The 461373-nt window shown below is 62.9% G+C and carries 375 protein-coding genes, 10 tRNA genes, 3 rRNA genes and 3 pseudogenes (2 of these 391 running past the window's edge); 231 read left to right on the top strand and 160 right to left on the bottom strand.

Annotation, left to right across the window (positions count from 1 at the left end):
- On the top strand, positions 1–1275 hold the 3' end of the coding sequence (locus D1Y84_RS06410; RefSeq protein ID WP_124847775.1) for a hypothetical protein. 1389 nt of this gene lie to the left of the window's left edge; 1275 of the gene's 2664 nt are visible here — the last part of the coding sequence; its start codon lies off the left edge, out of view; it ends in the stop codon at positions 1273–1275.
- A gap of 84 nt (positions 1276–1359) precedes the next feature.
- Here the strand turns inward: D1Y84_RS06410 and tyrS are convergent, their stop codons facing one another.
- Positions 1360–2649: a tyrosine--tRNA ligase gene (tyrS, locus tag D1Y84_RS06405; protein ID WP_124847774.1), complete on the bottom strand. Its 1290-nt coding sequence runs from the start codon at positions 2647–2649 to the stop codon at positions 1360–1362.
- Between the two features lie 62 nt (positions 2650–2711).
- The gene (locus tag D1Y84_RS06400) at positions 2712–3746 is read right to left on the bottom strand and encodes an isoaspartyl peptidase/L-asparaginase family protein (protein ID WP_124847773.1); all 1035 of its coding nucleotides are present in this window, start codon (positions 3744–3746) and stop codon (positions 2712–2714) included.
- A gap of 120 nt (positions 3747–3866) precedes the next feature.
- Between D1Y84_RS06400 and D1Y84_RS06395 the strand changes: the two genes are divergently transcribed.
- Genes D1Y84_RS06395 through D1Y84_RS06385 form a run of 3 tightly spaced genes read left to right on the top strand, consistent with a single transcriptional unit; the run spans position 3867 to position 5961 of the window.
- Positions 3867–4256 (top strand): DUF2256 and DUF3253 domain-containing protein, encoded by a 390-nt coding sequence (locus D1Y84_RS06395; protein WP_124847772.1) that lies wholly within the window; start codon positions 3867–3869, stop codon positions 4254–4256.
- A gap of 43 nt (positions 4257–4299) precedes the next feature.
- The gene (locus tag D1Y84_RS06390) at positions 4300–5088 is read left to right on the top strand and encodes an SDR family NAD(P)-dependent oxidoreductase (RefSeq protein ID WP_124847771.1); all 789 of its coding nucleotides are present in this window, start codon (positions 4300–4302) and stop codon (positions 5086–5088) included.
- Positions 5089–5961, top strand: a complete 873-nt coding sequence (locus D1Y84_RS06385; RefSeq protein ID WP_124847770.1) for a hypothetical protein — start codon at positions 5089–5091, stop codon at positions 5959–5961.
- Positions 5962–6008: 47 nt separating this feature from the next.
- Here the strand turns inward: D1Y84_RS06385 and dacB are convergent, their stop codons facing one another.
- Positions 6009–7679, bottom strand: coding sequence for a D-alanyl-D-alanine carboxypeptidase/D-alanyl-D-alanine-endopeptidase (gene dacB / locus D1Y84_RS06380; protein WP_158615349.1), 1671 nt, complete (start codon positions 7677–7679; stop codon positions 6009–6011).
- 50 nt (positions 7680–7729) lie between these two features.
- Here dacB and folP point away from each other — a divergent pair, with 50 nt between their 5' ends.
- Complete coding sequence (gene folP / locus D1Y84_RS06375; RefSeq protein WP_233581190.1) at positions 7730–8767, top strand: dihydropteroate synthase; 1038 nt, start codon at positions 7730–7732, stop codon at positions 8765–8767.
- A gap of 60 nt (positions 8768–8827) precedes the next feature.
- Here the strand turns inward: folP and D1Y84_RS17880 are convergent, their stop codons facing one another.
- The 4 genes from D1Y84_RS17880 to D1Y84_RS06355 form a co-directional block, all read right to left on the bottom strand.
- Positions 8828–9358, bottom strand: coding sequence for a nuclear transport factor 2 family protein (locus tag D1Y84_RS17880; RefSeq protein ID WP_158615348.1), 531 nt, complete (start codon positions 9356–9358; stop codon positions 8828–8830).
- Between the two features lie 199 nt (positions 9359–9557).
- On the bottom strand, positions 9558–9854 hold the full coding sequence (locus D1Y84_RS06365) for a putative quinol monooxygenase (protein WP_124847767.1): 297 nt from the start codon (positions 9852–9854) through the stop codon (positions 9558–9560).
- A gap of 26 nt (positions 9855–9880) precedes the next feature.
- Entirely contained in the window at positions 9881–11197 is a 1317-nt protein-coding gene (locus tag D1Y84_RS06360) for an adenylosuccinate synthase (protein ID WP_124847766.1), read from the bottom strand.
- Positions 11198–11509: 312 nt separating this feature from the next.
- The gene (locus tag D1Y84_RS06355; RefSeq protein WP_124847765.1) at positions 11510–11959 is read right to left on the bottom strand and encodes an ester cyclase; all 450 of its coding nucleotides are present in this window, start codon (positions 11957–11959) and stop codon (positions 11510–11512) included.
- A 119-nt stretch (positions 11960–12078) separates the two neighbouring features.
- Here D1Y84_RS06355 and fbp point away from each other — a divergent pair, with 119 nt between their 5' ends.
- From fbp to D1Y84_RS06335, 4 genes are all read left to right on the top strand, one after another.
- Positions 12079–13065: a class 1 fructose-bisphosphatase gene (gene fbp, locus D1Y84_RS06350; protein WP_233581189.1), complete on the top strand. Its 987-nt coding sequence runs from the start codon at positions 12079–12081 to the stop codon at positions 13063–13065.
- Positions 13066–13117: 52 nt separating this feature from the next.
- Positions 13118–13762, top strand: coding sequence for a cupin domain-containing protein (locus D1Y84_RS06345; protein WP_124849969.1), 645 nt, complete (start codon positions 13118–13120; stop codon positions 13760–13762).
- A gap of 133 nt (positions 13763–13895) precedes the next feature.
- On the top strand, positions 13896–14732 hold the full coding sequence (gene mutM / locus D1Y84_RS06340) for a bifunctional DNA-formamidopyrimidine glycosylase/DNA-(apurinic or apyrimidinic site) lyase (RefSeq protein ID WP_124847764.1): 837 nt from the start codon (positions 13896–13898) through the stop codon (positions 14730–14732).
- Between the two features lie 922 nt (positions 14733–15654).
- Positions 15655–16761 carry a response regulator gene (locus D1Y84_RS06335; RefSeq protein ID WP_124847763.1) on the top strand — a complete coding sequence of 369 codons (1107 nt, stop codon included), beginning with the start codon at positions 15655–15657 and terminating at the stop codon, positions 16759–16761.
- Between the two features lie 228 nt (positions 16762–16989).
- On the opposite strand, the gene D1Y84_RS06330 is transcribed toward D1Y84_RS06335, so the two are convergent.
- Complete coding sequence (locus tag D1Y84_RS06330; protein ID WP_124847762.1) at positions 16990–17328, bottom strand: histidine triad nucleotide-binding protein; 339 nt, start codon at positions 17326–17328, stop codon at positions 16990–16992.
- Positions 17329–17451: 123 nt separating this feature from the next.
- Here D1Y84_RS06330 and lipA point away from each other — a divergent pair, with 123 nt between their 5' ends.
- Positions 17452–18372: a lipoyl synthase gene (lipA, locus tag D1Y84_RS06325; RefSeq protein WP_124847761.1), complete on the top strand. Its 921-nt coding sequence runs from the start codon at positions 17452–17454 to the stop codon at positions 18370–18372.
- A gap of 174 nt (positions 18373–18546) precedes the next feature.
- The gene (locus tag D1Y84_RS06320) at positions 18547–19539 is read left to right on the top strand and encodes a zinc-dependent alcohol dehydrogenase family protein (protein ID WP_124847760.1); all 993 of its coding nucleotides are present in this window, start codon (positions 18547–18549) and stop codon (positions 19537–19539) included.
- A gap of 59 nt (positions 19540–19598) precedes the next feature.
- Here D1Y84_RS06320 and D1Y84_RS06315 read toward each other — a convergent pair whose 3' ends face one another.
- Entirely contained in the window at positions 19599–21185 is a 1587-nt protein-coding gene (locus D1Y84_RS06315) for a radical SAM protein (RefSeq protein WP_124847759.1), read from the bottom strand.
- A gap of 356 nt (positions 21186–21541) precedes the next feature.
- Here D1Y84_RS06315 and frr point away from each other — a divergent pair, with 356 nt between their 5' ends.
- Positions 21542–22129: a ribosome recycling factor gene (frr, locus tag D1Y84_RS06310; protein ID WP_124847758.1), complete on the top strand. Its 588-nt coding sequence runs from the start codon at positions 21542–21544 to the stop codon at positions 22127–22129.
- A 135-nt stretch (positions 22130–22264) separates the two neighbouring features.
- Here the strand turns inward: frr and D1Y84_RS06305 are convergent, their stop codons facing one another.
- From D1Y84_RS06305 to purS, 5 genes are all read right to left on the bottom strand, one after another.
- Complete coding sequence (locus D1Y84_RS06305; RefSeq protein WP_124847757.1) at positions 22265–23434, bottom strand: acyltransferase; 1170 nt, start codon at positions 23432–23434, stop codon at positions 22265–22267.
- A 348-nt stretch (positions 23435–23782) separates the two neighbouring features.
- Entirely contained in the window at positions 23783–24973 is a 1191-nt protein-coding gene (locus D1Y84_RS06300) for an acyltransferase (RefSeq protein ID WP_158615347.1), read from the bottom strand.
- A gap of 123 nt (positions 24974–25096) precedes the next feature.
- Positions 25097–26458 (bottom strand): sorbosone dehydrogenase family protein, encoded by a 1362-nt coding sequence (locus D1Y84_RS06295; protein ID WP_124847755.1) that lies wholly within the window; start codon positions 26456–26458, stop codon positions 25097–25099.
- A 238-nt stretch (positions 26459–26696) separates the two neighbouring features.
- Positions 26697–28604, bottom strand: coding sequence for a glutamine--fructose-6-phosphate transaminase (isomerizing) (gene glmS / locus D1Y84_RS06290; protein WP_124847754.1), 1908 nt, complete (start codon positions 28602–28604; stop codon positions 26697–26699).
- A 94-nt stretch (positions 28605–28698) separates the two neighbouring features.
- A complete protein-coding gene (purS, locus tag D1Y84_RS06285; protein WP_124847753.1) occupies positions 28699–28941 on the bottom strand; it encodes a phosphoribosylformylglycinamidine synthase subunit PurS in 243 nt (80 codons plus the stop codon).
- An 86-nt stretch (positions 28942–29027) separates the two neighbouring features.
- On the opposite strand from purS, the gene D1Y84_RS06280 reads away from it, so the two are divergent.
- A complete protein-coding gene (locus D1Y84_RS06280; RefSeq protein WP_124847752.1) occupies positions 29028–29558 on the top strand; it encodes an inorganic diphosphatase in 531 nt (176 codons plus the stop codon).
- A gap of 18 nt (positions 29559–29576) precedes the next feature.
- On the opposite strand, the gene D1Y84_RS06275 is transcribed toward D1Y84_RS06280, so the two are convergent.
- Complete coding sequence (locus D1Y84_RS06275; RefSeq protein ID WP_233581187.1) at positions 29577–30977, bottom strand: APC family permease; 1401 nt, start codon at positions 30975–30977, stop codon at positions 29577–29579.
- An 18-nt stretch (positions 30978–30995) separates the two neighbouring features.
- Positions 30996–31931, bottom strand: coding sequence for a hypothetical protein (locus tag D1Y84_RS06270; protein ID WP_124847751.1), 936 nt, complete (start codon positions 31929–31931; stop codon positions 30996–30998).
- Positions 31932–32100: 169 nt separating this feature from the next.
- On the opposite strand from D1Y84_RS06270, the gene D1Y84_RS06265 reads away from it, so the two are divergent.
- From D1Y84_RS06265 to D1Y84_RS06245, 5 genes are all read left to right on the top strand, one after another.
- Positions 32101–32193, top strand: a tRNA-Ser gene (locus D1Y84_RS06265).
- A gap of 541 nt (positions 32194–32734) precedes the next feature.
- Positions 32735–33439, top strand: coding sequence for a Crp/Fnr family transcriptional regulator (locus D1Y84_RS06260; protein ID WP_158615346.1), 705 nt, complete (start codon positions 32735–32737; stop codon positions 33437–33439).
- 60 nt (positions 33440–33499) lie between these two features.
- Positions 33500–33871, top strand: a complete 372-nt coding sequence (locus tag D1Y84_RS06255; RefSeq protein ID WP_124847749.1) for a hypothetical protein — start codon at positions 33500–33502, stop codon at positions 33869–33871.
- A gap of 222 nt (positions 33872–34093) precedes the next feature.
- Positions 34094–34939: a glycosyltransferase family 2 protein gene (locus D1Y84_RS06250; RefSeq protein WP_124847748.1), complete on the top strand. Its 846-nt coding sequence runs from the start codon at positions 34094–34096 to the stop codon at positions 34937–34939.
- 166 nt (positions 34940–35105) lie between these two features.
- A tRNA-Ser gene (locus D1Y84_RS06245) sits at positions 35106–35195 on the top strand.
- Positions 35196–35402: 207 nt separating this feature from the next.
- Here D1Y84_RS06245 and D1Y84_RS06240 read toward each other — a convergent pair.
- Positions 35403–36617 (bottom strand): pyridoxal phosphate-dependent aminotransferase, encoded by a 1215-nt coding sequence (locus D1Y84_RS06240; protein WP_233581185.1) that lies wholly within the window; start codon positions 36615–36617, stop codon positions 35403–35405.
- Positions 36618–36868: 251 nt separating this feature from the next.
- Between D1Y84_RS06240 and D1Y84_RS06235 the strand changes: the two genes are divergently transcribed.
- The 8 genes from D1Y84_RS06235 (at position 36869) to D1Y84_RS06200 (ending at position 50513) form a co-directional block, all read left to right on the top strand.
- Positions 36869–37246, top strand: a complete 378-nt coding sequence (locus tag D1Y84_RS06235) for a BlaI/MecI/CopY family transcriptional regulator (RefSeq protein ID WP_124847747.1) — start codon at positions 36869–36871, stop codon at positions 37244–37246.
- On the top strand, positions 37243–38811 hold the full coding sequence (locus D1Y84_RS06230; protein WP_124847746.1) for a M56 family metallopeptidase: 1569 nt from the start codon (positions 37243–37245) through the stop codon (positions 38809–38811). Before D1Y84_RS06235 ends, D1Y84_RS06230 begins: the two co-directional genes overlap by 4 nt.
- Before the next feature lie 33 nt (positions 38812–38844).
- Positions 38845–40488, top strand: coding sequence for a trypsin-like peptidase domain-containing protein (locus D1Y84_RS06225; protein ID WP_124847745.1), 1644 nt, complete (start codon positions 38845–38847; stop codon positions 40486–40488).
- A gap of 546 nt (positions 40489–41034) precedes the next feature.
- Complete coding sequence (locus tag D1Y84_RS06220; RefSeq protein ID WP_233581183.1) at positions 41035–44331, top strand: carboxypeptidase-like regulatory domain-containing protein; 3297 nt, start codon at positions 41035–41037, stop codon at positions 44329–44331.
- Between the two features lie 90 nt (positions 44332–44421).
- Entirely contained in the window at positions 44422–46827 is a 2406-nt protein-coding gene (locus tag D1Y84_RS06215) for a glycoside hydrolase family 2 protein (RefSeq protein ID WP_124847743.1), read from the top strand.
- A 100-nt stretch (positions 46828–46927) separates the two neighbouring features.
- Complete coding sequence (locus D1Y84_RS06210; RefSeq protein ID WP_124847742.1) at positions 46928–49075, top strand: beta-galactosidase; 2148 nt, start codon at positions 46928–46930, stop codon at positions 49073–49075.
- 281 nt (positions 49076–49356) lie between these two features.
- Positions 49357–49773, top strand: a complete 417-nt coding sequence (locus D1Y84_RS06205) for a hypothetical protein (protein WP_124847741.1) — start codon at positions 49357–49359, stop codon at positions 49771–49773.
- 239 nt (positions 49774–50012) lie between these two features.
- The gene (locus D1Y84_RS06200) at positions 50013–50513 is read left to right on the top strand and encodes a hypothetical protein (RefSeq protein ID WP_124847740.1); all 501 of its coding nucleotides are present in this window, start codon (positions 50013–50015) and stop codon (positions 50511–50513) included.
- 136 nt (positions 50514–50649) lie between these two features.
- Here D1Y84_RS06200 and D1Y84_RS06195 read toward each other — a convergent pair whose 3' ends face one another.
- From D1Y84_RS06195 to D1Y84_RS06175, 5 genes are all read right to left on the bottom strand, one after another.
- Positions 50650–50889: a hypothetical protein gene (locus tag D1Y84_RS06195; RefSeq protein WP_124847739.1), complete on the bottom strand. Its 240-nt coding sequence runs from the start codon at positions 50887–50889 to the stop codon at positions 50650–50652.
- 406 nt (positions 50890–51295) lie between these two features.
- Entirely contained in the window at positions 51296–52486 is a 1191-nt protein-coding gene (locus D1Y84_RS06190) for a Gfo/Idh/MocA family protein (RefSeq protein WP_233581178.1), read from the bottom strand.
- A 173-nt stretch (positions 52487–52659) separates the two neighbouring features.
- Positions 52660–53352: an alpha/beta hydrolase gene (locus D1Y84_RS06185; RefSeq protein ID WP_233581176.1), complete on the bottom strand. Its 693-nt coding sequence runs from the start codon at positions 53350–53352 to the stop codon at positions 52660–52662.
- On the bottom strand, positions 53345–54322 hold the full coding sequence (locus D1Y84_RS06180; protein ID WP_124847738.1) for a ring-cleaving dioxygenase: 978 nt from the start codon (positions 54320–54322) through the stop codon (positions 53345–53347). The genes D1Y84_RS06185 and D1Y84_RS06180 overlap by 8 nt, the downstream gene beginning before the upstream one ends.
- 50 nt (positions 54323–54372) lie before the next feature.
- Positions 54373–55947, bottom strand: coding sequence for a sialate O-acetylesterase (locus D1Y84_RS06175; RefSeq protein ID WP_233581174.1), 1575 nt, complete (start codon positions 55945–55947; stop codon positions 54373–54375).
- A 210-nt stretch (positions 55948–56157) separates the two neighbouring features.
- On the opposite strand from D1Y84_RS06175, the gene D1Y84_RS06170 reads away from it, so the two are divergent.
- From D1Y84_RS06170 to D1Y84_RS06135, 8 genes are all read left to right on the top strand, one after another.
- Positions 56158–57147, top strand: a complete 990-nt coding sequence (locus D1Y84_RS06170) for an ion channel (protein WP_158615345.1) — start codon at positions 56158–56160, stop codon at positions 57145–57147.
- Between the two features lie 9 nt (positions 57148–57156).
- Complete coding sequence (locus D1Y84_RS06165; protein ID WP_124847735.1) at positions 57157–58446, top strand: ABC transporter permease; 1290 nt, start codon at positions 57157–57159, stop codon at positions 58444–58446.
- A gap of 182 nt (positions 58447–58628) precedes the next feature.
- Positions 58629–60446, top strand: coding sequence for a translational GTPase TypA (typA, locus tag D1Y84_RS06160; RefSeq protein WP_124847734.1), 1818 nt, complete (start codon positions 58629–58631; stop codon positions 60444–60446).
- Positions 60447–60628: 182 nt separating this feature from the next.
- Complete coding sequence (locus D1Y84_RS06155) at positions 60629–60886, top strand: hypothetical protein (protein WP_124847733.1); 258 nt, start codon at positions 60629–60631, stop codon at positions 60884–60886.
- A gap of 239 nt (positions 60887–61125) precedes the next feature.
- Complete coding sequence (locus D1Y84_RS06150; protein WP_124847732.1) at positions 61126–61443, top strand: hypothetical protein; 318 nt, start codon at positions 61126–61128, stop codon at positions 61441–61443.
- Positions 61444–61958: 515 nt separating this feature from the next.
- Positions 61959–62531 carry a TIGR00730 family Rossman fold protein gene (locus D1Y84_RS06145; protein WP_370245726.1) on the top strand — a complete coding sequence of 191 codons (573 nt, stop codon included), beginning with the start codon at positions 61959–61961 and terminating at the stop codon, positions 62529–62531.
- Positions 62532–62672: 141 nt separating this feature from the next.
- Positions 62673–63842 (top strand): hypothetical protein, encoded by a 1170-nt coding sequence (locus D1Y84_RS06140; protein WP_124847731.1) that lies wholly within the window; start codon positions 62673–62675, stop codon positions 63840–63842.
- Between the two features lie 87 nt (positions 63843–63929).
- Complete coding sequence (locus tag D1Y84_RS06135; protein WP_124847730.1) at positions 63930–65174, top strand: glycosyltransferase; 1245 nt, start codon at positions 63930–63932, stop codon at positions 65172–65174.
- Between the two features lie 110 nt (positions 65175–65284).
- Here the strand turns inward: D1Y84_RS06135 and D1Y84_RS06130 are convergent.
- Positions 65285–65371, bottom strand: a tRNA-Leu gene (locus D1Y84_RS06130).
- Positions 65372–65563: 192 nt separating this feature from the next.
- On the opposite strand from D1Y84_RS06130, the gene D1Y84_RS06125 reads away from it, so the two are divergent.
- Positions 65564–65803: a hypothetical protein gene (locus tag D1Y84_RS06125; protein WP_124847729.1), complete on the top strand. Its 240-nt coding sequence runs from the start codon at positions 65564–65566 to the stop codon at positions 65801–65803.
- Between the two features lie 75 nt (positions 65804–65878).
- Here the strand turns inward: D1Y84_RS06125 and D1Y84_RS06120 are convergent, their stop codons facing one another.
- From D1Y84_RS06120 to D1Y84_RS06110, 3 genes are all read right to left on the bottom strand, one after another.
- Complete coding sequence (locus tag D1Y84_RS06120; RefSeq protein WP_124847728.1) at positions 65879–66310, bottom strand: OsmC family protein; 432 nt, start codon at positions 66308–66310, stop codon at positions 65879–65881.
- Between the two features lie 66 nt (positions 66311–66376).
- Positions 66377–66961 (bottom strand): hypothetical protein, encoded by a 585-nt coding sequence (locus tag D1Y84_RS06115; protein WP_124847727.1) that lies wholly within the window; start codon positions 66959–66961, stop codon positions 66377–66379.
- Positions 66927–68621: a M28 family peptidase gene (locus D1Y84_RS06110; RefSeq protein ID WP_233581172.1), complete on the bottom strand. Its 1695-nt coding sequence runs from the start codon at positions 68619–68621 to the stop codon at positions 66927–66929. Before D1Y84_RS06110 ends, D1Y84_RS06115 begins: the two co-directional genes overlap by 35 nt.
- A gap of 252 nt (positions 68622–68873) precedes the next feature.
- On the opposite strand from D1Y84_RS06110, the gene D1Y84_RS06105 reads away from it, so the two are divergent.
- The 3 genes from D1Y84_RS06105 to D1Y84_RS06095 all read left to right on the top strand — a co-directional run bounded on the left by D1Y84_RS06105 (position 68874) and on the right by D1Y84_RS06095 (position 73617).
- Positions 68874–70883, top strand: a complete 2010-nt coding sequence (locus D1Y84_RS06105) for a M1 family metallopeptidase (RefSeq protein WP_158615344.1) — start codon at positions 68874–68876, stop codon at positions 70881–70883.
- 351 nt (positions 70884–71234) lie between these two features.
- A complete protein-coding gene (locus tag D1Y84_RS06100) occupies positions 71235–72884 on the top strand; it encodes a Na+/H+ antiporter (RefSeq protein ID WP_124847726.1) in 1650 nt (549 codons plus the stop codon).
- Positions 72885–73119: 235 nt separating this feature from the next.
- Entirely contained in the window at positions 73120–73617 is a 498-nt protein-coding gene (locus tag D1Y84_RS06095; RefSeq protein WP_124847725.1) for a hypothetical protein, read from the top strand.
- Positions 73618–74016: 399 nt separating this feature from the next.
- On the opposite strand, the gene D1Y84_RS18375 is transcribed toward D1Y84_RS06095, so the two are convergent.
- The gene (locus D1Y84_RS18375) at positions 74017–75144 is read right to left on the bottom strand and encodes an A/G-specific adenine glycosylase (protein WP_124847724.1); all 1128 of its coding nucleotides are present in this window, start codon (positions 75142–75144) and stop codon (positions 74017–74019) included.
- Between the two features lie 126 nt (positions 75145–75270).
- Here D1Y84_RS18375 and D1Y84_RS06085 point away from each other — a divergent pair, with 126 nt between their 5' ends.
- Together D1Y84_RS06085 and D1Y84_RS06080 are read left to right on the top strand one after the other, a co-directional pair.
- The gene (locus D1Y84_RS06085; protein WP_124847723.1) at positions 75271–76113 is read left to right on the top strand and encodes a dimethylarginine dimethylaminohydrolase family protein; all 843 of its coding nucleotides are present in this window, start codon (positions 75271–75273) and stop codon (positions 76111–76113) included.
- Positions 76114–76484: 371 nt separating this feature from the next.
- Positions 76485–77660 carry an acyltransferase gene (locus D1Y84_RS06080; RefSeq protein WP_158615343.1) on the top strand — a complete coding sequence of 392 codons (1176 nt, stop codon included), beginning with the start codon at positions 76485–76487 and terminating at the stop codon, positions 77658–77660.
- Positions 77661–77738: 78 nt separating this feature from the next.
- Here the strand turns inward: D1Y84_RS06080 and D1Y84_RS06075 are convergent, their stop codons facing one another.
- From D1Y84_RS06075 to D1Y84_RS06065, 3 genes are all read right to left on the bottom strand, one after another.
- A complete protein-coding gene (locus D1Y84_RS06075) occupies positions 77739–78305 on the bottom strand; it encodes an SRPBCC family protein (RefSeq protein WP_124847721.1) in 567 nt (188 codons plus the stop codon).
- A gap of 74 nt (positions 78306–78379) precedes the next feature.
- Positions 78380–80497, bottom strand: coding sequence for a radical SAM protein (locus D1Y84_RS06070; protein ID WP_124847720.1), 2118 nt, complete (start codon positions 80495–80497; stop codon positions 78380–78382).
- A 609-nt stretch (positions 80498–81106) separates the two neighbouring features.
- A complete protein-coding gene (locus D1Y84_RS06065) occupies positions 81107–81874 on the bottom strand; it encodes a hypothetical protein (protein WP_124847719.1) in 768 nt (255 codons plus the stop codon).
- 184 nt (positions 81875–82058) lie between these two features.
- On the opposite strand from D1Y84_RS06065, the gene D1Y84_RS06060 reads away from it, so the two are divergent.
- From D1Y84_RS06060 to D1Y84_RS06025, 8 genes and pseudogenes are all read left to right on the top strand, one after another.
- Positions 82059–82973, top strand: coding sequence for a septal ring lytic transglycosylase RlpA family protein (locus D1Y84_RS06060; protein ID WP_233581171.1), 915 nt, complete (start codon positions 82059–82061; stop codon positions 82971–82973).
- Between the two features lie 285 nt (positions 82974–83258).
- The gene (locus D1Y84_RS06055) at positions 83259–84146 is read left to right on the top strand and encodes a GAF domain-containing protein (protein ID WP_124847718.1); all 888 of its coding nucleotides are present in this window, start codon (positions 83259–83261) and stop codon (positions 84144–84146) included.
- Positions 84147–84449: 303 nt separating this feature from the next.
- Positions 84450–85709 carry a M48 family metallopeptidase gene (locus D1Y84_RS06050; RefSeq protein WP_124847717.1) on the top strand — a complete coding sequence of 420 codons (1260 nt, stop codon included), beginning with the start codon at positions 84450–84452 and terminating at the stop codon, positions 85707–85709.
- A 178-nt stretch (positions 85710–85887) separates the two neighbouring features.
- Positions 85888–86400 (top strand): annotated as a pseudogene (gene fabZ / locus D1Y84_RS06045) (3-hydroxyacyl-ACP dehydratase FabZ); the annotation flags it as partial.
- Between the two features lie 89 nt (positions 86401–86489).
- Positions 86490–87266 (top strand): acyl-ACP--UDP-N-acetylglucosamine O-acyltransferase, encoded by a 777-nt coding sequence (gene lpxA, locus D1Y84_RS06040; RefSeq protein WP_124847715.1) that lies wholly within the window; start codon positions 86490–86492, stop codon positions 87264–87266.
- 87 nt (positions 87267–87353) lie between these two features.
- The gene (locus D1Y84_RS06035) at positions 87354–88217 is read left to right on the top strand and encodes an LpxI family protein (protein ID WP_124847714.1); all 864 of its coding nucleotides are present in this window, start codon (positions 87354–87356) and stop codon (positions 88215–88217) included.
- 159 nt (positions 88218–88376) lie between these two features.
- Positions 88377–88946, top strand: a complete 570-nt coding sequence (locus D1Y84_RS06030) for a peroxiredoxin (protein ID WP_124847713.1) — start codon at positions 88377–88379, stop codon at positions 88944–88946.
- Between the two features lie 270 nt (positions 88947–89216).
- On the top strand, positions 89217–89981 hold the full coding sequence (locus D1Y84_RS06025; RefSeq protein ID WP_124847712.1) for a bifunctional 2-polyprenyl-6-hydroxyphenol methylase/3-demethylubiquinol 3-O-methyltransferase UbiG: 765 nt from the start codon (positions 89217–89219) through the stop codon (positions 89979–89981).
- Between the two features lie 200 nt (positions 89982–90181).
- On the opposite strand, the gene D1Y84_RS06020 is transcribed toward D1Y84_RS06025, so the two are convergent.
- The gene (locus tag D1Y84_RS06020) at positions 90182–91102 is read right to left on the bottom strand and encodes a hypothetical protein (protein WP_199726366.1); all 921 of its coding nucleotides are present in this window, start codon (positions 91100–91102) and stop codon (positions 90182–90184) included.
- Positions 91103–91548: 446 nt separating this feature from the next.
- Entirely contained in the window at positions 91549–93342 is a 1794-nt protein-coding gene (locus tag D1Y84_RS06010; RefSeq protein WP_158615342.1) for a lytic transglycosylase domain-containing protein, read from the bottom strand.
- 163 nt (positions 93343–93505) lie between these two features.
- On the opposite strand from D1Y84_RS06010, the gene lepA reads away from it, so the two are divergent.
- Positions 93506–95317 (top strand): translation elongation factor 4, encoded by a 1812-nt coding sequence (lepA, locus tag D1Y84_RS06005; RefSeq protein WP_124847710.1) that lies wholly within the window; start codon positions 93506–93508, stop codon positions 95315–95317.
- 333 nt (positions 95318–95650) lie between these two features.
- Here lepA and D1Y84_RS06000 read toward each other — a convergent pair whose 3' ends face one another.
- The 4 genes from D1Y84_RS06000 to D1Y84_RS05980 all read right to left on the bottom strand — a co-directional run bounded on the left by D1Y84_RS06000 (position 95651) and on the right by D1Y84_RS05980 (position 101331).
- Positions 95651–96310, bottom strand: coding sequence for an OmpH family outer membrane protein (locus tag D1Y84_RS06000; protein WP_124847709.1), 660 nt, complete (start codon positions 96308–96310; stop codon positions 95651–95653).
- Between the two features lie 385 nt (positions 96311–96695).
- Positions 96696–98933, bottom strand: coding sequence for a molybdopterin-dependent oxidoreductase (locus D1Y84_RS05995; protein WP_124847708.1), 2238 nt, complete (start codon positions 98931–98933; stop codon positions 96696–96698).
- A 1029-nt stretch (positions 98934–99962) separates the two neighbouring features.
- A complete protein-coding gene (locus D1Y84_RS05985) occupies positions 99963–100346 on the bottom strand; it encodes a (2Fe-2S) ferredoxin domain-containing protein (protein WP_124847707.1) in 384 nt (127 codons plus the stop codon).
- A 121-nt stretch (positions 100347–100467) separates the two neighbouring features.
- The gene (locus D1Y84_RS05980) at positions 100468–101331 is read right to left on the bottom strand and encodes an NmrA family NAD(P)-binding protein (protein ID WP_124847706.1); all 864 of its coding nucleotides are present in this window, start codon (positions 101329–101331) and stop codon (positions 100468–100470) included.
- Positions 101332–101550: 219 nt separating this feature from the next.
- On the opposite strand from D1Y84_RS05980, the gene D1Y84_RS05975 reads away from it, so the two are divergent.
- From D1Y84_RS05975 to D1Y84_RS05970, 3 genes are all read left to right on the top strand, one after another.
- Positions 101551–102420 carry a hypothetical protein gene (locus tag D1Y84_RS05975; RefSeq protein WP_124847705.1) on the top strand — a complete coding sequence of 290 codons (870 nt, stop codon included), beginning with the start codon at positions 101551–101553 and terminating at the stop codon, positions 102418–102420.
- An 86-nt stretch (positions 102421–102506) separates the two neighbouring features.
- Positions 102507–102629: a hypothetical protein gene (locus tag D1Y84_RS18640; RefSeq protein ID WP_255424339.1), complete on the top strand. Its 123-nt coding sequence runs from the start codon at positions 102507–102509 to the stop codon at positions 102627–102629.
- On the top strand, positions 102629–103657 hold the full coding sequence (locus D1Y84_RS05970; protein ID WP_233581169.1) for a Gfo/Idh/MocA family protein: 1029 nt from the start codon (positions 102629–102631) through the stop codon (positions 103655–103657). Before D1Y84_RS18640 ends, D1Y84_RS05970 begins: the two co-directional genes overlap by 1 nt.
- A gap of 215 nt (positions 103658–103872) precedes the next feature.
- Here D1Y84_RS05970 and D1Y84_RS05965 read toward each other — a convergent pair whose 3' ends face one another.
- Together D1Y84_RS05965 and D1Y84_RS05960 are read right to left on the bottom strand one after the other, a co-directional pair.
- Positions 103873–105060, bottom strand: coding sequence for a M20 family metallopeptidase (locus tag D1Y84_RS05965; protein ID WP_233581167.1), 1188 nt, complete (start codon positions 105058–105060; stop codon positions 103873–103875).
- An 87-nt stretch (positions 105061–105147) separates the two neighbouring features.
- Positions 105148–108447 carry a TonB-dependent receptor gene (locus tag D1Y84_RS05960; RefSeq protein ID WP_233581166.1) on the bottom strand — a complete coding sequence of 1100 codons (3300 nt, stop codon included), beginning with the start codon at positions 108445–108447 and terminating at the stop codon, positions 105148–105150.
- Between the two features lie 452 nt (positions 108448–108899).
- On the opposite strand from D1Y84_RS05960, the gene D1Y84_RS18110 reads away from it, so the two are divergent.
- The 3 genes from D1Y84_RS18110 (at position 108900) to arsB (ending at position 113289) form a co-directional block, all read left to right on the top strand.
- Positions 108900–110228, top strand: a complete 1329-nt coding sequence (locus D1Y84_RS18110) for an acyltransferase family protein (protein ID WP_199726365.1) — start codon at positions 108900–108902, stop codon at positions 110226–110228.
- Positions 110229–110376: 148 nt separating this feature from the next.
- The gene (locus D1Y84_RS05950; protein WP_124847703.1) at positions 110377–112050 is read left to right on the top strand and encodes a hypothetical protein; all 1674 of its coding nucleotides are present in this window, start codon (positions 110377–110379) and stop codon (positions 112048–112050) included.
- Positions 112051–112164: 114 nt separating this feature from the next.
- Positions 112165–113289, top strand: coding sequence for an ACR3 family arsenite efflux transporter (gene arsB, locus D1Y84_RS05945; protein WP_305000440.1), 1125 nt, complete (start codon positions 112165–112167; stop codon positions 113287–113289).
- A 57-nt stretch (positions 113290–113346) separates the two neighbouring features.
- Here the strand turns inward: arsB and D1Y84_RS05940 are convergent, their stop codons facing one another.
- The gene (locus tag D1Y84_RS05940; RefSeq protein WP_124847702.1) at positions 113347–113586 is read right to left on the bottom strand and encodes a hypothetical protein; all 240 of its coding nucleotides are present in this window, start codon (positions 113584–113586) and stop codon (positions 113347–113349) included.
- Between the two features lie 353 nt (positions 113587–113939).
- Here D1Y84_RS05940 and D1Y84_RS05935 point away from each other — a divergent pair, with 353 nt between their 5' ends.
- Positions 113940–115208, top strand: a complete 1269-nt coding sequence (locus D1Y84_RS05935) for a nitrous oxide reductase family maturation protein NosD (protein WP_158615341.1) — start codon at positions 113940–113942, stop codon at positions 115206–115208.
- 241 nt (positions 115209–115449) lie between these two features.
- Here D1Y84_RS05935 and D1Y84_RS05930 read toward each other — a convergent pair whose 3' ends face one another.
- Complete coding sequence (locus tag D1Y84_RS05930; RefSeq protein ID WP_158615340.1) at positions 115450–116010, bottom strand: TetR/AcrR family transcriptional regulator; 561 nt, start codon at positions 116008–116010, stop codon at positions 115450–115452.
- Between the two features lie 136 nt (positions 116011–116146).
- On the opposite strand from D1Y84_RS05930, the gene D1Y84_RS05925 reads away from it, so the two are divergent.
- The 10 genes from D1Y84_RS05925 (at position 116147) to D1Y84_RS05880 (ending at position 130050) form a co-directional block, all read left to right on the top strand.
- Positions 116147–117031 (top strand): oxidoreductase, encoded by an 885-nt coding sequence (locus D1Y84_RS05925; protein ID WP_199726364.1) that lies wholly within the window; start codon positions 116147–116149, stop codon positions 117029–117031.
- A gap of 253 nt (positions 117032–117284) precedes the next feature.
- Positions 117285–117743 (top strand): cupin domain-containing protein, encoded by a 459-nt coding sequence (locus D1Y84_RS05920; protein ID WP_158615339.1) that lies wholly within the window; start codon positions 117285–117287, stop codon positions 117741–117743.
- A 279-nt stretch (positions 117744–118022) separates the two neighbouring features.
- The gene (gene hemE / locus D1Y84_RS05915; RefSeq protein ID WP_124847697.1) at positions 118023–119237 is read left to right on the top strand and encodes a uroporphyrinogen decarboxylase; all 1215 of its coding nucleotides are present in this window, start codon (positions 118023–118025) and stop codon (positions 119235–119237) included.
- Positions 119238–119429: 192 nt separating this feature from the next.
- Entirely contained in the window at positions 119430–120782 is a 1353-nt protein-coding gene (locus D1Y84_RS18370; protein ID WP_370245721.1) for a ferrochelatase, read from the top strand.
- Positions 120779–122341, top strand: coding sequence for a protoporphyrinogen oxidase (gene hemG, locus D1Y84_RS05905; RefSeq protein ID WP_124847696.1), 1563 nt, complete (start codon positions 120779–120781; stop codon positions 122339–122341). Before D1Y84_RS18370 ends, hemG begins: the two co-directional genes overlap by 4 nt.
- 254 nt (positions 122342–122595) lie before the next feature.
- Entirely contained in the window at positions 122596–124146 is a 1551-nt protein-coding gene (crtI, locus tag D1Y84_RS05900; RefSeq protein WP_124847695.1) for a phytoene desaturase family protein, read from the top strand.
- Positions 124147–124150: 4 nt separating this feature from the next.
- Positions 124151–125704 (top strand): aldehyde dehydrogenase, encoded by a 1554-nt coding sequence (locus D1Y84_RS05895; protein ID WP_124847694.1) that lies wholly within the window; start codon positions 124151–124153, stop codon positions 125702–125704.
- 81 nt (positions 125705–125785) lie between these two features.
- Entirely contained in the window at positions 125786–127369 is a 1584-nt protein-coding gene (locus D1Y84_RS05890) for an NAD(P)/FAD-dependent oxidoreductase (protein ID WP_124847693.1), read from the top strand.
- Entirely contained in the window at positions 127366–128832 is a 1467-nt protein-coding gene (locus D1Y84_RS05885; protein WP_124847692.1) for a lysophospholipid acyltransferase family protein, read from the top strand. Before D1Y84_RS05890 ends, D1Y84_RS05885 begins: the two co-directional genes overlap by 4 nt.
- A gap of 51 nt (positions 128833–128883) precedes the next feature.
- A complete protein-coding gene (locus D1Y84_RS05880; RefSeq protein WP_233581165.1) occupies positions 128884–130050 on the top strand; it encodes a glycosyltransferase family 2 protein in 1167 nt (388 codons plus the stop codon).
- 75 nt (positions 130051–130125) lie between these two features.
- Here D1Y84_RS05880 and D1Y84_RS05875 read toward each other — a convergent pair whose 3' ends face one another.
- From D1Y84_RS05875 to D1Y84_RS05860, 4 genes are all read right to left on the bottom strand, one after another.
- Positions 130126–131109, bottom strand: coding sequence for a glycosyltransferase family 2 protein (locus tag D1Y84_RS05875; RefSeq protein WP_124847690.1), 984 nt, complete (start codon positions 131107–131109; stop codon positions 130126–130128).
- A 109-nt stretch (positions 131110–131218) separates the two neighbouring features.
- Complete coding sequence (locus tag D1Y84_RS05870) at positions 131219–132901, bottom strand: hypothetical protein (protein ID WP_124847689.1); 1683 nt, start codon at positions 132899–132901, stop codon at positions 131219–131221.
- Between the two features lie 26 nt (positions 132902–132927).
- A complete protein-coding gene (locus tag D1Y84_RS05865) occupies positions 132928–135183 on the bottom strand; it encodes an OPT family oligopeptide transporter (protein ID WP_124847688.1) in 2256 nt (751 codons plus the stop codon).
- A gap of 167 nt (positions 135184–135350) precedes the next feature.
- Positions 135351–135980, bottom strand: a complete 630-nt coding sequence (locus D1Y84_RS05860) for a hypothetical protein (protein WP_124847687.1) — start codon at positions 135978–135980, stop codon at positions 135351–135353.
- 232 nt (positions 135981–136212) lie between these two features.
- On the opposite strand from D1Y84_RS05860, the gene D1Y84_RS05855 reads away from it, so the two are divergent.
- The 3 genes from D1Y84_RS05855 (at position 136213) to D1Y84_RS05845 (ending at position 138677) form a co-directional block, all read left to right on the top strand.
- Positions 136213–137220 (top strand): ComF family protein, encoded by a 1008-nt coding sequence (locus D1Y84_RS05855; protein WP_124847686.1) that lies wholly within the window; start codon positions 136213–136215, stop codon positions 137218–137220.
- Positions 137221–137398: 178 nt separating this feature from the next.
- Positions 137399–138034 (top strand): HNH endonuclease, encoded by a 636-nt coding sequence (locus D1Y84_RS05850; protein ID WP_233581164.1) that lies wholly within the window; start codon positions 137399–137401, stop codon positions 138032–138034.
- A gap of 295 nt (positions 138035–138329) precedes the next feature.
- Complete coding sequence (locus tag D1Y84_RS05845) at positions 138330–138677, top strand: hypothetical protein (protein WP_124847685.1); 348 nt, start codon at positions 138330–138332, stop codon at positions 138675–138677.
- A gap of 622 nt (positions 138678–139299) precedes the next feature.
- Here the strand turns inward: D1Y84_RS05845 and D1Y84_RS05840 are convergent.
- The 4 genes from D1Y84_RS05840 to D1Y84_RS05825 all read right to left on the bottom strand — a co-directional run bounded on the left by D1Y84_RS05840 (position 139300) and on the right by D1Y84_RS05825 (position 146692).
- On the bottom strand, positions 139300–141432 hold the full coding sequence (locus D1Y84_RS05840; protein ID WP_124847684.1) for a VWA domain-containing protein: 2133 nt from the start codon (positions 141430–141432) through the stop codon (positions 139300–139302).
- 4 nt (positions 141433–141436) lie between these two features.
- The gene (locus D1Y84_RS05835; protein WP_233581163.1) at positions 141437–144394 is read right to left on the bottom strand and encodes a carboxypeptidase-like regulatory domain-containing protein; all 2958 of its coding nucleotides are present in this window, start codon (positions 144392–144394) and stop codon (positions 141437–141439) included.
- A 202-nt stretch (positions 144395–144596) separates the two neighbouring features.
- Positions 144597–146309 (bottom strand): M56 family metallopeptidase, encoded by a 1713-nt coding sequence (locus D1Y84_RS05830; protein WP_124847683.1) that lies wholly within the window; start codon positions 146307–146309, stop codon positions 144597–144599.
- Positions 146306–146692 (bottom strand): BlaI/MecI/CopY family transcriptional regulator, encoded by a 387-nt coding sequence (locus D1Y84_RS05825; RefSeq protein ID WP_124847682.1) that lies wholly within the window; start codon positions 146690–146692, stop codon positions 146306–146308. Before D1Y84_RS05825 ends, D1Y84_RS05830 begins: the two co-directional genes overlap by 4 nt.
- A 265-nt stretch (positions 146693–146957) precedes the next feature.
- On the opposite strand from D1Y84_RS05825, the pseudogene D1Y84_RS05820 reads away from it, so the two are divergent.
- Both D1Y84_RS05820 and D1Y84_RS05810 read left to right on the top strand, forming a co-directional pair.
- A pseudogene (locus D1Y84_RS05820) lies at positions 146958–147751 on the top strand (TIGR03435 family protein).
- A 36-nt stretch (positions 147752–147787) separates the two neighbouring features.
- Positions 147788–148624, top strand: a complete 837-nt coding sequence (locus D1Y84_RS05810) for a hypothetical protein (RefSeq protein ID WP_124847680.1) — start codon at positions 147788–147790, stop codon at positions 148622–148624.
- 160 nt (positions 148625–148784) lie between these two features.
- Here D1Y84_RS05810 and D1Y84_RS05805 read toward each other — a convergent pair whose 3' ends face one another.
- From D1Y84_RS05805 to D1Y84_RS05800, 3 genes are all read right to left on the bottom strand, one after another.
- Entirely contained in the window at positions 148785–151259 is a 2475-nt protein-coding gene (locus D1Y84_RS05805) for a TonB-dependent receptor (RefSeq protein ID WP_233581162.1), read from the bottom strand.
- Between the two features lie 798 nt (positions 151260–152057).
- Positions 152058–152213, bottom strand: a complete 156-nt coding sequence (locus tag D1Y84_RS17875; protein WP_158615338.1) for a hypothetical protein — start codon at positions 152211–152213, stop codon at positions 152058–152060.
- Positions 152214–152484: 271 nt separating this feature from the next.
- Complete coding sequence (locus tag D1Y84_RS05800; RefSeq protein ID WP_199726363.1) at positions 152485–153444, bottom strand: hypothetical protein; 960 nt, start codon at positions 153442–153444, stop codon at positions 152485–152487.
- 243 nt (positions 153445–153687) lie between these two features.
- On the opposite strand from D1Y84_RS05800, the gene D1Y84_RS05795 reads away from it, so the two are divergent.
- The 10 genes from D1Y84_RS05795 to D1Y84_RS05750 all read left to right on the top strand — a co-directional run bounded on the left by D1Y84_RS05795 (position 153688) and on the right by D1Y84_RS05750 (position 166174).
- Complete coding sequence (locus D1Y84_RS05795; RefSeq protein WP_124847679.1) at positions 153688–154251, top strand: regulatory protein RecX; 564 nt, start codon at positions 153688–153690, stop codon at positions 154249–154251.
- A 163-nt stretch (positions 154252–154414) separates the two neighbouring features.
- Entirely contained in the window at positions 154415–155266 is an 852-nt protein-coding gene (locus tag D1Y84_RS05790) for a hypothetical protein (protein WP_124847678.1), read from the top strand.
- Positions 155267–155297: 31 nt separating this feature from the next.
- Positions 155298–157991 carry an alanine--tRNA ligase gene (gene alaS / locus D1Y84_RS05785; RefSeq protein WP_124847677.1) on the top strand — a complete coding sequence of 898 codons (2694 nt, stop codon included), beginning with the start codon at positions 155298–155300 and terminating at the stop codon, positions 157989–157991.
- A 321-nt stretch (positions 157992–158312) separates the two neighbouring features.
- A complete protein-coding gene (locus tag D1Y84_RS05780; RefSeq protein WP_124847676.1) occupies positions 158313–160952 on the top strand; it encodes an N-acetylmuramoyl-L-alanine amidase in 2640 nt (879 codons plus the stop codon).
- A gap of 57 nt (positions 160953–161009) precedes the next feature.
- The gene (locus D1Y84_RS05775; RefSeq protein ID WP_124847675.1) at positions 161010–162197 is read left to right on the top strand and encodes a DUF6599 family protein; all 1188 of its coding nucleotides are present in this window, start codon (positions 161010–161012) and stop codon (positions 162195–162197) included.
- Between the two features lie 483 nt (positions 162198–162680).
- Positions 162681–162756: transfer RNA gene (locus D1Y84_RS05770), tRNA-Thr, on the top strand.
- Positions 162757–162971: 215 nt separating this feature from the next.
- Positions 162972–163928, top strand: a complete 957-nt coding sequence (locus D1Y84_RS05765; protein WP_124847674.1) for a tetratricopeptide repeat protein — start codon at positions 162972–162974, stop codon at positions 163926–163928.
- A 98-nt stretch (positions 163929–164026) separates the two neighbouring features.
- A complete protein-coding gene (locus D1Y84_RS05760) occupies positions 164027–165244 on the top strand; it encodes an MFS transporter (RefSeq protein WP_124847673.1) in 1218 nt (405 codons plus the stop codon).
- Between the two features lie 109 nt (positions 165245–165353).
- The gene (locus D1Y84_RS05755) at positions 165354–165845 is read left to right on the top strand and encodes a hypothetical protein (protein WP_124847672.1); all 492 of its coding nucleotides are present in this window, start codon (positions 165354–165356) and stop codon (positions 165843–165845) included.
- 252 nt (positions 165846–166097) lie between these two features.
- Positions 166098–166174: transfer RNA gene (locus D1Y84_RS05750), tRNA-Arg, on the top strand.
- Positions 166175–166306: 132 nt separating this feature from the next.
- Here the strand turns inward: D1Y84_RS05750 and D1Y84_RS05745 are convergent.
- The 4 genes from D1Y84_RS05745 to D1Y84_RS05730 form a co-directional block, all read right to left on the bottom strand.
- Positions 166307–166873 (bottom strand): hypothetical protein, encoded by a 567-nt coding sequence (locus D1Y84_RS05745; RefSeq protein ID WP_124847671.1) that lies wholly within the window; start codon positions 166871–166873, stop codon positions 166307–166309.
- The gene (locus tag D1Y84_RS05740) at positions 166870–168039 is read right to left on the bottom strand and encodes a YheT family hydrolase (RefSeq protein WP_124847670.1); all 1170 of its coding nucleotides are present in this window, start codon (positions 168037–168039) and stop codon (positions 166870–166872) included. The genes D1Y84_RS05745 and D1Y84_RS05740 overlap by 4 nt, the downstream gene beginning before the upstream one ends.
- Positions 168040–168077: 38 nt before the next feature.
- Positions 168078–168812: a DUF72 domain-containing protein gene (locus D1Y84_RS05735; protein ID WP_124847669.1), complete on the bottom strand. Its 735-nt coding sequence runs from the start codon at positions 168810–168812 to the stop codon at positions 168078–168080.
- 25 nt (positions 168813–168837) lie between these two features.
- Positions 168838–168912: transfer RNA gene (locus D1Y84_RS05730), tRNA-His, on the bottom strand.
- A 239-nt stretch (positions 168913–169151) separates the two neighbouring features.
- Here D1Y84_RS05730 and D1Y84_RS05725 point away from each other — a divergent pair.
- From D1Y84_RS05725 to D1Y84_RS05715, 3 genes are all read left to right on the top strand, one after another.
- Positions 169152–169718 carry a DUF4112 domain-containing protein gene (locus D1Y84_RS05725; protein ID WP_233581161.1) on the top strand — a complete coding sequence of 189 codons (567 nt, stop codon included), beginning with the start codon at positions 169152–169154 and terminating at the stop codon, positions 169716–169718.
- 76 nt (positions 169719–169794) lie between these two features.
- Positions 169795–169871, top strand: a tRNA-Pro gene (locus D1Y84_RS05720).
- A gap of 563 nt (positions 169872–170434) precedes the next feature.
- On the top strand, positions 170435–170701 hold the full coding sequence (locus D1Y84_RS05715) for a hypothetical protein (protein WP_124847668.1): 267 nt from the start codon (positions 170435–170437) through the stop codon (positions 170699–170701).
- A 411-nt stretch (positions 170702–171112) separates the two neighbouring features.
- Here D1Y84_RS05715 and D1Y84_RS05710 read toward each other — a convergent pair whose 3' ends face one another.
- Positions 171113–173818, bottom strand: a complete 2706-nt coding sequence (locus tag D1Y84_RS05710) for a tetratricopeptide repeat protein (RefSeq protein ID WP_124847667.1) — start codon at positions 173816–173818, stop codon at positions 171113–171115.
- Positions 173819–174052: 234 nt separating this feature from the next.
- On the opposite strand from D1Y84_RS05710, the gene D1Y84_RS05705 reads away from it, so the two are divergent.
- The 7 genes from D1Y84_RS05705 to D1Y84_RS05675 all read left to right on the top strand — a co-directional run bounded on the left by D1Y84_RS05705 (position 174053) and on the right by D1Y84_RS05675 (position 185844).
- Complete coding sequence (locus tag D1Y84_RS05705) at positions 174053–174682, top strand: hypothetical protein (protein ID WP_124847666.1); 630 nt, start codon at positions 174053–174055, stop codon at positions 174680–174682.
- Between the two features lie 119 nt (positions 174683–174801).
- A complete protein-coding gene (locus D1Y84_RS05700; protein ID WP_124847665.1) occupies positions 174802–175641 on the top strand; it encodes a hypothetical protein in 840 nt (279 codons plus the stop codon).
- A 104-nt stretch (positions 175642–175745) separates the two neighbouring features.
- Entirely contained in the window at positions 175746–176393 is a 648-nt protein-coding gene (locus D1Y84_RS05695; protein WP_124847664.1) for a VWA domain-containing protein, read from the top strand.
- Positions 176393–177190, top strand: a complete 798-nt coding sequence (locus D1Y84_RS05690) for a PP2C family serine/threonine-protein phosphatase (protein ID WP_124847663.1) — start codon at positions 176393–176395, stop codon at positions 177188–177190. Before D1Y84_RS05695 ends, D1Y84_RS05690 begins: the two co-directional genes overlap by 1 nt.
- The gene (locus tag D1Y84_RS05685) at positions 177187–179235 is read left to right on the top strand and encodes a helix-hairpin-helix domain-containing protein (protein WP_124847662.1); all 2049 of its coding nucleotides are present in this window, start codon (positions 177187–177189) and stop codon (positions 179233–179235) included. The genes D1Y84_RS05690 and D1Y84_RS05685 overlap by 4 nt, the downstream gene beginning before the upstream one ends.
- Positions 179236–179918: 683 nt before the next feature.
- The gene (locus tag D1Y84_RS05680) at positions 179919–183584 is read left to right on the top strand and encodes a carboxypeptidase-like regulatory domain-containing protein (protein ID WP_124847661.1); all 3666 of its coding nucleotides are present in this window, start codon (positions 179919–179921) and stop codon (positions 183582–183584) included.
- A 181-nt stretch (positions 183585–183765) separates the two neighbouring features.
- The gene (locus D1Y84_RS05675; protein WP_124847660.1) at positions 183766–185844 is read left to right on the top strand and encodes a glycosyl hydrolase family 18 protein; all 2079 of its coding nucleotides are present in this window, start codon (positions 183766–183768) and stop codon (positions 185842–185844) included.
- 32 nt (positions 185845–185876) lie between these two features.
- Here the strand turns inward: D1Y84_RS05675 and D1Y84_RS05670 are convergent, their stop codons facing one another.
- From D1Y84_RS05670 to D1Y84_RS05650, 5 genes are all read right to left on the bottom strand, one after another.
- On the bottom strand, positions 185877–186071 hold the full coding sequence (locus D1Y84_RS05670) for a hypothetical protein (protein WP_124847659.1): 195 nt from the start codon (positions 186069–186071) through the stop codon (positions 185877–185879).
- 56 nt (positions 186072–186127) lie between these two features.
- Positions 186128–186529 (bottom strand): hypothetical protein, encoded by a 402-nt coding sequence (locus D1Y84_RS05665; protein WP_124847658.1) that lies wholly within the window; start codon positions 186527–186529, stop codon positions 186128–186130.
- A 176-nt stretch (positions 186530–186705) separates the two neighbouring features.
- Positions 186706–188523 carry a glycoside hydrolase family 9 protein gene (locus D1Y84_RS05660; RefSeq protein WP_124847657.1) on the bottom strand — a complete coding sequence of 606 codons (1818 nt, stop codon included), beginning with the start codon at positions 188521–188523 and terminating at the stop codon, positions 186706–186708.
- Between the two features lie 74 nt (positions 188524–188597).
- The gene (gene aceE, locus D1Y84_RS05655) at positions 188598–191318 is read right to left on the bottom strand and encodes a pyruvate dehydrogenase (acetyl-transferring), homodimeric type (protein ID WP_124847656.1); all 2721 of its coding nucleotides are present in this window, start codon (positions 191316–191318) and stop codon (positions 188598–188600) included.
- A 160-nt stretch (positions 191319–191478) separates the two neighbouring features.
- Positions 191479–192354, bottom strand: a complete 876-nt coding sequence (locus D1Y84_RS05650; RefSeq protein ID WP_233581160.1) for a thioredoxin domain-containing protein — start codon at positions 192352–192354, stop codon at positions 191479–191481.
- Here D1Y84_RS05650 and D1Y84_RS17870 point away from each other — a divergent pair.
- The gene (locus D1Y84_RS17870; protein ID WP_158615336.1) at positions 192347–192793 is read left to right on the top strand and encodes a vitamin K epoxide reductase family protein; all 447 of its coding nucleotides are present in this window, start codon (positions 192347–192349) and stop codon (positions 192791–192793) included. The genes D1Y84_RS05650 and D1Y84_RS17870 overlap by 8 nt on opposite strands.
- Positions 192794–192814: 21 nt before the next feature.
- Here the strand turns inward: D1Y84_RS17870 and D1Y84_RS05640 are convergent, their stop codons facing one another.
- The 5 genes from D1Y84_RS05640 to D1Y84_RS05620 form a co-directional block, all read right to left on the bottom strand.
- A complete protein-coding gene (locus D1Y84_RS05640) occupies positions 192815–193807 on the bottom strand; it encodes a glycosyltransferase family 2 protein (protein WP_124847653.1) in 993 nt (330 codons plus the stop codon).
- A gap of 12 nt (positions 193808–193819) precedes the next feature.
- Positions 193820–195442: a glycosyltransferase family 39 protein gene (locus D1Y84_RS05635; protein WP_124847652.1), complete on the bottom strand. Its 1623-nt coding sequence runs from the start codon at positions 195440–195442 to the stop codon at positions 193820–193822.
- Between the two features lie 284 nt (positions 195443–195726).
- On the bottom strand, positions 195727–196368 hold the full coding sequence (locus D1Y84_RS05630) for a Spy/CpxP family protein refolding chaperone (protein ID WP_233581553.1): 642 nt from the start codon (positions 196366–196368) through the stop codon (positions 195727–195729).
- A 57-nt stretch (positions 196369–196425) separates the two neighbouring features.
- On the bottom strand, positions 196426–196893 hold the full coding sequence (locus tag D1Y84_RS05625) for a hypothetical protein (RefSeq protein WP_124847650.1): 468 nt from the start codon (positions 196891–196893) through the stop codon (positions 196426–196428).
- Positions 196890–197456 (bottom strand): RNA polymerase sigma factor, encoded by a 567-nt coding sequence (locus tag D1Y84_RS05620; protein WP_233581159.1) that lies wholly within the window; start codon positions 197454–197456, stop codon positions 196890–196892. The genes D1Y84_RS05625 and D1Y84_RS05620 overlap by 4 nt, the downstream gene beginning before the upstream one ends.
- Positions 197457–197912: 456 nt before the next feature.
- On the opposite strand from D1Y84_RS05620, the gene D1Y84_RS05615 reads away from it, so the two are divergent.
- The 4 genes from D1Y84_RS05615 to D1Y84_RS05600 all read left to right on the top strand — a co-directional run bounded on the left by D1Y84_RS05615 (position 197913) and on the right by D1Y84_RS05600 (position 200637).
- On the top strand, positions 197913–198122 hold the full coding sequence (locus D1Y84_RS05615) for a hypothetical protein (RefSeq protein ID WP_124847648.1): 210 nt from the start codon (positions 197913–197915) through the stop codon (positions 198120–198122).
- A gap of 11 nt (positions 198123–198133) precedes the next feature.
- Positions 198134–199459 carry a serine--tRNA ligase gene (gene serS / locus D1Y84_RS05610; protein ID WP_124847647.1) on the top strand — a complete coding sequence of 442 codons (1326 nt, stop codon included), beginning with the start codon at positions 198134–198136 and terminating at the stop codon, positions 199457–199459.
- A gap of 27 nt (positions 199460–199486) precedes the next feature.
- Complete coding sequence (locus D1Y84_RS05605; RefSeq protein WP_124847646.1) at positions 199487–199852, top strand: hypothetical protein; 366 nt, start codon at positions 199487–199489, stop codon at positions 199850–199852.
- A 65-nt stretch (positions 199853–199917) separates the two neighbouring features.
- Positions 199918–200637, top strand: coding sequence for an outer membrane lipoprotein-sorting protein (locus D1Y84_RS05600; protein WP_124847645.1), 720 nt, complete (start codon positions 199918–199920; stop codon positions 200635–200637).
- A 32-nt stretch (positions 200638–200669) separates the two neighbouring features.
- Here the strand turns inward: D1Y84_RS05600 and D1Y84_RS05595 are convergent, their stop codons facing one another.
- The gene (locus D1Y84_RS05595; protein ID WP_124847644.1) at positions 200670–202157 is read right to left on the bottom strand and encodes a hypothetical protein; all 1488 of its coding nucleotides are present in this window, start codon (positions 202155–202157) and stop codon (positions 200670–200672) included.
- Positions 202158–202359: 202 nt separating this feature from the next.
- Between D1Y84_RS05595 and D1Y84_RS05590 the strand changes: the two genes are divergently transcribed.
- The 4 genes from D1Y84_RS05590 (at position 202360) to pruA (ending at position 210183) form a co-directional block, all read left to right on the top strand.
- A complete protein-coding gene (locus D1Y84_RS05590) occupies positions 202360–205854 on the top strand; it encodes a glycosyltransferase (RefSeq protein WP_124847643.1) in 3495 nt (1164 codons plus the stop codon).
- Between the two features lie 61 nt (positions 205855–205915).
- Positions 205916–206806 carry a hypothetical protein gene (locus D1Y84_RS05585; RefSeq protein ID WP_124847642.1) on the top strand — a complete coding sequence of 297 codons (891 nt, stop codon included), beginning with the start codon at positions 205916–205918 and terminating at the stop codon, positions 206804–206806.
- Positions 206807–206847: 41 nt separating this feature from the next.
- Positions 206848–208518 (top strand): M1 family metallopeptidase, encoded by a 1671-nt coding sequence (locus D1Y84_RS05580; RefSeq protein ID WP_124847641.1) that lies wholly within the window; start codon positions 206848–206850, stop codon positions 208516–208518.
- A gap of 69 nt (positions 208519–208587) precedes the next feature.
- Positions 208588–210183: an L-glutamate gamma-semialdehyde dehydrogenase gene (gene pruA, locus D1Y84_RS05575; protein ID WP_124847640.1), complete on the top strand. Its 1596-nt coding sequence runs from the start codon at positions 208588–208590 to the stop codon at positions 210181–210183.
- 158 nt (positions 210184–210341) lie between these two features.
- Here the strand turns inward: pruA and D1Y84_RS05570 are convergent, their stop codons facing one another.
- On the bottom strand, positions 210342–210995 hold the full coding sequence (locus tag D1Y84_RS05570) for a response regulator transcription factor (protein ID WP_124847639.1): 654 nt from the start codon (positions 210993–210995) through the stop codon (positions 210342–210344).
- 409 nt (positions 210996–211404) lie between these two features.
- Here D1Y84_RS05570 and D1Y84_RS05565 point away from each other — a divergent pair, with 409 nt between their 5' ends.
- Together D1Y84_RS05565 and D1Y84_RS05560 are read left to right on the top strand one after the other, a co-directional pair.
- Positions 211405–213060: an FAD-dependent oxidoreductase gene (locus D1Y84_RS05565; protein WP_124847638.1), complete on the top strand. Its 1656-nt coding sequence runs from the start codon at positions 211405–211407 to the stop codon at positions 213058–213060.
- A gap of 52 nt (positions 213061–213112) precedes the next feature.
- Positions 213113–214609: a sensor histidine kinase gene (locus tag D1Y84_RS05560; protein WP_124847637.1), complete on the top strand. Its 1497-nt coding sequence runs from the start codon at positions 213113–213115 to the stop codon at positions 214607–214609.
- An 11-nt stretch (positions 214610–214620) separates the two neighbouring features.
- Here the strand turns inward: D1Y84_RS05560 and D1Y84_RS05555 are convergent, their stop codons facing one another.
- The 4 genes from D1Y84_RS05555 to D1Y84_RS05540 all read right to left on the bottom strand — a co-directional run bounded on the left by D1Y84_RS05555 (position 214621) and on the right by D1Y84_RS05540 (position 218762).
- Positions 214621–215658: a LacI family DNA-binding transcriptional regulator gene (locus tag D1Y84_RS05555; protein ID WP_124847636.1), complete on the bottom strand. Its 1038-nt coding sequence runs from the start codon at positions 215656–215658 to the stop codon at positions 214621–214623.
- An 81-nt stretch (positions 215659–215739) separates the two neighbouring features.
- On the bottom strand, positions 215740–216735 hold the full coding sequence (locus D1Y84_RS05550; RefSeq protein WP_124847635.1) for an ROK family protein: 996 nt from the start codon (positions 216733–216735) through the stop codon (positions 215740–215742).
- A 293-nt stretch (positions 216736–217028) separates the two neighbouring features.
- Positions 217029–218024 carry a 2-hydroxyacid dehydrogenase gene (locus tag D1Y84_RS05545; RefSeq protein ID WP_124847634.1) on the bottom strand — a complete coding sequence of 332 codons (996 nt, stop codon included), beginning with the start codon at positions 218022–218024 and terminating at the stop codon, positions 217029–217031.
- Between the two features lie 15 nt (positions 218025–218039).
- Positions 218040–218762 (bottom strand): hypothetical protein, encoded by a 723-nt coding sequence (locus D1Y84_RS05540; RefSeq protein WP_124847633.1) that lies wholly within the window; start codon positions 218760–218762, stop codon positions 218040–218042.
- A gap of 346 nt (positions 218763–219108) precedes the next feature.
- On the opposite strand from D1Y84_RS05540, the gene D1Y84_RS17865 reads away from it, so the two are divergent.
- Complete coding sequence (locus tag D1Y84_RS17865) at positions 219109–219273, top strand: hypothetical protein (RefSeq protein ID WP_158615335.1); 165 nt, start codon at positions 219109–219111, stop codon at positions 219271–219273.
- Between the two features lie 51 nt (positions 219274–219324).
- Here the strand turns inward: D1Y84_RS17865 and D1Y84_RS05535 are convergent, their stop codons facing one another.
- The 8 genes from D1Y84_RS05535 to hisI form a co-directional block, all read right to left on the bottom strand.
- Positions 219325–219999, bottom strand: coding sequence for a HisA/HisF-related TIM barrel protein (locus D1Y84_RS05535; RefSeq protein ID WP_124847632.1), 675 nt, complete (start codon positions 219997–219999; stop codon positions 219325–219327).
- Positions 219993–220763, bottom strand: a complete 771-nt coding sequence (gene hisF / locus D1Y84_RS05530) for an imidazole glycerol phosphate synthase subunit HisF (RefSeq protein ID WP_124847631.1) — start codon at positions 220761–220763, stop codon at positions 219993–219995. The genes D1Y84_RS05535 and hisF overlap by 7 nt, the downstream gene beginning before the upstream one ends.
- A gap of 4 nt (positions 220764–220767) precedes the next feature.
- Positions 220768–221376, bottom strand: a complete 609-nt coding sequence (hisH, locus tag D1Y84_RS05525) for an imidazole glycerol phosphate synthase subunit HisH (protein WP_124847630.1) — start codon at positions 221374–221376, stop codon at positions 220768–220770.
- On the bottom strand, positions 221373–221918 hold the full coding sequence (hisB, locus tag D1Y84_RS05520; protein ID WP_233581552.1) for an imidazoleglycerol-phosphate dehydratase HisB: 546 nt from the start codon (positions 221916–221918) through the stop codon (positions 221373–221375). The genes hisH and hisB overlap by 4 nt, the downstream gene beginning before the upstream one ends.
- Before the next feature lie 254 nt (positions 221919–222172).
- Entirely contained in the window at positions 222173–223297 is a 1125-nt protein-coding gene (gene hisC / locus D1Y84_RS05515) for a histidinol-phosphate transaminase (RefSeq protein WP_124847629.1), read from the bottom strand.
- Complete coding sequence (gene hisD / locus D1Y84_RS05510) at positions 223294–224559, bottom strand: histidinol dehydrogenase (RefSeq protein WP_124847628.1); 1266 nt, start codon at positions 224557–224559, stop codon at positions 223294–223296. The genes hisC and hisD overlap by 4 nt, the downstream gene beginning before the upstream one ends.
- A 39-nt stretch (positions 224560–224598) precedes the next feature.
- Positions 224599–225483: an ATP phosphoribosyltransferase gene (gene hisG, locus D1Y84_RS05505; RefSeq protein WP_124847627.1), complete on the bottom strand. Its 885-nt coding sequence runs from the start codon at positions 225481–225483 to the stop codon at positions 224599–224601.
- 2 nt (positions 225484–225485) lie between these two features.
- Entirely contained in the window at positions 225486–225887 is a 402-nt protein-coding gene (gene hisI, locus D1Y84_RS05500) for a phosphoribosyl-AMP cyclohydrolase (RefSeq protein ID WP_124847626.1), read from the bottom strand.
- Between the two features lie 406 nt (positions 225888–226293).
- Between hisI and D1Y84_RS05495 the strand changes: the two genes are divergently transcribed.
- On the top strand, positions 226294–226869 hold the full coding sequence (locus D1Y84_RS05495; RefSeq protein ID WP_124847625.1) for a CDP-alcohol phosphatidyltransferase family protein: 576 nt from the start codon (positions 226294–226296) through the stop codon (positions 226867–226869).
- 165 nt (positions 226870–227034) lie between these two features.
- Here the strand turns inward: D1Y84_RS05495 and D1Y84_RS05490 are convergent, their stop codons facing one another.
- A complete protein-coding gene (locus D1Y84_RS05490; RefSeq protein WP_233581157.1) occupies positions 227035–227196 on the bottom strand; it encodes a hypothetical protein in 162 nt (53 codons plus the stop codon).
- A 237-nt stretch (positions 227197–227433) separates the two neighbouring features.
- Here D1Y84_RS05490 and D1Y84_RS05485 point away from each other — a divergent pair, with 237 nt between their 5' ends.
- The 9 genes from D1Y84_RS05485 (at position 227434) to iscX (ending at position 234022) form a co-directional block, all read left to right on the top strand.
- Positions 227434–228099 carry an Rrf2 family transcriptional regulator gene (locus tag D1Y84_RS05485; RefSeq protein WP_370245716.1) on the top strand — a complete coding sequence of 222 codons (666 nt, stop codon included), beginning with the start codon at positions 227434–227436 and terminating at the stop codon, positions 228097–228099.
- Between the two features lie 104 nt (positions 228100–228203).
- On the top strand, positions 228204–229523 hold the full coding sequence (locus tag D1Y84_RS05480; protein WP_255424338.1) for an IscS subfamily cysteine desulfurase: 1320 nt from the start codon (positions 228204–228206) through the stop codon (positions 229521–229523).
- Positions 229524–229592: 69 nt separating this feature from the next.
- Complete coding sequence (gene iscU / locus D1Y84_RS05475) at positions 229593–230009, top strand: Fe-S cluster assembly scaffold IscU (protein WP_124847623.1); 417 nt, start codon at positions 229593–229595, stop codon at positions 230007–230009.
- A gap of 37 nt (positions 230010–230046) precedes the next feature.
- On the top strand, positions 230047–230280 hold the full coding sequence (locus D1Y84_RS05470; protein ID WP_124847622.1) for a hypothetical protein: 234 nt from the start codon (positions 230047–230049) through the stop codon (positions 230278–230280).
- A gap of 21 nt (positions 230281–230301) precedes the next feature.
- Positions 230302–230685, top strand: coding sequence for an iron-sulfur cluster assembly accessory protein (locus D1Y84_RS05465; protein WP_124847621.1), 384 nt, complete (start codon positions 230302–230304; stop codon positions 230683–230685).
- Between the two features lie 34 nt (positions 230686–230719).
- Complete coding sequence (gene hscB, locus D1Y84_RS05460) at positions 230720–231343, top strand: Fe-S protein assembly co-chaperone HscB (RefSeq protein WP_233581156.1); 624 nt, start codon at positions 230720–230722, stop codon at positions 231341–231343.
- Between the two features lie 15 nt (positions 231344–231358).
- Positions 231359–233338: a Fe-S protein assembly chaperone HscA gene (hscA, locus tag D1Y84_RS05455; protein ID WP_124847620.1), complete on the top strand. Its 1980-nt coding sequence runs from the start codon at positions 231359–231361 to the stop codon at positions 233336–233338.
- 18 nt (positions 233339–233356) lie between these two features.
- Entirely contained in the window at positions 233357–233794 is a 438-nt protein-coding gene (locus D1Y84_RS05450; RefSeq protein WP_124847619.1) for a 2Fe-2S iron-sulfur cluster-binding protein, read from the top strand.
- A 9-nt stretch (positions 233795–233803) separates the two neighbouring features.
- Positions 233804–234022 (top strand): Fe-S cluster assembly protein IscX, encoded by a 219-nt coding sequence (iscX, locus tag D1Y84_RS05445; RefSeq protein WP_124847618.1) that lies wholly within the window; start codon positions 233804–233806, stop codon positions 234020–234022.
- Between the two features lie 49 nt (positions 234023–234071).
- Here iscX and D1Y84_RS05440 read toward each other — a convergent pair whose 3' ends face one another.
- The 5 genes from D1Y84_RS05440 to D1Y84_RS05420 all read right to left on the bottom strand — a co-directional run bounded on the left by D1Y84_RS05440 (position 234072) and on the right by D1Y84_RS05420 (position 239921).
- Positions 234072–234557 (bottom strand): YraN family protein, encoded by a 486-nt coding sequence (locus tag D1Y84_RS05440; RefSeq protein WP_124847617.1) that lies wholly within the window; start codon positions 234555–234557, stop codon positions 234072–234074.
- Positions 234558–234664: 107 nt separating this feature from the next.
- Positions 234665–235051, bottom strand: coding sequence for a hypothetical protein (locus D1Y84_RS05435; protein ID WP_124847616.1), 387 nt, complete (start codon positions 235049–235051; stop codon positions 234665–234667).
- A 129-nt stretch (positions 235052–235180) separates the two neighbouring features.
- Entirely contained in the window at positions 235181–236776 is a 1596-nt protein-coding gene (locus D1Y84_RS05430; RefSeq protein ID WP_124847615.1) for a hypothetical protein, read from the bottom strand.
- Positions 236757–237641: a hypothetical protein gene (locus D1Y84_RS05425; protein WP_124847614.1), complete on the bottom strand. Its 885-nt coding sequence runs from the start codon at positions 237639–237641 to the stop codon at positions 236757–236759. Before D1Y84_RS05425 ends, D1Y84_RS05430 begins: the two co-directional genes overlap by 20 nt.
- A gap of 195 nt (positions 237642–237836) precedes the next feature.
- Positions 237837–239921 (bottom strand): S9 family peptidase, encoded by a 2085-nt coding sequence (locus tag D1Y84_RS05420; RefSeq protein WP_124847613.1) that lies wholly within the window; start codon positions 239919–239921, stop codon positions 237837–237839.
- Between the two features lie 766 nt (positions 239922–240687).
- On the opposite strand from D1Y84_RS05420, the gene rpsL reads away from it, so the two are divergent.
- From rpsL to rplQ, 35 genes are all read left to right on the top strand, one after another.
- Complete coding sequence (rpsL, locus tag D1Y84_RS05415) at positions 240688–241092, top strand: 30S ribosomal protein S12 (protein ID WP_124847612.1); 405 nt, start codon at positions 240688–240690, stop codon at positions 241090–241092.
- A gap of 121 nt (positions 241093–241213) precedes the next feature.
- Positions 241214–241687 carry a 30S ribosomal protein S7 gene (gene rpsG / locus D1Y84_RS05410; protein ID WP_124847611.1) on the top strand — a complete coding sequence of 158 codons (474 nt, stop codon included), beginning with the start codon at positions 241214–241216 and terminating at the stop codon, positions 241685–241687.
- A 115-nt stretch (positions 241688–241802) separates the two neighbouring features.
- The gene (gene fusA, locus D1Y84_RS05405) at positions 241803–243890 is read left to right on the top strand and encodes an elongation factor G (protein WP_124847610.1); all 2088 of its coding nucleotides are present in this window, start codon (positions 241803–241805) and stop codon (positions 243888–243890) included.
- 58 nt (positions 243891–243948) lie between these two features.
- Positions 243949–245136 (top strand): elongation factor Tu, encoded by a 1188-nt coding sequence (tuf, locus tag D1Y84_RS05400; RefSeq protein ID WP_124847609.1) that lies wholly within the window; start codon positions 243949–243951, stop codon positions 245134–245136.
- Positions 245137–245244: 108 nt separating this feature from the next.
- On the top strand, positions 245245–245562 hold the full coding sequence (gene rpsJ / locus D1Y84_RS05395) for a 30S ribosomal protein S10 (RefSeq protein WP_050059838.1): 318 nt from the start codon (positions 245245–245247) through the stop codon (positions 245560–245562).
- A gap of 87 nt (positions 245563–245649) precedes the next feature.
- Complete coding sequence (rplC, locus tag D1Y84_RS05390; RefSeq protein WP_124847608.1) at positions 245650–246393, top strand: 50S ribosomal protein L3; 744 nt, start codon at positions 245650–245652, stop codon at positions 246391–246393.
- Between the two features lie 96 nt (positions 246394–246489).
- Entirely contained in the window at positions 246490–247173 is a 684-nt protein-coding gene (rplD, locus tag D1Y84_RS05385; RefSeq protein WP_124847607.1) for a 50S ribosomal protein L4, read from the top strand.
- A 2-nt stretch (positions 247174–247175) separates the two neighbouring features.
- A complete protein-coding gene (locus tag D1Y84_RS05380) occupies positions 247176–247469 on the top strand; it encodes a 50S ribosomal protein L23 (protein ID WP_124847606.1) in 294 nt (97 codons plus the stop codon).
- 90 nt (positions 247470–247559) lie between these two features.
- Positions 247560–248384 carry a 50S ribosomal protein L2 gene (gene rplB / locus D1Y84_RS05375; RefSeq protein WP_124847605.1) on the top strand — a complete coding sequence of 275 codons (825 nt, stop codon included), beginning with the start codon at positions 247560–247562 and terminating at the stop codon, positions 248382–248384.
- 79 nt (positions 248385–248463) lie between these two features.
- The gene (rpsS, locus tag D1Y84_RS05370; RefSeq protein WP_124847604.1) at positions 248464–248751 is read left to right on the top strand and encodes a 30S ribosomal protein S19; all 288 of its coding nucleotides are present in this window, start codon (positions 248464–248466) and stop codon (positions 248749–248751) included.
- A 51-nt stretch (positions 248752–248802) separates the two neighbouring features.
- Positions 248803–249315 (top strand): 50S ribosomal protein L22, encoded by a 513-nt coding sequence (gene rplV, locus D1Y84_RS05365; RefSeq protein ID WP_124847603.1) that lies wholly within the window; start codon positions 248803–248805, stop codon positions 249313–249315.
- 93 nt (positions 249316–249408) lie between these two features.
- Positions 249409–250083, top strand: coding sequence for a 30S ribosomal protein S3 (rpsC, locus tag D1Y84_RS05360; RefSeq protein WP_124847602.1), 675 nt, complete (start codon positions 249409–249411; stop codon positions 250081–250083).
- A gap of 96 nt (positions 250084–250179) precedes the next feature.
- Positions 250180–250614, top strand: a complete 435-nt coding sequence (rplP, locus tag D1Y84_RS05355; RefSeq protein ID WP_124847601.1) for a 50S ribosomal protein L16 — start codon at positions 250180–250182, stop codon at positions 250612–250614.
- A 227-nt stretch (positions 250615–250841) separates the two neighbouring features.
- Positions 250842–251099, top strand: coding sequence for a 50S ribosomal protein L29 (gene rpmC, locus D1Y84_RS05350; RefSeq protein WP_124847600.1), 258 nt, complete (start codon positions 250842–250844; stop codon positions 251097–251099).
- Positions 251100–251102: 3 nt separating this feature from the next.
- Positions 251103–251438, top strand: a complete 336-nt coding sequence (gene rpsQ, locus D1Y84_RS05345; RefSeq protein ID WP_124847599.1) for a 30S ribosomal protein S17 — start codon at positions 251103–251105, stop codon at positions 251436–251438.
- Between the two features lie 106 nt (positions 251439–251544).
- Positions 251545–251916, top strand: a complete 372-nt coding sequence (gene rplN, locus D1Y84_RS05340; protein WP_124847598.1) for a 50S ribosomal protein L14 — start codon at positions 251545–251547, stop codon at positions 251914–251916.
- A gap of 81 nt (positions 251917–251997) precedes the next feature.
- Entirely contained in the window at positions 251998–252342 is a 345-nt protein-coding gene (gene rplX / locus D1Y84_RS05335) for a 50S ribosomal protein L24 (RefSeq protein ID WP_124847597.1), read from the top strand.
- A gap of 130 nt (positions 252343–252472) precedes the next feature.
- Positions 252473–253024 (top strand): 50S ribosomal protein L5, encoded by a 552-nt coding sequence (gene rplE / locus D1Y84_RS05330; RefSeq protein WP_124847596.1) that lies wholly within the window; start codon positions 252473–252475, stop codon positions 253022–253024.
- A 61-nt stretch (positions 253025–253085) separates the two neighbouring features.
- The gene (locus D1Y84_RS05325) at positions 253086–253271 is read left to right on the top strand and encodes a type Z 30S ribosomal protein S14 (RefSeq protein ID WP_124847595.1); all 186 of its coding nucleotides are present in this window, start codon (positions 253086–253088) and stop codon (positions 253269–253271) included.
- 116 nt (positions 253272–253387) lie between these two features.
- Positions 253388–253786, top strand: a complete 399-nt coding sequence (gene rpsH, locus D1Y84_RS05320) for a 30S ribosomal protein S8 (protein ID WP_124847594.1) — start codon at positions 253388–253390, stop codon at positions 253784–253786.
- Between the two features lie 192 nt (positions 253787–253978).
- Positions 253979–254518 (top strand): 50S ribosomal protein L6, encoded by a 540-nt coding sequence (rplF, locus tag D1Y84_RS05315; protein WP_124847593.1) that lies wholly within the window; start codon positions 253979–253981, stop codon positions 254516–254518.
- 89 nt (positions 254519–254607) lie between these two features.
- Positions 254608–254964: a 50S ribosomal protein L18 gene (gene rplR, locus D1Y84_RS05310; RefSeq protein ID WP_124847592.1), complete on the top strand. Its 357-nt coding sequence runs from the start codon at positions 254608–254610 to the stop codon at positions 254962–254964.
- Positions 254965–255033: 69 nt separating this feature from the next.
- Positions 255034–255543, top strand: a complete 510-nt coding sequence (gene rpsE, locus D1Y84_RS05305; RefSeq protein WP_124847591.1) for a 30S ribosomal protein S5 — start codon at positions 255034–255036, stop codon at positions 255541–255543.
- A gap of 2 nt (positions 255544–255545) precedes the next feature.
- Positions 255546–255743: a 50S ribosomal protein L30 gene (gene rpmD / locus D1Y84_RS05300; protein ID WP_124847590.1), complete on the top strand. Its 198-nt coding sequence runs from the start codon at positions 255546–255548 to the stop codon at positions 255741–255743.
- A gap of 109 nt (positions 255744–255852) precedes the next feature.
- Complete coding sequence (gene rplO / locus D1Y84_RS05295; RefSeq protein ID WP_124849949.1) at positions 255853–256293, top strand: 50S ribosomal protein L15; 441 nt, start codon at positions 255853–255855, stop codon at positions 256291–256293.
- A 146-nt stretch (positions 256294–256439) separates the two neighbouring features.
- Positions 256440–257834 carry a preprotein translocase subunit SecY gene (gene secY / locus D1Y84_RS05290; protein ID WP_124847589.1) on the top strand — a complete coding sequence of 465 codons (1395 nt, stop codon included), beginning with the start codon at positions 256440–256442 and terminating at the stop codon, positions 257832–257834.
- Positions 257835–258539, top strand: a complete 705-nt coding sequence (locus D1Y84_RS05285) for an adenylate kinase (RefSeq protein WP_233581155.1) — start codon at positions 257835–257837, stop codon at positions 258537–258539.
- Between the two features lie 5 nt (positions 258540–258544).
- Positions 258545–259297, top strand: coding sequence for a type I methionyl aminopeptidase (gene map / locus D1Y84_RS05280; RefSeq protein ID WP_124847588.1), 753 nt, complete (start codon positions 258545–258547; stop codon positions 259295–259297).
- Between the two features lie 90 nt (positions 259298–259387).
- Positions 259388–259606 carry a translation initiation factor IF-1 gene (gene infA / locus D1Y84_RS05275; protein WP_124847587.1) on the top strand — a complete coding sequence of 73 codons (219 nt, stop codon included), beginning with the start codon at positions 259388–259390 and terminating at the stop codon, positions 259604–259606.
- A gap of 58 nt (positions 259607–259664) precedes the next feature.
- The gene (gene rpmJ, locus D1Y84_RS05270) at positions 259665–259778 is read left to right on the top strand and encodes a 50S ribosomal protein L36 (protein WP_124847586.1); all 114 of its coding nucleotides are present in this window, start codon (positions 259665–259667) and stop codon (positions 259776–259778) included.
- 187 nt (positions 259779–259965) lie between these two features.
- Positions 259966–260346 (top strand): 30S ribosomal protein S13, encoded by a 381-nt coding sequence (gene rpsM / locus D1Y84_RS05265; RefSeq protein WP_124847585.1) that lies wholly within the window; start codon positions 259966–259968, stop codon positions 260344–260346.
- Entirely contained in the window at positions 260346–260774 is a 429-nt protein-coding gene (gene rpsK, locus D1Y84_RS05260) for a 30S ribosomal protein S11 (protein WP_124847584.1), read from the top strand. Before rpsM ends, rpsK begins: the two co-directional genes overlap by 1 nt.
- Positions 260775–261014: 240 nt before the next feature.
- Positions 261015–261644: a 30S ribosomal protein S4 gene (rpsD, locus tag D1Y84_RS05255; protein WP_124847583.1), complete on the top strand. Its 630-nt coding sequence runs from the start codon at positions 261015–261017 to the stop codon at positions 261642–261644.
- Between the two features lie 195 nt (positions 261645–261839).
- Entirely contained in the window at positions 261840–262943 is a 1104-nt protein-coding gene (locus D1Y84_RS05250) for a DNA-directed RNA polymerase subunit alpha (RefSeq protein WP_124847582.1), read from the top strand.
- 119 nt (positions 262944–263062) lie between these two features.
- On the top strand, positions 263063–263545 hold the full coding sequence (gene rplQ, locus D1Y84_RS05245) for a 50S ribosomal protein L17 (protein WP_124847581.1): 483 nt from the start codon (positions 263063–263065) through the stop codon (positions 263543–263545).
- Between the two features lie 255 nt (positions 263546–263800).
- Here the strand turns inward: rplQ and D1Y84_RS05240 are convergent, their stop codons facing one another.
- From D1Y84_RS05240 to guaB, 3 genes are all read right to left on the bottom strand, one after another.
- The gene (locus tag D1Y84_RS05240; RefSeq protein WP_158615334.1) at positions 263801–265549 is read right to left on the bottom strand and encodes a carboxypeptidase-like regulatory domain-containing protein; all 1749 of its coding nucleotides are present in this window, start codon (positions 265547–265549) and stop codon (positions 263801–263803) included.
- Positions 265550–265599: 50 nt separating this feature from the next.
- The gene (locus D1Y84_RS05235) at positions 265600–267303 is read right to left on the bottom strand and encodes a hypothetical protein (protein WP_124847579.1); all 1704 of its coding nucleotides are present in this window, start codon (positions 267301–267303) and stop codon (positions 265600–265602) included.
- 97 nt (positions 267304–267400) lie between these two features.
- Positions 267401–268924 (bottom strand): IMP dehydrogenase, encoded by a 1524-nt coding sequence (gene guaB, locus D1Y84_RS05230; protein ID WP_124847578.1) that lies wholly within the window; start codon positions 268922–268924, stop codon positions 267401–267403.
- Between the two features lie 619 nt (positions 268925–269543).
- Here guaB and D1Y84_RS05225 point away from each other — a divergent pair.
- Positions 269544–270761, top strand: a complete 1218-nt coding sequence (locus tag D1Y84_RS05225) for an acyltransferase (RefSeq protein WP_158615333.1) — start codon at positions 269544–269546, stop codon at positions 270759–270761.
- 114 nt (positions 270762–270875) lie between these two features.
- On the opposite strand, the gene D1Y84_RS05220 is transcribed toward D1Y84_RS05225, so the two are convergent.
- Positions 270876–271520, bottom strand: a complete 645-nt coding sequence (locus D1Y84_RS05220; protein WP_233581154.1) for a flavin reductase family protein — start codon at positions 271518–271520, stop codon at positions 270876–270878.
- Between the two features lie 153 nt (positions 271521–271673).
- On the opposite strand from D1Y84_RS05220, the gene D1Y84_RS05215 reads away from it, so the two are divergent.
- Positions 271674–275774 carry an alpha-amylase family glycosyl hydrolase gene (locus D1Y84_RS05215; RefSeq protein WP_124847575.1) on the top strand — a complete coding sequence of 1367 codons (4101 nt, stop codon included), beginning with the start codon at positions 271674–271676 and terminating at the stop codon, positions 275772–275774.
- A 163-nt stretch (positions 275775–275937) separates the two neighbouring features.
- Here the strand turns inward: D1Y84_RS05215 and D1Y84_RS05210 are convergent, their stop codons facing one another.
- Together D1Y84_RS05210 and D1Y84_RS05205 are read right to left on the bottom strand one after the other, a co-directional pair.
- The gene (locus tag D1Y84_RS05210; protein ID WP_124847574.1) at positions 275938–276963 is read right to left on the bottom strand and encodes a ribonucleotide-diphosphate reductase subunit beta; all 1026 of its coding nucleotides are present in this window, start codon (positions 276961–276963) and stop codon (positions 275938–275940) included.
- Between the two features lie 268 nt (positions 276964–277231).
- A complete protein-coding gene (locus tag D1Y84_RS05205; protein ID WP_233581153.1) occupies positions 277232–279646 on the bottom strand; it encodes a ribonucleoside-diphosphate reductase subunit alpha in 2415 nt (804 codons plus the stop codon).
- A 644-nt stretch (positions 279647–280290) separates the two neighbouring features.
- Here D1Y84_RS05205 and D1Y84_RS05200 point away from each other — a divergent pair.
- From D1Y84_RS05200 to D1Y84_RS05190, 3 genes are read left to right on the top strand one after another with little or no spacing between them, the layout of a single operon-like run.
- On the top strand, positions 280291–282771 hold the full coding sequence (locus D1Y84_RS05200) for an ATP-binding protein (protein ID WP_158615332.1): 2481 nt from the start codon (positions 280291–280293) through the stop codon (positions 282769–282771).
- Entirely contained in the window at positions 282768–283229 is a 462-nt protein-coding gene (locus D1Y84_RS05195) for a response regulator (RefSeq protein WP_199726362.1), read from the top strand. Before D1Y84_RS05200 ends, D1Y84_RS05195 begins: the two co-directional genes overlap by 4 nt.
- Before the next feature lie 7 nt (positions 283230–283236).
- Positions 283237–284778 (top strand): ATP-binding protein, encoded by a 1542-nt coding sequence (locus tag D1Y84_RS05190; protein WP_158615331.1) that lies wholly within the window; start codon positions 283237–283239, stop codon positions 284776–284778.
- Between the two features lie 132 nt (positions 284779–284910).
- Here D1Y84_RS05190 and D1Y84_RS05185 read toward each other — a convergent pair whose 3' ends face one another.
- Together D1Y84_RS05185 and D1Y84_RS17860 are read right to left on the bottom strand one after the other, a co-directional pair.
- Positions 284911–285726, bottom strand: coding sequence for a formate/nitrite transporter family protein (locus tag D1Y84_RS05185; protein ID WP_124847571.1), 816 nt, complete (start codon positions 285724–285726; stop codon positions 284911–284913).
- A 506-nt stretch (positions 285727–286232) separates the two neighbouring features.
- The gene (locus D1Y84_RS17860) at positions 286233–286739 is read right to left on the bottom strand and encodes a pyridoxamine 5'-phosphate oxidase family protein (protein ID WP_158615330.1); all 507 of its coding nucleotides are present in this window, start codon (positions 286737–286739) and stop codon (positions 286233–286235) included.
- 245 nt (positions 286740–286984) lie between these two features.
- Here D1Y84_RS17860 and D1Y84_RS05175 point away from each other — a divergent pair, with 245 nt between their 5' ends.
- A complete protein-coding gene (locus D1Y84_RS05175; protein ID WP_124847569.1) occupies positions 286985–290005 on the top strand; it encodes an AMP-binding protein in 3021 nt (1006 codons plus the stop codon).
- Positions 290006–290158: 153 nt separating this feature from the next.
- Here D1Y84_RS05175 and D1Y84_RS05170 read toward each other — a convergent pair whose 3' ends face one another.
- Entirely contained in the window at positions 290159–291148 is a 990-nt protein-coding gene (locus tag D1Y84_RS05170) for a tagatose 1,6-diphosphate aldolase (protein ID WP_370245805.1), read from the bottom strand.
- Positions 291149–291381: 233 nt separating this feature from the next.
- Positions 291382–292176, bottom strand: coding sequence for a ribonuclease PH (gene rph, locus D1Y84_RS05165; RefSeq protein WP_124847567.1), 795 nt, complete (start codon positions 292174–292176; stop codon positions 291382–291384).
- A gap of 316 nt (positions 292177–292492) precedes the next feature.
- Here rph and D1Y84_RS05160 point away from each other — a divergent pair, with 316 nt between their 5' ends.
- From D1Y84_RS05160 to D1Y84_RS05150, 3 genes are all read left to right on the top strand, one after another.
- On the top strand, positions 292493–293452 hold the full coding sequence (locus tag D1Y84_RS05160) for an ATP-binding protein (protein WP_124847566.1): 960 nt from the start codon (positions 292493–292495) through the stop codon (positions 293450–293452).
- Between the two features lie 118 nt (positions 293453–293570).
- Positions 293571–294971 (top strand): sigma-54 dependent transcriptional regulator, encoded by a 1401-nt coding sequence (locus tag D1Y84_RS05155; RefSeq protein ID WP_233581152.1) that lies wholly within the window; start codon positions 293571–293573, stop codon positions 294969–294971.
- A gap of 63 nt (positions 294972–295034) precedes the next feature.
- The gene (locus tag D1Y84_RS05150) at positions 295035–295556 is read left to right on the top strand and encodes a hypothetical protein (protein ID WP_124847564.1); all 522 of its coding nucleotides are present in this window, start codon (positions 295035–295037) and stop codon (positions 295554–295556) included.
- 169 nt (positions 295557–295725) lie between these two features.
- On the opposite strand, the gene D1Y84_RS05145 is transcribed toward D1Y84_RS05150, so the two are convergent.
- On the bottom strand, positions 295726–296952 hold the full coding sequence (locus D1Y84_RS05145) for a VWA domain-containing protein (RefSeq protein ID WP_124847563.1): 1227 nt from the start codon (positions 296950–296952) through the stop codon (positions 295726–295728).
- Between the two features lie 422 nt (positions 296953–297374).
- Here D1Y84_RS05145 and D1Y84_RS05140 point away from each other — a divergent pair, with 422 nt between their 5' ends.
- Together D1Y84_RS05140 and D1Y84_RS05135 are read left to right on the top strand one after the other, a co-directional pair.
- Positions 297375–299096, top strand: a complete 1722-nt coding sequence (locus D1Y84_RS05140) for a DUF1800 family protein (protein ID WP_158615329.1) — start codon at positions 297375–297377, stop codon at positions 299094–299096.
- A 38-nt stretch (positions 299097–299134) separates the two neighbouring features.
- On the top strand, positions 299135–300475 hold the full coding sequence (locus D1Y84_RS05135) for a DUF1501 domain-containing protein (RefSeq protein WP_124847561.1): 1341 nt from the start codon (positions 299135–299137) through the stop codon (positions 300473–300475).
- 84 nt (positions 300476–300559) lie between these two features.
- Here the strand turns inward: D1Y84_RS05135 and D1Y84_RS05130 are convergent, their stop codons facing one another.
- The 3 genes from D1Y84_RS05130 to D1Y84_RS05120 all read right to left on the bottom strand — a co-directional run bounded on the left by D1Y84_RS05130 (position 300560) and on the right by D1Y84_RS05120 (position 303556).
- Positions 300560–302140, bottom strand: a complete 1581-nt coding sequence (locus D1Y84_RS05130) for a sigma 54-interacting transcriptional regulator (RefSeq protein WP_124847560.1) — start codon at positions 302138–302140, stop codon at positions 300560–300562.
- 299 nt (positions 302141–302439) lie between these two features.
- Entirely contained in the window at positions 302440–303060 is a 621-nt protein-coding gene (locus tag D1Y84_RS05125) for an LON peptidase substrate-binding domain-containing protein (RefSeq protein ID WP_124847559.1), read from the bottom strand.
- 130 nt (positions 303061–303190) lie between these two features.
- Entirely contained in the window at positions 303191–303556 is a 366-nt protein-coding gene (locus tag D1Y84_RS05120; RefSeq protein ID WP_370245711.1) for a hypothetical protein, read from the bottom strand.
- A gap of 94 nt (positions 303557–303650) precedes the next feature.
- Here D1Y84_RS05120 and D1Y84_RS05115 point away from each other — a divergent pair, with 94 nt between their 5' ends.
- Positions 303651–304163, top strand: coding sequence for an acyl-CoA thioesterase (locus D1Y84_RS05115; protein WP_124847558.1), 513 nt, complete (start codon positions 303651–303653; stop codon positions 304161–304163).
- A 53-nt stretch (positions 304164–304216) separates the two neighbouring features.
- Positions 304217–305053 carry an Mrp/NBP35 family ATP-binding protein gene (locus tag D1Y84_RS05110; protein WP_124847557.1) on the top strand — a complete coding sequence of 279 codons (837 nt, stop codon included), beginning with the start codon at positions 304217–304219 and terminating at the stop codon, positions 305051–305053.
- Positions 305054–305271: 218 nt separating this feature from the next.
- On the opposite strand, the gene rpsT is transcribed toward D1Y84_RS05110, so the two are convergent.
- Together rpsT and D1Y84_RS05100 are read right to left on the bottom strand one after the other, a co-directional pair.
- Positions 305272–305550 carry a 30S ribosomal protein S20 gene (rpsT, locus tag D1Y84_RS05105; RefSeq protein ID WP_124847556.1) on the bottom strand — a complete coding sequence of 93 codons (279 nt, stop codon included), beginning with the start codon at positions 305548–305550 and terminating at the stop codon, positions 305272–305274.
- Positions 305551–305741: 191 nt separating this feature from the next.
- The gene (locus tag D1Y84_RS05100; RefSeq protein WP_124847555.1) at positions 305742–306533 is read right to left on the bottom strand and encodes a HugZ family protein; all 792 of its coding nucleotides are present in this window, start codon (positions 306531–306533) and stop codon (positions 305742–305744) included.
- A gap of 345 nt (positions 306534–306878) precedes the next feature.
- Here D1Y84_RS05100 and D1Y84_RS05095 point away from each other — a divergent pair, with 345 nt between their 5' ends.
- The 4 genes from D1Y84_RS05095 (at position 306879) to era (ending at position 311281) form a co-directional block, all read left to right on the top strand.
- Positions 306879–307904, top strand: coding sequence for a PhoH family protein (locus D1Y84_RS05095; RefSeq protein ID WP_124849944.1), 1026 nt, complete (start codon positions 306879–306881; stop codon positions 307902–307904).
- A gap of 183 nt (positions 307905–308087) precedes the next feature.
- Positions 308088–308804 carry an rRNA maturation RNase YbeY gene (gene ybeY / locus D1Y84_RS05090; RefSeq protein WP_124847554.1) on the top strand — a complete coding sequence of 239 codons (717 nt, stop codon included), beginning with the start codon at positions 308088–308090 and terminating at the stop codon, positions 308802–308804.
- The gene (locus D1Y84_RS05085) at positions 308801–310084 is read left to right on the top strand and encodes a hemolysin family protein (RefSeq protein WP_124847553.1); all 1284 of its coding nucleotides are present in this window, start codon (positions 308801–308803) and stop codon (positions 310082–310084) included. The genes ybeY and D1Y84_RS05085 overlap by 4 nt, the downstream gene beginning before the upstream one ends.
- An 84-nt stretch (positions 310085–310168) precedes the next feature.
- Positions 310169–311281, top strand: coding sequence for a GTPase Era (gene era, locus D1Y84_RS05080; RefSeq protein WP_124847552.1), 1113 nt, complete (start codon positions 310169–310171; stop codon positions 311279–311281).
- A gap of 210 nt (positions 311282–311491) precedes the next feature.
- Here era and D1Y84_RS05075 read toward each other — a convergent pair whose 3' ends face one another.
- Positions 311492–314623, bottom strand: a complete 3132-nt coding sequence (locus D1Y84_RS05075; RefSeq protein WP_124847551.1) for a TonB-dependent receptor — start codon at positions 314621–314623, stop codon at positions 311492–311494.
- A gap of 360 nt (positions 314624–314983) precedes the next feature.
- Between D1Y84_RS05075 and pgeF the strand changes: the two genes are divergently transcribed.
- A complete protein-coding gene (gene pgeF, locus D1Y84_RS05070) occupies positions 314984–315907 on the top strand; it encodes a peptidoglycan editing factor PgeF (RefSeq protein ID WP_124847550.1) in 924 nt (307 codons plus the stop codon).
- A 141-nt stretch (positions 315908–316048) separates the two neighbouring features.
- Here pgeF and D1Y84_RS05065 read toward each other — a convergent pair whose 3' ends face one another.
- Together D1Y84_RS05065 and D1Y84_RS05060 are read right to left on the bottom strand one after the other, a co-directional pair.
- Positions 316049–316357, bottom strand: coding sequence for an HU family DNA-binding protein (locus D1Y84_RS05065; protein ID WP_124849943.1), 309 nt, complete (start codon positions 316355–316357; stop codon positions 316049–316051).
- 237 nt (positions 316358–316594) lie between these two features.
- Positions 316595–316849 (bottom strand): hypothetical protein, encoded by a 255-nt coding sequence (locus tag D1Y84_RS05060; protein ID WP_124847549.1) that lies wholly within the window; start codon positions 316847–316849, stop codon positions 316595–316597.
- Positions 316850–317331: 482 nt separating this feature from the next.
- Between D1Y84_RS05060 and D1Y84_RS05055 the strand changes: the two genes are divergently transcribed.
- The 4 genes from D1Y84_RS05055 (at position 317332) to D1Y84_RS05040 (ending at position 321285) form a co-directional block, all read left to right on the top strand.
- A tRNA-Glu gene (locus D1Y84_RS05055) sits at positions 317332–317407 on the top strand.
- 296 nt (positions 317408–317703) lie between these two features.
- The gene (locus D1Y84_RS05050) at positions 317704–318444 is read left to right on the top strand and encodes a siderophore-interacting protein (RefSeq protein ID WP_199726361.1); all 741 of its coding nucleotides are present in this window, start codon (positions 317704–317706) and stop codon (positions 318442–318444) included.
- Positions 318445–318912: 468 nt separating this feature from the next.
- Positions 318913–320217 (top strand): aminotransferase class I/II-fold pyridoxal phosphate-dependent enzyme, encoded by a 1305-nt coding sequence (locus tag D1Y84_RS05045; protein WP_124847548.1) that lies wholly within the window; start codon positions 318913–318915, stop codon positions 320215–320217.
- Positions 320218–320241: 24 nt separating this feature from the next.
- Positions 320242–321285 carry an NAD(P)-dependent oxidoreductase gene (locus D1Y84_RS05040; protein ID WP_158615328.1) on the top strand — a complete coding sequence of 348 codons (1044 nt, stop codon included), beginning with the start codon at positions 320242–320244 and terminating at the stop codon, positions 321283–321285.
- On the opposite strand, the gene D1Y84_RS05035 is transcribed toward D1Y84_RS05040, so the two are convergent.
- The 6 genes from D1Y84_RS05035 to D1Y84_RS05010 form a co-directional block, all read right to left on the bottom strand.
- Complete coding sequence (locus D1Y84_RS05035; RefSeq protein WP_124847546.1) at positions 321286–322944, bottom strand: hypothetical protein; 1659 nt, start codon at positions 322942–322944, stop codon at positions 321286–321288.
- A 405-nt stretch (positions 322945–323349) separates the two neighbouring features.
- Positions 323350–323625 (bottom strand): hypothetical protein, encoded by a 276-nt coding sequence (locus D1Y84_RS05030; RefSeq protein WP_124847545.1) that lies wholly within the window; start codon positions 323623–323625, stop codon positions 323350–323352.
- Positions 323626–323695: 70 nt separating this feature from the next.
- Positions 323696–324955, bottom strand: a complete 1260-nt coding sequence (locus D1Y84_RS05025) for a beta-ketoacyl synthase (protein ID WP_124847544.1) — start codon at positions 324953–324955, stop codon at positions 323696–323698.
- A 1-nt stretch (position 324956) separates the two neighbouring features.
- The gene (locus tag D1Y84_RS05020) at positions 324957–325301 is read right to left on the bottom strand and encodes a phosphopantetheine-binding protein (protein ID WP_124847543.1); all 345 of its coding nucleotides are present in this window, start codon (positions 325299–325301) and stop codon (positions 324957–324959) included.
- 250 nt (positions 325302–325551) lie between these two features.
- Positions 325552–326292: a response regulator transcription factor gene (locus D1Y84_RS05015; RefSeq protein ID WP_233581549.1), complete on the bottom strand. Its 741-nt coding sequence runs from the start codon at positions 326290–326292 to the stop codon at positions 325552–325554.
- Between the two features lie 2 nt (positions 326293–326294).
- The gene (locus tag D1Y84_RS05010; RefSeq protein WP_124847541.1) at positions 326295–327947 is read right to left on the bottom strand and encodes an ATP-binding protein; all 1653 of its coding nucleotides are present in this window, start codon (positions 327945–327947) and stop codon (positions 326295–326297) included.
- A 436-nt stretch (positions 327948–328383) separates the two neighbouring features.
- Here D1Y84_RS05010 and D1Y84_RS05005 point away from each other — a divergent pair, with 436 nt between their 5' ends.
- The 7 genes from D1Y84_RS05005 (at position 328384) to infB (ending at position 343017) form a co-directional block, all read left to right on the top strand.
- A complete protein-coding gene (locus tag D1Y84_RS05005) occupies positions 328384–329634 on the top strand; it encodes an efflux RND transporter periplasmic adaptor subunit (RefSeq protein ID WP_233581150.1) in 1251 nt (416 codons plus the stop codon).
- A gap of 46 nt (positions 329635–329680) precedes the next feature.
- Positions 329681–332821, top strand: coding sequence for an efflux RND transporter permease subunit (locus D1Y84_RS05000; RefSeq protein WP_124847540.1), 3141 nt, complete (start codon positions 329681–329683; stop codon positions 332819–332821).
- Positions 332821–334329 carry a TolC family protein gene (locus tag D1Y84_RS04995; protein WP_233581149.1) on the top strand — a complete coding sequence of 503 codons (1509 nt, stop codon included), beginning with the start codon at positions 332821–332823 and terminating at the stop codon, positions 334327–334329. The genes D1Y84_RS05000 and D1Y84_RS04995 overlap by 1 nt, the downstream gene beginning before the upstream one ends.
- Positions 334330–334939: 610 nt before the next feature.
- Entirely contained in the window at positions 334940–336040 is a 1101-nt protein-coding gene (locus D1Y84_RS04990; RefSeq protein ID WP_124847539.1) for a glycosyltransferase, read from the top strand.
- 276 nt (positions 336041–336316) lie between these two features.
- Positions 336317–337300, top strand: coding sequence for a ribosome maturation factor RimP (gene rimP / locus D1Y84_RS18365; RefSeq protein WP_233581148.1), 984 nt, complete (start codon positions 336317–336319; stop codon positions 337298–337300).
- 134 nt (positions 337301–337434) lie between these two features.
- Positions 337435–339342 carry a transcription termination factor NusA gene (gene nusA, locus D1Y84_RS04975; RefSeq protein WP_233581147.1) on the top strand — a complete coding sequence of 636 codons (1908 nt, stop codon included), beginning with the start codon at positions 337435–337437 and terminating at the stop codon, positions 339340–339342.
- 159 nt (positions 339343–339501) lie between these two features.
- The gene (gene infB / locus D1Y84_RS04970) at positions 339502–343017 is read left to right on the top strand and encodes a translation initiation factor IF-2 (RefSeq protein ID WP_124847538.1); all 3516 of its coding nucleotides are present in this window, start codon (positions 339502–339504) and stop codon (positions 343015–343017) included.
- A gap of 359 nt (positions 343018–343376) precedes the next feature.
- On the opposite strand, the gene D1Y84_RS04965 is transcribed toward infB, so the two are convergent.
- On the bottom strand, positions 343377–344105 hold the full coding sequence (locus D1Y84_RS04965) for a GNAT family N-acetyltransferase (protein WP_124847537.1): 729 nt from the start codon (positions 344103–344105) through the stop codon (positions 343377–343379).
- Between the two features lie 36 nt (positions 344106–344141).
- Positions 344142–345038 carry a magnesium transporter CorA family protein gene (locus D1Y84_RS04960; RefSeq protein WP_233581146.1) on the bottom strand — a complete coding sequence of 299 codons (897 nt, stop codon included), beginning with the start codon at positions 345036–345038 and terminating at the stop codon, positions 344142–344144.
- A gap of 302 nt (positions 345039–345340) precedes the next feature.
- Between D1Y84_RS04960 and D1Y84_RS04955 the strand changes: the two genes are divergently transcribed.
- Genes D1Y84_RS04955 through D1Y84_RS04940 form a run of 4 tightly spaced genes read left to right on the top strand, consistent with a single transcriptional unit; the run spans position 345341 to position 347857 of the window.
- The gene (locus D1Y84_RS04955; RefSeq protein WP_124847536.1) at positions 345341–346531 is read left to right on the top strand and encodes a Xaa-Pro peptidase family protein; all 1191 of its coding nucleotides are present in this window, start codon (positions 345341–345343) and stop codon (positions 346529–346531) included.
- Entirely contained in the window at positions 346531–347265 is a 735-nt protein-coding gene (locus D1Y84_RS04950; protein ID WP_124847535.1) for a DUF998 domain-containing protein, read from the top strand. The genes D1Y84_RS04955 and D1Y84_RS04950 overlap by 1 nt, the downstream gene beginning before the upstream one ends.
- 8 nt (positions 347266–347273) lie before the next feature.
- On the top strand, positions 347274–347678 hold the full coding sequence (locus D1Y84_RS04945) for a DUF6677 family protein (RefSeq protein WP_124847534.1): 405 nt from the start codon (positions 347274–347276) through the stop codon (positions 347676–347678).
- Positions 347675–347857: a hypothetical protein gene (locus D1Y84_RS04940; protein ID WP_124847533.1), complete on the top strand. Its 183-nt coding sequence runs from the start codon at positions 347675–347677 to the stop codon at positions 347855–347857. Before D1Y84_RS04945 ends, D1Y84_RS04940 begins: the two co-directional genes overlap by 4 nt.
- 109 nt (positions 347858–347966) lie before the next feature.
- Here D1Y84_RS04940 and D1Y84_RS04935 read toward each other — a convergent pair whose 3' ends face one another.
- From D1Y84_RS04935 to trxB, 11 genes are all read right to left on the bottom strand, one after another.
- Positions 347967–349088, bottom strand: coding sequence for a GNAT family N-acetyltransferase (locus D1Y84_RS04935; RefSeq protein ID WP_233581145.1), 1122 nt, complete (start codon positions 349086–349088; stop codon positions 347967–347969).
- A gap of 99 nt (positions 349089–349187) precedes the next feature.
- Positions 349188–351011, bottom strand: coding sequence for a glycosyltransferase family 39 protein (locus D1Y84_RS04930; RefSeq protein ID WP_233581144.1), 1824 nt, complete (start codon positions 351009–351011; stop codon positions 349188–349190).
- 92 nt (positions 351012–351103) lie between these two features.
- Entirely contained in the window at positions 351104–351538 is a 435-nt protein-coding gene (gene rbfA / locus D1Y84_RS04925) for a 30S ribosome-binding factor RbfA (protein ID WP_124847532.1), read from the bottom strand.
- Between the two features lie 19 nt (positions 351539–351557).
- Positions 351558–351851 carry a DUF503 domain-containing protein gene (locus D1Y84_RS04920; protein ID WP_124847531.1) on the bottom strand — a complete coding sequence of 98 codons (294 nt, stop codon included), beginning with the start codon at positions 351849–351851 and terminating at the stop codon, positions 351558–351560.
- A 195-nt stretch (positions 351852–352046) separates the two neighbouring features.
- Entirely contained in the window at positions 352047–352934 is an 888-nt protein-coding gene (locus tag D1Y84_RS04915) for an aldo/keto reductase (RefSeq protein WP_124847530.1), read from the bottom strand.
- Positions 352935–353041: 107 nt separating this feature from the next.
- Positions 353042–354121 (bottom strand): acyltransferase, encoded by a 1080-nt coding sequence (locus D1Y84_RS04910; RefSeq protein ID WP_124847529.1) that lies wholly within the window; start codon positions 354119–354121, stop codon positions 353042–353044.
- Positions 354122–354459: 338 nt separating this feature from the next.
- A complete protein-coding gene (locus D1Y84_RS04905) occupies positions 354460–355053 on the bottom strand; it encodes a DinB family protein (RefSeq protein WP_124847528.1) in 594 nt (197 codons plus the stop codon).
- Positions 355054–355208: 155 nt separating this feature from the next.
- On the bottom strand, positions 355209–356669 hold the full coding sequence (locus D1Y84_RS04900; protein WP_124847527.1) for a sodium:solute symporter: 1461 nt from the start codon (positions 356667–356669) through the stop codon (positions 355209–355211).
- Between the two features lie 397 nt (positions 356670–357066).
- Entirely contained in the window at positions 357067–357246 is a 180-nt protein-coding gene (locus D1Y84_RS04895; RefSeq protein WP_233581143.1) for a hypothetical protein, read from the bottom strand.
- Between the two features lie 202 nt (positions 357247–357448).
- Positions 357449–358210 carry a YggS family pyridoxal phosphate-dependent enzyme gene (locus tag D1Y84_RS04890; RefSeq protein WP_124847525.1) on the bottom strand — a complete coding sequence of 254 codons (762 nt, stop codon included), beginning with the start codon at positions 358208–358210 and terminating at the stop codon, positions 357449–357451.
- Between the two features lie 15 nt (positions 358211–358225).
- Complete coding sequence (trxB, locus tag D1Y84_RS04885) at positions 358226–359164, bottom strand: thioredoxin-disulfide reductase (protein WP_124847524.1); 939 nt, start codon at positions 359162–359164, stop codon at positions 358226–358228.
- Positions 359165–359308: 144 nt separating this feature from the next.
- Between trxB and D1Y84_RS04880 the strand changes: the two genes are divergently transcribed.
- From D1Y84_RS04880 to D1Y84_RS04865, 4 genes are all read left to right on the top strand, one after another.
- Entirely contained in the window at positions 359309–359509 is a 201-nt protein-coding gene (locus D1Y84_RS04880) for an allantoinase (protein ID WP_124847523.1), read from the top strand.
- A 417-nt stretch (positions 359510–359926) separates the two neighbouring features.
- Positions 359927–362866 (top strand): IPT/TIG domain-containing protein, encoded by a 2940-nt coding sequence (locus tag D1Y84_RS04875; protein ID WP_158615327.1) that lies wholly within the window; start codon positions 359927–359929, stop codon positions 362864–362866.
- 197 nt (positions 362867–363063) lie between these two features.
- Complete coding sequence (locus D1Y84_RS04870; RefSeq protein WP_124847521.1) at positions 363064–364398, top strand: alpha-amylase domain-containing protein; 1335 nt, start codon at positions 363064–363066, stop codon at positions 364396–364398.
- 202 nt (positions 364399–364600) lie between these two features.
- Positions 364601–366010, top strand: a complete 1410-nt coding sequence (locus tag D1Y84_RS04865) for an NAD(P)/FAD-dependent oxidoreductase (RefSeq protein ID WP_124847520.1) — start codon at positions 364601–364603, stop codon at positions 366008–366010.
- 76 nt (positions 366011–366086) lie between these two features.
- Here the strand turns inward: D1Y84_RS04865 and D1Y84_RS04860 are convergent, their stop codons facing one another.
- On the bottom strand, positions 366087–367031 hold the full coding sequence (locus tag D1Y84_RS04860) for a branched-chain amino acid transaminase (protein WP_124847519.1): 945 nt from the start codon (positions 367029–367031) through the stop codon (positions 366087–366089).
- A gap of 171 nt (positions 367032–367202) precedes the next feature.
- Between D1Y84_RS04860 and D1Y84_RS04855 the strand changes: the two genes are divergently transcribed.
- The 7 genes from D1Y84_RS04855 (at position 367203) to D1Y84_RS04825 (ending at position 375665) form a co-directional block, all read left to right on the top strand.
- Entirely contained in the window at positions 367203–367859 is a 657-nt protein-coding gene (locus D1Y84_RS04855) for a MarC family protein (protein ID WP_233581142.1), read from the top strand.
- A 1020-nt stretch (positions 367860–368879) separates the two neighbouring features.
- Positions 368880–370381: ribosomal RNA gene (locus D1Y84_RS04850) — 16S ribosomal RNA — on the top strand.
- A 277-nt stretch (positions 370382–370658) separates the two neighbouring features.
- Positions 370659–370735, top strand: a tRNA-Ile gene (locus tag D1Y84_RS04845).
- Between the two features lie 17 nt (positions 370736–370752).
- Positions 370753–370828, top strand: a tRNA-Ala gene (locus tag D1Y84_RS04840).
- Between the two features lie 358 nt (positions 370829–371186).
- Positions 371187–374121 (top strand): 23S ribosomal RNA (locus D1Y84_RS04835).
- A 184-nt stretch (positions 374122–374305) separates the two neighbouring features.
- Positions 374306–374422: ribosomal RNA gene (rrf, locus tag D1Y84_RS04830) — 5S ribosomal RNA — on the top strand.
- The 16S, 23S and 5S rRNA genes sit together here with 2 tRNA genes alongside, the layout of an rRNA operon.
- 787 nt (positions 374423–375209) lie before the next feature.
- Positions 375210–375665, top strand: coding sequence for a hypothetical protein (locus D1Y84_RS04825; RefSeq protein ID WP_124847517.1), 456 nt, complete (start codon positions 375210–375212; stop codon positions 375663–375665).
- Positions 375666–375744: 79 nt separating this feature from the next.
- Here D1Y84_RS04825 and D1Y84_RS04820 read toward each other — a convergent pair whose 3' ends face one another.
- Entirely contained in the window at positions 375745–376596 is an 852-nt protein-coding gene (locus D1Y84_RS04820) for a hypothetical protein (protein ID WP_124847516.1), read from the bottom strand.
- 103 nt (positions 376597–376699) lie between these two features.
- Between D1Y84_RS04820 and D1Y84_RS04815 the strand changes: the two genes are divergently transcribed.
- On the top strand, positions 376700–377077 hold the full coding sequence (locus D1Y84_RS04815; RefSeq protein WP_124847515.1) for a phage holin family protein: 378 nt from the start codon (positions 376700–376702) through the stop codon (positions 377075–377077).
- A gap of 90 nt (positions 377078–377167) precedes the next feature.
- Here D1Y84_RS04815 and D1Y84_RS04810 read toward each other — a convergent pair whose 3' ends face one another.
- Together D1Y84_RS04810 and D1Y84_RS04805 are read right to left on the bottom strand one after the other, a co-directional pair.
- A complete protein-coding gene (locus D1Y84_RS04810) occupies positions 377168–377875 on the bottom strand; it encodes a coatomer subunit epsilon (RefSeq protein ID WP_124847514.1) in 708 nt (235 codons plus the stop codon).
- 181 nt (positions 377876–378056) lie between these two features.
- Positions 378057–378440 carry a TraR/DksA family transcriptional regulator gene (locus D1Y84_RS04805; protein WP_233581141.1) on the bottom strand — a complete coding sequence of 128 codons (384 nt, stop codon included), beginning with the start codon at positions 378438–378440 and terminating at the stop codon, positions 378057–378059.
- Between the two features lie 147 nt (positions 378441–378587).
- Here D1Y84_RS04805 and D1Y84_RS04800 point away from each other — a divergent pair, with 147 nt between their 5' ends.
- Positions 378588–379013: a hypothetical protein gene (locus D1Y84_RS04800; protein ID WP_124847512.1), complete on the top strand. Its 426-nt coding sequence runs from the start codon at positions 378588–378590 to the stop codon at positions 379011–379013.
- A 74-nt stretch (positions 379014–379087) separates the two neighbouring features.
- Here the strand turns inward: D1Y84_RS04800 and D1Y84_RS04795 are convergent, their stop codons facing one another.
- On the bottom strand, positions 379088–380044 hold the full coding sequence (locus D1Y84_RS04795; protein ID WP_124847511.1) for an NAD-dependent epimerase/dehydratase family protein: 957 nt from the start codon (positions 380042–380044) through the stop codon (positions 379088–379090).
- 155 nt (positions 380045–380199) lie between these two features.
- Here D1Y84_RS04795 and D1Y84_RS04790 point away from each other — a divergent pair, with 155 nt between their 5' ends.
- From D1Y84_RS04790 to D1Y84_RS04780, 3 genes are all read left to right on the top strand, one after another.
- Positions 380200–380559 carry a hypothetical protein gene (locus D1Y84_RS04790; RefSeq protein ID WP_233581140.1) on the top strand — a complete coding sequence of 120 codons (360 nt, stop codon included), beginning with the start codon at positions 380200–380202 and terminating at the stop codon, positions 380557–380559.
- Between the two features lie 137 nt (positions 380560–380696).
- A complete protein-coding gene (locus D1Y84_RS04785) occupies positions 380697–381194 on the top strand; it encodes a ferritin-like domain-containing protein (RefSeq protein WP_158615326.1) in 498 nt (165 codons plus the stop codon).
- Between the two features lie 125 nt (positions 381195–381319).
- Entirely contained in the window at positions 381320–381466 is a 147-nt protein-coding gene (locus tag D1Y84_RS04780; protein ID WP_124847509.1) for a lmo0937 family membrane protein, read from the top strand.
- Positions 381467–381542: 76 nt separating this feature from the next.
- On the opposite strand, the gene D1Y84_RS04775 is transcribed toward D1Y84_RS04780, so the two are convergent.
- The 10 genes from D1Y84_RS04775 to trpE form a co-directional block, all read right to left on the bottom strand.
- Positions 381543–382112, bottom strand: a complete 570-nt coding sequence (locus tag D1Y84_RS04775) for an adenine phosphoribosyltransferase (protein ID WP_124847508.1) — start codon at positions 382110–382112, stop codon at positions 381543–381545.
- A 3-nt stretch (positions 382113–382115) separates the two neighbouring features.
- The gene (locus D1Y84_RS04770; RefSeq protein WP_233581139.1) at positions 382116–382436 is read right to left on the bottom strand and encodes an acylphosphatase; all 321 of its coding nucleotides are present in this window, start codon (positions 382434–382436) and stop codon (positions 382116–382118) included.
- Between the two features lie 131 nt (positions 382437–382567).
- Complete coding sequence (locus tag D1Y84_RS04765; protein WP_124847507.1) at positions 382568–383500, bottom strand: hypothetical protein; 933 nt, start codon at positions 383498–383500, stop codon at positions 382568–382570.
- A 53-nt stretch (positions 383501–383553) separates the two neighbouring features.
- The gene (locus D1Y84_RS04760; protein ID WP_124847506.1) at positions 383554–383856 is read right to left on the bottom strand and encodes a hypothetical protein; all 303 of its coding nucleotides are present in this window, start codon (positions 383854–383856) and stop codon (positions 383554–383556) included.
- A 122-nt stretch (positions 383857–383978) separates the two neighbouring features.
- On the bottom strand, positions 383979–384539 hold the full coding sequence (efp, locus tag D1Y84_RS04755) for an elongation factor P (RefSeq protein WP_124847505.1): 561 nt from the start codon (positions 384537–384539) through the stop codon (positions 383979–383981).
- A 220-nt stretch (positions 384540–384759) separates the two neighbouring features.
- On the bottom strand, positions 384760–385758 hold the full coding sequence (locus D1Y84_RS04750; RefSeq protein WP_124847504.1) for a hypothetical protein: 999 nt from the start codon (positions 385756–385758) through the stop codon (positions 384760–384762).
- Positions 385759–385787: 29 nt separating this feature from the next.
- The gene (locus tag D1Y84_RS04745) at positions 385788–386351 is read right to left on the bottom strand and encodes an aminodeoxychorismate/anthranilate synthase component II (protein WP_124847503.1); all 564 of its coding nucleotides are present in this window, start codon (positions 386349–386351) and stop codon (positions 385788–385790) included.
- Positions 386352–386442: 91 nt separating this feature from the next.
- On the bottom strand, positions 386443–388131 hold the full coding sequence (locus tag D1Y84_RS04740; protein ID WP_370245708.1) for an alpha-glucosidase: 1689 nt from the start codon (positions 388129–388131) through the stop codon (positions 386443–386445).
- Between the two features lie 177 nt (positions 388132–388308).
- Positions 388309–389328 carry a YsnF/AvaK domain-containing protein gene (locus D1Y84_RS04735; RefSeq protein WP_158615325.1) on the bottom strand — a complete coding sequence of 340 codons (1020 nt, stop codon included), beginning with the start codon at positions 389326–389328 and terminating at the stop codon, positions 388309–388311.
- A 233-nt stretch (positions 389329–389561) separates the two neighbouring features.
- Positions 389562–391100: an anthranilate synthase component I gene (gene trpE, locus D1Y84_RS04730; protein ID WP_124849933.1), complete on the bottom strand. Its 1539-nt coding sequence runs from the start codon at positions 391098–391100 to the stop codon at positions 389562–389564.
- A 236-nt stretch (positions 391101–391336) separates the two neighbouring features.
- On the opposite strand from trpE, the gene D1Y84_RS04725 reads away from it, so the two are divergent.
- From D1Y84_RS04725 to pgsA, 3 genes are all read left to right on the top strand, one after another.
- Entirely contained in the window at positions 391337–392605 is a 1269-nt protein-coding gene (locus tag D1Y84_RS04725; RefSeq protein ID WP_124847500.1) for a Glu/Leu/Phe/Val dehydrogenase, read from the top strand.
- Positions 392606–392933: 328 nt separating this feature from the next.
- Positions 392934–394127, top strand: a complete 1194-nt coding sequence (locus D1Y84_RS04720) for a GGDEF domain-containing protein (protein WP_158615324.1) — start codon at positions 392934–392936, stop codon at positions 394125–394127.
- Between the two features lie 166 nt (positions 394128–394293).
- Positions 394294–394938 (top strand): CDP-diacylglycerol--glycerol-3-phosphate 3-phosphatidyltransferase, encoded by a 645-nt coding sequence (pgsA, locus tag D1Y84_RS04715; RefSeq protein ID WP_124847498.1) that lies wholly within the window; start codon positions 394294–394296, stop codon positions 394936–394938.
- Positions 394939–395100: 162 nt separating this feature from the next.
- On the opposite strand, the gene D1Y84_RS04710 is transcribed toward pgsA, so the two are convergent.
- From D1Y84_RS04710 to aroE, 3 genes are all read right to left on the bottom strand, one after another.
- A complete protein-coding gene (locus tag D1Y84_RS04710) occupies positions 395101–395874 on the bottom strand; it encodes a GvpL/GvpF family gas vesicle protein (RefSeq protein WP_124847497.1) in 774 nt (257 codons plus the stop codon).
- 246 nt (positions 395875–396120) lie between these two features.
- Positions 396121–396831, bottom strand: coding sequence for a hypothetical protein (locus D1Y84_RS04705; protein WP_124847496.1), 711 nt, complete (start codon positions 396829–396831; stop codon positions 396121–396123).
- A 20-nt stretch (positions 396832–396851) separates the two neighbouring features.
- Positions 396852–398606: a shikimate dehydrogenase gene (aroE, locus tag D1Y84_RS04700; protein WP_158615323.1), complete on the bottom strand. Its 1755-nt coding sequence runs from the start codon at positions 398604–398606 to the stop codon at positions 396852–396854.
- Positions 398607–398795: 189 nt separating this feature from the next.
- Here aroE and D1Y84_RS04695 point away from each other — a divergent pair, with 189 nt between their 5' ends.
- Positions 398796–400871 (top strand): M3 family metallopeptidase, encoded by a 2076-nt coding sequence (locus D1Y84_RS04695; protein ID WP_124847494.1) that lies wholly within the window; start codon positions 398796–398798, stop codon positions 400869–400871.
- Here D1Y84_RS04695 and tilS read toward each other — a convergent pair.
- Positions 400868–402304 carry a tRNA lysidine(34) synthetase TilS gene (tilS, locus tag D1Y84_RS04690; RefSeq protein ID WP_255424377.1) on the bottom strand — a complete coding sequence of 479 codons (1437 nt, stop codon included), beginning with the start codon at positions 402302–402304 and terminating at the stop codon, positions 400868–400870. The two genes, D1Y84_RS04695 and tilS, sit on opposite strands and share 4 nt — an antisense overlap.
- 405 nt (positions 402305–402709) lie before the next feature.
- Between tilS and ftsH the strand changes: the two genes are divergently transcribed.
- Positions 402710–404626: an ATP-dependent zinc metalloprotease FtsH gene (gene ftsH, locus D1Y84_RS04685; protein WP_124847492.1), complete on the top strand. Its 1917-nt coding sequence runs from the start codon at positions 402710–402712 to the stop codon at positions 404624–404626.
- Between the two features lie 279 nt (positions 404627–404905).
- Entirely contained in the window at positions 404906–406279 is a 1374-nt protein-coding gene (locus D1Y84_RS04680) for an amidohydrolase family protein (protein ID WP_233581138.1), read from the top strand.
- A 19-nt stretch (positions 406280–406298) separates the two neighbouring features.
- On the opposite strand, the gene cysS is transcribed toward D1Y84_RS04680, so the two are convergent.
- Both cysS and tsaD read right to left on the bottom strand, forming a co-directional pair.
- Positions 406299–407813 (bottom strand): cysteine--tRNA ligase, encoded by a 1515-nt coding sequence (cysS, locus tag D1Y84_RS04675; protein WP_124847491.1) that lies wholly within the window; start codon positions 407811–407813, stop codon positions 406299–406301.
- Positions 407814–407875: 62 nt separating this feature from the next.
- Complete coding sequence (gene tsaD, locus D1Y84_RS04670; RefSeq protein ID WP_233581136.1) at positions 407876–409033, bottom strand: tRNA (adenosine(37)-N6)-threonylcarbamoyltransferase complex transferase subunit TsaD; 1158 nt, start codon at positions 409031–409033, stop codon at positions 407876–407878.
- Between the two features lie 37 nt (positions 409034–409070).
- Between tsaD and D1Y84_RS04665 the strand changes: the two genes are divergently transcribed.
- Positions 409071–410435: a CCA tRNA nucleotidyltransferase gene (locus D1Y84_RS04665; protein WP_124847489.1), complete on the top strand. Its 1365-nt coding sequence runs from the start codon at positions 409071–409073 to the stop codon at positions 410433–410435.
- An 87-nt stretch (positions 410436–410522) separates the two neighbouring features.
- On the opposite strand, the gene D1Y84_RS04660 is transcribed toward D1Y84_RS04665, so the two are convergent.
- A complete protein-coding gene (locus tag D1Y84_RS04660; RefSeq protein ID WP_124847488.1) occupies positions 410523–411404 on the bottom strand; it encodes a hypothetical protein in 882 nt (293 codons plus the stop codon).
- 99 nt (positions 411405–411503) lie between these two features.
- Positions 411504–412118, bottom strand: coding sequence for a superoxide dismutase (locus tag D1Y84_RS04655; RefSeq protein ID WP_124847487.1), 615 nt, complete (start codon positions 412116–412118; stop codon positions 411504–411506).
- Between the two features lie 214 nt (positions 412119–412332).
- Between D1Y84_RS04655 and D1Y84_RS04650 the strand changes: the two genes are divergently transcribed.
- From D1Y84_RS04650 to D1Y84_RS04605, 10 genes are all read left to right on the top strand, one after another.
- On the top strand, positions 412333–413802 hold the full coding sequence (locus tag D1Y84_RS04650) for a glucoamylase family protein (RefSeq protein WP_233581129.1): 1470 nt from the start codon (positions 412333–412335) through the stop codon (positions 413800–413802).
- A gap of 148 nt (positions 413803–413950) precedes the next feature.
- Positions 413951–416455, top strand: coding sequence for a glycoside hydrolase family 15 protein (locus tag D1Y84_RS04645; RefSeq protein ID WP_124847486.1), 2505 nt, complete (start codon positions 413951–413953; stop codon positions 416453–416455).
- Positions 416456–416536: 81 nt separating this feature from the next.
- Positions 416537–418579 (top strand): transketolase, encoded by a 2043-nt coding sequence (tkt, locus tag D1Y84_RS04640; RefSeq protein WP_124847485.1) that lies wholly within the window; start codon positions 416537–416539, stop codon positions 418577–418579.
- 154 nt (positions 418580–418733) lie between these two features.
- Positions 418734–419348 carry an HAD-IA family hydrolase gene (locus tag D1Y84_RS04635; RefSeq protein ID WP_124847484.1) on the top strand — a complete coding sequence of 205 codons (615 nt, stop codon included), beginning with the start codon at positions 418734–418736 and terminating at the stop codon, positions 419346–419348.
- Positions 419349–419381: 33 nt separating this feature from the next.
- On the top strand, positions 419382–420905 hold the full coding sequence (gene zwf / locus D1Y84_RS04630) for a glucose-6-phosphate dehydrogenase (RefSeq protein WP_124847483.1): 1524 nt from the start codon (positions 419382–419384) through the stop codon (positions 420903–420905).
- A gap of 25 nt (positions 420906–420930) precedes the next feature.
- The gene (pgl, locus tag D1Y84_RS04625) at positions 420931–421728 is read left to right on the top strand and encodes a 6-phosphogluconolactonase (RefSeq protein ID WP_124847482.1); all 798 of its coding nucleotides are present in this window, start codon (positions 420931–420933) and stop codon (positions 421726–421728) included.
- Positions 421725–422756, top strand: a complete 1032-nt coding sequence (gene glk, locus D1Y84_RS04620; RefSeq protein WP_124847481.1) for a glucokinase — start codon at positions 421725–421727, stop codon at positions 422754–422756. The genes pgl and glk overlap by 4 nt, the downstream gene beginning before the upstream one ends.
- 49 nt (positions 422757–422805) lie before the next feature.
- The gene (locus D1Y84_RS04615) at positions 422806–423162 is read left to right on the top strand and encodes a copper resistance CopC family protein (protein ID WP_158615322.1); all 357 of its coding nucleotides are present in this window, start codon (positions 422806–422808) and stop codon (positions 423160–423162) included.
- A 39-nt stretch (positions 423163–423201) separates the two neighbouring features.
- Positions 423202–424866 carry a copper resistance D family protein gene (locus tag D1Y84_RS04610; RefSeq protein WP_124847479.1) on the top strand — a complete coding sequence of 555 codons (1665 nt, stop codon included), beginning with the start codon at positions 423202–423204 and terminating at the stop codon, positions 424864–424866.
- A gap of 146 nt (positions 424867–425012) precedes the next feature.
- On the top strand, positions 425013–427607 hold the full coding sequence (locus tag D1Y84_RS04605) for a M1 family metallopeptidase (protein WP_124847478.1): 2595 nt from the start codon (positions 425013–425015) through the stop codon (positions 427605–427607).
- 1247 nt (positions 427608–428854) lie between these two features.
- Here D1Y84_RS04605 and D1Y84_RS04600 read toward each other — a convergent pair.
- The gene (locus tag D1Y84_RS04600) at positions 428855–429841 is read right to left on the bottom strand and encodes an AraC family transcriptional regulator (RefSeq protein WP_124847477.1); all 987 of its coding nucleotides are present in this window, start codon (positions 429839–429841) and stop codon (positions 428855–428857) included.
- Positions 429842–429967: 126 nt separating this feature from the next.
- On the opposite strand from D1Y84_RS04600, the gene D1Y84_RS18360 reads away from it, so the two are divergent.
- From D1Y84_RS18360 to D1Y84_RS18880, 4 genes are all read left to right on the top strand, one after another.
- Positions 429968–430357 (top strand): NAD-dependent epimerase/dehydratase family protein, encoded by a 390-nt coding sequence (locus tag D1Y84_RS18360; protein WP_370245804.1) that lies wholly within the window; start codon positions 429968–429970, stop codon positions 430355–430357.
- Complete coding sequence (locus D1Y84_RS18355) at positions 430347–430613, top strand: hypothetical protein (protein WP_233581127.1); 267 nt, start codon at positions 430347–430349, stop codon at positions 430611–430613. The genes D1Y84_RS18360 and D1Y84_RS18355 overlap by 11 nt, the downstream gene beginning before the upstream one ends.
- Before the next feature lie 64 nt (positions 430614–430677).
- The gene (locus tag D1Y84_RS04590) at positions 430678–431583 is read left to right on the top strand and encodes an oxidoreductase (protein WP_124847476.1); all 906 of its coding nucleotides are present in this window, start codon (positions 430678–430680) and stop codon (positions 431581–431583) included.
- Positions 431583–432128 carry an AraC family ligand binding domain-containing protein gene (locus D1Y84_RS18880; RefSeq protein ID WP_124847475.1) on the top strand — a complete coding sequence of 182 codons (546 nt, stop codon included), beginning with the start codon at positions 431583–431585 and terminating at the stop codon, positions 432126–432128. Before D1Y84_RS04590 ends, D1Y84_RS18880 begins: the two co-directional genes overlap by 1 nt.
- 18 nt (positions 432129–432146) lie before the next feature.
- On the opposite strand, the gene D1Y84_RS18875 is transcribed toward D1Y84_RS18880, so the two are convergent.
- Complete coding sequence (locus D1Y84_RS18875; protein ID WP_124849930.1) at positions 432147–432929, bottom strand: helix-turn-helix domain-containing protein; 783 nt, start codon at positions 432927–432929, stop codon at positions 432147–432149.
- A 473-nt stretch (positions 432930–433402) separates the two neighbouring features.
- Between D1Y84_RS18875 and D1Y84_RS18870 the strand changes: the two are divergent.
- From D1Y84_RS18870 to D1Y84_RS04565, 3 genes and pseudogenes are all read left to right on the top strand, one after another.
- Positions 433403–433747, top strand: a pseudogene (locus D1Y84_RS18870) (siderophore-interacting protein); the annotation flags it as partial.
- A 27-nt stretch (positions 433748–433774) separates the two neighbouring features.
- The gene (locus D1Y84_RS18350; protein WP_233581126.1) at positions 433775–434146 is read left to right on the top strand and encodes a hypothetical protein; all 372 of its coding nucleotides are present in this window, start codon (positions 433775–433777) and stop codon (positions 434144–434146) included.
- Between the two features lie 1361 nt (positions 434147–435507).
- On the top strand, positions 435508–436314 hold the full coding sequence (locus tag D1Y84_RS04565) for an alpha/beta fold hydrolase (protein ID WP_124847472.1): 807 nt from the start codon (positions 435508–435510) through the stop codon (positions 436312–436314).
- 91 nt (positions 436315–436405) lie between these two features.
- On the opposite strand, the gene D1Y84_RS04560 is transcribed toward D1Y84_RS04565, so the two are convergent.
- A complete protein-coding gene (locus D1Y84_RS04560) occupies positions 436406–436999 on the bottom strand; it encodes a TetR/AcrR family transcriptional regulator (RefSeq protein WP_124847471.1) in 594 nt (197 codons plus the stop codon).
- A gap of 230 nt (positions 437000–437229) precedes the next feature.
- Between D1Y84_RS04560 and D1Y84_RS18345 the strand changes: the two genes are divergently transcribed.
- Positions 437230–437613: an NAD(P)H-dependent oxidoreductase gene (locus D1Y84_RS18345; protein WP_233581124.1), complete on the top strand. Its 384-nt coding sequence runs from the start codon at positions 437230–437232 to the stop codon at positions 437611–437613.
- Positions 437614–437794: 181 nt separating this feature from the next.
- Entirely contained in the window at positions 437795–438676 is an 882-nt protein-coding gene (locus D1Y84_RS04550) for a VOC family protein (RefSeq protein ID WP_124847470.1), read from the top strand.
- A gap of 2396 nt (positions 438677–441072) precedes the next feature.
- On the opposite strand, the gene D1Y84_RS04545 is transcribed toward D1Y84_RS04550, so the two are convergent.
- Positions 441073–441588 (bottom strand): DUF2306 domain-containing protein, encoded by a 516-nt coding sequence (locus tag D1Y84_RS04545; protein ID WP_158615321.1) that lies wholly within the window; start codon positions 441586–441588, stop codon positions 441073–441075.
- A 625-nt stretch (positions 441589–442213) separates the two neighbouring features.
- Here D1Y84_RS04545 and D1Y84_RS04540 point away from each other — a divergent pair.
- From D1Y84_RS04540 to D1Y84_RS04530, 3 genes are all read left to right on the top strand, one after another.
- Positions 442214–442885, top strand: coding sequence for a TetR/AcrR family transcriptional regulator (locus D1Y84_RS04540; RefSeq protein ID WP_124847468.1), 672 nt, complete (start codon positions 442214–442216; stop codon positions 442883–442885).
- 238 nt (positions 442886–443123) lie between these two features.
- Positions 443124–444452, top strand: coding sequence for a glycosyltransferase (locus tag D1Y84_RS04535; protein ID WP_124847467.1), 1329 nt, complete (start codon positions 443124–443126; stop codon positions 444450–444452).
- A gap of 94 nt (positions 444453–444546) precedes the next feature.
- Positions 444547–446112 carry an FAD-dependent monooxygenase gene (locus D1Y84_RS04530; RefSeq protein WP_158615320.1) on the top strand — a complete coding sequence of 522 codons (1566 nt, stop codon included), beginning with the start codon at positions 444547–444549 and terminating at the stop codon, positions 446110–446112.
- On the opposite strand, the gene D1Y84_RS04525 is transcribed toward D1Y84_RS04530, so the two are convergent.
- Positions 446045–446755, bottom strand: coding sequence for a TetR/AcrR family transcriptional regulator (locus tag D1Y84_RS04525; RefSeq protein WP_124847465.1), 711 nt, complete (start codon positions 446753–446755; stop codon positions 446045–446047). The genes D1Y84_RS04530 and D1Y84_RS04525 overlap by 68 nt on opposite strands.
- Positions 446756–447454: 699 nt before the next feature.
- On the bottom strand, positions 447455–448075 hold the full coding sequence (locus D1Y84_RS04520) for a TetR/AcrR family transcriptional regulator (RefSeq protein WP_199726359.1): 621 nt from the start codon (positions 448073–448075) through the stop codon (positions 447455–447457).
- A gap of 62 nt (positions 448076–448137) precedes the next feature.
- Between D1Y84_RS04520 and D1Y84_RS04515 the strand changes: the two genes are divergently transcribed.
- The gene (locus tag D1Y84_RS04515; protein ID WP_124847464.1) at positions 448138–449358 is read left to right on the top strand and encodes an FAD-dependent monooxygenase; all 1221 of its coding nucleotides are present in this window, start codon (positions 448138–448140) and stop codon (positions 449356–449358) included.
- A gap of 447 nt (positions 449359–449805) precedes the next feature.
- On the opposite strand, the gene D1Y84_RS04510 is transcribed toward D1Y84_RS04515, so the two are convergent.
- From D1Y84_RS04510 to D1Y84_RS04495, 4 genes are all read right to left on the bottom strand, one after another.
- Positions 449806–450696, bottom strand: coding sequence for a hypothetical protein (locus tag D1Y84_RS04510; protein WP_124847463.1), 891 nt, complete (start codon positions 450694–450696; stop codon positions 449806–449808).
- Positions 450697–451123: 427 nt separating this feature from the next.
- A complete protein-coding gene (locus D1Y84_RS04505) occupies positions 451124–451891 on the bottom strand; it encodes an alpha/beta fold hydrolase (protein WP_233581547.1) in 768 nt (255 codons plus the stop codon).
- A 149-nt stretch (positions 451892–452040) separates the two neighbouring features.
- Entirely contained in the window at positions 452041–452505 is a 465-nt protein-coding gene (locus D1Y84_RS04500; protein ID WP_158615319.1) for a nuclear transport factor 2 family protein, read from the bottom strand.
- An 83-nt stretch (positions 452506–452588) separates the two neighbouring features.
- Entirely contained in the window at positions 452589–453794 is a 1206-nt protein-coding gene (locus D1Y84_RS04495) for a S9 family peptidase (RefSeq protein ID WP_124847460.1), read from the bottom strand.
- 172 nt (positions 453795–453966) lie between these two features.
- On the opposite strand from D1Y84_RS04495, the gene D1Y84_RS04490 reads away from it, so the two are divergent.
- Together D1Y84_RS04490 and D1Y84_RS04485 are read left to right on the top strand one after the other, a co-directional pair.
- Entirely contained in the window at positions 453967–454647 is a 681-nt protein-coding gene (locus tag D1Y84_RS04490) for a TetR/AcrR family transcriptional regulator (RefSeq protein ID WP_124847459.1), read from the top strand.
- 195 nt (positions 454648–454842) lie between these two features.
- A complete protein-coding gene (locus tag D1Y84_RS04485; RefSeq protein WP_124847458.1) occupies positions 454843–455205 on the top strand; it encodes a RidA family protein in 363 nt (120 codons plus the stop codon).
- A 902-nt stretch (positions 455206–456107) separates the two neighbouring features.
- On the opposite strand, the gene D1Y84_RS04480 is transcribed toward D1Y84_RS04485, so the two are convergent.
- Positions 456108–456581 (bottom strand): nuclear transport factor 2 family protein, encoded by a 474-nt coding sequence (locus D1Y84_RS04480; protein WP_124847457.1) that lies wholly within the window; start codon positions 456579–456581, stop codon positions 456108–456110.
- Positions 456582–456605: 24 nt separating this feature from the next.
- Positions 456606–457076, bottom strand: a complete 471-nt coding sequence (gene cynS, locus D1Y84_RS04475) for a cyanase (protein WP_124847456.1) — start codon at positions 457074–457076, stop codon at positions 456606–456608.
- Positions 457077–457441: 365 nt separating this feature from the next.
- Here cynS and D1Y84_RS18865 point away from each other — a divergent pair, with 365 nt between their 5' ends.
- Entirely contained in the window at positions 457442–458245 is an 804-nt protein-coding gene (locus D1Y84_RS18865; protein ID WP_370245803.1) for a helix-turn-helix domain-containing protein, read from the top strand.
- A gap of 980 nt (positions 458246–459225) precedes the next feature.
- Complete coding sequence (locus D1Y84_RS04465) at positions 459226–460236, top strand: family 43 glycosylhydrolase (RefSeq protein WP_124847454.1); 1011 nt, start codon at positions 459226–459228, stop codon at positions 460234–460236.
- A 320-nt stretch (positions 460237–460556) separates the two neighbouring features.
- Here the strand turns inward: D1Y84_RS04465 and D1Y84_RS18860 are convergent, their stop codons facing one another.
- Positions 460557–461373, bottom strand: partial view of a DUF1643 domain-containing protein gene (locus D1Y84_RS18860; RefSeq protein ID WP_370245802.1) — the 3' portion only. 38 nt of this gene lie beyond the right edge of the window; the window shows 817 of its 855 coding nt (coding positions 39–855); its start codon lies off the right edge, out of view — the gene reads right to left on this strand; its stop codon occupies positions 460557–460559.

Genomic DNA, 461373 nt, shown 5'->3' with positions numbered 1-461373 from the left:
ACCGACGCCAGCGGCAAGCCGCAAAAGGCGACGTTCAAGCCGGATGGAGCGGACGGAATTGTGGCCACGCTGCCGCTGAAGGATGCGCAGCCCGGTCCCATTACCGTGTCGATCAAGCAGGCTGGCCTCAAGGATCCGAAAACCGTGAGCACCGCGAGCTTTGCCGAGGCAGGCAAGTACGAGGCGTTCACCATGCACTCCGGGGATCGCGGAGGCGTACTCACCGGCACCCGCCTCGATGGAGTCGCCTCGCTCGAGCTGCATGGCATCCGCTTCATGCCGGGCAAGCTGACCCGAACCGGCACAGTGGACGAGCTGGAGTTGATGGCGCCTGCCACAAAGCCCACGCCTCCCGCTGCTGCGGGCGCCGGCGCGCCTGCAGCAGCGACAGCGGCCCCGGCTGCGGCTGCGATCGACCCGGTTGCGGCACTGACGGCAGGATCGCACTCCATTGCCAATGCCACCCTCAAGGACGGACGCGTGGTGCCGGTTGCCGTCACCATCGATGCAGCTCGCCCCTCGGTCGCGCTGATCAACAAGAATGTGCAGCTCGCCGCTGCTGCCCAACCTGCGCCCACGTTGGCCCTCAAGCTGGGCAGCGCCGACCAGCTTCCCCTGGACGGCAAGCTGACCTTCGCCATCAAGTCGCAGCAGCCGGCGGTGTTTGCCAAGGGCGAATCGATCGAGGTGGCGACGGAGGACGGGCTCGCCTCGGCAACCTTCAGCCTGCAGACCGGCCAGCTGGTCCTGCAGGACGCGAAAACCGCGATCGCCACGCTCGATCCCGCAAAGAGCTTCGGGAACTCTGCCTTTGGCCGCCTGCGCCTGCGCCCGGTGATGGCGGACGGAACCATGGGCGACTGGCTGCCGCTGGCGACCCTGGTGCGCCTGCCCAGCCTGCAGAGCTACACCTGCCCGCCCGATGCCGCGCAGAACTGCACCCTCACCGGGACGAGCCTGTTCCTGCTGGAATCGGTGGCGACCGATGCCCAGTTCACCCACATGGTGACGGTGCCGGACGGCTTTGCTGCCAACACCCTCGAGGTGCCGCACGTCGCCAATGGCCAGGTATTTGTGAAGCTGCGCGACGATCCATCCGTGGTGAATACCGTATCGGTGGAAGGGGGCAGGAACAGTGCCGGCAACCACCACGCCCGGCGCGGACCGGTGCCCGCGGCAGGCTCGGGACCCGCCGCTCCGCCCCCAGGGGCGTCGCTCACCAAGGCCGGGGTGGCGGACACCTCCATGGCTGCGGCGCCCAGACCTGCTCCTTAGCCTAAGCCAGGGCTCAAAGCAGGGCGCCCGCCTGCGCGGCTGGCGATCGCTTCGTGGCGGGTCATGAACGAGCCCGGGCGTCCGCTACGGCTGTATCAACGAGGCACGGATGCGCTTGCCCACGCGGATCACCAGGGTCTCCGGCAGGGGACCGACCGGGATATGCGGCGTGCTGTGCACCTCGCCGCCGATGCGCACGGCTCCCTGTTTGATCTTGCGGTTGGCGTCTGTTCCTGAGTCGGCCATGCCAAGCTGCACCAGCAGCTTATCGACGCGGATCTGTCCCGACTCACGACGGCCGTCCGCTGCGATCGTGCCGGTCCAGCCGACGTCTTCGGCCATGACGCCAATCTCTTCCACGTACTCAGGCTGCTCGTCCCGCTGGAACTGCCGCGCCCAGCCCTCGTCCGCCTCGCGCACCGCCTCGGCCGAGTGGTAGCCGGCCACGATGGTCCGGGCGAGGCGCTTCTTGGCTTCCATGGGGTGCAGCGTGCCGGTCGCGACCTCTGCCTGCATCGCCTCGATTTCGCTCTGGCGCAGGTCCGTCAGCAGCGTCCAGAAACGCCACATCAGCGTGTCTGAAATTGACATGATCTTGCCGTACATCTCGGCGGCCGGCTCGTGGATGCCGATCGCATTGTTGAGCGATTTCGACATCTTCTGCACGCCGTCGAGCCCCTCGATGATCGGGGTCATCAGCACGATCTGCGAAGGCTGGTCGTAGTGGCGCTGCAGTTCGCGCCCGATCAGCAGGTTGAACTTCTGATCGGTGCCACCCAGTTCCACATCCGCCTTGAGCGCGACCGAGTCGTACCCCTGCGCCAGCGGGTACAGAAACTCATGCAGCGAGATCGGTTTCTCTTCCTGGAAGCGTTTGTGAAACTCGTCGCGTTCCAGCATCTGCGAAACGGTGAACTTGGCGGCAAGCCGGATGATGCCTTCAAATCCGAGCTGGTCGAGCCACTCAGAGTTGAAGCGAACCTCGGTCTTGTCGCGATCCAGGATGCGGAACACCTGGTCGGTGTAGCTGGCGGCGTTTTCATTGATCTGTTCGCGGGTCAACGGCTTACGGGTGACCGAGCGGCCGGTGGGGTCGCCGATCAACGTGGTGAAGTCCCCGACCAGGAAGATCACCTGGTGGCCCAGCAGCTGGAACTGGCGCAGCTTGCGCATCAACACGGTGTGGCCCAGGTGCAGGTCGGGCGCGGTCGGATCGAAACCGGCCTTGACCCGCAGCGGCGTGCCGCTGGCGCGGGACCGGGTGAGCCGTTCCCGCAGATCCGAGACGCGGATGATCTCGGCAGCGCCCTTTTGCAGAAGGTCGAGCTGCTCATCCACAGGAAGAAAATCTTGCTTCAACGATGCGTCGGACATACCAGTCCAGTATGCGTGTTTTGGGGCGAGGTGTCCCGCCGCAGGCTCTGGAAAGCGGGGCGCTACCTGACCCAGACCTCGGGCGCCGCGCCTTGTACCTGTTGCGCATGAAAGATGCCCAGCGTGTTGTTGCTCCACACGGGCAGCCCGGATTTCGCCAGCACGATCACCCCGCCCTCACCGCCTTTGAGCGCGGGCAGTTCGTGGTGAATCATCTGGTCGGCCGCCTGCTGTGGTGTATTGCCCTGCTCCACCAGCGTGCAAACCTGGCGTGCCAGCGTGAGCCGGATGAAGTACTCGCCCACGCCTGTGCCGGATACGGCGCAGGCGTGATCGCTCGCGTAGGTACCCGCGCCAATGATTGGCGAGTCACCCACCCGGCCCGGGAGTTTGCCCTGCATGCCGCCGGTTGAGGTAGCAGCCGCGAGGTGTCCATCGGCATCCCGCGCCACCGCACCGACGGTGCCATAGCGGTGCGCAAAGATGCGCGGCCCGGCCAGCATCGCCATGCCGCCGTGCGCGGGGGCAGGTGGCACACCCGCCGGTCGCGGCGGCACGGGACGTCCGCTCCCCCGCATCACCCCGGCAAACTCCTGCCAGCGCATTTCAGTAAAGAAGAACGAGGGAGGCTGCTGCTCGAGTCGCTGCGTGCGCGAGAAGGCGTCCGCGCCGTCGCCCACCATCATCACGTATGGCGTGTGCTCCATCACGGCGCGGGCCAACGCGATGGGGTGCCGGGTAAAGTGCACGCTTGCCACCGAGCCCGCCTCGAGCGTCGCTCCATTCATCAGCGAGGCGTCCATCTCGTTGGTGCCGTCTGCGGCAAACGCAGAGCCGCGCCCGGCGTTGAACAGTGGATCGTCCTCCAGCACCTCGATGGAAGCCTCCACCGCATCGAGCGAGGAGCCATGCCGCGCCAGCACCGCCGAGCCGGCAGCCAGTGCCCGGGCGAGCGACGCGTGGTACGCCGAGGCAGTTGCTGCATCCATGTGCTCCCACTCCGCCTCGCCCGCGCCGCCGTGAATGGCAATTGCCCATTGCTGGGCGTGGGCTGTGATGGAACAGAAAAGCAGCGGAAGCAGGAACAGGATGCGCATGGCAACATCCTAAGTGCCTCTGCGCGGGAGGAGGCCCATTCCTGGCATGTTTTTGATTTTCGGAATACCGGCCACGAAGTGGCCGCCAGCCGCGCAGGCGGTTTTCGCTTCTTACTTCTCATGCAAGTTCCATCCAAGCCGTGTGTGGTCTGCGGGCGCGAGATCACCTGGCGCAAAAAGTGGGAGCGCTCCTGGGACGAGGTGCGCTACTGCAGCGACGGCTGCCGTAAGCGGGCGAAGTCCGGCGCGGCCACGACCGAGGACGCAGCGCTGGAAACGGCGATTCTGACGCTGCTGGCCGAGCGCGGAGCGGGCAAGACGATCTGTCCGTCGGAAGCAGCCCGGCGGGTCGCAGGCAGCGAAGAGCGCGCCGCATGGGAGCACCTGATGGAGCCGGCACGCGCGGCGGCCCGGCGCCTGCATGCCGCGGGCAGGCTCGTGGTGACGCAGGGCGGCCATCCGGTCGATCCCTCGCATGCCCGGGGTCCGATCCGTTTGAAGCGCGTGTAAAGCCTTGGTCGGTCGAGGCGCGTTGCGCTTTATGCTGGAAGGCATGAGTGTGGAGCTTCGCTTTGATGGCAAGGTCGCGCTGGTGACCGGTGGCTCACGTGGCATCGGTGCGGAAACTGTGCGGCTGTTTGTGCAGGCAGGTGCGCGCGTGGTGTTCAACTACCGCGCCGCGAACGATGCGGCCGAGGCGCTGGTCGCCGAGTGCGGTGGCACGGATCGGTGTCGCGCGATCCGGCAGGAGCTGGGCGCGGCCGAAGAAGGCCGTGCGCTGGTGGAGACAGCCACAGCCGCATGGGGAAGACTGGATGCGCTGGTGGTGAACCACGGGGTATGGCCCTCGCACGATGCGCCCATCGAGACGATGGCGGATGCGCAGTGGCGCAGCACCATGGGCATTAACCTCGACAGCGTGTTCGGGCTGTTGCAGGCGGCGGTTGCCCGCTTCAAGCAGCAGGATGCGGATGCTGATGGCCGGCGCGGCCACGTGGTGCTGGTGGCCTCCACGGCAGCGCAACGAGGCGAGGCGTTCCACGCGGATTACGCCGCGTCCAAGGGAGCCCTGATCTCGCTCACCAAGAGCCTGTCGAGCGAGCTTGCCGGCTCTGGCATCTCGGCCAACTGCGTAGCGCCGGGCTGGGTCGCGACCGACATGTCCGCGCCCGCTCTAGCATCCGAGGCCGGCAGGGCGAAGATCTTCGGGACGATCCCGATGGGCCGCGTCGGAACGCCCGCCGAGATCGCAGGGCCAATTCTTTTTCTGTGCACGCCGTGGGCCGGGTTCATCTCAGGCGAAATCCTGAATGTGAACGGCGGCGCGGTGCTGGTGGGCTAGATGCGGACACAACGATTGCTCGAAGCCGCCAGCGCGGTTCTTCTTTTTACAGCGATGTCAGTAGCTCATTCAGTTGCCGCACAGGCTGTGAACCCCGCGCCTCCAGCCTCGAGCGCAACCACTTCTTCCGCTTCTTCCGCGCAGGATGCCAGCGGCAGCGATCCCAAGGCCATCGCGCTGATGCAGCAGATGGTGGACGCGCTCGGCGGGGCCAAGTGGCTTGCGATCCACAACGTCGTGCAGGAGGGCCGTACCTCGGGCTTCTTCCAGGGCAAGCCGACCGGCTCGATCGGCGATTTCCGCTCGCTGCGGACTGTGCCCGTCTCGCGCACAGATCCGGGCCTGCAGCGTACCGAGTTCACCAAGAAGCATGACGTGGTCACGATCCTGACCCCCGACATCGACTGGGAGATCACCTATCGCGGCAAGCGCCAGCTGCCGCCAGAGGAGTACCTGAGCGTGTTCCGGCGGCGCGATCACTCGCTCGACGAAGCGGTGCGCGTGTGGTGGCATGAGCCGGGCACGGTGTTTTTCTCGGGCGGGCAGAAGATGTCCGGGCGGCACCTGGTGGATGAGTTGACGCTGCTCGATAGCAACAATGACAACATCACTCTGCAGCTCGACACTGAAACGCACCTGCCGTTCCGCATCGCGTTCACGTGGCGTGACCCGCTCTACAAGGACAACAACGAGGATGCGGTGGAGTTCGCCGACTATCACCCGGTGGACGGCCTGCCCACGCCACTGAGCGAGACCTACTCGCACAATGGCGACATGACCTCGCAGCGCTACCTCACGCACGTTTTCTACAACGTTCCCGTCGCGCCCGACGACTTCGACGTGGATGCCACGGCAGCCAGGCTGAAGAAGTGACTGCGTAGAGCACCCCCACGAAGTGGCCGCCAGCCGCGCAGGCGGTTTTAGAAGCTGCTCGCGGCCGCCTGCAGCAGCGTATCAATTACCTGGCGTGACCCGGTGCCCGGGTAGTCGTTGCACAGGATGGAAAAGATCACCAGCCGTCCGCTGTCAGTGGTGAGGAACCCGCTTAAGGCATCCACCTCCCCCAGCGTCCCGGTCTTGGCCTGCACGCGGCCGCGTAGCGCAGGGAAGCGGCCGGACAGTGTGCCATCCACTCCGCTCGAAGGCAGCGAGTTGCGAAGCACCGGGCCCCAGGGCTGCGTCGTGCTGTAGCGCAGCAGCGTGGTCAATGCGCGTGGCGTCACCAGGTCCTTGGTAGAAAGCCCCGAACCGTCGTAAAGCAGGAAGTCTTCCGGCGCGAGGTTGACCTGCGTGGTCATGAAGCCGCGCACCACGCGGGCCCCGCCGGCGGCCGCGCCATCCGCGCCTTCTGCACGGCCCAGCAGGCGCAACAGCAGCTCCGCATGCAGGTTCTGCGAGACCTTGTTCGTCACCGTCACAATGTCACTCAACGGCACCGACCTGCGGGCGGCGACAATGCGGGTCGCGGCGCCTGCGGTGCTTGCGGGTGTCCAGCCGTCGAGCGAGGTGGCGGCGGGCGGCAGCGCAAGGAGCGGCACCGGCGTGTGTGTCTCCGCTGTAAAGGATTGCGTATCGACCGGGGCACGATGCACCGCGAGCGACTGCCCCCGCACCGCGACTCCCGCCGTGGCCAGCGCCCCAGCGAATGCCCGGGCGCCGAACTGCGCGGGGTCCTCAAGCGTGATGGCGAGATGCACGGGTGCGCCGCCCGCGGCCAGGGAGCCATACACGCGCAACGCCCCGCCGGTAGGCGGCCGGGCGACGCCCAGCGCGGGCGCAGTGCCGGCCGGGGTGGTCACAGCGGTGATATCCAGGTTGTCGGCGAAAACTCCGCTGCCGCTCGCGGTGACAGCAGCACCAGCCGTGCCGCTCGCCTGGGAAATCTCCGGCAGCCAGCTCGCGGTGACGGGCATGCCGGCCGACGCTCCCGGCGCGATCGTGAGATAGCGCACATTGTCGTTGATCACCAGCGCTGATACCGGGGCGCCGTACTCCCATTGCAGGTCATCCCAGCCCCATCCGGAGCCGTACCGCTCATCGGGGAACAGCGTGTCATCGGCCAGCACATTGCCGTCCACCGCGCGGATGCCGCTCGCCAGCACCTGCGCTGCCAGCGCATCGAGCGCAGCCAGTGGAGGGTTGGAGCGATCCGTGTGGCCGGCGTATGGGTAGACGCGTCCCGACATCGTGGGATCGGCGCCGCCTACCAGGCGCAGGGTGCCGTGCAGGGTGCCCGCGGCGTCCACCTCGCCCTCTGCCACCACGCGCGTGGCCATCGTGAAGGACGGTCCCAGCAGGGCCAGTGCCGTGGAGGTGGTGAACAGTTTGGCATTGGACGCGGGTTCGAGCAGTTGCGCATCGTTCCGGGCGTACAGCGTCGCCCCGGTGGCGGCATCCACCATCGACACGCCCCAGTGGGCGCGCGCGGCAGCCGGGGTGCTCAACAGCAATGGGTCCAGTCGTGCGGCGGCAGGTCCCGCACTGGCTGTGGCGCCCGATGCTGCGCTCTGTGCGTGCGCAACGGAGTGTGCGCAGACGATGCCAAGGCAAAGCAGGAGGGCGACGCTGGGGGCCAGCGGATGGATGCGCATACTGCCACACACCATAGCAAACCGCTCCCGGTATAGCATCGAAGCCGTCAATGACAGAGAGCGAGCGACTTTCCGGGACGGACCGCGGTTCAGCCGTCAGCGCAGGTGCTGCCATCGCGACCCCTCACGTCCGCGCGGTGCAGCCGTGGCCGTTGCGCTCCCGCTCCCTTGTGCTCGGAGAGCGCACGCTGGTGATGGGCATCGTCAACGTGACGCCCGACTCGTTTTCGGGAGACGGTCTCCATGCCACACCAACCGGCAGCCACGATGCCGGACAGTCGGAGGCGCAGGGCGGCATGGTGGCCCGGGGCGTGGAACATGCGCTGCGCCTGCTGGATGAGGGTGCCGCGCTCCTCGATCTCGGGGCGGAGTCGACCCGGCCCGGCTCCGGTGCGGGCGGTGTGGCCGCGATCTCCACGGCCGAGGAGCAGGATCGCCTGCTTCCCGTGCTGGAAGCATTGCTGCGGGAGCGGCCCGAGGCCATCGTTTCTGTCGATACCTACCGTGCCGCCACCGCACGCGCGGCGCTGGCAGCAGGCGCAGAGATCGTCAACGATGTCAGTGGTTTTCTGTGGGACCCGGAGATGGCTGCTACCTGTGCGCAGCAGCGGTGCGGCATTGTGCTGATGCACACCCGGGGGCGCCCTGACGAGTGGCGAACCCTGCCTGCGCTGGTACCGGAGCAGGTAGTGCCACTTGTTCTCGCAGGCCTACAGGAACGCCTGCAGGCTGCCGATGCCGCGGGCATAGCCGCCGAACGCATCGTGCTCGATCCTGGCTACGGGTTTGGCAAGGCCTTCCAGGCGAACTACCACCTGCTGCACGCACAGCCGGCGCTGCTCGCGCTCGGCAGGCCGCTGCTGGTCGGGGTCTCACGCAAGTCATTTCTGGGCCGCACCCTGGCGCCGCTGCACGGGGGCGCGGACGCGCCGACCCACTCGCGCGACAACGCCACGATCGCAGCCTCGGTAGCAGCGGTTCTGTATGGGGCCAGCATCGTGCGGGTGCATGCCGTGCGCTCCATGGTCGAGGCGGCCGTCATTGCCGATGCAGTGCTTGCCGGTCAGATCTTCCAGAACAAGGGTTGACTCAGGTGGTCTGCAAGCCTGCTCCTCGCGGCACGGGTGTAGGGGACGGCAGAAGAGCGACTACCGGCGCTCGCTCGCATCATGCGCCCGGTTGGCCTCAAAGCTCACAATATGCCACTGCCCGTGCGACAGGTTCCACACGCGCGTGTAGCGATACTCGCCGGATACCGCTTGGCCCGCGTAGATACCCTCGGCATGGACCTTGGACGTGACCACGGCAGTGGTGCCGTAGATCCGAATCTTTTCTTCCTCAATCTTCAGCGTCTTGAAGTGCTCCAGGCCGGAGGTTCGTGCCTGCAGATCCTCGGTCTTGCTGGCGATTGTTCCGTCGGGGCCGATGCCCACGTAGCTTTCGGCCAGCATGGTGGACAGCGTGGCGGTATCCCCGGCCAGCGCAGCCTCGCGCCACTGGCTTTCGAGCTGCTCAATCTGCTTATGCTCGGCGCCTTTGTTCTTGCCAATCGGCAGGTGCACCACCTGCGCAGGGCAGGCGGAGCACAGCATGGCAACGATGACCGCCGTCATGGCCAGGGATGCGCCCCTCGTTCCGATGGGCAGTGGTTCACCGCCGCCACAGCCTGGTATCGCCATGTCTTTTTCGGGGCGCAGGGCACGACAGAAACGACGCGGGAGCACCACGCTAACCGCTCGGGCACAAGAGCCGCTGGATGGATACGGGAGCGCCATGCGATGAATGTACGCCCCCGGGTCAAAGCTGGAACAGGTGACCGCAGTGTACCCGAACCGTGGCCGGCCCGAACCAGGCCGCGACGAACCAGGCCACCACGAACTAGGCCACGACGTGAAGATCTTCCACCGCGCGCTCGCGCATACGCTGGTACAAGCCACCCACGGCGTACTTCTCAAAGTGCTTGGTCGCGCGGTGGGCATCGTGGGCAGCACGGTCCCGGTACTGCTCGTAGATCAGGACCGTGTCGGAGGCTGCCTCGCTCCAGTGCGGAATGTAGGTGAGGCAGCCAGGCTCCTTGCGGGACTCCACGGCCAGCTGACGAAGAAACTCCGTGACATCCTGACGATCTTCAGGAGCAAAGCGGAGCCGTACCAAAAAGCTGACTGTTTCTGCCATGGGGATGTCCTTAGCCTTTGCCTTGTTTAGGCATGCAGAGTGCGGAGAGCCGTTCGGAAAGCAGGGAGCTCGATCGTCTGATCGCGGTCCGGCCCGGTGGAGATCATGCCGATCCTGGCGTTCGACTCCTGCTCCAGAAAGTACAGGTAATCCTTGGCGAGCTGGGGCAGGTCGTCATACGAGCGGGCCTGCTCCGTGCTTTGCTGCCAGCCCTGCAGCATGGTGTAGATCGGCTTGATCGACTCGAGACCGCGCACATCGGCGGGCATCGTATCGGTGCGCTTGCCGTCGATTTCGTAGCCCACGCAGACCGGGATCGTCGCCAGCTCGTCCAGCACATCGAGCTTGGTCACCACCAGCCACTCCGTGCCATTGATCATGTTGGAGTAGCGCAGCAGCGGCAGGTCCAGCCAGCCGCAGCGGCGGGGCCGCCCGGTAACCGCGCCAAACTCCGCACCGCGGCGCTGCAGCACCGCGCCCGCATCGTCGTGGATCTCGGTCGGGAACGGACCTTCGCCCACCCGCGTGACATAGGCCTTGGTGACTGCAATCACGGTGCCCATGCGCGTCGGGCCGACGCCGGTGCCGGTGGTTGCGCCGCCGGCCGTTGCGGACGACGAGGTCACAAACGGATAGGTGCCGTGGTCGATGTCGAGCATCGTGCCCTGCGCGCCTTCAAACATCACGCTCTTGCCTTCGTCGATGGCGCGGTTCAGCAGCGATGCGGTATCGGTCACGAAGGGGCGCAGCTGCTCGGCGGCCGCGGCATAGTCGTCGTACATCTTGGCCGGGTCCAGCGGGTGCGTGCCGAACAGGGCCTGGGCGATGGTGTTCTTCTCGCGGCAGGCATTCTCGATGTGCGTCTTGAGCAGGTCCTTGTTCAGCAGGTCTACAACGCGCAGGCCATTGCGGGCACTTTTGTCTTCGTAGGCCGGGCCGATACCCCGGGATGTGGTGCCGATCTTCTGGCGGCCCGGCGCGCTTTCCGCGGCGAGTTCGATCATGCGGTGGTATTCGAGGATGACCTGTGCGCGATTGGACACCTTAAGCTGCGTATCGACGTCGACGCCGAGGTCCCGCAGTTTGTTGATCTCCTTCAGGAAGGCCATGGGGTCGAGCACGACGCCGTTGCCGATCACTGCCTGGCAGTCCGGGCGCAGCACGCCGCAGGGTACCAGCTGGAGGATGAACTTCTTGCCACCGATGATGACGGTGTGTCCGGCGTTATGGCCTCCGGCGTACCGGGCTACCACGTCGAAGCTGCCGCTCAGCACATCGACGATCTTGCCTTTGCCTTCATCGCCCCACTGGGCGCCGAGAATAATTGCTGTTTTTGCTCGCATCTGGTTTGGCGCATGCTCGTTTTCTTCAGAATGGGTCGGAGCTTTGCACAACACGCGGTTCAGGCATGGTGGCTGGCGCGCCATGGGGGCACGCACTCCAGACACGATGATATAACGCGCCACCGGCCGGCGCCGGGCAGCGCACCGACGGCGCGCCACCCGTTTTAGGAATGATCCGGGACAGAAGCGGGCTTCTGCCCGGCTCCTCCTGGATAGTGCCTGTGGCAAGCGCTCGCGCTACCCACGCCTGCGGGACTCTCGCGAGTGAGGCGCGTCCACGCGCGTTCCGCCCGCCGGTAAAGAAGACCTCTGCTAGCTGACGCCCAGCTTTTCCAAGATGCTTTCGTGCTTCTTGGGTTCCACTCCGAGCTGCTTGAGGATGCCGAGTTCGTCGGATGACCCCCAGCGTTCCACCATCTTGCCGTTCTCAAAGCGGGCAATCTGGACGCCGCGGGCCTTGATCTTCTTGCCGGTGGGGGCGATGCCCTGGAAGTCGCCCTCATGGGTCCCGGTGATCGTGTACGCCATGGCGACCGTATCTTCATCCGCCGTGATGTGCTCGGGACTGGCCTTCAGATCGGGGAACGCCGTGCGCATCTCGGTGAACAAATCGATGTACCCCTGCGCGCCTGGGCCCTGGGTTGGTCCCGGGTCGTGCTCCACAACGGTGGGGGACACGAGCTCACGCATCGCCTCCAGGTTGCCGCTGTTGATCGCTTCGCCGAACTTCGTCTGCGTCTGGATGTTCAGTTCTTTGCTCATACAGTGTGGGATGCGGCGATCCGGGTGCCCTGTTTCCGTGCCGGCACAAGTTTTCACCAAAGCGGATCTTCTGTTGCGAACGGGGCTGCCGGCGTTGCCCGCACTGATAGTCTTGGAACGTGCCAAGCCCAATCATCACGACGATTCAAAGCCATATCCTTGAGCAGCAGCAGCAGTCCGGCGAAGCTTCAGGAACCTTTTCGTGGATGCTGTCCGGCATCACGCTCGCCACCAAGATGATCGCCGCCGAGATCCGCAAGGCCGGCCTTAACGATGTCTACGGCGCGGCCGGCGCAACCAACGTGCAGGGCGAGGCCCAGCAGAAGCTGGACGTGTTTGCCAACGAGGCCATGCTGCACTGCCTCGGGATGCGCGACTCCGTTGCCGCCCTGATCTCGGAAGAAAATGACGAGCCGGTCATCTTCAATCGCTCGGGCGACAAGGCCAAGTACATCATCGTGTTCGACCCGCTCGACGGCTCCTCCAATATTGATGTCAATGTCAACGTGGGTACCATCTTTTCGATCTTCCGCCGCCCTGACGGCGTCAGCGTCGAAGATGCCCTGCTGCAGCCCGGCACCAAGCAGGTAGCTGCCGGCTACGTGGTGTATGGGCCGTCGACCGTGTTTGTGTACACGACCGGCAACGGCGTGCACGGCTTCACGCTCGATCCCGCCATCGGTGCCTACGTGCTCTCCTTCGCCAACATGAAGATGCCGGAGCAGGGTGCGTACTACTCCGTGAACGAGGCCAACTACGACACCTTCCCGGAGACGTACAAGCAATACCTGACGGAACTGCGTACCGGCGGCCTCGGCCAAACCTACTCCTCGCGCTACATCGGCTCGCTGGTGGCCGACTTCCATCGCACGCTGTTGAAGGGCGGAGTGTTCCTGTATCCGCCGACCGTGAAGCAGCCCAAGGGCAAGCTGCGGCTGCTGTACGAGGCCAACCCGCTTGCCTGGATCGCGGAGCAGGCCGGGGGGCGTGCACTCTCCGGCAATGGGCGTGTACTGGAGATCAACCCCGAAAGCATCCACGAGCGCACGTCGCTGATCGTGGGCAGCCGGGTCGAGGTGGACCGGCTCGAAAAGCTCCTGCAGTAGAAACTCCCCAGCGGCTGGCCGCTGTTTGCCCGGTGCCCTCATCTCACGGGGTATGCCTGCCGAGCTGAGCCGTCGCCGCTTCCATCGTCTGCTTGCCGCCGGGCTGGTCGCCGCCCCGTTCCATGGTGCTTCGACTGCTGCAGAGACCGCCCGCGGCACTGACGAGCATGCCTCGCCGGACACGCCTGAGTTGCTTGTCGAAGCGATCCCGCTCGGGCCTATCGGCTGGTGCCCCAACAATGCCGCGCTCCCGGTGCTGTTCTATCACTCGGCCGTGCCGGTTGCTGGCAGCGACCCGGCGCAGGCTTTTGAAGTGCTTTTTCGTCGCAATGGCTGGCCGCCCCAATGGCGTAACGGCGTCTACACCTTTCACCACTACCACTCCACTGCGCACGAGGTTCTGGGCTTCACCGCGGGCTCGGCGCGCTTGGTGCTCGGCGGTCCCGGCGGCAGAGAAGTGGAGGTGCGCGCCGGCGATGTCCTGCTGCTGCCCACCGGCACAGGCCACTGCGAGCTGTCCAAGAGCGATGATTTTGCCGTAGTCGGCGCCTATCCGCCGGAGCAGACCTGGGATATCTGCCGCACTGCACCGGATGCCGAAGCGCGAGCCAGGATGAGCAGTCTGCCCTTCCCGCGGACGGACCCGGTGCAGGGCGTGGGCGGGGCCGTGTCGCGGTACTGGGTTCGCTCTACCTGAGCACCTGTCCATCGCATCAACGCGCACCCGACAATCCGCAAGGCTCATGGCTTTTACGATCCGGAAAGGATCGATCAAACCTCACCACGCTGCAACTTCTGTGCCCAGGCGCCGCCCGGAGAATCCAACAAGCATGCCCGAACTTCCTGAAGTCGAGACCGTCGCCAACGGCGTACATGCGCGCATCGCCGGAGACCAGATTGTCTCCGCCTGGTTCAGTGCCAAGCCTGAACCCTTCAAAACGCCGCCGCTGGAGATGGCAGAGGCGCTCACCGGGCGCACTATTCAGCGGGTCCACCGCGTGGGCAAGCACATCGTGGTGGATCTTGCCGCGCCTGCGGGAGACGCTCCCGCGGTCACGGAGGCGGAATGGATTGTGCACCTTGGCATGACCGGCAGGCTTCTGGTCTCGCAGCCCGATGTGCCCCTGCCAGCGCACACGCACGCCCAGCTGGTGCTGCACTCAGGCCGCGAGCTGCGGTTCGTGGATGCGCGGCGGTTCGGGCGGCTGGATCTGCGCCGCCTCGATACCGTGGGCGGGTTTGCCGGCCCCGGCGCCGAACCGCTGTCGATCCCGGCGGACGCGTTCATTGCACTGTTCCGCGGGCGCAAGCTGGCCATCAAGGCCGCCCTGCTGAACCAGTCGCTGCTGCACGGCGTGGGCAACATCTATGCAGACGAAAGCCTCCATCGCGCGGGCATTCGCCCCTCGCTCGCGGCGGGCAAGGTTTCAGGCCCGCGGCTGCGAAGGCTCCACGCCGAGCTGCAGTCGGTGCTGCTGAACGCCATTGCATTGGGCGGCTCCTCTGTTTCCGACTACGTGGATGCTGATGGGGTACGCGGCTTCTTCCAGCTGGAGCATCGCGTCTACGCCCGCAAAGGGCAGCCCTGCCTCACCTGCGGCACACCCATCCGGCGCACCATTATCGGCGGGCGCAGCACGCACAGCTGCCCGAAATGCCAGCGTTGACCCTCGCGAATCTACAAAAGCCTCTATATTTTGCAGGCGACTGCTACGGAAAACGGGAGAATGTGTTTTTCCAGGGCGGCTAAGTCACTGACTCTAAACAGATCCATCTTCGGCATAAAAATTGCTTATAGGTAGAGTGCCAGAGACGTTTGGAGAGAGCCGGCACAGACCGGTTCCCCAGCTAAGCAGTACCAGCACCCGGAACGAAGGCGCCCACAAGAGGCAGCCTCGCCCCGGGTGCAGCAAGCCCTCGGAGTGATCGTGTCCGAAGGCATCTTCAGGAGGCCAGTGACTGGCCATTTGCACCAGCGGTATGGAAGGGAGCGGCTTGCAGCTGCTCCCTTTCGCGCATACGGCGTACCGAATCCCACATGGACAGGACGCCCGGGGGATCACCCGGGACAGGCCGGTGATCTGTGCTTGCGTGGGGACGCGGCTCGGGGTAGTATCTGGCTTAGCCTTATTTCGCTCCTCGCCGGTTGATGCGCATGCGCTCGCCGAGAGTCAAGCGCAACCCGAGGGTACAAGCGCAATCAATGAGGCCTGCAAGCTACAGCCACCGAACCAGGCGGCACGTAGAATACGTCGTAGGGAAGTGGTACGAGCGCAGTCGGCTGACCTTGGCCTGTCAGCCACACACATCCTGTCCTGAGTAGTAGCTCCTTCTCCCCGACAATCCGCTAGCCGGAGTTTCTTGACGAGGATGGGCGCGGCGAAAGCCGGCAGGGATCCGGTAGTCAGCTTTCCAAACCTTGCCTGCAACGGGCAGGCGTGGACGCGAACGGCCAATCATCGAAGAGTCATGGATTCGCTGCCGTCCGATCCAGGGCAGCAGGATACGCACGAGGGACGTGCACGAATGAGCACAGAACAAACAGAGTCCTCCTCCCATTACGGAGATGATGGACATGGCGCTGGCAGCATGGCTGTTCCAGCACAGGCTGCAGGCGAAGCAAACCCTGCAGGCCCAGGCAGCACAAACGGACGCAGACGCAGACGCAGGCGCAAAGGAAAAGGTCCTGGCGCGAACGGTGCCGCTGCACCTGGCACCGCCCAATCCCGTCCGGACACACAGGCAGACAACAGCGGCAGCGGAGACACGATTGCCGCCGCTGCTCCCGCCGCTCCCGTGCAGGCTCCGCCTGCCCCCAGCAACAACAATCACGGACAAAATCACACGCAGAGCAAGCGCAAGAGCGGCCGCAAGCGCACCGGTTCCGGCGAAGGTGGCAGCAACAGTGCTGCACCGCAGCCCGGCAACCAGGGGCAGGGTCGCAACAACCGGCAGGCACGCCAGAACAACGGCGGCAGCGGTGGCGGTGGGTGGAAAAGCCGCACCAACGAGGGTCCGGACGGCAACCGTGAAGGCGCGCGCGGTGGGTTCGGGACGGAACCTTTCCAGGACAACAATGGCAATGGTCGGCGCAAGGGTGGCAAATTCGGGCGCCGTGGCCCCACCACTTTTGTCGGACCGATGGATCACTCGTACCGCGTGGTGAATGGCAACATCGCCGACGGACCGCCCTCCACCATGGACTATCGCAATGTAAACGGCAATGCGAATGGCAATGTGAACGGGCGCAACGACTACACGGAGACCGAGCCGGTCGCCACCCTGCTGGAAAATGCGCCGACCCGTATCCTTTGCTTCATTGAAGATCTCTTCGTTGTCGCCAAGATGCAGGAAACCGCGCGCAAGCTCGGGGTCAAGGTTCGTTTCTGCAAGGCCGAGAAAGAAACGCTTGCCGGCATCACTGACAGCCCCGAGGCTGAGCGCCCCTCGCTGATCGTGTTCGATCTGAACAACCTGAATGCGAAGCCGCTTACTGTGATTCCTAAGCTCAAGAGCAAGCTCAAGCGCGGGACTTCCATCATCGGCTTCCTGCAACATATCCAGGGCGATTTGAAGTTGAAGGCGATTGAGGCAGGCTGTGACTCGGTGATGCCCAAGGCTGCTTTCTCGCAGAACCTGCCCAACCTGTTGCGGCGGCACGGTTTTGCCGAAGAGGAAGAAATGGTCGAGGCGTAGAACTCGACCGTCGAATTCAGCAGCAGCAACAGAACGGCCCATGCGGACAAGCTTCCGCATGGGCCGTTTGCGTTGCTGCACTCCGAACAGTACGGCTGGTAACGGCAGGCCTTCTGCGCGGGAGGCGCCCACTTCGTGGGGTGTTTACTTTTCTCAAGCAAGTACCCGTCCCGAAGGGACCGCCAGCCGCGCAGGCGGTTTGTTCTCCGTCGGGCCGCGCGAGGCAGGCTAGCCCGGGGGCCAGCCCATGGGGCGGCCGCCGAGTACGTGCAGGTGCAGGTGGTCGATGGTCTGGCCGCCGTCCTCGCCGCTGTTGATCACGGTGCGAAAGCCATCGAGCAGGCCTTCGCGCGCGGCCAGCTCCGCAGCCACTGCCAGCATGTGGCCCAGTAGCGCCGTGTGCTCGCGCGCCGTATGCGCCAGCGACTGCACGTGGAGCTTAGGGATGACTAAAAAATGCACGGGCGCCTGGGGCGCAATGTCGAGAAAGGCATAGACCTGTTCATCCTGGTACAGGGCGGGCACCGGCACGGCGCCGGCAGCGATGCGGCAAAAAAGGCAATCCATATCGCACAGCATAGCGCGGAGACGACGGAGCACGCTGGCTCAGCACGCATGGCACCCCGCCCGGTCGGCGCCACGGAAGAAGTCTGCCATGGTGCAGGCGCCGGAGCATTACACTAGAACGTGATGGCGACCGTAGCCCAGAGTGCTGGCCTGATCCAGATCGATCTTTCCCCGCGCAAGCCCGCGCCCAAGCCCGAGTGGCTCAAAGCGCGTGCGCCTTCCGGCGAAAATTATCACGATCTGAAAAAGCTGGCGCGCTCGCTCAACCTGCACACCGTGTGCGAGTCGGCACACTGCCCCAATATTGGCGAATGCTGGTCGCATCGCACCGCCACCTTCATGATGCTCGGCAACCTGTGCACCCGCCGTTGCGGATTCTGCGCGGTGCCCAAGGGCCGTCCCGAGCCCATCGATCTCGATGAGCCGCGGCGCGTGGCTGAAGCGGTTGCGCAGCTCGATCTCAAGTTCGCCGTGATCACCAGCGTCAATCGCGATGACGATGTGCTGGGTGGCGCGCGTATGTTTGCTGAGGTGATTGAGCAAATCCGTGTCCAGGCCCCGGGCTGCCAGGTGGAAGTGTTGATCCCCGACTTCCAGGGCAATCCCGAGGCGATCAGGATCGTGGTCGATGCGCGCCCTGAGATCCTGAACCACAATACCGAGTCCGTGCCGAGGCTGTACCGGGCGGTGCGTTCCGGCGCGCGCTACGAGCGCACGCTGCGGCTGCTGGAGTACGCAAAGGAACTCGCGCCGGAGATTGTCACGAAATCCGGTGTCATGGTCGGCCTTGGCGAGGAGATGCACGAGCTGCTCGAGGTGTATCGCGATCTGGCCGCGGTCGGGACCAACGTGCTGACGATCGGGCAGTACCTGCGGCCTTCGCGCGACCACTTGCCCATGGCGCGCTACTACACGCCGGATGAGTTCGCCTTTATGAAGACCGAGGCGCTCGCGATGGGCTTCCGTCACGTGGAGAGTGGACCCCTGGTGCGCTCGAGCTACCACGCGCACGAGCAGGCGGGCTCCGCCGCTCAGCACGCCTAGCGCCGCCCTAACCAGCGCCACCTTATAGGTTGCAAACTAACCCTCCAGCTTTGCTGCTGCCCTGCGTCTTCGCTCGGTCCTCGCTGCGGTTCTGGTCGGGCTCCATGTCTTGATGCGCAAGGGTGCACCCTCCGCGTCCCCGACTCCATCTAACGCTGCAGGAGACATAGACACATGTCCAAGGCAGTTTTGTTCCACAACAACGGCGGTCCGGAAGAGCTCAAGCTGGAAGAGATTGCCGTGCGTGCGCCCGCGCAGGGTGAGGTCAAACTGCGCGTGGAGGCGATGGGCCTGAATCGCGCAGAGCTCATGTATCTTGGCGGGTATTACCTTGAGACTGCAAAGCTGCCGTCACGCATCGGCTACGAGATAGCCGGCGTCGTCACCGCTGTCGGACCGGACGTGGATGCGTCGATCATCGGCCAGCGTTTTGCGACGGTGCCGGGCTTCTCGATGAACCAGTATGGCTGTCTGGGTGAGGAGGCCGTGGTGCCTGCGAGCCGGCTTGCCCGCTATCCCGAAAAGCTATCCGCTGCGGAAGGCGCATCGGTCTGGATGCAGTACCTGACGGCTTATGGTGCGCTCGTGCGGCATGGCAAGGTCACCACGGGCGACTTCGTGCTGATCACCGCCGCTTCAAGCAGCGTAGGCATCGCGGCCATCCAGATCGTCAAGGCCGAGGGCGGCATCGCTATCGCGACAACGCGCAAGAGCGACAAGCGGGACGCGCTGCTGGCGCAGGGTGCGGACCACGTGATTGTGACCGAGGAAGAAGATTTGAAGGCCCGCGTGGACGAGATCACCGGTGGCCAGGGCGCCCGCCTTGTGTTTGACCCGGTCGGCGGTCCGTACGTGGAGAAGCTTGCCGAAGCGTGCGCGCACAGTGGCACGATCTTCGAGTACGGCGCGCTCGCCACCGAGCCCACACCGTTTCCATTAATGCTGGCGCTGGGCAAATCCCTGCGGGTGCAGGGGTACACGTTGCACGAGATCACCGTTTCACCCGAGCTGCTCGGGCCCGCGTGTGACTACGTACGCGAGCGCCTGGAAGATGGCCGCTTCAAGGTGATCCTGGCGAAAACCTTTCCATTCGAGCAGTTCCAGCAGGCGTACACGTACCTTGCGTCAAACCAGCAGATTGGCAAAGTCGCGATCACCCTGTCATAACCAATGTGCCGTCTCATCGCTCGAGCCGAGCAGCGATCGCCGCCCGGCTCGATTCCCCTTCAGCGTCCGGGCATCACGACGAATGGGCTTCCCTGGTCCTGGTTGTGGTTTTCCGGGGCGAGCAGGCCTGCGGGCAGCTCCCAATGCGGCGACTGCAGTTCAGGCATGGGCTTGGCCTGAAAAAGGCGTTTGGTCTGCTTCGCCATCCATCGTGCGGTGTTCTTGGACTTCTTACGGCGCGCACTGTCGGTCGAGATGCCGGTACCGGCATACATCTGCCGGTACAGCTTGGACAGGAACATGAAGGCGACCCTGGACTTCAGGGTCGGTGTGCACGCGGACCGTTCCCACACGGCTGACCAGCTGTAGAAGCGATCCCACACGAGCTGGGTGCGTGTCTTGATCTCTTCCGCGCTCATGGAGGGGTGCGGGGTAAACATCTTGGGCCGCACTTCCGTAGGGATCAGCCAGTACCGCGTGACCGGGATATCGCCGACCAGCGTCGGGTGCTTGGCCTGCTCCTTCTCCCATCGGGCGAAGTCGACCGTGCCGGGAAACGGCGTCATCATCACGAACTGCGCAAAGGTCACGCCCGACTTGAGCGCCATCTCTACCGTGGCATCGAAGGTCGCGGGCTTGTCCGTGGGCAGCCCGAAGATAAACGAACCCAGAACATGCACGCCGTGCTTCTTGAAGGTCTGCAACTGCTTCGCCAGTGCCTCGCCGGAGTAGTTGAAGTCCTTGAAAACGGCCTTGAGGCCTTCCGGCGTCACCGCCTCGACCCCGACCAGCGCACCCTTGATATTGGCGTTGCGCATGGCGTCGAGGTACTCGCCGTCCTCGGCAGCCTCCATCGTGATCTGCGTAAAGAACACCATGTCCCGGGGCAGCTTGGCGAGCTCTTCCATCAACTGGAAGCGCTCAGCGCGAATGGCCGTGAGCTCATCGATGCGCGCCTGGTTGTTCTGTTCGCGGGCAAGGCGCAGGTCGGTCAGCGTGACCGGGTAGAAGTTGTCATCGGCCAGCGCGATAAAGCGGAAGCCGATCCGGCGGAGCGACACGATCTCATCGATAACGCTCTGGAACCGGCGTTGCCGCGGCTGCTGCCCATCGGTGCGCCACACCGAGCAGAACGAGCAATGCTTGGGGCAGCCCCGAATCGTCTGCACCGAAGCCCACATATATTTGTCCGGCTGCATCAGGTCCCAGCGTCCAGCCAGGAACTGCTGCCCTTCGATCCGTCCACCTTCGTAAATCCGGCCCGGGTTGCCGGCCATGCAGTCGCGAACGACCTTGCCCCAGGCGATGTCGCCGTCGCCCTTGACCACGGCATGGGCTGCGCCCAGCGCCAGCACCTCGTCCGGGTAGAGCGTGGCGTGGATGCCGCCATACACAACCCACGCACCCCGAGCATGGGCCTGTCGGCCCACCTCGTACCCGCGCAGGGCATTGCCGGTGTGCACGCTGATACCCACAATGTCGCCGGGCGCAATCGTCGCAAAGTCCACCTGCTCAATGGACTCGTCTACCAGGACTGGATCACCTGCTTCTGATGGAGTTGCAGCTGCGAGAACAAACAGCCAGCGAGGAGTGATCACGGCGGTACCGAAGGAGTTGTCGCTGGGGTTAATCAGATGAACGGTCACAGACCTGTAAGGAAACAGGCGCAGGCAAGAACCGTCTGTGCAATTGGCGACTTAGGGAGGAAGCCCGTGAAGGCCTGCCGCTACAGGGCGCATAGCAAATGCCCCACTCGGTAGCGCCGGCCATAGACCAGGCCTGCGGAATAGCGTAAAGCCCGTCCAGAAAAAAGGCGCCTGAGGCTATCGATGCCGGACCGGAGCGGTGCTTCAAACTGAGTGCGCGGCACCCGCTGCAGGGCAGCCCGTGGACGCCTGTGAGCGGGTATCCGGGCCGCCGGAGAAGCTGCCATCGGCAGGCTCGGCGGGTACAATCAGAGAGGTTGTTTCAAGAATTTCTGCACCACAGGACACTGACACGCATGCCCCCATCTGCCATGGCTGCCATCCCCGCGCTCAAGGACGTGTACCAACAGATCAAGACGCGGCTTGAAAAATCTGTCTCCGACTTTCAGCACAACCTGCAGGGCATCCGCACCGGCCGCGCCAGCACCCAGATGCTCGACAACGTGCGCGTGGACTATTACGGCACGCCCTCCGCGTTGAGCGCGATCGCCCAGCTGACCACACCCGACGCCAACTCGATCGTGATCCAGCCCTGGGACACCAGCATGATCAACGAGATTGAAAAGGCGCTGCGTACCTCGGAGTACGGGTTCAACCCGCAGAACGACGGCAAGATGGTGCGCGTGCCCGTTCCGCCAATGACCGAAGAACGTCGCCGCGACGTGGTGAAGCAACTGGCCCGGGTGCTGGAAGAGCACAAGACCGGCGCGCGCAACATCCGCCGGGATGGCAACGAGCAGATCAAGGCCGCGGCCAAAGAGAAGAAGATCTCGGCAGACGAGGAAAAGCGCTCTCTTGACGAAGTGCAGAAGATGACCGACGAAGAGATCAAGCGGCTTGAGGATCTGAGCAAGAAAAAAGAAGCCGAAATCATGCAGATCTGACCACGGCTCGCCCGTTCTTCCGAAGCCTAGGCTTCCTGCGAACTCCGGGCCTTCAGTGGCCGAACACGCCGAGCAATACGCACAGCGAAGGCTATCCGCAAGGGTAGCCTTCGCTGTTTGCGCCAGACCAGGGCGTCAGGCGGTGCGGGAGTGCACCAGTTCGAACTTGTGCTTGATCCGCAGGAACGGCTTCTCGTAGAACTCGTAGGAAAGCACGGCGATGGCGATCGTGAGCAACAGCTCCAGCAGCAGGCCGAGGCCCGGCACGCGGATGTGCGGCGCCAGGTACTTCTGCACTCCATAGATAACCAGGGCATGAAACACATACAGCCCGTACGCGACGCGCCCAAGGTACACAAGCCAGCGGGGCACCCACGACAACGGCACCTTGAGAACGCCGCGCAGGATGCAGGCGCAGCCCAGCGCAGCCAGGGCGTAGGCCATGGTTGCGGTGAACGGATGCATGGGACGCGTCAGGCTGGTGACATTGCCGGCCTGTGCCACCGCCCACAAAGCCACGCCTGCGGCGATGCCGAGCAGCGCGCCCTTTGCCGATTTCGCATGCTCCCGCAGGGAGTCATGAAAGCCGTAGAGCGCCCCGCCGGCAAAGAAAATGCTCTGCACAAGGCTGTCAAGCCACACCCTGTTCAGGCCCGCCCCCTTGTGCACGAGCAGCCATGTGGTCGCCAGGGATACGGCGCATACGAGCCCGCAGAGCTGCTGCATACGCGCATTGGAGAACCTGCGCGTAAGCGAAGGAAACAGCAGGTAGAACTGTTCTTCGACCGAGATGCTCCAAAGGTGATTGACCACCGGGGAAGGAAAGCCCAGGTGAAAAATGGCATACCAGTTCCCGACGAAGAGCAGCATGGCCACCACCGCGCCACGACTCATGGCAAGGTCCCGGTTTCCGAGGCCAAGCAGGGCGATCAGCAGGATGAAGCCAATGTAGAGCGGCCACAAGCGAAGCAGGCGGCGGCTGTAGAACTTGGCCAGGTGCACAGTGCCGGTGCGATGTTTCTCTATCTGTAACAGACATGTGATCAGATAGGCGCTCAGGAAGAAGAAGAAACTGAGCGAAAAGCCGCACAGGTCGTGAAAGCTGCGGACACACAGCTCCAGCCAGGGGATTTTTGCAAAGAGCGCGCTTTGTGTGTGGTTCATGCCGTGGTTGATGAAAACACCCAGAAAGAGAACGAAGCGCACCGCATCGAGCTCTGGACGGTAGAACTTGCTCTTCGTTGACGCTCCCTGCGTGGTTGCTCCCGGCGCAACCTGCGGGGTTCCTGGAACGGCGTATGCCATATATTCGACACTCCTGCTCTTGTATCTCCCGAATACCCAACCAAGGTATGTAAGCGATCTGACTTAGTAAGTTCGATAGAGCACTTACGTGCAGCCTTACTTTGTTGCAGTCAGGATCGACTCACACGCACGCAGTAGGGACAGCATCGCCGCAGCGCAGCCTCCGGATGCAGACCGTGCTATCGGGGTGGACGATGAGGGTGCAGACCAGGGAAAGGGGAAGCAGGGAAGACTGCAGGAGAGAACGGGGCACCAGGCAGGTTGCCGGATGCTCTTGCCGGCGAAGCCAGGCGGCGTCTCTGTTGCAGAGCCGCCGCCTGCGATGCACGCATACCGCAGGTGGAAGTGTCAGGCCGCCCGTGAGTGCACAACCTCAAAGCGGTGTTTCAGGCGAAGGAACGGTTTTTCGAAGTATTCATACGACAAGGTCGCCAGCAGAACGGAGAGAAGGAAAGACACGATCAGCCACAGGTGCGCCCGCAGATGCGGGCCAACAAAGATCTCCCCGATCAGCAGCGCAAAGCCATGGAAGACGTATAGTCCGTACGAGATCCGTCCAAGGTAAACCAGCTCCCTGCGGATCAGGAACTTGGGCATGTGCAGAAAAGCCCAGAGCAGCGCGGCTGAGCCGGCCGCCACGAGCGGGTACACCACTGCCGCGTACCTGCCCGACTCCGGCGAATCCTCAAGCGTGAAGCCAATCAAGCGATTCGCAAGCACCCAGCAGCCGAGGCCGACAACGAGGCCGCCGAGCGCCATCGCCATCGATTCCTTCTGCTTGCGCAGGCCGTAGCGAAGCGCCATCAGTCCGCCGGCCGCGAAGAACAGCATCTCCACTGCGCTGTTGAACCACATGTGGATAAAGCTGTTATGGTGCGCGCCGAGGTAGGCCGCCGTGGCGACCGCGAGCACGATCAGCGCAATGCAGAAGTTGCGCATGCCCGTGATCGTCATCTTGCGCATCACTGTGGGCCACACCAGGTAGAACTGCTCTTCCACCGAGATGCTCCACAGGAACGAAACCATCGGCGTCAGCAGCCCGACAGTGAGCACATACCAGTTGGCGGAGAGCAGGTAGAAGGAAAGCAGGGCGCGCACGTTGAAGGCGGCATCCGCCCAGTAGTGCCCCACCACAAATGCCACCGCGATGTAGCAGAAGTAAAGCGGCCAGATGCGCAGGATGCGGCGCACGTAAAAGCTCTTAAGATCGACATCGCCCGTGCGGTCTTTTTCAATCACCAGCAACGTGGTGATCAGAAACGCGCTCAGGAAGAAAAACAGCGAGAGTCCGAAGCCACCCACCCGGTGCAGAAAAATAATGCCCTGGGCGAGCGCTGCGTGGTGGCGCAGGATGCCATGCGTCACATCAATCCGCAAGCCGTGGGTCAGGAACACAGCAAAGAATGCGAAGAAGCGCAGGGCATCGAGCTCCGGCCGATAGAAGCGGCTGGAAGCCTTGGCTCCGATCGCGGTGCCTGCATGTGCCGGCGTGGCGCTTTGAACGGATTCGGGTGCTGAGGGCGCAACAGGGGTTGTCAACCGGGACTCCACAGAGGGATGAGTAAACTCGTCCCTCCATGTTATTTCCCGTAGATAGATCGGGTTACGACCAAACTAGGCCAAAGTTACCATCGTGATGGAGCGGCGCACGATGCACCAGGACTAGTTGCTTCCGCTCATCCCAGCGGCTCCCGAGCTCGACGCGCCTACATAGCGAATTTGCCAGATAGAGCCTGATCCATCGTCTGTTACAAACAGCGATCCATCGTTGGCGACGGTGACGCCCACGGGGCGGCCCCAGACTTTGCCTTCCGGTGTGACAAAGCCGGTCAGGAAATCTTCGAAATCGCCCGTAGCCTTGCCGTTCCGCACCGGTGCAAGTACCACCTCGTACCCGGCGCGGTGCGACTTGTTCCACGAACCATGCTCCGCAGCGAAGATGTCCCCCTTGTAGGCGGCGGGGAACTCGGCGCCCGTGTAGAAAGTCATCTCGAGCGACGCAAAGTGCGGCTGCAGCAGCACATCGGGTGTGATGACCTTGGACTGCAGTTCGGGATGCTTGCCCTCAAGTCGCGGGTCCTGCTTGCCGCCTGCCGGTCCACCCATGTAGAACCAGGGCCAGCCGTAGAAGCCGCCTTCCTGCACGTGCGTGATGTAGTCGGGCACGAGGTTGTCGCCCAGCATGTCGCGCTCGTTGGTGGAGCACCATAAGTCGCCGGTGCCGGGCTGAATTGCTTCGCCCACGCAGTTGCGAATGCCGGAAGCGTAGACCTTCACGAACTTGCCTTCAGGGGTGTACTCGAGCACATCGGCGCGGTGAAACTCGGCGGGGTGCGTGTCGGCATCATCCACGTTGGAGTGCGAGCCGACCGACACGAACATGCGCTTGCCGTCGGCTGAGAAGGCGATATCGCGCGTCCAGTGGCCGCCGCCGCGCAGCTTGCCGCCACCGGGCAGGTCCGCCAGCTTTTCGGGTGCACCGCTCGCGGTCATGTCACCCTCTTTGTAGGGGAAACGCACCACGGAGTCGGTGTTGCCGACATAGATCCACTTCGGGTTCTTCGCAGGGTAAAAGGCAATGCCGAACGGCTGCGACAGGTGCTCGGCATAGGTCGCGATCTGCTTCGGTTTGCCGTCGGGACCGACTCCGCGAAAGACCATGATCTTGTCGCTGTAAGACACGGCCACAAACAGGTCGCCGTTGGGTGCGGTCCGGATCAGGCGTGGCTGGTCCAGGCCCGTTGTGTACTGGGTGACCTTGAAGCCAGCCGGAGCCTTGGGCCAAGCATCCTGGGGACGCGGCACGATCTCGGACCCGGCATCGACGCCCGGGGTCGCATAGGGCTCAGGCAGGTCGGCGACGGTGATGTGGTGCACCAGGCCGGGCTGGGATTTCTGATAGTCGGTGAATGCGGCTGGCCCGGTAAGTGCAGGCTGCGTGGTCTGCGCCCGCAGGGCGCACGGCGCGAGGGCAAGAAGGGACAGGGCAGGGAACAGCGTAGTTGCGGACTTGGTGAAGCGCATGCGTTTCTCCGGATTGCTTTGGTTACTAGGAAGCCAAAACTGGTTCGGCCGCTGCGTTGCCTTGGTTTTTATTGCCATCGGATTGTAAGTGAGCCCTGCAGCGCGCGCTACGCCGCTGGGGATGCCGCAGGGATGCCACAGGAGCAGCCTGCCTGCGGTGGCCAGAGACCGCATTGAGGGCGGCCTCGACAGGTCAGGACTTTCGCATCCAGCCATCCCCAGGAAAGCAGGACTCCGGCTACTCCACCGTTACCGACTTCGCCAGGTTTCTCGGCTGGTCTACATCGCAGCCGCGGCGCACGGCAATGTGGTACGCCAGCAGTTGCAGCGGCACCACCTCCAGGACCGGTAATAGCAGTTCCGGCGCGGGCGGGATGGTGATGACGTGATCCACGAGCTGCACCAGCTCCGACACTGCCTCATCGGTTTCCTGGTCGTCGGCTTCCGTGGTGATCGCGATGACCTTGCCGGAGCGCGCGGTTACTTCCTGGATGTTGGAGAGCGTCTTCTCGTAGCGCACCATCGAGCCCGGATCATTGGTGTCACGCGTCGCCAGCGCAACTACCGGGAGCGTCTCGTCGATCAGCGCATTCGGGCCGTGCTTCATCTCGCCGGCCGGGTAGCCCTCGGCGTGGATATAGGAAATCTCCTTGAGCTTGAGCGCCCCTTCGAGCGCGATGGGATAGTGCACGCCGCGCCCCAGGAACAGGAAGTCCCGCGCGTTGCTGTAGTTCTTTGCCAGGATCTGGCACAGTGGGCTTGCCGTGCGCAGGATGGCTTCAATTTTGCCCGGCAGCAGTGCCAGTTCGCCGACCAGCCGCCGGCTCTCCTCGTCGGTGATGGTGCCGCGCACCTGTGCCAGGTGGAGCGCCAGCACAAACAACGCGGTGAGCTGCGCGGTAAAGGCCTTTGTGGAGGCGACGCCAATCTCGGGGCCGGCATGCGTGTAGATCACACCCTGCGCCTCGCGGGCCACGGCTGCTCCCACCACGTTGCAGATGGCGATCGTCTTGGAGCCCTTGCTGAGCATTTCGCGCTGTGCCGCAAGCGTGTCGGCGGTTTCGCCCGACTGCGTGATCAGCAGGCCGATCGCCGTGTCATTCACGATCGGGTCGCGGTAGCGGTACTCGCTGGCATAGTCGACCTCGACCGGCAGACGGGCCAGCCGCTCAATCATGAACTTGCCTACCGTCGCCGCGTGCCACGAGGTGCCGCAGGCCGCGATGTTCATGCGCGTTGCGGCGCGAAACTCCTCCGGCGAGATCTGCATCTGGTCTAGAAAGACCTGGCCGGTTTCGAGGGAAACGCGCCCCAGCGTGGTGTCGCGCACGGCACGGGGCTGCTCAAAGATCTCCTTGAGCATGAAGTGCTTGTAGCCGCCCTTTTCCGCCTGGATCGGGTCCCACACGACGCGGGTGATCTGCCGTTTGACCGGATTGCCCTCAAAGTCGGAAAGCTCGACGCCCGCGCGCGTCAGCACCGCGATATCGCCATCCGCCAGGAAGTAAAAGTCGCGGGTATGGTGCAGGATGCCCGGCACGTCGGAAGCGACGAAGTACTCGCCGCCGTCCCCATTCTGATTGCCGATGCCGATCACCGCGGGCGGGCCCATGCGCGCCACCACGATGGTGTCCGGCAGGTCCGCCGAGATCACCGAGATTGCGAAAGCGCCGGTAAGCCGCTTGGCGGCGCGGCGCACGGCGTCGACCAGTCCAGAGGCGCCGTTCTTCAACTCCTGCTCAATCTGGTGGGCGATGACCTCGGTGTCTGTCTCGGTCAGGAACTTGTGGCCCAGGCCCTGCAGTTCGCTCTTGAGGCGGAGGTAGTTCTCAACGATGCCGTTGTGCACCACCACGATCTTGCCGGAACAGTCACGGTGCGGGTGGGCGTTCTCTTCCGTAGGGCGACCGTGGGTAGCCCAGCGGGTGTGGCCGATGCCATACGTGCCGGTGATTGGCTGCTCGCGGATGTGCTCTTCAAGCTGGCGCAGCTTGCCGGACGCGCGGCGCAGCGAAAGGGCCGGGGTACCGGGGCTGCCCACGGCGATCCCCGCGGAATCGTACCCGCGATACTCCAGGCGGCGAAGCCCTTCCAGGATGACCGAGACCACAGGTTGCGAGCCGACGTACCCTACGATTCCGCACATGGCGATATTGTAGGGGCGAAGTCAAGTACATCGGCTACGCCGGCGGGAAAAGCCTACTCGTGTGTAACGAGAGAGCGATCCGGCACCTGCATCGTTAGTCGATCTGGAAGCTGAACTCTTCCATGACCGGGTTGCACAGGACTTCGGATGCAATCCGCTCCACTTCGCTGTGGGCAGCAGCCCCGTCCAGCGAGTCATCCAGTGTCAGGATGAAATACTTGCCCTGACGCACATCGGTAACATCCGCATGACCGAGCTTCCGCAGTGCGTTCTGAATGGCCTGTCCCTGTGGGTCGAGAACCGTTCGCTTGGATACAACATAGACATGAGCCTTCATCGTCGCTGATTATAAAGGCAGTGCGCGCAGAGGTCTGTCCGCCAGCTTCCCGGTGACCCGTAACAAATCCGACAGAATGGAATGCAATGGTCAACTATCTAGAACTACCCGTTGGTGAAAACAGCCCCGAAGTCGTGAATGCCATCATCGAGATCCCCGCCGATGGCGTGAACAAGTACGAGTACGACAAAGAACTCCATGTTTTCAAGCTCGATCGTAACCTCTACTCGCCCGTGCACTATCCCGGCGATTACGGATTTATCCCCTCCACCCTTAGCGAAGACGGCGATCCGCTCGATGTGCTGGTGATGGTTGATGAGCCGACCTTCTGCGGCTGCCTGTCCCAGGTGCGCCCCATCGGCGTGCTCGAGATGCTCGACCAGGGCGTCCTCGACGAAAAGATCCTCGCCGTCGGCAAGAACAACCCGCGCTATGCCGAAGTCTCCGACTACACGCAGATCTACCCGCACATCCTGCGCGAGATCACCCACTTCTTCTCGATCTACAAGGACCTGGAAGGCAAGCGGGTTGAAGTGCACGGCTGGCGTGATGCCGAGTTCGCCAAGAAGCAGGTCACCAAGGCTGCCCAGGCATTCCTCGACAACAAAAAGAAGTAAACGCGCACCTGCGCGTCACTAGGCGCTTGGCTGCTGCCAGCGCCTGCGAGCGAGCGGGTAGGCACCAGCACCCGCCAGCGCGACCAGACCCCCAAAAAGCAGTGCCGGCATGTGCAGCAGGCGCTCGTCCCGGGCAGCCCACAGTGCGTAGCCGACCAGCGCGACCGGCAGCGCGGAGAGTGCTGCCGCGACCGGTAGCGGCCCCATGCGGAACGGCCGTTCCAACCCCGGCTCCCGTACCCGCAGTACCAGCAAGGCCACAAACTCCAGCACCAGGCTTGAGCCGTACAGCATCAGGTCCACCGAGATCAGGCGCTCATAGCTGAAGCTGAGTGCCAGCGCCCAGCCCACCCCGCACACAACGGTCGCAGTGACGGGCACACCCTTGCTGTTGCGGCGCGCCAGCGCCCGGGGCAGCAGACCCTGCTCGGCCAGCACCATGGGCAGGCGCGTGTATGACAAAGTCAGCGCGTTGAACATGCCCAGCGCACTGAGCATCCCGCCCGCCACAACGGCCAGCGCCAGCACCGGACCACCGCGCGGCCCAGCCAGGCTGCGCGCGGCCACAACCCACGCCCCGGTGGTGAACTGTTCCAGCGGCATGCCGGCGAACGCGACTGCAGCCATCGGCAGAACGTACGTTACCGCAACCAGTGCGCCGGCCAGCAGCATGGCGCGTGGGTAGGTGCGCGGGGGATCCTCGACCTCCTGCGCAAAGGTCGAGGCATTATCCCAGCCCATGTAGTTCCAAAGCCCTACCAGCACAGCAACGCTGAAGCCTCCGCTCTCTCTTGGCGCTGCCGTCCACACGGTGGACGGCGCGGGATGCTGCAACCCGTGCGCGACAGCGCAGCCAATCAAGACGGCAAATGGCGCCAGCAGAAGCACAAACAGCCACTGCGAGCCTCGGCCGACGCTGGGCGCGCCCAGCAGGTTCCACACACAGCAGCCCGTGATCAGCAGCAGCTCCCACGCAAGGCCGCGCCACCCGGCACACAATGCAGGGCTAAGCCGTGCCAGATAGAGAGTGAACAGGGTTGGATAGATCGCCATGTCGAAGATGCTGGCGGTCAGTGAGAGCCACGCTTCCTGGTAGCCCCAGAAAGGCCCCAGGGCGCGGCGGACCCAGACGTAAAACCCGCCTTCTTCTGGCAGCGCGCTTGAAAGTTCGCCGATCATCAGGGTGGTGGGCAGCGTCCAGACCAGCGGCAAGATGAGCAGGATCAGCAGTGCGCCACGATATCCGGCGCCTCCAAGGATGTCTTCGATGCCGTAGGGACCGCCGGCAACCATGAAATAGGTGGCCGCAATCAGCGGGAGGAGGCGAAGACCAGGCAGCCGGGCGGAGCGAATCTTGACGACGAGCCTCCCTTGCGGATCACCCCGTAAGGGGTCCGCAAGGGAAGATATAGCAGACACAAAGTGAAACGATGGAAGCTACTTGATATAGCCGGGGTAATCACGGTGGACTGTGCCAAAAACTTCGACCAGGCCGTCGCCTGCAGAGTCATAGCTGGCTTCCGTCGAGGGACGAAGCTCGGCACCATAGTTCTCCAGGATGCGCTCGGCTTCCACGGTGCGGGCTGCTGCCTGAACCGTGACGATCGCGCCGCCATGGCCGAGCCGGTGCGAGAAGTCACGCGCATGGCCCGGCGCGACGCCTGCGCCTGAAAATGACTGCTCGAACGCTGGCTGTGAGTAGCGCAGGCCAACCGGGGAAGGCGCATTCAGGTGGAGATCACCCTCGCCCGTCCCGAAGTCCTTGCTGTCCTTCGCCACCTCGCCAGTGAGCGAGTCCTTGAACTTGGGCGCGGTGTGTTCGGAGTGATGCCCGAACGTGTGCTTGAGCTTGTCGAGCCAGCTGCCACCCTCATGCGTGTGGCCAGTGGTTGCCTCCGTGCCGGTGTCGTAAATGCGGTGGGTCTCGGTCGTATGACTTGCACCTGCTGCTACATCGCCATCATGGGGAAGTGTGCTCTTGAGCTCCGAGGGAAGGCCTGTGTTGGCAAGGCTGCTGCCCGAGATCGGGCCGGGACGACCCGCTCCACCAAACGGTGTGCCTGAACCGCCACCCAGCGCGCCGGGTTGCACGGCCGTCGTATCCGAAGCAGGCGCGCCAAAGGTCGTGCTGGGGCGTGAGGATCCGGGCAGAGTGGTTCCAAGCTCCTCGCGCAGCGATCCGCCCACGGAGGGCTGCCGGCGGGTAGCTGTGTTGGCGCGGTGCGCACCAGTTTCCGTCACGTGGAAAGCGGCACCAATCTCGCTGGGCACGAATCCTTCGTCGATCAACGCGTTGATGGCCTGGTGTGCTGACTGGCCATCGGCAAAATAGCCCACGATGACTGTGCCTGTCTGGTGGAGAGAAGTCGCCATAATCAAAGTTCTCCTTGGCTCGACGTAGTCGAGCGGGCCATATCCAGGCCCTCTATAACCGGTTGGATGCCTGGAGGACCACAAGCGCAGCCAGTCCATGCCCTCCATGATCACGAAATCTCTCCGTTCGGGCTATAATCCGTGTACGCGCGCGTCCTGCGCCGAGCGCGGAGAGTTGGCCGAGTGGCTGAAGGCGGCGGTTTGCTAAACCGTTATAGGGTCAAAAGCTCTATCGGGGGTTCGAATCCCCCACTCTCCGCCATCAATCGCGGCAAGGCCGCTAAATCCTAGCCAGTACATCGAAACTTCACAATTTGTAGAGTCTCTGCAGTTGCTGCGATCGCTCTTGCGCCGGCTCAGGAACTTGCGACCTTCACCTCTATCTAACGAAGGCCCGAACGCCCTCAGAAGGCCATCCAGAAGCCTGAGACCTGGGCCGCATGCGTGAAGGCAGGTCGGCGAATGCTGCGGGCGCTTCCGCCGATATCTCTCGCAGTGAACGATGAGGAGACTTCGACGCGGCCAGTGCGAAAAGCCGTCACCGCAATGGGCTCTTTCCCTCGACATGCGCCTCGGTTGAGCCGAACACCTGTTATTTGGAGGTGCCGCTTTCCAGGCTATCTGCGCCTAAATGCAATGTCTCGAACAGACCGGAAGTGACACAATTCGCTATCCGTAAGGTGGAACATCTCTCGGGTGGGTAGTACCGTGCTCCCCTTCGGTGGCTCACCACCACGGCACGCCTTAGAGTGCAGCATGACCCTGTAACTGCAGGCATGTCGCGCCCGCCCCAAAGATGGGAATTGCTGGCACCCCCGCATTCGAACGCGATCCTTGATTCTTTTTCTCCCAGTGTGCGTGCACTTTTCGGCGAGCGACTTGTGGCCGTTCCTTTGCCAGTACACGCCTCGCTTTACGAGAACAATTCGGAACCTCAGTTCGGTTACTTCATGACTTCCGGTGTAGCTTCGGTTGTCGGAAACACCCCTGAAGGCCACCTGGCTGAGGTGAGCATCGTAGGCCGTGAGGGCGTTACGGGCAGCCTGCACCTGCTCGGCTCACTGCCTGCCGCCACACAATGTTTTGTCCAGGTCGCAGGGACAGCCTTGCGTTACCCGTTCGCTGACCTGCGCCGCTTGTTTCGGGACTCTGCCCCGGTTCGGGATGCCGTTCTCTCATTCGTTCAAAAGCAGTCCGTTGTGCTTGAGCAGATCAGCACCTGCCAGTTGTTTCATGAGGCTCATTCCCGGCTCGCTCGCTGGTTGCTCATGATCCAGGACCGTACCGGCTCGGATGAGTTCTCTCTCACTCAGGAGTTTCTGAGTGAAATGCTTGGTTCAGGACGACCCACAGTCACTCTCGCCTGCGGAGCGCTCCAGCGCACCGGTGCCATTCTCATCCGTCGCGGCCACATCACCATCGTCAATCGCGAGGAGTTGAAGCAACAGGCGTGCTCTTGCTACCTCGTCGCCGAGAGGTGTTTCCACGCGAAGCCATCCGGAAGGTGAGCTGCAGAACGGGCATGCTTTCAGATGGACGTGAGGCGGAAGAAACCTTCCGAGAGCCGGGTGTCGGTGACAGCCGGTGCGGCGGAACTGTTCCGGCAGATCGTTGCGGCTGCCTCCAGTCTTGCCGTACTGCCGGGTGCATTGTGGATGGCACCGTTGGTGCTGGCGATGGTGCGAACACCCGAGATTTGCTTCCCTGCTCGCGCTCGCGTGTGGCTGTTTCCCCCGGACGGAGTGATGTTTACTGTGCCGCTGCTCGCAGGGTTGCTGTGGCAGGCGCGGGGTCGCCATGCAGGGTGGGTAGTGGCCTTGTCCCTGGTACCGGGGATCGCCTGCTTTGAGTGGCACTGGCACTGCTTCGGCGAACTGCTGCCTCTGCCTTTTCTGGTCAAGTCAGACTTTCATCGCGATCTAGGCGTTTGGGCCGGGTAGGCGGGTTCTGCCTCGTTGGCGCCCTCAGACCGGCCCGGCTCAGGCGGGTATGCAGCGGGCAAGCGTGATCGACTTGCAGGCAGGCTATCGGTAAGATTCCAACAGGCTTTGTGAATTGATTCATGTCGGCCATGCCCTGCAATCGCGCGCGATGCAGAGTGCAAACCTCGCAACCTTACACAGCGCGTGCCGCGCCTCAGCCGGAGAGCAGCCTTCCCACTTATGCCCGCAGCCCCTGCGCATGTTCCGACCGTAGGTGTCATCACCGTGACACACAACAGCGGTCGCTTCCTCGATACGTATCTCAGGGCTCTCGAGGCTCAGACTACCCAGCCCGATCGCGTCGTCATCGTGGACTCCGGTTCGCCGGATTCTTCCTTTCTTGATCAGGCGGACAGCTCGTCGCTGCCGCTCGATATTCTTCGCCTCCAGAACGTGGGCTTCAGCAAGGGGAACAATCTCGGCTGGGAGCGCATCCGCGCGTTCGACTACGTGCTGTTCCTCAATCCGGACGCCTTTCTCGCGCCCGACTTCATCGCACGGGCCGTCGCGTACATGCAGGCGAATCCCAAGGTTGGGCTGGTCACGCCTTCTCTGATCCGGTATGACATCGCGACCAAGACCCCTCTCGACATGGTCGACTCCACCGGCGTGGTGCGCGGCCGGTACGGCCTGATCGTGGAGCGCGACCAGGGTCTTCCCGTGGCAGCGCTCAGCAAGTACACGGAACCCAACGTTGTTCCCTGGGTATGCGCCGCGGCCGCACTGGGTCGACGCGAAGCGCTGGAGTCCGTTCTCGAGAACGGCGAGCTGTTTGACGAGAGCTTCTTTATGTACAAGGAAGACACGGATCTGGCATGGCGCATCCGGCGGGCTGGCTGGCTCAACATCCACCATCCGGCACTGACCGGGTTGCACTGTCGCGGCTGGCAAAGTCGCAAGCAGATGTCGCGTACGGTCAGACTGCGCGCCGCCCGCAACGAGGCCAGCATGTACGCCAAGAACCACTCGCCCTACGTGCTCATCGGCACGCTCAAGTACCTGTCGGTTCTGCTCTTTGATCTTTAGGGCTGTGAACAGAGACTAGCGCTCCAGTGGTGCCGCGATCTGCAGCCACGCGCTGCGCCGTTCTGCGCTCGGCAAAAACAGCGGCCGGCGTTGTTCACAAGTCACCCGGGATCAACTACTCACCAGGCAAGCTTGCTGGTACCCTGAAACTGCGCACGAACCCGCCGGAGGGATGTGTGAGTGGTTGAAACAGGCGGTCTTGAAAACCGCTTTACCTTAACAGGTAACGGGGGTTCGAATCCCTCTCCCTCCGCCATCTGCTTTTTCTCTCCTCCGCAGTGTTTGTTCTCCGTCGAACTTCGCATATCAAGCGTGCACTGTGTCTGCTGATGGCGATGCTTGTCGCGGCTTGCTTTGCCGCCCCGGTTTGCTTCGCGGCGTCCGCAGCTCCCTGGCGTGGAACATGGACCGGCACCGCTGACTACGGGTTCCTTCCTTACGCGGTTGAGGGGATGGCCGCCTCTCAGGCCAGTTGTTCCAGCGCCTCGCACGCGCGGTGCAGATCCGGATCTTTCTTGCCGAAGCAGAAGCGGAGAAGGTTGGAGCCGCCGCCAGCCCGGTAGAACGCGCTGCCCGGTACTGTGGCGATACCGCACTGTCGCAGCAAGGTGCGTGCCTTCTCCGATGCGGTTGCACCCTGCAGCCGGGTGGCGTCAGCAAGGATGTAATAAGCGCCCTGCGGAACAAAAGGCACGAGTTCGGCGCACGTCAACGCCGCGCACAGCAGGTCTCGCTTGCGCTCGTACTCGCCGCGCAGGTCGGTGTAAAACGATGTCGATTCCAAAGCCCGGAGCGCGGCGGCCGCGCCATACTGCAACGGCGCCGGGCTGCATACGTATGTCAGATCGTGGAAGTAGCCGATGGCCGGGAGCCACCTGGCAGCCGCCGCCAGGTAGCCGATGCGCCAGCCCGTGATGCTGAAGGTTTTGGAGAGGCCGGAGATCGTGATGCATCGCTCGGCCATGCCTGGCAGCGTCGCCGGTGACACATGCTCCCGCCCGTCGAACAGGAAGTGCTCATAGATCTCGTCGGAGAACACGAACAGATCGTGCTCTGTCGCCAGCTCCGCGATGCGCGCCAGCTCGCCCCGGGTAAACACCTTGCCCGAAGGGTTCGCCGGGCTGTTCAGCAGGATGGCCCGCGTGCGACTCGTCATCGCGTCGCGCAGCCGGTCGAAGTCAATCGTCCAGTCTGCATCGTCAAGCGGGACGATCACAGGCACCAGCCGCTGCGACAGCAGTGTACTCACGTGATAGCCATAGAACGGTTCGAACAACAACACCTCGTCCCCAGGGTTGAGCAGGGCGAGGCACGCCGCATGCAGCGCGCCCGTCGCTCCGTTGGTGACGAGCAGTTCACTGTGTGGATCCACGGCAAGGTAATTATGCTGCGCCATCTTCACGGCGATCGCTTCACGCAGCGGCGCGATGCCGTCCAGTCGCGTGTAGATATTGTGCCCATCTTCGATGGCGGCAATGGCACCTGCTGCAGCGGCATCCGGCAGCCTGGTGTCGCAGATCCCCTGCGCGAGGTTGATGCCGCCGACGCGGTCGCACTCCACCGACATGGCGCGGATCTCGGATTGAATAATGGCCGGCGACAACTCGCTCAACTGCAGTGCGGGTTTGACGTCCGGCATGGCATTCCCGGTGGCTTCGAGTGCGATCTCTGGATGCATGAACAGCCCTGCCTGTAAGTGACTGCTTCCAGCATAGTGGCTTGGTTCGACCGGGTGGGTTGCCTTCGGGTCCATACGGGTGAAAACCCGGCGCTGGCAAGCGTCATCTCCAGTCCTGGGCCTCGTCAGCCTCGAAATTGCCAGCTTCTGAAGAGCGCGGAGAAGCGCTCTAAACCCGTCTTCCCAGCTGAAACTAATTTATTCGTTTGACCGGCTTACCTCCGAAGCGTAGAAAGAGTCGAATCACCAGGATGCCGCCGAAACCCTCATCCACGCTGACCGATGCCGAGCTTCGCCTGATGAAGCTGCTGTGGCGTCGTGGCGAATCGTCGGTCAGCGATCTGCAGAGCGCCCTGCCAGACGAGGACAAGCTCGCCTATACCTCTGTGTTGACCACGGTGCGCATCCTTGAGGCCAAGGGCTATGTCCGGCATCGCAAAGAGGGCCGCGCCTTTCTGTACACGCCCGTGGTGCAGGAGACCAACGCAGGCATCACCGCGCTGCGCCAGACACTGGCGCGCTTCTTCAATAACTCGCGCGAACAGTTGCTGCTTTCGATGCTTGGGGATGAAGAGATCACCCCGGATGAGCTGGCCGAGCTGAAACGGCGAATCGCGGAGGCAGAGTGAGCGCTGCGTGGCTGGAGGTCGCGCTGCATAGCCCGGCGATTCCGGGCGCAGCGGCGTTCGCCGTACGCAGTGCACTCGAAAGCGCGCTGATGGCACTACTGGTCCTCGGGCTGATCCGCTTGCTGCCGGGGCTCGATGCGCAGACCCGCTCGCGCCTGTGGCTGTGGGGCTTCGCCGCGGCCGTGATCCTGCCATTTGTACATGTGCCCGGCAACGCCGCGCCGTTGGACCAGCTTCCCGGGCTCTCCGCGGCAGCAGGGCAGGCGGGAGCGGCACCTCTCTCAACGCATGTGGAGACGCATGTGCAGTTATGGATGGCGCGCCTGCAGCCGAGAGTGTTGCCGTCCGTGTCATTTCACTGGGCGCTGGTGGTGTGCGGCTTGTGGGCAGCCGGCTCTCTGTTCGCGTTGTCGCGCCTGGTACTGGGCGCGGTGGCTTTGCGGCGCGTGCTGCGGCATGCGCGACCAGCGCCGCCCGCGCTGCAGGCGCTCTATGACAACCTCCTGCAGCGCACGGAGTGGCACGGGCGCCGCGCCGGCCGGGCCCGCCTGCTGGTCACCAGCGAACTCGCCACGCCGAGCGCATGCGGTCTGTTCGGCCGGGCGATCCTGCTGCCCGAGGTGGTCGTGCTGTCGCTTTCGCCGGAAGAGCTGCAATGGGTCTTGCGCCACGAGGCAGCGCACCTCGCTCGCTGGGACGATGTGTGTGCATCGTGGGCGCTGCTTGCCCGCGCCGCGTTGCCGCTTTCGTTTGCGCTTGCCTTGATCGCCGCCCGCGCCGCCGAAGCGCGCGAGATGGCCTGCGACGATGCGGCCCTGCAAGGTGCGGCCTCACCGAAAAGCTATGCCGCCTGCCTGGCGCGGGTTGCGGAGTGCGCCGCGCAGGCGTCGTGGCAACCTCTCAGTCTCGGGCTCGCCGGTGAGCAGTCGCAGCTTGCGGCGCGCGTTCAACACATCCTGCATCGTGCTCCACATACACGGCGAGCTAGCGCCGCGCGCATGGCCGCGCTTGCGTTTGCGGCCCTTGGGCTCGGCACCGCCCTGGTGGTTGCGCCGACTCCGCTCCAGTTCGCCCCGGCTTCTCAACGCATGCCCGGCCCCGTGGAACAGGCCGCGCTGCCCGCTGCGCACGTGCGCAGCGCTGTGTTCCACCCCGGGCCTGCGGCGGCTGCACAAACTATATCTGTGTCGGTTACAAATACGGCGGTCACGCACCCGCGGCGTCGTGCAAGCCAGCCTGCCGCCTTCGCGCGGCACACGGCCCGGGCGCAAACGCCGGCGATCGCGCCCGACAGTGCAGGCGCGACCAACCCACCCGGCCTCCTCGGGGAGATGGCTGCCGAACAGGTCCCCGCCGAGCCGGTCTTCCCAGGCTCCGCACCCGCCGAGCCCGACGTACGTCCTGGCAGTGCGCAGCTTCTGCGTGACGGCGTGCCTCCGGGGGCAATCCTGGTGATCTGGCGATTTGGCAAGAACGACTTCGAAGGCGCTCAGTGGCTGCTTCAGCCGGTGCCACCGGGCTCTTTTGCGCAGGCGTGGCCGTCTGTGCTTTTGCTTTCGATCTAACTCACTCCATAACCTCGAGGGAAGTACATCCTAATGTCTCCAACAACTAAACAATTAGTCGCAACCGGGTTTCGCGCTCAGCCCTCCACCCTTTCACCTAGGCCAGAGTATCGGGCGCACGACAAAGCCGGCGTGCTCGCCGGGCTCACAGCTGCGGCATGCCTGCTCGTGCTGCCCGCAGCCATCGCCCGGGCGCAGGGCGCAACCAGCACAACGCTGGACACCCACGATGCCACGCCGCTCACAGTTCCGAAGGCTCTCAATCTGCCAAACGACTTCAGCAAGATTGTTCAGCAGGTCGGTCCCGCCGTGGTCAACATCAACACCCAGATCCTTCCGCACGCGGAGCAACCGGGCACCCGCAAGGGGCGCCAGCAACCAATGCAGCCCGACGGCGGTGCAGATGCGCCCGACTCTGAAAACAACATGCAACAGTTCTTCCAGCGTTTCTTCAACGGTCAGGGCCATGAAGCGCAGCCGCAGGAAGAGCGCGGGCTGGGCTCCGGCTTCATCGTCGATCCACGCGGCTACATCGTTACCAACAACCACGTGATCGACAAGGCAGACCGCATCTACGTCAAGCTCACCACCGATCCGGCGACTGACCAGGGACACCGCGCCACGGTGGTCGGCGTGGACAAGGAAACGGATCTCGCCGTGATCCACATCGACGTTGGCCACCCGCTGCCGACAGTGAAGCTCGGCAACTCCGACGGCGCGCAGGTCGGCGACTGGGTCGAGGCCATCGGTTCTCCGTTTGACCTGAGCCAGACCGTAACCGCAGGCATTATCTCCGCGCGCAATCGCGACGTCGAGGGTGGCGTGGGCGGCCAGTTCAAGCACTACATCCAGACCGATGCCGCGATCAATCCTGGTAACTCCGGCGGCCCGCTGCTCAACATGGAAGGGCAGGTGGTCGGCGTCAATACGGCCTTCTTCACGCAGTCCAACGGTTACATGGGCATCGGCTTCGCCATGCCATCCAACGTGGTGATCGATGTGTACAACCAACTCATCAGCCCGGAGCACAAGGTGGTGCGCGGCTCGCTGGGCATCTCGTTCCAGCCCCAACTCAACAGCACGGTCGCGCGGATGTACCACGCGAGCGCGGGCGTGTTGATCAGCGAGGTTACGCCCGGGCAGGCCGCTGCGCGAGCCGGCCTCAAGCCCGACGACGTGGTGGTTTCGATCGATGGTGTGCCGGTGCGCGATGGCGCAGACCTGGTCAACAACATCTCCGCGCGCCATCCCGGCTCGGTGGTAACGCTCGGCTATCTGCGTAACGGCCAAACCCTGTCTGCCCGGTGCACCCTCGGCGACCGCGCCGCAATATCCAACGTCGCGGAAGCCGAGCCACACCCACAGCCGGAGGAAGCGCGGCCCGGCGCGGCCAAAACCCGCCTCGGGATCGCTGTGTCCGACCTGCCGGAGAATGCGCCAGCCGGCGCGCATGGCGTGGTTGTGCAGGCCGTAACGCCGGGCTCGTTTGCGGATGAGTTGGATCCGCAGATTGGTGCCGGTGTACTGATTGAAAGCATCAATCGCACTCCGGTGAAAGACAGCGCGCAGTTCCAGTCGCTGGTGGCTGCACTCAAGCCAGGGGATGATGTGGCGCTGGAGATCGCCTCGCCCAACAGGCCTTCCCAGTCCGTGCTGACCGGAGGCATCCTGCCGTAAGCCCGCACTCCTGTCGCAACGCAGCGCAAAGGGCGCGATCCATGCACTTTCTGGATCGCGCCCTTTGCTGGTGCGCATAAGTTGTTCGGCCTGTAAGTCAGCACGGCAAGTTACAGCCGCGTCGAAGGAAAACACGTGGAATCTTCCTGGTAAACATCGCGCTGAAACAAGGTCGCGCTCTTCGCGCAGCTGGCGTTTTGCCCGTAATTCAAGCACTTCCGAGCAGTCGTCTCTCAAATCTGCATACCTGTTGCGGAGCGAGCCACACGTGTGCCATCAAGGCGATAGTCAAGCGTGTGCGGACGGTGTTAGGTATGTACGCGTTGAACGGAAGCGTGGTTTGTGGCGCCCGTCGCAGCAACCAGGGCGCCCGGCGTTGACAGCTGTTTGCGAGACTGGAACGTGGTCCCCACGCAGCCCGATGAGCGATGCGCGCACACGCGTGCGCACGAACGAGTGCTATGCCTTCAGGAGGATTGCATGCGGTTGTTTCGGAGATCAATGCTTGGGTTCAGGCCGGAGATAACTCTTTGCAGCGTAGCGCTCGTGTGTTCGTTCAGCGGCACGACGCTGCATGCGCAAACCACCAATGCTTCGCTGAGCGGCACTGTCACCGACGCGAGCGGCGCATCCATTGGCGGCGCACAGATCAGTGTGGTGAGCAACGAAACGGCCCAGACACTGACCGCCACCACGAGCGATGAGGGCACCTACACCATCACCTCGCTTCCTCCTGGCACGTACACGGTTACAGTTACCAAGCAGGGATTTACTACCAGCGTGCAAAATGGTTTGCAGCTTACGGTCGGCCAGGCCGCGACCCTCAAAGCAACGCTCGCCATCGGGGCCACCAGCGAAACAGTCCAGGTCAACGCAGCCGGGCAGGTGATCAACCAGAGTACCGCCGAGATCAGCGAGCTGGTCAACGAGCGTTCGGTCAAGGAGCTGCCCCTGAACGGACGCGACCCGTCCAGTCTCGTGCTGCTTGCGCCAGGCACCACCAACATCCTCGCCAGTGGCGGACCCGGCGTTCTGCAGACCACCAACGCCTTCCCCAACGAGACCGGTGCCTCGGCGAACGGTGGCCGGCAGGGAAGCACATACTACCTGCTGGACGGCGTGCAGAACATGGATACCTACCTGCTGCTCGCCGCGCCATTTCCCAATGCGGACGCGACGCAGGAGTTCCGGGTCATCACCAACAACTTCGATTCGCGCTACGGCTTTGCCCCGGGCGCGGTGGTCACGATTCAAACCAAGTCCGGCTCGAACCAGTTTCACGGCGGCCTGTTTGAGTTCCTGCGCAACGACGCGCTCAATGCCGGCAACTACTTCACGCATGCCGTCGACCCGCTCAAGCGCAACCAGTTCGGTGGTTACGTGGGCGGCCCCATCAAGAAGGACAGGATTTTCTTCTTTGCGAATTACCAGCAGACCCGTGCCAGCACGCAGACCGGCACCAACATCACGTTTGACCCTACGCCGGCGATGCTGGCAGGCGACTTCAGCGCCGTTCCACAAGCGTTGGGAACAGGCCTCGCTGTCAATCCGTTTACGACTGTGAACGGCAAGCCCAACCAGATCAACCCTGCGCTGTTTAACCCGGCCGCGGTCGCAATCTCCGCACTGTTCCCCGTGGGCCAGGTCGCCTCGACCGGGCAGGTCAACTACGCCGGCGCGCCGGAGACCTATAACTTCCAGGAGGCGACGGGCCGCGTGGACTACGACATTTCCACCACCCAGCGCCTTTCTGTGCGCAACTTTCTCGAGTGGATTGACCAGCCGGAACAGACGCTTACCGGCAACATCCTGAACAACACGCTGGGTGAAACCGGCCGCCTCTACAACGAGCTCATCAGCCACACCTGGACGATCTCGCCCACCTCGATCAACGTCATCTCGGGCGCGTTTCTGGAGAACGATTTTTACTCCGCCGCGCACGTGGCCAATGCACAGGGCCAGCCCTGGTGCTTCTCGCAGTACATCGCGATCACGGACCCGGCGGGCACCTGTTACAGCGAGGGCGGCGTGCAGGTCACCAATGGTCCTGCCATGCCGTACACCGCGCCCAACCGCGAAAACCGTCGCACCTGGACGATCACCGACGACTACTCCAAGGTGCTCGGGCAGCACACGCTCACGGTCGGCGGCGATGCGCTGCACCAGTTCGCCAACGAGGTCGCGGCCTATCCGCAAAACGCGACCATCGACTTCAACGGCCAGTACACCGGCTTCGGTCTCGCGGACTTCCTGCTCGGCGACGCGAACTTCTTCCGCCAGGGCGCCGGCGAGTCGCAGAGTGAGACCGGCATCGTGCTCGGCATTTACGCGCAGGATGCATGGCGCATCAAGCCCAACCTGACCTTTACCTACGGCGTGCGCTGGGAGCCCAACCTGCCGCCCAGCGTTCCCAATGGGCGCGGTGCTGCCTTCATCCCCGGTGAGCAGAGCACACGGTATCCCGGCGCGCCACTCGGCCTGGTCTTCCCCGGTGACCCCGGAGTCGACGCGGAGCTGCTCCCGCATGACTACCGCCAGTTCGGCCCACGCATTGGCGTGGCCTGGCAACCGGCATCGCTCCCCAACACCGCAATCCGGGGGGCGTTTGGCATCTTCTTCTCGCCGCTGCAGTACTCCATCTACAACCACACCGCCGACCTCAGCCCGTTCAGCCCGACCTACACCTTCAACGGCACGGCAACCGAGCCGATCCCATTCTCCAATCCTTATTCCTTCTCTGCTTCCGGCACCGGCGGAGCGAACCCGTTTCCGCCCTTTGCCTCCTCCAGTGAGAATCCCCCGGCCGACTCGCCTTTCCCCGCGAGCGCGGTCAGCGTCGGCTCGGTGTTCTCGCGAGACTTTCGCGTAGGCACCACGCAAAGCTGGAACCTGTCGGTGGAGCAGCAGATCGGGCGCGACTTCGCCATGCACCTCGCCTATGTGGGCAGCCAGAGCTACCACCAGGTGGTACCGCTCGATCTCAACCCCGGTATCTACAACCCGGCACCCTACATCCGAAATGGCGCGCTGATCGTGCCGGTCACCGGCGACCGCACCACGTACCCCGACTACGCATTCATCCTGCAGAACACCAGCGCCGGCACGGCGAACTACCACTCGCTGCAGGCCGGCATCGAGAAGCGGCTCTCGCACAACCTGCAATTCCAGTCCAACTTCACCTGGGCCCGCACCAACGACACCTTCAGCACCGGCAGCGTTTCGTTCGGCAACCCGCTTCCTGATCCGTTCAACATCCGCTTCAACCTTGGCCGGTCCGACCTCAACATTCCGCTCATCTCGGTCACCAACTTCGTTTACACCACGCCCGCGCTCACCGGGCATAACCAGCTGCTACGGCAAACCCTCGGAGGGTGGGAGGTCTCGGGCATTTACACCATGCAGTCCGGCCTGCCGTTTTCGATCGCCGGCGGCGGCAATGCTTCCGGTTCCAATGAGTACGGCGACCGCGACGACTACGCGCCGGGCTACATGAAGCTCAGCGACTTTGGCGTGCATCGCGGCCCCAAGGCGCAGTGGCTTGGCCAGTACTTCAACCCGGCAGGCTTCTCGCTTACCGGCAATGCGCCCGGAACCTTTGGCAACACGCCCCGCAACCTCTTCCAGGGCCCGGGGATCAACACGGGCGATGGCGGCGTGTACAAGAACTGGCTCTACAAGGAGCGCTACAACGTGCAGTTCCGCTGGGAGATGTTCAACGCTTTCAACCACGCCAGCTTTGCCAACCCCAACAACAACCCTCTGAGCAGTGGCTTTGGACAGATCACCGCGATCGGCCCCATCGCGCCGCGCGTGCAGCAGGCAGCGCTCAAACTCACTTTCTGAACAGGAAGTCCACCGGGAGCAGCCACACGGAGTTGCATGTGTCGCTGCCTCCTGTTCTGATGTTTCGCGTGAGGGTTCCCCGAAAAGCGTATGCGTAGACGAGATTTCATCAAGACAACCGGTGCGGTCGTCGCGGCCACATCCCTGCGGCCGTATGCTTCGCTGGCCGCCCAGCCACCCACCGCCGGCCGGACGATCCTGCCCATGAACCGTGGCTGGCGCTTCAAGCCCGAAAAGGTAAGCGGCGCCGAGTCGCCCACCTTTGACGACGCCGCCTTCGAACGCATCACCATCCCGCATACCAACATCAAGCTCCCATGGCACAACTTCGACGATCATCTTTACGAGTTCGTTTCGACCTACCGTCGTCGCTTTCGCCTGCCGCAGGGCACTGCGGGCAAGCGTGTGTTTGTGGACTTCGAAGGCGCGATGTGCGCCTCCACCGTGTGGATCAATGGCGCGCCGCTCGGCGAATATCGCGGCGGCTTTACGCCGTTCTCCTTTGAGCTGACCCCGCACCTGCGCCCCGATGGCGAGAACGTGCTGGTCGTGCAGCTTGACTCCACCGAGCGCGAAGACATCCCGCCGTTCGGCTACGAGATTGACTACCTGACCTTTGGCGGCATCTATCGCGAGGTCTCGCTCCGCGTGGTGCCGGAGCATTTTCTCGACAACATCTTTGCGCACCCGAAAGACGTCCTGAGCGCACATCCCGGGCTTGATGTGGACTGCTTCCTCGCCGGCCCAGCAGCTGGCCGCATGGCGCTGGAGGTCGAACTGCGCGACGGGGAGCGCATCATCGCCCACGGCACGCAGCCCATCCCGTCCGGCCCCGCGCCCGACCCCGACGCAGCGCTTGACCCCGTCACCAGCGCCGCTATCACCCACAGCTCCAATACCATGCGCGACGGCGCAAAGCACACCGTCACGCTTGCCAACCTCGAGGGCATCGAGCTCTGGCAGTTACACGAGCCAAAGCTCTACACCGTCCATGTGCGGCTCATGCAGGACGGCGTGGCCATTGACGAGGACACGCGCCGCATCGGCTTCCGCGAGGCAGTATTCACGCCGCAGGGCTTCATGCTCAACGGCAAGGCTGTCAAGCTGCGTGGGCTCGACCGGCACCAGACCTTTCCGTTTGTGGGGCAGGCGATGCCCGCGCGCGCGCAGCGCCAGGATGCCAAGATCCTGCGGCACAATCTTCACTGCAATCTGGTGCGCACTTCGCACTATCCGCAATCGCGCCACTTCCTCGACTGCTGCGACGAGATCGGGCTGCTGGTGCTCGAAGAGATCCCGGGCTGGCAGCACATTGGGCCCGAGCCGTGGAAGCTGGTCGCTATCGACAACGTGGGCCGCATGATCCGGCGCGACTGGAACCACCCCTCGATCATTCTCTGGGGCGTGCGCATCAACGAGTCGCCTGATGACCACGGCTTCTACGCGCGCACCAACGCGCTCGCCCATGCGCTCGACCCGTCGCGGCAGACAGGCGGTATCCGCAACTTCAAGGAGTCGGAGCTGCTCGAAGACGTGTTCACCATCAACGACTTCGGCTTTCCCCTGCGCGAACCGAATCACCCGCTGTACCTCAACACCGAGTTCGTGGGCCACACCTACCCGGTCAAGACCACGGATGACGACGAGCGGCAGCGCGAACACACGCTGCGCCACGCGCGCATCCACGATCAGCTTGCCTCCAATCCGCAGTACGCAGGCGGCATCGGCTGGTGCGCCTTCGACTACAACACCCACTCCAATTTCGGCGCCGGCGACCGCATCTGCTACCACGGCGTTACCGATATCTTCCGTGAGCCCAAGGCCGCAGCCGGCTTCTACAAGTCGCAGGTCGACCCCGCGGAGGAAGTGGTGCTCGAGCCCGCGTTCCACTGGGCCAAGAGCGATGAGGCCACCGAGTTCCGCCGCGCCGTGGTCTGCTCCAACTGCGATCACCTCAAGTTCTACCTGCGCGAGCACAGCCTCGAGTCCAACGAGTGGACGCTGATCGCCGAGCTGGACCCGGACCGCGCCGAGTTTGCCCACCTGCGCTATCCGCCGTTCCAGCTCAACCTGGCTGCGCTCGACAGCAAGAAGCTGCGCTTTGCGTGGGGCGACCTGCGCATTGATGGCTACATCGACGGGAAGCAGCGCATCTCACGCTCGCTTTCCGGCAAGGGCATCGATAGCAAGTTCCTCCTGCTGCCCGATGACACGGCGCTCGTGGCGGACGGCGCCGACGTCACCCGCGTCGTGCTGCGCGTGACCGACGAGTGGGGCAACGTGCACCCGCTGGCCAACGACCCTATCGAGTTCACGCTGGAAGGACCAGGAGAGCTGATCGGCGACAACCCCATCGCGCTCACCGGGGGCACCGCCGCCGTCTGGGTGCGTGCGCAGGAGCAGGCCGGCACCGTGCGACTCTCCGCGAAGCACCTGCGCCTCGGCACGCAGACAGCGGAGTTCACCCTGAGCGCGGCGGAGCCGGAGCGCGTGTAGCTTCGCCGGTGGCTGCAGAAAAAACAGGGCAGGGAGCTATGGCACGTGCGTTGCCCCTGCCCGGGAACCGTATCCCGGGAACCGTCTAAGGAGCCACGCCATGCCCCGCCTCCTCGCCCGACTCCGGCCAGTGCTTGCCGGATCATTACTTGCAGCCGTGCTTGTTCCTTCTGCAGCCAACGCGCAGGCGCCTGCCGAGCCCACCATCCTCTACGGCGTCGCCTACTACAACGAGTACATGCCCGCGCCGCTGCAGCCTGGCCGACTCGAGAAAGACGTCGCCATGATGCAGGCCGCGGGCATCACCGTGGTGCGCATGGGCGAGTCTACCTGGAGCCTTTGGGAGCCATCCGACGGACACTTCGACTATGCCTGGATGGATCGCGTCGTCGATGCCATGGGCAAAGCCGGCATCAAGGTCATCCTGGGTACGCCGACCTACTCCATCCCCACGTGGATGGCGCACGCTCACCCCGAGATCCTGGCGCGCCCCATGGGCGGCGCTGCGGTCGGCTACGGCATGCGGCAGAACATGGATTACGACAATCCCCAGTTCCGCTTCTATGCCGAGCGCATCGTGCGCAACCTTGCCGAGCACTACAAGAACAACCCCACCGTGATTGGCTGGCAGGTTGACAATGAGACCGGTTCGAACGGCGCCACCAATGCCGATGTGTTCACAGGTTTTGTCGAATACCTGAAGCAGAAGTACAAGACCACCGACGCGCTCAACAAGGCCTGGTTTCTGAACTATTGGGGCGAAGATGTGAACGACTGGGCCGACATGCCTACGCGCGATAACGCGACCAGCACCAGCTACAAACTGGAGTGGACGCGCTGGCAGCAGCTTCGCGTGACCCGGTACCTCGCTTTCCAGGCAGCCCTGCTGCGCAAGTACGCCGCGCCCTCGCAGTTCCTCACGCACAACTACGGCGGCATCATGCAGAGCGACGTCGACGAGCCAGCCGTGGCAAAGCTGCTCGACATCGTCGGCAACGATCCGTATCACCGCACGCAGGACCACGAAGATGGCGCGTGGCAGGCGCTGCAGGGCGACTACGCCCGCTCACTGAAACACAGGAACTTCTTCGTGCTCGAGACCGATGCGCAAACCCTCGGCTGGAACTCCGCCGGGCAGTTTCCGCCGTACGATGGACAACTGCGCCAGGACGTCTACACCCATGTGTCGAGCGGCGCCAACATGGTGGAGTACTGGCACTGGCACTCCATCCACGCCGGGCAGGAGACCTACTGGAAAGGCGTGCTCAGCCACGACCTCGAGCCCAACCGCGCCTATGCCGAGGTGACGCGCGTTGCGCACGAACTCAAGAGCATCGGCCCGCAGCTCGCTGACATGAAGATCAACAACCAGGTGGCGATCCTGTACAGCGTGGACTCGCAGAACGGCATCAGCTTTATGCCGTACGAAGCGCACGAAAGCCACGGCTGGGAGCCCGGCAAGCCCACCGGCAGTTACAACGCGCTCGTGACGCAACTGCACGATGCCGTGTATTTTGCCAACGTCGGCAGCGACTTTGTGTTTCCGGATGTCTCGCAGGAAGAACTGTCCCGCTACAAGCTGTTAGTCGTCCCGGCGCTCTATGTTGCCGACGATGCTTTGCTCAGCAAGATCGCGACCTACGTGCATAACGGCGGCCACGTGCTGATGACGTTCAAGAGCGGTTTCACCAACGAGAACTCTGCGGTGCGCTGGGAGCGTGCACCGGGACCCCTGCGCGAAGCTGCCGGGTTCACATACCAGGAGTTCTCAAACCTGGAGCGGCCGCTCAGCCTGAAGGGCGATCCGCTGCACGCCGGTGAGCAGAACAAGGTGAGTACCTGGGCCGAGTTCCTGCAGCTCAACACCGCCAAGCCTCTGGCCTTTTACGATCATCCCTTCTTCGGCCAGTGGCCGGCCATCACCACCAACCGGTACGGGCAGGGCACGCTCACCTACGAAGGCACCCTGCTCTCCGACACCCTGCAGCGTTCGCTCGTGGTCGATGAGCTGACCAGGGCCGGGATCAGCGGGGCGGATCAGCACCTGCCGGAGCATGTGCAGGTCAAGCATGGCACCGGCCGGGATGGCCAGCGGTTGCATTACTACTTCAATTACTCGAGCGCCCCCGCTACCTTTCACTACACCTATGCGCCGGCAAAGGACCTGCTCACAGGTCACTCGCTTGCAGCCGACCAGGCGGTCACCATCGCACCCTGGGATGTGGTGATCGCGCACGAGACAAAGTAGCGGCGCCGAGGACTGAACAGCGCCTGGCGCGGGCCGGCGGCTTTGTTGAGGCGTCGAGTCCCGCCCCGGCGCGCTTGTCTGCCTTCCTGGGGGCGGGGGCAGCCGCCTCTGCTACCGCGCGATGCGGCGATACCTTCGCCGGCACCGCGACGCATAAAACCGTAAGAAGGTTTCCTCGACTTATCCACTTGTCCTAACCTGTGGATACTTGCACAATGTCTCGCCGGTCCCCTATAAGTAACTTTTTACTGGCCCGTTTGTAATAACTGCCAAGGGGACCTATGAGCCGAGATATAAATTTCCTGATTATTGCCGCAGCGGCATGCTGGTGCGCTCCCGCGCTCCTGCTTGCAACCGCTGCCGCCAAGCGTCATCTTTCGTGGCTTACGTTCTTCGGGATTGGCGTGGCGCTCGGCCCGGTGCTTTCCTTTGCCCTGGTTCACAGCGGACACGCGGTGCCCGCGGCCGCTGCTGACCGCGCGCAGCAGCGGCGTGATCTGCCGGTAGCAGTGCTGCCCGCCGCTTCCGATCGGGTATCATTGGCTCCCCTGGCGCCCAACGCCGCACCGACTGAGAATGCCCCATCCCTGTTCGCCCTGAGTGCCGCACGCAGGGCAGCGACAGCGTTGGAGCAGCTCGCCATGCAAGGCGAAAGCCCTGAGCCAAGCCACGACCCTCGACCCTCTCGCAGAGCCTAGCCAGACCCGGCTATGCGGGAGCCGGTGCTCTCGTGCCGCAAGAATAAGGGGTGGCCGCCTGCAGCGTGGGGTGGGCCCTCTGGCATCGTGGAGCGCGTGCCGGAACAGCGCCCGTGACTTGGAAGGATCGCACATCCCGCTCATTTATGGATCGTAGATTCAAAAGATATCGGGTATGCGAGTGAACACAACATGGAACAGGGACAAACCGAGGGTGACGCGATAATCTATAACTCCGCATGTCCTATCCCTCGATCATTGCTATTATCGACGCCAGACTCGAGCGACTTGAAACAGCTCGAGCCCTGCTCCTGGCCTCGCCCGTGCTGCGACCCGTGCCCATGACCAAGCCCGCACGTTCCGCGCGTCTAGCCAAATCCGATGCTTCTTCGCAGTCGCTGGTCGACCTCGAAGAGGTGCAAGAGGTGTTGTCCCAGGTTGCCGGGACGGCAGAACCGCTGCTCTCTCCTCCCGGGGCCGAACAGCAGGAGTTGTTACCTGAAGTGATCCAGACTACGCTCCACCCGATGCGCAAGCGCCGCGAAGTGCGCGCTGTCAGCAAGCCCCAGCCGCTTGCGCCATCCGCTCTCAGCGGCCCCGCACCTTCCACCCCGGTGTATGTGCCGGCCGAGAAGGTCCGTGACGCGCAGGTTCGCATCGCCAGCAGGCTTGCCGCTGCGGCTGCTCCAAATGAGGCCATAACGGCAGAGATGCTCAGCAGGCGCTGGCTGAACGGGTAGGTCTGCAGCGAAACGCCGATGAATGCAGGTTCCTACCGGGAGCACGCAGCGCGCGCGTGCAGCGCCGACTGGCCTGCAGCAGGGCACAGCCACGCGGGAGCGGAGTGACTCGTCCGCCGGGGGATGGCCGTCGGGTCTACTTGTCGTCTCTGAGTGCAGCCCAGCGCTTCTTCTGCGCCTCGGCAATCCGCTTGCGGGCTTCCACGCTCATTTCGCGGCGCTTGCCAGTGGTGCGCACTGCCCGCTTTTTCTCGGGAGCTTTGGCGGCGACACGTCTGCGGGCAGCCGGCTCGCTCTCACCCATAAGCAGGGCGCGTGCCCGCTTCAACTGTGCTATTTCCCGGTCAATCGCCGCGATTACTTCTTTTGTCACCATAGTAGCTAGCTTACCTCAACATCTTTGGTAAGGGTTACTTGATCTTGGCGGGCAGCGCATAAGTCGCTCGTAATGTCGCTAGGTGCGATTGTCTTGAAGCTTCACATGCCGCATCGCGCGCGGTTGCCATGGTTACGGCTTCCTTGTAGTCGCTTTAGCCGGAATCCGGGAACGTCCAGGCCAGACTGCAGCACCCTGCAATCAACACTGTGGCTGAAACAGTCTCATACAGCAGGAGGAACTATCTGCGGGCCATACCCGGGAGGCGACGCGCGTTGAATCGGAACCCACTGCATGCTCGCCAGCCAGGGCGGCCTGGCTCCATCGCGTATGGCCTCGACGAACGTCCAACATGTCCACGGAGGCCGGGGCTGCCGAAGCCAGCCCCGGATCATGGTCCGCGTAGCTACCGCGCAGCCCCACCAGCCAGCGATACGGTTTTACCCGTCTTCGCCGAGGTGCGTGCCGCATCCAGGATGCGCATGACTGTCACGTTGGTGTCGAGTGACGACAGATCGCCCTGTGGCTGCACCTGCCCGCCCAGCACCGCGGCCAGGTAGTGCAGGGAGTTGTCCTGCGGATCGACCAGCGCGGGCGCTGCTTCCGCATGCTCGGCCTTTTCGCCCGGCAACCGAACGCGCAGCCCATCGAGCGCAACCGTATCCACGTACCCATTGGCGCCGTACAGTTCCATGTCCTTGCGATCAAACGGCCAGTTCCACGAGCCCTGGATGATCGCCTGCATATGCGGGTAGGTCAGGATGATCGTGCCTTCGTCTTCCACCTTGGGATACACATCCGGCTTGATCTGCTGGGTCACCGCGGTCACGGTCAGCGGTGCTTCTCCGTGCATCAGCCACGTCGCCAGGTCTACCCCGTAGCAGCCAAAGTCAAACAGCGCGCCCGCGCCATTCTCCTTGGGATCGGTCAGCCAGTTCAGGAACTCCGGCCCTACGCCGATCTCCTTGGGTCCGCGGTGGCCGTCGTGCACGACCAGCTTGCGGAGGTCGCCGATCTGCCCGCCCCACAGCATGTGCGCCGCGGCGGTGTTGGACGCGTACCAGGTCGTTTCGTAATTCACGAGCACGGGCACGTGGAACTCGCGCGATGCCTCCTGGATTGCCAGCGCATCCGGCAGAGTGGTGCTCAATGGCTTCTCCACCATCGATGCAATGTGCAACCGGGCCGCCTGCACAATGGCGTCGCGATGCCCTGCGATCGAGGTGTACACCAGCACCGCTTGCGGATGCACGTGCGCCAGCATCTCGCTCTCGGACGTGAAGAACATGGAGGCGGGCAGGTGATAGCGGGTCGCGTAGCGTTCACGCAGCGAGGCGTCCGGGTCGGCCACCCCTACCAGTTGCACCTCGGGGTGCGCGGCCAGCTGGTAAAACCAGCCCTGCACATGGCCATGCACGAGGCCCACAATGGCGACACGAATCGGCGCCTTGCCCGATGCCGGAGCGGCGGTTTGCGCGGGGGCCTGGTTCGCTGCGTACGCGCTTGCGGTGGCAGGTCCGGCAAGCATCGAAAGGGAACCGAACGCCCACAACACGGCAGCGCTTCTGAGGACGGAATGCAGAGCGGCAATTTTCATACGAGCCATCCTAGTGCGTCGAGCATACGGCTGACGAGCGGGCCGCCATGGTTTCGCAACCATGTTTCGCAACCACATTGCGCAACCATGGCGATGGCAATCCCCCGTGCCCTCGCCGGCGCGCCGGGTCTCGACCGATGCAATATGCGCAGCCGGGTTCTTTTGCCTATCGATCAGGCCCCCAGCAGCCGCCGCGCTTCGGCGACTTCCTGGGGCAGGACCGTGTGTGGTCGTCCGGGGTACCGCGTCATCGAGACCGCCGCGCCCATCTTTGTCAGTTGCTCCCCGGTTTCGACCACGCGTGACCAGGGCACATGCGGGTCCGGGTCTCCGCTGCTCAGCAGCACCGGTGTGCCCGCAAGCTCGCCCGCATGGTGCAGGTCTGTGCCGTCCGGACCGACCAGGCCACCGGTAAAGGCAAACACCCCCGCATACCGCGCCGGGTGGCGCGCCACAAATTCTGACGACAGGCACGCCCCCTGTGAGAAGCCCGCAATCACGATCCGGTCTCGCGCAATGCCGGCCGCCTCAATCTCGGCCACCAGCGCCGCGATGCGCCCGATCGCCGAGGAAAGATAAGGCTCGTTCTGCGCGATCGGCGCCATGAACGACTGCGGATACCAGGTGTTGCCCACCGCCTCGGGCGCCGCAAACATCACCTTGCGCGCCTCGCCGGCACCGCGGGCCTCGAAGCCCGCGGCGAGCGCCGGCCCCAGTCCCAGGATGTCCTCGGCCGACGCGCCCCGCCCGTGCAGCAGCACCATGGCATAGCTTGCCTCCACAACGGGCGCGCCGGCGTAGGTAACCCGGCTGGTGGCATGCGGACCGGTAAGTTTTTGCAAAGCTCGCGTGGTTTGCTCAGACACCTGCGGCCTCCGTCTTCACAACCGCGTCTCCGGCAGGGTGCACCGTCAGCCTGGGCAGGCTCGTTTCGAGTGCCGCCCGGCGCGTCTCAAGCCACGGCGGCAGCTTCAGGCTTTCGCCCATGGTTTCCAGCGACTCATCCCAGGCAAAGCCCGGCGGGTCGGTCGCCATCTCGAACAGAACTCCGCCCGGCTCGCGAAAGTAGATCGAGTGAAAGTATGTGCGGTCCAGCACCGGTGTGACTTCCAGCGGATGCGCCGACAACCGCTCACGCCATGCGGCCTGTGCTGCGTCGTCTGCCGCGCGAAACGCGATGTGATGCACCGTGCCCGCGCCAAGCCGGCCGCGCGCGGCCTTGGGATCGACCAGCAGATCCACGTGGCTGCCCAGTGCTCCGCTCCTGGTCGAGTAGCGCTTGCGCTCGCCTTCTTCCGCCGTCTTCTCGAGGCCCATCGTGTCGAGCACCCCGGCCGTGGGAGCCTCGAGGTGCACCAGCAGTGTCACGCCGTAAAAGCCGCGAATGGAATGTTCCGCCGGTACGTCGCTTCCGCGCGGTGCGACCGGTTCTTTTGCCTGCGCATCGCCCACGATTTCCAGCACCATGCCGTCCGGGTCCTGGAAGCGCAGCACATCCTCGGCGAAGTGGTGGGTCTCCGTCAGCGGCACCGCGAAGCGCTGCAACCGCTCTCGCCAGTAGCCGAGTGAAGCCGTCGGCACGCTGAACGCGGTCGCCGCTGTTTCGCCCGCGCCCAAGGTGCCACGCACCGCGTTAGGCCAGGGAAAGAACGTCAGGATCGTGCCAGGTGAACCGTGGTCGTCGCCGAAGTACAGGTGGTACGTGCCCGGGTCGTCGAAGTTGATCGTCTTCTTGACCAGGCGCAGCCCCAGCACTCGCGTGTAGAAATCAAGATTGCGCTGCGGGTCGGAAGCGATTGTGGTCACGTGGTGCAGGCCGGCTATCGGCGTAGGCATCAGCTTTCTCCTTTGTGCCGCATGGGCGCCCGGCCTGCTCGGTACACGCGCTACCTGCAGTCCTGCATGCAAGGCGCCGGGATGTGCCGCTGCGACGTGAACGTCGACGCCGGCAGTCCTGCCGCGTTGAACAGGTTCGCGTTCAACGAAGAGTTGGGCCACGCGTAACGCACAAACAATGGATGCTCCACTGCCTCGCCACGCACCAACACGGCGCCGTCCTCGACCGAGGCGCTGGCCGGGTGAAAATGCTGGTCCTCGCCTGCTACTTCAAAACCCTGCAACGCTCCGCCCTTTGCCCACAGCCCGTCGCCATGCGCAAAGTACACGCGCAGGCTCGTGCCTTCCGCTGTTGCCTCGCGAAAGATCGGCCCGCTGTATTCGAGCTTCTCGCCGTACGCGATGGCTCGCCCGGCCAGCGCCATGCGTGCGCCTACGGTCTGCTTGTCCGGCGGGTGCACGTTGTCGGCCTGCCCTATGTCGGTCGAAACCACCATCCCTGTGTTCGCGAGCTTGAGGGTGCGCCGCTGCGCCTCGCGCACGATGCCCCAGCTTTCATACGGGGTCGAAGTGAAGCTCGAGATCTGCACGAACAGGAACGGCAGGTCACCCTCGCGCCACCGGCTGCGCCAGTCCGTGATCATGTCTCCGAACGCCCGCTCATAGGACGGTGCCCGCTGCGGTGAACTGTCGGTCTCGCCCTGGTACCAGAGAAAGCCCTTGATCGTGTAGTCCAGAAAAGGCGCGACCATGCCGTTGAAGTTGCCGGCCGGCGCATACGAACCCGGCTGCGGGTGCCATGGATGCTTCGGCGCAGGCTTGCCCGCTGCCTTGGCCGCGGCATCCTCACGCGTCTCCGCGGCTGTCATCGCCGGCACGTCCGCCTGTGTCTCCACCATGGGCACGCGTGCGGCCAGCTCCGGCGCCAGACCCGGGTCGGTGCTCAGCGCATCATAGGAGAGCCACGCCGCTACCGGTGTCCCGCCCCAGCTCGCGTCGATCAGCCCTACCGGCGTCTGTTCCTTCTCGGCGATTGCGCGCCCAAAGAAGTAAGCCACCGCGGAGAAGTTCACCGCCGTCTCCGGCGAGCACACCGTCCAGGTCGCATCCTGGTCGCGCTGCTCGTACTCGGACGCCACGTTCTTTACCAACAACAGGTGGATCATCGGGTGCGTGGCCGCCGCGATTTCCTTTTCGCTGTCCTTCATCGGCGTGTCCGCGCCAAAGCCCTTGAGCGGAAACTCCATGTTGGACTGCCCCGAAGCAAACCACACGTCGCCCACCAGCACGTCACTGAGCGTGATCGTGTTGCTGGCCTGTACGGACACCGTGTATGGGCCGCCCGCGTGCTCAGGCCGCAGAAACACGCTCCACTTGCCCAGCGCATCGGCCGTGGCCGCGCCCTGCTGCCCATGCAGCGCTACCCTGACCTGCTCCCCAGGGTCCGCCGTGCCCCAGATGTGGATCGGCATATCCCGCTGCAGCACGGCGTGGTCACTCAGGACGTGGGGCAGCTTTACCTCGGCATGCGCGGGCAGGGCAATGGCGGCAGCGCTCAGCAATACGGTGCAGAACCCGCGCAACCATCGGGACCGAGGCACAAACAATTCAGGCAGTTTCAACAAGAGCAGGGCTCCTTCTTGGCGCGCGCGCCCCGCTCAACCATCCGCCGGGGTCGCCATGACGATCGCCAACATCATACCTGCGCCTCCAACCCCGCCGCCTGCGGGCACTCTCCCGGCGCGTGCGCCAGCGGTCTTCCCTGGGAACCTTGCGCAGCGGCCGGCACGCAGCCGTATATTCGGTATTCGCTGTTGGAGCAGCAACGGAGGCACATGCGCAAGGCCAAGACACAATCCGGCCAGGATCTCGGCTTCGGCGATACATTCGGCAACCAGGCCCGGCTGATCAACCAGGACGGCTCCTTCAACGTGCGCCGCAGTCGCCGCCGCGTCACCGAGCTGTTTGGGTACGCCACGCTGCTGCGTGTTTCCTGGTCCACTTTTCTGCTCTGTGTCATCGCCCTGTTCCTCGCGCTCAACCTCGTGTTCGGAGCGCTGTACCTGGCGTGTGGTCCCGGGGCGCTCGCCAACAGCGGCCCCGCTCCCAGGGTCAGCCTGCCGATGCGGGCTTTCTTTTTCAGCGTCCATACCCTGGCGACCATCGGTTACGGCAACGTGGTCCCGGTGGGCGAAGCGGCCAACGTGCTGGTGACGCTCGAGTCGTTCATCGGCCTGTCCGCCGTCTCGCTGGTCACCGGGCTGCTGTTCTCCCGGTTCTCGCGGTCCCAGGTGCGCCTGCGCTTTTCCAGGGTCGTAGTGCTGCGGCATTCCCCCAGCCCGGGGCTGCTGATCCGCCTCACCAACCTGCACCGCAGTGAGCTCATCCACATTGAAGCCTCGGCGTTGCTCACCTCGTTTGACCCCGAGCGCGAGCAGGTGCGCCGCTACGTACCGCTCGCGCTCGAGCGCAGCCGGATCGAGTTCCTTCCCTTAGCCTGGACGATCCTGCACCCAATCACGCCCGACAGCCCCTTTTTTGAAGTCACCCCTGAGCGCCTCAAGCACCTGCGGGGAGAGCTGATCCTGCAGGTCACCGGCATCGACGAGGCGTCGGGCCAGGCCATCCATGCGCGTGCTTCGTACACGGCCGACAACCTGGTATGGGGCGCGACCTTCCAGAACATCTACGTGCGCGATCCTGCTACCGGGCTGCTCGACCTCGACATGGAACGCTTTGACAGCGTAGACATGCAGCCGCCACCGGCCGAGCTGACGCCGCCGCTTCCTGATCCCGCCCCCGGCTCCCGCGCTCGCGTACCATGAATACTGCCGATGCCGCCGCTCCGCTCCAGCTCCCGGTCTTCCCGGGCCGCGTCCCTCGCCTCCTTCGACGCCACCCTCGCCAGCGCCAAGCGAACCATGCTGCTGTCGGAGATCGTGCGCCTGGCCATCGACAGCTTCCTGCTCTCCAAGCTGCGCTTCGCCCTCACCGCCCTCGGCATGGTGATCGGCTCCGCCTCGATCATCTTTGTGGTCACTATCGGGCTCACCGGCAAACAGTACATTTTGGGCCTGCTCGAGAGCATCGGCACCAACATGGTCTACGTCGAGTACTCCGGGGGCGCCACCGGTTCGGTCAACAACTTCCAGAGCGACTACCTGAACCGCGACGACGAACGTGCGGTGCGCGAGCAGGTCCCGGCTGTCCAGTACTCCTCGCCCATGCTCGAGATGCATGACCGCATCGCGATCCGCGGCACCGAGAAGGAGCTGCTGGTGCTCGGCGTCAGCCCCCAGTACCAGTTGGTGCGCAACCTCAAGGTGCCCAACGGCCGCTTCTTCGACGACGAGGACGAAAGCTCGCACACCAAGGTCGCCGTTGTTACCGAGATCTTTGCGCAGCAGCTTTACGGCTCCGACGATGCCGCGATCAACCAGACCTTCTCACTCTCCGGCATCCCGTTCACCATCGTGGGCGTTTTCAAGGAGAGCGTCGACACCTTCGGGCAGTCCGAGATCGCCGACCAGACCATCTTGATCCCGTACTCGGTCGGCCGCTATTTCTCCGGCACCGACAACGTCAAGCAGATCTTCTTCACTATCCGCGACCGCTCCGACGTCGACCAAGCTGCGCACAAGATTGAAGAAGTGGTGCACAGCCGCCACCAGAAGAACTCCGCCTACCGCACCACCACCATGACGGAAATGCTCTCGGTCGCCGCCACCATCGCCGACGCGCTCACCGTGATCCTGTTGCTGGTGGCCCTGGTGACGCTTGCGGTCGGCGGCGTCGGCATCATGAACATCATGCTGGCCACGGTGCGTTCGCGCATTCGCGAGATCGGTATCCGCAAGGCGCTCGGCGCCACCGCGCGCGAGATCAAGCTGCAGTTCCTGATCGAGGCGGTGTTTATCTCGCTCTCCGGCGGCCTCATCGGCTGCATCGTCGGGCTCGCCCTGCCCGTGTCGCTGCGCCTGTTTACCTCCTATGCCGTCCCGGTTGATCCCTGGTCGGTCGTCGCCGCACTCGGCACTTCCACAGCGGTGGGCGTGCTGTTTGGCACGCTCCCGGCCAACCGTGCGGCGCAGCTCGACCCTGTTGAGAGCCTCAAGTACGAGTAGCTTTTCATCCCTGCAGCGCTTGGGCGGCCCGGCACTGGGGTAAACTGCAGAGGAGACGAGTCTTTTCTGGGCCACAGCGCTGCGTTCGGACCTGCCTTTCCGCGGTCCCGAGTTCACCCGCGAGCCTGCTTCGCTTCCCGTCCATCCATTTGTCTGCTTGAAAGAATAGGAAACCCGCGCCTGTGACCACCGCTATCCGCAACATCGCCATCATCGCGCACGTCGACCATGGCAAGACCACGCTCGTCGACGCCATGCTGCGCCAGTCTGGCACCTTCCGCTCCAACGAAGCGCTCACCGACCGCGTCATGGACTCGAATGATCTCGAGCGCGAACGCGGCATCACGATCCTTGCGAAGTCCACCGCGATCTACTACAAGGACTCCAAGATCAACATTGTCGACACCCCGGGTCACGCTGACTTCGGTGGCGAAGTGGAGCGCGCGCTCAAGATGGTCGACGCCGTTGTGCTGCTGGTCGATGCGTCCGAAGGTCCCCTGCCGCAGACCCGCTACGTGTTGTCCAAGGCGCTCGAAGCCAAGCTGCCGCCGATCCTCGTGATCAACAAGATCGATCGCCCGGACGCGCGCCCGCAGGAAGTGCTGAACGAGGTCTATGACCTGTTCATCGATCTCGACGCCGCCGAAGACCAGCTCAACTTCCCGGTGCTCTACACCAACGGCAAGCTCGGCCTCGCAAGTACCGAAGCGGACAAGCTCGGCGCTGACCTGCAGCCGCTGTTCGAGACCATCATCGCGACTGCGCCACCCGCGCCGGGCGATGCCGAAGGCAACCTGCAGATTCTGGTCACCAACCTCGACTACTCTGACTACCTCGGCCGCCTCGCCATTGCGCGTGTGTTCAATGGCACGCTCAAGACCGGCGACGAAGTTACCGTGTCCAAGCGCGACCTCTCGCTCGAGAAGGTCAAGATCACCAAACTGTTCTCGTACTCCGGCCTCAAGCGCGTGGATATTGAGCAGACCACCATCGGCGACATCATCGCCATCGCCGGCATCCCGGGCATCACCATCGGTGAGTCGCTGACCTCGACCGAGAACCCCGAACCGCTGCCGCTGATCATCATCGATGAGCCCACCATCGCCATGCAGATGTCGGTGAACAACTCGCCCATGGCCGGCCGCGAAGGCCAGTTCGTCACCTCGCGCAACATCAAGGAGCGCCTGGATCGCGAGCTGCTCACCAACGTCTCCATCCGCGTTGAAGATACGGGTTCACCCGACAGCTTCAAGGTGCTGGGCCGCGGCGAGTTGCAGCTCTCCATCCTGATTGAAATGATGCGTCGCGAAGGCTTCGAGATGATGGTCGGTCGCCCCGAGATCGTCACCAAGCGCGTCGACGGCAAGCTCATGGAGCCGGTTGAGCACCTCACCATCGACATCCCCGACAACTTCGTCGGCACCGTGATCGAACGCCTTGGACCACGCAAGGGCGAGATGGTCAAGATGAACTCGCACGGCTACGGCCGTACCCGCATGGAGTTCAAGGTACCGTCGCGCGGCCTCATTGGCCTGCGCTCCGAGCTGCTCACCGAGACCCGCGGCACCATCATCATGAACGCCCTGTTCGAGGGCTACATGCCCTACCAGGGCGATATCCCGCAGCGTCCTTCGGGCGCGCTGATCGCGGACCGCACCGGCCCCACGACCACCTACGCGCTCAACGGCCTGCAGGATCGCGGCATCCTGTTCGTTCCGTCGGGCGTCGAGGTGTATGAGGGCATGATCGTCGGCGAGCACTCTCGTGATAACGATCTGGACGTCAACGTCGTCCGCGAAAAGAAGCTCACCAACATGCGTGCTTCATCCGCCGATGACGCGGTCCGCCTCGTGCCCTTCAAGGCCATGAACCTTGAACAGGCGATCGAGTTCATCGCGGAAGATGAGCTCGTCGAGGTCACGCCGAAGTCGCTGCGTCTTCGCAAGAAGGTGCTGCAGGCCAACCGTCGTCCGCGCCGCAACTCCACTCCTTCCATCTAGTGTTCGCATGCGCGGCGTGACAGGTCCTCTGTCCCGCCGCGTTTCACTCTCCTACCGTTTCCCAGAACATCTCTATGGCGCAGCAGCCCAACCTCTTCCCAGCCAATCCGGACGACACAGAAGAGGGAGCTGCAAGGCGCTCTTCCCGCACCATGCCTGTTTCGGCATCGGGATCTGCCCCCATGTCACCATCGCGACCGGTTCCCTGGATGACACTGGTGGAGCGGGTCATCCGCATCCTGGTGCGTCTCTACCTGGGGCTGCTGGTGGGTGCGCTCCCATGGCTGACCTTCTGGACGCAGAACAATCTCTTCACGTATGACCCCCTGCTGCTTACCCTGGCGGGCAGCGGCTTCGTGCGCGGCGCGGTATCCGGGCTCGGCCTGCTCAACATTGTGTGTGCCGCGATCGAAGCGAAACACTTTTTCGCTCGGCGCTGAAGCCTCACCCTTTTCGCGCCCACCCCGCTCACGTAGCGAACTATCTCCCGCCCGCAGTCGAAATACCCTCGCAAGGTTGCCCAGAGCCGTGCTTCTGCTCTGTTGCTGGGATGGAACAGGCTCCGCGCGTCGCCGGCAAACGCATGCACTCCCCCGCATCCCACGTGACTAGCAAGGCCAGCCGCTGGCCTTCAACCAAGTACGCGCAGCACACCACCAGCACAAAGGGAGATTGCACGATGCCGACGACACGATTCAAGAGCACCATCGAAGCATTGAAAGACGGTCCAGAGTCCCTGCCGGTCGAGAAGGCCGTTACCAACATCGAAGGCTGGGAAGAGTACCTCTCCAAGCACGAGCATGATGGCGTCAAGAAGGTCTCGCAGGACCTGACCAAGCTCAAGAAACTGCTGCACGCCAAGGAAGTGGATCACGAAGCGATCCACACACTGCTGCAGAAGCTTGGCAAGGACACCGTAGCTGTCGCGGAGTCCACCAAGGGCGCGACGTCCGAACACATCAAGGAACTGGGCGAAGCCCTCTCCGCAGGCAAGTAACCCTAAGTTTCACCGGCTGTCCGCACCATCAGGAGCAGCACGCGCTACCCGTGAGCACCCGCAGGTGTGTCAAGGGTCGCGCATGTTGCTCCTGGGATCATTTTGTAAAGTCCACCCCCACGTCTCTCGCTCGTGAACAAGTGGTAAAGAACGACCTTGGCGCAGCGCAGCCCTTGACGCGGGAGCTTCTGCCCAACGATGCTGGGCGCAATGCCTGAGCCTGATCTGCTCCCCCGCGCCATCCTCGCGTACGAGAACGCCGACTTCCTCGACAGTCCCGACGGACGCATCATCCGCATCCTCTCCGAGTACTCCGAGCCGCTCGCGAGATTCCGCCGCGAGCGCATCCGTGACACCGTGGTTTTCTTCGGCTCGGCGCGCTTTCACGGTGCCGCGGACGCCGCTCCCGCGCAGGCTGCGCAGGCACAGGTTGATCCCGCTCCCGTCAGCACGAGTGCGCAGGCTGCGGCGCAGTACTACGAAGATGCGCGACGTCTCGCCTTCCTCCACACCGAATGGGCGCAGAGCCTGCATGCCCGCTTCATTCTGGGGACAAGCACGGCTACCACCGCTTCGTGGTCTGCTCCGGCGGCGGCCCCGGCATCATGGAGGCGGCCAATCGCGGCGCGTGGGAAGCAGGCGGCAAAAGCATCGGGCTCAACATCCGCCTGCCGTTCGAGCAGCGGCCCAACCGCTACATCACGCCCGAGCTCTCGTTCGACTTCCACTACTTCTTCATGCGCAAGTACTGGTTCGCCTATCTCGCCAAGGCGCTGGTGGTTTTTCCCGGCGGCTTCGGCACCATGGACGAGCTGTTTGAAATCCTCACCCTCGCGCAGACCGGCAAGCTCGCCAAGAACATCACCGTGCTGCTGTATGGCCGCGCGTACTGGGAGCGCGTGCTCAACCTCGATGCGTTGATCGAGGCCGGTGCCGTGTCCGAGCGCGACCGCAATCTGTTCTCGTTCGCGGACACACCGGAGGACGCCCTGCGGCTGCTCCAGCAAAGCCTCACCAGCATCCACCAGCAGCCCGAGGCCGAGGACGGTGAGCCACCTGTGCCCGAGATCGCCCACACGCGTTCTTAGTCCGCTTGCTTACACAACCTTCAGCACATCACCAAAGTACCGTGTCGATGTGTTTCTGCCACATATTGAGAACTTTTTCGCCGTCCCGTCATGCCCTGTTCACAGTGCAGGTCGAACATCACCTGCATAAGGGGGCACCCCATGGGCAAGCTCAGGCAGATCTCGTACCTTTGGCAGGACGATGAGGCGGCGGAAAGCTACATCACCGGGGTCTCACTCCACAGCCACACCAACCAGTCAAAGGAAACGCTCGACTTTCTTGCCACGCTTGGCAAGCGCATCGGGCTGATCGACTCGATGTGCGCCCGTGTGGAGCGGCGAGCGGAGACGAACCACAGCATCTCTGTCAACTACGCCGCGAGCTACTGGACCCCGCCACTGACGCCGAAGCTTGCATTTGATCTCGAAGGTGCACAAATAGAGAAGCTGGGCCTGCGTCCCCTGGTCTCGCTCTCAGACCACGACAACATCCAGGCGCCCATGTTGCTGCGCACCGTTGCCTCCGCGCGCCATATCCCGGTTTCTGTCGAGTGGAGCGTGCCGTACGGCGGCGATCAGAGCTTCCACCTGGGCATCCACAACCTGCCCAGCGACACGGGCCAGGGCTGGATGCAGTGCTTCGCAGAGTTCACCGCGAACCCCGCGCCCGACGCAGCCTCCGACGCGCGCCTTACCGAGATCCTCGCTGCCCTGCACGCGCTGCCCAATGTGCTGATCGTGTTCAATCACCCCATGTGGGACCTGTACCTGGTTGGCGCGGCGCGCCATGCCGAGCTGCTGCGGCGCTTTATGGCTGAGAACGGGGAGTACATCCACGCGCTTGAGCTCAACGGCCTGCGCACCTGGAGCGAGAACCGCTCGGTGCGCACCATGGCCCGCGACTACAACAAGCTGCTTATCTCCGGCGGCGACCGCCACGGCATGGAGCCCAACGCCAACATCAACCTCACCAATGCGGGCTCCTTCACCGAGTTCGTGCACGAGATCCGCTACCAGGGCCGCTCGCACGTGCTGTTCATGCCCCAGTATGCCGAGCCCTTCAAGCATCGCGTGCTGCGCTCCACACTCGACGTCATCCGCGATTATCCGGAGTTTCCGCTGGGCTCGCGACGCTGGGATGAGCGCGTCTTCCACCCCGACCAGGAGGGCAACCCGCAGCCCGTCGCCCAGCTCTGGCCCGATGGCAATGCGCCGAACTACATCACCTTTGCGCTGCAGGCCGTGCGCCTGCTGGGCTCGCGGCCGCTTTCGCGTGGATTGCGTCGCGCCTGGTCGGAACGCAGCGAACTGCAGCTCGCGCTCGGTGAATAAACCGGTTGAGCCACCGAAGCGCCCCTAAGTCGGTCGATGCGGCGGCATCGCAACATGCGGCTAACACCCCGCGCCTAGACTAGCTCCATGCCGCCGCGCATCCCACGGGTCGCCTTCTTTCCAGATTCCTTCCACGAGGTCAACGGAGTCGCGCACACGGCGCGCCAGTTCACCGCGTGGGCCGGACGCACCGATCGTCCGTTCCTGTGTGTCCGCGCCGGCGACTGCTCCACGCCGCAACTCGACACCAGCTCCCACGGTCAGCTCGAGGTGCTGGAGCTGCCGCGCGGCCCCGCGTCCTTCGCCCTCGACAAGGACCTGCGCTACGACCCGCTGTTTCCCCGGCACGGCGCCACGATCCTGCGCGCACTGAAGCGCTTCCAACCGGACGTGATCCACATCACCGGCCCGTCCGAGCTCGGTATGCTCGGCGCCGCGCTCGCGCACCACCTCGGCGTGCCGCTCGCTGCCTCCTGGCACACCAATGTGCATGAGTACGCCGCGCGTCGCTCCACCTGGGCGACGCGCGTGCTGCCAATGCGCCGGCAGGCTGGTGCGGCCCGCGCCATCGAACGCACCGCGCTGGGCGCCGCCGCGCTTTTCTACCGCAGTGCCCGTTTGCTGTTTGCGCCCAACCCCGCCCTGTGCGCACTGCTCGAGGCAAGAACCGGCCGTCCCTGCCGCCTCATGACCCGCGGCATCGACGCCCGGCTCTTCTCGCCGGACCGCCGCACCGCGCCACCTGCCACGCCGGGCCAGGGCTTCACCCTCGGCTACGTCGGCCGACTGTCGGTGGAAAAGAACGTGGCACTGCTCGGCACGGTGGCGCGCGAGCTTGCCGGGCGCGCTCAGCAAAACAGGCAGGTGCCGGTGCGCTTCCTCATCGTGGGGCAAGGGTCTGAGGAAGCTTCCCTGCGCGCAACCCTGCCCGGAGCCCACTTTGCCGGCGTTCTGCGCGGCGAGGCCCTAGCCGCGGCCTTTGCCGACATGGACTGCTTCCTGTTTCCGTCGCACACCGACACCTTCGGCAACGTCGTGCTGGAAGCCTTGGCCTCCGGCGTTCCGGCCGTTGTCACCCCGGACGGTGGCCCGGCGCATATCGTGACTGCCTCCGACGGCGCAGGCCTCATCGCCACGGACGCCGCATTTGCGTCCAGCGTGGCCGACCTGCTCAACCGCTGGAGTCTTGACCCGGCAATGCATGCCTCCATGCGCGCACGGGCACGTGCCTATGCCGCCACCGCAAGCTGGGACGCGGTGTTCTCCGGGGTGTACCAGGCGTATGACGAGGTGCTGTTTCACGCGACGAACGCTTCCGGTGGGCCACGCTAAGAGACGTCCGCCTGTCCGGTCTACCTGGTTGCGGGCCGGTCGCGCGCGCACGAAAAAAGCGGCCTCGGGGGCCGCTTACCTCTTGATCTCAGGGTTTCTCAAAAGCTTTTTGGTGCCGAAGAGAGGACTCGAACCTCCACACCCTTGCGAGTACGTGGACCTGAACCACGCGCGTCTGCCAATTCCGCCACTACGGCACATCCTGCCCGGTCTGCTCGTTTGCACAAGCAATCGTTGCAGTTCCAAGTTTCCCAAACCTGCACCGCTCTGTCAAATGCGCGTCTGTTTGAAACCCGGCTTGCTCCGGGCCGTGGGGCTGCATCCAAGACTGAGCCGGCAAGATTGGTACAGGCGCGGCAAGCCAAGAGCGGTGGAGGCATCGAACATCCATGAACGAAACTGAAGTCGGAGCGATCCCGGGCAAACATGCGGCAGAGATCCGCCGGCTCGTCCATGACCTGAGCAATGCACTGGAAATCATTGTGCAAACCAACTACCTGCTCAAGATCGGCAAGCTGGACGAAGCCAGCCAGCAGTGGCTTTCCATGATGGACGGTGGCGTGCGGCAGGCAAGCGAGATCAGCATCAACCTGCGCACCTACGTGATTGAAAACGCCGCAGGGCGCTAAAGAACCCACCTGTGTTGGCAGCCGCCTGCAGCATATTCCTTGCTCCAGGCGGCCATTCTCCCCAATATTCTGGCTTTACGACACCAGCTTCGCGTTCAGCGTAATCTCGGCATTGCCTGCAAACAGCTTCGAGATCGGGCAGCCCTTCTTGGCACCCTCCGCCGCTTCGTGAAAGCTCTCCTCTGTCGCACCGGGCACCTTGGCCGTGGTTTCGAGGTGGATCTTCGTGATGCCGAAGCCCCCCTCGACCTTGCTCAGCGTCACCTTCGCTTCGGTTCGAATGTACTCCGGCGTCAGCTTGGCCTCGCCCAGCTGCGCACCCAGCGCCATCGAGAAGCACCCGGCATGCGCCGCCGCGATCAACTCTTCCGGGTTGGTTCCAACGCCGTCCGCGAAACGCGTAGCGAACGAGTACTGCGTATCGTGCAACACGCCACTCGCGGAGGAAATTGTTCCCTTGCCGCCCTGCAAACTACCCTGCCACTCTGCCGATGCTGTGCGATCCATGCTTCACTCTCCTGTGGTGTGATCCGGGCCGCTGACGGCCCGCGCTCACAGAGTAGATGCCGCACATTAATCTCCTGGCTCACGTTTCAGGCTCACCGTGCGGTCGATCGCGGCTCCCTCGCCGTCGTGCGTCGTCAGCGTTCCGGTCAGCAGGTAGTAGCCCGGCAGCGTTGGGCTTTCCACCAGCCCTCGCTCCAGGTGCCCACTGAACGAGTACCAGGTGCCATGCACCACCCGCGTTGTCCATGCCACGGCGTGGACGTCCGCATGGCTTGTGGCAAAGTCATACACCGCGGGCGCCACCTGCGGGTCGGGGTCCAGGTGGTCCGTCATGTAGCCATGCAACTTGCCGTCCTCAAAGAACAGGTCGATCACCGAACCCTGCTTGTCCCACGGGTAATCGCCCTGCGCCTCGGGCGGCAGGGCAATGTGCCCCGTCGCCTTGAGCGGCGCAGGCTGCGGCTCGGGCGTGCCCGCAGAGCGCTTCAGCAACGTGGGACTCGGCTCCTGCCCCTGGCTCTGCCCCCAAGCCTGGGTCGCCCCGCTCAACGTCAGCGCAGCGAGCAGCCCCGCCACCACGCAGTGGCCGCAAGCCGCACAGGCGGTTTTGCCGCCCTTACCGTCCAGCTTTCCGCGCCTTCTCAAACTCATCCCCAGCCTTCCATTCCGTGGGCGCGCCCGCGCTCGCCTGCCAGCCCAGCATCAGGCCAAACTGCGCCATGCGCGCATCCCCGCGAAAGTCCATGTCCGGCGAGTACTCGTCCGCCGGCTGGTGGTATCGGTGCGCGGTAAAATCCTTCACCTGCGCGTCGCCCCACGCCGCATCGTGGCCTGCAAACAGCGTGCCCTCGCCGATCGAGAACGCCGGCACGCCTACGCGGGCCATCGAGAAGTGATCCGAGCGATAGTAGCTTCCCGCCATCGGGAACTGGTCCGGCTGAATGGTCAAACCAAATGCCTGCGCCGTCTTCTCCACCACCGGGTAAAACTGCGTGCGGTCCGAGCCGCTCACCTCGGCGCTGGTCGGGATTCCCACCGGCAGCAGCTCGTCATAGTTCAGGTCCAGCGCCATGTCTTTTGCCGGCACGGGCGTGTGCATGCCCAGGTACGCTGAGCCCAGCAGCCCCTGCTCTTCCGCAGTGACCGAGGAGAAGTACACCGTGTGGGGCGGCGGGGTAGGCGACTGCGCAAACGCACGCCCCAGTTCCAGCAGGATCGCGCAGCCTGTCGCATTGTCGGCAGCGCCGTTGTAGATGCCGTCGCCCTTGGCATTGGGATCGATGCCGAGGTGATCATAATGCCCGGTGTAGATCACCGCCTGTTTCGGCGTCGTGTCCGCGCCTTCGACCTTGGCCACCACGTTGGCCGACGTATACGGCCGCACCACGCTCGCGATATGCGCCTGGAGCTTCACCGGCAACTCCACCGGCTTGAACCCGCGCTTGCCCGCCGCGTCGATCTCCTTGTCGAGGTCGAGCCCCGAGGCCGCCATCAGCTTGCGCGCCGTCTCCAGCTGGATCCAGCTCGCGGCTTTCAGCGTTGCGGCCGGGTCGCCCTTGAGGTAGCTCTTCTCGATCGCCTGCGAGTTCTGCACCACCGCCCACGGATAACTCGCCAGGTCGGTCCGATGGATGATCAGCACACCCGCCGCGCCCAGCCGAGCCGCCTCCTCGTACTTGTAGGTCCAGCGCCCGTAGTACGTCATAGTCTTGCCTTTGAAAAAAGCCGGGTCATCTGATGCAGGCTCGTTCACGATCACGAGCAGTATCTTGCCCTTCACATCCACGCCCTTGTAATCGTTCCAGCCATACTCGGGCGCATCGATGCCGTAGCCCACAAAAACAATCGGCGCATCGATGTCGGCGCTCGCCTCGCCGCGTTCATCCTTGGTGACAAAGTCGGTGTTGTAGGCCAGCGGCATCGCCTCACCGGTCTTTGGCACAAACGCGAACTTCGTCGCCGCCTCGTCCGTGTGCACCGCGTAGAGGTCGACCTTCTGGAAGTACGTGCCGTTGTCCCCGGCGGGCTTCAACCCGTTCAGGGCAAACTCGGTGGCAATATACTCGGCCGCCAGCTCGCCGCCGCGCTTGCCCGGGCCGCGACCTTCCAGCAGGTCGCTCGCAAGAAACCGCACGTGCGCGCGCAGGTTCTCCGGGTTGATCAGCGAGGCCGCCTGCTGTGCAGCCGCGGGTACGCCGGCGACCTCTGGCACGGCTGGCATGGCAGTCGGCACGCCGGCCGCGGGTTCCTGCGCAACAGCGCAACACGTTGCCAGCAGCAGGGAAGGGAATAACAGGGTCGTACGGTGCATCAGGGCTCCTTGCAGGGGAAAAGGGTTGTGACGGTTTCGGTGAACCAGGCGCGCTATGCGGATCGCTGGTTAGGAGACTACCAAGCTTTCACTCCCGCAGGCTCTCCATGCCGGGCCTTCGCTTATGGCGCAGATTCGCAACCCTTATGCCATGCCACCGTGTCCGAACCCGCCCGGTATGCTGGGTGCACGTCAGGCACATGGGCTTCTCCTCGCGGAAGCCTGCAGCCGCCTCTTCAGGAGTTTCCCTCGATGCGTTTGGACCACCGCTTCCTCGCCGGTCTCGTCGCGGCTGCTGCCGCGATCTTTCCAGCCACCGCGCAAACACCCGCGCCCGCAGCCGCTCCCGTCGCGACCTCTAACTACGATCCGCGCCTCACCTTTGCGCCGCTCACGCTGCCTGATCCGGTCAACTCGTACCGCTCCGCAAACGGCGCACCCGGCCGCGCCTACTGGCAGAACCGCGCTGACTACGAGATGCACGCGACCCTCGATACCGCGGCCAAAACGCTGCACAACGACGAAACCATCACCTACACCAACAACAGCCCCGACACGCTGCCCTCGCTCTGGATCCACATGGAGCAGAACATCTACCGCAAGGACGCGCGCGCCCGCGTCGCCAATGGCGGCCAGACGCGCCGCCGCAAGGTCGCCGACGACGAGGAAAACTCCAACGGCCGCACCACCGAAGGCTTCGTCCTCGAGGCGGTCGAGATCGAGCAGGGCAAACAGCGCGTGAAAGCCGACTACCTGCTCTCCGACACGCGCATGCAGCTCCGCCTGCGGGAGCCGCTCGCGTCGAAAGCCTCGATCAAAATCCACATTCTCTACCACTACGCCATTCCCGGCGTTTGGGGCGGCCGCAACTCGTGGGGGACCTCGAAGCAGGGCGACATCTACGACACCGCCCAGTGGTACCCGCGCATGTGCGTCTACGACGACCTGCGTGGCTGGGACACCCTGCCGTACATCGGCTCCGAGTTTTACCTCGAGTATGGCGACTTCGATTACTTCGTTACCGTGCCCTCCAACATGCTCGTTGCCGGCTCGGGCGAGCTCATGAACCCGAAAGACGTGCTCACCAAAACCGAGCTCGACCGGCTCAACGCCGCGAAGCAGAGCGACAGAACCATCACGATCCGCTCGGCAGCAGAGGTCAACGATCCCGCAAGCCGCCCGAAGCAGGGCGGTACCCTCACCTGGCACTTCCACATGAACAGCACCCGCGACGTCGCCTGGTCTGCCAGCCCCGTCTTCGTATGGGACGCCGCCCGCATCAACCTGCCCGACGGCAAATCAAGCCTCGCGGAAAGCGTGTACCCGCCCGAGAGCACGGGTGAGGAAGCCTGGGGCCGCTCCACCGAGTACGTCAAAGACACCGTGGAGCGCTTCTCGAAACAGTGGTTCGCCTACCCCTGGCCCGCCGCCATCAACGTGGCCGGCTTCTCCACCGGCATGGAGTACCCGGGCATTGTCTTCGACGGCATCGACGACAAGGGCAAGACGCTGTTCTGGATCACCGCTCACGAAATCGGCCACGACTGGTTCCCCATGATCGTCGGCTCCAACGAGCGCCGCAACGCCTTCATGGACGAAGGCTTCAACACCTTTATCGACATCCAGGAGTCCGCCGAGTTCCAGAATGGCGTGTACGGCCCCAAGCGCGACTCCGAGTACTCCGCCGCGAATGAGCATGGCAGTGAGCCAGCCGACACAATTCTGAAGGTCCTCGACGACCCCGCGGCGCCCACCGTGCTGATGCCCGCCGATGCCTACACCTGGCAGCTCGGCCACCCTGTCTCCTACTTCAAGGGCGCCTACGGCATGGTGCTGCTGCGCGAGCAGATCTTGGGCAAGGAGCGCTTCGACTGGGCCTTCCGCAAGTACATCCGCGACTGGGCTTTCAAACACCCTTCGCCTTCTGACTTTTTCCGTGCCATGTCCAGCGAAGGCGGCGAAGAGCTCGACTGGTTCTGGCGCGGGTGGTACCTCAACAACTGGCGCTTCGACCTGGCCGTTGCCGCAATCGATGGCGAACACGTCACGCTTGTCAACAAGGGCCAGCTCGTTCTGCCCGCTACGGTCGAGGTCCACTACTCCGACAACACCACCATTCGCTTCAACCTGCCCGTGGAAACCTGGGAGTCCAAGGCCTCCGTTACCTGGACCGGCGACAAACCCGTCGCCTCCGTGACGATCGATCCCGACCACCAGCTCCCCGACGACAACCGCGCCGACAACTCCCTGTCAAAGCACTAGCACTAACCAGGGCACGATGACTGGTTAAAACACCGGGACCGGCTCAGAGCACGGACTTCCTTTCGAGCAACAACACGCCACAAGCAGCAACACGCCTCACCCGACAACACTCCTGTCATTCTGAGCGCACGAAGGATCCGCGTTCAGCGGGGCACCCCAGACCCACCGGGTGCCCCGTGAGTCCGCGCGCCGTCCGCGGAACATATGCGCACCACACAACCCGGCCCATCCACCAGTTCCCACCCAATCCACAAGCCCAGTCCTGGCAAACCCGGGCGTCCCGCCCATTGCCCCCGGCTACCATGACAATAGTTGCCCAGTCCACCCGCAGGGGAATACAAGGAGCACACCATGCACGAAGGCGTCCGCCAGGTCGAGCTCGTCTTCCTTTTCCTGCTCCTGTTCGTCATCATCTTTGGCGCGCTGGCCAAGCAGCTGCGCATGGCCTACCCCATCGTTCTTGTCATCGCGGGACTCATGGTCTCGTTCATCCCCGGCCTGCCGCGTATCTCGCTCAATCCCGACATCGTTTTTCTCGCCATCCTGCCGCCGCTGCTCTACCACGCGGCCTGGCAAACCTCGTGGCGCGAGTTCCGCTACAACATCGTCTCCATCCTGCTGCTTGCCTTCGGCCTCGTGGCCTTCACCGTCTTCGGCATCGCCTTTGCGAGTGAGAAGGGGTTCTCGCTGCTGTACTGGAACACCGGGTTCGTGCTCGGCGCCATCGTTGCACCCACCGACGCCATCGCTGCCACCTCCATCGCGCGCCGCGTCGGCCTGCCCCAGCGCATCGTCGACATCCTCGAAGGCGAGAGCCTGGTCAACGACGCCACCGGCCTGCTCGCGCTCGAGTTCGGCATTGCCCTCGTGGTCGAAGGTCACACGCCTTCCTTCGCCGCGGGCGCTACCAGGCTGGTCTGGTTGATTGCTGCCGGCATCGGCATCGGCGTGCTGGTGGGCTGGCTGGTACGCCGGCTTGAGCTGCTCATCGACGACGGACCCATTGAGATGACGATCGGGCTCGTTACTCCCTATGCCGCCTACATCGCCGCCGAAGAAGCACACGCCTCGGGCGTCATCGCCGTGGTCGCCACAGGCCTTTACATCGGCCGTCACAGCTCGGTGTTCTTTTCCCCCAGCGTTCGCCTGCAGGCCTATGCCCTGTGGAACGCCATTGACTTCGTACTCAACGGCCTGGTGTTCGTGCTGATCGGACTGCAGTTGCCCTTCGTACTCGCCGGTCTCCACCAGTACAGCCGGCCGCTGCTGCTCGGCTATGCCGTCTCGTTCTCCGTGCTGGTGATCGCGCTGCGCCTGCTCTGGATCTATCCCGGCGCCTGGACTGCCCACCTCATCCGCTGCCGGGTGCAGAAGCAGAACGACCCGTTCCCGGCGCCCCGGGCGCTGTTCGTAGTGGGCTGGACCGGCATGCGCGGCGTGGTCTCGCTCGCCGCCGCGCTGTCTGTTCCCGAGACCCTCGCGAATGGCCAGCCCTTCCCGGGCCGTAACCTCATCATCTTTCTCACCTTCAGCGTCATCCTGGTCACGCTGGTGCTGCAGGGTCTTACCCTGCCGCCGCTGGTGCGGGCGCTCTCACTTGCCAGCCGACAGGGCCCTGACTGCGAAGAAGACGAGGCACGCCGCCTCATGATCGAAGCGGCCGTCGCGCATATCGAGCAAGCCCGCAACGCAGGTCCTGCCGCCACCGAGCCCGCGCTCACGCACATGTACGAAGACCTGCTGGGCCACCATCACCAGCGCCTCACCGCGCTTGAGTGCCGCAGCCAGGCGCAGGAGCAGGCTGCCGGCGAGGCGGAAGACCATGAGGTCTCCGCCGAACCCTCCCACTACCTGCGCTACCGGGAACTCTCGCAGGACCTGCTCCGCATCGAGCGGCAGACCGCGCTGCGCCTCCGCGACGACGGCCGCATCAGCGACACCGTGCTGCGCCGGCTTGAGCGCGAACTCGACCTGAGCGAAACCCGCATCAGTACCAGCTAGCTTGCGCTCTGGAAGCCCCGCTCTGCTACTGGTTGCGCTGTGCACAAGGCAGGTCCACAGCAGCTCTTCATGGGTGTGCGCTGCGTCTGATTCGAGCATGACACCATGCAGACCACGCGCCGAGCGGGCAAGACAAAGCGAACGAAGTTCTGGACAGAACATTCGTCCAAAGTGCATTCTCGCAGCAAAACAAGGAACGGCAGAACTTGGATAGCGACGTTCCGTCGGAGGCATCATGCGTAAAGGCTTGCTGTGCTCAGTGCTCGTGCCGTTCAGTTTCACTGCATTCGCCCAACAGCAACCAGCCATCGTGCTGACCATTCCACCTGCCAGCATGAGCTGCCCGGTAGGCTTCGCCATCGCTGCGGACTCCCAGGCTGCGGTGCATACTGTGGCGGGCGCGGACCGCGACCAGCGGCACACCCTGCTTAAACTCAGCCTCCAGCAATTCGAGCCCCTGAAAGTTATTGGGGCGACCGTGGCGGTCCACGGAGGCTCGGGCGAAAATCACGTCCTGCGCACAGCGGAGGGTGGGGACAAAGTGCAGATCCTGCATCTCCACGAGGCTGGAAACGCGGGATGGAAAGACCAAGAGATCCAGTTGCAGGCCATCCGGTTTCCTCACTGGGCCGAGATCACCGAGATTAACTACGCGGACGGAACCAACTGGCGCCCCACTGGCCAGGCCACCTGCAGAGCCGACATCAATGGCTTCCACCTGATCGGCCAGTAGCCCACCGCGGGAACCAAGTGCAGCCGGAAGTTGCTCCCGAGGCTGCCGCCTCTCGCGCCCCTGCACCAAGCACCGGACAAGCCCACAGCCTGGATGAGCTGAGAAAGTCCGCACCCCGGCGGGCTGGCAAAAGGCCACCCGCAACGGGCGGAAAGGTCTGCACCCTAACCAACTGGAAAAGTTTTAACCCCCAGAAAGCTGGAAGAGCCCGCACCCTCAGCGAACTGGGTGCCCCACATCTCGCCTTTGAGATGTGGGACTCCCCACAGCAAGGAGCGCAGCATTTCCGGGAAGCATGCGGTCGCACTCGCCGGTACCGTGCCTGCCGCCCGACCCCACACCGCTCAACGCCGACGCAATCTTCAGCCCTGAAAGCCACCCGGCTAAGCTGCGCCCAGCTCACTCTCCCGGCCAGAGCCCGAGCCTCTTCAGCACCTTGCGCGCTAGCCCGGTCAGCGGCAACCCTGCAACCTCCCTGCCCAGCACCCAGCGCTCCTCCGCCAGGGCCAGACGTTGTCCCAGCCGCACCACGCGCACCGCATAGTTCGTCACCGTGATCGCGTGCTTTACCTGCAGCACCACCTCGCCCTCCAGCGGCACCTCGTTCAGCTCCGGCAGCTCCCACATGCCGGCCATGAGCGAAGCTCCTGCCGGTCTTTGCCGCAGCAGAACCTCGCGCACCGGATCGGTCCCGCGCACCACCAGCGCATACGCCACCGACCTTGCGACCAGCTTCTTGCGCGGCTCCGCCATGTGCTCTCCCCGCGTCCGGCACCACGGTTGCACAGGGCAGTGCAGGCACAGCGGCGCCCTGGGCAGGCACACCGTTGCGCCCAGCTCCATCATGGCCTGGTTGCTGTCGCCCGCGCGCCCTTGCACCAGCAGTGCCGTGGCACCTGCGCGTATTGCCCGGGCCAGCCCTGCCGCCGTTCCCTCGGTCTTGCGCCCCGCCGCTGCACCCGCGGCAGCTTCGCCCCTCGACGCACGCGCAGCGCCCTTCGGCAAGGGTGCTGCGTCGCGCGTCCGCACGCCATTTCCCTGGTGCTCTGCTACTAATACTGTTGCAAAAACAGCCTCCACCAGCCCCGCGAGCCGCGTCACTACCCGCTCCACGTTGCCATCCACCACCGCGACTGCTTCTTCAAACGCAATGCTGGCAATGGCCGCCGAGGTGTACTCCCCGATCCCGGGCAGCGCCCGCAGACCGGCGGCTGTGCCCGGCACCACGCCGCCATGCTCTGCCGCGACCACCTGTGCCGCGCGGTGCAGCATGCGCGCGCGCCGGTAGTACCCGAGTCCGCTCCAAAGCGTCAGGACCTCTGCTTCCTCTGCCGCTGCCAGCGCAGCCACCGAAGGGAAGCGCTCCATCCAGCGCGCATAGTGATCCAGCACCGCGGCCACCCGGGTCTGCTGCAACATGATCTCTGACACCCAGATCGCGTACGGATCCCGCGTTCGCCGCCACGGCAGATCGCGCTTGTGCTCCTCAAACCACCTCAGCAGTGCGCGCGCCGTTTCTTCCGTCATCTCCCTATCTTATGAACCAGCGAGGCGCTACCCGCCAGGAACTGGCCTCAAGCCGCGCAGCCGGTTTGTGCCCGGCACAGTTGACGCACCGCCGCCCACAGGCGACACTCGCCACAAGGAGCCATCATGTACCCGGGCGAAACCACTGGCACCCCGTTGTTCCCGCGCCCCACGTTTCTGATGTGCCCGCCGCGCTTCTTTGACGTGCAGTACGTCATCAACCCGTGGATGGAGGGCAACCTCCATGCGCCTTCCTACGCCCTCGCGCTCACCCAGTGGAAGCACCTGCACACCACCATCGAGTCGCTGGCCGAGGTGCTGCTCATCGAACCCAAGCCGGCGCTGCCCGACATGGTCTTCACCGCCAACGCCGGCCTTGTGCACCACAATCTCGCCATCGTCAGCCGCTTTCGCTGCCGTGAGCGCCAGGGCGAAGAGCCGCACTTTCGCTCCTGGTTTACGGTGGAAGGCTTCACGCTGGCGGAGCTTCCACCCTCCATCCCGTTTGAAGGGGAGGGTGACGCGCTGTTCACACCCGACGGCGCCCGCCTGTGGATCGGCCACGGCTGGCGGACCGACCTTGCCAGCCACGAGGTGCTGCGCGCACTGCTACCCTGCGAAGTCGCGCCGCTGCGGCTCATCGACCCTCGCTTCTACCACCTCGATACCTGCTTCGCCCCGCTCCCGGGCGGCGAGCTGCTCTATTACCCGGCCGCCTTCGATGCGCCGTCTCTCGCCAGCATCGAGGCCTTCTACCCGGCCCACAAACGCGTTGCCGTGGAAGAAGCCGACGCTCTCCGGTTCGCCTGCAATGCGGTTGTGCTGGGCACCACCATCGTGCTCAATGCGGCCAGCTCCCAACTGCTCGAAACCCTGGAGGCGCACCGCTACACCGTGCACCAGGTGCCGCTTTCCGAGTTCCTGAAAGCCGGCGGGGCTGCCAAGTGCCTGGCTCTACGGCTGAGCTAACTCCCACGGACGAGCGCCTATGTACCACGTAAGTTAGTTACTTTCGAGCGCTCTGAACGCTCACGGGTGATTGTCATGATCAACCTGGCTTTGTTAACTACTACCTAGAGGTAGATGGTGACTATCAGCAGACCCGGCTGGGCAGACGCGCAGCCATAAGGGCCTGCACCGCTGTCCCTGCACCGCGCCGCTTGTCGGTATGTCGCGGCGACTTAGAGAAGCCTGAACCCGCACTGCCGCGGGTCCGGGATACCTCGCGCGCCCTGCATTCAGAGACAACGCAGGCGCACATGCTCGTTCCAGAACAGCGTTCTACCGTACCGAAAGCTGAACCCGCAAATGGGCATGGGCTGACAAAGCAGGGGACACGCATGACGCAGGCCACGCTGGTTAAGTTCGAGTACGAAACAGTTGAACCGGTCGCTGCTCCCGCTCCTGCCCATCGCCCTCCGCCCGGTGCGTTCTACGTCCCTCAACTCGACGCCCTGCGCTTCTTCGCTTTCTTTGCCGTGTTCCTGCACCATTCCCTCCGCATCATGCCTGGTCCCGGTGCGCACGCCGGCCGCATGCATCCCTTGCTGCTCATGGTGCAGGAGTCTGGTGCATTCGGACTGAGCCTGTTCTTCGTGCTCAGCAGCTACCTCATCACCACGCTGCTGCAGGCCGAAAAGCGAAAGACCGGGACCATTGCTCTTGGGAGCTTCTTTGCCCGGCGCATGCTCCGCATCTGGCCGCTGTACTTCCTCTACCTTGGTGGCGTCGCGCTCACAGGCCTTTTTGTGCCGCTCTTTCACCTGGAAACGTTTCGCCTGCTTGCCATGACGCTGCTTGCGGCCAACTGGTACTCCATCCTCCACGGCATGGGCACGCCCATCGCCTCGCACCTGTGGAGTATCTCGATCGAAGAGCAGTTTTACGCACTGTGGCCCCTGCTGTTCCGGGTGCTGGCGCGGCCCGCGTTCCTGCTGCTGTCCGCTGCAATCGCCGTGTTCTCCCTGGCTGTGACCGGCGTTGCCGCGGCGCACCACGTGTCGTCGCTTGCGCTATGGCTTAACAGCGGGTCAGAGTTCGTGTTCTTCGCCGTTGGCGCGCTCTTTGCGCTGTGGCACAAGCCGATACGCAACCACAGCGTGCGGGCGGCCTTTGCCCTGTTCGCCGGCGGTGTGGCGTTGTGGTTCATGGCAGAGATCGTCGGGCAGGTCTCGCGTCGCCCGGCGCACATGGACCCCTTCCGCGCTACGTGCGGGTATGCCCTGGTGGCGATTGCCTGCGCGGTGCTGCTCTCCGCCGCCCTGCGCTTTCCGCCTGCGCGGGTGCCCGGGTGGCTCGCATACCTGGGCAAGATCTCGTATGGTCTTTACGTCTTCCACGCGGTGGCGCTGAACCTTGTGCCCCTCGCACTCGGCACCGAGCTCAAACACCTGCCCGGCAGCTCCATGCTGGCCATCTTTCTCAGCTCCCTCGCCATGGCCGCCTTTTCCTACCGCTTCATCGAGAAGCCGTTTCTCCGACTCAAGAGCAGGTTTGAGGTCGTGCGAACTCGCTAGCAACTCGCCGTTTGCAGGCTCCGCCTGGCCGGACGCGCCCTGTCGGGGCAAAGTTCGGGTACATCCTTTGCAATGCGCTCACTGCTCCGCAGCCCGCTTAAGATCAGACAGCCACTCCGTATCCGCGTCCAGCAGTTGCTGTCGCGAGACCATCCGCGCCATCAGCAAGCCATCCATCGATTCCCGCACGATCACCACGGTCTGCCCGCTGGGCGTCGGCAGCAGCTCCCACACGTGGATCGCCTTCGCCGTGTACGCGCGCCCTGTCCACGCCAGCCGCTTGCCCGGCACACACAACTGCACCTGCGACTGCACGGTGGTTCCCCGGGTCTTCCACTGGAACCGCGTGCCCTGCGCCAGCACTCCATCCACCTGTACCGCGGTGACAGCCCCGTGCCAGCCGGGCCACTTGGCAGCATTGACCAGCAGAGTCCATACCTTGGCGGGCGGCGCCGCCATGCTTGTTTCCAGCTGTACCGATACCGGTGCATTTCGATCGAGCCGTCCCCGCTGCGCCAGCGCATCCAGCGTGCTCATCGAGGGGCCACACCCGCACAGCCCCGCTACCCATGCCGCCGCCACTACCGCCCGCATCCAGCGCATGCTGATCTCCCGCTGCCTCGTGCCATCCACTCTAAACAACATGCAAAAAGGGCCACCCTGGCGGGTGACCCTTTTTGCATGTGCGGCAAAGCCGCGTTTCGATGGACAAGCGATGCTTAGTCGCCCATGACGGTCTCTTCCGTCTTTTCCGTCGCGACCACGGGTGCGGCAGCAGGCTTGGGTGCCGGTGCGATCGATCCGATCGACACGATGCCACCCTCAAGCGGCTTCTCCCCGAGAATGTTCTCGCGGTAAAGCTTGGCCATGCGGGCGTTCTCCGCATCCTGCTTCAGCTTGGCATCGCGTGCGCGAATCTTTTCCTCGCGCGAGTTCTTCGCAATACCCGACTTCTCGAACGTATCGTTGGCCTCAGCATCCACGTCAGCCTGGTTCAGCACCAGGTGGTTGTCACCCGTGCTCAGCCCGACCTTCTTGCCTCCCGCGAAGATCTCGTGACGGCCGTGCTCTTCATACCACTTGGTGAGCGACGAGGTCATGTGCATCTTCTCGATGATGTTGCGCCAGCCCACACCCGTGTTGTACGCGCAGAACGAGATCTCGCCCTCCTGCGTCGCATACGGGATGATGCACTGCTCGGTGCGGCGGAAGTCGTAGTTGAACAGATCCTGGAACCACATGCCGGCGATGAACAGGAAGTTCCAACGATCCTGACGGCGCTTGTTGATGTCGTCCATGGTGCGGTCGCCCGTTACCTTGCCATACTTGCGGCCGGTCGCGCCAAAGCACTTGTCGAACTTCGCCAGGAGGTCGAGGATGCGGAAGTGTGTCGGCGACTTGGTCGGGTCGTAGTTGCGAAGCAGGGCAAGCGTCACGCCCACGATCGACAGGAACTTGCCGCGTGCCGCGTCGTTGACCTTGGCTACGTCCTTGGCCAGGCGATCGGCATTCAGGAACGCAGTTACCGGAACGGCTTCCTTGGTTTCCTTGTCGATCATCAGCGCCATGCCGATACCGCAGTTCGGGTGGCAGCCGCAGGAGAGCTGGCCCCAGTCCTTGTCCGGTCCGTGCACGAGATCCGCCCAGTCCGAGAAGGTCGACATGAACGAGATCGGGAACCAGTCGCGCGTCGGTTCGCCAAGACCTGTCTGATTCTTCACGTCGTGCGCCATGTGGCTCAGCGTGTAGCGCTGCGCTTCGCGGCGCTCGTCGGTGATTGCTTCGTCGCGGCCCGTGAAGCTCACCGGCTGGAACGAAATGAACGAGATCGTCTTGGGATTGTCGAGCGCAAAGTTGATGATGCGGCCAACCTGCTCGTTGTTGATGCCGTTGATGATGCAGGTCACAGGGACAATGTCCACGCCGGCTTCATGCAGGTTGTTGATTGCCTGGACGCGTACGTCAAACAGGTTGCCGACCTTGCGGTGTGAGTTGGCAGCGTTGCCGATGCCGTCGAATTGCAGGTAGGCGTAACGCAGACCGGCTTCGGCAGCAGCGCGGCACAGTTCCTTGGACTTCGCGAACTCGATACCGTTCGTGGCAGCCTGCACGGAGTTGTAACCGACCTTGCGCGCATAGGCGACAGCGTCGAGGAAGTACGGCGACAGCGTGGGCTCGCCGCCCGAAAACTGGACCGACATCTGGCGACGCGGCTTGATGGTGATCGCGTTGTCCAGCATCTGCTTGATCTCTTCCCACGTCAGCTCGTGCACAAAACCGACCTGGTTCGCATCCATGAAGCACGGATCGCACATCATGTTGCAGCGGTTGGTCAAATCGATCGTCAGCACCGATCCGCGACCGTGCGTCACGGTGGAGGTGCCGTGGTTGTGCAGGCCCTCGTCGTTATGCGCCTTGATGTCACGACCCGGGAATACTTCCTCAAGATGCTTGAAGAAGGCGGTGTCAATCGACATGACGTCTTCGAAGTGGCCGTGCTTGGGGCAATCCTTGATCATCAGGATCTTGCCGTCGCGCTCGATGATCTGCGCCTTGATTTCGCCGACCTTTTCGTTCAGCAGGATCTCGTGCGGCAGTTTCCCATCCAGGATCTGCTGGCGAATCTCAGGTACGCACTTCGGGCAAAGCGAGTCGGTCGTACGCGGCCAGCCAAGCGGAGGCTTTTCCTTCTGGTAGCTCTTCAGCAGCGGCTTGTCTGACCATTTGGGGGTGAACGAGGCGTTCGGCTTGATGCTGTTGAGCTTCTCGAACACGGTCCACGCGCCCTGGGCGGTGATCGTCAATGCGCGCTCGGCGTACTTTATGGCTTTCGGCATAGGCTTGAAACTCTCCTGAGGTAGTGCGAACTGGTGGAAATTCTGATCTGCTCGACAGCGCTATGTCGCTGCGCGGTCTTGAAGCGTTCCGACCAAAGCAGCCGGCGAACCAACACTGCAGCAGAAAGACCCTGGGAGCTGGCGGCGCTCCGGCACGCTCTGTCTAGGATGCGCTTGGGGTCCCTACGCACTATTTTCCTGGTCCTAGAATACCGGGGAGTCCGAGATCGGGGTAAGTTTACCCGCTGAACGGCGTCGGAAGCAGCCTGAACGGGGACAACGACCGGGTGAGTGGGACAGCCCCGCCAGCACGAGATTGCCGGGGGCGCCTGTTCAAGCATTCAAGAGCGTCCGCCCCCGGCTCCCTGCGCAAACCACCCGTTCGATACCCACTGCGTAGCCGCCGCTGACCGAATTGATCCGCACCGAAAAGCAAGGCAGGAGCAGGAGACCGGCTCGGTTCGTGCCTGCTGCTGCGCGTGCGTGCCAAATGCCTGGATCCTCAACATCGAGCCTCAACACGGATCCTGACATCGATCCTGCTTGCGCCTGTTTGCTGATCCAGATCGAAGCCTGAGCCGCTATTGATAGGTGCTCCTAATGGAGCGATTACTGGTCCTTGTGCAGCATCTTGCGCTTCACATCCGGCCAGAACTCTTCAAACAGGTTGCCGCCCCCCAGGGCTGCAAGCGACACGCCCCATGTCCGGAATACCACGCTCGGCCGCACGCTCGGGTCCGGATAGTAGGCCTGCGTCAGCGCCGCCGCGATCCCTCGGCCCAGCAGGTCGGAAAGATTTACCGTGCGCTGCCCCGAGTCCGACTGCGTAAAGAACACGCGGCGGATTGCATGCTCCGTGCGCGAGGGATACGTGCCATACGCCTGGCGATAATAGCGTGGGTCCTCGTGGAACAGGATCGGCAGGAAGCTGTCCGAGACCTCGCGCGAAATGATCTGGTGCAGTGCCGACGCACCCACCCGCTCGCCAAACCCTTCGGAGTTGGTCCCGTACTTGGGGTCCGAGTCGCGCAGCACGCCATACCCGCCCGAGAACAGGATCGGCACCACCGTCGTCACCGGGCGCACTTCCTCATGGAGGGGAAACATGAGCTTGGCGCGAACTGTCATGGGCGGAATCTTCTCGCCTGGCTCAACCACACCTGACCACTGGCGCCGGTTCAACGCCTCTACCGTGGGCGGTCGTACGGCGGGTACCGGGACGTGATCCTGGGGGGTCGCCGGTACTGCTCCGATGGGTGGAGGGGGCGGCGCATCCGGCTGGTTCTGTGCCTGCGCGGCGATGGTGGCGAGGGCCAGGCTTCCGCCGGCCACCACGCACCGAAAGCTACATTTCCACTGTGTAAATACAAACCTCATACGCTCTTTTACATGAGTCGGGGCAGCGGCGACGACCCATCGCGTCCATCCAAACTCCTGGACTGCTCCATTTAGAGGAGGGCCGACCGCCTCTAGCCGTGGTTTACCAATGTGGCACGCCCTGTGCCTTGTGCAGTTGTCGCCATTGCGAAGCCCTGGTCGCCGCACCAATACTCATAGACACATGGCAGACGCGCACCGAGGCACATCCGGCATCATGATCACCGACCAGTCGCTGCCTCAGACGGGGATGCCATCGGGCCTGCCGCGGCGCGCTGCCAGCCCAGTCTTGCCTGCTCTCCCGGCTGTCCAGGCCTTTCTGGCTGCAATGACACTGGCGACTGTTGTGGGCTGTGGCCACAGGCAGCCCGTTGCCGCCGCCCCGCCGCCGCTGCCTCCGGCGATCCGCTCAAGCGAGCCACCCCCATACAAAACCTTTCCACCCTCGGCTCCCGGCACCCCGGCCGTTTCTGCCCGCTCCGCGAGTCCCATCACGCCCGGTGTTGTTTCGTCGGACTCCCCGGAAGACCTTGCTTTTGTACAGAGTCACCAGCCCATCTGGTCGCAAACCGGTGTTGCCAGCTGGTATGGGCCGCCCTACGACCGGCACCCTGGCGCCAACGGCCAGGTCTTCGACCAGAACATGCTCTCCGCTGCGCATCGTGAACTGCCGATGGGCTCGCTGCTTCGGGTCACCAACCTGCGTAACGGACAGGCTTCCGTGATGCGCGTGACCGATCGCGGCCCCTTCGTGCCAGGTCGTGTGCTCGATCTTTCAGTCGCCTCCGCCAAGGCCATCGGTGTCTGGGCTCCCGGCACAGCCACTGTGCAGATCGAGGTTTTCGCCGCGCCCAAGTCCATCGCTGACGGCGGTCGCTGGTGCGTGCAGATCGGCGCCTTTCATGACGAGTCCAAGGCCTTCGCCCTGCAGCACAGCCTGCAACGTCGCTACAGCACCGCCAACGTCATCGAGTTCACCGGGCCCACTGGCCACTGGGTGCGCATCCGTCCTCTCGGGGACGACAAGGCCCGCGCCCAGGAGATAGAAAGCTCCGTGCAGCCCGAACAGGGCGCAGCCTACCTCACGCGACTCGACTAAGACGATACTCATCGCGTGTTCGCAGCGAAAACATGTTGCGTTCTGCATCGAACACTTCTTTTGTTTTGCTCATGGAACAATACCGGCTGCAATGCTGCCGCCGAGCAATGTCCGGCATTGCACGCCTTCTGCTGGATCTCTGTGCGCAAGCTCCGTCGCGCTGGTCTCCCTTCTGGCGGGAGTGCCCTGGGCGTACTGGATGCCTAAGTCGCCATAACATCGGTAATGTGAGTACTTGTTACACCATGCGTATGATTAGCTTTCTTCAGGGGAGTGGCGCAACACATGTCCACCAGTGAAACAAGCCGCACCCTTCCACACGAAATCCGGGATGCCGAAGAGCTCATTTCGCTCTTCGGCACGGAGCCGCAGCAGGAATTTAACGAGATAGCCGAGCTGGCCGCAGCTATCTGCGGCACCCCGATCAGCAGCATCAGCCTGCTAAGTGAACAGTGGCAGTACCCCAAAGCCGCTGTGGGCGTCGAGCCATCGCGCATTCCCCGCGCCGAGTCGGTCTGCCAGTACACCGTGCAGCAGGACGGTGTGTTTGTGATCAAATATCTTGATCGCGATGCGCGCTTCGCCAGCCTCAAAGCCGTGCAGGACGCTGGCATCCGCTTCTATGCCGGCGCGCCGCTTTACTCTTCTTCCGGCGCAAGAGTGGGAGCCCTGTGCGTGATGGATACGGTGCCGCGCGAGCTCAAAAAAAGCCAGATCCATGCGCTCACCATCCTCGCCAGGCAGGTCAATGTGCATTTCAGGCTGCGGCAGCAAAGCGAAGCCCTGCTTGAGTCTTCGCCTGCCGCGGAGCCGGCTATCTGGGGCCTGGTCAAGAGCTTGCCTTTTCTGTGTGCGATCCGCGACCGCGACGGGCGCCTGCTGTGCTACAACGCGGCAGTATGCAAGTACTTCGGCATCACCGCCACCGAGTGGATCGGCAAGAGCAACTTCGACCTGGGCTTCGGGCACTATGCCGACCTGGTCCACGCAGGCGACGAGATCTGCTTCCAGAACTGGAAGGCCGAGGAGACCAGGATCAGCACCGTGGACGCCAATGGCTTGGCTCGCGACTGGGTGGTGCGGCGCAACCCTTTGGTCGCTGCTGACGGCGCGCAGATGCTGCTCACCTTCGTTCTCGAACTTCCGTCGGCCGACCCCACGTCAAAAGCCTAAGCGCCCGTTCCACGGCCTCGTCTGTGGCGCTGCGTCGCGGCTCCTTCGGAACGCTGCGTGCCTGGGCTCGCGTTCTGTAACGAAGGAAGTAGCAAATAAATCCTGTCCATGTCGCGATATGGGCTGCGTGCAGGTAGCGTTCGGGTTGCATGCAGGATCAGCCACGCTGCGACCTGCTTCTCCCGGCGTGACTTCCGCGAGCAACGCCGCAAAGCCTCCGCTGATGGGATCCAGACCTTGCAGCCATGCAGCCGGCAGCCGTAACGGAGGATTGCACAGCGGTGACGCGGCCCTGCACCGCTTATGCTGAACGCTATGCTGCTGCTCGCCGTTCCCGCGCAAGCTCCCGCCTATGTGTTGCCGCCCGCCTTGCTGGCCAAGGCGCATGCGCTTGAGCTGCTCCACACCGCGCTCTACTTCGGCGGCACCCTCTGGGAGCTCCTGGCGCTCGCGCTGCTGCTTCGCTGGGGCGCAGGCTCACGCCTTGCGCGCTGGGCTCGCTCACTCACCCGGCATCGCGGCGGCGGCCCGTTTACGGCGCGCCCCTGGCTCGAGGGACTCGTTCTTGCTCCCCTCTGGCTCGCCATCCTCGCGCTCATCGCCCTGCCCGGCTCGCTGGTTTCGCACTCCGTGCGCGTACGCTTCGGCCTCTCGGTCGAGCACTGGTGGCCCTGGTGGGGAGACTGGGCCGCCGAAGAAGGTATGACCCTCCTGCTCGGCACCCTGCTGCTCTCCGCTGTGTTCGCGCTGATCCGCTGGAGCCCGCGCCGATGGTGGCTCTGGTTCTGGCTGTTGATCCAACCCATCGTCGTGCTCGGCGTCTTCCTCGCGCCCATCGCGATCGACCCGCTTTTCAACCGCTTCACCCCGCTCGCCACGCAGGATGCACCCCTGGTCGCGCGTCTCGAGCAGGTGGCCCGTCTCGGCGGCCTCGCCATTCCGCCCGAGCGCATGTTCATGGAAGACGCCTCCAAGCGCGACACCGGCATGAACGCCTACGTCACCGGCATCGGCGCGTCCAAGCGCATCGTTGTCTGGGACACCACGCTGCAGCGCGTCCCGCCTGACGAGATCCTCGCCATCTACGCGCACGAGCAGGGCCACTATGTGCTCGGGCACATCTGGAAAGGCATCCTCTTCGAAGCGCTGCTCACCCTGGGGCTCTTCGCCTTGCTGGCTCGCCTTTTCCGCTGGGCAGTGGAGCGCTTTGAAGCCCGCTGGCATGTCACCGGTGTTACCGACTACGCCGCGCTCCCCGTGCTGCTCTTTCTCGCCTCGTGCCTGAGCTTCCTGTCGGCGCCCGTGTCGAACGCCATCAGCCGCTTCCAGGAGCACGCCGCCGACGTATACGGCCAGCAACTGCTCACACGCCTACTGCCCAACGCCGCCGAGATCGAGGTCGACGACTTCAACCGCCTTGGCCGCGCCTGGCTTGAAGACCCCGCGCCCCCCCGCTTCGTGGTCTGGTGGACCTACACCCACCCGCCCGTCGCCGACCGCGCTGAAGAAGCGCGCCGGATGCCGCCCCAGGCCACCCCGAAGACCCAGGCCGCTCCGCACTAGCCGCAACCCCCACCTCAGCGCTTCCCCTCCTGGCACGCTCAACAACACCGGTGCCCCATGTCTCGCTTCTGAGACATGGGCGCGCGCACCCCACGCTTCAGCCCTGCCCCGCAACCCACGCCCGCCTCTGGGCACGCGCCGCCCACCCGGCCGCCCCTTTATAATCAGCCGAACCCTTATGGAAACGCCTCAAACGCCCGACGCGCCACAGCCCTCTCGCGACTTAACAGCCAGGCACGATATCGCAGCCATCATGGCGCTGCTGCCGCATCGCTACCCGTTCCTGCTGGTCGATCGCGTGCTCGAAGTAGAGCCGAAGAAGCGCATCGTGGTGCGCAAATGCGTCACCATCAACGAGCCGTTCTTCCAGGGCCATTTTCCCGGCTACCCGATCATGCCCGGCGTGCTGCAAGTCGAGGCTATCGCCCAGGCCGGCGGCCTGCTGATCCTGCTTGAGTACGATCGCCCCGGCGACACCCTGATGCTGTTCACTGGCGTCGAGCGTGCCAAGTTCCGCCGCCCCGTCGTGCCCGGCGATGTGCTCGAGATCGAAGCCACCATCCTCAACCTGCGCTCGCGTGCCGTGCGGCTTGAAGGCACCATCCGCGTAGACGGCAAGGTCGTCTGCGAAGCCACCGTCACCTGCCAGCTGGTCAAGCGCGAAGGCGGCAGCGGTGCCCCATCCCTGTCGTCCAAACCGCCCGCAGCTTCGACTCCCGGTAGCGCCGTCCCGCTGGAAGACGCGCCCGTCCCATCCGAATCCCAGGCGGTCACCACCGAGTGAGCATCCATCCCACCGCCGTCATCGCCGAGGGCGCCATTGTTCCCGCCTCCTGCACGGTTGGCCCCTTCTGCACCATCGGTCCCGACGTCCATCTCGGCGAAGACTGTGTGCTGGTCTCGCACGTCGTACTCGACGGCCATCTCAGCGCGGGTGACCGCAATCGCTTCGCGCCCTTCGCCGCCATCGGCGTGCCCCCGCAGGACCTCAAGTACCGCGGCGAGCCAACGCGCCTCGTGATCGGCTCCGACAACGACATCCGCGAGTACGTCACCATCTCCCGCGGAACCCCCGGCGGCGGCGGCACCACCCGCATTGGTTCGCACTGCCTCATCATGTGCTACGCGCACATCGGCCACGACTCCTCCATCGGCGACCACTGCATCCTCGCCAATGCCGCTACGCTCGCCGGCCACGTCACCGTGGAGGACTACGCCACCGTCGGCGCGCTCTGCCCGGTACACCAGTTCTGCCGCATCGGTCGTTACAGTTACGTGGGCGGCGGCACCACCATCACGCAGGACGTCCTGCCCTACTCGCTCACCTCGGCTAAGCGCGAAACGCACGCCTACGGCCTCAACAAGGTCGGCCTCACCCGCCGCGGCTTCACCCCCGAGCGCCTGCGCGCGCTGCAGCACGCCTTCCGCCTCCTGCTCGCCGCCAAGCTCAACACCGCCCAGGCCATCGAGCGTCTCCGCACCGAAGGTGCTCACAGCGAAGACCTCGACTACCTCCTTACCTTCATCGAAAGCTCGCATCGCGGCGTCCTCAAGTGAGCAGTGTGCATCTGCCCTGTAAAGCCCACTCCCCACGAAGCCTGCGCCTCCCGCGCTGGGGTCTTGCTTTGTCCGAGCCTCTAACCTATGCCTGAACCCGAAAAACTAGGCCTCATCGCCGGCAATGGCCGCTTCCCGTTCCTGCTGCTCGACGCAGCCCGCGCCCACGGCCTCCATGTCGTTGTCGCCGCGATCCGCGAAGAAACAGATCCGGAAGTCGATACCCGCGCCGCCATCGACCCGCTCATCACCGTCCACTGGCTCTCACTGGGTGAACTCTCGCGCCTCATCACCACGTTCCAGGCCGAAGGCGTTCAGCGCGCCGTCATGGCCGGCCAGGTCCGTCATAAGCAGATCTTCTCCTCCATTCGCCCTGACTGGCGGCTCGCCAAGCTGCTGCTCTCACTCCGCACCAGGAACACCGACATGCTGCTCGGCGCGATCGCAAAAGTCCTGGGCGACGAGGGCATCGAACTCGTTGCGTCCACCCAGTACCTCGAGCCCATGCTCGCGCCTGCCGGCGTGCTCACCGGCCGCGGGCCGACGCCGGAAGAGCAGCACGATATCGCCTACGGCCGTGCCGTCGCGCTCGGCATCGCGAGCTTTGATATCGGCCAGACCGTGGTGGTCGCCGGCGGTGCCTGTGTGGCCGTCGAAGCCATGGAGGGCACCGACGCCGCCATCGCGCGCGCCGGGGCGCTGATGGGCACGCTCGAGGGCGAAGCATCCACGCTCGAGCGCTCGCTCACCGTTGTCAAGGTCGCCAAGCCAAAGCAGGATCTTCGCTTCGACGTGCCCGTGATCGGCGTCGCCACCATTCACTCCATGGCAGCAGCAGGCGCCCACTGCCTTGCGATCGAGGCAGGCCGTACGCTGCTGTTCGATCGCGCAGCAATCGTCGCCGCTGCTGACGCGTACCACATTGCGATCGTGGCCATGGAGCGCCCATAATCGCATCGAATCCGCAGGCCACCCGCCCCCGCGCTGTACCATGAACGCGTAGGCTCACGCGCCGTGAGAGCGGCGCGATTCACCTGTCGCTGCGCATGCAGCGCTATCATCGCCGCGCCGCTGCAGCAAGCGCGCGCCGTTCCCCGGAGGAACCATCGTATGCAGAAACTACCGCTCGCCGTCGCTTCACTCGCACTCCTGCTTGGCCTGGGCTGGGCCGGCGATCGCGCCCTTGCCGCGCGCGCCGCTGCCGCCGACACCGACACCCTGCCCATGGTCGGGCAGAAAGCTCCCACCTTCACCCTGCCTTCGCAGACCGGCACGCCCACCAGTCTTGCGTCGTTCCACGGCAAGTGGGTCGTCCTGTACTTCTATCCCAAGGACGGCACCAGCGGCTGCACGCTCGAGGCGCATAACTTTCAGCAGGACGCACCCAAGTACGAGAAGATGAACGCCGTGATCGTGGGTGTCTCCGTCGATACCGTCGACAGCCACAAGGAGTTTTGCGCCAAGGAAGGTCTGAACTTCCACCTGCTCGCCGATCCTGACAAAAAGGTCGTGACCGAGTATGGTTCGCTCGGCAACATGATGGGGTTCAAGATCGCCAAGCGCAACACGTTCCTGATCAGCCCGGACGGCAAGATCGTCAAGGTCTGGACCGGCGTCAACCCGTCCAGCCACTCTTCGGAAGTGCTGGCCGAACTGCAGACGGACGCGCACAAGGGCTAGTTCCGCCCGCATCGCAAACGATTTACCACAAAGCCGGCTCCCACGAGCCGGCTTTGTGCATGCCGCTCCGGGAACGGCTGCGAGGGGGCCTGAACGAGTGACCACCGGATGCGAGACTTCCATGCGAAACAAGGGCGGCCATTGCGGCTCGCTGCGACAGCTTGCTGAGTCACTCGCTCCTGCGCGGCACGGGCAAGGCATCGTGGCTCTCCTCTGCGAATTTACGTGGCGGCACAATGGAGTGCCGATTCGAAAGCGAGCGCCGAGCCCATGACTGATCGCGTGTTGCCCTTCTACGACGCACTGGCCGAGCACTACCACCTGATCTTCGACGACTGGGATCGTTCCGTGGAGCGGCAGGCGGGCATCCTCGATGCGCTGCTTGCGCAAGCCCTGTCGCGCACACGGCTCCGTATCCTTGATTGCGCCTGTGGCATCGGCACGCAGGCCCTGGGCCTTGCTGCACGCGGCCACCACGTCGTTGCCTCTGACCTTAGCCCGGCGCAGGTGTCCAGGGCAGCGAGAGAAGCCGCCGCTCGCCAACTGGACATGCGCTGCTACGTCTCTGACATGTGCGACCTGTCGCAGGTTCCCGACACCGGGTTCGATGTGGTCGCGGCCTTTGACAACGCGCTGCCTCACCTTTCCACTGCGCAGCTCGTGCAGGCAGTCGGCGCCATGGCAGCCAAGCTGCGCGCCGGCGGACTCTTGGCCGCAAGCATCCGCGACTACGACGCACTGCTCGAGCTCAAGCCAGCCGTGCAGGAGCCATCATTCTTCGGCAGTGAAGGCAACCGCCGCATCGTGCACCAGGTCTGGGACTGGACCGCGCGCGATCGATATACGCTTCATCTCTACCTCACCCTCCAGGCAGCCCAGGCCTGGAGCACGCATCACTTTGTCTCGGAGTATCGATGCCTGCAGCGGCAGGAGCTGTCCGCTGCTCTGCGCCTCGCCGGTTTTCAGCAGGTGCGCTGGCTGATGCCCCTGGAGAGCGGCTACTATCAGCCGCTCGTGCTGGCACGGTGGCCATAGTGCAGTCCCTGCTGTTTACCGTCGCAGAGACGGACTTGCTCCCGATCGCGCAGGTCGTCCATTCCGGCGGAGAGCAACAGCTCGCCCGCGCATCGGCAGAGTGATGCCGAACTCGCCACGAAAAATAGGCGCAAAAAAGCCCGGCCATAGCCGGGCTCTTTTGCTTGCCTTGTGGTGCGGGTGCTCTCGGTCCTGCCTGTTTACTTTGCGGACTTCTTGGTTGCCGTCTTGGTTGCTGTCTTTGCTGCCGTCTTCTTTGCCGGGGCCTTCTTTGCTGCCGTTTTCTTGACTGCTGTCTTTTTCACAGCGGTCTTCTTTGCTGCAGCCTTGGTTGCCGTTGTCTTCTTCGCCGGGGTCTTCTTCGCCGCAGTCTTTGTCGCAGACTTCCGGGCTGTGGTCTTGACCGCCGTCTTCTTGGCTGCCGCTTTTGTCGCCGTGGGTTTCTTGGCAGTGGCCTTCTTGGCTGTTGCCTTCACGGGACTCTTCTTCGTTGCTGCTTTGGTTGCTGTCTTTTTGATTGCCAAGGATTTCCCTCGCTGTGTGGATTGAGTGCGGTTTGCGTCCGTCTTGCCGGCCTTGGCTGTTGCCTTGGCCCTTCCGCCGTTACGGGCGCCACTGGTGGCGGCGGTTTTCTTCGTGCCTGCTGTTGCAGGAGCTTTTTTGGCGGGCTGCTTGGCAGCCTTCGCAGAAGTTTTGGTGGCCGCCTTGGCAGGCGCCTTCTTGGTGGTGTTGCTCCCGGCTGCCTTCGTGGGTGCTTTGGTAGCCGCTTTCTTGGTCGCCTTTGCGCTCGACTTCGTGGCTGTTTTCTTGGCAGCCGTCTTGCGCGTTGCTGGTACCGAGGTCGCGGGTGTCAGTTCTTCCTCGTCCTCGTCGTCGTCTTCCTCGGCGATCAGGCTGCTGCCTTTTTCGTCGTCTTCGTCTTCGTCTTCCTCCTCGTCCTCGTCGTCGTCATCCTCGTCGTCGGCGACATCCTCGTCATCGTCAGAAGTGGTTTCCACTGAACTTTCCTCTTCATCGTCTTCATCGTCGAAGAGGTCATCCTTGTCCAGCTTTGGCTCGCGTTCTTCTTCCAACGCGGCTTCGTGGTCGGCGATAGCGTTTAGCTTTTCCTTGTCCGGCATGCGGTGACTCCTTCGGCTCAACTCGTTTGGTTCTGAAGCGCTTGAATCATGCGCTACGCGCAACTTTAAATTCTACGCGGCGCAATTCTAGCAACAGCATGCATTGTGATGCGAGTCATAGCAAGTGTCGAGTGTGGCACAACACACGAAAGTGAGTGTGCGGGAAAAAATGTGACGCTTGGCTGCACACTCACTGCGCAATCGTTGCATGGCAGCTGTACAACAACAGCTTCCGCGATCCTCCAACCGCAACGGGACGTCGCATGGTCCGCATGGCACCAGCAACATGCATCGCATGGCCTGCACGCATCGCGTGGAGGGATCGCACGAGACTGCACCCGTTCGGGCCGGCCACGGCAGCCGCGCCGGCCGAACCAGTCGAAACTATCAAACCAATCGAACCAGGCCGCTACGCGGCATTGCGCTGCAGGAGTTGTTCCCGTCTGCTAACGTCGTCTGCGCGGTTTCGTCGCGGCATGCGCATGGCTCGCGCTCTTGCCGGCGCCGCGTGCTGCCGCCCCGCGCTGCCCGCCCCGCGCAACCACAATCGATCCGCTTCGCCCGCGCCGGCCCGCTGCACGACTTACACGCTCCGAGTGCGAGATGCGCGCCGGCTCCGCCACGTACAGCGTGCGGCCCAACTGCACCGAGCGTCCGCGCAGGTGGTTCCATCGCACCAGCGAGTCCACCGAGACGCCGAACTGGTCGGAGATATTTACCAGCGTATCGCCCCGTCGCACCCGGTACGTCGCCGCATGCGCCGTGCTGCTTGCTCCACCGCCACTCGCGCTCAACGACAACGAAGTCGCCGCGCTTGCGTAGCTGGACGAGACGACCGGGATCACCAGAGCATTCACGCCCGCAAGGCTGCTGCTTGCATCCAGCTGGTTCGTAAACGCAATCTCCGCCGCCGTTGTGTGAAACGAAAGCGCCACACTCTCCAGCGTCTCGCCCGTCGCCAGCACGTGGAACCGCCAGCTCGTGCGCTTGTCCTCCGGGATCTCCGCGATGCGCTGGTTGTACAGCGCCGTTGTGCCCGCCGGGATGTTGAGCTCGTACGGCTCGTCCGGCGGCGTGCGTCCGCGCAGCAGGCTTGGGTTCAGCTCGTTGATCGTCGACAGGGAAGCGCCGGTGATGTCTGCAACCAGTTGCAGCGACACGGAGTAATTCGTGTGGATCGACTCGGGCTCCAGCGCAGCATCCGGCACCACCTTGTCCAGTCCATATTGCTGCGGATTTTTCGCCATGATCGCGACCGCCAGGATGATCGGCACGTAGTTCTTGGTTTCCTGCGGCAGATTGTTGCGGCGATACAGCTCCCAGAAGTCGGAGTAGCCCGTGCGCTGCACAGCACGCTGAATATTGCCCGTTCCCCAGTCATACGCGGCCATGGCCAGGTACCAGTCGCCGAGCTGGCTGTACGTCTTCTTGATGTCGCGTGCATACGCGCGTGTCGCTTTTTCAGGGTCGAACCGCTCGTCGTACCAGCCCGTCTTCTCAAGCCCATACGTGCCGAACGGCATAAACTGCCACATGCCCGCCGCGCCCGACTTCGGATTCAACGCCTGCGTGCGAAAGCCCGACTCCGCCACCGCCTGGTAAAGCAGATCCTGCGGCACACCTTCTTCCTTGAGCACGCGCTGGATCATCGTCTTGTACTTGCCTGCGCGCTGCAGCGATGCCACGATCGTGCCGCGCCCGCGTCCGCTGGTCGAAAAGAAGTTGATATAGCTCGCCACGTAGTCGTTGATCACGAGCGGCAAGTCCGACTGCGTCGTCCGCAACTCCGCAATCGCCTGCGCCTTCACATTGGGGTCTACCGGGAACGTCACATCGTTCGCTACATCCACCGGCGAGTCGTCCTTGGGCGTCAGCGGCGTGCCCTGCTTCAGCGCGTCCAGCTGCAGCGTGTTGATCGAGTCCACCACACGATCCAGCTCCGCCGACAGCGCCGTGTTGTTCTTGATGTCGGCACCGCTCTGCAGCAAGGTGTCCACGGCCCGGTCAAAATCACGCCGCGCCTCGTCTCCCTTGCCGGCCTGGTAGGCCGCCAGCCCCGCCGCGTACGCCTGCTCCACCGAGGTAATCAGCAGGGCATCCTTTGCGTTGTTGGCCTGCGGCACAGGCGTCGCAGTGCCCTGGGCTGTTGCCGCAATCGATGGCGCCGCAAGACTTGCTGCCAGCAGCAGCGCCACACTCCGTCGAAACACCAACAGGCTCGTCATTCGAATCACAGGCACAATTGTAGAGGCTCCAAAACCGCCTGCGCGGCTCGCGGCCACTTCGTGGCGGGTGTGCCGAAAGCGAGTACATGTCCTGAAGGGACCGCGAGCCGCGCGGGCGGTTTGGCCTTTAACCCCGGGTGGTAGACTTGGCATTGCGCCTCAACACGCCGCACCCATCATGGACAACTCCCTCATCCGTAATTTCGCGATCATCGCGCACATCGACCATGGCAAATCCACGCTCTCCGATCGCCTCCTCGAGCTCACCGGCTCGCTGACCGCGCGCGAGATGCAGGCGCAGGTGCTCGATGCCATGGACCTCGAGCGCGAGCGCGGCATCACGATCAAGGCGCACTCCGTTCGCATGATGTACCCGGCGCAGGACGGCAAGATCTACCAGCTCAACCTCATCGACACGCCCGGCCACGTGGATTTCTCCTACGAAGTCTCACGCTCGCTCGCCTCGTGCGAAGGCGCCCTGCTCGTCGTCGATGCCTCGCAGGGTGTGGAAGCGCAGACCCTCGCCAACGCCTACCTCGCCATCTCCAACGGCCTCGAAATCATCCCCGTCATCAACAAGATCGACCTGCCCTCCGCCGACATTGTGCGCACGCAGGAGATGATCGAGAAGACTGTGGGTCTGGACGCGACTGACGCCATCCCCTGCAGCGCCAAGACCGGCCTCGGCGTGCCCGAAATCCTTGAAGCCGTGGTCAAGCGCCTGCCGCCGCCGCAGGGCGACCCCGACGCGCCTTTGCAGGCATTGATCTTTGATTCCTGGTTCGACCCGTACCGCGGCGTCATCGTGCTGGCCCGCGTCATCCACGGCCGCCTGCGCAAAAACATGCGCATCCGCCTCATGTCCAACGGCAAGGTCTTCGACGTCGAATCGCTCGGCGTCCTCACCCCCAAGCCCGTCGAGATCATGGAGCTTTCCGCTGGCGAAGTCGGCTTCTTCGTCGCCACCATCAAGAACGTTGCCGACACCAAGGTCGGCGACACCATCACCGAAGACGCACGCCCCGCCGACGAGCAGCTTCCCGGCTTTGAAGACATCAAGTCCATGGTCTTCGCCGGTATCTACACCGTCGACTCCCATGAGCACACGCTGCTTCGCGACGCGCTCGAGAAGCTCCGGCTCAATGACGCCTCCTTCTCCATCGAGCCCGAGTCTTCCGCAGCGCTCGGTTTCGGCTTCCGTTGTGGCTTCCTTGGCCTGCTCCACATGGAGATCATCCAGGAACGGCTCGAGCGTGAGTTCGACCTCGACCTCATCACCACCGCGCCCTCCGTGCGCTACCGGATCACGCTCACCGACCGCAGCGTCATCGAGGTCGACAACCCCTCGCGCTGGCCTGATCCCTCCGAGATCGACCAGATCGAAGAGCCCGTTATCACCGCCACCATCCTCACCAACGAGGAGTACGTCGGCGGCATTCTCAAGCTCGTCGAAGAAAAGCGCGGCCGCCAACAGAACTTCGAGTACGTTTCGTCCACGCGCGTCAAGCTCACCTACGAACTGCCGCTCAACGAGATCGTGCTCGACTTCTACGATCGCCTCAAGTCCGTCTCGCGCGGCTATGCCTCGCTTGACTACACGCTTTCCGGCACCTGGGTCTCGCCCATGTCCAAGCTTGATATCCTGGTCTCCGGCGAGCCTGTCGATGCGCTTTCCATCATCGTGCACCGCGACCTGGCCTACGAACGTGGCCGCGCGCTCGTTTCCAAGATGCGCGAGCTGATCCCGCGGCAAATGTTCGAAGTCGCCATCCAGGCCGCCATTGGCGCCAAGATCGTCGCGCGCGAAACCGTCTCCGGCATCAAAAAGAATGTGCTCGCGAAGTGCTACGGCGGTGATATCTCCCGCAAGCGCAAACTGCTCGACAAGCAGAAGGAAGGCAAGAAGCGCATGAAGCGGATCGGCAAAGTCGATATCCCGCAGGAAGCCTTTCTGGCCGTGCTCAAGATCGGCGAAGATAGTTCGCGATAGGTTGGAGTGTTACCCCGAAACCGGCCTAAGTGGTTACCCGTCGATGCCCTCGATCTGTGGGAAACGGTGAAATCCATAGATCACACCTCATGCTGTGTTAACAGTCATTCGATTCCATCATTGCGTTTGACAACGCACTCTGAATGAAGAGGTTAGTCGCATAGCCGCTACGCGAAGTGCCGGCTCGTGCGCGCATCTGCACCGTTCATCGTGCGTTCACATCCGCGATTCCCACACTTTTATCCACAGCCCTGGTAACCAGTTGATGGCGCAGCAAAAGCCCCGCATGCACTCGGCATGCGGGGCTTTTAAGCGGTGCGAACTGCTGCGTTTCTAGTGTGCGGCAGGTGCTCGGCGCGCTGGCGTTGTGCCCGTGGGCGTCGGTGCCGATGGCGGCGGCGCTGCAATGCCTGACTTCTGGTTGTAGGCGGCGATCACCGCTTCGGTGATGTCGTTGCCCTGGTTGGTGTACAGCACAGGGCTCTGCTGCTGGCCGGCATCCAGAACCAGCGTGTAGCCATTCTGCTGCGCATAGGCCTGCAGGGTTCCGTAGAACTTCTGCGCTACGCCGGCAAAGGTCTGCTGGGCTTCCTGCTGGAAGTCGTTCTGCGCATCTTCGCCTGCACGCTGCAACGACTTTTCTTTATCGTCAATCAGCTTCAGCTTCTGCGCGCGGTCCACGTCGGTCAACGTGGCGCTCTGCGTCTGCAGCTGCTTCTTCAGCGCGTCGATCTCATCGGACTGTGCCTTGAGCTGGGCCTGCTTCGGCTGGTACTTCTTCTCGACCTCTTCCAGGTCGCGCTTGCCTTCGTTGGTCTGGCTCACGGCGGCCTGGAACATGATGATCGCCACCTTGGCGGGACCGGCAGGAGCAGCCGCGGTGCTGGCAGTGGAGGCGGCAGGTGCGGCAGCAGTGGCCGTACCCTGGGCAAGAGCGGCAGAACTGATGAGCCCGGTTGCAAGCAGGCTTGCGAGAGACAGCGAAAGCTTCATGGAAAAGTGGAACTCCTTGGATTCTGTGTCGTGAACCGTGCTTCATGCGGGACTTCCGGGATTGCGCCGGCGGATCGGCCCGCGAGTGAAGAGACGCGCCCGCTCGGGTAAGGGCGCTGCCGCGATTCTATGGGGCGAAGTTGTCGAAGGTCAAACCCAGCGCCACGCTGCAGGGGCAAGTCAACCACTCAAACAACATTTCTCTGCTAAGTACCCCGAGCAGTAACTCCCCACCCGTACGGACGCGCCGCCACAAAGTGGCCGCTATCTGCGCAGCCCGGTTTCCCCATCCACAAACAAACAGGTGCCCCATGTCTCGCTCTTGAGACGTGGGAACCAAATTACCCCAAACACCTGCATCCATCGCCTGCACCCATAGTCTGCATCACTCTAGGCTCACACCAGCTTCCAGTGCACCCACGTGGCACAGCACACATCCAGTCTCTGCCTCGCAGGCACACTGCACCCGTCGCACCTGCACCAGCGTTGAGTAGAACGTAGGCCCATCGCCCAGGTCCGTCAGCCGCTGCGAGGTCAACTGGTTCACTCCTTTGCCGCCTTCCGGGTTGAGCTTGCTCCACGCCATCCCCGCCGATGCCACGCCCGGCTGCACCCGCCGGCTGATGCGCACTCGCAAACGCAGCGCCCCACGCTCATTGCGGATCTCCGCCAGGTCGCCCTCCGCAAGCCCGCGCACCTGTGCATCTTCTGCGTGCAGCTCCAGCAGGTCCAGCGTCTCGCGCTGCATCTTCTGGTGCGCGGCGTGGTTGGCGAACGTCGAGTTCATGAAGTTCCCAGACTTCCTCGGCAGGAACTGCAGCATCCCCTCCGCATCAGCCGGCGTCTGCCGCGTGCGCAGCTCCACCGGCGGATGGTACGTCGGCATCGCATCCTGCCCCTGCGCTGCCAGCTGCTCCGAGAAGAACTCGGCCTTGCCTGAAGGCGTGGGAAACACGCCATCACTGAACGGACGAAAAGGCTCCGGGGCCACGGCGTGTTCGGAAGGGAAGTGCAGCCGCTCGCTGCCGCCATGCGCTCGCAGCGTCGCTCGCGTGATCCCGCGCATCAGCACACTTCCTGGGGTCGTATCCTCAGGGGCGGCATCCTCCCGCAGCGCCTGCGCGATTAAGGTTTCCGCATCGTCGCTGAAGCAGCTCTCGGTGTAGCCCATGTGCTGCGCCAGTGCGCTGAACAGCTCCACGTTGGCTCGCGCCTCACCCACCGGCGCAATCGCCTGCTCTGACAACTGCACATAGTAGTGCCCGTACGCGCCCTGCATGTCCACGTGCTCTAGGAAAGTCGTCGCCGGCAGCACATAGTCCGCGTAGTCGCAGGTGTCGGTAAAGCTCTGCTCATGCACCACGGTGAACAGGTCATCCCGCTGCAGCCCGCGCAGCACCTTGCGCTGCTCCGGCGCAATCACCGCGGGATTCGAGTTATACACAAACAGCGCATGCACCGCGGGCTTCTCCAAGTCGCACAATGCATCTCCCAGTTGTGCCATGTTCACCGTGCGCGCCGCCCGCCCTAGTGGGCTCGCATACATCAGGTCCGGCCGCTCCACCGCCTGGCTGTCAAAGGAGAAGGCGCCGCTGGTCGACAACTGCAGGCCGCCGCCCAGGTGCTGCCACGCGCCCGTAAGTGCGGGCAGCATGCACACCGCGCGCGCGGCGGCGCCGCCATTTTCCGAGCGCTGCACGCCATAGTTCAAGCGGATCACCGCGGGCTTCGTGGTGGCATACGCCCGCGCCAGTTCCTCCACGAGGTTCGCTGCAATCCCCGTGGCATCTTCCACCATCGCCGGTGTGTAACTCCGCACGTGCGCTCGCAGCTCTGCCAGCCCGTGCGTGTGCTGCTCGCACCATGCCGCGTCTTCCAGCCCGTCACGCAGGATCACGTGCATCAACCCGAGGGCGAGCGCCGTATCTGTTCCCGGGTGAATCGCAAGATGCTGGTCTGCCAACTGCGCGGTGCGGGTCGCATACGGATCGATCACTACCAGCCATGCCCCGTTGCGCCGCGCTTCTTCCACCTGTGGCCACAGGTGAATGTTGTTGTTATGAATGTTCGCGCCCCACGCGATCACAAGCCGCGCATGATGAAAGTGCTCCGTGTCAGTGCCCAGCTTGCGCCCATATACCGACAGAAAAGCTTCACCCCCGGCGGTCGCGCAGATCGTGCGCTTCAGCTGCGAAGCACCAAATCGATGAAAGAACCGCCGGTCCATCGACCCGTACCCCAGGGTCCCGATGGTGCCCGCATACGAGTACGGCAGTACCGCTTCCGGCCCACGCTCGCGTGCAATCGCGCCGAGTCGCGTGGCGATCGCATGCAGTGCCTCGTCCCAGCCGATGCGCTCAAACGCCGCGTTCTGAGCGCCCGGTGCCAGCGGCCCCTTGGGCACGCCCGCGCGCCTGCGCATCGGGTACAGCACGCGATCCGGCGCATACACGTGGTCCAGGTATTTCGCTACCTTGCCACACAAAAAGCCGCGCGTGACCGGGTGCTCCGGGTCGCCGGCCACGCGCAAAGCCTCGCCCGTCTCCGTGTCAATCGTCACCAGCACGCCACAGGAGTCCGGGCAGTCCAGTGAGCAGACAGAGCGTCGTGTGTGCGTAGCCATATCTGGATTGTAGGGCTATCCGCCCGCGGCGCATCCCACCGCACACGCAACGAAACATTGGAAGGGAAGCAAGCATGGCAACGAGCACAGGCAGCAAGACCACAGGCAAAAGCGCACCGAAGCAGACCGAAAAGCAGCCTGCAAAACGAGCCGCAACACCTGGCAAGAAACAACCCGCGAAACCAGTAGGGACATCGGTTGACACGCGGACAGCCAAACAAGCAGCTGCGCAACAGGACACAGGGCCGAAGCAATCAACCCGGAAGCCGGCAAAGAAAGAGCCCGCGAAATCAGCCGCGAAGCCGGCGAAACAACAAACCAGCGGCGACGAACGGTACACCGATCCAGAACTGCGCGAAAAGCTCAAGGCCGAGATTATCGCGGGCGACAAGGGCGGTAAGCCTGCACAATGGAGCGCCCGCAAAGCCCAGTTACTCACCCATGCCTACGAGGCCCAGGGTGGCGGCTACACCCACCCCCCCGATGCCGCCCAGCAAAGCCTCAAGCACTGGGGCGACGAGCACTGGACTACCTCAGACGGCAAGCCCGCCGAGCGCCCCGGCGGCACCACGCGGTACCTGCCCGAGAAGGCCTGGGAAGAGCTTTCCCCGAAGAGAAAACCGCCACCAACCGCCGCAAACGTTCCGGCTCGCGTGAAGGCAAACAGTTTGTCCCCAACACCAGCAAGGCTGCCGAAGCGCGCAGGCACGCCACAGCCGACCAGACACCGGGCAAATCAAAGCCTGCCACGAAAAAAGCCGGAACTAAAAAAGCCGCCCCAACAGACGACGACGCTAAGAAGAGCGCCCCCAGCCAACCAGCCACAAAGAAAGCAGGCAAAGCAGCAGCCGACAAAAAGGGCTGAGACAGCTCATCAACCCCGCTCCGCACGCCGGGCTCATCACCAGCAACCAGCCAGGTGTCCATGTCTCGCTTTGAGACGTGGGCACCCGCCAAGCGGTCGTCCCGTTCCTGAAACCAGCCGCCCTTACTATCGGGCTCCCGCCCGACCCAGGCTGCAACTGCAACCTAACCATGCTCCCCAAGCAAAGCGTCCCGCAGTACCAATCGCGCCTCGTCCGGCTCCACCTGCGTATACACGCCCAGTCGCTTTTTCCCCTTCTTCACTTTGGGCGGCTTCCTGTTCAGAGCGGCAGCCCCCGCAGCCGCAACCAGGACCGGCCCCTGCTTGCACAGTCCCAGGCACCCGCATGGGCGAACCAGCAACTCACTCGGCGCAATCCCTTCTCCAGCCAGGATCGCCTGCATGTCCTTGAGCAGGGCCCGCGCCCCACTTCCGGCGCAACTCGCGCCCTTGCCATTGCGATCCCGCACACACACAAACAGCGTGCGACTACCCGGCGCTGCCGCTGTATCCCCTGCCGACCCCTGTTTCTTCTTTCCAGCCTTCACCGTGCTCCTTCAACCGCAGACAAAAAGCGTGCCCATCCCAAATCGAAATTCCCACAACGCACCCAAACAGAAAAAGAGACGCTCCAGTGAGCGTCTCTTGCCCGTGCGTCCGCGCCACCTTTTACAGCTTGCTGAACACTTGTTCCAGCGTGGTCGCTCCCTGCTGATGCTCTATACCCGCACCGCCCGCAAACGCGATCAGCCCCTGGCTCATGCCGTCCGACATCTCCACCATGTCCTCTGCGGCCTTGGGCGATGCACCAAACTGCTCAAACATCGCCGCGCGCTGCTCACGCGGTACAAGCACCGGAACGATCTCCCGGGCCGCCTGCCTGCTCAGCACCGCTGCCGCATCCTGCATCGAGTACTGCCGGGGTCCTTCCAGTTCCAGGATCCGTTGTCCGGTCCACTCTGCGGTCAACAATTCTGCGGCGAGCTCCCCAATATCCCGGGTAGCTACCATCGCCAGCGATTTGTCCAGTGGCTCGATCAACACAGGCAGATGGCCGCTTTCCTTGGCGTGCCCGTACGCGGGTACCAGGTTTTCCATGAAGTAGGCCGCGCGGATCGCAGCCTTTTCCAGCGGCAGCGCAAACAGCGCCTGCTCCATGTCGTGCGTTTTCAAAATCGGCCCCGTGCCTTCGTCCAGCTCTGCGCCGATCGACGAAAGAAACACTACCCGTGGCACATGCGCAGCCTGCAGGGCGTGCGTGATGGTCGCAAGCATCATCTCGTGTTCCCCGCGCGGGTCCGGCGCGCTCAGCAGCGGCGGCGTCATCACAAACACGCCTTCTACGCCGGTAAACGCCTGCTCCACATGGCTCGGATCTTCCATGTCGACGACAAATGTTTCCGCGCCTGCCTGCTGCAGAGCTGCAGCCTTTGCCGGGTCTCGCAGCAAGGCCCGCACCTGCCTGCCCTGTGCCAAAAGGGCCCGCACTACCGCCCCGCCTACCTGTCCTGTGCTGCCTGTGACTGCGTACATTCTGTTTCCTCAGACGCTTGGATGGCACTTTGCGGCGCTTGGATTCCTTCGCCACCAGTTGCGCCGTCTGCTGCTCGGTTCTACAGTCCTGAGCCTTGCGCGGAGCTTTACGCGTTAGTCACTCATCTCTTTGGCAAATCTTTCCGCCATGCTTCACATATGCAGTAAAACCTACATAGAGATTCGGGTAACCTCGTTACGAGCAGTCCAGTCACAAACATGGCCACATTCCACACAGCCGACGCCCCGCACGGCGAGGTCATCCTCCTCCGCATCACCCGGCTCGACGAGCACACCCGGGCCTTTGCGGAACGGCTTACCCGTGAGAGCGGCCGCGAGGTGATGTGCATCGTCGACGAGCGCAATGGCTCCGTCGATGTCAGCCCCTACCGCAAACTCTCGCTTACGGCCCGCACCTGCCGCGCCCTGGGTATCCACTGCCCGTCCGATTTCGCCTGGCGCTGCGGCGACTACGGCCTGTATCTCGCCCGCACCCAGTACCCATCCATCACCCGCTTCTGGCTCATCGAGGGCGATGTCCGCATCACCGGTCCGGGCCTTGATCATTTCTTCCATGTTTTTGATAACAGCGAAGATATCGATTGCATTATGGGCAATCTTCAGGCCTCTGCCGGCTGGTACTGGGACCACTCCATCGCTTCCGCCGGCACCACCGTCTATACCTGCCTCTTCAACATCCTGCGCATCAACGCTGCCGCCATTGATCTCCTGCTGGAGCGCCGCCGCGAGCTCTCGCTCGACCGCGTCCGTCGCCTCTCCTGGGCCAATGACGAAGCCTTTGTCGCTACCACGCTCTCCAACAGCCCCTTCACCTGTCGCGACCTCAACGACTTCGGCCCCACGCTCTACACCACGGAAACCCTGACCTTCCACGCCGCCTTCAATGGCAGCACGTTCCAGGAACACCAGGAGCCGATGACCATTTACCACCCCGTGCTCTTCGGCGAAGCCTACGAGCGCAAGCGGCGCAAGCTCCACGCCATCGCCGCCGGCGAAACGCTGTCCCAGCGCGCGCGCCGCCGAGCTATTCATCTGCTCAACGCTCTCACCCGCTCCACAAACTTCTAAACCGGTCTCGCCTGCGCAAAGCGGCACTTCTGCGCGCCCGCACATCTCACCTCGCATCGCACATATGCGAAACAGGGAAGTGCTCGATGAGTTTGAAGGAAGTTCTGGGATTGGGTGAAGACCGCAAAGTCAGGTACGCCATCGTTGGCCTCGGCTCCATCTCGCAGGAAGCCATGATGCCCGGGTCGAGCACACCGGCAACTCCGTAATGACCGCGCTCGTCACCGGAGACCCCACCAAGGCCGCCGCTCTCGCCGACAAGTACAAGATCGAGCACACCTATAACTACGAGCAGTATGGCCAGCTACTGCGCTCCGGTGAGATCGATGCCGTCTACATCGGCCTCCCAAACTGGCAACACGCCGAATACACCGTGCCTGCCCTTGAAGCTGGCATTCACGTGCTGCTCGAGAAGCCCATGGAAGTCTCCTCCGAGCAGGCCGAGAAGATACTCGCAGCCGAGAAGGCCTCCGAGGCCAAGCTCATGGTCGCTTACCGCCTCCACTTCGAGCCTGCCACCATTGCCGCCATCGAGAAGGTCCGCTCCGGCGACCTTGGCCAGGTACATCTCTTCACCTCCACCTTCTCGCAGATGCTTGACCCCAAGAACCACCGCGCTACCAGCGGTTTGCTCGCCGGCCCGATCCTCGACATGGGCCCGTACCCGATCAACGCCGTCCGCAACCTTTTCGAAGACGAGCCTACCGAGGCTTTTGCCACCGGCGTCCGCCACCCCGAAGCCGGCTTCGGCGACTTCGACGATACTGTTTCCGTCATCCTGCGCTTCCCCGAGGGCCGACTCGCTCAGTTCACGGTCACCTACTACGGCAACACCATCGACACCTATACCGTGGTCGGCACCAAGGGGTCGCTCGAGCTCAACCCTTGCTACATGTACGGCAAACCGCTCGAGTCGTTTACCATCATCGACAAGAAGCAGGACCACACCAGCTACAAAAACACCGATCATTTCGGTGGTCAGATGCGCTACTTCTCCAACTGCATCCTTAATGGCACCCACCCCGAACCCGATGCCACCGAGGGGCTTGCCGACGTGCGTGTCATTGAAGCTATCCACCGCTCGCTTGGCAGCGGCCAGTGGGAAAAAGTCGACCGCGTTGAAGTGACCCACCGTATTTCCCCAAGCCAGGTGGAGGAACTCCGCGCCCAAAGTGCGCCGGAGATGATCAACACCAGCTCCCCCGCCCGCGGCCAGGAGAAAACCCCGAAGAACTAAACCATGGCCGGTGCAACAACAAAGAAGCGAAGCCCAACAGCTTCGCTTCTTTATTCCAGAACACCCTCCCTGCGCGCGAGAGGCGGCCACTTCGTGGCACGTCTTCTTTCACAACCAGAACGGGTGCCCCATGTCTAGCTTCTGAGACGCGGGCACCCTTTCCAGCCATCGATCACCCGCCGCGAAGTGGCCGCCAGCCGCGCAGGCGGTTTGCCTCACCGCAACATCCCAGCCAGCAACGCAACCCGCGGCGCTAGCTCCCCACGCACCACGTGTTCCGAGGCCGCATGCGCCCCGCCGCCAACAGCACCCATCCCGTCCAGCGTCGGCACACCCATGGCTGCGGTAAAGTTCCCATCCGACCCACCGCCGGTGGAAGCCTCGTGCAGCTCGATGCCCATCTCCGCAGCCACTGCGCGCGCTTTTGCAAACAGCGTACCGATCGCCCGCGTCCGCTCCATCGGCGGCCGGTTGATGCCGCCGCTCACCTCGAGCTGGCATGCTTTGTCCTTGACCCGGAGCGAGCGCAGTTTTCGTTCGATCCGCCCCGCATCGGCCGCCTTGGCAATCCGCACGTCGATCTCGGCCCACGCCGAGGCGGCCACCACATTCGACAGGGTTCCACCGCCGATGACGCCGGGGTTTACTGTCAGCCCGCTCGCCGGCTCCGTAAAGCTCGCAATCGTTAGCAGCTGGTGCGCCAGCTCCAGCACCGCCGAATGCCCCGCCTCGAAGTCCACGCCGCTATGCGAACCCACCCCGCTGACCTCCAGCCGGTAGTGTCCTACGCCCTTGCGCGCCGTCTTCAATGCGCCCTCTGGCCCTTGCCCCGGTTCAAGCACGTACACTGCCTCGCACGCCGGCGCGACCCGCTCGGTCACCGCCCGCGAAGCCGGGCTGCCGATCTCCTCGTCGCCATGCAGCAGCAGCGTGACCGGTCGCCCGGCCGCCCCTCCTGCGAGCAGCAGGCGCATGGCAGCGAGCGCCATGGCCACCCCGGCTTTCATGTCCAGCACGCCGGGTCCTTGAATCCGCTCCCGTCCCACCCGAAACGGCATCCTGGCCAGCGTGCCCACCGGCCACACCGTATCCAGGTGCCCAAGCAGCAGCACCGGCCGCTGCCGTGCCCCACCGGCGGTGCCGCGCAGGCGAGGACCAGCCCACCGCACCTCCAGCGAGTCCGCATGGGTCCGGCTGCGATACCACCGCACGACCCCACCCATCTCCCGCGCCCACCCGGCTACCAGCTCCAGCGCCTGCTCACACCGCGCCTTGTCGTCGGAAGGCGACTCCAACCGCACCAGCTGCTCCATCTGTCGCAGCAGCAGTGGCAGGTCCTTCTGTGCGTCCGCCAGCAAGGCACCACCCGCCCCGCGCTCCACAGCACCCATCGCGCTCGTCATGCCATTCAGTCTAAGCCGCCCATCAGTCCTAAACGCAGCATGGGCCACCCCGAAGGATGGCCCATGCTGCTGTATAGCCTGTAGCGGTTAGAAGTTGTAGTGCGCCGAGAACTGGACCTGACGTGCCGGCGAGCGGGTGTCGATAATCTGGCCGAAGTTCTTGTCCCCGATGTTGGTATCCGGGTAACCGTAGCTGGCCAGGTTGAACGCGTTGAAGAAGTCAGCACGGAACTCGAAGTTCTGCGACTCGGTGATGTGGAACGCCTTGCCGGCCGTCAGATCGATCTGACGGTAACCCGGAGAGCGCTGGCTGCCATTGCTTGCCGTACCGAACTGCTCGGTTGCGGGCGTGCCGTACGCGCAGGTTCCGTTATCCACGCCCGAGGTAAGGCAAGGGGCTGCGGAAGGATCGGTGCCGAACCAGTTGTTGGTGCTGCGGCCCCGCACATTCAGCTTGCGATACTGGTCGGGACGGGACGCGCGGTTCTGCACCGAGGTCTCGTCCGGTGCGCCGAGGGTGACAGGGAATCCGGCATACAGAATCGCCGTTCCGGTGAGCTTCCATCCGCCCGCTGCCTCATCCACGATGCGGTTCATGTTTGCACCGTACCTGCGGCCACGTCCGAAAGGCAGTTCGTATACGCCCGTCGCACTGATGTTGTGCGGCGTGTCGTTACCCGCCGGGCCGTACTCAGAATGCAGGTCATAGCCATTCTGCGCGTAGGCTCCGTATCCGTTGCCCTGACCCGTCACTGCCGTGCCGTAGAAGCCGACGTTGTTGGTCATAGCCTTCGAGTAGGTGTAGTTCAACTGGTACTCAAGACCGTTGCTCTGGCGATGCCGAACCGTAGCCTGCAGTGCGTTGTAGTTCATCATCGCGTCGGTTTCGGTCACCACGATGGCGCCCGTCTGTCCAACGAGATTCGCGTAAGGAGCGACAGTACCCGGCGCGGTGAGCTGGTTACCCGCACGCGGATCCACCAGGTGAGCACCGGTCTGGCCTACGTAGGCCACCGAGACCGAGGTCTTGTTGTCCAGCTCATACTCGGTACCGAGTGTGAACTCCTGGATCAGCGCAGGGCGCAGATGGCTGTCCCAGGCGCGCAGCGTGTTGCTGCTCGAAGAAGACGCGAAGCTTTCCGGCAAGGCGGTCTGTGCGGGCAGCGGGTCGCCAGGGCTGGTGCTCGTTGCAGCGTTTGCCGTGTACTCGTAGGCCGGCTGGAACGGTGGGTTGAAGTTCAGGCGCAGGTTGGCGCCGGTGCCTTCCAGGTAGTTCGTGATGCCATATCCACCGCGCACAACAAAGCGGGGCGATGCCTGGTATGCGAAGCCGAAGCGAGGCATGAAGTTGGTGTAGGTCGGGTGGTACAGCGCGTGTCCGTCACCAAATACCGCCGCTGCTGCTGCCGTACCCGCGTAGTAGTACTGAGCGGTCGCCAAGTCAACGTTGGCTTCCTTGTCGTTCACTTCGTAGATCGGCTGGTCGTACTCGTAGCGGAGCCCGAGGTTGACGGTCAGCTTGTCCGACACTTTCCAGTCGTCCTGCACAAAGCCGGCGTCGCGATACTGGCGCTGTCCGCTACGGCCCGAGTTCGCCGAGATGCCGGCGTAGAAAACCTGATCCGACAGGAAGTCGGCAACGTTGTTGCCGGTAAAGGCGCCAGCATACTGCTCGCGGCCCATGATGCCGTCATTACCCGGGTAGAAGTTGTTCTGCTGGTAGCGCAGGATCTCCACACCGACCCGCAGTGTGTGCTTCGAGAGCTGGAAGGTGAGGTTGTCGCCATAGGTGAAGATGTTGTTGATCAGGCTGCTGCCACCACCGGTGGTACCTACGCCGGTCAGGTAGCTCAGGTTGCCGACCGATCCCTTGGCATTGCTGAAGTCCTGCAGGGCAAAACCCGGGTAAGGCTGATCGGGGTAGTTGATGCCCACCAGGGAGTTACCGGTCAGACCGAAGGCTCCGGTCGTATCCACGGGGACACCGCCAACCCAGCGCACACGCGACCAGCCCGCACGGAACTCGTTGATGATCGACGACGAGAAGGTGTGCACCTGGTTAAACGCGAGACCCTTGAACGGGAAGCTGTTCTCGGTGGGGAACGTGATGGCGAGTCCGTTCTCAGGATTCTGATCGGATGCTTCGCCCTGCGAGTAGCGCACGTTGAACGAATCGTTCTGGCCCAGTTTCCAGTCGACCTTGACGTCGCCCTGGTCGTTGCGCCGCGTGAGCTTATATGCGCCGATGTAGTTGTCCTGCGCTACGCCGTCGATAGCAGCCTTGTTCGGCAGCGGGTAAAGCTCAGGATGCGCAAACAGGAACTGTGCCACCGGGTTAGTGATTGGCACCTGGTTATTCAGGTACGGAACCAGTCCTTGCCCTGCGACGTAGTGCGTGATCTGCCCGCTTGTGACGCCATTGGTCGTGGTAAGCAGTGAAGAAAAATCGCCGTTCCGATAAGCCTGCGGAATGACACTGTCAACCGATGTGCCGCCTGTCTGATTGCGCGCGCCTTCGTAATCAGCAAAGAAGAACAGCTTGTCCTTGATGATCGGTCCGCCTACCGTACCGCCGAAGATCGACTGGGTAAACGGCTGCTTTGGATTGCCTGAGAAGTTGTTCGCCCAGCTGTTGGCGTCGAGGTTGTAGTTCTCCAGGAAGCCGAACACCGATCCGTGGAGGTGGTTCGTGCCGCTCTTCAGGATCGCGAGTACGTCGCCACCGTTGACGTTGCCGTACTCGGCGGGCGCGTTGGAGGTGATCACGGTCAGGTTCTCAATCGCGTCCGGACTCGGGTTGTAACCAATAACGTTGTTGATCGTCTCGTTGATTTCCACGCCGTCCAGCAGGTAGTTATTGGACTGGTTGCGGTTACCGTTTACCGAGGTGGTGCCGTTCTGACCTGTGTCGCGCTCGATGCCGGAGCTTCCGCTCATGTCGGCAGGCGAAGTTGAAACCGCACCCGGCAGAAACATCGTGATCGACGAGAAGTTGCGGCCATTCAGCGGCAGGTTCTGGATCGTGTTCGCTGTGAAGGTGGTCTGGAGCGTCGTGTCTTCGGTATCCAGGATCGGCTGCACGTTGCCCGACACATTGACGTTTTCAGTCGCCGCGCCGGTTTCCATCTTGGCGTCGACCTTTGCAATCTGGTTCACTTCCAGAGTGAATGGCTGCGAGGTATAGGTCTTGAAGCCCGCGCCAGTAACTGTCACCGTATACTGGCCGATCTGCAGGAAGCGGACCGAGTACTCGCCGGCGTTGTTCGTCTTGGCCGTGGTCTCTACGTTGGTCGCGGTGTTTTTAACCACGATGGTCGTGTCTGGCATAACGGCGCCCGAAGCGTCCGTTACGATTCCGTTAACCGTGCCCGTAATGGTCTGTGCCATTCCGGATGTGGACATCATGAGGGCGGCCGTAGCTACCGTGAGCCAACACTTGGGTTGAAGATTGCGCATGTAGAAAGCCTCCGAAGTTGCCCCGGGGTACCGCTTGCCAGGGTCTTTGCACAACTGGGCGGGGTTGTTCGTTCACCCGACTGATCGTTTCACCCAGAGATGAACATAAAGCGTGAATGAACCTGACATTAAAATCGATCACGCCGGAAAGCAATGGAATTCTTCGACGTGCCGCCCGCGCAGGGCTGAGCCGCCGACGCCCCATGATTCTGCTGCACCTGCCCAGGGCTCGAAAGTCAGGTTCTAACACTGCGTAAAAAATGAGCCCTTACGGCAGTGACCGGCCACGCGCCACACACCCGCCGCGAAACCCTGTACCATGCTCGGCAGTCCGCGCCGCCCGCACCACTACGCCCAATCGCGACACCGCAAAGGATCCGCCGATGCCCACTCTGACCAGTCCGCCCGCAGCGGCCGTCCGCTCCGGGCGCCTTCTCTCCGTCGACCTGCTCCGCGGTCTCGACATCGCCTTCATGATCCTGGTCAACGATCCCGGGGACAGCCGCGTCGGCTTCGCCCCGCTCGAGCATGCCGACTGGAACGGTTTCACCCCCACCGATCTGGTCTTTCCCACCTTTCTGTACCTGGTCGGCGTTTCGCTGGTGCTCGCCTACGCCCGCCGCGAAGCCGAAGCCGCCCCGCAATCCACCCTCGCTTCCGGGCAGGTCAGCCCTGACCCTGCGCTTCCTCCTGCTGCTCGCGAGGCTGCACTCACTGCGGCGCAGGACGCTGCCCGGGAATCCGCGAGTGCCCCCACCAAGCCAGCCGCTGCTGCCGAAACAGCGGCTCTCCATGCCGCCCGCACCGCCGCTCGCCGCGATTTCCTCGCCCACGCCCTGCGTCGCACCCTGCTGCTGTTCGCCATTGGCGTCTTCCTCAACGGCTTCCCGCTGTTCCCCTGGGCGCACCTCCGCATCTATGGCGTGCTCCAGCGCATCGCCGTCTGCTACGGAGTGGGCTCGCTGCTGCTCGCGTTCACCCGCAACAACACGCGTCGCGTCGCGGTCTTCGCGGGTGTGCTGGCGTTCTCGCTTGTCGGCTACTGGCTCATGCTGCGCTACGTGCCGGTTCCCGGCCACGGCCTGCCCGGGCGCGATATCCCCCTGCTCGACAAGGACCAGAACCTCGTCGCGTGGCTCGACCGCCTGCTTCTGCCCGGCCGCCTCTACGAGCACACCCGCGACCCCGAAGGCCTGCTCAGCACGCTGCCTGCCATCGGCACCCTGTGTCTGGGGCTGCTCACCGGGCTGTGGCTGCGCTCGCGCCACTCCGCCGAGCGCAAACTTGCCGGCCTCGTCACCGCCGGGCTCACCTCTTTGCTGCTTGGCGGCCTCTGGAACCTCGCCCTGCCCATTAACAAAAAGATGTGGACGAGTTCCTACGTCCTCTGGGCTGGCGGCTGGTCGCTGCTGCTGCTTGCCCTGTTCTTCTGGCTCGCCGACGTGAAGCGCTGGCGCGGGCCCGCCTGGGCGCCGCTGCTGGTTTTCGGCCGCAACGCCATCACCTCGTATGTGTTTGCTGAGCTGCTCGCCGGCTGGTGCTTCTTCGCTCACATCCATGGTGTCGGCGCCTCGCTTTTTGTTTACCAGCACTTCTTCCAGAACCGCATCACCCCGGCCATCGGCTCGCTGCTGTTCTCGCTCGCGTTTGTCGCCGTCTGCTGGGTCCCCATGGCCGTGCTGTACCGCCGTCACATTTTTCTCAAGATCTGAAGACCACCTGCGCAGCTCGCGGCCACTTCGTGACGTGTAGCCCTGGAGGTTTTCAGGGCGAACCCGTCACGAAGGGACCGCTTCGCGCAGGGGGCTGCCCCTCCCAACAAGAGCGACCCCGTCCCGCTTCCCGCATCGAATCTACTCAATGCCTTTTCGCTGCCGCTTCTCCCTCGGCCTCCTTGCCCTCTGCGCCCTGGCCGCCGTTCCCGCCCGTGCCGACATCGGCGTCGCACTGGCCGACCCCACCACGATCGGTGTCTCGGAGTGGACCCATGCCGGCCACTCGCTTGTTTACCTTTCCGGCGTCTGCGCCGACACACCTGTCCACGCGCGCCTCTGCGCCCCCGGCGAGCAGGGCTCCATCGTCACCATGTATCCCGACTTTCACGAAGACCAGCCTTACTCCTGGAACATCGTGCCGCTCTCGCTCTATCTCGAGGGCTCGCTTGTGCCGGGGGAGCGCCTGCTCTACGCATCGCACAACGTCAAGCGCGCTCTCGAGCAGCACGGCCGCGCCACCTTTCTGCGCCCCGTCTGCAACCACGCCTGCACCGACCAGCCGCACAGCTACTGGCACGATCTCGTCGGCTCCACCATCGACCGCGACCTCTTCTTCTTTGTTGTGCATTCAGCCAGCTCGTCGGACGAGCTGGCCCAGGATCAGGCCATCGTCGACCGCCTCAACGACGCGCCCAATCGCAACCAGTACCGCACCCTCACCAACAACTGTTCCGACTTCACGCGCGGCCTGGTCAACAGTGTCTTTCCTCACTCCGTGCATCGCGACGTGCTCAACGACCTCGCCATGATGAGTCCCAAGGCCGCCGTGCACTCCTTTACGACCTGGGCCGTGCGGCACCCCGGGCTCGACTTCTACACCCTGCACTTTGCCCAGCAGCCCGGCGACATGCCGCGCACCGGCGTCGCCCGCTCCGGTACCGAAGACGGCTTCCACATGAAGAAGTACCTCATCCCCGCCGCGCTGATCGGCGATCACGAGGTCGCGGGCTCGTTCTTTGTTGCCTACTACTGCACTGGCCGCTTCTCGCTTTACAAGCAGTACGCCCGCCACGCTGTTGCCTCGACCGAGGCCTTCGCGCCTGAACCCACCCAGGCCAGCTTCAAGCCTCAACCCGGGCCGCTCACCTCCAACCTCATCCTGGCCAGCCACCCAGCCGCCCGCGACCTTGCACCGGCCCACCCCACGCTGCCCGACACGCAAACCGAGACTGCCAATGTCCTCGGCAACAGCGCCCAGTGGGCCCGGTACCGGCAGCAGTTCCTCGCCATGGCGAGCTCCCCCGAAGCCCAGGCCATCCTGTCCGCGTTCGAACCAGGGAGCGCCGGCACCAGTTCGGTTGTAACTAACACTGGCGAACCCGGCGAACCCGCACTGGCCGGCTCGCTCCGGCCCGGACGAGAAGCACACCCACACCGCGCAGCCATTCGTAAGGTCCTGTTTCCGACCGCTTTTGCCCAGGCGGCCGTCTCGATCGACAGCCAGGGACTTCCATGGCTCGCCCCTGGCGACGCCGGCCCGGCCACCTCTGTTCCGTTCCGCAAGGTGGGCCTTTCCTCCGCCAACATCCTCGCCCCCGGCTCCGACCCGGAACTCGCCTTCACCCTGATGCTCGGCCGCGTCTCCTACGCACTGCTCGCCCGCGACCACTTTCGCGAAACCATGCCTGAGTTCCAGCAGGACTGGGTTTTGCTCCAGCAATGCTTTGCCGCTTTGCCCACACACCCGGGGCTCAACGTTGCCGCCGCGACGCCTGCAACGCGTGCCACGCAGTCAAGCCCGGCCGGGCAGGCGCCGTAGCCGGCGTCCCCTCCAGCCGCCTCCACGGAATGGCCCTGGCAAAACAGGCCGCCGCACCTGAAGCCACACGCCTGTTCCAATCAGTCCGTAACGTCATTCCGTACGAGGCCTGCTATGTCCAACCCCCCACCAGCAATGCATGGCCAAACCTGTGCCCCGGCTGCGCGCAAAAAGCTTTCCTTCCTTGACCGTTTTCTGACCCTCTGGATCTTCCTCGCCATGGCCGTCGGCGTGGCTCTCGGACACTTCGTCCCCGCCGTGGCCGGCTTTGTGCAGCACTTCCAGAGCGGCACCACCAATCTCCCCATCGCTGTCGGGCTCATCCTCATGATGTTTCCGCCGCTGGCCAAGGTCCGCTACGAGAAGCTGGGCGAGGTCTTCCGCAATCCGCGCGTGCTCGTCCTCTCGCTTGTGCAGAACTGGCTTATCGGGCCGGTCCTGATGTTCCTGCTGGCCGTGCTCTGCCTGCGCGGCGACCCGGCCTACATGCGCGGCCTGATCCTGATCGGCATTGCCCGCTGCATTGCCATGGTGCTGGTCTGGAACGAACTGGCCGAGGGTGACAGCGATTATGTAGCGGGGCTCGTCGCCATCAACAGTGTGTTCCAGGTGCTTTTCTACAGCGTGTATGCCTGGCTCTTCCTCACTGTTCTGCCGGGTTTGTTCGGCCTGCAGGGTAGCGTGGTCCCCATCGGCATTGCGCCGATTGCGAAAAGTGTCGGCCTCTATCTTGGGGTTCCATTCGTCGCCGGCTTTGCGACCCGCTCGCTGCTGATCCGTGCTCGCGGAGAAGCCTGGTACCGCACCCGGTTTGTGCCACGCATCAGCCCGCTCACGCTGGTGGCCCTGCTCTTCACCATCCTGGTTATGTTCTCGCTCAAGGGCGACCTGATCGTGCGGCTGCCGCTCGACGTTTTTCGGATCGCCGTCCCACTCGTTCTCTACTTTCTGATCATGTTCCTGGTCAGCTTTTACATGGGCAGGAAGCTCGGCGCTGACTATGCGCAATCGGCGACGCTCTCCTTCACCGCCGCCGGCAATAATTTCGAACTCGCCATCGCGGTGGCAGTCGCCATCTTCGGCCTCAACTCCGGCGAAGCCTTTGTAGGCGTGGTCGGGCCACTCATCGAGGTGCCGGCGCTGATCGGGCTGGTCAATGTCGCCTTCTGGATCCGCCGCCGCTTCTTCCCCGCAGGCAGTACCGGATTCACCGTGCATCCCGTCGAGGACGCTCCCTGACGTGCTCCCTGACGTGCTCTCTGACGCGCGCCCGCGTGCGATCCTGCATCCCCGCACTTACTTGCGAATCGTCCCGCCGATCAGCGCAAACTCGATGTGTGAGTCCACCGCCAGAAAGTGAAGCTGGTCGGCGTCAACGCGATGGTAGACCTGGTTATAGGGCAGGTCTGAACCCCGCGGTGGGCTGCACGCCAGGGTTGGCGCATGCGAGACCATCAGCGGCGGTCGTCCATTTGCATCTTCGCTGGAGTGATGGACACCGGGCACGAATAACGTCCGGCTTGCAGAACCGGCCACGGCAAACACCTTAAAGCGCTCGTCAGCAGGTAACCACTCACCCGGCCATCGACTTACCCCTTCTCTCGCCCCGCGCAGTCTCTTCAGTAAGTTCCATGACTCTCACGCGTACCTTCACGATTTGCGCTTAGAATGGCTCGCGCAAGCGCCGTTCTTTTCGTTCCGCTCTCTACTGGACCCACTTCGCCGGGCGGGCACGCGCGCAGCAGGCAACCACGGACTGTACACCAGCCAGAACACACGCGGCGCCGGCGCTCCCCTCGCCTCTGCCATCCGGCATGGTCTTGTCACCTGAGCGAACCATTCCTCAAGTGAACCATTCTTCAAGCGAGCTACTCAAGGAGAAGAACCCAATGCGTTCCATCTGCCTTTCTCTGCTGCTTGCAGCAGTGCCATTGTCCTCCGCACTTACCGCCAGTGCAGCAACGCTCTGCGTCAACCAGGCCGGCAGCCAGGGCTGTTACGCCCACATCGTCGATGCCATCAAGGCTGCCCAGCCGATGGACACGATCTATGTCCAGGGCGGCACCTATGCCGAAAGCGTCACCATTCCCAAGTCCCTCACGCTCGTCGGCTTCGGAGCAACCATCGAGGCCAAGGGGCTCCCACGCGGCATCTTCGTCGATGGCATCGACTATCCGGGCCTGCAAAGCGTGCATGTGCACGGCTTCACCGTGCAGGACGCCAACTTCGAAGGCATCCTAGTCGCCAACGCCTCCGCCAGTTCCATCTCCAACAACACCGTGCTCAACAACAACCGTCTTGCCAACGGCGTTTCCTGCGTCGGCATCGACGCATGGGAGCCCGGTGAAGCACAGGACTGCGGCGAAGGCATCCACCTGCTCGGCGCCGATCACATCATCGTCACCGCCAACACCGTGACCGGTAACGCCGGCGGCATGCTCATCTCCGATGACACCGGCCCCGTGCACCACAACCTCGTCTCCTTCAACACCGTCAAAAACAACCCCTACGCCTGCGGCATCACCATGGCCTCGCATCCCCCCGCCACGCTCACCAACTCCTCCAAGCCACTTGGCGTCTACAACAACACCATCTACGGCAACCTCAGCGAGGCTAACGGCTTCGGCATCGGCGGCGGCGCCGGCATCGGTATCTTCGACGCGGTCGATAACTCCAGCAACCAGGGCAACGTCGTCGCCGCCAACATCGTCACCGGCAACGGCCACCCCGGCATTGCTCTCCACGCCCACGCGCCTGACCAGGTGCTCAACGACAACACCATCGTCGGCAACCTCTCCTACGCCAATGGCGCTGAGACCGGGCAGGTCGCCACGCCCGGCCCCGCCGGCATCAACGTCTTCTCCCTTAGCCCCGCCACCGGCAACATGATCTCCGGCAACATCATCGCCGGCGAGCAGGACGACGTCGTCGCCAATCTCCCCTCGCTCCTGCAGGTGCAGTTCAACGACCTGCTCGGGCCCAACCTCGGCGTCTTCTCCGGCGGCAAAAACACCATCGACGCCACCGGCAACTGGTGGGGCGACTGCAGCCTCGCCGCCATCGGCGGCTGCTCCACGTCCAGCGGAACCGGCATCTGGTCGCAACCGTCCATGCCCACCCCCGTGGTGCCTCTGGCCAACCTGTTGAGCCTGTTCTAGCCGAACGCTGGTACGCACAACCGCTGCACAAAGCTCGCCCCGGGTTCTGCTGCTCGTCCATAACAGGAGCGCAGCAGAACCCGCTTCTCTAGTTCTCCTATCGTTTAGCCATAGCCTCGCGGCCGCTGCGCGAAATCTGGCCGGCAGGGAACTGCGAGCGACCGCTCATTGCAACAGAATGCACTCCGCGTGCCGGGAGACAGGTGCAACGAGGAGCGCGCGCAACGCTCCAGCCGTCCCGTCATTTTCGCGTCTTCGGCTTCGCTCCATGCCCCGACACAAACTGCTGCAACGTTGCCTCAACAAAACGCTCGTCCATTACTCCCGATCCAAGCAGCAGCCGGTAGTAAAGCGATCCGTACAACTGGTCGATCGCCGTGTCGAGATCGAAGTCATTTCGCAGCGAGCCCTCGGCGATCGCGCACTCCAGGGTGCGGCGCACGCCTTGCCGCCGCGGCTCGAGCCAGCGCTCGCGAAACGCTTTTGCCAGTGCACGGTCCGTTTGCGCTTCCGCCACCAGCGAGCGGACAAGGTTGCCGCGCGCGCTGCGGAAAAAACGAACCTGCCGATGCAGTTGCTGCTGCAGGCTTTCAAGCGCGCTTGCTGCTTCAGGGAAAGCCGTCTCCTCCCCGATCAGCGCCAGCAGCGCGTCCATGACCACCGCCGCCTTGTTGGGCCAGTGCCGATACAGCGTCATCTTGCCCACGCCCGCCTCGGCGGCAATGTCGTTCACACTCACCGCGCGAAAGCCGCTCTTTGTCACCAGCCGCAGCGCGGCCTTGAGGATGGCAGCATGAGCCACCTGGCTTCTTGGTCGGCCGATTGTGCCCATCTTTGTTCCCGGCCTCCTGTGTTCCTTACGATACCGCAAGTATCGTACAATCTCACAAACGATACTATCGGTATCGGAAAGCAATATCAGGGGGTAGCAGATGCACATGGAAAGGGTTGTCATCATCACCGGTACCAGCAGCGGACTTGGCAAGGCATTCGCTAAGGCGCTGCTCGCTGCTGGCTTCAAGGTCGTTGGCACCGTACGCAGGCCCGAAGCCGCGGCGGAGTTCGAACAGGTGAAACCGGGCGCCGCCTTTGCACGCGTCCTCGATGTCACTGACACGCCCGGGCAGCTTGCTTCCGTGGTGAGCGAGATCGAGCAGAGCATCGGCCCTGTCTACGCGCTCATCAACAACGCCGGCTACGGCCACGAGGGCACGCTCGAAGAAAGCTCCATGGACGACCTGCGCCGGCAGTTTGAGGTCAACGTCTTCGGTGCAGTCGCCATGATCAAGGCAGTCCTTCCGCACATGCGCGCTCGGCGCGCTGGCCGCATCCTCAACGTCACCTCGATGGGTGGGCTCATGACCATGCCGGGTCTGTCTTTTTATCACGGCAGCAAGTTTGCACTTGAAGGCATCTCGTCTTCGCTGGCCAAGGAGGTGCGCCCACTCGGCATCCACGTCACAGCCGTTGAACCCGGCATGTTTCGCACCAACTGGGCCGGTGGTTCCATGGTGCGCGCCGAGCGTTCCATCGCCGACTACGACGCCATCTTCGATCCCATCCGGGCCTCGCGCCAGGCGAGAAGCGGCCAGCAGGCAGGCGATCCCGCCAGGGCCGGCAATGCCATTGCCGACTTTCTGCTGGTGCCGGAGCCACCCCTCCACCTGCTGCTCGGCCCCGATGCCCTGGAGTATGTGCGAAAGGAACTGGACTCCCTGCAAACCGAATTCACCGCGTGGGAGACCGTCACCCGCTCGACCAACTTCGACACAGGCTCCAAGGTAAGCACCAACGAAAACCCTGCCGCGAAACACTCACTCTGATTCTCCGCAACGCGCAGCTGTCAGCGGGCTGGGACGTGTAAAGTCGCGTGCTCTTAGTCGAGGAGCCACGTGCCGGCATGCCTGCACTCGCAGCTTCAACGTGTGATCCCGTTTGAAGGGAATGGAGCCACCGTCTGCGACCGGCAGCCGGCACGCCGAGCAGTTGAAGTATCGACGGAATATGCCTAGGCACGTCCCGCATCCGTATGCGAAGCTCCCGGGAGCACGCACAACGCTTGCACAAGGAGTCCTTATGCAGACGCACTTCGATATCTTCGGGCAGCCCGTAGAGCTGCTTGTTCTGAGTGAGCAAACCGGCGGAATGTTCTCAGTCGGGCGCCAGACCTGCGACCCCGACACCGGGACGCCCCCACATACGCATCGGCATGAGGACGAGATCTTCTCGGTCGTTTCGGGCCGGTTCGAGTTATTCAACGGCGAAGCCTGGACCGAGATTCCGCCCGGCGCCATGGTGCTCGCCCCGCGTGGCGGCGTGCACTGCTTCCGCAACTCCGGCGACACGCCCGGCACCATTCAGTTCATCTGCGGCGGCGATCGCTTCGACCACTTTCTCGAAGGGCTTTCCCGCTACATCCTTCCGCATGACCTGCAATCGATGATCGACTACTCGGCAACCTTCGGCATTTTCTATCCGACGCTGCCCGCACCGACTCTCCAGCCTGTGTCGGAAGTTGTCACGCTCATTCCGTAGCAGCCGAAAAGGCGTGTAACCGGTCCCGGTGACCATGCAGGAAGCACGTCCCGGTCCGAAGCCGCAGGCTGGTTCGTTGCCAGGGCGACAGAGCCCCATCCTCGATATCCCGGCGCCCGAAACAATCCAGCAGCGCACGCTCCTGGTCTCAGCCCAGCCGCCGGCTGCGCGCATAAACATCACCTTGCCAGTGCTCACGGACAGAAGCCGGGGACCGCGCCTCTTCATGCAGTGAAAGCACGCCACAGGCCCGGTGCTACCCTCAAAGACGGTCCATTTATGAGCGATTTCACCAAGGCAGCCCCCGCACTCAGCCCTGATCTGCAGGCCCGTTCCGGCATCGGATCCATCGGCGGTGCACCGTCCACCAGCGCACCGGCGACGACATTCTCGGCCGAGCCGAACCAGGCTTCCGCGCCCGAAGCCTCCACGGAGCGCGCTTCCCGCTTCGTCCGTGCCTGCCTCCGCCAGCCGGTCGATCGCACCCCCGTCTGGTTCCTCCGGCAGGCGGGCCGCTACATGGCCGAGTACCAGGCAGTGCGCAAGCACCACTCGCTGCTTGAGATCTGCAAGCAGCCAGCGCTCGCCGCCGAGGTCACCATCACCGCCGCGGAAAAGCTGGGCGTCGACGCCGCCATCATCTTTGCCGACCTCCTGCTGCCCTTCGAGTGCATGGGCCTGCCCTTTGAGTTCCTCGCCGGCGAAGGCCCCGTCGTGCACGCACCCGTCCGCTCCCGCGAGGCCGTCGACGCCCTCCGCACTGACCGTGCTGCGGAACTCGGCTACGTCGCCGAAGCCATCGAAAAAGTTGCCGCCCACTTCCAGCACCGCACCCACGACGACACCACCGACGCTCTTGGCATCATCGGCTTCATCGGCGCGCCCTTTACCCTTGCCTCCTACATGATCGAAGGCCACGGCTCGCGCCAGTACATCCACACCAAGACCATGATGTACCGCGACCCGGCGGCCTGGCAGCTCCTGTTGGAGAAGCTCGTCGTCGTCCTCGTCCAGTACGCGCGGCAGCAGGTCGACGCTGGCGCCGACGTGCTCCAGATCTTCGATTCCTGGGCTGGCGCCCTTTCGCCCGCCGATTACCGCGAATTTGTTCTCCCCATCACCACCACTCTCGTCCGCGAGGTGCAGCGCATGGGCGTTCCCGTCATCTACTTCGGCGTCGACACAGCGACCATCCTGCCCGCAATGCGTGAGACCGGCGCCGACGTCCTGGGCCTGGACTGGCGCATCTCGCTCGCCAAGGCGTGGCACGAGCTCGACTACCGCTGCGCCGTGCAGGGCAATCTCGACCCCATCACCCTCTTCGCCGATCCCGCGCTCATCGACCGCCGCGTCGCCGCCATCCTGGCCGAGGCCGACAACCGCCCCGGTCACATCTTCAATCTCGGCCACGGCATCGTGCCCGGCACCCCCGTCGAACACGTTCAGCACGTCGTCCACACCGTCCGAAGGCTTTCCCAACGTCCGCAGGCTTAGTCCGCAGAGAGGATCGGGCGATCCTTCCCCAGATCTGCTCCCCAGAACTGACCCGCAGAACTAACCGGCAGAACGAATATGGCGAGCCTCGACTCGAGCCGTTCAAGCCCGTCGGACGCCAGCCTCTCACCCGCCGGCAGCGCGACCCACCCCGCGCCGGCAGCACACGATCCACACGAAAGGGAAGCATCCATGGCCGACGCGACAACGACCCCCGACGGCTCCGCCCCTGGCTCAGGTCTTACTTCCGCGCCTGCCCCGGAGCCCAGTCCCGACCACACCCCCAGCCATCCCCAGGCCTCCGCCCGCCGCGCCGTCCTCCTGCTCGCCCACGGCACCCCCGACGAGCTCGCCGACATCCCCGCATACCTCAGCAACGTCGTCAGCGGCCGCCCTATGCCCCAAACCGTCATCGACGAAATCACTCACCGCTATGGCCTCATCGGCAAAAGTCCGCTCACCGCGCTCACCCTCGAACAGGGTCGCCTGCTCAGCGAAGCGCTCGGTCTCCCGGTCTACGTAGGCATGCGCAACTGGAAGCCCTACATCGCCGACGTCGTGAAGCAGATGCGCTCCGACGGCATCACCGAGGCGGCCGTGCTCTGCCTCGCCCCGCAAAACTCCCGCACCTCCGTCGGCCTGTATCGCCGCGCCGCCTTCGCCGAAGCGGGCGATGTCATCCGCATGGACTTCACCGAGGGGTGGGCCGACCACCCCCTGCTCGCGGACGCCTTCGCCGAGCGGCTCGCCCCGGTGCTCGCAGAGGCCGACCAGCTCGCCCACACACTCGGCAGCGAGACTCCAGCGACCGTGCTCTTCACCGCCCACTCCGTGCCTTGCCGCACCATCCAGATTCCAGCGGAGGGCGTCGCGCCCCTGCGCCCCGGACAGCCCGATCCGAACGCGCCGCCGGCGCCCGGCCACCTGCCGCAGGCCCTCCCACACACTACCCCGTCTGCCGCCCTCTCCACCCCAGGCGACAGCTCCTCGCCCGCCGCTGGTTCGGCGCTCCCAACCTCGCCGTCCGCGCCGCCCACCCCGCCCGGCCAGTGGCGTCGCTCCTCCATCGACGCGGCGCTTGACCAGTCGAAGCCCATCCCCACGCCCGACCCCTACCCGGTGGAAGCCAAGCACACGGCCGCCAACATCGTGGCCCGTACCCCCGGCCTGTCCGACGACCGCTGGTGCTTCGCGTTCCAGAGCCAGGGCATGGCCGGCGGTCCCTGGATCGGCCCCACTGTCGAAGACACCCTCACCGCCCTCCACGCCGCAGGCGCAAAAGCCGTGGTGCTGCAAACCATCGGCTTCCTCTGCGATCACGTCGAGATCCTCTACGACATCGACATCGCCTTCCGCGAGTTCGCCGAAAACCTCGGCATGCGTTTGCTCCGTCCACCCTCCCTTAACGACTCACCTATCCTCACCGAGGCCCTGGTCGATCTCGCCAGGCGTGCCTTTGCCCGCCTTGACCAGCCGGCCGCCGCACCCTCCAACTCCATTCCCTCCGCCCGGCCTCAATCCTCCACGCAGCTCGCCCCTCAATGAGCAAGCACCCGGCCCAACCCTCCGCCCCCACAAAAGCCCCGGCCGTGGACCAGGCGTACCCGCGCCGCATCGCCGTTATCGGCGCCGGCATGGCTGGCCTTGTCGCCGCCTACGAACTCTCCAAAGACCCCACCGTCCAACTCATCCTGTTCGAAGCCACCGATCGCCTCGGCGGCACCGTTGAGACTGTCCATCACCAAGGCTTCACCATCGAGTGCGGCCCGGACTCCTGGGTCTCCGACAAGTCCGCCGCCTACGACCTCGCGGTCGAGCTCGGCCTCGGGCCCGAGATCATCCCCTCCAACGACTCTGTCCGCCGTAATTACCTCGTGCAGGGCCGCACCCTGCAACCCATGCCTGACGGCATGCGCATGATGGTGCCCACCCGCTGGCTCCCCATCCTCGAGTCGCCGCTCTTCTCCTGGCAGGCCCGTCTCGCCTACCTCCGCGAGCCCAAACGCGCCGAAGAGCTCAAGCGCGAAGCGCAATCCCGCCCCGACGACTTCGATGAATCCGTCCGCTCCTTTGTGCACCGGCACTTCGGCGACGAGGCTACTGAAAAAGTCGCAGGCCCCCTGCTCGCCGGCGTATTCGGCGGCGACATCGACACGCTCTCTGCCGGCGCCGTGCTTGCCCCCTTTGTTCGTCTGGAGCGAGAGCACGGCTCACTGATCGCACCGACCATGGCCGCGATCGAGAAGCAAAAAGCGGAAGGCAAGCCACCCCCGCCCGTCTTCACCACCCTGCGTTCCGGTCTCTCCACCCTTATCGACCGGCTGGCCGCGGCCCTTCCACCCGAAAGCATCCGCCGCAACACCCCGGTGATCGCGCTTGCCCAAGTGGGAGATCCCGCACGCTGGATCGTCACCACGAGCTCAACCACGGCCAACGATTCGGTCTCACACTTCGCGTCCTCCGCGGCGCCTGATCAGCCAGCGCCCGCCAGCGATTTTTTTGACGCCGTCATCCTCGCCACACCCGCGCACGTTTCCCGCGCGCTGCTCGCTCCACTTGACACCGAAGCGGCCACGCTGCTCCACATGGAAGCCACCTCGGCCATCGTGGTCGCGTTCTGCTTCTCCCCCGAGTCCTCCGCGAAACTCCGTATCCCGCGTGGTTTCGGCTTCCTCGTCCCACCCGCGCGCACCCTCCACGACGATCCTGAGCTGCTCGCCGGCACCTTCATGCACCAGAAGTTCCATCACCGCGCACCCTCCGGCGCAGTGTTCCTGCGCGGCTTCTTCGGCGGCCACGCCGCCCCGCGCATGCTCCACTGGGACGATCAACGCATTGCCGCTGCTGCGCACCGCCAGTTCTCACTCCTGCTCGGCCCACTGCCCCCGCCCCTGCACACGGTGGTGCGCCGGTGGCCTTTGTCTCTGCCGCAGTATCGCGTCGGCCACCCCGGGCGTATGCGCAAGCTCCAGGCGCACATCGCGCGCCTGCCCGGACTTGTGCTCACCGGCAATGCCTACCAGGGCGTTGGCCTGCCCGCGCTCGTACACCATGGTCAGCAGGCAGCCCGGGCTGCCGTGCAGGCTGCCTCGGCGCGATCGTAATCATTCCGCTACCCGCGGCCGGCGCCGGAAACGGATCGCGACCCTTGCGCCTCACGCGTAAACCTCACGCGTAAATAGGTTGCATACCGCCCCACACATCCGCGCATCTCGGCTTTCCTGTATCGCGAAAGTGCATACCATTTCGGCTGCCCCTCTTTCTCCCCAAGCTTTGTTGCATCTGTTTAGATTGGGAAACGCTAGCCACGGATCGTGGCACCAGGCATTGCAAGGGTTGCAGTTTCAAGGATGGTCGAATGAAGAAGGTCGCAATTGTAGGTGCCGGGCCCGGCGGCCTGGCCGCAGCTATTTTGCTTGCGCGCTCGGGTGTCGATGTCACCGTTGTAGAGAAACGCTCGCACGTCGGCGGACGCACCTCCACCATTCACCGCGATGGTTTTAAATTCGACACGGGTCCAACCTTCTTTCTCTACCCCCGCGTACTGCGCGAGATCTTTGCGTCTGCAGGCTTCGATCTTGAAGCCGAAATTCCCATGGAGCGTCTCGATCCGCAATACCGCCTGGTCTACGGTGCCGGCGGCGAGCTCCTCGCCACCCCCGACGTCGAACGCATGGCTGCCGAAATCCGCAAGCTTTCACCCCACGACGCCGAGGGTTTCTACCGGTTCATGAACGAGAACCGCGTTAAGCTCGAGAAGTTTGTCCCGTTTCTGGAAGCGCCTTTTGAATCCTGGCGCGACCTCGTGCACCCGGACATGTTGCGCCTGCTCCCACTTCTGCGCCCATGGCGATCCCTGGACAGCGAGCTCTCGTCCTACTTCCACGATGAGCGCATCCGCCTCGGCTTCTCCTTTCAGTCCAAGTACCTCGGCATGAGCCCGTTCTCCTGCCCGTCGCTGTTCTCGATCCTGTCCTTCCTTGAGTACGAGCACGGCGTCTTCCATCCCATCGGCGGCTGCGGCTCTGTCTCCGAGGCCATGGCCCGAGTCGCCCGCTCGCTTGGTGTGCGCATCCTGCTCAATGAGCCCGTGGAAGGCCTGATCTTTGAAGGCCGCAAGGCTGTGGGCGTCCGTACTTCGGAGCGCACGCTCGCTGCGGATTCGGTCGTCATCAACGCCGACTTCGCCGACGCCATGCGCACCATGGTCCCCGATAAGCTGCGCCGTAAGTGGACCGACAAGAAAATTCAGAAGAAGCGCTTCTCCTGCTCGACATTCATGATGTACCTCGGTATCGAAGGCATGTACGAAGACCTTTCCCACCACACCATCTATCTCGCGAAAAACTACCGTGAAGGCCTGCGCGACATCGAGGAGAACCACCGCCTCTCCGCCGATCCCTCCTTCTATGTGCAGAATGCCTGCGTGACCGACCCCACGTTGGCGCCCAATGGCATGAGCACCCTATACGTTCTGCTGCCCGTCACCCACGACACCGGCTCGGTGGACTGGGCGGCCGAGCAGCCACGCTTCCGTGCTCTCGCTATCGAGCAGATGAAGAAGATCGGGATTCACGACGTGGAGCGCCGCATCCGCACCGAGAAGATCCTCACGCCCACTGACTGGACCGACGACTACGGCCTCTATCGCGGCGCAACCTTCTCCATGTCCCACTCCCTGCGGCAGATGCTGCACCTCCGACCGCATAATCGTTTCGAAGATCTCGACAGCGTTTATCTTGTCGGCGGCGGGACCCACCCCGGCAGCGGTCTTCCCGTAATCTTCGAATCCGCCCGCATTACCGCGCGCCTGTTGCTAGAGGACCTCGATATTGAACCCCAGTTCAACACCGAGCCCGTTGCCATCGGCACCCCGCCTCCCGACTCTGTGTACGAGACTGTAAGCTGATTGCATGCCTACCCTGCCGCACGTTCCGGCTGGTCGCACGGCGCCTCTCTTCGCGTCCGCCGCTGACGTGCGCGAGGCTTCCACCCCGAGAACAATCGCAGAGAAGTTAGTCGACATGCGTGCTGCTCAGCGCCTGTGGGCAGCCACCCCCATCCGCAGCCGCCTCCATATACTGCGTTGTTTTCGGGCAGAGCTGGCCACCGGCTCACGCGAGCTCGCCGCCACGGTCGCCTGCGCTTACCCCGGCAGCCTGCGCCGCACCGAGTCCGACACCCTGGTCGCGGAAATCCTGCCACTTGCCGAGTGCTGCCGCTTTCTTGAGCGCGAAGCCGCGTTCATCCTGCGCACCCGCCGCGAAGATGCGAGCTCTCGTCCCTTCTGGCTGCGCTCCGTGGATGTGGAGGTCGAGCGCGTCCCGCTCGGCGTTGTGCTCATCATCGGCCCCGGCAACTATCCGCTGTTTCTTCCCGGAGCCCAGGCCCTGCAGGCGCTGGCCGCAGGCAACGCCGTGCTCTGGAAGCCCGCACCCTCCGGCGTAGCCTGCGCCCACGCGCTGCGCGTCATGCTCATCGCCTCCGGCCTTCCGCCTGAGCTGCTCACCATCCTCGACCCCGACCCTGCCGCTGCCACAGCGGCCATCGAAGCCGGCGTCGACAAGGTTTTTCTTACCGGCTCTGCTGCCACCGGCGAAGCGGTGCTCCACACCCTCGCTCACCGCGCCATTCCGTCTGTCATGGAGCTTTCCGGCTGCGACGCGGTGTTCGTGCTGCAGGGCGCAGACCCGGCCCGTGTCGTGGACGCACTGCTCTTCGGCCTGCGCCTCAACGGCTCTGCCACCTGCATGGCGCCTCGCCGCGTCCTGGTTGACTCCGCGATTGCAGACGAACTGGCCGTAGCCCTGCACACCGCGCTCGCCGCGCTGCCTCGCGTTCCTGTGACACCCTCCACCGCGCTGCTGCTGCTTGAGTGTCTGACCGACGCACGCGTGCACGGCGCCCAGGTGCTGGTCGATGGCAGCGCCACCCCTTCGCACGGCCACGCCCCCGTTCCCCTTGGCCCTACCCTGCTCGCCGGTGTTGCGCCCTCCATGCGCATCGCGCAGACAGATCTTTTCGCGCCGGTGCTCTCGCTGCTGCCGTTTACGACCCTGCGCGAAGCCGCCTCCATGCACGAGCACTGTCCCTACGCGCTCACCGCAGCGATCTTTGGCCCCGAGTCCGAGGCCCGCACCCTGGCGCAATCCCTCACCGCGGGTACCATCCTGCTTAACGACCTCATCGTCGCCACCGCCGACCCGCGCGTGCCGTTCTCCGGTCGCAAACGCTCCGGTTTCGGCGCCACCCGCGGCCGCGAAGGTCTGCTTGAAATGTCTGCGCCCCGCGCCATTGTTCGCCAGCGCTCCAAGAGCCGCATTCCATACCAGCCCACCACTGCGGCGCACGGCGCACTCTTTGCAGGCTACCTGCAGGCAGTGCACGCGCAGGGCTGGCGCAATCGCCTGGCCGGTTTTCGTGCCATGGGCAAAGCCCTTCCCGGGCTTAAACCCCCGCGTGCCTGATACAAACTTCAGGCCGTCGGCGTCCGTCCTGGACTGTAAATATTCAGTTATCCCCCGCACCATTCTGAGGAGAAACACCAGATGCGCATTGCAGTAATCGGTTCCGGCCTCGGCGGTCTTTCCGCCGCCTGCACCTTGGCCGCGCGTGGCTACCAGGTCTCGGTCTTCGAGAAGAACCCCTGGCTAGGCGGCAAGGCCGCCGTCCTGCAGGAACAAGGCTTCCGCTTCGACATGGGCCCCACCATCCTGATTCAGCCCTCCGTCCTCCGTCGCGTCTTCTGCGAAGCCGGCCGCAATCTCGATGACTATGTGCAGATGGTGCGCCTCGACCCGCAATGGCGCTGCTTCTTCGACAATGGTTCAGTGCTCGACCTGAAGCACGACATCGGTGAAATGGCCACCAGCCTCAATGCGCGCAAGCCCGGTATGGGCGACAAGTACGTGCAGTTCATGAACTACTCGCAGGACCTCCATGAGATCTCCGACCGCTTCTTCTTCTGGAAGTCCGTCGGCTCCATCAGAGACACCTTCGACATGAATGGTGCCTTCGACAAGCGAGTGCTCCGCGACCTGCTCCAGATGCGTATCGGCCACACCGTCGCCGGCACCATCCGCAAGTACATCGACGATCCCGACGTCGCGCAGATGCTCGACCACTACGTCCAGTACGTCGGCTCCTCGCCCGATGCCTCGCCCGCCATCCTTTGCTCCATCGGCAACATGCAGGCTGAAGAGGGGATTTGGTACCCCATGGGCGGCACCCGCGCCGTGCCCGAGGCGCTGGTGAAACTCGGCCGTGAACTCGGCGTCGAGTACCACACCTCCACCGAGATCGAGCGCCTGCTCACCGAGTCCGCCGACAAGTCAGACAGCAACGGCAAGCGCAGCAGGATCACCGGCCTCGTCACCACCGCCGGTCATCGCTATGACTTTGACGCCGTGGTCTCCAACGAAGACGCGGTGCGCACCTACCGCGAGCTCATCGGCGGCGCACCCGCCGACAAGTTCAACAAGGAACGCGAGTACGAACCCGCCTGCTCCGGTGTCGTGCTCTACCTCGGTCTCAACAAGCGCTACGAGCACATGGCGCACCACGACTTCGTCTTCTCCCGCGACCCGCACGAGGAGTTCCACCATATCTACGACCTCGGCGAACCCGCACCCGACCCGACCTGCTACATCGCATCCACCTCGGGCACTGAACCCGCTACCGCGCCTCCTGGTGGCGATGCTTTCTACGTACTCGTGCACACGCCGTTCCTGCGCCCGCACCACGACTGGTCAAAAATGTTCCCGCGCTACCGCCAGGTCATTCTTGACAAGCTCAAGCGCACCGCCGGGCTTACCGACATTGAAGATCGCATCGTCTATGAGCACGCCCTCACGCCTGTCGACATTCATAACCGCTACAAGGTGCTGAACGGCGCGATCTACGGGCTCTCGAGCCATGGCCGCTTCAACGGCGCCTTCAAACCCTCCAATACTTCCACCGAGATTGATGGGCTCTTCCTCGCAGGCGGCGCGGCGCATCCCGGCCCTGGCATGCCGATGGTGATGATGTCGGGCTGGATCGCGGGAGACGCAGTGGACCAGCGCTACCGTGGCGTCGAGCCTGCACTCGCCGCACGCAGGGAGGCCGAATCCCTGCTGGCCGCCGCACGATGAGCGACCGGACGCGGCTCGAGCCATTCGCAACCGAAGCGGTTGCGAATGGCGTCGCTGCGTCCTCAACGCCTGCCGCATTTGCGCCGATCGAACCGACCGACTCCCCCACTGTCGCAACATCTTGCTCGGCGTTTGTTCCCTCGGATGCAGGCGCGTTCGACACGCCTACCCACAGCGCCCAGCTTTGTACCCCCGCGCCTGTTTCCGGAACCAGCACAGTGACTGACACTGCGATTTCATCGTTTCTGCCGAGACCCAGCCCCGCCACTATGCGCAGCGGAAGCACGGGGGCAAGCTCACTGCGTGCACCTTTCAGCGCGCCACCCGCGATCATCGCGTCGGCGCCTTCTATCCTGGTCGCACCCGATCCCTCCGCGCACACCGCCGCTCCGCTCTTCACCGGCATCGCGCAAAGCACCGGGCAGTCCAAGGTGCAAAGCCGAGCGCCGCGCTCCAGTGCTGCCACACTCGAGCGCCCGTCGCGCGCGCTGCTCCGCTGCTTCGACACATATCTCCACTTCTTCATCGGGCGTCACTTCCACGCCCTCCGCCTCGCCGGCGCCGAACACTGGCCTGCGCTCAATCGCCGTCAGGACGCGTCACATGATGCGCCTCGCGGCCCCCTGCTCATCTGTCTCAACCATCCCTCCTGGTGGGACCCGCTTACTTCCATCGTGCTCAGCCGTTTTCTCGAGCGGCAATCTGACCACTACGCGCCCATGGACGCGCGCGCCTTTTCCCGCTACGGCATTTTCCGAAAGCTCGGCCTCTTCCCGGTCGAGCAGGACACACCTCGGGGCGCTGCGCAGTTTCTTCGCGGCGCCGCGCGCATCTTCGCGGACCCCGGCGCCGTGCTGTGGCTCACACCGCAGGGCCACTTCACCGACACCCGTGCGCGCCCCATCCAGTTCCGCGCGGGGCTCGACGCCCTGCTGCGCCGCACACCCGACGTCACCGTGCTGCCACTCGCTCTCGAGTACACCTTCTGGGACGAGCGCCTCCCCGAGGCCCTCGCGCTGCTCGGCAAGCCGCTGCATTTCCACCACGGCCAACTCGCCGTCGCCGATCGCGACCAGGCGCAATCGCCACGTGACAGCGAGCCTTCAGCGACCCAGCCTACACGGCTCACAACCGAGACCGCAGCCTGCCAAAATGCAACCAACGCAGGCACAGTAACCGCTGCCGGCGAACACGTAGCGCTTGCCCTTGCTCATACCCTCGACACGCTGGCCGCCATTGCTGCCCGTCGCAACCCCGCGGAGTTCCACACAGTGCTCAGCGGCTCGAGCGGCACCAGCGGCATCTATGGCGCGTGGCAACGTTTTCGCGCCTTCACTCGCGGTGAGCACTTCGAACCGGGTCACGGCGCACTCCAGCACAACCAGTCGCGCGACCCATTTCGACGCGGTGCAAACATGCAGGTCAGCCAATGCAACAGAAGTGTGGGCGATCCCCATGCTTGACCCTCGCTATTACCGCATCCGATGCGGCGCCACCAGGGCAAAGGTCAGCGCTTGACGCCTCTGCCCCGTTCCCCCTGGTTGCTGCTCGCGCTCGGTTGCTCACTCGGCCCGCTGCTGACGTTCGCCGTCAACCTCGCCTACTACCGCGCGCCGCGCCGCCCGCCGCAGGGCTCCGCTACACCCGTTGAAGCCGAGCAACCAACGCAGACGGCCATCTCTGTTCTGATCCCCGCACGCAACGAGGAAGCGGGCATCGCCGCCGCCTGCCGCAGCGTACTCGCATCTACCGGTACCACTCTCGAACTCCTCGTGCTCGACGACGCCTCCTCCGACCGCACCGCCGAAGAAGTCCTCGCGATCGCCGCCCGCGACCCGCGCCTCACCCTGCACTCCGCCCCGCCGCTTGCCGCCGGGTGGAACGGCAAGCAACACGCCTGCTCCGTGCTCTCCAGCCTCGCGCATGCCGATGTTTTGTGCTTTCTCGACGCAGATGTGCGCCTCCAGCCCGACGCACTCGCAACGCTGCTGCATGAGCTCGCATCAGGGCAGTCCGACCTCATCAGCGGCTTCCCGTACGAAGAAACCCGCACCTGGCTCGAGCAGATCCTGATCCCACTCATTCACTTCGTGTTGCTCTGCTATCTGCCCATGCCCGGCCTGCGCCATTTCCCGCGCATTCCTTCGCTCGCCGCCGGCTGCGGGCAGATCATGCTGGTGCGGCGCGAGGCATACCGCGCCAGCGGCGGCCACGCGGCTATCCGCGCAACCATGCACGACGGCATATTGCTACCAGCACTGTTACGAAAAGCCGGCTATGCAACCGATCTCTTCGACTTCACCGCGCTCGCCACCTGCCGCATGTACCGCAACGCTCGTGAAGTCTGGTGTGGCCTCGGCAAGAACGCGACCGAAGGAATGGCCACACCCGCCCGCATTCTGCCGTTCACCATCATGCTCCTGTTCGGACAGGTGGTCCCCGCTGCCTGGTTCGCCACCAGCTTTGTCACGGGCGGCCCGCTGCTCTGGGCCTCCATCGCGTTGGCCGCCGGCTACATCCCACGCGCCGTCGCCATGGTGCGCTTTCGCCAAAGCCTGTTTGGCGCCGCGCTTCATCCCGTGGGCGTCGCCGCCCTGCTGGTGCTGCAGTGGTACGCCCTTGCTGCCAAGCTGCGCGGCCGCCAGACCACCTGGAAAGAACGCGTCTACCGCCTCGGGTAGCCGGCGCTCCGCGCACACGTCGCGCAAAGCTCACGGAGCGCGTCACTCTGCAGCACCCACATAAAACGCAGGAGACTACGCCCGATCTCTGCCTTCGGCTCGTCCCACAAACGAGTGCTCCAGCATTGCCGAAGGCGACCCGGCACGCAGCACATGCGCGATGACAAACAGCGGCCGCTGCTTCACTTCCGTGTATACCCGGCCCAGGTATTCGCCGATTACACCCAGCGAAATCATCTGCACTCCACTTAGAAACAACATTCCGATAAACAGCGTCGACCAGCCCGCTACCCAGTGACTCGTCAACAGCCGAACGCAAAAGGCATACACGATGCCGAGCAGCGCGAACATCGCAGTTCCAAAGCCCACCAGCACCACCAGGCGCAGCGGCACCGTGGAAAAAGAAACAATCCCGTCCATCCCCAGGTTCAACATCTTGCTCAGCGGATACTTGGTCTCTCCCGCAAACCGCGCCGCCCGTTTGTAAGCCAGGGGCACCTGCCGAAAACCAACCCAGGAGCACATTGCCCGCAACAGGCGATGCCGCTCCGGCATCTGCAGCATTACGTCCACTACCTTGCGGTCGATCAACCGGAAGTCGCCCGTATCGAGCGGTATCTGTACATCCGACAGCCGGTTGATCACGCGGTAAAACACCCGCGCCGACCATAGCTTGAAGCTGCTCTCACCCTCGCGGTCCGTGCGCATGCCGTACACCACGTGCGCACCCTCCTGCCACAGCCGGTACATCTGCGGAATGAGCTGCGGAGGGTCCTGCAGGTCCGCATCGATGATTACCGTTGCATCCCCGATTACAGTCTCAAGGCCCGCCGAAACCGCCAGCTGGTGCCCGAAGTTTCTCGAGAGTTGTACTACAACGGCATGCGAATCCTGCGCATGCAATTCCTTCAGCAGCGCATACGTGCGGTCTTGCGATCCGTCATTCACATACACAATCTCGTACGGTGTCTCCATGGCCACAAGCACGCCGCTTAGCTGCCGGTGACACTCCACCAGCCCTGCCTCTTCGTTGAAACACGGAACGATGACACTCAGCATCCTGAGATCCTTTCCAGCGAGGAAACACCACCCTCAATGCAATGCTCCGGCCACTTGCCGCTCCACACCCCGTGCTCGCAACGCACGAACAGAATGAGAGTAATCGTCCTCACGGATGGGGTGCAGGGTGCGTGCACACAGCATAAGTGCCTGCCTGCACACAGTGCCACTCTGCATATCCCGCTCCCAGGGCCGTCTGGGCAATTGCGAGCGGCTGCGGCGTGGGCGTATTCGGGTCTGACAGCAACAGGAAGTCTGTGCGCTTGAGTATCTCCGCGGCGGCTTCCGCATGCGTTGCAAGGAACTTCCTCGAGTAAGTTCCTTGCTCCGAAGCGAGCCCCGGGCTGAAGTCGCGCATCAGCCCCGCCGCGCCATTCTCTCGAATCGGCAGGATAGTCAATTGCAGCCATGGCGTGTTCATCAGCACATCGTCATGGGCGGCAAAGGCCCGGCCGCCTTCCCAGGCAAACACCGGGTACATCATCTGGCTTGCGCCGCCCGGGGTCCATCCACGATCACTCTGCAGAAACAAACCACGTGCATGCTCCGGCAAGGGCGCGTGTTCAAGCGCCCACTGTTCGTGTGCCGCCGGCCCCAGGTAAAGCCCCGCGAACACGAGCGCAAGCCCGGCTGCCAGCATGCCTCCGCCAGACACCACGTCGCTGCGCACCCGTCCGTTCATCACGCCCGCTGCGGTTGCTGGTAAGAGCAGCCACACCATGAACCACTGCCTTCGCGCAAACAATGCCGAGCCGTTCATCTGGTCAGGGAAGAACAGCGTCGCCAGCAGGTACAACAGCACGCCGAGCATGAGCCGATCTGCCGGTAGAAGCAGGCCAGTACGCAGTCGACGAAGAACGCCTGACATGGCAAACAACACCAGCGCTGCCGGCAGGATCAGCGAAATCAGTCCGTCATACAGCCAACCCAGTACCGAGTGCACCAGGAACATGCGCACATAGGTTGCCCCTGCAATCGAGCGCAGGTACTCAAAGTGCAGCTGCAGGCCGCCGTTGACTGATTGCGCCACCTGCGCCTTGTCTGCAATCAGGATCGGAAACACAAACGCCAGGCACGACAACGCGAAACACGCGAACTGCCACTTATTCAACGAGGGTGTGGATCCAGGGTTCTTCTTGCTGTTACGCCACCTTCCCAGGAGTTGCAAGGCAAGGTCCACACCAAGGAGAAAAATCATCAGCATCAAGGGCAGCGGATGCGACAGGATCAGCAGCACCAGCACCACAAAAAAGGCGCCCATGGCCCGCATCCACTGCTCGGGCTTGAGCGCCAGCTCGTAGTAAAAACAAAGCGCAAACAGGAACAGTCCCGAGGCCAGCGTAAAGTTCAGAAACCCCGCGCTGAGCGGCCAGTTAAACACAAGCGCCAGCCCCCACAACGAGGTGTACGCAAAGCCGCTGCCCAGCGCGCGTCCCAGTTGCCGCCCCCCAAACGCCAGCGTCCCTACAATCACGCTGACAAACAACTTTTCGGCCATGTCTGCCGAAACCCAGTGCTCCAGCCCGATTAGAAAGAAGTAGTGCAGGGAATACGGCTGCACCAGGTGCCGCACGGCATAGAAGTGTTCAAACAACGGCGAGGTATGCGTCGCCGCTTTCCAGAACGCCGCAGCCAGGTAAATATGCAGCGGCCCATCCCCGGTCGGAAACACGGGGTGCAAAAAAATGCAGGCTTGCAGGAGCAAAAACAATGTCCAGAAGATGACGCTGCATGTCGCTTGGGTAAACACGTTGCCTGTCGATGCAACGGCATTGGGAAACGGCGATTTCACAGCGATCCTCCGGGGCGCAGGACGCCCTATGTCTGATCACGATCTGGCACTGTTGCTGACTGGAGAGGCTTACGGGCAAAATACCACAACGAGAACGCCAGCAGCGCAAACATCCCTACCGACACCCCGTCGTGATACAGAAATGTGTGCGGCACTGTCGGCAGCGCTGTCTTACCCGTCGCCGCCTCGTACAGCTTCAGCACCACGCCCACCAGTCCGATGATCCCGCCCGCCGCGATAAGCCCGCTCGCATACAGCGACCCCGAGCTGATCTCCTCATTGCCCTCACCGCCGCCATGCTTCGCCGCCGCCCGATCCACCATCCACCGCACCACGCCGCCTGTGAAAATCGCCAGCGTCGTAGCAATCGATAAGTACGCGCCCACCGCAAACGACAGCGAACGGATCCCCAGCAGTTCCACCGCGATCACCAGGAACACGCCCAGCAGCACCAGTCCCCACGGTAGCTGCCGCGTCAGGATCCCGTTGATCACCGTCGCCATCAGCCGCGCCTGCGGAGCCGCAGCTTTCTCGCTCCCGATCCCCTGGATCCACTGCACCGCGATCTTGCCCGTAGCCGGGTCATACAGGTACTTGCCGTCCGCTAACTCGTGCGAGCCCAGCGCATTCAGCAGTACATACTGCGTGCCTGCACGCTCATCGCTCGCGCCCCCTTCATGCAGCACCTTGATGTGCGCCCGCGTAAACCGTCCCTGCTCCTGCACCCCCTGGTGTGGCACGCTCAGACTCCACGTCTTGTCCGCCGTGCGAAACTCCTCCAGCCCTCGGTTCATCGCGTTCAACGTCGCACCAATCGCTACCGTTGACACGCACACACCCACCATCAGCGCCAGCTGCTGCTTCCACGGCGTCGCGCCAATCAGGTAGCCCGTCTTCAAATCCTGCGACGTATCCCCCGCGTTGGCCGCCGCAATGCACACAGTGCTGCCGATCGTCAGTGCCAGCGCCGCAAACGCCGGCGTCGTCCACCCCTTCACCAGAAAGATCGCCGCTGTCGCCATCAGCGTCGCAATCGTCATGCCCGACAGCGGGTTTGCCGACGACCCGATCAGCCCCACGATCCGCGATGAAACGGTCACAAACAGGAACCCGAACACCACGATCAGCAGCGACGCCGCAAGGTTCGCAAACGCACTTACCTGCGCCCCCGGCACCGGCTTCAGCCATAGAAACAGAAACACGCACACCACCAGCAGCAGCGAACCGCCCGCTACCACCCAGCTCGGCAGATCGCGATCTGTCCGCGCCGCGCTCGCCTCCACCCTGGCGACGCCCGCGCGTCTGCGTAGGTTCCGGAACCCGGCGCCCAGCGCACCCGCAATCGTCGGCAGCGTGCGCAGCAGCGTCAGCAGTCCCGCCGCCGCCACGCCACCCGCGCCCATCGGCCTCACATACGCCGACCACAACTCCGAAGGACTCATCTCCTTGATCAGCTTCACCGACGGATACAGCGGCGCCGATAAGTGCGAGCCGAAAAAGTAGATCGCCGGCATCAGCACGAGCCAGCTAAACACGCTGCCCGCAAAGATCGTCCCCGCCACTTTCGGTCCGATAATGTACCCGACGCCCAGGTACTCCGGCGTCGCATCGCAGCGCACCGCGGCCCCGCGCAACACGTGCTGCGCGCCCAGGTCCGGCTCGTAGTTCGGCGTGCCCGGCCACAGCCCCAGCAGGTTTTCGTTCTGAAACAGCGTGTACACCGCGCCCAGCCCCAGACCTAAAAACACCCGGCTCGCGAACGACCCGCCGCGCTCCCCGGCCAGCAACACATCCGCGCACGCAGTGCCCTCCGGGTACGTCAGCGTCCCGTGCTCTTCCACAATCAACTGCCGTCGCAGCGGGATCATGAACAGCACGCCCAGCCACCCACCCAGCAGCGCCAGAAAGAAGATCCGTGCATACTCGAGGTCGAAGCCGAGGAAGATCAGCGCCGGAAGCGTGAAAATCACGCCCGCTGCAATCGACTGCCCAGCATTGCCGGTCGTCTGCACAATATTGTTTTCCAGGATCGAAGCTCGCCCCAGCGCCCGCAGCACCGAGATCGACAGCACCGAGATCGGGATCGATGCCGCTACCGTCAGCCCCGCGCGCAGCCCCACATACACCGTCACCGCACCAAACAGCAGCCCGAAAAACGAGCCCAGCAGCAGCGCCCGGGCCGTCAACTCCGGCCGGTTTTCAGCAGCATCCACAAACGGGCGAAATCCCGCACGCGGAGAGGGAAGCGACGACGACGAACCAGGCGGCACCACAGTAGCCATGGGCAGAACACTCCAGCAGCAAAGCCCCTCCCGCCACGCACAACGCGGCAGGAGCGTAACGAGGAGTGTACCCGTTCCACCCGCAACGCGAGCAGCCGCATCCGCCGCTCCCCCTGTCCTCACGCACCAACCGGTAGGCCTCAGCCCGCAGCACCAGGCCCGTCGTCCTACTCCGTCACGGCATCGGCGTCGTTCTGCGCGGAGGCATCCACTCTGAAGTCAAACACCATCGTCGAGAACGCATTTTCCTGTTTCATCACCGGCTCCAGCGCATACTCACCCTCGGGTAGCTGCCCCTTCGGCGTGATCTTCACCCAGCCGTCCGGCAGCGTCTCCGTTGCTACCTCGACCTCGGTATCGTTCCGCTTCGCATTCCCGGTCCACTGGGTAAACTTCACCGTCGACAGCAGCCTCCGGTCGCGATCCACCAGCGCGTGCACCACCGCCCACCCCGCCATCAGGCTCTGCCCCGTCTCGGGCCCTTCAATCTTCACGTAAAACACGGGCGCGCCCGTATGCACTACCGTTTTCGCCGCCACTCCGTCGATCTCAGTCGAAAAGCGCGCCTTGTAAAACGGCCCCGCCAGTAATCCCCCCGCAACATTGCCACCCTTGTGGTTGTTGATCGCCACCGCGGTGGAATGCACCGGTACCAGCTGCTTGCCACCCTTGAACTCGTCCAGCACCCACGGCGTGCCCCCATTCGGGATCCGCAGCCCGGGCACCGGCTCCGGCGCACTCTGCGCACCGCAGGCAGCACCATACGCAAGCACGACAAACAAAGCACTTTTTCGCATAGCGGCAAGCCTAGCCGCGCCCATGCCACAGCACAACCGCTGAACCCCGCTTTCCCAGCCGCCGGTAACTTCGTCCCATGCCACCCCAAGCCGACACCCGCCACGGAGCGGCCGCTTCTGCGCCTCGCCCGGCATCTGGCGCAATCCCCCGGCTGCCCGTATACTCCAAGGCAAGTGGGCAGGCTTCATCGCTTTCCCCGGTGCGAGGTGCGTCTTCACGAGCCAACAGCTCTTGCGTGACGATTTCCGAAGCGATCTGCCGAGTCCGCCCGGCCGCGCCCCGTCCAGCGTCCAAACGATGGCCCCGCCGCCCGCGCACACCGCACCCACCCGTCTCACCCTCAGCTCCTGGCGTGCCGTGGCACGCTTCCCGCGAAGTCCCCACACATTCCCGCGCACGTTCTTCAGCATCGCCCACAGCCTCGCCGCTGCGCTCCTGCCCGCCGCCTGCGTTCTCTGCGAAACCCCGCTTGCCACTCTCGGCCGCGTTCCCGTCTGCGCCTCCTGCTGGCACTCTCTTCCCGCGCAGTCCGGCACTCTCTGCCTCCAGTGCGGCGAAGCCCTCGGCGCCCACGCCTTCAGCACCTCCGACCGCGCCCCTGGCGACTGGCTCTGCCGTCCCTGCCGCGTGTCGCCCCCGGCCTTTGACCGCGCCGTGGCTCACGGCCTCTATGGCGGCACGCTGCGTTCGCTCCTGCACCTGCTTAAGTACGAGCACATGGAGCCTGTCGCCCAGCCACTCGGCAGGCTCATGGCCGCGCAGCTCGCCGTGCTCCCTGGCCTGCCCAAGCGCCTCACCGTCGTGCCTGTCCCGCTGTTCCGAGCTAAGCGCCGGGAGCGCGGTTTCAACCAGGCCGAGTTGCTTGCCCGCGCGGTCGCCCGCTTCGGCCACGCCCATGGCCTCGCACTCTCAGTCGATACCGCGATCCTCCGCCGCGTGCGCGCCACCGTCTCGCAGTCCGGGCTTACCCCGCGCCGGCGCCGTAAAAACGTACAGGCTGCCTTTGCTGTCGCCGGCGCCGCCACGGGCGTAAAGCCGCTCCACGGCAAGTGCATCCTGCTGGTCGACGACATCTACACCACCGGCGCCACCGCCCGCGCCGCCGCCCTCGCTTTGCGGCGCGCCGGCGCTGCCGAGATCTGGGTCACCACCGCCGCCCGCGCTCAGCGGCACGAACTCGCCGAGCCCGTCGCCGCCACCCCGACCCCCATGGAGGACGATGTCGCTTTCTGGACTTGAGCCGTTCGCACACGCGTCCGAATGAAGCTCCTCGAACAACACTCTTCAACCAACGCGCAGCCAGCGGACACATCTGCACAGCAACGCACGACGCACAGAAGCAGCTAGCCAGGAATCAACCCAGATCGATGCTTCACAGCACCAATGCTTCACAGCAGGCCCGGGGAGAAACACCTATATGTCGCTCGGCAAAAGCACAGTGCACACACGCAAACACAAACTTCTGAAAACCCACACCGCTGCCGCTGCCGCCGCAGCGCCACTCGGGCCTGAAGACCGCACCCTGCCATTTCAGCAGCCCATGCAGACTCCCGTGCTCGTGCTCAACGCCTCCTACGAGCCCATCAACATCTGCGGCGCCCGCCGCGCGCTGGTGCTCGTGCTGAAGGGCGTCGCCAAGACCGAAGAAGAGCAGGGTGCCACCCTCCACGCCGCCCGCGTGCGCATGCCCATGCCCTCCGTCATCCGCCTCCTCGAGTACCGCCGCATCCCCCACCAGACCCGAGCCCTGTCCCGCAAAAACATCCTGCTGCGCGACCGCAACACCTGCCAGTACTGCGCCGTGGTGCTCACCGCCGGCGAGCTTACCCTCGACCACGTCCACCCACGCTCCCGCGGTGGCCAAAGCACGTGGGAAAACCTCGTCGCCTGCTGCCACACCTGCAACCGCAAAAAAGGCAACCAGCTCCTTCACGAGCAGGACACCATGCACCTGCTCCGCGAACCCCGCCCCTTCTCCCTCCACACCTCCCGCCACATCATGCGCATGATCGGCAACTCCGACATGAAATGGCGCAAATACCTGTACTACTAACGCCACTCGAGCAGTTACATATAGCCGCAAAGCCAGCCTCCCCAACGCGGTAGGCGGCCACTCCGTGGCATATCTTGTGGGGCATGGCCCACAGGTGTAGCGCAATCAGGGTGCACTCATTACACGAAAGCAGAAGAGGTTTATGGGATTAGACGCGTGTGTGTTTTGTGACTGTGTGGAGACAAACCGTTTACGAGTTCCGCATCCATATCCAAAGCAGCTCTATATACGACGCAATGGATCCCCTGAAATCAGATCGGTAACTTCCGCGAAGATTGAGGAACATGATGCCTGGATGCAGCCATCTCCCTGCAAGCATGAGGACATGCATGCAGACAGCTCGCACCTTGGCAATGCGGGCCTTATCACCACACTGCGAGAAGCTCTCGAGAAAATCGCAACCAGGATACCCGGAATCCCCGTGTTGCTCGAAGAGGTAATCTACAGCGGCACGCACACGGGAGATTTCCTCTCCCCCTCTCAGGTTATGCGGCTAAGCAAAGAAATTGAACTAATCAAGGCTGTGGAACTAAAACGTGCAGGCTTCCCGAAGCGACACCTTGACGCATTCCACCTGCTGATTGCAGGACTCGAGCGCTTATGCGCCACCGCTTTGCATTTGCGTAAGCCGATCGCATTTTAATAATCTGCTGTCAACGCCTTAATTTCTCTTAGCGATTCATCCTTCTCGGCTTGCCAGACCCGCACTTCATCGGCCATATCGCAACACCCTCGTTTCGTCACACGAAGTGAAACCGAGTGTAGCTGGTCCATTGTTCAGGATGTTATCGGTTGCCCATGTCTCGCTTCTGAGACGTGGGTACCACAAAACCGAAGCGCACCGCCCACCACTCACAACGATGACCGCTCCGCCAGATCAATCCCCGGCGGCATTAGATACAGTACTGCAACATCCTTCACCACCGCCCGCACCTTCCCTGTAGTCCGCTCGAACAATAAATAGATCCCAAACGCGTACAGATACGTTGCCGCCATTCCCTGGCCCTAGCGGCAAGTGCCACGCATCCTTGTGCCACGGTAGCTACGATCGCATCAGCAGCCCCAGCGCAAACGTTAAAACGGCAGGTGCACCAGGTACAACGTGCACGGAAACCGCGAAAGCCGCGTTTCTGTCCGCTGGTATACCATGCTTCCAAACAGCTGCCGGCGATGTCGAATGCCCGTGTCTGGACTTCGAGACGCGGGCACCATTTATCCCTCCCCGGCTAAAGAACTCCTACCATCACCTGGCAAATACAAACCAATCACGGATCAATCCGAATCGCCGCCCGCCAAAAAGCAGTTTTCCCACTCGCAGGATCCACCACCGAGATCTGACACACATACTCTCCAGGAGTCAGCTCGCCCAATGGCACGGTAAAGTGCATCGGCACCGGCTTCAACCGATCCGAAGCCGGCGGAGTCACGGCTACCGGACCACTTTCAAACTTCCTGCTGTCGCCTTGGTATAGGTCCACATACCCCAGCAACGGCGTCGCGGGTGCAGCGGCCGGCTCATAGCCCTGCAGGTACACATACAGCTCACCGTCGCGATGAAACACGCGCGTCACACTGGGGATAAGCCGCACCCCGTCCGACACCAGCGGGTTCACCGCGGCCTGCTTCGCTTCGTCCTTGCCCTTGGCCGCGTTGTACAACGCATCCTGCATCGTCTGCCGCTCGCTGCTCAGCACCACGGTGCTCATTGGCACGCGCTGCTCCTCGCGATTTAGGTTCGGAATCGTAAACGTCGTCTCGTACGTGCCGATGCGGCCGGTTTCATCGTCCCGCGCCAGCAGCTTGATCGAGTACTTCCCGGGCAGCAGCGTAAATCCCGTTTCGTACTCCACCGGCAGCTTGGCCAGCTGCGCCTCCGTCTGGTCCGTCAGCTTCAGATTGACGTTATCGCGCACGTTTGAGACCGTGCTGCCGCCGTACACATCCTTGACTTCGCCGATAAAGTCGATCAACGTATGCTCCGCGCCGCCACGCTTCGCCAGTGCCAGCTCCCGTCCCGGAATCTTCACCACCAGCGGCACGAAATACTCCGCACGATTCAGCTGGAAATAGTTCAGCTCCATCGCGATCGTCAGCTCCGTCATCGGATCCTCCAGCATCAGGGCATCCTCTAACTGCCGCTCCTTGTCCGCCTGCGTAAACCTTGAGAACTCCTTGGCCGCGTAGTACCCCTGGCGATACTCGAGCTTCGCCGCCGCGGCCACATCGACCGTGACCTTCACATGCCGGAACTTGCCATCCTGTGCCGCGTTGCTCGTGTAGTAGCCAAGGATGTAGTAGTCCGCAATCGACCGCTGCGCGTTCTGGATCCCCTGCGCCAGGTCGTTGGTGTCCAGCAGCGCCTTACCGCCGGTGTCGCCCGCAATCGAGTACAACGTGTCCTGCGACTGTTGAAAGTTCGCGTTCTCCTGCTGCGTCGCCGCACCCGTGTACATCGCCTGCCCACCCGGCGAACCCTGCGTCGCATCGCCCATCGGCGGCTCCGCCACCAACCCGCGCGCATCGACAGGCCAGAACGACACCCCGGCCCGGATCGCCGCATCCACCGTGGCGTGCAGCTGCGCCTGGTTGTCGACGCCCTGCAGTGTCAGCCCGCTTGCGAAGTACAAAAGCACCTTGCGTTCATTCAGATGACCAAGCATCTCCGCCGCGGTTTGCAGCGCGGCAAGCTGGCGATCTGTCTTGAAGATGTTGAACTCGCTGTCGTCCTGCCCAAACGGGCTGCCCTGGTCTGCGGCGCTGGCATCGCTCACCACCGTCGCCCACTCCTGGCCTTCACCCACCACCATCGTCTCCAGGATGCTCAGCAGCCGGTCGCGGTCGGCGGTAAAGTCCTGCAGCACGTCTACGGCGCCGCTGCTGAATCGCAGGACCGACACGAGGTCCGCCGGAGTCATCTGCGTCCGCACAAAGGTCTCAGCAGCATGCAGCGCGCGAAACTGCGATGCCTGGTCCATCGCGCTCATGTCGAAGTACAACGCCAGCAGCCGTTTGTTCTCGTAGCGCAGGCTCTCCGGCTTTTCGGGGGCAATCTGCTCCCGGCTCAGCTTCTTGTAAATCGTGAGCTTCTCCTGCTCGCGCGTGCGCGGCGCAAGCGGCGTGCCCGTGGTCGGCAAAGCCTGGTGCTCAACAAAGCGGATCCGCTGCGGCACGCCATCTTCGGTGAGCGCGAAATCCTTCGCGGTAAGGTCGGGCACCGGCTTGCCGTTCTTGTCCGCAACCGTCACCGCCTCAACCACCAGCTGGGTACGCACCGAGATTGTCGTGATCGGCCCGGAGCTGTCCGGAGCCTTGTTCTGCCCGACCGTTTGCGGGAAGCCCGTATCGGCAACCGTCACGGACAACAACACGGCCAGCAGGCAGAGAAGCAGTGTGCGCATACGGCTAAAACCTCAACGTCGCGTTTAGTTGCAGAGAGCGCATCGGGTTGGTTCCGCCCGGAAGCCCGAACGTGGGGCTCACAGACGATGGATTCAGCGTGGTGAGATAGGTCGAATAGTTCACGTGGTTCAGAACGTTGGTCGCGTCCACGCGGAAGTCGAAGTTCAGGTGCGATGGCAGCCGGAAGGTGCGCGCAAACGAACTGTTGAAGCTGAACGTGGAAGGCCCGGTGATGGAGTTGCGTCCGGCATCGCCCCACTGCCCCGGCGCAGGCGCAGCATACGCCGCCGGGTTCAAAAAGTACCCGCCCGATATTGCATGCACCGCCGCCGCGGTCCGGTCCGGCCGAATGCTGCCGGAGAAACCAGTGCCCGGCACCACGGCTTCGTACACCGGCGTCAGCGGCAGCCCTGATCCAGCCGCGATCGTGCCCGTCACCGTCCACTCCTTGTACAGCCGCCCCCGCCAGCCGTTCAGCAGCGTCCCACCGCCGATGCCCATACCCGTCGTATACGCAAACGTTGCGTTCAAAAGGTGCCGCTGGTCGAACGACGACCGCGAGCGTTCCGCACGCAGATTGCGCCAGTCCTGCGCTGTCGTTGCGGTCGATGCCGCGGCCGCACTGATTGCGCCGGCAGAACTGCTGGGCGTCAATGGGCCGCCGCCGCCCAGCACTGAATCGTCATCGATCGATTTCGAAAATGTGTACGTGGCCGTTGCGCTCAGGCCGCTGCGCAGCCGCCGCCGCAACTGCACCCGCCCTTCTTCGCGGTCGGAACTTCCGGTGGATGTGCGATACACGAAACCCGTGACGCACGTCGGACAAGGATTGTTAGCGCCGACCGGGTACGTGTTCGGCAGAAATTGCTGCATGCCGTTCAACCCCTGCGTCCCCGCATACCAGGCATCGAACTGCAGCGCCGCCGGCAGATCTTTCTGTGCGCTCACCTGCCACTGCTGCACCGCGCCCCTGCGGTAGTTCGGATCGATCCCAAAGGTGTTCGCGGCGTTGGTCGTACACGCCGTCGGCCCCGACGCCAGCCGCTGCGGGCAACTCGCATTGTCCGCGGCGATCGTGGTCGCAAACGGCGCCTGCTCCGCCAGCGCCAGTGCGATCGGGCCATAGATCGAGGTATCCGCGCGCAGCCCGTACCCCGCGCGGATCAACAGCGATGAGCCAGCCAGCGGCCGCCACGCCACGCCCACGATCGGTTCCACGATGCGCCGGTCCGGGCGCACAAGCGACTGCGGATAGCGCGCGCCTGTCAGCGGGCCCTCCGGCGTCTGCGCCGTGACAGTTGCAATCACTGCGAAATCATCCGCTGCATCAATGTTTGCCAGCCGGTGTTTCAACTCCGTGGCAGGCGCTTCATACTCCCAGCGCACACCCAGGTTCAACGTAAGGTCCGGCTCCAGGCGCCAGTCATCATTGGCATACACATCGGCCACCGTCTGGCGCAGGTACTTATCCGGATTGCCATAGCTGATCTGCGCCGAGTCCGGAACCCCCGCCAGGAAGTCGGCAAAGTCGGAGCCAAGCGCCGCGCCTGTAAATGTGAACGAGCCGCGTGGATTGCTCTGCGTAAAGTAGTTGAACTCCTGTCGTCGCAGGTCCCCGCCGAGCTTGATGTTGTGCCGGCCCCGGTATAACTCGTAGCTCGCTCCCAGGGCATTCGTCTCCGTGCGGTTTCGCGCGCTCTGTGCATCGGTCAGTGACGCGATGCCGCTTGAAAAGTTCAGCGTCGGCGGCCCCCAGTTCGCAGGGTCCTGGTTCACACCCGCAAGGCCGGCGTCACCGGCTACGTTGACGCGGTTCTCGAAAAACGGCATCACCTCGGTCCGTGCGCGACTGAACGCGTAGGTCACGTTGCTGAAGCGATTGTTCGCCCATCGCCGATGCCAGCCGAGGTCCGTAGCAAGATCGAGCGTTGCCGTCGCATCGCGAAAACCGAAGAGGTTGGTGGTGTCGGCGCGCGTGCTGTCGAACTCCATGCGCCCTGCAAACGAGTCCGGCCCCTTGTTGCCGTTCACGTGGAGCAGCAATGAATCGAGGTGCGTTCCGTTCAACACCGCGCGTTGATAGTTGTAAGCCGTGTTGCCCACCACGTTCGGCGCGGGGTACAGCGCAAGCAGCGCCGCCGCGGCGGGTACAGCGCTCGTGGCAGCGTCCTGCAACTGGCTCAGGCTCGGCACCAGCCCCGTGTCGATCGCCGACTGGCTGTCCCGTCGCCATCGGTACTCCACGTTGAACTCCGGCCCGCGACGCAGCAGGCGCGGAATCTGCAACGGCCCACCCACACTGATGATGCCCGTGACCTGGCTGTACCCGGGCTTGGGGGCTTCCTGGCCGGTCAGCGAGTAAGGCCGCGCATCCAGCGCCGAGTTGCCAAGGTCGAAGTGCAGCAACCCCGTATACAGGTTGCGGGAACTGTTGCGCGTATTGCCGAACGCGCGCGCCAGCGAGTACTGCGAGGTAGCCGCATTGTTGACGCTGCCGTTCAGCAGCAGTCCCTGCTTCGCCGCCGGGGATGGTGCAACCGCCGGTGTCCCCTGTGCCGTGACTGCTCCGCCCGCGGTGCGCGGTGTGGCAGCATGCGCCGCCGCCGCCGCTCGCGCCGTAGCGTCGGCCAGCGCAAGAGGCTTGAGCTCCCACTTCAAAGGGGTGGCATTGCTTCCGACACTTACCTGCTGTGTGCTCGAGGCGAACAGCAGCATCTGCACCGTAATGGCCCAGATGCCTTCTTTGACATTGTCCAGCACATAGAAGCCGCCCGCGTCGGTGACCGTACTTGCAGTGGCCGTACCCTGGGTTGCCGTCACCGTAGCCCCGGGGACCGGAAAGCCGTTCGACATGACCTGCCCGCGTTGCTGCAAGGCTTGCAACGCGGTGGAGCTGAGCAACAGCACCCACACGCCCAGCCGCCCGACCTCTTTCAGACCACGCACCTCAGCAGCGACCAACGTCCTCTCCGTCGACCCAGGGATACGTTTAGACCAGCTCACGCCACGCGTTTCGAATACAGTAGCAGGTACGGTTGCAGTAACAGCCGGCCCTTGGGCACGGGCCCTGCTTCGTTCGCCTGCGAATGGCCACGCCGACCACAGGTTGCACCCCGCTGCCGGACCTTACGCCTGCATGGCCCTTGGACGCGTGGCGCCGGGTTCAGTTAGGTGTCGGGCGCTCCACCTGGTCGATCACCAGCATGCGCACCGGCCGCTTCTCCGCGACGAGCTGCAATCCGAGCTGTTCCTGCAATGCAGCAAGGCATCGGGCCTGCGCTGCAGGATTGGAAAGATCGTCCTCGTCAGTCGGTCCTCCCTTGGAATCAGGATCGACGAAGTGGATGGAGAAGTCGTAATTGCCCTTGAGACCCGTCCTGTCCTGCACGATGTAGTCGAGGTTGCCGCCCAGGTTATCGGCCAACATCTGGATGGGCATGCCGTGCCCCTCGAAGTAGCCAGGCCCGATTTGCAACTCGCCCTTGTCATCGGGCTTGCTCTTAGTCAGCTTGGGTCCGCTTTTGCTGACGACGAGGGAGTATACCGGCCGCACCTGCTCGACCCAGTGATAGCGCAGGTGGAATCGCTCCTCAAGCAAACTCTGCATCATCGGGGGATACTGTTCAGATCGCTCCTTCTCGGGTAGTTGTAAGTTGGTGTCCGGTATCCTGGCCCGAATCGTGAACTGTTCCGATGTTGCCCAGCCAGGAGCATTTACGATCTGGAAGTGCTTTAGATCGAACGCGCCCATGAGCAGATTCACGATCGTCGTTCCCTTGGCTGACCATGTCGTGCCTGCCCAGCCCATCGACATCCCGTTTACATCCGGGTCAGGACGAATCGAGGCGACCTCGAACGCAAGCTTCTGATCCTGCGCCTGCACGTGTCCAGCATTCACAAGCCCAGCCGCCACCGGCAGACTCACGATCAACGCGGCCAAAGCCGCCATCAGCAGCTTTTGCCGCCGCCGCAGTGGCGCGTATCGCAGATCGGCCACAATCCGGAGCAGGCGCTGCTTCAACCTGCCGCCCGCCACCCCGGCGATCGGCCCGGTCTGCGCGCCTACCGAGAACCGGCACACATCCAGGATGCTGCGCGCGTACACCTCGGCATCACTGCCCGAAGCCAGCACCGCCTCGTCGCAGGCATGTTCGCGCTCTTCCATCAGCCGAGCGCGGATCAGCCACACCGCCGGGTGAAACCAGAACGCCGCGTGCACCACGGCGTGCAGCGTCGCCGTGAGATTATCGCGTCGTTGCACGTGCGCAAGCTCGTGCGCGTAGATGGCTTCCAGTTCCAACGCGGAAAGCCGATCCAGCAGATCGGCCGGCATCAGCAACACCGGCCGGAAGATGCCAAACACGCCCGGCTCCGCGACGCGCAGGCTCCTCAGGATCGGCACGCCATCTATCATCCCGCAGGCCTGCGCCTGTCGGGCAATCGCCTGCAGGCTCCTGAGCCCGCGCAACCACGAAGCCAGCAGCACTCCGGCGCCCAGCGCCCACAACCCGAGACACCCGGCCACCAGCAACCTCTCCGCGCCCCACCCTCCCGCAGCGGTCGAACCGCTGCCCACCACGCCAGCCAGCGTCTGCGGATACGGCTGCACCGAGCGAAGCACCAGGCCACCGAAATGCGCCACGGGCGCCACGCTCGGCACCCGTGGCTGCAATGCCCGCCCCGCCGCGACCAGCAACGAGAAAGGAATGACAAACTTGAGTGAAGCGGCCATCCACAGCCGGTACCGCAGGCTGGCACGATGCCTGCGCAGCCCCACCGACATGGCCCAGAGCAGCAGCACCACGGCCGTCGACTGCCACAGGTGATTCACCAGCATGCCCCGCCACCCTGCGAAGACGCCTACTCCGAAGCTCATGCCTTTCCGCCTTTCTTCCGCTGCTGCAACGCCTGCTCTGCCTCTTTCACATCCGCGAGCGAAAGCTTGCCCGAGTCCACCAGGTAGGCCATCACTGGCTGCGATACGCCCCCAAACATTGCCAGAAGATCTTCAATCAGTGCGCGCTGGGCCTTCTCACGGGTAATGCGCGGCGCAAACAGGTATGCCGCGCCCGCCTGGCCCGCGCGCTCCACGATGCCCTTGCTTTCCATGCGGAAAATGGTGGTTTGCACGGTGGTATACGCCGGGCGTCGCTTCTCCGGCAGCGCCTGCTGGATTGCCCGCACCGAGCTCGCGCCCTGGCTCCACAGAACCTGCATGAGTCGGTATTCGAGCTTGGAAAGCTTTACAGTTTCAGCCATCGACCCAGACTCCTACACGCGTAGGCGCAACGTACTACACGCGTAGGCGCATTTGCAACAGTGTTCTGGCTGGTTGGGAAGAAATGTCCACGCCTCCACGCTCTGCATCATCATTGGGAATACCCGGAACACCCCAAGCGACAAACAAAACGCTTTGCTTTGTTGGGGTCCGGCAAACGTTTCGCACTACGATCCGTCTTACCGGCCTGAGTCATGCAGCGCCACGAGCCGCCCGCTTCCCGGTAGCCGAGCGAGAGATCCAGACATGCGACCCACTTACCCGCATCGCCGCGCTGTCGCGAGCCTGTTCGTCGCTCTTGTCGCTGCTGCCTGGTCCGGCAAGCCTTTGGCCCAGACCACCTCCGATACGCCCACGCCCGGTACCTTTTATGACGTTGCAACCATCAAGCCGAATAAGTCCGACTCGGGCAACGTGGATGTCAACCAGAACAGGTACCGCTACGATGGCAGAAACGTGACTCTTGGCGTGCTGCTGGAAAATGCCTACGGCATCCGGCGAGACCTGATCTACGGCATTCCCAAGGACCTCGAAGGGCAGCATTATGATGTGTTCGCCAAGATCAGCGAGCCGGACGCTGCTGCCATTAGCCACCAGACTTCAGCAGAGATCCGCGGACGCATGCAGCCGCTGCTGGTCGAGCGCTTCCATCTGAAGGCGCACCTCGAAACGCGCACCCTGCCCGTATTTGACCTCGAGATAGCCAGGGGAGGTCCGAAGCTCACAGCGGATCCGCCCTCGAAAGGTACCAGCGAGGGGTCTCGCAGCACAACGAGTCCATGGACGTACACGGGATCACGCTGGCACACTTTGGCGAAGCGATCATGCCCTACGCGGGCCGACCCGTGCTCGATAAAACCGCCCTGCCGGGCCGCTTCAGCTTCTCCCTGCACTGGGCCAGCGACCATGATCCCACGCAGCCCAATGGCCCTACCCTCTTTACCGCGGTGCAGGAGCAGCTGGGGCTCAAACTCATGCCCTCCAAGGGCGCGGTCACCGTGCTGGTCGTCGATCATGCCGACGCCCCCACCCCGGACTGATCCTGCAACCATCAGCCCCTCTCCCTCGTCTCACATGTGTCAAAAGCGTCGCCGGCGAGCGGCAAGCTGAAAACAAACAACACCATCGCACCCTCCCACGAGGTCGCCATGCAACCCACCCTCCTGCTCTGGCTTCTCCTGCCCGCCACGCTCACGCTTGCCCAATCGCAGGCGCAATCCGGGCCCCAGCCACCCACGCGCGCCCCCGACCTCTCCATCACCACCCACGTCCCCGGCGTTGACGTGCTCCCCATCCCCAACCACCCCTTCATCGCCAACACGGCCACCGTCTGGACCCGCATCCTCCCCGACGGCACCACCGTCACTCTCCGCCTCAACGCCCGCATCGCCCGCGATAGCCAGGGTCGCGTCTACCGCGAGCGCCGGAGCCTCGTCCCTGCTGCCGACACCAGCACCGACGCGCCCCTCAAAGCCACCGACGTCTACGACCCCGTCGCCCACACCCAGACCCTCTGCTACCTCGCCACCCACCAGTGCGTCGTCTACCCTTACCTGCACGCCCCGACCGAGCCCCACACGCCGCCCGCCGGCTGGGACGCAGCCCATACCCGCCTGCTCGTGCGCGAGTCCATCGGCACCAACACCCTCGATGGCCTCGACGTCCTCGGCACCCGCGAAACCCTTACCCTCAATCCCGGCGTCGTCGGCAACGAGCGCCCTCTCACCACCACCAAAGAGTTCTGGTACGCCCCCGAACTCGCCACCAACCTCGCCGTCACCCGCAACGATCCCCGCGAGGGCACCCAGCAGATCCTGCTCAGCAACGTCACGCGCGCCGAACCCCAACCCACCTGGTTCCAGCCCCCGTCCGGCTTTACCCTGCAGGCCCAGCGCCCCGCCACCAGCCCCTAGGTTGCTAACTCGCTAAGTTCTAAGTTGCTAAGTCGCCGAGCCGTTAAGCCGTGCCCGTCCGCCTCCCACGCACACATGTGAGAAAACCGCACCAACAGAGAAAGGGCCCCCGCTTTACGCGAGAGCCTTTGCCAAAGCAGTCTATTAACAGGGACGCTTGTTAGAAGCGCACACTGAACGTCCCGGTAATTGTGCGCGGCGCCCCCACCTGAAGCGTGTTCAGGCTTACCGACGTAGGATCACTCGCGATAAATCCGTTCGTGCCCACCGTGGAGTAATATTGCGCCCCGGCCAGGTTGTACACGTTCAACTGCAGCTTCAACTGGTCAAATGCGCCCACTTCATCCTTGTGGTAGTCCAGCCCGAAGTTGGCCAGAAACCGTCCGCTCACCGAGTTATCGTCCGTGTAGGTGAAGTACCGCTTGCCCATGTAGTCCGAATCGATGTGCGCATCGAACTGGCCCTTGGCATAACTCAGCTCGTTCTTATACAAGAACTCCGGCGAGTCCACCACGATCTTTCCGCCGGTCGCCACGGTCGCAGGCACGCCTGTTGCACCGGTCGTGGTGTAGTCGTCGTTGTAGGTCGAACGGCTAAAGGTAAGCGCGTTGTACAGCGTCCATCCCTCGTGCAGCTTCGCCGACACCGCGCCATCCACGCCGTTCGTAGTCACGCCGCCTACGTTCGTCAGCAGCGATGCCGCTCCCGCGATCGCCGGTCCCTGCTGAATCGCCAGCAACCGGTTGCTGAAGTTCACGTGGAAGTAACTTGCCTGCCCCTGGAACCGGTTGTCGGTGTGCCGCACACCCGCTTCCTCGCTCCATGAGCTCTCCGGCTTCAGCGTGCTGGTCAGCGCGTTGAAACCAGCCTGCGATGTGCCCCAGGGTGAGTTGCCGAACCCCGGGCCGCCCGCCTGGTAGGCGCGCACATTGTCCGCCACATCGGCAAACATCTCGTTGTTCTTGTTGATCTTCCAGTTCACGCCGAACTGCGGCAGAAACGCCTTGCCTGATTCGAGGCTGCCCTGCGCATACGTCGCCGCGGTCACGCCGCTCGCCTGGATCACGCCCGTGTTGAACGCGCCCAGGTTGCCGGTCATGTTGGTCTCCACACTCTTGAAACCCGCCGAGACCGTCAGCGTCGGACGGATCCTGTACTGGTCCTGCAGGTGCAACTGGTACACCGTGCTCGGGAAGTTATAGGACCACTGCGTGTAGAACGCGTTCGACGGGCGGTCGTAAATCGACTGCACCGGGCTTGCGAGGCTGGTCGCATAAAACTTGCGCGCCAGGTCGAAGCTCTCCTTCTCGAACCATGCGCCGCCTTCCACCGTGTTGCGCGCCGTTTCGTACGAAAGCGATGTGACGAAGCCGCCACGCGCAATCCCGTACTCCGAGGTGCGCTCGGAGATCGGCGAAACCGGGGTGCCCGTCGCGTCATATGTTGCTTCGTACGGCGTAAACCAAAGCCCCGCGCCCGAGTTCTCATGCCCGTACACGGTGGACTTCCACGTCAGGTGACTGGTCAGCGCCATCTTGTAGCTCAGGTAGCTCAAAATATCGCGCCGCAGTCCACCCGCCGCGTAATAGCCGGCATCTTCCGGGTCGTTCGATAAGTCACCCGGCGCGCTCTGCAGGCTGCTCACCGGCGTAGGAAAGGTCGTCGGCAGCGAGGCAAACACAAACCCGCCCCCACCCTGCGCGTTGTACGCATTGGCTGCCTGCAGCGCCACGCCCCAGTTGCCGAAGTTGTCCCACTTGTACCCCAGCTTGTTGACCCAGACCTTGTTGTCATCCTGGTAGTCCACTTCCTGCCGGTGCGAGTAGTCCACGAAGAACGTCAGCACGCCCTTGTTCCCGACGAAGTGCTCCAGCTTCAAATTGCCCTGGTAATAGCTCTGGTTGATCGGCCCCGCGCCCCGCCACTTATCCGACAACTGGTACACGCCGTCGATGTAGAAGCGTGTATGCCCCGGCAGCACGCCGCTGTCGAAGCGACCAAATGTGCGAGTCGCCGAAAAGCTTCCAAACGACTGCGCTACTTCCAGCTTCCGCTTGTCCAGGGGGTCATTCGACATGAACTGAATCGCGCCGCCCAGGTTGCTCGTCGAGGCCGTTTCCAGCGCCCCGGTGCCCTGCGACAACGTCGCCTGTCCAAGATTCTCATCGATCAGTGCACGGCTGATATGCAGCCCGTTCAGATTGCCGTACGACATATCGCCCAGGGGCACGTCGTCGAGCGTAAAGCCAAGCTGGTTCTGGTTGAAGCCGCGCACCGAGATGCGCACCGCCCACTCGTACGCGCCGTAGGGATCGGCCGACGTAATCTCCACGCTGGGCAATCGCCCCAGCACCGCGATCGGGCTGGTGCCCGGCGTTGACTGCAGCATCTCCTTCGCGCCGATGGACTGCACGTCGCGCGTCGAACCAGGCGCCGTCACTGTCACGTCTTCGCGCGCCGTCACCTTGGTCGCATCCTGCGGATCGGTCTGCGTCGCCGCCGGACCACTCACCTGCGAGGCGCCCTGCTGCTCCGCCGGTTGTGCCGCACTGATTTCCTGCGCCAGTACTGCGCTTCCACTTGCGCACAGCACCCCTGTTGCCGCCAGCACGACTTTCCCCAGCTTCCTGTTCACGCGCCTGTCTCCTTGAAGTCACTGCTTTGTGCTGCTCAAGACGTTCATGCATGCGCCACCACCGCTGCGGGCCATCGCAACCAGTCCGCTGGCCTGCAGGGGAGAACAGGCCAGCCGGTCTTCGATGCGGGGAGACACAGCCGGCACGCTCAGGAACTGGAGCGGTACGCGGAGGAAGAGGCGCTTTGCACTTCGCTTTTTCTGCAGTTAGCCGCGACTTTACAGGCGGCTTCCAGTGAGCGAAGTTGCTCTCAGGTCAAAATCTGGTCAAAACTCTGGGCGATCTCCGGCCATCTCTCTACCCGATGCCTGCGTAAGTGCCGGAACAGCGCAAGCGCTCCTGGGCGAGGCGCCGGGCTCTTCGCTGCACGCAGCCGGGTCTAACGAAAGAAAAAGGGAAGTGGTGCAAGGCTGGGAAGTGCTCGCCGAACGCGTAGTGCAGAGTGCGTTGGTTCGTCGTGAACATGGCCCGAAGAGCCCTGAAAGATGCACGGGCAGGTCGCGCCCGCTGGTAATTGCGAGAAGCGCAACTTCGCCCAGGCTGGCGGCCCAGCGTGAATACGCATCCAGCGAGTGCGAATGAACGAGCGATAGATGAGGTGGCAGACCGGGTCACAGCGGCTGGGGATTCACGCTGTCCGGTAACGAGGCGTGCGATGAGTCAGATCAAAGCGCTCCAAACCGGCGCTGCGCAGCAATGTGCTGCATCACTGCTGGTGGAAAGCGAATGCTTCTATCCGGAAATGCCAGGATCCCACGAAGCACCGCGACGAGCGGGGGTCTCACCCCCGCAACGTCTTAGCGGTGCCAGTGGCGATGATGGTGGTGATGCCGGTGATGGTGGCCGTGATCGACAACCACGATCTGTGCCTTGGCAGCGGGCGGAATTGCCAGCCCGACGAAGGATGCGAGCAAAAGAAAACAGAAGAAAAGGCGCTTCCAGCAGGTAGTCATAGTTCTCCTTGCAGATAGGAACCGTGTTGTATGTGGCTCGCGCCACACGCGGCTAAGCCGATTCTATTGGGATGCAGCCTCCGCCCCCGGCTCTGCCCCGAATCTTCACACCGCAAGGTAACTATCCCCTCCCTCGCTCCCCCACCACTGCCCGCTCTCATCAAAGCCGGGTGTCCATTGTCTCCTTTGAGACCTGGACTCACCAAAGCCGGCACCCACCCAACGCTCCTGCCGCCCAGATTCAAAGCTGCTCTCACAAATTCCACAACGCTCAGTGAGGCTTCTCAGGGGCCGTTGGCTTCGTATTCCCCGAGTCAGGCGTGTCCTTGCCCACTTCCTGCCCGTCAAACGTGATCTTCACACTCGTGCCGAACCGCTTGTACTTCGAGTACTTGACTACCTCGCGCATGTGCACCTCCTGGCTCCCGTACCCATGCCCCGCCGGAAAATGCAGTACGCCTTCGCCCTTGGTGTACACAGGGAACCAGTACTTGCCATCCACCTGCTGCCGGAAGGTAATAAACGGCGGCGACAGGTCCTCGTGCCCCTTGCGCACGTCATCCGGCACGTTCTTGCCGTTTGTCACCACGATCTGGAAATCCTTCGCATCCACCCAGATCCGTCCCTGGAAGTAGCGCTGGTTCTTCTCGATCACCTTGGGCTTCACATCAAACGCATAGCAGTCCACGTCGTCAATCGACTGCTTGCCGACATACGTGAGGTCGTACTGCCCCACGTCCTCTTTGGTCAGCACAAACGGAAGCCGGTGCTCAATATCCTGGAAGTCCGCCGGGCTCATCATCACGCGCTCCAGCGAGCTTTGCGGCGCCTCGACCACGTGCTCGTAGAGCTTCCCATCCGGGTCCGCCGAGATATCCGTGACCTGGTAATACTCCCCGTCGACCTTCTTGGTATCGTCGTCGACCGTGTCTACCCGCACGCTTCGCTCATACGTGTAGTTCGCCATCGCCACGCGAAACGCCGACTCTTTCTCCGTGAACTTGTCGATGATCTGTTGCGGCGGCATCGCGGGCGGCGTCAGGTCCAGCTTGCCGAATCCCGAGTCCAGAGGCATCGGCGTATACGACACCTGCGCCAGCCCGCCGAGCGGCACCAGCAGCAGTCCGCAGGCAATCGCCGCCGGCAACAGCCCCGCACCCCTCCGCGCCGCGGCCACGCCGCGAGCCGCCATCCCACCCGCGGGCAAAAAACAGGAAACAAGACCAGACATGTGCGCGCACTCCCTGCTGTATTAAACGCTTTTTCCGCGTCCCAGGACGCATCACAACGCCGCCCACCCTGAGTCATCCCGCAACCACGCCGGTGCCCCATGTCTCGCTTCTGAGGCGTGGGCTCACCCCGGCCAGCACCGTCCTCCCGACACCAACTTCGACCAGTCATTCCGCGCCCCGCGCCTGGCAGCCGTCGGCCAGCTAGGCGCAACCCTGCCGCGAGGCGTACAAAAGAAAGCACCATGGCCTGGAAAACTCCGCGCATCCGCGAGCCTCTCGATGAGCCCGCGCTTTACGAGTACGCCATCGGCGCCTTGGGCCGCCGCATGCGCACCGTGGCCGAGCTGCGTCGCCTCATGCGCACCCGCGTCGAGAAAAGTGAAGCGGGCGAGGCCCGCATCGACGCCGTGATCCTCCGCCTCCAGGCCCAGCGCTATCTCGACGACCAGGCCTTCGCCACCGACTACACCCGGCTCCGCCAGGAGGGCGCCAAGTTCGGCCGCCGCCGCGTCCAGCAGGACCTCCAGCGCAAGGGCGTCCACGAGGAGCTGGTCACCACCACCCTCAACACTGCCTATGAAAACGTCAACGAAGAAGCCCTGGCCCGCCAGTTCCTTGAACGCAAGCGCATGAAGCCCCCCACCAACGACAAGGAGTCGGCCCGCGTGATGCGCCGCCTCGTCGCCGCCGGCTTCTCCCTCAATGCTGTCTACAAGGTCCTCCGCGCCTGGAACGCTCCAGAAGACGTCCTCGCCGCCGTCGAAGCCGCCGACCTCGACGCCGCGGAGCAAACCTACGAAGACTAGCCCGCTCAAGCCTGGCCTGCCATGTCCATCCGCTGTTTCGCCACCCCAGGCAAACGCTCCCGACCCGGTCTTTGGCACCGCCCCGTCCCAGACCCATGCCTCAACAACACCTGGTACTTCATGTCTCGCTTCTGAGACGCGGGCTCAGCAGCACCCGCACCCCATGCCCACCGGGCTGCCGTTACCTGCCAGCCACTCCGTCCCAACCCTGGTCATCGCCATCGACTGGTCGGGGGCACTCGCGCCCGCGGCCCAGCGCCGCGCCATCTGTGCCGCCGTCTGCGAAGTCGCAACCGGCCAGGTCGAAGTGCTCTCCGGCCGCCTGCGCAGCGAGGTCGAACAGTGGCTGCTCGCGCTGGGGTGCAGCGAGCCCAGCGTGGTTGTCGGGCTCGACTTTTCCTTCTCCTACCCGGCATGGTTCCTGCAGTCGCTGGGCTGCGCCACCGCGCCGGCGCTGTGGACCACGGTTGCCGAGCAGGGCGAAGCCTGGCTCCGCGCGCCGCACCCGCACTTCTGGGGCAGGCGCAAAGGCTCCGGTACGCCGCCCGCGCATGGCGCTCCGCAGTGGCTCGGCTACCGGGTGTGCGAGCGTACGATCCTCCGCGCCCTTGCCGGCAATCGGCGCGTTCCGTCCTCGTCGTTCCAGATCGGCGGCGCTGGCGCGGTCGGCACCGGCACCCTGCGCGGCATGCCCATGCTGGCGCGCCTGCGCACCGCCGGCTGGTCGGTGTGGCCGTTTGACCCGCCCGCCTCGCCCCTGCTTCTCGAGATCTACCCCCGCGTGCTCACCGGGGCGGTCCACAAAAGCAACCGCGCCGCACGCACCGACTACCTGCGGCAGCCCCGCTTCGAAACGCTTTGCCCGCTCGCCCGCGCAGCTGCCGAGCAAGGGGAAGACGCCTTCGATGCAGTGATTTCCGTCATGGTCATGGCACAGCATGCGGCGGCTTTCGCTACCCTCCAGCAGGCCACAGGCGACCCCGACCGCCTCGAGGGCGCGATCTGGCAGCCATAGCCCGCAAGGCACCAAGTACACTGGGGGACGTATGCAACCCCGTTCTGGCGCAGAAATCCGTGAGCTTTTCCTGCAGTTCTTTGAGGCCGAAGGACACCGTCGTGTCCATTCTTCATCGCTGGTTCCAGCAAACGACCCCACGCTGCTGTTCACCAACGCCGGCATGAACCAGTTCAAGGACGTGTTCCTCGGCGCGGAGCAGCGCGCGTACAACCGCGCTACCACCTCGCAGAAATGCGTGCGCGCCGGCGGCAAGCACAACGATCTTGAAAACGTCGGCTTCACCCGCCGTCATCACACGTTCTTCGAGATGCTCGGCAACTTCTCCTTCGGCGACTACTTCAAGGCGGACGCCATCCGCTACGCCTGGGAACTCGTGACCTCGCCCGAGTGGTTCGCCCTGCCCAAGGACCGGCTCTACGTCACCATCTTCAAGGGCGAAAATGGCGTGCCGCGTGACACCGAGGCCTACGATCTGTGGCGCGCCGAGGGCGTGCCCGCCGACCGCATCTTTGAGATGTCCGCCAAGGACAACTTCTGGCAGATGGGCGAAACCGGACCGTGCGGCCCCTGCTCCGAGATCTTCTACGACCTCGGCCTCGAAGCGGCCGAGACCCCCGGCGTCGACAAACCCTTTCCCGGAGACGACCAGCGCTACGTCGAAATCTGGAACCTGGTTTTCATGCAGTTCGACCACACTCTCGACCCGAAAACAGGCGCAGCGAAGCTCGACCTGCTGCCCAAGCCCTCGATCGACACCGGTGCCGGCCTCGAGCGCCTCGCCGCCGTGCTGCAGGGCAAGCTCTCGAATTACGAAACTGATCTCTTCACCCCCTTGATCGCAAGGGCCTCCGAGCTGACGACCGTCCAGTATGGGGATGGTTCGTCCCCGTCCGACGCCTCGCTGCGCATCATCGCCGACCACGCCCGCGCCGCTACCTTCCTGATCAACGACGGTGTCAATCCCGCCAATGAGGGTCGCGGCTATGTGCTGCGCAAGATCCTGCGCCGCGGCATCCGCCACGGCCGACTGCTCGGGCAAACGCAACCATTCATGGCACAGATGGTGTTCGCCGTTCGCGATGAAATGGCCAGTGCCTACCCCGAACTCAACGACAACGCTGGGCGCATCGCGAAAGTCGTCGAAGCCGAAGAGCGCCAGTTCGCACGAGTACTCGAGATCGGCGCGCGCGAGCTGGATACCGCCCTGCGAGCCGCCAGCTTTTCCGGCACCGACGCCTTCCATCTCTACGAAACCTACGGCCTCCCGCTCGACTTCATGGTCGATGCCGCCCACGACGCTGGCGTCGCGTTCGACCTCACGGGCTTCGAACAGGCTCGCGCCGAAGAGCAGGCTCGCGCCCGCGCTTCCTGGAAAGGCGGTGCCCAGAAGTCCGCCTCGCCCGTCTTCCGCGACCTCGCCAAAACCACCTTCGAGGGCTACACCCAACTCACCTCCACCGGCGCGGAAGTGCTCGCCCTGGTGAAGGAGGGCATCGGCGTCCCCGCAGCCGCCCCCGGCGACGAGGTCGAGATCGTGCTCGACCACACGACCTTCTACGCTGACTCCGGCGGACAGCAGGGCGATCACGGCGTCCTGCTCTCGGACGACCACAACGCCGTCGTGGCCGAGGTCCACGGCTGCGTGCAGCCCGTCCAGGGCGTGCGCGCTCACCGCGCCACTCTGCGCCTGCCCCTCGCTGTCGGCGACCGCGTCGACACAGTGGTCGATCGCGCCCGCCGCTTTGCCACCGAGCGCAACCACACCGGCACCCACCTGCTCCACGCGGCGCTGCGCGAGGTGCTCGGCCCGCACGTCAAGCAGGCCGGGTCGCTCAACGACCCCACGCGCCTCCGCTTCGACTTCGCCCACTTCGCCCCCATCGCCGACGAGGAGCTCCAGGACATCGAAGACCTCATCAACCGCGAGACCCTCGGCAACTCCACCGTCGAGACCCTGGTAGACGTGCCCATCGACGTTGCCGTGAACCAGTACAAGGCGATGGCGCTGTTTGGAGAAAAGTACGGAGACAAGGTCCGCGTCGTCCGCATCGGCGACTTCTCCACCGAACTCTGCGGTGGCACCCACACCCGCGCCACCGGCGAGATCGGCGTGCTCAAGCTGCTCGGCGAAACCAGCGTCTCCTCCGGCGTCCGCCGCATCGAGGCCGTCTCCGGAACTGGCGCGCTCTCTGAGTTCCGCCGCGGCTTCGAGGCTGCCCAGCTCGCCACGCAGTTCGGCGGCAGCTCTGAAACCGACCCTGCCGAAACTCTCCGCGCGCGGTTTGCCACCCAGGAAGACGAGCTCAGGAAGCTCCGCCGCGAACTGGACCAGGTCCGCATGCAGGCCGCCGCTTCTGCGGTCGCGGACGCAGCCGCCACTGCCGTCGAGGTCAAGGGCGTCCGCGTTGCGGCGCAGCGCATCGACAACCTCGACCGCGGGCAGATGCGCACGCTCGTCGACAACATGCGCACCAGTCTCGGCTCGGGCGTCGTCGTGCTCGGCTCCGCGCAGGAGGACGGCAAGCTCGCGCTCGTCGCTGGCGTCACCAAAGACCTCATCACTCGCATCTCCGCCGGCAAGGTCGTTGGCGCGGTGGCCAAGCTCGTCGGCGGCTCCGGCGGCGGCAAACCCGACATGGCTGAGGCCGGTGGCAAGGACATCACCCAGCTCGCCGCCGCCCTGCAGGCTGCCCCAGGTATTGTTGGCGACCTGCTCGTATGAGCAGGTCGCACCGCACAAGTTCTGCTCGTATGGGCAGGTCGCACAGGCAAGTCCTGCTCGCTTGTTCGGTCCTCAACGTGAGCACTCACCTCCGATCCAGTTGAGTGGTGGCACAAGCAAGCCCTGCTCGTCCGGCTAAGCAGGGCCAGCTTTCCGGCGGGAGGGAGCGACCCGCCCGCCCGCTGAGAGAAACCACCACTCCAACCGGGAACCCTTTCGGTAATGCGCAAAAAACTTCACCATCCCGCCACTTCCACCCGATCAGTGGTTCTCTAAAGAAAGCAGGGACGAGCCGCCCCACGGGCCAACCCGCACGCCACTATGCCACCAGGGTTCCGCCAGGCCGTTCGTTCTGCCACACTGCTCTTCGCCGCCGTGCTCCCATGGCAGGGCGAGCCGCAGGCGCAGCAGGCGCCTCCAAGCGCCCACGCAACCTACCCCTCGGACTACAGCAACGCGCTGCACCTTCGCCAGCAACTCGACGCCACTCCGCGCGCCAGCCGCACCTCACGCCAGTACACCCGTGCCCTCGACGCTTTTCGCGCCGTCTACCATGCGGACCGCGCGGACCCAGATGCAGACGCCAGCGCCGAAGCCGTGGCCGAGCTGCTTGCCGAGCAGGGAAGACTCTTCAACGACCCCGGCCTGCTCCACGCCGCGGTCGACCAGCTCGACTTCCTGCGCCGCGACTTCGCCGCCAGCCGCTTCTCCGTTCCTGCGCTTCTCACCGCGGGCGAGATCGAAACCCGCGACCTCCACGATGACGCGGCCGCCCGCAAACTCTTCCTGTCCTTTCTGCAAAGCTACCCCCGCAGTGAGCTGGCCCCGCAGGCACGGTTCGAGCTGCAGCGCCTCGGCGGCACGTCGCCACCCACAATGCGCTCGCTCGCAGGGCAGACAGGGCAGTCCGCCCCATCGAACACAGCCCGGCAAGGCGCTCCCGGCTACGCGCAAGCTCCCAGCAGCGCCCCGACCGTAGTCGACGCCACCGGCGGTGACGACGATACGGATGACAATAGCGTTGTCGCGCCGCCCACCACGCGCCCCGCCGGCAAACCAGCCCCACTGGCCCGTGCGCCTGGCCCCGTGTCCGTCACGGCACCCAACACCGCGCTCTCGACCGCCGCTCCCATTCAGCCGCCCACAGCCACCCGCGTGATCCAGGGCGTTCCTGTGTACCGCCCTACGGCCGCCCCCGTAAAGGGCAAGCTCTCGCTCGTCACCGGCGTGCGCCACTGGTCCACCGCCGACTACACCCGCATCGCTATTGACGTGCAGGACGAAACCCCCTTCGAAGCCTCCCGCGTTTCCGGCCCCGACCGCATCTTTTTCGACCTTCACGGCGCCCGGCTTGCCTCCGACCTCGCCGGCAAGGCCGTGACCGTCACGGACGGCGGATTTCTCGAGCGCATCCGTGCCGCCCAGTTCTCCGGCGATGTTGTCCGGGTCGTGCTCGACGTCAGCGACGTCAGCGACTACTCGGCTTTCTGGCTGCCCAACCCGTCCCGGCTCATCATTGACATCCATGGCCGTCCCAAGGGTGCGCCGCCGCCGGTCTTTGCCAATGCCGCGCCCGCGCCGCAGCCCGCAGCTGGCGCCGGCACCGGCACGGCGGCTGCGGGCATGCTGGCCCAGGCCACTCCAGCCACGCAGGGCACACCTCCGCCCGCAGGCTCCAGAAACCGTACCGGCAGTTCCGGAGGCACCCAGCAAGGAATACCAGTCGAGATGCCGCAGCCACACACGCCGGCTTCTCGTGCCGCTGCCAATGGCGCCCCCGCGCCCAGCGCCGCGCGCGCTGGTGCCCCCGGTACCTTCGTGGCTGAAACGGTTCCTCCCGGCGCGCCGGCCTCCACGCAAAAGCCCCGTGCCGGCGACTCCCTGGCCGCCATCGCCGCGCTAAGCCAACAGCCCACCCGGGTGCGCGCCACCCGGCAGCCCACCACGGCTCCGGTTGCGGCCATCGCCACACCGCCTGCGCCGGCCCACGCCGCTGACCGGGATCCAGATCTAGCCCCAATCCCAAGCGAGGCTCCTGCCACCTCGCCGCTCAGCGCCCATGTCGACGTACCCGCGAGCCCGGCACCCGCCGCACCCCGCCGCCGGGGCAAGCGCAGTACCACGCCCGATGCCTCCGACCCATCTACCGGCGCGCCCAGTAGCGCCGTAACGACCAACGCGGCCAGTGCCCGTGCCGCGGAGCCAGACAGCATGGGCGGCCGCTCCATGGTGCGGGCACTCGGTCTCAAGATCAACCGCATCGTGGTCGACGCCGGCCACGGCGGCCATGACTCCGGCACCCTTGGCCCAGGCGGGATCGAGGAGAAGGACGTCGTGCTCGACGTCGCCCTCCGCCTCGGCAAACTGCTCAAGCAGGGCCTCGGCGCCGACGTCATCTACACCCGCGACGACGACACCTTTATTCCGCTTGAAACCCGCACCGCTATCGCCAACAAGGCGCAGGCCGACCTGTTCATCTCGGTGCATGCCAACTCCTCCTCGGATCCGGGCGCGCGCGGCGTGGAAACCTACTACCTCAACTTCACCACCTCGGCCGACGCGCTCGAGGTCGCAGCCCGCGAAAACGCCGTCTCCGACGAGTCCATCCACCAGCTTTCCGATCTGGTGAAAAAGATCACACTGCAGGACAAGATCGCTGAGTCCCGCGAATTCGCCACTGATGTCGAAGGCACCCTCTACCAGGGGCTCACCAGCGGCAATGCCGGCCTTAAAGACCGTGGTGTCAAAAAGGCCCCCTTTGTCGTGCTTATCGGCGCCAACATGCCGTCGATTCTGGCGGAAATCTCTTTCCTGACCAACCCCGACGATGCCGTGCAACTGCGCGAAGGCGCATACCGGCAGCGCATCGCCGAGTCCCTTTACCGCGGCGTGGCCCGCTACGTACGCAGCCTCAGCGGCATTCGCCAGCAGGACACCGCCGCGGCCTCCGGCACCCGCTAGCAGCCGCAACACGGGGGCCGCAAGCGCATCGCCCGGTGGTGTACGCTGAGCTTTATAGTGAGCCATTCCACGGTGGGTCCTTTCCGCTATCTCTCTCGCAGCCTCCTGCACGTGCTGTGCGTGGCTTCGTTGGCGTGGCCGCTGCACACCCCCGCGCAAACCCTGCAGCAGAAGGGGAGCGGGCTGCGTGCCCCGGTGACATCGTCTTCCACCCGTACTTCCGACACCTCTGCCGCCAAGGCCGCCATCAAGCTGCCGCTTCTGCCGCCTGACTTCGCCGGCGAGCCGCGCGAGGGTTCCATCTCGATCCATCCCGCTGCGAACGACGTCGACGCCGCCCATGCCGCTGTGCTCACTGAAGACGGTTTCGTGGAAGCCGACACTGCCTTGTATGCCGGCGCAGGTACTGCGAGCTGGAGCGTGCAGGTGCTGCGATTCGGCGACGCGACCGGCGCCCTGAGCGCATTCACCTTCTTCCGCGATCCCTCCATGCAGGCGGCAGCGGTGGGCGACAACGGTGCTGCAAACGCTGGTCTTTACCTGGTGCGTACCCGGGCCTCGGTCGTCATGGTGCGGCCTGCGGCGGGTACCAGCGGCGACGCCAGGAGCCTCGTGCCGTTCGTCACCAGTCTCGTGCAGTCCCTGCCCGCGGTGCACGGGCCTGAGGCTGTGGCTCCCGCGCTGCCGGGACTTCTGCCCGTCGCCGGGCTGCAATCACAGACCATGCACTATGCCATCGGACCTGCCAGCTACAACGGTCCGCTGCCTGTCGGCGCCATGGACTTTGGCCGCGATGCCGAGGTCGCAACCGCCCGCTACCACCTGCCCTCCGGCGCGGATGCAGCTCTGACGCTGTGGATGCTGCCCACGCCGCAGATCGCTGGGGCTGGCCTTCGCACGGTGCTGGCGCTGCCCGACGCTTCGCTGCACCGCGCCACGCGCCGAATCGGTCCTCTGGTTGGTGTTGTGAGCGGGGCCTCAGTCACCCCTGCGGAGGCAGAGCAGCTCCTTGCCGGGATTCACTACGTTTCGGATATCACCATCAATCAACCGCAGGGCTACATCAGCGAGGTGGCCAAGACCGCCAAGCTGCTGCTCGGCATCGCGTACTTCACCGCCTTGCTAGGGTTGGCGGCTTTGACGATCGCTGTTTTCCTGGGCTTCGGACGGTTGTTCTACCGGCGCCTGCGCGGCAAGCCCGACTCCTCCCTGAATGACGACACCTTCATCCGGCTCAAGATCTAGCCGGTATTCCCCTCGTGGTTCCCAGAAACCATCTTTTTTCATGCCTGACGAAATGCATAACGTGTGGTGCAGGCGCCGCGATAAGGGCTACAAACGACGACGTTTACGATCGGGCGAGCGCGGCGGTGCAGCGGGCATGAAAACGGCCCCGGAACGGCCCTCTGGTGCTATCTCGTTTCCTTTGATGCGTTTACGCTGAAACTTGTTTTGCCTTGACACCCCGGTTGGCGCCCCATATTCTGCACCCAGAAAGTTCGGGTGGCTTTGCCTCCATCTGGAACTATTCTCCCTGGGGAAGAGCTGCCCTGTTGCCGGGCAGCTCTTCCCATCTTCTTGCGGGTCGCTTTCCCGCTGCGCAGCCACGCGGCCCTGCCGGCCTGGCGGGGAGCCCTTTACCGCGGCAGCCTCTGCCATTAGAATCAGGAAGTCGCACGCGCGAGCACACACCGCCGCGCCCCTTTCGCGCACAACAAGCCTCACCAGGCCGACGTAGCTCAGTTGGTAGAGCAGCTGATTCGTAATCAGCAGGTCACCGGTTCAAGTCCGGTCGTCGGCTCCAAGTCTGCCCCGCCTGTTCGTCCCCCGTTACAGAAGCATCAATGTTTTCACTTTCGTCCGGTCGCTCTTCTGCGTTTCGTACCTGCTTATCCACTGAAAACGTTCAAGGTATCCAATTCAGCCATTGAATTTGGGCTGCAGGGTACCTGCGTGTGCTCCGCAACATGCCATAATCGCCGTAGAACCAGGACTCGCTTGCATGGAGGAGCCCACGCCTTGAACAGTTATTGCCGTAAAGACGTACTCCGCATCTTCCGCATTCGCGAACAACAGCTCCGCATCTGGGAGCGCAACGGCCTCATCGCCTGCGCTGACAACTACACATTTCAAGACCTTGGACAGCTGCGTAAACTGCGCGAACTGGGTGAGCACCGCATTTCTGCGGGGAGCATCCGCAACGCGGTGTCCGCAATGCGCGCCGTCTCCGGTCTGGCCGATCCATTGCTGCAGGCCAGCCTTGCCGTGGTTCCGTGTGGGCCGCGGCGTCTGACCTTTCGCCACAGCGGCACCGTGGTTGACCCCATTGCCGGCCAGTACCTGCTCGACTTTTCCGGTTCCGGCGCGAGCGCGCTGGCCCCAATTGCCGTGGCGACCCTGTCAGTGCGCGAGCGGGAGCAGGAAACGGTCCGGCTGTTCGCCAAGGCTGTCTACGCGGAAGAAGCCGGGCACATCGACGAGGCACTCGAACGGTACGAGGACGTGCTCGATCTCACTCCGGGCCATGCTCCTTCGGCCATCAACATGGGCACCATCTTCTACAACCGTCGCGACTTCGCGCGGGCCGAGCAGTTCTACCGCATGGCCACCGAGAGCGATGGCACCTACGCCCTGGCGTTCTTTGATCTGGGCAATGTGCTGGACGAGCTGAAGCGGATGCCCCAGGCCATTGTGGCGTATCGCCGGGCCATTACGCTGCAGCCGCACTACGCGGACGCGCACTACAACCTCGCGCTGGCGCTCGAGCGTAACGGGCAGCGGCGCTCCGCCCTGCGCCACTGGACCAGCTACCTGCGTCTCGATGGCACCGGTCCGTGGGCGACGCACGCCCGGACCCAGCTGCGTAAAACGCTTTCCGTGCTCGGCATGGAGCTGGTGCAGGGACAGGCCAGCCGCCCGCGCCACGCATCCAAAGCGCGGCCAGCCAAGGAACCAACCCTCCTGCTTGTGGTCTGAGCTCCCACACTCCCGCGCACCCGATCCGGTGAGCGCGGGCTACCCATCCGTCATCCAACAGGTCGCGGAGCCTGAGCCTAACTGAAATACTGGTTGGTATGGCTCAGACAGCGATCCACGCGGAGCAGCCCCTTGCCGCGATCGCCCCACCCCCGATCGTGCATGCGCAGCATTCCAGGCGAACCCTGCTGCTGCTCAGCCTCGCCTGCGGTGTCGGCGTTTCCAACATCTACTACAACCAGCCGCTGCTGCTGGAGATGGCGCACTCCCTCCACGTACCCCCGGCGCAGATCGGCCAGGTCGCCGTCGCGACCCAGATCGGATATGCCCTGGGCATTTTTCTGTTTGTCCCGCTGGGCGATGTGGTGGAACGCCGCAACCTGATGATGTGGCTTTTTGCCGCGGTCTCTGTGTCCATGCTGGCCAGCGCACTAGCGCCCTCATTCGCGATCCTGCTGTTTGCCAGCGTCATCACCGGCCTGACCGCTGCGGTGACCCATGTGGCCGTGCCCATCGCGCCTGAACTCGCCCGGGACGAGGATCGCGGGCGAGCAGTCGGTACCGCGATGACAGGTCTCCTGCTGGGCATCCTGCTGGCGCGCACCTTCTCCGGGGCACTCGGATCGTGGTTCGGCTGGCGCAGCGTGTTCTATGTGGGCGCGGGGCTCAACCTGCTCTTTGTGCCGCTGCTGCGCCGCAACTTTCCCCTGCTGCCGCCGCGCCATCCCGTGCGTTACGCGCAGGCGCTGCGCTCACTCTGGACCATCGCTTATGGAGAGGCGCTGCTGCGGGAGTCCGCGCTGGTCGGGGGCCTGGTGTTTGCTGCCTTTTCCACGTTCTGGACGACGCTGGTCTTCCTGCTTGGCTCGCCGCACTACCATCTCGGGCCCGGCGCGGCTGGAGCGTTCGGCGTGCTGGGCGCGACCGGCGCGCTGGTGGCCCCGTTTGCAGGGCGTATGACCGACCGCCATGGCACCCGTGCCGTTATGAGCTGGGCCCTGCTCGTACAGGGCGTGGCGTTTGCGCTGCTCTGGGCGACCGGGTACCACCTTCTGGGCCTTATCGTAGGGGTAGTGCTGCTCGATGGAGGGGCGCAGGCCAACCAGATCGCCAACCAGACAAGGATCTTCGGCATCGACCCTACCGCCCGCGGCCGGATCAACACCGTGTACATGATGATCTACTTCGGGTTCGGGTCGGCGGGTTCGGCCGCAGGTGCGCTGGCCTGGCAGCATGCAGGCTGGCCCGGAGTGTGCGCGCTGGCCCTGGTCTTCCTGGCGCTGGCCGGGTTCCGTCACGGCACCGGCCGCCGCTAGTGTTCCCATTTCTGCACCGGCCATCAGGAATTCGGTGTTGAAGCCTCTCCTCAGCTCTCGTCACCGCCGATAGTGGTTCCTGAAGCCACCCGAGAAAGCAGTCATGACGATGAACGAGACCTTCGCAACACCGATGCCCGAACGCATTCCGCACAGTGCTCACACGCTGCCATCGTTTCCGGGGCGGCAGGACCGCCGGCTGCACACCGGGCTGCCATCACTCGCCGGCGCCGCGGCCGCCGGTGAAGCGCTGCTGCCGCAGATGGACGGAAGCCGCGCCTTTCACCTGGTGGTGAGCGCAGCCTGCTACCTGTCCCTTGGCACTGGTGGCAACCACAAAGCGGTGCTCGAAGCCATCCAGATCCTCGATGACGTTGCCCACGAACTGCGGGAAGGCACGCTGCTGGCGAGCGAAGATGCGGTGGATGCCGTGTGGCACACCAAGCAGGCAAAGTGGGAGCGGCAACACGCCATCGCCGTGGCCGTTCGTTTCGTCAAGGCAGGGCGAGCGCCGGGGCTGCCGGTCGCAAGGCGGCGGCGCTCTCGTGTTGCTCGCTGGTGGAACACCTGGCGTGGCGCACCCGGCATGCGCATGCCCTGAAGCTCAGGAGGAAGTTCTGACGATCACGCAAGGACGATCAATCACGGACGACTCATCAGGGACGTTCAATCAGGACCCGCCCGTTGGCGCGTGATGATGGCCTACCGAATACTGGTTGGATCGAAACGCGTCAAAGCCAGGCACAGTACCCGAGGAATTGAAGAGAATCATCCAGAACAGCAGCACCCTGGCCGCCATGATCCACCTGCTTAGCTGGGCGCCGCGGATTACCGCATGCTACCCTCAGCCTATGGCCCTGTAGCTCAACTGGATAGAGTACCGGACTTCTACTCCGAGGGTTGCAGGTTCGACTCCTGCCAGGGTCACCATCCCCGCCGCCAATCAGCTTGTATCTGCAGCTCCCTGCCTGCCAATTTGCAGCCGCCCTGGATTGAGCATCCCTGCGTCCGCAGAATGTCCCGGCCTGCACATGGGTGCCGCGTGTTTCCTCTGCTCAGCTTCTAGGCTTGCATGGTTGCAACAGCGGCTGCAAAGCAGTCGCAGAAAGCCTGCACCAGCAACGCCGCCGCCGCTGCCCACGTCGCACGCGCAGCCGCCGGGTCCGCGCCGGCTCCAGTGGCGTACAGCGTCCACCCAAAAGCATCGAGACCAAACGCGCTCGCGGGTCGCACCACCACCTCAAAACTTGCTCCGATCAGCGCGCTCTGGTGCAGCTGTGCCACCACTGCCCTCGCCATCTGTTCGCAAGCAGGGAAGGCGGTCCAGGCTGCCGCTGCGCGCGGCAGTACGTCGAGATAGCTGCCGAGCCCCACAAGCGAATCCGCTGGAAACTCTTCGGCAAGCTCCGGGTCCATCCAGTTCGCATCGACTGCAAACACATCGACCTTGGCGGAGAACAGCGCCCGCTGGTTGACCTGGTGGAGCAGGGCAAGCAGCTCCGGGTATGCCTCTACCTCCGGCAGCTGTGCTGCGGCCCCGGCGTCCGCGCGCAGGTCCACCCACGCTTCCCAGGGCACCACGATCCAGGGGCTGTCGGGCGCGCACTCCACGCTCCAGTCCGCGATCACGCACCCACCTCCGTGGCCAGCCAGCGGGCAAGCGTCTCCTCGGCCCAGCGGCCTTGGTCCCCTGCCAGTGGATCGCCCAGAAACGCACAATGGCCGCCGTGGCTGGTTTCCACGTACCGCACCCACCTGTTCGCCTGCAGTGCCCGGCTGGTTTCGGGCAGCGTCCGGATAAACGGGTCATCCGCCGCATGCAGGATCACCGTCGGGATCGCCAGCCGGCTTGCATACTGCGAAGCGCTGGTCTGCGTGTAGTAATCGTCCGCGTCGGCAAAGCCGCCGAAACGCGCCACGATCTCGCCATCGAAGTCCCGCATCGTGCGAATGCGCGCATACACGCCTTCGCGGGCAAGCCGCTGATACAGTCCGGGAAACAGCGTGGCCTTGGCGCGCAGGCGACGCTTCATCGCACGCAGAAAACGCCGCTCGTACAGCCGGTTGCCGGGCAGGTGCAATGCGCGCGACGACGGCGCCAGGTCAAGCAGGGGCGAGACGCCCGCCACGGCACACAGAGCAGGGCAACGCTGTTCCGGGGGCAGCACCGACTGCTGCCCCGCATAGCGCACCACCAGGTTGCCGCCCATCGAGTAGCCGATCAGTGCGATCCGCGTAAAACCCCGGGCGTGCAGCGCCTCGACGACTGCGGCCACATCTTCTGACCTTCCCGAGTGGTAAATGGTGGGTGCCAGCGCGTCCGTGCCACCGCACGAGCGCATGTTCATGCGCACCACGTTGCAGCCATCCGCCCACAGGCGCGCCGTGTTGCCCAGCACATAGCCCGAGCTGGCCGAACCTTCGAGCCCATGCACCAGGACCACAGTGAGCCGCGTGTGCGCCTCCGGCTGCCAGTGGCACAGGCACATCACCGCTGTTTCCGGCACCGGCCAGCCATCGGGGTGCTGCGGGTCGGGGCGTTCCCTGTCCGAGTACAGGTGCGCCGGCTCGACTGGCACGACAAGCTCTTCCGACAAGGCGGGCATCGCCCCCTGGCGACGCATAAAGTTGCCCGCGATGGTCTGCAGGTGCGCATTGTGCAGGCCGCGCCGCGGACGGAATGGCTTCAGCCAGTCGGCATGCACAGCCCCGGAACCCGCGCCGGCACCGGCCCCTTCAGCGAAGTCTGCGACCTCTGCGCGCGGACTACCCTGCAGTGGTTCTGCGGCAGGCATGGGGTTCGCTTCTGGGGAGGAGGAAGCCGGGACAGGATTCAACCGCGTAGCTCCTGCGGAATCTGCGCAAGCACCTCGGCCGCGCGCAGTGGCCCGTCCGGCGCCTCTTCGTGCATGAAAAACGCGTACACGTCGGCACCACCCCGCGCAAGCTCGCTGAAGTGTTCCGCCAGGGCCGCCAGTTCTTCGGTGGAGTACTGCGAACGGCGCAGCCGGAACACCCGCAGCCCGGCTACCAGCGCAAGGTCCGGCGAGCGCAGGCTGTCGCTTTCGGCCGCGCAAAGCACCGCGCCATGGTCGGCCAGGATCTTCAGAACCGGCTCCGCAAACCAGGAGGCGTCCCGAAACTCCCAGGCACTCTGCAATCGGCTTGGAGCTGCCTCGTCCAGAAAGCTGCGCAAACGCCCCGGGTCGGCGGTGAACTTGGGCGGAAGCTGGAACAGCACAGGACCAAGCCGTCCGGCCTCGGCAAACGGCGCAAGCGAGAGTTGAAACCGCTCCAATGCTTCGCCGGCATCCACAAGTCTGCGTATGTGCGTTATGCGCTGTGGGGCTTTGAAGGCGAAATGGAATTGGGACGGGCTCTGCGCGAGCCAGTTGGCGGCAGTGCTCGCTGAAGGCAGCGAACGAAACGTGTAGTTCACCTCAACCGTGTTGAGGCGCGACGCGTACGCTTCCAGCAGCTTCTTGAGAGGAGTCTTGAGGGGGTAAAAACCGGGGCGCCAGCTTGCGTAGGCCCATCCCGAGCAACCAACCCTTACCTTACCGGCCACTGTGTAGCGTAGGTATTGAGCTGATTGGGGCGGCTAGTGGGGATTGAACCCACGACATCCGGATCCACAGACCGGCGTTCTGCCACTGAACTATAGCCGCCATACAGAGTCTGATTCTAGCATCGTTTCTTGCCGTGGCAAATCCGGGCAAAAGGGATCCTGCGCGATTCCACTTGCCACGCCCGGAACGCATCTATCAAACGACGATCTGCACTCGGCATCCAGACGCACTTCCACCGCAAACGCGCAGACGCATTGGCGCGCCGGCAATGGCAGCACGCACGTGCATACGCAGCTACCAGGGACGAACAGACCGTGGGTAGCAAGGAATGGGGCCACATGGCAATGCGGACAGAACCAGAAGGCAGTGACAGCGCTGAGGGTACGGGGCGCGCAGCCCTGCAGGGCACAGTGCTGCCGCCGGTAAGCGGCTGGCGTACTCGCGCCAACCGCGGAGTCTTCTCCGACACCTCGCTGGATGCGTTGTCGCACCTCCTGGACGATCGCTTCCAGGTCCCGGGCACCACGATCCGTTTCGGGCTCGACGGCTTGATCGGCCTTGTGCCGTTTGCAGGGGACCTCGTCGCCGGGCTGCTCTCGTCACTGATCATCGTGGCTGCCTGGTTTCGTGGAGCGCCGCCCGTCTTACTGGCCCGCATGCTCGCCAACCTCGCTATTGACGTGGTGATCGGCATGGTACCCCTGCTGGGTGACGCGTTCGACATCGCCTGGAAAGCCAATCGTCGGAACTATGCGCTGCTCTCCCGCCATATCGCTGCACCGGGCCGGCACACCGCTCGTGACTGGGGCTTCCTGTGCATGATCGCCCTGGCTCTGGCCCTCATCTTCGCCACCCCGCTCATCGTGCTGGGCTACCTGCTGGCCCTGCTGGTACACGGGCGCTAGGCTGTCTCCGCGGCCTTCCTGGCAGTCGCCAGCCGCAACAATCTGCCCGGCGCTGTCGGTTACAATCGGAAAGAGTCGGGGCGTAGCGCAGCCTGGTAGCGCATCTGCTTTGGGAGCAGAGGGCCGGGGGTTCGAATCCCTCCGCCCCGACCAGTATTTTGAGTGAGTTGCGGGTGTGTTTACTACCCCGTTTACTGATATCCCGGTCTCTTGGCTCGTTCCTCGGTTATGAAACGCTGAGGCTCGAGCTGCATGCGGTTCAGATCTACGTCCTCATCAAGAAGAAGAGTGGCAAACGAGCCTGCGCAGCCCCCGGGGTTCGCCAAGAACCACAGGATCCTTCCACTCCAGGCTATCGTCGAAGGACGACCTGAAGCGCATCCAGAAGGCCGCCACTACCTTCGCTACTCATACGAGCGCAAGCAAGTATTCGAGGCAGTGGGTCCTGACCTTCAGGCTGCTGTTCTTGCTCGCATGCGCAAGGAGTGTCTTCTCCGCGCTACAGCGGTCGGCGCGACTGTTTTAGCCGGGCCGAAGCTGAATGGCCGCTTGATTCAACGCGCCATTCAAGATTTCCTCGAGGAAAAGGCGACACGCTGCGCAAGCAAGACCCACCTCGAGGGGGTAACGTCTACCGACCGCATCAAGTTCGTTGCCCATCTTCGTGACTCGGGCTTGGCGTCTCGAACGATCGCCAATATAGTAGCGCGGGCGGAATGCTTCTGCGCCACTTCGGGATCGAAGACCTGCTGAACAGATATGAGCGCCCGAAGTACGTCAAGAAGGTAGTACGGGCATACTCGAAATCGGAAATCGGGGCCCTCGTCGCCGGATCCAGTGCAAAGGAGCGGGCTTTGTGGCACTTCTTTCTGGGGACAGGCGCTCGTGAGAGGGAGGTCGCCACGGCTTGCTGGCGCGACATCGACCTGGAAGCTGGGATCCTCAAGGTCCAAGCGAACATCGGGTTCAGCCCCAGGGATTAGAAAGAGCCGCTGGTGCCGCTTCCTGATCGCTCATCTCATTGCTTAGGGAGCGCCGCAACAACGATCCCAAGGGCGGTCTGCTGTTCCCCGGGCCAAGGGGAGCACCGCAGACGTACCTACTCCGGCGACTGAAGCGATGTGCGTTGCGGTTAGGTCTGAACTGCGGAGCCTGCCGCGATTCTGTTGACCTTAGCTGCCAGCGAACACCCACCTGTGGCTCCTGGACCCTTCACCAGTTCAGGAGGAGTTAAGCGTTCACAAAATCACCCTAAGGGAGCGTAAGCAGTGCTGGATCAAGCATTTACGATGCTCGCCCATGCCTTCGGAAATACGACCTGTCTCCGCTGGTCCTTTTCGCCGTATTCAGTGGAGCTCCGGCGGGTTCACGGGTGAATGCCGCACTATTGCTCCTCAGTTCTGACCGCTGCCCTGGGTCTCGGACTCAGGCGGATGGCTCGCTTCCGGCGGCAGGCTTCGCAGCACGCGGAGGGCGGATTGACGAACTTCCCTGGTGCGCAGTTCGCCCTCGGGTGCGCCGTTGAGAACGCCTTCCACGAGAGAGCGAGCCTGCGTAGCGTCGGAGTCATGGAGGCGCATTTTCGCCAGCAGCACTTCCACCTCAAGCATCCGCTGATCTCCTGGTTTGAGGGTCGCCCTTGCAAGGTTGAGCGCCTGTTGCGTAAAGGGACGTGCCAGTTTCCAGGCACCCGTCTCGATGTAGAGCTCGGAGAGTGCGCAGAGCGGGACGGTCAGGACCGAGTTGCCTTTCGGATAAAGAGCCTCGTAGAGAGCAAGCGCCTCGCGGTCCGAGGCGATTGCCAGCGGGTATCGTCGCTGTGCTCTTTCGATAGACGCCATGCCGAGCAGCGCATTTGCTTTCGCGCGTGAGGGCACGGATTCACGGCGCAGCACATCAAGGGCAGACTGGAGTTGGGTTTCAGCTTCCGCGCCTCTCTCCGGAACGTGGATCAGGGCCTGACCAAGGATGACCTGCGCGGCTGCGATCTCGTGATGGCCGGCTGGCAGCGCTTCTCGGAGGATCGAGAGTGCCTGCTGTGCCTCGGCTGCTGCCTCCAGCGGTTGGCCCAGGAGCATGTGACCGTTGCTCATGCTCAGCAGGTGTTCGGCAATATCGGGGTGACGCGCTCCGAACATCACCTTGTCGATGTCGAGACTCTGCTCCTGGTAGCCAAGAGATGTCTGCAGGTTCTCGCGATAGTTTTCGACAATGCCAAGGTCATTCAGGGCGGTGGAAAGGTCTGCCAGCAGTTCAGGGTGTCCCTGCTCGCGGGCAACCGACGCTTGGAGCAGGCTCGCCGCGTCCTTGTAGTTGCCGAGGTCGGTGAGGTCCTCCGCAACCTGGGTCTGGGTACGCGCAAGGGAGATATCGTCAGGGGGCAATGTTTTTGTTTCAATGGCGAGCGCCTGGTGAGCCAGTTGGAGAGCCGCTCCAGCGTCGCCTTCCGAGTCCTTGAGCGCAGCCATCTGCAGGAGAGTTTCGGCGAACTCCGGGGAGCTAGCGCCCTTGGTCCGCCGACGTTCGGCCAGCGCCGCGTCAAGCACCTGCTGTGCTTTATCGAAGCGGCCGAGCACGGTGAATCCGCCACCGAGCGTGTTGAGAACCGCGGAGTGGATCCCAGGCGAGCTTTGGAGCGTGCGCGACATTTGAAGGCCTCGCTCGGTCAGCGTGTCGGGGGTGATGGGTCCTTGGAGTGTCGCGTCGCCATCGAAAAAGAGCCGCTCAAGAAATGTCTGGAGCGCCTGCTGCTCAGTTTTCTCGGCACGGGCGCGGCCACGCTCCTGCCGAAGAGCGTGGATCTGGATGGCTCCGGCGGTGCCGAGCGCGAGGCTGACCAGAACCATCGCAGCGATGAGGGCAACGCGGAGGGGTCGTTTGGCCAGTTCAAGGGCAAGCCGCTGCTCAGCCAGGATCTGCGCCTCCCGGCTTTGCGCAAGCTGCTCTTCATGCAGACGCCGCGTGGAGAGCGCGCTCAGGTCCTTAGCGAGTTCGGCAGGTTTGCGGGTGCGCAGGGCCGGGTCAATGTGGGCGGTCTCGGTGATATCGGTGCGCAGCACCGGGTCGAGAACGCGCTGCTCCCAGCCGAGCACGGGTGGTTCCGCAAGGTTGCAGGCGATGCACTGGTAGAGGAGGACACCGAGCGCGTAGAGGTCCCCTTCGGTGGTGGCAAACTCCTGCTCCCGCAACTCAGGGGCGCGAAAGATGCCAGGCTGCGGGCGCGGGGTGCCAGGTAGCGGACACACGAGGTGTGAACCCCGGTCAGCATGGTAGTGTCCGAAGCCATCGATCCGGATCAACCAATCGTCATCGTGCCGCAGAAGGTGAATACAGTCAGCCGAAAGCGAGCCATGCAGATGGCCTGCGCGGTGCAGCAAGTCAACTGCCGTTGCGGTTGCGGCAACGATCGCGACGCGGAGACTTTCGGAAACTGCGGAGAGCCCACCCTGCTGCGCCACCCAGAGCGGCAGTGACGGCCCGAGATACTCCGTTTCGAGCATAGGTGAGGCCGCGTCAAACGAGGTTCGAAGCACGGAACTGAAGAAGTCTGCTGCCCTTGGCAGTGCGTGGAGCGCTGCATGGGTTTCGGCCTCTGCCCGCATGAGCGCAAGGCCGGTTTCCGTTCGCGCAAGCTGCACCACGTGGCGTCCCTCGCCGGCCGTTTCACGGGTGAGCCACACGGCACGATGCTCGTCGGTGTAAAGCCTCTGTGTCAGCAACCAGCCGGGGCGACCGGGAACCGGTTCGCCGACACTCAGCTCGACCGGAGCGGGCGGACGACTGGTCTCGGTCACCTCAACAGCCCAGGCATAGCCACTGCCGCGCTGGGTGCGGATGATCCTCTCCCGGTTCTCATCGTTGAACGCATCGCGGATCTTATTCACCGCGACGTTCACAGACGAGTCGCTGACGTGGATGTCTCCCCAGACGGCTTTCTTGATATCCGCCGGGTTCACCACCGGTCGTTCCGCGTTGTGCAGCAGGCAACGAAGCACTTCTCGGGCCTTGGTCTCGGCCTGAATGGACACGCCGTCACGGCGCAGCTCAAGGGACGTCTCGCGGAATTCAAACTCTGCAAAGTTCCAGATTCGATTGCCCATGGTAGATGAGGGAAGCTTCACTTCCCCTATACAACAGCCGGGTCGGAAGCGGAATGGTCAAAATTCAAGGGTGGGCGACCGGCTGGCGCGCATGGGCAAATAACTTCGATTGGTCGAGTTCTTAAGCTTTCTTAAGACAGAAATAAGCAGGTTTGGCGGGGAAAACTGCGAGGGTGTGTGGAGATCGGAGCCGAGGTTGAGGGTCGACTCCAAATCGACGTCCGGGAGGACCACATGTCAAGCAGGCGGGAGACCACAGTAGCAGGCGAAAAAATCTGGCTGTGCGCGATGACGGGCACCGTAGCAGGGGAGAAGAAGTGGTCGGAGAGCCGGACCACGGGCGGCTCGACCGGCGCGTACGGGCATGTACGGATTAACACGACGGTGAACACGCGGCACGAGTTCTGGCTCGTGGCCCCGGACGGAGAAGAGAAGTGCGTAAAGCTGGGAAATTCGCAGCTTTCGGTGCGGGAGAACCAGGTGATGACGGCGGTATGGGGTGCACGCAATGGACGCGAGTCCGGCCCATTCCTGATGCTGCGAAATCACAATGCGGGCTCTGAGAACTGGCTGGTACCGAGCGAGAGCGAGGTGCTCAAGGGCATGGGCATGAGCAATCCCATGCTGCTTTGGGGAGCGGGCGGCATTGCGGTTGGCCTGCTTCTACTCATTCTGAGCCAGATGCACATGCTGTGGTTTGGGCTGATCCTGATGATCGGCGCGAGCGTGTACGGCAAGATGCAGCGTACAGGCAAGGTACGAGCGATTCAGCAGGCAGCCGCTGCTGCGATCCAGCTGGAGATGAGCGCCGGCCACAGCATGGTGCAGGGCCTCGGCAGTGGTGGTCAGCTTCTGCAGCCGTGACGTTGTCCCGCGTGGGCAGCTGGTCCCGGAAGTGACCCGACAAGGCACCCGGGAGCCAGATCTGAAATCCGCACTAACGCCGAAGATGACCGAAAGCTAAACAAAAAAGGAGAAGCAGGATGCGCCGCACCTACCTCGTTGTTCCTCACTTGATCTTCACGTTCATGCTCGCGTTCGGCAGCAGGGCCGACGCACAAGCAGCAGGCACTCCCACACCCATGAGCAATGCCGACGTTATCGCCCTGGTGCACGCGGGGCTTTCCGACGATCTGGTGATTGCAAAGATCGAAGCCGCGCCCTCCACCTCGTTCGACACGAGCGTGGGCGGCCTCTCCGCACTCAAGAACGCCGGCGTACCGACGCCGGTGATCCGGACCATGATCGAGCCACCTGCGGCAGCATCCGGGGCACCCCGGTCCGCTGTTGCCGCCGGCAACCCGGACGACCCGATGACGCCTCACTCGCCAGGCATCTACGTGCTGGCCAAAGGCGCCGACGGTCAGGTGCACTTGACCAGGCTGCAGGGTGAGCACCCGCGCGCCGCAAAAAACAGTGGCATGTTTCTGCACGCGGTAACCCAGGGACTCGCAGCGAGCAAGAGCCAGCAGGTGCTCGACGGCGGAACCGCGGCGATTGAACTTACCGAGCAGAAGCCTGTGTTTTACGCCTACATCCCGCAGGACAGCACATCATTCAGCGGAGGCATGAGCGTGAATGACCTGGTGCTCACGAAGCTGGAGAGCAAAGGGGACAGCCGGCTGTGGACCTATGCCGCGCGCGGCGTCTTCGGCGGGTCGAGCGAGGTAGGCAGCGACCAGAAGGACCGGCAGGGATTTACCGGAGAACAGGTAGGATCCGGCATTTACAAGCTGACACCAGCCGGCGACCTAGCCAGCGGGCAGTATGCATTCAAGTACGCGTACACATTCTTCGACTTCGGCGTGCAGCCACAGTCGTAAGCGCGGGAACAAGCCGCGATGGCGCAGGGGGGGCAGATCTTCCCGAGCGCAAACCGCGCCGCGGACCCGCCGCGCGCACGCTGCAGCAACCCCAAGGAGACGTAATGGCCTTTCTCAATCCTGAGTTCGCAGACAATCCGGATCCACGCTGCGCCTGTGTGCTGCTGCTCGACACGTCAGGCTCAATGGCAGGAGCACCGATCGATGAGCTGAACGCCGGGCTTCGGGCGTTTCAGGCGGATGTGCAGGAAGACCCGTTGGCGCGACGCCGGCTCGAGATCGCGATCATCACCTTTGGCGGCGTTGTGAGCATCGCGCAGAACTGGGTGTCGGCCGGCGCGTTCCAGGCGCCGGTGCTGACGACGCAGGGAGGCACTCCCATGGGAGAAGCGGTGCTTCGAGGGCTGCAGATGCTGAGCACGCGTAAGCAGGAGTACAAGGAGGCGGGTATCAGCTATTACCGGCCGTGGGTTTTTCTCATCACTGATGGCGCGCCCAGCGACGCCTGGCAACCGGCAGTGACTGCCGTGCAGCAGGAGACCCAGCGCAATGGCATCAACTTCTTTGCGGTGGGCGTGAACGCAGCGGACATGAGTACGCTGAAGGCCTTTACGGAGCGGACGCTGCTCTTGCACGGGCTCAACTTTCGCGAGCTGTTTCTGTGGCTCTCGCAGAGCACCAAGTCGATCTCGCGCAGCAGGCCGAACCAGCAGGTCAGCCTGCCTGCCGTAACGTTCGGGTCGCCCGCCTGATGCGCCTGCATACCGCAACCACGGCAGCGCGGGCGGATGGCGACTGGATCGCGCTGGGTGCCTCGACCGTTGGAACCGGGCACCTGGCGCGGGGGCTGCCATGCCAGGATGCACACGGGGGCGTTGTGCTCGAGGACGGGACGCTACTGCTTGCAGTCGCGGACGGTGCAGGTTCCGCGCAGTTCGCAGAAGCCGGCGCCAGGCTTGCAGTGTACGCCGCAATCGGCTACCTGGCCGAGGTTCTGCAGGAGGGAGCCCCTTCCGATGCACAGGGATGGCGCGGGTGCCTTATGGGTGCACTTGAGCACGCGCAGGCGGCTATCGCGCAGTTCTCCGGGGACACGGAGGGCACCACAGCGGGCGACTTTGCGACTACGCTTCTGGTTGTCGTGATTGAGCAGGAGACGGTGGCGAGCATGCAGGTGGGCGACGGCGCCGTTGTCCTCCAGTGCTCGCGCGAGTTACAGGTGCTGGCGCCCGAGGCTACGGGTCAGTACATCAACGAGACAACCTTCATCACCTCGGACGCAGCCGCGGGAACGGCGCTGATCCGCACGCACCCCCTGCAGGAAGTTGAAGCCGTGGCGTTGTTTACAGACGGGGTGCAGTTTCTGGCCGTGGAGCAGGCGACCAGCGCCGCGCACGCCCCGTTCTTCCTGCCGCTGTTCGCGTACACGCAGGACGAAGGTGCGGATTCAGAAGAGATCCAGGCCATGCTCCAATCCGACCGCGTCAACAGCCGCACGGACGACGACAAGACGCTGGTGATTGCTGCGCGGCGAAAGGCCCAACGTTGAAGTACCAGGACCAGCGCGGAAAGAAGGTCGTCCTCGCGAACGAACTCGGGAAAGGCGGCGAGGCTTCCGTGTTCGCCGTGCAGGGCGAGCCAAAACTGGTGGCGAAGGTGTATCACGCGCACTCCGGGAAACGCGCGGAAAAGCTAAAGGCGATGGTCGATCACCCGCCGAGAGAACACGCTACGCGTAAGGGTCACATCTCGATCTGCTGGCCGGAGCGCATGCTCTTCGATGAACAGAGGCAGTGCGTGGGCTTCCTGATGCCGAAGCTCGACCGGACGACCAATCGCGAGATGTTGCAGTTCTACAATCCGCAGGATCGCAAGACGAATGCGCCAAATTTTACGTGGGAGTACCTGGTGCGGGCTGCCATGAACGTAAGCATCGTCATGGAGACACTCCACAACCACGGGTATGTCGTGGGCGACGTAAACGAGAGCAACTTCTTTATCTCCGACGAGGCGCTGGTCACTATCGTGGACTGCGACTCGATGCAGGTACGCACACCGGAGTGCATCTTCCACTGCACCGTGGCAAAACCTGAGTACCTGCCCCCGGAGATGCATGGAGTCCACCTCGCGACGACACGCCGAGGGCCTGAGCAGGATAACTTCGCGCTGGCCATTCTCCTCTTCCTGCTGCTGATGGAAGGAGTGCATCCCTACAGCGGTGCATGGAAGGGTGCGGGAGATCCGCCCCCGCTGGAGGAACGCATCCGGACCGGCGATTGTGCGTACGTGATTGGCAAGCGCGTCGCACCCATGCCTGCGGCTCCCCCCTTCGAAATGCTGCCGGTAGCACTCCAGGCGTTATTTAAACGCGCTTTCGGGGATGGGCATGCGCACCCGTCGGCGCGGCCCTCGGCTTATGAGTGGCGGCAGGCCCTCGCGTCTGTGCGGCTGGCACGATGCAAGAGCAACCCGCAGCACTCGTACTCTGAGCATGTACCAAGCTGCCCCTGGTGTGCGCGCAAGATGTTGTTACAGGGCAGTGACGCATTTCCCAACCCCGCGCAGGCGGCAAAGGTGTCGACAGTCAAGCAGAAGCCGCTTCCCCAGCGGCGGTTTCGCAGTGTTGCCCAGCCCGCGGCAGCCGCACAGCAGAACCCGGCAGCTTCCGCGAGGCCGCCACTTTCCACACAAGCAAAAGCCCAGCCAGTCTTTCCCTCAAGTTTCCCGGTGCGGGCGCACACGGGCACTGAACGAGCAGAGTGGTTTGCCTCCGGGGTCATCGCGCTGCTCACGCTGGCGATCTGCCTCCTGGTTCCCCAAGACGTCAAAGAAATGTATGGCTGGGCTATCTGGCTCTATGCCGCATTGGTGGGTGTGCGCATCGCTCGGCTCCCTCGCCCACTCCGACTTGTATGCCTTTGCGTGGGCGCTGCCGCGGCCTACATTCTGGTCACACGCAGGGGCATGTTCTATGCCCCTGCTTCCACTCCGTTGTGGAGTATGGCGGGCGCGCTGCTCAGCACGCAGGGATTCTTTCTTGCGAGTGGGCGGAGGATCCAGGCTGCCGTCGTGAAAGGTACGGTCAAGCGGACCGCTTTCGCGCTCTGCTGCGTGTCACTGCTGGCACCATTGGGCATTGTGGCCGGCATCGACCTCGGTATCGAGGTTGTGACCGGTTACCCGGCCTCGAACTCGGCCCCGACGGGCGGCCTGTTCTCCCTGCGGTCCCAATTCACGGCTGCGTCCGCTGCCATCCGGCCGACGCTGCCACGTACTACACACCTGAACACCTGTAGCCGCATCACGTCGAGTTGCGACTGTGCAGAGAAAACAGAGTTCCGGCGAGGCGAGTCGCTCTCGGTGCTGCTTACGAGCAACCACCGGCCCAACCTGTACATGAGCGTGATCTGGCCGGGCGGTCGCGCACAGGCGCTGAACGTGTCGAGAAGCTGGCGCGCTCCGGGAGGGCTGTTCTGCGCATCGACGCGCGTTGTGGTTCCAACGCTCGCTGCTCCCGGCAGTGGCCGGGTTCATCTGAACGAGGGATTGGGCGACCTGATAAGCGTCGAAAGTCCGTTTAATGTAATGCGTTAAGTGAGTGGCTCGCTCAGCCATCCGTGCGGTGCCCACACTCGATCAGGCGTGCTTCCTGTCGCACCTGTAGCAGCAGACGCGGCATAAGTTGCTTGATGCGTAGCGTGTAGTTTGGCAAGCACTACCAATGAGACTGCGCGTCGAGGTACTCGCTTCCATCGCAGAAGCCGTCCGCATCCGTAGAGCACTCGCCGAGACCACTCCGGATGCGTTGCTCCCCGATCGCGCCATCTCGCTGAGCGATCTCGGCATCGCCTTTCTGAAACAGACCAGTTGCCGGAAGCGCGCGAACCGGCCGCTAAGGCACTGCCATGCCTTGCCCGGCTTGTGTTTGCTTCCAAGGAGCTTTGAAGGACTGGCGAGAGTCACGCTTAACGACTACATTACCCGGACAGAGCAGCTCGGGGCCGAGGCCGACCTTGAACTTCCCAAGGCATACAGATCGCTGGTTAATCCCGGAGACAGCCATGCTTGGTATCGCGCTGCTTGCCCCGGAAGCCGTGAACGCTCGCCTGTGGATCTCACAGGATCATTCCTGTTGTGTTAGCCACGTGTTCACCAGATCGGGCTCTAGCGCAGCGGATAGCAGCTATCGTGCCGGATTTCGATACGCAAGATTGCATACCAAAAATAATTCTTGACTTTAAACGCGTTGCAACTCTAAATGATCAGATCACATAGAAATGCTCATTTCTTTGACGCTACGTGTGCAATCAACCAGCAGCTTTGTTTGTGGAGGTACGTCTTTGTCAGCTCACGTCGGCAGGTCAGCTGGTCTACTCGGGTCCGCGGTCGCACTTCTCGCGGTCTGTCCCGCTGCTCTCTATGCGCAGGTGGATCAAGGTTCGGTTACGGGTGTCATCCGTGATTCGCAGAAGAGGGTCGTGGAGCATGCCACGATCACGCTCCAAAATACAGACACCGGCCTGAAGCTCACGCAGGAGACTGGCCAGACCGGCTCCTACAACTTCACCCCCGTAAAGATCGGCAACTACACGCTGACCGTCACCGCGGCAGGCTTCCAGACCGAAGCCCGCGACAACATTCACGTGGACGTCAGCCAGGTCGTCGGCGCAAACATCGAGCTCAAGCCAGGCTCGGCAAGTGAAACCGTCATTGTGACCTCGCAGCCGGACCTGCAGACAGAAGAAGCTTCGACCGGTCAGGTGTTCTCGTCGCAGGTCATCAACGACATGCCACTTGATGGCCGCAACTACGTTTTCGCGGCACAATTGACCACGGGCGTGGCCGCTCCGAACCAGGGCTTCCGCCAGGTAGCCGGCGCGGGCGACTTCACTTCGAACGGCAATCGCGTCTCGCAGAATGACTTTGTTCTGGACGGTGTCGATAACAACTCGAACATGCAGGACTTTCTCAACGGCGCGACCTACGCGGTGCGACCTCCGCCCGACGCGCTGGCAGAGTTCAAGGTGGAAAGCAGCGACTACAGCGCAGAGCTTGGCCACTCCACCGGCGCCGCCATCAATGCCTCGATCAAGAGCGGCAGCAACGTGGTGCACGGCTCGCTCTGGGAGTACTACCGCAACGACCGCATGAACGCCGTGGACTACTTTCAAACCACGGGTCCCACGGCATACCACCTCAACCAGTTCGGCGCGACCTTGGGCGGCCCTGTACTGAAGGACAAGATCTTTGTCTTTGCCGATGCCGAAGCGACCCGGATTTCGACGTTCGCCCCGCCCCAGGGCAACATCACCGTGCCAACCGCGCTTGAGCGTACCGGCGACTTCTCCGAGCTGCTGGATGCCGGCAATACGGCCGGCCGCGGCCCCGTGGCACTGTATCTGCCCGGTGGTAACCCCACGGCCACGGTGGGCGGCACAGATGCGGCTGGCTTCGCACCGCGCTACCAGACCTGCAACGGCGTGCGCAACGTCATTTGTTCGGCACAGGTCAATCCCATTGCCCAGCGCGTGCTCAGCCTCTACCCGCTGCCCAACGTCGCGAACGTGCACCAGGCGTTCAACAACTACACCTTCCCCGCGACTGCCGTGACCAACAACACCACGCAGTACGACATCCGCCTCGATTACAACTTCTCGCCCAAGGACCAGATGTTCGGGCGTTATAGCTACTCCAACAACCCTACGAACTACGCTTCGCCCCTTGGCGATATCCTGCAGGGCGGAAGCTTTGGCACGACCGGTCAAAACTCCAACTACGCCAAGAGCGGCGTGTTCAGCGAGACGCACTTCTTCAATCCGACCCTGTCGAACGAGTTTCGCGTGGGCTTTAACTACATTCACGCCTCGTACCTGCAGCCGGATGCCAACGTAAACGTCGCGGCGCTGCTGGGCCTGGGCGGCATCCCGACGGGTGCGTCCCTGGGCGGTCTGCCGAACACCAACTTTGGCGATTCCTCGAGCGGCAACGACGCGGCCACGCAGATCGGCGTCACCGGGTACCTGCCATCGGATGAAAAGCAGGACGTGCTCCAGATCATCGACAACGTCAACAAGGTGCTCGGCGCGCACACCCTCAAGGGCGGCATCAACTTCCAGCACATCCGCTTCTATGGATTGCAGCCCCCGAACGGAATCGGCTACCAGAACTTCAATGGCACTTACACCGAGGATCCGGGCCAGCCGACCGCGGTGACCGGCTCCGGTCTTGCCGACTACCTGCTGGATGAAATGAACAACTCGGGCCTCAGCTCGGTCACGCCGTTTACTGACCTGCGCTGGTACTTCTCGGGCTACATCCAGGACGACTGGAAGGTGACCCCGCGGCTCACTCTCAACCTCGGCGTTCGTTGGGAGTACGCGCAGCCGATCCGCGAGCTGAACAATCTCCAGGCGAACTTCTACGGTACGTACACTCCCTTTAACCAGGGAAGCGGTACGTACCTGATCCCCGCCTCGCAGCGTGCGTTCCCGATCTCGGCGGCGCAGGCAGCCTTGTTCGCGGCTGACAACATCCAGATCCAGTACACCAACAACGACTACCTCGTGAATCCGAAGAAGTACAACTTCGCACCGCGCGTGGGTGCGTCCTGGACGCTGGATCCGAAAACGGTCCTGCGTGCCGGCGCCGGTATCTTCTACGGTGGTCTTGAGAATGTGGGTCTTGGCCTCAACCTGGCTAACAATGCGCCGTTCTTTTCGAACCAGACCATTGTGCCCACGCCCGACGTCTGCACCAACATTCTCGGCGTCGTAACCTGCCCCACCAACGGGGAAACGCTCGAGACCGGCTTCGGTGCAGCGGCCAACAACCCGAGCGCACTGGCAGCAGCCTCTGGCGCCATCGGGCAGATTTACGCCCAGGACCAGAACGCCAAGAGCGCCTACACCGTTGCCTATAATCTGTCGTTCCAGCACGCGATCACGGATGCGATGACTTTCACCCTGGGCTACCAGGGCAATGAGAGCCGGCACCTGCGCGCGAGCTACAACGCCAACACTTACCCGGGCTTTGTGCCTTCAGGCGAGAACGGGCAGAACTATCAGCCGTTCCATGACTTCGGCATCGTCAACGTAACCTCCGAAGGCATCGGCCGCTACGACTCGCTGCAGGCCAAGCTCGATAAGCGCTACACCAATGGCCTGTACTTCCTGGGCGGTTACACCTGGGCACACTGCCTCGACGACGCCTTCGGTCCCATCGGGCAGAGCGAGCAGGGCGGCTATCGCAACCCGGCACTGCTTGGTATTCGCTACGACTACGGCGCATGCACCCAGGATGTACGCAATCGCGCAACGATCAACGCGCAGTATGAGCTGCCGTTTGGCCGTGGCAAAAAGTTCCTCAACGTGGGTGGCGTGACCAACCAGGCGGTCGGTGGCTGGAAGCTGAGTGGCGTGTTCCAGGCGCAAACCGGCAACCCGGTCTTCCTGACCTCCAGCAACCAGGGCAGCAGCTACCCGTTCAAGGTCGGCGATCCCTACGCTCCCGGTGGCGTGGCAGACGCGGCGACGCAGCCGCAGTTTAACTGCGCTACCAAGACGCACACGCTGCAGCAGTGGTTCAACCCCTGTGCCTTTGCCAATCCGCCGGAGGCCGTGGAAGGCGCAGCCGATCCCTCTGCGAACCAGATCAACGTAGCCAATGCAGGACTGCTGCCGGCTGGCCCGCGTGGCCGCGTGGGCGTCATCGGTCCGGGCTTCAACCGGGTGGATGCTTCGCTGTTCAAGAGCTTCCCGCTCTCGTTCCGCGAGTCCTCGCTGCAGCTTCGGGTCGACGGCTTCAACGTGTTGAACCATCCGGAATTCGGCAACCCGGGTTCCAGCCTGACCGGCTCCACCGGGCAGGCGATCACCTCGACCCGGTTCAACGTCATCCTCCCAAGCCAGCGCGTTCTGCAGGTTGCTGCGCGACTCGCTTTCTAACCCCGGGGGAGAGCGGGCAGTCCAAGCAAACGAAACTTTGCTGAGACTGCCCGTTCGCCGGTTCCACGTACCAACGAACGCGCACTACGCAAGCCGCTCTCCTGCAAGGAACACACCCCGCAAGCACGCGCCCTCGAAAGCAGCGAGTTTGCTATGTTCCTCGCAGGAGACTTTTTTTGCCATGTTGAAGATCCATTGCACGCTGCTCGCCCTGGTGCTGTTGCCCGGCATCGCTCACAGCCAGGGAACGGTGCCAGTTTTCAGTCATTCGGTCGGAAAGCGCACGCTGACGCTAGCAGGCAAGGATCCAAAGCAGGCGCTCACCACAACCATCCCGACCGTGTTGGTGCCGGTGACCCTGAGGCTGCAGTCGCAGACCCCCGGCGGAGCCCCGGTGCTGCTCGACGCCACGTCTGACACCGAAGCCATTCTGCACTCGCCGGTATTCGCCCCCTACGCATTCAGCGCAGGCAACAAGACCCAGTATGCTGACGCGATGCTGCGTACGACCTTCCCCGCAAATCCCGCGTGGCACACGCTGCTGGGCGCGCCCGAGGTCGAACCGATCACCATCGACGTGCCGGCGGCAAATGGCTACCTGCTGCACTCGCAAAAGAACGGCGGAAGCCTTGCCGTCGTGGACGCGGACTTCGTTCAACAGCAGCTCTTCAAGCTGCTGCCGCACCCGGCGCAGGGCCTGGTAGTTGCGTTCACGCACAACACCACCTTCTACGCAGCCGGTGACGCGACAATCTGCTGCACCTGGGGCACGCACGGCATCGATGAGGCGACCGGTACTTCCTTCGTGCTTGGCAGCTATCTCAAGGGCGTGCCCGCGCTGGTAGAGGCGCAGGATGTACAGCCGCTGACGCAGCAGCTCGCCGAGTTCTTCTATGACCCGAAGCATAACCCGCAGCACTACGGCTACAACGTGACCGAGCCCGGCAACGCGGTGCCATCCTGGCACTTCGCCGGCAAGCAGAACAGCCAGGACTGTGGCGGCACCGGCATCGGTTCGTCCTACTTTCTGCTGGAGCCGACCGACACCAACCTCAAGAACAACATCCCTGCATCGCGCGGGTTCGTGGCGCGGCAGGGCGCGAGCACGTTCCACCTGCAGAACGTAGCGCTGCTGCCCTGGTACGTCGGGCCGGGTGATGATCTCGGCACGCGTCTGAGCTTCCCGGACGACCATGCGCTCACAGCACTGCCGACACCGTGCACGCGCATGGAGCACGCAGCAGCCACCCCCAGCGCAACGCCCGTCCCCGCTGACACGCCCAACCAGACCGGGCATCGCCTGATCGGCTACTGGACCGGGCACGGACCCGGCCACACCGCCCTGCCGCTGCACGCCGTCTCGCCGCAGTGGGACATCGTGATTGTTGCCTTCGCCAGCCCCGACAAGCATGGCCCCGAAGGGCAGCTTCGCTTTGCTCCGCCCAATGGACTGGATGCCGCGGAGTTGAAGGCGGACATAGCGCAGATGAAAGCGCAGGGTCGTAAGGTCATGGTCTCGCTCGGCGGTGGCGGGGAGTACTTCACCCTTGCGGACAAGGCGAACATTCCCAACTTCGTCGCATCTGTCACCAGCATTGTTGCGGAATACGGATTTGACGGGGTGGATATCGACTTTGAAACGCCATCGCTCGTGGTGCAGCCAGGGGACACGGACTTCGAGCATCCGACCACCCCGTCCATCGTGAACCTCATCGCGGGGCTGCGGCAGTTACACGATCACTTCGGCCCGGGCTTTATGCTCAGCCTGGTTCCTGAAGGCCCGCAGTTGCCGGCCGGGGCTGTCTCGTACGGCGGCCAGTTCGGCTCGTACCTGCCAATCACCTATGCGCTGCGCGACATCCTGTCGTTTGTGGACGTGCAGGACTACAACACGCCGCCCATGGAAGGCCTGGATGGGGAAGTGCACCAGTCGCACACCATCGGCTACCACGCTGCTTTGACGGAGTTATTGTTGCGCGGCTTCCCGGCCGGGACAAGGTTCTTTCCGCCTATGCCGCCATCCAAGGTGGCCGTTGGGTTCCTGACCGACTACGACACGCCGCTGCTGGTGAAGCAATCGATGGAGTTCCTGCTCAGCGGCCGCTCATCCTTGACAACGCCGTACACCCTTCATCGTGAGCGTGGGTACCCGGACCTGCTGGGCGCCATGTTCTGGACGATTGACGACGACCTTGGGCAGAAGAATGCGTTCTCAGACCAGCTCGGCCCACTGCTGCATCGTGCGCCTGCAGATAAGTAAGTAGACAAAGCGTACCCGGTAGCGCCGCGCTCTCAATCCGCGGCGCCGTCGCGATCTTCTTTATCGTCGCGCGCACCCGTCAGGCCCACATTGTGATCGTGGTCCTGACGCTCATACAGGAACTCGGCATGAAAAAGAACAGACTGGCCATCGGAGAAGCTGATGATGACGCCTTCCTTGATCACGTCTGCGTCGATGATGCGAACCGGCTTTCTGGGTAGCTTCAAGCTTGACCTCCTGAGCCGTTCGCTCTCTGTACTGCATGCAGAGAGCAAGGTTCGCGTTAACGTTCCGTAAGTGAATTGGCGTATGCGGCACTCACAACAAGCCGTAACAGGCAGGCAGGATCCAGTCCCCAGGCGAAACTTATTCCTTCTTCAAACTCGGCGAAGGCTGCGTCGTCATATTTGCAGATCAGGATGATGCGTGTCTGAGGATGCCTGGCTCGTAGTTGCTGGCAGATCTGCGCCGTCTCAAATGATTTCAGGGTGTGACAAAGCACGGCGACATGGAAGAAGCGGCAACCAAGAAACTCCAGCGCCCTTAGCGGAGCTTCATCAATAACCTCAAAGCCGGGCTTCTCGAGCAGTAACCGTCGTGAACAAAGAAGGTTTGCATCCCGGCCGACCAGCAAGATGCTCTTCGTTGTCTCAGGCGTGATCGCTCTTTGCGGCAAAGCAGTCATGAGCGACCTCCCCCACGTGCGCGGCAAAGCGATGATCATTGAACGATGTGCCGTGTCTCTGTCCGACGCGCTACAAAACTAGGTACCTTTAGTTATTCTCGGCATAGCGCCGGCAGTCACATAAGTCTTTATCGGTGATAGTCTCTCCAACTTTCAGTTGTATCGCCTTCCACCTTTCAGCTATTGGCTGCTGCTAGAAGGAAAACAAGTGGCGCATTCCAGTTAATGGCGATTTCGTTCATGGAGTAAGCTCGCTCGTCGTCGATCCACATGCGCATGGGCGGCTGCCGGGGCAGTTTGTCCGCCACCGGGTCGCCGCCGTGTGCGTTCGGCCCACCCGAAAGCAATCCTGGCCATGGGGCTGCGATGCCGTCGGCTGCGCTGGGCCGGTGATGCGGATGGAGAAAGGACCGCGTGCCGAGCTGCGTCACCCAGCTCACGTCGAGGCAGTTGCGGCCGAGCAGATAATGCAGGTTGCCGAGCGCCGCAGCGCGCACGTCCGGGTCCGGGCTAAGACGATCCGCGACGAGCAGCAGCAGCGACTGGTTTGCCGCCACAGAGTTGGAGCCCCAGTTATAGTCCGCGATCGCCAGTGTGTTGCCGTAGCCGCTCCTGCTGCTGCGCGCCACCAGGGTTGCGGCGGCAGCCTGCGTCGCTGTGTGGATCCTGCTCTTGATCGCCGGAGTGCCCGGGCGCTCGGAGAGCGCATAGGTCCAGCACGCCATCGAGAGCACATCGGCCCAGCCTGGTGCGCCGAGGGTGAGCTCCGCCGGCAGCGCGGCTACAAAGGCCTGCTCGTACGGAGCTTCCCCCGTGGTGCGCCACAGCTCGGCCGCTGCCCAAGCCAGCTCATCGCCGCAGTGCGGATCGCCGTAGCCGCCGGTCCCGATGGACGGTGGGTTGGTGAACGGCACGTCGGGATGCTGGCTCGCCCAGGTCCAGGCTTTGCGCGCTGCGGCGAGGCAGTGCGCGGCAAACGACGCATCGTAGGGCCGGTAACACCGCGCCGCAATCGCCATGACGGACGCAAGGTCCGCTGTCGCGCTGGTGCTTTTGAACGGCTCGCTCCCGGTGCCGATCACGTAGCTCGCGAGCTTGTCCGCCTCCGGCAGGATGAACGCGCAGAAGTGTTCGCTGGTCTGCTTGTGCCACACGCCGCCGTCGGCGTCCTGCAGCGACAGCATCCATTTCAGGTTCCAGTGCACTTCGGCGAGGTAGTCCGGCAGCTTGCCGCCACTCTCCGGGATGCCGAGGTACAGCGACTGCACCGCTCTTGGATACAGCTCCCACGCCCACAGCAGAGTGCCGGTGCTGATGCCGGAGTTGACGATGTACCGGCCGTAATCGCCGGCGTCGTGCCAGCCACCGGTGTTCGGGAGCGTGCCACTCCTGCCGGAGGTGGGATGGTACGCCCCATCGTGGTGACAGCTTGCATGCTTGTAGCCGCCGCCGAGGTCAACTGCGCAGCCACACCGCTGGCCATAGAAAGCTCGCATGCTCAGTCGCAGCGCGTCCCGGTAGGCTCGCTGCGCGATGGTGAAGGGTTCGCCGTGCAGGTCAGCGACCTCCACCCGGTAGGTGCCATCGGTCTGCAAACCAGAAAAGTCAGCCACCAGGCAGCGGTCGCCTGACGCTTCATCGTCCATCGGCGCTCCCAGCCTGCCTCGCAACACGATGGCATTGTCGCTGATGGAGCGAACCAGGAACTCGGGCCGCGCGGACGCACCCTCCGGTACTCCCGCGCTGTGGCCTGGGAGCCTCACCGTGGCCTGCTTGCGATCGCCCGTGCGATACCCGAGTTGATTGGCGAAGATACGGGCCTGGTCCGGCAGAGCCTCCGGGGTGCCTCCGGTCGGACTCGCCGGGGCAAAGGAGGCAAGGGCGCGCATGCCCGGTTGCGAGAGTACCCCGGCCATGCCAAGCGTGCGCAAAACGTCTCTGCGATGCATGGGCACGATCATAACGGCACCGGCAGACTCTGATGTTTCGTGCATGCAAAAGCCCTCCCGCGTCTGAAGATCGCGGAAGGGCTTTTTGCTTACGAGCACAGGGCCTGACTGTGCCCTGACTACATGCGGGCCGGGTTGGTGCCTTCCGTGTCCAAGCCAAGCTCGGCAAAGGCAGCCTGGGCGCGGGTCTTGTCGAATGCCCCATCGCGTGCCAGCTTCGAGAGCGTCGCTGCCACGATGGATGCGGCGTTGACTTCGAAGTGGCGGCGCAGGTGCTCGCGGTTGTCCGAGCGCCCAAAGCCATCGGTGCCCAGGGTGACGAGACGGCCGCCCAGCCAGGGAGCCAGCTGATCCGGTAGTGTCTTCATGTAGTCGCTGGCGGCCACGATCGGGCCCTTGGCATCGCCGAGCGCGCCCAGCAGGTAGGGCTGGCGCTCCGCGTCAGCCGGGTGCAGCCGGTTCCAACGCTCGGCCTCCAGTGCATCGCGGCGCAGCTCGTTCCAGCTGGTGACGCTCCATACATCGGCAGCGACGCCATAATTTTCAGCAAGGATCGCCTGTGCCTTGAGCACCTCGTTCAGGATCGGACCGGAACCCAGCAGCTGCGCCACGGGGCCGCCTTTGCCTTTTTTCGGGGGCGCAGAAGACTGCGCAGTGGCAGGGGCGGTTTGCAGCCGATAGATGCCGCGCAGGATGCCTTCCTGCACCGACTTGCCATCGACATCCGCCGGCATGGCTGGCATCGCGTAGTCCTCGTTGTACATGGTGAGGTAGTAGAAGCAATCCTCGCCTTCGGCATACATGCGCCGAATGCCGTCCTGCAGGATCACGGCCAGCTCGTACACGTAGGCCGGGTCATAGCTCAGGCACGTCGGCACGGTCGAGGCGAGCAGGTGCGAGTGGCCATCCTGGTGCTGCAGCCCTTCGCCCAGCATGGTCGTACGGCCCGCGGTGCCGCCCATCAAAAAGCCCTTGCCGCGCGAGTCGGCAAACGCCCAGATCATATCGCCAACGCGCTGGAACCCGAACATCGAGTAATACATGTAGAACGGAATCGTGGGCAGGTTGTAGTTGGAGTACGCCGTGCCGGCTGCCGTGAACGACGCCATTGAACCGGCCTCGGTGATGCCTTCCTCGAGAATCTGCCCGTCCTGCTCTTCGCGGTAGTACAGCATCACGTCCGCGTCGTGCGGCTTGTACTTCTGGCCTTCGCTCGCGTAGATACCCACCTGGCGGACCGCGGACTCAAGCCCAAACGTGCGGCCTTCATCCGGCACGATCGGGACGATCAGCTTGCCGATGTTGGGGTCCTTCATGAGCGCACGCAGGATCGACACGAATCCCATGGTGGTCGATACTTCGCGACCCTTGGAGCCGGCCGTCCACTCGCCGAAGAACGCAAGCTCGGGTGCCTTGAAATTGCGCGCAGGCACGGTCCTGGCCGGCAGGTAGCCGCCCAGCTCCTTGCGGCGCTGCTGCATGTACACGATCTCCGGTGCGTCGGCTGCCGGCTTGTAGGGCTTTGCGTCCTTGGCCTGCTCATCGGTCAGCGGCAGGTCGAACTGCTTCACAAACGCCAGCAGCCCATCGTCGGTAAGCTTCTTCTCCTGGTGGGAGGCGTTGCGTGCCTGCGTCGAACCCAGCCCGTAGCCCTTGACCGTCTTCGCCAGGATCACGGTCGGGCCACCCACGTGCTCGGTCGCGCGCTTGTACGCGTTGTAGATCTTGGCCGGATCATGGCCGCCGCGATGTAGGCGGATCAGTTCGTCATCCGTGTAATCGGCAACCAGTTCGAGCAGCTCCGGGTACTTGCCAAAGAAGTGCTCGCGCAGGTACGCGCCGCCCTTGGCCTTGTACGCCTGGTAGTCGCCGTCCACGCACTCTTCCATGCGCTGGAGCAGCAGTCCGGAGTGGTCACGCTCGAACAGCTTGTCCCAGTCCGAACCCCACACAACCTTAAGCACATTCCAGCCGGCGCCGCGGAACACGCCTTCGAGCTCATCGATCACACGCATGTTGCCGCGCACCGGGCCGTCGAGCCGCTGCAGGTTGCAGTTCACCACGAACACGAGGTTGTCGAGCTTCTCGCGCGAGGCCATGGTCAGCGCACCCAGGGTGTCGACCTCGTCTGTCTCGCCGTCGCCCACGAACGCCCACACCTTACGCGGGGTCTTTTCAATCAGCGAGCGGTTCTCGAGGTAGCGCATGAAGCGCGCCTGGTAAATGGCATTGAGCGGACCGATGCCCATTGACACAGTAGGGAAGCGCCAGAAGTCCGGCATCAGCCACGGGTGCGGATAGCTCGACAATGCGGGCTTGCCGCGCAGCTCGTGGCGGAAGTGTTGCAGGCGCTCTTCGTCAAAGCGGCCCTCGAGGAAAGCACGGGCATAGACGCCCGGCGAGGCATGGCCCTGAAAGTAGATAAAGTCGCCCGGCTGCTCGCCGTACTTGGCGCGGAAGAAGTGGTTGAAGCCAACCTCCAGCAGCGTCGCGAGCGAGGAGTAGGTGGCGATATGACCGCCAATACCGGCGTCCTTCTTGTTCTGCCCGTGCACCATCGCCATCGCGTTCCAGCGGATCAGCGACTCCACCCGGCGCTCCAGGTCGCGGTCGCCCGGGTAGGGCACTTCTTCGTGCTTGTGGATGGTATTGCGATAGTCCGTGACGAGCTCACCGGGGCTCTGGATGCCTGCTTCGCCGGCGCGCTTGCGGAGCGCTTCCATCAGCGTGGCGCCCTGTTCGGCTCCTTCGGCAACGATCACTTCATCGAACGCTTCGATCCACTCGGCGATTTCGCTCTGAAACGCGGCTTCAACAGGAACAGCAGTCTTGGTGGCCATGGGTGGAAAGCTCCTTCGCACGATCAGTCAGCCTCTCGCGCGGTACGTCGATACGGCTTAGTGTACGAGCAAGCAGGCAGTCCCTGCCAGAGCCGAACGCCTGATGGTTCGGCCGCGCCCCTTCAACCGAAAGAGCCCCGCGGGCGCGGGGCTCTTTCGGCTAGCGGCTGCTGTGGCTCTTGTGTGCTGCCGCGGCGGGGGCCGCGGTCGAGGAGACTGCCTGGTCCAGGTAGGAGAACAGCAGGGTAGGGTCCGTCACCTGCACAAAAGAGTGGCCGGGGTCATGCGAGTGCGCCGTTACTACCCAGATCGTGGGGGTACGGTTCACGCCAAGGCGGCGTCCAAGATCCTTGTCTTCGTTGACCTTGTCGGCCAGCTTGCCCTGCGGATCGACCACGAACGGCATCTGCACGCCGTGCTGCTGTGCGAACTTTTGCGTGAACTGGTCCAGATCGTCCTTGGTGCTGATCGACTGCTGCGCCGCGAAAACAGCATCACGATACGCGTCGCCGATCTTAGGAGACTTCTCATCGAACCAGCGGGCATCGACTGCGGCGCCAAAGCTCCAGTTATGCTGCGGCAGCGGGAAGTCGTGGCGCAGCCACGGCACCTTGTACTTGGCCATGGCAGACATGAGGGTGGGGTTCGCAGCCGCGCAGGCCGGGCACTCCAGGTCTGAGAACTCGACGATGGCGACGTTGGCGCCGGTGGGCGGCTTCAGCGCGGGCGAGTCCATCATGCCCGCGGGTACCTGCGGAGTCTGCGAGAACTGCGCCTGCGCGCTGGACGGCAGAACAGCCCAGATACCTGCTGCCAGGGCGAGCGCTGCCGTTGCCTTCTTGAGCGTGCTCCAGTGTGCCCGCTGCTGGGTTTGCTTTCGTCCTTGGGTCTTCCGGCTCATGGTCTCTGCCTTCTCCATCGGTTCTGTCTTTTCCAGCCCGGGCCGCCTGCAGCGCAGCACCTGCCCGGTTGTAAACTCAGGAAAGCAGCCTGCGACCAGTCGCTGCCCGGGAGAGTTGTCCCTCACTATGCGCATTCTGCTCGCTTTCCTTGCCGCTCTAGGCATCATCGTATCGTCGCTCGCCCTGCGGGTCCACTACTCCACCGACGTCGAGCCCTGCGATATCAATGCGCACTGGGACTGTGGAATCGTGAACCACAGCCGCTTCGCCCTGGTGAACCTTGGTCCGGTTCATGGCTTGCCGGTGGCAGCGGTGGGCATCGCAGGGTACGTAGTGCTGCTTGGGCTCGCGCTCTTTGGACTGCGCAAGCTGCTGCTGGTGAGCGCCGCGCTCGGCTTCTGTTACGCGCTGTACCTCACAAACATCGAGCGCCACGTACTTGAGGTATGGTGCCTGTACTGCGTCGGCTCGCAGGTGATCATCGCGCTGATCCTGCTGCTGTCGCTGGCCTGGGTCGTACAGGGACGGCAGCGCGAACGCCTCATCCCCCGGAACCCCTCCACCAGCTACTAGCCAGCAGGCCTAAGGGCAGCGTTACTCGTGGGCGGCCGTCAGTCCCTGCCGGGTAGTTTGATCGCCCAGGCCGCCGCTGGCTTTCCCATTAGGCGCCATGCGTGCGAGCTTGGGTGCTGCAAATGCAGCATGCAGTGCACCGTTCGATGCTGCACCCCGGTTTGCGCGCGCTGCTCCATTCTCTTCGCGTTCCGCAACCGGCAGCGCGGGAACTGCGCCGGCAAGCGCCACGTGGATCGGTTTGTGCGAACGCGCGGACAACCTTTGCGACGCCTGGTCCTGCAGAAACGCCGGCTGGGCCATGCCCATGTGCGACAACCGGTAGCGCGCCGCGGTGCCAAGAACACCCATGCCGTAAATCACGCTTCGCTTGAAGTTGATGGACGATGCCTCGGCAAAGTAGCGAGTGGGGCAGCCGATCTCGCTGATGCGGAAGCCGAACTGCATGCACTGCACCAGCATCTGGTTGTCGAACACGAAGTCATCCGAGCATGCCAGCAGCGGCAGGCGCTCCAGCACCTTGCGTCCCCACGCCCGGTAGCCGGTGTGGTACTCCGAAAGCTTTTGACCCGTGAGCAGGTTCTCCGCCAGCGTCAGGAAGCGGTTGGCAACGTACTTGTACCGGGGCATGCCGCCGATCAGCGCGCCTTTTCCCAGGATGCGCGAGGCCAGCACAACGTCGAACTCGTCATAGGCGATCATGCTGGCCATGGCGCACACGAGCTTTGGCGTGTACTGGTAATCCGGATGCAGCATGACCACGATGTCCGCGTCGCGCTCGAGCGCAGCCGCGTAGCAGGTCTTCTGGTTGCCGCCGTAACCCAGGTTGTTGTCGTGGCGCAGCGTGTGCAGCCCAAGCTCGCAGGCCATCTGCGCCGTGCCGTCGCTGCTGCAGTCGTCCGTCAGGATGATGTCGTCGACGATCTCGCGCGGAATCTCAGACACCGTTTGCCTGAGAGTGCGTGCTGCGTTGTAAGCAGGCAGCACGACCGTGATTTTCTTGCCATTCAGCATGCGTCTCTCATTCTAGAAGCCTGTGCTCTGTGCGCGCATTGCTGCGTCTGAAGCAAACGCAGCAGGCGCGGGCGGTTTGGAGCTTCGAAGCACATAGACGCGGAACCCGCGAAAGCCGCATTCGGCAGGAGCGAAGTGCCGATCGTCATAGAGGGTGTAGTGAGCATTCAGGTACCGGGCGAACTCCGGCCACCGCTGCAGCTTGGAATAGTCATCTGTCTTTTCGGGATACAGGTACCGTCCCAACACCACGACTCGCGGCGGATTCTGCTGGAACTGCGCCCGAAAGCGCTGCCGGCTCTCGCGAATCACCTGGTAGCTGTCGCTGCCGAAGAGAAAGTAGTCATACATCAGCCCGGTCGCCTGCACGAGGTGGAGGCGCAGCAGGGTGGTATCGCAGTCCGCGGCCATCGAGATGCACTGCACCGACCCGGACAGCGACGACCCGCCCAGTGCAACCAGGTCATGCTGCAGCGCCTGGTTGAAGGCCTCATCCCACACGACGCGGCTTGCGCGCGCCACGTACATCGGGGCCACCACCGCGCCGTAAAGCAGCGTTGTGTACGCCAGCGCGCGTGGCAGCACAGAACCGCGCAAGGCCGTGGCGCACTCCACGCCGACCCAGATCAGCAGGAACGCCACGATTGGGTAGCGATGGTAGGTGAAGCCCTTGCCCTGGGCCAGGTACGAGGCGTAGCCGAAAGCGACGCCGAGCAGCAGCAGCTTGCGCTCCCAGTTCCAGCCATTGCGCTGCAGCACCGCCACCAGCAGGCCAAGGGCAAACAGGGTGCTGATCGAGGACGTGACCGAAGATGCCAGCAGCGAATGGACCGATTCGCGGCCCAGGGTCGCGTAGTACGGCAGCATGGTGCGTACCGTGTGCCAGAATGCAGCAAGCGAGCCCAGTCGAGCCAGCAGCACAGCGGTTGTGGCAAGCGGCAGCAGCATGCCGGCCGCGCTCAACAGCACGGGCCGCGCGAAGGGCTTGCGCTCATGGCGCAGGTGCAGGCACACCACCCCCAGTAGCAGGGCCGCAAACACAAGGGCCGGCGGCTTGATGGTGCCGGCCGTGGCCGCGCAAAGCCCGAACAGGAAGAATAGGGAAGGCTTGTTCCTGCGCAGCGCCTCGAAGATGCAGGCGTAGGCGACCAAGAACAATACCGAGATGATCAGGTCGCGCTGCCCCTGCTGGCCTGCGCCGTCGCGACCATGGAACAGCACGAACAATGCCCCGGCAAACAGGCCGCCCAGCCAGTCGTAGGTCCTGGCGATCACGATCATGGCGCCGAGGGCGACGGCGCTCAGCGAAAGGTCAAACGCTCGCCACGCCAGGTCGCTTGATCCCAGCAGGTGCGTCACGGTCCAGTTTGTGAAGTAGATCCCCGGCATGTTCATCTCGATGATGGTCCGGTAGGGAGCCATGCCGTGGTCGATCAGGAAGCAGATGTAGCTGATCTGCGAGGGATCGTTCACCATGCGCCAGTGAAGCGTTGCGTGCACCAGGGCGGCCAGGCAGGCGAACAACCACGCGGCAAGGGCGATGCGGAGCCAGCGCGTAACCGGCGCGCTCAAAGCCGGATGGGAGCCGGGCTGTTCTGGGAGTCGGGCGGAGGTCTGCGAAGGATCCGAAGACATCTGCATCCGTTCTTTGACTGGCAAGGCGGGGTGCGACTCCATTGTCTCCATGACTTTGTCAGGGGAGACGATCCGTTACATCAATAAGTTTACTAGCACCCGGGCGGCGGCCCGGGTGCATCGCCCGCGCGAACCTCACTGCATACGAGCAGAAACGATGGTGAATACGCAAAGCACGGCTTAAGGCCCAGCCTCCCGGAGCGTGGACGCATGCGGGTTCCAGTCGGCCGGCGGCGATCAGGCGGGGAGAGCCCGGCGAGTCGCCGCTGCTGCTGCTGCCAGCCTTATTCGGCGCCGGGAGATGGATGATCGCTGGGTCCGGCATGATCGCCATGCCCGTGGGAGCCATCGCCGCCATTAGGCGGACCCCCGAATGTGCCGCCCCTGTCACCCTGGCCGTCATGCCCCGGGCCATTGTGCGGATCGTGCATGGGCGGCCGGCGCGTCTGCAGCTTTGCCCACTGGTCGTGCGTCAACTGTGCGCGGAGTGCCAGCAGCATGCGCGCATGTGCCTTTTCAAGGTTGGCCCGCGCTTCCGCGACCTTGCCGATCTGGGCGAGGATGGCCGGTTCATCGGGCTTGTCCGAGGCAACCAGAGGATCCAGCAGGACCTCGGCCTTTTCCGTTGCGGCTACCGCGTCAATCAACTCGAGCCGGTGCGTGGTCAGGATGCCGTCCATCTTGGTGCGCTGGTCAGCCGTCAATGCGAGATCCTGGATCATCCTGGGATCATTCCACCAGCGGCCCGGAGGCAGGATAGATGCCATGCCGTGGGGGTGAAACTCCGAAGGTCCCGGCCCGTGGCCGAACCCCGCACCCGGATCCCCACCGTGATCGGGCGGTCCATCATGCTGGGCCAGGGCGGCGGTGCCCCCGGCCAGCAAAACACACAGCAGCAAGCCTCGCGTAGTAAAACCATGCTTCATTTTCACGATGTGATCTCTCCTTGTTTCGTCTTATAAGTGTCTTGCTGTAAATCGTGCCTATTCCTGCTGCGATGGCGCATCTTCCGGCTGTGTGGCCGTTTGATCGATCATCAGCGGCTGCATCGAGGGCGCTACCTCTTCGGCAAGTTCCCGGCGAACCGCGTTGAGCAACTGGTCATCCCGAGTGTGGTCGGCCAGGGTCGCCGCTGTGCGCTGCGCCGCCTCGCGTTGCTCCAGGTGGGCAAACCACGCCGACGGGATCAACACGGCGAGTGCAATCCCGGCCAGAGCGAAACGCGGCATGCGCCAGGCCATGCCCGGACTTTGTGCGGGTGCCACGGGGCGGGCAAACTGCTGTGCCTCGCTCCAGTCGATACTTGCGATCCGCAGTTGGCCCAGCGCGAGACGCGCGGACGTCAACTCCTGGCGGCAGTGGGCGCAGAGGGTCAGGTGGTGTGTCGCAGACTCCACCTGCTCTCCGGCCAGCAGCGCCGCAAACGCTTCGTCGTTCAAATGTGCGTTCATACCTGTGCCCCCAGAACCTTGCGCATCTTGGCTATGGACCGGTAAAGGTGCGTTTTCACCGTGGAGACCGGGATCGTCAGGCTGGTGGCGATCTCGTCCGCGGTCATTTCGTCGATGAAGTGCAGGGTGAACACCGCGCGCTGCCGGTCGCTCAGATGCTCGAGCGAAGCAAACACCGCCTGCACCTGCTGCTGTGCGATCGCGTGCCTCTCTGGCGAACTGCCACCCTGCGGTAGTGAGTTCGCCATCTCCTGCGCGTCCACAGCGTTGGCCTGCACCCTCTTCCAGAAGCGGAAACGCTCGGTGCGCGTGTGATCGCAGATGAGCCGGTATGCAATGCGGATCAGCCAGGTACTGATCGCGCACTCCCCGCGAAACTGCGCACGATAGCGGTACGCCTTCAAAAAACAGTCCTGCGTGATGGAAGCGGCAGCGTCGGCATCGCGGATGGAGAGCATTACAAATCGCAGGATGCGTGTCCGATGCACCTGCATCAGTGTCTCGATGTCGTCAAGAGCCGAGGGGACCGCCTGTGCCTCTGTCACCCCGAAGTTGGATTCCAACGCATGCTCCATGTCCGTAGAGACGGGCGACCTGGGTGCGGCGCTTACACCGCCCGTATGTGCAGCCGCTTTTCTTCCGTGCTCTCTCAGGCTTTAGTGATGCGCCGCCCATGCCGCTGGCATGAGCATACCCGCCCGCGGTGCAGCGGCGGCAGACCCCCGTCGCGTAAAAACAGCCCGGCTGGGGAAGGGCAACGGGTCGGCATAAGCCGCCAAATCCGGATCCCGCGTAGGCGGAAGCTTTGCGCAGTGCGTCTGCAGAAAAAACAGCGGGCGTTTGTGGGCTACGCGCCACTGGCAGCCGCGTCTTCGTACGGAGGGATCCATGTTCACCCAGAGCCTGCACCGGGCACTTGTTTGTTGGACCAGCCGGGCTCCGGGAACTCCTGAACATGCAGGGCAGCCTTGGCGCGCCCGTGGCCTCGGCATCCGCTCCTGCCCATGCAGGAGGGTGGCGTGACGCCGCGCGCGGAGGGTACAAACCCGGCCCGCAAGAACCTTCGCAAGGGCGAGATCGCGGCTCTCCGGCCACCTTTGCCGCGCGGCTCCACGCGGCCGTCGCGCATCGACCTGATGAACCAGCGACTGCTGCTCGCCATCCTGTTCGTTCTGCTGCTGCTCCTGCTCACCATGGTGGCCGCCGCAGAATCATTCGGCAGTGGGTAAGATAGCCCTGTATGCACGATCTGAATATGTTCCGGGGCAATCTCCCCCTGGTGGAGGAGCGCCTGCGCGCGCGCGGGCTCGACCCCGATGCCGTGCTGGGCGACTTCCACCGCCTGGATGCGCACCGGCGGGCCCGCATTACCGAGGCCGAGCGCCTCAAGGCCGAGCGCAACAACCTCAGTGACGAGGTAGCCCGCGCTCGCCGCGCCGGCACCGACGCCACCGCCATCATGAACGAAGTGCGGCGGCTCAAGGCCGAGGGCGAAGCACTGGAGCAGGCGGCCTCGGCCGCCGAGGAAGAGCTGCGAGCCACGCTTGCCAGCCTGCCCAACCTGCCGGCCGCCGACGTACCCCAGGGTACCGACGAGCACTCCAACGTGGAGCTCAAGCGATGGGGTACCCCGCCTGAGTTTCCATTCGAACCCAAGCCGCACTACGAGCTGGGCGAGGCTCTGGGCGTGCTCGACCTGGCCCGCGCGGCCAAGCTCTCGGGCGCGCGGTTTGCCGTGTACTGGGGCGACGGCGCTCGCCTCGAACGCGCGCTGGGCCAGTGGATGCTGGACCTGCAGACCCGCGAACACGGCTACACCGAGGTGGCGCCCCCGCTCATGGTCAACAGCCGGTCCCTGTTCGGTACCGCGCAGCTGCCCAAGTTTGAAGAAGACCTGTTCCGCTGCGTGGATGCCGAGGGCTACATGCCGGGCGTCCTGCGCGACAACGATCACTGGCTGATCCCCACGGCGGAGGTGCCGCTCACCAACCTCTTGCGCGACGAGATCGTGGACGCCGCCGAACTGCCGCTTTCCGTCACCGCGCTGACTGCGTGCTTCCGGTCCGAGGCCGGCTCGTACGGTCGCGACGTGCGCGGGGTGATCCGCCAGCACCAGTTCTCCAAGGTGGAGCTGGTCAAGTTCGCAAAGCCCGAGGAGAGCGCCGCCGCGCACGAGCAGATGTGCCGCGATGCCGAGCGCGTGCTGGAACTGCTGGAGTTGCCCTACCGCCGCATGCTGCTCTGCGCCGGCGATATGGGTTTCGGCGCGGCCAAGACGTTTGACCTTGAGGTGTGGCTGCCCGCCCAGGGTGCGTATCGCGAGATCTCGTCCGTATCGAACTGCGAAGCCTTCCAGGCACGCCGGGCCAATATCCGCTTCCGCAACAGCAAGGGCAAGGCCGAGCACCTGCACACGCTCAATGGCTCAGGGCTGGCGGTGGGTCGCACCTGGGTGGCGGTCATGGAAAATTACCAGCAGGCCGACGGTACCATCCGCGTCCCTTTGGTGTTGCAACCATATATGGGTGGGACCACGGTGATTGCACCGCGGTCGAACCGCCGCTAGAACCTCGTTGAAACGGGAGCCGCGCACGTGGGATTGATCAAGAACTACATTTTCTGGAAGTACGACCGGGGCAGCTTTCACTACGACGTCATGGTGTCGCTGATCCTGCTGTTCCTGTTCATCTCACCCCACGTGTTCGAGTACCACGATCACCCGGTTGCGGATCACCTGTCGCCCTCCATGGTGCTGGTGCGTCCAACGGAAGCGGGCGCCGTGTACGAGGTGCCGGCAGACCAGGTGCAGCCGGCCAGGGGCATGATGGCCCGCCAGATGGAAGCACCGCTGGCCACCGCGATCGAGCCCGTGTCCGGCCCGGTCACGGTGGATCGCTGGGAGCCGCTCAAGGATGAGAGCGGCAAGGTAACAGCGTACAAGGTGTGGGCGCACCGCTAAGCACGACCCGCCTGCGAAGCGATCCGGTGGATCAGCTTCGCTGCGGATGGGGAGACAACGTGACAATGAAACCGATACTGAGAGCACTGGCAGGGGCGTGCTTCCTGCTTGCAGGTGTGCCCGGAGCCTTTACCGCGCAGATGTATGCGCAGGGCGCGCCCGACCCGCGGCTGAGCAAGGTGCTGGCCCAGATGGACGCGGCGGCCGCGCGGTTCCAGTCGGCGCAGGCAGAGTTCGCGTGGGACCAACTCACGGTGGTGGTGCAGGAGCACGAAGTGCAGAAGGGCGAAATTGCCTTTCGCCGTACGGGCAAGGAAACGGCCATGGCCGCGCACGTGCTGACTGATGATGGCCAGCCCTCGCCCAAGGACGTGCTGTTCCGCAACGGCGAGGTGGCGCTCTACGAGCCCAAGATCAAGCAGGAGACCATTCTGCAGGGCGGCAAGAATCAGCAGCAGTTCGAGGCCTACGTCACGCTCGGTTTCGGCGGCAGCGGCAAGGATCTCGAGAGCAACTGGAACGTCACTTACGGCGGGACCGAGACCATCGATGGCACCCCGGTCACGAAGCTGGGACTGGTGCCGAAGCATGCGGGGCCCGACCCGATCTTCTCCAGGGTGGAGATCTGGATCGATCCTGCCACGGCCACCTCGCTCAAGCAGGTCTTCTACACGCCGGGCGGGGATAACCGCACAGCGACTTACTCGAAGATCAAGCTCAACAGCGCGCCCGAAAGCGCGTTCAAGCTCGATATCCCCAAGGGAACCAACGTCATCCGCAAGTAGCTGCCGCGAGCCGCGCAGGCGGCTTGCCCTGTTTAGTCCCTGCTGTGCGCGCCACGCGCCCGTCCGTGCGCCACAGCAATGCCGCCCAGCACTAGGATCATGGGGAAGCACTCCAGCGTGTAGCGCGGCTCGGGTGCTTCGATCGTGAGCAGCAGGGCGCAGCGCAGCACCGTGAATGCCACAAACACTCCCAGTAGCGGCGGCCGGCGCCATGCGCCCATCGCCGCCAGCCCCAGGTAAAGCCCGTTGAGCAGCACAAAGCTCCAGGCCAGGACCGTATCCGGGCCTTCCGCGGCGTAGTTCCACCAGCGCAGGTCGATGCTGAACAGCTCAACGCGCGGCCGGAACCACATGTCGGCAAGTCGCAGCAGCGGCAATGCCACACGGGTGCGCAACGGGTGCCGGGCGGTGCGCTCTGCCGCCAGTGCCGCAAACCGTGCATCGAGCGCGGGCGTGATCGTGGTCGTGCGGTTGTAGTCAGCGAGCAGGTCCGCGGTCGCGCGCAGCTCTTGTGGCGAGTCGAACGCCCGGCTCGGCAGCTGCGCCAGTCCAATGCGGTCGTCATCTGCAGCCCAGTACACCTCCGAGGTGCACACCAGGTCGGCGCAAAGGGTCTTGGTCCAGTGCTGAAAGCCGGGGTTGGTGGGCTCTCCCGGGTCGGTTGCGTAGCGCGGGGCAAGCGGCTCGAACACGTGGAAGGTGCGGGCGTTGCGCACCGCCCACGGCACAAACGCCAGCAGGGAAGCGAGCGCCCCGTAGCAGCCGAAACGAAACGCCTGGCGCGCTTGGCCGCTGCGCCAGCCATACCACACCAGGGCCGGGCACAGCACTGCGCCCAGCAGCGCTCCATCCGGACGAAGCAGAGCCGCTGCGATCCACGCACCCGCGGCCAGCGCGAACCACCCGGCATGCAGCGACGTCCGCTGCTCTCGTGCTGATACAGCCGCCTCCGCAAACCCCGGGTGCGGGAGCGTGCGCACAAAGCCGTACATGGACAGCGCGATAGACGCGAGTTCCAGCGTCTCCGTCAGCGGAGCCGCCGTGTACGCGGCGGTAAATGGGCACAGCGCAGCCAGCCACAGCGCCGCCCCGGCGGCTCGCTCTTTGCCCGTGGCCAGCCCGGGCGCCCGTGCCGCCAGGCGAAATGCCACGCGCGACAGGACCCAGCAGATCGTGAGGTCCACAGCAACCTGCAGGTACAGCACCGGGTAGTAGTGCTCGACGCCGAAGATCTGGAAGCATGCCGCCAGGAATAGCGGATAGCCGGGAAGACGGATCAGTGTGGGCGCGCCTGCGGCGAAGCCGTACACCCCGTGTTGCAGCAGGTTGCGCGCAATCGCCCCGTACAGCAGCGGGTCGCCGGTGAGGTCAGGATCGTGGTGCACAAACCAGAGGCGCAGCAGCAGCCCAAGCACGAGCGGGAGCACGATGCGGCCCGGAAAGCCGAAGCGGGACAGCAGCGCGGCGAGCGCGCCAGCATGCCGATGCGTCGGCGGCGATCCGTTGCGGGCGAAAGGCATTCCAAGGATCATACCGGGGCGGGTTCGTCGCAGTGGCCATGGCGGCAGCGATCGCACACCCGCCCGTGACCGCGGTCGCCGGTGTGATTCTGTCTTGCGGTGTGGCCGCCATGGGTCACGCCCGGCCTGCGCATCGCAGAGCTGTGGATTTAGGATGAAGCGAGTCCAGTCAGTTGCACCGTGACTGTAGCCCAAGGAATGCATGAAGCCCGTCTTTTATGATCCGGAGCGGAAACGCTGGAAGCGCCTGCGGCGTGTTCTGGACGTTGTTGCCATTTTGTCCACAGTGGTTCTGGTGCTGTTCATCACAGGTGTTCTGCGCAAGCAGAGCTTGCCCGGCCTCGCCGCCCCGGATGGCCGCCGCAACTTTCACGCGTACGTGCCCGCCGCCGGCACCAAGCTCAAGGGCGTTCACTCGGCCCATCGCAAGACACTCCGGCGCCCCTCTGATATCCCGCTGAACCAGGATGAAGGCCTGCGTGCGGCGTTCTACACGAACGAGGAATCGAGCTACGCCTCGTTCAAGGCGCACGTGCACCAGATCGACATCCTGTTCCCGGACTGGCTGCACCTGACGCGGCCGGACGGCGCGCTGCAGGCCATCGGCATGTACTACCCGGCCAACTTCTACAACGTGGTCGACAAGCAGGGCGTGCACGGGATCGATCCCGACAACCGTGTAGATCACGTGATCTCCGCGGCCAAGGAAGCGACCGAAGTCTTCCCCATGCTGAACAACTACAACGTGCAGACCAATAAGTGGAACGGCGAGCTGGTGGCCAACCTCTTGAAGGATCCGGCTGCGCGCGAGCGCCTGCACGTGGATCTCGACAAGATGCTCTCTGCCAATGCCAGGTACCGCGGCATCTGCATGGACTTTGAAGAGGTGCCGGACAAGTCGCACAAGGCGTATGCGCAGTTCCTCGCAGAACTGCACCAGGACTTTGCCGCCAAGGGCCTGCGTATCTACGTCAACGTTGCCGCCGAGGCGGAGCCGGCAGAGCTGCGCGCGATGAGCCAGGCCACCGACGGCGTGATCCTGATGAACTACGACGAGCACGAGGACTCCGGCGAGCCGGGGCCCGTCGCTTCGCAGGACTGGTTTGAAAACAACGTCAGCCGCGCGCTCAAGATCATTCCCAAGCAGAAGATCCTGCTGGCCCTCGGCAATTACGGCTACGACTGGCAGCAGCCGATTGATAGCAAGGGCAAGCTCAAGTCGGAAAAAGTAGAAGGCGCTGACTCGGTAACAGTGCAGGAGTCGTGGGATCGTGCGGCGGATGCCGGCGCTGCCGTGAGTCTCAACGGCGATGAACTGAACCCGCACTTCGCCTACGACGATGACGACGAGCATGTACGCCACCAGGTGTGGTTTCTGGATGGCGTCACCGCTTTGAACGAGATGCGCGCTGCGCGCCAGATGGGGTTGCGCACCTTCGCGCTGTGGCGTCTCGGCTCCGAGGATCCCACGTTATGGAACGTGTGGGATCACCCATCCGACCCGAATGCGCCTGCCCAGTTGCAGTCGGTTCCCCCCGGTGCGGATGTCCATCTGCAGGGCGAGGGCGACATCCTGCGCATCCAGAAAACGCCGCAGTTCGGACAACGGCAGGTCTTCCTCGACTCCGGAAAATTCACCGTGACAGATGAGGCCATGCTGTCGCTGCCGCATCCATTTGAGCTGCGCTACTACGGCTACGACCCCAGGAAGCTGGCGCTGACCTTTGACGATGGGCCCGATCCCACGTGGACTCCGCGCGTGCTTGACGTACTGAAGAAGTACAACGTGCATGCGGCGTTCATGGTGATCGGCGAGGCCGCGAACGATAACGTTGGCTTGCTGAAGCGCTATCTGCGCGAAGGCCACGAGATCGGCAACCACACGTACACACACCCGGATATCTCGGAGGTCTCGGATCGCCAGGTGCGGCTCGAGCTCAACCTCACCGAGCGGCTTTTCGGTGCCGAGCTCGGCGTGCAGCCCCTGTACTTCCGCCCGCCGTACTCCATTGACCAGGAGCCCGATACCAACGACCAGGCTGCGCCCGCCTACCAGATCCAGCAAATGGGCTACACCATCATCGGCAACAAGATCGATACCGACGACTGGGCCGAGCATCCGCGCAAGACACCGCAGCAGATCGTCGACCACGTGCTCGAACAGATCGAAGCGATGAAGGACAGGCCCGATTTCCGTGGGTCGATCATCCTGATGCATGACGGTGGCGGCGATCGCAGCGTCACCGTCGCAACGCTGCCGTTGCTGATCACCACCATGCGTGCGCGTGGCTACGAGTTTGTGCCGGTCTCGGAGTTGATGGGCAAAACACGTGCCGAGGTGATGCCAGCTCTGTCGCCCCGTATGTGGTGGCAGGCGCGCGTCGATTCGGCGGCGTTCTTCCTGTTCTCCTCCATCACGCACTTTGTGGTGGGCGTGTTCGTGGTGGGCGACGTGCTGATGAGCACCCGTCTGCTCATCATCGGCGTGTGCGCATTGATTGATCGCTTCCGCGTACGCAAGACGCCTCCGGGACCATTCAAGCCGCAGATCGCCGTGCTTGTGCCCGCGTACAACGAAGAGACCGTGATCGTGCGCACGGTGCGGTCGGTGCTTCGTTCGGACTACCCGAACCTGCGCGTGATCGTCATCGACGATGGCTCAACGGACGCAACACTCGTGGTGGCGCGCGAAGCCTATCGGGCAGAGATTGCTTCCGGACGAGTCACGGTGATCACCAAGCCAAATGCGGGCAAGGCCGAGGCGCTGAACTTCGCGATCGAGCACCTTGCTGAGGAGTTCTACGTTGGCATCGATGCCGATACCGTCATCGCTCCCGATGCGATCTCGCGGCTGGTGTGTCACTTCGCCGATGAACGCATCGGCGCGGTAGCCGGCAATGCCAAGGTGGGCAACCGCGTGAACCTGTGGACCCGCTGGCAGGCGCTCGAGTACATCACCAGCCAGAACTTCGAGCGGCGCGCTCTCGACCTGTTCAATGTGGTCACGGTGGTGCCCGGCGCTATTGGCGCATGGCGAACCAGTGCCGTGCGCGATGGCGGTTGCTACCCGGTCAACACTGTCGCCGAAGACGCTGACCTCACCATGAACCTGCTGGAGCAGAACTACAAGGTGATCTACGAGGATCGCGCGCTTGCATTCACCGAGGCGCCGGTTACCGCGCGCGGCCTTATGCGCCAGCGTTTCCGCTGGTCCTTCGGCATCCTGCAGGCGGTGTTCAAGCACAAGCAGGCCATCCGCACCAACCGCGCCATGGGCCTGTTCGCACTGCCCAACATCCTGATCTTCCAGATCCTGTTGCCGCTGGTTTCACCCTTCATCGACCTGATGTTCCTGGCGGGCCTCGGCAGCTACCTCTGGCAAAAGTACTTTCACCCGGAAGCAGCCAGCGCCAGCAACTTCGAAAAGCTGCTGGTGTACTTCGCCACGTTCCTGGTGATCGACTTCGTCACTTCGGCGCTTGCATTTTCATTGGAACGCAAGCACCCCTCCAGCAAGGGCGACGGGCTGCTGCTGTTCCACATCTGGTTGCAGCGCTTCTCATATCGGCAACTGTTTTCGCTGGTGCTGTTCAAGACGCTGAAGCGCGCCATCGATGGACGCCCGTTCAACTGGGACAAGCTCGAGCGCACGGCCAAGATGTCCAAGCAGACGGAACAGATCACGGCGGGGGACTGAGCGCTTGATCCGACCGAAGCACCGGGGCACACACCTGCTGTTGGCGGCAGGTATGTGCCTCATGGCCACCGCGCAGGGCAGCGCGGCGGGTGCACCCTTCGCAGCAACTTCGCAGACCCCGGCACAGGATGCCGCGCATGCGCCCACCGTGCCTGCCGCTATCATCCAGGCGCTGGCACTGGCGCCTGCACTGCAACAGCTCGATGCCTTGAGCCATCGCGGGGCGGCCAGCAGCGTGGAGGCGCTGGCCCTGCGCCAGCAGGTTGTCGAGCGCGTTATGCTCGCATCGTTCGATGTGGATGACATGCTGGCGCGCATTGATGCCGAAGCCGCGCACGCAGGCGACAGTCGCTACGTGCTGCAGTCGCAGCAAGACAAGCGCAATGCCGCGTTGAACCTCGCTACCTTCGCGATCAGTGGAGCGCTGGGCACGGCGGGATCGGCAATGCAGCTGACGCGTAACCTGGATCACGCGGGCAATGCACTTGGCGTGGCCGCGGGTGTCAGCGCGCTTACCCTCTCCACGGTGCAGCTCAAGGGCGGCGCAGGGAGTCGGCGCGTACTGCTTTCGCCCTACAACATGCTGGCCGAGGTGCTGGGAGAACAGCCCAACGCCGAGAGCCACTACCCGTCAATCGTGGACACCTACCTGCACACGCCGGCTGCGACCGACGGGCAGTTGCCTGACAATGTAGCGCCTTACCGGTCGCTGCAGGACGCCTGGTATCGGCTGCATCGCCTGCAGCACGATGACGATCATCGCGGTGCGAGCCTGCATAGTGTAACCACCGAACCTACAGATGGCCTCAAGCTCTCGGCCGAAGAGCTGACGGACCGCGAAGCCATGTTGCGCGACCTGCACGGCGCTGTTTCGCTGCTCAAGGCAGAGCTGCGCGCGGTGCTGCTTTCCATGCCGCCTCTTGCAGCGCCGGTGGTCCACCCCGTGCCCTAGTTTCTGCTTGCCTGCCCGCAGGATTCCAGTAGGCTGACGCCATGTTGTATTTCATTCGGAATTTCTTCTCAGCGGCTATTCTGCTGCTCCCCGTCTGCTCCCACGCACAACCCACGACCGCCTCGGCGCAACCCGCGCAGGCAAAAGAAGCAGCCGCCGCGGCTTCCCGCGAGCGCGGCGCATACGGGCCGTACCGCGCCAACAATGACCTGCTTTCCTACAAGCTCCACGTTCGCGTCGACCCGGCAGCGCAGTCCATCCAGGGCGATAACCAGATCCGTTTTCGCATGCTGCGCGAGGGCACGCGCATCCAGATCGACCTGTACCCCGATCTTGCCGTGGACAAGATCATGCTGGGCGACAAGCCGCTCCAGTACACCCGCGAAGGCGGCGCGGTGTACATCAACTTTCCGGAAGCGCTGCACGCCGGCAACGAGTACACGGTGGACTTCTTCTACAGCGGCCATCCCAAGGCTGTAGGCCGGTTCGGCGGCATCACCTTCGGCAAGGACCCGGCGGGCAATCCCTGGGTTGTGACCGCGTGCGAAGACGATGGCTCAAGCACCTGGTGGCCTTCCAAGGACCAGTGGCGGGACGAAGTCGAGAACATGGACATCTCCGTCGAGGTGCCGACCGGCCTGACCGACGCGTCCAATGGCCGGTTCGTTGCGAAGACCGACCTGCCCGACGGCTACACCCGCTGGGACTGGCATGTGAGCTACCCGATCAACAGCTATGACGTGTCGCTTAATATCGGCAAGTACAGCCACTTCAGCGATACCTACAGCCACGTTCCCGTCGACTTCTACGCGCTGCCCGCGGATCTTGAAAAAGCAAAAACGCAGTTCGCCCAAGCCAGGGGGATGCTCGACGCGTTCCAGCATTATTTCGGCGAGTACCCTTTCATCAAGGATGGCTACAAGCTGATCCAGGTGCCGTACACCGGCATGGAGCACCAGAGCGCCGTCACCTACGGCAACCGGTTTGAGAACGGGTATTATGGGCGCGACTGGACCGGAGTGGGCATCAGCATGCGCTTCGACTTCATCATCGTGCACGAGAGCGGCCACGAGTGGTTCGGCAACGCCGTCACCGCGCGCGACACCTCCGATATGTGGATCCACGAAGGCTGGGATACTTACATCGAAGGGCTCTACGTCGAGTACATGTACGGCAAGGCCGACGCGCTCGCCTATGTGAATGGCTACAAGAAGAAGGTCAAGAACCAGGAACCCATCATCACCGAACACGGCATCAACAAGCAGCCCACCGAAGACCAGTACTTCAAGGGCGCACTGTTTCTGAACACGCTGCGAAGCGTGGTCGATGACGACAAGGAGTGGTTCAAGCTCATCCACGACTACTACCAGACGTTCAAGTACCGCACCATCATGACCGAGGATGTGGTGGCGTACTTCAACCAGCACGCCGCGCAGGACCTTACCCCGGAGTTCAACCAGTACCTGCGCCACACCGCGCTGCCCGTGCTGGAGCTGCGCTTCGACCCGGCGACCAGCATACTCTCGTATCGTTGGAAGGTGGATGAAGTGGAGTTCAACATGCCGGTCAAGGTGGGCGATCCGCAACACTGGCAGACCATTACGCCTTCTGTCGACTGGCAGGTGATGCCGTTGAAGCTTTCCGCGGAACAGTTCCGCTCGGACTTCAAGGTGGCCACCGACCTCTACTACATCGACGTGCAACGCGACTGATCCAATTGGCCCGCTCGGTCCCCCGATCGCGCTCGATCGCGATCGGGCGCCAGCGTTAGACTGACAGTTATGGCTACCCCTGCGTTGACTACCCAGATTCAGCACCGTACACCGAAGGGCAAATTCGAGAACGAGCCTTTCACCGACTTCTCACACGGCAAACATACGAACGACATGAAGGCCGCCCTGAGCTGGGTGTCCGATCAGCTCGGGCGCGAATACCCGCTGGTGCTCGGTGGAGAGCGGGTCCGAGCCAGTGCGACTTTCACCTCGGTGAACCCGGCCAAGCCTGCTGAAGTGATCGGCGTGCACCAGGCCGGTGGCGTCACCGAGGCCAATCAGGCTGTCGAGGCCGCGCTCAAGTCCTTCGAGAGCTGGAAGTTCGCGCCCCTTGAAGAGCGCGTCTCGCTGCTGCTGCGTACGGCCGAAATCATCAAGCAGCGCAAGTTCGAGTTCTGCGCGTGGCTCACCTACGAAGTCGGCAAGAACTGGGCCGAGGCCGACGCCGACGTCGCCGAGTGCATCGACTTCCTCGACTTCTACGCGCGTGAAGCGCTTCGTCTCGCTGGCTCGCAGACCCCGATCCAGTTTCCCGGGGAGCGCGACGAGTTGAAGTACATTCCGCTGGGCGTCGGTGCGGTGATCCCGCCGTGGAACTTTCCCCTAGCCATCATGGCCGGCATGACAGCCGCAGCCATCGTTACCGGCAACACCGTCGTGGTGAAGCCCTCACCGGATGCACCCACGATCGCGGCACGTTTCCTGGACGTGCTCGAAGAAGCCGGCATGCCGCCCGGCGTGGTGAACCTGCTGCAGGGCGACGGCCCCAACTGCGGCAACGCCCTGGTGGAGCACCCCAAGGTCCGCTTCATCGCCTTCACGGGCTCACGGCCGGTCGGGCTTGAAATTCATGAGAAGGCCGCAAAGCCGCGCGCCGGGCAGATCTGGATCAAGCGCACCATTCTTGAGCTGGGCGGCAAGGACGCCACCATCGTCGCCGCAGACGCGGACGTGAATGCGGCCGTCGACGGCGTCATCGCTGCGGCATTTGGCTTCAGCGGTCAGAAGTGTTCCGCCGGTTCGCGAGCCATCATCGAAGACTCCATCTACGACGTCTTTGTGGAAAAACTCCGTGACGGGCTGGAAGCGATCTCGGTCAGCGACCCGGTGACCAACCCGCGCATGGGCCCGGTGATCAATGCGGCCGCGCATGCCCGGGTCCTGCGCTACATTGAAGCCGGCAAGGCCGAAGGCCGTTTGGTTGCCGGGGGCCACGCAGTGGAAACTGAAAGCGGCGGCTACTACATCGAGCCCACGGTGTTTATCGATGTGGACCCCAAGGCGAAGCTGGCCCAGGAAGAGATCTTCGGACCCGTGCTTGCGGTGATGCGCGTGAAAAGCTTCGACGAAGCACTGGCCGTGGCCAATGGCACAGAGTTTGGCCTGACCGGCGCGGTGTACTCGACGGCACCGGAGAACCTGGACCGGGCCCGGCGCGAGTTCCACGTCGGCAACCTGTACCTGAACCGCAAGTGCACCGGAGCCATGGTCGGGGCGCATCCGTTCGGCGGCTTCAACATGTCCGGCACTGACTCCAAGGCGGGCGGCCCGGAGTACCTGCTGCACTTTACGCAGGCGAAAACCGTGGCAGAGCGGTTGATCTAGCAGCGGCAGTCCTGGTTCAAACTGGACGCAGCACGCAAAGAAGCCCCCGTCGAGACGCGGGCTTCTTTGCGTTCACCGCAGAGTTTGGCAAGTCGCTGACACCAGCTTGACCGCACTCAGCTGTGCGAAAGGGTAGCCAAGCTGGTATCGGTCGACTGCTAAGCCTGCATGATCAGGTTGCCTGCCGCGGCAGCCGCTTCCGCCAGGATCCGGTGATGAATCGTGAACAGTGCCAGTTCAAGCCGGTCAGAGACGCCCGTCTTGTCGTACACGCCACGCAGGTAGTTCTTGATCACCTGCTCGGTTGTGCCGAGACGCATCGCGATTTCCTTGTTCTTGCAACCCTGCACGATCAAGGCGACGATCTTCATCTCCTTGGGTGTCAGGCGATCGCGTACCCGCGCTCCGACCAGGTCTTCATCGGGCACCGCTGCCGCATTCGAAGCAGAATGGATGGCGCGTTCGCCCCGTCCAACACGTCGCACACAGTCCACGAGCGTCGGTCCGGTGATGGAGCGGAAGAACAGGCCATGCACATGAGCCGCAAGGTAGGGTTGAGGAGATTCGTTGTTTTCAAGAATTGCGATGCCGCGACTGCCGAGTGAGCAGATCTGCTGCATGAGTTGACTGACGTCCTGTTTCAGCGTCGAGCCGAACAGCACCGTCACCCCGCGAAAAGTGGCCAGAGCATTTTGCAGACGATCTGCATCCGGGCACTGCGCAATGATCCTGAAGTCGTCTTCCATGGAAAGCACCTTGGCTGTGCCCGTACGGAAGATAGCCTGGTTGTCTGCGAGGATAACCTTGTTCATCATCATGATCCTTGTGGCCCTAGGGGCAAGCCATTACGCACTCATATCCTGAGATGCGGTAGGTGCTCGTTCTTATGACGACTTATCTCGTTCTAGAACGTCTGGCACACAGAATCAGGGAGAAAGGAATAACAGTCCGGGGTTTATGCTAACCCCTGTTACTACACAAAGTCAGTGGCTTGACTCTGTGTTATCCAGAGTACGCCTCAGTTGTGACGCTTAGATTAGCGCAAATGAATTCTTTTGCAACGTTTTTTTGTAATAAATGCACTACGACCTTTGTGTATTCCCCATCTGGGGTGGAAATATTTTTGCACTCGAGTAATTTTTACATCACTTCGGACTGCTGCCTTGCCAACTCTACCCGATACAGGTCATAAGAGAACAGCGCCACGTACAATCGACTTGCATGCCAAAGCCAGTGATTCTCGCCGTCGACGACGACAACAACGTTCTCGAAGCCGTTGTGCAGGACCTGCGGCGCGAGTACGGTGAACATTACCGCATCCTGCGGGCCGGTTCCGGCCAGGCTGCGCTCGATACCTGTGAGCAACTGCACAAGCGCGGCGACCCCGTTGCCCTGATCGTCTCGGACCAGCGCATGCCCGGCATGACTGGCGTGGCTCTTCTGGAGCGTGTAGAAAAGCTCTACCCCGATGCAAAGCGCACATTGCTGACTGCGTATGCCGATACCGAGGCAGCCATTCAGGCGATTAACAGCGCCCGCATCCATTACTACCTGACCAAGCCCTGGGATCCACCCGAGGAGCGGCTGTACCCGGTGCTGAATGACCTGCTCGAGGCCTGGGGTGCGGGGCACAAGCCGCAGTACGACGGTTTGCAGGTGGTGGGTCTTCGCTGGTCCGCCCTGGATCACCAGGTACGTGACTTCCTGACGCGCAACCAGATTCCTTTCAAGTGGCTCGATCCGGAGCGCTCGGACGACGCGGCGCGCATGCTGGAGCGCTACGGCATCCCCGACAGCAAGCTGCCGGCTGTACTCTTTCCGGATGGCTCCTCGCTCGAGCAGCCCGGGATCTCGGAGCTGGCCTCGCGGGTCGGGCTGAACACCGCGGCCAAGAGCGAGTTTTACGATCTCGTCGTGGTCGGCGGCGGACCCGCCGGGCTGGCGGCTTCGGTGTACGGCAGCTCCGAAGGGCTCAAGGTGCTGCTGGTCGAGCCTGAAGCCCCGGGCGGCCAGGCCGGGTCCAGCTCGCGTATCGAAAACTACCTGGGCTTTCCGTCGGGCGTCAGCGGGGAAGACCTGTCGCGACGGGCCATTATCCAGGCCCTGCGCTTCGGGACCGAGTTCATCACGCAGTGCGCCACCGGCATCACCACCAGGGACCAGTACCACCATATAGAGCTGGGCGACGGGCGCACGGTCAGCTGCCGGGTCTGCCTGCTGGCCATGGGGGTGCACTGGCGCCGTCTGCAGGTGCCAGGGGCGGATCGGCTTCTGGGCGCGGGTGTCTACTATGGCGCGTCACTCGGCGAGGCATCGAGCTGCACGGATGAGGAAATCTTCATCGTAGGGGGCGCCAACTCGGCCGGGCAGGCCGCGATGCACTTTTCCAAGTTCGCCCGCAAGGTGACCATGCTGGTACGCGCTTCCTCACTCAACCAGAGCATGTCGAAATATTTAATCGATCAGATTGCCGCCACATCGAATATTGCAGTGCAGCCGGACTCCGAGATTCACGAGGTGACCGGCGACACGCAGTTGGAGTGCATCGCGGTACGGCACAGCAACGGGGAGATCACGCGTCACATGGCCTCCTCGCTCTTTATCTTCATTGGTGCGGCGCCAAAGACATCCTGGCTGCCGGACGGGATTATGCGGGACGAGCTGGGTTTTATCGTGGCAGGGCCCGATCTGCGCAAGAGCGGTAAGCTGCCTACCGGCTGGAGCGAAGATCGCGACCCGTTCTTGCTGGAAACAAGCGTTGCCGGGGTGTTTGTAGCCGGCGACGTACGGTTTGGTTCAGTAAAGCGTGTGGCTTCGTCGGTTGGCGAAGGTTCGATCGCAGTACAGTTCATGCACCAATATTTGGCGCAGTTCTAAGCGCGACAGGGTGCCTGGAAAGGCGGACAGCGCGAGCTGTTCATGGGACACGATGGCAAATCAGACATACTTGACGGATCTGCGCACCCCCGCCGCAGTGGATGAAGCACTTCTGGCGGATCTGCGGAGTCTTCGCACCTTGAAGACGATCACCCTCGACGAGATGGCCGCGCTCGAGGGCATTGAGCGCGTGGAGATGCAGCAAGGCGCTGAAATCTACTCTGCAAGTGAGCCTGAGCATGCCTGGTGGGGGCTTCTCGATGGGGAGATCCTGGCCACCAAGCGAGACGGCCAGCAGGGGTCGGGCATCGGATCCTTCCGTGTCGGCGACACGTTCGGCGAGGTTCCCATCATGCTCGGGATGCGCCCTTCCATCACCAGCATCGTCGCCGTTCGTCCGACCCGGCTTTTGCGGGTACCGGTTGAAAGCTTCTGGCAGCTCATGGCGAAAGCCCCGCTGGTGCGCAAGGCGATCACGGCTGATGCCCTGCTCCGTTTTCAGACCTACCAGGCGATGACCCTGCACCGGGAAAAGCTGATCTCGCTCGGCACGCTTGCCGCAGGCCTGATGCACGAGCTGAACAACCCGGGCGCCGCTGCTCGGCGTGCCGCGGCCCAGCTTCGCGAGAACATCACCCGGCTCCAGCACATCTCCCTCACCATGACCAAGATGCAGCTCACCCCGGAGCAGTTGGAGTGCCTGGGCACCCTGCAGGAGCAGGTACTCTCCCTGCATCAGCCGCCCATCTACTCACCGCTCGAACAGTCAGACCGGGAAGAAGCGCTGTCGGAATGGCTTTCTTCCATCCGTGTAGAGAACCCCTGGCGCCTGGCGCCCGCTCTTGTCAGCGCCGGATGGTGCCGCACCGATATCGACTGCGCACGTAACTCGTTTCCTCCCGGAGCACTATCCAACGCGCTCAACTATCTCGAAGCGCTGATCAGCAGCATGCAGCAGGTCGGCACGATCGAAGAAAGCATCTCGCATGTGACCGACCTGGTAGGCGCGGTCAAGAAGTATGCCTACGACGACAAGAGCCGCGCCCAACTCGTGGATGTGCGCGATACCCTGCTGAGCACGCTCACGATCCTGAGTCACAAGTTCCGCCATAAGGGCATCACCATCGAGCGCAGCCTGCCCTCCGCGGAAACCCGTATTTCGTGCGTGGGTGCAGGGCTCACGCAGGTGTGGACCAACCTTCTTGACAATGCGATTGATGCCGCGCCGGAGGGTGGTTCTATCAGCGTGCGTTTGTGGACCGAGAATAATTCCGTTTGCGTGGCAATCAAGGACGATGGCCCTGGCATCCCTCAGGAACACTGGGAGCATATCTTTGAGCCGTTCTACACCACCAAGGCAGAGGGCGTCGGCACCGGGCTCGGGCTCGATATTGCGCACCGCATTGTTGTGTCGAACTTCCACGGCGACATCCAGTTCACCTCCGCTCCGGGCGCAACCGAGTTCATCGTGCGCCTGCCGATTGAAGACGAGCTTGCGGGCGATCGCGTAATGGGCTGCAATGTCGGCGCGGGGCAGGCAGGGAACTGAAGCAGGCGGTTCTAGCGGCCCAGGCCTGAGGCAAAGAAGCAGCCGCACGAGTTGCGAACCACCAGTTCCACGGGCAGCACCACGCGTGCGAGCTGGTCGCGCGGAACCTGGCTCTTGAGTTTGCCGAACAGCAGCCGTCCTGCCGTACTGCCAAGATCGGTCATCGGCTGCCGCACCACCGTGAGTGCCGGGTGCAGCAGGTCGCTGAGCTCCAGGTCATCGAACCCGACCAGCGCAAGCTGCTCCGGCACACGAATGCGCAGCTTCAGCAGTGCGGACAGGATCAGGCGCGTGGCCAGGTTGTTCGCGGTGAAGATCGCCTGCGGCGGCTCGGGCAGCTCCAGCGCATCCCGGCAAATCTCCGTGGCCCGGGCTTCCGAAACGCAGTCGAACCGTGCCATTGTCGCCAGCCCCGCTGTGCTCATGGCCGACGTGTAGCCCTCGTGGCGCTCCTGCATGGTGAACAGCGCGGGCTTGTGCCCTACAAACAGGATGCGCTTGAGACCGTGTACCTGCACCAGGTGCTCGATCGCCTCGCGTGCGCCCGTCTGGTTTTCGGTGGTAACCGAGTCCATCTCGCGCCCCTCGATCGGCGGCAGCGGGCGATCCATCGAGACTACCGGGATCTCGCTGAACTCAGGGTCTCCCAGGCGGCACCGGTCAGATTCGGCTGGAATCACCACGAGACCTTCGACGTGCCGCTGCAGCATGCGCTTCGCCTCGACATACTCGTGGTCGGCATTGTCATTGGTGATAGTGAGCAGCACGGTGTAGTCGTGCTCCTTCGCCACCATGTTGAGCGCATGGGCACATGTGGCGTAGAAGGGGTCGTACAGGTTGGGCAGCAGCAGCCCGATCGTGCTGGACTTGAAGTTGCGCAGTGCACGGGCCATCTCGTTGGGCTGGTAGCCAAGCCGCGCTACGGCAGTGCGTACGCGCGCCGCGGTCTCATCCGAGACGTGCGGAGAGCTGTTGAGTACGCGGGAGACCGTCATCGTACCCACGCCCGCAAGGCGGGCTACATCGTTCATGGTGGGTTTTCGTTGCATGGTTGATCGCGCCTAGCATACAGCACCCGCACAGTCTGTCGCCTCGCCGCCACTCGAGGAGTGGCGGGCGGAGGGCGCAGCCTAGCGCTGGTAGCGGGGAACCATGGCGGCTCCGAGCAGGCCGGAGTCCGTGCCAAGCACTGCGGGGACCACGTTGGTCATGCCCGGCGTGAATGTCATTTTGTCTTCAGGCATCGTCAGGCGATACACGTAGCTGGCCCGCTCCAGCTCGCGAAACAGCGCCGGCGCAAACAGCGGCCACGCCGCCGAGGCTCCGCCACCGATGACATACAGCGGCACGTTGAGCGTGTTGACCAGCGCGGCCAGGCTCAGACCCAGCGCGCGTCCGACCGTGTCATACACGATCAATGCGCCTTCGTCGTTTTCTTCCGCGAACTGCGCCACATCCCGGGCAGTGACCGGGACATTGCGGTCGATCAGCGCGCGGGTGCGCGGCGAGCGACCTTCATAGGCTGTCTCGCGCGCCATGCGGGCGATGCCGGTCGCAGAGGCAAACAGCTCCAGGCAGCCGCGATTGCCGCAGGTGCAGTGGATACCGTCGGGCCACACTGAGACATGGCCCGCTTCGCCAGCCATGCCGCGAAACCCGTGCCAGATCCGGCCATCGAAGATCAGTCCGTTGCCCACGCCAGTTCCCAGCGTCAGCATGCAGAGCGAGTCGTTGTTGTACTTGACGCCGGCCCCGGCATGCGCCTCGGCCAGGGCCGCGGCATTGGCATCGCTCTCGATGATGACGGTGAGTCCGAGCAGCTTTTCCAGCTCTGTCTTGAGTTCAAGCGCGTGGAAGCCGGGCAGGTTGGGCGGCTGAAGCAGCCGGCCCTCGGGCAGTTCGATCGGCCCCGGGCTGCCCACGCCGATGCCTTCGAGTTCCGCCACACCGCCGCACTCGTCGATGACCTGCCGGATGGCCGCGGCCATGTCAGCCAGCACCACTGCCGGCCCTTCGCTGACCCGCGTGGGAACGGCCACGAAGGCGAGGCGTTGCCAATCGGCGGAGTAGCCCCCTACCCGCAGGTTAGTACCGCCCATATCTACGCCGACCGTGAACTTCGCCATGTTGGGTACGTCATCCTTCGAAAGAATTGCGCCGCTTTGCCAAGGGTACTATGTGCCTGCTTGTGGAGCCGCAGGCGCGGCGATATACCGCTCGTGCACAACCTGTGTTGGTCGCGCGAGCTGGAGCCTCCGACCGCGCAGCGCAGTCTGCCACAGCGACTGATTTGCGTGCGGGTCGCCGATATTTTGCGCGAGCGTGCGTGTGCGAACGGTTCAGCATCGGGACATTTGTTCTGCGGCCTCATGCGCATGGTACGTGCGTATGGCATGTGCGTTCTGTGCGTGCGCTCGCGCTAATACTCACCGGTAATGATGTTCTCCGGCTGCTCGCCATTCAACAGGTGCTGCAGCTGCTGCCCCACGAAGCGGAAGACGCGATCCAGAAACAGCGGGCTTGACCCGGCGATGTGCGGAGTCAGCAACAGACCCGGAGCTTTCCACAGCGGATGCCCCGCCGGCAAAGGCTCCGGCTCCGTCACATCGAGTGCTGCCCGAATGTGATGGGCCTCCAATGCCTCGACCAGTGCATCTGTATCCACCACCGCGCCTCGTGCCGCGTTGACCAGGAACGCCCCGCGGCGCATGCGCGCGAGCTGTTCCCTGCCGATCATGTGGTGCGTGTCCGGGGTGAGCGGCATGATCAGCACCACGATGTCCGCCTCGGGCAGCAGTGCGTTCAACTCGTCCACTCCGTGCACACCTTCGCGCCTGGTACGCGCGAGCCGCACGATCCTGCCGGGCTCAAACGGTGCAAGCCGCGCTTCGATCGCTTTGCCAATGGAGCCGTAGCCCACGATCAGCACCGTCTTCTCCGCAAGCTCTTCAAGCAGGATGGGCGCGCCTGCGCTGTGCGCGCTGCCGTAAGTTTCAGTCCAGTAGGCATCGGCCTGCGCACGACCGCCCCACACGCCTTCGCGCCGTAGCTCGTCGTAGAACGGAATCCACTTCAGCGATGCAAGGATTGCCGTAACCGCCCACTCGGCAGTGGAAGCGTTGTGTACGCCCTGCGCATTGCACAGCACCACGCCCTCCGGCACCATCGGCCGCACCGTCTCCACGCCGGCCGAGACGGTCTGGATGTATCGCGTACGGATTCGCGGGATCACGTCTGCCGCCTGCTTGCCGAAGCCCGGAGGCACCAGCATGTCGACTTCGTGCGTGTCGTCACCCGCAATGCTGTAGCGTACGACCTCGACCGACTGGGGCAGGTGGCGCAGGGAGTGTTGGTCGATCGCTTCAGAGATGGCAACCCGGAGCGCAGCGCGGCCCGGCAGTGTGCTGTGTGTCATGCGTGCGAGCCTGGCCTAGTCCTTCTGGTGAATGAAGCGGTTGTTAATGTCAGGCCAGAATTCCTGGAACATGTAGGTGCCGCCATCGATGATGACGTTCTGCAGCCATCGCTGGCCGGTCTTGGTCCAGGTCTTATCTGCCCCGGGGTAGTAGGTGGTGGAGATGCCGGAAGCAGCGCCTGCACCCACGATCTCTGAAAAGTTGAACGTCTCGGAGCCTGAGTCGGTGCGGGTGATCAGCGTGCGATCGAATGCATACAGGCCACGCTTCAAGAGACCGCCATGTCCCATCGTGTAGTAGCGCGAGTCCTCATGCGTGAGCGAAGGAACAATCGCCTGCACCATGAAGTTTTCGTCTGTCTGGTCGGCAAAGGTATGCCAGAAGTAGCGGCCATAGCCGGCTGCTCCCTGGTGGAACTGCGGCGTGGAGTCCTCAGCCTGGTTGACGCCCGCGAGAATCGCGGAGAAGACGATGGAGGAGTAATCGAAGCTCTGCTGAATCGTGGAGCTGAACTTCTGCTTCACCGTCTGCGGGGGCAGCTTTGTGTCGGCGGAGACAGCGCGAAAGTTCGGAACGATGCCTAGGATGCGCTTGGTCTGCTGCGGTCCGCCAGCGCCGGTCTGCGGCGGGGTTCCGCCAGGTTGCTGCTGCTGTGCGGCGAGCACTGCCGATGGCGCGTCCGGAATTGCATCGTCATTGCTGACCGATTGCTGCGCCGACGCGGAAAGGGCACACATTGCGAGAGCACCAAGGAGCGCAGGCCTGCGCAGAAAAGATCGCAGACCAGGGCCCGTGCATGCTGCGAGTTGCGAGGTCGTCGAGGTTGAGGTCACAAACTTCCTTCGTGGTGCGAAATGGATGCGTCAACGTGCCTGGGGGAACCGGGGTCGTCCAGGCCGGTGAAAGAAACTGCACCTTGCCGATGCATTGGACGCGCAGAGTTGCTGCGGGGACGCCTTATCTGGCCAAAAAGCTTTCCGGGCGAGTTGCTGGTACCACGAACACATGCCAGCGGCCGCACATCGCGCAAAGCCGGTGCGCCGGGGCAAAGTCTGCCTGGTTTCCGATGCTAGGCTGAATCCTATGCGACTTTGGATGATCTGGGTGGTGCTTGCGGTGATCTGGGCTTTGCAGGCAGGCGCGGCCGCGATGGTGCATCGCAGCCGGCCTGCCGTTATGATGTTTGCCCTGGCCATCTTCTTCGCGCTGGTGGGTACCGTGGTGCGCGAGCGCACGCGGAAGGTCTAACCATCCCGCCGCTGCTCCCGCACCTTCGAACACCCTGATGCCGGCCGCTACTCAGGTAGCAATCAGCCCCGTATACACCGCCATACCGGCAACTGCATCGACTTCGATGCGATCCAGCGCGTCGATCTCGGCCTGCTCGCGGATCCCGCCGGCCACGATCAGGCGGCGTTTCGTGAGCGCCCGCAGGCGTTCGGCCACCGGCAGCGGAAAGCCCTGCAACGTGCCCTCGGTGTCCACATGCGTGTAGAGAAAGCCGCCGCAGAACGGCTCCAGCGCAGCCACCGCATCATCCGGCGTGAGCGTGGTCTCCTCGCGCCATCCGCGCACGGCGACGCGGCCGTTCTTGGTGTCAATGCTGGCCAGGAACTGCTCCGCGCCGATCGTGTCCATGATCTCGCGCGCCAGCACCTCGTTAATGCCTGTAGAGGGAAACAGCGCCGAGCCGAAAATTACGCGCTCGACGCCCAGCTGCAGCAGCGCCTGTGCCTGCGCGGCAGTGCGTACGCCGCCGCCGACCTGCACCGGCAACTCGCGTGCGATCCGTGCGATCAATGGCGCATTGTCGCCCTGCCGCTTGGCCGCATCAAGGTCGATCAACTGCACCAGCGGATACCCGCGGAACCGGTCGATCCAGTAGTCAAAATCATCGGACGCAATGCGCAACTCTTCGCCCTGCACCAGTTGCACGATCTGTCCGCCCATCAGGTCGATCGCCGGGATTAGCATGGCAGCCTCACCGGCACGCCTGCCCGCGCAAGCTCCTGCTTCAGCGCCCGCGCATCCGCAACGCCAAAGTGGAAGATCGATGCTGCGAGCGCTGCGTCGGCGCGCCCCTGGGCAAACACATCCACAAAGTGCTGCGCGGTGCCTGCGCCACCCGAGGCAATCACCGGGATCTGCACTGCCTGCGAGATCGCGGCGGTGAGTTCACAGTCAAAGCCGGTGCGCATCCCATCGGAGTCCATGCTGGTCAGCAGGATCTCGCCCGCGCCGCGTTGCTCGGCTTCGCGCGCCCACTCCACGGCTTTGCGCCCCGTGGCTTTGCGTCCTCCGGAGACAAACACCTCTGCCGCGTCTGCCGCGTTTCCTGCTCGTCGTGCATCGATTGCCACTACCACCGCCTGTGCGCCGAAGCGTCTTCCAATCTGATCAATCAACATGGGGTCAGACAGCGCGGCCGAGTTGATCGAGACCTTGTCCGCCCCAGCATCGAACACTGCGGTGGCGTCATCGCTGGACCGAATGCCCCCGCCCACCGCGAAGGGAACGAAGAGCTTTGCAGCGGTGCGCCGTACCGTGTCGAGCAGCGTGCCGCGGCCTTCGTGCGTCGCCGTGATATCGAGTAGCACGATCTCGTCTGCGCCGGCTGCCGCGTGCCGGGCAGCCAGCGCAGCAGGGTCTCCGGCGTCGATGATGTCTTCAAACTGCACACCCTTTACGACGCGGCCATCCCGAACGTCCAGGCAGGCAATGATGCGTTTTGTCAGCATGCTTTTAAAGCCTCAGGAAGTTGCGCAGCAGCAGCAGTCCCGCCGCGCCGGACTTCTCCGGGTGAAACTGCGCACCCATGATGTTGTCCCGCTCCACAATCGCGCTAAAGCCACCACCGTAGTTGCAGATAGCCGTGGTGTGCCCCACCACTGGGGCGCGAAAAGAGTGAGTGAAGTACACATGCTCGCCATCGCGCATGCCGGCGGTCAGTAGTGACGGTCTCGCGATTGCAAGCGCATTCCAGCCCACATGAGGGCACTTCAGATCGGGCGCATCGAAGCGCGAGCACTCGCCTTCAAACGCGCCCAAGCCTGCAACGTCGGGCGCTTCCGTCGAGCCCGCGAACAGCCACTGCAGCCCCACACAGATACCCAGGAACGGCACGCCCGCAGCCGTGCGCTCGCGCACCGACTCCTCGAGACCGCGCTCGCGCAGGTGCTGCGTTGCTTTGAAGTGACCCACGCCCGGCAGCACGATCTTGTCGGCGCGCCGTACCACGTCTGGGTCTTCGGTGACGATCCGTCCGCCGGGCTCATCCAGCGCGCCCGTCGCATCGAGCGACTTAAGCACGCTGGTGAGATTGCCGGCCTTGTAGTCAATCACTGCGATCACAGCAGGCCCTTGGTCGAAGGCAGCATCTCGCCCAGCTGCTTGTCCCGCGAGCAGGCCACGCGCAATGCACGCGCGAAAGCCTTGAACAGCGCTTCGAGCTTGTGGTGGTTTGAGCGCCCATACATCGTGCGCAGGTGCACGTTGGCGCGTGCGCCGCGGGCAAACCCATCAAAGAAGTCTTCTACGAGTTCGCTCTGCAGGTCGCCCACCATGTCCACCTTGACCTTGGTGCGAATCTTGCACGCCACGCGTCCGCTCAGGTCCACCGCGGCGATGCCCAGCGTCTCGTCCATTGGCATCAGGAAGTACCCGGCGCGATTGATGCCCTTCTTATCGCCCACGGCCTTGTCGAAAGCCTCGCCCAACGCGATGCCCACGTCCTCGATAGTGTGGTGCTGATCCACGTCCAGGTCGCCCTTGCAGGTCAGATCTAGATCGAACGCGCCGTGCCGTGTAAACAGCTCCAGCATGTGATCGAAAAACCGGATGCCTGTGGAGATGTTGTAACGGCCGCCGCCTTCGAGCGTCAGGCGCAGCGAGATTTTGGTCTCGGTCGTATTGCGATCAAAGGCCGCGGTGCGCTTGGCTGGTGCGTCGGCAGCAACCTCGACTGCCGCGGGGGTCGCTGGTGTCGACGCCGCGTCGTCCTGTGTCTTTGTGTTCGCTGCCTTCGCCTTGCTGTGCAACCGGGCACCCTGCGCTGGTGGAGACTGTTTCGCCGCGCTCTTGCGTGCCGTGCTTTTTGCTTGCTCGCTCAACTTGGTTCCTCGCTCTGTCTATCGTAGTGCTTCGCTGCTTACAGGCCCTGCAGCACGGTACGCAACGCGTCCTGCGCTGCTCGCATCTGGTCCCGCGTGCCCACGGTGATGCGCACGCATCCATTGCATCCGGGGTCGTTGGAGCGATCGCGTACCAGGATCCCGTGCGCATGCATGGCACGGCAGAACTCGCGATGCTTCGGGCCAATCGCAAGCAGTAAAAAGTTGGCATCGGAGTGCCAGGTGCGCACGCCCAACTCGCTGCACACCGCGCCGAACTCCGCACGGGCAGCTTTCACTTCTTCCACGTACCAGTCCAGGTATGCCGTGTCGGCCAGAGCAGCCGGCAGGCACGCCAGCGCCAGGGCGTTCACTGAGTAGGGCGAGATCACGCGGCGCAGCCAGTGCATGCTTTCTGCCGCGGCAGCAAGCATGCCAAGGCGCAGCCCGGCCAGTCCGAAAGCTTTCGAGAAGGTGCGCGCGACCACGAGGTTCGGGTACTCCGCTGCGCCGACCAGGTCGAGCACGGTCTCGCCGTGAAAGTGGAAGTACGCTTCATCCGCCAGCACCATCGCCTGCGGCGCGCGTCGTGCGATCTCGAGAATCTGCTCGCGCCGCATCGACGTGCCTGTCGGGCTGTTCGGATTGGCCAGCGCAATGAGCCGTGTACGCGGCGTGATCGCCGCCAGCACGCGCTCGTAGGGGAAAGCGAAATCCGCAGCGTCAGCCTCGATGCACACGATCTTCGCACCCGTTGCCGAGGCATACACCTCGTACATCGAGTAGGTCGGCACCGGCAGGAGGATCTCGCTGGTTTCATCCAGGTAGCACTGGCACAGCACGTGGATCGCCTCATCCACGCCGTTGGTCAGCAGCACCTGCTCGGCGGCAACTCCGAGGTGCTCTGCCACCAGCGCTTCCACCGGGCCGCGTTCCGGGTATCTGGTCAGGTCACTGGTCGTTACCGCGCTCAGCGCCGCGCGCACTGCGGGCGAGCAGGCAAGCGTGTTCTCGTTGAAGTCGAGCCGCATGCCGCCGCGCCCGCCCAGCGGCGGGTGGTATTCCTTCATCGCCTGCACAATGGCACGCGGCGCTGGCGCCGCAGGCTTTCCAGCAGGCGCGGCCGTGTCAGCTCTCTCTTGCTGGCCGGCGGGCGCGCTCATGCCACGACCCCGCGGGAACGGATCGCTTCCGCATGGCCCGTCAGCCCTTCCGCCTCGGCAACGCGAATCGCTGCGGGTCCATATGTGGCAAGACCCTGCGGCGTGTACTGCTGCACCGTAATGAGCTTGAGGTAGTCATACACGCTGAGCCCGCCACGCAGGCGCGCCACGCCGCCCGTCGGCAACGTGTGGTTCGGGCCGGAAACATAGTCGCCCATGGGCTGCGGCGACCAGCGCCCGATAAACACGCTGCCCGCGTGACGCACCCAGGCAACGTCTTCCGCGGTATCCACGGTCAGGTGTTCGCCGGCGAGACGGTTGGTGATCTCACGCGCCTCTTCGATCGAACTGGCGATGATGGCCACGCCATTGCGGTCAAGCGACAACGCCGCGATAGGGTTGGAGCGTGCCTGCTGCTTGGCCTCGGCGGCCACGCGCCGCGCCAGGTCAGCCTGCGTGGTGATGAAGATGGCGACCGCATCCGGATCGTGCTCGGACTGCGCCACCAGGTCGGCCGCGATCTCGTTAGCCTTGCCGCGCTCGCTTGTCACAATAATCTCGGTTGGGCCGGCCAACATGTCGATGCTGGCATCGAACGCCACCAGCTTCTTTGCCGCTGTCACGTACGCATTGCCGGGCCCGACAATCTTGTCGACCCGCGGCACACTGGCGGTGCCATACGCCAGGGCTGCCACGCCCTGCGCTCCACCCATCTGGTAAAACTCGGTGATGCCGAGCATCGCAGCGGCGGCCAGCACTTCGGTGGCCGGGCGCGGCGAGATCGCCACGATCCGCCGGACGCCTGCCACTTGCGCCGGGATGGCTGTCATCAGCAGCGTCGAGGGAAGCGGATGGCGGCCAGAAGGAACGTAGCACCCGACCGAGTCGAGTGGACGCACAAGTTGCCCGACCGAGAGGCCATCCCCTGGTTCAAAGGTCCAGCTTTGCGGCATCTGCTTTTCCGCAAAGGCTCGAATGTTGGCAGCCGCCTGTTCCAGCGCGTTGCGCATGGCGGTTGGGATCTCCGCCAGCGCCGCCTGCATGCGTGCCGGATCGATCAGCAGCGGCGACTTGGTATCGAGTCCGTCCAGCTTGGCGCTCCATGCCCGCAGGGCCTTGTCGCCGTCCTTGCGAACAGCGTTCACAATGCGCTCGGCAGTGGGCAGCACCCGCGCGTCCAGTGTTGCGCCGCGGCGTTCCAACTCATCGATGCGGGCCCGGCCGCGTCTTCCGCCAAGCCCCGTGGTACGAACGATCTCCATCTTTGCTCCTTCTCCTGCCAGGCTCAATCGCTCAACGAGCTACAGCACAACCTTGTTCAGCGGATACTCCACGATGCCGGTGGCCCCGGCCGCCTTGAGCCTGGGAATCACGTCACGCACCACGCTTTCCTCAAGAATCGTATTGACCGCTGACCAGTCTCCCTTGCTCAGGGCCGAAACCGTCGGAGAGTTCAGCGCGGGGAGCACCGCAAGCACTGCATCCAGCTGCTCCCTGCGCACGTTCAGCATCAGGCCAACCTGCCCCTGGGCATCGATCGCGCCACGCAGCATCAGCGACAGGATGTCGATCTTGGCGCGCTTCCAGTCGTCGGCAAGCGCCGCGTCATTCGCAATGAGGCGCGTTTCGCTTTCCATCACTGTGTCGATGATGCGCAGGCGATTGGCGCGCAGCGACGAGCCGGTCTCGGTGATTTCCACGATGGCGTCGGCCAGCATCGGCGGCTTCACCTCGGTCGCGCCCCAGGAGAACTCCACCTGGACCTGCACGTTCTTGGACGCAAAGTAGTTCTTGGTCACTTCCACGAGCTCGGTCGCGATGGTCTTGCCTGCGAGGTCTTCCGCCGAGTTCCACGGCGCGTCCTCGGGCACGGCCAGTACCCACTTCACCCGCTGGCGGCTCTGCTTGGCATATACCAGCGAGCACACGCTCTCGACCTTGAGCCCGCTCTCGACTACCCAGTCGATGCCGGTCAGCCCGGCGTCGATCACGCCCGAGTGCACGTAGCGCGCCATCTCCTGCGCGCGGATCAGCATGCACTCGATCTCCACATCGTCGATCTGCGGAAAGTACGAGCGTCCGCTCGCGTAAATCTTCCAGCCGGCCTTGCCGAACAGGTCAATCGTGGCGTCCTGCAGGGATCCCTTGGGGATTCCGAGGCGCAGCTTCTTCTTTGCATCAGCCATGGCTAGCGAGCCTCCGTTGTGTTTGCTACGTTCAGGTCGGTGGCGACAGCAGCCTTTTCGCCGATCGGGAGCGGACGGGTGAAGCACGAGACCGTGCCCTCGTGACACACGAGGCCGTCGCCCTCAACCACGACGCGGAACAGCAGCGTGTCCTGGTCGCAGTCGGTCGCGGCAGACACCACGCGCAGCCGGTTGCCGCTGGTCTCGCCCTTCATCCAGAGCTTGGCGCGTGTGCGGCTCCAGAAGGTGACAAACCCGGTCTCCCTGGTTTTCTCGTAGCTCTGCTGGTTCAAGAAACCCACCATCAAAACCTCGCCGGTGTTTGCGTCCTGCGCGATGCCCGGGACCAGCCCGTCCATTTTCCCGAAGTCGATCTCGGGCGTTGCCGCTGCTACGTTTGCCATCGTTTCCTCTCGCCTATGGATGCAACAAAAAGCCCGCCTGCGCTTGGCTGCGGCGGGCGGGCCTTTGATCTAAATCTTCAGGATTGGAACCAGGTTGCTTGGGGCTACCAGGATCTTCCGCAAAGAGCCGCCGCCATGTTTTCACGATGGCTATGGTGGTGTGCGGAATGGGAATGGTTGCGCATGCCTGTCCTGCCCCTAACGCTACCGAGGCCTATCCATGGTGTCAAGCGCAGGCACGGCGCCGGGCCTGGTTACTTCGCTGGCTGCGCTGCTTTCACGCATACCGGCATGCGTATAGGATGTGCACTGGTTATTGGCTGCGGTCGGCCGACATGCCGACGATCGTTCAGCTTCTGAGTCCGCCCCCAGCCTTCCGATATCAACATGGTGTGATGTACAAGCGATGAGCCAACTGCGCGCGGCACCCAATCAACTCACGTTTCTGCGCCTGTGCCTGGTGCCGTTTCTGCTCATGGCCGTGCTGGACGGCTCGTTCCGCCTGGCCTTTGTCCTGTTCGTGATCGCCGGCATCTCCGACGCGCTCGACGGCGTCTTGGCCCGCTGGCTCAAGCAACAGACGCAGCTCGGCCAGTACCTGGACCCTGTCGCCGATAAGCTGATGCTTTCGTCCCTGTTCCTGACCCTGCACCACGTGGGCCTGGTGTCGCGACGGATCACCATCATGGTCTTCGCGCGCGACCTGGGCATCCTGATCGTGGGAGCGATCCTGTTTGCCGCCCTCGGCCTGCGCAACTTCAAGCCGTCCATCTTCGGCAAGGCCAACACCCTGGCGCAGATCATCGCGGTGGTGTTCGTGATGGTGGCGCAGTTCGCCCCGTCGGCCGCGGCGGAGTGGGTCCGCTACTGGGCCCTGATCGCGACCGGGACCCTGGCCTGCGTCTCGGGCTTTGACTACGCGCTCAAGATGGCCGCACGCCTCAGCACGCCCATCACCGACGTTCCCGAAGTATTCGACTAATGGCCCGCTGAGAGGGAAGACCGGAATGGACGCGTTGACGTAACAGCCCGTCTGGGTGCAGTTCCGGGAAGCCGGGTGCAATCCGCCGACAGCTGTCCGAGGCGTTATGCCGTGATCGCATGCACCTGGGCGTACTTGGGACCCACCGAAACACACCCGCGGACGTTAGTCCGGCTCGGGCGCTTCCATCCCCTGCGTTCCCAATCCGGGCGCAAGTCCTGCTTTTTCTTCGATTTCCATATCCCGGAACTCATCGGAGTCGAACACTTCTCCGCAGTCCTGGCACTCAACGAACTCGACGTCGTCCTGGCGGGATACGACGCGCACTCTGGGGTGTTTGCAAGGAGTTTGCATGGCAAGATGTTGCCGGGGCTAGCACCGGCAGGGTCGATTGTAGCGCCGTCCCCGCCTCCATCCAAGGGGAGCCGCAAAGTAAGTTCCAATTTCCTACGGCGGGCAGACGCGCACGCACAAGACTTCGCCGCGACACCGCCGCGCGCCGGAAGCCGGGAACAGGTGCGGATCACGCCGAGGAGCGCCCGCAGGTGGGCCCATCTGGGGCTTGTGCGCGCAGCAGACGTCTGTGGCCGGGAGAAGTGGCCGGGCTACGCGCGCAGCAACAAGGTTTCGACGGGACTACCATGCCTGATCCCCATGCCCGGCGGGCTCAAGATGGACGGGCATGCATCGGATAAGAATTATCAAAGAATAAAAGAGGAAAAACAGCAGCGGCGTTGCAGGTGCTATGAGCGGGTCCTATACTGGAGTGGCATGCTAAGGCTGACTAAAAAAGCGGACTATGCCTTGATGGCGCTGAAGTACCTGGCTGAGCATCCGCAGTCGGCTGCGCTCAGCGCGAAAGACATCGCGGAGGCTTACCACATCCCTCCGCAACTGCTGGCCAAGATCCTGCAGCGCCTGGCCAAGATCGGCATGGTGCGCTCCACTGCCGGCATGAACGGCGGCTACGCCCTGCAACGCGACGCGCAAAGCATCACGGTTTTTGAGGTGATCTGGGCCGTGGATGGCCCACAGTTTTTAACCGCATGCACCAGCGGCTCACGTCCTTGCGACCTAACGGATAGCTGCACCATCAAAGAACCGATGGCCCGAGTGAACGACTCGATCAGCGATCTGCTGAAAAGTATCCGGATCGGCGACCTCATGGACAGCAGTCACCCGGAGCGTGCCGCACGCACGGCACAGCCCCTGGTTTCCATCCAGATGTAGCCAGGTTTCTGCGCCTGGAGCGCCTGCCTGCAGCCCGGCTCGCGCGTTCCAGCGTCACTACAGTTTTTGACAGTTTCTTTTTTGAAGTTCGGAGAGTCGCAGCAATGAATACAGCAACGCAGATGCAGGAAAATCCGCCCCTCAACGCGCCCGAAGGCGACCAGATCGTTCCCTCGGTGACCGGCGAGGCCGGCACCGCAGCTCACGGCGTCAAGCTGCCGATCTACATGGACAATCATGCCACCACGCCGATGGACCCCCGCGTCCTCGAGGCCATGGTGCCCTACTTCACGGGCAAGTTTGGCAACGCCGCCAGCCGCAACCACGGCTTTGGCTGGGAAGCGGAGCAGGGCGTGGAGCTGGCGCGCGAGCAGATCGCCAAGCTGATCGGTGCGACCGCCAAGGAGATTATCTTCACCTCCGGCGCCACCGAGTCCAACAACCTCGCGATCAAGGGCATTGCCGAGATGTACCGCGAGCGTGGCAACCACATCATCACAGAAGTGACCGAGCACAAGGCGGTGCTTGACACCTGTAAGCGTCTCGAGAAGTCGGGCTATCGTGTGACCTACCTGCCAGTGAAGGCGGATGGCCTGATCGACCTCGAAGAGCTCAAAGCCGCCATGACCGACAAGACCATCCTGGTCTCGATCATGTTTGCCAACAACGAGATCGGCGTGATCCAGCCTGTCGCCGAGATCGGCAAGCTTTGCCACGAGCGCAACATCATCTTCCACACCGACGGCGTGCAGGCTGCCGGCAAGGTGCCGGTGGACGTGCAGTCGATGAACATCGACGTCATGAGCCTCACGGCACACAAGATGTACGGACCCAAAGGCGTGGGCGCGCTGTATGTGCGTCGCCGCAACCCCCGCGTCCAGATCTCGGAGCAGATCAACGGTGGCGGCCACGAGCGCGGCATGCGTTCGGGCACGCTCAATGTTCCCGGCATCGTCGGCTTCGGCAAGGCTGCCGAAATTGCCCGAGAAGAGATGCAGCAGGAAGGCGAGCGCCAGGTTGCGCTGCGCACCCGCCTGCAGCAGAAGCTCGAAGCGGCCATCGACTACACCCACATCAACGGCACCATGGAGCACCGCCTGCCCGGCAACCTGAACATGAGCTTCGTCTATGTTGAAGGTGAGTCGCTGCTGATGGGCATCAACGATATTGCGGTCTCGAGCGGTTCTGCCTGCACCTCAGCGACCCTTGAGCCATCGTATGTATTGAAGGCTCTCGGCCTCGGCGACGATGTGGCCCACTCCTCGATCCGGTTCGGTCTCGGACGCTTCAATACCGAGGCAGAGGTCGACTACGTCGCGGACAAGCTGATCGACGTGGTTCTGAAGCTGCGCGAGCTTTCGCCTCTTTACGAGATGGTGAAAGAAGGCATCGATCTGAGCAAGATCGAATGGGCAGCCCACTAGGTTTTCGTGCAGCGAGCAGTTCGGCTGGCAGAGCGAACAACAGCAAGACCAAGTTTTCGGAGGAACACAATGGCATATAGCGATAAGGTTGTCGATCACTACAGCAATCCCCGCAACGTGGGAACCCTGGACAAGAGCTCCACCGAAGTAGGCACCGGCCTCGTCGGTGCACCGGAGTGCGGCGACGTGATGCGGCTGCAGATCAAGGTGAACCCCGAGACCCAGGTCATCGAGGAAGCCAAGTTCAAGACCTTCGGCTGCGGCTCGGCCATCGCCTCCAGCTCGCTCGCGACCGAGTGGGTCAAGGGCAAGACCATTGCCGAAGCGATGACCATCTCCAACACCGACATCGTCAAGGAACTCGCGCTCCCTCCGGTGAAGATCCACTGCTCGGTACTCGCGGAAGACGCGATTCGTGCGGCGATCGGTGACTGGAAGGCCAAGAACGGCGTTACCGAGACGGCAGAAGTCGCCGTCGCCAAGTAGGGTTTCACCCGTAAAAGGCTCCGAAGGATCGAGTAGCATGAGTTTCGTCGAGGACGCGCGCAAGCTTTCGCAGGACTTTGTTGCACCTGAGTTGCGCGCTTCGTTGGCCCGCTTTGATGCTTCGGACAAGCTGGCAGCAGAGCGGCACGCGGCTCTGCCTGAGAAGCTGGATGCTACAAGACGCGAGATCGAGCTGCAGGTGCAGTTCGCCCTCGCGACCCGGAAGATAGAAGACCTGCAGGCAGTTCAACAGGCGGCACCGCAGCTGTAGCGGTAAAGACAGGCAGGAACCATGGCGACACTCCCAGGCGTTCTTCAACCCGACAACATGGCGCCCACGCAGAAGGGCGTCCAGGTCACCGAGCGTGCCCTGAAGCGTATCCGCGTTGCGATGGCCAAAGAGGGAATCGCACCATCCGAAGGTGGTCTCCGCCTCGGTATCCAAGGCGGAGGCTGCTCCGGTCTTTCCTACAACATCCGCTTCGACACGCAGCCACGCGAGCGCGACCGTGTGTACCAGTTTGACGATATTCGCGTTTTTGTCGATCCGAAGTCGTTCCTGTACCTGCACGGGATGATTCTCGACTACGAGGAAACCCTGATGCGCCAGGGCTTCAACTTCATCAATCCGCATTCCACCAAGTCCTGTGGTTGCGGGTCTTCCTTTTCTGCATGAGCAGCGGGCATGCACAGTGACGAATGGTGACGATGTGAGTACGCCCCCACAATCCGCGCCCCAGGGCGCGGATTATTTTTCGGTGTTCAGCCTTCCCCGCCTGCTTGATCTGGACATGAAAGCCATCGAGCGTGCCTTCTACCGCCGCAGCCGCGAGGTCCATCCCGACCGTTTTGCGCAGGCCAGCGCGGAGAAGCAGCAGTGGTCGCTCGAGCAGACTTCGCTGCTGAACGACGCCTACCGCGCGCTCAAGGATCCGATCGCCCGCACCGAGTACCTGCTCCGACTCGAGGGCATCACGCTTGCCGAGGATGCCGCCACGGCCGACCGGCAGGAAAAAAAGAACGTGCCGCCCGAGCTGCTCGCCGAGGTCTTCGAACTGAACATGCAGCTTGAGGAAATGCGCATGAACGCACAGATGGGCGAGGATGATCCCCAGTTGCGGCGCGATCTTGAGCAGGCACAGGCCGAGTTTGCCGGACAGTTCGCCGGCATTGAAGCCGCGATCCGCACGGAGTGGGGCAAGTGGGATGCGGCATCGAACTCCGATAACTCCGCAGACAAACAGGCAGCCGCAGAGCGCATGGCCGCCCTGCTCGATAAACGTCGCTACGTGCGCAACCTTGTGCGCGATGTGCAGCAGGCACTCGGCAACTAGACTGGAACGAGGACCATGGAAGACAGGAGCTTGGTGCAGATCGGAAACAGCACGGACAGCGCAAACGCGCCCGCGGAACGGGTCGTTGGTATCGACCTGGGAACCACAAACTCGCTGGTCGCCTTCATGCAGGGCGGTCAGCCCGTTGTGATCCCCGGCGAGGACGGCACCAACCTTGTGCCCTCGGTGGTTGCCTTCCCGGCAGGCGGTGACAAGCGCGTCGTGGTGGGCTACCCCGCGCATCGCTATCTCGCAGAGTCCGCCGACCGCGTGGTGTACTCGGCCAAGCGCCTGATGGGCCGCGGCCTTGAAGACGTGCAGGAAGAGCTCAAGCTCTTTCCTTTCCGCCTGGCCCGTGATCTACAGCCCGGCGAGGCGCTGCGTCTCGACATCGGCGGCCAGCAATACACCCCGCCCGAGATCGGCGCACAGGTGCTGCGGCAGCTTAAGCGCAACGCCGAGCGCTACTTCGGCGTCGCCGTCACCAAGGCGGTCGTAACCGTCCCGGCCTATTTCAACGATGCCCAGCGGCAGGCCACCAAGGATGCCGGACGCATGGCGGGCCTCGATGTGCTCCGCCTCGTCAACGAGCCGACCGCGGCCGCGCTTGCCTACGGCCTCGACCGCCAGAAGACCGGCATGGTCGCCGTGTATGACTTCGGCGGCGGCACCTTCGACATCTCGATCCTGCGTCTCGATGACGGCATCTTCGAGGTCGTGGCGACCGGCGGCGACACCCACCTGGGCGGCGACGATATCGACAACCTGCTGCTCGCGATCGCGCTTGATGACATCGCCGGCAGCACCGGGCTCGACCCGCGCTCCAATGGCGAACTGGTGCAGGTCGTCCGCAAGGCCGTGACCGATGCCAAGATTGCGCTTTCCAGCGAGCCCGCGACTCGGATCGTGGTAGAGCTGCCCGGGCAGGAGCCCTATGCGCGCGAACTGACGCGCGAGCAGTTCGAACAGCTGATCCGCCCCACCATTGAGCGGACGCTGGCACCCGTACGTGCCGCCCTTGCCGACGCCCAGCTTACCCCGGAGCAGATCGACGAAGTGGTTATGGTCGGCGGCTCTACCCGCATCCCTCTGGTGCAGCATCTCGTTGGTGAGCTGTTCCGCCTGGAAGCACGCGGCCGCAAGCTCCACACCGAACTCAACCCGGACGAGGTCGTGGCGCTTGGCGCTGCCGTACAGGCCGACATCCTGGCCGGTGGCTCCGCAGCCACGGCCGACATGCTGCTGCTCGACGTGACGCCGCTCTCGCTCGGTATCGAGGCTCTGGGTGGCGTTGTCGCCAAGATCATCCACCGCAACTCCACCATCCCGGCGAGCGAAACCGAGCACTTCACCACGGGCGTTGACGGCCAGACCAACGTCGCCGTCCACGTGGTGCAGGGCGAGCGCGAGCTGTCAAAAGACTGCCGCTCCCTCGCGCGCTTTGACCTGAAGGGCATTCCACCCATGTCGGCCGGGCTGCCGCGCATCGAGGTACGCTTCCTGATCGATGCCAATGGCATTCTCCACGTCTCCGCCCGCGAGCAGCGCTCCGGCAAGGAAGCCGAGATCGAGGTCAAGCCCACATACGGCCTCACCGATGAGCAGGTCGAGACGATGATCCTCGACTCCTTTGACAACGCCGAGGCAGACTTCGAACAGCGCCAGCTGATCGAAGCCCGGGTCGAAGCAGACGACATCCTCGCCAAGGTGGAAAAGGCTAAAACACATCCGACCTGGAAGCTGCTCAGCTTTGAAGAGCAGTCCGAGATCAACTCACTGGCCGATGAGCTGCACATCTTCAAGGAAGGCGACGACCGGGTGGCCATTCGTGGCAGCATCGACGCCTTGGACAAGGCGACACACCGCCTCGCCGAGTTGATGATGGATGGAGCCGTTACCTCGGCCCTCGGCGGCGAAACCATGGCATCTGCCGGGGAGAAGCTGGGCCAGGGCCCCACGGCGCCGCATCCCTTTGCCAAGGCAGAGATCAAGTAAGGAACACGAGAGACCACAATGAGCGAACACACAGCAGAAGCACAAGCAATTGACCTGAGCCAGCCACCCGCAGAGAACATGGTGCGGGTCACCTTTCAGCCGGAAGGCCGCACCGTGGAGTTTCCGTTTGGCACCATGCCGTACGACCACCACGGCCTGCCCATGTCCTTCCTCGACGTGGCTGAGAACTACCACATCTTTCTGGACCATGCCTGCGGCGGCGTCTGTGCCTGTACCACCTGCCATATCCACATCAAGCAGGGGGAACCCGGCCTGAACGAGCCGACCGAGGACGAACTGGATCGCATGGAGAAGGCTCCCGGCCTCCAGCTGAACTCGCGCTTGGGATGCCAGGCCGTGATCGAAAAGCCCGGCGCCTACGTCGTGGAAATTCCAAGCTGGAACAAGAACTACGTTTCAGAAGGCAAGCCGCTCGCCATGGGCGAGAGCAAATAGGAGGGTTCGATGCCGCAGGAGATCATGTGGACGGATGCCGAAGAGATCGGTATCCAGTTGCAGGAAAAGTACCCGGAGCTCGATCCATTGAAGCTTCGGTTTACCGAGCTCTACCAGCACGTGGTGACGCTCGACGGCTTCGCCGATGACCCGACCAAATCGAATGAGTCTCGGCTCGAAGCGATCCAGATGGCCTGGTACGAAGAGTGGCAGGACGCACAGAAGTAGCCGTTGCGCGTAACTACCGGGGGCCGTGTCACGGCTCCCGGCCAGGCGTTCAAAGCAACCGCTCACCCTCGTCCCAGCCAAATGCATTCCGAAACAACTCGAAGGATGCGCCTCGCGCATCGCCACTGCGCGTGAAGTAAATCGACAACACGTCGAACCGCGCCACCGTCCCCTCCGGCAACTGGCGAAGATAGTGCCGGGTAAGCCGTCGCAGTGTCCTTCGCTTGCCGAAGTCGACAGCGGATTCAGCGGTCGCTACCTCGCGACTCGTGCGGGTCTTGACCTCGACGATGCAAAGCGTGTCCTGCTCCCACGCGACCAAGTCCAGGTCTCCTGGCGCTCGCCCCGATTGCCACCCATGCGCGACGACTGTCATGCCAAGACGACGCAGGTAGAAGAAGCCTGCCTCTTCTCCGCGACGGCCTGTCTCCAGGTGTTCCGGCAGCCCTGACGCCCGGCGCCAAGGCCACCGATCGAGCGCCCGGAAGCACCGCTCCCACGCTGCGGCGCGCACATTTTCTGCAATGACTGGCATGTTGCGCACCAGCCTACGCCGCCCCTGCGCCATCTCCAACAGTACAAAAGATCACCTCCACGAGGTAGGCGCCTCCCACGCAGGGGGTACTGCCTTCCGACTACTCGCTACGACCCGCTCTCGGCCTTCTGCTCCACATAGTGCTGAATGTGCTCATACACGTGGTCAGGGAAATTCAGGTCCTTGTACACATTGCCCGCGTCCGGGTCATCCGGGTTGGGAATGATCGGGAACTCCTGCTCCTTCTGCCACGCCAGGATGCGCTCGCGCTTGGGCGGGTTATAGTCTTTGCCCTCGACCTGCCGGATCAGCAGGTCCGCCTGCGACTCGGAGAAGTCCTTGTCCTTGACCAGCATCGCTTTCAGTTCTTCATCGTCCATAAAGTGCCGTGCCACCATTGCAAACGTCAGCCGGCCATAATGGCCGATGTCCTCGCCTGCCTCGAGCGACTCAATCAGGTGTGCCATCATGCCATTCTTCTTTAACTCTTCCATTGGAACCCTCCAGGCTTGCTTCGCCTTATCTTCTCCCTTGGATGCGTCGAACGCTCCCCGCCGTTGGTCCAATACGCCAAAAGCAAAAGCCCGCACAAGGCGGGCTTTTGCTTCGGATCAACAACGGGCCTAGGTGGTGGCCTTGGGCTTCGTTGCCAGGAACTGGGCCGGCACAATGTTCCGGTTCGGATCGGTAAGTTGCGGATCCAGTGTCTGGGTGTCCTTGTTGGAGGTGGTGCTGAGAATGTGGATGAGGTTGTCGCCGGTGGTGCTGGCGTAGAACGAGGCCGCATCCGGGCTGAACACGCCCGCGATTGGTGCCAGCGCCCCGGTGGAAAGCTGCAGGTTCTGGAGCGTTCCAGTGCCGCCTGCCGTGGTCGATGGTGTGTACATCGGCAACAGTCCGGTCGCCGTGGCACCCATGTAGGTGATGAAGGCGCGCGAGGAGTCAGGCGAGGTCAGCACCTGGTCGATCTGCGTCGGGGTGATGCCGGTCAGTGCCAGTTGCCGCAGGGTGGTCGCGATGGTCAGCGGGCCTGCATTGGCCGGGTTCACGCCGGGGCATGGTCCGATGGGCGCTACCAGCTGGCTGGTGTCGCTGGTCGGGCTGTGCTCGATGTCGAAGATCGACGTGGTGTTCGCTCCCAGCACGTGGTTGCCGTCCGGGGTCGAGCCAAGGTGATCCGCTGTATCGCCCGTGACGGTCGCCGCCAGCGGGTTGTAGGTGACCGGGCTAGTCGTGGTGTCGGGGCAGAAAGAACGCGCCACCACCGGGCTGCCACTCACAAACACAGCCACGTTGGGCACGGTCAGCGTCACATCGGGCGAGCAGAAGGGGCTCGCACCCGTGTTGTCCAGCTCGCAGCTCGTAGTGGCATTGGCGCTGGTCAGCGGGTACTGGCTCCAGCCGGTCACGATGTTGTGCACATACAGCGCCGTGGGCCCGGTGATGTACACGTTCTTGCCGTCACGCGAGTACACCGCGTGCGTGGCCAGGCCGCCCGTGCTGATCACCGACGAGGCGGTGGTGGAAGCTGTCGACCCCGTGCTAGTCGATGCGGGCGTGTACAGGTAAATCACCGAACGCTGCTGGTCGGCGATCACTACCTGGTTATTGGAGGGCGACACCGCCAGCACCACTCCCGGCACCGTGGTGTCTGCCGTGGTCAACGCGTTGTTGCTGGCCGTGTAGATCATCAGCTCGCGGTAGGAGCCGAAGTACAGGCTGGACCCGGTTGGATCCAGGATCATCGAATTGGGCTGGTAGGGCAGAAGGGTCGGGGTGCCGCTGGTGCCGAGGCTCAGGTCAAACACGGTGAAAAGCTGCGAGGCAGGCGACGCCGCGTAGATGATGGTGTTGTCCACGCCAGGCGAATTAACCACGATGGGGTTGGCGGTGACCGGCAGACCCGTACCGAAGGTGCCCAGCTTGTTCAGCGGTGTCGGGTTGCAGCTCAGGCCGGTTGCGGTGCTCGCACTGCTCGCGCTAGACGTCGTGGTGGAAGTTGCAGCGCCGGGCTGGCAGATGCCAGTAATGGTTGCTGTACCGGGCAGGGTCGAGCTGACCACGCCCGCGGTTGTGACCGCCACCTGGGCCGGCATCGTCGAGGTGTAATCCGGACCCGCGCCGGTGATCGGGGTGATCGGTGTCACGACCTGCGTCAAGGGGTCGGTGGACTCGAGCGTGGCGGCGATGGTCTGCGGATTACCCGCAGTGATCGTCACTGCTCCGGTGGTGCTGGTGGTGGTGTTGGTGCTGCTTGGCAGCGACAGGCTGATGCTGGGGGGGGCAGGTATAGAAGTAGCCTGCCGCCGAACTGGTGCCCGGCGAGCTGGTGCCCGTGCCGGCCACGGTTGCCGTAATCACGGTGCCGCCCGGCTGGTTCGCGGTGACCTGCCCGTTGGTGCCCAGTGCTGTGCCGGCGGTCGCGTTCACGCTGGTGTTGTTAATCGTCACGATCGAGGGCGTATTCGCGGTGTAGGTGATGTTGCCCACCACGTTGGTGCTCACGTCCTGCGACGGGATCAGGTTGCCAGACTCGTCAAATACCGTGGTCTGCGCGGCCAGGTTTGGCCCCACGGTGCCGCTCGGTACGCAGGCGGTAGGCGCCGTCACGTTGATGGCGGAGATCTGCGGATGCACATACACCGTCACCGCATTGCTCACGATACCGCCAATACTGGCCGTGATCTTGACCTGTGCCGATGAGGTAGGCGCGGTGCAGATGGAGTAGTCCGGAATGCCGCCCGTGGACAGGTGGTTCCAGGAGCCTGCGCAGATCGAGCCGGTCGGGCTGATGTCCGCATGGGTCAGGTCCGAGCTGCCATACGTCGCAGCGCCTGTGCTCAGCGTCGATCCCTTGCAGTTGGTGGCTACCGCGGTGCCCGCCTGGCCGATCTGGCCGTAGGCCAGCGAGATACCCGTGTCGGACTGCGCAGTGGGCAGGCGCACGGCGAAGATGTCGGTAGTCTTGGGGCCGTAGCCTGCGTTGTTGCAGTAGGCGGAAACGTTGGTGGTGCAGCCTGTCACGGAGAGGCCTACCGGAAGCGCAAACAGGAGCAAAACTACAAGGGTGAAAAACCGCTGCATGAAACCTCCCCGCCTGCCGGAAATGGTGCGCAGACGGTTGATGCCACTCGCTCAAGTCGGGATCGTGCGGAGAAGAGTGATCGCCCCCCGAGTTTACAGCACCTATGCAGCGGGTTGCATGCGGAACGTAAGAAAGGCGGCGCTCCCGCTTGTCACGGTAAGTCGCCGCCTGCCTCAAGGTGCCCGCTGCTGTGGCTACTGCAGGTACTGGTTGAACCACCGGATTGAGCGTTCCAGCACATCCCTCTGGTGATCCGGGTTCACAAACCCGTGTCCCTCATCCGGATACACCACCAGCGTTGTCGGTACCTGGTAGGCCTTGAGCGCATGCCAGAACTCGAAGCTCTGCGGCGCCGGGCACTCCCCATCCCGATCCCCGACCACCACCAGCGTCGGCGTCGTTACATTCTGGATGTAGTTGATCGCCGAGCTCTTGGCATAGATCGCCGGGTCTTTGTACACGGTATTGCCGAAGAACGGCGTCATCCACTGGTCGATCGAATTTTCGCCGTAGTACGAGAGCCAGTCCGAGATCCCGGCACCCGCCACCGCTGCGCGGAACCGGTGCGTCTGCGTCACCGAGAACATCGTCATGAACCCGCCGTAGCTCCAGCCCGTTACGCCCAGCCGCTTGTCGTCAATCGCCGGGATCTTCTTCTCGACCGCATCCACCCCGGCGAGCACATCGCGCAGGTCGCCGTAGCCAAAGTCCCTGCGGTTGGCCTGCGTAAACGCTTCGCCTTGTCCGTACGAGCCGCGAGGGTTTGGCTCCAGCACAAAATAACCGGAAGCTGCCAGCGGCGCCGCACCGAAGCCGGCGCGGGGCCAGCGGGGCGTCATTGCCGACGACGGCCCGCCATGCACCATCACAATCAGGCCGTACTTCTTAGCCGGGTCGTAGTTGGCCGGGTACAGGAGCCAGCCCTGCACGGCGAAGTCATCGTTGCGCCAGTTGATCGACTCTGACCTGCCCCAGGCGGGCTTCTGGTCCGCGTTCAGGTGGGTCACCTGCGGCAGCAACGCATCGCCCAGCGGCCCTGCGTACACTTCGGGCGCCACGGCGTAGTTTGAAGCTGACCACGCGGCTACCTTGCCGTCGCTGGAGAGTGCAAAGGACCCCGCCAGCCGGCCATCGCCTATGGCATAGGGAAGCTTCTGGATCACGCGGTCTGTCAGGCGGTTGGTGACGCCGACCCGCGTGCCGCCCGGCGCTTTGAACGATGGAGCAAAGGTGAACTGCAGCTCGTCGATCCGCTCCGAGCCGCCATCCACCTCGGTCGCGATGAGCTTTTCATCGGGCAACCACTGCAGCCACTGCACCGTTGTGGTCGCATGCTCCGTGAAGTTGATCGGGGTGCTGCTGCCATCGGCGGGCGCGAGATAAAGATCCCCGCCGGTTGCCCCCTGATCGCTCATCAGTCCGCCGATAAAGGCGATCTTGGATCCGTCCGGCGACCAGCGCGGTACCGCGATCTGCAGCCCATGCAGAGGACCTTCCACCGTGTTTGGATCAAGCACGATCCTGGCTTCCCCGGCAGTCTGCGCTCCACCCAGCGTCTCCGTGTACAGCTTCGCAATCCACCAGTTGTTCTCGCCCGGGGGCGCGGCCGCCACAAACGCCAGCTGCCGGCTGTCCCGCGAGAACGAAAACTCGTATACATGGAGTCCTTCCGCGGTCTGCTCCCGCAGCGCGCCCGTTGCCAAGTCGAGTGTCGCGACCCGCTGCACCTCAAGCCCTTCCACGCCGATCTCGCCGGAAGGCGGCTTCATGGCAGCCAGCGCGCCCGAGGGTCGCGTTGCACCCGCGACGTACAGCATGCCCAGCGTGCGGCCGTCCGGCGCAAACTCCAGTGACTTGGCGAAGCCGTGAAGTGTGGCCAGTACGCGCGGCTTGTTCGCCGCCTCCGGCGTTGCCAGCAACACCTCGGTCGCGTCGTTGCAGTTTGCGAGCACCGCGAGCTTGGTTCCGTCCGGCGACCAGCTCAGCGAGGACACCTGGCTGTGTCCTGTGGCGCACAGCGTAACGGAGTGCCCGGCCGAGGGCTGATTCGTCGGCGCTATCACCAGGTTGCCGGCCACTTCCATGGCCAGCGTGTGGCCATCCGGCGAAAGCGCAATATCGCCGACCCGCTTGCTCTGGCTGAGCTGCTTTAGCAGCGCGGCTATTGCGGAGGGGGCGGCAGCGGAGGCGTTGGTGGAAGGCGCTGGCGATTGCGCCGTGAGGAGCATGGGTGCGATCACGGCAGCGCCCACTGAGAGCAGAAAACGGGACAAAGACATGGCGTGAATACTAGCAGCGCCTGGACCAGCAGTACGGTGCGGCAGCACGGTACTGCGGCATGGTGTGGACTGCACCTCGCCACATGACTCGTCCCATAAGCGGTGCGACGCGTGTTGCATCGCACCACACGCGCGGCGGCGCTGCCGCGGCGATCGTGCAGCAAGCCGCTTGCCCTCGTACCCTGGCAACACTGCCTGCTTCTCGGGCAGCGGCCTGCAGTCTCTCAAGTGACGCGGTCCCGCGAGCGAAGAATCGCGTGGATTCCTTCTGAAACACCCCACATTGATTGACGAGCCCGATGGGCCTTGCTACTCTAAGAAGGTTCTGCAATGGCTGGCGCGTGCGTATGTTCTACCGCCGCTGCATTGCGGGCAGCAGCAGTTATCCGGAGACGCCCAGATCGTGTGGGCTGGTACTTGGCTCCGGAGCCGCTCTCAGAAGGCTCCAACGCTGAGGCGCGATTCATAAGTGCCTGCGACACCCGCTACCTTGGTGGGCTATGTAGGCCTGGATTTGCGAAACGGAACCAGGCTTTTCGGTGTGCATGCTTCGCGGCATCCGGAAACGCAGGGCCACCGTCCAAATCGTTTGCCGATGGTGTGTACGTTGTGTGGCCCGGTTCGCCGGGAAGTGGATCGCGGCGCAAGCCGCACAGTTGCTGCGCTCTGTCGATTCGTCGATGGCTACGCATGCCGGGAAGCAGGGCCACGCCTTGCGCGTACCCGGCCAGTGTCTTTTGGTTCTGAAGCTTGAAGGAGTTGTCGTTTGCCTACATTTAGTCAGCTGGTCCGCAAGGGGCGCACTGCCCCGCGTTACAAAACGGCCTCACCTGCCCTGCAGGGTTCGCCGCAACGCCGTGGTGTCTGCACCCGTGTGTACACCCAGACGCCCAAGAAGCCGAACTCGGCTCTCCGCAAGGTAGCCCGCGTGCGCCTGACCAACGGCATCGAGGTCACGACCTATATCCCCGGCATCGGCCACAACCTCCAGGAGCACTCCATCGTGCTGATCCGCGGCGGCCGTGTGAAGGATCTGCCGGGTGTTCGCTATCACGTTGTGCGTGGAACGCTCGACTCGGTTGGCGTTGCAGGCCGCAAGCAGAGCCGCTCGAAGTATGGCGCCAAGCGCGCAAAGGGCGGAGCCGCCGCGGCACCTGGTAAGAAGAAGTAGTTTTCTTTTCACAGGCAGGGCCTGATCCGGAGCTCCCGGACAGGTTCGGCAGGCGGCTCCCAGGAGCCGCCCAGAACAGCAATCGCGGCTAAGCAGTTGCCGCGGGAAGAGCAGAGAGACGATGCCAAGAAAAGGCCATATTGCCAAGCGGGAAGTCGTGCCGGATCCGATCTATGGATCCACGCTGGTCACCAAGTTCGTGAACTCCATGATGTGGGGCGGCAAAAAGTCGACCGCGCAGGGCATCTTCTACACCGCGATGACCAACCTCGAGGCCAAGGGCGGCGGCGACGACGCGCTCAAGCTGTTCAAGAAGGCCGTTGAAAACTGCAAGCCGCTGCTGGAAGTCAAGAGCCGGCGTGTAGGTGGCGCGAACTACCAGGTACCGATCGAAGTCAACCCCGAACGTCGTACCTCGCTGGCCATCCGCTGGCTGGTCAACTACGGGCGCGCCCGTGGCGAAAAGGGCATGATCGACAAGCTCACGAACGAGTTGCTCGATGCGGCCAATGGCCGCGGCGCAGCGATGAAGAAGAAGGAAGACATCCACCGGATGGCCGAAGCCAACAAGGCATTCGCCCACTATCGCTGGTAGTCAGCCGCGCGCAGCAGAAGGCGTGGCCGGGAGACTGGCCGCGTCGCACGTGTAAGTACCACCAGCAGCGCCTACCCCCTCGGGGGCTTTCGCGCAAGAGACAAAGAGAGACACCATGGCTCGCCAAGTACCGCTGAATCGTTGCCGGAATATCGGAATCATGGCGCACATCGACGCCGGAAAGACCACAACGACCGAGCGCGTCCTCTTCTACACCGGTATCACCCACCGCATCGGTGAAGTCCATGAAGGCACCGCGACGATGGACTACATGGAGCAGGAGCAGGAGCGCGGCATCACCATCACGTCCGCTGCCACTACCTGCATGTGGAACAACATCCGCATCAACATTATCGACACCCCGGGTCACGTCGACTTCACCGCCGAGGTGGAGCGTTCGCTCCGCGTACTCGACGGCGCCGTGGCATTGTTTGACTCGGTTTCCGGCGTGCAGCCGCAGTCCGAGACCGTGTGGCGCCAGGGTGACAAGTACAAGGTGCCGCGCATCTGCTTCGTCAACAAGATGGACAAGGCCGGCGCGGACTTCGAGTACGTCATTGACACCATCCGCAAGCGCCTGGGCGCGAAGCCGGTGGCGATCCAGATTCCGATCGGCGCCGAAGCCAAGTTCCAGGGCGTGGTCGATCTGATCGAGATGCGCGCGATCGTCTGGCACGACGAGACCATGGGCGCGAAGTACTCGGTCGAAGAGATTCCCGCTGATCTGGTCAAGAAGGCAGAAGCGTTCCGCATGCAGTTGATCGAGTCGGTTGCCGAGCATGACGACACCATGCTGGCTCAGTTCCTTGAAGGCGAGATCCCGACCCCGGCAGAGCTCAAGGCCGGCCTACGCAAAGCAACGATCGGCATGCACGTGTTCCCCGTGATGTGCGGTTCGTCGTTCAAGAACAAGGGCGTACAGACACTGCTTGATGCGGTGGTCGATTACTTGCCCAGCCCACTGGACCTGCCGGAAGTCACCGGCATCGATCCGTCGGACCCAAGTGTGACCCTGACGCGCGAGACCACGGACGACGCGCCTCTGGCTGCCCTCGCGTTCAAGATGATCAATGATCCGTTCGGCAAGCTTGCCTTTATCCGCGTGTACTCGGGTTCGCTCAAGACCGGCGACACCATCGAGAACCCGCGCACCGGCAAGACCGAGCGCGTGGGCCGTCTGGTCAAGATGCATGCCAATAAGCGCGAAGACATCACCGAGATTCTGGCAGGCGATATCTGTGCGTGCGTCGGACTCAAGGACATCAAGACCGGCGATACGCTGTCGTCGCCCCAGGCTCCCATTGCGCTCGGTGCGATCGACTTCCCCGAAACCGTGATCTCGGTCGCCATCGAGCCCAAGACCAAGGCCGATCAGGAGAAGATGGGCGTCGCCCTGTCCCGCCTGGCCGACGAGGATCCCACGTTCAAGGTGCGCACCGATCTCGAGTCTGGCCAGACCATCATCTCGGGCATGGGCGAGCTTCACCTGGAGATCCTGGTGGACCGCATGAAGCGCGAGCACAAGGTCGAGGCCAATGTCGGCGAGCCCCGCGTTGCGTTCCGCGAGACCATCCGCAAGACCGCCGAGGCGGAAGGCAAGTACATTCGCCAGACCGGTGGTTCGGGTAACTATGGCCATGTCAAGATCCGTCTTGAGCCCGGCGAGCCGGGTTCCGGCTTCCTGTTCGTCGACGGGATCAAGGGTGGTGTGGTTCCCAAGGAGTACATCAAGCCCACCGAGCAGGGCATTCGCGAAGCACTGGGTGGCGGTGTTCTGGCTGGCTACGAGATGGTCGACTTCCGCGCTGTGCTCTACGACGGCAGCTACCACGATGTCGACTCCAACGAAATGGCATTCAAGATCGCCGGTTCGATGGCGTTCAAGGAAGCCGCGCGCAAGGCCAGCCCGGTCCTGCTGGAACCGATGATGGCGGTTGAGGTCACGGTTCCCGAAGAGCACATGGGCACGATCATCGGCGACATCAACTCGCGTCGCGGTCGGATCGAAGGCATGGAGCACGTCGGTGGTTCGCAGGTCGTCAAGGCCATGGTGCCGCTCAAGGAGATGTTCGGGTACGTCAACGACATCCGCTCGAGCACCCAGGGTCGCGCCTCCTACGCCATGCAGTTTGCTCGCTACGAAGAGGCGCCGCGCATGATCTCGGAAGAGATCATCGGCCGCAACTCGGGCAACACCAAGTAAGTATCTCGCTGGCCAACCGGCCCGCGGCAACACAGGGTATTGGAGCTACAGGAGAGTTATGGGCAAGGAAAAGTTTGACCGCAGCAAGCCGCACGTCAACGTAGGGACGATTGGTCACATTGATCACGGCAAGACGACGCTGACGGCGGCGATCACCAAGGTGTTGTCCAAGCACAACCCCAACAACAAGTTCCGTTCGTTCGACACGATCGACAACGCGCCCGAGGAGCGGGAGCGTGGCATCACGATCGCGACCTCGCACGTGGAGTACGAGACGGCGAACCGCCACTATGCGCACGTCGACTGCCCGGGCCACGCGGATTACATCAAGAACATGATCACGGGTGCGGCGCAGATGGACGGCGGCATTCTGGTGGTTGCTGCAACGGACGGCCCGATGCCCCAGACCAAGGAGCACGTGCTGCTGGCGCGCCAGGTGGGCGTGCCGTACATCGTGGTTTTCCTGAACAAGTGCGACGCGGTGGATGACCCGGAACTGATCGACCTGGTCGAGATGGAAGTGCGTGAGCTGCTGTCGAAGTACTCGTTCCCCGGCGACGACGTGCCCGTGATCCGCGGCTCGGCACTCGGCGGCCTGAACGGCGAGGCAGAGTGGGAAGCCAAGATCGACGAGCTGATGCAGGCAGTGGACGACAATGTGCCGTTGCCGGCGCGCGCGGTGGAGCTGCCGTTCCTGATGCCGATCGAGGATATCTTCTCGATCTCGGGTCGTGGCACGGTGGTGACTGGCCGCATCGAGCGCGGCAAGATCAAGGTGGGCGAGGAAGCCGAGATCGTCGGCTTCCGCGACACGCGCAAGACGGTGGTGACCGGCGTCGAGATGTTCAAGAAGCAGCTGGACGAGGGCATGGCCGGCGACAACGCGGGGTTGCTGCTGCGCGGCATCGCCAAGGAAGACGTGGAGCGCGGCATGGTGCTGGCCAAGACCAACTCCATCAAGCCGCACACCAAGTTCAAGGGCGAGATCTATGTTCTGTCGAAAGAAGAAGGTGGTCGTCACACGCCGTTCTTCAACGGCTACCGCCCGCAGTTCTACTTCCGCACGACGGACGTGACGGGCACCGCGAAGCTGCCGGAAGGCACGGAGATGGTGATGCCGGGCGACAACATCGCGCTGGAGATCGAGCTGCACACGCCGGTGGCGATGGAGAAGGGTCTGCGTTTTGCGATCCGCGAAGGCGGCCGTACCGTGGGCGCCGGCACCATCTCCGAGATCATCGCGTAGCAGGAAGCCACAAAACGTACCAGTGAAAGTAGCAATCTAGTTCTTTGCGCACTCAAGCCGCGGCGGGGAAAACATCCCGCCCGTCCGGCAGAAAGATTTGGCACTGCAATGGTTGGACAGAGAATTCGTATCCGCCTCAAGGCGTATGACTACCGCGTACTGGACACCTCGACCGGCGAGATCGTCGACACCGCAAAGCGCACCGGCGCCCAGGTTGCCGGACCCATCCCGCTGCCTACGGTCAAGAACAAGTACTGCGTGCTGCGTTCGCCCCACGTCGACAAGAAGTCCCGCGAAGCGTTCGAGATCCGTACCCACAAGCGCCTGATCGACATCCTCGAGCCCACGCAGCAGACCGTGGACGCCCTGATGAAGCTTGATCTACCCGCAGGCGTGGATGTGGAAATCAAGGCTTTCGAAAAGTAAACCCGCCTCGGCGCAACGGCCTTCGGGCCACCACGCTTCACCCCGGCAGTGCGCGCCCGTCGCGCATGATGAGGAAGGAAACAAGTTATGGCAGTCACTGGAATTCTCGGCAAAAAGATCGGCATGACGCAGGTATTCGATGATCAGGGCAATGTGCACCCGATCACCGTCCTGCAGGCCGGTCCCTGTGTGATCACCCAACTCAAGACGCTGGCGCGGGATGGCTACGATGCCGCCCAGATCGGCCTCGTCGAGTTCGTCAAGGCCAGCAAGGTCACCAAGCCCCAGGCTGGTCACTTTGCCAAGCACGACATCGCCCCGGTCCGCATGATCAAGGAAGTGGGCGTCGAAGCCATCAAGCCGGTCGCCGAAGGCGAAGAGCCCGAAGTCGGCGTCAAGGCCGGCGATCGCGTGCTGGTCGACATCTTCGCGGACGAGAAGTATGTGGATGTAGTGGGCACCAGCAAGGGCCGTGGGTTCTCGGGCGTTGTGCGTCGCCACGGCTTCGGCGGCGGTCCCAAGTCGCATGGACACATGTTCCAGGTGCAGGGTTCGATCGGCGCCTCCTCGTTCCCGTCGCGTGTGTTCCCCGGGCAGCGCATGCCGGGTCACTTCGGCGTCGACCGCACCACGGTTCGCAACCTGCGCATCCGCGGCATCGACCTTGAAGAGAATCTCATCATGGTCGAAGGCGCGGTTCCCGGCGCCAAGGACGGTTTCGTGATGATCTCCAAGTGCAAGGCACCGCCGAGAGAGCGTCGTGGTTTTGCTGGTTCCGGCACGGTCGACCCGCTCAAGGCTTCGAAGAAGGCATCGAGCAAGAAGAAGTAAGGGCCGTCCGTCCAGGCAACGGCGTCTTCGGGCGCGCACACTAAGAATTTGCTATGCAGCCACAAGCGCGAAGCGCGGCTGCGAGAAGAGAAGACAATGGCAACTATCGATGTACACAATCTGCGCGGAGAAACGGTCGGTTCGTTTGAGCTGGCCGATGAGATCTTCGCCCCCGACTCGGTGAACGAAGGCCTGGTCTGGGAAGCTGTGAAGCACTTTCGCGCAGCAATGCGCCAGGGCACAGCCAAGACCAAGAACCGCAGCGAAGTGTCCGGTTCGGGCAAGAAGCTGTGGAAGCAGAAGGGAACCGGGCGCGCCCGTGTGGGCTCCGTCCGCTCTCCGATCTGGCGCCATGGCGGTACGGTGCACGGACCGCAGCCCCGTTCCTACGACTACGCCTTTCCCCGCAAGAAGGTCCTGGGCGCTCTGCGTTCGGCGCTTGCGGCCAAGCATGCAGAAGGCAAGCTGATCGTGGTCGACACGCTGCAGTTGGCCGAGCCCAAGACCAAGCTGTACCGCGCGGCACTCGACATCCTTGATGCCAAGCGTACGGTTCTGTTGGTCGAGTCCAGCCAGGAGCTTGCCGTCAACACGATTCTTGGCGCGCGCAACCTGGAACAGGTCGAGTTGCTCCTTTCGACCGAAGTGCACCCCTACGACGTGCTGCGTCACGATCGCGCCATCTTCTCGAAGTCGGCGCTCGAGACCCTGCAGGAGTCGCTCAAAAAGTCTGTTTCCAAGCGTAAGCTGGCGCAGATCAGAAAGGCACAGGTGGCCTAAAGATGCCTACCCTTCACACCACGTTGCGCCGCCCTGTGATCACCGAAAAGGGACTGCAGGTTAAGGAAGCTGAGAACACCCTGGTGTTCGAGGTCGCGACCAAGGCGACCAAGACCGAGGTCAAGCAGGCTGTGGAAACCCTGTTCAAGGTAAAGGTGGCCACCGTGCGTACCGCCAACTACCTGGGCAAGGAACGCCGCCGCGGCAAGTTTTCAGGCTTCAAGCCGGACTGGAAGAAAGCGTATGTGCGCCTGCAGCCGGGCGAGAAGATGCCGGAGTACGTGGACAGCCTGTAGGGCGTGCACCTTCGGGAATTCAGGATTTGAAGCTAACCAAGCGCCGCCGTCCACTACCAAGCTGCGGCGCTGGAACAGAAGAGCATAACGATGCCGATTAAGACATATCGCCCCATTACACCGACGCTGCGCTTCAAAACCACGCTGGTGAATGACGACATCACGACAGACAAGCCCTACAAGCCGCTGGTGGTTGTGAAGCAGCGTACGGGCGGCCGCCGCAACTCGGGCGACCTGACGATGCGTCATCAGGGTGGCGGACACAAGAAGATGCTGCGCCTGATCGACTTCAAGCGCGAAAAGTATGGCGTACCCGGCAAGGTGACCACGATCGAATACGATCCGAATCGCTCCAGCCGCATCTGCCTCGTGGCCTACTCCGATGGCGAAAAGCGTTACATCATCCAGCCGGTCGGCCTCAAGGTCGGTCAGACGATCATGAGCGGACCGGAAGCGGACATCCTGGTGGGCAATGCGTTGCCGCTCCAGAACATCCCCGCCGGCACCACGGTGCACAACGTCGAACTGCGTCCCGGCAAGGGCGCGCAGATGGTGCGCTCCGCCGGAGCCTCGGCACAGCTGGTCGCCAAGGAAGGCGACTACGCGCTGCTGAAGCTGCCTTCGGGTGAGACCCGTCGCGTCCTGACGGCCTGCATGGCCACTATTGGCCAGGTCGGCAATACGGACCACGAAAACGTCACGATCGGCAAGGCCGGCCGCAATCGCTGGAAGGGCATCCGCCCGGCCAACCGCGGTGTGTCGATGAACCCGGTCGATCACCCGCACGGTGGTGGCGAGGGCAAGACCTCGGGCGGTCGTCATCCAGTGACGCCGTGGGGCCAGCCGACGCGTGGCTACAAGACGCGCAACAACAAGCGGACCGACGTCTTCATCGTCAACCGTCGCAAGAAGTAGTCCTACGCGGACGGCGATCGGCTTCGCCCCTGCTGCATAGAGTTTCGAAGGTGCCCAGCGCGCCGGTGAGGAAAAGAGTATGGCACGGTCTACAAAGAAGGGTCCTTTTATCGACGGACACCTGATGGTTAAGGTCGAAGCGATGAACCAGGCGAATGATAAAAAGGTCATCAAGACCTGGTCGCGCCGGTCCACCATCTTCCCCGAGTTCGTCGGGCACACGATCGCAGTGCACAACGGGAAGAAGTTCATCCCGGTCTACGTCACTGAAAACATGGTGGGTCACAAGCTGGGTGAGTTCTCTGCTACCCGGACCTTCAAGGGCCACACCGCCAAGTCGAACGAGTCGTCGGCCAAGGCCCGCTAGGCTCAGCACCACCTACGTACCGCGTACCAAGGTCGCGGACGAGATTGTGAGATCGAAGTGACACAGCTGGATACACGAGAGTTCCGAGCCGAAGCGCGCTTCCAGCGGGTTAGTCCGCAGAAGGCCCGCCTGGTGCTCGACCTGATCAAGAGCCACCGCGTCGAAGAAGCCCTCAACACCCTCGCTTTCACCAAGAAGGGCGTTGCTCCTCTGATCGAAAAGGTGCTGCGTTCGGCGTTGCAGAACGCCAACTACCTGAGCGGCGAGCAGGGCCTCGACATCGATGTCGACAACCTGTACGTCAAGCTCGCGGTCGCCAACGACGGACCACGCATGAAGCGTATCCGGCCTGCCCCCATGGGCCGCGCCTTCCGCTACCAGCGTCGCATGTCGCACATCATCATCACGGTGGCAGAGCTGGCAGAGGATGCCGGCGTGGGCACCGCGGATGCCGCGGATGCAACGCGTGCCAAGGGTGGCAAGTCAGGAGCCAAGTCTGCAAAGACCGCTTCGAAGTCCACGCCCAAGGCGTCCCGGGCTAAGCGCGCGACCGCCAAGGCATAGCGCCCACACGATCGCTACGCAGATCTCCGCAACGAGTTTTGCAGGACCCGCGGGATGCCCAGGGAGGCATCCAACGGAAGAGAAGAGGAAACGATGGGTCAGAAAGTTCATCCGTATGGATTTCGCCTGGGCGTCAACAAGCCCTGGCGCTCGCGCTGGTTTGTTGAGCGCGACTACGACAAGCTCCTGGTCGAGGACGTCAAGCTCAAGCGAGAACTCAAGGAAAAGCTCAAGGCTGCCGGCGTCTCCTCGGTCGAGATCGAGCGCCCCGGCAACAAGCTGCGCCTGATCATCCGCACCGCACGGCCCGGCATCATCATCGGCCGCAAAGGCGCGGAGATCGACAAGCTCAAGCTTGAGATCCAGAAGCGCACCAACCGCGACGTGTTCATCGACATTCTGGAAGTGAACAAGCCGGAACTGGATGCGCAGCTGGTAGCCGAGAACATTGCACTGCAACTCGAAAAGCGTGTCGGTTTCCGTCGCGCCATGCGCAAGGCCGTTGACTCGGCGCTGCGCTTCGGCTGCAAGGGCATCAAGGTCCGCGTGTCCGGTCGCCTCAACGGCAACGAGATTGCCCGCTCCGAGTGGTATCTCCAGGGCCGTCTGCCGCTGCACACGCTGCGCGCCGACATCGACTATGGTTTTGCCGAGGCACACACCACCTACGGCATCATCGGCGTCAAGACCTGGGTCTACCGTGGCGACATCTACCAGCAGCGCCGTCAGGCGCCACAGGTTGCCGGCGCCACCGCGCCCGTATTCTAAGTAACCGATCGGCAGGGGCCCGCAGCAGTGCGGGTCCTTGTCCACCAATCAAGGTTGGCGGCCAAGGCCGCCGGACCGACCAGAAGGGTACTTCCTATGTTGATGCCAAAGAGGGTCAAGTTCCGCAAGCAGCAGCGCGGACGCATGAAGGGCAAGGCCTGGCGCGGCTCCGAGCTGTCGTTCGGCGAGTACGGCCTCAAGGTCATGGAGTGCGGTTACATCACGGACCGGCAGATTGAAGCCAGCCGTATCGCGATGACCCGCTTCATCAAGCGCGGCGGCAAGATCTGGCTGCGCATCTTCCCGGACAAGCCCATCACCAAGAAGCCGGCCGAAACCCGTATGGGTAAGGGCAAGGGCGCGCCCGATCACTGGGCCGCCGTGGTCCGTCCCGGCAAGATGCTGTTCGAGATGGAAGGCGTCACGCCGGAGATCGCCCAGGAAGCCATGCGCCTGGCCTCGCACAAGCTGCCGCTCAAGGTACGCTTCGTGCAACGGCACGATGTCAAGGCCACGGTAGCTGCCAAGTAAGCCTGCCTGCCCGGGCGCCGGCAAAGAAGTGCTGGCGCTTGGGCGGGAAAGCAGTTATTATCCGAAGATTGGGCAACGCGCGTAAGTGCGCCCAGTCGATCAGTCGAACCATCCGGTGGGATAGCTGCCCGGCAGCGGTTCCGCCATACGTAGCGACGAAGGGAGACCCGGTCCTCGCCTGTGCAAGCAGGTTCAAGGGAGCGGCGTCCCGGGAAGAGACGATTCACATGGAAACCACGAAGGTACGCGCGCTTGGCGATGCCGAGCTGCGTGACGAGACGCGCAAGATCGCGGAACAGCTGTTCCGTATCCGCTTCCAGCTGAAGCTTGGCCAGAACGAAGGCGTCAAGAAGCTGCGGGAGCTCAAGAAGGACGTTGCCCGCTTCAAGACCATCGAGCGCGAGCGCGCCCTGGGCATCCGCGGCACAGCCACGGCAGTTGCCCCGGCAACCAAGGGCCGCAAGGCAGCAAAGGAAGCGAGCTAGCACATGGCAGAGACACAGGCAGTAGCGGCAGGTACCGAACAGGCGCAGCCCGAGTCGCGTCGCAACGAAAAGGTTGGCGCGGTGGTTTCGACCAAGATGGACAAGACCATCGTGGTCAAGGTCGAGATGGCCAAGGCTCATCCCAAGTACAAGCGCGTCATGCGCACCAGCAAGAAGTTCTACGCGCACGACGAGCAGAATTCGGCACGCGTGGGCGATGTGGTGCGGATCCGCGAGACGCGGCCGTTGTCCAAGCTGAAGCGCTGGCAGCTCGAAGAGATCGTCCGGCGTTCGGCGCTGGCGCAGGCTGAGGAAGCCGCCAAGATCGCCGCCAAGTAAGCATTGCCTGGGCATGTTCGCGGAGAGAGCTTCCCCCGCAGCAGCGCATCGTCACACAGCAGGGTAGCGCGCAGGTGGCTCGCCATCGCGCAAGAAGGAGTCGGCAATGGCAGTACAGATGAGAACCATGCTCGAGGTTGCGGATAACTCCGGCGCGCGCAAGCTCCAGGTTATTCTTCCCCTGGGCGGCAGCACCGGCAAGATCGCGTCGCTCGGCGATGTGGTCACCGCCGCGGTCAAGGAAAGCTCGCCCGACGGTCAGGTCAAGAAGGGCAAGGTCGTCAAGGCTGTGATCGTGCGCACCCGCAAGGAAGTTCGTCGCAAGGATGGCACCTACATCCGTTTCGACTCCAACGCCGGCGTGCTGATCAACGATGCAGGCGAGCCGGTAGGCACGCGCGTGTTTGGCCCGGTGGCCCGTGAGCTGCGCGACAAGAAGTTCCTCAAGATCGTGTCACTCGCGCCTGAAGTGATCTAGTTCGTATCCCGTTTTGTTAGTCCCGCGTGAGCGGAGTGGCCCCGCGAGCACAGCGCCCGCCGGACGGCAGGAGTCAAGACCATGGCAGCATTGAAGATTCAGCGCAACGATACCGTGCAGGTCATGACGGGCTCGGAGAAGGACCGGAACCGTCAGGGCCGTGTTCTGCGCGTGTTCCCCGGCGAGGACAAGGTCCTGGTGCAGGGCATCCGCGTGATCAAGAAGAACGTCAAGCCCAACCCGCAGAAGAACATCAAGGGTGGCGTCGCCGAGCAGGAAGCCAAGCTCAACGTCTCTAACGTGATGCTGGTCTGCCCGGACTGTGGCCCGACCCGCGTCGGGTTCCGCTTCGAGGGTGAAGGCGAGAAGCGCACCAAGGTGCGTGTGTGCCGCAAGTGCGACAAGGTTCTGCCCACTAAGAAGTAGCACTGCTCCGGGGCGATGCCCCGGATGGCCCACGGCAAGACGGCCCAGGCCTGAGCCAAACTGACGACCTTCCGTAACGGTACACGGCCCCGGGCCACCCCGAGACCGGAAGAGAAAGAGCAAACGAGAGATGCCAGCACGTTTGAAAGAAAAGTACCTGTCCGAGATCAAGCCCGCGCTCCAGAAGGAGCTGGGTCTTGAGAACCCGATGGCCGTTCCCCGCCTTGAGAAGATCGTTCTCAACATGGGCCTGGGCGAAGCCACGCAGAACTCCAAGTTGCTTGACCCCCTGGTTGCTGACCTGGCTGCGATCGCCGGTCAGAAGCCGGTGACGACTCGCGCCAAGAAGTCCATCGCCGCCTTCAAGGTCCGCGAAGGCATGCCGATCGGCGCCATGGTCACCCTGCGCGGCGACGTCATGTACGAGTTTCTGGACCGCCTGATTCAGATCGGGCTGCCGCGCGTACGGGACTTCCGCGGTGTGTCCACCAAGAGCTTTGATGGCCGCGGCAACTACACGCTGGGCATGCGCGATCAGCTGATCTTCCCGGAGATCGACTACTCCAAGGTGGAGAAGTTGAAGGGCATGAACATCACCATCGTGACCTCCGCGCCTGATGACAATCAGGCTCGTTCCCTCCTGAAGGCGTTCGGTATCCCGTTCCGCACCACAGCCGCATAACAGATTTTCGGGCTCCTGTTGGAGTTCGCTCCGCGCATGGCGGAAAAGGAAAGAGAGCAGGATGTCCACTACAGCAAAGCGTGTCAAAGACGAACGCAAGCCCAAGTTCAAGAGCCGCCAGCACAATCGCTGCAAGCTGTGCGGCCGCCCCCGTGCCTTTCTGCGCAAGTTCGGTATCTGCCGTCTGTGCTTCCGGCAGCTCGCCCACGAAGGCCACATCCCAGGCGTCGTCAAGTCGAGCTGGTAGCTTTCGCAATCCCGGCGCCCCAGCCTCGAAGCCGCCAGGGCGCCCGACCAGAGTCCTTAACCATCTTCGCTGGTTCTCCCCGTCACCGGGGAGCGAACGGGAGATGAGGAGAATGCATGAATCTGACCGACCCAGTAGCTGATTTCCTTACGCGCATCCGGAACTCCATCCGTGCCCGTCATCAGAAGCTTGATGTGCCCGCCTCCAAGCTGAAGGCGGAGATCGCCCGCATCCTCAAGGAAGAGGGCTACATCGCCAATTACAAGGCGGCCGAAGAAGATGGCCACCCTGTGCTGCGTGTGTACCTCAAGTACGGCAACAACAATGAGGCAGCGATCCGCGACCTCCAGCGCATTTCGCGTCCCGGCTGCCGCGTGTACATCGGCCGCGACGAGATCAAGCGCGTCCAGGGCGGCCTCGGCATCTCGATCCTCACCACGCCCCGCGGCGTGATGACCGGTCGCCAGGCGCGTCGCGAAGGTGTCGGCGGCGAGCTGCTCTGCGAAGTCTGGTAAGAGGGAATCGAACGCAGGCCCGGCTTTCGAGCCGAGCCTCCGTCTGTTTCTGTTCAGCCTGGGCTGCGATGTCCGTCCGGGTATACGCAACGAAGCAAAGAAGTAAAGCGGGCCAACGCCTGCTGGCTGCAGTGGAACGTACCCCGGTGAGGTTGCCGGCGCGGGACTCGCAAGCCGTTCAAGGATCAACAGATGTCACGTATCGGTAGACAGCCCATCGCACTCCCCGCCGGTGTCAAGTACGCGGTGGAAGGCAACACGCTCGTAGTGGAAGGCCCCAAGGGCAAGGTCAAGCAGTCGATTCCGGTCGGCATCAAGCTCGAGACCCGTGAGAACTTCATCCACGCGGTGCGGGACAACGACTCGCAGGCCGCCATTCACGGTCTGACTCGCGCCCTGGTCTACAACGCCGTTGAAGGCGTTACCAAGGGCTGGACCAAGGATCTCGACATCGTCGGCATCGGCTATCGCGTGGAACTCAAGGGCGCCGGCATGGTGGTCTTCACCCTGGGCTATTCGCACCCGATCGAGTTCCCGCTGCCCACCGGCATCACGGCCGCGGTGGACGCTAAGCAGACCCGCTTGACGATCTCCGGTATCGACCGGCAGAAGGTCGGCCAGGTGGCTGCTGACATGCGCTCGCTGCGCAAGCCGGATCCCTACAAGAACAAGGGTGTGCGGTACGCCGGCGAAAAGCTCAAGAAGAAGGCCGGTAAGACGGGCTCCAAGTAGTCGATTTCTGAACTCCCCACGCGGGCGCGCATGCGTCCGCACAACCGAACGGAGCCGCCGGGCGGCTCCGCCCTTAGGAAGGGAACCCCATGATTCCGAAGATCAAGCGCAACGAAATCCGCCGCCGCGTCCATGCACGCATCCGTCAGAAGGTGCACGGCACCGCCGAGCGTCCGCGCCTCAATGTCTACCGTTCGCTTAACCACATCTACGCCCAGCTCATCAACGACAACCAGGGTGTAACGCTGGTGTCCGCCTCGACCGTGACCGCCAAGGTCGCAGTCGGTGGCAACCTCGAGGCTGCCAAGGCTGTGGGCAAGTTGGTCGGCGAGAAGGCGATTGAAGCCGGCATCAAGAAGGTCGTGTTCGATCGCGGCGGCTATCTGTACCACGGCCGGATCAAGGCCCTGGCGGACGCAGCACGCGAAGCAGGACTCGACTTCTAAACGGTGAGGCGCCACGGCGCCCACGCTTCAGGGTAGGGGCTGAGCAAGCCCGGAAGGACTGGTACAGGAATGGCAATGCTGAAGAAAAAGCTCGATGCGGCGCAGTACAACCTGAAGGATCAGGTTGTGGCGATCAACCGCGTGACCAAGGTGGTCAAGGGCGGCAAGAACATGTCGTTTGCGGCACTGGTCGTTGTCGGTGACCCGGCCTCCGGCGTTGTCGGTTACGGCTCCGGCAAGGCAAAGGAAGTGCCTCAGGCAATCCGCAAGGGCATTGAATCGGCCAAGAAGAACCTGGTCCGCATCAACCTCACGGAAACCACGATCCCGCACCAGGTGCTGGGCCGCTTCGGCTCCGGGCACGTGCTGCTCAAGCCGGCGCCTGAAGGTACCGGTGTGATCGCCGGTGGTGCCGTGCGCGCCGTGATGACCTCGGCCGGTGTGCAGAACGTGCTCACCAAGAGCCTTGGTACCGCAAACCCGCACAACGTGGTCAAGGCCACCTTTGACGCGCTGGTGCAGCTGCGTGATCGTGCCGAAGTCGCCGCGCTGCGCGGCAAATCAGTTCAGGAGCTGTAACCATGGCAGAGACAAACCCCAAGCCCACCATGCGCCTGCAGTACTACCGCTCCATGATCCAGGCGCCCACCAAGCACAAGCTCGTGATCAAGGGTCTTGGCTTCACGCGCCTCCAGCAGGTTGTGGAGCGCGAAGACACCCCCTCGATCCGGGGCATGGTCGCCAAGGTCCCGCACCTGGTCCGCGTCCTCGAAGCCTAGGCTCACCACCCGCCCCGAAGGGGCCGCAAGCCGCGCAGGCGGTTTGGTTTTCGTACTTAAATACATGCGAGTCGGCGGGCTGGATCCCGCCGGCGTTAGCGAGGCAATGATGAATCTCTCCAATCTCCGTGCGCCTGCCAAGGCAAACCGTAACAAGAAGCGTGTCGGCCGTGGTATGGGCTCCGGACACGGCAAAACCTCCGCCCGTGGCCACAAGGGCCAGGGTTCGCGCACCGGCTCCAGCATGATGCGCGGTTTCGAGGGCGGCCAGATGCCGCTGCACCGTCGCATGCCCAAGCGCGGTTTCACCAACATCTTCCGCACCGAGTACACCGTGCTCAACCTGAGCCGCATCGCCGAAATGGGCGAGACCGAGCTCACGCTCGAACGCCTCAAGGCGCTTGGCTTCCTGAAGAGCCGCGACGAGTTGCTCAAGATCCTGGGTAATGGCGAGCTCACCACCGCTGTCACGATCCATGCGCACAAGTTCTCGAAGTCCGCGCAGGAGAAGATCGAGGCCGCGGGCGGCCAGGCTGTGCTGCTCGGCTAAGCTCCATGCTGTCTGCATCGAGAAGGCAGTGTGCCCACGCGGCCACTGCCTTTCGCGTATTCTGAACCAACCGCTGGTCGCCGCCTCGAGCCACAGGCGCGCCAGCAGTCAAGATTCCCGAGAAGCCCCCAGAGACGAGCCGCCGCATGCTTGAGAAGTTCCTCAACATCTTCCGTATCCCCGAGTTGCGCAACCGGATCCTGTTCACGTTTGCCATGCTGGCGGTGTACCGCCTCGGCTCCTATATCCCGATCCCTGGCATCAACACCTCGGCGCTCGCCTCCTTCTTCAACCACATGGGCGGCTCGCCTCTTGGCCTGGTCGACCTGTTCAACGGCGGCAACCTGCGCCGCATGACCGTGTTCGCCCTGGGCATTATGCCGTACATCACGGCGTCGATCATCTTCCAGTTGCTGACCGTTGTGTACGAGCCGCTGGCTCGTCTGCAGAAGGAAGGCGAGTCCGGCCGCCGCAAGATCACGCAGTGGACCCGCTACGTCACCATCCTGCTCGGCATCGTGCAGTCCTCCGCCATCGCCATCGCGCTCTCGCATGGTTCGGGCGGCGATCAGCTGGTGCTCAACCCCGGTTTCGGCTTCATCCTGCTCACTGTCTGCACCCTGACCACCGGCACAGCGTTCATCATGTGGCTGGGTGAGCAGATCACCGACCGCGGCATTGGCAACGGCATGAGCCTGCTGATCTTCTCCGGCATCGTGGTTGGCCTGCCCAAGGCGATCGTCGAACTCGTCGAGGCAGCCCGCACGCAGCGCTTTGGCGCGCTCACCATCCCGGCCCTGCTGCTGCTGGTCGTGGCGATGGCCCTGCTGGTTGCGTTCATCGTATTCGTCGAGCGTTCCGAGCGCCGCGTGCCCGTGCAGTATGCCAAGCGCATCGTCGGCCGCCGGATGATGGGTGGACAGTCCACGCATCTGCCGCTCAAGGTCAACTCGGGTGGCGTCATGCCCGTGATCTTCGCCGCCTCCGTGTTGTCGGCACCCCTGCTGTTCGCACAGGCCCAGTTCGTCAAGAACTCCGCTGTGCTGACGCGCATCTTCGACGCACTGCGTTCCGGCGAGCCATGGTATGTGCTGCTGCAGTCGGTCGCCATCATCTTCTTCGCGTACTTCTATATCTCGATCGTGTTCCGTCCCGATGACATCGCCGACAACATGCGCAAGTACGGCGGCTTCATCCCCGGCATCCGTCCCGGCAAGCGCACCTCGGACTACATCAATGACATCCTGACCCGCCTCACCTTCGTGGGTGCGATCTACCTGATCGTCATCTCGCTCGTGCCCCAGCTGCTGATCTCGGGTATCCACCTCAACCACCTGCCGCTGATCGGCGGCGTGTTCGAGCACCTGCCCCTGTGGATGACCAACGGCCTCGGCTTCAACTTCTACTTCGGCGGCACCTCGCTGCTGATCGTGGTTGGCGTTGCCATGGACACGGTCAACCAGGTGGAGTCGCAACTCATCATGCGTCATTACGAAGGCTTCTCCGCAAAGAGCCGTGTACGCGGAAGGCGGTCCTGGTAGTTGGCGAACACACAGTCTTCCAATCCGCATCCCTCGTTTGAGCCCGGCCCCATCCTGTTGATGGGTGCGCCGGGTGTCGGCAAAGGCACCCAGGCCAAGGAGCTCGTTTCCCTCTGGACCATCCCCCAGATCTCCACCGGCGACCTGCTGCGCGCCAACGTCGCCTCGGGCTCAGCCCTGGGCCAGCACGCCCGAGCTCTGATGGATGCAGGTCACCTGGTCCCGGACGACCTGGTAAACCAGATGGTCGAGCTTCGCCTGCAGGAGCCGGATACCACGCACGGTTACATCCTTGACGGCTTTCCGCGCACCCTGGCGCAGGCCGAGTGGTTGGATGACAAGCTGGCAGTGGGCGCGCACCGCTTGCCGTTGGTTGCTGTGTCGATACGGGTCGCGTATACTCAGTTACTGCGCCGTATTACGGGACGGCGTATCTGCCCGGTATGCGGCAGTATCTACAACGTTTACCTGCAGCCACCCAGGCAGGAAGGCGTCTGCGATCTGGACGGCACACTCCTCCAGCGTCGCGATGACGACTCCGAGACGGTTTTCGAAGGGCGCATGCGCGCCTACGAGGCCCAGACGGCTCCGGTCGTGGCACATTATCAGGCACTCGGGCGGCTGGTCGAGGTCGACGGCGAAGCAGCGCTTGATGCCGTGACGGCGCGGGTGGAACAGGCAGTACGGCATTTGAGGAACGCTTAAGACGCATGGCAGTCATACTCAAAACGGTGGACGAGATTGCGCGCATGCGCCGCGCAGGCGGCATGGTGCGCGAGCTGCTGGATGCCGTTCGCCCGCATGTCAAGCCCGGTGCGACCACGATGGATCTCGAGCAGGTCGCAGCCGCCAAGGTCAAGGAGTTCGGCGTAACCCCGGCATTCAAGGGCTATCACGGCTTTCCCTGCGTTCTCTGTATCAGCGTCAACCAGGAAGTAGTGCACGGCATTCCTTCGGCGAACAAGGTCCTGCGTGACGGCGATATCGTTTCGATCGACACCGGCGTCGTGGTGGACGGGTTCTACGGAGACTCGGCGACCACCATTCCGGTCGGCGATAGGGTCTCCGAGAAGGCCGCCAAGCTGGTTGCTGTGACAGAAGCGTCGCTCGCCGCCGGCATTGAGGCCGTCAAGATCGGCGCGACGTTCGGTGACATCGGGGCTTCGGTCCAGCAGACGGTGGAAGGTGCGGGCTTCAGCGTGGTGCGCGAGTTCGTGGGCCACGGTATCGGCACACAGTTGCACGAGGATCCGCAGGTGCCAAACTATGGGCAGCGTGGCCGCGGCATGAAGGTGCGTCCCGGCATGGTGTTCTGCATCGAGCCGATGGTCAATATTGGCCGGTCCGCTGTCCAGGTGCTTCCGGACGGCTGGACGGTGGTCACCACCGATGGCAGCCTGAGTGCGCACTTCGAGCACACGGTGGCCGTCACGGAGCATGGCGTCGAGGTTTTGACGCGTTAGGATATGCGCCATCCGGCAGGGAAGCGGATGATGGTATAGGCAACACAGTCTCGCAATGGCACGAGCCGGGCGAGGCGGAATCGGGATACGGTGTCGAAGGAAGACGCAATTGAAGTCATGGCAACGGTCGTTGAGACCCTGCCGAACGCGATGTTTAAAGTGGAGCTTGAAAACAAGCACCAGGTTTTGGCCCACGTCTCCGGGCGCATGCGGAAGAACTTCATTCGCATCCTGCCCGGTGACCGGGTTGCCGTAGAGTTGAGCCCGTATGATTTGACCCGCGGGCGGATTGTGTACCGCTACAAATAAGCAGCGCTGTACCAGCGCCCCTGCTTCAAGGCAGGTGCGCCAAGGAAGGGAAGTACAAGTGAAGGTTCGTGCGTCCGTCAAGAAGATCTGCGATAAGTGCAAGGTGATCAACCGCCGCGGTGTGGTGCGTGTGATCTGCGAAGTTTCCAAGCACAAGCAGCGCCAGGGTTAGTTCCCGGCGTCCACCCCGGGGTCCCCACGATCCGGTTTTCTGAAAGGCAGCCTGCAGGCGAGTTCGCTCGGACCCAATGAGCGTGCGATGAACCCGCAGAACCTGCTCCACCTAGCTGGTTGACGACTACCAGCCCCAAACAGCACGGACGGAGCAGCTCCGGCCCGGGCACGAAGAGAAGGCAAGCATGGCACGTATTTCTGGTGTGGATCTGCCGAACAACAAGCAGGTGCGGATCGCACTGACCTATATCTATGGCGTTGGTGATCCTCGCGCACTGCGCATCCTGACCAAGGCAGACATTGACCCGTTTCGCAAGCTGAGCGACCTGAGCGAAGACGAGATTAACAAGATTCGCGCCGTCATCGAGCAGGAAGGCCAGGTCGAAGGCGACCTGCGCAAGGATGTTTCGATGAACATCAAGCGGCTCATCGATATCCAGAGCTATCGCGGACTGCGTCACCGCCGCAACCTGCCCGTCCGCGGGCAGCGCTCGCACACCAACGCACGGACCCGCAAGGGACCGCGTAAGGGCACAGTAGCCGGAAAGAAGAAGGCGACCAAGTAATGGCGAAGGCACAGGGCAACAAGGGTTCGGGCGGCAACAAGTCCAACAAGAACAAGAAGTTCAAGAAGCGCGAACGGAAGAACGTTCCATTCGGCCTCGTGCACATCCAGGCCACCTTCAACAACACCATCGTGACCATCACCGACGGCCAGGGCAACACGCTTTCCTGGAAGTCCTCCGGCTCGCTCGGCTTCCGTGGCTCCCGTAAGGGCACCCCGTTTGCCGCGCAGCAGGCTGCGCAGAACGCCGCCAACCAGGCGCGCGATCATGGTCTCCGCTCGGTCGATGTGCGCGTCTCCGGTCCCGGCTCCGGCCGTGAATCCGCCGTGCGTGCGCTCGCGGCTGCCGGCATCGATGTGCGTTCGATCCGCGACGTTACGCCGATCCCGCACAACGGCTGCCGCCCGCCCAAGCGTCGCCGCGTCTGAGATGCACTGCGCGGCAGGTGCCCACTCGGTGGGTCCCTGCCGCGTGGCACGTTCCAGGCTGTTCTTGTCATCCTGAACGAAGTGAAGGCTCTGCGGTCAGCTTCGAAACCGCCATTGAACCTACCACTTCGTTTGGCATGGCTCACCACACCAAAGGATCGGGAAGAAACGCCCTCCGCTGTCACATACGTTTCCGCGGCGCGTAAACCGATCGACACCTGAAGTTCAGGAGAGACCCAAGTGGCTCGTTACACCGGACCTGTATGCCGCCTTTGCCGTCGCGAAGGCATGAAATTGTTCCTCAAGGGCACCCGTTGCTTTTCCGACAAGTGCGCCATCGAAAAGCGCAACTTCGCTCCCGGCCAGCACGGTCGCGATCGCAAGGCCAAGATCGTTGGTTATGGCCTGCAGCTGCGTGAAAAGCAGAAGGCCAAGCGCATCTACTTCGCCCTCGAAGGCCAGTTCCGTGCCTACTACGAGAAGGCAGCCACCGCGCCCGGCGTAACCGGCGAACTGCTGCTTCAGCAGCTCGAGCGCCGTCTTGACAACGTTGCCTACCGTCTTGGCTACGCTTCTTCGCGTCGCCAGGCTCGCCAGATCGTGCGACATGGCCACGTCGAAGTGAACGGCCGCAAGGTCAACATTCCTTCGTTCCAGGTTTCTGTCGGCGATGAGATCAAGATTCGCCCCAACTCGCAGAAGCTCTCGGTCATCGAGATCGCCCGCGAATTCGCTTCGCACCAGCCCGCGCCCGCATGGCTCCAGACCAACCCCGCCGAACTGTCGGGCAAGATCATCGCCCTGCCGCGCCGCGAAGACATCCAGCTCCCGGTCAACGAACAGCTGATCGTCGAACTGTACAGCAAGTAACAGCAGCCCCCAGCGTGGAGGCGCCCACTTCGTGGGGTGTCTTCTTTGAGCAGCGTTGCAGGGTTTTCCCCTGCAACGCTGCTCAAACAAGTACCTGTCCCGAATGGACCGCCAGTCGCGCAGGCGGTTTGCTCTTAGTCGTACCGCATGGACTCGTGCAGAATGCTTCGCGCGAGCGTGCCAAGGAGAAACACTATGTTGTGGAGAGGTTTCCAGCGCCCCAAGCGCCTGCAAGTCGACACCGAGACACTCACGGACCGCTACGGCAAGTTCAGCGCCCAGCCCTTTGAGCGTGGTTTCGGTACTACCATCGGCAACTCGCTGCGTCGCACGCTGCTTTCGTCCATTGAAGGCGCTGCGGTCACGGCCGTGCGCATCGAGGGCGTGCTGCACGAGTTCCAGTCGATCACGGGTGTCGTTGAAGATGCGACCGACATCATCCTCAACCTCAAGCAGGTCCCGTTCAAGCTGAACGGTGACGGCCCCAAGGCCCTGTACCTGCGTGTGGATGAGCCCGGTGTTGTGACCTCCGGCATGATCGAGGCCGACGGCGACGTCGAGATCCTCGACAAGGATGTCTACATCGCGACCGTGAGCGAAGGCGGCAAGCTCGACATGGAGATGCGCCTCAAGCGCGGCCGCGGTTACATCTCTGCCGACAAGAACTTCGACCAGGATCTTGGTATCGGCTTCATGCCGATCGACTCGGTGCACTCGCCGGTCCGCAAGGTCAACTACGCGGTCGACGCAGCCCGTCTCGGTCAGATCACCGACTACGACAAGCTGACGCTCGAAGTGTGGACCAATGGTTCGGTGATGCCGGCTGATGCCGTGGGCCTCGCGGCCAAGCTGCTCAAGGACCACATGAGCATCTTCATCAACTTCGAGGAAGAGATCGAGCTCGAAGGACACATGGACGACTCGCGTGGCCTGCTGCGCAACGACAACCTCAACCGTTCGGTCGAGGAACTCGAGCTCAGCGTCCGCTCCTACAACTGCCTCAAGAACGCCAACATTCAGTCCATCGGCGAGCTGGTCCAGAAGACCGAAGCCGAGATGCTGAAGACCAAGAACTTCGGTCGCAAGTCGCTCAACGAGATCAAGGAAATCCTCGCGCAGATGGGCCTGTCCCTCGGCATGAAGATCGACGACCAGGGCAATGCTGTCCCGGGTCCGACCTCGGTTCTCCCCTCGGCGCAGCTTGCGGCAGGGCAGTACAGCCGCTTCGACGACGAGGAAGACGAGATCCTCGACGACGACACCGACCTGTCCATGCAGAACGAGCCAGAAAACTTCTAAACGAAGTTGCAGTATCGGTGGGCTTCTGCCCGCCAAATATGCAGGAAACCGGGTGCCCCACATCTCGCGTTGAGATGTGGGTTCCTCCGCACAAGTTCGCACCAGAAGAGAGACAAGCCATGCGCCATCGCAAAGCAGGATTCAAACTCGGACGCAAGACCCCGCACCGCCGCGCGTTGCTGCGCAACCTGGTCACGTCCATCCTTATGGAAGATCGCGTCGAGACGACGCTCACCAAGGCCAAGGCCGTTCGCCCGCACGTCGAGAAGATGATCACCCTCGGCAAAAAGGGCGACCTGCACTCCCGCCGTCAGGCCCTGTCGTACATGATGACGCGCGAGTCGGTCACGCGCCTTTTCGAGACCGTCGCGCCTCGCTACAGCGAGCGCAACGGCGGCTATCTTCGCATCGTTCGCACCGGCTTCCGCAAGGGTGACGGCGGCGAAACAGCTCTGATCGAGCTCATCGGAGCCGAGCAGGTACTGGACGAAAAGCGCCAGAAGCGTGCCGAAGCCCGCGAAAAGCGTCGCGAGGAGATGCAGGCAGCCCTTGCTGCCAATGGCCCCACCCCCGGGACCGAAGGCGAAGAGCCCCAGCAGTAACTTTCGCTTCCAACCACAACGCGCAGGCCGGCGAGCTCCCAGCTCCTCCATCCTGCGCGTTGTCGCGGGCGCCTGCCAACTACAGGCCCCCGCGCCAGAGGCGCCCACTTTGCGGGGTGTTTACTCTGAGCCGCGCAGGCGTCCTGCTTTTGTCTCTGGTCCGCCCACAACACCGGGTGCCCCATGTCCTGCTTCTGCGACATGGGAACCAGCCAGTCTCCTGACCCGCTCACTAACCCCGGCGACCACCAGCCCCTACCGCCCCTGCACTACCACGGACACGCCCGACAATCCATCCCCGCGCACTACCACCAGCGTAGCCCCCGCCAGGTACCGCGCCAGCGCCTCAGGCCTGCGCCACGCAATGTCCCAACCATCGCGGATCGCTACCAACCGGTACTCTCCCGGTGCAACATCCCGCACTGCCCAGCCTCCATCCGAGTTGCTCTCGGCGACCCGCTCGAGCGTAGCTGCCCCGTTCGCGGGCACCAGCAGGACCAGCGCGCCGCCCACGGGGGCGCCCCGCCCGTCTGCCGCTCGGCCATCCACCTGCGCGCTGGCGGCTGATGCCGTGACGGCCAGGATCACGGGCTCGCCCTGTACCCGCAGCGTCATGTCCTCGCCCACCGTCGCTCCGCTGGCCGCAGCGCCGGTGATCGCGATCACCCCCGCGCCCGGCCGAGCCAGCTCCAAGCGGTAGCGCCCTGCCGGCACGCTGTCCGCTGCGAACGACCCATCCCCCGCAATCGCAACTTCCAGCGGCCTGCGTCCAAATCTCCCGATATACCGAATGTTGCTCCCTGTCTGCTGCAGCCTTCCGCCCACCCCGTCGGATCCAGCCTCCGGCCCATCCATCACGCCGCCTCGGTCGCCGCTCACGCCCAGCAGCCGTAAACGCAGGCCGCTCGGCAGCGCCGAGCCATCGGCCATTGCCACCTTGCCCTGCAGCGCAGCGCCGGCCGCTGTCGCCGCACTATCCAGCGTCGAGTCCGCTGAGATCGTCACCGCCCCAACCCCTCCGCCGCTGCTGAGCGCATACGTGCCCGGCGCGACCGTGACCTGCAGCGATCCATCCCCGCCTCGCTGCCGTCCCTGCCCGAGAAACATCCCCATCGGTAGCCCCAGTGCCCCGTCAAACGCCGGCACGGTCAGCGCAGGCAGTCCACCCGCGTCGCCGCCACTGCCACCACCGCCAGCGCGCAGCAGCACATGCAGAGCCGGCACGGCATGCATGGAGAAGTTCGCCTCCGCGCTTTCCCCCGCCCTCAACACCACCGGCTGCGCTCCGCTCGAGCTTTCCGCCCCATCGAAGAACATCGGCGCATACGCCACATCGAGCGGATTGTTCCCGGCGCTGTCTCCCTCTTCGCCGCTCTCTGCCCACCATGGACGACCTGTCACCGCCAAGTAGTACGTGCCCGGCTCCAGGTTCGAAAACGTGTAGCGGTCACTCCCCCGTTGCACGCTAGCCGAGCGCACCGGCACAATTGCCCCGCTGCCATCCCGACTCGTACCCAGCAGGGTCACCGTCGCCGCCAACACCGGGTCGCCGGTGCTGTCCAGCACCGTTCCCCGGATTGAGCCCAGCGGCATCAGCACAAACCGCAGCCGCTCCGCCTCGGGCCGTCCCGCCCCTGCAATCACTGCTGCGAAGTACTCGCCATGCTGGTCGAAGCTGGCAGCGACGTACCCCCGGCGCGCCGCGCGCACACGGTACCGACCCGCCGGCACCCCTGCAAACCGAAAGCTTCCATCCACCCCGGTCAGCAGCTGCCTGGCCGCCGAAGCCCAGTCTGCCGCCGGCTCCGCCGCACCTGTCCCGGCAGGCTCCAGGCTCACCGCGGCTCGTCCCACGGCGCTGCCCGACACCCCATCGACCACCTGGCCCGCAACCGTGAACCCCTGGGCCGTCGCCACTGCCGGTAACAGCAGCAACAGCAGCACGCAAGCCCCCAGGCTCGGATAGATAGCGCGGTCGCGATCTGGAACACACCAACGCTTCACCCGGAACCATCCGCGCACACCACGGCCTGCACCAGTTCTCCGGGCGTGCATCAGAGCGATCCTGCTTCCGTCGCGGGCGGCGCCTGCGTCATCGTACTGACTGTCGCCTGCGTCAGCTGCCCGGCGCGTACCGTCACCCGCTCCCCCTTGAGCTCGCGCAGCACGCCCGGCTCCCGAAACGCAATCCCGTCGCGGTTCGCGGTCACAATCGCCAGGTAGTCGCCCGGCACAATCTCCGCCAGCGCGGGATTTGCCCCCTGCTGACTCTCGTCCTCCGCGCTGATGACTGGAAGAATTCGCGCCACGCCATCGGCGCTCAGTGGGATCAGCTGCACCGCTGCCCCACGCTCCAGGGCCTCGCCTGTGCGCGTCACCTGCACCTGCCCGCCATCCTGCCGCAACGCCGCCACAAACGACGGGCTCGTGCCCGGGGCGACCACCAGCGCATGCGCCAGCAGGTCCACGCCGCCGCTGCTCAGCGCCGACACGTAGCCGCCGCGCACCACCGCCGTCACCCAGTACCGGCCGGGGCGCACTCCCTCCCGAATCACACCCGCTCCGCTCGCGTCCTCCTGGACGGACAGCCCGACCGCGGGCTGATCCGGCGCATCCAGCGGTACAAACCGCAGCTGACTCACATGCGGCGGCCCGGCCGTGCCTGTCGCCGTGCCGGTTCCGGCGCTTTCACCCGCATCGGTCCCATTCGCTTCCACCTGCGTCTCGACCGTCATTGGCGCCGCATCGGCCAGCGTCATACTCAGCCCCTGCAACTGCTGCCCGTCCACGTGGAACGGCAGCTCACCCGAAGGCTGTTGCCGCCCGCGGCCCATCGTGTGCAGTACGTAGCTCCCGCTCGGCAGCTCGGTTTCCAGCAGGTCGCCCCCGCGCACCCGCCGCGGCGTCCAGTGCGTAAAGCCGTTCCCCGTGACCTCGAACCCGTTCGCCCCTTCGCCATTCAGGCGCACGCTCACCGGGTAAAAGGCGACCCGGGCCACCCGCAGCCGCGCCTCTGCCGCATGGCCCGGGTGCAGCGCAAACACCGTTGCCCCTGCCATCTCTCCACCTGCCGGTGCATACGCCGGCGCATAGCCGGAGCGCACCCCGGGCGAAGCACCCGGATCCTGCAGCGCCAGCGGATCGAGCGAGCCCTGCGCATGCAGCAGGTAGTTCCCGGCCTTGAGCCCTTCGAACGCGAAGGAGCCGTCGCCCTGCGCCGCCACGGTCTGCACCAGTTGCCAGCGCCGCCATCCCTCGTCGGCGTGATCCTTGTACAGGTCCACCCGCATGCCCGCGGGCACATCTCCATCGGAGAGCAAAAGCTCTCCCCGCAGCGCCGCCGCCTTCTCCAGCACCAGCCTCTGCTCGCCGCCCCCGGCAGCCGCCAGCACCTGTTGCGTGGCCTCCGGGTCATCCGAACCCGGGTCGAAGTATCCCGGTCTGCGACAGCGCACAATCACCGTGCCCTCCGCCACACCCGCAAACGTGAACCGCCCAGCCTGGTCCGTCAGCACGCCCGCGCCGCCCGTGGGCGACTCCACCAGCACCCGCGCAATCGGCTGCCGCGTCTCGCTGTCGACCACCACGCCGTGCAGCGTGGCCGTAGTGGTCTGCGCGTCTGCCAGGGCCGCAAGCAGCCCCCAAGCCAGCGCTATGCCCATCCTCGCGGGTTTCCTGGTCCCCAGCAGCATGCCACGCACTCCGCCACGCCGCGGCAGTTCGTGCTCCGCCGCCACGCCCACGCTTGGACGTCCCATCCCTGGAAAAGGACGCCACCTCGTTGCATTCACAGCAAAAAGGGGCTGCGCGGCATCCTCGCCGCACAGCCCCTCTCTTCCTGCCTCGTTCTTTGCCCTATTCCACGTGATAGTTCGGAGCCTCACGCGTGATGATCACATCGTGTACATGGCTTTCGCGCAGCCCGGCATTGGAGATTCGCACAAAACGTGCGCTCTTCTGCAGCTCCGCGATTGTCTGGCAGCCCAGGTAGCCCATGCCCGAGCGCAAACCGCCCACCAGCTGGTGCACCATCGCCTCGAGCGGTCCACGGTGTGGCACCCGGCCCTCGATGCCTTCCGGCACAAACTTCGCCAGCCGGTTCTGCCCGTTGCGCTCCCGATCCACCACCGCCTCGGCTCGCGTTGGCGCCGTTTCCAGGTCGCGCGAGCTCTGGAAGTACCGCTCGCCCGAACCCTGCGCCATTGCCGACAGCGAACCCATCCCGCGGTACGCCTTGAAGCTCCGGCCCTGGTACAGGATCGTCTCGCCCGGGCTCTCATCCACCCCGGCAAACAACGAGCCGATCATGATCGCGTCCGCACCCGCGGCAATCGCCTTGGTCAGGTCGCCCGAGTACTTGATCCCGCCGTCCGCGATGATCGGGATGTCCCGCTCGCGTCCCGCGCGGAACGCCTCCGAGATCGCCGTGATCTGCGGCATGCCTGCGCCTGTCACCATGCGCGTCGTGCAGATCGAGCCCGGCCCAATGCCTACCTTGACCGCATCCGCGCCGGCTTCGATCAGCGCCATCGCGCCCTCGTAGGTAGCCACGTTGCCAGCCAGCAGGTCCGTATCCGGGAAGTGCTTCTTGACCTCGCGCACCGCCTCCAGGACCCGCGACGAGTGCCCGTGCGCCGAGTCGATCGACAACGCATCGCACCGGAACCGGATCAGCTCCGCCGCCCGCTCCAGGTAGTCGCCTGTTGCGCCGATCGCTGCCGCCACGCGCAGCCGTCCCTGGGCATCCTTGGACGCGTTCGGGTACTTCAACTTCTTCTGGATATCCTTGACCGTGATCAGGCCCTTGAGCTCGTACGCGTCGTTGACCACCAGCAGCTTTTCCACGCGATGGTCGTGCAGGATTGCTTCCGCGTCCTCGAGCGTCGTGCCTTCCGGCACTGTGATCAGGTCTTTCTTGGTCATTACCTGCGAGACCGGGATATCGGTCCGTGTCTCGAACCGCAGGTCGCGGTTGGTCAGGATGCCGACCAGCTTCTTGCCCTGCGTCACCGGTACGCCCGAGATCTTGTAGCGACGCATGACCTCCAGGGCATCCTCGATCAGGTGATCGGGCGAAATCGTCACGGGATCCACGATCATCCCGCTCTCCGACCGCTTCACCTTGTCCACCTCGCTCGCTTGCTGCTCGACTGAGAGGTTGCGGTGCACCACGCCGATGCCGCCCTGCTGCGCCATGGCAATAGCGAGACGCGATTCAGTGACCGTGTCCATGGCTGCCGACAGCAGGGGAGTGTTGAGTGTGATTTTTCGGGTGAGCCGTGTTTCCGTGGTGACCTGGTTCGGAACCACTTCACTATAGGCAGGGACGAGCAGGACGTCGTCAAAGGTCAAAGCTTCGGGAATCGGGTGTTCAATCATTGTGAAGATACCGCGCGCGGCCAATGGGAGTAAGGCGGCGCAGCCTTCGCCTTATTGTAGCAAGCCGGCAGAGTCTCCCCGCGAAGACGCCTGTCGTCGCCGACCCGGCAGCTCGCCGCAGAGCAGGCACGGCACTGCGCCGGGCGAGAGCGCCCAATCCAAGCGCGCTCCGTACAGCTCGACCGAGCAGCACATTGCTGCCGGCGCGATACGCGCTGCACGCGCCAGCAGCCAACTTCGCGCCCGGCGGACGAGCAGCTTCGCATCGCAGAACCTTGCAGGCGTTATCCCGGCGCTCTGCAGCATCGATCCCGCACGCGCCACGCGCGCGATGCACCACGCCGTCTGCTTGCCTGCTGCAACGAAGCGCAGGCAGGGGAGTGCAAACCACCTCTCGCGCACATGCACCCGGGGCTGCCGCCGGGTGCAACGTCGGGCGCATCAGCGCGGGTGTATCTGTGCGCTTGGCGGTGGCATTTATCCCACGTAAGTAGCAGTGCGCGGGCAATAGACACAAAACAACCGGGCCGGCTTGTATTTGTCTCTCGGACGCGCGCACTCGTTCGTATACTCACGCGAGCGACGCATCAGTCGCAACGACAGCACACGAGAGAGACGCTTGGCTTCCACCCTGATTGCCCCTGCCCCTGCTGCTTCTGCTGCGGTTCCGTTGGAAGCTCCACAACCCGCGCCACGCCACGCCCCGCCGGCGCCCACGCTCGTCCCGCGCCCCCGGCGCTACTATCGTCCGGAACTCGACGTGCTTCGCTGCCTCGCGTTCTTTCTTGTCTTCTCCTCGCACGTGCTGCCATTTCCGCACAGCCCCGCCGCGTGGACCGCGCTGTCCGCCGTGCAGGAAGGCGTCTCCGGTGGCGTGCCGCTCTTTTTTATCCTCACGTCGTTCCTGATCACCGAGTTGCTGCTGCGCGAAAGCGATGCCACCGGCACCGTGCACATCAAGGCCTTCTACCTGCGCCGCATCCTGCGCATCTGGCCGCTCTACTTTCTCGCACTCGCCGGCGCATTTCTGCTCCCGCACCTGGTCCATTCATTCGACCCAATCGGCGCCTGCCTCGCGCCTTTTTTGCTTCTCTCCGGCAACTGGGCGATCCTCCACCACGGCTGGTTCCACAATCCCATGCTTACGCCCCTGTGGAGCACGCCCGTGCAGGAGCAGTTCTACCTGCTATGGCCTCTGCTCTTTGTTTGGTGGGGACGCCGCGGACTCGTCGCCGCCGTCGCCGTGCTGCTGCCCGTCGCGTGGTTTCTGGACTACCACCTGCCCGCCGCGCATCTCACCCGCAGCCCCGCGCTCTGGTGCAACAGCTTCAACCAGTTTCAGTTCTTCGCGCTCGGCTCCGCGCTGGCCCTAATCCTGCACCACCGGCCCGTGCACTTCACCACGCCAGTCCGCTTTGCGCTGTTCGCCACCGGCGCCGCCGCTTTCTTCGTCTCCGGCACACCCTGCCACTTCATCAACGACTTCATGCCGTCCACGCCGGCCCTGACCCTTGCCGGCTACCTCGCGCTCGACGCCGGCTGCTTGCTGCTCTGCCTGGCCTTCCTGGGTGCGACCATGCCGCGGGCCGCCCGGCCCTTCATCTACCTGGGCAAGGTCTCCTTCGGGCTCTACATCTTTCACTACACCGTGCTCTCGGTCGTGGCCGCCGCCGTCAAGGCAAAGCTCCACACCGGTCCCGGCCTGCAGCTCGCGGTCACCTACGGCGTCACGGCTGTGCTTGCCCTGGCCCTTGCGTCTCTCTCCTACCACTACTTCGAGACGCCGTTCCTGCGCCTCAAAAGCCGCTTCACCTTCGTCCGCTCCCGCCCCACCTAAGCCAGGCCCCGCAGATCCTTCAGGAACCGGGCAAACCACGAGACCGGGTGTCCCACATCTGGCCTCGAAGTGTGGGTACCACCCAGGCCTGCACCCACAAACCCCTGCGCCCAACTACTTGGGTCGCTCCAACTCAAACCGGTCTGTAGTTCGAACATACGTCCCGCCCGCCATGCGCCCTACGGCTTCCAGCTTCTCCGGCGCAATATGCAGTTCGCCTTCCAGCACTTGCTCACTCACGTGGAAGCGCACCACTTCTCCCAGCACGATCGATCCACCCCCCGGCAGCGCGCTCGCCACCACGATCTCCCTGAGCCGGCACTCCATCTGCACCCGCGCCCCGGCAACCCGCGGCGCCCGCACCACCTCGCCCGGCTCCACCGCAAGCCCTGCCAGCGCGAACTCGTCCACGCCCGGCTCTACCTGCGCCGCCGTCTCGTTCATCGCCTCGACTGAGGCTTCCGAAACAATATTCACGACGAATTCACCCGTCGCCACGATATTGCGCAGGGTATCTTTGCTCGCGAGCAGCCCATCCTTCGCCTCGCGCACCGAGGGGCAAAAACACACAATCGGCGGGTTCGCACTTGCCACCGTGAAAAAGGAGTAAGGCGCCAGGTTGTACACGCCGGCTTCGTCCACCGTCGAGACCCACGCGATCGGCCGCGGCACCACCGCCCCGGCCAGTAATTTGTAGTTATCCTTCGGGCTCAATTGTTGCGGGTCAAAACTCTGCATCGATTCCTCTGTACCATCCATTTACCGTTCCACCATGCAAGTGGATGCATCGCGGGCCGCCCGTGCATCTACCTTCTGTGAAGACCCTTTAGACCCATTGCTGCCCCACGCACACCCGTTGTCCCCGTTCTGCGCTCCGGCGCTCGGCCACAGCAGAGGAGAAAATCGCTGCACATGTTCGAATTCCACATCTCGCGCGCTGCCCGTGACCGCTACGGCGTCACGGAAGTCCTGTTCTCCTTCGACGGAAACGCCGTTTTCGCCAATCCCGCCGCCAGCCGCGCCCTCGCGCACCGCATGAACCAGGTGCGCGGCACGGAGAACGACCCCGCACAGCAGGTGCAGCCTGCCGCCCTGTTTGCCATGGGCCTCATCGACGAAGCAGCGCACGCGGTGTTTGAACACTACCGCCGCACCGTCAACCCGGCCGTGCTCACCCTCGCACTCGAGCATTTCGCCGAGCAGGTCGGGGCCGAAGAGCTGGAGCGTCTGCTGCTCGCCTTCGTCACGCAGTTCCCCGGCGTTGACGTCTTCTCGGGCGAACTCACGCCGCAGCAGTGGCTCGCCGGCACCACCGACGGCCTGCCGCACCGTGAAGCCGCGTTTGAAGAAATGATGCTGCTCTGGTTCGAAAACCGGAACCCGGCCTTCGCCCCTTTCCGCGAGCTATTCGACGACACCCCGCTTGCAGCGACCACCGTCTACCCCGTCGTGACCGCGGGTCTCCCCGCGTTCTTTGCTACTCAGGCCGAGTTCGGCGAGGGCGGCGGCAACCTCTTCAGCCTTTTGCTGCCCGTCATGAGCGGCGAAGGCACCCTGTCTGACCAGCTTGCACGCCTGCGTGCCCGCTGGGGTTTCGCGCTGGAGCCCATTCTTCGCCGCCTCCTGCTCGCCGGCGACGTGCTCAAGGAAGAAGAGGTCGCCCTCTGGCTGCAGTTCAACCCGCCCAGCGCCGAAACCCTGGCCCGCCGCTCCCGCTTCGGCGGCCTCAACGAGGCGCACGGCGAGGTGCCCACCTTTACCACTACACCCGAAGAGTACGAGCATTTTTCTCCAGATCTGGAGTGGATGCCGCGTACCGTCATGATCGCCAAGAGCACCTACGTCTGGCTGCACCAGCTCTCGCGTTTCTATGGCCGCGAAGTCCGCACTCTCGACCAGATCCCCGACGAAGAGCTGCAGTCCCTCGCCGCCCGCGGCATGAACGCCCTCTGGCTCATCGGCGTCTGGGAGCGCTCGCGCGCCTCGCAGACCATCAAGCGCCTCTGCGGCAATGCCGACGCGGTCGCCTCCGCGTATTCGCTCTACGATTACAGCATCGCTGAAAACCTTGGCGGCGATCATGCCTACCGTGACCTGCGCGACCGCTGCGCCCGCTTCGGCATCCGTCTCGCCTCCGACATGGTGCCCAACCACATGGGCATCGACTCCACCTGGGTCGTCGATCATCCCGAGTGGTTCCTGTCGCGCCACGACTCGCCTTACCCGGCCTACTCCTTTAACGGGCCCGATCTCTCCGGCGACGACCGCGTCGAGATCAAGATCGAAGACCACTACTACCAGCAGACCGACGCCGCCGTGGTGTTCCGCCGCCGCGACAAGTGGTCTGGCGACACCCAGTACGTTTACCACGGCAATGACGGCACCTCGTTCCCCTGGAACGACACCGCGCAGCTCAACTACCTCAGCGCACAGGTCCGGGAGCAGGTCATCCAGACCATCCTCCAGGTCGCGCGGCAGTTCCCGATCATCCGGTTCGACGCCGCCATGACGCTCGCCAAAAGGCACATCCAGCGCCTTTGGTTCCCGGCGCCCGGCGCCACCGGCTCCATCCCTTCGCGCGCCGAGTCCTCCATGACCACCGAGGAGTTCGACCGCGCCATCCCCGAAGAGTTCTGGCGCGAAGTCGTCGATAGCGTCGCCAGGGAAGTCCCCGGCACCCTGCTGCTCGCCGAGGCCTTCTGGCTCATGGAAGGTTACTTTGTCCGCACCCTGGGCATGCACCGCGTCTACAACTCCGCCTTCATGGTCATGCTGCGTGACGAGGACAACGCGAACTACCGCAAGGTCCTCAAGAATACCCTCGAGTTCGATCCCGACATCATGAAGCGCTACGTCAACTTCATGTCCAATCCCGATGAGCGCACCGCCATCGACCAGTTCGGCTCCGGCGACAAGTTCTTCGGCGTTGCCACCCTCATGGCGACGCTGCCCGGTCTGCCCATGTTTGGCCACGGCCAGGTTGAAGGCTTCACCGAGAAGTACGGCATGGAGTACTACCGCCCGCTCTTTGAAGAGTGGAACAACGACGCCCTGGTCGAGCGCCACAACCGCGAGATCGCCCCGCTGCTCCACAACCGTCAGCTTTTCGCCGAGAGCAGCAACTTCCTGCTCTATGACCTGTGGAACGATCACGGCGGCGTGGAAGAGAACGTCTTTGCCTTCTCCAACCAGCGCGACGGCGCACGCGCCCTGATCGTCTACAACAACAGCTACTCCGGCGCACACGGCACACTGCACCAGTCCGCCGCCTACATGGACAAGGGAGCCGGCCAGCTCCGTCAGCGCTCGCTCACCGACGCCCTCGGCCTTGCGGTTGAAGGCGGCGTAATCTTCGCCTGGCGCGATTCCGCTACCGGCCTTTCCCACCTTCGCCGCTCCACCGAGATCGCCGAGCGCGGCCTCCGTGTCGACCTTCGTGGTTATCAGTACATGACCCTGCTCGACTGGCGCGAACTGCGCTCCGACGCCACCCACGACTGGCACCGTCTCTGCGACGTGCTGCACGGTCGCGGCGTCGAGGACCTCGAGAAGTCCCTGCTCGCCCTGGAACTCGAACACCTCCACTCCGCCCTGCGCGCTGCCTTGGAACCGCGCCTCGTGCGCGAACTCGCCACCCTCGCCGCCGCCACCCCCGCGACCGTGAGCGACGATCCCGCATTGCTGCCCCATTCCGAGCTGCTGGAAACCTGGATCGAGCGCGCCGGAACCTTTGTCGAACTCGCCCGCGCCGAATATTTCAAGCGCATCCAACCCCCACCCTCCGACGAAGCAGACGCTGGCACTGCCCTAGGCGCTTCCACCTCGTCAACCGCCAGCACCTCGACAGAAGTGGGTGCCCCGCGTCTCGCCCCTGAGACGTGGGAACCACAAAAACCCGCAGGCCCCCAGCCTGCTGACTCAGCTCCCCGATCTGACACCCAAACCCTGGCCGAAGCAGAAGCCTGCAACGAGTCCGCCCTCACCCAGACCCGCCTCCGCGAGCGCGTGCAATCGCTCCTCCGCATGCCCCTGGTCGAAGCCGGTTTTGCCACCCCCTGGCCGCGGGAAGCCCGCACTCTGCTGCCTTCCAGCCACCCCGTCTCCAATGCCGGCTGGGTCTGGTCGCCCGTGCTCGCCTACACGCTGCTCGCCACGCTTGGCGAGTCGCTCGACCTCGCGGCTCCCGCAACCCCCGCGCTTACCGCCTTCGACCAGTTCGCCCTGCGCACCGTGCTCGCCGACTGCTTCGCTGCCGTCGAGTTCACCGGCGAGGACACCTGGCGCGCCGCCGCTCGCGTGCGTATCGCGCTTGATGCGGGTATCCAGCCCTCCGAGCCGGAACCCTCCGGCAGGCACTCCGAAGCAGTCGCCGCCGCGGCCGCCCACACCCAGTACGGCCTGCCCGTCACCGCCTGGGCCGACGGCGACACCCGCTGGCTCACCGGCGTCAACCTCCACGAAGGCACCACCTACTTCAACAAGGAAGCCTTCACCGAGATCCTCTGGTGGCGCGCCCTGCCGGATCTCCTGCAGCTCGCAGCCCAGCCCGTGCTCGATCCGAAAGAACTCGAAGCCATCGCCACCGAACTCGCCCGCGCCTCCGACGGCGCAGCCGAGGGCGGCTATCAGCTGCACCTCGCCGGCCCGGCCGCACACGGCGAGCCCATTGCGGTCCCACCCACAGAGCCCGACACGGCGCCACCCGCCAACGCCCTCACTGACGCGCCGGCAGCAGGCGCAACCGGCGACCACATCGCGGAGCCCGCAGCCCGCGTCGATGCCATTCTCGCCTCCTCGGTCCAGCAACACCGGGCCGAAGCCGTGCCCATCCCGCTCGACTCTGCGGTTCCCGCGCAGTCCTCCGTCCGCGACAATCCCCTTGTGCACGGCGCACCCGAGCCAGCCATCGCCGCGAAACTCGATGCGCTCCAGGCGGACGGTACCGCGCCCAAGCCGAAACCAGCACCCTCCTCCCCAAAGAAGAGCAGCCCCAAGAAACCCAGGAAGTCCTGACGCGCAGAACGCCCCGACCAACGGGAGGGCCACAACCCTCCCGTCACGAACAATGCACACTCGCCACGAAGTGGCCGCCAGCGCGCAGGCGGTTCGCTCTAGCCGTTCCAAAACAAAAAGGGCGAAGCCTCTCGGCTCCGCCCCTTTCTGTTGCCCAGCATCTTTAGAACTCTTCGTGAAACGCGACCTCGCCCTCGACCGCGACCTGGTACGCCGACACGCGACGCTCGAAGAAGTTGGTCAGTTCCTGCACATCCTGCAGGTCCATAAAGTCGAATGGGTTGCGCGATCCGAAGACCTTCTGCATGCCCAAACGCTCTAGGCGCTGATCCGCAACATACTGCAGATACTCACGCATGTCGCGTGTCGAGAGCCCGGCCACGCCGCCCTCGAGCAGATCCTCCGAGAACTGCAGTTCGGCATCCACCGCTTCGCGCATCATCTGCGTCACCTGCTGCTGCATGCGCTCGTCAAACATGCCCGGGTGCTGTTCGCGCACGGTGTTGACTACTTCGAATGCAAACTCCAGGTGCGCGCTCTCGTCGCGGAACACCCAGTTTGTGCCCGCAGCCAGCCCATGCAGCATGCCGCGCGAACGGAAGAAGTACACATAAGCAAACGCCGCGAAGAAGAACAGTCCTTCGATGCAGCCCGCGAAGCAGATCAGGTTCAGCAGGAACTGCCGGCGGTGCTCCTCGGTCTCCAGCGTGTCCAGCTTTTCAATCGAGTCCATCCACTTCGTGCAGAAATCCGCCTTGCGCGAAATCGAAGGAATGTTGTCGACCGCCGCAAACGCTGCATTGCGCTCCGCGGGTTCCGGAATGTAGTTGTCGAGCAGCGTCAGGTAAAACTGCACGTGCACGGCTTCCTCGTACAGCTGGCGCGACAGGTACAGCCGCGCTTCCGGCGAGTTGATGTGCTTGTACAGGTTCAGCACCAGGTTGTTCGAAACGATGGAGTCACCCGTCGCAAAGAACGCCACCAGCCGCTGGATCACGTGGACCTCAGCCGGCGTCAGGCGCTGCTTCAGGTCCACCAGGTCGGTCGAGAAATCGATCTCTTCCACGGTCCACGTGTTCTTGATGCCGTCCTTGAACATTTCAAAGAAGGTGGGGTACTTCATCGGACGCAGGGTCAAACACATCCCCGGGTCAAGAATGGAATCAGGTACATCTACGGATGACGACATAAGCAACTCTCCTTGTTACAAATCCATGGCAGATCTTCAAAACTTACAACCGCCTGCTGGCGCATAGCGCTATTGCGGCTGGCGGCCACTTCGTGGCACGTAGCCCTAAACTCAAAAACCAAGTCATCCTGAGCGAAGCGAAGGATCTGCGGTTCTCACTCTCCCGGCAGGCCCAGCAGGTGCCCACGTCTCGCTTGTGAGACGTGGGCACCACACCACTCAGCACCACCGCCCATCCCGCGGGCGCTTTAGCCTACGCAGGTGGTGGCTACTGGCAAGCCTCACAGCTTTCCGGGTTATCCAGCGAGCAGGCCACCGCGTTGATCGCCACACTCGCACTCGAAGCAGCCGGCACCACATTCCCCTGCGCCGCCTGTCCGACTGTGGTCTTCGCGATCCGTGTGGCCGGCCGCGAGCGCAGGTAGTACGTCGTCTTCACGCCGGCCTTCCACGCATACATGTACATCGACGACAGCTTGCCGATATTCGGCGACTCGGCAAACAGGTTCAGCGACTGCGACTGGTCGATCCACGCACCACGCGCCGCGCCCATGTCGATAATCGCGCGCATCGGCAGCTCCCACACCGTGCGATACCGCAGCCGCACATCGTCCGGCAGCTCGGTCAGGCCCTGCACGCTGCCTTCGGCCATCTTGATGCGCGCGCGAATGTCCTCGTTCCAGATCCCGCGCTCCTTCAGCTCATCCACCAGGTAGCGGTTGATCTGCAGGAACTCGCCCGACAGCGTTTCCCGCTTGAACAGGTTGGAAATCTGCGGCTCGATGCACTCGTAGCAGCCCACGATCGAAGCAATTGTCGCCGTCGGTGCAATCGCAATCAGCAGGGAATTGCGCAGCCCGTGCTTCTTGATCCGCTCCTTCAACACCGACCAGCGCGCCACGTCCTTCGGCTGCACGTTCCAAAGGTCGTACTGCAGCTCGCCCTTGGCCGCGCGCGTATCCGCAAACGTCGGGTGCGCGCCGTTCTTCTCGGCCAGGTCACAGCTCGCCACCAGCGCGTGGTAGTAAATCTCTTCCTGAATGCGCGTCGAAAGCTCCCGTGCTTCCTCCGAGTCAAACGCCAGCCCCAGCTGGAAGAAGACATCCTGCAGACCCATCACGCCGAGGCCAACCGGGCGCCACTGTGCGTTCGAGCCCGAAGCCTGCGGCACTGGGTAGTAGTTGATATCGATCACGCGATCCAGCATCGGCACCGCCAGCCGCACCGTGTTCGCCAGCTTCGCAAAGTCGAACTGCCCGTTGGTGACATGGCGCGACAAGTTGACCGATCCCAGGTTGCACACCGCGGTCTGCTCGTTCGAGGTCACTTCCGTGATCTCGGTGCACAGGTTCGACAGGTGCACCACGTTGCCCGGCTTGCCCGTCTGGTTGCAGCGCAGGTTGGTCGTATCTTTGAACGTCATCCAGCCATTGCCGGTTTCGGCCAGCGTGCGCATCATGCGCGCGTACAGGTCACGCGCCTTGACCGTGCGGAAGGCCAGCCCTTCGCGCTCCGCGGCTTCGTACGCCGCGTCAAACTCCGGCCCGAACAGGTCGGTAAGGTGCGGCACCACCTTGGGGTCGAACAGCGACCAGTTCTCGTTCGCATCCGCGCGGCGCATAAACAGGTCAGGGATCCAGTTCGCCGTGTTCAGGTTGTAGGTCCGGCGCGAGTAGTCGCCCGTGTTGTCACGCAGCTCCAGGAACGACTCGATGTCCGCGTGCCACGGTTCCAGGTATACGCAGGCCGCACCCTTGCGCTTGCCGCCCTGGTTCACCGCTGCAACCGAGGCGTCGAGCGTGCGCAGCCACGGCACAATGCCGTTCGAAAGGCCGTTGGTCGCGCGGATCAGCGAACCCTCCGACCGCACCCGGTGGAACGCCAAGCCGATGCCGCCCGAGAACTTCGACAGCAGCGCCACCTGCTTGTACGTGTCGTAAATCGCGTCCAGCGAGTCCAGCGGCGAGTCGATCAGGTAGCAGCTCGACATCTGCGGATGCTTCGTGCCCGAGTTGAACAGGGTCGGCGACGACGGCATGTAGTCATGCGCGGCCAGCAGCTTGTAAAAGGGAACCGCCTCGGTGACCGTCAGCGCCAGCCCGCACGCCACGCGCAGGAAGAAGTACTGCGGCGTTTCGATCACCTTGCGCGTGATCGGGTGGCGCAGCAGGTAGCGGTCGTACACCGTGCGCAGTCCGAAATATTCGAACCGGTCCGAGAAGTCATCCTCGATCGCGTTGTTGAGCTTGCGCGCGTTGTTGCGCACAAACTCCACCGCCGCTTCGCCAATCAGTCCCTGCTCGTAGCCAAGCTCAATCGACTGCGAGAACGAGTAGATGTTCTGCCCCGCCACTTCCTTCAGGATCGTCGCGTGCAACAGCCGCGCCGCCAGCTTCGAGTACTCCGGCTCTTCCGCAATCAGCGCCGCCGAGGTCTGGATCGAGATCGAGTCCAGCTCGCGCGTGGTCGCCCCGTTGAACAGGCCACCGATGGTCTTCGAGGCCACCCGCATCGGGTCGATGTGCGACAGCCCGTGCGACGAGCGCTGCACCGCGCGCACAATCTTGTTCACGTCCACCGGCTCCAGCCCGCCGTTGCGCTTGCGCACGGCCATCTGTGGAGGTGCTTCGGCCACGGGAAAGTCAGGGATCACATCAGCAAGCGTTGTTTGCAAGTCGGCCAAGGAGTTCACTCGATTCTGTCAGCGAGGCCACCAAAGCCTGCGCGAACGGTTGCGGTTGTGGTTGCAGTGCGAAGGCGAAACAGCTACCCGGGCCAGCAAACCCGTACGTTTCATCCAGTACGAGACTTGTGTGCCTCTTGAGTATCACCACTATATCTTGTGTCCCACGATCGGGTGAGCCCTACCTGCTGTGGAAAAACTTCGGAAACATACCAAAACCGGGTCACAACGGTACCTAGGTCACCTTGCGCTATCTTCGTATTTTATTCGCCTAACCTGGGCATGTCATCCACATTCTTCCGGGCCACCTGCCGCGTCATTGCAGCCGCCGGTGCAGAGACACAGGCATTTGCTGCTACTCGCGCCGCGCTCCACCAGCAACGAACACGTCCTCGGGCCCGCTGGCAGGTCGTCCTGCGGACACTTACCTTGGCTTCCAAAATTCGTCAAGATTGCTTCGGACACTACCAACAACTTTGCGCCGCATACCAAGGCAGGCTAACGCCCGCATCTTTCCGGGCATCAGAGTTCCTGAGAGAGCGAGCCAGCATATTGCGGCCATGGGCGCCGCCGTATGCCGCACACTCCTTTCTCCCGAGCGCACCGCACCGGCTCAGATCCGTGCGCAGGAGAGAAACGCCACCATGCTCGAAGCCAAACCCGAGCTAGCAACAGCCACACCGGCTCCGGTTTCTGGGCGGCTTTCCCCTTCGCCTGAGCTTGATCTCACCTCCTGCGACCGCGAACCCATCCACATCCCGGGCAGCATTCAGCCGCATGGCTTCCTGCTCGGTCTTGACCCGTCCGATCACGTCACCGTGTGCAGCCGCAACGCCGCCGACTTCCTCCAGCAGCCGCTCTCCGGCATATTCGGCCGCACCCTTCCAGACTTGGTCGGCATCACCGCCGGGAGCCGCCTGCTCGATGAGCTGCACAGCGAGCCACTCACGGCCGCTGCCCGCATGCTGCGTTCTATCACTCTCAGCGGTGCCGCACCGACCAGGGAGTTCGAGGTGGTAGCCCACCGGACGCCTGGCAAGAGCGCCCTCACCATCCTCGAGTTTGAGCACATTCAGGCGAGCGTTGACGTCGAGCGTCTCAACAACCGCCTCTACAACTTTGTTGCCTCCATTCGCACCCTCACCAGCATCCAGCAGATCTGCGCCGCCGCCGTGGCCGAGATCCGCGAGCTCACCGGCTGCGACCGCGTGGTGCTATACCGCTTCGATGAACAGGGTCACGGCCTGGTGCTTGCCGAGGAGCGCGTCCACGAACGCTTCGCCTCCTACCTCGGGCTGCGCTTCCCGGCCTCCGATGTGCCGGTGCAGGCGCGACGCATGTACCTCGCTAACCGCGTGCGCATCATCCCCAACGTGGATTACGAGCCATCGCCGCTGCTGTCCACGGCGCAGGGTTCGGTCGAGGCCGCCTCCGAAATCGATCTGTCGTCCTCGGTCTTGCGCAGCGTCTCGCCCATCCACCGCCAGTACATGCGCAACATGGGCACCATCTGCTCCATGTCGGTTTCCATCATCATCGACGGCGCACTCTGGGGACTGGTCTCCTGCCATCATCACGAGGCGCGCTACGTGCCCCTGCGCCTCCGTTCGGCCTGCGACTTCATCATGCAGATCGTTGCTTCGCAGATTGAGTCCCAGGGCAACAGCCATCAACTGCAACAGGCGCTCCACGCAAAAGACCTCCAGGCCGTCCTGCTGGCTGCAATGGCCGGACAGGAGCACTACATGGAGGCCCTTACCAGGACGCCGCAGCCGCTGCTCGACCTCGTCGGTGCCGACGGTGCCGCGATCATCGTCGCCGACAAGGTCTTCCTGGTAGGCATTACTCCGGACCAGGAGCAGGTGCAGGCGCTCGCCGAGTGGCTGCAGGCACAAAGTCACGATGCTCGCGAACCTGCCTTGGCGCCTGAGCCGGGCCATGAAACAGCCGGCGACGACGTCTTCGCCACCAGCACTCTCAGCCTCCATTACCCGGCCGCCGCTGCGTTCGCCAGCACTGGCAGCGGTCTGCTCGCGATCTCGCTCTCCAAGATCCACAACACCCGCCTGTTCTGGTTCCGGCAGGAGCTGGTGCAGTCCGTGCGCTGGGCCGGCGACCCCAAGAAACCCGCCGAACCCGCACCCGGCGGCAGCAGCAACAACAGGGAAGGCGTCGAGTCCACAACGCAAATCGCCGCATCCTCCGCCAACGAACTGCCCGCCAACATCGTGCACCCGCGCCACTCTTTCGAAAGCTGGCTGCAGATTGTGCGCGCCCAGTCCGCCCCGTGGACACGCGCCGAACAGCAGACAGCCGCCGAGTTTCGCTCCGGCGTCATCGAAATCGTGCTCCGTCGCGCCGAGGAGATGGCCGCGCTCGCCTCCGGTCTCCAGGTTGCCAACGAGGAGCTCGAAGCCTTCTCCTATTCGGTCTCCCACGATCTTCGCGCGCCGTTCCGCCACATCTCCGGCTTCTCCGAGATGCTGCGCGAAGAAGAGCAGGGCAGGCTTGGTGAACGCTCCGCGCAGTACCTCGCCACCATCATGGATTCCGCGAAATTTGCCGGGCAGCTCGTCGACAGCCTGCTGGAGTTTTCCCGCTTCGCACGCGCCCAGCTCACCGTCACGCCCATCGACATGGAAGAGCTGGTCGACCACGAGTGGACCGCCATCGCCTTTGACGAAGGCCGCGGCCGCACGCTCCGCTTCTCCCGCAGCCCCATGCCTTCTGTACTCGGCGATAACCAGTTGCTGCGCCAGGTGCTGCGCAACCTGTTCTCCAATGCCATTAAATACACCGGTCGCTGTGCCGAATCGGTGATTCGCATGGAGTGCGTTCCCGAACGGTTTACCAAGGGAACTCCTGACAGCACAGACAAGGCAGAAGCAACCTTCTCGATCACCGATAATGGTGTGGGCTTTGATCAGCAGTATGCCGGCAAACTTTTCGGGGTCTTCCAGCGTCTCCACCGCTTCGAAGACTTTGAAGGAACCGGCATCGGCCTGGCCAATGTGCGTCGCATTATCGGGAGACATGGCGGACGCGTCTGGGCAGAAAGTGAAGTAGACAAGGGAGCCACCTTTTACTTCACCCTCCCACTGGCGCCTCTACCGGAGGAAGCATGAGTGTGCTGAAACCAATTTTGGTCGTGGAAGACAATCCGAACGATCTGCAGCTGACCATGAACGCGCTGGAACGAAGCCACCTGGCGAATGAAGTAGTGATCGCGCGCGACGGCGCCGAGGCCGCCGATTACCTGTTCCGCCGCAACGAGCACGCGGACCGCCCAGTCGGCAACCCGGCCGTGGTGCTGCTCGATCTCAAACTGCCCAAGATCGACGGGCTGGAACTGCTCAAGCTTGTGCGGGAAAACCCCGAGACCAGTCGCACCCCGATCGTGCTGCTGACCTCGTCGCGTGAAGAGTGCGATGTCGTCACCGGCTACAAACTCGGTGTCAATGCCTACGTCGTCAAGCCCGTCAACTTCTCTGACTTTGTCCGCGCGATTCAGGATCTAGGGGTTTTCTGGGCTGTTTTGAACGAACCCCCACCGGGCAGCGCACGGGTTCTGCGGAATGGTTGATGGCCCCATGAAGAAGTCTTTTCACATCCTCATGCTTGAGGATTCCAAGCTCGACGCCGAACTCGTCACCGCTCGCCTGCGCAAGGCTGAACTACCGCTCGAGTTCACGCTGACGCGCGATCGTCGCGAGTTCGAAGAGTCGCTCATGGCGCAGCCTTACGATTTGATCCTTGCGGATTATTCGCTGCCAGATTTTGACGGCACTGCGGCACTGGCCCTGGCGCGCGCCAAGCTGCCCCACACGCCGTTCATCTTCATCTCCGGCCGCGTCGGCGAAGAGGTCGCCATCGACACCCTGCAGCGCGGCGCTACCGACTACGTGCTCAAGCACCGCCTCGAGCGCCTTGTGCCGGCCGTCATGCGCGCTCTCAAGGAGCAGCAGGAGCACCACACCCGCATGCAGGCCGAGGCCCGCTTTCGCGAAAGCGAGTCGCGATTCCGCCACGTCATCGATGCCGTCCCGCAGATGATCTGGGTGTCCCGCCGCGACGGCACCCTGCTCTACAGCAACCAGGTCTGGAAAGACAATGTCATCGACGACCTGCACGACTGGACCAGCCCGGATCTTTTCCACCCAGCCGACTACGCGGACTTCGCCACCGCCTGGCAGGCTGCCCTGCGTGACGAGGCACCCTTCTCGCTTGAAGCTCGTCTGCTGCGCCGCTCCGATCGCTCGTATCGCTGGCATCTTCTGCGGGTCAGCCCCATGGCACCCGAACCCGAAGCCGGCCCGGACGCCGAGCCCAACTGGCTCGGCACCGCTACCGACATCCAGGATCGCAAGCTCAACGAAGAAGCCCTGCGCACTGCCGAGAAGCTTTCCGTTACGGGCCGCATGGCAGCCGCGATCGCGCACGAAATCAACAACCCCCTCGAGTCGCTCACCAACCTGCTCTTCCTGGTGCGCCTCGAGTCCTCCGCAAACCCACGCGCGCTCGCGTTCCTCGACATGACCGACAACGAGCTCGAGCGCATTTCCTCGATCACCAAGCAGACCCTGCAGTTCTACCGCGACCCGTCCATGCCGGTCTCCATCAACGCCGGCGAAATCCTCGATGAGGTCCACCGGCTCTTCGCCACCCGCATGCGCGGCAAGAACATCAATTTTTCACTTTCGGTCGAGCCCGGCATCACCTTCCAGGCCATCAAGGGCGAGATCCGCCAAGTGCTGATCAACCTCATCGGCAATGCCATCGACGCCGTCGGGCAGCACGGCATCATCGGTGTTGAGTCAAGCGCAGGCTCCGGCGACCATCCCACGGTCAAGATCGAGGTGCACGACAACGGCTCCGGCATCACCGCCGAGCAGTCCCTGCGCCTGTTCCAGCCGTTCTTCTCCACCAAGGGCGTTCATGGCACCGGGCTCGGCCTCTGGGTCTCACGCGGCATCGTGGAAAAGCATGGCGGCACCCTCGAGCTCGCCACCACCGGCGACGACGCGAACTCCCGCACCACCGCCACCATCATTCTCCCGCTGGAAGCTCCCTCGGAGCTCGCCCACCAGACCGAACAACAGGCAGCCCAGCCTATCCACACAAAGCCCGCCTGACCGTCCCGGTATTGGCGCCCCATGTCTCGCTCCCGAGACGTGGGCACCACCAAGCCTGCCTCATCCCCATCAGTGTTGAGCAGACGGCCAGAAGGACCGGGTACCTTCACCCGCATCCTCGCAACCTGGGCACTAATCCAGCTTCGACTGCCCATACTCCAGCAACGTCACCAGCAGCACTCCTCCGCAGATATTCCCCGCAGTCGCCGGCAGAAGCCAGTGAAAGAAGCTCCCCACCGACACCTGGTGCGCCAGCACACTCGACAAAATCTCCCCACTGCTCGCAATGCAGTGCGAGAAATGCCCGATCCCGACCACAAACGTCATCGTCCAGATCAGCATCACCGAGCCCGTAATTGAGTGCGATCCCGTCACCAGCCAGGCCACCGTGGCAATAATCCAGCCACCCACCACGCCCGACCAGAACGCATGCGATGGCGTAATCGACACCGCCTCCACCCCGAGCTTCACCAGCGCGCTCAACATCTCCGGGCGGAGCGCCCCGGTCTTCACCGCCAGCAGCGCAAACAGCAGCGCCCCCAGCACGTTGCTTGGGAACACAACCGCCCACAACCGCATCGTCGAAAAGAAGTGCTTCTTCTCCGACAGCATCAGCGCTACGGGGTACAGCGTGTTTTCCGTAAATAGCTGCGAGCGCCCCAGGATCACCACCATGAAGCCGAGCGGATAAAAGAACATCGCGCACAGCCGCCCCGCAGGCGTCGTGCCCACCATCGACATCAGGATGGCCACACTCAGCCCGGTTAGCCCCATGAGCAGGCCGCCGGCCAGCCCAGAGATCGCCAGCGAAATGTTGGAGCGCTCCAGCTCCCGCTTGCCGCTCAGCGCCACCTGCTCGTAAATCTGGTTCGCGGTAGGGCGATCCAGGTCCTGCTGCGTTGAAGCTTCCGGTACTGCCCGTTTTCGTTCAACGGCAGGTAACGCCATGGTTGCCGCTCCTTGGTCCCGCGCACCACGCTGCGTGCCGGCCATGCTTCGCTCCACACTCTGGCGGCGTCTGGCAGTGCAGGTCGAATGCGACGGGGATAGCTCTTGATGTGCCGCGAGCGGCGTTATCCCATACTCAACCTAGACAACGCTTTGCTGAAACTCCGTACCCGAACAAACGCAGTTGCAAAAACAGCAGCCGTTTCTGCACCGTTGACTAGGCAGGAGCAGGAGCAGCAACCAGAGCAGAGCGGCGACCCGAGCAAGAACAATGCTCCCGGCTACCCAGCCCGGCCCTCTCGCGAGTGCTCAGAGATCCGCAGTCAATCTCAGTACCCTTCAACGAGGCGGGTGCCCCTTGTCTCGCTTCCGAGACAAAGGGAACCACACCCACCAGGCGCTCACCCGCCTTCGCCACTTCCGCACACACCGACCAGGTACCGGCCCACAGGCCGCTCTGCAAACACGGCGCCGTACCCGGCCCCAAGCCTCATCCAGCAAACTTTCTACAGCGAAACCTGGGCATGCTCACCCACCGGTGTCTTGCCACCCGTGGCCGCGCGCGTCAGCACCTGCACCTTGCGCATCACCGCGCTGGCCGGCGCATTCCAGAACTCGGCCTGCTCCACCTTGACTCGCAGCACGCGAATGTTGGGATCGCTCTCGCCCTCCGGAAACCATGCCTTGTACAACGGGTTCCACAACGCCGCAATCAGTGCGCGGTCATCCGACAGCGTCGCCCGCCCGCGCATTGTCACAAACGCATGCTTGGCGTCCGAGTAGCAAAGTCCCACCTCGGCATCCTGCTTGATCTCATCCACCTTGCCTGAGTGCTCTGCCGTCAAAAACACCACTTCTCCATTGAACGGAGTGTTCTGCGTTGCCATCGGGCGGCTGTGCAGCGTCCCGTCCGCGTGGATCGTGGTCAGCATCGCCACGTGAATGTCCTTGATCAACCCGGCGATCTTGTCGATCGCCTCCTCGCGATTTTCGATCTCTTCCCCTGCGCTCATGCTGTTGTTCCTCGCCACTCCAATGTGTGCAACGCCGCCCGCGCAACAAGTCACGCCATCAGCCACGCTGCCACTCTCTCTGATGCGCCCCGCCGCCCCATGGCATCCACCACCCGCGATCCCCACCAAGCCCGCTCCCCGATCTCGATGGGTGCCCCATGTCTCGCTTCTGAGAGGGGAGCTCCCAACCGCCCGCATCCACGCATCCAACGCGCAACCCCCGCAAGCACTACACTCCAAGGCAGATGCCAGCCCAGCCGCCCGCCTCGCCACACCCCGACCGCGCCGACCTCGCCACCCTGGTCGAAGACATGCGGCACTGGGGCGCATCCATCGCGCTGGTCGAGCACCGCGGCATCCGCCGCTATCCCATCACCTATGCCGAGCTCGCCACCCTCGCCGCGCGCTTCGCCGCCTTGCTCGAGCAGCAGCACATCGGCCCCGGCGAGCGCGTGCTCCTCTGGGGACATAACAGCGCCGCGTGGATCGCGGCGTTCTTCGGCTGCGTGCTGCGCGGCGTGCTGCCTGTCCCGCTCGATGCCACCGGTTCCGTCGACTTTGCCCGTCGCATCCTCGCCGAAACCACCCCACGCCTTCTTGTCGCCGATGCCTCGCTGCTCGCACTGCTCAACGCGCCTGAGCCTGGCCTGCCGGCCCTCGATCTCCCCTCGCAACTCCCGCTCGACACCCTCGCCGCCAACCTCCCCGCCCACGAAGCCGCCGCCGTGCCACTTACCCCGGACACCCCCCTGCAGATCCTGTTCACCTCCGGCACCACCGGCGAGCCCAAGGGCGTCGTGCAGACCCACCGCAACCTCCTCGCCTCGCTCAGCCCTATCGAGCGCGAGATCCGCAAATACCGCCGCTACGAACGCTGGGTACACCCGCTGCGCTTCCTGCACACCCTGCCGCTCTCGCATGTCTTTGGCCAGTTCATGGGCCTGTGGGTGCCGCCGCTGCTGGGCGCCACCGTGCACTACGAGCCCCGCCTCCAGGCCGCGCGGCTGCTGGCCCTGCTCCCCCGCGAGCGCATCCACGTCCTTGCCGCCGTGCCGCGGACTCTGTCCCTCATGCGCGCGCACCTGCTCACCACCGTGCCTACGCTTGCCTCCGCTCTCGAAGCAGCAGCCGGCGAGCCATGGCAGCGCCGCTGGTGGCGATTCCGCCGCATCCATCGCCAGTTGGGCTTCCGCTTCTGGGCCGCCGTCTGCGGCGGCGCCACCCTGCCACCCGAGCTCGAACAGTTCTGGACCACGCTCGGCTTCGGCCTGATCCAGGGCTACGGCCTTACCGAAACCGCCGCCCTCGTCACCCTTAACCACCCCTTCAAGGTCGCGCGCGGCTCGCTCGGCAAGCCGTTGCCCGGCCGCTCCCTGCGCCTCAACGCCGCCGGCGAACTCGAGGTCCGCGGCGACATGGTCGCCACGAGCCGCTGGCAGGGCGGTCGCATTGTCCCCGCCAGCGCTTCATCCACGCAGGCCGTCGCGCCCGGCCGGGCTTCTGCCAGGGCCGGCGACGAACCAGCCGGGATGCCGGCTCCGTCTGCCGATCCTGCTCCATCCGAATACTGGCTTCCCACCGGCGATCTCGCCCGCATCGACCCTTCCGGCGAGGTGCGTTTTCTCGGTCGCACCGGTCAGCGCCTCGTTACCGCTGCGGGTCTCAACGTCTACCTGCAGGACCTCGAAGACGTACTCGTCCGCGAATCCGGCATCCACGAAGCCCTGGTGTTCCGGCTCGCGCTCCCTTCCGCGAGCGCCGGCGCGGCTCCGGCAGAAGACGAAGCCGCCGCCGTGCTCGTGGTCCCCGCAGGCCCGCAGGCCGCCGCTGCTGCCATCGACGCAGTCAACACCAAGCTCGCCGCTCACCAGCAGATCCGCCACTGGTGGCTCTGGCCCGCGCTCGGCCTGCCCCGCACCGCCACCGGCAAGGTACAGCGCCGCACGGTCGAAGCCTGGGCGCTGGAGCAGGCCAGCCTGCCCCGGACCTTTGAGCACCAGCCCAGCGCGCACCAGGCTTTCCAAAACCAGTCCAACCAGCCCCAGTCCTTTCAATCTCAACCCAGCCTGTCCCAAACCATGGAGGGCCAGTTCGGCGCCCGCCCCGCTGCCACCGCCTCCGCGCAGCCCGACGCTGCGGTCCGTCTCCTGCTCAGCCTCGCCCTTCGCCCACCTGCACAACCCTCCGCATGGGACGACGCCGCTACCCTCGACGGTGCCTGGGGCCTGGACAGCATGGGCCGCGTCGCCCTTGCAGCCGCGCTCGAAGACCAGCTAGGCCTTGCCCTGCCCGAGTCCGCCCCGCTCCGCACCCTGGGAGAACTCCGCCAACTACTCGGCGCCACGCCTCGGGCCGCGGTTCCCCACATGACTGTCCAGCCCGCGCCGGCAGCCGGAAAAGGCCAGGCAACATCCCCGCTTAGCCATTCGCCCACCTCCACAACACCGGGTGCCCCACGTCTCGCTTCTGAGACGTGGGTACCACACAGCCCGCACTCTCCACATCCAGCGATGTCAGCCCCCACTCCCGCCCCGCTCCCACTCCCATATCGCTATCCCGCATGGCCCTGGTGGCCGGTGGTGGCCACCGCACGCTCCTGCTTTGTGGAAGCCGTGCTTCGCCCGCTCGTGTTCCTGCTTGCCGCACCCACCGTGCACCGCCGGGCAACCCCACCCGAAACCACCACCACGCCCATGCTGCTCATCTGCAACCACCGCACCGCCATGGATCTCCCCCTGCTTCTCTACGCCCTGCCGCGCTCCCTCCGCCGCCGGGTAGCCGTCGCCATGTCCGGTGAAATGCTTGCCGCCTGGCAGGGAAGCTGGGGCCCCCTGGCCGCCGAGCTCCGCCCACATCGCCGCTGGTGGGGTCCACCCGTCGCCCTGCTGCTGACCACACTGTTCAACGTTTTTCCGCTCCCACGCACCAGCGGCTTCCGCGCGAGCTTCGCCCACGCAGGCCGGGCACTCGACCGCGGTTACCACGTGCTGGTCTTCCCGGAAGGCCGCCGCGCACCTGCCTCCGCCCCTCTGCCGTTCCGCCCGGGCCTCGGCATCCTTGCGCAGGAGGCTGAAGCCCCCATCCTTCCCTTGGCGCTTCGCATCCGCGACGTTGCCGCTGCTGCTCCCCGGCAGGGCTGGTTCCGCTCCCGTCCCGAGATCCACATCGGCACGCCCATCGACCTCGCCGGGCCCACCCACCCGGTAGCGCCGCCCGAAGCCATCACCACCCGGCTCGAAGCAGCCGTCCGCGCCCTCCTCACCTAGCCGCCAGCCAAGCGCCGGCCCGCCCCGCCCAAACAAGAAAAGCAGGGATCAAGGCGACTCTCGCCCCGATCCCTGCCTTGTAAATCACCCGCCGCCACGCAGTGGCCGCAAGCCGCGTAGGCGGTTTCCCGCCTGCCCTGTTTCTACCGCGTCCTACGCCTTGACCTTCTCGTGCCACGAAGTCGCCGCTTCCAGCGCCTTGTTCACGTTGGAGATATTCTCCACCCCCTGCGTGGAGAGCCAGTCCGCGAACGCCTTTTCGCCATCCTTGGCAAAGATAGCCACGCCATCCGCCCAGGTCGCGCGGCCGCACAGCACGCCGTTGAAGCTCGTGCCGCTCTCGCCCGCAAGCTCCAGCGTCTCGATAAAGATGGCATTGGTAACGCCCGCCGAGAGATAGATGAACGGCTTGGTCACGACCGAGGCCGCATCGCGGAAAGCAGCCAGTGCCTCATCCCGCGTGTACGCCTGCTCGCCGGTGAATGCCTTGGTCCCGGCGACGAACTTCATCTGCACCGGCACCTCGACCTTCAACACGTCCACGTTGTACTTGGCCTTGTCGAACTCTTCCATCGAGCCCTTCACGATCGCAGGCTTGCGCTTCGCGTAGGCCAGGCCCTTCTCGTCTTCGCCGTGCACATCGTAGCCCACGAACTCCAGGAAGAACGGGATATCCCATGCCCGGCACTCATCGCCGATGCGCTCGATGAATGCATGCTTCACATCGTTGATCGTGGCCTTTTCAAACGGCGTGTAGTACAGCAGGATCTTGATGCAGTCCGCGCCCGCTTCCTTCAGGCGGCGCACCGACCAGTTGTCCAGCAGGTCCGGCAGACGGCCCTCATCGCTGGCATCGTACCCGGTCTTCTCGTAGGCCAGCAGCAGACCCTTGCCGTGGCGCTTCTTGGTCGCAGGCAGGCCGAACTCGGGGTCCAGCAGGATCGCCGAAGCATACTGCGTCAGCGTGTCCGTCACCATCGACTTGAAGTCCTCCAGCATCGAGTCCGGAACCTCGGCCACGCCCTTCGCCTTGGCCAGCGACTTCTGCAGCGATCCGCGCTGATCCATGGCCGCTGCCGCGATCACGCCGCGTTCGTTTGAAACTGCTTTCAATCCCGCCAGCTTGCCCGGGGTAAGTTCGATAGCCATCGTTGCGCTCTCCCATACTTGTTTTCAAAAAATGATTGATGCATCTCGACCGCTGCTGCCGTGTCGCGCGACGCGCCTGCAAGCCTGGGTCGCGATTGTAACCGCCCAGCGATCCGTGCTTGTCTACCTTTCTATGCTACCCGGCCCGTGCGTACCCTCTGGTGTTTTTCCGGGCTAGGGGCAGCCGATTTCCCGGCCGCCCCATGTCGCGCAACTCTTGTCCCTCTTCAGGCTTGCTGCGGAGTGTCAGCGACCGGGCCCGTCAGGTCCACCGGTACATCCACGCCGCTGGCGGCCAGCATCTGGCGCTGCGCCGCAAACAGGTGCCGTAGTCCGCCCTCTGCCAGGTCCAGCATCTCGTTCAACCCGGCCCGCGGAAACGCCTTCCGCTCCGCCGTCGCCTGCACTTCGATCAGGCCGCCATCGGCGCTCATCACGACATTGGCATCCACCTCGGCCTGTGCATCTTCCTCGTACGCCAGGTCGAGCAGACGCGCGCCCTCCACGATGCCGACACTCACCGCGGCGATTAACTGCCGCATCGGGTTCTGCTTGATCGCGCCTGCCTTGTGCATGCGACCCAGCGCCAGCCAAAGTGCCGCGCAGGCTCCCGTGATCGCTGCGCACCGCGTGCCCCCATCCGCCTGCAGCACATCGCAGTCCAGGATCACGGTCCGCTCGCCCAGCGCCTGCATGTCCACCCCGGCGCGCAGAGAGCGGCCAATCAGTCGCTGGATCTCGTGCGTACGTCCACCCACCTTGCCCCGCTCCGACTCGCGCGCACTCCGCGTCAGCGTAGCCCGGGGCAGCATTCCGTACTCTGCCGTGACCCAGCCTTTGCCTTGCCCGCGCATCCAGCCCGGCACACCCTGCTCCACCGTGGCATTGCAAAGCACCCGCGTCTCGCCCACGGCGATCAGCACCGAACCCTCGGCGGTCCCCACGTAGTCCGGAGTGAGTGAAAACGGGCGAAGGTCCCCGGCGGAGCGGTTGTTCGGGCGAAAAAAGTGTGCAGTTGTCATCGGCTCCATTCTAAGTGGCCTCGCCACTTGCCGCCCTTGTTCTGCCCGCATCAGGGATACCGGAAGCCGCTCCGAAACGGAACGGGTCCAGCTATCTGTAGCAATCATTGGAGTTATCGCTGCGCGCCTGCTCGCCGCGTTCCGTTCCGGCACTCGCCGCGCGTCTCCGCCCTGAACACTCCGCCAAGGCTTGTGGAGCTAAACCAAGCAGAATGAACGCGTTGCCCTTCCGGCGCATTTTGGCCGCTTACCTGCATAAGGAAGAGCGCGACCGCAACAAGTGAAGCAAGGCACTGCCCAGGGAGGGGCGATATCCATGCACAACCAACCCACTACCAACATCGGCAACAGCAAGCTTGTTCCCTTTCTGCGAACCGCGAAGCCCAGGCATGGATCAGGCTACGCGTCGGGCCAGGTATCTGCCAGCGTCGAGCCCATCCACGCAGCAGCGCCCGCACTCGCCCGGCCCGCGCAACCCCGGCCGGTGCTGGTCAGCAAGCCTTTCGCGCCTCCGGCTGCGCTGACGCCTCTCAGCCCGGCCGCGGCACTCGCGCATGACGCCCGCAATGCTTTGGCTTCGCTGGAGTTGCTCTCCGGCCTGCTGGCCGAGCCCGGGGTGCTGGCACCCGCCTACGCGCAATGCTCCCGGGATCTCACCTCCGTAAGCCAGGTGCTCTGCGTCTTGGTCGAGCGACTGGCCAACCTCCACGGGGATCAGCACCAGCCTGCACCGGCGACCAACCGCCACGCTTCCTCTGTACCCCCGACTGCAGCAGCCGAGCCGGTCAGGCCCGTCGAGTCTCCGACGGCATTGCCCGCCGGGCGTGCACTCCAGGAGTGCACGCGCCTGCTCAAGCTCACCGCCGGATCCTCGGTCGCGGTGCATCTTTCCTCCGAGTCAGGGCTGCCGCCGCTCGCCCTCGCGCACGATGCTTTGCTCCGCGTGCTGGTCAACCTGGTCAAGAACGCCAGGGAAGCAATGCCCGGCGGCGGCCATGTACGCATCACCGCGCGCAGGGCACTGAGCCAGGACCAGCCCGCAGTGCTTCTCCACATCTCCGACAACGGCCCCGGCATCGCGCCGCTCGCCCTCGAGCGGATCTTCGAACCGGGCTTCACTTCCAAGCGCGATGCGCATCAGGCCTGCGGCCTGGGGCTCGCCATCGTGCGCGAACTGGTGGAGTCGGTGGGCGGCAGGATCGAGGTCGCCAGCACTCGTCGCCGGGGCACGACCTTTGAGCTGCGCATCCCCGCGCTCCCCGTCGCGGGCAACTGATCGCTTCTTTGCACCTATTGGTTATTTACGTAACTGGAGGGAGAACAAAAAGCCACTTACAATCACCGCAGAAAAGCCTACAACAAGAAAGACAGTGGCCATGCAGTCCACCGCGAAGATGCACGTTCTCATCCTCGATGAAGATGCGGCAGTTCGCTCCGCCGTTTGCGAGATTGCAAGCGCACGGGGCCACCAGCCCCATACCGTCGACTCCGTCGATGCGGCTCGCTCGTACCTGCGCGGCAACAGCGCAGACGTCCTGCTGCTCGACCTCAAGTCTCCGTCCGGCAAAGCCATGGACCTGCTCGACGAAGTAAAGTCCATGCGGCCCGAGACCTCGGTGATTGTGATGACAGCCTATGCCACCGTCACCTCCGCGGTGGAGGCGATGCGCACGGGCGCAACTGACTACCTGACCAAGCCGTTCTCCATGGATGAGCTCGCCGTGGTGCTTGATCGCACTGCGGAAAAGCGGGAGCTGGACTCGGAAAGTCGCCGCCTGCGCGAGCGCCTGCGCTCCCAGGGAACACTCGGCACCATCGTCGGGCAAAGCCCCGAGATGGACAAGCTCTACCGCATCCTTTCCAAGGTGGCGCACAGCAATCACCCGGTCATGATCCTGGGGGAAAGCGGCACCGGCAAGGAACTCGTCGCGCGGTCCATCCATACCAACGGCGCCAACGCGCAACAGCCGTTTCTGCCGGTCGACTGTGGTTCGCTGGTGCCGACCCTGGTTGAAAGTGAACTGTTCGGCTACGTCAAGGGCGCTTTCACCGGGGCTACCCGGAACAAGGACGGCCTGCTGGTCGCCGCAGGGCAGGGAACCGTATTCCTGGATGAGATCGGGGAGCTGCCGCTTGATCTGCAGGCCAAGCTTCTGCGCGCGCTGCAGGAGCGGGAGGTGCGTCCCGTCGGCGCCAATCATCGGCAACCGATGCGCGCACGTATTCTTGCCGCCACCAACCGCGATCTCAAGCAGATGGTCGAGCAGGGCCGCTTCCGCAAGGACCTGTACTACCGCCTCAACGTGGTGAGCCTCCGCATACCCGCCCTGCGGGAACGCCGCCAGGATATTCCGCTCCTAACCGCGCACTTCCTCGATCGCATCGGCAAGGAGTACGGCAAGAGCTTCGAGCTGAGCGATGACGCCCTGCGCGTGCTGGATGAGTACGACTGGCCAGGCAATGTGCGCGAGCTCGAAAACGCTCTGGAGCGGTCCTGCTCCTTTGCATCCGGTACCGTGGTCCAGCTCGGCGATATGCCGACCAACCTGCAGGACTTCCGCATGCAGCAGCGTCATGCCACGACGCCCCTTCGCGCAGTGCTCGAAGCTGCGGCCGTCAGTGCACCCGGAGTTACCTCCCTCGCCGAAATGGAGAAGCAGGCCATTCTGGACACCATCCGGCGCCTCAATGGCGATAAGCTCCAGGCAGCGCGACTCCTCGGCATCGGCAAAACCACGCTGTATCGCAAGCTCAAGGAGTACGGCATTGGCGACGTGATGCTGCAGGCCCGGTAACGCCCTCGATGGATGCATTCAGAAGCTGCCTCTCAGGGCGCGTCAGTACAGATGGAGACACACATGCAAAGCGCACTTATCATCACAGGAATCTCCGGCGCCGAACACTGCGCCGCCAGCCTTTCCAAGCAGCTCGGGCTGCCGGTCGAAGTCGCGCCCAGCCGCAGGGAAGGCATGGCCGCGCTGCGCCGCCGGGAGTACTCCATCGTGGTGATTGACGAGCCGGTCGCCGAAGCAAGCCCCGAGGGCGCTGAACTCCTCTGGAAGCAGGCAGGCCTGGCCATCCCCCTGCAAATTAACTTCGCTATCTCGGGCACCAACCGCCTGATCCGCGAGGTCCGCGCCGCGCTGCAGCGCCGCGACCATGAGCAGCAGGTCGCCATGCGGGCCGCCTCCACCGCCATCGAAAACGACCTGCGCGACACCGTCACCGGCTTGTTGCTGCACTCACAGCTTGCGCTCGCCGAACCCCTAGTCTCCGCCCCGCTCACGGCCAAGCTGCAAACCGTCGCGGAACTCGCCAGCAACCTGCGCACCCGCCTTGAAAACTCCGCGAGTCAGCGAGGAGCCCAGCCCCTCCGCTAGGGCTGCCGACCAACACACATGGGCAAGGCGCGGCCTGCGCTCCAGCGTGCAGCCGCCCATCCCTCACCTGCCCCCAAAGATATGTCGCGAGAGATGGTGCGGATTGTCCTCGCTGCCGTCCGGGGGCGCAACGCACCAGGCGGACCAGCGAACCGCGCTTCGCCGCCGTTTAGTGCACCGTCTTCATCTTGCGCTGCATGTAGTCCATCAGCAGGTACTCGCCCAGCGTGTCAGGCGTCGTGAAGTACGCCTTGCCCCGGCACATGGCCGTCACCTTCTGCACAAACTGCATCAGGCCATAGTCAGAGGCCAGCATGAACGTGTTGATCATCACGTTGGAGCGCTTGCAGCGGTTCACCTCTTCCAGTGTTTCGCTCACCACCAGCGGGTCCAGCCCGAACGCATTCTTGTAGATCCGCCCGTCTGGCAGCGTCAACGCCGACGGCTTGCCGTCCGTGATCATCACGATCTGCTTCATGTCTTTGCGCTGCCGCTCCAGGATCCGGCGCGCCACCCGCAGGCCCTCGCGCGTATTGGTGTAATGCGGGCCCACCTTGACGCGCGGCAGCTGCGAGATCGGGATCTCCTCCGCCGAATCGTGAAACAGCACCAGCGACAGGGAATCCGCCGGGTACTGCGTCCGGATCAGGTGCGACAGCGCCATGGCCACCCGCTTGGCCGGCGTAAAGCGATCCTCGCCATACAGGATCATGGAGTGCGAACAGTCCAGCATCACCACCGTCGCGCAGGAACTCTGGTACTCGGACTGGTGCACCTGCAGGTCGGAGTATTCGAGGTTGAGCGGCATCCGCACCCCCTCCCGGGCAATCGCCGCAGACAGCGTAGCAGTGGTGTCCAGGTTGAGCGTGTCACCAAACTCGTACGCCTTGGACCCCCCGCTCGCCTCAACCCCGGTGGCATAGTGCAGCGTGTCGTGCCGCCCGGCGCTGGCCTTCCCGAGCGAGCCCAGCAGGTCGCGCAGCGTTTTAAAGCCCAGGAAATCCAGGCTCTTGTCCGTCACCTCGAAGCGCGCCTCGGCTTCACCCCCGCCTGCCTGCCCCTGCCCGGGTTCCGGCGACCCGTCGCCTTTGCTCTGGATGTAGTTCTCCTGCTCCATCCGGTCCATCAATTGATCGAGAAAGCTGTCAAACTTACCTTCCGCCTGTAACACTCGTATCTTTTCCTGCGTATCTTCGTCGAAGAGGTCTCCCGACTCCATCGCCCGCCGCAGTGCCTCTTTCAGGTCATCCATGGTCTGATCCAGGTCCTGGAACTCCATCATGGGATTCTGAAAGCCTGAGTCGAGCAGGTAGTCGGAAAGTGCCTCGAGCAGGTCTTCCATGTCTAGTTCGCTCGCCAGGTCGCCGTTGTACTTCGTGTAGCGGACGCGTTTCATAGGCCTATTTTCAAGGTTTACGCGGCTTCACGCAACCGACCGGCCCCTTCGCTTTCACCGCCTCAAGCAATCTCCGCCGGCATACTCCGGGGCAGTCTCCATACCTCGTCTGCGCTCGCATCGACTTACTCGTACCTCGAACGAGTTAGTCCGGAGCAGCCCTGAAGGCACTCCTAAAGTTGTAGCTTGTTGATCCCTAAGTGTTACAAACCAAAAGAGTTAGAAAAGAGACCAGTACCGTTACGAAAGCTGCAAGGCGTGTAAAAAGACCCTGGGCGCGGTGTTCGGGAGGGTAATACTCGATCTCAAGAGATACAGACAGGGCTGCTAAGTAAGTGCATCTGTCACTCTTCGACTTACGCAAAACATAAGCAATAGGGGACGAGCAGATGACTTACGTTTGCAGGTATTCGATGCGGTTCATGCGGTCACTTACACGGGCTGCCTCGTTGTTCACGGTCGGACTCGCGTGTGTGCACGCCGATGCGCAGCTGGCCACCACGTTGAGCACAGTTTCCACCCAGCCGGCAGCCCAGACTGCCAGTCAGACCAACGCCGTCGTCTCCACTGGCTGGGACTCGACCACCACCACGTCGCTGCAGGCCGCCGGGCGCATTCTCAACCAGGCATCGTTCGGCCCGACCATCAACGACGTGTTCGCAGTCGAGTCCTCCGGCATTGCGAGCTACCTCGATGCCCAGTTCAAGCAGCCTGCGTACATCATCCCTGCCGCCAACCCCCAGACCGTCACCACCGGCGACTGCCAGTCCTTCTCCTGCGACACGGAGTACTACTGGTGGAACGATGTGATCTTCGGCAGCGATCAACTGCGGCAGCGCGTCGCTTTTGAACTCAGCAAGTTGTTTGTGGTCTCGATCGATACCGTGGACCCACGCTATCTGCCCAACTATCTCAACCTTCTGTCGCAGGACGCCTTCGGAAACTGGTTCAACCTTATGCAGGATGTCGCGCTCTCGCCTGCCATGGGCACGTACCTCAACATGGCCAACAGCACAACGCCCACTGCCGGCCAGAGCGCCAACGAAAACTTCGCACGCGAAATGATGCAGCTGTTCTCGATCGGCGTGTACGCCCTCAACCAGGACGGCTCGCTCAAGCTCGACGGCAACGGCAATCCTATTGCGAACTACACGTCGGCACAGGTGCAGAACTTCGCCCTCGCCTACACCGGGTGGACCTTCGCCAACAACGATTGCAGTGCACCCTCCTCGGCCAACTACTACTGGTACAACCTCCCGCCCGGCCAGTCCTGCCCGATGACAGTGCTGCCGTACGCGCACAGCACTGTCTCCAAGACACTGCTGCGCGGCACGGTGCTGCCTGCCGGGCAAAGCGCCCAGCAGGACCTTACCGGGGCTTTGACCAACATCTTCAACGACCCATCCATGCCGCCTTTCGTGGCGCAGCACCTGATCCAGAGCCTGGTCAAGAGCAATCCGTCGCCTGCATACATCAGCCGCGTGGCCGCCGCGTTTACTGACAACGGCTCGGGCGTGCGCGGCGATATGAAGGCCATCATCACCGCGATCCTGATGGATCCGGAAGCACGCGCGGATGACAACGGCGGTATCTCCGATGCGAATGGCGGCAAGCTGCGTGACCCGATCCTCTGGTGGGCGAGCGTGATGCGCGCCATGGGTGCAACCAGCACCGCCACGGTTCCAAATGTCGCGTTCTTCGAGCAGCGTTTCGACCTTTGGCTCGCAGACCTGGATGAGCGGCCGCATGTTACACCCAGCGTCTTCAGCTACTACTCGCCTTCGTTCCAGTTGCAGGGCACCAGCACCTACGCCCCCGAGTTTCAGAACGAAAACACGTTGACCATCAGCCAGATGGCAGAGCACATGCAGGATGCCATCACCGATAACTGGAGCGAGAACGGTGTCACCGCGACCGAGTTCGCAATGAACCTTACTGCCAACAGCTTCTGGGGCGAGGCCGCACGCACGGCCACTCCCACCAACCTTGTGAACGCACTGGATGCTCTGCTGCTGCACGGCACCATGACGCAGGGAATGCAGCAGGCCATCGTGACATCTATCCAGGGACTAGATCCCGCCACCATGGTGCGCTGTGCGGTGTACCTGATCGTGACCTCGCCCCAATACCGCCTCATGATGTAGTCCCACCCACACCTACACAAAGCAATTCGGAGAATCCAATGCAGCGCAGAAACTTTCTGAAAACGGCGTCGTGGGCAGGTCTCGCTCAGCTTTCGGGTATTTCGCCCCTTCGCACCATGTCCGCACTGGCGCAGGCCACGTCGCCCAATGACTACAAGGCCATCGTTTGCCTGTTCATGCGCGGCGGCAACGACAGCAACAACATGATCGTGCCCATCGGCGGCTCGCAGTACAGCGCGTACAGCCAGGTGCGCGGCTCCAATGCCATCGCACAGAACCAGCTGCTTGCTCTTGCCAACTCGTCGCTTGGCCTCAACGCGGCTTTCCCCAACCTCAACCGCGCCTACATCGCCGGCGACGCTGCCTTTATCGCCAACGTCGGTCCGCTGGTGCAGCCCACCACCAAGGCCCAGTACCTCGCCACCAGCGTCCAGATTCCCCAGCAGCTCATGGCGCATGACAACCAGCAAAATGCCTGGGAAAGCGGCGCGTATGTGCCGGGGGTCGGCACCAGCTGGTCCGGGCTCACCTCAGACCTGATGGCCGCCAGCTACAACTCGGCCAACATGCCCATGGTCACGATCGTCGGCAATGCCACGAACTTCGGACGCGGCGTGGCCTCCACCCCCTTCAACGCCGGGCCCAATGCGCAGCAGGAGAGCTTCTGGTGCAACGAGGGCAATGCCTGCAATGCGCGCATGACCGCCGCGCAGCAGCTGCTTACCTTCAACAATGGCGCCAACCTCCTGCAGGCCGACCAGCAGATCTACCAGTCCGCCTACAAGTACAACGCGTTCTACAACAGCGTGCTGGGCAGTGCCTCGGGCTTTTCCACCAGCTTCCCGTCGAGCAACCCGCTGTCCAGCGCGCTGTACACTGTCGCGACCATGATGCAGCTGCGCAACCAAATCGGTGCGCGCCGCCAGATCTTCCTGATCGACGTGCCCAATAGCTTCGACACGCACGCCGACCAGGCCGACATCCAGCCCGGCCTCTACGCGATGATCGACCAGTTCATCGGGACCTTTGTGTCTGTCATGCAGGAGATGGGGCTGTACAACGACGTAACGCTCTTCACCGCGTCGGACTTCTCCCGCACCCTGCAGATGAACAGCGCCGGCGGATCGGATCACGCCTGGGGCGGCCACCACTTCGTCGTGGGTGGCGCGGTCAAGGGCGGCAAGGTCTACGGCACCTTCCCAAGCCTCACACTCAACGGCGCTGACGACATCGATGGTACCGGCCGCTTCGTACCGACAACCGCGCTGTCGCAGTACACCGCCACGCTGGCATCGTGGTTCGGGGTGCCCAGCTCGCAGCTCGGCGCCATGCTCCCCGGCCTCAGCAACTTCTCCACCGCCAACCTGGGCTTCGTGTAGAACCCGGGGCGGCAAAGAAAAAGGCCCCGCTGAGGGGCCTTTTCCCTTGTTTGTTCGCGAGCACCGCGCTCGATGGAGATACGCCTAGTTCAACCCGCCACGCTTGGACCGCCGGTTCTGCCAGGCCTCATACTGCTGGTCGTCGCCGCCCCCGCCGCCATCCTTGCGCTCCCGCTCGTTCCGGCCCTTGCGATCCCCCGCGGCAAAGGTGCGCTCCTCGTTGCGGCTCAGCTTGCGATGCGCCACCATGCCTTCCAGCAGGAACTCCGCCGCCGCCACCACCCGTGCCGGTGCGTCCGTGCCCTTGACTCCAAGCGGACTCAGCTTCTCGAACAGCCCTTGGATCTGCTGCAGCTCCTCGAGGATCGCCGCCGACGACTCACCGTCGTCAAGCTTGAGCGAGCCACCCAGGTTGAACCACTGCTCGATCTGCTGGGTGTTGGTGTCGGCAAAGTAGCGATCGTAGACTGTGCCCAGCGCCGAGCGGATCAGCTCGCGCACCACCACGTCCGCACCGCGCATCTCGCCCTCGTACTCCAGCTCGATCTTGCCCGTAATGCCCGGCATCGCCGTGTACAGGTCGCCGATGCGCGGCATCACCAGTGACTCGCCATGCAGCAGCGCGCGCCGTTCCGCGTTCGAGATCACCAGCTCCATCGTCGAGATGGGCAGACGCTGCGACACGCCTGAACGCTTGTCCACGCGCTTGTCGCCACGCGCGGTAAACGCCACCTGCTCCACCAGCTCGCGCATGTAGCGGGGCACCTCGATCGTGCTCGCCGTGCGCTCCGACCAGGCTTCCTGCTCGGTGATCGCGATGCCTTCTTCCAGCGTCTCCGGGTAGTGCGTGCGAATCTCCGAACCGATGCGGTCTTTGAGCGGCGTCACGATCTTGCCGCGGGCCGTGTAGTCCTCAGGGTTCGCGGAGAACACGATCGCCACGTCCAGCTGCAGGCGCACCGGGTAGCCCTTAATCTGCACGTCGCCTTCCTGCATGATGTTGAACAACGCCACCTGGATCTTGCCCGCCAGGTCAGGTACCTCGTTGATCGCAAAGATGCCGCGATTGGCGCGCGGCAGCAGCCCGTAGTGCATCGTCAGCTCGTTGGACAAGTCCTGCCCGCCACGTGCCGCCTTGATCGGGTCCAGGTCGCCTACAAGGTCAGCAACCGTCACGTCCGGCGTTGCCAGCTTTTCCACGTAGCGGTCGTCCCGGCTCATCCACGCGATTGGGGTGTGGTCGCCGTGCGCGGCCAGCAGCTCGCGTGAGTGCTTGGCCAGCGGCTTCCACGGGTTGTCGCGAATCTCCGAGCCGGCGATATACGGCGCCCACTCGTCGAGCAGGTGTGTCAGCGCACGCAGGATACGGCTCTTGGCCTGTCCGCGCAGCCCCAGCAGGATGAAGTTGTGCCGTGACAGCACCGCGTTGATGATCTGCGGCACCACCGTGTCCTCGTAGCCCACGATGCCCGGAAAGATCGGCTCGCGCGACGTGCCCTTTTCCCGCAGTAGCGCAATCAGGTTTTCGCGCAGTTCGTCCTTGACCGTGCGGTCGCGCAACCGTGCTTCGCCATACAGCGGATGGTTGCGAAGCTCGCCAAGCGTTTGGGGCAGGGCGGTCCATGCAGTCGCGGAAGAGGTTGCTGCGTTGCTCTGTGAGGCCATAATGATATCGACTCCTGGTCTGACTCCGGGTTGTGGCGAGGAAACAACAAGAACGAGAGGGAGCGCCGAAGCGCGATGGCGGAGAACCGGCCACCCCGCAGCACTCTGGGGCGGTCGTCGCAAGGCGCGCGTGGCACAGGATTGCAAGTCGGCCAGGGTGCAGCAATTCGAGCGGCCAAAGCGCAAACTGCCGTCCGGGGCTTTACACAAGAATAAATGAGAGCAGCCCGCGCACCGCGCAGCGGGGCGGTCCCGGTTTGAGCCCACCCACGCTGCAACACGCGTGCAGCGGAAACCCTCTACATCACGGGTCCGTGCCCGTTGCGGGCATAGGCTGGCCGGGCCTGCGCGCCCAGCCGCAGCTTCGGCAGGATTCCTTCGTAGAAGTCCTTCAGGCGTTCCGTTCTTTCCCGGTCCGACCTCGACACCAGCAGCTCCTGCTTGAAACCAAGATCCGCGGGCAGCTCCCACGCCAGTTGAAACGACAACTGCTTGTCCAGGTCGAGCGAGTAACTCTCCCGGCCGATGCCCGCCAGCGCCAGCACCTCCAGGTGCAGGGCTACGCACGCGGCGCGCTCTTCCCGCGAGGCCTCGGCTGTGTCCACATCCTCATCGTCGAAGAAGTCCACCTCTGCCTGCAGAAAGGATCGCGAGTTATCGAGCTGCTCGATCTCGAAACGCCGTCCGCCTTCGCACAACACATCCACGCGCCCATCCGGATAACTGCGGATCACGCGGGTTACCGTGGCTGTGCAGCCGGCAATGGCAAGACCTTCACGCTGCGCGCGTACGACGCCAAACTGCAGCTCGCCCGTGAGGCACTCCTGGATCATTTCCTTGTAGCGAGGCTCAAAGATATGCAAAGGCAACGGCACGCCCGGAAATAGAACGACATCAAGCGGAAACAGGGCGATCTTCATCGAATCTGTGCCTTTCAGGCCGTCGCCTCATACCAACATCTGCCGCAAGGGTTTGCACCATGTATGCGGCAGTACTCCCGATACTGCCGGGTCGTGTTATTGCCCGCGCCATGCGCAGGCTTTCCTTGAGTTAACTATCCAGCGTAAGTTCGTCCAGCATCGCCTGCATTTCGCCCTGCGCATGGCTGTTGCCTGTGCGCGCCGCGCTTGCAATGCCAAGTGCAAGGTGTTGCTTCGCGTCGGCTGTTCTTCCCGCACGTACCAGCGTCTGCGCCGCCATAAAGTACCCTGGCGTATATTCCGGATTGTCGCGCAGCAAAGTGGCAAATTCCGCAAGCGAAGCTACGAGGTCATCCTTGCTCGCGTAATCCATAGCAAGTCCGTACCGGGCAAATGCATCCCGAGGGTTTGCTTTCAAAATCTCCTGCAACATTGCGGCCTTATCCATACGCGTTCCTTTTATTCTGCACTTAGTCGATTCAGCAATGAACGCCACGCTTCGCCGCAACCTGCAAACGCTTGCGAGTGCTCAAACTTAACTTTCGATTGTACCCGTGGCCGCTTTTGGCCCTGTGAAAGGAATCCGATCGATGACACAGCCAGCCGTTGCGCGGAGCGCGCATAGTTCCCAGTCCGAAATGACTGAACTGATCCTGCCGAACGACACCAACACGCTCGGTAACCTGCTCGGCGGCCGTCTCATGCACTTCATCGATCTGGTCGCGGCCATGGCCGCTCTGCGGCATGCCAGCTCTCACGTCGTGACCGCATCCATGGATCACATCGACTTCATTGCCCCCGTGCACGTGGGCGACCTGCTGATTCTGAAGTCGCGCGTCAACCGCGCTTACCGCACGTCCATGGAAGTAGGCGTTAAGGTCTGGGCTGAGAATCCGGTCGAGGGCACCCTGCGCCACGTCGCCTCGGCTTATCTCATGTTCGTCGCCATCAACCCTGCCGGTGTGCCGATCCCTATCTCGCAGTTGGTCGCCGAAGACGCGGAAGACGAACGCCGCTATGCCGATGCCGGGCGACGCCGCGAGCAGCGCCAGGCCGAACTCGCCCGACGCCGCGAGGCCGGCAAGGTCTCCACGCGACCCTGACCGCGCGCTCCGCCCCACCCACTCCCGTAGTCTGGTAGCAAAGGATACTCATCATGGCTCACGAACATGGCGCACCACCCCCGGCACCGGCTTCGCTGCCCGGCATCCGGCACATCATCGCGATCGGCTCCGGCAAAGGAGGCGTCGGCAAAACCACCGTCGCCGTCAACCTCGCCATCGCCCTTGCCGCGCTCGGCCAGCGCGTCGGCCTCATCGATGCCGACATCTACGGCCCCAACGTTCCCCTGATGTTCGGCACCAGCGGACAGCCCAAGGTGCTTCCCGGTAACCAGATCGAGCCAAACCTTGCCCACGGCGTGAAAGTTATGTCCGTGGGACTCATTTCACCCGGTGATAAGCCGATGGTGATGCGCGGTCCCATGCTCCACCAGATCATCCGCCAGTTCCTCCAGCAGGTGGAGTGGGGCGAGCTCGACTTCCTGCTCGTCGACCTGCCACCCGGCACCGGCGACATCGTCATCTCGCTCGTGCAGACCGTGCCGCTCACCGGCGCTGTGGTCGTCTCCACCCCGTCCGATGTTGCACTGCAGGACGCCCGCAAGGCCCTCGAGATGTTCGGACAGGTCAACGTCGAGATCATCGGCATCGTCGAAAACATGAGCCACTTCACCTGCCCGCACTGCCATTCCGAGATCGACATCTTCCACAAAGGCGGCGCCGTCCGCACAGCCGAACAGTTCAAAGTCCCGTTCCTTGGCTCTGTCGAGCTCGCCCCCGCCATTCGCGAAGGCGGCGACAACGGCGCGCCCATCACCACCCTCGGCCCCCACGCAGCCTTCGCCGGCGAGTTCTTCGAGATCGCCCGCAAGGTCGCCGAGCGCGCAGCGCAGCTTGAGGGCAAGGGAGAAGACATCTTCGAGATCCAGTAAGACCGCCTGCGCGGCTTGCGGTCCCGTCGGGACGTGTACTCGTTAAAGACCAAAAGCCTCAAGCCCCGGAGAATCCCCGAGGATCTTGAGGCTTTTGTCTTCCCGGTATATCCGCCACGAAGTGGCCGCCAGCCGCGCAGGCGGTTTTGCTCTTTTGCCCCAGACAGCAAAAAAGGCCAGGGCATCGAGCCCCGGCCTTTTTGCTAAACCCAATCCGCTTAAGCAGCCTTGGCAGTCGACAATGCCTTGACGCGCGCATTCAGACGGCTCTTGTAGCGCGACGCGGTGTTCTTGTGCAGAATGCCCTTCTGGACGCTCTTGTCGAGCGAGGAGACGGTGGAGCGGTACTGCTCGGCAGCTGCCGCAACATCACCCTTCAGCAGCGCCTCGCGCAGCAAGCGCAGGCTGCCACGGATGCGGCTCTTGTTCGCGCGGTTCACTGCTGTCTTCTTCTTGGTCTGACGGACGCGCTTCAGCGCGGATACGTGGTTCGCCATGTTGTGTCGGTTTCCTTAATCGGGGTTGAGTGGGGATGTGCGGACACCCGCTCTCCCTGCAAACCCTAAGTCTAGGCCATGCCGCCAGCAGGGTCAAGCCTGTTCAGCCATTGCAGACCCGGCTATTGGCAGTGGCCTGTCGGAGCGCAGTCCGGCAGACGCGCCGGACCTGGCCCACACTGGCGGGCTGCCTAGCCCTGCCGAACCATCTCCACCAGCACCGCGCGCGTCTCGCCCGCGGTCGCGACCTCGCGCAGAAAGTTGATCCGAGCGCCCTTCATCCCATCCGCGGTCTTCAATCGCAGCGAGAACCCAAGCCGGTCCACCCCGGTCATCGCTGCCTCGCTCGCCTCGATCCCCGCGTGCCGCTTTGCCAGCAGCAGCATCGAGTCCACGTGGTCCGCGTTCATATGCGCCAGGATCCCCGCAGCCGCCCCGGCCAGCGGATCGGGCGAAGCCCGCGCGTACTCCGCGGCCTCCACCCAGCCCATCACCCCGAAACCGCCCACGTAGTAGATATCCACCAGCTCCACCCGGAAGAAGCCGAAGTCGGCAAAGTCCACCCAGTACCGGCTGTTCTCATGCCGTGCCAGGTACTGCTCCCGCGCCGCCGCGAGGTCCTCGGAAGGCACGCTCTCGGCGCGGCCCACCAGTGTCGCGCGCGCCGCACCTAGCGGATCGCCGTCGGCCGCGGTAGCGCTCACAAACAGGCTCACCTGCGGCTCCGCCTTGAGATTCTGCGTATGCATCGCCATGTTGCTGATCAGCAACAGCGGCCTCCCCAGCGTATCGAGCGCGTACGGCATCAGCGAGCCAAACGGAAACCCCGGGTGCTTGCGCGACACGGTCGAAAGCATCCCCACCGCGCCCATGGACAGCAGCGTCCGCACCCTCTCAGCGTGGCTCGGCTCCGGCAGCTGCGGCATCGCCGGGCCAGAGTAAGCGTGCTGCCGCGGTGCGGCCTTGATCTCTTCGGTTGCCATCCCCATACCTCTCCCCCAAGTCTAGTCACTTGAAGCGAACACCCGTCCCGAAGGGACCGCCGGCCCCGAAGGCGGTTTTGCCTTTCGCCCGTGTCACCCCGATTCCGTACCCGCTTTTCCTCACCCGCGGGTACTTCCGGGCCGTACCTTTCACGCTTCCCCGATTGACGCCCCGCCACACCGGCGCTACTCTTCACGCATTGACCATCGTTGCAGCCTCGGCGAACTGTTCCAGCGCATCCACACGATGCCGGTGCCCGCGCTGCTCCTTCCCCAAAACCTCAAGCATCACATTTCTGGGAGCGCAGCAATGCGCCCACCAGATGGAGGCCCGTCCAGCCATTGATGAACACCAAAACGCTTGATATCACGCCAAACCTTGAGCCCCTGTTCGGGACCCGCGATGAAAACCTCAAGCTGATGGAGCGCGAGCTCCAGGTGCGGATCGATCTTCGTGCCGATGCGGTGTACGTCACAGGGCCGGAAGACGCCCTGAACCGCGTCGAGACGATCTTCAACGACTTCGAGCAGCTCCGCCTCCGGGGCGTTCATCCCCATAACGGCGAGCTGCACGCCCTGCTCAAGCTGGTGGTGTGCGATCCCACGGTGACCCTGCGCTCGCTGATCGACTCGGGCAAGCAGCGGTCCACCGGCGGCGTCAAGCGCATCGTGCAGCCCCGCTCGGTGAACCAGCGCTGCTACGTCGAAGCCATCGAGCAGAACGACATGACCTTCGGCATCGGCCCCGCCGGCACCGGCAAGACCTACCTCGCCGTTGCCATGGCCGCTGCCGCCCTGCTCGCCAAAAAGGTCAGCCGCATCATCCTGGTGCGTCCCGCGGTCGAAGCCGGCGAACGCCTCGGCTTCCTGCCCGGCTCGCTGCAGGAGAAGATCGACCCCTACCTGCGCCCGCTCTACGACGCGCTCTACGACCTGCTCGAGCCCGAACGCGTCGATAAAATGATCGAGAAGGGCATCATCGAGATGGCGCCGCTCGCCTTTATGCGCGGCCGCACCCTCAACGACGCCTTCATCATCATGGACGAGGCCCAGAACACCACCACCGAGCAGATGAAGATGTTCCTCACCCGCCTCGGCAACAACTCCAAGGCCGTAATCACCGGCGACGTCACCCAGATCGATCTGCCCAACCCGCGCCGTTCCGGCCTGATCGAGGCGATCTCGATTCTGTCCGGTACCGATGGCATCAAGTTCATCCACTTCGAAGAGGGTGATGTCGTCCGCCATCACCTCGTGCAGCGCATCATCCGCGCCTACGACCACTTCGGGCGCGCCGAGCAGATGCCGCTCGGCATAGGCGAAACCTCAACGGGCACCCAGGGCAAACCCCAGACCGGCAAGCCGCAGTAGCGGGTTGCCGGCGGGGCTTGCCACAGCTTTCTCGAAGAAACAGCACGAGATGCGGTACCATAACCCCAGCAAAAGCAAGCGCAGCAACAGGAGAGCATTGCTCTCCTGTTGCTGTTTCCGGAGCAATGCGGCCTCGCCGCCCCCACAGGAGAGAAAGCAAGGCCGCACGCTGGGGCCGTCGCCATGATTGCGATCGATCCGGACCTGGTTGTCCCACGTGGCGCGCTTCCCAAACGCGCCCTCGAGCAGTTCGTGCGCGAGGTCTGCGCCGCCATCCCGCTCCACGGCGAGGTTTCCATCCTCTTCGCGACCGATGCCGCCGTGCAGGAGCTCAATCGCTCCTTCCGCCGCAAAAACAAGCCCACCGACGTGCTCTCGTTCCCGGCCACGCCCATCCCTGGCTTGCCCGACACGCTCGCCGGCGACCTTGCCGTGTCCATCGACACCGCCCGGCGCCAGGCCGAAGCGTTCGCGCACCCGCTGCTGGTCGAAGTGAAAATCCTCCTGCTCCACGGCCTGCTGCACCTTGCTGGCTTTGACCACGAGCAGGACTCCGGCCGCATGGCCCGCCGTGAGCGCCTGCTGCGCACCCGTTTCGAGCTGCCCCTGGGCCTGATCCAGCGCACGGTTGCCCGCCCCGCGCCGGCGAAAACACCCGCCCGCGTATTGAGCAGGCGCGCCGCCACTCCCGACGCCAGACTGGCTGCCGGCAGGCCAGCCGCCGCGCGCGATTCTAGGCCAGTCGCGCGGCCAGCCGCCAAAAACGCCTTCCAGGCCGTGGCAAAGCCCGCCGCCAGAAACGCAGCCAAGCCCGCCGCAAAGCCCAAAGCCGCCGCCACCGCCCGCTCGTCTCGGCCCGCACCCGGCGCGGCGACCCCGCGCAAGGTGGTCGCCCCATGAGTCTGCTCCAGGCTCTGCTGCTCCTGCTCCTTGTCGCGATCCTCACGCTCACCGCGTACATCGACCGCATGTACTCCGAGATGGGCAAGTTCCTTTCGCGCGACTTCCAGGACAACATCGACATCTGGGAGGAGCAGATCGAGCCGCGCCTCGGCCTCGGTCGTGAACAGGTAGCGCTCTCCGCCGCTGTGCTCCCACAGCTTGCGCTTGCTGCCATCACACTCACCCTTGGCATCCTGCTGTTTGATCGAGGCGGAGTTCCCGCGCGGCCCACCCCGTCTGAGATCGTGCAGACGCTGTTCGCGATCGTGCTGGTGGTCATCCTCTTCAATCGCCTGCTGCCCTATCTCTTTTTCACCCGCACCCGCGGCACCTGGCTGCTCCGCTGGCTGTGGCCCCTGCGCATCCTGTTCACCCTGTTTCTACCGCTCACCGTGGTCATCTCATTCCTGCTCTCGATCGTGACGCTAGCCGCCGAGCCCTCCACCGAGAAGGAAGAAGAAGCCTCGGGCGCTGCGGTCGATGCACTGCTTGAGGCTGGACAGGAAGAAGGCATCCTTGAAGAAGAGGACCACGACCTGATCCGCTCCGCCGTGGAGTTCGGCGACAAGGTCGTCCGCGAAGTGATGACGCCGCGCCCGCGCATCTTCGCCGTGCCCGAAACCATCACCATCGAGGAGCTGCTCACGCTGCTCAAGGAGAACCCGTTCTCCCGCATCCCCGTGTTTCGCGGCACGCTCGACGCGGTCACCGGCATCGTCTTCTCGCACGACGTGCTGCAGATCACCGATGTCGACGCACATACGCAGACCGTCTCCTCCATCGCGCGCCCTGCAACCTTCATCCCCGAGATCAAACGGGCCAACGAGGCCCTGCGCGATATGCAGCGCGAAAAGCAGCACATGCGTATCGTCATAGATGAGTACGGCGGCGTCGCCGGGCTCGTCACCATTGAAGACCTGCTCGAAGAGATCGTCGGCACCATCACCGACGAACACGAGGGTGAAGACCTCGAAGCCATCCGCACCGAACGCGAAGGCGTCTGGAGCATCCCCGGAGACTTCGAGGTGGCTGCGCTCGAAGACCTGCTCGACGGCGACTGGGAAGCTCCGGAAGACTACGAAGCCACCACGGTCGCGGGCCTCGTCAGCGAAGCCGCCGGGCGTATCCCGATGCCGGGTGAGGTGGTGGAAGAAAATGGTCTGCGCTTCGAGATCCTGGCCTCGACGGATCGCCGCATCGAGCGCATGCGCGTCTCGCGCGCCGGCGCCATGGCCTAGCGCGGCCAAAGCCTGGCACGGCTATAGACAAACGCGTGCCTTGAGCGCGCGCTACCCGGCGTAGTACGCCGGCAGCAGAAGGACATAACAGTGAGAAGTGGTTTCGTTTCCATCCTGGGTCGCCCCAATGCCGGCAAGTCCACCCTGGTCAACGCACTTACCGGCGAAAAGGTGGCCATCGTCACCTCCAAGCCGCAGACCACGCGCAACCGCATCCACGGCATCGTCGAGGTCGCCGCAAAGAAGGGCAAGCACCACGCCGCGCAGATCATCTTTGTCGACACGCCCGGCGTCCACAAGCCCAACACCCTGCTCGACAAGCAGATGATGCAGGTGGTGTACGACGCGCTCGAAAGTCGCGACATCGTGATCGTCATGGTCGATGCCTCGCGCCGCCTGCAGCTTGCCGAGGCCGAGGAAAAGCTCGCCAAGGCCGCGCAGCCACTCACTCCCGGTGACCCGGTCCCAGACCACATCGCCGGCGAGCAGTCCCGGCGTGCCCGCCAGAGGGAGGAGATCAGCGAAGACGCGTTTGTCTTCGAACTCATCAAGAAGCTCGACTGCCCGGTCTTCCTGCTCATCAACAAGATCGACCTCGTGCCCCGTGACGAGCTGCTCCCGCTCATCACCGAGCTCTCAGCCCTGCACCCGTTTAAGGAAGTGCTGCTCATCTCCGCGCGCAAGCGCGACGGCATCGAGGCGCTCACCGAGAAGCTCGTCGAATACCTGCCCGAAGGCAAGCGCTACTTCCCCAAGGACCAGTTCACCGACCAGCCCGAGCGTTTCCTCGCCGCCGAGCTCATTCGCGAACGCATCCTCATGGAAACCGGGGAAGAAGTCCCCTATGCCTCCGCCGTGGTCATCGAGCAGTGGGAAGAACCACCCGTCTCGACGCGCAAATCCAAGCTCGACCCCGAACACCAGAAGCTCCCGCTCACCCGCATCGCCGCCGCCATCTATTGCGAGCGCGACGGGCAGAAAGCCATCCTCATCGGCAAGCAGGGGACCAAGCTCAAGGCCATCGGCGCCTCCGCCCGTAAGGAGATCGAACACCTCCTCGGCACGCGCGTCTTCCTGGAGCTGCACATCATCGTCGAGCCCGGCTGGCGGGAAAAGCGCGGCTTCCTCGACACCCTCGACTGGCGCCGCCAGCTCGACGATTTAGCCCAGCGCAAGACCAAAACAGAAGAGCAGTAAACCGCCTGCGCGGCTGGCGGGCACTACGTGCCAGGTTAACGCAAGAGCAACCGTAATGGTGGCATTTACCCCGAAACAGGAAATATCGGGTGCCCATGTCTCGCGTTCGAGTCTCGCGTCCGAGAAGTGGGCTCACAAGAGCCAGCCCTGCTTCCCGCAAACAGAAAAGGGCGACGGCCAAAGCCGTCGCCCTTCCCCGTCACTACGCCCTTAAAACTCGAACCGCATTGCAAACTGCAACTGCCGCGATGACCCCGCATCCCCCGTTGCCGTGCGCGTCGCCGTAATCTGCCCAAACGTGCTCGTCGCCGAGGTCGTCGCCGTCAGGTTCGGATTGTTGAAGTTGGTATGGTTCAACGCGTCAAACGCATCCACCCGCAGCACCAGCGCTGTCTGCTCGTAAATCTTCGTCGTCTTCTCGAGCGAGATATCCGAATCCGCAAACCCCGGCCCTGTGAACGCGTTCCTCCGCAGCGTGCCGAACCCCGCAGCCGGCGCATAGAACACGCAGCCCGTCGTCACGGTCGCGCACACGCTGCCGGCGGGGTTCGCGATGTAGGATACGTTTCCATTCGTCAGCAATGCCTTGTGCCCCACCTGCGGCATGCCCAGCAGCGTCGGCCGAATGGTCCCGGTCGCCGAGTCTCCGTCAAACGCCGAAGTCGTCACGACATTCAAAGGATTGCCTGTCTGCAACTGCGTGATATTCGCCAGCAGCCATCCATCCACCAGGCGGCTGCCGTGGAACGGCAGGTTCCACGTACCCGAGAACACGAAGTGGTTGCGCGAGTCGAAATCCGACAACGCATAATCCCCGCGCGGGTTGTTGTTGTCCTGCAGGGAAGCGCCGCCCTGTGAACCGAGCGAGTTTTCATCCTGCGACTTCGACCACGTGTATGTCGCGTTGATCTGCAGCCCATGCTGCAGCGCCTTGCGCATGGTGAACCACAGCGCGTTGTAGTTCGACAGCGAGTCGGAGTCGATCATGTTGATCGCTCCCACCGCCGAGCCGGGACGCTCCGGGCTGGTAGTGGCGAGATGCGCAAACGGCCGCACCCCTGTCGCCGTGATTCCATTCGGGTACAGGAACTGGTTGATATTGCGCGTCAGCCGCAGGTGCTTGCCTTCCGATCCGATAAAGCCGAGATCCATCACCACACCCGCGCCCAGTTGCTGTTGCAGGTTCAGGTTGTAGCTCTCGGTGTACGCATTGGTCAGCAGGGGATTCACCGCCGCCGGTGACAACCCCGACAGACCCGCGCTCGTAAACTGCGTGTTGGCCGCAGCATACTGCTTCACGCCCGCGACCGTCGCAGCGGCGAAGCTCACCGGTGCCGCATTCGGTGGATTCCCCGCTAGGTTCGCGGCAACACCCGTCACCGGCTGGTCGGCCATGATGCCGTAGCCGCCGCGCAGCACCGTCTGCTGGTTGCCGAATACGTCGTAGATAAAGCCCACGCGCGGTTCGTAGTTGTAGTTCTGCGTGTACGGCTGGCTCACCGGCGTCAGCGTGTCCGTCGCCGCCAGGAAGTTCACCAGCCGGTTGCCGCCTTCGGTCGGCGTGCCGTTCCACTCGTAGCGAAAGCCGATCTCGGCATTGAAGCGCGGCGTCACCTTGTAGTTGTCGGTGACGAACGCACCTACCGCATTCGCAAACACGCGGCTCACTACCTGCTGCGGCGTCACGCTGAAGCTGTTCACCAGTCCCTGCACGAAGTTATTTGCCGTGTCGAAGTTCATCGTGCCGGCAGTCTGGGAGTACGAGTCCACAATCGCCCGGCGATACTCACCGCCTGCGCGAATCGTGTTCTTGCCCCGGTTGATCGAGAGCGTGTCCGAGAACACACCGGTCGTCACAAACCGCCCCTGCGGAAAGCCCGAGGGCCCACCGAAGTTCAACCCGATATCCGAGATGGAAATCTGCGGCAGCGCGTTGTTGAACGCCACACCATTCTGAATGCCGAAGCTCGCAGGGTTCTCTGGCGTGTTCGGCGAGAACGCAATCGCGATGCGGTTGAATCCGAGCCGCGCCTCGTTCACCACGTTGGGCGAAAAGATGTGCACTTCGTTGACGGTGCCGATCTGCCGGTGCGCCGTACGATGATCACCGAAGCCCGCAATCGTGTTGCCCTGCAGGTTCGGCTCCGTGCGCGCATCCTGCTGCCACGCATAGTACGCATGCACATTGTCCTGCTGCGAGATTGTGTGGAACAGGTCGCCCGAAAACTGGTCCGTCTTCACCGGCCCCGGTGCCGCGCCCGTGACCGTCGCCTGCCCGGTCGCCGAGGCAGTGGCCGGCGGCGCCGGGATAAACTGCAGCAGCCCCGCATAGCCTGGGATCGTGGTATTCGCCGCCAGCGTGTTGCGCTGCGTCGTGTTCAGCACGCCGCTGGTCAAAGGCAGCGACTGCTGCTGGCGCAGGCCCTCGTAGCTCAGGAAGAAGAACGTGCGGTCCTTCCAGAGCGGGCCGGAGAATGCGCCACCAAAATTGTTACGAATAAACTGATTCTGCTGCTGCGGTTTGCGGTTGAAGTAGTTGCGCGCGTCGAAGTAGTTGTTGCGCAGGTAGTCGAACGCTTCGCCGTGAAATTGGTTCGTGCCCGAGCGCGTCGCCACGTTCACCACCGCACCCGACGACCGCCCGTACTCCGCCGAGTACGTCGAGTTCAGAATTTTGAACTCTGATGTCGTGTTGATCGACGGCTGGAACGTGATCTGGTTCTGCGTCAGGTCGTTCAGGTTAATGCCGTTGATCATGAAGTTGACCGAGTCTTCCCGCTGCCCGGCCGTGTTGAACGAGTTCGCCCCAAGCCCGCGGCTCGCGCTCGTCAGCGACCCCGTCACCGGCGGCACCACCGTGCCCGGCGTCAGGTTCGTCAGGTCCAGAAAGTGCCGCCCGTTCAGCGGAATCTCCTGCACCGTTTTCTGGTCGATCACCTGCCCGACCGTGATCGTCTGCGCATCGATGATCGGCGTCGCACCCTGCACCTGCACCACCTCGCCCGTTGCGGCCAGCCCCAGCTTCGCGTTCGAGGTCACGTTCTGGTCCACCTGCAGCGTGATGCTCTGCACCCGGTAGTCCGCGAACCCCGCGGCATGTACCGTCACGCTGTAGTTGCCCGGTTGCAGCGAAGGCACGCTGTAGTTGCCGGCTGCATCGGAAATCACGACGCGATCCACACCGGTAGCCAGTCCGTGGACGTTGATCTGCGCCTGCGGCACCACTGCTCCGGCCGGATCCGTCACATTGCCGGAAAGGGTTGCGGTGGACTGTGCGTACCCGGCAGCCGAGCCGGCGATCACGAAAGAAGACAGGGCAAGCGCCCGTGTGCGGGTGTTCAAAGAAAGCCTCCAGAAAGGGGAACCGGGGATTGGGCAGGTCGCCGCTAAAAAGTGGGCGCTGCTTCCTGCTGCATGGGGCGGCGCTGCAGGGGGCCTGCGTGCCGCATACACGTGCCTGTTTTTAGTGGTGAGTCAAAGTTAGTATCCCACTCGGTATGTGTCAACGCATACGCAAACACTTGCTTGAAGCAGGCCGCGCTGACTCTGCGCCCTTGCCGGGGGGCAGTCTGTCAGCGACACTGGCATCGCACCGCCGTTGACCACCGGGCAAAGCCCGATACGGGCTTCCACCGCGTGCGATGGAACTCGGTTGTACGATCGATACGCAGCGACAAGGCGCCCACGGCGCGCGGAGCAGACATGGAACAGGTTCAACCGGGGCGCTCGCATCTGCTCGATGAAGCCCTTGCGGCCACGCCCATCCGCCACGGCTTCTCCACCCGGAAAGGTGGCGTCAGCACGGTTTACCAGCGCCCCTACAACGATGCCCCGCAACCGGGCGCAAGGCCCGACACCGCGGCCGGAAGCGAGGTGCTGCCCGCATCGCCGCTTGCAGGCACAGGCGATCTGAACCTCGGACTCACCGCATCGGACCCGGTAGAAGCCGTGCTCGAAAACCGCCGCCGGCTCGTGGCAGCCGTCTTCGGCGTTCCCCGGCCGCTGGTCACTCTGCGGCAGGTGCATTCCGACATCATCCACACTGCTGGCGCCGAGCACGCGCACCTCACTACCCTGCCGGACGGCGACGGCATCCTCACCGACACGCCCGGAGTCGCGCTGGGCATTCAGACAGCCGACTGTGTACCCATCCTCATCGCCGATCCCACGCGCGGCGCCGTCGGCGCTTTCCATGCCGGCTGGCGCGGCACCCTCGCCGCCATTGTGGAGCAGGGCGTCGCCCGCATGCATCAGGCCTTCGGCTCCCGGCCGGGCGACCTGGTCGCAGCGATTGGTCCCGCCATCCGTCCGTGCTGCTACCAGGTCGGGCATGAAGTCGTGGCAGCCTTCCGCGCACGCTTCTCCTACGCCGACGCGCTGCTATCCCATCCGGCGGCAGAGACGGCGGGCGGGCTTGCTGTCTTACCGTCGGTAGCAGGGGAGGTTGCGAACACTCTGGCTCTGGACCTGCAGGAAGCTAACCGGCAGCAGTTGCTGACCGCCGGCCTTCATCCAGGTTCAATCGATGTGTTGGCGGTATGTACCTGCTGCAACCCGGACCAGTACTTCTCTTATCGGGGAGAAAACGGTTTCACTGGTCGCATGATGGCTGTAATCGGCAGCTAAGGAGCGCCGCCCTAGGCGCTGCGCCAGGAAGCAGCTGCCGGGCACGCGGTCCGGGCGCCCACCGTAGGACTTCCTGCATGCTCTCTGGCAGGAGGGACGCGTGCTTGATGTCTGCGCCCGCGCAGCTTGCAGGCTGCGCGCCTAGGCAGCAGGGTGGTTCGATAGTTCTGCTTCCGTCGGGTTCACGAGATCCCGCAGTTCCTTGCTCGGCTTAAAGTACGGCACTCGTTTGGCCGGTACATCCACCTTCGCCCCAGTCTTGGGATTGCGCCCGACCCGCGGCTTTCTCTGCCGAATGCGAAACGAACCAAAGCCGCGCACCTCGATCTTCTCGCCCTTCTTCAATGCGCCGATCACCGCATCGAACACGGTCTCGACGATGACTTCGCTGTCACGACGGGTAAGGTCTCCCAGCGTCAGCACTTCCTCGACGAGATTCGCTTTGGTCATCGTTGTGCCGCTGTGCGTCTCGCTTGCCATGCTTTCCCCGATCAAGTCTTCCTGTTTGGTGTGCTTCTGGACTTGCCCCACAGACAAACCCGCCCGGCGTGGGTTCTCACGCCAGGCGACTTTCTCGTGCAAACCATCCTTGCGGCTCCGGCCACGCATTATGCGGCCGGGTGGCAGCGGCCGCGGCTCAACCAGCCGTGCAGCAAACAGCTGTGCCGCCCTGCCGCCCTCTTGCCTCTAGGATGCCAGCGCCGCAGGGCGCACCGGGGGACGCTGCACCTGTTTTGCCCGGATCACAATGCCGTTCTCGGCGCCGCGTTCCACCGTCATCAATGGCGCGCAGTCGCCGCAAAGCCAGAAGTGTTCCAGGTGCCGCATACGTTTGCCATCCGCTCCTACGCGGGCGCTCGCTACGTCAAACACAAACACGCGGCCGTCGCGGAGATAGTGAAGGGGTTTGTTGCATTTTGGGTTCGCACAGTTGTTAACCATCTCGACTGCTCCTTCGCCTGAGGCGATTGTTCATCCAGGGGGCTTCCGTCGCGCCTGCAACGCGCAGGGCACAGAAGCCGCAAAACGTTCACGCCATACTACTTACGATGCCTTGTTGAGCTCATCGGTCACCACGTGTCTCTGCGTTCCCGTTACTTTATCCGGAAAGGATCACGCGCCCGCAGACCACTCTCCGGTCCAGTGAAGACTAAAGAACTTCCCCTACTGAATCGTCAAGACTGCACGCGAACTTTATTCCCGAAAAGTTGTAAACGGGTAACTTTCCATTGACTCTGTCACCCGCGCCATTCCTGCAGGGATGACGCGAAATACACCATTCATCCGCCGTTGATCTGCACGCGCGCAGGCGCACCGGCATGGAGCACCCCGGCCACCGCAAGGTTGCGCCGCCCCGGCAGCTTTGACACCCACCGCCTGCCTTGATAGTGTTGGTTCTGGCGCGCTTCTGTGCCTTTTCAAGTGTCCCCGTCGTCCAGTGGCCTAGGACACCGCCCTTTCACGGCGGTAACACGGGTTCGAATCCCGTCGGGGACGCCAATACAGAAGCTGTGGAACAAGCCCGCGTATGCAGCATGGGTCGCGCGAGACACCGCCCAGCGCACCACCTCCGCACAATCCAGCCGCAATGAATCGATCCCAGGGCAACTTGGCACTGCGCTTTCCTCCAGGCAGCTTTCGCCTGCGCAACGCTGCCCGGGAGAGAAACTCCGCAGATCCCTTCTTCCAGTTTTTCCCGTGGACCCTGCACCTTCTCCCACCTGGCGTCGGTCTAATCCGGTGTGAACAACGAAGCCCCAGACAGACATGCCTTCACCCGGGTCCGCCACGAAGTCGTGCGCCGCACCCTGCGCGTCACTGCCCGGCAGCAGCTCACGCCCCGCATGCTGCGCATCCTCTTTGAGTCCAGTGACCTGGCAGGCTTCCACAGCCCGTCGCCCGATGACCACATCAAAATCTTCCTTCCGGGCCAGGGCGAGGCCGCTCCGGCGATGCGTGACTTCACCCCACGCGCATGGAACATCGAGGCCGGCAGCTTCACGCTCGACTTCGCCCTGCACCCGAAAGGCCCCGCCGTCGAGTGGGCGCACAACGCCCGCATCGGCGACACCCTCGAGATCGGCGGCCCGCGCGGGTCCAACGTCGCGCCGTCCGACTTCGACTGGTACCTTCTGGTAGGCGACGCCACGGCGCTCCCGTCCATCGCGAGACGGATGGAGTCGCTACCCGGCAACACGCCCGTGCATGTAGTAGCGCTTGTGGCCGGGCCCGAAGAGCAACCCTACCTCGCCCCCTCGCCCTCGCAGCACGTCACCTGGCTGCACCAGGCCGGCAGCCTCGCAGCAGGCAGTTCCGTAGCCGACAGCACAGCCGGGCAACTGCCGCGACTGCTCGAGGCCATCAACCATGCAAAGCCCCCCACCGGCGACGGTTTCATCTGGGTCGGGGCAGAGAACACCCTCGCCCGCGGTATCTACCGCCATGTGGTGGACACCCTTGCGCATCCACCCGAATGGACCAAGGCCGCCGCGTACTGGTCCCAGGGCGAGGCAGACGGCGGCGGCAGCATCTCCTGACCTCGTCGCACACCGCGAGCAAGCGGAGCAGGCGGCGCCGCCCGAGATCTCCCCGCAACACCGCCCCGTCTATGCGGGCTCTTACTCTCTGGTGCACCCGGGTTCCAGCTGTGCCCTCCACAGGGAGGGCAGACTGTGCAAAACTAAATTACAAGAGTGGGTGAAGTCGGGCGTGTCAGGGCTATCCAGGAAGCCGCCTCCGCAGCGTGAGCAGGCTACGCCGCCGGCCTCTTCCCGGGCTGCGAAGTGCAGGCGTCAGAGGCAGGCTTGCCACGCGCAGGGAACGTCCAGGCACGTGCCGCGCAGGCGTAAGACAGGTGCAAGACAGGTTTCAGGACTCGCACAACTGGGCTTCCATGCGTACGGTGAGGCGGACGCAGCAGCCCGCCACACGCCGGGCCGCCCTTTTCACAGTCCCGTCGCATCCGCTAGACTCACCCAAAATACTGCTCCATCCCGGATCCCCCTATGAAAGCACCACTTGAAGCAGCGGCTTCCGAAGAAATTGGATCCTCCAAGAAGCACTTCCGCTCGTCTTCCGGCGAAATCTTCGACGGCTACTTCACCGACGGACGTGCCTGGAGCTTCAAAAAACAGGACCTGCTCGATGCCCGCGCACGCCGCCTGTTCGAGTCTGCAGCGCTCGCCTGCTCCGCCGATGCCTATCCCTTCCAGGCGCCGCTGACGTACAAGAGCGGCCCCTGTGTCGAGACCGATGGCCACGAGATGCTGATGCTCTCGAGTTACGACTACCTGGGCCTGATCGGTGATCCGCGCATCGACACCGCGGCCATCGAGGCCATCCAGCGCTACGGCACCGGGACCGGCGGCGTCCGCCTGCTCACCGGCACCCTCGAGCTCCACCGCGAGACCGAAGCCGCCATCGCCCGCTTCAAAGGCACCGAGGCCGCGCTCACCTTCACCTCCGGCTACGTCGCCAATCTCGCCGTGATCTCGTCGATCTTTGGGCCGGCCGACCGCGTCATCGCCGACAGCTTCTCGCACCGCAGTCTCATGGACGCCTGTCGTCTCGCCGGCGTACAGGTGCAGCGCTTCGAACACAACAATCCCGCGTCGCTCCGCCACGAGATCCAGAATGGCCCACAGGCCAACCGCACGCTGATCATCTCCGACGGCGTCTTCTCCATGGACGGCGATATCTGCGTGCTGCCCGAGCTCATCGCGATCAAGAAAGAGTTCGGCTGCTATCTGCTCATGGACGAGTCGCACGCGACCGGCGTTCTCGGCGCAGGAGGACGCGGCACCGATGAGCATTTCGGCATCGACACCAGCGAGGTCGATATCTGGACCGGCTCGCTCGCCAAGGCTATCCCCTCGGGCGGCGGCTTTGTCGCAGGCTCGCGTGAGCTCATGATCTTCCTCCAGCACGCGTCCGCTCCGTTTATCTTCTCGGGCGCCATGCCCGCACCCTCGGCCGCCGCTGTGAAAGAAGCCATCCGCATCCTCGAAGCCGAGCCCGAACGTGTCGATCGCATCCGCTCAAACGCGTCGTTCCTGCGCGACGGCCTGAAGTCGTACGGCTTCGATACCGGCCTTTCCGAGACCGCCGTCATCCCGCTCATGCTCTACGATGACACCCGCACCGCCCTGTTCGCACGCGAGCTGCGCAACCGCTCCATCCTGACCTCGCCCGTCACCTTCCCGGCCGTGGCTCAGGGCACCGCGCGCCTGCGTCTGTGTGTCACCGCGGCGCACACCGAGACCCAGCTGCAGTACGCGCTCGACGTGTTCAGCACCCTGCGGAACGCCTAGTTGTCCGACGGCACACGCCCGCCCTTGCTCGAACCATCTGCCCCCGGCGACCACGTGCACGCGCTGGTCACCGGGGCCAGTGGCTTCCTGGGCGGCCGGCTCGTCGAGCTGCTGGTCGGGCGGGGCATCGAGGTCTCCATCCTCGCGCGCCCATCCTCGGTTGTGGCCGAGCGCCCCGGCGTCCACGTGGTGCGTGCCGAGCTGGCTCCATCGCCCGCGAGCAACACACCCGAACACCCGCAGCTCGCCGCCGCCCTGGCGCCCGTGCTCGCACACATCACCCACGTCTTTCACTGTGCCGGCTGCTCTACCGACTGGGCGCCACTCGCGCAGTATCGCGATGCCAACATCACTGCCGTCGCCACCCTGCTCGCACTGCTGGAGCAACATGCTCCGCGGCTCCAGCGCCTCCTGCATGTCAGCACCACTGACGTCTACGGCTATCCTGTCTCGGCAGCAGGCGATGAAACGATGCCCACGCGCGCCACGGGCCTGCCCTACAACGAAACCAAGCGCTCTGGCGAAGCACTCGTCTGGCAGGCAGCCGCGCGCGGCCTTCCCGTCACCGTGGTGCGCCCCGCCAGCATCTACGGCCCGCACGGAAAGGCATTCGTCACCGATGTCGTTACACTCTTGAAGCAGCGGCTTATGCTGCTGGTCGACAGTGGCCGCGCACCCGGCGGCTTCGTCTACGTCGACGACGTGTGCCACGCCATGTGGCTTGCCGCCATGGCGCCGGGGGCTTGCAACGAGGCCTACAATCTCAGCAGCGTCGACGGCGCCACCTGGCACACCTACACCACCGCACTGGCGCGCGCACTTGCATTGCCGGCTCCGTGGCTGCACCTGCCGTTCGTCGCCGCCATGGCGCTCGCCACCGTTTCGGAACTGCCGCACAAGGCAGGCCTGCCGGGCCGCCCCCTGCTCACGCGCCATGCCGTCTACCTGCTCGCGCGCGACCAGCAGTACAACACCCGCAAGGCGCAGCAGCAGCTCGGCTGGCAGCCTTCCACGCCGCTCGAGCAGGGAATCCAGGCCTCCGTCGCCCCGCTGCTCAGCCAGCGTTAGCTAAAACGAGAACACCGGTCCCACCTGGACCGTGTAGTTTCCGCGATTGATAAAGTTTTCCTTCGACAACCAGGAGAAGTACGGCGGCGCGCCCAGCGCCGGCGGGTCTACCTTGTCCGTGCGATAACGCACCACGTCTTCATCCACGCCCAGCCGGATCGCAACGCCATGCGCGAGCTTGTAATCCCCGCTCAGCCCCACGTCCCACGCAAAGTGCGTCACGCCGCCCAGCGGCGGCTGGTTCGGTGTGCCATTCGCATCGATCACCCCAGGCTCCGGTATCGTCGCGGGCGCGGCTGGCGTCGTGCCGATGTTGTATGGCGTCACCGGCACCACGAATGTGACCGGGCTCGCGAGATAAGCATTGGTAAAGTGCACCAGCCCCGGGCGAATCGCCAGGTGTACCGCGTACTGCTCCCACTCCCTGGTCGCGCTCAATCCAAACGCCGCCACCACCATGTCGCCGCCCGCGCGGTCGCTCGGCAGTGGGCTTGCGCCCGGGTGGTAGCTCACGATCGAGTCAAACGCCAGCCAGTCCCGCAGCTTCACGGAGCCTTCCACGCCGCCGCCGATCACATTGTGGCGGCAATTAAAGCAATCCGCCGAATTTGTGGCGATCGACACATTCCGCGCAAACGGCGCAATCGAGAAGCGCGGAATCCGCGTCGCCTCCACCGCCTCGTCCGAACGGAAGAAGTGCACGCGATCCGCCGGCGCTGGACTTTCCTGGAAGTCGCGATACCATGGCACACGCCACCGCAACATATTCGCAAATGAACGCGAAGGGCTCAGGCTGCCACGCACGATCTTGGGCCACAGCTTGTCCGGGTACGCCTCCGACAGTCGGTCGCTGATCTTTTTGTCGAGCACGTCCTCGCCCACCACCCACACCATGCCCACCACGGGCGTAATCACAAAGTCCGTCCAGCCCGTATTGTTGGTGTACTTGGTGTCGATCGTGCCCGGCCCGAAGGTCGCACTGGTGCAGTGATAAAAACACTGGTTGCCGTATGTGAAACCGCCATCGTTACCGATGCCGGCTTCGCCCGTCGGCCCGATCTTTTCGTGCGTGCTGAAAACCGTCGCCCACAACAAACCCTTGAAGCGTGACATCGTGTACCCGGGGTCTCCCCACTCAAGCCGCGCATCGCTCGGGCTGTTCTGTATCTCGATATATGCCGACACCGCACCCTGGATGGGGTGCCCGATGTCATCCACCAGGAAGTCATCGCCATCGCTGAAGCGCCGCATGTTCCACTGCCGCATCGACGCCACGTAGTCATGCCAGAAGGGCTTGTGCCCCAGCAGGTCGCGCATCACGTCATCGCTTGATGTGCGAAACGCATTCTCGACGATGTTGAATTCCACCGTCTGCCAGATCAGTCCACGCCACTGGTACGGACCCGGCGAACCGTCATCGCGGGTGGTGCTCGCCGGCGTCACCCATGGGCGCAGATGGTCCCGCAGGCTGTGATCAATAAGCGGAGTCTCGGGCCCGGCACTGCTGGGGCCGGTGAAATCCTCGGCGCTGAACGCAGAAGAACGATGCAACGTTGAAGGAGCAGCAGTGCCCGCAAGCTCCAGCAAGGGTCGCCTTGGTGCTGCTTTCAACGCGGGAGGCGTGCTCGACTGCGCACCCGCCACACCTGCAACGATCACGCTCCATACCAGTGCCCATGCGCTTTGATTGCGCCGCCGACTTTGTTCTTTTCCTGCCCTCAGCAATTTTTCTCCTGCATCTGCGTCGTCGCCTTCTCACATGTGCTGGGGCACATGCCGGCAATCTATCCTGCGCATCACGGCTGCGGCGCGATCATTGCGCCGCGTCGGAATGCACCGAGAACGCGCACATACGATGAGTCTGGCGCTACCTATCAGGGTGAATCCGGCGCAGCCGCTTCCTGCTGCTTCCGGACCAGGCAGCCAATCGAACACGGCCACGTCCGTCTTTGTTTTGAGTAGACGAAACCCTGCGGGCGCGAGTTGCACATAGGCTCGCACTGCGGATACACACACGGTTGCACTCGGTTCGCTGCGCAACATAGTGCCGTCTGGTCTGCTGACTTAGTAGTTTCCGCGAAAACCCATGGCACGCAACTGCTGCCGGGTGACAGAAGCCTGCACATGATCGGTAGGGAAGACCGACCACGAGCCCACGCCTGCCCGCTCCAGGGCTTCCAGCGCATCGCGCTCGAAGCGGACGCGTTGAAACTGTACCCCGTTCATCACAAAACTATGCGGGCCGCCTGGGACCGGCTCCGCCACGAACTGCAGTCCTGATCCCGTCCATCGCAGCTTGAACACCACCAGGTTGGTGCCGGCGACGCTCAAGCGGCGCATTCCCGCACGTGCCGCCATGCCTTCTGCCCGAACACTTCAATCGACCCCTGCTTGCCGTGCACGACTATCCTTACTGCCACGCTTTGAAGGCAAGCACCGCGTTCAAGCCACCGAACGCGAAGGAGTTCGACAGCGCATACTCCACTGCCTGCTCGCGCGCAGCATTCGGGATCACGTCGAGATTGCACGCCGGGTCGGGCTTGGTGTAATTGGCCGTGGGCGGCAGCATCCCGGAGCGCAACGCCAGGATCGTCGCCACCGCTTCCAGCGCGCCGGCAGCACCCAGCGTGTGTCCATGCATTGACTTGCTCGAGCTCACCGCGACCGCGTCCGCATGCGCGCCGAACACCGTGCGAATCGCCGCAGTCTCCGTACGATCATTTGCTTCCGTTGCCGTGCCGTGCGCGTTGATGTAGCCCACCTGCTCGGGCACAATCCCCGCATCGGCAAGCGCATGCTGCATCGCGCGCGCAGGCCCTGTCGCGGTCGGCTGCGTAATGTGCCCCGCGTCGGCGGTTGCGCCGAACCCAACAATCTCCGCCAGTGGTGTGGCTCCACGCGCCAGCGCTGCTTCCAGCGGCTCCAGCACGAGGATCGCTCCACCCTCGCCCACGATCAGCCCGCTGCGATCGGCAGAGAAGGGCCGGCAGGTATCCCGCGAGATCACGCGCATCGCCTCCCACGCCTTCATACCGCCCAGAAACAATGGCGCTTCGCTGCCGCCGGCAATCGCCATTGGCGCCACGCCCGAGCGCACCAGGTGAAACGCCTGGCCGATCGCGTGGCCCGAAGATGCGCATGCCGTCGAGATCGTGTACGCCGGCCCCTGCAGCCCCCAGCGCATTGTGATGTGGCTCGTGCCGGCATTGCTCATGCCCAGCGGAATCGTCAGCGGGTGCACCCGCGTTCGGTGGTTGTGGAACAGTTCCCAATAGCCGTTTTCTTCCGCGCCGCGGCCGCCCATGCACGAGCCCGTGATCACCGCGGTCCGCTCCTGCAACTCCGGCGTCCACTCGATACCCGACTGCCGGATCGCTTCCATCGCGGGCATCACGGCAAACTGCGCAAAGCGATCCATAAACGACAGCTCGCGCGGATCAAAGTATTTTTCGGGCTCAAAGCCCTGCACCTCGGCTACGTGTTCAAAACGCAGCGGCGCCGCTTCGATGCGATTCAGCGAAGAACGCAGCGGCCGAATCCCTGTCTGGCAGCCCACCAGCGCATCCCAAAATTCTGTGGCATTGTGACCCAGGGCGCTGATCACTCCCAGCCCCGTGATGACCACCCGGTGTGGGCCGTGTGTTGCTGCGCGAAGCGGAACAGAGCTCACGCTATGCGCCTGCCTTGGGGTCGGTACCGCCGTCTTGCGAATTTGCGAGGTCCAGCTCCACCGGCGCGGCGGCACGCGGAAAGTGCGGAGCCGGCAGCCCCGCCTCTTTGGCGTGTGCCAGCAGCGTGACACCTTCCACCATTTGCGGGATGCTGCTCACCTGCTTGGCATCTTCATCGTCAATCTCGATATCGAACTCGCTCTCGAGGTCAAACAGAATATTCAAGCGGTCCAGGGAGTCGATGCCCAGTGCTTCAAATGTGCTCTCGGGCTTCACGCTGTCCAGCGGAACCCGTTTGGTCGTTGCTATCACACGCAGTACTCGATCTTGGATCGACTCGGGCATAGTCCTCAATTTCACCTTGCAGGCCGCATAAATGTTCGCAGAATTGGTAGCCGCTGCGCCCGGTCTCTCGAACAAACCCTGATTTTACCCTTAAGTCGCGCGGGCCGTCTTTCCGAACTGATTCTTCGCGGGTTCTGCCGCCCCTCTTGCACCCTCGCCGGCCGCACCCGGCGACCCGGCCCATGCTCCATCCAGGCTGCCTCGGGCCGCGACCCGGCCAATACCCCGGCCACGCCGCGCGCGCCCTTCTTCATCCCCCACCTCCATCTCCCCCATTGGGCCGCGCATCGGTCCCCGTGTCGAAGTGGTGCTCCAGCGCGATCCGCACCAGTTGCGCACGCGTGCGTACGCCCGTCTTGCTGAACAACTGCTGCAGCACCGCCTTGACCGACCCCTCGGAGATGCCAAGCTGGGTTGCGATCTCCTTGTTCGCGAGCCCCGCGAACACGCCCCGCAACACCGCCTGCTCCCGCTCCGAAAGCTGCAGCTGCGGCGTCCGCCCGGCCTGCTCCCGGTGCTCCGCCAGCCGTGCCGCCGCCAGCACCTGCCCTCGCTCGATTGCCGAAATCAGCGGCTCGCCCCGCATCACCCGGCGGATCGCCTCGATCAGTTCCACCGGCGGCGCATGCTTCAGGAACAACCCCGACACCCCTGCCTCCAGCGCCCTGGCCATCGTCCCCGGGCTCATCCCCGCCGTCACCATCAGCACCCTGCCGCGAAAGCCCAGCGCCCGCGCGCCTTCCAGGAACGCAAAGCCCGTATGCTCGCCCAGGTCGAAGTCCAGCAGCACCAGGTCCGGGGCCGCACCCGCCACCAGCGCCGCCAGAGCCTCCCCTGCCGAGGCGCACTGAACCGCCACCGTCAGGTCCGGCTCCTCGGCCAGCAACCGGCTCAGCCCCTCGCGAAACAATCCGTGATCATCCAGCAGCAGCAGCCGGATCGGCGCTCCATCCGCCCTGTCTTCTGGTGCCGCCCAGTGCCCCGCATCCATCGTCAAGCGAGCCCACCTTTCCCCGACTCCCGCCGTCCCGTCGGCGTAGCCGCCAGCAACTCGATCACAAAGGTCGCTCCCGTTCCCGCTGCCGTCGGCTCGTGGCGCAGGTCGCCCGAGAAAGACCGCATCAGCGCCCGCGAAAGATACAACCCGAGCCCTGCCGCGCGCGCCTGCTGCTGAAACGGCTTAAACAGAAACTCGGGGTGCGGCACCCCCGGCCCCGTGTCGGAAACCGTGATCCGCACCCGTCCCGCGCGCTCGGCCCCCTGCAGGGCAGCCCCGGCATCGTCGCTCCCCAGGCTCCCGGCTTCGTCTTCCTCCGGCGGCAGCACCCGGATCGTAACCGTGCGCTCACGCTCTTCCGCCCCGTCCTCCGTCCCGCCCTCCGCCCCGTCCTCCGTCCCGCCCGCCGGCGACTCGCCCTCCAGCGCATGCTGGCTGTTCTTCACCAGGTTCAGCAGCACCTGCAGCAGGCTCTGCCGGTCAGCCCACACCGGCGGCAGCCCGCGTGGCACCTCCCATCGCAGCGCGATCTCCTCTTCCCGCAACGCAGGTGCAATCACGATCTGGACCTCCTCCAGCAGTGCCGACAGGTCAATCGCCGCCATCTGGTTGGCGGCCTCGCGCAGCTCCACCGAGGCGATCCGCTCCAGCGCCAGCACCAGCGTGCCCAGCGCCTCGAAGTCCTTGGACCCGCGCAGCGCCCCGCGCTGCTGGTCGGCGCGCCGCAGGTTCTCGTGCACCACCGCGATCGCCGCGCACACGTTGCGCACCTCGTGCGACACCGCGCCCACCAGGATGCGCGATCCGGTCAACAGCTGGTGCAGGCTCGACTCCTCCCGGTCCCGGAGATCCTCCGAGGTATCCGCCACAAACACGGCCAGTCGGGCTCCCGTGCTCGTGCTGTAGGTCGAAAACCATAGGTCCGCCTGGAAGATCTCACCCGACGCCCGGTGCCCCCGGCACTGCATCGCCGTGTGAAACGCCGGGCCGGCCGGCATCGGCTCGCGCAGCATCGGCAGCTCCAGCAGCGTCGGCAAAAATGCTGCAAACGACTCTCCGCTCAGCGCCCCGCGCTCCACCCCGAACAACTGGTCGGCCGCCTCATTCGCCAGCAGGATCGTGCCCGCCGCATCGGCCGTAAACACCGCCACCGGGCTGTTCTCCACCAGCACCCGCAGCTGTTCCTCCGCATCCTGGCGGCCGCGCATCTCCTCCTGCACCGTGCGCAGGTGGGCAGCGGTCTTGCCGCGGCCGCTCACCACGCCGTGCACAAACAGCGCCGCGCCCGCAAACGCGCAAAAATACAGCACATCCCGCGGCGGTCCGGAGTGCCGGTTCCACGGATACCCGTCAAAGCACTCCACCAGAGCCGTGCACACCAGCGCCAGCAGCAGCAGAACCCACCGCGGCAGCACCGTCGCCGCCAGCGCCATGGGCAGGAGGTACAGCCAGCCCAGCGGCACCGCGTCGGTGACCAGCCAGTCCAGCAGCGCGATCGACACGGCCAGCGCCAGCGCCTGCCCCAGAACGGCGAGCAGGGCCCGCCGCGGCTGCGGCAACTGGATTGGAACCGCGCCACCCGCCCCAGCGCTCACGCCCGGCTGCGGTCCATGCTGCGGTGCGGTTTCCGGTGTGACGAAGTCAACCAAGACGTTCTTCCTTTCGCCCGTCGCCCCAGGCACTGCCATAAACGCACAACCAACGCGCGGCGATCACAGGCCCGATAGCCGCCCGACGCAATTCAGTATCGGCGCATTCCACCACTTGCCGTATCTTTCCGCCCTTTCTGGCCGAAAGATAAGTCCGCCGCTGCGGCTTTCCCGCCCGCTCAGGCGTCCCGTAGAGGACCCGGCTTCTTACGCATTCTTTACAGACCCGCGGTTACCCTGAAAGGGCAACATCGACGCGGTGGCCGAAAGATAGCTTGGGACACATACGGGCAACGATAGACTGGGGCAGGCAGCACCCGGAGAATCAGCGGCGCTGTGCTGGCGGCACCGCGCGCCCATGGCCTCGCCCCTGCCAGCCGCCGCTGCGACACGGGGTACGCTGCACGCCCGCAGCCCCAGACATGGAACCGGCCACATGCCAAGGAGCCTTACTCTGCGTCACGACCTAGATCACGACCCGCATTCCGAGCTGGCTTCCAACCTGCGCACCACGCTTCCGGCGAAACGGCGCCCCGCACCGGGCATGACCCTGCCTCGGCGCCTCACCGTGACCACCCTGTTCGGCACCCTGCTGCTCGCCGGCTGCGGCCCCAAAAAGCACGATCCTGCCGCTGAAGCACCGCCGGCCTCCGCCACCGTGATCACCGCCGGTGACGCCTCGCTCGTGCACCTCGACAGGCCCGACCAGTTCCCGACCGTGGCCGCGGCAAGCTACCAGGCCACCTCGACCCTGAACGTCACGGGCCAGGTGCAGCCCGATATCTCCCGCGAAATCCCCGTGATCTCGCTTGCCAATGGCCGCGTCGTCGCCACCCACGTCCGCCTCGGCGACTACGTGCGCAAAGGCCAGCTCGTGCTCGAGGTGCAGAGCACCGATGTGACCGGCGCCTTCGCCCAGTACCTCAAGGCGCAAAATGACGAGCGGCTCGCCCGTGTCCAGCTCGACCGCGCCAAACTGCTCTACTCCAAGGGCGCCATCGCGCTCTCCCAGGTCGAGATCGCGCAGGATGCCGACGATGACGCAGCCACCGACCTCCGCGCCGCCGAGCAGCAGCTCCATGTACTTGGCGTCGACCCCAGGCACCCCGGCGAAACGGTCAAGGTGCTCGCCCCCGCTTCCGGCTTCATCATCCAGCAGAACGTCACCGACGCCGCCGCTGCCGGCAACGGCGCCGCGGGCTCGCCCAACGCCTTCGTGATTGCCGACCTGTCCCACGTCTGGATCCTGTGCGACGTCTACGAGAACGATCTCGCCAGCGTCCACCTCGGCCAGAGCGCCGACATTCGCCTCTCTGCCTACCCGGACCGCCCCATCTCCGGAACTGTCGGCGACGTCGGCGCGATCCTCGATCCCAACCTCCGCACCGGCAAGGTGCGCGTGCAGGTACCCAATCCCGGCTTCTTCATGCGCGTCGGCATGTTTGCCACCGCCACCTTCCACGGCAAAAAACAGGAGATGCACACCAGCGTGCCCTCCACCGCGGTGCTGCACCTCCACGACCGCGACTGGGTCTACGAGCCGGTCGGCAATGGCCAGTTCCAGCGCGTGGCCGTGGTCTCGGGCGATACGCTTCCCGGCAACCTGCAGGAAGTCACCAGCGGCCTCGCCGCAGGGCAGCAGGTCGTGCGCAACGCGCTCGAGCTGCAGAACACGGTGGCGCAGTGATCGCACCCAACCCCCGTACTCGTTCAGACGCGCGAGGTGACCAGGCTTGATTCGCGGCATCGTCGACTTCGCTCTCAACAATCGCTTCATCGTCCTGATCATCGCCGTGCTGCTGTTCGGCTGGGGCATCGTCTCGTTCCACAACCTGCCCGTCGAGGCCTACCCCGACGTCGCCAACAACTACGTGACCGTGATCACGCAGTGGCCCGGCCGCGCCGCCGAAGAGGTCGAGCAGCAGGTCACCGTGCCCATCGAGATCCAGATGGCCGGCATCCCGCACATCTCCGCCCTGCGCTCCACCTCGCTCGCCGGCCTGTCCGCGCTCAACATGGTCTTCGACGACGCCTCCGTCAACGACTGGAACCGCGAAAAGGTTCTCGAGCGTCTTTCGCTTGTGACCCTGCCCAACGGCCTGCAGCCGCAGATCGGCACCGACTGGAGCCCGGTCGGCCAGATCTACTGGTACACCCTGGTCAGCTCCAATCCCTCCTACGACAACATGGAGCTCAAATCGCTCCAGGACTGGACGCTCGAAAAGCAGTTCAAGTCCGTTCCCGGCGTAGTGGACGTATCCTCCTTCGGCGGCCAGACCCGCGAATACCAGGTCCACCTCGACCCCGACAAGCTCGTCGCCTACAACCTCACCATCGCGCAGGTGGAGCAGCAGCTCGCCGGCAACAACCTCAATGCGGGCGGTTCGTTCATCGAGGTCGGCGCCCAGCAGATCAACATCCGCGAAGTGGGCCTCTACACCAGCGTCAAGGACATCGAAAACACGGTGCTCAAAACGCAGGCCGGCACCGCCCTGCGCATCCGCGATATCGCCACCGTCACCCAGGGTTCCAAGATCCGCCTCGGCCAGATCGGCAAAACCATCCCCGGCCGCAACGGCACCCTGATCGACAACCCCGACACCGTCGAAGGCGTGGTTCTGCTGCAAAAAGGCCAGAACTCCGACGAGACCCTGGAAGGCATTCACAACAAGGTCGACGAGCTCAACAACCGGATCCTGCCGCCGGGCGTCAAGGTCGTACCCTTCCTCGACCGCTCCACGCTGCTGCACTTCACCACGCACACCGTGCTGCACAACCTCACCGAGGGCATCGTCCTCGTCGTGGTCATCCTGTTCCTGTTCCTCGGCAACGTGCGCGGCGCTCTGATCGTCTCGATCACCATCCCGTTCGCGCTGCTGTTTGCCTCGATCCTGCTCGACCTCGCCCACATCCCCGCCAACCTGCTCTCGCTCGGCGCGCTTGACTTCGGCATGGTCGTCGACGGTGCGGTGGTCATGGTCGAGAACATCGTGCGCCACCTTGGCCACAACAAGGACCCCAACCGCAAACCGATCGACATGATCCGCGAGGCCTCGCACGAAGTGCAGCGCCCCGTGTTCTACGCCATCGGCATCATCATCACCGCGTACCTGCCCATCTTTACCCTGCAGGCCGTGGAAGGCCGCCTGTTCCGCCCCATGGCGTGGACCGTTGCCTTCGCCCTGCTCGGCGCGCTGATCTTCTCCATGATCCTGGCGCCGGTGCTCTCCAGCGTCTTCTTCCCCAACGGCACCACCGAGTGGGAAAACCCCGTCCTCGTCTGGGTCGTCGCGCGCTACCGCCGCATGGCCACCTGGGCCATCGAGCACCGCTGGGTCACCGTTTCCATCGCCGGCCTCGCCTTTGCCGCCTCCATCCTTATGCCGGCCTCCGGGCTGATCGGCTCCGAGTTCCTGCCGCATCTCGACGAGGGCGCCATCTGGGTACGCGGCACCCTGGCCCCGTCCACCGGTCCCACCGAGGGCATCGCCGTCATGGCGCGCGCGCGCCTCGTGCTTTCGCGCTTCCCCGAGGTAACCCAGGTGATCTCCCAGGTGGGCCGTCCCGACGACGCCTCCGACGTCACCGGCTTCTTCAACACGGAATACTTCGTTGACCTCAAGCCCAAGGACCAGTGGCGTCCCGTCTTCGGCGAAGACAAGGACGAGCTGATCGCCGCCATGGATCGCCAGCTCGAGGCCACCCCCGGCGTCATCTGGAACTTCTCCCAGCCCATCTCCGACAACGTCGAAGAAGCCGTCTCCGGCGTCAAGGGCGAGCTCGCCGTAAAGCTCTACGGCACCGACCTCCAGACGCTCGAAAGCAAGGCCGGCGAGATCATGGGGGCCATGAGCAAGGTGCGCGGCGTCGCCGATCTCGGCCTGTTCCGCGTGATCGGCCAGCCCAACCTCAACTACACCGTGAACCGGCAGGCCGCGGCCCGCTACGGCATCAATGTCGCCGACGTGCAGGACGCCATCCAGACCGCGGTCGGCGCCGCTCCCGTCACCGAGGTGCTGCAGGGCGAGGCGCGCTACGACCTCACCATGCGCTACCTGCCCCAGTACCGCGACACGCAGGAGGCGCTCAGCCGTATCCGCCTCGTCGCCACCAGCGGCGAGCGCGTCTCGCTCGCGCAGCTCACTACCGTGCAGATGAAGGACGGAGCCGAGGAGATCTACCGGGAAGACGGTTCGCGCTACGTCGCCATCAAGTACAGCGTGCGTGGCCGCGATCTCGGCTCCACGGTCGAAGAAGCCATCAAGCAGGTCGATCGCGGCGTCAAGCTGCCCCCCGGCTACAAGGTCGAGTGGGCCGGTGAGTACCAGAGCCAGAAGCGCGCCAACAAGCGCCTCGCCATGGTTCTGCCCATCACCATCTTCGCCATCCTGCTGATCCTCTACGCCATGTTTGGCTCCTTCAAGTGGGCCCTGCTCATCATGGGCAACGTCGCCATGGCGCCGTTCGGCGGCATGCTCGCCCTGCTGCTCACCGGCACCCACTTCTCGGTCTCCTCCGGCGTCGGCTTCCTCGCACTGTTCGGCGTCTCCGTGCAGACCGGCGTCATCATGCTCGAGTACATCAACCAGCTCCGCGTCAACGGCCACTCTGTCGAGCAGGCTGCGCTTGAAGGCGCCGTACTCCGCCTGCGCCCCATCATGATGACCATGCTGGTCGCCACCCTGGGCCTCCTGCCCGCCGCTACCTCGCATGGCATCGGGTCTGACTCCCAGCGGCCCTTCGCCATCGTGATTGTCGGCGGACTCATCGGAGCACTGCTGTTGAGCGTCTTCCTTCTGCCCACTCTGTACGTCTGGATCGCTCGAGACGGCGACAAACTGCCTGCGTCGAAAAACGACGAGCTGGAGGCCTGATGTCCCGCCGCTTCTTTATGTCCCGCCGCACCTTCTCGCACTGCCCGCTCACGCGCTCCGTCGCGGCAGCCCTGCTGTTCGCCGCGCCGCTCGCGCACGCTCAAACAACGCAGCAGATCCAGCAGCAGCAGGTCCAAACCCAGCAGCCGCTGCCTGCCGCGCCTGCTCCCGTCGGCACGCCCTCGGCCCAGCAGACCGAGACGCCCCAGCAGCAGCTCAATGGCGCCCCACTTGCCAGCCCCACCGCCCATCCCGGCGCCAACAACAACACGCTCGAGCAGATCGCTCCGCCGCCACCACCGCCGCCTGATCCGCGCCGCAATCCGCCCGCGCGCCCCGGTGCCCTCACGCTCGAGCAGGTCGTCACCCTGGCCCGCAACGCCAACCCCGCCCTGCTCGCCGCGCGCCGCAACCTCGACGCCACCCGCGCTCAGGAGCTGCAGGCCGGCGTCCGCGTCAATCCAAATGTCACCATCGCCGGACAGGAGGTTACGCTGGGCCAGTCCAACCCGGCGAGCCCCTACACCTACGAGGCCGAGGTCTCGCGCCTGTTCGAGCGTGGAGAAAAGCGCCGCTGGCGTCTTGAGAGCGCCCGCGCCACCACCGCGCAGACCGATGCACAGCTTCGCGACCAGGAGCGCAGCACCGTGCTTGCCGTCAAGCAGCAGTTCGTCACCATGCTGGTTGCCAAGGCCTCCGTTGCGCTGGCCGACACCAACCTTGCCGACTTTCGCCGCGAAGTCGCCATCAATCACGACCGCTACCAGGCCGGTGACATCGGCAAGCTCGACTTCGAGCGTCTCGATCTCCAGCTCGCCCAGTTCGAAAGCGATCAATCCTCCGCGCAGATCAACCTGCGGCAGGCAAGCGACCAGCTGCAGACCCTGATCGGCGCCGAAACGCCCCGCGTCGACTTCGACATCCAGGGCGACATCGTGCCGCCCGACCTCACACTTGATCTCGCCACGCTCGACACCCGCGCCCTTGCCAACCGTCCTGACTACCAGGCCGCCATCGCCGGCGTGGCCGTTGCCGACGCCGGCGTCAAGCTCGCCTATGCCAACGGCACCACGGACCCTACGCTTGAAGGCGAATACGACCGTACCTCCATCTACAACTCGGCTGGCTTCAATGTCTCCATCCCGCTGCGTATCTTTGACCGTAACCAGGGCAACAAGAAGACCAGCGAGTACACCGCGCAGGCCAGCCGCTTCACCGTGGTCGCGGCCAAAAACCAGGCTCTATCTGACGTGGACCAGGCCTATGTCGCCTACACGCAATCGCGCAGTCTGTCTGCCCGCTACAACGCGCACTATCTCGACGAAGCACAGGACGTACTCTCCATCGCACAGTTCGCGTACCAGCATGGAGGCATCGCGCTGATTGACTACCTCGATGCCCTGCGCGATTCGCGCCAGACCACGAGTGACGCTCTGCAGGCGTACGCAGCTACATGGCTCGCGATCCACCAGTTGAGCTATGCCGCTGCCTTCGAGGTGCAGCCGTAACGCTCGCCCCGGCTGTCATTACGCGGCGCCACGATTCGCAGCAGTTCGAGGCGTTTCGCAAGCAGGGCACAGCAGGCTTTCCGTTCGTTCTGTGCGCCAAGCTGTTACGAATACGGGCGGCAGGCTTACACTTCTGCGCACCCGGCAGGTGACTTTTGAGGGAGAGTTCGCCTCCCGTTGCACTTAGCTTGCCCGCTTCACAGCAATTCTCGTTGTGACGCACCTCTGCCTTCCGCCAGCTCTTTTTGTGCAAAGCAGCATCGCTTTCCGCGCGCTTCAGTGCGCCGCTCCCTTGCAGATGGGGAGCCAGCGTGTTCTATTGATTGCACCGCTTTAGTAAGCTGTGGGCGCTGCTTAGGGCGCGGCTTGTTGCTCAGGTCATCGCAGTGCACGGCAAGTTAACTGGCGCGAGGTACCGTTTGCGGCGATTGTTCCCGTTCCTGGTGCGTCAACCCGACGTTCCTTCCCCCAAGCACCGCCACAAACCAAGTGTGCAGGACGCCCTGCTCGCCCGTCTCCAGCAACCGGCTGGGCAGGACGCACCGCGCCGGTCGCTCCACGTGTTGCACGTCATCTACCGCCTCTCGCCCGCCGATGGGGGCCGCCGGAGATGCTGCGCCAGTTGGCCGCCAACTACCGCGCCATCGGCGACACCCTCGAGGTCGCCACGCTCGACGACCCTGCCGCGCCCTACCTCAAGGACTGCCGCTTCATCGTGCATGCCTTCGGGCCGCCCACCTCGCAGTACGGGCTTTCGCGCGCGTTGCTGAACTGGCTCGGCGCCAACGCCGCCCGCTTCGACCTGATCGTGATCAACAACGTGTGGTTGTTTCCGGCCGTCGCCGCCTGGATCGCCGCCACCCGTGCCCGCGTGCCCTATGCCGTGTTCACCCATGGCGCCCTCGACGTGTTTTTCAAGCGGCGCTACCCCGCCAAGCACCTCAAGAAGATGGTGTACTGGCCGCTGCAGTACCGCATCCTCAAGGGTGCCGCCGCCGTGCTGTTCACCAGCGAGCTTGAGAGGGAACTCGCCCTCGCCTCCTTCAAGCCCAACAAGTGGGTCAGCGTCGTCGTGCCCTACGGCACTAACAGCCCCGAGGGCGACCCCGAGCGGCAGCTCGCCGCCTTTCACGCTGCGCTGCCGGCCATGCAGGGCCGCCGCTTCCTGCTGTTCCTGTCGCGCATTCATGAGAAGAAAGGCTGCGACCTGCTGATCGAGGCCTTCGCCGGCGTCGCGCGCGAACACCCGGATGTCAGCCTGGTCATTGCCGGGCCCGACCAGACCGGCCTCCAGGCGCGCCTCATGGCGCAGGCCGAGAGCCTCGGCATCGGCGACCGCGTTCACTGGCCCGGCATGCTGCAGGGCGCCGCCAAGTACGGTGCCTTTCGCGCTGCCGAGGCCTTTGTGTTGCCCTCGCACCAGGAGAACTTCGGCATTGTCGTCGCCGAAGCCCTCGCCTGTGGTACCCCCGTGCTCATCTCCGACCAGGTCAATATCTGGCGCGAAATCCTCGAAAGCCGCGTCGGCCTGGTCGAGCCCGACACCAGCGAGGGCACCCTGCGCCTGCTCAACCGCTGGCTCACCCTGCCCGAGCTGGAGCGGCGCCACATGGCGGCCGCCGCGGAAACCGTTTTCCAGGAGCGCTTCTCGCTGCGCCGCTCCGCGGAGTCCATCCACGCCCTGGCCGAGATCTTCCACGGCCGACCCTGAATGCTTTAGCCCCGAACGCAACCCGCCCCGCGCCCGCCTGGCCCGGCTTGCTTCGGCCGAAAGGGTCGCGTAGACTGTTGCCTGTAGACGGTTCCCGATGTTCGCTGACGCAGTACGCGCGGGGCGAGCAGGAGGCAGTGGGCGAAAGCCCACTTTTTCTTTGGGCTCAACTTGTTTCTGGCAGCTCCGGCAACACTCCTCCACAGGCATCCGGGCAGCCAGGGCAGGGACCCCGATGCTCCCCGTAGCAGAACCAGCAGCAGACGGAATGGTGCCATGAGTTTGAACAATCAACAGATCCGTGCGCTCGCCGAGCGCGTCGCCCACTCCCACGGGCTCGACGTGGTGGATCTCGAGTTCGCCGGCGGTGGCGGCAAACACCGCACGCTCCGGATTTTTCTGGAGCGTGATGCGGCCGGCCGCGCCGTGCTGGAACAGCGGCTCGCCGCCCTGCGCGCCGGCGACCCCGGGGCCGGCACCCAGGCACCTGCCGCGCAGCCCGACGCCGATGCTGAAGAAACAGACGACTTCGACGATCTGGACGACCTAGACGAAGACTCCGGCCACGCTGTGGACGACGAGGAAGACGACGAACTCGACACCATCCCCACCCGCCCCGGCACGCCGGACGGCGACGAGGGTGCCTTCGACGACGACGTTTTCTCCGACGACGAAGACGACGAAGACGATGCGGACGAAGAAGAAACCGCTGCGGACGAAGACCCCGCCGAATCCTCCGTCCATCCGGCCGAATCTAATAATCCAGACCACGGCCCTGCCATCGAGCTCGACCTCGTCGACGCCGGCGAAGCCGCCGGCCTCAGCCCGGAAGAAGACGAACTCGCCTACCTGCGCGAGGTGCCCGCCGGCATCCCCGTCGCCCAGCTTTCCGGCATCACCCACGGCGATTGCGAGCGGTTCTCCCGCGACTTCGGCACCGCGCTCGATGTCGAAGACCTGGTCCCCGGCGCCGAATACCTGCTCGAAGCCAGCTCCCCCGGGCTCGATCGCAAGCTCTCCAGGCCCGAGGAGTTCCAGCGCTTCCAGGGCATGCTCTGCAAGGTGCAGCTCTTCACCCCGATCTCCGGAAATCGCCACTGGCAGGCTCATCTCGGCGAGGCCAATGCGCACACGGTCACGCTTGTGCTGGTGCAGCCCAAAACAGGCAAGCGCAGGAAAAAGCCTGAGCCGGAAGCAGCCAAAACCATCACCGTCGACTTCAGCAATATTGAGAAGGCGCAACTCGTTCCGGAGTTCTAGCCCCCCTGTTTCGCGTTCGCTCCAGGCGCGGCTGCCGCAAGGCGGCCAGACCCCGCCCGTGAGGCGGGCGCCGCATAGTACGGATGACCACCAGGCCGTCGCACCTCACAGGGCGGCAGAGAAGGACACACAGTATGGCATCACAGCTGTATCAAAGCATTGAGATTCTCAGCCGCGACAAGGGCATCCAGCCCGAGATCGTCGTCGCTGCGGTCGAGGACGCCATCGCGCTCGCGACCCGCAAGTACTACAAGACGCAGGAAAACATGCGCGCCGAGCTCGACAAGGAGACCGGCGAGATCCGCGCCTACGCCTACAAAACGGTGGTGGAAACGCCGGAAGAAGTAGAGGACGAGGTCAACCAGATCACCCTCGAGGACGCCCGCAACCTGGCGCCCGAGGTCGAGGTCGGCGGCGAGATCCGCTACTACAAGCCCACGGAAGTGCTGGGCCGCATCGCCGCGCAGATGGCCAAGCAGGTGATCTTTCAGAAGGTCCGCGAAGCCGAGCGCGACACCGTGTTTCAGGAGTACGCGCACCGCGTTGGCGAGGTCATCACCGCCACCGTCAAGCGCCTTGAGCCGCAGGACATCATCTTCGAGCTCGGCAAGTCCGAGGCCCGCATGCCACGCCGCGAGCAGTCCCGCCTCGAGCAGTTTGCCGTCGGTGAGCGCGTGCGCGCCGTGCTGCTCCGGGTCGACCGTGCCGCCAAGGGCCCGCAGGTCATCGTGAGCCGCGCCGCCCCCGAACTGGTGCAGAACCTGTTCCAAAGCGAAGTGCCCGAGATCTACGACGGCACCGTGCAGGTGCGCGCCATCGCCCGCGAAGCCGGCGAGCGCACCAAGATCGCCGTGCAGTCCCGCGACAAGGACGTCGACCCGGTCGGCGCCTGCGTCGGCATGAAGGGTATGCGCGTGCAGTCCATCATCCGCGAGCTGCGCGGCGAAAAGATCGACATTATCGAGTTTTCGGAGGAGATCACCACCTTCGCCGAAAAGGCCCTGCAGCCCGCCAAGGTCTCCCGCGTCTCCATCGCCGACCTCAACGAGAAGCAGCTCGAGGTCATCGTCGATGACACCCAGCTTTCGCTTGCCATCGGCAAAAAAGGCCAGAACGTCCGCCTTGCCGCCAAGCTGCTCGGCTGGAAGATCGACATCAAGAGCGAGGAAGAAAAGCGCCAGGAGGTCGAGCAGCAGATGCAGGCCTTCTCCGGCGGTCCCGCCACGGCCATTGAGCAGGTCACCGAACTTGGTGAGCAGATCATCGAGAAACTCGTCGCGGCCGGCATCACAACAGTGGAAGCCCTCGCCGACATGACCCCGGAACAGCTCGAGGAGATCCCGGGCATCGGGGAGCGGACGCTTGAAAAGATCGGACTCGCCGTGCGCCACTACTTCGGCCAGTACGAAGAAGGCGAAGAGCGGCCGGCGGCAGCCGCAACAGAGGGGATCGAAGGAGAAGCAGTGGCAGAGACACACGGAAACAAGCTCGTAGCGGACGAGGATCGCAACCACGTCGAAGTCGATCTGAGCGAAAGCTCGGTCTACGGCAAAGATGACGCAGAGCCGGCGTCCGCAACCGCGGGCGTGAGCCATGACACCACCGACGTCGCGACCGAAGCCGACCTCGACCAGCTGGAGAACCTCACCGGCGGCGCGGACCTCGAAGACGAGCCCGCCACCTACGACAGCCCGCTCGACCACGAGATCGACAAGTCCAACGCCGGTCTGGACGAGGAGATCGATGCCCTCGAGGTCAACCTGACACAGGAAGACGAGATTCCCGACTCGCGGGACGGCTCCGGCCGCATCACCGACGACACTGCCCAGGAGCGTCTCGCCGAGGTGACCGAGGTCGGTCCAATGCTGGACGACGAGGGCGCCGAGTCGCTGACGCCGGGTCGCGACGATACCTCCGCGGTGATCCGTGAGCATCACCCCAACACCGAGATCGCCCGCTCCGAGGCTGTTGTCGAGGGCAACCTGGACGAACCCCGCGACGAGCGCAAGGAAGACAGCAAGGTGGATGAGGGCGGCGCATAATGCGTCGCTCCACCACTCCGCTCAACAGCATTCTTGAGCTGCGCGGAACTGGGCGAGCAGGATGCCTGGTTTCGCGCAATAATGGAAGATGCGTTTACTCCCGCTGTGCCGAGGTTGCAATGAGCATGTAAGCGGTTTGGACGAAACACAAAGGGGCGAATGAGTAAGGTTCGAATTAACGATCTAGCGCGTGAGTTGGAAGTAAAAAGCAGGGCCATTCTGGATGTGCTGACAGCGGTCGGTGTGACCGAGAAGAAGACGCACTCCTCCTCCCTGGAACTGGATGAGGCGGAGCGGGTACGCGGAGCATTGACCCGCGGCGGCAATCGCGGCAGCGGTGGTGCTGCGCGTCGCGAGCCCGAAAGCCGGCCGTCCATCGATCTGTCCAACGTCTCCAAGCCAGGAGACGCTCTGCGCGCCATTCAGGAGCGCCTGCAGGAGCGTGCCGGCGGCAGCCGCCCACAGGAGCGTCCCACAATCAGTGCTGCAACGCCCACAGCCCCGGCACCTGCCGCGGCTCGGCCTGTTGTGGCCGCGGCACCTCCTCCTCCGCGTCCCGCAGTGGCGGCCACTCCGCCCTCACAGCCCATCGTGGCTGCAGCGCCCCCGGTTCGTCCCCCGGCACCGCCCGCTGCTGCTGTCGTGGCAGCCCCGCCGGTTGCTGCTCCCGCTCCGCCCGTCGCGACGGCTCCCCAGCCCGCTGCCCCAGCAGCGGCTGCCGCCGCTCCGCAGGTTCCGGCGGCAGCAGCCAGCGCTCCTGCCGGTTCTCCGGTAGCCGCGCCACGGCCTGCTGCGCCAGCCGCTCCGGTCGCTGCGCAGCCTGCAGCGCCGGCTCGCCCGCACGTGCCCAACTTTGGTCCCCGTCCTCCGTTCGGCCCCAACGCCAACGCGGACCGTCCGGCACCACGCCGCATCGTGCCTCAGCCGCGCCAGGCTCCGCAGATCATCGCGCCGCCTGCCATTGCGGCCAAGCCACCCTCCGGCCCGGTTGTCGCGCGTCCCCCCGTAGGCGCCGTAGCCGCGGCTCCACGCCCGGCCATCGCCTCCAGCGCACCCACTACTCCGGTCGTGGTGGCGCGTCCGCCGGCTCCGCCAGCCGCGCCCGTCGCTCCGCAGGGCGCAGCCCCGGCAGTGCCGGTCGCAGCCACTCCGGCGATTCCCGCACAGGCAGCCGCGCCGGTCGCTCCGGAAATCAAGGCAGACGCCGCACCCGTGGCACCCCCGGTTCCTGAAGTTCCGGCAGTGCCCGCGCGTCGCGTCATCATGCCGCAGACGGGCCCACGCCCGGTCTACACCGCGCCCCCACCAGTCGCCCGCCCCACTCCGCCGCCCGCGCCCACAGCGCAGGCTGGTGGACCGGGTGGCGCTGCAGGTCTGCAGCGCGGCCGTCCTATCTTTGAGCGCCGTCCCGGCGGCGCACCCGGTGGCGCCGGCGCCCCGCCGGCTTATGGACAGCGTCCTTCCGGCGGCTATGCCGGCCCCACCAGCAGCTACGCTGGTCCCGGTGGCCCCGCTGGTGCGCGTCGTCCCATGCATCCCACCCGTCCGGGCTTCGCTCCTGGCGGTCCTGGTGGACGTCCCGGCGGCCCTGGCGGTCCCGGTGGACGTCCCGGCTTTGGCGCTCCACGCCCCGGTGGTTTTGGTGCCCGTCCGGCTGGTCCGGGCGGAGCAGCCGGCGGTCCTCCGCCCATGGGTGAGGCGCCCCGCGCGCCGCGTCCGAGCGGACCCAAGGGTCGCGGTCGTCAGCAGTATCCCAAGAGCAAAGAAGGCCCGATGAAGGGGTTCAATCCGCCGCCGCGTTACGGCGGTGCGATGACCTCCAACGAGCCTCTCCCGATCACGCGCAAGATCACCGTCACTGAAGGTATTTCGGTCAAGGATCTTGCCGAGAAGCTTGATGTGCGCGGCAAGGATCTGATCGCGAGCCTGCTGATGCGTGGCGTTTTCGTCACCGTCAACCAGTCGCTCGACGGTGAGCTGGTCAAGGAAGTCGCGGCCCAGTTCGGCGCGGATACCGAGGTCATCACCTTTGAAGACCAGATGGCCAATGAGTCGATCGAAAGCATCCTCTCGCAGGAGAATATCGACGAACTCGAGGTCACCCGCTCGCCCGTCGTCACCGTCATGGGTCACGTCGATCACGGCAAGACGTCGCTGCTTGACGCCATCCGTGAAACCGACGTCGCCAGCGGCGAAGCCGGCGGCATCACCCAGCACATCGGCGCCTACAAGGTCCGCATCAACAAGCCGGACTCCCCGGCCTTTGGTCGCGAGATTGTGTTCCTCGATACGCCGGGTCACGAAGCCTTTACCCGCATGCGTGCCCGCGGTGCCAAGGTCACGGATATCGTTGTGATCGTGGTCGCAGCCGATGACGGCGTTATGCCGCAGACGCTCGAAGCCGTTGATCACGCCAAGGCCGCCGGCGTGCCGATCATTGTTGCTGTCAACAAGATCGACAAGCCGGAAGCCCAGCCAGACCGCGTCATGAAGCAGCTCGGCGACCGCGGCGTCGTTCCCGAAGTCTGGGGCGGCGACACGATCTTCGTCGATGTCTCGGCCAAGAAGCGCCTCAACCTTGACCTGCTGCTCGAGAACATCTGCCTCACCGCCGATGTGGCTAACCTCCGCGCTACCCCGGGCCGTTCCGCCGTGGGTACCGTGATTGAAGCCAAGCTCGATCGTGGCCGTGGTGCTGTCGCCTCCATCCTGGTTCAGAATGGAACGCTGCGCGCCCAGGACTCCTTCATCGTCGGCAACACGTTCGGCAAGATCCGCGCGATGTTCGACGATCGTGGTCGTCCCATCGAAATCGCAGGACCTTCGACCCCGGTCGAAATCCTCGGCCTCGAAAGCATGCCGGATGCCGGTGACACCTTCCTCGTCGTGGCCGATCGCGACAAGGCCAAGGGCATCGCGCAATACCGCAAGCTCAAGGAGCGCGAAGCCACGCTGGCCAAGTCCAGCCGTGTCTCGCTCGAAGGCCTTGCCGACCAGATCAAGCAAGCCGGTATGAAGGAACTGCCGCTGATCATCAAGGGCGACGTGCAGGGTTCGGTGCAGGTTCTGGCCGACTCGCTGCAGAAAATGTCCACCGAGAAGGTCCGCATCAAGGTCATTCACTCCGGAGTCGGCGCCATCACCGAAAGCGATGTGCTCCTGGCCTCGGCCTCGAACGCGATCGTCATCGGCTTCAACGTCAAGCCGGACCGCAAGTCCACCGACCTTGCCGAGCAGGAAAACGTGGAAATCCGTCTGCACTCGATCATCTACGAGCTGCAGGATGAAATCCGCAAGGCCATGCTCGGGCTGCTCGACCCGGTCTACAAGGAGAACTATCTTGGCCGCGCCGAAGTGCTCGAGGTCTACCGCATCCCCAAGGTCGGCACCATTGCCGGCTGCCGGGTCACCGACGGCTCGCTCAAGCGCGACACCGAGATCCGCGTCATGCGTGGCGGCGAACAGGTCCACAAGGGCCGGCTCGCTTCCCTCAAGCGGTTCAAGGACGATGCGCGTGAAGTCACTAACGGCATGGAGTGCGGCGTCGGCGTAGCCGGCTTCTCCGATCTCCAGCCTGGCGATCTCATCGAGGCCTTCAACATGGAGCGCGTCGCCGCGGAGCTTACCTCCGTCAAGCCCAACGCCCCGGTTGCAGCAGCCACCGCCGCCAACTAACCCGCTTCACGAACCGAAAAAGGGCGGTGACCTCTACGGTCACCGCCCTTTTTCATGCTCGCTCAACACTGTCCCCCCGCGTTCAAGCAGAAGCAGTCCTCGACGCAAAGCCGACGGAGCGCAGAGCAAACAAGCCACACGGGCCGCCGCGCACCTCGACACTCGCATAAAAGCGGTGATACCCACATCTCGCCTTGAGATGTGGGGCACCCACCGCACCGACCCGAGTCCTGACTTTGTTCGAACCAAACCAGCACTCTGGTCGCCACCTCCGCCAACGAACCGCACCACGAAAAGAAAGGGACGGTGACGTCAACGGTCACCGCCCCTGTTCCTGCACTCTTCTCAGTCAACATCGTCTACACAGGCCGCTGGAGGTGGTGCCAGTACACCGTGTGCACCGGCACAAACCCCAGCCGTCGGTAGATCGCCTGTGCCTTCAAGTTCGACGCATCCACTCCCAGGAAGCTTCGCCATCCCGTACGCGCCTCTGCCCGGATCCGGTGCCGGATCAGCATCTCTGCATAACCCCGCCCCCGATGCTCAGGATGCGTGCACACCGCTGAAATCTCCCGCATGCCCGGCACCGCCAGCCGCTCCCCGACCATTGCTACCAGCGCGCCATCCACGCGGATTCCCGCGAACTTCCCCAGCATCGCCGCTCTCGGGCCGAAGAACCCGGGAAAGGCCACCGCTTTCAGCGCAATCATCTCCGCGAAGTTCTCCGGCCCAAGCTCCTCGATCTCCGGGCTACCAACCACCGGTTCTGACTCCGGCGCGCTCTCCGGCAATACCATCAGCCTGCCTTCGATCGACGCCAACTCCACCAGCCCCGCCTGCGGCAGTGCCCCACGGCTCATCACAAATAGCTTTTCCCCGGGTTCCATCAGGGCCTTGAGGGCATCCAGCGCCTCCACCGTATCCTCACGCAAACCCCCAAAGGGAATCACATCCGGCAGAAATCGTTTCGCCAGCGCCCCGCCCAGCGCATACTCCGCCTGCTCCGTACACAACGCCTCGAAGTACGCATTGCCCAGCGCCCGTTCCTGCTCCGCCGTCACGATCTCCCTTACGCCCAACTCTGCCATGTCGCGTCACCCTCGTTCTTATCTTGCACCGTGCGCCTATCCCAGCCACCGCATCAGCACCAGCAAGCCGCCCGTTAGCGAGAGGGTCAACGTCGCCACCCACTCCACCGCGTACTTTGAATCCACAAACGGCAGCCCTTTGATATTCATGCCGTAGACCCCGGTCACCACCAGCGCCGGCAGCGCGATTGTCGACAGCACCGTCAGCACCTTGACCACCTCGTTGGTGCGGTTCGCGATGCTCGACAGGTAAATATCGAGCGCATTGTTCAGAAGGTCGCGCTGTGTTTCCACCGTGTCGAGCAGGCGCGAAATGTGGTCGTACAGGTCGCGCAGGTACAGCTGGTGCGGGCTGTCCAGCGGCAAACCGCCATCGCGCTGCAGGTGCATGCTCGCATCGCGCGTGCTCACCAGCAGCCGCCGAATGTCCACCAGCTGCCGCTTCACCGCGAAGATCTCGCTCAGCAAATCCGGCGCCGGCGAAATCACCCGGTCCTCCAGCGCATCGATCTCGTCATCCAGCGCGTCGATAGCAGGGAAGTACGAGTCCACGATCGAATCGAAAATCAGGTACAGCAGCCGCGGCGGCGGAGCCGACGAACACTCTTCCTGCGCGCGCCGCAGCGCCGCCGCCACCTGCACCTTGTCCGTGTCGGCAATCACGATAAAAAACGGATCAGCCTGCCCGGGCTTCTCTCCGGCCTCTTCCGCATGGCTGGCAAAGATGCAGATCGTTTCCAGCACCGGGTCTTCCGCGCCCTGCACCAGCGTCAGCGTCTTCAGCAGCGCAAACACATACGTGCTCGACCCCTCGACCTTGACGCGCTCGCCCGCCGAGCGCGCATCTTCCATATGCAACGGGTGCAGGTGCAGTTTGCTCGCAAGTGCATCAAGTTCCGCATCGTCGGCCGACTTAAAGTGGTACCAGGTCAAGGTGTTCGCTCCTGCTGTATCGCGCAACATGCCCCCGCTCGGCGCTGCCATTCCGCTGTCGCCGCTTTGAGGAGCTTAGTGCATCCCCACAGCAGTATGAGCTCGCCGCCCAAACAAATCTGCAATCCAACGCGCGCAAGTCCGCGCCCACCTGCCATGCCAGCCCGCCCGCGATGTCTCACCCAGACCAACCCCAACCACCACCCACCCACAAGCCATGTCATCCTGAGCGCAGCGAAGGATCCGCGATCCCCCTCACAGCGCGAACCCAACCTTCCGCCTCGTCCGTCTACAATCGCCCCATGGCAGCGCTTGATCTCGCAGCAATCCAATCAGCCCTCCGTGCCAACGGCTTGGACGCCTGGCTTTTCTACGACCACCACGGCCGCGACCCCCTCGCCTACAGCGTGCTCGGCCTCCCGCCTGCGGTGCATGTCACCCGCCGCTGGTACTACGTCATCCCCGCGCACGGCGACCCCAAAAAGCTCGTCCACCGCATCGAGTCCGGCCGCCTCGACGCCCTCCCCGGCGCGCGCGCGGTGTACTCCTCCTGGCAGGAGCTCGAGTACGAACTCGAGCAGCTCCTCTCCGCCTGCACCCGCATCGCCATGCAGTACTCCCCGCGCAACGCCATCATGTACATCTCGCTGGTCGACGCCGGCACCGTCGAGCTCGTACGCTCCTTCGGCAAGGAGATCCGCAGTTCCGCCGACCTCATCAGCCAGTTCGAAGCCGTGCTCTCCGCCGCGCAGATCGAAAGCCACTACATCGCGCAGCGTGCGATCGACACCATCCTGCCCGCCGCCTGGCACTGGCTCCGAGCCGAGCTCGATGCCGCCCGCCCCATTACCGAGTACTCCATGCAAAGCTGGCTGGTCGCCGCTCTCGAGCGCGAAGGCCTCCAGTACGACAACCGCCCCAACGTCTCCGTCAACCACAACGCCGCCGACTCCCACTACGACCCGAAACCCGGCGCCGCCCGCCCCATCCACAACGGCGATTTCCTGCTGGTCGACATCTGGGGCCGTCCCGCGCCGCCATCCCCCTCTGACTTCACCGTCTTCTACGACGTCACCTGGACCGGCGTCATCGGCCGCGAACCCTCTGAGCGCGAGCAAACCGTCTTCCGCACCGTGCGCGACGCCCGCGACGCCGCCATCGCGCTCGTCCGGCAGCGCTTCGCAGCGGGTGAGCCCGTCGCCGGCTGGGAGCCCGATGCCGCCGCCCGCGCGGTCATCACCGCCGCTGGCTTCGGCCCCGCCTTCACCCATCGCACCGGCCACAACATTGCCCGCGAGATCCACGGCGCCGGCGCCCACCTCGACAACTTCGAAACCCACGACGTCCGCCGCATCCTCCCCAATACCTGCTTCTCCGTCGAGCCCGGCGTCTACCTCGACACCTTCGGCGTCCGCTCCGAGATCAACATGATCACCTCTGCGACCGAGGCCCGCGTCACCGGGCGCATCCAGCAGGAGCTGGTGCGGATCTGATGGCGCATCGCTCCTCCCGTGATCTCCGCGATCTCTGGGGCGCCGCAAGCTGGGCCGCCTGCGCACAGTTCTTCCTGGCCGAGGCCGTTGCTACCCTCGGCTTCCAGGGTCACTACAGCTATCGCGACAAGTTCATCAGCGACCTCGGCGCGCTCACCTGCCTCCACGGTTGCTCGCACTGGCACGCGCTCATGAACAGCTCCTTCGTGCTGCAGGCCGTGCTGATCGCCGCCGGCACGCTGCTGCTGTCGGGCCGGTTCTTTCCCACCTGGGCCGGAGCAACTGCCCGCGTCTTCCTGCTGCTCTCCGCCGTGGGCGTCCTGCTGGTCGGCCTCTTTCCAGAAGACGCCAATGCCAACTTCCACGTGCTCGGCGCACGCATGCATTTCCTTCTGGGTGCCCTGGCCATGCTGCTCATCGCCATCGCCCACCGCCGCCGCGCGGGCTCTCCCCGGCATGCGCGCCCCGATGCCACCTGGTTGCGCTTCCAACCGGTCGCCGGCTCCATCGCTGCTTCGATCGCCCTTTTCGGCGATGTGCTGATCGCCTACAGCAACGAACAGACCGCCGCCGTACTCGGCACCGGCACCATCGAGCGCATCGCCGCATACCCGTTTCCGCTGTGGCTCGCCCTTACCGGCAGTTGGACCCTGTGGGCCGTGCTGGCCGGCGGCAACTCAAATTCCCCGCGCGACGCCGCTCCGACCGCTCGGAACAGAACGCGTGATTTATAGTCGAGGGAATGCCTGATTTACCCGCACGTTCTGGCGCCCCTGTCTCCCTGGCACTGCTTCTGGGCTGGCTTCTGCCGGGCGCGGGTCACCTCCTGACACGCCACTGGGGCCGCGCTGCGCTGCTGTTCCTCGCCGTCTCCTCCATGTGGTGGCTCGGCATCGCCATGAACGGTCACCTGTACCTGCCCGATGGTGGCGATGCCCTCAGCCTGCTCGGCTTCGTCGGCGACCTCGGCTCTGGCCTGTTCTATCTCACCGGTTACGCCGGCGGCCTCGGTCGCAATGTCGTGCAGGTCACCACCGCCGACTACGGCACCAAGTTCCTCGTGGTCGCCTCGCTGCTCAATGTCATCGCTGCCGTCGACGCCCACAACCTGCGCATCGGCCGCAAGCTCTCCGGAGTCGCACGATGAGCTTCGCCCCGTCCCACTTCACCGCGGTGCTGCTGTTCGCCACCTCGGCCTCCATCGTCTTCGGCATCACCCAGCGCGCCACCACCCGCGCCATGCTGCGCTACGGCGTCGCCTGCTGGGTCGCCTTCGTTGGCGTGGTCATCGTGGTCAGTTGGCTCATGTTCCTGATCAAGCACTAGCCATCACGCGCAGGGTCTTTCTGCAGAGCAAAGCAAAGCGGCCGGGGAGCAATCCCCGGCCGCTTTGCTTTGCCTGCCGTGATAGGTGTTTCGCGCTTGGGTACCGCAACTAGGCAGGCTTGTTGCTTCGCACGATGCGCGGTCGCCCCGGCACCACGCCCGGCTTCTGGTTCAGCCGCTCGGTCGTGGACTCGTCGGGGCCCGCCATGTTGGTCCAGACCATGGCGTCAAACGAGTGATGCTCGCGAAAGCCCACACGGCGATACAGCGCGGCCGCCCGCTCATTGCCCGTGGTGACCGTCAACGACAGCTTCCTGAAGCCGCGCGCCGCCAGCCCCGCCGCCGCGCGCTCCAGCAGCAGCGTTCCCAGGCCTTCCCCGCGTGCGCTCGCCGCAACACACAGTTGCGTCACGTGCTCCACATCCTTGTGCACGCGCGAGCACAGCACCAGTCCGGCCAGCGCCCCCGTCTCGCGATACTGCAGCACGTGCGAGGCCAGCGCATCGAACACACCGCATCCAGGGAAGCGAATGATGTTGTGCAGGAACTTCAACGACCCCGCCACCGACCGGTACTGGTCATTGATCCGGCTGTCCAGGTGTCCCTCGTACGCATTCGCGATCAGCGAACCCGCCAGCTGAAAGTCAGCCTCCTGCCAGGGCCGCATCAACAGCCCGCGCGCAGCCAGTGCGTCCGCTGGGGTGGCCTTCGTCGGCACCGGTCCTGGCCGCCACTCCCGCTCGCCCAGCTGCAGTTCCATAAAGGTGCGTCGGCACACCATGAACCCATCTGCCTGGAACAGCGCGGCATGCGTGTCATGCGGGTGCAGCAGCAGCTGCGCCTCAATCCGCTCCACGCCCGGTGAGTTCTGCAACAGCGACAGCAGGTGCCGCAGCAGTGTCTCTTCAATCTCGGCCTGCGTGTAGCCGCGCTTGCTGTCCGCCAGAGCAAACACGTCGCCGATCACGGCCTTGCGATCCTCGTACACGCAGAACGCGTAGCCCACCACGCGGCCATCCTCGACCGCTACAAACCCCGGCAGCACGCGCGCGTCCAGGTACTGCAACAGGAGATTGCACGAGGCGCGATAGTCCCAGTCCAGGCGATGCGCCCAGACCGCGGTCTCCGCATCCAGCACCGGGCGAAGACTCTGCGCCGAGAAGTGGCGCAGGTCCAGAATCTCCAGTGGAACCCTGATCGGAATGCTTTGGAGCTGAGGTGGCGCGGTCAACGGGTACTCCTGCCTCGATCGAAGCTATCTTGCAGCTCATTCGGACACTAATTGCTGAAGCATACTCCTGACCACAGCTCCATGGCGGTCCGCTCTTGGCTAGGGCGTACGTGCATCCACCGCATACACAATTAAACCCTGCTCCGGGAGCGTAAACAGCACCTCGTAGTGTCGGTTTCCAAGGCGCATGGGCAGCTCTCGCACAAAAGGCTCTCGCGATATCAGGATGTGCCGCTCCTCCGGAACACCGCTGCGGTCATAGTTCAGCACGCGCTGGTTCCGGTAAAACGAAAGCCCGTACTCCACGTCCCGTCGCACCTGGAACACGGCAACTGGCCCCGCCGCCGGCGGCAGCTGCTTCAGCTCGGCCGCCAGCAGCCTCGGCGAATATGTCGCATCTAGCAGGTGGATCGTACGCTTGCTCGCTGCTAGCGCTGGCACCCCAAAGACCGGCCCGATCCCGAAAATAAACAGCAGCAGCACCAGCAGCGGCACCATGGTCGCAGTGCGCAGCCGTTGCAGCCCAAACCGGCCCACCGTGATCAGGATCAGCAGGGCCGAGCCAAACCCGGCCATACCTGCCGCCAGCACCACCCTGCCCGGCATCTCGAACCCACCCGCCATCAGGTACGCGGGCGCCAGCAGGATAAACGTCGTCAGCAGCCCCGCCAGCAGCGCATGGCCGCCCAGCAGCCACGGCGACAGACCCTTGCTTCGCTGCCGGTTCAGGTAATCGCCCGTCAGGATTGTCAGCGGCGGGATCGACGGCAGGATGTATCCCGGCAGCTTCGAGTCCGACGTCGAGAAAAACAGGATCGGCAGGATCGCCCAGATCACCAGGAACTCCGGAAACGCGTCGCCCGCCCGCTGGTAGCCGCGATAGTGACCCTTGGCCCGCCGCGCCCGCCATTCTGCCACGCTCGCCCGGATCGCCGAAACCAGGGCCGCTACCGCCAGCACCGCCCACGGCATCAGCGACAAGAGCACCACCGGCAGGTAGTAGCCGATCGACTGCTCATGCTCGAACCGGTTCGTCGCAAACCGCTCCAGGTTGTGCTCCAGGAAGAACACCCGCAGGAAATTCGGATTCCGGCGCTGCACCGCGATAAACCACGGCAGCACCATCAGCAGGTACAACACCGCACCCGGCCACCAGAAGGTGCGCCGCAGCACCGTCCACTCCCGCCGCAGGGCCGCAAACGCCACGATGATCAGCAGCGCCAGGAACGGCGCAACCGGCCCCTTGGCCAGCGTCGCCGCGCCGATAAAGAAGTACAGGTCAAACAGCCAGAACTTCGAATCCGTCTCGTACCACGCATACCAGCCCAGCATGCCGATTCCGAACGGCGCCGCCAGCTGCATGTCGGTCGAAGCCCCGCGCGCAAAGCTCAGGATCCCCGCGCATGACGCCGTCAGCAGCGCCGCATCCAGGTGTCCGCCCGGCCGAAAGCGCTTCATGTGCAGGTAAATCAGCACGATCAGCGTGAACGCAAACGTTCCCGACGGCAGCCGCGCCGACCAGTCCGAGACACCGAACTCCTTGAACGCGAACATCGCCCGCCAGTAGTACAGCGCCGGCTTTTCCAGCCATGGCTTGCCGTACAGCACCGGGGTGACATAGTCATGGCGTGCCAGCATCTCGCGCGCCACCTGCGCGTAGCGCGGTTCGTCCGCGCCCACCAGCCCCAGCCCGGCGCCCCCAAACAGCGGCACCAGTCCGTAAAAAAACAGCACGCACGTCAAACCCACCAGCGCCGCCAGCTCCAGCGCCGTTGTGGGCGACCAGAACCGCTGCACCCATGACACGGGGCGTTCCATGCTTCGCGTCTCGCGCACCCTGCCTGGCTCTCCGCCCGTATCTCTGCCCTGGTTCGCTGTGTCCGTCAAAGTATGCCCGTCAAAATCTTCGTATGCTCCGGCCACGGCCGCTCCACGTGGCTTTCGCCCGCATCGCTGGTATGCCGCGCAATCGACCAGGGGCTTTGTGCTGCGGCCCCGTCGCCTTACAGCCTGCGTTATTCCTGTACGGTCTTGGCTGGCGCGAGGCTTTCCTCGGGCTGCGCAGCGGCGGGTTCCGCCTGTGGGTACTTGTTGCGCTTGCGTGTGCGCGTCAGCAACTCGTCGATACGCCCCACCATTCGCTCCGAGCGGTCCGCATGGAACGCCACATCCGGCACCTGGCGCTTGCCCATCCGGTACTTCAGCTCCGCGCGAATCCATCCACGCGCCGCCATCAGCCCCTCGATCGTCGCCACCTCGGCTGCCGGGCCGCCATCCACCTGCAGGTAGATCTCCGCCGACTTGCCGCCGGGGTTCAGCAACACCTGTGTCACATGCGCCGAACTGATCCGCGGATCCGACAGGTCGCCCAGGATCATGGCGTCAATCTCTTCCCGAATGGTTTCCGCGATGCGGTCCTGGTGGTACTTGCGCGCGCGCTGTTCCGGCATGGTCGCATCCCCCTGCTTCCTAGTCTACAAACTCACACCAGCTATCCGTGATCTCCGCGCCGGCTCCCACGGAAATTCGTAATGCCGCTGCTTCCACCTGTTCCATCAGCCCGCGCAGGTAATCCCGCGAACCTGAGATCGCAGCCACGCCAATCACCGCGCTCTGCCACGTCACGGCCTCATCCAGCTCCGCAACCGAGATATTAAAGCCCTGCCGCAACCGGTCTTTCAGGCTGCGCACCACCTGGCGTCGATCCTTGAGCGACCGCGCATGGTTTATGCGAAGCTGCAGGGTAAGCACGGCCACTGGCATATACCTATCCCCAAACCCGGGCAGCAAAAAGGGAGAGCGTCGCCGCTCTCCCTCTCCACTATACCGGCCAATTCAGCCCCAAAACCGCTGCGCAGCCAGCGGCCACTTCGTGGCACGTATGCCGCACAAGCATTCGCCTTGAACGAGTACCTGCCACGAAGTGGCCGCCAGCCGCGTAGGCGGTCTTGCCTTTGCTTACGCCTGCTTCACCTCGGCCTCGATCTCGCTCCACTCCTCGGGCGCAAGCTTCAGCGAGGCGGCTGCCGTGTTCTCATCCAGGTGCTTCACCGACGAGGTCCCCGGGATTGGCAAAATTACCGGCGAGCGATGCAGCAGCCACGCCAGCGCCAGTTGCGAGACCGACGCATCATGCCGCTTGGCAGCCTTGTCCAGCGGACCGCCTTCCTTAGCCAGCTTGCCGGACGCCACCGGATACCACGGAATAAACGCGATGTTGTGCTTCTCGCAGAACTCCAGCGTGTCCTCGTGCTGGCGATCGCCGATGTTGTACTGGTTCTGCACGCTCACAACCTTGACGAACTTCAGCACCTGCTCAATCTCCTTAGGCTTCACCTCGGAGAGACCGATATGCCGGATCTTGCCTTCCTTCTGCAGCTTCACGATCGGTTCCAGCGACTGCTCCACCGGCACCTTTTCATCGATGCGGTGCAGCTGCCACAGGTCGATCCGCTCCACCTTGAGCCGGCGCAGGCTCAGCTCCACGCACTGCTGCAGGTACTCGGGCCGACCCACCGGCGCCCATGCCCCCGGGCCGCTCCGGGTCAGTCCACCCTTGGTTGCGATCACCACGTCTTTCGCATACGGGTGCAGCGCTTCGGCAATCAGGCGCTCCGAAACCTCCGGCCCGTACGCATCTGCCGTGTCGATAAAGTTGATGCCGATCTCGATCGCACGCTGAAGCACACGCTTCGCCTCAGCCCCGTCCTTCGGCTCGCCCCAGATCCCCTCGCCTGTGATCCGCATTGCGCCATACCCAAGCCGGTTGACCGCAAGGTCCCCACCCAGCGCGAACGTCCCACTCTCCGCCGCATTGATGCTCTGTGTTGCCGATGTTGTCGCCATGCTTCATGAGATGACCTCAACTCCGCGCAGGGTTCGCCGGTGCGGATAAAAGCAAGGGCGCACATACAGCCTGAGTGCGAGGCTGGCACGGCGCGGCACGGCGATCTTCACAACTCCCTGTGCAGCCACGCACGCACAGGCTCGTCGTACAGCTTCAGCACCGCCCAGCCAAACACAAGCATGCACAGCACGCCCAGCGCGATCGGCGACCACAACCCCCCATCCGCCAGCCGGTGCTTCTCCGCAAAGTCACCCCACATCCACATCACGGCGTAGTGCGACATGTACAGCGGGTACGACACCGCGCCGCTCCACCGGCACACTCGCTCCACGCGTGGCGAGATCACCGCACCCGCACCCAGCGCAATCAGCAGCGGAAAATACACCACGATCACCGCGGCCTCACGCACCCACGCTCCCTTGGCCCACGGCATCACCAGCGCCAGTGCAAGCAGCACGCTCAGCCCGCCAAACCCGAGCGGCGTACGCACCCGCCAGCCCATGCGGTACACCAGCAGGCCCGCCATGAACGAGTACGCCACGCGGGCCCCGCCATCCCAGAAGTTCCGCGAGCTCCAGCCGCCTGCAAGATTGCCAGAACGATGGCCGACCCAGCACAGCAGCACCGCCGCTGCCACCGTGAGCACCGCAAGCGTCGCTCGCCTTGCCCGGTACAGCACCAGGGCAAACACCAGGTTCGCCACGTACTCCCAGAACAGTGTCCACGCCGGTGCGTTCAGTCCGAACAGGTTGCGACCACGCTCCGGCATCCCGCCGTAGGGGATCAACAGCACCGACGCCGCAAACAGCAGCGCCACCCTGCCAGCTCCATAGCCCGGCGGCATGCCGAACGGATTGGCCAGGAACGCAACGAGGCCTAGCACCGCCCCGAGCAGCACCATGGGGTGCAGTCGCACCAGCCGCGCCTTGAGAAAGCGGCCCAGCCCCATCGTTGCAATCCGGTCATCGTACGCATAGCCCAGCACGAAGCCCGACAGGCAAAAGAAGAAGTCCACCGCAAGAAAGCCGTGGCCGATCCACAGCACGCTGTAATTGCCGATCACCATCTCGGCGAAGTGAAAGATCACCACCCCGAGCGCCGCTACCCCGCGCAGGCCATCCAGCACCACGAAGTGTGGCTTCGGCCTCGCGACCACCGACTCATCCACCACTGTCTCCAACTGCATGCGCTGTCCTGTCCAACGCGGTCACGCCGACTCGGGTGAACACCGCGCACCGGCGACGTACTCTCGCGCCCGGCCGCCTCGCACGTCGCCCCCCTTCGCTTGCTTCGTATCTCGAAACACAGCGCAAGTACGGCGATCGGCGCCAGGCGCTTGCTGCAGCAGGCAAAGCGGCGTGCGGGCGCCGATCCATCCAGCCCGCCGCGCATCCCCATCCGCACTCGGGAGCGCTCCAGGATGCGCCCGCAGCGAAGTGCAAAAGCAGGCACGCTTCCTCGGCAAGCGGCGCAATCTCGCGCCATCCTCTCGCCTGCGACACACAGCGCCCCGCAACTAAGTGCCTACTTCGCGCTTGCCGGCGGCACAATGCCGTTCATGCGCAGGTACTCCACCATCTGGCCGTAGTGGTCGTTGCCATGCGCCGCGGCAAACGCGGCAATCGTCGCCCGCGTGCTGAACCCGTCAACCGGCTTGATCGCAACAAGCGCGTTCCCCGGCGTGATCGTGGCGATCGCCTTGTGCGCGTACACAAATGACGCCTCGAGTGCGGCAACCGCTTCGTCCTTGGTCGTGATCGAGCCGATTGCCTTCACGTCCGCATCCGGTTTGATCCCGCTCCATTCGAAGAAGAAGTAGTTCGCCTCAGCCAGGTGCGTCACCTGCGCTGCAAACGTGCGCACCGTGGCAAACTGCGTCGTCTGGCTCGCGGCAAAGATGCCCTGCGTCGGGGCAAAGCTGTACTTGTCCGCCGGCATCGCCTTCGCCGCACCCACCACCTGGAACTCCAGCATCGACAGCAATCCATCGATGGCTTTCGCAGGGTCTTCCCTGGTACCGACCGGGGGCGACGGCGGCGGCCCGCTCATCTGCGCCCGCATCTGCACACCACCACCGACCATCACAGCACCCGCAAGCACCAGAGCACGCACACGCATTTGGCTGACCTCAATCAAGCTTCATTTCGAAAAGCGACCCCAGCCTACCAGACCCTGCCCGGCCCTGCGGCAACCGGTCAGCATGCACACCGCTCGACAGGGGCAATGGCGCGCACTCTCGGCCAGCTCTGCCCGGCTCGAGCATCGGCCACGCCCTACTCCTGCGCCGTGCTCGCCTCGAACCGCGCCAGCTTCGCCGCGTCCGGCGGTCCCGTCACCGCGCTCACTACCCCCAGGCACAGCAGCGCCACCACGAGCGCTGGAAAGATCGCATCGCGGTCCGCCAGCACCGCCGGCAGGTGCGCGTGCACAAACGCCGTATCCCAGAACACCGTGATCACCGTGCCCGCTGCAATCGCCGACACCGCGCCGTGCGCATTCACGCGCTTCGAGTAAAACGCCGCCAGCACCACCGGCGTCAGTGTCGCCGAGTAGATTGTGTACGCGTACAGCGTTGCCTTCAGCACCGAGCCCGTGTGCAGTGCCTGGTACAGCGACCACACCCCCAGCAGCACCACCATCAATCGCGACACGATCAGCACCCGCCGGTTCGACGGGTTGCGCGTGATGTACCGCACATAGATGTCGTTCACCAGGTTGGTCGCCGGCGAGAACAGGTAGTTGTTCGCCGTCGAGATCACCTTGGCAAACACCGCGCCCATCAGCAGCGCGCCTAGCAGGTTGCCCCAGCCCGCCGGCATCGAGTGCAGCGCCGTAAACGCGATAATCTCGCGCGGCTTCGGCGTCGCCTGGTGCCGCAACGCCAGCGCATGGCCCAGCATCGCAATCAGCACGATCACGGTCTCCAGAATGATCGTGCCGATCACCCAGCCCACCACCGCGCGCCGCGCATCCCTGGCCGATTTCGCCGAGAAGAACTTCTGATACATCGACTGGTTGCCCAGCATCAGCAGGCACGTCGGCAGGAAGATCTCCGCTGCCCGCAACGGCGTGTAATCGCCCAGCGGCGTAAAGTGCGAAGCCGGCAGGCTTGCGCGGAACCCCGCCCAGCCGCCCGCCGAGTGCAGCAGCACCGGCATCGCCACCAGCAGCGCGCCCGTGGCCAGCAATCCGATAAACAGGTCCATGTACGCGACCGAGCTCATCCCGGCCAGCGCCGTGAAGCAGATCACAAATGCCGCGATGATGTACTTGCCCTGGTCTGGCGAGATCTGCTGCGGAAAGATCAGGCTCAGGATGTCGCCGCCGCCGATGAACTGGTACGACGTGATCGCCGTGTACGCGAACAGGATCGCGATCACCCCCAGCACGCGCGCCGCTTGGCTGTACCGCGCCTCCAGCAGGTCGGGGATCGTGTACTGTGCAAACCGCCGTGCCCGCGGCGCAATGAAGTAGATCAGCAGCAGCCCCGCCCAGCCGCCCGCCGGCTGCCACAATGCCACGAGGCCATGGTTGTACGCGTTCTCCGCGCCGCCCAGCAGCGAGCCCGACCCGATCCAGCTCGACAAGAGCGTAAACACCAGCACAATGGCAGGCAGCGAGCGCCCTGCCACCAGGTAGTCCTGCCGGGTATGCGTCTTGCGCACGCGGGAAAGGGAAACGGACAGAAGCACAACAAGGATCACCGCAAGAACGGCAGCATAGAGTGGGCTCAACAGGATTCCTCAGGCAGCGGCTAACGTTGCCTGAGTGTAAATCCTGTGAATAAACTCGCGCCGTCGCAGCTTCGCCCGTGTCTGTCACGAGGCGTCTGGCGGCCGCGCCCCTTTCGGCTCAAGCCGGTCCCTGCTGCTCGCTGCTGCCCGCGGAGCCGGGGGCGGATTGTCCGTCCTCGGACGCGGCGTCGCGCGCCACCTTAGCAGCGGAGCCCGAAACTATGTGAACTGCATAAATATGCATGAACAAAAATCAGTCTTTTCAATTGACGCGTTATTTTGTGCATAACTATGCATCAACTGAAGAAGCCGTGCATATTTATGAAATTGCATTTTCGCAATGTGCACGAAAATACACCTGTTTTGCGCAACTTTTCGCACGAAAAAACGGCTGTGCTCACAGTGCCCGCACCAGCCGCGCCGGCAGCCGGAACAGCGCCCCGACCAGCTCCAGCACGCCCCAGACCGCGAAGCCGAGGATGCGAAAGGGCAGCAGAAGCAGCCACATCACCGGCAACAAAAGGAGCAGCAACAGTGCCAGCGGCCAGCAGAACACGAGCAACAACACCCACAACATGAGACCCAGCATGCACGATTCGCGGCCGCCCCCAGGGCAGCGCGCGCCCCCTTGTTTCCAGTACGCAGCGTGCTTCGTGTTGGTTCCCCGAGCCACGCTCGATGAGCCGTTTCACCACCACCTGCCTGCCTGGTCCGCGCTCCATCTTGCCTCGGACTGCTCCTCACCCTTACCGCGTCCCGGCTGCGCCTCGGCACGTCGCCTAGACCCGCTTGGGTCGCGCTCCAAAGATGGCCGTGCCGACACGGATCATCGTCGAACCTTCTGCGATCGCGGCCTCGAAATCCCCCGACATTCCCATCGATAGCTCCGCAAACGCAAGCCGTGGATGCCGCTGCGCCAGCTCCTCACGCAGCACCCGCAGCCGGCGGAAGCACCGCCGCGCCACCTCCGGATCGTCCGAGATCGGTGCCACCGTCATCAGCCCGCGCAGCGGCAGGTGCTCCGCAAACTCCGGCAATCGCTCCAGCAACGCCGCGAGTTCCGCGCCCCCGGGCGCCAGCCCTTCCTTGGCTTCTTCATCGCTCAGCTTGATCTCGACCAACACCGGCAGCGTGCGGGCCTCGCGCTTCGCGGCGGCAAACAGCCGCTCCGCAAGCTTCAACGAGTCCACCGTATCCACACCCGTAAACAGCTCCGCGGCGCGTGCGGATTTGTTCGACTGCAGATGCCCGATCAGGTGCACAGCCACGCTGTCCGCCTGGTCTGCTTCCGTCCCGCGCGCCACGCGATATGGCGAACCGGCAAGCACCGCGGCCTTTTCTCCGAACTCCTGCACGCGGTTCTCGCCAAACAGCCGATGGCCTGCCGCGATCGCCTCCAGCAACAGCTCCACGGGATGCGTCTTCGACACTGCCATCAGGCGGACGTCCTCGCGCGAACGGCCTGCCGCGAGGCAGGCCGTTCCGATCGCGTCTTCCATGCGGCTCAGGTTCTCCGCGATATTCGCAGCAGCGTCGTTCATACAGCCCACACCGCGTTACAGCCCTTCATCTTCAAGGAACTTCTCCACTTCCAGCGCGGCCATGCAGCCCGATCCGGCCGCGGTGATCGCCTGCCGGTAGCGGCGATCCTGCACGTCGCCGCACGCAAATACGCCTGGAACGCGCGTAAATACGTTGTCATGCGTCTTGATGTAGCCGTCCTCGTCGAGCTCGATCTGGCCCGCGAACGCCTTGGCATTAGGCTCATGGCCGATGCCGAGGAACAGCCCCGCGATCGGCAGGTCCGTCAGTTCGTCGGTCCGGCGATCACGCAAACGCACACCCTTGACCTCACGCTCCTCGACGCCCAAAACCTCTTCGATCGCGACGTTGGTCCGGAACTCGATCTTCTCGTGCGCCTTGGCGCGCTCGAGCATGATGGCCGAAGCGCGGAAGTTGTCGGAGCGGTGCAGCAGCGTCACCTTGGAGGCGAAGCGCGTCAGGAACAATGCTTCTTCCATGGCAGAGTCGCCGCCGCCGACCACCGCAATCTCGCGCCCGGAGAAGAAGAAACCGTCGCAGGTCGCGCACGACGAAACGCCGTGGCCGATCAGCGACTGCTCCGACGGCAGGTTGAGCCAGCGCGCGGACGCACCGCTCGCGATCACCAGCGTATGCGTGTAAATCGTCTCTTTGCCGAAGTTCAGGGCAAACGGCCGTTGCGACAGGTCTGCCGATACCAGGTGGCCCATCTGGAACTCCGCGCCAAAGCGGCCTGCCTGTGTCTTCATGTTCTCGATCAGGTCCGGCCCCTGGATGCCCTCGGGCCAGCCGGGGAAGTTCTCCACCAGAGTCGTAATCGAGAGCTGTCCGCCCGGCTCGTGGCCTTCAATCACTAAGGGACGCAGGTTGGAGCGGCCGGTATAGATCGCGGCAGTGAGTCCGGAGCAGCCGGAACCGAGGATAACGACGTTGCGAATGGATGTGTCTGGCATGGGATCGCTTTCCATCTTACCCGCTTACCCATGTGGGCAAGCGCTCCTGGATGGAGCGAAGGCCGCCTTGCGGCGATACGGGCAAGCTATGGAATGGATGCGGCCCGCCGCGGGACGATGCACCCCGGGCTTTAAGATGGTTCCATGGCAAATTTGACCCTGGTATACGGCATGCGCTTGCTGCCGGCTGACGAAATCTCCGGCGTAAGCGACGCCCCTGTGGCACTCAAGAACGGCAACGAGGCGCGCGTCACGATGCACATCCTGGAAGGCTCGCGCGAGCAGATCGAGGCGCAGCTTCGGCAGAGCATCGACGCCTTCTTCGACTTTTTCCCGGAAATCTAGCCTCCGGGGACGCCTTCCCGGTCGCACCAAATACGGTTTGGCAGCGCGCGTGCCTACGTGCGCTTTCCCAAGCGCGCCCGCACGGCTTACGCACCTAAGCTTTGGCAAACACTCTGCAACGGCCGCAGCCACTGGGTGTCCGCCACTGGGACACACTCCTGGCACGTAGCCGCGAACTCCCGCTTCCCACGCGCACCCCCCTTGCAACAGCACCACTCCCGGAGAGCGCCAGCGTCTCGGGTTCCGCGTTTGCACGCCTGGTGCCGATCTGGCACAGCGCGATCCTGCGCTCCCAGACTGGCTTTCGAGCCGCGCCAACACTGCTGATTTCACTCATGCTCCACCCCAGGCCATGGCGGAATGGAGTTGCAGCGCGCCGGGAAGCTTTGCCGAGCCGCCGCAACGGGAGCCTGGGCCATGCGTTCAAACAAGAGCCGCAGCTGCAAACATCTTCAGGTCAGAGTCGCCATCGGCATCCTGCTCCTGGCGGGCATCGCTGGCCTGGTGCGGTCGGCTGAGGCGAGCGGACCGCACTGGGTGGCCGGGGTGAACTACTTCAACCCCGCAGCCAAGGGTGCACCCGTGGTCTGGGCCGGTGGCAAGGTGAGCTACTACCTCGACCAGGGCGCGCTCTCCGGCTCCGTCTCCAACAGCCAGGCTGCCTCTATGGTTGCGGCGGCGGCTAGCGTCTGGTCGAGCGTGCCGACCGCAGCGGTCGCCATCACCCAGGGCGGCTCCCTCGGCGAAGACGTCAGCGGCAGCAACGTAACGGCAAATGGAAACAACAACGGCGCGACGCTCCCTACGGACGCGCAGTCCAGCACGACCAGCAAGCCGGTGGCGGTGGTTTTCGATGCCGATGGCAGCGTCATCAACGCAATTGAAGGCGCAGGTTCCAGCGACGCCTCCAGTTGCACCACGGACGGCGTCTACACCACGGTCGACAATTTCTCCGCAACGGGCAACATCGTGCATGCGCTGATCGTGGTCAACGGACTCTGCGCCACCTCCTCGGCCCTGGATGGCCTGCTGCAGTACCAGCTGGTGCGCGCCTTCGGGCGGGTGCTTGGCCTCGACTGGTCGCAGGTGAACGAGGCCATGTGGCTCAACAATAGCCCGACTACCGACGGGCTCACGGGCTGGCCGGTGATGCACCCGATGGAGCGGCTCTGCTCCGACTCGTCCACAAACTGCCTGCCGAACCCGACCACCCTGCGTACTGATGACATTGCCGGGCTCAACCAGCTCTACCCGGTCACCACGGCAAACAGCAGCAGCTGGAGCAGCAAGACACTCACCGCCCCGGCGACGATCACGGTGCAGGGAGTGATCAGCTTTCGCAATGGGCAGGGTATGCAGGGGGTCAACGTCGTGCTCACCCCGCTCGATGCCACGGCCAATGGCAACACCCCCGATCTCCGCTACACGGTGAGCGCGGTGAGCGGCGCGTACTTCCGCGCCGACGCCGCAAACGTGGTGGCGGGACCGGTGGACGCCCAGGGCAATCTGTATGGCCGCTTCGGCACCGACGATGCGACGAAGGAGGGCTACTTCATCCTGAGCGGCGTGCCTCTTCCCGCCGGGTCCACCAGTGCCACCTACCAGCTTTCCATTGAGCCGATCAATCCTCTCTACACAGGCGTGCAGGGCGTAGGCCCCTACGCGGCGAACCAGGTGACCCCATCGGGCACGCTGCAGACCGTGACGCTGGGACCTTTAAGCGCGGGCGCGAACATCAGCCAGAACTTCACCATGAGCGACTCCGCCGACGGCACCCAGACCGACGATGGTCTGGAGGCCAGCCCAAATGGGACCGGGGGCAACGGTGAGTGGCTGGCCAAGCTGGTGGGCTACGGCCACGCGGGGTGGTTCCAGTTTCATGCGCGTGCCAACCGGATCTTCACCGTGGAAGCCTCATCCCTGGACGCTTCGGGGCTGGGCACGGAGGGCAAGGCCGCTGTTCTCATTGGGGTGTGGGACGGCGTCGACGCACTTGGCTCGCTCCCCGCCCTCGCCTCTACGGTGCCGTTCAACGGGGCGCAGGTAGGGCTCTCCACGTTGAGCGCCCAGACCGAAGTGGACGAGGAGGTGCGTATTGCATATGCGGACCTGCGCGGAGACGGCCGTCCCGACTACAGCTACCGTGCGCGCCTCCTCTACGCGGACTCCGTATTTCCCGCGCGGCTGCCGCTGGCGGGAGGGTCGATCGTGATCCACGGGCAGGGCTTTCGGCCCGGAGCTTCGGTCCTGGTAAATGGCGCCGCGGCGGCGGTCACCAGCGTGACGCCGACCGAGATCACGGCAGCGGCGCCGGCGGTAAGCGCGCCAACCGGGACCGTCCTCGTCACGGTGCAGGACCCGCAGACACTTGGCACCGCGCAGATCCTGGATGGACTTAGCTACGACGCACAGGGCACGGACGCGGTGCGGCTGGTCGCCGGGCCAAGCGGCAGCCTGAGCGAAGGGGTTCCGGTGGCCATGACCGTGCAGGTGGTTGCCGCCGACGGCAAGACACCGGCTGCCAACGTCACGGTCACCTACGCGGTGACCGCAGGCTCGGCCGGGTTGAGCTGCGCGGTGAACCCCTGTACGGCAACCACCAACGGCAACGGGATGGCCACGGTCATGGTCTCGGCCGCCACCTCGAGCGCGACCCAGGTCACCGCCTCGCTTGCCAACGGCGCCAGCGTGATTGCTGAGTTCGACGGGGGCACGCCGCCTTCAATCGCGGCAACCAACACGCTGTATCTTGCGATTGGCAGCCAGATCAGCTGGACCCCGGTCGCCATCATCCTCAACAACGGCAAGACAGTGCAGGGCACAGCCGTGCAGTGGAGTGGCTCCGCAGGAGCGCAGGTAGTCACGGCAGCCTCCACCAGCAATGCTGCCGGGCTCGCGTCGACCACGGTCACGGCTGGCCCGCTCGCTGCCGGGTCCACCGCAAACGTGTACGCCTGCGAAGCTGGCTCCAGCCCATGCGCCACTTTCACGATCAATGCGGACCACGCTGAGCTGGCGGCGCTGGTTCCGGTGAGTGGCGTGGGGCAAAGCCTTGCGGCAGCCGGCATCGCGATGCCGGTCACGGTGGAAGTCATCGATGGGGTGGGCCATCCGCTGGCGGGAGCCATGGTGAACTTTTACCAGCAGATGACAGCCTGGGAGCCTCCATGCCCCATGCAGGGGCGCTGCCCCGCTGCCCCGCTGCTCGGCACCGCCTCCAGCACAGCCGTCTCCGATGCCAACGGGCTGGTGACGCTCGCGCCGATGGCCAACAACGGACAGGCTGTCACGATCTCCATGCTCGCGACTACCGGGCAACAGGGAACCCTGCAGTGGAGCATCACGCAGCATCCGTGATACCCGCGGCACTCACAAGTCACGCAGGTAGATTCCCTTGGCGGGCAGGCTTGGCGGCTGGCATACTGCGTTGTCGCCGGAGGCAGCATCAGAGTGTCAGCACGTCTGGTGTGTCGCTATGGCTACAGTTCGCTGGCACGATGAAAGCTACTGTTAGGCATTGCGTATGGATACATGAAGAGCATGGAGAAGAATGCATGGCGGTGATGTTGCAGGCGTTCTACTGGGACGCCCCGATCAAGGAAGAGAAGCGTGGAGAGTGGTGGAATCACATCGCCGACAAGGTACCGCAACTGGCAGCAGCCGGCTTCAACACACTGTGGCTGCCGCCGTTTTCGAAATCGGCGGACCCTGACTCGAATGGCTACGATCCTTACGACTACTTCGACCTTGGCGACTTCGATCAGAAGGGCACGACCAAGACGCTGTACGGCAACCGCGCCGAGCTTGAATCACTGATCCAGCACATGCGCGAGCACAAACTCAGCGCCATTGCGGACATGGTGATCAACCATAACTCCGGAGCGGACGAGGAAGAGGCCAACCCTCTCGACCACGAAAAGCGCTGGACGAAGTTCACTCCCAGGAGCGGCAAGTTTCCCCGCGACTGGAACTGTTTTCATCCGAGCCGTTACGAACAGACCATGATCGAAGGCGAGAAGTTCGCCGGCTTCCCGCACCTGTGCCACCGCAATCCCCGCGTGTATGAAGCCATGTTCGAGTACGCGCGCATGGTCATCGAGGAGCTTGATTTCGATGGCTTCCGCTTTGACTTCGTCAAGGGGTACGGCGCCTGGATGATCGGGATGCTTGCGAAGTACCTGTATCAGAAGAAGGACGGCAGGAACTTCACGCCGTTCGTGGTTGGCGAGTACTGGTCTGGCCCGCAGGACATCGAAGGGTGGCTCGATGGTGTGCGGGCAGTCACCGACACCCAGATCGCAGCGTTTGACTTTCCTTTGCGCTACAAGCTGAAAGACGTGTGCGACACGCCGAACTATGACCTGCGCAACCTGACCGATGATGGCTCCATCGCGGCGAGCCGACCATTTCACGCCGTGACCTTTACGGAAAACCATGACATGGGCGGAAACGAGGTCGTGAACGACAAGATGCTTGGCTACTCCTTCATCCTGACCGGTGACGGGTATCCATGCGTGTTCTGGTGGGATTACTTCAACTGCGAACTGGCGCGGCCCGGAACTCCGAATGGCATTGACGCATTAATAGACGTGCACCATCGCTATGCAGGTGGAGAGTCATGCATCCTGCATGCGGATCCGGATCTCTACATCATGCAGCGCGGCGGTACCGAGGAGCAGCCAGGGCTCATCTATGTGCTGAACAACCTCGGTGATCAATGGAGTGGCACGGCGGTGAAGACGAAGTGGCCTGACCAGCGCTTCAAGCCGGTCGCCTGGGATGGTCACGATGCGGCGCACCCGGATGAACGCACTACCGATGCGGATGGACAGGCCGAATTTCCAGCACCGCCGCGCGGTTACTGTGTGTACGCCCCGGTCGCCGAGTAGCTTCGCCCATCACGGCAGCAGGAGTCCGGAGCAGGCCCTCGATCAGAGTCTTATCGAGGCCAGCTCCGGGTATGACTTCGCCCCTTGGCTGGGCAAAGCAGTGCTTGCATAAAACGTTGCAACGAAGAAATGCTGCGTTTTGCACCCGCTTTGCATCTGCATAAACAGCTGCAAGGTTGGGCGAAAGTAAAAAGGGGAATCCATGGCGTCCGGCAAATCGACTGGCAAAGTCTTCAAGAATCTCGCAGTTGAGGAGCACAGACGGCCACGGGTGCTTGTGCTTGGCGGAGGCTTCGCCGGCATGAATGCGGTGAAGGCTCTTGGCAAGCTGCCTGTGGACGTCACCTTGATCGACAAGAGCAACCACAACACCTTCCAGCCTTTGCTTTACCAGGTTGCGTTGGCACTTCTGTCTCCTTCCGACATCGCGACGCCCATGCGCACGATCCTGCGCAAGGCGCGCAACGTGGACGTGCTGCTTGAGGAGGTGACGGCAGTCGACACCGAAGCGCGCCGGGTAAGTCTCAAGGACGGCCCGGTGATGCAGTACGACTACCTGATTGTCGCCACGGGCTCCACGAAGTCGTACTTCGGCCATCACGAGTGGGAGGAGTTCGCGCCCGGGCTCAAGACGGTGGAAGACGCGACCGAGATTCGTCGCCGCGTTCTGCTCGCGTTTGAGCTAGCGGAGCGCCAGGCTGTGGAGACAGGCTCCCATCGTCCGTTGAATTTTGTCGTGATCGGTGGCGGCCCCACGGGTGTGGAACTCGCTGGTGCGATCGCCGAGATCGCCACGTACTTCATGTCCAACGATTTCCGGCATATCGACCCGAAGAAGTCGCGGGTTCTATTAATCGAAGGCGGCCCGCGCATCCTGCCGAGTTACCCGCAGGACCTGACGGACAAGGCGGTGAAGCAGCTGAACAAGCTGGGTGTGGAGGTTCACACCGACATGATGGTCGAAGAGATCGGTCCCGGGTTCGTCAAGGTCAAGGGCGGCGACCAGCTGGATTCCGTGGTGACACTTTGGGGCGCCGGCGTAGCCAGCTCGCCCGTAGGCGCCATGCTGAATGTTCCCCTTGATAAGCGCAAGCGTGTCATCGTCGACAAGACGCTAAACCCGAATGGTAAGAGCGACATCTTCGTGTGCGGCGACCTTGCTGTATTTGTGCAGAATGGCAAGGAGCTACCGGGTGTTGCCCAGCCTGCTTTGCAGATGGGTGCTCACGCGGCCAAGATGATCGGCCAGGATCTCAAGGGACAACCACGCAATGAGTTCCGTTACTTCGACAAGGGCGACATGGCCACGATCGGCCGATTCTCGGCTGTGGCCGATATTCAGTGGCCGTTCAAGGCCCACTGGGGAGGCTTCCCGGCATGGGTTACGTGGCTCGCGGTGCACCTCGTGTTCATTATCGGCTTCCGCAATCGAGTCACGGTGCTGGCACAGTGGGCCTGGACCTACCTGTTCCTGTCCCGTGGGTCTCGCCTGATTACCGGTAGCCACGAACTGGTGGGCTGGAAAGACCGGGAAGGTGTGCGGGACGCCAATGTGAGTCGGCCGGCAGAGGTGCCATCGTTGAAGACATCGGGAGACCTGCAGGGAGTGTAGTGGCTTGCACACCACGCAACGAAGAGAGGCAGCCCCGGGGCTGCCTCTTTTCGTTGCGCGGTTTCTTCGCCAGAGTCTAAGCTCCGACTGGTTGATCCGCGGGCACTTTTACAGCGGTCAGCCAATTGAAGCGGTCGGGCACGGTGCCGTTCACGATGCCGAAGAACTCGCGTGCAAGCTGTTTCGTAATTGGACCCGGCTTGCCGTCGCCCACCAGGATGCGATCGACGGACCGGAGCGGCGTGACCTCGGCGGCTGTGCCTGTGAAGAAAGCTTCATCTGCGATGTAGAGCAACTCACGCGGCAGTGCCTGCTCCACCACGGGGATGCCAAAGTGGCGCGCCAGTGTGAGCACAGAGTCGCGCGTGATGCCGTTAAGCACGGAGTTTGCCAGCGGCGAAGTGTACAGCGTGCCGCCTCGCACGATGAACAGGTTCTCGCCCGACCCTTCGGACAGGTAGCCATTCACGTCCAGGGCAATTCCTTCCGCGTACCCGTTGATGTCCGCTTCCATGCGGATCAGCTGCGAGTTCATGTAGTTGGCGCCGGCCTTGGCAAGGGACGGCATGGTGTTGGGCGCCAGCCGGTTCCAGGAGGAGATGCAAACGTCTGCGCCTTCATCGGGATTGGCGAAGTACTTGCCCCAGGGAAAGTTTGCGATAAATACATCAACCGGCGCGCCCTTGGGGTTTACTCCCATTTCGCCATATCCGCGCAGGACGATCGGGCGGATATAACAGGGAGCCACCTTGTTCGCCTCGATCACATCGACCACCGCCGCGCAGAGCTGGTCGAGCGAGTAGGGAACAACCATCCGGTAGATCTTGGCGGAGTCGAGCAGCCGCTGCATGTGCTCACGAAGACGAAACACGGATGCGCCTTCCGGCTGTGTGTAGCAACGGACGCCTTCGAAGACCGAAGAGCCGTAATGCACGACGTGGCTCATGACGTGAATCTGCGCGCTTTCCCAGGCAATGAGTTCGCCGTTGCGCCAGATGTTCGCTGTGGGTTGGATGGGCATACGTGCAATCTCCTCGGTAAGCAACGGTTTGCAGCTGGAATGGACTGATTATAGCGAGCCGCTGCCGCGATGAAGGCAGGTACCGCGGAGACTATCCGCCTCGTGGTCGCATGTCGCGCCGTGACGCGTTTGAGGTAAGGTGCAAGCATGTTCGGGCCGGCTACTCACGCTTTGCAGGAGATTCACCAGTCCAAGTACGTTGGGTTCTCGGTGCTGGCGCTGAGCTCCATCTTCTTTCTCGTGGATCCTTTCGCAACCATTGGATCGTTTCTGGCGATCACTGCCGGTGCTGACAGTGCCAAGAGAAAACGTATTGCGGCCAAGGCCTGCGTCACATGTTTTATCGTGCTTGCGGCTTTTGCTCTGGCCGGTCAGGCCATCTTCAAGATGCTGGGAATCACGCTTCCGGCTTTCGAGATAGCGGGTGGGCTGATCCTGATGTTGATCGGCATCGACATGCTTGAGGCCCGTCGCTCGCCCACGCAGGAAAGCTCGTCCGAGGCGGAGGAAGGCATTCACAAGGAAGACGCGGGCATCGTTCCACTCGGCATTCCGATGCTGGCTGGGCCAGGGGCGATCTCAAGCGTGATGGTGATGGTTGGCCAGGCTTCCAGTTACTGGCAGATGGCCGCTATCCTGGGTTCGATTGCTGTGACTGCTTTGGCGAGCTATGGAGTACTGAGCGGTGCAGAGCGTTTGCAGCGCTTGCTTGGAGAGACCGGGATCCGCATTCTGGTTAGAATCATGGGTCTCCTTTTGGTGGCACTGGCGATGCAGTTCTTCGTAAATAGCCTCACTGTGCTGGGAGTGATCCCCCGCCAGCCGTAACTGGGTCAGTGTGGACGCCGAATAGAGTGTGCAGGCTGCTTGTAAGTGCGGGGATACAGCCCCAAATTGGCTTTTCAACAGCGCCCGGCGCTTTTCAACACTTGTCGGTTCAAACCTCGCCGGATAGTATCGATCTTGTTGAGCCGGTGTGCTTCAGCAGAAGAGCAGCAAGAGACGCGCTTCTGACGAGACATAAAGGCGAGACAAGAAAGGTAGTTTGCTTCGGCAGGCAATCCTTGATAGAGTCTTCTAAGTAGTTCAGCTGCTGCTGCGTACAGCAAGCGGGTTGAAGCAGTAGATTTGGAAAGGCTCTGAGGTTGGGCTGCAAGGCCTGACGAAAGCTGTTGAGCATGACGCAGCCAGGGCGTTCGACGGCACCTCCGAGGTGCCCAGAAGGTTTTTCCTTCCAGTGCGAGCTCTCCATACGTAGGTAGTTGTTGTTTTGGTAAGAAGGCCTAGAGGCCGATTGTTCTGTTTGCTCGCTGTTTGAGGAGAAGCAGGGCAGGATGATCTTTTCAAGTTGTGCCAAGTTTTGTGCGAGTAAGTAGCATTTCTTGCGGGTGGCCTTGGGTTGTGGGCGCCGGGTTCGGGAAGCAGCGCAGGCGGGTGTGGATGCTCCGCGGCGTATGTGGCTGAGCTTGTTTCTGGGCAGTGTTGCTGTGGTTACCGGTAGCAGTGGTAAGCAGCAGCCTGAAGAAACAAGTTGACACCAACCGGACAAGCCTGTAAGGTTAAGAAATGCGCTCACGAGCGCAGCAAGTTCGAGGACACGCGAAAAGCTGGTTGGAGCTGCCCTGCAAGGGGCGGTGAAGAGCAGGCCGAGTAACGGATCCCGATCCTAGCGACCCACTCAGGTGGTCTTCGCTTTGATCTTTGACAATCAGGTTGAACATGCCAGTCGTGAGAACAGACCGAGTTTGGTTTGATCATTCTCACAGTATTAAAGCCGGTCACGTTTTCGAGCGTGGCAGGCCGTTGCCTCTGTTCTGCGACCTCCGTCGCAGACAAGCAACACAGGATTTAAACGAGAGTTTGATCCTGGCTCAGAATCAACGCTGGCGGCGTGCCTAACACATGCAAGTCGAACGAGAAAGGGACTTCGGTCCTGAGTAAAGTGGCGCACGGGTGAGTAACACGTGACTAACCTACCCTGGAGTGGGGAATAACTTCGAGAAATCGAGGCTAATTCCGCATAATACCTACGGGTCAAAGGAGCAATTCGCTCTGGGAGGGGGTCGCGGCAGATTAGCTAGTTGGCGGGGTAATGGCCCACCAAGGCAGTGATCTGTATCCGGCCTGAGAGGGCGCACGGACACACTGGAACTGAAACACGGTCCAGACTCCTACGGGAGGCAGCAGTGGGGAATTTTGCGCAATGGGGGAAACCCTGACGCAGCAACGCCGCGTGGAGGATGAAGTCTCTTGGGACGTAAACTCCTTTCGATCGGGACGATAATGACGGTACCGATAGAAGAAGCCCCGGCTAACTTCGTGCCAGCAGCCGCGGTAATACGAGGGGGGCAAGCGTTGTTCGGAATTATTGGGCGTAAAGGGTGCGTAGGCGGCCCCGCAAGTCCTGTGTGAAATCTACAAGCTTAACTTGTAGCCTGCACGGGAAACTGCTGGGCTGGAGTATGGGAGAGGTGAGTGGAATTCCTGGTGTAGCGGTGAAATGCGTAGATATCAGGAGGAACACCTGTGGCGAAAGCGGCTCACTGGACCATAACTGACGCTGAGGCACGAAAGCTAGGGGAGCAAACAGGATTAGATACCCTGGTAGTCCTAGCCCTAAACGATGATCGCTTGGTGTGGCGGGTACCCAATCCCGTCGTGCCGTAGCTAACGCGTTAAGCGATCCGCCTGGGGAGTACGGTCGCAAGGCTGAAACTCAAAGGAATTGACGGGGGCCCGCACAAGCGGTGGAGCATGTGGTTTAATTCGACGCAACGCGAAGAACCTTACCTGGGCTCGAAATGTACAGGAATCCGTCGGAAACGGCGGCGTCTCGCAAGAGACCTGTATATAGGTGCTGCATGGCTGTCGTCAGCTCGTGTCGTGAGATGTTGGGTTAAGTCCCGCAACGAGCGCAACCCTTGCTACCAGTTGCTACCATTTAGTTGAGCACTCTGGTGGGACCGCCTCGGATAACGGGGAGGAAGGCGGGGATGACGTCAAGTCCTCATGGCCTTTATGTCCAGGGCTACACACGTGCTACAATGGCCGGTACAAACCGTTGCAACCCTGCGAAGGTGAGCTAATCGGAAAAAGCCGGCCTCAGTTCGGATTGGAGTCTGCAACTCGACTCCATGAAGCTGGAATCGCTAGTAATCGCGGATCAGCATGCCGCGGTGAATACGTTCCCGGGCCTTGTACACACCGCCCGTCACATCACGAAAGTGGGTTGTACTAGAAGCCGGTGAGCCGACCCGCAAGGGGGGCAGCCGTCCAAGGTGTAATTCATGATTGGGGTGAAGTCGTAACAAGGTAGCCGTAGGAGAACCTGCGGCTGGATCACCTCCTTTCTAAGAGAGAACGTTGTGGCGCCTGTGATACGTCCTGCGAATGCAGGCTGCGAAAGCAGCGTATCCGGTGGTCACACACCTCATCTGCAGCGCGCAAGCGTGAGCAGATGAGAGCCTGAATCAAGCCATCTCTGCTTGGTCCTGACCTCTGCACGATGGTCATCGGCGGCTTAGCTGCCGAGCATGTTCAACCTGGTCCTCGAAACTTTTCTCGAGTCCTATTGCGCAGGTCTTCGGTTTCCATATGCAAGTATGGGCTGAATCGCCCGGCGCAGCCGGGCCTGTAGCTCAGTTGGTTAGAGCGCACCCCTGATAAGGGTGAGGTCGGTAGTTCGAATCTACCCAGGCCCACCACTTACCAGATGTATCAAGGGGCTGTAGCTCAGCTGGGAGAGCACCTGCTTTGCAAGCAGGGGGTCAGGAGTTCGATCCTCCTCAGCTCCACCAACACGCTCGAGAGCTGTTTGAAGTTTGCAGCCAGCTTGGTTAGATCAGGCGTGGCTTCAATCTTTGAACAGAGACTGCCGGGTTCGCCTGGTAGTTGAAGTTCATGCCCACAGGGGCGACGCACCTGGCAACAGGGAATGCGTTTGGATGTTTGACAACGAAATCGATTGGGTAAATACATACAAGGCCGAGCAACGGCTTACCCGCTGCACCAGGTTCGCCTGGGGGCAGATGGGGAGTGTTGTTCTGGTTGAGTGTCTTTAGGATATGTGGTCACATACGGGCTCGTACCCGGTGATGATCGCAGGCGAATTACACATAGAATGCAGTTGTTATGCCTGCATGGAGTTAATTCTATGGTCAAGCTACTAAGGGCGCACGGTGGATGCCTTGGCAGAAACAGGCGATGAAGGACGTGGCAAGCTGCGATAAGCTTCGGGGAGCCGCACACAGGCGTTGATCCGGAGATTTCCGAATGGGGAAACCCACGTGAGTAAACCTCACGTATGACCCACTGAATACATAGGTGGGATCAAGCGAACTCAGGGAAGTGAACCATCTCAGTACCTGAAGGAAAAGAAAGAAATCTCGATTCCGATAGTAGTGGCGAGCGAACTCGGAATAGCCCAAACCCGTTTCATTTCGGTGACACGGGGGTTGTAGGGTCCGCAACAGTAGAGTTACCAATCTGGTCGGTAGTCGAAGTCCTTGGAAAGGGACACCATAGGGCGTGACAGTCGCGTAGACGAAACTGATCCAGACTCGAAGCGGATACCTGAGTAAGGCGGGGCACGTGAAACCCTGCTTGAATCCACGGGGACCATCCCGTAAGGCTAAATACTCGTTTCTGACCGATAGTGAACCAGTACCGTGAGGGAAAGGTGAAAAGAACCCCTGTGAGGGGAGTACAAAGTACCTGAAACCGTGTGCCTACAAGCAGTGGGAGGACTATGCCCGTAAGGGAATGTCTGACCGCGTGCCTATTGCATAATGAGCCGGCTAGTTATTCTTGTCAGCAAGGTTAAGCGTGAGCGAGCCGAAGCGAAAGCGAGTCTGAAGAGGGCGTTCAGTTGGCAGGAATAGACGCGAAGCGGGATGATCTACCCTTGGCCAGGTTGAAGGTAGGGTAAAACCTATTGGAGGACCGAACCGGTGTTTGTTGAAAAAAGCTCGGATGAGCTGAGGGTAGGGGTGAAAGGCTAATCAAATTCCGTGATAGCTCGTTCTCTCCGAAATAGCTTTAGGGCTAGCCTCGGGTGATTTGCGGTGGTGGTAGAGATCTGGATGGACTAGGGGGCTTTCCGGCTTACTGAATCCAACCAAACTACGAATGCCACTGACAACCAGCCCGGGAGTCAGACTGTGGGGGCTAAGCTTCACAGTCGAGAGGGAAACAGCCCAGACCGCCTGCTAAGGTCCCAAAGTTACAGTTAAGTGGGAAAGGAAGTCGGAACGCTCAGACAGCCAGGAGGTTGGCTTAGAAGCAGCCATCCTTTAAAGAAAGCGTAATAGCTCACTGGTCAAGCGGTCCGGTGCCGACAATACAACGGGGCTAAAACTGTACACCGAAGCAACGGATGCACACCTCTCAGGTGTGCGTGGTAGGAGAGCATTCTCAACAGCATTGAAGTCCGACTGAGAAGACGGATGGAGCGTTGCGAAGAGACCCTGCCGGCATAAGTAGCGATAACGGAGGTGAGAACCCTCCGCGCCGAAAGTCTAAGGTTTCCTGAGGAAGGTTAATCCGCTCAGGGTTAGGCGGTCCCTAAGTCGAGGCCGAAAGGCGTAGATGATGGAATTCCGGTTAATATTCCGGACCTCCCAACATTCGTTTGACGATGGAGAGACGCAGAAGGATAAGCAGGGCCCTCTATGGCTATAGGGCTTGATACGTGTAAGGCGGTTCACTTAGGCAAATCCGGGTGAGCATTAACGCTGAGACGTAAAACAGTAAGGCGTATGCCTGAAAGCTGCTGATTCCACGCTGCCGAGAAAATCTTCTAAGGAGAATCGTTGGGAACCGTACCCCAAACCGACACAGGTAGACGAGGAGAATATCCAAAGGCGCTCGAGTGAAGGCTTGTTAAGGAACTCGGCAAATTAGACCCGTAACTTCGGGAGAAGGGTCGCCCCGTTAGCGTGCAAGCGCGAGGGGGCCGCAGTGAAACGCGTACGGCGACTGTTTAACAAAAACACAGGTCTCTGCAAAGTCGAAAACGACGTATAGGGGCTGACTCCTGCCCGGTGCCGGAAGGTTAAAAGGAGAGGTTAGCCGCAAGGCGAAGCTTTGAATTGAAGCCCCGGTGAACGGCGGCCGTAACTATAACGGTCCTAAGGTAGCGAAATTCCTTGTCGGGTAAGTTCCGACCTGCACGAATGGAGTAACGATCGTACGACTGTCTTAACGAGTTGCTCGGCGAACTTGTAGTACCGGTGAAGATGCCGGTTACCCGCAGCTAGACGGAAAGACCCCGTGCACCTTTACTACACCTTAACTATGAATTATGACCCTTGCTGCGCAGGATAGGTGGGAGGCTTTGAAACCAGGCTTTTGGGTTTGGTGGAGCCAACGGTGAGATACCACCCTGTGAGCGTTGTGATTCTAACCTGCTCCCGTGATCCGGGAGAGGGACATAGTTAGGCGGGTAGTTTGACTGGGGCGGTCGCCTCCTAAATTGTAACGGAGGCGCGCGAAGCTACTCTCAGACTGTTTGGAAATCAGTCGTCGAGTGCAAAAGCATAAGAGTGGTTAACTGTGAGACCTACAAGTCGAGCAGATGCGAAAGCAGGCTTTAGTGATCCGGTGGTTCTGTATGGAAGGGCCATCGCTCAACGGATAAAAGGTACGCCGGGATAACAGGCTGATCGAAGCCAAGAGTTCATATCGACGCTTCGGTTTGGCACCTCGATGTCGGCTCATCGCATCCTGGAGCTGTAGAAGGTTCCAAGGGTTAGGCTGTTCGCCTATTAAAGCGGTACGTGAGCTGGGTTCAGAACGTCGCGAGACAGTTCGGTCCCTATCTGCTGTGGGCGTAGGAGATTTGAGGAGGGCTGTCCTTAGTACGAGAGGACCGGGATGGACGAACCTCTTGTGTTCCAGTTGTCCTGCCAAGGGCACGGCTGGGTAGCGAAGTTCGGTTGTGATAACCGCTGAATGCATATAAGCGGGAAGCACGCTCCAAGATGAGATCTCCCTGAAGGGCCCAGGAAGACCACCTGGTTGATAGGTTGGAGGTGGAAGCGCAGTAATGCGTGCAGCTGACCAATACTAATCGCCCGTTCGGCTTGTCCATAGAATTAACTCTGTGCAGTTCTGCTGCAGCTAGAGAACATTCAACTGGCCTTGTACGTTCAGGTTTTCAGAAGTGAAGATTACAACCCAATCGATTTCGTTGTGAAACATTCCGGACTGCTCGGTGAAGATGACACCGGGCACTCAATCGCGGGTCAGACCGCTTGAGTCAAGGTCCCAGGTTTACCGGTGACAATACTGCAAGGGTCCCACCCGTTCCCATCCCGAACACGGAAGTTAAGCCTTGCAAGGCCGATGGTACTGCGCGCGCAGGTGCGTGGGAGATTAGGATATCGCCGGTAATAACTTCAACAACAAAGCCCATCCCCCCAAGGATGGGCTTGTTTCGTTGCTGGGCGGCTGAGGAAATGTTCGGCAGCTACGCTGCACGGCAGTAGAGTTGAGAAGTGCGATTCGTAACGATCCAGATGCTGACGCTTCCTGCTCTCTGTTTCCTTCCCCTGAATTGTTTAGCATTCCCCACCCTGCCAGCTCATCCAGAGTCCGTAGTCGAATCAATGCGCTCTCACACTGTGGCGCAATGTCGCGACGTGTCCTTGCATGCCGCATATCTAGCCGAGGAGAAGGCCGGTGAGGGAGCTGGGTTTTTGCTGAGCATTCGGAATGATCGAGCGAGTGCGATCGAGGTGGCAGACCCTATGCCACTCGGTGTGGACTGGTATGCCGGGAACGGCAGCTCGTGGCAGTGGAGGGCGTCCAGCGGCTACGGTGGCAGCCTCCTAAATGCTCTCGATCCAAAAGGAAGAATGTTTGTCTACAGCTCCGCAACGGGCGTGTCCTACCGCACCATCGCACCCCACGCCGAGTACAGCTGGCCCGTATTCAGCAAGAGCTCGCCGAATGTTCTCTACCGACCGGGATGTCAGCATTGCGGGTACCAGGGCGAGGAGCAGTTTCGGGCGGTGCTATCGTATGCCTTTACGGTGGGTGCCGCGGCGCATCCTCCCGATCTGTTGAACTGTGGACTGAGGAGCGGGCCGGTGGTGATGCCGCGCCTTATGAATTCTCCTCATAGGTGACAACTCTCGCCTACTCGCAGTGTCTCTATAGACGAAGGAGGAACACCCCATGCGTTCCATGCTCCATAAGATTGCTTTCAGCACCGCACTGTGTGTCGGTCTGTCATCCGGGGCAGCCCTGTTGGCCCAGGATGCTGCCACCCCGCAGGATTCAACCGCAGCCCCTATGCACCACGGTGGTCCCCACGGTCCCATGTCTCCGGATCGGGAGCTCGAGCACCTCACCAAAGCTTTGAATCTCTCCAGCGACCAGCAGGCACAGATTAAACCCATCCTGCAGGATCGTCAGACGCAGATGATGCAGATCCACGAGGACACCAGCACGGCACGCCCTGACAAAATGGCCAAGATGAAGAGCCTCGATGAAGCCTCCAACAGCAAGCTGGAAGCAGTGTTGACCGCGGATCAGAAGCCGAAGTACGAGAAGATGATTGCGGATCGAAAGGCGCGCATGCAGGAGATGCGCGAGTCACACCAGAACGGCGGAGACGCTCAACCCCAGTAGTACAAAGATTGTTTCAAACAACAAATGCTAAAAGGGGTGGAGAGCTTTGCTCTCCACCCCTTTTAGCGTCCGCCATGCATCAGGGCTTGTCAGGGCCAGGCTCCACCGACGAGCCGGCCTGCTGTTCGGCCGCGGTCTTAAACTTGTGGTATTGGTCGTCCGTGATGTTGACCTGGATGTGATAGCCGAGGAAAAGCGCGGCTTTCGCCTCGATGTGCACTGTGGCAGAGGTTGGCAGCCATACCTCGCCGTTCACGATCTTCTGGTCGAAGGAGAAACTCGAACCCTGCGATAGGGAGACGAGCCCCATCTCCAGCCGGAACGGGCTATCCAGCCGTGCTTCCACACGCCGCACCTCTTTGTCCTGCTCATCAATCCAGATCGTACCAGCCAGGTGCTTGGACGCATCCTCCGCCATGCCGTGCGTCTGCACGCTTCGGTCCCCTTCAAAATCCAGAACGATCATTGGACGGTTGTCCATGCTGAGCCGCCGCTCATTGCTGAAGCGCTGAATGGCCAGAAGCCGACTGATGCTGACTTGCCGGCGCGTGTTGAGCGGATCTTCCGGGGGCGTGTTCTGCGCCTCTCCGATCTTGCCCTTGATGTGGTCTGCTTCCTTCGACTCTTCGTCCGCACTCAACGCTCGGTTGTCTTTGCGAACCAGGCGCCGGATCGGGTGCCCGTTGACGTAAAAGACGTTGAACTCCCGCGTTTCTTCCTTCTTGACCGCCCCATGCTTGTCCGTTTGGCGCATGACCTGTGACTCGCGAAACGTGTAGCTCTCCCGGGTTTTGTCGAGGAGTTGCTGGTGTGCCTGTACGTCGCGGACGAGGACTCCCACACTCGGAAGCGCCTGGCTCCACAGGTTGGAAGCGGCACCACAGCACAGCAGCAGGAGCAGCAGGAAGAAGCGTCGCAAGCAAGCACCCATATAGACAGGTTCCCACAGTTACCGCAACGTGGGTGGTGCGACGCCAAATCATCGCAAAACCACAGTGCATGCGCTATGATTCACCGAACACGTAGCGAAGCCTATGATACTGACACTCTTCTCTTTCGGACTCTCCTGGGCCATTTACGCCTTCGCCTTCGTTCTGCTCGCCGGCCATCTTTCGGGCTTTCACAGCGCCTATCTGCAGTCGACGTTCACGGTTGGCTTCATCGTAGGCTTCCTTAATGCCGCAATCATCAAGATGGCACGCGTCATGGCCTTCGATGTTCCGGCAGTGCTGCTCTACTTCATCATCTTTGTCGCTGACTTCCTGATGATCATGGCCACCAGCAACCTCGAGATCGGCTATTACGTCACCGGACACAAGAGCGCGACGATTGCCGCTGCGGTGCTTGCGATCGTGGCGTTCGTCACCGAGTTCGTCAAGGAGAAGTTCCGGGCCGATGCTCGCGGTCGGTAACAATCCTGGTTGAAGATGCCCGGCATCCTGACCGGGCAGACCCAGAAAAGCCCGCCGTAATGGCGGGCTTCTTCATGCTCAAAGGCTTGCCTACTTGCCGCTGAGCTTTTGCGTGGCGATCTGGCCGGCAGCCGTGGTCTTGTCCGAATCCTTGACCTTGGCGTAGAGCTGACGCGCATCCTGCGGGTTCGTACTTTCCTCGGTGGCAGCGAGGGCGAGGCGGGCTGCATTGGCGCTTACCGCCAGGGTTGGGTGATCGATCACGTCGTGGTATACCGCGACACCCTGGTCAGTCCGTCCATGATTGACGTAAAAACTGGCCAGCGCCATCTTCCCAAGGGATGCAAGCGCAGCGTCGCGCGAAGTAGAGGCCTTCTTCAGGTCCGCCTCTGCCGCGGCTGCATTGCCCATATCGTTCGCCGTCAAGCCGGCGAAGTACCGGGCATTCTGCCCTGCCTTGAAAAAGCCATACTTGCTCGCAACATTCTCAAACAGGGGATTGGCGTCGGCCGCGCGCGCTGCAGCGGTAGCGTACGTCTTGGCGTTGGGCACCGCCGCCTGTCCGGGCTGCTGGATGGGTGCATCGTATACGTCCATGGCATCGTTGAACGCGGAACGGGCTTTGCCGGACTGATTGTTGGCCCAGATCGATGCAGCCAGCGCTACGAAGATGATAGCGACCAAGACGATCGATAACCGGATGACAAGGGGTCTGTTCTGCTCAAGCCAGGTAGGCGCGGGAGCACTCACGCGCGTAAAGCTTCCGGTGGTTCCGGAGGGTCTAGTTTGAATGTCCACGGGATCCTGAATGCCTTGAAAGGCGCGAAATGCGGCGCTTGCAACCAACAACGCCCGCTGCTTGCAGTCTAGCAGCGGGCATCGCTTGCAGCAACGACCCGGGATCGTCACTTCCGAGTGTTTCTATGTCGTGACGATGTCAAAAAGGCCGCAGGACCGGAAGCCCGACCGGCGGAGTGCTCTACGCGGCGCGGACGGGGTCTTCGATCTCGCCATTCTCGATCTTCTCCTGGCAGGAGATGCAGTACGGGGTCCATGGCACGGCTTCAAGGCGCTTTTCGCCGATCTGCTCGCCGCACAACTGGCACTCACCGAAGGAGCCATCGGTGAGCCGCTCAAGGGCGGCACGCACCTGCGTCAACTGCGTGTGCCCCTGCGTGCCCTGCAGGAACATCAGTTCGCGCTGGTAGGACTGCACGGCAAGATCGGCAGCATCCTGCAGGTCGTCGGAGTTGCTCTGTCGCCCTTCCTTGACGGCGGTGAGCATGTTGCGCTCCAGAAGGGTCTGCTGTGATCGCAGTTTCTCTTCGAAGCGCTGGAGGGACTCGGGGGTACGTGTGGTCACGATGAAGCTCCTAGGAGATCTTGGCCAGGGGAGTGGTCGCTTATTGGACGCACGATGATGCTGAAAATATGTTTGCCAACTGCACCTAATTTTGCTACGACGGTCTGGACTTGCTCCACACGCAACATGGAAGTAGGCTTAAGGCCTATGTATGACGATTTCCACGTAACGGACCACTGGACCGGCGAGTCGCTGCACTGTCGCTGGAAAGCAAACATGCTTGCTATCGCTACCCGTCACGCCGATGCCATGGATGTACGCTTCGACGTCAACGGCCGGCCAGTATGGATCGCCATGCCCTGCGATGCGTGGGTCCTGCACAAGCAGCGCACCGGTTATGTCATCACCGACATGCTGGCAGCCCAAATCGCGGGCCGCTACCTGAAGCAGGCCGCGGAAAACGGCTATGAGAATGGCCGCGAGATGTACACGATGACCGTGGACGAAGTCCTTAGCCAACTGGAAGTCGTGTTGAAAGAAGCAGGCACCACCGCGGCCTTGCCGCCGCTGCCTGCCACCGGGGACAGTGAAGCCATGGTTTACTGGGGCAAACTGGCTCCAGGCGACGCTTAACCCGGCCGTTCAAGACCTGCGGCATATGGCTCGCAGGTCTCGGGGTTGTTGTTGATGACGCCACGCAAATCTGCTTAGCGGATGGCCAGCGTTTGCCGAATGCCCTCGGCATAGCCTGTCTTGGGCAGGCCGCCGAGCAGGGCAGACAGCTTGGCATCGTCCAGCAGCCATGCTTCCCTGAGCAGGTACTGCATCTCGCTGAGTTCGCGAATGTAAGGGTTCATCGCCCGCACCACGCGCATCATCAGCGCGCCGGGGACGTTGTATTTTGCTGGCTTCCGCTCGGTTTCGAAGATTGCTTCCGTCATTCCGCGGATGGTCGTCACCGATGGCCCGGCCAGGTTCCATGCCTCGGCGGTAGCCCCGCGCCAGGCGGCATCCTGGGCAAGCAACTGCAGGATGGTCGCCGCAGCGTCGGGCACAAACACAAACTCATGCGCCGTATCGACCGGGCCCAGCACCTGCGCCTCGGTGCCTTTTCTGGCCGCCTGGAAAACGCTCCACAGGTGGCTTGCTTCCACCTTGGGGCCATACAGGTCGGCCATGCGCAGAACCCCGGTGGCAAACACACCAGGTTCGTGCGCGCGCAGCACGCGGTCTTCCTGCTCACGCCGTATCTCGCCCTTGTCCGTGGTGGGCCTGCGCGGGTGCTGCTCCGTGATCTTTGTGGCGGAAGCTTCGCTGTAGCTCCAGTTGGAGCTCACCAGCAGAAAGCGCTGCACCCCGGCTGCGCGCGATGCCCGGAGCACCCGATCCATCAGAGGCAGGTGGTCCTTGAACTTCCAGAGCGCAATCCCCACCAGGTAAACCACGGTATTAGCGCCGGAGCACGCCTCGGCCAGGCTCGCGTCATCTTCCGGGTCCCACTGGTAGTGCTCGCAGAGTGGATCTTCGTGAAAACGCACCTGCAGGGCCAACAGCGATCGCCCTACGACCCGGTACGGGGTGCCACGCGCACTCAGCAGTGGTCCGAGTGTGCGGCCAATCGCACCATTGGCGCCAAGAAGCGCTACTTTACCCGGGATAGCCATAGCCCTTTACGCTAACTGCTTTCGGCTGCGCAGGGAAGCGTTCCCGGGCGATCCACTTCCATCACCCTGCTCCGCAAAGCTTCCCAACGTGGCGGGGCCGGCAGGGCGGCGCGCTACCATGAGGGTCGCAGCGCAGGTAAGTGGGAGAGTCCGGCATGTTCGCGCGCATTCTTGAAATTCGCACGTCCGAAGTCAAGGCCGCCGCACAGGCCGGGAGCGAGCACGCGCTGGGAAGCCCGCGCCCGGCGGCGGACACACCGCGGGGTGAACTCGTTCCCTTGGCGTGGCTGGATCACTTCTGCATGCGCAACTTCACCAACGCCGCGATCTTCGACGACACGCTGCCCCGGGCCGACGGGGTGATCGAAGCCGGCTTCCACGTGCCTGCCGAAGCACTCGCCGAGGCGATGCAGGCATGGTTCCGCCGCAAGGGATGGCTGCGGCCGGACGAGTGTCTGCTCGTGACCGAAAAGTCACGCGAGGGGCTTTCCCGGGCAAAGCCCACTGCGGAGTGAAGTGCCTGTCCGTGCCTCACGTGAGCCTGAGCCGATTTGACGCGATTCCGCGCGCATACCCGCAGGATTCGCGCGCACGCCGCATCTCAAGAAGCGAGGCACCGTGGACACGGCAGCTCCATCCCAGGAGGGAAACTATGCAGCTGAATAACCTGCGTCGGCTTTTGATCGACGAAGTACAGGAACTCTATTTTTCCGAAACTTTGCTCGAGCAGTCGTTGCCCCGCATGGCCCAGGGAGCGGACGCGGCCGATCTGAAGAATGCCTTCCAGAAGCATCATGAGCAGACCAAGGCGCACATCGAGCGGCTCGACCAGGCCTGCTCACTGCTTGCGGTCAGCCCTCGGGGTGGCCATGGCTTCGCGATCAAAGCGATGATCCGCGAAGTGGAGGATCGTCTGGGAGAGGGCGGCGACCCGCACGTGATCGATGCCATGCTGCTGGCTGCCGCACGCCGCGTCGAGCACTGGGAAATCGCCACCTACAGCACACTGCAGCTCTATGCCACCGCCCTCGATCAGGACAAGGTAGCGGAGTTGTTCAGCCAGACACTGGCCGAAGAGCTGGAGACCGAGAAAACCCTCGCAAACATGGCAGCGCAGGTTCACGGCGAAGCGAAGCAGCCCGCGCACTAAGATTTTCTGCGTTCTGCTGCTAACGGAAACACAATCGCAAGCAAACCTTGTCCCGGGACTTACATCCATAAGGGGGCATAGAAGCGCAATTTGTTCACGCGCACATGGCAAGGGGAGACAAACAAATGTTACTTGGTATCGGAGTTCTGCTTTTTATCGCCTGGATTCTCGGCTTCGTGGTCTTCCATGTGTCAGCGTTTTTTATTCACCTGCTGATCATCTTCGCCATTATCTCGGTGATCCTGCACTTCGTGCGTGGAGCGCGAGCCTAGCGGGCTGAAGCAAGAACAGCTACACAAAAAAGGCTGCGCCGGCCACGGCTGCAGCCTTTTCTTGCGTGTGTCGGGCCTATTCGGCGTAGTGCAGCAGCGAAAAGACGTCGTACTCCGGAAAACGCGCCCGACCCTTCAGGAAGTCCAGTTCCACTGCAAAGCCCAGGCCAGCGATCTCGCCACCCAGTTGCTTTACGAGCTTGATCGTGGCTTCCATGGTGCCGCCGGTGGCCAGCAGATCGTCAACAATCAGGACCTTCTGCCCCGGCGCAACCGCGTCCTTGTGAATCTCCAGCGAATCCGAACCGTATTCGAGGTCGTAGCTGACCTTGATCACCTCGGCGGGGAGCTTCTTGGGTTTGCGCACGGGCGCGAAGCCGGCGTTGAGGCGGTAGGCGAGCGCGGGTCCAAAAATAAAGCCGCGGGCTTCGATGCCGAGCACCATGTCGACGTCTTCATTGATGTAGTGCGAGGCCAGTCCGTCGATCAGCGCCGCAAACCCCTTGCGATCCTTCAGAACAGTGGTGATGTCGTAGAACAGGATGCCAGGCTTGGGGAAGTCGGGCACCGTGCGTACCAGGCTCTTTAGGAAATCACTCTGCTCGGTGCTGCCGGCATTGTTTGCGGGTACGGCGGTGGGTGTCATCAGTTACCAGGCTCCTTCAATGGTGAATACTCCCAGAGTATCGGCTTCGCTCGCCGCCAGCGCGTTTTCCTCTACGCGATCCACCCGGGAGCCGCGCGAACCCTGTTCCAGAGCCATGCGCAGCTTGGCGAGGTCTGCCAGGGATCCGGCAGCGACCAGCTCCACCGTGCCACTCGGAGTGTTGCGCACCCAACCGCGCAGGCCGAGGGCTGCTGCCTCCCGGTGCACGAACCAGCGAAACCCTACCCCCTGCACCCTGCCCGAGACACTGTAGCGACGGACGATCAGGTCTGCTTCGGTCTGTGCCCGGTTTTCAGTCGACAATGCGATCCTCCACGGGCGCGGCGGCAGCACCGTGCCCGTACAGTCTCCCAACTTCCGGCAGGGAAGTGCAAGCCGGCGCTGGCGTAGCGGCTGCGCAACGCGCACGAAAGCTGTGTGCCGAGTGCGCCCGGTCAGGCCGGGGTTTCGAGCTCGGACTGCGCCAGCGTGAGCAGTCGCACGGTGTTGGGGTCCGCATTCTCGCCAAAGCTCTGCACCCGCGCCAGCGATGCTCGCACGGCTTCGGCAAGGGTGGCGCGATCCGTGCCGCCAAAACGCCGCGCCGCGTTCAACAACGCCACCGAGGCATGAAAGAACACAAACGGCTGTTCCAGGCGCATGCGCTCCACCAGCCACGGAACGGCTGCCATCTGCGGCTTCATCTGCAGGATGGCGATCGCCGCCAACCGCCTGCCCGGCGAGCTGATCGCACCCATCCACTCTTCCAGGAAAAGATCGGCCGCCAGCGCCAGCGTGCGCATCTTCGCCATCACTGCGTTCATCGCCCGCGTTCGTTCCGGTCCCGCATGCATGGAGGCACGCAGCGTCTCATACTCCTGCGCGAAGCCGAGCATCCTTTGCTTGATCGCCGATTCGGCTGTTTTGCGCAGGGTCGAGTTTGGCGCAGCATCGAGCAGCGAGCGCACGCCCGTTGCCGCCGCAACCTCGCTGCTGGGGATCATGGCCGCCCTCTCGGTTGCGCGTGCGGCGGTGTCTCCCGCTGCTGGCTGGCCTGGGTCTGCGACGATGGCGTGACCAGCCAGCGGTGACGTGGAGACCGGAGCCTGCAGGGCCGCCGACTCGCTCTGTGCTACCTGCTGCTGCACGTCGCGGTCGAACTCAATCTGCCAGATCTTGAAGCGGGTCGCGCCCTCCGCCACGCCTACCGCGGCGCGCAGCAGCTCGCGGGCCTGGTCGCGAAACCACCACAGCACCAGCCCGATCAGCACCGGCCACACCACGGCCGAACAGATCGAGGCCACCGCGCTCAGTACAGCGGCGAGATCACTCGTGTGCTCGACCGGGGTGCTGCCATGCGTAGCGATATCAACAGCAAAAGTGATCACAGGGGCTCCTGAGCAGCGTGCGGCCGGTAGGTGGGAGGCTTTGCGATCCGTACTTACTGGCGGAACGATGCCCGCGTGGTCGTTGCCTCGCCCGGTGCAGACCGACCCACAGTGTCCGGAGGCAGAAAACCCGTCAGCACCCACACCGCCACCCACAGCAGCGCTCCCAGAACGAGCAGCATCAGCCCGAGTGGCCAAAAGGCGCTGTAAAGCTGCGCAAACGCGTGATCCGGTGCATAGCCGAGTGACTGTGTGAGCACCACCGCGAGCAGCAACACAGCGCCCAGCACAAGTGCTACCGTACCGACGAGACGAATTCGCTGAAAACCCTTTTGCCAGTGCATGGTGTCTGCCATCCTAGCTGCCTGCCTGCTGGCGGGCAACGTAACTTTTGAGCCAAATACCGCAGCACACGTGGCACACAAATACAAAGGCGCCGCTTTCGCGACGCCTTTGCTGAGCAACGAATGCGTTGGGTTTAAGCGCGCGAAAGGTAAACGCCTTCCGCGGTGTCCACGCGGATCTTCTCGCCCTCGTTGATAAAGGGCGGCACCTGCACGACCAGGCCGGTTTCCGTGGTGGCGGGCTTGGTCACGGAGGAGGCCGTTGCCGACTTCAGCCCGGGCTCCGTCTGGATCACGGTCAGCTCCACGGTGCCCGGCAGGTCGATGCCGACCGGCACCCCGTCGAAGATGGAAACAGTGATCTGCAGGTTGGGCGTCAGGTATTCCACGGCATCGCCCAGCGTGTCGCGCTTGAGGTTGAGCTGCTCGTAGCTGGTGGTGTCCATGAAGTAGTAGTCATCGCCATCGCTGTACAGAAACTCCATCGACTGCTCATCCACGATGACGCGATCGATCGGGTCGGGCGAGCGGAAGCGATGCTCGAACATGGCGCCGGTCCGCAGGTTGCGCAGCTTGGCCTGGATGAATGCGCGCAGGTTGCCGGGGGTACGGTGCTCCACGGCGAACACGGTGTGCAGCTCGTTGTTGAACTTGATGATCATGCCCGGACGCATCTGGGTGGCGGGGATCGCCATACGGGGAGGCTCCTTGAATCTTGGATCGGAATGAAACGCACTGAAGCAGCGCGAGATATGCAGGCAGGATGGCAGCAGCTCCTGGTCGCCAGCCCCATTCTATCCCACGGCGATCAACCGCCGGGCGCAAGGAGCTGCCCTAGCGGGGGCTCACCAGAACTCTCTCGCCACTGGCTTCAGCTACATGTTCGGCCGTTGACCTGGCTTGCGGACTTCCGCGTCAGCTGCCTCCGAAGACCCTGGAGAAGAAGTGCCCTACCGAGTGCAAGAACCCGCCACGCGGGGCAGCTTTCGTTGGCACAGGAACTGGCTTCGCTGCCGCGGACACTGCTGGTTCAGGCGGCGGAGGCCCTGGCGGTTCAGTGGAGGAAAGCGTCGCGGCAACCTGCGCATGCGGCTGGCCGGCTGGCACGATCACCTCGCTCGAGGGCCCGGGCGGCGGCTTCAAACCTTCACTCACCGCCAGCGGAAATTCCGTGTCCGAGAGTTTCGAAGATGGGCCGCCTGCGGGCTTGCCACCGACAGCAAGGGCAGGTGTGGGCGCTTCGACCGGACACCCACAGGGCTCCCGCTCGTTGTCCACCACCTCTTGCAGCGAACCCTTCACAAACAGTACCCGCTGCCCTGGACGCACGCGGTATACGCCGCCCTCGGACAGGCTGCTCACGGTGACGTACGGGGCATTTTCGCCGGCGTTGTCCACGCAGGTGTCGCCCTGCTCGTTCACGCGCAGCTTCAGGTGGGCTGCACCTGGCGGCGAGATCAGCAGTCGCAGGTCGGGTGTCATCACCACGTCGGAGTACGAGGCTGGCAGGTAGTCGGTCTCGAACGCGCCGCGGTCGAGGGAGAACATCAATCCCGCGTCAGCCGGCTTGCTATTTGCCTGCGGCACCGCATCCTTGGCGATGTGGATGGTAGTGCTGGCACAGACCAGCAGTTGGCCGCCCCGGGCCAGCATCACGGCTGCGGATTTGTCGGCCGCCGTGATGTCGCCATTGTTGGCGATCTGCGCGCGGCCATCTGCCACGCTGATCGCGCCATGCAGACTGACGCCCTGCGTGGCCACGGAGGCGACAGCCTGCGAGGCGGGATGCTCGGGAGTGTTGGCTTGCGCTGAGCCCGCAAACGGAACAAGAAGCACGGGGATGGCCGCCGCAAGGGTCCGATACACATGCATGATGCGATGTCGCTCCTGATCCTGTTCGCCGTGCTTCGCCATTCGCTTGCTTCGGGCTAAACCCAACCTTGTCACAGCTCGAGGAAGTTCTGCACCAGCCGCTTGCCATCGTGGGTCAGCGCGCTCTCCGGGTGAAACTGCACCCCTTCCACCGGGAACTCACGGTGGCGCAGCCCCATGATGATGCCGTCAGCCGTGCGCGCCGATACTTCAAGCTCCGCTGGCAGGCCCTCATCCGCCACGATGAGCGAGTGATAGCGGGTGCAGGTCATCGGGCTTGCAATGTTCGAGAAGATGGTCTTGCCATCGTGCTCCACCTCGCTGGTCTTACCGTGCATCAGCTTGGGCGCCCTCACAACCGAGCCGCCGAAAGCAGCACCCAGCGCCTGGTGCCCGAGGCATACGCCCAGGATCGGCACCTTGCCGGCAAAGCGCTGGATCAACTCGATCGAGATCCCGGCTTCCTGCGGTGTGCAGGGCCCGGGCGAAAGCAGGATCCGCTCCGGCGCGAGTGCTTCGACCTCGTCCACCGACAGTTCGTCGTTGCGGCGGATCACCATCTCCGCGCCCAGTTCGCCCATGTACTGGACGAGGTTGTAGGTGAACGAATCGTAGTTGTCGAGCACAAAGACCATGGCGCTAGTTTACTGCGGCAGCGTCCTTTCACTAAGGGAGGCTCGCAGCGCCTGCACTTCGCGGGCGCCGCGCACAGCCTGCCGGGCAGCGCTACTGCCCCTGCTCAGCTACCCAGACGCTGAAGGGCGGCAGCGTCACCTGCTTGCTCTTCACTGAATTGTTCTGCGGCGCGTTGCTGGCTGCCAGCGTGTGCAGCGCACCCGTGCCCACGTACGCCGAGGTATCCAGCGTCTGCGGCGCGTCGCTCATGTTGATCGCGACCAGTACCAGCTTGCCGTCCGCGCCGGCACGCGTATAGGCCAGCACATCGGCAGCCGTGTTCATCAGCACGTTGATCTTTGCGTCAGGGGCGAACGCGGGGTTGCTGTCGCGCAGGTGCGTGAGCTGCTGGTACCAGCGCAGCAGCGAGTTCGGGTCCTGCTCCTCGCTCACCACGTTGAGCGTGGTATGGTCCGCCGCGACCGGCAGCCAGGTGTGCGCGTTCGTAGAGAAGCCTGCCTGCGCGTCGGCAGTCCACTGCATCGGTGTGCGCTCTCCGTCACGGCCCTTTTCCTTGGGCCAGCCGAGCTTGCCGATCGGGTCCTGTACATCTTCGACACGGGTCGGCGTGTGCGTCTTCATGCCAAGCTCTTCCCCGTAATACAGCAGGGCTGTGTCCCGGGTGGTCAGCAGCATGGTGGCGAGAATCTTGGCGATCTGGAGATCGTGCACGCCATCGGAGTAGCGGTCCCAGTCGCGTGGATTGTCATGGTTCGAGAACACGAACAGCGGCTCGGAGCCCTGAAGCTTTGTTTCCGCCGCGTTGATTGTGTTGCGGAAGAACGTCGCGTCGAGCTTGCCGTGCCCGGCATAGCCCGAGCCAAAGCCAAGCAGCATGTCCATGGGTAGCTGCAACTCGTTCTTGGCTGCGCCGCCGTACCACTTATCCAGCTCTTCCACGTTGGGCAGGTAGGTTTCGCCGATCAGCACCCGGTCATCCGGGTACGCAGCCACCACCTTGCGCATGCGTGCGATCACACCGTGCACCTCGGGCAGATTGTCGGTGTAGATCGTGTTCAGGTTGGGATCGCCGTACGCGTTGGTGCCACCCTTTTCCGGTTCATTGCGCATCGCAGGATCCTCAAACAGCGAAGGGATCGCATCCAGGCGGAAACCCGCCACGCCCTTGTCGAGCCAGAAGCGCAACACGTCGAACATCGCCTTTTCAACCGCGGGGTTGCGCCAGTTCAGATCCGGCTGCTGCACGTAGAAGCGGTGATAGTAAAACTGCTTCGTCCCGGCGTCCCACTCCCACGCGGAGTGGCCGAACACACTCTGCCAGTTGTTGGGTGGAATCGGCTTGCCGTCCTTGTCGTAGCCCTTGGGGTCGCGCCACACGTACCAGTCACGCTTGGGGTCGGTGCGTGACGACTTGGACTGCACAAACCACGGATCTTTGTCCGAGGTGTGGTTCAGCACCATGTCCATCAACACGCGGATGTGCCGCTGCTTGGCTGCAGCCACCAGCTTTTCAAAGTCCGCCATGGTGCCATACTGCGGATCAATCGCTTCGTAGTCCGAGATGTCGTAGCCGAAGTCAACCTGAGGTGACGGGTACGCAGGCGCAATCCAGATGCCGTCGATCCCCAACTTCTGCAGGTAGTCCAAGCGGCTGGTGATGCCGTTCAGATCGCCCACGCCATCCCCGTTCGAGTCCTGGAACGAGCGCGGATAAATCTCGTAGAGCACTGCGCCCTTCCACCAGGGAGTAGCGGTAGGCGTGGGGGCGGTCTGGGCCAAAAGGGTGCCAGAGGAAAGAGCGAGCAGTGTTGCTAGGATCGGCCGAAGCATATGCGTTCGAGCATGCCCTGTTTGGCGTTCGGTCGTCCACCCCGTTGACACCAAAGGAAAGGGTGCAGCTCGCGCCGCACCCCTCTTTGCTTGCTCACGACATTGCGCATGGAACGCTGCTGCTGACTACGTACGGGGAACAATCGAGTCGGACGTGCGGACCGTTGCATCCGTCGCGTCTTCTACCTGCAGCTCTTCGTGACGCACCGCGCCACCGACTTCCTGCACTTCCTCAACCGCCCGCTTGCCGATCGCGACTTCCTCGCGGACAATGGTCTGCTTGTCGAGCGAGGCAATTTCCTCGGACAAGGGAATGCGAACCTCGCTGTTCTCGCCGATAGCGCCTTGTACGGCAGTCTGACCCGTGACGGGGATGCGCTCGATCACCAGCTCTTCATGCGTCACCGGTACCTGCACCATCTGCTGCTCGGTGATGATCTCCTTGCGGATGCGCACTTCGCCGCGGCTGACACGATCCTTGTGCACGCGCAGCACCTCGCCGAGCAACTGGATACGCTGTGTGCCGGCGGCCGGCTCCACTGCCGACGCGGCAACGGGCAGCACGTCTGCTTCCGAGGCACTGGTCGCCGCGACTGCGCTGGTTGCTTCATAGGCGCCGCTGGTTGTGCTTCCGAGGTCGCCGCCGTGCTCTTCCAGGATCGCCTGTGCTTCCTGCGCACGGCCACCTGCATTCACAGTGACGACCACTCCACCGGCGCGCGACTGCAGCTTGCGCTCGAAGTACTCGATTTGTGACTCGGGCAGCGACATCCCCTCAAGCGATGAGCTCACGTCGTGTGCTTCATACGCGGAGCCACCAGTGATCTCGTGCGATGAGCGGTCACGAGCATGCTCGTCGGCGTACTGCTCGATGCCACCTTCGTTGCTGGTGCTCTCGCTGCCGTCAAAGAAGTTCTTCACCTTGTCCCACATCGCCTCGGTCTTGCCGCCGAGGTTGCCTGCGGAACTGGGAGACGAGGCGGCTGGCATGGTGTCGACGCCGGAGAACTCGCCATTGGTTGCCGCGCCAATCTCGTGCGCGTGGAAGCCTGCGCTGGTCAACGCGGTAATTGCCTGCGCTGCACGTGTCTCGGTGATGAAGAATGCCGCAACGGTGGTCGGGTTCGCTACTGGAGAAGTCGCCATATCTTGTTCCTGTCTCTTTCGGGTGGGACCGCTCTCAAGGAGCGGACGGACTTGGAATCGTAAGGGGAGCGCTTTCGGATCAATACCTGAGGCGCAAGACCTGGGTGTTGAGAGCAGCGCCCGGGAGGCGAGGTTGCACCCTGCGCGCCTGTGCAAAAGCACCTGCTGCATTCGATGTTCTCAGGACCAACAAAGTGTGGCGGCGAAGCGCCCGATCCAATGCTGCGTAACAGCTAACCGCGGGCCCGTTCGATCGCGCGCAGCACCGCCTTGGCCTTGTTCTGGCACTCCTCATGTTCGCGCTCCGGAACCGAGTCCGCGACGATGCCTGCCCCGGCCTGCACGCAGCCGCGCTCCTGGCCCGGTTCGCCCTGCAGGAGCAGGGTGCGAATCGCGATGCAGGAGTCAAAGTTGCCGGAGTAGTCCGCGTAGAACACTGCGCCACCATAGACGCCGCGTCGCGCCGGCTCCAGCTCCTCGATGATTTCCATGGCCCGGATCTTGGGAGCGCCAGAGAGTGTGCCGGCAGGGAAGCAGGCCCGGAATGCATCTACGGCATCCAGGTCCTTGCGCAGGCGTCCTTCGATGGCACTCACGATGTGCATCACGTGCGAGTAGCGTTCGATGTGCATCAGATCGCGCACGCGCACGCTGCCGAACTCGCTCACCCGGCCCACATCGTTGCGGCCCAGGTCGACCAGCATCACGTGCTCGGAGCGCTCTTTCTCATCGGCAAGCAGCTCCTCTGCGATCTGCCTGTCTTCTTCCTCGTCGGCCGAGCGCGGACGTGTTCCGGCAATGGGCCGGTACTCAACCTTGTCGCCTGTCACACGCACCAGCAGCTCGGGAGACGAGCCCACGATATGCGTCAGCACACTGGACGGCGTGTCATCGAGCGCCAGCCGCAGGAAGTACATGTACGGCGAAGGATTCACCACGCGCAGCGAGCGGTAGATCCGGAAAGGATCCACGCCGGGTGTCACATCGAAGCGCTGCGACAGCACCACCTGGAAGATGTCGCCGGCTGCGATGTACTCCTTGGCCTGCGCGATCGAATCGAGAAAGCGGGACTCGCTTGTGCGTGACACCACGGCAAGCGCGCTCCCGGGCTTCACGGGCGGATGCAGCGCGCTTTCGGGGATGGGGCGAGCCAGCCGGGCCGCAAAGTCTTCCAGACGGAGCTGCGCGGCTGCGTAAGCTTCCTCCGCGCCGCGCTCGCGCACATCCGCCGTTACGATCAGCACCATCTCCTTGCGCACGTAATCGAACGCGAGCACTTCATCGAAGAAGAGCAGGCACGCGTCCGGCACGTGCAGCTCATCCACCGCGGTCGCCGGCAGCTGCTCGATCTGCCGGACCACGTCATAGGCGAAGAAGCCTACCGCTCCAGCCGTGAAGGGAGGGAGCCCCGGCAGCCGCGCCGGTGTGTGGCCGCTCAGCGCAGCCTGGAGCGTCTCGAATACATCGCCTTCCAGCCGGGTGGTTGTGCCACGCTCGCTCACGGTGAGCTCCGTACCACGCGCGATGATCTTGCGAAACGGGCGCACGCCGATAAAGGTGTATCGGCCTATCTTCTCGCCTCCTTCTACAGACTCCAGCAGGAAACACTCGGAGGCGTCGTCGGCGGTGAGGCGAAGAAAGGCGGTGACCGGCGTCTCCAGGTCAGCGTTGAGCGTCAGGTACAACGGCACCAGCGTATGTGTCTGCGCAAGAGCCATGAACTGATCGCGAGAAGGCTGGGAAGCAGGCAGGGAGTAGGCAGAATCTGGCATGGCGTACTGGCCATGGTAAATGGCCAGGAAGGTAGGTGAAAGGATGGCCGCGTCCATCCAGCTCCCGCCGGGCTTCGCCCAGACCGGCACTTGCCGACTTGATCAGTGACCAGCGAACCTCCGCGTGGCGCCGCTGCCTTGCTGGCGCACGGAGCGAAGCCTATACTCGGTGCGTTTGTACCGTCCGGCGCATAGCTGGAAACCTGACCCCTCCAAGGGCAGGGGAGAGAAGAAGCATGGCAACGACCATATCGCTCGAGCAGGAAATTAATCCTTGGGAAGCGCAAGCTGCCCGTTTTGATTACGCGGCACGCAAGCTGAACCTGGAGGACGGACTCTGGAAAGTGCTGCGCCAGCCCTCCCGCGAGATCATCGTGCACTTTCCGGTGCAGATGGACGACGGCCGCTTTGAAGTGTTCACCGGCTACCGCGTGCAGCACTCCCAGGCGCGTGGCCCCGGCAAGGGCGGCATTCGCTACGCGCCCGACGTCACGCTCGACGAAGTGCGGGCACTGGCGAGTTGGATGACATGGAAGTGCGCTGTCGTGAACATCCCGTTCGGTGGCGCAAAGGGCGGAGTGATCTGCGATCCCAAGACGATGTCCCAGGGGGAGCTTGAGCGCGTCACGCGTCGCTACACCGCGGAGATCATTGACTTCATCGGACCGGAAAAGGATGTACCCGCCCCGGACCTGGGAACCAACGAGCAGACCATGGCATGGATCATGGACACCTACTCCATGCACATGCGCCAGACGGTAACCAGCGTGGTTACCGGCAAGCCTTTGTCCATCGGCGGTTCGCGGGGCCGCAGGGAAGCGACCGGGCGAGGTGTGCGCAAGGTCTGTGATGAAGCTCTGCGCTTCCTGGAAATGCCGCGCGAAGGTTGCCGCGTGATCCTGCAGGGGTTCGGCAATGTCGGCTCCAATGCGGCCCGGCTTATGATGGAGGCCGGTTACAAGATCATCGGCATCGCCGAGTACGACGGTGGACTGTTCAACCGTGACGGCATCGACATCCATGCGCTCGCCGAGCATCGCCTGCGCAATGGCACAATCCTGGACTTCCGCGGGGCCGAGGCAGCCGATCCGGATGAGTTGTTGACAACCGAGTGCGAGGTGCTGATTCCGGCTGCCATGGAAAACGTCATCACCAGCCGCAACGCGGATCGCATCAAGGCACGCATCGTGGCCGAAGGCGCAAACGGGCCGACCACCGCGGTCGCCGACGACATCCTTGCCGAGAAGCGCATCTTCGTGATCCCGGACATCCTAGCAAATGCCGGAGGCGTCACGGCCTCGTACTTCGAGTGGGTGCAGGACCGGCAGGGCTACTTCTGGAAAGAGGACACCGTCAACGAGCGGCTCGAAGCCATCCTCGCCGACAGCTTTGAAGATGTGGTGCGCTATGCCGAAGCACATGCGGTGAACAATCGGATCGCCGCCTACATGCTGGCGATGGACCGGGTGGCGTTCGCCATCAAGCAACGTGGCATCTACGCCTGAGTTCGTCCCTGCTGCCGTGGCGACGGCAAGGTCGTGGGTGCTGTTCGCTCCATCAAGGGTGGCTCCGGCAGGGCAGCTCTGACGATGCAGTCGTCAGGGGCCTCCCGTCGCTCTTGCTCCGTGCCGTATCCCTGGCGGCAGCATATAGGGTGGCGTCTTTCAGTACCGCGGTAATGCGAGGGCCTGCGAGGGCGACGCTCGGGCTGCTGTTTCGGGAGGCGCCCATGCAAAAATGGGAACCACAAGCGGGTGTCCTTCTAGGTCAACTGTTGTGATCCATGGTCAAGCCGATAGGGACCTCATGTTCGAATCCTCCATCTCAGAATCCTTGAAGCAAGCAGTACCCGGCCCGCCCGCCGCAAAGCCGCGACCGGGCCGCTTTCCAACTGAACTCGAGATGGAGTTCGCCGAAATGCAGGCTACCGTCCCGTCCGCAGGAACTCTGCCGGCCCTGCTGGGTGCCGGGCTGATCTTTCACGTGCTGCTCATCGCCGAGCGCAGCCTGCTGCACCTCTCACCCACCACCTTTGCTGTGCGCGGCGCCCCGATCACGCTGCTGCTGCTGGTGATCCTGCTGCTTCCGAACTCTTTCCGGGTCAAGGACGCGGGTCGCGGAATCCTGGTGCTGTTCTCGACCCTGCTGGTGGTGGCCCTGCTGGCCGCAGTGCCCTTCAACACGGCGCAGCAGCTTCTGCCCATGCAGACGGGCGTCGGCCTGCTGATGCTGTTTGTCGGGTGGCTCACGGTGCTGCCGCGCCACTGGGCCATTCCTTCCGCCCTGCTTGCTTTGTGCGCGGATGCCGTGTCTTTGCTGCTTGGGCCGGCCAGCCACTCGGTCGGAAACTCCGTCATCTTTGAATCGATCTGGGCGCCGGGCTTCGCCGCGGCGCTGCTTATCCTGCTGGCCAGCGTGCGCCACAATGAGGCGCGTCGTGACTTCCTGCTGCTGCGTCAGGCAGCCTTTGCCGGGGTACCCGGCGAGGCGACGCCCGAAGGCAGCCGTCACCTGGACCCGGAAACAGGCGTTGGCAACCGGCTGGCGTTTGACATGCGGTTCCGCGCCGCGTGGGACCAGGCCGCAAGCCGCCGCAGTGCCGTGGCTCTGCTGTTCTTCTCCATCGACAACTTCGCCGAACAAAAGCGTGACCTTGGCTTCCGCTTCTCCGAACTGCTGCAGGGCCAGGTCGCGAATCTGCTGAAAGACAGCTTGCGCCGCTCGGATGACATGGTGGCACGCTTTGACAATCATCACTTCGTCGTCATGCTTCCCGGAGTCGGCACCGATGGCGCAACTCAGATCGCGGAGCGCCTGCGTGGCTGCGTGGAGGAGATGCCGGTCTTTGCCGGCCAGCGCCGGCACTACTCAACCGTGACCGTTGGCGCGGCAAGCATGCGGGCCAAGCGTGGCACACCGCGCGAAAGTCTTATCGACAGTGCAATCCAGGCATTGGAACAGGCCCGCTCGGCGGGTGCAAACACCGTCTGTGTCGAGGGCCGCGGCTGCATCCCGCGTATGAGCTGATCTCCGGAAGGCAGTTTGGCTCTCAGGGGCGATAGCTTCCGGCGCCAGGCTGACCGTCTTCCGCTGTATTCCGTCGCCCCGCAGCTAGCCTCGGTTGAGGTCCTTGCATCGGGCTGGTGCATAATGAAGTTGCCCCGCCCGAATCCGCCCGACATACCAGACGCGTGTGAACCTCCCAAACTCCATCACGACCAGCCGCATTCTTTGCGTGCCTCTGCTGATCTGGATGCTATCCCCGCACTTCCCCCTGCGAGGAGTTCCCGGTGGTCAGGAGTTGTTCGTCGCGATCTTCTTCCTGCTCGCCTTCGTCACGGACGGGGTAGACGGGTACCTGGCCCGCAAGAACGGGCAGGTCACGACCTTGGGCACTCTGCTCGATCCACTAGCTGACAAGCTCATGGTGACGGCAGCCTTTATCGCGCTGGTGCAGTACAACCCACACATTGTGAAGCCGTGGATCGCCACGGTGGTGATTGGCCGCGAGTTCCTGGTGAGTGGACTGCGCTCCATTGCCAGCTCTGAAGGCTTCACGATTTCGGCAAGCGACCTCGGCAAGCTCAAGACGGTGATCCAGATTGTCTCCGTGATCGCCGCCGTGCTGGATCACCGCTGGCAGAACTGGTATATCGGCTGGTTCGTCTTTCCGGTAGATGCCATCTCCGTCGCCTCGATCTACTTCATGGCTGCCATCTCGGTGCTTTCCGCCGTGGATTATTTCTGGGCGTTCTGGAGCAAGATCAACCATGCGGGCGAGAGTCGCCGCAAGAGTGAGAACGCGCTTCTCCTGGCAGGCAAGCAGCCTCATCCCTGATTCATGCCTGCGAGACGTCCTGCCGCAGCCGGTGTATTCGGGTCAAGCAGTGGTCAAGGTATGCCCTGCAAAAGCAAACGCCGCACTCCCGGGAAACCGGCTGGTGCCGGGAACCCTGTGGGCGTGCAGCGTATCGACAGCAATCCTTGCTGGCGCTGAGACCTAGGCTGGAACGGCGCGCGCCTGCGGCAGCATGGGCGCGGGTGCCGTTGGGCGAGTCAGGCTGTGGACGAAGTGGTACGGCGGCCACGGACCAGACAGCTGCAGTTGGCAATCCCGCATCTGCTCACGAGCCATCAGGAACTTGTTCTGGTAGCGCTCCACCAGCCGGGATGAGATCAGGTGGCTTACGTCCAGCTGCATTTTGCCCGACTCCAGGCGCCGGCAGCTGATCTCTTCCGCAACGGGAGCAAACATACGGTTGAGCTGCATGGAGAGCGACCGGGCGCGGGTCTGCCGCTCACGCTGGCGGGTCGCCGTTTCGCGCAGATCAGTCAGGTAGGTACGGCCGGTGCCGGTTCCAGCAGCGAGAAAGTCGCGTATCTGCTCACGACAGCAATCTTCAAGCGTCAACTTGATATGCATCTCGCACTTGCCGTGCAGCGACGCCAGATTGGCCAGGAAATGTTTCTGATTGGAGCGGATCGAACGGCGGAGCAACTCATCGTTCGCGAACACGGTGCCGTAGCGGAAGGGAAGTACGGTGGAGATCTTGAAGCAGTCCGCAATCACGCGCGCGTGATCCTTGGCATTCTGGGGATTGGGATTGTTTGTGGGGATATGTTCAGAAACAAGAACTGCTAAGTCACTGGCTGGATAAAGAAAAACCTGATTCCCTTCAACTCCGGTTACAGACTCCAACGGTACAGGCTTGCGATGTCTGAGTAGTGCGGGAAAGGCTTGTTTTTCTGTCACACAGTAGGCATACCACGCCATTGAAGAGCCTCCGCGGCTAGCGTTCCGATGAGTAGCGAAGACGCAATTTCCGCCAGGTGGTCCAGGCCGAGACAAACACCCAGGAAGATATTTCCCGAATCATTGCGCGTCTTCAAGTAATTGCGAGCATCGTAGCGGCCACAAATAAGGATTGGCAATCAAAAACGCGCGGCGTTTACCTCTCGGTAAACAGTTGTGAGCAGGTAGGTTACAGCCGCGGTCACTTATTTCCTTGCGGCCTGCGCTTTAGCGGTGCATAAAGATCACGAACAGGGTCATCTGCGCGATGACCAGCATGAACAGCAAAATGACCGCGGCTGTCAGAAGCCGGGACCGGTCACCGAGCTGGTGCAGCAGGTGAGCAAGTGTGCCTTGTTCGGCTACCGTACGCTCAAGCGACTCGCGCGTGCGACGGAACTGTTCTTCCCGGGCCTGCAACTGCTCCTTCACCTGGTGAAGCTCTTCCGTGATTGCCTGGTGTTGCGTTTCCAGCTCCAAAAGCAGCGCGGCGATCTGTCGCTGCTCTGCGGCCGAAGCAGCGGGCCCCTGCGCAGAACCTGCCGGATTGAGTGTCGGGCCGCCACCCGCCAGGAGCGGCAGGAGGCGCGCCACCGTCTGCACACCTCCGTGATCCACCATGCGCAGCATGCCGCCTACCGCGGGTAGCAGCGGGCGCAGGGCGTCCAGGATCCTGCGCCCGCGCTCACCCGGACGCGCCGCTGGGGCAGCCAGCGTGGTGGAAGCAGGAGTCGGTACAGGCTCTGCCACATCTCCAGTGACGGCCGGCGTCACGACAGTCTGCGGCAGCTTCGCAGCAGCGAGGACGGGCTCCGTTGCCGACACCTGGCGCTCCAGAACCGCCTCGGCGGAGCTTTTGCGATCACCCTCGGCCCGTTCCCGCGGAGTTTTGCTCGTAGCAAGGTCCATCATGCGATCCACGGCACCGTATTTAGCCATCATTTCTCCCTGTTGCCCATCTACTGCGGTTTCGCTGGTGCCGCGCCGGGCTGCACAGATCCTGATCCAGTATCCCCTGCCGCCGCTTCCTGTTCCTGCAACGCCTGTTCCAGCGCCGCCCGCATCGCAGGCATTGGTGCGGGTTGCGCCGTCCAAAGCTCCCACTGCCGCATGCCCTGGTGCACAAACATCTCCAGCCCGTAAATCACGTCGATGCCAAGTGAATGCGCCAGCAGCGTCAACGGAGTCTCCGTGGGCCGGTACACCATCTCAAACACAACGCGCACCCCGCGCAGCAGCGCTGCGTCCACAAGGGGCAGCGCCTGCGGCTGACCCAGCATCCCGGCCGGCGTCGCGTTGATCACGGCATCGTAGGGCTGTGCTTCGTCGGGCACATGGACGCGCGTCCCGCTCTCCTGCGCCAGGTGTTCTGCAGAAGTTAGAGTCCGGTTCAGGATCGACACAAGCGCGCCCTCTGCCCTGAGCCCGAACGCCGCGGCCCGCGCCGCGCCCCCGGCACCCAGCAGCAGCACGCGCAACCCATCAAGGCTGTTCGCTCCTCCCGCGTCTCCGGCCCTGCGGTCGAAGTATTGGCGCAAAGGCTCCACAACCGCCGCGGCATCGGTGTTCATGCCGAGCAGCGATCCATCCTCGCGGCGGACCACCGTGTTGACCGCACCGATCGAGCGCGCAAGAGGATCCACCTCGGCCAGGAACGGCAGAATATCGACCTTCCACGGCATGGTGACGCTCAGCCCCGACAGCGGCAGCGCCTTTGCAAACGCAAGGAGATCGTCGACCGAGGTGGTATGCAGTGGCAGGTACACCGCGTCCACACCCGCCGCCTGGAAGGCCGCATTGTGCATTGCCGGGGATAGGGAATGGCTGACCGGGTTACCGGCCACTCCGTAAAGACGGGTCTCCTCAATCGCAGGATTCTCCGCCTGGAACGCGCGGGCAGCGCCCTCCGGCGCATCCACATCGCGCACGACGCCGTAATGTTTCGCGCGGCGCAGCAGGTCGGCCCGGTACTGGCGAAGCAGCTTCTCCGCGGTGACCTGGCCGGGAGCCGTGCCCGCTCCGGCCGATGTGGCGGCAAAGGTGAAGAGCGCCCCCGCGCTGAGTGCCAGGACCCGGCTGGGCAAACCGGCCTCCCCCATGCAAATTCCCACTACGGGGACTTCACGGGAGGCACGCTCGATCCACTCAAGCATCGCGAGATTGTCAGCCAGCCGTTCTGCCGTGGACACCACCTTGTAAACCGCGGCCCTGCAGGGCTTGCCCAGGGTGCGCAGCCGTCGCAGCGTTCTGTCCAGGTCGCCCGTACGCTCAAAGTCATGGGCGCTCACCAGCACCAGCGTGCCGCTTCTCTCGAGGATGTCGGCCCACTGCTCCAGTGCGCTTGGCGCGACGACTTCAAGGGTCTCGAGCTCCAGGTCGATCACCGATGCGCCGGCCACCGCGAAGCGGGCCAGCAGCGTCAACTGCTCCTGCGGGGTGCCCGTATACGCCCCTCCGCCATCCGTCCGGCGACAGGTGACCAGGAGCGCGGCCCCGGGATGGGCGCAGCGAAACGCGGCGAAGGCGAGAACACCCGCTTCCGGCTCGTCCAGCGCGTCCATGCGCAGCTCGATCAGCGGAGCTTCGAAGGAGCTCTCCTGCACGGCGGTGGCTGCCTGTTCGAAAAGAAGGGCAGGGTTCGGCGCCGCAACTGCGACGCAGACAGGGGCGAAGTGATCACGAAGCCTGCGGACTGGAGGCAGGACAGGGGGCACAGCGACGCTCGCTTTCAGAATGGAATCTGGTGTGCGGCCAATCGGCACGGACTGTGGCTGATGCTAGTCGCTTGCTGGCCGGGGTGCAAAGAACAAGCTGGGCACTGTTTTTCCACTCGCTGCAACCGCAGCCTGTGCGATCGGCCGAGCGGCTTGCTTCCCTCCGGGCGACGATGCAATCTAAACCGTATGGATCAAACTTCTCAATTGCCCGATGGGCGTACGCAGGCAATGCGCGTGCCTGCATCCACCGGTCTTTCCCATCCCTGGCTCGTTGCCAGCGCCCCCGCGCTCGAATCATGGGTGGCGGCAGCCCTCGATCAGCACGCACGTCTTGTGGATGGCGTCACCGACGGCAATCATCCGCGCACACTCGAGCACACACTGCGTCGCTACGATGACGCAGTCGCGGTGCTCAGCGCTGCCGGCTCCCAGCTCTCGCTGCTGAACTCTGTGCATCCCGACAAAAGCATCCGCGATACCGCGCAGGCCCAGTTGCAGCTCGTGGCCCAGGCAGGCGTGGCGCTGGGGCTCAACCGTGCGGTGTACCAGGCGCTGGGCGCGATTCCTATGCCAACCGACGACCCCGCGACGGCACATTACCTTGACCGCACGCTCCTGGGCTATCGCCTGGCCGGTGTGGACCGCGAAGAAGCCGTGCGCGACCAGCTTCGCGCCCTGCAGGAGCAGGCGACCATGCTGTCGCTTACCTTTGGGCGCAACGTGCAGGAGAGTGTCGGCACCGTGATCGTCGAGTCGCCTGAGGAACTCGCCGGGCTGCCGGAGGATTTTGTCGCGAGCCACCCGGCAAGGACAGAAGGCGAGCACACCGGCAGCATCGTGCTCACCACCGAGTTTCCGGATTACCTGCCGGTGATGACCTTCGCGACCAATGCTGCGCTGCGCCGCCGCATGTTCCTCGCCTACCAAACGCGCGCGTTCCCACACAATGTGCCGATATTGCAGGAGTTGCTCAAGGTGCGCGGCGAGATCGCGGCCCTCCTGGGCTTCTCGACCTGGGCCGACCTGGCTACCGCGGACCAGATGATGGAGTCCTCCGCCAAGATGCAGCAGTTCCTGGACGAACTGGAAGTCGCAACCCGCCAGGGTGCCGAGCGGGAGTATGCGCTGCTGCTTGGTTTTGCGCAGCAGGCCGCGCGCGCCGCGGGCGTTGCCGAACCCGCTGCGATCGATGCCGCCAGCCGGGGCTTCTGGATGGAGCAGTACCGCCGGGCCGAGTTCGCGTTTGACTCGCAGGCTGTGCGCCCCTACTTTCCATTTGCCCGCGTACAGTCGGGCGTGCTCTCGCTGGTTGAGGCAGTGTTTGGCGTGCGGTTCGAGCCGGTGGACGATGCCGAGGTGTGGCACCCGAGTGTCACAACGTGGGACGTTTGGGACCGGCGTGGGGGAAACGGACGCCTGGGCCGCTTCTACCTGGACATGCACCCGCGCGAAGGCAAGGACAAGTGGTTCTCCGCCGCGCCGCTGATCCCTGGCATCCTGGGGCAACAGCTTCCCGAGGCAGCGCTGATCTGCAACTTCCCCGAGCCGAAGGACGGCAATCCCGGCCTGCTGCAGCACTCTGACGTCAGCACTTACCTGCACGAGTTCGGCCACCTGATGCACGCCATCCTGGGCGGCCAGCAGCGTTGGGCAGGGAACAGCGGCATTGCGACGGAAGGCGACTTTGTCGAGGTTCCTTCGCAGATGCTGGAGGAGTTCTTCCGCGACCCAGGGCTGCTGGCGCGGTTTGCGCACCACTACCAGACCGACGAGCCCATTCCCGAGGCCCTGGTGGAACGGATGAACCGGGCCAGCGCATTCGGCCGCGCCGACTCTGTACGCACGCAGCTTTTCTACACCAGCTACTCGCTCGATACGCACCGGCTCGATCCTGCGACGCTGGATCTCGAGCAACTGCTGGAGGCCGACTACAAGCGCTTTCTGCCTTACGAGTGGGTAGACGGCAACAAGCTGCACGCAAGCTTCACGCACCTCACCGGGTACTCGTCGAACTACTACACCTACCTGTTCGACAAGGTAATCGCGATCGACTTCTTCCGGGAGTTCGCCACCGGCGACCTTCTGGCCGAGGAGGTCACCACCCGCTACCGCAAGGAGGTGTTGGAACCCGGCGGGTCCCGACCCGGCCGTCAACTGGTGCGCAACTTCCTGCGCCGCGACCAGAACCCGGAGGCCTTCAGCGAGTGGCTCGCCGAGGCGATCCCTGCCGACGGCACTCCGGCGGAGGCGCTGCCGGTCTAACCCTCCTGCCAGGTGACGTGCAACTGGGTCGAGAGCGGCGTGGGTTCAAGCACCGCGCCGCGCACCCAGACGATTTCGCCCTGCCATACAAGTACGGGCCATCCGGCACGTGCCTCGGAGGGTACGCCCATCCGCTCAAGCACTTCCTTGATCCTGCGCGGCGTGCCCCTTGAGTAGCGCTGTGTGACCCGGTCTGCGGGCCGTGTGCCGCGCAGCGTGGCCTGGGGCAATGCGCCTGTCGCGGCGACCGCGGTGCCTGCCGCCAGCTCGACCTTTAATTGGATGCCAAGCGCCTGCACGTCTCCTGGAACACTCACCAGCACATCCTCAACAGTGCCCAACGCCTTGGGCTCCGCACGCACAAAGCGCAACTCTCTAGGGCTGCGTTCTGCCCGGAGGCTGGCGCCGAGCTGCTCCCGCCGGGGCACGCTGCCGACAGCGCCCTGCAGCAGGGCAAGCACCCTCTCTGTTTCGGCGAAGTCGAGCGAGCCGCCGAGCCTTGCTGCCGCCGCGCGGACCAGTCGGCGCACCAGTGCTGGAGCGAGCACGCGCAGCCGCTCTACCTCGATCGCCAGCGACTGCTCGCCCGGCAGGGTGGAACTGGATCGGCCGCCGCCGCGTACGGGGCGGCCCGGGAGCAGCAGGCCCGGCAGAACCCGGTCCACCTCCGCCTGCCAATAGGTTTCTTCATCGCGGGCAAGCGCGCTTGTCTGGGCGAGCTGTTCGGTCATGTTCGGGTTGTACTCCATCAGGGATGGGAGAAGCTGGTGGCGAATACGGTTGCGTGTGAACACCAGTTCGTCGTTGCTGGCATCGTCGCGCCAGGGCAGCCCCTCTGCGCGGAGCCACTCCTGGAGTGCGCTGCGCCGTGCGCCAAGCAGCGGTCGAACGAGCACCCCTGGTGGACGGCTTCGCTGTGGCACGTGCGCAGGCGGCAAAATCGCGGAACCCCCGCTCGCCGCTGCAACCGAACGCGACAGTTCAGGCGCCCCGAGTTGGGGCTCATCGAGTCTGGGCAGGTCGGCCGCAGGCAGCACGGGGTAGATGCCCGCGAGGCCCGCAGTCCAGCTTCCACGCAGCAGCTTCAGCAGCACGGTCTCCGCCTGATCGTCCATGGTGTGGCCGGTAGCGATCGCATCCAGCTCTCCCAGCTCCATCAGGCGGCGGAACCAGTCGTACCGGCACAGCCGGCCTGCTTGCTCCAGGCCCACCCTGAGTACCCGGGCACGCCTTGCCAGATCCACGCGAAGCACGCGGCAGGGCAATCTCAGGCTCCGCGCCTGTTGCTCCACCAGCGCCGCATCCTCGTCCGCTGCCGCCCCGCGCAGTCCGTGGTGTACGTGCACCACCTGCGGGAGCCAGCCCTGCTTCTTCGCGAGCCCGGCTGCCAGGTGGAGCAGCGCCATGGAGTCGCTTCCGCCTGAAACAGCCAGCCCAAGCCGGGTTCCCGGGGGAGCTGCTCGACGGAGAACAGCGTTGATACGGAGGCGGATCGCACACCCTCAGCATGCCGCAAGGAGATTGCATTCGTCGACCGGACAAGGCAGGCGATGCAGCGGGTGAGCCGCAACACCAGTGCTCATCGTGCATTCCCGCTCGGCACCCTGTGAGTAATACGGGATTCTGGACTTATCGGCCTGAGTTCCCGGCTTAAGCAGCCCTGCCCGTCGTACAATCACTGATACGTTGCCGGGAGCTCTTCCCATACTCTGGGACTGCCTTCTTTGAGCATATCGATGCATCACGCAGCAAGGTTTGCTTCGTTAGTGGCACTACCGCGTCTATATAGGTGGGTGCATCCGCCTTAGGCGTGCGTTCGAAGAGAAGCGAGGGTGTCTGTGAATTCGACTGTTAAAACAATTATCTTCTGGGTGTTCATCTTTGCCTGCTTGATCCTCCTCTGGCAGGTGTTCCAGAAGGGTGGAGGCGCGGGTCACGAGCAGGACATGTCCTTCTCGACTTTCCTGCAGGACGCCCAGGGCGGCCAGGTGCAGGAAGCAACGGTCACCGACAGCGAGGTGCACGGCAAGCTGAAGAGCGGCACGCCGTACCACGTCACGGTCCCGGCAAACTACCCCCATCTCTATGACATTCTGCAGGAAAACCATGTTTCCGTAACGGTTCGCGATAACCGTGGCAGCTCCTGGCTGCCGATTCTGCTGAACCTGTCCCCGATCATCATCATTGGCGCCCTGTGGTTCTTTATGCTGCGCCAGATGCAGAGCGGCGGCAACAAGGCGCTTTCCTTCGGCAAGAGCAAAGCACGCCTGCTCTCCATGCAGCAGAAGAAGGTGACGTTCAAGGATGTCGCCGGCGTGGACGAAGCCAAGGAAGAGCTCAAGGAGATTATCGAGTTCCTGCGGGAAGCGCAGAAGTTCCAGAAGCTCGGTGGACGTATCCCCAAGGGCGTCCTGCTCGTCGGACCTCCCGGAACAGGCAAGACCCTGTTGGCCCGCGCCGTTGCCGGCGAAGCCAATGTGCCGTTCTTCTCGATTTCCGGTTCGGACTTCGTGGAGATGTTTGTCGGTGTCGGTGCGAGCCGCGTCCGCGATCTGTTTGAGCAGGGTAAAAAGAACGCCCCCTGCATCATCTTCATCGATGAGATCGATGCTGTGGGTCGTCACCGTGGCGCAGGCCTTGGCGGTGGACACGACGAGCGTGAGCAGACCCTGAACCAGTTGCTGGTCGAGATGGACGGTTTCGAGTCCAACGATGGCGTGATCCTGGTCGCTGCCACCAACCGTCCCGACGTGCTCGATCCCGCGCTGCTTCGCCCGGGCCGCTTCGATCGTCGCGTCATTGTGGGCCGTCCCGACGTGCGTGGCCGTGAAGAAGTTCTCGCGGTGCACTCACGCAAGGTTCCCACCGCGGATGATGTGGATCTTCGCGTTATGGCGCGTGGCACACCCGGTTTCTCCGGTGCTGACCTGGCCAACATGGTGAATGAAGCCGCCCTGAACGCTGCTCGCGCAAACCGCAAGGCAGTGCTCATGATCGACTTCGAAGCAGCCAAGGACAAGGTCATGATGGGCGCGGAGCGCAAAAGCATGCTGCTGAGCGACGAGGAGAAGCGGGTTACCGCTTACCACGAAGCCGGCCATGCCCTGGTCGCTGCAACCCGTGACCATGCTGATCCGCTGCACAAGGTCACGATCATCCCTCGCGGCATGGCACTCGGTGTCACGATGCAGCTGCCGGTGGATGATCGCCACACTGTCACCAAGGACTATCTCGATACGCAGCTGGCCATTCTCATGGGCGGACGCATTGCCGAAGAGATCTTCCTGAAGCAGATGACGACTGGTGCCGGCAACGACATCGAACGGGCCACGGAACTTGCCCGCAAGATGGTCTGCGAGTACGGCATGAGCAATCTGGGACCCCTGACCTACGGCAAGAAGGAAGAACAGATCTTCCTTGGTCGCGAGATTGCACAGCATCGCGACTTCTCGGAAGAGACTGCCCGCCAGATTGATGCCGAGGTTCGCTCCAAGGTGGATACTGCGTACCAGTCGGCATACCACATCCTCGACACTAAACAGGATGCGATGCACCGGATGGCCACGGCCCTGTTGGAGCGCGAAACGCTGGACGGTGCCGAGATCCGGATGATCATCGACGGGCAGGAACTGCCGCCGCTCGATCAGACCGGTGGACCCTCAGGCGGCACGCCAACTGGAAACGTGCAGCAGGTTCTGAAGCCGGAACCGAAGCATGGCGGTGGCTTCCCCGAAGGCAGTCCTTCCCCCGCGTAAGCAGCACGCAATGCAGACCACACAAGAGCAGCCTTCGGGCTGCTCTTGTTTTTGTCTGCAAAGATAACGACCGCGCGCACGACATCTGCGTCTGACCGGGCCTCGCGATCCACCACGCGCAACCGCGTCTTTGCACTTGACGGGCAGCCTGATCTCCGCGACGCTCTCACAATGTCACCCTCGCGGCTGTTGCCTCTCCTACCCTTCCTGTGCTGTGCCTTGGCCGCATTCGCGCAGAGGACTCCACCAGCTGGAGCACCCATCAAGGCTGCTGATCCTTTGGCTGCCTTCCTGGTCCAGACTGCCCCGGTGGTCGCGTTCACCCATGTGACGGTCATCAATGGTCAGGGTGGCCCCGCGCAGCACGACCAGACCGTGGTGCTGCGCAACGGCGTGATCGCCCAAGTGGAGAGTTCGTCGAGGATCCATCCGCCGGATGATGCGGCAGTCATCGACGCCTCCGGCAAGACGCTGCTGCCCGGGTTGATCGGCATGCACGAACACATGTTCTACCCGGCAGCCGGCAACGAACCCGACCGCAACGCGCTCTACGCCGAGCTGGCCGACAGCGCGCCGCGCCTGTATCTCGCGGCAGGCATCACCACGGCGCGCACCGCGGGCTCCATCGAGCCCTTTGCGGATCTCGCGCTGAAGCAGGCGATCGATGCCGGCCGCCAGGCAGGTCCAGCACTCGACGTGACCGGCCCGTACCTCGAGGGCAAGCCCACCATCGGCATTCAGCTGCACGAGTTGACCGGCCCCGATGACGCCAGCGCGCTGGTGAACTACTGGGGCGACCGGGGTGCCACCTCGTTCAAGGCCTACATGCACATCACGCCGGCAGAGCTGGCTGCCGCCATCGCGGCCGCCCACAAGCGGGGCGACAAGATCACCGGGCACCTCTGCTCAATCGGCTTTACCGAGGCAGCCGAGATGGGCATCGACAATCTCGAGCACGGCCTGCTGGTGGATACGGAGTTCTACTCGAAGAAGCAGCCCGGGGTATGCCCGGGGCAGGGCGGCCCCATGTCCGAGATGGCAGCCTCACTCGACATCACCAGCGCGCCGGTGCAGCGCATGATCCAGACCCTGGTGGAGCATCACGTCGCGGTCACCTCCACGCTTGCGATCTTTGAAAGCTTTGTGCCCGACAAGCCGCCGCTCGACAACATGGAGCCGGTCCACACGGCTCTCAGCGGACTTTCCTGGGATGACTACGCGACTCGGCGCGGCATGATCGCGCAGCATGCAGCTGCTTCGCACTGGAGCGTGCTGCTCAGCAAGGAAATGCAGTTTGAACGGGCGTTTGCAAAGGCGGGCGGCCTGCTGATGGCGGGTTGCGATCCCACGGGGTATGGCGGCGTGCTTGCCGGCTATGGCGACCAGCGGGCCTTCGAGCTGCTCGTCGCCGCCGGCTTTACACCTGCCGAGGCCGTGGCCATCTACACGAGCCATGCCGCGCAGTATCTTGGCCGCTCCAGCGAGATCGGCACGATCGCGCCGGGCATGCAGGCGGACCTTGTGCTGCTGGACGGCGACCTGGAGCACGATGCTTCCGTGATCCGCAAGCCGGAGCTGGTGTTCAAGAAAGGCGTCGGCTACAGCTCGGCCAGGCTGCAGCAGTCAGTCAAGGGGATCGCCGGCCAGCGCTAAGCGTGCGCGGCTGGCGTGGCTACCGGCGACGCCAGCGCACGCCCTCTTTGCTGTCCTCGATCACTACGCCCTTGTGCAGCAGCTCGTCACGGATGGCATCGCCGCGGGCAAAATTGCGATTGTGCCGCGCCGTCTTGCGCTCTTCAATCAAGGCCTCGATCTGGATGTCCGAAAGCGCGCGTTGCGCCAGCAGCTCCGCCGGCACTTCGTCGAGGCGCCCGGCGCACTCCGCCCAGTCCAGCGCCGCATCGGTAACTGCTACATCGTCGGTCGAGAGCACCGCGAAGACACGGTCGAAGCGTGCCAGCACCGCAAGCAGCGCATCGCGGTTCTCCGGGGAGAGCACGCGCAGACCCACCGCTCTCTGATCGAGCGCAATATTGGCCGCACGTACCAGGTCGAAGATCGCGGCCTTGGCTTCCGCCGTGTTCAGGTCGTTGGCCAGTGCGGCATCAAAAGCCTGCCGGGCCCGCGCGGTCTGCTCCAGCAGTTCCTGGTCCGTGAGCATGCTCGCGCCGGGCGCGCCGGTTTCAAACGACGCTTCCAGCAGGCGACGCTGAAAAGTACGCAAGCGCTCAAGCGCTGCCGTTTCGGCGGCAAGTCCTTCAAAGGTGAAGTTGAGCTGCTGCCCGTACGGCACCGAGATCAGCAGCGAGCGGATCGCCGAAGCCTTGTAGCCCTTCAACAGCAGGTCCCGGAGGGTATAGAAGTTGCCTTCCGACTTCGACATCTTGCGGCCTTCCACCAGCAGAAAGCGCACGTGGAACCAGTGGCGCGCGAAGGTCTGGTGGGTGGCGCACTCGGACTGCGCAATCTCGTTCTCGTGGTGCGGAAACATCAGGTCTTCGCCGCCGGCGTGCAGATCGAACGAGTCGCCGAGGTACTTGATGGCCATGGCGGAGCACTCAAGATGCCAGCCCGGACGTCCCGCGCCGATGGCAGAGTCCCAGCGATGCTCGCCGGGCTTGGGCGCCTTCCACAGGGCGAAGTCGCGCGCCGAGTCCTTGTCGTACTCGTCCACATCAACGCGGGCTCCGCTGTTGATACCGGCGAAGTCCTTCTTGGAAAGCCTGCCGTACTCCGGAAAGCCTGCGATGCGGAAATACCAGGAGCCATCCTCGGTCTGATAGGCGAGCTTTTCCTCGGCAAGCCGCTCCACCAGGTGCACCATCTCGGGGATGTGCTCGGTCGCGCGCGGCACCACGGTGGGACGCTCCACGGAAAGCGCTTCGAGATCCTCGAAGAAGGCCTCTTCAAAGCGCCGCGTGTAGTCGGCGATGTGCAACCCGGCCGCGGTGGCGTTGCGGATGATCTTGTCATCCACGTCGGTGATGTTCATGACGTGGCGCACCGGCGTGCCGCTCAACTCGAGCGCGCGGCGCAGCACATCCACGTGCAGAAAGGTGCGAAAGTTGCCGATGTGACCGTAGTCGTAGACCGTGGGGCCACACGCGTACATGCGAAGGGTGGCGCCATCCATGGGCACGAGCGGCTCGATACGACCGCTGAGAGTATTGAAAAGGTGAATGGTCATTCGTTCGGCAGGGGTGGGACCTTCCGCTCGATTCTAGCAGTTGGGTGTTTTGCCGAACCAGGCTACCCCGGCACTGATTCAGTGCGGAGTCCAAGCTGCAGTCTCGGTTCGGCCGCGAGCCCCGCAGGAGCGAAGCTTTGCCGCTGCAGTTTAGGCCATGCCGCGGCCGCGATCATGGCAGCGTTGTCGGTGGAAAGCGCAAGGGACGGGAACAGCACCGGGAGGGGCGAGCGGGACAGGAAGCCGCTGCGCAGCCCGCTATTGGCAGCCACACCCCCCGAGACCAGCAGGCTGCGCGCCCCGAACCGCTCGGCGGCGATCAGCGTGCGCTGCACCAGGTTGTCGACGACGGACTGCTGGAACGAAGCGATGAGGTTCAGGGTCTGGGCGTCGCAAAGCGCAAGCGCGTCGGCGATGCGCGGTGCCGGGAGCGACGACAGCACCGCGGCGCGCGCGGCGATTGAAGCGCCGAGACCGTGCGTTTCGACGTAGCGCAGCACGGAGGTCTTGATGCCGGAAAACGAGAACAACAGGGAATCGGTGGGGGCGGAGGATGGCCGCTGCCGGGCCTCGCGGCGGCGCACCTCGGCAAATCGGAACGGCACCGCCGAGGGATCACCATGCCGCGCGAGCCCATCGATCCATGGACCGCCCGGGTAGCCCAGGCCCAGCAGTTTCGCCACCTTGTCGAAAGCTTCGCCGGCCGCGTCATCGACCGTGTGGCCGACCAGCCGGTACTGCCAGGCGCCGTCCTGCTGCCGCTCGGCCAGGTAGAGATGGGTGTGGCCACCCGAGACCACCAATGCCAGAGCAGGGCCGTCTGTCGGCTGCTCGCGGGCATGCTCCAGCAGCACGGCGTGGATGTGGCCTTCCAGGTGATTCACCGCGATCAGCGGCTTCCCCAGCGCCCACGCAAGCGTCTTGGCGTAGGTGACGCCCACCAGCAAAGCGCCCGCGAGCCCAGGGCCTTCCGTCACCGCGATGGCTGACAGTTGCGGCAATGCCACGCCAGCTGCGGCCAGCGCCCCGCGGACCACCGGCACGATGTTGCGCAGGTGTTCACGCGAGGCCAGCTCTGGCACCACCCCGCCATATGGGGCGTGCGTGCTGAACTGCGACGCCACCACGCTGGACAGCGTTGTGCTGCCCTCTGCCACCACGGCAGCGGCTGTTTCGTCACATGAGCTTTCGATCCCGAGGATGAGTCCTGTATGTGCCACGGCATCTCTTATCCTAAGAGAACCGGAGCGACCCCGTATGCAAGCTGCCTCCCGGCCCGAACAGGCCGCACGCCACATCGTCCAAACCCTGCGCGAAGCCGGCCACCAGGCGTTCTACGCCGGCGGCTGTGTGCGCGATCGCCTGCTCGGCATTGCAGCCAAGGATTTCGACGTCGCGACCAGCGCCACGCCCGACGTCGTGCTGGCCATGTTTCCGCGCACGTTTGCCGTGGGAGCGCATTTCGGCGTGGTGCTGGTCGCCAGTGAAGATGAAAATGCAACCGAGATCCGGACCGAGGTCGCGACCTTCCGCAGTGACGGCGTCTACTCGGACGGGCGCCGCCCCGATGCTGTGCGCTACTCGCTGGACCCGCGCGAGGATGTGGAGCGGCGCGACTTCACCATCAACGGCATGTTGTACGACCCGCTCTCCGGCGAGGTGCTGGACTACGTCGGCGGCGAGGCGGACCTCGCTGCCGGGGTGGTGCGCGCCATCGGCGAGCCCGCCCGGCGCTTCCGCGAGGACAAGCTGCGGATGCTGCGCGCCGTGCGTTTCGCCGCGCGGTTCGGGTTCACGCTCGAGGAGGAGACCGCCGCCGCCATCCGCGCGCAGGCTGCGACCATCCACCAGGTGAGCCCGGAGCGTTGCCGGGACGAATTGACGCGCATGCTCACGGAAGGCCGTGCGCGCCGTGCGTTCGAGCTGCTCGATCAGACCGGGCTGCTGCGCGAGCTGCTGCCGGAGGTGGACCGTATGCACGGGGTGGAGCAGCCGCCCGACTGGCATCCCGAGGGCGACGTCTGGATCCACACGCTGCTGCTGCTCGAGAAAATCGATGCCGGCGCCCCCGCAACCCTGGCCTGGAGCGCCCTGTTGCACGATGTAGGCAAGCCGCCGTGCGAGGTGCACGATCCGCCCGAAGAGGGTGGCCGTATACGCTTCAACGGGCATGCCGAGGTGGGCACGCACATGGCTGAGGCCATCTGCGCACGCCTGCGCTTCTCCAATGAGGAGACCGCGCAGATCGCGCTGCTGGTAGCCAACCACATGCGCTTTGGCGACGTGGAGAAGATGAAGCAGTCCACGCTGAAACGCTTTTTCCGGCTGCCTCGCTTTGAGGAGCACCTCGCGCTGCACCGGATGGATTGCCTCTCCAGTCACAAAATTCTGCGGTTGTATGACTACGCCCGGCACCACTACGAGGCCACACCTGCCGAGGAGGTTCGGCCCGAGCTGCTGGTGAACGGGCGCGACCTGATCGCGGCCGGGTACAGGCCGGGTCCTGTGTTCAAGTCCATGCTGGCGCTGGCGGAAGACGCCCAGCTGGAAGGCAGCATCACCACGCGTGAGCAGGGCCTGGCGCTGATCCGAAGCCACGCCGGAACCCCTGCCACGGTCTAGAGCGAGTGCTTAGCCTGCGCGGTGACCGCGCTCGCAGCAAAGCCCCTGCCGTTGGATATGGCAGGGGCTTTGCGCTTGCTCAACCCGTTACTGCGGCGGCGCCTGGGTCTGCGGAGTCGCCGGTTGCGTGGTCGTGTCCTGCTGCGGCGCCTGCCCATGCGGCGGGGCCACCGGCTTGGGCCGGTTCAGCAGCTTGAAGCCATCGCGGGTCACGTAGAAGTTCTGGGCGTTCAGGTCGGCTTCGAGAAGCTGCGCATCGGCGGTATAGAAGAGCTCGATCACGATCGAGTTCTGGTCGCTCAGCGCCACGATCGTGTGCTTCACCGAGATGTTCTGGCCGTTCAGCGTGCCGTTCAGGTCCGCCGCGGGCTGGTACTGCGCCGGCACCAGGATGCCGTTTTCCTTGGGGATCAGCACCCAGGCGCTCTGCGGGTGCGAGAGCGCAATGTGTGTCATCAGCGTGTAGGCTGCCGGGTCGAGGTCCGGGGCGAGCACGGTATTGCGGTGCCGGTCCACGGCGTTGGATGTGAGCTTGCCATCGGTATTGATGTTGATCTGGAAGGAGCGCCCGGTTGCGTCAGAAGCCGTGGTGAACTGGACGTTGTTGGCCGAGGCCTTGGCGCCATGCACCGAGCCCGAAAGCTGGTCATGCACCAGGTTGAACTGCGCATCCACGGTCGCCGTGCTCGAGAAGCTGTAGGCGAACTTTTCGAGTTTGAGGTGGCCACTGGAGGTGAGGGTCTTGCCCCCGCTGATCGGTGCAGCCGAGAACTGGGCGTCGCCTACCGGCTTTCCAGCCTGGGTGATGGCGTAGTGGGCCCCGCCTGTGGTGAGTGCGGCCTGCCCGAACGCTGCGGTGGTACCGAGCAGAGAAGCCATAAGCGAAAAACGGAACAGAGGAAGCATGGACGGCATCGCGACGAGACTCCTTGCCAGTGCAAACCCCACGGCGTCGAGAAAGTAGCGCATCTGGTGGAGCGCCACGGGGCGAAGAGCAGGTTGAACAGAAAAGCCCGGAGCCCCGATCAGGCAGCCTCCGGGCTGGTGTGTGGTAGTTAGCCAGTGCTGCTAGGCAGACTGGGCTGTTTCAAAGCGCTTGTTGATTTCGTCCCAGTTCACGGTGCCCCACCATGCGGCGAGGTAGTCCGGGCGCTTGTTCTGGTACTTAAGGTAGTAGGCGTGCTCCCACACATCGTTGCCGAGGATCGGGTACTTGCCCTGCGAGATCGGGTTGTCCTGGTTGGGCGTGGTGACGATCTTGAGCTTGCCGCCGTCGAGCACCAGCCAGCCCCAGCCCGAACCGAACTGCTTGGCGGTGGTCTCGTTGAACTGCTTCTTGAAGTCTTCGAACGAGCCGAAGTCTTCCTTGATCTTGTCGGCGATCTTGCCCGTTGGCTCACCGCCGCCGCCCGGCTTCATGATCGTCCAGAACATCGTGTGGTTCACATGGCCGCCACCGTTGTTGCGGACCACGCCCTTGATGTCATCAGGAAGGGTGTCGAGCGAGCGCAGGAGGTCTTCGGGCGTGTGCTTGCCGAGTTCCGGGTGCTTCTCGATGGCTCCGTTCAGGTTGGTGACGTAGGTCTGGTGGTGCTTGTCGTGGTGCAGCTTCATCGTTGCTTCGTCGATATGGGGTTCAAGTCCGGCATAGTCATAGGGCAGGGCGGGCAGTTCGTAGGCCAAGGTTCCTCCTCGAGATAGAACGCGTTTCTCGCGAAACGGTTCGGGTTCACCACTATAGGGATGCAGTGGAGGCGCGTTTGGCCCACTTTAGTTCTGGCGGCAGCGGAGCGAATGAGACGCGGAGGGGGCTTTGTGCATCCCTGATGGTGATGAACACGGAGTGGAAGCTACGGGTCGATAGCCTGGAACGAACAAGCGGAGCGGGGGAGCAGCATTGACGGATCGTCGCCTGAGCCGCCGGGAGTTGCTGCGGGCTGCCGCAGCCGCCAGCGCAAGCGGCGCTCTCACACTGGGAACGCCATTCGGAACAACGCAAGCCATGGCCATGGGCATGGGAGGAGGCGGGTTGCCGTTTCAGAACCAGCAGCAGGCTCCGCCCACCACGCCCGGCCAGCAGCCCCAGCCAGAACAGTCCGCCGCGCAGAAGTACGTGCATCCGCCCGGACAGTTCATCAACCGGCCGCTCACCCAGGTCTCCAAGCAGGCGGACGCGCTGCTTGACGAGATGGAAGAGCGCGGCTGCCACTTCTTCTACAACGAGGCGAGCCCCAAGACCGGGCTGGTGCGGGACCGTGCCTCGGCGGCCGGCATCTCCACCTCCCGCGCAGCCTCGATTGCCGCCACCGGCTTTGGCCTGTCGGCACTCTGCATCGGCGCCAAGCGGGGCTACCTGAGGGCCGGCGACTGCGAGCAGCGCGTCGAAAAGACGCTGGCCTTCCTGCTGGAGGACTGCCCGCACGAGCACGGCTTCCTTTACCACTTCATCGATATCGAGAGCGGCCAGAGGATGTTCAACTCCGAGCTTTCGTCGATCGACACGGCGCTGCTGCTGTGCGGGGTGCTGCTGTGCCGCACCTACTTTGCCGGCAACGCGCGCATTGCGGCACTGGCCACCACGTTCTACCGCCGCATTGACTGGCAGTGGATGCTCGATGAAGGCGCCACGCTCTCCATGGGCTGGCTGCCGGAGCAGGGCTTTCTGAAGCATCGCTGGGACATCTACGCCGAGCTGATGACGATGTACCTGATGGCCATTGGCTCTCCCACGCACCCGATTCCGGTCGAGACCTGGAACGCACTGCAACGGCCGCTGGTGAACTTCGGCGGCATCGAGTACATCTCCGGGCTCGCGCCGTTGTTTATCCACCAGTATGCGCATGCCTGGTGCGACTACCGCGACCAGCGTGACCTCCACGCCAACTACTTCACCAACTCCATCGCGGCCACGCGGGCGCACCAGTTGTGGTGCATCCGGCTGGGGCAGAAGTTCAACTGGATCGACCAGGACATGTGGGGGATCTCGGCGTCGGACTCGCGCGATGGCTACCGGGTGTGGGGTGGGCCGCCATCGATCGGCACGCTCGACGGAACACTGGTCCCCTGCGCGGCTGCCGGTTCGCTGCCGTTTCTGCCGGCGGAGTGCTCGCACGTGCTGCTGAGCATGCGGGAGAAGATGGGCGACCGCGTGTGGACGCGCTACGGCTTCGTAGATGCGTTCGACATGAAAGGAAACTGGTTTGCCGAGGATGTGCTGGGCATCGACCAGGGCATCAGCGTGCTGATGGCCGAGAACCTGCGCTCGGGCTTTGTGTGGCAGTACTTCATGCAGAATCGCGAGATCACCCATGCGATGAGCGAGGTGCAGTTTCACCCGGATCCGGATGCAAACTCGCAGGTGCTGTAGCGCGCACCTCGCGCGAAAGCAGCCCGGGCACTTCGCACGCGCGGCCACATGCTGTTCATGCGCCGTTCACCCGGACCGCGCATGCTTACCTAGGGGTGTTGGCCCTGCACTGCGGGCCTAGTACTATGGGCTCGAAACTGGAGGCGACATGAGTGAAGCATCCCTACTTGCCCCCGAATACCTCTGGCTTGCACAGCAGGGAGAGGCGCCGGGTGCCCCAGGCCTGCCGGCTCGCTGGACATCCAGCGTCAAGAACAGCGTAGGCTGCGCCTACTCCGCGTCGTCCAAGATCTGGTACACCACGTCGCACGGCATCCTGAACGAGATCTACTACCCCACGATCGATCGTCCGCAGACGCGCGACATGGGTTTCCTGATCACTGACGGCCACACGTTCTTCCACGAAGAAAAGCGCGACATGGAGCGGAGTTTCTCCTACATCCACCATGCAGCGCCCGGCGGACGCCAGGTCAACCGCGACCCGGGCGGCCGGTACACCATCACCAAGGAAACGATCTGCGATCCGCATTCGTCTGTGGTGCTGGTGCGCGTGCGCCTCGACGCGGAGGCGGAGCTGCTATCCAGGCTGCACCTGTACGCGCTGCTTTCGCCCCACATGGGCGGTGGAGGCGCCAACAATTCAGCCCGCGTGGTGGATGTCGCCGGCAACCGCACCCTGCTTGCCTGGCGCGACGGCAACTCGCTCGCGATGGCCACCAGCTGCGGCTTCTCCCGTGCCTCCTGCGGCTTCGTGGGGACCAGTGACGGCTGGCAGGACCTGAAGCACGACTTCCAGATGCACTGGGAGTATGGTTCGGCGCTGGACGGCAACGTCGCCGTGATGGGCGAGGTGGACCTGACACACGCCACGCACCCGGATGCCAACAGCCGCGAGTTTGTGCTGGCCATCGGTCTGGGCGAAAGCCACCATGCCGCGCTGTCCGCGACGATGAGCTCGCTGGCAACGCCGTTTGAAAGCAACCTGCAGCGCTTTATCCGCCAGTGGGAGCGGGTGCAGCTGCCCAGCCACCTGGAACAGCAGACCAGTGACGGCGGCCGCCTGCTGCGCGCCAGCCAGCGGGTTGTGCTGATGCACGAGGACAAGACGTACTCGGGCGCCTTCATCGCGTCGATGTCGATCCCGTGGGGCTACGCCAAGGGCGATGACGACCTGGGCGGCTACCACCTGGTGTGGACGCGGGACATGGTGCAGTCGGCCACCGGCCTGCTCGCCATGGGCCGCACGGAGACCGCGCTGCGGGCGCTGGTGTACCTGGCCTGCACGCAGAAGCCGGACGGCAGCTTTGCCCAGAACTTCTGGGTCAACGGCACGCCGTACTGGACCGGCATCCAGCTCGATGAGGTGGCATTTCCGATCATCCTTGCGTGGCGACTGTGGAAGGCCAATGGGCTTTCTAATTTCGACGTCTTTCCCTTTGTGTCGCGCGCGGCAGGCTTCCTGGTGCGCTTTGCCCCGGTGACGCAGCAGGAGCGCTGGGAGGAGAACGCAGGCTACTCGCCCTCGACCCTGGCCGCCGTGATCAGCGCCCTTTGCTGTGCGGGAGAGATGGCAATTGCGCATGGCTCTCCTGAACTTGGAACTTTCCTGGGCGAGCATGCCGACTGGATCCAGTCGCACCTGGAGGACTGGTGCGTCACCAACGAAGGCACCCTGCACCCCGAGATCAAGCGACACTACATCCGTGTGCAGCCGCCGGCCCCGGGCGAGCCCTGGTATCGCAACGATGTAGCGCCCGGCAACATCCGCCTCAACAACCGCGCCCCGTGGGAGGAAAGCGAGTTCCCGGCCAGCACGATCATCGACGGCGGCTTCCTGGAGCTGGTGCGATACGGCGTACGCCGCGCGGACGACCCGCTGATCATCGACTCGCTCAAGGTAGTCGATCGCGTGCTCCGGGTGGATGCCCCGCAGGGCCCGTGCTGGCGGCGCTACAACCACGATGGCTACGGCGAGCAGCTGGGCGGTGGACCGTTCCTGCACTACGGGCAAGGGCGTGCCTGGCCGCTGCTGACCGGCGAGCGCGGGCACTATGAACTGGCTGCCGGGCACGAGGTGAAGTCCTTCATCAAGGCGATGGAAGGCTTTGCCTCCCCGGGCAGCATGCTGCCAGAGCAGATCTGGGATCAGCGCACGGCGCTGCATACCTCGGCCGGACCAGTGGTGCTCGGCGACCCTGCCGGCTCCGCGATGCCGCTGGTGTGGGCGCATGCCGAGTACCTCAAGCTGGTGCGGTCCGCGCGCGACGGTCGCGTGTTCGACAGGGTCGACGCGGCGGTGGAGCGGTACGGCGCGGGACCTGTCACTACCCCGTTCGAGGTTTGGAAGATGCGGCGCCCGATCAGTGCGCTATTGGCAGGCAAGACGCTGCGCATCCTTTCCGGGCTCCCGTTTGAAGCGTTATACAGCTTCGATAACTGGCTCACCAAGAAGACGGTGCGCTCCTGCAGCCTGGGAACCGCGGGGTCCTTTGCGGAGATCCCGACGGCCGCGGGCCAGCAGCGGGAGCTTTCGTTTACCCTGTACTGGACAGCCACCAAGCAGTGGGAAGGGCGAAACTTCTCGGTGAAAATCCAGCCGAAAAGCGAACAGGCGCCTCACGCGGACGTGCCAGTCGCGAATTTGCAGGAATAGACTAGGTTTGACCACGCAAACGTGCGTCCCGCGCTGCGGGCGTTGTTCACACACACCATATTCGGAGAAAGTTCCCTACCCATGAGCGAATCCACGATCGGCATCGACCAGCTTTCCATCAATACCCTGCGATTTCTCGCGGTAGATGCCGTGCAAGCGGCAAACAGCGGTCACCCCGGCGCCCCTCTCGGCTGCGCGCCCATCAGCTATCTCCTGTTTCACAAGTACATGCGCCACAACCCCAAGCACTCCAAGTGGACCAACCGCGACCGCTTTGTGCTCTCCAATGGCCACGCGTCTGCGCTGCTCTACGGCATGCTGCACCTGGCCGGGTACGACCTGACGCTTGAAGACCTGAAGCAGTTCCGCCAGTGGCACTCGCGGACACCGGGTCACCCCGAACTGGGCGAGACGGACGGCGTGGAAGTCACGACCGGTCCACTGGGCCAGGGCTTTGCGATGGCCATCGGTATGGCAATTGCTGAAAAGCACCTCGCGGCCGTGTACAACAAGCCGGGTTACGAGATTGTCGATCACCACACCTATGGCATCTGCGGTGACGGCGACCTGATGGAAGGCATCTCGCACGAAGCGGCATCGCTCGCGGGCACGCTCAAGCTGGGCAAGCTGATTTTCCTGTACGACGACAACCTGATCTCGCTGGACGGCCCGACCGACCTCTCGTTCACCGAGAACGTGCAGGACCGCTTCAAGGCGTATCACTGGGACGTGCAGACCGTTGCCGACGGCAACGATCTCGACGCGCTGTCCAAGGCGATCGAGCACGCGAAGTCGGTTACCGACAAGCCCTCGCTGATCGCGGTACGCACCATCATCGGCTACGGCAGCCCGGTTGCCGGCACCAGCAAGGCCCATGGCGCGCCGCTTGGCGACAAGCTGGTGGCCGAGACCAAGCGCAACCTCGGCTTCCCCGAGGACAAGAAGTTCTACGTGCCGGACGAGGCAGCCAAGCAGTGGGGCCAGATCGTCGAGATGGGCGCCAAGTACGAGGCAGAGTGGAACGAGCTGTTCGCCAAGTACAAGAGCGAGTTTCCGGAGCTGGCAGCACAGTACGAGCGCGTGCAGGCCGGCAAGCTCAAGGAAGGCTGGGAAAAGAGCCTGCCCGTGTACGCAGCCGACGCGAAGCCGATGGCGACCCGCAACGCGGGCGGCGCAATCATGAATGCGTTTGCTGAGCATGTTCCCGAACTGCTGGGCGGCGCGGCCGATCTGACCGAGTCGACCAAGACCATCCTCAAGAACTCCCCGAACTTCCACATCGACCCCAAGGGCCAGAACATCTTTTTCGGCGTACGCGAGTTTGCGATGAGCGCCGCGGTCAACGGCATGGCTGCGCATGGCGGCGTCATCCCCTATGGCTCGACCTTCTTCACCTTCTCCGATTACGCGAAGCCGGCACTGCGCCTTGCCTCGCTGATGCATGTGCACTCGATTTTCGTGTTCACGCATGACTCCATCGGGCTGGGCGAAGACGGCCCGACCCACCAGCCCATCGACCAGCTCACCATGCTGCGCTCGATCCCGCACCTCGTTGACTTCCGCCCGGCGGACGCGAATGAAACCTCGGCTGCCTGGCGCCTGGCGCTCGAGCACAAGGAAGCCAGCTTCATGGCGCTGTCGCGCCAGGACCTGCCCATCATCGACCCGACCAAGGTAGACGTGTACGCGAGCGTGAGCAAGGGCGCGTACATCCTCGAAAAGGGCGGCGACAAGCCCGACCTGCTGATGCTATCCTCCGGCGCCGAAGTGTGGCAGATCGTCAAGGCCGCGGCAGAGCTCAAGAAGGAAGGCATCAACGCCCGCGTGGTTTCCATGCCGAGCTGGCAGTTGTTTGAGCGGACCGACGAGGCCTACAAGCTGGAAGTGTTGCCAAACCACCTGCCGAAGCTGGCAGTGGAAGCCGGCGCCACGCTGGGCTGGTGGAAGTGGGTCGGCCGTCACGGCGACGTGATCGGTCTCGACCGCTTCGGCGCATCGGCACCGGGCACGCTGGCCCTCGAGAAGCTTGGCTTCGGCGTGGACAACATCGTCAAGCGCGCCAAGGAACTGCTCGCTGGTGTCGGCAAGGAAACGCCAGCTCTCGCCGGTGTGACCGAACTGTAACCATCGCGCGTCGCCTTCTCTGGGCGGCTACTGAAACGTAAAAGCAGGCTTCCGCAAGGAAGCCTGCTTTACGTTGCGCTTTCCATGGCGTGTTTCCGCATTGTTGATCCGGCCACATGCATCTATATCCTGAGGAACCGAGGATGCAAGCTCAATGAGCAAGTTCAGCACCGTGTTGTGGGATATCGGCGGCGTCTTACTGACCAACGGCTGGGATCATAATCAGCGCAAGACCGTCTTCGACGCGCTGCACCTGGAAGACCGGGAAGAGTTCGAGCGCCGCCACGCGGAGCTGAACGACCCCTGGGAAAAAGGCGCAATCGATTTCGACCAGTATCTTGCGCAGACCATGTTCTTCCGTGAGCAGCCCTTTACCCCGGCGGCGATGCGGCAGGCGATCGAGGCTCAGTCTGTGGTGCTCGCGGATACCGCCATGCCCATCCTTAAGGACCTGCATGCCACCGGCAGGGTACAGATGGGACAGCTCAACAATGAGTCGCGCGAGTTGAACGACATGCGGCTTGACCGCTTCGGATTGAAGCAGTACCTTTCCACCTTCTTCTGCTCCGGCTACGTGGCGCTTCGCAAGCCCGACCCAAAAATCTATCGCCTTGCGCTCGAGGTACTGCAGAAGCCCGCGCAGGAAGTGATCTTTATCGACGATCGCCCCAAGAATGCCGAGGCTGCGACCAGCCTTGGCATGCACGGCATCGCTTACACCGGTTCGGCAGCGTTGCGCGCCGAGCTCACAGCGCTTGGGCTGCTTTAAGCCCTTCGGTTTACCACGGAGAACACAGGAACCATGAGCAATCACGAGAACACCTCTACCTCTTCCCAGACGCAAAGCCGCAAGCCTGAACCGACCGTCGTCGTCATCTTCGGAGCCTCCGGCGATCTCACCAAACGCAAGCTGCTGCCCGCGTTGTTCCATCTCGAAGAAGCCGGCCTGCTGCCGGAAGAGTTTGCCGTGGTCGGTGTGGCCCGCCGCGACCTGAGCGCGACCTTTGCGCCCGACATGCGCAAGGGCATCCTCGACGGCGGCGCCATGGAAGACGATCCCAAGCTCGCGTCCTTTGTGGAAAAAATCAGCTATCACACCACCAACTTCGACGACTCCGAAGGCTACGCGAAGCTCAAGGCGAAGCTCGAAGGCATCGACAAGGAAAAGGGCACCAAGGGAAATCGCCTGTTCTACCTCGCCGTCGCGCCGGAGTTCTTCCAGGAGATCGTTGACAAGCTAGGCGAGCAGGGAATGGACAAGGCGCAGGGCGATGCGCATGTGCGCGTGATCATCGAGAAGCCGTTCGGCCACGATCTCGAGTCGGCCAAGGCGCTCAACGATGGTGTCGCCAAGGTGTTCAAGGAAGAGCAGATCTTCCGCATCGATCACTATCTCGGCAAGGAGACGGTGCAGAACATTTTCGTGTTCCGCTTCGGCAACGCGCTGTTTGAGCCGCTCTGGAACTCCGAGTACATCGACAACATCCAGATCACCGCTGCCGAGTCGATCGGTATCGAAGGCCGCGGCCCGTTCTACGAGAAGGCGGGCGTATCGCGCGACATCCTGCAGAACCACATGATGGAGATGCTCGCGTTTGTGGCGATGGACAAGCCCAAGTCGAACGATGCCAAGGACGTGATCGCGGAGAAGGTGAAGCTGTTCAAGGCCATCCAGCCGCTGACAGAAGAAAACACCGTGCGCGGTCAGTACGGCAAGGGAACAGTGGACGGCAAGGACGCCAAGCCCTACCGCGAAGAAGACCGCGTCGATCCGAAGTCGGTCACCGAGACGTTCGGCGCCGTGAAGCTCGACATCGACACGCCGCGCTGGAAGGGCACGCCGATCTACCTGCGTGCGGGCAAGCGTCTTGCCAAGCGCGTCACCGAGGTTGTGATCCAGTTCAAGCAGCAGGCAAATCCCATCCTTGAAGGCGCTAAGGAAGGCGACTGCCAGGGCCTCCCGACCAACCTGATTCGTCTGCGCATTCAGCCGGATGAGGGCATCAAGATCGCCTTTGGCAACAAGCGTCCCACGCCCGATACCGTGGTGTGCCCGGTCGAAGCCAGCTTCAAGTATGTCGACGCTTTCGGCAAGTACACGGCCAATGGCTACGAACGCCTGCTGCTGGATGCGATGCTTGGCGATGCCTCGCTGTTCACGCACCGCGATGCCGTAGAAACAGCCTGGTCGCTGTACACGCCGCTGCTGGAGCAGTGGGCCAAGAACCCGCCGGCCGACTTTCCGAACTACGAGAGCGGCACCTGGGGTCCCAAGGCATCCGACGAGTTGCTGGCCAAGAGCAATCACACGTGGCACGCGGTTTAACGCCGCATCGACGAAAGGAATTCCAGTGGCAAAGCGTTTGGAAGTGACGTATCGCGTTTATGAGGATGGCACCGCGCTGGCGCACGCGGCGGCAAAGCATTTCGCCGAGCGCGTCGCGCAGTCGGTAGAGAAGCGGGGGCGCGCACGCATCGCGATCTCCGGTGGGTCGACGCCCAAAGCGACGTTTGCCTTGCTGGCAGATCCCGCGCAGCCGTACGGCAAGAACATTCCCTGGGACAAGGTCGAGCTGTTTTGGGTGGATGAGCGCACGGTTGGCCCGGATGATCCGGATTCGAACTACCGCATGACGCGGGAGAACCTGCTCTCCAAGGTAGCGCCCAACCCTGACAAGGTGCACCGGATCGAAGGGGAACTCGACCCGGAAGAAGCGGCTGCCAAGTATGAGACGGTGATCCGCCGCGAGTTTCGCCTGGAGGGCGCCGAGGTGCCGCGCTTCGACGTCGTATGGCTCGGCATGGGCGATGACGGGCATACCGCCTCGCTCTTCCCGCACACCGAGGGCATTCACGAGCTTGGCCGCATTGCTTTCGCCAACCACGTACCGCAGAAGGACACCTGGCGCATCACACTCAGCGCGCCCGTCATCAACGAGGCGCTGGAAGTGGTCTTCCTGATCGGCGGCGACGACAAGGCCGCGCCGCTCGAGCGGGTGCTGTATGGCGAGTACGATCCAGCCGAAACCCCTTCGCAACTGATCCAGCCGAAGAACGGTTCGCTGCTGTTTCTGCTCGATACCAAGGCGGCCGCGAAGCTGCCCAAGCCCGGCGCTGACCATGCCGGCCATGTGGAGCTTGCACGATGATCCTGGCCGGGGATGTGGGGGGCACCAAGGTCCACCTGTCGCTGTATCAGTTTGAAAATGGCCGTCTGCAGCATGTCACCGACGAGCGCTTTCCAGCCAAGGACTACGCAGGGCTGGAAGCGATTGTGCAACTGTTCTTCGAGAAGAACAATCACCCCGAGGTGACCTCGGCATGCTTCGGCGTGCCGGGGCCCGTGCGCAACGGCCGCCTTAAGCTCACCAACCTTCCCTGGCTCCTGGATGCGCGCGAGCTCTCGCGCAACCTCAACATCGACCATGTCTTTCTGATCAACGATCTCGAAGCCAATGGTTACGGCATTCCCGAACTCGCCAACGACCAGGTATTTACCCTGAGTCCGGGAGACCCCAGCATCGTGGGTAATCGCGGGCTGGTTTCCGCGGGCACCGGGCTCGGTGAAGCCCTGCTGATGTGGAACGGCAAGACGCACGTGCCGGTCGCGTCTGAAGGCGGCCACTCCGACTTCGCGCCTCGCAACGACGTGGAGATCGACCTCTTGCGCTATTTGCAGCGGACACTGCAGGGTCGCGTGAGTTACGAGCGCGTCGTCTCCGGCCTTGGCCTGCAGAACGTGTACTCGTTTCTGCGCGATGACCAGGGCATGACGGAGTCGCCGGAGCTGCGCGATCGCATGGCGCACGAGGATCCGAACGCGGTGATCGGGCAGCTTGGTGAGTCCGGCCAGGATGAACTGTGCAAGCGGTCGCTCGATATCTTTGTGTCCGCATACGGAGCAGAGGCGGGCAATCTCGCGCTCAAAGTTCTGGCGACCGGCGGTATGTTCCTGGGCGGCGGCATCGCGCCCAAGATCCTCGACAAGATGCGCGACGGCGCGTTCATGCATGCCTTTACCGACAAAGGGCGCCTGAGCGACCTGCTGATTCATACGCCGGTGTACGTCATCCTGGAGAGCCGTGCAGCGCTGATGGGTGCGGCTGCCTATGCCGAGGCACGCGCTGCTGAAGTCAGCGGACAATCGGTCCGCATGGCATCAAACCGATTGGGTTAAACGTTCACCTGCGGAAGAGTATCCGTCGCGCGAACCGAGGAGATCGTACATGTTGCAGTTAACTCGCGCCGCTGCTGTGCTGGCACTGGCGGCGGCACCACAGCTTGCCCTCGCCCATGCCCTACTAGTCAGTTCCACACCGCAGGATGGCGGGGTGATCCACGTTGGCCAGCTGCATGCCGAGTTGAAGTTCAACTCGCGGGTGGACGGCGCACGCTCCACACTTTCGCTGGTGAGCCCCGATGGTTCCACCTCGTCGGTGCAACTGGATGGACAGAACTCCCCCAGTGCCGTATCCGGCGAGTTGGGCGATCTGAAGCCCGGGGCCTACACGTTGCGCTGGCAGGCCCTTGCGAGCGATGGACACATCACGCGTGGGCAGATCGCGTTTCACGTAGAGCCGTAACCCGCAAGGTCGCGGCAGCCGCTTCGCTACACTCAGGGAGTGATCTGGCTGCTGAAAGACTTTGACTTTCTGAGTGTTCTGCTGCGCGGCGCGTTGTTGTCGCTGGAAGCGCTGACACTTGGCGGCGTGTTTTTCTTCCTGTTTGTAGCGGTACCGGGCAGTGTCACGGCACAGCAAGTAGCAGTGGTGCGCACCCACCTGGTCCGCCTTTCCTGGATGTTCGCCTTTGTGCAGGCGGCCTCCATTGCACTGTCCGTCGCGATCCTCACCGGCAGCTCCGGGCTGCCGGTGTTCAGCCTGGTCTCGGCGAGCTTTTTCGTTGCCGGGGCTGCAGGCGTAGCCGGTTCTCTGCTGCTCATAGCATGGTTGCAGTTTGCACCGCGACGTATCGGACGCATCGGCACCCTGCTGCCTGCCGCCGTGATCCTGCTTGCTTCGGTGGCGCAAAGCCATGCCGCTTCGCGTCTCGAAGATCGCAAGCTGCTGCTGGTTCTGACGGCGCTGCATCACCTGGGTACGGCTGGCTGGGTCGGGGCCATGCTGTTCCTGTTGTTCACGTTGCGCCTCAGCCCGAGCCTCGCGGCCGCACAACAGGTCGTGCGGCGCTACTCGGCGCTGGCTCTGGTAAGCGTTCCGACGCTGATCCTCGCTGGCTTCGGGCTGGGCTGGTTTTACATCGGCTCGTGGGGAGGCGTGTACGGCACAACCTACGGATTGATGGTGCTGGCCAAGACATACCTGTTGCTGTGCATGCTGCTGCTCGGCGTCGGCAACTATCGCCTGATGCGTCTCAAAAAAGGCACTAATGCGGTGGCAGATAGCACGCAGCTCCAGCCGGTAAGCGCGGGAGGCCCGGGCTTTCTCGTCCGGCTTCGCCGTTTCTCGGAAGCCGAGATTGGTCTTGGTCTGACGGCGATCCTGGCCGCTGCTTCCCTGACGTCGCAGCCACCGGCGGTGGATCTTGGGCAGAACCGGCTTACGTGGCACCAGATTGTGGAACGCACCCGCTGGACGGCGCCGCGTCTTACCAGCCCGCCGATCGCGCAGCTCGCAACACCTACCACGACTGCGGCGCAATCGGTCGCGATCGGGCAGTACAGTGCGGGTGCCGTGAGCGATGCGAACGACCGTGCCTGGTCTGAGTACAACCATCACTGGGCAGGGTTGATTGTTTTATGTGCCGCGGTGTTGGCGTTCGCAGCAGGTGCTCTGCCCACTGGTCGCGCCCGGCGCTTCGCGAGCAACTGGCCGCTGCTGTTCCTTGGGCTCGGTGTATTCATCCTGCTTCGGGCAGATCCTGAGAACTGGCCGCTCGGCCCACGCTCGTTCTGGCAAAGCTTCGCCGCGCCGGATGTGCTGCAGCATCGGCTGTACGCCCTGCTGATTGCCTGCTTCGCTTTTTTCGAGTGGGCAGTGGCTACGCGGCGCTGGCGCTCAGCGCGCGCGGCTTACGTGTTCCCGCTGCTGTGCGCTGCTGGGGGCGCCGCACTGCTGACGCACACCCATGGCCTCTCGAATATGCAGGAAGAGGTGCTGGCCGAGCTCGTTCACACCCCGATTGCGGTGCTGGGCGCGACCGCGGGCTGGGGCCGGTGGCTGCAGCTGCGACTGCCCGGCACCCGTGCCGCAAAGGTCGCCGGCCTGGTATGGCCGCTGGCGCTGGCGCTGGCCGGGTTGTTGCTGCTCGACTATCGCGAATCCTGATAGGGTTTTGTTGTGGCCATGCTGGAACAGGCAGCAGGCAGAGCATGCGTGCTCGCTGCATCGCCGAGGTCCCTGGAACTTTTATCCAGACGTGCGCGTACTCCGTCGCATTGGCTGCACTCCCATTGAAAGGTTTCACACTGCCCATGTTTGTATCGCAGCGCTCTCAGTTTTTAGCGGCCCTGGTCCTGGTGACTGCAGGCTCCGCAGGCTCCCTGGCGCAACGCCTGCCCGTTGTTGCCACGCCCCAGCACTACCAGCTGGCGCTCACGCCCGACCTCGCCAAGGCGACGTTTACCGGGCAGGAGACGATCGATCTGGTGCTGCAGGCGCCGGCCTCGACGATCACGCTGAATGCCGCAGACATCACATTCCAAACGGTGAGCGCCGACGGGCAAACGGCACAGGTCAGCGAAGACGCAAACAAGGAGCAGGCGACCTTTGCGTTCGCGAAGCCTCTGCCTGCCGGGCATGTCGCGTTGAAGATCCAGTACGCGGGCGTGCTCAACAGCATGTTGCGCGGCTTCTACCTTTCCAAAACGGCCAAGCGCAACTACGCGGTAACGCAGTTTGAACCGACCGATGCGCGCCGCGCGTTTCCCTCGTTTGACGAGCCTGCCTACAAGGCCACTTTTGATGTAAGCCTCACCGTGGACAAGGGCGACACCGCAATCTCCAACACCAACGTCGTTTCGGACACGCCCGCAAATGGCGGCACCAAGCACACGCTGCGCTTTGCGACGACGCCCAAGATGTCCACGTACCTGGTGGCTTTCTTGGTCGGCGATTTTGTCTGCACCAGCGGCGAAAGTGATGGGGTGCCGATCCGCGCCTGCGCAACGCCGGACAAGCTCGCTCTGACGCCCTACGCGGTCAAGGCAGCGGAGTTTGTGCTGCATTATTACGACACCTACTTCGGCATCAAGTACCCGATGCCCAAGCTGGACATGATCGCCATCCCCGACTTTGAAGCCGGCGCCATGGAGAACTTCGGCGCGATTACGTATCGCGAAACCGACTTCCTGGTCGACGAGAACCATGCCTCTGACGGCGCCAAGCAGACCGTCGCCATGGTGGTCGCGCACGAGATGGCGCACCAGTGGTTCGGCGACATGGTGACCATGCAGTGGTGGAACAACCTGTGGCTGAACGAGGGCTTTGCCACCTGGATGGAGAGCAAGCCGGTCGCGGCCTGGCATCCGGAGTGGAACATTCCGGAGCATGAAGCCGCTTCGCTCGACAGCACCCTGGCGCTCGATGCGCAGGCGGTTACGCGCACCATCCGGGCCGAGGCGAACACGCCCGACGAGATCAACGAGATGTTTGACGGCATCACGTATCAGAAGGGTGGCGCCGTGCTGGGCATGGTCGAGAGCTATCTCGGCAAGGAGCAGTTCCGCAAGGGCGTGCACAACTACCTCCAGGCCCACATGTTCGGCAATGCCACGGCTGAAGACTTCTGGGGCGCGCAGACCGCCGCCAGCGGCAAGCCGGTTGACAAGATCATGGAAAGCTTCATCGGGCAGCCGGGCGTGCCGCTGCTCAGCTTTTCCGAACCCGCCAGCGGCCACGTGACGGCAACGCAAACACGCTTCTACGGCAGCGCGGCAGCGCAGCAGGCGCATGCCTCAGATCCTGCCCAGAGCTGGACGGTGCCCGTCTGCATCAAGGGCGGAGCCCAGGATTGCCCCTTGCTGAGCAGTGCGAGCGGGTCTCTGCCGGTAGCGGCGAGCCCGTTGTTCTTCGCCAATGCACGCGGCGAGGGCTACTACCGCAGCGAATACCCGACTGCCGTGGAGCAGAAGCTGGTGGAGCAGGTCGAGACCGGCCTTACCCCGGCCGAGCGCATCAGCCTGATCGGCGACCAGTGGGCCCAGGTGCGCGCAGGCAAGGCCAAGATCGGCGGCACGCTTGACCTCGCAGTAGCGGCCCACTCTGACGCCAGCGCTGCCGTTACCGGGACGATGCTGAGCGCGTTGCGCTCGATCAATGCCCGCCTGCTGGCAACGCCGGCGGAGCGGCAGAAGTTTGCGATGTGGGTGCGTGCGACGTACAAGCCCCAGCTTGCGACGCTGGGCATGCCCGCGGCCAACGAAGCACCCAACACATCGGAGCTGCGTGCCGAGCTGTTCGGGCTGGTCGGTGGTATCGGCCAGGATCCGCAAACGATCGCGCAGGCGAAGCAGTTGGTTGGCCAGTACATGCAGGACCAGAACTCGGTGCAGCCGACCCTGTTGCAGGCGGCGGCGCAGGTCGCAGCACAGCACGGCGATGCGACCTTCTTCAGCCAGTTGCAGCACGTGTTCGAGACCGACAACAACCCGCAGCATGCGGAGCAGGCGCTGGGACTGCTGGCCTCCTTCGAGGATCCTGCGCTGACCGAGCGGGCGATGGCGTATGCCGCGTCCAGCAAGGTGCGCAACCAGGACGCGATCGGCGTCTTTGGGCGTGCACTGAATTCGCCGGCTACGCGTGATGCCGCGTGGGCTTATATCCAGAACAACTGGCCAGCGGTTTCGGCGCAGCTCACCGAGATGAACGGCGGCTACATTGTGCGGGCAGCCGGCTCGTTCTGCTCGGCAGAAAAGGCGGACGAGGTGAAGAACTTTTTCACCGCGCACCCTGTGCATGCCTCCGCGCGTGGGTTCGAGATTGCCCAGGCCCAGATCAAGGACTGTGTGGAGTTTCGGTCCGCGCAGCAGGCAAACCTGGAGAGCTGGCTCGCCGCGCACGGGCAGTAACGCGCGGGGAATGGTTCACGGTTTCTGCGTCATGGACGATTCAACAGCTGGACAGACAAGAGGCCGGAGCAGTCGCTCCGGCCTCTTGTCTGTCCAGCTGTTGTTGCAGTGTGGAGCCAGGCGCGGGCATGCGTTGTGCGGAGGGAGCCGAGACCCCGTTCCAGCGCCAGCAAGGGCAGGTAGAGTTCTGGAGCAGGGCAGGGGTACCGGCGCCGCGGATCTTGACGCGGCTGGGCTCGAGGAGGATCTCGGGCGGCAGGTCGCGATGTTGCTGCCAGCCTTATGCTCCTGAGCGGTGTTTATCCCTGGGCAAACAAGAAGGACCCATCTCGAGAGGTCCGCGTGGATTTGGCACAAGAATTGTCATTGCAGAAGATGCAAGCATGAGGACGCAGAAGAAGCAGACCTTTCGTATACCGCTGCTGATTGCCCTGCTAACGATGAGCGGCCTGCTTTCGGTTCTCCTTGGCGATGGCGTGTGAAATGCGCTGTCCTGGTGCCTCCTGGCGGTGCCATTACTCGTGCTTATCCGGGTATGGCGTGCTCGTCCGTCATGTTCGATGGTGCTGCTCGAAGTCGGCCAATCGATACGCCCAAAAAGACAAATGCACACAAGTCAGGATCGCGGATGCTATCGACATGTACCTCGCCCGATCGGAGACATGACACATCGTATCCGAGCGGATCTCTGGGTTATCGGCATGCCCACCTTCGTGCGCAATTTCCAGATGCCGATCTTGCACAATGAAATTCAGAACGGATCGCTTCGAGAGCTGGTAGGGCGCGTCACGGCGATAGCCAGTCGAGTACAACGAACACGGCCAAGATGGTCGGATCATGGACTGGCTCCTTCGTGAGATCAGTTCTCTCCCTCCAATGCATCGTCATGCCCTCCTTACGGGATCAACGACTGATGGCTGTTGAGCGTTCTCTTGCTAATGATCTTGAGGACATTCGCACACTTGGCAGCGGATGTAGCAGCTCCGCCGCGAACCTTAATGAATCTCTTCTGAAAGAAGCTGGGATGTCCTTCCAGTCTTCGCGTGATCGGTTCCGCGCACTGATGGCGCTGCCCAAGCTAGTTCAGGGTGTCCAATCACGAGCTTGGCCACCCATTCGGTCACGAAACTCCGAATGCATTTGTAACCCTGTTCAAACGAGTAATGGGGATTGCTCCGAGTCAGTATGGCGCAGCTGCTGTGTCTCAGCGCCGCCGCTGCGCCTACACGCAGCAACTCTATGAACATCTAAGAACCCGCCACCACATCCACCATCGCAACCTCCGAGCTCTCATTCATTCCGCCACTCGTGGTTCCAGTCTGACGTGGAGTTCGGCCGTATTTCCGCGGGGAGCAACCCATGACGCGTTGAAATGCCTTACCGAAAGCAGCAACAGACTCGTAGCCAAGCGACTGCGCGATGATGCCGACGCCATCCGTTGAGTTCTTCAAGCGTTCCGCGGCAAGTGCCATACGCCATTGGGTGAGGTAATCCATGGGAGTGCTACCTACAATCTGGCGAAAGCGCAAAGCAAATACTGATCGCGACAGACCGACACTTTCCGCGATCGACTTCAAGGTCCACGCGTAACCCGGAGCGCGATGCATGTTGGAGATTGCGGTGCGCATATGCTTGTCCGATAAAGCCGTAAGCCACCCGGGAGTGCCGCTATTCGAATTGGTTAGGTGCAGCCGCAGAGCCCGCACCAGGATCATGTAGGCGAGCTGCTGCATAATCACGACGCCCCCGGGCTGCGGTTCACGAAGCTCCTCCTTCATGAGTTCAAGCGACCAGCGTAAGGAGAACTTGTCTGGGTCTCTCCTGATGTGAACAATAGGCGGTAGAGAGCGAAGCAGCATTTCTGCATGAAGACCGGTCAACGCAAAATGGCCGCCGGCGATGAGCGTAGAGCCATCGCAGGCCTGAATACTCTGCTGGGCTTGTCCGATCCGAGCCCAGGCAATGGTGAAATGAACCGGCTCGAGAGAAAGATCACACGTCAGCCTTAGCGGCAGACCGTGCGGAAGCAATACGCAATCACCAGCCTTGAAAAGCACTGGTTCTGCTACGCCATCGACAAGCAGCCAGCACTGACCGGCAAGAACCGCATAACACTTCACTCCCTTGTGCTTGGGAAACTGAATCGCCATGTCCGCAGGCAGAGGAAAACCGCCGGAAGAATAGCTCTGCGGCTTCACGAGGGCTAGAACTTCCGAAAGCAAATCAGCTTGCATTCCGATAGGTGAGTCAGGCCACGTGTCGCGATTTGCGGTTCTCCGTCCACTCGAACCAAACTTTCGGACGATTGGATCATTATTAGATACTTTCGGCATAGATCGTCTTTGCTTCACTTCCATCAGATGATGGACGGCTTGGATAAGCCGCAAGGAGAAACGACTGTGCGCATCTTTGTGACCGGGGCAACGAGCTTCATTGATTCGGCTTTTCTACCTGAGTTAGGCGGAGTGGGACATACAGTGCCGGGTCTGACTCGCTCGGCTGAGAGCGCTGCTGCACTTCTCGCATCTGGTGCAGAAATTCATATCGGCGACGTGCAGGAACCAGACACTCTGCGAAAGGGAGTCACTCATTCAGCCGGTGTGATCCACCTCGCGTTTAACCATGATTTTTCAGGATTCCAAAGTCTAGTGAGGACGACCGGAAACCGGTGGAAGTCATCGGGGAGCTTCTGGCAGGATCTCCACGTCCGTTCATTATCACCTCGCCGCTGCCGTCGCAATGAGAACTGACGGGACGCCGGTCACCGAGGAAAGTCCATGCGCGCCGTGGATTACCCAAATCGCCGAAACCCTAATTCGTGGTTTGAAGGTATCTGCGGAACGTATCGCGTCAGATGAGGTCGAGGCCCACTTCGGTTGGCTGGCGATGTTTGTGGGATTGGACCTCTTGGCGTCAAGCGTTACCACGCAGCAGAAGCTGAACTGGGCTTCGACGAGTCTGGGACTGATTAACGATCTCGACGCGATGGACTATGCACGAGCTTAAGTCTGAACAAATCACCATTGTTGCCAGGTGAGGTTATCCAACTGCTAGCGAAGGAGGAAAGATCATGCCAAAAGCAGACGCTGCTTTCGTTCCAAACATGACCGGCAAAGTCGTCATCGTGACAGGTTCCAACAGCGGTATTGGTTTTGCCACGGCGAAAGTTCTGGCGGCGCGCGGAGCGCGAGTAGTGCTCGCAGTTCGCGACGAGCAGAAAGGGAAAGAGGCCGCCGCCACAATGCGGGGTACTACAGAGGTTCGCAAGCTCGACCTAGCCAGTTTGGTATCTATTCGCTCCTTCGTTCATTCGTGGGAGAGTCCGATCGAGTTGCTCATCAATAACGCCGGCATTTCATCCCCCTCGCTGCAGCGCACCAACGATGGGTTCGAACTCCAGTTTGGTACGAACCATTTGGGTCCGTTTGCCTTGACGAACTTGCTTCTCCCCAAGGTCACCGGTCGCGTTGTTACGGTTGGTTCACTAGCCGAGGGAATGGCTCGCCTCAATCTAGACGACCTCAATTGGGATAGGACGCCGTATAAGGAGTTTAGCTCCTATGCAAATTCAAAGCTTGCGAACCTGCTATTCACTGCAGAACTGCAGCGCCGCCTCACCGCTGTCGGCTCCAAGGTCATCGCTAATGTCGCTCACCCCGGGCTTGTTTCGTCAAATATCTATGACGAAGCAACTAGCAGCATCATGCGCCTGGTGGTCCGGTACATGGCGCAGAGTCCGGACATGGGAGCACTGCCCGTGTTGTACGCTGCTGTAGCCGATGTTCCGGGAAATAGCTTTGTTGGGCCGAAAAACTTCATGCATATGCGGGGCGGCCCTGAACTTATCAAGAGTTCCAAGGCTGTAAAGGACGAAAGCCTAAGCCGGCACCTCTGGCAGGCTTCCGAGGAAATGACTGGCGTACACTTTCCGCTTGGATCGGTTACCAGTAGGCAAAATCTCCAGACAGCTCTCTAATGCGAGTATTCAAACGAGGCGGCCCAAAGGTTCGGGCCGCCGCCGAGACCGCTCCCCATGTCCACCAAGAGGGACAGCTCCTTCTGATTCTCGATGGCGCCATGACGATCTGGGTCAACGACTTGGTTTGGGCAGCACCGATTGGACTGATTGCATGGATACCTCCTGCATTCGTGCACCGCGCCACTTATCACGGAAGCGTGGAGGCTGTCGGGGTTTACATCGAAACGAGGTTGTGCCGGCTACTGCCTGACTTGCTCCGTGTCGTTAACAAAACGCCGCTGCTTCCATTGGTGCTGAAGCGGCGTGGGGTACAGGCAACCTTGTCAATGCCGATAAGCCGCAGCTGGTTGATTTTTGCTGCCATGTCGGCTAGCGAAGGCGTAGCTGGCTGTACTCTCGTCTGTTGCGACGTCTGCGCAGGAGCAGAGGCGGCGGCGAACGGACGCATCCATCGGCTCAGCATAGTCTCGTGCAAATCTAATTCGGAGGCGACCTTCGTTGAACGCGTTGAATCGGCATTCAAGGCGAGAAGGCAATGGTAAGTCGCAATTGTTCCACGACTAAGGTTTCACGATAGACCGATGCTTCGAAGGTGTCTCACCGAACGTGCGACGAAACAGGGTAATGAACGCGCTCGTTGTGGAGTAGTCGAGATTCGCAGCGACCTCGGTCACAGGCATCCCTGATGCCAGCATCTCCAACGACCGCAACAAGCGAGCACGCTGGCGCCATGCCGTGAAGGTAAAACCCGTTTGCGTTACGAATCGACGGCTTATTGTTCGCGAACTGACGGCGGCGAAGCGAGCCCAATCCCGGAGACCGCGTTCGTTGGATGGATCTGCAATGAACGCCTGAGCAATTCGCATCAACCGTTCATCGGAGGGAAGAGGAAGCCCGAAGAATTCCAATGGCAGTGTTCTAATCTCATCGATAATCGCGGAAGCGATGGTCTCGCTCTGTGTGTCATGTGATCCGCGTGGCCAAGTTGCTGCCCGAAGCACGGCTTCCCGAAGAAGACCGGAAACCCGAATTGTGCAGGTACCTTGAGGGAGGCTGTCACACGAGGATTCTTCGATGAAGACAGCCCACCCGTTGAAGGGTCCATGGGAGTGGACGGCGTGAAGGGTACCCGGAGGCAGCCATACTGCATGAATGGCAGGAACGATCCAGACTTTGCTCTCCACATCTACCGAGAGCAATCCGCTCATCGAACCAAGTAGTTGTCCCTGGCCGTGCTGATGCGGACCGGAACTGAGTTCGTTTGCTTGAGACCCCGCTATAGCGAAGAGCCTTGGCCGACCGGGCGACTCGAATAGTGAAAGATCTAGGGATAAATCAGCCATGGCGTTTATTTGATACATGTTGGCATGGTTAGCATAGCGCGGCCATCTTTATCAGCATAAGCTCTACTCGGGAATCGCGATCCGCATTGACTCAAGCCCGTTCGAGAGACCACTGACGAGTAGCGCTCGAACCCGTACATCGCCGCTAAGGTTTTGAAGGTCTCCGAAGATGACGATGGCAGACGACTTCATTGTGATAACCCGGAACGCAAAACACGAGATCCGCAGCTTCTACAATGCGGTGCTGAAAACGCACCGGGCAGAGGAAGCGCACCTCGCAACCGAAGATTGGCTGGAAATCATGGAGAACTCAAAAGCCCCTCCTGACCAGGTTCCTCGGTATTGCGGTGGATCACCATCCTTGTAGCACAACGTCTGGCAAATCGGATCTGCGGTCCACGGCCAAACTGATCTGCTACGAGCGCCAGTCTGATCAATATCCACGAGTGTGCGCCGCATAAGGAGAGAACTACATGGAAACGTCCCGAGGTGAATTCCCCAATGAGAGTTCAGGCAATGTCCTGGTAAGAGCTCTGCGGAAATGGCTCTTGCACCGCTCGCACGTAGTGGCGGTAGATTCTCTCTCGAAGAACTTTCGCGTCATCCATCTTGAAGGAGACGATCTGCAGAGCCTTGAGTGGATACCGGGGCACCAAATCCAGATCACTACAGGGGCTGGATTAATGGGGCGAACCTACACTCCGATCAACTGGGACCGCCACCGTGGCCGTACCAGCATTCTGGTCTACCTTCACGGGAATGGTCCGGGGTCAACGTGGGCGCGAACGGTGCGGTCCGGGTCCAGTCACGACTTTTTGGGCCCCACTCGGCCGTTGAACGTGACTTTGGACGAACCTCTCAACCTCTTTGGAGACGAAACAGCGTTCGGCCTGGGGCTGGCGCTGCGCAATGCCGCGTCTGCCGACTTAGTGCCCCGCTTTGTTTTTGAAGTGTCTGATCTACAGGAATCGCAACACGTGCTCGAATCATTCGGGCTGTGCGATGCCGTTTTGATCAAACGAACCGAAGGAGACGATCATCTCACCGGTGCTGCCAGTCGCATATTCGATCACTCAACAGCGATCCACCAGATCATCTTGTCCGGAAATGCGCGTTCTATACAACAGATCAAGAAGCTGAAGTCGGCTAAGGCTGATGGAATATCACGTGTCATCGTGAAGCCCTACTGGTCCCCAGGCAAAACGGGTATGAGTTGAGAATAACTCTGATAGGAGGGCTGTAGTAGGTCATACCATCGCATCACCTGACATTCACGCAACGTGTTCCGAGCTTCACGTGTGCAAAAGAGCACGCATGAGACCCGGACCATAGATCGGATAGTAGAAAGTGGCTAGGTGAATAGCTTCCTCCCCTTCATTGAGGGTTCTGGCTCGCGGCTTTAGGAGGTAACGCTATCGAGGGCAAGTCGGAAACCAGAACAAGTAGAAGTAGACATTCATCGAAAACCTTTCGGAGGGACACGACCCATCGCCACGAAGAGGTCAAATCCCCGGTTGCTATCGCACGATTGAAGGGTTTTGGGAAGGTATCGCTATCCCTTCAGCCGAGCGTACGTCTTGTCTTTCCCCGCATCGCAATGTTCCACTTCGGCAAAGAGGCATCATGGGTGCGAAGTGTGAAAGTAGCAAGCTTTCCACCGGTCCCATAGGAAGACACTAGAGCGTACGGGGCAACAGCCACTTCCAGCCCTCGATCAACAAACTGCAGTGCCGTAGGTATGTCGCTCACCTCGAAGGCAATCTTGCGTGCAAGCTTCTCCCCGGAGAAGATGTTATCAATCACCTGCGCAGAGCTGGCTCAGGCGTAACTTCGACGAGGTCTTCCGGTGGAAGCTGATTCAACGTCACGCTCTTGAGCGCGTTCGGTGATTGGTGTTGTCGCGATCGAGCCGCAACGAGATCATATTTTGCGAACGGCAACGTCTGCAGGACCGGCCATTCCGACTTATCAACGATGAGATGGAAGCTCACATATATCTATCGCGAGCGTATGAGTGGTGGAACGGTGTCTGTGTTCAATGACCTGACTGATAGTTCTACCGTCCAAGACAACCTATCCTGACGTGGTCATGTTGCAAGCTGAAGATAAAGGGCGCACTGTCATGATGGGCAGCGCGTTCGAGCCGAGGTACGTAAACATCCTTACCTTCCGCGACGGTCTGCTTATTCGCTGGGGGAATTACCGGAATTTTCTTGCCGTTCTTTTAGCACTTGGCAGAACCCCCCCATGCCGGAATCGAGGGATTAGCGAAATACAATGGTATAAAGGGGGTTTGACTTGGCTTCGCTAGACCATTGTTGAGGTGATTAGCCGGCCTCATTGTGCGAAGACCGGAGTGCGCAACCGAGCGCGGGTCGAGCCGAGCGATTAACGAAAGCATTATTCGGCGAGCCATAAAGTGCCAGGCACCCACGTTCTCATCTGTCTATTCGTTCTCGTCCATTCGACTGGAGCTGGGATCGGGTAACGGAGTCAGGCCCCGTCCTCAATTGACGCCACAACACCAGAGAACACCAATATTTGTGGGTCTCTGAACGACAACAGTCATCGAAAGTAGATGAACAGAAAGTCGTCCAACGTGCTTGCAGAGACACAGATCAATTGGATACGAACGAGCACAGATAAGCCGGCGACTGTTGTTCTGGTTCATGCGGTGGGCTACGATCTCACCTATTGGGATCGGCAGATCGAGGCGTTGCGCGAGGAATTTAACGTAGTCGCATTCGATCTACCTGGCCATGGGAATTCCTCTGGCGCGCCGGGGGAGTGGTCTTTCGAATATGCCGCTGCTGTCACTGCAAAGTTGATCGAGGAGGTTAGCGTAAGGCCGGTTCACCTCGTGGGTATTTCCTTCGGTGGGATGATTGCGCAGATGACCACGCTCGAGCGCCCAGAACTCGTACGCAGCCTTACTTTGATCGGAACAGGTTCTCACTTTTCACAGGACGTGCGACGCGGTATGAGAACTCGGGCAGAAGCGGTTCGTGCCGGAGGGATGGCTACCGTAACTCAGTCGAGTTTGGAGCGCTGGTTCACACCGAAAACGAGGATGCAGCGGCCCGATATTACGGACCGGGTCACAAAAACGCTGCTCGCAGACGATCCTGCAACTCATGCGGCGATATGGGACGTTATTTCAACTCTCGACATCCAGGGACGGCTCGGAGAGATCCTCTGCCCCACGTTAGTGCTTGTTGGAGAACGCGACCCAAGTACGCCGCCAAGCGTAGCCCATGGATTGGCGGCAGCGATCCAAGGATCGAAGTTGGTCATCATCCCTGATGCCGCTCACATCATTACGGTCGAGGCCCCGACTGCGGTGAATGAAGCCTTGAAGGCTTTCCTCAAAGACTTTGCGGATTAGTGCCTTTAGCTGCTTGCGACGCTTAGCCCAATATAAGACGTCTTTGTGACGCTTGCTTCGATACAGAAGACGCGCGCTCTCTTGGGATAGATCAGCTCAATCGCGCTGACAAGACGTTTTCGATGATGGGTCTTAAAAGCACTTCGATTGCGTCCGCCATCTCCTCTGCTGTTTTCTGCTTCAGTGTATGGGCCCAACGGCTTGCCAAGCCGTAGAGTGCCCATGCTATCGCCGTTGCGTAGCTGTCGGCGTCTACACCAGGAGCAAAGTTGACTCCCTTTAAAGCTTTCTGGAGCACACCTTCAATGGCCGGGATCACCGCCCGCTCAAGTGGCATGTTGCTTGAGCTGTGACATTCGAGAACCTTGGCGAGGTACTCGCAGACGACCTGAGCAAGACCCTTCAGATCTGCCGCATCGGTCGTACGAGAGATGCCGCGTTTTTCGATCAGTTCGCCGAAGCGGATAGCCGTCATAGCCTGCAACAGCGCTGACTTGTCCGCGAAATGCAGGTAAAAGGTGGCCCTGGTTAGATCCGCCTCGTCCGTAATCTCCTGGATCGATGTGTCGTCGAAGTCCCTGCGCAGGAGTAGTCTCGCGAGTGCATCCACAGGCATCTGACGACTTCGCAGAACCCGGCGATCTGTGTTCTCGACATCTTCGGCACGTGCTGATCGGATTGCCATGTGTACAGCTTAGCTTTTATGAATCTTTGCTAACTAGATGGACATTCGTCCATTACAGATATAGACATATGTCGTATTGTGACCTTATGTCTACAAGGAGAATGCGGTGTCTCGCTCGCTTCATATCGACTTCGGCCCTCTATACGGAATGTCCGTCTCCCGCGAGCTGACCTCCGCCTTCGTTGGTGGGTGGAAGTCTGCTCAGTCAAGTGGAGGTTCTTTATCGTGATTTGAACGCGACACCACTTCCGCCGATAAGCGCGACGTGGGTGAGTGCCGCTTTTACTCCCGTGGCGCAACAGACGGAGGAGCAGAAGCATTTGCTCTCGCTGTCTGACACCTTCCTCAGTGGATTGAGTGAGTCCGATGAGTGGGTGGTCGGAGTTCCTATGTACAACTTCGGCATTGCTTCGGTCTTGAAGCTGTGGATTGATCTGGTGGTACGAGCGCGCAAGACATTTGCCTATGTGGACGGAAAGCCGCAGGAGCTCCTAACAGGCAAGAAGGTTCCGTTCGTTGTCGCAACAGGGGGATGTATGACACCGGAACCCAAATGGCCTCCTTCAATCATGTGGAGCCATACCTTCGTTCTGTCTCTGGCCTCATCGGTGTGAAGGATGTAGCGTTTCTGACAGCCGGTGGGACAGAGTCTTGCGTGAAGGCAAGGATCGCAAAGAGTTCCTGGTACAGCACATCGAGTCTATATAGGCGCGACCCGGCAACACCAAGTAAGTGAGACCGCTCTCAGGCTTCGATCGGGCGCGGTGACACTTTGAGTCTGTCGAGGGAGGAGTTGTGATTAATCAAGATTTCATTACCTTCGGTCCGGTTCATCTCGAGGTGAGAGATGTGGAGAGGACGGCTCACTTCTGGCAGGAGCTTGCCGGTTTAGAACGTCGGGCGACTGACGGCGGCCTCATCGAGGATGGCACGAAGGATGCGACACTGCTCGTCCTCCACGGGGGCGCACGAACGTCTTACAAGCAGGGGCACAGCGGGCTCTACCACTTAGCCATTCACGCACCTAATGCCCGAGATTTCGCGCGGATGTTGAAGAGGTTCATCGATCTGGACTACCCAATCGCTCCAACGGATCACACGTTTTCCAAAGCGATCTATCTAGATGATCCAGACGGCATAAAAATCGAGTTTACCTTGGAGACCCCGGAGCGTTTCCGTGGTGTGCGCCCTGTTGGCAATCGACTTGCGTTCATAGGCGCAGATGGGGTGGAGAGACCGGGCGCTTACGCTCTGGATCTTGAAAAGGTCTTCGACGCCTACGAACCCGGCTCAGAGAGAGAACCAGCTGCGGACGGAACAAAGATCGGACATATTCACTTGTATGTGGGCAATCTCGATCAGTCCCACGAATTTTATAGGAGCCTGGGAATGCAGTCGGCGCGATATTGGCCACCGATGCAGGTTGCCGATCTGGGCGCCGGTGGCCCATTCAAACACCGCATCGCAATCAATACTTGGCAAGGTATCAACGCTCCTCCGGCACCCATCGGCACGGCGAGGATGAGGCATTTCGAGATGCAAGTTACGACATCGGAACATTTGCAGGCGGCGCTCATGGCTAATCCGCATGCAGTCGATAGTGATAATTGTTATGAATTGATTGATCCGGCTGGCATCAAACTACGCATTGCGAAAACAACGACAATGGGAATCTGAGCCCGTTGGGTGTCTATAGGCACCCTGGTGAACGGTCTGACGGAGATCTTTCGTGTCACCATAGAGGTGGCGCCAGCGAGATCCGGACTGCAGCTTGTGCTTTCGATTGGCAATAACATTCGCTTAGACGAGCTTGGACTAATCCCTGCAGACGCCATTGTCGTTCAAGAGCTCCTCAAATTGAGTTGCTGAAGCGCTCTGATGTGTGCACCACACATACAAGGACTAACACGACTCCCGAGTCGCTCTTGCTTGGGTCCCAATGGCTGCGATTCCAGTCGGCTTTGTCCAGGCCGGGCGTTGCTGCCCGAGTTGTTTTTCATGGCGTGGGCGAACGGGTGCCAGTCAATTCAATGAACGAAGAAGAGTTATCGAAGGCGGTCCAGGCAGTCTTGGGGGATCCGAGCTACCGGGGCAAAGATCGGCAATTTTAAAAGGGAATTGCTGAACCAGTGTCTGGATCGGACAGCCGACGTACTCGAACAAGCCTTTCAGCGCGCGGTCCAGCCGCCGCGGTACCGTCCTAAACAGATGGTGGTCTTCAGGATCCACGAGTATTCGCCTGGGAACCTATGCCGGTCCCTGCGGAGCGGCTCTCAGTCTTTACTGTGCTTCGCAACGCAGCGGGAGCTTGGGACGTCGATCGGATCCATTCCGGGCCACGTGTGTTTTTCAAAATCAAAGCCTGTGCCGGGTTCCTCATTCATGCTTGCAAATCTCCTTCAGCACATGACGATCCAGGCTAGGATCCGCCACCCCGCTTTAACTTCGCATTCTCCTCGCCCAGCTGACAAAGTTCCCGAAAGTTGCTCACTTGGCATACTTCTTCTTTCACGCGAGAAACATCGGCTGCTGACCACCGGCTTGCTGTCAGCTGAGAAACTGTGTGGCTTCTGGCTCACTTTTGGTGGAGCGGGTATGCCAGGTTGTGATGGCGCCTTCAGCCCTTTCGATTAGACCGCGTTGAGGACCTTCAGCCTGAGCAGATCGGATCCGGCACGATCTTACATCTGCCGCTTGATCAGCTTCAGTCGATGGATATAGAAAGAAAACGCACTCGGCCGGCGAGTATTAGCGACAGCCAGCCTGAAGTAGCGACCATACCGCAGATGTGAAATAAAGGTTCGGGGTCATGGTTACCTCGTCATCGTAGGCCGCCTACAGGATGATGCTACAGCCGTAGGTGGCTTCGTTCGATTGTGTTGATGTTGCTCGGAAGTCCGAGATCTCGGTTGCCAGTTGATAGATGGTTAAGTTGAGGCAGCATCGCAAAGGTGGACCCTTGGTCCGGTTGGGATTTCCGGACGGAGGTGGTCGAGCTCCGACTGACCTGGCTTGAGCAGACTGGGGATCGACAGTCGTGGACTGATCGAAGCTGCCAGCACTCAACGGACAGTGTGCCTCTAGTGCTTTCCCGTAAATTCAGCGATAAGATTCTTGATCGAAAGTGCGTAGTAGAGTCCGCTACTTGTACGGAGCGCATCGCTAACATTGTAGCGAGCGGGATACCAGCCCGCGACACCTACGGCAGCGCCCACAAACGGAGAGACCAGAGCAGGAAGCGAAGGGACTGCCTGTCCAGAGCGAGTGTGCGCTACAAATGATTGAATGAATGCGTGCTCCGTTCTCGGGAAGATGCCCGTGCAGTCACAACGGTGATAGCTTACATCCTCGTGCAAAAGCTCTCCCAATCCGTAGCGGGTGCTTGTACCGACGAGACCCATCCCGAACGCCGAAGCGTAACGCTTAGCGTAACCTTCAGTGCCCTCACCCCATTCAGGAACGACCCCGTGCGCCGGGTGATTGCCTACAGATGAGTACCCATCGGAAGGGTATCCGACGCCGAGCGCATGTGTTTGATCGACGACTGCTTTGACCGCTGAACCGATGAAAGCCCCAGGACCAAGCAGGTCGTATAGATAAGCGTGTTCTCTTTGCTGAAGCTTAGGGAAAGTAAACATGTAGGAACCGGACCTTGGCAGACCAGGATTTCCAGTAGAAGCACCTGCGAGAGACGGACCTAGTGCCTCAGTTGTTGATGCTGCGACCCGCGCCGGCATTACTGTCGAAGGCGCATCAACCAGAGGCGTAGAGTTCGACATCAATGTCGGCCTCGATTCACTAGGTGTTGAGAGAGCATCGCTCAGCGTAGATGTATCGGCTGGAGTCTTCTGCGTTTGTGCCCCAGCGATAGAGGAGACGGCCGATACCATCGCTAATGCGACGGACGCCATCTGTGAAGCAACACGGTCATTTCTCAAGAAGCCTCGTTTGTTTAACATGGTGTACGCACACAGAAACTATACACGTAAATGATGACGCGAGGGTCGCATCATCGGCGTTCGTCGTATGAGAAGTGCGGATTAACGAGGCGGCACTGAGCGCTCAATGCTCAGTCACACCGAGCCGGAAGTGGGATCTAACTGATCGTGGTTGGAGTGTCGATTCAGTCCGGTCGCCTCGGTCCACCGGATCCATGCTTCTGCAATGAGCAGATTGGGCACCCAGCATAGCCAAGCAATTGCCGGGTAGGCAATTGCGAAGCGCAGATGAAACAATGGGATGAAGGTAAGGTAGATGCGGAGCGTGATCGCGGAGGCAGTCAACGCATAGCTGCGTATCATCCATGTGCGATGTGTAGCAACAAAATGTCTCTTGATAGCCCGGATCCCCATGAAGATTGTAAAGAGCCAGCCAAAAGCCAGAGCGAGAAAGCCGGCTGTGCTGACATAGCCAGCCGCAGCATGCGGTGAGATCCAGATGGCGGCGGACGCCGCAACGCAGAGCGCTACTGCATATGCTCGGCCCACCCATCGATGAAGGCTAGGCCGACGTCTGCGGATACCGGAAAGGAACTGCCATGGACCAAGCAAGAGCGCAACGGAAGCGGACACGGCGTGCGTGATGAGCATAGTTCTATGAGAGGTGAAGTTGGGGATAGGGGCCGGGAGTGGTATATGCGGCAGAACGTAGCGAAGTGAGACGACACCGACGAACACTGCCGATGATGTTAAGAGCCACCAGAGGACCGTGGAGGTTTTGCCAGACATAGGCACATCTGTCTCTTTCTGGTTATTTGTACTCTTTGGTTGCGATAAATGCGTGATAGCGGCACGTGCGGCACGTGACTCGTACAGCGTACTGGGACAAACTACGTATGTGTACACAATATACCTGAGTTCAACCTAGTGTGTGCTAGCCTTTTCAAGGCAGGCACCGTGGCTTCCTGCCTCGAGCAAGGGAGAGGAGCGTGCGTTAGGAGAGCCAGATCAGGAATGTGCAGCGAGTACTCACTGCTTCGCTCGAAGTAGACATCACGATCCTGGCGGGCTAACCAAGCACTGAGTGCAGAAGATAGTACCAACAGTAAGTATGGGTAGAGATAGCCAAGAGGAGACTCGATCTCTGCTGGCAGTAAGTGTCTCGATGACCGTGGCAGTACGGCACTGCTATGCGCGTCTCGACTGCCGAGCTTGCATCTGATAGGGTGAGGATGGTACATAAAACGTACATGGTAGTTAAGGAGTGGAATAGGGCATGGGCGCAGCTGACAGGCGAACTCAGGAGCGCGAGGGGATGAGGAGCAAGATCCTCATAGCCGCTGCAGACTTGATTAGGGAAGATGGGTATGACAATCTCACAATCCGCAAGGTTGCCGACCGGATTGAATATTCGCCCATGGCTCTTTACAATCACTTTCCCGATAAGGACGCTATCCTCAAGACCTTGGCCGAAGAGGGATTCGAGAGGTTCTTAAGCGGCGCACCTAAACGTTCCTCTCTCCCTCCCATTGATGAGCTTCGCCGTTACATGCTTGCTTACGTACAGTTTGCAGTGAAACACCCAGAGCAGTATCGCCTTATCTTTATGACGCAGCGAGAGCCTGCGATCCCGTCAGCTTCGAAGGATCACCCGGCGGTGCAGCACATCCCTGCGGGTAGTGGCCGGCAAGCCTTTGAGCGATTAGTTGACAGCGTGAACGCGTGTGCAGCAGAGTATCCGGTATTTAAGGACGCATTTGCTGTCTCCTTATTTCTATGGACTGGAATCCATGGAGCGTCCTCGCTCCTGATCACGTTCGGGAAATTCCCTTTTGGAAGCCCAAAGCAATATGCAGAAGCAACAGTCGAGAGAATGTTGTCCGGTCTCATGGCGACTGGTTATGAAAGCTCCTCTCAGGTAAGGCGACAGAGTTCTACAAGGGTTTGAGGAAGCTTCTGGATCTGCCCCAATAGACCGAGGAAGAAGACCTCCATATTGTTGGGCCAAGGATGAGGGAGCCATCCTCCACAGCGACAAACTCTAGGAAGGCAGGCGCCAGGGGAATAAGGGCTCTTGTCAATCGCCCTGTAGTTGCTCCCTTTAAGAAGTCGCATCAAACGCGTCTTGCCGCTCCAAATGCGAATGGGCGTGGTCGGCTCTAAAAGCATGCAATGGAGTTCAGGTAATGAAAATCGGTTTCCTCAGCATGCCCATCGCTGGGCACTTAAATCCTATGACGGCTTTAGGTCGGACGATGCAAGGGCGGGGCCACGAAGTTACGTTTTTCGGTCTTTCAGATGCCGCGTGCATCGTCCAGAGTGCGGGGCTTGATTTCGTTCCATTCGGCCGGGAGGCTTACCCTCTCGGGGCGACGCCAGCAATGTACGCGCATCTGGCGACGCTCAAAGGAGAGGATGTCACCCGCTACTCCTTTCAGGAGATGCATCCACGGCGAACCAAGATAACCCTAGAACAACTGCCGCGCCTACTTGCCCTGAGGGGCATTGAGGCTATGGTGGTCGACACCATTCATTTCTTTGCTGAGCTTGTGCCGCTCAGTATGGGAATTCCTTATGCACACATCTGGAATGTTTTGCATGTCGACAGCTCAGGAGCGACGCCGCCCTGCTTCTTTGGGTGGGAGTATGAAGATAGTCCCTCCGCAAGGGCTAGGAATACGGACGCGCTTAAGAGAATTGCGCTCCTCTTTCAACCTATCCAACATGTTGCTCAGGCGTGGGCGGCGGAGCACGGGCTACAGATAGATTGGAAGAGACCAGAGCCGACGATTTCGCAATTAGCGGTGATTACCCAAACACCGAAAGAGTTTGATTTCCCCAACGTTCACGAGTCTCCGGCATTTCACTATGCCGGTCCCTTTCACGACGAGTCTGGGCGAGAGACTGTGCCCTTCCCATGGGAGAGGCTGACCGGGGAGCCACTGATCTATGCCTCTATGGGCACCCTGGTGAACGGCCTGACGGAGATCTTTCGCGTCATCATAGAGGTGGCGACATTGATATCGGGACGGCAGCTTGTGCTTTCGATTGGCAGTAACGTTCGCATAGAAGAGCTAGGACCAATTCCTGCGAACGCGATTGTCGTGTCAAGAGCTCCCCAGATTGAGTTGCTGAAGCGTTCTGATTTGTGTATTACACATGCGGGGATTAATACAACTCTCGAATCGCTCTCGCTTGGAGTCCCAATGGTTGCGATTCCAGTCGGCTTTGACCAGCCGGGCATTGCTGCCCGAATTGTTTACCACGGCGTAGGCGAACGGGTGCCAGTGAGCTCAATGAGCAAGGAAGCGTTATCGAAGGCGGTCCAGGCAGTCATGGGAGATCCGAGCTACCGGGACAAAGCCCGGCAGTTTCAAAAAGCGATCGCTGAAAGCAGTGGCCTGGATCTGGCGGCCGATGTGCTCGAACGAGCCTTTCAGCGCGCGGGCGTGCCTGGTGCAGCTGCCGCAGTACCGAACCTCCTCCACGTGTTCCGGTCTGGCAACGATGCGTGAGTGAACCAACACTTCCGTGTTCTTTGCAACTTCTTGCCTCACCCGCACTCCTATACATAGTACCAAGCGGTACTATAGCTGCATGGAGGATCAGATGCAGGAAAAACGACCAGTATTGATTGTGGGTGCCGGACCGACCGGCATGGCAGCCGCCCTTGAGCTCGTTCGCTTTGGTATTCCTCTACGAGTGGTGGACAAATATGCGGAGCCTTCAGGGACATCGCGCGCGTTGGCAGTGCAAGCCAGAACCCTTGAGTTGATGCATCAACGAGGGCTCGCCGATGAGATGGTGGCACTCGGCAACAAGGGCCTGTTTACGACGATGTACGCGGCGGGTAAACAGCTTGGCCAGGTCGATCTGCGCCAAATCGACAGTCGCTTCAACTACACGCTGCTGCTGGCTCAGTCAGAGACGGAGCGAATCCTGCGAGAGAAGCTGGAGGAATCAGGCGTTCTGATTGAACGTCAAACAGAGTTGGTCGCCTTTGAACAGCCGGAGCGGGGAAGCGGTGTGCAGGCAATGTTGCGTAAGGGCGACGGATCTCTGGAAGAGTTTGAAGCGACCTACCTGATTGATGCCGAAGGAGCGCACAGTGTGGTTCGCCGCGCCGCGCATCTGCCGTTCGATGGGAAGTCGATGCCGAACAGCTACGCTTTAGCCGATCTGCATGTTGATGGTGATGTGGCGGAAGACCAACTTTCCATCTTCCTCGCAAGTTCAGGACTTCTTGCAGCATTTCCGATGGGGAATCGTCGATTCCGGGTGATCGCGACAGAGAAAGAAGCGGTAGACAAAGATGCTCCTGATCCAGATCTCGACTACATGCACGCGATGTGGTCCGCAGGTACGCACATCCCCGTGGCTTTTCGCAATATGGTGTGGAGTTCACGTTTTCGTATAAACAGCCGCGCCATGCATCAGCTGCGTTACCGGTCAGTCTTCTTTGGCGGCGATTCAGCTCACATTCATAGTCCGGCCGGAGGACAGGGCATGAACACTGGTATCCAGGACATGATGAACCTAGGCTGGAAGCTGGCGCTCGTTTATCGCGGCCTAGCCAAAGAGTCACTGCTGGATACGTATAACGAAGAGCGCATGCCTATCATTCGACACCTAGTCGAGGCGACCGAACGAGCGACGGACCTCTTCAACTCGGATAATCCCGTCGTGCACAGCCTGATCACGCATGCTCTTCCGTTAGCGCTCAGCTTTCCTGGTATCCAGCAGAAAGGAGCGACCATCGTGAGCCAACTGGGCGGCAACTATCAGAAGTCCTCACTGAGCGAAAACCTGCGGTGCGAGGGCACACTTCAAGCCGGTGACCGCTTCCCCGACGTCGTTCTCAATGAGGAAACAGGCACACGAGTTCTCGATCTGCTCGATCCCTCTGCCTTCACAGCTTTCTGCTTCGGTGGCGGTCTTGAGGCGGTGAAGCATGAGCTTACCAAACTCACCCTGCCGATCGTAGAACACACACTACCTGTGGCATCCGACGTAGTGCGAGGTCTTTTGGGCAATTCAGCAGTAGCGGTTGTGCGGCCAGACGGCTATTTGCTCTGCACTGGGCATCCGTCCGAGATTCTGAATCAACTCAGAGCTTGGACCCTACGTTGGCTCTGTCTGGCGTCTTCGGGGCATAGCAGCGAAGGAACATCTTGACCGCGTGGGCGACCTGAGCCGTACGATCTTTTCGCGTTTGGCGCCCAGCAATTCCGAGGAGCTTGCGATACAGGAGACTGTCGATTGAAAGAGTGATGAACTGTTGTGCCATGAGTTCTGCTTGCTCATCGCTCGAGAGCTCCCCTTGTTCCTGTTTAGCTCTTAGGTAGCCTGAGAGAGTTTTCAAGCTCAACAAGGTCCCCATACGATAGAATTGCTCTCCCAAAGCGGGGATTCGTCCTGACACATTGCTAATGGTGCGAATGATTGCAATTTGGGTATCGGTGAGCGCAATCTCCAGCAAGCCAATTCCGAATCGGGTCAAGCAGACATCGAGAGGCTCACTTAGATCGATGGTCTCCATCGTCATTTCATCTGTGATGAGGTCCATGCGGTGCTTCAGAACAGCGGTAAATAACGATTCCTTGTTGGGGAACCTGCCATAGAGTGTTGCCTTTGAAGCACCAGCACGCTCAGCAATCTCCCTTAGAGATGCTTTGTCAAAGCCCTGTTCAATGAAGACATCGGCCGCAGCGGTCAGGAGCTCGGAGAGACGTGCCTCAGCGACCCGCGGCCGTTTTCGAGGATTTGTGGCTGAGGAGACCGCTTCAGCCGAAGTAGTTGTTTTGACTGTTCGCTTCATGCCAAAGTGTTCTCTATTTTAGAAACTGAGCACATAGGTTCTGCCATTCGCTCTTCTTGCGATTATGCAGCATTGTTCTACGACACTCAGCGTCGCAGCGAGGTGCACCTCAGCGATGCGTAACAGCTTTCTCGAAATGCCGCATCGAACAGGTCTAAAGTTTGTTTACGGTACGACTGATGAAGCGGGTCGTGGAGCTTATTGTTACGACAAAGAGCGCCGAGCCGGCAAAGCTGACCAGGACTACGAAACCGATTGGACCCAAGCAATCGGCGAAGACCGAATAGCCCGCTCGGGCCGCAAGGGGGCAGAGCGTTGGATACATCCGAATGGGCACGCTCGATCAGCGCGAAGATTGCCAGCCTGAAGGCGTGAAGGTGTTTTGATCAGAGCGCTCTAGATCTCGCGACTGCGACCCCTCAAGCAAAGAACGTGCTGCTCTCCAAAGAATGAATGACCTCCCGGCCGTGAGACTAACTGGGCAGCGGTAGCTTTCCGTCTTTATATGTCGGCGCAAATGGTTTACCCCTTGGTCACGGCAAGTGGTTTCCTGGGTACGCCCCAGTCCACGTCATTTTCGCGTGTGGTCCCCGAGTGCATCGGACTGAATGCGCCCTTCGAGGTTCTCCGGTGCCGGAGAAGAATAAGCAGCATGCGATGCAGCCGGAGCGGCCCTGTTGGTCGAGAATCGGGTCTCCCCTATGTTTCTAGCGATCTCTTTCGGGCAAGAGGCAGGAAGACATCCTCGACAATTTCGCGGATGACTTCATCAGAAAGCGGGCGAAGTGTCATCAGCAGCTCATGCCTAGCCAGATCAGTTGGAAGAGCGAGAATTCGCGGCGTGAGGCGAGTCGGATCAATCTCTCCACGATCAACTCCACGTTTTAGGATGGTTCGCAGGAGCGCGCCGTCTGTCACTTCTCCCCTCACCTTGATGAAGTTCGATCCCTCGTCTGCCAAGTCGCGGCTCATGTCGAAGGCCAGCTGAACCAGATTCGGTCGCAACCGGTCTGACATCGAACGCAATGCCAGGTGGAGCTCATCGCGGACGCTTCCCATGTCTGGCACGATGACCGGGTTCAGCTTGTAGTGGCGAGCCAGTGCGGCTGTCGCAAGTTTGGTGCGAGTTGGCCAACGGCGAGCCAGCACAGGCCGGCTGGTTCCAGCCCGCTTGGCGACAGATTCCAACGTCATGCTGACAAAGCCGAGCTCGATCAACTCTTTCCAGGCGCTCTCCAGAATCGCGTCTTCAAGCGCAATGCCTCGTCGCCTGCTGTTGATCGCAGCCATATGCCATTCATCATAAGATACAGTTTGCATCTTCTGCAATGAACTCGCATCATAAGATGCATGGCGCATCCTATCCCGTTGGAGCTTGCAAAATGCAGAAGATGACTACACGCGATACTTCCCGTTCCGTCTTGATCTCGGGCGCAAGCATCGCCGGCCCCGTGCTGGCTTACTGGCTCAACCGCTATGGCTTCGATGTAACGCTCGTAGAGCGAGCGCCTGCCGTGCGGAGCGGAGGATATCCGATAGACATACGCGGCACGGCGTTCGACGTAGTTGAGCGCATGGGTCTTTTGAAAGCGGTGCAGGCCGCACACATCGATTCGCGTACGCTGACCTTCGTGAATGCAGAGGGCAAAAGTCTTGCCACGATTTCGCCCCATGATCTGGCTGCCAATGAAGAGCGCGATGTCGAATTACCTCGCGGTACGCTAACAACACTCTTCTACGACCTAACCCAAGGCGGCACGGTTCGCTATTCGTTCAATGATTCCATTGAGACGCTTGAAGAAGGCAGCACGGGAGTGGAAGTCGGGTTCAAGAGCGGCAAGCGTGGCCGCTACGATGTGGTCCTTGGAGCGGACGGTTTGCACTCCAACACACGTCAGTTGGTGTTCGGCCCGGAGGAGCCTTTTCGTCGGGACCTCGGCTTCACCTTCAGCGGGTTCTCCATGCCCAACAACCTCGGGCTGTCGCATGGTGCGATTATCTATTCCGAAGCGGGGCGAACCGCACTCGCACTCGCCGTGGGCGAAAGCCTGGAGCTGTCTGTCATGCTCGCGTATGCAACGGAGAAGACCGAATCTGGAATGCGTCTCAGCCCTCAAGAGCAGATCGAGCGTACTGCCGACGTCTTTCGAAGTGGCGGTTGGGAGGTGCCGCGCATGGTCGAAGCGCTGCGGCGCGCCGATGACTTGTACTTCGACACTGTAAGTCAAATCCGTATGCCGCGGTGGTCGAAGGGCCGGGTGGCGCTGGTCGGCGACTCTGCCTACGCCCCGTCATTTTTCACCGGTCAGGGTACGAGTATCGCTATCGTGGGGGCCTATGTTCTGGCTGGCGAGCTGGCTTCACATGAAAATCCTGCAGATGCGTTTGCAGCGTATGAGAGGATCACCCGTCCCTTCGTGGAAGCGAACCAGGACTTGCCATTCAGGAAAGGCGGGACGTCCCTCATCCTGCGGACTCAAGAGGAATTGGATGGTCGCAGCCGTATGTTTGCCTCGCTTATGAAGGGCGATGTTCCGAAGAAAGATAACGATTACGTGCGACAGGTTCACAACTCGCTTCTTCTGCCGCATTACGAACGATAAGGCACACCCTCTTGCATTCGCGGCAGAGGCGCATAGTAACGGAAGACGCATATCTTCTTTCATCACGTCAGCCCGATAGCGGATCCTCAGCGAATGCAAAATCGCTAATGCAGGAGTGCCGCTGGTTTGATGTGAGTCATGACAGTTTGGCACATGGCAAATCTTCTTTGATTTCGGGAAGGGTCTAAGTACTCCACCAAGAACCAGGCAGAGCCGTCCATTGACAATGTGCCGTCATCTGACTGTATCGAGCTCCCGCAATTCACTGTACAGAAAGCGGACGATCAGCCTTTATCGTGACAGAAGGTATTAGCACGTGATCCATGCTCAATGGCTCGTACTCTGAGCATTCGGAGCCGGATTTGATAGCAGCCGCTCGTCATGCGTAAAGGGAGAGGTTGCGAACTCCATTGGACGCGGCCCGCGGTTGACTGTGATGGAATGGAACTAACGGCCTTTCGCCTCGAACCTTTCAGCGGAATTCCAGGCTAGTGCTGTGAGCACTGCCAAGACAAGGGTCTCGAGAAAAAACTGGCTCACCGCGTACATTGCGGTTATGTGTGGCAGCCTGACCCAGAAACTTTGCAGCAGAAGCTGAACGAACCTGCCTCTAACAAGCAGTAACAAGGTCGCGAAGGTCAGCGCTCGACGCAGCAAAGTACCTCTCAGTGCGGGCCAGCAGAGCCATGCTGCAGCAAACGCCGCAATTGTAGGCTCAACGAAGCTGATGTAGATGATCACATTGATCTTGAAAGGATATGGATCGGAATACAGATCCTTTACGAAAGGCATGCCATTCTTCAAAGAGGCGAAGAGATGATCGAGCGGTGGAAAGATCACGAACGTGAGCAAAGCCGCTACCATAACGATCAGTCCGGCAGCATTTTTGCTTTTCAGGCCGCTGAGCACAGTCCACGCTACCGCCGCCCCACCCAGGAACAGGCAAATCGCCTGAGGTGCGCGAGAGTAGGCTGAGAACACTAGGCTGTTCGTGATCGCGCCCTCGATTACCCAGACCCGCAGCGTCTCGTACAGCATCATTAGGATCAAGCCGCTGCCAATCACAGCCGTGACCTTCGAGAAACTACGCAGCCGCGGCAGCGACAGTCGGCAAACTACAGTTAAAGCAAACAGCCGCACCACTTCGTTGATAAACTTCACCCACTCCGGAAGCCCTACATACCTAGGGTAGGGAACCTTCATCGTCTCCAACATATAATCATGGACAAACAGCGAGGTGGGCGCGATCAAGCACACGGTCAAGATCACGAAAAGCCATTTCGACGCAGCTCCTCGCGGAGTCTTGCCTGGATGGTCTGACTCAAGAGGCTTGATCATCGATAAGACTCCATCTTACTTTGTTGCAGATTTCTTCTTCGAGAGGGAAGCCCATGATCCCGAGCCGCGTTGAACTGACGTTAAGCCCAAGCGTGGGTTGAGCACGGCTGGCGGAAGCGCCAAAGTCCACTGCTGAACGGAAAGCTACATCCATCGTAATGTTTTTTGTAAATTGAGCGATGCAGCCTCCTGAAGTGGCTATCGTGGGTGGAGACCCTGCGGGCCTTCGGGCGACCGGTACCTTGAACCGTCATGGTCGGGCGGGCACGGTATTTGAAGCGGATGACGTGCGCCGGTGCCGCGACCATGGCGGAACACTGGATCTGCACCCGAATAGAAGTTCTTCGTAGCTCTCGAAGTCTATGTCCTCTGCAAAGGGCAGACAGCTCTGCTCTGCACCGACTACAGCCTTGGATGTTGCGAGAACCTACTTCGCGGTGTTTGCGGCAGCAGCTATAAACTCGGCGACCTGCACCGGATGGGACAGCATGACAAGATGCCCGGAGGCGATGTGGATTTGGGTTGCGTGCATCTGCGTAGCAAACCTGTTTTCTAGAGCAGGTCCAATCATTCGATCATCATCGGCTACCACATAAAACGTTGGCTTCTGCTTCCAAGCGACACGTGTCAACTTGGCTCCAAGTTCATCAGGTCCGCTGACCTGACCTTGCGTTGCAGTGATGAGATGTTGCTCTGATACTGTGAGGTCCTGGGCAAAGTCTTGCATCACGCCCTGAGCTGTAAGGGTGAGGAATCCGCTTGCGTCTGGGCGTATTTCCTTTCCACCTGACGGACCTGCATCCTGATGGACCAAGTCGCTCACTGATTGCCCGAGGTCTGGTGCAAAGGCATCGACATATACGAGGCGTGTCACCTTCGGGTCGTCTCCTGCTTCTGTAATCACGGCTCCTCCATAGGAATGTCCGACCAAAAGCACGGGTCCATCCTGAAGCTTGAGAACTCTTGCCACCGCGGCCGCATCCTCGGCAAGCGTGGTAAAGGGCAGGTGTACCGCCGTAACGTGGAAACCCTCTGCCTCTAGAAGAGGGACCACCTTGCTCCAGCTTGTGCCGTCCGCCCACGCCCCATGCACAAGAACAATGTTGTGGATCAGAGGTGGCGGGGTGGAATGTATTTGCGCTGTTGCATGTAGCGGGGCACACGCGAGAAGAGCGATAACTGTTGCCGAACACATGGATAGTGATAGACGGTTCATCTTAGGAGCCTTCTTTGATTGAGATCGAAACCTGGTTCTTGCATTAGCCGGTAGGTCGAGGAGCGACGACTCAGACCGCCATAAGAGCCAGCCCGAGTCTTTCGTGAACAGTGCACCGCCTGAGGAGCTTAGGCTTGTGGTCCCGGTAACGTAATGGCTCCAAGTGCAACGAGAACGGTCAGAGGATTCCAATAGTCCTGCCAGCGAGCAAGGAGTCCGTCGCGAAACGTAAGGATGTCGACATACTTTGGCTCAAAGGGAAGTCCGGTGTCGATTGCACGACCCTTACCTTCCGCCTGGAAGATGACGACGTCCGGATCAGTTGTCTTGTGTATAGCTACAACGCTCACCGAATCGATGTGAATCAATCGTTTGAGTTCGGTGAAGTAAGTTCTCACCTCTTCCTTGCCGTTGAGCCTTTGAGGACGGGCAGGAGGAGCAAAGGGAAACTCCATCACCACATCTTCAGTCATCAGCTGGATCAGCTGAGTGTCCCAATCTGGACTGCCGAAGCTATTCAGAAAGCGGGTAAATGCTTCATCTGTGGTCTGTGACTTCGTTTGTGAGAAGGTGTCTTTGGCAGTGAGTGACATGTAAGCTCCTTGAGCAACCATCTAGCGAGTACGTTTCTATTGCATTGCGATTAACGAGCAACCTTGCATTGTCGTGTGGCGTTTCAGCCGGCGTCCGACTTCAACGTTTCATCGATCCAGTTGAAAACCGCTTCGTCTTTGTAGGCCAGAGCGCCCGATTGACAGTGGTTCTCAGCACCGTCTTCGCTGGTAAATGCAATCAGTTGCTTAGGTACTTGCAATGCGTCGTAGACCATCTGCGGCTGACCTTTGAAGAACATGTCTCCTTCCGCTTCCAGGACGAGACAGGGGCACCTGATTTGGCCGATAACATCCTTCACCGTGTATTTCTTGATCTCGTTCATGAGTTCACGCATATTCGACACACCGAAGGACCAGAGACCCTGCGTGACTGCCCAGCGCAGACCGGTGCTCTTTTCCATCGCTATGCGTAGGACCGCTTCGCAATGTTGTGTGTCCCCGGCACCGAGAGCAGTCAACGCCTCTTTTGGCAACATCTGTTGCACCGTCTCGTAGAAGTCATACACTCCGCCGAAGAAAATGGCTGCACGGAATCGATGCTCGAAAGCAGCGGCCCGAGCAGCAAAGTACCCTCCTAGACTCATTCCCATAAGAACTAAATTGCTACCATCGACCTCGGACCTCTTCAGGGCGTAGTCAACCGCTGGTGTCACAACGGCTTCCCAGTCGTGCCGGAAGGTGAGCTTCTGCTCACGTCTGGGCATACCCTGTCCCGGCCCGTCCCAAGTCAAACAGTTGTAGCCGCGGCGAATTGCAGCGGCGGCTCCAAAATAGAAGAGCTCTTCAACGCTGGAGTCGTAGCCACCGTGGAAGATGAGGGTCGGCCGGGGTTTGCCGGAATCATCCACCTTGTAGAAATAACCCGGGAGTGTGGTGCCCTCATAAGGAATCTCAACCGGCTCCCAGGTTGGCCCTGTGAGCTTTGCTGCCTCAGCGTAGGCTTTTTGTGAGGCCTTGGCCGTCGACAGGATACGCGGATCCTCCGGGTTGCCATGAAGGTAGAACTCGCCTGTTCGGAAATAGGTCGAAGCGCGCAAATACGCTGAGCGTGCGCTTTCTAGGTGGCCTGCGTCGAGGCTTGCGTCGGCCCGCGACAGCATCCGTTGACCGAGTTTGTCCCACTCCGTGAACCAGCTCTCGAAGCTGCCTTCTTCGATACGACCCGCGGCTGCCATCATCTCCCCAATATCCGCACCTCCGTAGTAGGTAAAGCCCAGGTTGCGTATGAACTCGAAAGCAAAGGACTCATCTTGAAATGCGACTTTCATCTTCCCCTCCAGTGCTGTGGGACCTTCATCCAGCGATCTGTACGGACAGTCTGAGGCATGCCATCTGGACTAGACTGTACAGTACAATGCTCTAGATGATTCGATTCTCCGGAAGGGTTCAATCATCCGCACGGCAAGTGAGAGTGCCGGAAATAATAGAAGCAGGAGCAATATGTCTAAATCTGTGGGAAAGACGTCGACGGTTGAAGCAGAAGCTTCAACGAAGCGAGAACAGATCCTAACGGCCGCCTCTCGCGTTTTTCTAACGCAAGGCTACCGAGGCACGAGCATGGAGATGGTCGCGAAGGAGTCAGGGGCAGGCAGGCAAACGGTTTATAACCAGTTTGCGAGCAAGAAAGCTTTGTTCGACGACACGCTGGCTCTCCTATGGGAGAAGATGTCGGTAGATCGGATCGTGAGCCGGACAGGATCGGATCGGTCACCCGAGGAGGCTCTTCTTGAGATCGGCAACGCTATCGCGGACTTCTGGGTTCCTGAAAATACAGTCGCTTTCCTGCGCATGGTGATCGCCGAGAGCATTCATTTCCCGGAGTTAGCCGATAGTTTCTTCACCTTCGGCCAAGGTGCGGCCCGACGTGCCGTCACCGAATACCTGAGCATGCTGCGCGAGACCAGGGCTCTAGAAGTTCTCGATCCAGAGCTCGCAGCAGCTCAGTTCATCGGCCTGGTGAACGAGCCGCTTCTCTCATCGCGGGTCGTCGACGGGGGTAAGGCTCCCTCAACTGTCCGCCGCAGACGGGTCGTTCATGAAGCGGTTAGGACTTTCCTAGCTCGTTATGGCACGGACAAGCACTCAGCTTCGCCTCGACATGGCTCTGAACCGCGCAGGTAAATACCTTCATCACAAAGGAGAGAATCAACAACTGTGCTCGAATCATGGGAGCTCCCAAATGCTCTTGCCGTCAATGATTTGATTTGACGTTCGGTAGCGCTGGGATGTAACGATCAGGAACGCGTTGTAGGTCCTCGCAGAAAGGTGAGAATTCTGTTCCGTTGAAGGGGCAAAGCACTTCTAGAATAAGGAACCATGACAATCGAACGCATCGAGAGTAACGCCCGCATGTCACAAGCTGTGGTTCACGGAAACACTGTCTATCTCGCAGGACAGGTAGCCTATGGGGCGAGGGGAGGAAGCGTCTCAGAGCAAATGAAGGATGCACTTGCGCGTGTAGACGCACTTCTGTCTGAAGCCCACAGTGCAAAGGACCGGATCCTGTCCGTGTCCGTCTTTCTGACAGATATGAGTACGTTTGCGGAGATGAACGAAGTCTGGGATGCATGGATTGATCCAACAGCGCCGCCTGCCCGTATCACCTTGGGAGTGCTGGCACTGGGCTCGAGCGACTTCAATCTGGAAATTTCGGTCGTCGCAGCCGTGTGCGCTCCGTAGACTGCCTAAACGGCTCACGTGGACATAGTTCTTGTATCCACCCTTGCACTCTCGTCATCAGGATCGGTAGCCAATGACCTCCTTATCCAGCACAGCCAGAGGCCTGTCGGGGGCAGTCTACTGCCTCTCGCATCCCGGACTGTCAGGTAAGCGAGGAAGCCGGCAGGCCCAAATATGAAGGTCTAGATCGAACAGGGCGCGACGAGAAGATGTTAAACCTGCCGGGCCTTGCGTCACAATGTTCCCAGGCTTTACCAAATTGACCGGACGTAAGGTAGTGTACCCAGCCACCAAGAAGAAGGCTCGGGTTTGGAAAAAGGTCGTGAAGCTCTGTGAGTGAATGAGATCCGCCTGTTCGCTCGGGCCGGTGTGCTGCAAGGACAATGGTCTAGATTGTTACGAGGACAGCCGGTATAACGAGACGAACTGCTAGCCTCGAGACAAATCGGCGCGGTCTGCGACTCTGAGGGCCAGCCACCTCAGGTGCGCGGGCGTACCTGAGAAATGAAACAACCGTCCAGGGGTCACGAATCAAACTCTGAGCGCTTCTCAAAAAGACCAAGTTCCAAGTGTTCAAGTCCAGTGGCGCAGTGAGTCGACACCGCGGGGTTCACGGATTCCTTCTTTTCGCCTCACAGTCGCTCGGATTTGTTTCTTTCTGGGTTTACTCGCAATGCTCATGACCGTACTACTGCTCGGAGCCGTACTACCCTTGATGAGAAGGCCAGCCTAGAACGCGCAGAACAACACTGCTAAGACTCCTCCTTGCGACGCATTGTTCCGATTCCCTTCCGTGCCCCACCCCTTGTGGCGTCTCAACAAAGCCTCGCCCTTGTCTGCCACGTCGCTTCAGTTCCCCAGTGCAGTTGAATATCGTGCGCCCATGAAGACGTCCGCGTTAATTACAGACCTAAGGCACTCAAGCCGGGATGGTCGTCAGGGCGACGGCCCAATGGCCAATGGAAACGCCGATCCGATTCCTTTATCAAAACATCGTTGATGCTTGCATAGCGACGAAGCATCAATCCTCTACCGTCAAACTCCCAGTTTTCATTTCCGTAGGCGCGATACCACTGGCCTGAACCATCATGAAACTCATAAGAAAAACGGACAGCAACGCGAGCAGCATTAAAAGCCCAGAGTTCCTTCATAAGTCTATAGTCCAGTTCACGCTGCCACTTGCGCAGCAGGAAACGCACAATCTCCTCGCGCCCGTTGATGAATTCTGTGCGGTTCCGCCAGACACTATCAGGGGTATAGGCTAGCGAGACCTGCTCCGGGTTGCGAGTGTTCCATGCATCCTCAGCCTTGCGGACTTTGAGTATGGCAGTATCTGTGGTGAAGGGAGGTACTATCGCTTGCGTTGGTGTGCTCATTGTTTCTCCTTCTCTCTTGTCGTTCTAATAAGGTTGAGTTGGCAGGAACTTCCCGTCTAGCGTGATCACCGCGCGTGCGCCGCCTTGAGGGTCTTCCACCCTCTTGATGTCTAGACGGAAATTGATTGCACTGATGATGCCGTCTCCGAAGAGCTCATGAACAAGCGCCTTTAGAGTAGTTCCGTAGACCTGCACGATCTCGTTAAAGCGGTAGATGGTGGGATCAGTAAGCAGATCATCGGATAAACTTCCTCGTACCGGGATAGTCTGCAGCAATCTCACATCTTTATCAGTGAGGTCAAGCCTCTTTCCTACCGCTTGCGCAGCGTCCGCAGGTAGGGGGTGTTGCCCAAGCAGTGCGGCTGTTGTAAAGACGAGACTAAGCTTTGCTTCGTCAGCCAAATCCTGAAATGAGACACTGTTCTCGTGCTTTGTCTCGATAATCTGCTCGGCTAAGCGAAGCCGAGCATCCTTTGTCGCTTGTATTTGCAGCATCACGTCTCTTTTCTGTGTGAAAGATCTAGGAACTGAACACTTAGGCTTGCAATCGCTGTCTTAGGTGTACTGGCCTACCTTCGAAAACTTCCAGGTGGTGCGGGGGGAGACGTCAGGCGACCCGGAATTGATACCGTCACCGCCTGCTCCCGTCCTTTGCCTCGGCGTAGAGTACCTGACGACTTGTCAAAATATATCGCCAAGGAAACAGGGCACTATGCACTTCTTGCTACAACATCGTGCATGATGTAGGGGTGACGTTTGGCAGAACATCTCGGATATCAGTTCGACGTGGTGATGCGATCGTTCCGCTCTATGCGCCAGTGACCGCGGTTGATGCTGCAGCATCACTTTCGCCTAACCTCATGAGTGAGAGACACCGTTTGCGAACTGTGGAGATCCCTGAGCACGAGCACGCCGATCTCTGCTTTCACCTGCAGCTCTCCGGTTCTCCCGACCTGGAATGGTGGTGGAGGGGGAGAAACAAGGTAGAGGCCCCAAAGGCGGGAGCACTTATACTGCTGCCGCCGGGGACCCGGGATCGGTTACGCTGGGAGGGCGCTTCGGATCGGTACGTTATCTCACTCGACGCCCACTTAGTCGAAGACGTGGCACATTCACTCCACGCTAATCTCGCACCCACATACCAGACACACTGGCATCTCAGAGATGAATTGTTGCGGCAGCTCTTGGCCGAGATAGGGCGAGAGGCCATCGGAGAATGGCCGCTGGGCACACTTTATGCTGAACTGCTCGGATTATCCTTGAGCACTCTCCTGCTCCGGCGTTACACGACTTCTCCGACGCAGCTTCCACTCTTACGTGGCGGACTACAAATGCGAGCGGTGAAAGCTAGTCTCGAACTCATGACGGAGAATCTCCACAAGGATCTGCACCTGTCAGAGATCGCCGCCATCACTGGTCTCAGCCCATTTCACTTCGCCCGCCTCTTTAAGGGAGCTACAGGCCTTACGCCTTATCGTTACCTGCTGGATCAACGGATACGACGCGCAAAAGAACTCCTACAATCCGGTGCTTTGCCGGTCGCAGAGGTTGCGGCTCAAGTCGGCTTCTATAACCACTCGCATTTCTCTCGCGCCTTTCGGCTAAAGGAGGGGATGTCGCCAAAGGCTTGGAGACTGGTACACTTGCCCAATCTCACGTACTGACCTGCTAGGCCATCGCCAGAGCTCTTCGCACCAGCGATGATCTGCCTGCTATCGTAGGCCAGGCTGAGCTGCTGTTCCATATGGTGTCGTGCATGGTGGCACCGGACGTCAGCTAGGGGAGGAATCTGCACGTTCAGCCTGCGATGTGGATCTTCAGCTTTCACTGCAAATAGCGAAAATCGCTCGTTACCTTGCTTCATTAGCTTGGGCAGGAGGTCCTTGCTGGCCTGCATCTCGCAGACTTTCCCAAGCCGGATCCCTTCGCGAGGCGATCCTGCAACGTACAGTTGGCCCATTCGACACCACCCTGCGCCTGGCTTTCGTTCGCGCACAGGATCTCGATGTAGAGCTCTGGAAGGGCTCTGCCCAACCTATCCTGCTCGAGGAGTGGCAATCGTCATTCATGTGCAGGGCTTGCACAACGGTCTCTCCTGCCGCCCGACCAGGAAAGCCAAGTAGACGGAACCTTCAGGGATGATTGACGCTTCCTCGAACGACTTCAAGGACAAAAGTCTTCGACCGGCGGAGTGGGAGCGGCGGAGAGCTTTTGGTCGTCCATGCCACATGTCATGCTGGAAATGTAGGCGTAGAGCCACTCGCACTGCGTGAACGCAGGTGGCTGGAAAGCCTCAGCAATGCTGCATGTAGAGCGTACTATCTGACAGGGGCGGATCACAGCTGTCCTTACGGCTCGGTTCAGCCGGCAGCAAGGAAGATAGTGGTGGCCTTGGCTCGGTCAAAGCTGTTGTGCCCTGACGCGAAACGCTGCGCTCGAGGTCTTGGGAACATAGAGAGGGAACTCACACACATATATCAAGGAGGTGCTTCGTTCGGTCCCGAAGGGTAGATTATCGGAAAGTTGTTTCCCTTGAAGGTGATCGCCGCATTGTGCATAATCTGCCAACAAGAAGGCTAGCGGACCAGATCGTTCTTGCCGTTGTTGCTGTGGCTGTTCCCTAATCTATCTAGAGAGGAAGTCAATGTCCGCCAAGCTAGCTCTTCTATTTCTCCTTCTTTTTGCGGCCAGCGTGCATGCTCGAGGTTCTGAAGCCCCCAAGCCCCTTTACCGCGATCCTATTCACGATGGAGCCGCGGATCCCACCATCATCTGGAACCGTGGCACTAAGCAGTGGTGGTTGTTCTATACGAACCGTCGGGCCGACATGACGCCTGCATCGCCGAAAGATGTTTCGTGGCTGCACGGAACTCATATTGGGATCGCCACGTCATCCGACGGAGCCCACTGGACCTACAAAGGCGTAGCCGAGATCCCGAACGCAAAGCCAGACTCAACGTTTTGGGCGCCTGAGATCGTTGAAGTTCGCGGCAAATACCACATGTACCTCACCCTCGTTCCTGGCATCTTTAAGGATTGGAATGCTCCCCGTGAGATTGATCACCTCACGAGTCGGGACCTAGTGCACTGGACCTTTGACCGCAAGCTTGATCTCGCCTCGAACCGTGTGATTGATCCATGCGTATTTCCTCTCGGCAACGGCAAATGGCGCATGTGGTACAAAGACGAAGCCGGTCACAGTTACATTCATCAGGCCGACTCTGTCGATCTCTCTCACTGGACTGAGTCTGGCATTGCTGTTTCTGACATCCACAGCGAGGGACCGAAGGTCTTTCGCTGGCGGGGTCAAAACTGGCTCATTGTCGATGCCTGGAAAGGCCTTGCCGTTTACCGTTCGGCTGATCTCACACACTGGCAGCCGCAAGCTACCCGCATCCTTGAGATCCCAGGGACACACCGCACAGACCGGAACATCGGACATCATTGCGACGTCATCGTGAGCAGGGGGCGCGCTTACATCTTCTACTTCACTCATCAGTCCGGACTCGATTTGGACCCTGAGTTGCTCAATTCGAAGCAGCGAACTGTTTTGCAGGTAGCCGAGCTTCGTCTCGAAGGCAACACTATGACAGCAGACCGCGATACTCCTACCCAGATCCATCTTGCGCCAGGAGCATCCTTCTTCGCCCGCTGACGCTGCAAGTCTGCATTGCAACTCAAAGAACGACAGGGGCGTGTCCCCGATTGACCATAAGTCACGCGAAACTGTTCCGCACGCCTACAGCTATCACGAAGTGGTGCGCGCGTGTTTCACCTATGTTTGTTTGCAACTATGAACCACGCCTGAAGCGGGGAAGATCACCCCGCTGATTGCGATGCCGCCATGCTTACCCTCGCTTGCAACCTCGAGCATGCCAGCACGGACGAGGAAAACTCTGAATAGGTAGGCCGATGGGGATGGTGCTGCATGCGACCGGGAGGAAGCGTAGTTTGATGGGCACCGTTCCGCGTAGGCTAACGGAGGCGGGTAAAACGATTGCTGTTCCAGGCTGGATTCAGTGAGGCGGCTGCGGACTTTTCAGAAACCCTAAGAAACGAGCGTAGAGCAGGCCAACTGTCCGCACCAAGGCGGCTCCGGTTTCTTTCGCCCGGGTGTACCCGAGATCTGAAGAGATTCGGTGGGTATTCGCAACGATGATCACAGTAAGGCCCAGAGCCACAACCTTTGCGGCCACCTTGAGCCAGTTCAAGGATCCTGGTCCTGCAAGTCATTACTGTTCCTTCGCGCCATACTCTCGGTCGAGCGTACAAGGGAAGAGGTTTAGCTCTACCCTTCCACGTCCCAAGAGGGGCCTTCTCGAGGTTATCGCAACGCCAGACTGTAGGCTGAAGGTCTCCTCGGAGGGACAGCGGGTGACCCGAAGTCGCGTCTCTGCAGGGCGCGAGCACATGTGGCAAGCACCGCTTGCTCAACTTTCTCGTCACTTCGAACCCTCTCGGCCGAAGCAGTTTGTGTGGCTGGCCGTAGGCGAGAAGGGGAAGCGAAGCCTGACGAGCCATCCTGAGCAGATTGCGGTCGTTGTCCGGACCGACGCGATCTGCCACCTCCATGGGGCGCCGCTGGTTGGTCGCTCGGTAAGCGAACGTGTTGCCCACGAGCAACGTTCCGAATCCCCATGCGACGGCATAGCGTCGACACGTCGCAATGCTCGGGTCGTCAAACGCTGGTTCTGCTGTGGACGGGTTCATCATTGCGAACAAGACCGTAGGCAAGCCTTTGTCCCAGCAACGCTCCAGGCGATAACGGTACTCTTTTCGAGCGCCACCGAAA

Origin of the sequence: Acidipila sp. EB88 (assembly GCF_003858395.1) — a bacterium.
GTDB lineage: Bacteria > Acidobacteriota > Terriglobia > Terriglobales > Acidobacteriaceae > EB88.
The sequence above is the reverse complement of the archived record's forward strand: the minus strand, read 5'-3'. Positions and strand labels throughout refer to the sequence as shown.

Coding starts and splice junctions, on each gene's coding strand:
- D1Y84_RS04645 (WP_124847486.1), top strand. CDS start 413,951: ATGAGTGAAGCATCCCTACTTGCCCCCGAATACCTCTGGCTTGCACAG.
- D1Y84_RS04785 (WP_158615326.1), top strand. CDS start 380,697: ATGCAGCTGAATAACCTGCGTCGGCTTTTGATCGACGAAGTACAGGAA.
- D1Y84_RS05450 (WP_124847619.1), top strand. CDS start 233,357: ATGAGCGAACACACAGCAGAAGCACAAGCAATTGACCTGAGCCAGCCA.
- D1Y84_RS06355 (WP_124847765.1), bottom strand. CDS start 11,959: ATGAGCAAAGAACTGAACATCCAGACGCAGACGAAGTTCGGCGAAGCG.
- D1Y84_RS04780 (WP_124847509.1), top strand. CDS start 381,320: ATGTTACTTGGTATCGGAGTTCTGCTTTTTATCGCCTGGATTCTCGGC.
- D1Y84_RS05890 (WP_124847693.1), top strand. CDS start 125,786: ATGCGCATTGCAGTAATCGGTTCCGGCCTCGGCGGTCTTTCCGCCGCC.
- hisF (WP_124847631.1), bottom strand. CDS start 220,763: ATGCTGACAAAACGCATCATTGCCTGCCTGGACGTTCGGGATGGCCGC.
- D1Y84_RS05850 (WP_233581164.1), top strand. CDS start 137,399: ATGTCGCTCGGCAAAAGCACAGTGCACACACGCAAACACAAACTTCTG.
- D1Y84_RS04820 (WP_124847516.1), bottom strand. CDS start 376,596: ATGGGTGCTTGCTTGCGACGCTTCTTCCTGCTGCTCCTGCTGCTGTGC.
- D1Y84_RS06105 (WP_158615344.1), top strand. CDS start 68,874: ATGCGTTTGGACCACCGCTTCCTCGCCGGTCTCGTCGCGGCTGCTGCC.
- D1Y84_RS05565 (WP_124847638.1), top strand. CDS start 211,405: ATGCCAAAGCCAGTGATTCTCGCCGTCGACGACGACAACAACGTTCTC.
- D1Y84_RS04910 (WP_124847529.1), bottom strand. CDS start 354,121: ATGCAGTTGGAGACAGTGGTGGATGAGTCGGTGGTCGCGAGGCCGAAG.
- D1Y84_RS04950 (WP_124847535.1), top strand. CDS start 346,531: ATGGCGCATCGCTCCTCCCGTGATCTCCGCGATCTCTGGGGCGCCGCA.
- rplP (WP_124847601.1), top strand. CDS start 250,180: ATGTTGATGCCAAAGAGGGTCAAGTTCCGCAAGCAGCAGCGCGGACGC.
- D1Y84_RS05480 (WP_255424338.1), top strand. CDS start 228,204: ATGAATACAGCAACGCAGATGCAGGAAAATCCGCCCCTCAACGCGCCC.
- D1Y84_RS06125 (WP_124847729.1), top strand. CDS start 65,564: ATGAACGAAACTGAAGTCGGAGCGATCCCGGGCAAACATGCGGCAGAG.
- mutM (WP_124847764.1), top strand. CDS start 13,896: ATGCCCGAACTTCCTGAAGTCGAGACCGTCGCCAACGGCGTACATGCG.
- D1Y84_RS04510 (WP_124847463.1), bottom strand. CDS start 450,696: ATGATCAAGCCTCTTGAGTCAGACCATCCAGGCAAGACTCCGCGAGGA.
- D1Y84_RS05545 (WP_124847634.1), bottom strand. CDS start 218,024: ATGACACACAGCACACTGCCGGGCCGCGCTGCGCTCCGGGTTGCCATC.
- D1Y84_RS06170 (WP_158615345.1), top strand. CDS start 56,158: ATGCGCAAGGCCAAGACACAATCCGGCCAGGATCTCGGCTTCGGCGAT.
- D1Y84_RS04495 (WP_124847460.1), bottom strand. CDS start 453,794: ATGAAAGTCGCATTTCAAGATGAGTCCTTTGCTTTCGAGTTCATACGC.
- D1Y84_RS18880 (WP_124847475.1), top strand. CDS start 431,583: ATGCGAGTATTCAAACGAGGCGGCCCAAAGGTTCGGGCCGCCGCCGAG.
- D1Y84_RS06145 (WP_370245726.1), top strand. CDS start 61,959: ATGGGCGCAGAGCCTGCATGCCCGCTTCATTCTGGGGACAAGCACGGC.
- D1Y84_RS05235 (WP_124847579.1), bottom strand. CDS start 267,303: ATGGGACGTCCAAGCGTGGGCGTGGCGGCGGAGCACGAACTGCCGCGG.
- fusA (WP_124847610.1), top strand. CDS start 241,803: ATGGCTCGCCAAGTACCGCTGAATCGTTGCCGGAATATCGGAATCATG.
- D1Y84_RS06180 (WP_124847738.1), bottom strand. CDS start 54,322: ATGCCTACGCCGATAGCCGGCCTGCACCACGTGACCACAATCGCTTCC.
- D1Y84_RS05700 (WP_124847665.1), top strand. CDS start 174,802: ATGCGCCGCACCTACCTCGTTGTTCCTCACTTGATCTTCACGTTCATG.
- D1Y84_RS04710 (WP_124847497.1), bottom strand. CDS start 395,874: ATGGCGTGGTATGCCTACTGTGTGACAGAAAAACAAGCCTTTCCCGCA.
- D1Y84_RS06100 (WP_124847726.1), top strand. CDS start 71,235: ATGCACGAAGGCGTCCGCCAGGTCGAGCTCGTCTTCCTTTTCCTGCTC.
- crtI (WP_124847695.1), top strand. CDS start 122,596: ATGAAGAAGGTCGCAATTGTAGGTGCCGGGCCCGGCGGCCTGGCCGCA.
- D1Y84_RS05440 (WP_124847617.1), bottom strand. CDS start 234,557: ATGCCAGTCATTGCAGAAAATGTGCGCGCCGCAGCGTGGGAGCGGTGC.
- D1Y84_RS04515 (WP_124847464.1), top strand. CDS start 448,138: ATGCAGAAGATGACTACACGCGATACTTCCCGTTCCGTCTTGATCTCG.
- D1Y84_RS05950 (WP_124847703.1), top strand. CDS start 110,377: ATGCCTTTTCGCTGCCGCTTCTCCCTCGGCCTCCTTGCCCTCTGCGCC.
- D1Y84_RS17870 (WP_158615336.1), top strand. CDS start 192,347: ATGCGCATTCTGCTCGCTTTCCTTGCCGCTCTAGGCATCATCGTATCG.
- D1Y84_RS04775 (WP_124847508.1), bottom strand. CDS start 382,112: ATGACACCCACCGCCGTACCCGCAAACAATGCCGGCAGCACCGAGCAG.
- D1Y84_RS06270 (WP_124847751.1), bottom strand. CDS start 31,931: ATGGCGACTTCTCTCCACCAGACAGGCACAGTCATCGTGGGCTATTTT.
- D1Y84_RS05640 (WP_124847653.1), bottom strand. CDS start 193,807: ATGCTGAATGGCAAGAAAATCACGGTCGTGCTGCCTGCTTACAACGCA.
- D1Y84_RS04895 (WP_233581143.1), bottom strand. CDS start 357,246: ATGTTGTGGGTGTTGTTGCTCGTGTTCTGCTGGCCGCTGGCACTGTTG.
- D1Y84_RS06150 (WP_124847732.1), top strand. CDS start 61,126: ATGCCGACGACACGATTCAAGAGCACCATCGAAGCATTGAAAGACGGT.
- D1Y84_RS04705 (WP_124847496.1), bottom strand. CDS start 396,831: ATGGCTAAATACGGTGCCGTGGATCGCATGATGGACCTTGCTACGAGC.
- frr (WP_124847758.1), top strand. CDS start 21,542: ATGCCCCCATCTGCCATGGCTGCCATCCCCGCGCTCAAGGACGTGTAC.
- D1Y84_RS05250 (WP_124847582.1), top strand. CDS start 261,840: ATGTTGTGGAGAGGTTTCCAGCGCCCCAAGCGCCTGCAAGTCGACACC.
- D1Y84_RS06050 (WP_124847717.1), top strand. CDS start 84,450: ATGCTGAACGCTATGCTGCTGCTCGCCGTTCCCGCGCAAGCTCCCGCC.
- rpsS (WP_124847604.1), top strand. CDS start 248,464: ATGGCACGGTCTACAAAGAAGGGTCCTTTTATCGACGGACACCTGATG.
- D1Y84_RS05795 (WP_124847679.1), top strand. CDS start 153,688: ATGGCCTGGAAAACTCCGCGCATCCGCGAGCCTCTCGATGAGCCCGCG.
- D1Y84_RS04485 (WP_124847458.1), top strand. CDS start 454,843: ATGACAATCGAACGCATCGAGAGTAACGCCCGCATGTCACAAGCTGTG.
- map (WP_124847588.1), top strand. CDS start 258,545: ATGGCAGTCATACTCAAAACGGTGGACGAGATTGCGCGCATGCGCCGC.
- rplC (WP_124847608.1), top strand. CDS start 245,650: ATGGCAGTCACTGGAATTCTCGGCAAAAAGATCGGCATGACGCAGGTA.
- secY (WP_124847589.1), top strand. CDS start 256,440: ATGCTTGAGAAGTTCCTCAACATCTTCCGTATCCCCGAGTTGCGCAAC.
- D1Y84_RS04635 (WP_124847484.1), top strand. CDS start 418,734: ATGAGCAAGTTCAGCACCGTGTTGTGGGATATCGGCGGCGTCTTACTG.
- D1Y84_RS05960 (WP_233581166.1), bottom strand. CDS start 108,447: ATGGCACAGACCATTACGGGCACGGTTAACGGAATCGTAACGGACGCT.
- D1Y84_RS06365 (WP_124847767.1), bottom strand. CDS start 9,854: ATGGCAGAAACAGTCAGCTTTTTGGTACGGCTCCGCTTTGCTCCTGAA.
- serS (WP_124847647.1), top strand. CDS start 198,134: ATGCACGATCTGAATATGTTCCGGGGCAATCTCCCCCTGGTGGAGGAG.
- glk (WP_124847481.1), top strand. CDS start 421,725: ATGATCCTGGCCGGGGATGTGGGGGGCACCAAGGTCCACCTGTCGCTG.
- D1Y84_RS05600 (WP_124847645.1), top strand. CDS start 199,918: ATGAAACCGATACTGAGAGCACTGGCAGGGGCGTGCTTCCTGCTTGCA.
- D1Y84_RS05860 (WP_124847687.1), bottom strand. CDS start 135,980: ATGCGAAAAAGTGCTTTGTTTGTCGTGCTTGCGTATGGTGCTGCCTGC.
- efp (WP_124847505.1), bottom strand. CDS start 384,539: ATGGCGATCCCCGCCACCCAGATGCGTCCGGGCATGATCATCAAGTTC.
- D1Y84_RS05680 (WP_124847661.1), top strand. CDS start 179,919: ATGCTCATTTCTTTGACGCTACGTGTGCAATCAACCAGCAGCTTTGTT.
- rplN (WP_124847598.1), top strand. CDS start 251,545: ATGGCAGTACAGATGAGAACCATGCTCGAGGTTGCGGATAACTCCGGC.
- D1Y84_RS05725 (WP_233581161.1), top strand. CDS start 169,152: ATGGCAATGCGGACAGAACCAGAAGGCAGTGACAGCGCTGAGGGTACG.
- D1Y84_RS04825 (WP_124847517.1), top strand. CDS start 375,210: ATGCGTTCCATGCTCCATAAGATTGCTTTCAGCACCGCACTGTGTGTC.
- D1Y84_RS05150 (WP_124847564.1), top strand. CDS start 295,035: ATGCAAAGCGCACTTATCATCACAGGAATCTCCGGCGCCGAACACTGC.
- tuf (WP_124847609.1), top strand. CDS start 243,949: ATGGGCAAGGAAAAGTTTGACCGCAGCAAGCCGCACGTCAACGTAGGG.
- D1Y84_RS05045 (WP_124847548.1), top strand. CDS start 318,913: ATGAAAGCACCACTTGAAGCAGCGGCTTCCGAAGAAATTGGATCCTCC.
- D1Y84_RS04965 (WP_124847537.1), bottom strand. CDS start 344,105: ATGGCAGAGTTGGGCGTAAGGGAGATCGTGACGGCGGAGCAGGAACGG.
- D1Y84_RS18360 (WP_370245804.1), top strand. CDS start 429,968: ATGATGGACGGCTTGGATAAGCCGCAAGGAGAAACGACTGTGCGCATC.
- D1Y84_RS04860 (WP_124847519.1), bottom strand. CDS start 367,031: ATGCCCATCCAACCCACAGCGAACATCTGGCGCAACGGCGAACTCATT.
- D1Y84_RS04945 (WP_124847534.1), top strand. CDS start 347,274: ATGCCTGATTTACCCGCACGTTCTGGCGCCCCTGTCTCCCTGGCACTG.
- D1Y84_RS05580 (WP_124847641.1), top strand. CDS start 206,848: ATGTTGTATTTCATTCGGAATTTCTTCTCAGCGGCTATTCTGCTGCTC.
- cynS (WP_124847456.1), bottom strand. CDS start 457,076: ATGCTGCAAATACAAGCGACAAAGGATGCTCGGCTTCGCTTAGCCGAG.
- D1Y84_RS05760 (WP_124847673.1), top strand. CDS start 164,027: ATGGCTCAGACAGCGATCCACGCGGAGCAGCCCCTTGCCGCGATCGCC.
- D1Y84_RS06240 (WP_233581185.1), bottom strand. CDS start 36,617: ATGCATCCAGAGATCGCACTCGAAGCCACCGGGAATGCCATGCCGGAC.
- infB (WP_124847538.1), top strand. CDS start 339,502: ATGAGTAAGGTTCGAATTAACGATCTAGCGCGTGAGTTGGAAGTAAAA.
- D1Y84_RS05185 (WP_124847571.1), bottom strand. CDS start 285,726: ATGGCGTTACCTGCCGTTGAACGAAAACGGGCAGTACCGGAAGCTTCA.
- D1Y84_RS05965 (WP_233581167.1), bottom strand. CDS start 105,060: ATGACGAGCGCGATGGGTGCTGTGGAGCGCGGGGCGGGTGGTGCCTTG.
- D1Y84_RS04490 (WP_124847459.1), top strand. CDS start 453,967: ATGTCTAAATCTGTGGGAAAGACGTCGACGGTTGAAGCAGAAGCTTCA.
- D1Y84_RS06165 (WP_124847735.1), top strand. CDS start 57,157: ATGCCGCCGCTCCGCTCCAGCTCCCGGTCTTCCCGGGCCGCGTCCCTC.
- D1Y84_RS04815 (WP_124847515.1), top strand. CDS start 376,700: ATGATACTGACACTCTTCTCTTTCGGACTCTCCTGGGCCATTTACGCC.
- D1Y84_RS04790 (WP_233581140.1), top strand. CDS start 380,200: ATGTTCGCGCGCATTCTTGAAATTCGCACGTCCGAAGTCAAGGCCGCC.
- rplD (WP_124847607.1), top strand. CDS start 246,490: ATGGCAACTATCGATGTACACAATCTGCGCGGAGAAACGGTCGGTTCG.
- alaS (WP_124847677.1), top strand. CDS start 155,298: ATGCAACCCCGTTCTGGCGCAGAAATCCGTGAGCTTTTCCTGCAGTTC.
- D1Y84_RS05755 (WP_124847672.1), top strand. CDS start 165,354: ATGAACGAGACCTTCGCAACACCGATGCCCGAACGCATTCCGCACAGT.
- D1Y84_RS05470 (WP_124847622.1), top strand. CDS start 230,047: ATGAGTTTCGTCGAGGACGCGCGCAAGCTTTCGCAGGACTTTGTTGCA.
- D1Y84_RS06000 (WP_124847709.1), bottom strand. CDS start 96,310: ATGAAGCTTTCGCTGTCTCTCGCAAGCCTGCTTGCAACCGGGCTCATC.
- D1Y84_RS04545 (WP_158615321.1), bottom strand. CDS start 441,588: ATGCTCATCACGCACGCCGTGTCCGCTTCCGTTGCGCTCTTGCTTGGT.
- rplR (WP_124847592.1), top strand. CDS start 254,608: ATGATTCCGAAGATCAAGCGCAACGAAATCCGCCGCCGCGTCCATGCA.
- D1Y84_RS05155 (WP_233581152.1), top strand. CDS start 293,571: ATGCACGTTCTCATCCTCGATGAAGATGCGGCAGTTCGCTCCGCCGTT.
- D1Y84_RS05695 (WP_124847664.1), top strand. CDS start 175,746: ATGGCCTTTCTCAATCCTGAGTTCGCAGACAATCCGGATCCACGCTGC.
- D1Y84_RS05705 (WP_124847666.1), top strand. CDS start 174,053: ATGTCAAGCAGGCGGGAGACCACAGTAGCAGGCGAAAAAATCTGGCTG.
- D1Y84_RS04500 (WP_158615319.1), bottom strand. CDS start 452,505: ATGTCACTCACTGCCAAAGACACCTTCTCACAAACGAAGTCACAGACC.
- D1Y84_RS06095 (WP_124847725.1), top strand. CDS start 73,120: ATGCGTAAAGGCTTGCTGTGCTCAGTGCTCGTGCCGTTCAGTTTCACT.
- zwf (WP_124847483.1), top strand. CDS start 419,382: ATGAGCAATCACGAGAACACCTCTACCTCTTCCCAGACGCAAAGCCGC.
- D1Y84_RS04560 (WP_124847471.1), bottom strand. CDS start 436,999: ATGGCAATCCGATCAGCACGTGCCGAAGATGTCGAGAACACAGATCGC.
- D1Y84_RS04665 (WP_124847489.1), top strand. CDS start 409,071: ATGCAAGCTGCCTCCCGGCCCGAACAGGCCGCACGCCACATCGTCCAA.
- D1Y84_RS04600 (WP_124847477.1), bottom strand. CDS start 429,841: ATGCAAGCTGATTTGCTTTCGGAAGTTCTAGCCCTCGTGAAGCCGCAG.
- D1Y84_RS05115 (WP_124847558.1), top strand. CDS start 303,651: ATGACACAGCCAGCCGTTGCGCGGAGCGCGCATAGTTCCCAGTCCGAA.
- D1Y84_RS06390 (WP_124847771.1), top strand. CDS start 4,300: ATGAGTGTGGAGCTTCGCTTTGATGGCAAGGTCGCGCTGGTGACCGGT.
- D1Y84_RS06225 (WP_124847745.1), top strand. CDS start 38,845: ATGTCTCCAACAACTAAACAATTAGTCGCAACCGGGTTTCGCGCTCAG.
- D1Y84_RS05435 (WP_124847616.1), bottom strand. CDS start 235,051: ATGGAAGAGTTAAAGAAGAATGGCATGATGGCACACCTGATTGAGTCG.
- D1Y84_RS17865 (WP_158615335.1), top strand. CDS start 219,109: ATGCGACTTTGGATGATCTGGGTGGTGCTTGCGGTGATCTGGGCTTTG.
- D1Y84_RS06235 (WP_124847747.1), top strand. CDS start 36,869: ATGCCGCCGAAACCCTCATCCACGCTGACCGATGCCGAGCTTCGCCTG.
- rplF (WP_124847593.1), top strand. CDS start 253,979: ATGTCACGTATCGGTAGACAGCCCATCGCACTCCCCGCCGGTGTCAAG.
- iscX (WP_124847618.1), top strand. CDS start 233,804: ATGCCGCAGGAGATCATGTGGACGGATGCCGAAGAGATCGGTATCCAG.
- iscU (WP_124847623.1), top strand. CDS start 229,593: ATGGCATATAGCGATAAGGTTGTCGATCACTACAGCAATCCCCGCAAC.
- D1Y84_RS04590 (WP_124847476.1), top strand. CDS start 430,678: ATGCCAAAAGCAGACGCTGCTTTCGTTCCAAACATGACCGGCAAAGTC.
- rplB (WP_124847605.1), top strand. CDS start 247,560: ATGCCGATTAAGACATATCGCCCCATTACACCGACGCTGCGCTTCAAA.
- D1Y84_RS04530 (WP_158615320.1), top strand. CDS start 444,547: ATGCAGGAAAAACGACCAGTATTGATTGTGGGTGCCGGACCGACCGGC.
- D1Y84_RS06195 (WP_124847739.1), bottom strand. CDS start 50,889: ATGGTGACAAAAGAAGTAATCGCGGCGATTGACCGGGAAATAGCACAG.
- hisD (WP_124847628.1), bottom strand. CDS start 224,559: ATGGAGATCGTTCGTACCACGGGGCTTGGCGGAAGACGCGGCCGGGCC.
- D1Y84_RS05495 (WP_124847625.1), top strand. CDS start 226,294: ATGAGCCAACTGCGCGCGGCACCCAATCAACTCACGTTTCTGCGCCTG.
- D1Y84_RS05175 (WP_124847569.1), top strand. CDS start 286,985: ATGCCAGCCCAGCCGCCCGCCTCGCCACACCCCGACCGCGCCGACCTC.
- nusA (WP_233581147.1), top strand. CDS start 337,435: ATGGCATCACAGCTGTATCAAAGCATTGAGATTCTCAGCCGCGACAAG.
- D1Y84_RS06120 (WP_124847728.1), bottom strand. CDS start 66,310: ATGGATCGCACAGCATCGGCAGAGTGGCAGGGTAGTTTGCAGGGCGGC.
- D1Y84_RS05085 (WP_124847553.1), top strand. CDS start 308,801: ATGAGTCTGCTCCAGGCTCTGCTGCTCCTGCTCCTTGTCGCGATCCTC.
- D1Y84_RS05840 (WP_124847684.1), bottom strand. CDS start 141,432: ATGCGCACACTGCTTCTCTGCCTGCTGGCCGTGTTGTTGTCCGTGACG.
- D1Y84_RS04880 (WP_124847523.1), top strand. CDS start 359,309: ATGGCAAATTTGACCCTGGTATACGGCATGCGCTTGCTGCCGGCTGAC.
- D1Y84_RS05935 (WP_158615341.1), top strand. CDS start 113,940: ATGCGTTCCATCTGCCTTTCTCTGCTGCTTGCAGCAGTGCCATTGTCC.
- D1Y84_RS05710 (WP_124847667.1), bottom strand. CDS start 173,818: ATGGGCAATCGAATCTGGAACTTTGCAGAGTTTGAATTCCGCGAGACG.
- D1Y84_RS06295 (WP_124847755.1), bottom strand. CDS start 26,458: ATGCGCTTCACCAAGTCCGCAACTACGCTGTTCCCTGCCCTGTCCCTT.
- rph (WP_124847567.1), bottom strand. CDS start 292,176: ATGACAACTGCACACTTTTTTCGCCCGAACAACCGCTCCGCCGGGGAC.
- D1Y84_RS18370 (WP_370245721.1), top strand. CDS start 119,430: ATGGCCGACGCGACAACGACCCCCGACGGCTCCGCCCCTGGCTCAGGT.
- D1Y84_RS06060 (WP_233581171.1), top strand. CDS start 82,059: ATGGCAGACGCGCACCGAGGCACATCCGGCATCATGATCACCGACCAG.
- D1Y84_RS18875 (WP_124849930.1), bottom strand. CDS start 432,929: ATGGCTGATTTATCCCTAGATCTTTCACTATTCGAGTCGCCCGGTCGG.
- D1Y84_RS05145 (WP_124847563.1), bottom strand. CDS start 296,952: ATGAAACGCGTCCGCTACACGAAGTACAACGGCGACCTGGCGAGCGAA.
- D1Y84_RS05845 (WP_124847685.1), top strand. CDS start 138,330: ATGCAGCCATCTCCCTGCAAGCATGAGGACATGCATGCAGACAGCTCG.
- D1Y84_RS05130 (WP_124847560.1), bottom strand. CDS start 302,140: ATGGCCTCACAGAGCAACGCAGCAACCTCTTCCGCGACTGCATGGACC.
- D1Y84_RS05160 (WP_124847566.1), top strand. CDS start 292,493: ATGCACAACCAACCCACTACCAACATCGGCAACAGCAAGCTTGTTCCC.
- glmS (WP_124847754.1), bottom strand. CDS start 28,604: ATGTGCGGAATCGTAGGGTACGTCGGCTCGCAACCTGTGGTCTCGGTC.
- D1Y84_RS04480 (WP_124847457.1), bottom strand. CDS start 456,581: ATGAGCACACCAACGCAAGCGATAGTACCTCCCTTCACCACAGATACT.
- aceE (WP_124847656.1), bottom strand. CDS start 191,318: ATGGCCACCAAGACTGCTGTTCCTGTTGAAGCCGCGTTTCAGAGCGAA.
- D1Y84_RS05135 (WP_124847561.1), top strand. CDS start 299,135: ATGCAGCGCAGAAACTTTCTGAAAACGGCGTCGTGGGCAGGTCTCGCT.
- D1Y84_RS05210 (WP_124847574.1), bottom strand. CDS start 276,963: ATGTCGTCATCCGTAGATGTACCTGATTCCATTCTTGACCCGGGGATG.
- D1Y84_RS04605 (WP_124847478.1), top strand. CDS start 425,013: ATGTTTGTATCGCAGCGCTCTCAGTTTTTAGCGGCCCTGGTCCTGGTG.
- D1Y84_RS04520 (WP_199726359.1), bottom strand. CDS start 448,075: ATGCAAACTGTATCTTATGATGAATGGCATATGGCTGCGATCAACAGC.
- D1Y84_RS05125 (WP_124847559.1), bottom strand. CDS start 303,060: ATGAAGATCGCCCTGTTTCCGCTTGATGTCGTTCTATTTCCGGGCGTG.
- hemG (WP_124847696.1), top strand. CDS start 120,779: ATGAGCAAGCACCCGGCCCAACCCTCCGCCCCCACAAAAGCCCCGGCC.
- D1Y84_RS05715 (WP_124847668.1), top strand. CDS start 170,435: ATGCTTCTGCGCCACTTCGGGATCGAAGACCTGCTGAACAGATATGAG.
- D1Y84_RS05425 (WP_124847614.1), bottom strand. CDS start 237,641: ATGCAGCGGTTTTTCACCCTTGTAGTTTTGCTCCTGTTTGCGCTTCCG.
- D1Y84_RS04875 (WP_158615327.1), top strand. CDS start 359,927: ATGCGTTCAAACAAGAGCCGCAGCTGCAAACATCTTCAGGTCAGAGTC.
- trxB (WP_124847524.1), bottom strand. CDS start 359,164: ATGCCAGACACATCCATTCGCAACGTCGTTATCCTCGGTTCCGGCTGC.
- dacB (WP_158615349.1), bottom strand. CDS start 7,679: ATGCGCATCCATCCGCTGGCCCCCAGCGTCGCCCTCCTGCTTTGCCTT.
- D1Y84_RS05550 (WP_124847635.1), bottom strand. CDS start 216,735: ATGGCGAAGTTCACGGTCGGCGTAGATATGGGCGGTACTAACCTGCGG.
- D1Y84_RS05920 (WP_158615339.1), top strand. CDS start 117,285: ATGCAGACGCACTTCGATATCTTCGGGCAGCCCGTAGAGCTGCTTGTT.
- purS (WP_124847753.1), bottom strand. CDS start 28,941: ATGAAGGCTCATGTCTATGTTGTATCCAAGCGAACGGTTCTCGACCCA.
- D1Y84_RS05825 (WP_124847682.1), bottom strand. CDS start 146,692: ATGGCTGAAACTGTAAAGCTTTCCAAGCTCGAATACCGACTCATGCAG.
- D1Y84_RS04735 (WP_158615325.1), bottom strand. CDS start 389,328: ATGGCGACTTCTCCAGTAGCGAACCCGACCACCGTTGCGGCATTCTTC.
- D1Y84_RS05015 (WP_233581549.1), bottom strand. CDS start 326,292: ATGGATGCGGGGCACTGGGCGGCACCAGAAGACAGGGCGGATGGAGCG.
- rpsK (WP_124847584.1), top strand. CDS start 260,346: ATGGCGAAGGCACAGGGCAACAAGGGTTCGGGCGGCAACAAGTCCAAC.
- D1Y84_RS04795 (WP_124847511.1), bottom strand. CDS start 380,044: ATGGCTATCCCGGGTAAAGTAGCGCTTCTTGGCGCCAATGGTGCGATT.
- lipA (WP_124847761.1), top strand. CDS start 17,452: ATGGCGACCGTAGCCCAGAGTGCTGGCCTGATCCAGATCGATCTTTCC.
- D1Y84_RS05195 (WP_199726362.1), top strand. CDS start 282,768: ATGAGTGTGCTGAAACCAATTTTGGTCGTGGAAGACAATCCGAACGAT.
- D1Y84_RS04915 (WP_124847530.1), bottom strand. CDS start 352,934: ATGGCGACAACATCGGCAACACAGAGCATCAATGCGGCGGAGAGTGGG.
- D1Y84_RS06135 (WP_124847730.1), top strand. CDS start 63,930: ATGCCGCCGCGCATCCCACGGGTCGCCTTCTTTCCAGATTCCTTCCAC.
- D1Y84_RS05780 (WP_124847676.1), top strand. CDS start 158,313: ATGCCACCAGGGTTCCGCCAGGCCGTTCGTTCTGCCACACTGCTCTTC.
- D1Y84_RS05065 (WP_124849943.1), bottom strand. CDS start 316,357: ATGACCAAAGCGAATCTCGTCGAGGAAGTGCTGACGCTGGGAGACCTT.
- D1Y84_RS05110 (WP_124847557.1), top strand. CDS start 304,217: ATGGCTCACGAACATGGCGCACCACCCCCGGCACCGGCTTCGCTGCCC.
- D1Y84_RS05540 (WP_124847633.1), bottom strand. CDS start 218,762: ATGTGTGCCCTTTCCGCGTCGGCGCAGCAATCGGTCAGCAATGACGAT.
- D1Y84_RS05590 (WP_124847643.1), top strand. CDS start 202,360: ATGAAGCCCGTCTTTTATGATCCGGAGCGGAAACGCTGGAAGCGCCTG.
- D1Y84_RS06085 (WP_124847723.1), top strand. CDS start 75,271: ATGTACCCGGGCGAAACCACTGGCACCCCGTTGTTCCCGCGCCCCACG.
- D1Y84_RS06385 (WP_124847770.1), top strand. CDS start 5,089: ATGCGGACACAACGATTGCTCGAAGCCGCCAGCGCGGTTCTTCTTTTT.
- rpsG (WP_124847611.1), top strand. CDS start 241,214: ATGCCAAGAAAAGGCCATATTGCCAAGCGGGAAGTCGTGCCGGATCCG.
- D1Y84_RS04745 (WP_124847503.1), bottom strand. CDS start 386,351: ATGGTCTTTGTGCTCGACAACTACGATTCGTTCACCTACAACCTCGTC.
- D1Y84_RS05790 (WP_124847678.1), top strand. CDS start 154,415: ATGCCCACCGGGCTGCCGTTACCTGCCAGCCACTCCGTCCCAACCCTG.
- D1Y84_RS06320 (WP_124847760.1), top strand. CDS start 18,547: ATGTCCAAGGCAGTTTTGTTCCACAACAACGGCGGTCCGGAAGAGCTC.
- D1Y84_RS05380 (WP_124847606.1), top strand. CDS start 247,176: ATGCCTACCCTTCACACCACGTTGCGCCGCCCTGTGATCACCGAAAAG.
- rimP (WP_233581148.1), top strand. CDS start 336,317: ATGAGTTTGAACAATCAACAGATCCGTGCGCTCGCCGAGCGCGTCGCC.
- D1Y84_RS18865 (WP_370245803.1), top strand. CDS start 457,442: ATGAGTGAGAGACACCGTTTGCGAACTGTGGAGATCCCTGAGCACGAG.
- D1Y84_RS04995 (WP_233581149.1), top strand. CDS start 332,821: ATGTCCCGCCGCTTCTTTATGTCCCGCCGCACCTTCTCGCACTGCCCG.
- tyrS (WP_124847774.1), bottom strand. CDS start 2,649: ATGTCCGACGCATCGTTGAAGCAAGATTTTCTTCCTGTGGATGAGCAG.
- D1Y84_RS05215 (WP_124847575.1), top strand. CDS start 271,674: ATGTTCGAATTCCACATCTCGCGCGCTGCCCGTGACCGCTACGGCGTC.
- rpsC (WP_124847602.1), top strand. CDS start 249,409: ATGGGTCAGAAAGTTCATCCGTATGGATTTCGCCTGGGCGTCAACAAG.
- D1Y84_RS06280 (WP_124847752.1), top strand. CDS start 29,028: ATGGTCAACTATCTAGAACTACCCGTTGGTGAAAACAGCCCCGAAGTC.
- D1Y84_RS05060 (WP_124847549.1), bottom strand. CDS start 316,849: ATGGTTAACAACTGTGCGAACCCAAAATGCAACAAACCCCTTCACTAT.
- D1Y84_RS06020 (WP_199726366.1), bottom strand. CDS start 91,102: ATGCCGGACAAGGAAAAGCTAAACGCTATCGCCGACCACGAAGCCGCG.
- D1Y84_RS05625 (WP_124847650.1), bottom strand. CDS start 196,893: ATGAACGCACATTTGAACGACGAAGCGTTTGCGGCGCTGCTGGCCGGA.
- hisC (WP_124847629.1), bottom strand. CDS start 223,297: ATGAGCGCGCCCGCCGGCCAGCAAGAGAGAGCTGACACGGCCGCGCCT.
- rpsQ (WP_124847599.1), top strand. CDS start 251,103: ATGGCAGAGACACAGGCAGTAGCGGCAGGTACCGAACAGGCGCAGCCC.
- D1Y84_RS05420 (WP_124847613.1), bottom strand. CDS start 239,921: ATGTCTTTGTCCCGTTTTCTGCTCTCAGTGGGCGCTGCCGTGATCGCA.
- D1Y84_RS05465 (WP_124847621.1), top strand. CDS start 230,302: ATGGCGACACTCCCAGGCGTTCTTCAACCCGACAACATGGCGCCCACG.
- D1Y84_RS04525 (WP_124847465.1), bottom strand. CDS start 446,755: ATGAAGCGAACAGTCAAAACAACTACTTCGGCTGAAGCGGTCTCCTCA.
- D1Y84_RS04535 (WP_124847467.1), top strand. CDS start 443,124: ATGAAAATCGGTTTCCTCAGCATGCCCATCGCTGGGCACTTAAATCCT.
- rbfA (WP_124847532.1), bottom strand. CDS start 351,538: ATGCCGGAACAGCGCGCGCGCAAGTACCACCAGGACCGCATCGCGGAA.
- rplQ (WP_124847581.1), top strand. CDS start 263,063: ATGCGCCATCGCAAAGCAGGATTCAAACTCGGACGCAAGACCCCGCAC.
- D1Y84_RS17860 (WP_158615330.1), bottom strand. CDS start 286,739: ATGAGCGCAGGGGAAGAGATCGAAAATCGCGAGGAGGCGATCGACAAG.
- D1Y84_RS05190 (WP_158615331.1), top strand. CDS start 283,237: ATGAAGAAGTCTTTTCACATCCTCATGCTTGAGGATTCCAAGCTCGAC.
- D1Y84_RS06055 (WP_124847718.1), top strand. CDS start 83,259: ATGTCCACCAGTGAAACAAGCCGCACCCTTCCACACGAAATCCGGGAT.
- D1Y84_RS04865 (WP_124847520.1), top strand. CDS start 364,601: ATGGCGTCCGGCAAATCGACTGGCAAAGTCTTCAAGAATCTCGCAGTT.
- lepA (WP_124847710.1), top strand. CDS start 93,506: ATGGACAACTCCCTCATCCGTAATTTCGCGATCATCGCGCACATCGAC.
- D1Y84_RS18640 (WP_255424339.1), top strand. CDS start 102,507: ATGAGTTTGAAGGAAGTTCTGGGATTGGGTGAAGACCGCAAAGTCAGG.
- D1Y84_RS06035 (WP_124847714.1), top strand. CDS start 87,354: ATGCCTGAACCCGAAAAACTAGGCCTCATCGCCGGCAATGGCCGCTTC.
- tkt (WP_124847485.1), top strand. CDS start 416,537: ATGAGCGAATCCACGATCGGCATCGACCAGCTTTCCATCAATACCCTG.
- D1Y84_RS05925 (WP_199726364.1), top strand. CDS start 116,147: ATGGAAAGGGTTGTCATCATCACCGGTACCAGCAGCGGACTTGGCAAG.
- D1Y84_RS06200 (WP_124847740.1), top strand. CDS start 50,013: ATGTCCTATCCCTCGATCATTGCTATTATCGACGCCAGACTCGAGCGA.
- D1Y84_RS05980 (WP_124847706.1), bottom strand. CDS start 101,331: ATGTACGCAGTCACAGGCAGCACAGGACAGGTAGGCGGGGCGGTAGTG.
- D1Y84_RS05595 (WP_124847644.1), bottom strand. CDS start 202,157: ATGCCTTTCGCCCGCAACGGATCGCCGCCGACGCATCGGCATGCTGGC.
- D1Y84_RS04695 (WP_124847494.1), top strand. CDS start 398,796: ATGGATCAAACTTCTCAATTGCCCGATGGGCGTACGCAGGCAATGCGC.
- D1Y84_RS05665 (WP_124847658.1), bottom strand. CDS start 186,529: ATGACTGCTTTGCCGCAAAGAGCGATCACGCCTGAGACAACGAAGAGC.
- D1Y84_RS17875 (WP_158615338.1), bottom strand. CDS start 152,213: ATGACTACCTGCTGGAAGCGCCTTTTCTTCTGTTTTCTTTTGCTCGCA.
- D1Y84_RS04955 (WP_124847536.1), top strand. CDS start 345,341: ATGGCAGCGCTTGATCTCGCAGCAATCCAATCAGCCCTCCGTGCCAAC.
- D1Y84_RS05740 (WP_124847670.1), bottom strand. CDS start 168,039: ATGCCTGCCGCAGAACCACTGCAGGGTAGTCCGCGCGCAGAGGTCGCA.
- rpsH (WP_124847594.1), top strand. CDS start 253,388: ATGAATCTGACCGACCCAGTAGCTGATTTCCTTACGCGCATCCGGAAC.
- D1Y84_RS04565 (WP_124847472.1), top strand. CDS start 435,508: ATGAACAGAAAGTCGTCCAACGTGCTTGCAGAGACACAGATCAATTGG.
- D1Y84_RS05995 (WP_124847708.1), bottom strand. CDS start 98,933: ATGGCTACGCACACACGACGCTCTGTCTGCTCACTGGACTGCCCGGAC.
- D1Y84_RS05325 (WP_124847595.1), top strand. CDS start 253,086: ATGTCCACTACAGCAAAGCGTGTCAAAGACGAACGCAAGCCCAAGTTC.
- D1Y84_RS05865 (WP_124847688.1), bottom strand. CDS start 135,183: ATGGCTACTGTGGTGCCGCCTGGTTCGTCGTCGTCGCTTCCCTCTCCG.
- D1Y84_RS06075 (WP_124847721.1), bottom strand. CDS start 78,305: ATGTTGTTTAGAGTGGATGGCACGAGGCAGCGGGAGATCAGCATGCGC.
- guaB (WP_124847578.1), bottom strand. CDS start 268,924: ATGATTGAACACCCGATTCCCGAAGCTTTGACCTTTGACGACGTCCTG.
- D1Y84_RS06080 (WP_158615343.1), top strand. CDS start 76,485: ATGACGCAGGCCACGCTGGTTAAGTTCGAGTACGAAACAGTTGAACCG.
- D1Y84_RS05020 (WP_124847543.1), bottom strand. CDS start 325,301: ATGCCCGAGTCGATCCAAGATCGAGTACTGCGTGTGATAGCAACGACC.
- hemE (WP_124847697.1), top strand. CDS start 118,023: ATGAGCGATTTCACCAAGGCAGCCCCCGCACTCAGCCCTGATCTGCAG.
- D1Y84_RS05560 (WP_124847637.1), top strand. CDS start 213,113: ATGGCAAATCAGACATACTTGACGGATCTGCGCACCCCCGCCGCAGTG.
- D1Y84_RS05030 (WP_124847545.1), bottom strand. CDS start 323,625: ATGCGCCGCTTGAGCGTCGCCGGCACCAACCTGGTGGTGTTCAAGCTG.
- D1Y84_RS06025 (WP_124847712.1), top strand. CDS start 89,217: ATGACTGATCGCGTGTTGCCCTTCTACGACGCACTGGCCGAGCACTAC.
- D1Y84_RS04800 (WP_124847512.1), top strand. CDS start 378,588: ATGTATGACGATTTCCACGTAACGGACCACTGGACCGGCGAGTCGCTG.
- D1Y84_RS04540 (WP_124847468.1), top strand. CDS start 442,214: ATGGGCGCAGCTGACAGGCGAACTCAGGAGCGCGAGGGGATGAGGAGC.
- D1Y84_RS06400 (WP_124847773.1), bottom strand. CDS start 3,746: ATGCGCATCCTGTTCCTGCTTCCGCTGCTTTTCTGTTCCATCACAGCC.
- pgeF (WP_124847550.1), top strand. CDS start 314,984: ATGGAACAGGTTCAACCGGGGCGCTCGCATCTGCTCGATGAAGCCCTT.
- D1Y84_RS06190 (WP_233581178.1), bottom strand. CDS start 52,486: ATGAAAATTGCCGCTCTGCATTCCGTCCTCAGAAGCGCTGCCGTGTTG.
- rplE (WP_124847596.1), top strand. CDS start 252,473: ATGCCAGCACGTTTGAAAGAAAAGTACCTGTCCGAGATCAAGCCCGCG.
- D1Y84_RS06110 (WP_233581172.1), bottom strand. CDS start 68,621: ATGCACCGTACGACCCTGTTATTCCCTTCCCTGCTGCTGGCAACGTGT.
- D1Y84_RS05650 (WP_233581160.1), bottom strand. CDS start 192,354: ATGCGCATAGTGAGGGACAACTCTCCCGGGCAGCGACTGGTCGCAGGC.
- D1Y84_RS05635 (WP_124847652.1), bottom strand. CDS start 195,442: ATGTCTTCGGATCCTTCGCAGACCTCCGCCCGACTCCCAGAACAGCCC.
- D1Y84_RS06115 (WP_124847727.1), bottom strand. CDS start 66,961: ATGAGTTTGAGAAGGCGCGGAAAGCTGGACGGTAAGGGCGGCAAAACC.
- D1Y84_RS18375 (WP_124847724.1), bottom strand. CDS start 75,144: ATGACGGAAGAAACGGCGCGCGCACTGCTGAGGTGGTTTGAGGAGCAC.
- rplO (WP_124849949.1), top strand. CDS start 255,853: ATGAATCTCTCCAATCTCCGTGCGCCTGCCAAGGCAAACCGTAACAAG.
- D1Y84_RS05975 (WP_124847705.1), top strand. CDS start 101,551: ATGGCCACATTCCACACAGCCGACGCCCCGCACGGCGAGGTCATCCTC.
- rpmC (WP_124847600.1), top strand. CDS start 250,842: ATGGAAACCACGAAGGTACGCGCGCTTGGCGATGCCGAGCTGCGTGAC.
- trpE (WP_124849933.1), bottom strand. CDS start 391,100: ATGCCAGATTCTGCCTACTCCCTGCCTGCTTCCCAGCCTTCTCGCGAT.
- D1Y84_RS06215 (WP_124847743.1), top strand. CDS start 44,422: ATGCGTAGACGAGATTTCATCAAGACAACCGGTGCGGTCGTCGCGGCC.
- D1Y84_RS04940 (WP_124847533.1), top strand. CDS start 347,675: ATGAGCTTCGCCCCGTCCCACTTCACCGCGGTGCTGCTGTTCGCCACC.
- D1Y84_RS05555 (WP_124847636.1), bottom strand. CDS start 215,658: ATGCAACGAAAACCCACCATGAACGATGTAGCCCGCCTTGCGGGCGTG.
- D1Y84_RS05875 (WP_124847690.1), bottom strand. CDS start 131,109: ATGCTGAGTGTCATCGTTCCGTGTTTCAACGAAGAGGCAGGGCTGGTG.
- D1Y84_RS06205 (WP_124847741.1), top strand. CDS start 49,357: ATGAGCCGAGATATAAATTTCCTGATTATTGCCGCAGCGGCATGCTGG.
- D1Y84_RS06250 (WP_124847748.1), top strand. CDS start 34,094: ATGCCCGCAGCCCCTGCGCATGTTCCGACCGTAGGTGTCATCACCGTG.
- D1Y84_RS05660 (WP_124847657.1), bottom strand. CDS start 188,523: ATGCACGAAACATCAGAGTCTGCCGGTGCCGTTATGATCGTGCCCATG.
- D1Y84_RS06305 (WP_124847757.1), bottom strand. CDS start 23,434: ATGGCATACGCCGTTCCAGGAACCCCGCAGGTTGCGCCGGGAGCAACC.
- D1Y84_RS18355 (WP_233581127.1), top strand. CDS start 430,347: ATGAGAACTGACGGGACGCCGGTCACCGAGGAAAGTCCATGCGCGCCG.
- D1Y84_RS04660 (WP_124847488.1), bottom strand. CDS start 411,404: ATGCGCTACTTTCTCGACGCCGTGGGGTTTGCACTGGCAAGGAGTCTC.
- D1Y84_RS04920 (WP_124847531.1), bottom strand. CDS start 351,851: ATGCCAGTGGCCGTGCTTACCCTGCAGCTTCGCATAAACCATGCGCGG.
- arsB (WP_305000440.1), top strand. CDS start 112,165: ATGTCCAACCCCCCACCAGCAATGCATGGCCAAACCTGTGCCCCGGCT.
- D1Y84_RS05220 (WP_233581154.1), bottom strand. CDS start 271,520: ATGGATGGTACAGAGGAATCGATGCAGAGTTTTGACCCGCAACAATTG.
- D1Y84_RS06030 (WP_124847713.1), top strand. CDS start 88,377: ATGCAGAAACTACCGCTCGCCGTCGCTTCACTCGCACTCCTGCTTGGC.
- D1Y84_RS05585 (WP_124847642.1), top strand. CDS start 205,916: ATGGCCACCGCGCAGGGCAGCGCGGCGGGTGCACCCTTCGCAGCAACT.
- rpmD (WP_124847590.1), top strand. CDS start 255,546: ATGGCAGAGACAAACCCCAAGCCCACCATGCGCCTGCAGTACTACCGC.
- ybeY (WP_124847554.1), top strand. CDS start 308,088: ATGATTGCGATCGATCCGGACCTGGTTGTCCCACGTGGCGCGCTTCCC.
- hisG (WP_124847627.1), bottom strand. CDS start 225,483: ATGGCTGATGCAAAGAAGAAGCTGCGCCTCGGAATCCCCAAGGGATCC.
- D1Y84_RS04905 (WP_124847528.1), bottom strand. CDS start 355,053: ATGCGTGTGCGTGCTCTGGTGCTTGCGGGTGCTGTGATGGTCGGTGGT.
- rpsT (WP_124847556.1), bottom strand. CDS start 305,550: ATGGCGAACCACGTATCCGCGCTGAAGCGCGTCCGTCAGACCAAGAAG.
- D1Y84_RS05140 (WP_158615329.1), top strand. CDS start 297,375: ATGCGGTCACTTACACGGGCTGCCTCGTTGTTCACGGTCGGACTCGCG.
- D1Y84_RS04990 (WP_124847539.1), top strand. CDS start 334,940: ATGCTGCGCCAGTTGGCCGCCAACTACCGCGCCATCGGCGACACCCTC.
- D1Y84_RS06345 (WP_124849969.1), top strand. CDS start 13,118: ATGCCTGCCGAGCTGAGCCGTCGCCGCTTCCATCGTCTGCTTGCCGCC.
- D1Y84_RS05200 (WP_158615332.1), top strand. CDS start 280,291: ATGCTCGAAGCCAAACCCGAGCTAGCAACAGCCACACCGGCTCCGGTT.
- D1Y84_RS06210 (WP_124847742.1), top strand. CDS start 46,928: ATGCCCCGCCTCCTCGCCCGACTCCGGCCAGTGCTTGCCGGATCATTA.
- D1Y84_RS05830 (WP_124847683.1), bottom strand. CDS start 146,309: ATGAGCTTCGGAGTAGGCGTCTTCGCAGGGTGGCGGGGCATGCTGGTG.
- D1Y84_RS04505 (WP_233581547.1), bottom strand. CDS start 451,891: ATGTGTTCGGCAACAGTTATCGCTCTTCTCGCGTGTGCCCCGCTACAT.
- D1Y84_RS05800 (WP_199726363.1), bottom strand. CDS start 153,444: ATGTCTGGTCTTGTTTCCTGTTTTTTGCCCGCGGGTGGGATGGCGGCT.
- D1Y84_RS06140 (WP_124847731.1), top strand. CDS start 62,673: ATGGGCAAGCTCAGGCAGATCTCGTACCTTTGGCAGGACGATGAGGCG.
- D1Y84_RS06330 (WP_124847762.1), bottom strand. CDS start 17,328: ATGGATTGCCTTTTTTGCCGCATCGCTGCCGGCGCCGTGCCGGTGCCC.
- D1Y84_RS06065 (WP_124847719.1), bottom strand. CDS start 81,874: ATGAGGTTTGTATTTACACAGTGGAAATGTAGCTTTCGGTGCGTGGTG.
- cysS (WP_124847491.1), bottom strand. CDS start 407,813: ATGACCATTCACCTTTTCAATACTCTCAGCGGTCGTATCGAGCCGCTC.
- D1Y84_RS04615 (WP_158615322.1), top strand. CDS start 422,806: ATGTTGCAGTTAACTCGCGCCGCTGCTGTGCTGGCACTGGCGGCGGCA.
- pruA (WP_124847640.1), top strand. CDS start 208,588: ATGGCTACCCCTGCGTTGACTACCCAGATTCAGCACCGTACACCGAAG.
- D1Y84_RS04465 (WP_124847454.1), top strand. CDS start 459,226: ATGTCCGCCAAGCTAGCTCTTCTATTTCTCCTTCTTTTTGCGGCCAGC.
- D1Y84_RS05100 (WP_124847555.1), bottom strand. CDS start 306,533: ATGGCAACCGAAGAGATCAAGGCCGCACCGCGGCAGCACGCTTACTCT.
- D1Y84_RS05630 (WP_233581553.1), bottom strand. CDS start 196,368: ATGAAGCATGGTTTTACTACGCGAGGCTTGCTGCTGTGTGTTTTGCTG.
- D1Y84_RS05005 (WP_233581150.1), top strand. CDS start 328,384: ATGCCAAGGAGCCTTACTCTGCGTCACGACCTAGATCACGACCCGCAT.
- rpsE (WP_124847591.1), top strand. CDS start 255,034: ATGGCAATGCTGAAGAAAAAGCTCGATGCGGCGCAGTACAACCTGAAG.
- D1Y84_RS06070 (WP_124847720.1), bottom strand. CDS start 80,497: ATGCCGAAAGCCATAAAGTACGCCGAGCGCGCATTGACGATCACCGCC.
- D1Y84_RS04870 (WP_124847521.1), top strand. CDS start 363,064: ATGGCGGTGATGTTGCAGGCGTTCTACTGGGACGCCCCGATCAAGGAA.
- D1Y84_RS05095 (WP_124849944.1), top strand. CDS start 306,879: ATGAACACCAAAACGCTTGATATCACGCCAAACCTTGAGCCCCTGTTC.
- D1Y84_RS06395 (WP_124847772.1), top strand. CDS start 3,867: ATGCAAGTTCCATCCAAGCCGTGTGTGGTCTGCGGGCGCGAGATCACC.
- D1Y84_RS05535 (WP_124847632.1), bottom strand. CDS start 219,999: ATGCTAATCCCGGCGATCGACCTGATGGGCGGACAGATCGTGCAACTG.
- D1Y84_RS05675 (WP_124847660.1), top strand. CDS start 183,766: ATGTTGAAGATCCATTGCACGCTGCTCGCCCTGGTGCTGTTGCCCGGC.
- D1Y84_RS04725 (WP_124847500.1), top strand. CDS start 391,337: ATGGCAACGACCATATCGCTCGAGCAGGAAATTAATCCTTGGGAAGCG.
- D1Y84_RS17880 (WP_158615348.1), bottom strand. CDS start 9,358: ATGGCGATACCAGGCTGTGGCGGCGGTGAACCACTGCCCATCGGAACG.
- D1Y84_RS06360 (WP_124847766.1), bottom strand. CDS start 11,197: ATGCGAGCAAAAACAGCAATTATTCTCGGCGCCCAGTGGGGCGATGAA.
- D1Y84_RS04890 (WP_124847525.1), bottom strand. CDS start 358,210: ATGAACGACGCTGCTGCGAATATCGCGGAGAACCTGAGCCGCATGGAA.
- folP (WP_233581190.1), top strand. CDS start 7,730: ATGACAGAGAGCGAGCGACTTTCCGGGACGGACCGCGGTTCAGCCGTC.
- D1Y84_RS18110 (WP_199726365.1), top strand. CDS start 108,900: ATGCCCACTCTGACCAGTCCGCCCGCAGCGGCCGTCCGCTCCGGGCGC.
- rplX (WP_124847597.1), top strand. CDS start 251,998: ATGGCAGCATTGAAGATTCAGCGCAACGATACCGTGCAGGTCATGACG.
- D1Y84_RS04760 (WP_124847506.1), bottom strand. CDS start 383,856: ATGGCAGACACCATGCACTGGCAAAAGGGTTTTCAGCGAATTCGTCTC.
- D1Y84_RS05885 (WP_124847692.1), top strand. CDS start 127,366: ATGAGCGACCGGACGCGGCTCGAGCCATTCGCAACCGAAGCGGTTGCG.
- D1Y84_RS04750 (WP_124847504.1), bottom strand. CDS start 385,758: ATGGCGAAGCACGGCGAACAGGATCAGGAGCGACATCGCATCATGCAT.
- D1Y84_RS06155 (WP_124847733.1), top strand. CDS start 60,629: ATGTCACCATCGCGACCGGTTCCCTGGATGACACTGGTGGAGCGGGTC.
- rpsM (WP_124847585.1), top strand. CDS start 259,966: ATGGCACGTATTTCTGGTGTGGATCTGCCGAACAACAAGCAGGTGCGG.
- D1Y84_RS05970 (WP_233581169.1), top strand. CDS start 102,629: ATGACCGCGCTCGTCACCGGAGACCCCACCAAGGCCGCCGCTCTCGCC.
- hisI (WP_124847626.1), bottom strand. CDS start 225,887: ATGGCAAACGTAGCAGCGGCAACGCCCGAGATCGACTTCGGGAAAATG.
- D1Y84_RS06335 (WP_124847763.1), top strand. CDS start 15,655: ATGGCTGTTCCAGCACAGGCTGCAGGCGAAGCAAACCCTGCAGGCCCA.
- D1Y84_RS05895 (WP_124847694.1), top strand. CDS start 124,151: ATGCCTACCCTGCCGCACGTTCCGGCTGGTCGCACGGCGCCTCTCTTC.
- D1Y84_RS05570 (WP_124847639.1), bottom strand. CDS start 210,995: ATGAACAAGGTTATCCTCGCAGACAACCAGGCTATCTTCCGTACGGGC.
- rpsJ (WP_050059838.1), top strand. CDS start 245,245: ATGGTTGGACAGAGAATTCGTATCCGCCTCAAGGCGTATGACTACCGC.
- D1Y84_RS05690 (WP_124847663.1), top strand. CDS start 176,393: ATGCGCCTGCATACCGCAACCACGGCAGCGCGGGCGGATGGCGACTGG.
- hscA (WP_124847620.1), top strand. CDS start 231,359: ATGGAAGACAGGAGCTTGGTGCAGATCGGAAACAGCACGGACAGCGCA.